The organism is Clostridium sp. KNHs214 (assembly GCF_000744935.1).
Taxonomy (GTDB): domain Bacteria; phylum Bacillota; class Clostridia; order Clostridiales; family Clostridiaceae; genus Haloimpatiens.
The window spans coordinates 807401-1268773 of the sequence record NZ_JQMW01000009.1; the positions used below are offsets into that span (position 1 = coordinate 807401).

445 protein-coding genes, 2 tRNA genes, 6 pseudogenes, 3 riboswitches and 1 other annotated feature (2 of these 457 only partly in view) are annotated in these 461373 nt (G+C 29.3%); of the genes and pseudogenes, 72 read left to right on the forward strand and 381 right to left on the reverse strand.

The genetic code is table 11. The features are described from left to right. On the reverse strand, positions 1–61 hold the 5' end (the start) of the coding sequence (locus CC89_RS06310; RefSeq protein ID WP_035290345.1) for an alpha/beta-type small acid-soluble spore protein. Its footprint begins 134 nt before the window's first position; 61 of the gene's 195 nt are visible here — the first part of the coding sequence; it begins with the start codon at positions 59–61; its stop codon lies off the left edge, out of view. A 212-nt stretch (positions 62–273) separates the two neighbouring features. Here CC89_RS06310 and CC89_RS06315 point away from each other — a divergent pair, with 212 nt between their 5' ends. The 8 genes and pseudogenes from CC89_RS06315 to CC89_RS06350 form a co-directional block, all read left to right on the forward strand. Beyond that, positions 274–492 carry a hypothetical protein gene (locus tag CC89_RS06315; protein WP_035290347.1) on the forward strand — a complete coding sequence of 73 codons (219 nt, stop codon included), beginning with the start codon at positions 274–276 and terminating at the stop codon, positions 490–492. A gap of 338 nt (positions 493–830) precedes the next feature. Then, on the forward strand, positions 831–1541 hold the full coding sequence (locus CC89_RS06320) for a pseudouridine synthase (protein ID WP_035290349.1): 711 nt from the start codon (positions 831–833) through the stop codon (positions 1539–1541). Positions 1542–1613: 72 nt separating this feature from the next. Next, positions 1614–2156, forward strand: a complete 543-nt coding sequence (gene mnmM / locus CC89_RS06325; protein ID WP_035290351.1) for a tRNA 5-(aminomethyl)-2-thiouridylate-methyltransferase MnmM — start codon at positions 1614–1616, stop codon at positions 2154–2156. A gap of 450 nt (positions 2157–2606) precedes the next feature. Beyond that, positions 2607–3485: a MurR/RpiR family transcriptional regulator gene (locus tag CC89_RS06330; RefSeq protein WP_035290353.1), complete on the forward strand. Its 879-nt coding sequence runs from the start codon at positions 2607–2609 to the stop codon at positions 3483–3485. Positions 3486–3706: 221 nt separating this feature from the next. Continuing rightward, positions 3707–4972, forward strand: coding sequence for a Glu/Leu/Phe/Val family dehydrogenase (locus CC89_RS06335; RefSeq protein WP_035290355.1), 1266 nt, complete (start codon positions 3707–3709; stop codon positions 4970–4972). 230 nt (positions 4973–5202) lie between these two features. After that, a complete protein-coding gene (locus CC89_RS06340) occupies positions 5203–6426 on the forward strand; it encodes a BaiN/RdsA family NAD(P)/FAD-dependent oxidoreductase (RefSeq protein WP_035290357.1) in 1224 nt (407 codons plus the stop codon). Positions 6427–6466: 40 nt separating this feature from the next. Continuing rightward, positions 6467–7123, forward strand: a complete 657-nt coding sequence (gene cmk / locus CC89_RS06345; RefSeq protein WP_035290359.1) for a (d)CMP kinase — start codon at positions 6467–6469, stop codon at positions 7121–7123. A 27-nt stretch (positions 7124–7150) separates the two neighbouring features. Beyond that, positions 7151–7987, forward strand: a pseudogene (locus CC89_RS06350) (4-hydroxy-3-methylbut-2-enyl diphosphate reductase); the annotation flags it as partial. A gap of 135 nt (positions 7988–8122) precedes the next feature. Here CC89_RS06350 and CC89_RS06355 read toward each other — a convergent pair. After that, positions 8123–8207 (reverse strand) — tRNA-Tyr (locus CC89_RS06355). A gap of 14 nt (positions 8208–8221) precedes the next feature. Continuing rightward, a tRNA-Ile gene (locus CC89_RS06360) sits at positions 8222–8298 on the reverse strand. Between the two features lie 114 nt (positions 8299–8412). On the opposite strand from CC89_RS06360, the gene CC89_RS06365 reads away from it, so the two are divergent. Together CC89_RS06365 and CC89_RS06370 are read left to right on the forward strand one after the other, a co-directional pair. Further along, the gene (locus CC89_RS06365; protein WP_035290364.1) at positions 8413–9459 is read left to right on the forward strand and encodes a CotS family spore coat protein; all 1047 of its coding nucleotides are present in this window, start codon (positions 8413–8415) and stop codon (positions 9457–9459) included. A 57-nt stretch (positions 9460–9516) separates the two neighbouring features. Then, a complete protein-coding gene (locus tag CC89_RS06370) occupies positions 9517–10398 on the forward strand; it encodes a GNAT family N-acetyltransferase (RefSeq protein ID WP_035290366.1) in 882 nt (293 codons plus the stop codon). A 43-nt stretch (positions 10399–10441) separates the two neighbouring features. Here CC89_RS06370 and CC89_RS06375 read toward each other — a convergent pair whose 3' ends face one another. The 3 genes from CC89_RS06375 to CC89_RS06380 all read right to left on the reverse strand — a co-directional run bounded on the left by CC89_RS06375 (position 10442) and on the right by CC89_RS06380 (position 13085). Continuing rightward, the gene (locus CC89_RS06375; protein WP_035290369.1) at positions 10442–11638 is read right to left on the reverse strand and encodes a pyridoxal phosphate-dependent aminotransferase; all 1197 of its coding nucleotides are present in this window, start codon (positions 11636–11638) and stop codon (positions 10442–10444) included. 41 nt (positions 11639–11679) lie between these two features. Then, positions 11680–11829, reverse strand: a complete 150-nt coding sequence (locus tag CC89_RS20435; protein ID WP_185750690.1) for a hypothetical protein — start codon at positions 11827–11829, stop codon at positions 11680–11682. A 71-nt stretch (positions 11830–11900) separates the two neighbouring features. After that, the gene (locus CC89_RS06380) at positions 11901–13085 is read right to left on the reverse strand and encodes an aminotransferase-like domain-containing protein (protein WP_035290372.1); all 1185 of its coding nucleotides are present in this window, start codon (positions 13083–13085) and stop codon (positions 11901–11903) included. Positions 13086–13379: 294 nt separating this feature from the next. On the opposite strand from CC89_RS06380, the gene miaB reads away from it, so the two are divergent. Further along, the gene (gene miaB, locus CC89_RS06385; protein ID WP_035290376.1) at positions 13380–14714 is read left to right on the forward strand and encodes a tRNA (N6-isopentenyl adenosine(37)-C2)-methylthiotransferase MiaB; all 1335 of its coding nucleotides are present in this window, start codon (positions 13380–13382) and stop codon (positions 14712–14714) included. Between the two features lie 192 nt (positions 14715–14906). Here miaB and CC89_RS06390 read toward each other — a convergent pair whose 3' ends face one another. After that, positions 14907–16214, reverse strand: a complete 1308-nt coding sequence (locus CC89_RS06390) for an IS110 family RNA-guided transposase (RefSeq protein ID WP_035287686.1) — start codon at positions 16212–16214, stop codon at positions 14907–14909. Positions 16215–16587: 373 nt separating this feature from the next. Between CC89_RS06390 and mutS the strand changes: the two genes are divergently transcribed. From mutS to CC89_RS06415, 5 genes are all read left to right on the forward strand, one after another. Continuing rightward, positions 16588–19380, forward strand: a complete 2793-nt coding sequence (gene mutS / locus CC89_RS06395) for a DNA mismatch repair protein MutS (RefSeq protein WP_035290379.1) — start codon at positions 16588–16590, stop codon at positions 19378–19380. A gap of 82 nt (positions 19381–19462) precedes the next feature. Next, positions 19463–21481, forward strand: coding sequence for a DNA mismatch repair endonuclease MutL (mutL, locus tag CC89_RS06400; protein WP_035290382.1), 2019 nt, complete (start codon positions 19463–19465; stop codon positions 21479–21481). Positions 21482–21495: 14 nt separating this feature from the next. Beyond that, positions 21496–22428 carry a tRNA (adenosine(37)-N6)-dimethylallyltransferase MiaA gene (gene miaA, locus CC89_RS06405; protein WP_035290385.1) on the forward strand — a complete coding sequence of 311 codons (933 nt, stop codon included), beginning with the start codon at positions 21496–21498 and terminating at the stop codon, positions 22426–22428. A gap of 70 nt (positions 22429–22498) precedes the next feature. Further along, positions 22499–22741: an RNA chaperone Hfq gene (hfq, locus tag CC89_RS06410; RefSeq protein ID WP_035290387.1), complete on the forward strand. Its 243-nt coding sequence runs from the start codon at positions 22499–22501 to the stop codon at positions 22739–22741. Between the two features lie 161 nt (positions 22742–22902). Further along, positions 22903–24192, forward strand: coding sequence for a methionine gamma-lyase family protein (locus tag CC89_RS06415; RefSeq protein ID WP_035290388.1), 1290 nt, complete (start codon positions 22903–22905; stop codon positions 24190–24192). Between the two features lie 152 nt (positions 24193–24344). Here the strand turns inward: CC89_RS06415 and lexA are convergent, their stop codons facing one another. Further along, complete coding sequence (gene lexA, locus CC89_RS06420) at positions 24345–24962, reverse strand: transcriptional repressor LexA (protein ID WP_035290390.1); 618 nt, start codon at positions 24960–24962, stop codon at positions 24345–24347. Between the two features lie 289 nt (positions 24963–25251). Between lexA and CC89_RS06425 the strand changes: the two genes are divergently transcribed. Further along, positions 25252–25653: a hypothetical protein gene (locus tag CC89_RS06425; protein WP_035290392.1), complete on the forward strand. Its 402-nt coding sequence runs from the start codon at positions 25252–25254 to the stop codon at positions 25651–25653. 210 nt (positions 25654–25863) lie between these two features. Here CC89_RS06425 and CC89_RS06430 read toward each other — a convergent pair whose 3' ends face one another. The 20 genes from CC89_RS06430 to CC89_RS06520 form a co-directional block, all read right to left on the reverse strand. After that, complete coding sequence (locus tag CC89_RS06430) at positions 25864–26862, reverse strand: tyrosine recombinase XerC (RefSeq protein WP_035290395.1); 999 nt, start codon at positions 26860–26862, stop codon at positions 25864–25866. A gap of 775 nt (positions 26863–27637) precedes the next feature. Next, positions 27638–28828, reverse strand: coding sequence for a MalY/PatB family protein (locus tag CC89_RS06435; protein WP_035290397.1), 1191 nt, complete (start codon positions 28826–28828; stop codon positions 27638–27640). Positions 28829–28830: 2 nt separating this feature from the next. Then, the gene (locus CC89_RS06440; protein ID WP_035290400.1) at positions 28831–29916 is read right to left on the reverse strand and encodes a M24 family metallopeptidase; all 1086 of its coding nucleotides are present in this window, start codon (positions 29914–29916) and stop codon (positions 28831–28833) included. Between the two features lie 50 nt (positions 29917–29966). Then, a complete protein-coding gene (locus CC89_RS06445; protein ID WP_035290402.1) occupies positions 29967–31277 on the reverse strand; it encodes a PTS sugar transporter subunit IIC in 1311 nt (436 codons plus the stop codon). Positions 31278–31319: 42 nt separating this feature from the next. Next, positions 31320–31655 (reverse strand): PTS sugar transporter subunit IIB, encoded by a 336-nt coding sequence (locus tag CC89_RS06450; RefSeq protein WP_035290405.1) that lies wholly within the window; start codon positions 31653–31655, stop codon positions 31320–31322. Positions 31656–31657: 2 nt separating this feature from the next. Then, positions 31658–31978 carry a PTS lactose/cellobiose transporter subunit IIA gene (locus CC89_RS06455; RefSeq protein WP_035290408.1) on the reverse strand — a complete coding sequence of 107 codons (321 nt, stop codon included), beginning with the start codon at positions 31976–31978 and terminating at the stop codon, positions 31658–31660. An 11-nt stretch (positions 31979–31989) separates the two neighbouring features. Next, complete coding sequence (gene ypdE / locus CC89_RS06460; protein ID WP_035290411.1) at positions 31990–33015, reverse strand: aminopeptidase; 1026 nt, start codon at positions 33013–33015, stop codon at positions 31990–31992. 9 nt (positions 33016–33024) lie between these two features. Further along, positions 33025–34890 (reverse strand): BglG family transcription antiterminator, encoded by a 1866-nt coding sequence (locus CC89_RS06465; protein ID WP_035290413.1) that lies wholly within the window; start codon positions 34888–34890, stop codon positions 33025–33027. Between the two features lie 391 nt (positions 34891–35281). Beyond that, positions 35282–37225 carry an ABC transporter permease gene (locus CC89_RS06470; RefSeq protein ID WP_035290416.1) on the reverse strand — a complete coding sequence of 648 codons (1944 nt, stop codon included), beginning with the start codon at positions 37223–37225 and terminating at the stop codon, positions 35282–35284. After that, positions 37215–37979 carry an ABC transporter ATP-binding protein gene (locus CC89_RS06475; RefSeq protein ID WP_035290419.1) on the reverse strand — a complete coding sequence of 255 codons (765 nt, stop codon included), beginning with the start codon at positions 37977–37979 and terminating at the stop codon, positions 37215–37217. Before CC89_RS06475 ends, CC89_RS06470 begins: the two co-directional genes overlap by 11 nt. Positions 37980–38046: 67 nt before the next feature. Then, positions 38047–39054 (reverse strand): sensor histidine kinase, encoded by a 1008-nt coding sequence (locus tag CC89_RS06480; protein ID WP_035290420.1) that lies wholly within the window; start codon positions 39052–39054, stop codon positions 38047–38049. After that, positions 39048–39719, reverse strand: coding sequence for a response regulator transcription factor (locus CC89_RS06485; protein ID WP_051931554.1), 672 nt, complete (start codon positions 39717–39719; stop codon positions 39048–39050). Before CC89_RS06485 ends, CC89_RS06480 begins: the two co-directional genes overlap by 7 nt. Positions 39720–39823: 104 nt before the next feature. Further along, the gene (locus tag CC89_RS06490) at positions 39824–40645 is read right to left on the reverse strand and encodes a GNAT family N-acetyltransferase (protein WP_035290423.1); all 822 of its coding nucleotides are present in this window, start codon (positions 40643–40645) and stop codon (positions 39824–39826) included. Between the two features lie 478 nt (positions 40646–41123). Beyond that, complete coding sequence (locus CC89_RS06495) at positions 41124–42161, reverse strand: gluzincin family metallopeptidase (protein WP_185750691.1); 1038 nt, start codon at positions 42159–42161, stop codon at positions 41124–41126. 4 nt (positions 42162–42165) lie between these two features. Next, positions 42166–43062, reverse strand: coding sequence for an alpha/beta fold hydrolase (locus CC89_RS06500; RefSeq protein WP_035290428.1), 897 nt, complete (start codon positions 43060–43062; stop codon positions 42166–42168). After that, positions 43055–43333, reverse strand: a complete 279-nt coding sequence (locus tag CC89_RS06505; RefSeq protein ID WP_035290432.1) for a hypothetical protein — start codon at positions 43331–43333, stop codon at positions 43055–43057. Before CC89_RS06505 ends, CC89_RS06500 begins: the two co-directional genes overlap by 8 nt. A 544-nt stretch (positions 43334–43877) precedes the next feature. Then, positions 43878–44108 (reverse strand): Fic family protein, encoded by a 231-nt coding sequence (locus CC89_RS21050; protein WP_051931556.1) that lies wholly within the window; start codon positions 44106–44108, stop codon positions 43878–43880. Positions 44109–44329: 221 nt separating this feature from the next. Then, positions 44330–44473, reverse strand: coding sequence for a hypothetical protein (locus CC89_RS21055; protein WP_286161311.1), 144 nt, complete (start codon positions 44471–44473; stop codon positions 44330–44332). Beyond that, positions 44470–47280 carry a Tn3 family transposase gene (locus tag CC89_RS06515; protein ID WP_051931558.1) on the reverse strand — a complete coding sequence of 937 codons (2811 nt, stop codon included), beginning with the start codon at positions 47278–47280 and terminating at the stop codon, positions 44470–44472. Before CC89_RS06515 ends, CC89_RS21055 begins: the two co-directional genes overlap by 4 nt. 41 nt (positions 47281–47321) lie before the next feature. After that, on the reverse strand, positions 47322–47975 hold the full coding sequence (locus tag CC89_RS06520; RefSeq protein ID WP_035290435.1) for a recombinase family protein: 654 nt from the start codon (positions 47973–47975) through the stop codon (positions 47322–47324). A 278-nt stretch (positions 47976–48253) separates the two neighbouring features. Here CC89_RS06520 and CC89_RS06525 point away from each other — a divergent pair, with 278 nt between their 5' ends. Beyond that, positions 48254–48814: a histidine phosphatase family protein gene (locus CC89_RS06525; RefSeq protein ID WP_035290438.1), complete on the forward strand. Its 561-nt coding sequence runs from the start codon at positions 48254–48256 to the stop codon at positions 48812–48814. Between the two features lie 652 nt (positions 48815–49466). Here the strand turns inward: CC89_RS06525 and aac(6') are convergent. The 3 genes from aac(6') to CC89_RS06535 all read right to left on the reverse strand — a co-directional run bounded on the left by aac(6') (position 49467) and on the right by CC89_RS06535 (position 50621). Further along, positions 49467–49913, reverse strand: a complete 447-nt coding sequence (gene aac(6') / locus CC89_RS06530; protein WP_035290441.1) for an aminoglycoside 6'-N-acetyltransferase — start codon at positions 49911–49913, stop codon at positions 49467–49469. Between the two features lie 90 nt (positions 49914–50003). Then, positions 50004–50108 (reverse strand): hypothetical protein, encoded by a 105-nt coding sequence (locus tag CC89_RS21415; RefSeq protein ID WP_353601180.1) that lies wholly within the window; start codon positions 50106–50108, stop codon positions 50004–50006. Between the two features lie 27 nt (positions 50109–50135). After that, positions 50136–50621: a hypothetical protein gene (locus tag CC89_RS06535; protein WP_035290444.1), complete on the reverse strand. Its 486-nt coding sequence runs from the start codon at positions 50619–50621 to the stop codon at positions 50136–50138. Positions 50622–51118: 497 nt separating this feature from the next. On the opposite strand from CC89_RS06535, the gene CC89_RS06540 reads away from it, so the two are divergent. Beyond that, positions 51119–51448: a CD3324 family protein gene (locus CC89_RS06540; protein WP_286161312.1), complete on the forward strand. Its 330-nt coding sequence runs from the start codon at positions 51119–51121 to the stop codon at positions 51446–51448. A 469-nt stretch (positions 51449–51917) separates the two neighbouring features. Continuing rightward, positions 51918–52565 carry a FusB/FusC family EF-G-binding protein gene (locus tag CC89_RS06545; RefSeq protein WP_035290450.1) on the forward strand — a complete coding sequence of 216 codons (648 nt, stop codon included), beginning with the start codon at positions 51918–51920 and terminating at the stop codon, positions 52563–52565. A 149-nt stretch (positions 52566–52714) separates the two neighbouring features. On the opposite strand, the gene CC89_RS06550 is transcribed toward CC89_RS06545, so the two are convergent. The 12 genes from CC89_RS06550 to CC89_RS06600 all read right to left on the reverse strand — a co-directional run bounded on the left by CC89_RS06550 (position 52715) and on the right by CC89_RS06600 (position 61574). Continuing rightward, positions 52715–53206: a GNAT family N-acetyltransferase gene (locus tag CC89_RS06550; protein ID WP_035290453.1), complete on the reverse strand. Its 492-nt coding sequence runs from the start codon at positions 53204–53206 to the stop codon at positions 52715–52717. An 81-nt stretch (positions 53207–53287) separates the two neighbouring features. Continuing rightward, complete coding sequence (locus CC89_RS06555; protein ID WP_185750692.1) at positions 53288–53476, reverse strand: GNAT family N-acetyltransferase; 189 nt, start codon at positions 53474–53476, stop codon at positions 53288–53290. A gap of 49 nt (positions 53477–53525) precedes the next feature. Further along, positions 53526–54383 carry a GNAT family N-acetyltransferase gene (locus CC89_RS06560; RefSeq protein ID WP_035290456.1) on the reverse strand — a complete coding sequence of 286 codons (858 nt, stop codon included), beginning with the start codon at positions 54381–54383 and terminating at the stop codon, positions 53526–53528. Positions 54384–54492: 109 nt separating this feature from the next. Next, positions 54493–55134, reverse strand: a complete 642-nt coding sequence (locus tag CC89_RS06565; protein ID WP_035290459.1) for a class I SAM-dependent methyltransferase — start codon at positions 55132–55134, stop codon at positions 54493–54495. Between the two features lie 233 nt (positions 55135–55367). Further along, positions 55368–55931, reverse strand: coding sequence for a nitroreductase family protein (locus CC89_RS06570; protein WP_035290462.1), 564 nt, complete (start codon positions 55929–55931; stop codon positions 55368–55370). Positions 55932–56289: 358 nt separating this feature from the next. Next, positions 56290–56400, reverse strand: a complete 111-nt coding sequence (locus CC89_RS19915; protein WP_081896987.1) for a DUF4177 domain-containing protein — start codon at positions 56398–56400, stop codon at positions 56290–56292. A gap of 20 nt (positions 56401–56420) precedes the next feature. After that, positions 56421–57389, reverse strand: coding sequence for an ADP-ribosylglycohydrolase family protein (locus CC89_RS06575; protein WP_035290464.1), 969 nt, complete (start codon positions 57387–57389; stop codon positions 56421–56423). A gap of 40 nt (positions 57390–57429) precedes the next feature. Next, positions 57430–58440, reverse strand: a complete 1011-nt coding sequence (locus tag CC89_RS06580; protein WP_035290466.1) for a phosphotransferase — start codon at positions 58438–58440, stop codon at positions 57430–57432. Between the two features lie 304 nt (positions 58441–58744). Continuing rightward, positions 58745–59308: an NUDIX hydrolase gene (locus CC89_RS06585; RefSeq protein WP_035290468.1), complete on the reverse strand. Its 564-nt coding sequence runs from the start codon at positions 59306–59308 to the stop codon at positions 58745–58747. A 50-nt stretch (positions 59309–59358) separates the two neighbouring features. Further along, positions 59359–60168, reverse strand: coding sequence for a class I SAM-dependent methyltransferase (locus CC89_RS06590; RefSeq protein WP_051931563.1), 810 nt, complete (start codon positions 60166–60168; stop codon positions 59359–59361). Between the two features lie 103 nt (positions 60169–60271). Then, the gene (locus CC89_RS06595; RefSeq protein ID WP_035290470.1) at positions 60272–60637 is read right to left on the reverse strand and encodes a hypothetical protein; all 366 of its coding nucleotides are present in this window, start codon (positions 60635–60637) and stop codon (positions 60272–60274) included. 37 nt (positions 60638–60674) lie between these two features. Further along, a complete protein-coding gene (locus tag CC89_RS06600; RefSeq protein WP_035290473.1) occupies positions 60675–61574 on the reverse strand; it encodes a 4Fe-4S double cluster binding domain-containing protein in 900 nt (299 codons plus the stop codon). A 236-nt stretch (positions 61575–61810) separates the two neighbouring features. Between CC89_RS06600 and CC89_RS06605 the strand changes: the two genes are divergently transcribed. Further along, on the forward strand, positions 61811–62935 hold the full coding sequence (locus CC89_RS06605) for an alpha/beta hydrolase family protein (protein ID WP_035290475.1): 1125 nt from the start codon (positions 61811–61813) through the stop codon (positions 62933–62935). Between the two features lie 136 nt (positions 62936–63071). Here CC89_RS06605 and CC89_RS06610 read toward each other — a convergent pair whose 3' ends face one another. The 4 genes from CC89_RS06610 to murD form a co-directional block, all read right to left on the reverse strand. After that, positions 63072–63638, reverse strand: coding sequence for a DJ-1 family glyoxalase III (locus tag CC89_RS06610; RefSeq protein ID WP_035290478.1), 567 nt, complete (start codon positions 63636–63638; stop codon positions 63072–63074). Between the two features lie 618 nt (positions 63639–64256). Further along, the gene (locus CC89_RS06620) at positions 64257–65057 is read right to left on the reverse strand and encodes a class I SAM-dependent methyltransferase (protein ID WP_035290483.1); all 801 of its coding nucleotides are present in this window, start codon (positions 65055–65057) and stop codon (positions 64257–64259) included. Between the two features lie 169 nt (positions 65058–65226). Next, entirely contained in the window at positions 65227–66870 is a 1644-nt protein-coding gene (abc-f, locus tag CC89_RS06625; RefSeq protein ID WP_286161324.1) for a ribosomal protection-like ABC-F family protein, read from the reverse strand. Positions 66871–67356: 486 nt separating this feature from the next. After that, positions 67357–68709, reverse strand: a complete 1353-nt coding sequence (gene murD / locus CC89_RS06630; RefSeq protein WP_035290489.1) for a UDP-N-acetylmuramoyl-L-alanine--D-glutamate ligase — start codon at positions 68707–68709, stop codon at positions 67357–67359. A 351-nt stretch (positions 68710–69060) separates the two neighbouring features. Here murD and CC89_RS06635 point away from each other — a divergent pair, with 351 nt between their 5' ends. Then, positions 69061–69462: a membrane protein gene (locus tag CC89_RS06635; protein ID WP_035290492.1), complete on the forward strand. Its 402-nt coding sequence runs from the start codon at positions 69061–69063 to the stop codon at positions 69460–69462. A gap of 117 nt (positions 69463–69579) precedes the next feature. Here CC89_RS06635 and CC89_RS06640 read toward each other — a convergent pair whose 3' ends face one another. From CC89_RS06640 to CC89_RS06715, 16 genes are all read right to left on the reverse strand, one after another. Continuing rightward, on the reverse strand, positions 69580–70263 hold the full coding sequence (locus CC89_RS06640) for a hypothetical protein (protein ID WP_035290495.1): 684 nt from the start codon (positions 70261–70263) through the stop codon (positions 69580–69582). Positions 70264–70601: 338 nt separating this feature from the next. Beyond that, positions 70602–71339 carry a MerR family transcriptional regulator gene (locus CC89_RS06645; RefSeq protein WP_353601073.1) on the reverse strand — a complete coding sequence of 246 codons (738 nt, stop codon included), beginning with the start codon at positions 71337–71339 and terminating at the stop codon, positions 70602–70604. Continuing rightward, entirely contained in the window at positions 71330–72238 is a 909-nt protein-coding gene (locus tag CC89_RS06650) for a DUF2268 domain-containing putative Zn-dependent protease (RefSeq protein WP_035290501.1), read from the reverse strand. The genes CC89_RS06645 and CC89_RS06650 overlap by 10 nt, the downstream gene beginning before the upstream one ends. A gap of 305 nt (positions 72239–72543) precedes the next feature. Continuing rightward, positions 72544–72969, reverse strand: a complete 426-nt coding sequence (locus tag CC89_RS06655; RefSeq protein ID WP_035290502.1) for a hypothetical protein — start codon at positions 72967–72969, stop codon at positions 72544–72546. 2 nt (positions 72970–72971) lie between these two features. Further along, positions 72972–73169: a helix-turn-helix transcriptional regulator gene (locus tag CC89_RS06660; protein WP_035290504.1), complete on the reverse strand. Its 198-nt coding sequence runs from the start codon at positions 73167–73169 to the stop codon at positions 72972–72974. Between the two features lie 439 nt (positions 73170–73608). Continuing rightward, positions 73609–74190, reverse strand: a complete 582-nt coding sequence (locus tag CC89_RS06665) for a GNAT family N-acetyltransferase (RefSeq protein ID WP_035290506.1) — start codon at positions 74188–74190, stop codon at positions 73609–73611. A gap of 51 nt (positions 74191–74241) precedes the next feature. After that, positions 74242–74805, reverse strand: a complete 564-nt coding sequence (locus CC89_RS06670; protein WP_035290508.1) for a YdcF family protein — start codon at positions 74803–74805, stop codon at positions 74242–74244. A gap of 252 nt (positions 74806–75057) precedes the next feature. After that, on the reverse strand, positions 75058–76254 hold the full coding sequence (locus tag CC89_RS06675; protein ID WP_035290510.1) for a PEP-utilizing enzyme: 1197 nt from the start codon (positions 76252–76254) through the stop codon (positions 75058–75060). 120 nt (positions 76255–76374) lie between these two features. Then, a complete protein-coding gene (gene istB / locus CC89_RS06680) occupies positions 76375–77133 on the reverse strand; it encodes an IS21-like element helper ATPase IstB (protein WP_035289149.1) in 759 nt (252 codons plus the stop codon). Then, positions 77134–78726: an IS21 family transposase gene (istA, locus tag CC89_RS06685; RefSeq protein ID WP_051931454.1), complete on the reverse strand. Its 1593-nt coding sequence runs from the start codon at positions 78724–78726 to the stop codon at positions 77134–77136. A 92-nt stretch (positions 78727–78818) separates the two neighbouring features. Continuing rightward, a complete protein-coding gene (locus tag CC89_RS06690) occupies positions 78819–80051 on the reverse strand; it encodes a PEP/pyruvate-binding domain-containing protein (RefSeq protein ID WP_035290512.1) in 1233 nt (410 codons plus the stop codon). 256 nt (positions 80052–80307) lie between these two features. Then, positions 80308–81663, reverse strand: coding sequence for a DUF6179 domain-containing protein (locus CC89_RS06695; protein ID WP_035290514.1), 1356 nt, complete (start codon positions 81661–81663; stop codon positions 80308–80310). A 6-nt stretch (positions 81664–81669) separates the two neighbouring features. Then, positions 81670–82137 carry a DUF6323 family protein gene (locus CC89_RS06700; protein ID WP_035290516.1) on the reverse strand — a complete coding sequence of 156 codons (468 nt, stop codon included), beginning with the start codon at positions 82135–82137 and terminating at the stop codon, positions 81670–81672. 250 nt (positions 82138–82387) lie between these two features. After that, the gene (locus CC89_RS19485; RefSeq protein ID WP_051931564.1) at positions 82388–82957 is read right to left on the reverse strand and encodes a flavodoxin family protein; all 570 of its coding nucleotides are present in this window, start codon (positions 82955–82957) and stop codon (positions 82388–82390) included. A 44-nt stretch (positions 82958–83001) separates the two neighbouring features. Beyond that, positions 83002–84015 (reverse strand): phosphotransferase, encoded by a 1014-nt coding sequence (locus CC89_RS06710; protein ID WP_035290519.1) that lies wholly within the window; start codon positions 84013–84015, stop codon positions 83002–83004. 60 nt (positions 84016–84075) lie between these two features. Further along, the gene (locus tag CC89_RS06715) at positions 84076–84582 is read right to left on the reverse strand and encodes an NUDIX hydrolase (protein ID WP_051931566.1); all 507 of its coding nucleotides are present in this window, start codon (positions 84580–84582) and stop codon (positions 84076–84078) included. 210 nt (positions 84583–84792) lie between these two features. On the opposite strand from CC89_RS06715, the gene CC89_RS06720 reads away from it, so the two are divergent. Beyond that, entirely contained in the window at positions 84793–86034 is a 1242-nt protein-coding gene (locus tag CC89_RS06720; RefSeq protein WP_035290522.1) for an IS701 family transposase, read from the forward strand. A 165-nt stretch (positions 86035–86199) separates the two neighbouring features. On the opposite strand, the gene CC89_RS06725 is transcribed toward CC89_RS06720, so the two are convergent. The 10 genes and pseudogenes from CC89_RS06725 to CC89_RS21060 all read right to left on the reverse strand — a co-directional run bounded on the left by CC89_RS06725 (position 86200) and on the right by CC89_RS21060 (position 93504). Further along, the gene (locus CC89_RS06725) at positions 86200–86940 is read right to left on the reverse strand and encodes a class I SAM-dependent methyltransferase (RefSeq protein ID WP_051931567.1); all 741 of its coding nucleotides are present in this window, start codon (positions 86938–86940) and stop codon (positions 86200–86202) included. A gap of 4 nt (positions 86941–86944) precedes the next feature. Beyond that, positions 86945–87499: a WHG domain-containing protein gene (locus tag CC89_RS06730; protein ID WP_035290525.1), complete on the reverse strand. Its 555-nt coding sequence runs from the start codon at positions 87497–87499 to the stop codon at positions 86945–86947. A gap of 128 nt (positions 87500–87627) precedes the next feature. Continuing rightward, the gene (locus tag CC89_RS06735) at positions 87628–88266 is read right to left on the reverse strand and encodes an NADPH-dependent FMN reductase family protein (RefSeq protein WP_035290527.1); all 639 of its coding nucleotides are present in this window, start codon (positions 88264–88266) and stop codon (positions 87628–87630) included. Beyond that, positions 88266–88766: a flavodoxin family protein gene (locus tag CC89_RS06740; RefSeq protein WP_035290529.1), complete on the reverse strand. Its 501-nt coding sequence runs from the start codon at positions 88764–88766 to the stop codon at positions 88266–88268. Before CC89_RS06740 ends, CC89_RS06735 begins: the two co-directional genes overlap by 1 nt. A gap of 330 nt (positions 88767–89096) precedes the next feature. Next, positions 89097–89549: an MFS transporter gene (locus tag CC89_RS19490; RefSeq protein ID WP_185750693.1), complete on the reverse strand. Its 453-nt coding sequence runs from the start codon at positions 89547–89549 to the stop codon at positions 89097–89099. After that, positions 89546–90244: pseudogene (locus CC89_RS19495) on the reverse strand (MFS transporter); the annotation flags it as partial. The pseudogene CC89_RS19495 and the gene CC89_RS19490, both read right to left, overlap by 4 nt. A 164-nt stretch (positions 90245–90408) precedes the next feature. Further along, positions 90409–91212, reverse strand: a complete 804-nt coding sequence (locus CC89_RS06750; RefSeq protein ID WP_035289163.1) for an ExeA family protein — start codon at positions 91210–91212, stop codon at positions 90409–90411. Then, entirely contained in the window at positions 91205–92464 is a 1260-nt protein-coding gene (locus tag CC89_RS06755; protein WP_035289160.1) for a DDE-type integrase/transposase/recombinase, read from the reverse strand. The genes CC89_RS06750 and CC89_RS06755 overlap by 8 nt, the downstream gene beginning before the upstream one ends. 107 nt (positions 92465–92571) lie before the next feature. Further along, positions 92572–93147, reverse strand: a complete 576-nt coding sequence (locus CC89_RS06760; RefSeq protein ID WP_035289157.1) for a DUF6431 domain-containing protein — start codon at positions 93145–93147, stop codon at positions 92572–92574. A 234-nt stretch (positions 93148–93381) separates the two neighbouring features. After that, positions 93382–93504: a hypothetical protein gene (locus CC89_RS21060; RefSeq protein ID WP_286161313.1), complete on the reverse strand. Its 123-nt coding sequence runs from the start codon at positions 93502–93504 to the stop codon at positions 93382–93384. Between the two features lie 461 nt (positions 93505–93965). Here CC89_RS21060 and CC89_RS06765 point away from each other — a divergent pair, with 461 nt between their 5' ends. After that, positions 93966–95210 (forward strand): helix-turn-helix transcriptional regulator, encoded by a 1245-nt coding sequence (locus tag CC89_RS06765; RefSeq protein ID WP_035290532.1) that lies wholly within the window; start codon positions 93966–93968, stop codon positions 95208–95210. Between the two features lie 233 nt (positions 95211–95443). Here CC89_RS06765 and CC89_RS06770 read toward each other — a convergent pair whose 3' ends face one another. The 4 genes from CC89_RS06770 to CC89_RS06785 all read right to left on the reverse strand — a co-directional run bounded on the left by CC89_RS06770 (position 95444) and on the right by CC89_RS06785 (position 97751). Next, positions 95444–95947: a GNAT family N-acetyltransferase gene (locus tag CC89_RS06770; protein WP_035290535.1), complete on the reverse strand. Its 504-nt coding sequence runs from the start codon at positions 95945–95947 to the stop codon at positions 95444–95446. A 37-nt stretch (positions 95948–95984) separates the two neighbouring features. Then, positions 95985–96806, reverse strand: coding sequence for a methyltransferase domain-containing protein (locus CC89_RS06775; protein ID WP_035290536.1), 822 nt, complete (start codon positions 96804–96806; stop codon positions 95985–95987). Between the two features lie 89 nt (positions 96807–96895). After that, positions 96896–97417 (reverse strand): DUF2812 domain-containing protein, encoded by a 522-nt coding sequence (locus CC89_RS06780; protein ID WP_035290537.1) that lies wholly within the window; start codon positions 97415–97417, stop codon positions 96896–96898. Then, a complete protein-coding gene (locus CC89_RS06785; RefSeq protein WP_035290540.1) occupies positions 97410–97751 on the reverse strand; it encodes a PadR family transcriptional regulator in 342 nt (113 codons plus the stop codon). Before CC89_RS06785 ends, CC89_RS06780 begins: the two co-directional genes overlap by 8 nt. Before the next feature lie 370 nt (positions 97752–98121). Between CC89_RS06785 and CC89_RS06790 the strand changes: the two genes are divergently transcribed. After that, positions 98122–98709 carry a DUF6143 family protein gene (locus CC89_RS06790; protein ID WP_035290542.1) on the forward strand — a complete coding sequence of 196 codons (588 nt, stop codon included), beginning with the start codon at positions 98122–98124 and terminating at the stop codon, positions 98707–98709. 149 nt (positions 98710–98858) lie between these two features. On the opposite strand, the gene CC89_RS06795 is transcribed toward CC89_RS06790, so the two are convergent. The 8 genes from CC89_RS06795 to CC89_RS20440 all read right to left on the reverse strand — a co-directional run bounded on the left by CC89_RS06795 (position 98859) and on the right by CC89_RS20440 (position 107017). Continuing rightward, complete coding sequence (locus CC89_RS06795; protein ID WP_035290544.1) at positions 98859–100922, reverse strand: penicillin-binding transpeptidase domain-containing protein; 2064 nt, start codon at positions 100920–100922, stop codon at positions 98859–98861. Positions 100923–101214: 292 nt separating this feature from the next. Beyond that, the gene (locus tag CC89_RS06800) at positions 101215–102489 is read right to left on the reverse strand and encodes a S41 family peptidase (RefSeq protein ID WP_035290547.1); all 1275 of its coding nucleotides are present in this window, start codon (positions 102487–102489) and stop codon (positions 101215–101217) included. Between the two features lie 31 nt (positions 102490–102520). Further along, complete coding sequence (locus CC89_RS06805) at positions 102521–103246, reverse strand: ABC transporter permease (RefSeq protein WP_035290550.1); 726 nt, start codon at positions 103244–103246, stop codon at positions 102521–102523. A gap of 17 nt (positions 103247–103263) precedes the next feature. Continuing rightward, complete coding sequence (locus CC89_RS06810; RefSeq protein WP_035290552.1) at positions 103264–104013, reverse strand: ABC transporter permease; 750 nt, start codon at positions 104011–104013, stop codon at positions 103264–103266. After that, positions 104014–104919: an ABC transporter ATP-binding protein gene (locus CC89_RS06815; protein ID WP_035290555.1), complete on the reverse strand. Its 906-nt coding sequence runs from the start codon at positions 104917–104919 to the stop codon at positions 104014–104016. Positions 104920–105215: 296 nt separating this feature from the next. Then, positions 105216–106157 (reverse strand): sensor histidine kinase, encoded by a 942-nt coding sequence (locus tag CC89_RS06820; protein WP_035290558.1) that lies wholly within the window; start codon positions 106155–106157, stop codon positions 105216–105218. A 1-nt stretch (position 106158) separates the two neighbouring features. Next, on the reverse strand, positions 106159–106845 hold the full coding sequence (locus tag CC89_RS06825; RefSeq protein WP_035290562.1) for a response regulator transcription factor: 687 nt from the start codon (positions 106843–106845) through the stop codon (positions 106159–106161). Positions 106846–106882: 37 nt separating this feature from the next. Beyond that, a complete protein-coding gene (locus CC89_RS20440) occupies positions 106883–107017 on the reverse strand; it encodes a DUF1835 domain-containing protein (protein WP_185750694.1) in 135 nt (44 codons plus the stop codon). Between the two features lie 543 nt (positions 107018–107560). Between CC89_RS20440 and CC89_RS06830 the strand changes: the two genes are divergently transcribed. Together CC89_RS06830 and CC89_RS06835 are read left to right on the forward strand one after the other, a co-directional pair. Next, positions 107561–107953: a hypothetical protein gene (locus tag CC89_RS06830; protein WP_035290565.1), complete on the forward strand. Its 393-nt coding sequence runs from the start codon at positions 107561–107563 to the stop codon at positions 107951–107953. Next, a complete protein-coding gene (locus CC89_RS06835) occupies positions 107954–108508 on the forward strand; it encodes a DUF2087 domain-containing protein (RefSeq protein ID WP_035290567.1) in 555 nt (184 codons plus the stop codon). 271 nt (positions 108509–108779) lie between these two features. Here CC89_RS06835 and CC89_RS19500 read toward each other — a convergent pair whose 3' ends face one another. The 5 genes from CC89_RS19500 to CC89_RS06860 form a co-directional block, all read right to left on the reverse strand. After that, positions 108780–110558 (reverse strand): ABC transporter ATP-binding protein, encoded by a 1779-nt coding sequence (locus CC89_RS19500; RefSeq protein ID WP_051931573.1) that lies wholly within the window; start codon positions 110556–110558, stop codon positions 108780–108782. Then, the gene (locus tag CC89_RS19505; protein ID WP_051931575.1) at positions 110551–112362 is read right to left on the reverse strand and encodes an ABC transporter ATP-binding protein; all 1812 of its coding nucleotides are present in this window, start codon (positions 112360–112362) and stop codon (positions 110551–110553) included. The genes CC89_RS19500 and CC89_RS19505 overlap by 8 nt, the downstream gene beginning before the upstream one ends. Positions 112363–112367: 5 nt before the next feature. Beyond that, on the reverse strand, positions 112368–113975 hold the full coding sequence (locus tag CC89_RS06850; RefSeq protein ID WP_035291291.1) for a sigma-70 family RNA polymerase sigma factor: 1608 nt from the start codon (positions 113973–113975) through the stop codon (positions 112368–112370). Positions 113976–114355: 380 nt separating this feature from the next. Continuing rightward, entirely contained in the window at positions 114356–115786 is a 1431-nt protein-coding gene (gene purB, locus CC89_RS06855) for an adenylosuccinate lyase (RefSeq protein WP_035290569.1), read from the reverse strand. A 208-nt stretch (positions 115787–115994) separates the two neighbouring features. After that, positions 115995–116891 carry an HD domain-containing protein gene (locus CC89_RS06860; protein ID WP_035290571.1) on the reverse strand — a complete coding sequence of 299 codons (897 nt, stop codon included), beginning with the start codon at positions 116889–116891 and terminating at the stop codon, positions 115995–115997. A 290-nt stretch (positions 116892–117181) separates the two neighbouring features. Between CC89_RS06860 and CC89_RS06865 the strand changes: the two genes are divergently transcribed. Further along, positions 117182–118462, forward strand: a complete 1281-nt coding sequence (locus CC89_RS06865; RefSeq protein ID WP_035290572.1) for an alpha-L-fucosidase — start codon at positions 117182–117184, stop codon at positions 118460–118462. Between the two features lie 41 nt (positions 118463–118503). Here the strand turns inward: CC89_RS06865 and CC89_RS06870 are convergent, their stop codons facing one another. The 42 genes from CC89_RS06870 to CC89_RS07075 all read right to left on the reverse strand — a co-directional run bounded on the left by CC89_RS06870 (position 118504) and on the right by CC89_RS07075 (position 164552). Next, on the reverse strand, positions 118504–118764 hold the full coding sequence (locus tag CC89_RS06870) for an HPr family phosphocarrier protein (RefSeq protein WP_035290573.1): 261 nt from the start codon (positions 118762–118764) through the stop codon (positions 118504–118506). A 106-nt stretch (positions 118765–118870) separates the two neighbouring features. Continuing rightward, positions 118871–119329, reverse strand: coding sequence for a PTS sugar transporter subunit IIA (locus CC89_RS06875; protein ID WP_035290574.1), 459 nt, complete (start codon positions 119327–119329; stop codon positions 118871–118873). A gap of 82 nt (positions 119330–119411) precedes the next feature. Continuing rightward, on the reverse strand, positions 119412–120602 hold the full coding sequence (locus CC89_RS06880; protein ID WP_035290576.1) for a pyridoxal phosphate-dependent aminotransferase: 1191 nt from the start codon (positions 120600–120602) through the stop codon (positions 119412–119414). Positions 120603–120793: 191 nt separating this feature from the next. Further along, positions 120794–121150: an SMR family transporter gene (locus CC89_RS06885; protein WP_035290578.1), complete on the reverse strand. Its 357-nt coding sequence runs from the start codon at positions 121148–121150 to the stop codon at positions 120794–120796. A gap of 12 nt (positions 121151–121162) precedes the next feature. Next, positions 121163–122407, reverse strand: coding sequence for a glycosyltransferase family 39 protein (locus CC89_RS06890; protein ID WP_035290580.1), 1245 nt, complete (start codon positions 122405–122407; stop codon positions 121163–121165). 42 nt (positions 122408–122449) lie between these two features. Next, positions 122450–123319 carry a decaprenyl-phosphate phosphoribosyltransferase gene (locus CC89_RS06895; RefSeq protein WP_035290582.1) on the reverse strand — a complete coding sequence of 290 codons (870 nt, stop codon included), beginning with the start codon at positions 123317–123319 and terminating at the stop codon, positions 122450–122452. Positions 123320–123453: 134 nt separating this feature from the next. Further along, positions 123454–123714 carry a stage V sporulation protein S gene (locus CC89_RS06900; RefSeq protein WP_035290585.1) on the reverse strand — a complete coding sequence of 87 codons (261 nt, stop codon included), beginning with the start codon at positions 123712–123714 and terminating at the stop codon, positions 123454–123456. Between the two features lie 123 nt (positions 123715–123837). Then, positions 123838–125358, reverse strand: a complete 1521-nt coding sequence (rny, locus tag CC89_RS06905; RefSeq protein WP_502685627.1) for a ribonuclease Y — start codon at positions 125356–125358, stop codon at positions 123838–123840. Between the two features lie 193 nt (positions 125359–125551). Continuing rightward, complete coding sequence (gene recA, locus CC89_RS06910; RefSeq protein ID WP_035290588.1) at positions 125552–126607, reverse strand: recombinase RecA; 1056 nt, start codon at positions 126605–126607, stop codon at positions 125552–125554. A 149-nt stretch (positions 126608–126756) separates the two neighbouring features. Beyond that, positions 126757–127302 carry a CDP-diacylglycerol--glycerol-3-phosphate 3-phosphatidyltransferase gene (pgsA, locus tag CC89_RS06915; RefSeq protein ID WP_035290590.1) on the reverse strand — a complete coding sequence of 182 codons (546 nt, stop codon included), beginning with the start codon at positions 127300–127302 and terminating at the stop codon, positions 126757–126759. Continuing rightward, a complete protein-coding gene (gene rimO / locus CC89_RS06920) occupies positions 127286–128620 on the reverse strand; it encodes a 30S ribosomal protein S12 methylthiotransferase RimO (protein ID WP_035290592.1) in 1335 nt (444 codons plus the stop codon). The genes pgsA and rimO overlap by 17 nt, the downstream gene beginning before the upstream one ends. A 44-nt stretch (positions 128621–128664) precedes the next feature. Then, positions 128665–130875 (reverse strand): FtsK/SpoIIIE family DNA translocase, encoded by a 2211-nt coding sequence (locus tag CC89_RS06925; RefSeq protein ID WP_051931577.1) that lies wholly within the window; start codon positions 130873–130875, stop codon positions 128665–128667. Between the two features lie 85 nt (positions 130876–130960). After that, positions 130961–131656 carry a ClpP family protease gene (locus tag CC89_RS06930; protein WP_035290597.1) on the reverse strand — a complete coding sequence of 232 codons (696 nt, stop codon included), beginning with the start codon at positions 131654–131656 and terminating at the stop codon, positions 130961–130963. Between the two features lie 54 nt (positions 131657–131710). Further along, positions 131711–132901, reverse strand: coding sequence for an aspartate kinase (gene dapG / locus CC89_RS06935; protein ID WP_035290598.1), 1191 nt, complete (start codon positions 132899–132901; stop codon positions 131711–131713). Positions 132902–132914: 13 nt separating this feature from the next. Next, positions 132915–133190, reverse strand: a complete 276-nt coding sequence (locus tag CC89_RS06940) for a YlmC/YmxH family sporulation protein (protein ID WP_035290599.1) — start codon at positions 133188–133190, stop codon at positions 132915–132917. A gap of 57 nt (positions 133191–133247) precedes the next feature. Then, entirely contained in the window at positions 133248–134507 is a 1260-nt protein-coding gene (locus CC89_RS06945) for a M16 family metallopeptidase (RefSeq protein WP_035290601.1), read from the reverse strand. Between the two features lie 61 nt (positions 134508–134568). Further along, complete coding sequence (locus CC89_RS06950) at positions 134569–136671, reverse strand: polyribonucleotide nucleotidyltransferase (protein WP_035290603.1); 2103 nt, start codon at positions 136669–136671, stop codon at positions 134569–134571. Positions 136672–136764: 93 nt separating this feature from the next. Beyond that, positions 136765–137028, reverse strand: coding sequence for a 30S ribosomal protein S15 (gene rpsO, locus CC89_RS06955; protein ID WP_035290605.1), 264 nt, complete (start codon positions 137026–137028; stop codon positions 136765–136767). Between the two features lie 141 nt (positions 137029–137169). Continuing rightward, a complete protein-coding gene (locus CC89_RS06960; protein WP_035290607.1) occupies positions 137170–138081 on the reverse strand; it encodes a bifunctional riboflavin kinase/FAD synthetase in 912 nt (303 codons plus the stop codon). Between the two features lie 30 nt (positions 138082–138111). Then, positions 138112–138981 (reverse strand): tRNA pseudouridine(55) synthase TruB, encoded by an 870-nt coding sequence (gene truB / locus CC89_RS06965; RefSeq protein WP_035290609.1) that lies wholly within the window; start codon positions 138979–138981, stop codon positions 138112–138114. Between the two features lie 2 nt (positions 138982–138983). Next, complete coding sequence (locus tag CC89_RS06970; protein ID WP_035290611.1) at positions 138984–139946, reverse strand: DHH family phosphoesterase; 963 nt, start codon at positions 139944–139946, stop codon at positions 138984–138986. Further along, positions 139933–140298, reverse strand: a complete 366-nt coding sequence (gene rbfA, locus CC89_RS06975) for a 30S ribosome-binding factor RbfA (protein WP_035290613.1) — start codon at positions 140296–140298, stop codon at positions 139933–139935. The genes CC89_RS06970 and rbfA overlap by 14 nt, the downstream gene beginning before the upstream one ends. Positions 140299–140325: 27 nt before the next feature. Then, a complete protein-coding gene (gene infB, locus CC89_RS06980; protein ID WP_035290615.1) occupies positions 140326–142392 on the reverse strand; it encodes a translation initiation factor IF-2 in 2067 nt (688 codons plus the stop codon). 20 nt (positions 142393–142412) lie between these two features. Beyond that, positions 142413–142724, reverse strand: coding sequence for a ribosomal L7Ae/L30e/S12e/Gadd45 family protein (locus CC89_RS06985; RefSeq protein WP_035290617.1), 312 nt, complete (start codon positions 142722–142724; stop codon positions 142413–142415). Continuing rightward, positions 142714–142983 carry an RNase P modulator RnpM gene (gene rnpM, locus CC89_RS06990; RefSeq protein ID WP_035290619.1) on the reverse strand — a complete coding sequence of 90 codons (270 nt, stop codon included), beginning with the start codon at positions 142981–142983 and terminating at the stop codon, positions 142714–142716. The genes CC89_RS06985 and rnpM overlap by 11 nt, the downstream gene beginning before the upstream one ends. 10 nt (positions 142984–142993) lie before the next feature. Then, entirely contained in the window at positions 142994–144061 is a 1068-nt protein-coding gene (gene nusA, locus CC89_RS06995; protein WP_035290621.1) for a transcription termination factor NusA, read from the reverse strand. 15 nt (positions 144062–144076) lie between these two features. Then, on the reverse strand, positions 144077–144538 hold the full coding sequence (gene rimP, locus CC89_RS07000; protein ID WP_035290623.1) for a ribosome maturation factor RimP: 462 nt from the start codon (positions 144536–144538) through the stop codon (positions 144077–144079). A 206-nt stretch (positions 144539–144744) separates the two neighbouring features. Beyond that, positions 144745–149079: a PolC-type DNA polymerase III gene (locus tag CC89_RS07005; protein WP_035290625.1), complete on the reverse strand. Its 4335-nt coding sequence runs from the start codon at positions 149077–149079 to the stop codon at positions 144745–144747. 84 nt (positions 149080–149163) lie between these two features. Next, positions 149164–150213 (reverse strand): flavodoxin-dependent (E)-4-hydroxy-3-methylbut-2-enyl-diphosphate synthase, encoded by a 1050-nt coding sequence (ispG, locus tag CC89_RS07010; protein ID WP_035290627.1) that lies wholly within the window; start codon positions 150211–150213, stop codon positions 149164–149166. 13 nt (positions 150214–150226) lie between these two features. After that, entirely contained in the window at positions 150227–151246 is a 1020-nt protein-coding gene (gene rseP, locus CC89_RS07015; protein ID WP_051931580.1) for an RIP metalloprotease RseP, read from the reverse strand. A gap of 20 nt (positions 151247–151266) precedes the next feature. Next, positions 151267–152418 carry a 1-deoxy-D-xylulose-5-phosphate reductoisomerase gene (locus tag CC89_RS07020; protein WP_035290629.1) on the reverse strand — a complete coding sequence of 384 codons (1152 nt, stop codon included), beginning with the start codon at positions 152416–152418 and terminating at the stop codon, positions 151267–151269. 15 nt (positions 152419–152433) lie between these two features. Further along, positions 152434–153390: an AI-2E family transporter gene (locus CC89_RS07025; RefSeq protein ID WP_035290631.1), complete on the reverse strand. Its 957-nt coding sequence runs from the start codon at positions 153388–153390 to the stop codon at positions 152434–152436. Between the two features lie 310 nt (positions 153391–153700). Continuing rightward, positions 153701–154501 (reverse strand): phosphatidate cytidylyltransferase, encoded by an 801-nt coding sequence (locus CC89_RS07030; protein WP_035290633.1) that lies wholly within the window; start codon positions 154499–154501, stop codon positions 153701–153703. A 10-nt stretch (positions 154502–154511) separates the two neighbouring features. After that, entirely contained in the window at positions 154512–155291 is a 780-nt protein-coding gene (gene uppS, locus CC89_RS07035) for an undecaprenyl pyrophosphate synthase (RefSeq protein WP_035290635.1), read from the reverse strand. 50 nt (positions 155292–155341) lie between these two features. Further along, positions 155342–155893, reverse strand: a complete 552-nt coding sequence (gene frr, locus CC89_RS07040) for a ribosome recycling factor (RefSeq protein WP_035290637.1) — start codon at positions 155891–155893, stop codon at positions 155342–155344. 14 nt (positions 155894–155907) lie between these two features. Continuing rightward, complete coding sequence (gene pyrH / locus CC89_RS07045) at positions 155908–156618, reverse strand: UMP kinase (protein ID WP_035290639.1); 711 nt, start codon at positions 156616–156618, stop codon at positions 155908–155910. Positions 156619–156717: 99 nt separating this feature from the next. Next, a complete protein-coding gene (gene tsf, locus CC89_RS07050) occupies positions 156718–157635 on the reverse strand; it encodes a translation elongation factor Ts (RefSeq protein ID WP_035290641.1) in 918 nt (305 codons plus the stop codon). 85 nt (positions 157636–157720) lie between these two features. Continuing rightward, positions 157721–158422, reverse strand: coding sequence for a 30S ribosomal protein S2 (rpsB, locus tag CC89_RS07055; RefSeq protein ID WP_035290643.1), 702 nt, complete (start codon positions 158420–158422; stop codon positions 157721–157723). Positions 158423–158724: 302 nt separating this feature from the next. Beyond that, a complete protein-coding gene (gene codY / locus CC89_RS07060) occupies positions 158725–159501 on the reverse strand; it encodes a GTP-sensing pleiotropic transcriptional regulator CodY (protein WP_035290645.1) in 777 nt (258 codons plus the stop codon). Between the two features lie 191 nt (positions 159502–159692). Beyond that, positions 159693–161771, reverse strand: a complete 2079-nt coding sequence (gene topA / locus CC89_RS07065) for a type I DNA topoisomerase (RefSeq protein WP_035290647.1) — start codon at positions 161769–161771, stop codon at positions 159693–159695. Positions 161772–161818: 47 nt separating this feature from the next. Further along, positions 161819–162904 (reverse strand): DNA-processing protein DprA, encoded by a 1086-nt coding sequence (gene dprA, locus CC89_RS07070; RefSeq protein WP_035290649.1) that lies wholly within the window; start codon positions 162902–162904, stop codon positions 161819–161821. A gap of 121 nt (positions 162905–163025) precedes the next feature. Beyond that, positions 163026–164552, reverse strand: coding sequence for a YifB family Mg chelatase-like AAA ATPase (locus tag CC89_RS07075; protein ID WP_035290651.1), 1527 nt, complete (start codon positions 164550–164552; stop codon positions 163026–163028). 165 nt (positions 164553–164717) lie between these two features. Here CC89_RS07075 and CC89_RS07080 point away from each other — a divergent pair, with 165 nt between their 5' ends. Further along, entirely contained in the window at positions 164718–165086 is a 369-nt protein-coding gene (locus CC89_RS07080) for a YraN family protein (protein ID WP_035290653.1), read from the forward strand. Positions 165087–165138: 52 nt separating this feature from the next. On the opposite strand, the gene rnhB is transcribed toward CC89_RS07080, so the two are convergent. From rnhB to pta, 20 genes are all read right to left on the reverse strand, one after another. Then, a complete protein-coding gene (gene rnhB, locus CC89_RS07085) occupies positions 165139–165960 on the reverse strand; it encodes a ribonuclease HII (protein WP_185750695.1) in 822 nt (273 codons plus the stop codon). Between the two features lie 15 nt (positions 165961–165975). Then, the gene (gene ylqF / locus CC89_RS07090) at positions 165976–166818 is read right to left on the reverse strand and encodes a ribosome biogenesis GTPase YlqF (protein ID WP_035290656.1); all 843 of its coding nucleotides are present in this window, start codon (positions 166816–166818) and stop codon (positions 165976–165978) included. 360 nt (positions 166819–167178) lie between these two features. Beyond that, entirely contained in the window at positions 167179–167526 is a 348-nt protein-coding gene (gene rplS, locus CC89_RS07095; protein WP_035290658.1) for a 50S ribosomal protein L19, read from the reverse strand. A gap of 122 nt (positions 167527–167648) precedes the next feature. Next, positions 167649–168362: a tRNA (guanosine(37)-N1)-methyltransferase TrmD gene (trmD, locus tag CC89_RS07100; protein WP_035290659.1), complete on the reverse strand. Its 714-nt coding sequence runs from the start codon at positions 168360–168362 to the stop codon at positions 167649–167651. A gap of 2 nt (positions 168363–168364) precedes the next feature. After that, positions 168365–168856, reverse strand: coding sequence for a ribosome maturation factor RimM (gene rimM, locus CC89_RS07105; protein ID WP_035290660.1), 492 nt, complete (start codon positions 168854–168856; stop codon positions 168365–168367). A gap of 245 nt (positions 168857–169101) precedes the next feature. Then, the gene (locus tag CC89_RS07110; protein WP_035290661.1) at positions 169102–169329 is read right to left on the reverse strand and encodes a KH domain-containing protein; all 228 of its coding nucleotides are present in this window, start codon (positions 169327–169329) and stop codon (positions 169102–169104) included. Between the two features lie 18 nt (positions 169330–169347). Then, positions 169348–169605, reverse strand: a complete 258-nt coding sequence (gene rpsP, locus CC89_RS07115; RefSeq protein WP_035290664.1) for a 30S ribosomal protein S16 — start codon at positions 169603–169605, stop codon at positions 169348–169350. Between the two features lie 42 nt (positions 169606–169647). After that, positions 169648–170997 carry a signal recognition particle protein gene (ffh, locus tag CC89_RS07120; RefSeq protein ID WP_035290666.1) on the reverse strand — a complete coding sequence of 450 codons (1350 nt, stop codon included), beginning with the start codon at positions 170995–170997 and terminating at the stop codon, positions 169648–169650. 11 nt (positions 170998–171008) lie between these two features. Further along, entirely contained in the window at positions 171009–171353 is a 345-nt protein-coding gene (locus CC89_RS07125; RefSeq protein ID WP_035290668.1) for a putative DNA-binding protein, read from the reverse strand. An 80-nt stretch (positions 171354–171433) separates the two neighbouring features. Beyond that, positions 171434–172336, reverse strand: a complete 903-nt coding sequence (ftsY, locus tag CC89_RS07130) for a signal recognition particle-docking protein FtsY (protein WP_035290670.1) — start codon at positions 172334–172336, stop codon at positions 171434–171436. Between the two features lie 20 nt (positions 172337–172356). Then, positions 172357–175914, reverse strand: a complete 3558-nt coding sequence (gene smc / locus CC89_RS07135; RefSeq protein ID WP_035290672.1) for a chromosome segregation protein SMC — start codon at positions 175912–175914, stop codon at positions 172357–172359. 272 nt (positions 175915–176186) lie between these two features. Then, complete coding sequence (locus CC89_RS07140) at positions 176187–176447, reverse strand: stage V sporulation protein S (protein ID WP_035290674.1); 261 nt, start codon at positions 176445–176447, stop codon at positions 176187–176189. Between the two features lie 69 nt (positions 176448–176516). Further along, positions 176517–177605, reverse strand: a complete 1089-nt coding sequence (locus CC89_RS07145; protein WP_035290676.1) for an elongator complex protein 3 — start codon at positions 177603–177605, stop codon at positions 176517–176519. Continuing rightward, the gene (gene rnc / locus CC89_RS07150) at positions 177598–178305 is read right to left on the reverse strand and encodes a ribonuclease III (protein WP_035290677.1); all 708 of its coding nucleotides are present in this window, start codon (positions 178303–178305) and stop codon (positions 177598–177600) included. The genes CC89_RS07145 and rnc overlap by 8 nt, the downstream gene beginning before the upstream one ends. A gap of 119 nt (positions 178306–178424) precedes the next feature. Further along, the gene (gene acpP / locus CC89_RS07155; protein WP_035290679.1) at positions 178425–178658 is read right to left on the reverse strand and encodes an acyl carrier protein; all 234 of its coding nucleotides are present in this window, start codon (positions 178656–178658) and stop codon (positions 178425–178427) included. A gap of 89 nt (positions 178659–178747) precedes the next feature. Then, complete coding sequence (plsX, locus tag CC89_RS07160) at positions 178748–179779, reverse strand: phosphate acyltransferase PlsX (RefSeq protein ID WP_035290681.1); 1032 nt, start codon at positions 179777–179779, stop codon at positions 178748–178750. A gap of 285 nt (positions 179780–180064) precedes the next feature. Then, entirely contained in the window at positions 180065–180247 is a 183-nt protein-coding gene (gene rpmF / locus CC89_RS07165; RefSeq protein WP_035290683.1) for a 50S ribosomal protein L32, read from the reverse strand. A gap of 14 nt (positions 180248–180261) precedes the next feature. Next, entirely contained in the window at positions 180262–180762 is a 501-nt protein-coding gene (locus CC89_RS07170) for a YceD family protein (RefSeq protein WP_035290685.1), read from the reverse strand. Between the two features lie 323 nt (positions 180763–181085). After that, entirely contained in the window at positions 181086–182279 is a 1194-nt protein-coding gene (locus tag CC89_RS07175; protein WP_035290687.1) for an acetate kinase, read from the reverse strand. Positions 182280–182400: 121 nt separating this feature from the next. After that, the gene (pta, locus tag CC89_RS07180; protein WP_035290688.1) at positions 182401–183402 is read right to left on the reverse strand and encodes a phosphate acetyltransferase; all 1002 of its coding nucleotides are present in this window, start codon (positions 183400–183402) and stop codon (positions 182401–182403) included. 248 nt (positions 183403–183650) lie between these two features. Between pta and CC89_RS07185 the strand changes: the two genes are divergently transcribed. After that, positions 183651–184871 (forward strand): nucleotidyltransferase, encoded by a 1221-nt coding sequence (locus CC89_RS07185; RefSeq protein WP_035290691.1) that lies wholly within the window; start codon positions 183651–183653, stop codon positions 184869–184871. A 308-nt stretch (positions 184872–185179) separates the two neighbouring features. Next, positions 185180–186352: a dipicolinic acid transporter SpoVV gene (spoVV, locus tag CC89_RS07190; RefSeq protein ID WP_035290693.1), complete on the forward strand. Its 1173-nt coding sequence runs from the start codon at positions 185180–185182 to the stop codon at positions 186350–186352. On the opposite strand, the gene CC89_RS07195 is transcribed toward spoVV, so the two are convergent. The 6 genes from CC89_RS07195 to CC89_RS07220 form a co-directional block, all read right to left on the reverse strand. After that, a complete protein-coding gene (locus CC89_RS07195; protein ID WP_035290694.1) occupies positions 186345–186869 on the reverse strand; it encodes a hypothetical protein in 525 nt (174 codons plus the stop codon). The genes spoVV and CC89_RS07195 overlap by 8 nt on opposite strands. 12 nt (positions 186870–186881) lie before the next feature. Next, positions 186882–187388 carry a pantetheine-phosphate adenylyltransferase gene (gene coaD, locus CC89_RS07200; RefSeq protein WP_035290697.1) on the reverse strand — a complete coding sequence of 169 codons (507 nt, stop codon included), beginning with the start codon at positions 187386–187388 and terminating at the stop codon, positions 186882–186884. Next, complete coding sequence (gene rsmD, locus CC89_RS07205) at positions 187381–187947, reverse strand: 16S rRNA (guanine(966)-N(2))-methyltransferase RsmD (protein ID WP_035290699.1); 567 nt, start codon at positions 187945–187947, stop codon at positions 187381–187383. The genes coaD and rsmD overlap by 8 nt, the downstream gene beginning before the upstream one ends. A 252-nt stretch (positions 187948–188199) precedes the next feature. After that, entirely contained in the window at positions 188200–190230 is a 2031-nt protein-coding gene (gene recG, locus CC89_RS07210) for an ATP-dependent DNA helicase RecG (RefSeq protein WP_035290701.1), read from the reverse strand. Between the two features lie 49 nt (positions 190231–190279). After that, a complete protein-coding gene (locus CC89_RS07215) occupies positions 190280–191914 on the reverse strand; it encodes a DAK2 domain-containing protein (protein WP_035290703.1) in 1635 nt (544 codons plus the stop codon). Positions 191915–191930: 16 nt separating this feature from the next. Further along, on the reverse strand, positions 191931–192281 hold the full coding sequence (locus CC89_RS07220) for an Asp23/Gls24 family envelope stress response protein (protein WP_035290707.1): 351 nt from the start codon (positions 192279–192281) through the stop codon (positions 191931–191933). A gap of 196 nt (positions 192282–192477) precedes the next feature. On the opposite strand from CC89_RS07220, the gene rpmB reads away from it, so the two are divergent. After that, complete coding sequence (rpmB, locus tag CC89_RS07225; protein ID WP_035290709.1) at positions 192478–192669, forward strand: 50S ribosomal protein L28; 192 nt, start codon at positions 192478–192480, stop codon at positions 192667–192669. Between the two features lie 137 nt (positions 192670–192806). On the opposite strand, the gene CC89_RS20445 is transcribed toward rpmB, so the two are convergent. The 22 genes from CC89_RS20445 to CC89_RS07330 all read right to left on the reverse strand — a co-directional run bounded on the left by CC89_RS20445 (position 192807) and on the right by CC89_RS07330 (position 212519). Next, positions 192807–192965, reverse strand: a complete 159-nt coding sequence (locus CC89_RS20445) for a hypothetical protein (RefSeq protein ID WP_185750654.1) — start codon at positions 192963–192965, stop codon at positions 192807–192809. Between the two features lie 92 nt (positions 192966–193057). After that, the gene (locus CC89_RS07230) at positions 193058–193693 is read right to left on the reverse strand and encodes a thiamine diphosphokinase (RefSeq protein WP_035290710.1); all 636 of its coding nucleotides are present in this window, start codon (positions 193691–193693) and stop codon (positions 193058–193060) included. A gap of 1 nt (position 193694) precedes the next feature. Beyond that, the gene (gene rpe, locus CC89_RS07235; protein ID WP_035290712.1) at positions 193695–194345 is read right to left on the reverse strand and encodes a ribulose-phosphate 3-epimerase; all 651 of its coding nucleotides are present in this window, start codon (positions 194343–194345) and stop codon (positions 193695–193697) included. A gap of 1 nt (position 194346) precedes the next feature. Next, complete coding sequence (rsgA, locus tag CC89_RS07240) at positions 194347–195216, reverse strand: ribosome small subunit-dependent GTPase A (protein ID WP_035290714.1); 870 nt, start codon at positions 195214–195216, stop codon at positions 194347–194349. 24 nt (positions 195217–195240) lie between these two features. After that, positions 195241–197013, reverse strand: a complete 1773-nt coding sequence (pknB, locus tag CC89_RS07245; protein WP_051931582.1) for a Stk1 family PASTA domain-containing Ser/Thr kinase — start codon at positions 197011–197013, stop codon at positions 195241–195243. After that, entirely contained in the window at positions 197013–197738 is a 726-nt protein-coding gene (locus CC89_RS07250) for a Stp1/IreP family PP2C-type Ser/Thr phosphatase (RefSeq protein WP_035290716.1), read from the reverse strand. Before CC89_RS07250 ends, pknB begins: the two co-directional genes overlap by 1 nt. 13 nt (positions 197739–197751) lie before the next feature. After that, entirely contained in the window at positions 197752–198777 is a 1026-nt protein-coding gene (gene rlmN, locus CC89_RS07255) for a dual-specificity RNA methyltransferase RlmN (protein ID WP_035290718.1), read from the reverse strand. Between the two features lie 13 nt (positions 198778–198790). Beyond that, complete coding sequence (gene rsmB, locus CC89_RS07260; RefSeq protein ID WP_035290719.1) at positions 198791–200113, reverse strand: 16S rRNA (cytosine(967)-C(5))-methyltransferase RsmB; 1323 nt, start codon at positions 200111–200113, stop codon at positions 198791–198793. Positions 200114–200126: 13 nt separating this feature from the next. Further along, positions 200127–200807, reverse strand: a complete 681-nt coding sequence (locus tag CC89_RS07265; protein ID WP_035290720.1) for a zinc metallopeptidase — start codon at positions 200805–200807, stop codon at positions 200127–200129. A gap of 69 nt (positions 200808–200876) precedes the next feature. Next, positions 200877–201800, reverse strand: coding sequence for a methionyl-tRNA formyltransferase (gene fmt / locus CC89_RS07270; RefSeq protein WP_035290722.1), 924 nt, complete (start codon positions 201798–201800; stop codon positions 200877–200879). Further along, the gene (gene def, locus CC89_RS07275; protein WP_035290724.1) at positions 201797–202255 is read right to left on the reverse strand and encodes a peptide deformylase; all 459 of its coding nucleotides are present in this window, start codon (positions 202253–202255) and stop codon (positions 201797–201799) included. Before def ends, fmt begins: the two co-directional genes overlap by 4 nt. 21 nt (positions 202256–202276) lie before the next feature. Then, on the reverse strand, positions 202277–204481 hold the full coding sequence (gene priA / locus CC89_RS07280) for a primosomal protein N' (protein ID WP_035290726.1): 2205 nt from the start codon (positions 204479–204481) through the stop codon (positions 202277–202279). 37 nt (positions 204482–204518) lie between these two features. Beyond that, positions 204519–205709 (reverse strand): bifunctional phosphopantothenoylcysteine decarboxylase/phosphopantothenate--cysteine ligase CoaBC, encoded by a 1191-nt coding sequence (gene coaBC / locus CC89_RS07285; RefSeq protein WP_035290728.1) that lies wholly within the window; start codon positions 205707–205709, stop codon positions 204519–204521. Then, positions 205710–205937 (reverse strand): DNA-directed RNA polymerase subunit omega, encoded by a 228-nt coding sequence (gene rpoZ / locus CC89_RS07290; RefSeq protein WP_035290732.1) that lies wholly within the window; start codon positions 205935–205937, stop codon positions 205710–205712. A gap of 12 nt (positions 205938–205949) precedes the next feature. Next, positions 205950–206564 carry a guanylate kinase gene (gene gmk, locus CC89_RS07295; protein ID WP_035290735.1) on the reverse strand — a complete coding sequence of 205 codons (615 nt, stop codon included), beginning with the start codon at positions 206562–206564 and terminating at the stop codon, positions 205950–205952. Further along, positions 206564–206836 carry an extracellular matrix/biofilm regulator RemA gene (gene remA / locus CC89_RS07300; RefSeq protein WP_035290736.1) on the reverse strand — a complete coding sequence of 91 codons (273 nt, stop codon included), beginning with the start codon at positions 206834–206836 and terminating at the stop codon, positions 206564–206566. The genes gmk and remA overlap by 1 nt, the downstream gene beginning before the upstream one ends. Before the next feature lie 17 nt (positions 206837–206853). Further along, positions 206854–207732, reverse strand: a complete 879-nt coding sequence (locus CC89_RS07305) for a YicC/YloC family endoribonuclease (RefSeq protein WP_035290737.1) — start codon at positions 207730–207732, stop codon at positions 206854–206856. 91 nt (positions 207733–207823) lie between these two features. Continuing rightward, a complete protein-coding gene (locus CC89_RS07310) occupies positions 207824–208975 on the reverse strand; it encodes an aminotransferase class I/II-fold pyridoxal phosphate-dependent enzyme (RefSeq protein ID WP_035290738.1) in 1152 nt (383 codons plus the stop codon). A 275-nt stretch (positions 208976–209250) separates the two neighbouring features. Further along, positions 209251–210591: an NCS2 family permease gene (locus CC89_RS07315; protein ID WP_035290740.1), complete on the reverse strand. Its 1341-nt coding sequence runs from the start codon at positions 210589–210591 to the stop codon at positions 209251–209253. A gap of 106 nt (positions 210592–210697) precedes the next feature. Continuing rightward, positions 210698–210797: riboswitch (purine riboswitch) on the reverse strand. A 92-nt stretch (positions 210798–210889) separates the two neighbouring features. Beyond that, positions 210890–211873 (reverse strand): asparaginase, encoded by a 984-nt coding sequence (locus tag CC89_RS07320; RefSeq protein WP_035290741.1) that lies wholly within the window; start codon positions 211871–211873, stop codon positions 210890–210892. A gap of 144 nt (positions 211874–212017) precedes the next feature. Next, positions 212018–212257, reverse strand: coding sequence for a holin (locus CC89_RS07325; RefSeq protein WP_035290744.1), 240 nt, complete (start codon positions 212255–212257; stop codon positions 212018–212020). 79 nt (positions 212258–212336) lie between these two features. Next, positions 212337–212519 (reverse strand): hypothetical protein, encoded by a 183-nt coding sequence (locus tag CC89_RS07330; RefSeq protein WP_035290747.1) that lies wholly within the window; start codon positions 212517–212519, stop codon positions 212337–212339. A 281-nt stretch (positions 212520–212800) separates the two neighbouring features. On the opposite strand from CC89_RS07330, the gene CC89_RS07335 reads away from it, so the two are divergent. After that, complete coding sequence (locus tag CC89_RS07335; RefSeq protein ID WP_035290749.1) at positions 212801–213655, forward strand: coiled-coil domain-containing protein; 855 nt, start codon at positions 212801–212803, stop codon at positions 213653–213655. A gap of 213 nt (positions 213656–213868) precedes the next feature. Here CC89_RS07335 and spoIVA read toward each other — a convergent pair whose 3' ends face one another. From spoIVA to CC89_RS07440, 21 genes are all read right to left on the reverse strand, one after another. Further along, positions 213869–215347, reverse strand: a complete 1479-nt coding sequence (gene spoIVA, locus CC89_RS07340; protein ID WP_035290751.1) for a stage IV sporulation protein A — start codon at positions 215345–215347, stop codon at positions 213869–213871. Positions 215348–215468: 121 nt separating this feature from the next. Continuing rightward, positions 215469–216461, reverse strand: coding sequence for an NAD(P)H-dependent glycerol-3-phosphate dehydrogenase (locus CC89_RS07345; protein WP_035290753.1), 993 nt, complete (start codon positions 216459–216461; stop codon positions 215469–215471). A 1-nt stretch (position 216462) separates the two neighbouring features. Next, the gene (gene der / locus CC89_RS07350) at positions 216463–217779 is read right to left on the reverse strand and encodes a ribosome biogenesis GTPase Der (RefSeq protein WP_035290755.1); all 1317 of its coding nucleotides are present in this window, start codon (positions 217777–217779) and stop codon (positions 216463–216465) included. Positions 217780–217781: 2 nt separating this feature from the next. Further along, positions 217782–219119 carry a radical SAM protein gene (locus CC89_RS07355; protein ID WP_035290757.1) on the reverse strand — a complete coding sequence of 446 codons (1338 nt, stop codon included), beginning with the start codon at positions 219117–219119 and terminating at the stop codon, positions 217782–217784. A gap of 168 nt (positions 219120–219287) precedes the next feature. Then, positions 219288–220055 carry a substrate-binding domain-containing protein gene (locus CC89_RS07360; protein ID WP_035290759.1) on the reverse strand — a complete coding sequence of 256 codons (768 nt, stop codon included), beginning with the start codon at positions 220053–220055 and terminating at the stop codon, positions 219288–219290. 50 nt (positions 220056–220105) lie between these two features. Beyond that, positions 220106–220762: a phosphate signaling complex protein PhoU gene (phoU, locus tag CC89_RS07365; RefSeq protein ID WP_035290761.1), complete on the reverse strand. Its 657-nt coding sequence runs from the start codon at positions 220760–220762 to the stop codon at positions 220106–220108. 38 nt (positions 220763–220800) lie between these two features. Further along, complete coding sequence (gene pstB / locus CC89_RS07370; protein WP_035290764.1) at positions 220801–221553, reverse strand: phosphate ABC transporter ATP-binding protein PstB; 753 nt, start codon at positions 221551–221553, stop codon at positions 220801–220803. A gap of 10 nt (positions 221554–221563) precedes the next feature. After that, positions 221564–222451, reverse strand: coding sequence for a phosphate ABC transporter permease PstA (gene pstA, locus CC89_RS07375; RefSeq protein WP_035290766.1), 888 nt, complete (start codon positions 222449–222451; stop codon positions 221564–221566). Further along, positions 222441–223340, reverse strand: coding sequence for a phosphate ABC transporter permease subunit PstC (pstC, locus tag CC89_RS07380; protein ID WP_035290768.1), 900 nt, complete (start codon positions 223338–223340; stop codon positions 222441–222443). The genes pstA and pstC overlap by 11 nt, the downstream gene beginning before the upstream one ends. A gap of 106 nt (positions 223341–223446) precedes the next feature. Continuing rightward, positions 223447–224334: a phosphate ABC transporter substrate-binding protein PstS family protein gene (locus CC89_RS07385; protein ID WP_035290770.1), complete on the reverse strand. Its 888-nt coding sequence runs from the start codon at positions 224332–224334 to the stop codon at positions 223447–223449. A 204-nt stretch (positions 224335–224538) separates the two neighbouring features. After that, positions 224539–226248: a two-component system histidine kinase PnpS gene (pnpS, locus tag CC89_RS07390; protein WP_035290772.1), complete on the reverse strand. Its 1710-nt coding sequence runs from the start codon at positions 226246–226248 to the stop codon at positions 224539–224541. A 2-nt stretch (positions 226249–226250) separates the two neighbouring features. Beyond that, positions 226251–226943, reverse strand: a complete 693-nt coding sequence (locus tag CC89_RS07395; RefSeq protein ID WP_035290774.1) for a response regulator — start codon at positions 226941–226943, stop codon at positions 226251–226253. 11 nt (positions 226944–226954) lie between these two features. Beyond that, positions 226955–227662, reverse strand: coding sequence for a peptidoglycan editing factor PgeF (gene pgeF, locus CC89_RS07400; RefSeq protein ID WP_035290775.1), 708 nt, complete (start codon positions 227660–227662; stop codon positions 226955–226957). A 43-nt stretch (positions 227663–227705) separates the two neighbouring features. Continuing rightward, complete coding sequence (nrdR, locus tag CC89_RS07405) at positions 227706–228161, reverse strand: transcriptional regulator NrdR (protein WP_035290776.1); 456 nt, start codon at positions 228159–228161, stop codon at positions 227706–227708. Positions 228162–228223: 62 nt separating this feature from the next. Beyond that, positions 228224–228472 (reverse strand): YlmC/YmxH family sporulation protein, encoded by a 249-nt coding sequence (locus CC89_RS07410; RefSeq protein ID WP_035290778.1) that lies wholly within the window; start codon positions 228470–228472, stop codon positions 228224–228226. 178 nt (positions 228473–228650) lie between these two features. After that, positions 228651–229424 (reverse strand): RNA polymerase sporulation sigma factor SigG, encoded by a 774-nt coding sequence (gene sigG, locus CC89_RS07415; protein WP_035290780.1) that lies wholly within the window; start codon positions 229422–229424, stop codon positions 228651–228653. A 74-nt stretch (positions 229425–229498) separates the two neighbouring features. Further along, a complete protein-coding gene (gene sigE, locus CC89_RS07420; RefSeq protein WP_035290782.1) occupies positions 229499–230206 on the reverse strand; it encodes an RNA polymerase sporulation sigma factor SigE in 708 nt (235 codons plus the stop codon). A gap of 12 nt (positions 230207–230218) precedes the next feature. Continuing rightward, a complete protein-coding gene (gene spoIIGA / locus CC89_RS07425; protein ID WP_035290784.1) occupies positions 230219–231025 on the reverse strand; it encodes a sigma-E processing peptidase SpoIIGA in 807 nt (268 codons plus the stop codon). Positions 231026–231379: 354 nt separating this feature from the next. Beyond that, positions 231380–232495 (reverse strand): cell division protein FtsZ, encoded by a 1116-nt coding sequence (gene ftsZ, locus CC89_RS07430; RefSeq protein ID WP_035290786.1) that lies wholly within the window; start codon positions 232493–232495, stop codon positions 231380–231382. Positions 232496–232510: 15 nt separating this feature from the next. After that, entirely contained in the window at positions 232511–233779 is a 1269-nt protein-coding gene (ftsA, locus tag CC89_RS07435) for a cell division protein FtsA (RefSeq protein ID WP_035290788.1), read from the reverse strand. Positions 233780–234002: 223 nt separating this feature from the next. After that, positions 234003–235280: a glycosyltransferase family 2 protein gene (locus CC89_RS07440; protein ID WP_035290790.1), complete on the reverse strand. Its 1278-nt coding sequence runs from the start codon at positions 235278–235280 to the stop codon at positions 234003–234005. A gap of 227 nt (positions 235281–235507) precedes the next feature. On the opposite strand from CC89_RS07440, the gene CC89_RS20450 reads away from it, so the two are divergent. Continuing rightward, positions 235508–235651 (forward strand): hypothetical protein, encoded by a 144-nt coding sequence (locus CC89_RS20450; protein WP_185750696.1) that lies wholly within the window; start codon positions 235508–235510, stop codon positions 235649–235651. 26 nt (positions 235652–235677) lie between these two features. Here the strand turns inward: CC89_RS20450 and CC89_RS07445 are convergent, their stop codons facing one another. The 37 genes and pseudogenes from CC89_RS07445 to CC89_RS07620 all read right to left on the reverse strand — a co-directional run bounded on the left by CC89_RS07445 (position 235678) and on the right by CC89_RS07620 (position 271495). Continuing rightward, positions 235678–236733 carry a type IV pilus twitching motility protein PilT gene (locus tag CC89_RS07445; RefSeq protein WP_035290792.1) on the reverse strand — a complete coding sequence of 352 codons (1056 nt, stop codon included), beginning with the start codon at positions 236731–236733 and terminating at the stop codon, positions 235678–235680. A 190-nt stretch (positions 236734–236923) separates the two neighbouring features. After that, a complete protein-coding gene (sigK, locus tag CC89_RS07450; protein WP_035290794.1) occupies positions 236924–237613 on the reverse strand; it encodes an RNA polymerase sporulation sigma factor SigK in 690 nt (229 codons plus the stop codon). 127 nt (positions 237614–237740) lie between these two features. Then, positions 237741–238367: a uridine kinase gene (gene udk, locus CC89_RS07455; RefSeq protein ID WP_035290796.1), complete on the reverse strand. Its 627-nt coding sequence runs from the start codon at positions 238365–238367 to the stop codon at positions 237741–237743. Beyond that, entirely contained in the window at positions 238367–239593 is a 1227-nt protein-coding gene (locus tag CC89_RS07460; protein WP_035290798.1) for a peptidase U32 family protein, read from the reverse strand. Before CC89_RS07460 ends, udk begins: the two co-directional genes overlap by 1 nt. Next, positions 239586–240239, reverse strand: coding sequence for an O-methyltransferase (locus CC89_RS07465; RefSeq protein ID WP_035290800.1), 654 nt, complete (start codon positions 240237–240239; stop codon positions 239586–239588). The genes CC89_RS07460 and CC89_RS07465 overlap by 8 nt, the downstream gene beginning before the upstream one ends. 34 nt (positions 240240–240273) lie before the next feature. After that, positions 240274–241275: an endolytic transglycosylase MltG gene (mltG, locus tag CC89_RS07470; RefSeq protein ID WP_035290803.1), complete on the reverse strand. Its 1002-nt coding sequence runs from the start codon at positions 241273–241275 to the stop codon at positions 240274–240276. 22 nt (positions 241276–241297) lie between these two features. Continuing rightward, positions 241298–243127, reverse strand: coding sequence for a translational GTPase TypA (gene typA, locus CC89_RS07475; RefSeq protein WP_035290805.1), 1830 nt, complete (start codon positions 243125–243127; stop codon positions 241298–241300). 141 nt (positions 243128–243268) lie between these two features. After that, positions 243269–243619 carry a YlbF family regulator gene (locus CC89_RS07480; RefSeq protein ID WP_035290807.1) on the reverse strand — a complete coding sequence of 117 codons (351 nt, stop codon included), beginning with the start codon at positions 243617–243619 and terminating at the stop codon, positions 243269–243271. A gap of 21 nt (positions 243620–243640) precedes the next feature. After that, positions 243641–245308 carry a ribonuclease J gene (locus CC89_RS07485; RefSeq protein WP_035290809.1) on the reverse strand — a complete coding sequence of 556 codons (1668 nt, stop codon included), beginning with the start codon at positions 245306–245308 and terminating at the stop codon, positions 243641–243643. A gap of 38 nt (positions 245309–245346) precedes the next feature. Beyond that, positions 245347–245805 carry a Fur family transcriptional regulator gene (locus tag CC89_RS07490; protein WP_035290812.1) on the reverse strand — a complete coding sequence of 153 codons (459 nt, stop codon included), beginning with the start codon at positions 245803–245805 and terminating at the stop codon, positions 245347–245349. Between the two features lie 115 nt (positions 245806–245920). Next, a complete protein-coding gene (locus CC89_RS07495) occupies positions 245921–246181 on the reverse strand; it encodes a DUF1292 domain-containing protein (RefSeq protein WP_035290813.1) in 261 nt (86 codons plus the stop codon). Between the two features lie 25 nt (positions 246182–246206). Beyond that, entirely contained in the window at positions 246207–246617 is a 411-nt protein-coding gene (ruvX, locus tag CC89_RS07500; RefSeq protein WP_035290814.1) for a Holliday junction resolvase RuvX, read from the reverse strand. A 56-nt stretch (positions 246618–246673) separates the two neighbouring features. Continuing rightward, complete coding sequence (locus CC89_RS07505) at positions 246674–246928, reverse strand: IreB family regulatory phosphoprotein (RefSeq protein ID WP_035290816.1); 255 nt, start codon at positions 246926–246928, stop codon at positions 246674–246676. An 88-nt stretch (positions 246929–247016) separates the two neighbouring features. Further along, on the reverse strand, positions 247017–249647 hold the full coding sequence (alaS, locus tag CC89_RS07510; RefSeq protein ID WP_035290817.1) for an alanine--tRNA ligase: 2631 nt from the start codon (positions 249645–249647) through the stop codon (positions 247017–247019). A gap of 78 nt (positions 249648–249725) precedes the next feature. Then, positions 249726–249900 (reverse strand) — a binding site (T-box leader). A gap of 57 nt (positions 249901–249957) precedes the next feature. Beyond that, positions 249958–250371 carry a Fe-S cluster assembly scaffold protein NifU gene (gene nifU / locus CC89_RS07515; RefSeq protein WP_035290818.1) on the reverse strand — a complete coding sequence of 138 codons (414 nt, stop codon included), beginning with the start codon at positions 250369–250371 and terminating at the stop codon, positions 249958–249960. Positions 250372–250484: 113 nt separating this feature from the next. Beyond that, positions 250485–250777: pseudogene (locus CC89_RS21065) on the reverse strand (RNA-guided endonuclease TnpB family protein); the annotation flags it as partial. 72 nt (positions 250778–250849) lie between these two features. Beyond that, the gene (mnmA, locus tag CC89_RS07520; protein ID WP_035290820.1) at positions 250850–251926 is read right to left on the reverse strand and encodes a tRNA 2-thiouridine(34) synthase MnmA; all 1077 of its coding nucleotides are present in this window, start codon (positions 251924–251926) and stop codon (positions 250850–250852) included. A gap of 18 nt (positions 251927–251944) precedes the next feature. Next, positions 251945–252373 carry a Fe-S cluster assembly scaffold protein NifU gene (gene nifU, locus CC89_RS07525; protein WP_035290823.1) on the reverse strand — a complete coding sequence of 143 codons (429 nt, stop codon included), beginning with the start codon at positions 252371–252373 and terminating at the stop codon, positions 251945–251947. A 2-nt stretch (positions 252374–252375) separates the two neighbouring features. After that, positions 252376–253566 carry a cysteine desulfurase NifS gene (gene nifS / locus CC89_RS07530; protein ID WP_035290825.1) on the reverse strand — a complete coding sequence of 397 codons (1191 nt, stop codon included), beginning with the start codon at positions 253564–253566 and terminating at the stop codon, positions 252376–252378. A 13-nt stretch (positions 253567–253579) separates the two neighbouring features. Then, positions 253580–253999, reverse strand: coding sequence for an RrF2 family transcriptional regulator (locus CC89_RS07535; RefSeq protein WP_035290828.1), 420 nt, complete (start codon positions 253997–253999; stop codon positions 253580–253582). A 110-nt stretch (positions 254000–254109) separates the two neighbouring features. Then, entirely contained in the window at positions 254110–255378 is a 1269-nt protein-coding gene (locus tag CC89_RS07540) for a replication-associated recombination protein A (RefSeq protein WP_035290831.1), read from the reverse strand. Between the two features lie 115 nt (positions 255379–255493). Next, on the reverse strand, positions 255494–256075 hold the full coding sequence (locus CC89_RS07545; protein WP_035290834.1) for a GDSL-type esterase/lipase family protein: 582 nt from the start codon (positions 256073–256075) through the stop codon (positions 255494–255496). Then, on the reverse strand, positions 256053–256517 hold the full coding sequence (locus CC89_RS07550) for an HNH endonuclease signature motif containing protein (RefSeq protein ID WP_035290836.1): 465 nt from the start codon (positions 256515–256517) through the stop codon (positions 256053–256055). The genes CC89_RS07545 and CC89_RS07550 overlap by 23 nt, the downstream gene beginning before the upstream one ends. 355 nt (positions 256518–256872) lie before the next feature. Further along, positions 256873–257031, reverse strand: coding sequence for a zinc-ribbon domain-containing protein (locus CC89_RS07555; protein ID WP_035290838.1), 159 nt, complete (start codon positions 257029–257031; stop codon positions 256873–256875). Between the two features lie 136 nt (positions 257032–257167). Then, on the reverse strand, positions 257168–257995 hold the full coding sequence (locus CC89_RS07560) for a hypothetical protein (RefSeq protein WP_035290840.1): 828 nt from the start codon (positions 257993–257995) through the stop codon (positions 257168–257170). A gap of 70 nt (positions 257996–258065) precedes the next feature. Continuing rightward, positions 258066–258596 carry a flavin reductase family protein gene (locus CC89_RS07565; protein WP_035290842.1) on the reverse strand — a complete coding sequence of 177 codons (531 nt, stop codon included), beginning with the start codon at positions 258594–258596 and terminating at the stop codon, positions 258066–258068. 159 nt (positions 258597–258755) lie between these two features. Further along, the gene (locus CC89_RS07570) at positions 258756–259925 is read right to left on the reverse strand and encodes an RNA-guided endonuclease InsQ/TnpB family protein (protein ID WP_185750697.1); all 1170 of its coding nucleotides are present in this window, start codon (positions 259923–259925) and stop codon (positions 258756–258758) included. A gap of 48 nt (positions 259926–259973) precedes the next feature. Next, a complete protein-coding gene (locus CC89_RS20455; RefSeq protein WP_035291298.1) occupies positions 259974–260099 on the reverse strand; it encodes a MerR family DNA-binding transcriptional regulator in 126 nt (41 codons plus the stop codon). A gap of 546 nt (positions 260100–260645) precedes the next feature. After that, positions 260646–261593 (reverse strand): AEC family transporter, encoded by a 948-nt coding sequence (locus tag CC89_RS07580; RefSeq protein WP_081896991.1) that lies wholly within the window; start codon positions 261591–261593, stop codon positions 260646–260648. Between the two features lie 257 nt (positions 261594–261850). Further along, positions 261851–262930: an ornithine racemase Orr gene (gene orr / locus CC89_RS07585; protein ID WP_035290847.1), complete on the reverse strand. Its 1080-nt coding sequence runs from the start codon at positions 262928–262930 to the stop codon at positions 261851–261853. A 20-nt stretch (positions 262931–262950) separates the two neighbouring features. Then, positions 262951–264279, reverse strand: a complete 1329-nt coding sequence (locus CC89_RS07590) for a GlmL-related ornithine degradation protein (RefSeq protein WP_035290849.1) — start codon at positions 264277–264279, stop codon at positions 262951–262953. Between the two features lie 14 nt (positions 264280–264293). After that, positions 264294–266498 (reverse strand): D-ornithine 4,5-aminomutase subunit OraE, encoded by a 2205-nt coding sequence (oraE, locus tag CC89_RS07595; RefSeq protein WP_035290851.1) that lies wholly within the window; start codon positions 266496–266498, stop codon positions 264294–264296. Beyond that, positions 266491–266859: an ornithine aminomutase subunit alpha gene (locus tag CC89_RS07600; protein ID WP_035290853.1), complete on the reverse strand. Its 369-nt coding sequence runs from the start codon at positions 266857–266859 to the stop codon at positions 266491–266493. The genes oraE and CC89_RS07600 overlap by 8 nt, the downstream gene beginning before the upstream one ends. Before the next feature lie 21 nt (positions 266860–266880). Further along, a complete protein-coding gene (gene ortB, locus CC89_RS07605; protein ID WP_035290855.1) occupies positions 266881–268290 on the reverse strand; it encodes a 2-amino-4-oxopentanoate thiolase subunit OrtB in 1410 nt (469 codons plus the stop codon). A 12-nt stretch (positions 268291–268302) separates the two neighbouring features. After that, on the reverse strand, positions 268303–268599 hold the full coding sequence (gene ortA, locus CC89_RS07610) for a 2-amino-4-oxopentanoate thiolase subunit OrtA (RefSeq protein ID WP_035290857.1): 297 nt from the start codon (positions 268597–268599) through the stop codon (positions 268303–268305). 5 nt (positions 268600–268604) lie between these two features. Beyond that, entirely contained in the window at positions 268605–269654 is a 1050-nt protein-coding gene (ord, locus tag CC89_RS07615) for a 2,4-diaminopentanoate dehydrogenase (protein WP_035290859.1), read from the reverse strand. A 473-nt stretch (positions 269655–270127) separates the two neighbouring features. Beyond that, positions 270128–271495, reverse strand: a complete 1368-nt coding sequence (locus CC89_RS07620) for a sigma-54 interaction domain-containing protein (protein ID WP_035290861.1) — start codon at positions 271493–271495, stop codon at positions 270128–270130. Positions 271496–271629: 134 nt separating this feature from the next. Here CC89_RS07620 and CC89_RS07625 point away from each other — a divergent pair, with 134 nt between their 5' ends. Beyond that, positions 271630–272391 carry a threonine/serine exporter family protein gene (locus CC89_RS07625; protein ID WP_035290863.1) on the forward strand — a complete coding sequence of 254 codons (762 nt, stop codon included), beginning with the start codon at positions 271630–271632 and terminating at the stop codon, positions 272389–272391. Position 272392: 1 nt separating this feature from the next. Then, positions 272393–272857 (forward strand): threonine/serine exporter family protein, encoded by a 465-nt coding sequence (locus CC89_RS07630; RefSeq protein ID WP_035290865.1) that lies wholly within the window; start codon positions 272393–272395, stop codon positions 272855–272857. 9 nt (positions 272858–272866) lie between these two features. On the opposite strand, the gene CC89_RS07635 is transcribed toward CC89_RS07630, so the two are convergent. From CC89_RS07635 to CC89_RS07725, 20 genes and pseudogenes are all read right to left on the reverse strand, one after another. Next, a complete protein-coding gene (locus CC89_RS07635; RefSeq protein ID WP_035290867.1) occupies positions 272867–273139 on the reverse strand; it encodes a metal-sensitive transcriptional regulator in 273 nt (90 codons plus the stop codon). A gap of 135 nt (positions 273140–273274) precedes the next feature. Then, on the reverse strand, positions 273275–275062 hold the full coding sequence (gene aspS / locus CC89_RS07640) for an aspartate--tRNA ligase (RefSeq protein ID WP_035290868.1): 1788 nt from the start codon (positions 275060–275062) through the stop codon (positions 273275–273277). Between the two features lie 31 nt (positions 275063–275093). Continuing rightward, a complete protein-coding gene (hisS, locus tag CC89_RS07645; RefSeq protein ID WP_035290870.1) occupies positions 275094–276344 on the reverse strand; it encodes a histidine--tRNA ligase in 1251 nt (416 codons plus the stop codon). 11 nt (positions 276345–276355) lie between these two features. After that, complete coding sequence (locus tag CC89_RS07650) at positions 276356–277777, reverse strand: coproporphyrinogen III oxidase (RefSeq protein ID WP_035290873.1); 1422 nt, start codon at positions 277775–277777, stop codon at positions 276356–276358. 15 nt (positions 277778–277792) lie between these two features. Then, entirely contained in the window at positions 277793–278395 is a 603-nt protein-coding gene (locus CC89_RS07655; RefSeq protein ID WP_035290875.1) for an MBL fold metallo-hydrolase, read from the reverse strand. 14 nt (positions 278396–278409) lie between these two features. After that, positions 278410–278859 (reverse strand): D-aminoacyl-tRNA deacylase, encoded by a 450-nt coding sequence (gene dtd, locus CC89_RS07660; protein WP_035290877.1) that lies wholly within the window; start codon positions 278857–278859, stop codon positions 278410–278412. A gap of 29 nt (positions 278860–278888) precedes the next feature. After that, complete coding sequence (locus tag CC89_RS07665; protein WP_035290879.1) at positions 278889–281081, reverse strand: RelA/SpoT family protein; 2193 nt, start codon at positions 281079–281081, stop codon at positions 278889–278891. Between the two features lie 102 nt (positions 281082–281183). Next, a complete protein-coding gene (locus tag CC89_RS07670; protein ID WP_035290881.1) occupies positions 281184–281702 on the reverse strand; it encodes an adenine phosphoribosyltransferase in 519 nt (172 codons plus the stop codon). 86 nt (positions 281703–281788) lie between these two features. Further along, complete coding sequence (locus CC89_RS07675) at positions 281789–282688, reverse strand: DHH family phosphoesterase (RefSeq protein WP_051931584.1); 900 nt, start codon at positions 282686–282688, stop codon at positions 281789–281791. 213 nt (positions 282689–282901) lie between these two features. Beyond that, positions 282902–283750 (reverse strand): annotated as a pseudogene (secF, locus tag CC89_RS21420) (protein translocase subunit SecF); the annotation flags it as partial. 30 nt (positions 283751–283780) lie between these two features. Next, a pseudogene (secD, locus tag CC89_RS21425) lies at positions 283781–285019 on the reverse strand (protein translocase subunit SecD); the annotation flags it as partial. An 81-nt stretch (positions 285020–285100) separates the two neighbouring features. Beyond that, entirely contained in the window at positions 285101–286468 is a 1368-nt protein-coding gene (gene scfB, locus CC89_RS07685; RefSeq protein ID WP_035290883.1) for a thioether cross-link-forming SCIFF peptide maturase, read from the reverse strand. A 71-nt stretch (positions 286469–286539) separates the two neighbouring features. Then, positions 286540–286677 carry a six-cysteine ranthipeptide SCIFF gene (gene scfA, locus CC89_RS07690; RefSeq protein ID WP_017414649.1) on the reverse strand — a complete coding sequence of 46 codons (138 nt, stop codon included), beginning with the start codon at positions 286675–286677 and terminating at the stop codon, positions 286540–286542. 87 nt (positions 286678–286764) lie between these two features. Then, positions 286765–287130: a TIGR04086 family membrane protein gene (locus CC89_RS07695; protein WP_051931586.1), complete on the reverse strand. Its 366-nt coding sequence runs from the start codon at positions 287128–287130 to the stop codon at positions 286765–286767. 56 nt (positions 287131–287186) lie between these two features. Beyond that, entirely contained in the window at positions 287187–287489 is a 303-nt protein-coding gene (gene yajC / locus CC89_RS07700) for a preprotein translocase subunit YajC (protein ID WP_502685628.1), read from the reverse strand. A 73-nt stretch (positions 287490–287562) separates the two neighbouring features. After that, positions 287563–288699 carry a tRNA guanosine(34) transglycosylase Tgt gene (gene tgt / locus CC89_RS07705; protein WP_035290885.1) on the reverse strand — a complete coding sequence of 379 codons (1137 nt, stop codon included), beginning with the start codon at positions 288697–288699 and terminating at the stop codon, positions 287563–287565. A 21-nt stretch (positions 288700–288720) separates the two neighbouring features. After that, positions 288721–289746, reverse strand: a complete 1026-nt coding sequence (queA, locus tag CC89_RS07710) for a tRNA preQ1(34) S-adenosylmethionine ribosyltransferase-isomerase QueA (protein ID WP_035290886.1) — start codon at positions 289744–289746, stop codon at positions 288721–288723. Between the two features lie 29 nt (positions 289747–289775). After that, entirely contained in the window at positions 289776–290807 is a 1032-nt protein-coding gene (gene ruvB / locus CC89_RS07715; RefSeq protein WP_035290888.1) for a Holliday junction branch migration DNA helicase RuvB, read from the reverse strand. 10 nt (positions 290808–290817) lie between these two features. Continuing rightward, entirely contained in the window at positions 290818–291408 is a 591-nt protein-coding gene (gene ruvA, locus CC89_RS07720; RefSeq protein ID WP_035290890.1) for a Holliday junction branch migration protein RuvA, read from the reverse strand. A gap of 159 nt (positions 291409–291567) precedes the next feature. After that, positions 291568–292173, reverse strand: a complete 606-nt coding sequence (locus tag CC89_RS07725) for a hypothetical protein (protein WP_035290892.1) — start codon at positions 292171–292173, stop codon at positions 291568–291570. 947 nt (positions 292174–293120) lie between these two features. On the opposite strand from CC89_RS07725, the gene CC89_RS07730 reads away from it, so the two are divergent. Then, the gene (locus CC89_RS07730; protein ID WP_035290893.1) at positions 293121–293588 is read left to right on the forward strand and encodes an HIT family protein; all 468 of its coding nucleotides are present in this window, start codon (positions 293121–293123) and stop codon (positions 293586–293588) included. Positions 293589–293701: 113 nt separating this feature from the next. Next, positions 293702–294496: a sugar nucleotide-binding protein gene (locus CC89_RS07735; protein WP_035290895.1), complete on the forward strand. Its 795-nt coding sequence runs from the start codon at positions 293702–293704 to the stop codon at positions 294494–294496. Between the two features lie 274 nt (positions 294497–294770). Here CC89_RS07735 and CC89_RS07740 read toward each other — a convergent pair whose 3' ends face one another. From CC89_RS07740 to CC89_RS07820, 17 genes are all read right to left on the reverse strand, one after another. Next, positions 294771–295061: a hypothetical protein gene (locus tag CC89_RS07740; protein ID WP_035290896.1), complete on the reverse strand. Its 291-nt coding sequence runs from the start codon at positions 295059–295061 to the stop codon at positions 294771–294773. Positions 295062–295858: 797 nt separating this feature from the next. Beyond that, positions 295859–296599: a YebC/PmpR family DNA-binding transcriptional regulator gene (locus CC89_RS07745; RefSeq protein ID WP_035290897.1), complete on the reverse strand. Its 741-nt coding sequence runs from the start codon at positions 296597–296599 to the stop codon at positions 295859–295861. A 926-nt stretch (positions 296600–297525) separates the two neighbouring features. Beyond that, positions 297526–298581 (reverse strand): hypothetical protein, encoded by a 1056-nt coding sequence (locus CC89_RS07750; protein WP_035290898.1) that lies wholly within the window; start codon positions 298579–298581, stop codon positions 297526–297528. Between the two features lie 349 nt (positions 298582–298930). Continuing rightward, positions 298931–299587 carry a V-type ATP synthase subunit D gene (locus CC89_RS07755; protein ID WP_035290899.1) on the reverse strand — a complete coding sequence of 219 codons (657 nt, stop codon included), beginning with the start codon at positions 299585–299587 and terminating at the stop codon, positions 298931–298933. A 2-nt stretch (positions 299588–299589) separates the two neighbouring features. Further along, on the reverse strand, positions 299590–300972 hold the full coding sequence (locus CC89_RS07760; protein WP_035290901.1) for a V-type ATP synthase subunit B: 1383 nt from the start codon (positions 300970–300972) through the stop codon (positions 299590–299592). After that, positions 300965–302740, reverse strand: a complete 1776-nt coding sequence (locus CC89_RS07765; RefSeq protein WP_035290902.1) for a V-type ATP synthase subunit A — start codon at positions 302738–302740, stop codon at positions 300965–300967. Before CC89_RS07765 ends, CC89_RS07760 begins: the two co-directional genes overlap by 8 nt. 17 nt (positions 302741–302757) lie before the next feature. After that, the gene (locus tag CC89_RS07770; RefSeq protein WP_185750699.1) at positions 302758–303075 is read right to left on the reverse strand and encodes a V-type ATP synthase subunit F; all 318 of its coding nucleotides are present in this window, start codon (positions 303073–303075) and stop codon (positions 302758–302760) included. Next, on the reverse strand, positions 303062–304063 hold the full coding sequence (locus tag CC89_RS07775; RefSeq protein WP_035290903.1) for a V-type ATP synthase subunit C: 1002 nt from the start codon (positions 304061–304063) through the stop codon (positions 303062–303064). The genes CC89_RS07770 and CC89_RS07775 overlap by 14 nt, the downstream gene beginning before the upstream one ends. A gap of 12 nt (positions 304064–304075) precedes the next feature. Next, on the reverse strand, positions 304076–304675 hold the full coding sequence (locus CC89_RS07780) for a V-type ATP synthase subunit E (protein ID WP_035290904.1): 600 nt from the start codon (positions 304673–304675) through the stop codon (positions 304076–304078). Between the two features lie 16 nt (positions 304676–304691). Beyond that, the gene (locus CC89_RS07785; RefSeq protein ID WP_035291304.1) at positions 304692–305183 is read right to left on the reverse strand and encodes a V-type ATP synthase subunit K; all 492 of its coding nucleotides are present in this window, start codon (positions 305181–305183) and stop codon (positions 304692–304694) included. Between the two features lie 28 nt (positions 305184–305211). Continuing rightward, the gene (locus CC89_RS07790; protein ID WP_035290905.1) at positions 305212–307164 is read right to left on the reverse strand and encodes a V-type ATP synthase subunit I; all 1953 of its coding nucleotides are present in this window, start codon (positions 307162–307164) and stop codon (positions 305212–305214) included. Then, complete coding sequence (locus tag CC89_RS07795; protein ID WP_035290907.1) at positions 307151–307477, reverse strand: ATPase; 327 nt, start codon at positions 307475–307477, stop codon at positions 307151–307153. The genes CC89_RS07790 and CC89_RS07795 overlap by 14 nt, the downstream gene beginning before the upstream one ends. Positions 307478–307676: 199 nt before the next feature. Next, positions 307677–309413 carry a B12-binding domain-containing radical SAM protein gene (locus CC89_RS07800; RefSeq protein ID WP_035290909.1) on the reverse strand — a complete coding sequence of 579 codons (1737 nt, stop codon included), beginning with the start codon at positions 309411–309413 and terminating at the stop codon, positions 307677–307679. Position 309414: 1 nt separating this feature from the next. Then, a complete protein-coding gene (locus CC89_RS07805; protein WP_051931588.1) occupies positions 309415–309915 on the reverse strand; it encodes a hypothetical protein in 501 nt (166 codons plus the stop codon). A 186-nt stretch (positions 309916–310101) separates the two neighbouring features. Further along, positions 310102–310818 (reverse strand): zinc dependent phospholipase C family protein, encoded by a 717-nt coding sequence (locus CC89_RS07810; RefSeq protein WP_035290911.1) that lies wholly within the window; start codon positions 310816–310818, stop codon positions 310102–310104. Positions 310819–310843: 25 nt separating this feature from the next. Next, positions 310844–312157 (reverse strand): PQQ-dependent sugar dehydrogenase family protein, encoded by a 1314-nt coding sequence (locus CC89_RS07815; protein WP_035290913.1) that lies wholly within the window; start codon positions 312155–312157, stop codon positions 310844–310846. Between the two features lie 80 nt (positions 312158–312237). After that, a complete protein-coding gene (locus tag CC89_RS07820; protein ID WP_051931590.1) occupies positions 312238–312810 on the reverse strand; it encodes a ferritin-like domain-containing protein in 573 nt (190 codons plus the stop codon). A gap of 355 nt (positions 312811–313165) precedes the next feature. Between CC89_RS07820 and CC89_RS21070 the strand changes: the two genes are divergently transcribed. After that, on the forward strand, positions 313166–313291 hold the full coding sequence (locus CC89_RS21070; protein WP_286161314.1) for a hypothetical protein: 126 nt from the start codon (positions 313166–313168) through the stop codon (positions 313289–313291). 83 nt (positions 313292–313374) lie between these two features. Further along, positions 313375–314889 carry a stage V sporulation protein B gene (spoVB, locus tag CC89_RS07825; protein ID WP_035290914.1) on the forward strand — a complete coding sequence of 505 codons (1515 nt, stop codon included), beginning with the start codon at positions 313375–313377 and terminating at the stop codon, positions 314887–314889. Between the two features lie 170 nt (positions 314890–315059). Here spoVB and CC89_RS07830 read toward each other — a convergent pair whose 3' ends face one another. The 21 genes from CC89_RS07830 to CC89_RS07930 all read right to left on the reverse strand — a co-directional run bounded on the left by CC89_RS07830 (position 315060) and on the right by CC89_RS07930 (position 332336). Continuing rightward, positions 315060–316664 (reverse strand): putative polysaccharide biosynthesis protein, encoded by a 1605-nt coding sequence (locus CC89_RS07830; RefSeq protein WP_035290915.1) that lies wholly within the window; start codon positions 316662–316664, stop codon positions 315060–315062. Between the two features lie 12 nt (positions 316665–316676). Then, positions 316677–317633, reverse strand: coding sequence for an RluA family pseudouridine synthase (locus CC89_RS07835; RefSeq protein ID WP_035290916.1), 957 nt, complete (start codon positions 317631–317633; stop codon positions 316677–316679). 36 nt (positions 317634–317669) lie between these two features. Further along, entirely contained in the window at positions 317670–318839 is a 1170-nt protein-coding gene (locus CC89_RS07840; RefSeq protein WP_035290917.1) for a M20 metallopeptidase family protein, read from the reverse strand. A gap of 24 nt (positions 318840–318863) precedes the next feature. Beyond that, on the reverse strand, positions 318864–320909 hold the full coding sequence (locus tag CC89_RS07845) for a cell division protein FtsA (RefSeq protein WP_035290918.1): 2046 nt from the start codon (positions 320907–320909) through the stop codon (positions 318864–318866). A 111-nt stretch (positions 320910–321020) separates the two neighbouring features. Beyond that, positions 321021–321326, reverse strand: coding sequence for a hypothetical protein (locus CC89_RS07850; protein ID WP_035290919.1), 306 nt, complete (start codon positions 321324–321326; stop codon positions 321021–321023). Positions 321327–321446: 120 nt separating this feature from the next. Next, positions 321447–321869, reverse strand: coding sequence for a 3'-5' exonuclease (locus CC89_RS07855; protein ID WP_286161315.1), 423 nt, complete (start codon positions 321867–321869; stop codon positions 321447–321449). 39 nt (positions 321870–321908) lie between these two features. After that, positions 321909–322100, reverse strand: coding sequence for a hypothetical protein (locus CC89_RS07860; protein ID WP_035290921.1), 192 nt, complete (start codon positions 322098–322100; stop codon positions 321909–321911). 124 nt (positions 322101–322224) lie between these two features. Further along, positions 322225–322575, reverse strand: coding sequence for a hypothetical protein (locus CC89_RS07865; RefSeq protein WP_035290923.1), 351 nt, complete (start codon positions 322573–322575; stop codon positions 322225–322227). Positions 322576–322628: 53 nt separating this feature from the next. Further along, positions 322629–323036 (reverse strand): hypothetical protein, encoded by a 408-nt coding sequence (locus CC89_RS07870; protein WP_035290924.1) that lies wholly within the window; start codon positions 323034–323036, stop codon positions 322629–322631. 43 nt (positions 323037–323079) lie between these two features. Further along, on the reverse strand, positions 323080–323370 hold the full coding sequence (locus CC89_RS07875; protein ID WP_035290925.1) for a hypothetical protein: 291 nt from the start codon (positions 323368–323370) through the stop codon (positions 323080–323082). 137 nt (positions 323371–323507) lie between these two features. Further along, positions 323508–323891: a hypothetical protein gene (locus CC89_RS07880; protein ID WP_035290926.1), complete on the reverse strand. Its 384-nt coding sequence runs from the start codon at positions 323889–323891 to the stop codon at positions 323508–323510. Positions 323892–323911: 20 nt separating this feature from the next. Beyond that, the gene (locus CC89_RS07885) at positions 323912–324400 is read right to left on the reverse strand and encodes a hypothetical protein (RefSeq protein ID WP_035290927.1); all 489 of its coding nucleotides are present in this window, start codon (positions 324398–324400) and stop codon (positions 323912–323914) included. Between the two features lie 101 nt (positions 324401–324501). After that, positions 324502–325005 (reverse strand): YomW family phage-derived protein, encoded by a 504-nt coding sequence (locus CC89_RS07890; RefSeq protein ID WP_035290928.1) that lies wholly within the window; start codon positions 325003–325005, stop codon positions 324502–324504. A gap of 29 nt (positions 325006–325034) precedes the next feature. Next, positions 325035–326219: an Ig-like domain-containing protein gene (locus CC89_RS07895; protein ID WP_035290929.1), complete on the reverse strand. Its 1185-nt coding sequence runs from the start codon at positions 326217–326219 to the stop codon at positions 325035–325037. An 11-nt stretch (positions 326220–326230) separates the two neighbouring features. After that, positions 326231–326575 carry a hypothetical protein gene (locus CC89_RS07900; RefSeq protein ID WP_035290930.1) on the reverse strand — a complete coding sequence of 115 codons (345 nt, stop codon included), beginning with the start codon at positions 326573–326575 and terminating at the stop codon, positions 326231–326233. 3 nt (positions 326576–326578) lie between these two features. Next, positions 326579–326896, reverse strand: coding sequence for an ImmA/IrrE family metallo-endopeptidase (locus CC89_RS07905; protein WP_051931592.1), 318 nt, complete (start codon positions 326894–326896; stop codon positions 326579–326581). Between the two features lie 148 nt (positions 326897–327044). Next, complete coding sequence (locus tag CC89_RS07910; RefSeq protein WP_051931594.1) at positions 327045–327671, reverse strand: tyrosine-type recombinase/integrase; 627 nt, start codon at positions 327669–327671, stop codon at positions 327045–327047. A gap of 414 nt (positions 327672–328085) precedes the next feature. Next, positions 328086–328883, reverse strand: a complete 798-nt coding sequence (locus tag CC89_RS07915) for a minor capsid protein (protein WP_035290931.1) — start codon at positions 328881–328883, stop codon at positions 328086–328088. Continuing rightward, complete coding sequence (locus tag CC89_RS07920) at positions 328864–330228, reverse strand: phage portal protein (protein ID WP_051931596.1); 1365 nt, start codon at positions 330226–330228, stop codon at positions 328864–328866. Before CC89_RS07920 ends, CC89_RS07915 begins: the two co-directional genes overlap by 20 nt. Positions 330229–330245: 17 nt before the next feature. After that, the gene (locus CC89_RS07925; protein ID WP_035290932.1) at positions 330246–331862 is read right to left on the reverse strand and encodes a terminase large subunit; all 1617 of its coding nucleotides are present in this window, start codon (positions 331860–331862) and stop codon (positions 330246–330248) included. Positions 331863–331880: 18 nt separating this feature from the next. Then, positions 331881–332336 carry a hypothetical protein gene (locus CC89_RS07930; protein WP_035290933.1) on the reverse strand — a complete coding sequence of 152 codons (456 nt, stop codon included), beginning with the start codon at positions 332334–332336 and terminating at the stop codon, positions 331881–331883. A 163-nt stretch (positions 332337–332499) separates the two neighbouring features. On the opposite strand from CC89_RS07930, the gene CC89_RS07935 reads away from it, so the two are divergent. Further along, positions 332500–333978, forward strand: coding sequence for a transposase (locus CC89_RS07935; RefSeq protein WP_035289274.1), 1479 nt, complete (start codon positions 332500–332502; stop codon positions 333976–333978). Between the two features lie 249 nt (positions 333979–334227). Here CC89_RS07935 and CC89_RS20460 read toward each other — a convergent pair whose 3' ends face one another. From CC89_RS20460 to CC89_RS08030, 21 genes are all read right to left on the reverse strand, one after another. After that, a complete protein-coding gene (locus CC89_RS20460; RefSeq protein WP_185750700.1) occupies positions 334228–334380 on the reverse strand; it encodes a hypothetical protein in 153 nt (50 codons plus the stop codon). Positions 334381–334393: 13 nt separating this feature from the next. After that, a complete protein-coding gene (locus tag CC89_RS07940) occupies positions 334394–335269 on the reverse strand; it encodes an SU10 major capsid protein (protein WP_035290935.1) in 876 nt (291 codons plus the stop codon). Positions 335270–335338: 69 nt separating this feature from the next. After that, positions 335339–335848 (reverse strand): hypothetical protein, encoded by a 510-nt coding sequence (locus CC89_RS20465; protein WP_035290937.1) that lies wholly within the window; start codon positions 335846–335848, stop codon positions 335339–335341. 44 nt (positions 335849–335892) lie between these two features. Then, a complete protein-coding gene (locus tag CC89_RS07950; protein ID WP_035290939.1) occupies positions 335893–336123 on the reverse strand; it encodes a hypothetical protein in 231 nt (76 codons plus the stop codon). Positions 336124–336150: 27 nt separating this feature from the next. Continuing rightward, positions 336151–336564 (reverse strand): nucleoside 2-deoxyribosyltransferase domain-containing protein, encoded by a 414-nt coding sequence (locus tag CC89_RS07955; protein WP_035290941.1) that lies wholly within the window; start codon positions 336562–336564, stop codon positions 336151–336153. Positions 336565–336623: 59 nt separating this feature from the next. Continuing rightward, entirely contained in the window at positions 336624–336860 is a 237-nt protein-coding gene (locus CC89_RS07960; protein WP_185750701.1) for a hypothetical protein, read from the reverse strand. Then, positions 336853–336993 (reverse strand): hypothetical protein, encoded by a 141-nt coding sequence (locus CC89_RS20470; RefSeq protein ID WP_185750702.1) that lies wholly within the window; start codon positions 336991–336993, stop codon positions 336853–336855. The genes CC89_RS07960 and CC89_RS20470 overlap by 8 nt, the downstream gene beginning before the upstream one ends. Positions 336994–337008: 15 nt before the next feature. After that, entirely contained in the window at positions 337009–337341 is a 333-nt protein-coding gene (locus CC89_RS07965; protein WP_035290943.1) for a hypothetical protein, read from the reverse strand. A gap of 79 nt (positions 337342–337420) precedes the next feature. Next, the gene (locus CC89_RS07970; RefSeq protein ID WP_035290944.1) at positions 337421–337606 is read right to left on the reverse strand and encodes a hypothetical protein; all 186 of its coding nucleotides are present in this window, start codon (positions 337604–337606) and stop codon (positions 337421–337423) included. 78 nt (positions 337607–337684) lie between these two features. Beyond that, on the reverse strand, positions 337685–342457 hold the full coding sequence (locus CC89_RS07975) for a phage tail tape measure protein (protein WP_035290945.1): 4773 nt from the start codon (positions 342455–342457) through the stop codon (positions 337685–337687). Between the two features lie 116 nt (positions 342458–342573). Continuing rightward, entirely contained in the window at positions 342574–342993 is a 420-nt protein-coding gene (locus CC89_RS07980; protein ID WP_035290946.1) for a YomN family phage-derived protein, read from the reverse strand. Continuing rightward, a complete protein-coding gene (locus tag CC89_RS07985; protein ID WP_035290947.1) occupies positions 342994–343560 on the reverse strand; it encodes a hypothetical protein in 567 nt (188 codons plus the stop codon). After that, complete coding sequence (locus tag CC89_RS07990) at positions 343561–343851, reverse strand: hypothetical protein (RefSeq protein ID WP_035290948.1); 291 nt, start codon at positions 343849–343851, stop codon at positions 343561–343563. 564 nt (positions 343852–344415) lie between these two features. Further along, entirely contained in the window at positions 344416–344628 is a 213-nt protein-coding gene (locus CC89_RS20475; protein WP_185750703.1) for a hypothetical protein, read from the reverse strand. Positions 344629–344832: 204 nt separating this feature from the next. After that, complete coding sequence (locus CC89_RS08000) at positions 344833–345042, reverse strand: hypothetical protein (RefSeq protein WP_035290950.1); 210 nt, start codon at positions 345040–345042, stop codon at positions 344833–344835. Between the two features lie 129 nt (positions 345043–345171). Continuing rightward, positions 345172–345555 (reverse strand): hypothetical protein, encoded by a 384-nt coding sequence (locus tag CC89_RS08005; RefSeq protein WP_035290951.1) that lies wholly within the window; start codon positions 345553–345555, stop codon positions 345172–345174. Between the two features lie 5 nt (positions 345556–345560). After that, the gene (locus CC89_RS08010) at positions 345561–345878 is read right to left on the reverse strand and encodes a hypothetical protein (protein WP_035290953.1); all 318 of its coding nucleotides are present in this window, start codon (positions 345876–345878) and stop codon (positions 345561–345563) included. Positions 345879–345921: 43 nt separating this feature from the next. Continuing rightward, positions 345922–346905, reverse strand: coding sequence for a hypothetical protein (locus CC89_RS08015; protein WP_035290954.1), 984 nt, complete (start codon positions 346903–346905; stop codon positions 345922–345924). Between the two features lie 160 nt (positions 346906–347065). Then, complete coding sequence (locus CC89_RS08020) at positions 347066–347614, reverse strand: hypothetical protein (RefSeq protein ID WP_035290955.1); 549 nt, start codon at positions 347612–347614, stop codon at positions 347066–347068. Positions 347615–347738: 124 nt separating this feature from the next. Continuing rightward, entirely contained in the window at positions 347739–348059 is a 321-nt protein-coding gene (locus tag CC89_RS08025; RefSeq protein WP_035290956.1) for a hypothetical protein, read from the reverse strand. A 615-nt stretch (positions 348060–348674) separates the two neighbouring features. Further along, positions 348675–350378: a hypothetical protein gene (locus tag CC89_RS08030; RefSeq protein WP_035290957.1), complete on the reverse strand. Its 1704-nt coding sequence runs from the start codon at positions 350376–350378 to the stop codon at positions 348675–348677. Between the two features lie 453 nt (positions 350379–350831). Between CC89_RS08030 and CC89_RS08035 the strand changes: the two genes are divergently transcribed. From CC89_RS08035 to CC89_RS08045, 3 genes are all read left to right on the forward strand, one after another. Further along, the gene (locus CC89_RS08035) at positions 350832–351407 is read left to right on the forward strand and encodes a DUF6431 domain-containing protein (protein ID WP_035289157.1); all 576 of its coding nucleotides are present in this window, start codon (positions 350832–350834) and stop codon (positions 351405–351407) included. A gap of 107 nt (positions 351408–351514) precedes the next feature. After that, on the forward strand, positions 351515–352774 hold the full coding sequence (locus CC89_RS08040; protein ID WP_035289160.1) for a DDE-type integrase/transposase/recombinase: 1260 nt from the start codon (positions 351515–351517) through the stop codon (positions 352772–352774). Beyond that, positions 352767–353570 (forward strand): ExeA family protein, encoded by an 804-nt coding sequence (locus CC89_RS08045; protein WP_035289163.1) that lies wholly within the window; start codon positions 352767–352769, stop codon positions 353568–353570. The genes CC89_RS08040 and CC89_RS08045 overlap by 8 nt, the downstream gene beginning before the upstream one ends. A gap of 123 nt (positions 353571–353693) precedes the next feature. Here CC89_RS08045 and CC89_RS08050 read toward each other — a convergent pair whose 3' ends face one another. From CC89_RS08050 to CC89_RS08060, 3 genes are read right to left on the reverse strand one after another with little or no spacing between them, the layout of a single operon-like run. Continuing rightward, entirely contained in the window at positions 353694–353996 is a 303-nt protein-coding gene (locus tag CC89_RS08050) for a hypothetical protein (protein WP_185750704.1), read from the reverse strand. 27 nt (positions 353997–354023) lie between these two features. Next, positions 354024–354224, reverse strand: coding sequence for a hypothetical protein (locus CC89_RS08055; RefSeq protein ID WP_051931598.1), 201 nt, complete (start codon positions 354222–354224; stop codon positions 354024–354026). 53 nt (positions 354225–354277) lie between these two features. Then, positions 354278–357571, reverse strand: coding sequence for a hypothetical protein (locus CC89_RS08060; protein ID WP_185750705.1), 3294 nt, complete (start codon positions 357569–357571; stop codon positions 354278–354280). A 248-nt stretch (positions 357572–357819) separates the two neighbouring features. On the opposite strand from CC89_RS08060, the gene CC89_RS08065 reads away from it, so the two are divergent. From CC89_RS08065 to CC89_RS08075, 3 genes are all read left to right on the forward strand, one after another. Beyond that, the gene (locus CC89_RS08065) at positions 357820–358395 is read left to right on the forward strand and encodes a DUF6431 domain-containing protein (protein WP_035289157.1); all 576 of its coding nucleotides are present in this window, start codon (positions 357820–357822) and stop codon (positions 358393–358395) included. 107 nt (positions 358396–358502) lie between these two features. Further along, complete coding sequence (locus CC89_RS08070; RefSeq protein WP_035289160.1) at positions 358503–359762, forward strand: DDE-type integrase/transposase/recombinase; 1260 nt, start codon at positions 358503–358505, stop codon at positions 359760–359762. Continuing rightward, positions 359755–360558: an ExeA family protein gene (locus CC89_RS08075; RefSeq protein ID WP_035289163.1), complete on the forward strand. Its 804-nt coding sequence runs from the start codon at positions 359755–359757 to the stop codon at positions 360556–360558. Before CC89_RS08070 ends, CC89_RS08075 begins: the two co-directional genes overlap by 8 nt. A gap of 543 nt (positions 360559–361101) precedes the next feature. On the opposite strand, the gene CC89_RS08080 is transcribed toward CC89_RS08075, so the two are convergent. From CC89_RS08080 to CC89_RS08090, 3 genes are read right to left on the reverse strand one after another with little or no spacing between them, the layout of a single operon-like run. After that, complete coding sequence (locus tag CC89_RS08080; RefSeq protein WP_035290960.1) at positions 361102–361626, reverse strand: helix-turn-helix domain-containing protein; 525 nt, start codon at positions 361624–361626, stop codon at positions 361102–361104. Further along, positions 361626–362588 carry a tyrosine-type recombinase/integrase gene (locus CC89_RS08085; protein WP_035290961.1) on the reverse strand — a complete coding sequence of 321 codons (963 nt, stop codon included), beginning with the start codon at positions 362586–362588 and terminating at the stop codon, positions 361626–361628. The genes CC89_RS08080 and CC89_RS08085 overlap by 1 nt, the downstream gene beginning before the upstream one ends. A gap of 58 nt (positions 362589–362646) precedes the next feature. After that, a complete protein-coding gene (locus tag CC89_RS08090; RefSeq protein ID WP_035290962.1) occupies positions 362647–364665 on the reverse strand; it encodes an ATP-dependent helicase in 2019 nt (672 codons plus the stop codon). 188 nt (positions 364666–364853) lie between these two features. Here CC89_RS08090 and CC89_RS08095 point away from each other — a divergent pair, with 188 nt between their 5' ends. Further along, positions 364854–366335: a nicotinate phosphoribosyltransferase gene (locus CC89_RS08095; protein ID WP_035290963.1), complete on the forward strand. Its 1482-nt coding sequence runs from the start codon at positions 364854–364856 to the stop codon at positions 366333–366335. A 90-nt stretch (positions 366336–366425) separates the two neighbouring features. Here CC89_RS08095 and CC89_RS08100 read toward each other — a convergent pair whose 3' ends face one another. Together CC89_RS08100 and CC89_RS08110 are read right to left on the reverse strand one after the other, a co-directional pair. Next, positions 366426–366638, reverse strand: coding sequence for a hypothetical protein (locus CC89_RS08100; protein ID WP_035290964.1), 213 nt, complete (start codon positions 366636–366638; stop codon positions 366426–366428). A 692-nt stretch (positions 366639–367330) separates the two neighbouring features. Further along, positions 367331–367945: an NUDIX hydrolase gene (locus CC89_RS08110; protein WP_035290967.1), complete on the reverse strand. Its 615-nt coding sequence runs from the start codon at positions 367943–367945 to the stop codon at positions 367331–367333. 580 nt (positions 367946–368525) lie between these two features. On the opposite strand from CC89_RS08110, the gene CC89_RS08115 reads away from it, so the two are divergent. The 3 genes from CC89_RS08115 (at position 368526) to CC89_RS08125 (ending at position 373042) form a co-directional block, all read left to right on the forward strand. Next, positions 368526–369875: a D-alanyl-D-alanine carboxypeptidase family protein gene (locus tag CC89_RS08115; protein ID WP_035290968.1), complete on the forward strand. Its 1350-nt coding sequence runs from the start codon at positions 368526–368528 to the stop codon at positions 369873–369875. Positions 369876–370248: 373 nt separating this feature from the next. Next, on the forward strand, positions 370249–370545 hold the full coding sequence (locus tag CC89_RS08120) for an ArsR/SmtB family transcription factor (RefSeq protein WP_035290969.1): 297 nt from the start codon (positions 370249–370251) through the stop codon (positions 370543–370545). A 43-nt stretch (positions 370546–370588) separates the two neighbouring features. Further along, positions 370589–373042, forward strand: a complete 2454-nt coding sequence (locus CC89_RS08125; RefSeq protein WP_035290970.1) for a CoA-disulfide reductase — start codon at positions 370589–370591, stop codon at positions 373040–373042. Positions 373043–373203: 161 nt separating this feature from the next. On the opposite strand, the gene CC89_RS08130 is transcribed toward CC89_RS08125, so the two are convergent. The 3 genes from CC89_RS08130 to CC89_RS08140 all read right to left on the reverse strand — a co-directional run bounded on the left by CC89_RS08130 (position 373204) and on the right by CC89_RS08140 (position 375545). Next, the gene (locus CC89_RS08130) at positions 373204–374100 is read right to left on the reverse strand and encodes a DMT family transporter (protein ID WP_035290971.1); all 897 of its coding nucleotides are present in this window, start codon (positions 374098–374100) and stop codon (positions 373204–373206) included. 461 nt (positions 374101–374561) lie between these two features. Further along, positions 374562–374792 carry a DUF2164 domain-containing protein gene (locus CC89_RS08135; protein ID WP_035290973.1) on the reverse strand — a complete coding sequence of 77 codons (231 nt, stop codon included), beginning with the start codon at positions 374790–374792 and terminating at the stop codon, positions 374562–374564. A 36-nt stretch (positions 374793–374828) separates the two neighbouring features. Beyond that, on the reverse strand, positions 374829–375545 hold the full coding sequence (locus tag CC89_RS08140; RefSeq protein ID WP_035290974.1) for a gluzincin family metallopeptidase: 717 nt from the start codon (positions 375543–375545) through the stop codon (positions 374829–374831). Positions 375546–376239: 694 nt separating this feature from the next. On the opposite strand from CC89_RS08140, the gene CC89_RS08145 reads away from it, so the two are divergent. The 5 genes from CC89_RS08145 to folK all read left to right on the forward strand — a co-directional run bounded on the left by CC89_RS08145 (position 376240) and on the right by folK (position 380435). Then, the gene (locus CC89_RS08145; protein WP_035290975.1) at positions 376240–377376 is read left to right on the forward strand and encodes an ISAs1 family transposase; all 1137 of its coding nucleotides are present in this window, start codon (positions 376240–376242) and stop codon (positions 377374–377376) included. A gap of 284 nt (positions 377377–377660) precedes the next feature. Beyond that, positions 377661–378215, forward strand: coding sequence for a GTP cyclohydrolase I FolE (gene folE, locus CC89_RS08150; RefSeq protein WP_035291314.1), 555 nt, complete (start codon positions 377661–377663; stop codon positions 378213–378215). A gap of 14 nt (positions 378216–378229) precedes the next feature. After that, positions 378230–378709 carry an HD domain-containing protein gene (locus CC89_RS08155; RefSeq protein ID WP_035290976.1) on the forward strand — a complete coding sequence of 160 codons (480 nt, stop codon included), beginning with the start codon at positions 378230–378232 and terminating at the stop codon, positions 378707–378709. A 73-nt stretch (positions 378710–378782) separates the two neighbouring features. After that, complete coding sequence (folP, locus tag CC89_RS08160) at positions 378783–379595, forward strand: dihydropteroate synthase (RefSeq protein WP_035290978.1); 813 nt, start codon at positions 378783–378785, stop codon at positions 379593–379595. A gap of 21 nt (positions 379596–379616) precedes the next feature. Further along, a complete protein-coding gene (folK, locus tag CC89_RS08165) occupies positions 379617–380435 on the forward strand; it encodes a 2-amino-4-hydroxy-6-hydroxymethyldihydropteridine diphosphokinase (protein WP_035290980.1) in 819 nt (272 codons plus the stop codon). 183 nt (positions 380436–380618) lie between these two features. On the opposite strand, the gene CC89_RS08170 is transcribed toward folK, so the two are convergent. The 14 genes from CC89_RS08170 to CC89_RS08230 form a co-directional block, all read right to left on the reverse strand. Then, positions 380619–381515: a DegV family protein gene (locus CC89_RS08170; protein WP_035290982.1), complete on the reverse strand. Its 897-nt coding sequence runs from the start codon at positions 381513–381515 to the stop codon at positions 380619–380621. A gap of 68 nt (positions 381516–381583) precedes the next feature. After that, positions 381584–381991 carry a GNAT family N-acetyltransferase gene (locus tag CC89_RS08175; protein ID WP_035290984.1) on the reverse strand — a complete coding sequence of 136 codons (408 nt, stop codon included), beginning with the start codon at positions 381989–381991 and terminating at the stop codon, positions 381584–381586. Between the two features lie 391 nt (positions 381992–382382). Beyond that, entirely contained in the window at positions 382383–382553 is a 171-nt protein-coding gene (locus CC89_RS20480; RefSeq protein ID WP_180964054.1) for a hypothetical protein, read from the reverse strand. Positions 382554–382566: 13 nt separating this feature from the next. Beyond that, positions 382567–383355, reverse strand: coding sequence for a hypothetical protein (locus tag CC89_RS08180; RefSeq protein WP_035290986.1), 789 nt, complete (start codon positions 383353–383355; stop codon positions 382567–382569). A 245-nt stretch (positions 383356–383600) separates the two neighbouring features. Further along, positions 383601–384167, reverse strand: coding sequence for a flavodoxin family protein (locus tag CC89_RS08185; protein ID WP_035290988.1), 567 nt, complete (start codon positions 384165–384167; stop codon positions 383601–383603). A gap of 214 nt (positions 384168–384381) precedes the next feature. Beyond that, the gene (locus tag CC89_RS08190) at positions 384382–385542 is read right to left on the reverse strand and encodes a MerR family transcriptional regulator (protein WP_035290990.1); all 1161 of its coding nucleotides are present in this window, start codon (positions 385540–385542) and stop codon (positions 384382–384384) included. A 68-nt stretch (positions 385543–385610) separates the two neighbouring features. Next, positions 385611–386804, reverse strand: coding sequence for a hypothetical protein (locus CC89_RS08195; RefSeq protein ID WP_035290992.1), 1194 nt, complete (start codon positions 386802–386804; stop codon positions 385611–385613). A gap of 153 nt (positions 386805–386957) precedes the next feature. Further along, positions 386958–387623: a methyltransferase domain-containing protein gene (locus CC89_RS08200; protein WP_035290994.1), complete on the reverse strand. Its 666-nt coding sequence runs from the start codon at positions 387621–387623 to the stop codon at positions 386958–386960. Between the two features lie 44 nt (positions 387624–387667). Then, positions 387668–388564, reverse strand: a complete 897-nt coding sequence (locus tag CC89_RS08205; protein WP_035290996.1) for a GNAT family N-acetyltransferase — start codon at positions 388562–388564, stop codon at positions 387668–387670. Positions 388565–388687: 123 nt separating this feature from the next. Beyond that, positions 388688–389320, reverse strand: coding sequence for a bis(5'-nucleosyl)-tetraphosphatase (symmetrical) YqeK (gene yqeK / locus CC89_RS08210; RefSeq protein ID WP_051931600.1), 633 nt, complete (start codon positions 389318–389320; stop codon positions 388688–388690). 32 nt (positions 389321–389352) lie between these two features. Next, positions 389353–389922 carry a GNAT family N-acetyltransferase gene (locus tag CC89_RS08215; protein ID WP_051931602.1) on the reverse strand — a complete coding sequence of 190 codons (570 nt, stop codon included), beginning with the start codon at positions 389920–389922 and terminating at the stop codon, positions 389353–389355. Between the two features lie 116 nt (positions 389923–390038). After that, complete coding sequence (locus CC89_RS08220; protein WP_035290998.1) at positions 390039–390902, reverse strand: alpha/beta hydrolase; 864 nt, start codon at positions 390900–390902, stop codon at positions 390039–390041. A 43-nt stretch (positions 390903–390945) separates the two neighbouring features. Further along, entirely contained in the window at positions 390946–391785 is an 840-nt protein-coding gene (locus CC89_RS08225) for a GNAT family N-acetyltransferase (RefSeq protein ID WP_035290999.1), read from the reverse strand. A gap of 979 nt (positions 391786–392764) precedes the next feature. Next, positions 392765–393592 (reverse strand): M55 family metallopeptidase, encoded by an 828-nt coding sequence (locus tag CC89_RS08230; protein WP_035291000.1) that lies wholly within the window; start codon positions 393590–393592, stop codon positions 392765–392767. Positions 393593–394054: 462 nt separating this feature from the next. Between CC89_RS08230 and CC89_RS08235 the strand changes: the two genes are divergently transcribed. Then, a complete protein-coding gene (locus tag CC89_RS08235) occupies positions 394055–395281 on the forward strand; it encodes a DEAD/DEAH box helicase (RefSeq protein ID WP_035291001.1) in 1227 nt (408 codons plus the stop codon). 267 nt (positions 395282–395548) lie between these two features. Here the strand turns inward: CC89_RS08235 and CC89_RS08240 are convergent, their stop codons facing one another. After that, complete coding sequence (locus CC89_RS08240; RefSeq protein ID WP_035291002.1) at positions 395549–396847, reverse strand: M16 family metallopeptidase; 1299 nt, start codon at positions 396845–396847, stop codon at positions 395549–395551. Between the two features lie 867 nt (positions 396848–397714). Between CC89_RS08240 and CC89_RS08245 the strand changes: the two genes are divergently transcribed. Then, the gene (locus CC89_RS08245; protein ID WP_035291003.1) at positions 397715–398143 is read left to right on the forward strand and encodes a GtrA family protein; all 429 of its coding nucleotides are present in this window, start codon (positions 397715–397717) and stop codon (positions 398141–398143) included. Positions 398144–398369: 226 nt separating this feature from the next. Here CC89_RS08245 and CC89_RS08250 read toward each other — a convergent pair whose 3' ends face one another. Both CC89_RS08250 and CC89_RS08255 read right to left on the reverse strand, forming a co-directional pair. Beyond that, entirely contained in the window at positions 398370–401294 is a 2925-nt protein-coding gene (locus CC89_RS08250) for a DNA topoisomerase IV subunit A (protein ID WP_035291004.1), read from the reverse strand. 45 nt (positions 401295–401339) lie between these two features. Then, positions 401340–403289, reverse strand: coding sequence for a DNA gyrase/topoisomerase IV subunit B (locus CC89_RS08255; RefSeq protein ID WP_035291319.1), 1950 nt, complete (start codon positions 403287–403289; stop codon positions 401340–401342). A 400-nt stretch (positions 403290–403689) separates the two neighbouring features. Between CC89_RS08255 and CC89_RS08260 the strand changes: the two genes are divergently transcribed. Beyond that, positions 403690–404100 carry a CBS domain-containing protein gene (locus CC89_RS08260; protein WP_035291005.1) on the forward strand — a complete coding sequence of 137 codons (411 nt, stop codon included), beginning with the start codon at positions 403690–403692 and terminating at the stop codon, positions 404098–404100. A gap of 290 nt (positions 404101–404390) precedes the next feature. Here CC89_RS08260 and CC89_RS08265 read toward each other — a convergent pair whose 3' ends face one another. Further along, positions 404391–404978, reverse strand: a complete 588-nt coding sequence (locus CC89_RS08265; RefSeq protein ID WP_035291006.1) for a hypothetical protein — start codon at positions 404976–404978, stop codon at positions 404391–404393. Between the two features lie 267 nt (positions 404979–405245). Between CC89_RS08265 and mtnA the strand changes: the two genes are divergently transcribed. Beyond that, a complete protein-coding gene (gene mtnA, locus CC89_RS08270; protein WP_035291007.1) occupies positions 405246–406289 on the forward strand; it encodes an S-methyl-5-thioribose-1-phosphate isomerase in 1044 nt (347 codons plus the stop codon). A gap of 215 nt (positions 406290–406504) precedes the next feature. Continuing rightward, entirely contained in the window at positions 406505–406738 is a 234-nt protein-coding gene (locus CC89_RS08275) for a hypothetical protein (protein ID WP_035291008.1), read from the forward strand. Positions 406739–406787: 49 nt separating this feature from the next. Here the strand turns inward: CC89_RS08275 and CC89_RS08280 are convergent, their stop codons facing one another. Next, positions 406788–407492 carry a lysophospholipid acyltransferase family protein gene (locus tag CC89_RS08280; protein WP_035291009.1) on the reverse strand — a complete coding sequence of 235 codons (705 nt, stop codon included), beginning with the start codon at positions 407490–407492 and terminating at the stop codon, positions 406788–406790. Between the two features lie 335 nt (positions 407493–407827). Here CC89_RS08280 and CC89_RS08285 point away from each other — a divergent pair, with 335 nt between their 5' ends. Further along, positions 407828–408241: a DUF2935 domain-containing protein gene (locus CC89_RS08285; protein WP_035291010.1), complete on the forward strand. Its 414-nt coding sequence runs from the start codon at positions 407828–407830 to the stop codon at positions 408239–408241. Positions 408242–408321: 80 nt separating this feature from the next. Here the strand turns inward: CC89_RS08285 and CC89_RS08290 are convergent, their stop codons facing one another. The 3 genes from CC89_RS08290 to mgtE all read right to left on the reverse strand — a co-directional run bounded on the left by CC89_RS08290 (position 408322) and on the right by mgtE (position 410915). Next, entirely contained in the window at positions 408322–409350 is a 1029-nt protein-coding gene (locus CC89_RS08290; RefSeq protein ID WP_502685623.1) for a WG repeat-containing protein, read from the reverse strand. Continuing rightward, positions 409340–409507, reverse strand: coding sequence for a hypothetical protein (locus CC89_RS20485; protein WP_185750706.1), 168 nt, complete (start codon positions 409505–409507; stop codon positions 409340–409342). Before CC89_RS20485 ends, CC89_RS08290 begins: the two co-directional genes overlap by 11 nt. Before the next feature lie 64 nt (positions 409508–409571). After that, complete coding sequence (mgtE, locus tag CC89_RS08295) at positions 409572–410915, reverse strand: magnesium transporter (RefSeq protein WP_286161316.1); 1344 nt, start codon at positions 410913–410915, stop codon at positions 409572–409574. Positions 410916–411472: 557 nt separating this feature from the next. Here mgtE and CC89_RS08300 point away from each other — a divergent pair. Next, positions 411473–412231: an exodeoxyribonuclease III gene (locus CC89_RS08300; protein WP_035291011.1), complete on the forward strand. Its 759-nt coding sequence runs from the start codon at positions 411473–411475 to the stop codon at positions 412229–412231. 138 nt (positions 412232–412369) lie between these two features. Here the strand turns inward: CC89_RS08300 and CC89_RS08305 are convergent, their stop codons facing one another. The 11 genes from CC89_RS08305 to CC89_RS08355 all read right to left on the reverse strand — a co-directional run bounded on the left by CC89_RS08305 (position 412370) and on the right by CC89_RS08355 (position 427162). Further along, entirely contained in the window at positions 412370–413356 is a 987-nt protein-coding gene (locus tag CC89_RS08305; protein WP_035291012.1) for a polysaccharide deacetylase family protein, read from the reverse strand. A 249-nt stretch (positions 413357–413605) separates the two neighbouring features. Next, positions 413606–416197 (reverse strand): bifunctional acetaldehyde-CoA/alcohol dehydrogenase, encoded by a 2592-nt coding sequence (gene adhE / locus CC89_RS08310; protein WP_035291013.1) that lies wholly within the window; start codon positions 416195–416197, stop codon positions 413606–413608. A 658-nt stretch (positions 416198–416855) separates the two neighbouring features. Further along, positions 416856–417803: a DUF1002 domain-containing protein gene (locus CC89_RS08315; protein ID WP_051931643.1), complete on the reverse strand. Its 948-nt coding sequence runs from the start codon at positions 417801–417803 to the stop codon at positions 416856–416858. 225 nt (positions 417804–418028) lie between these two features. Further along, positions 418029–419216 (reverse strand): coenzyme F420-0:L-glutamate ligase, encoded by a 1188-nt coding sequence (locus tag CC89_RS08320; RefSeq protein WP_035291014.1) that lies wholly within the window; start codon positions 419214–419216, stop codon positions 418029–418031. Positions 419217–419484: 268 nt separating this feature from the next. Then, a complete protein-coding gene (locus CC89_RS08325; protein WP_035291327.1) occupies positions 419485–419976 on the reverse strand; it encodes a peptidylprolyl isomerase in 492 nt (163 codons plus the stop codon). A 438-nt stretch (positions 419977–420414) separates the two neighbouring features. Beyond that, the gene (locus CC89_RS08330; protein ID WP_035291015.1) at positions 420415–421284 is read right to left on the reverse strand and encodes an SDR family oxidoreductase; all 870 of its coding nucleotides are present in this window, start codon (positions 421282–421284) and stop codon (positions 420415–420417) included. Between the two features lie 334 nt (positions 421285–421618). Beyond that, complete coding sequence (gene thiT / locus CC89_RS08335) at positions 421619–422272, reverse strand: energy-coupled thiamine transporter ThiT (RefSeq protein ID WP_051931604.1); 654 nt, start codon at positions 422270–422272, stop codon at positions 421619–421621. A gap of 146 nt (positions 422273–422418) precedes the next feature. After that, a riboswitch (TPP riboswitch) is annotated at positions 422419–422521 on the reverse strand. Positions 422522–422602: 81 nt separating this feature from the next. Beyond that, positions 422603–423178, reverse strand: a complete 576-nt coding sequence (locus CC89_RS08340) for an ECF transporter S component (protein WP_035291016.1) — start codon at positions 423176–423178, stop codon at positions 422603–422605. Between the two features lie 162 nt (positions 423179–423340). Continuing rightward, entirely contained in the window at positions 423341–424108 is a 768-nt protein-coding gene (gene lgt / locus CC89_RS08345; protein WP_035291017.1) for a prolipoprotein diacylglyceryl transferase, read from the reverse strand. 400 nt (positions 424109–424508) lie between these two features. Beyond that, a complete protein-coding gene (gene cooS / locus CC89_RS08350) occupies positions 424509–426425 on the reverse strand; it encodes an anaerobic carbon-monoxide dehydrogenase catalytic subunit (RefSeq protein WP_035291018.1) in 1917 nt (638 codons plus the stop codon). Positions 426426–426817: 392 nt separating this feature from the next. Then, the gene (locus tag CC89_RS08355) at positions 426818–427162 is read right to left on the reverse strand and encodes a hypothetical protein (protein ID WP_051931606.1); all 345 of its coding nucleotides are present in this window, start codon (positions 427160–427162) and stop codon (positions 426818–426820) included. A gap of 405 nt (positions 427163–427567) precedes the next feature. Here CC89_RS08355 and CC89_RS08360 point away from each other — a divergent pair, with 405 nt between their 5' ends. Continuing rightward, positions 427568–429598, forward strand: coding sequence for a M4 family metallopeptidase (locus tag CC89_RS08360; RefSeq protein ID WP_051931608.1), 2031 nt, complete (start codon positions 427568–427570; stop codon positions 429596–429598). A 109-nt stretch (positions 429599–429707) separates the two neighbouring features. On the opposite strand, the gene CC89_RS08365 is transcribed toward CC89_RS08360, so the two are convergent. From CC89_RS08365 to CC89_RS08385, 5 genes are all read right to left on the reverse strand, one after another. Then, positions 429708–430328 carry a response regulator transcription factor gene (locus CC89_RS08365; protein ID WP_035291019.1) on the reverse strand — a complete coding sequence of 207 codons (621 nt, stop codon included), beginning with the start codon at positions 430326–430328 and terminating at the stop codon, positions 429708–429710. Then, on the reverse strand, positions 430309–431403 hold the full coding sequence (locus CC89_RS08370) for a sensor histidine kinase (RefSeq protein ID WP_035291020.1): 1095 nt from the start codon (positions 431401–431403) through the stop codon (positions 430309–430311). The genes CC89_RS08365 and CC89_RS08370 overlap by 20 nt, the downstream gene beginning before the upstream one ends. Before the next feature lie 540 nt (positions 431404–431943). After that, positions 431944–433044: an ABC transporter permease gene (locus CC89_RS08375; protein WP_035291021.1), complete on the reverse strand. Its 1101-nt coding sequence runs from the start codon at positions 433042–433044 to the stop codon at positions 431944–431946. Then, positions 433041–434177 carry an ABC transporter permease gene (locus tag CC89_RS08380; RefSeq protein ID WP_035291022.1) on the reverse strand — a complete coding sequence of 379 codons (1137 nt, stop codon included), beginning with the start codon at positions 434175–434177 and terminating at the stop codon, positions 433041–433043. The genes CC89_RS08375 and CC89_RS08380 overlap by 4 nt, the downstream gene beginning before the upstream one ends. Positions 434178–434186: 9 nt before the next feature. Beyond that, entirely contained in the window at positions 434187–435119 is a 933-nt protein-coding gene (locus CC89_RS08385) for an ABC transporter ATP-binding protein (RefSeq protein ID WP_035291023.1), read from the reverse strand. 319 nt (positions 435120–435438) lie between these two features. Between CC89_RS08385 and CC89_RS08390 the strand changes: the two genes are divergently transcribed. Genes CC89_RS08390 through CC89_RS08405 form a run of 4 tightly spaced genes read left to right on the forward strand, consistent with a single transcriptional unit; the run spans position 435439 to position 438997 of the window. Then, a complete protein-coding gene (locus tag CC89_RS08390; protein ID WP_286161317.1) occupies positions 435439–436155 on the forward strand; it encodes an ATP-binding cassette domain-containing protein in 717 nt (238 codons plus the stop codon). Beyond that, positions 436148–437104: an ABC transporter permease gene (locus CC89_RS08395; RefSeq protein WP_286161318.1), complete on the forward strand. Its 957-nt coding sequence runs from the start codon at positions 436148–436150 to the stop codon at positions 437102–437104. Before CC89_RS08390 ends, CC89_RS08395 begins: the two co-directional genes overlap by 8 nt. A 20-nt stretch (positions 437105–437124) precedes the next feature. After that, positions 437125–438222: a sugar ABC transporter substrate-binding protein gene (locus CC89_RS08400; protein WP_035291025.1), complete on the forward strand. Its 1098-nt coding sequence runs from the start codon at positions 437125–437127 to the stop codon at positions 438220–438222. Next, positions 438206–438997, forward strand: a complete 792-nt coding sequence (locus CC89_RS08405; RefSeq protein WP_035291026.1) for a pseudouridine-5'-phosphate glycosidase — start codon at positions 438206–438208, stop codon at positions 438995–438997. Before CC89_RS08400 ends, CC89_RS08405 begins: the two co-directional genes overlap by 17 nt. 127 nt (positions 438998–439124) lie before the next feature. Here CC89_RS08405 and CC89_RS08410 read toward each other — a convergent pair whose 3' ends face one another. The 7 genes from CC89_RS08410 to CC89_RS08440 all read right to left on the reverse strand — a co-directional run bounded on the left by CC89_RS08410 (position 439125) and on the right by CC89_RS08440 (position 447050). Then, entirely contained in the window at positions 439125–440699 is a 1575-nt protein-coding gene (locus CC89_RS08410; RefSeq protein WP_035291027.1) for an ABC transporter permease, read from the reverse strand. A 459-nt stretch (positions 440700–441158) separates the two neighbouring features. Then, positions 441159–441695, reverse strand: a complete 537-nt coding sequence (locus CC89_RS08415; protein WP_035291028.1) for a GNAT family N-acetyltransferase — start codon at positions 441693–441695, stop codon at positions 441159–441161. A 412-nt stretch (positions 441696–442107) separates the two neighbouring features. Next, positions 442108–442386 carry a CD3324 family protein gene (locus CC89_RS08420; RefSeq protein WP_035291030.1) on the reverse strand — a complete coding sequence of 93 codons (279 nt, stop codon included), beginning with the start codon at positions 442384–442386 and terminating at the stop codon, positions 442108–442110. Between the two features lie 325 nt (positions 442387–442711). After that, positions 442712–443335, reverse strand: a complete 624-nt coding sequence (locus tag CC89_RS08425) for a DUF1847 domain-containing protein (protein WP_035291031.1) — start codon at positions 443333–443335, stop codon at positions 442712–442714. A 313-nt stretch (positions 443336–443648) separates the two neighbouring features. Next, a complete protein-coding gene (locus CC89_RS08430; RefSeq protein WP_035291032.1) occupies positions 443649–444884 on the reverse strand; it encodes a homoserine dehydrogenase in 1236 nt (411 codons plus the stop codon). A 20-nt stretch (positions 444885–444904) separates the two neighbouring features. Then, entirely contained in the window at positions 444905–445768 is an 864-nt protein-coding gene (locus CC89_RS08435) for a homoserine O-acetyltransferase/O-succinyltransferase family protein (protein WP_051931610.1), read from the reverse strand. Position 445769: 1 nt separating this feature from the next. Further along, entirely contained in the window at positions 445770–447050 is a 1281-nt protein-coding gene (locus CC89_RS08440) for an O-acetylhomoserine aminocarboxypropyltransferase/cysteine synthase family protein (RefSeq protein ID WP_035291033.1), read from the reverse strand. A gap of 136 nt (positions 447051–447186) precedes the next feature. Next, a riboswitch (SAM riboswitch) is annotated at positions 447187–447292 on the reverse strand. Between the two features lie 378 nt (positions 447293–447670). Here CC89_RS08440 and CC89_RS08445 point away from each other — a divergent pair. Next, the gene (locus CC89_RS08445; protein WP_035291034.1) at positions 447671–448780 is read left to right on the forward strand and encodes a DEAD/DEAH box helicase; all 1110 of its coding nucleotides are present in this window, start codon (positions 447671–447673) and stop codon (positions 448778–448780) included. 485 nt (positions 448781–449265) lie between these two features. Here the strand turns inward: CC89_RS08445 and CC89_RS08450 are convergent. Continuing rightward, positions 449266–450111: pseudogene (locus CC89_RS08450) on the reverse strand (amidohydrolase family protein); the annotation flags it as partial. 140 nt (positions 450112–450251) lie between these two features. Between CC89_RS08450 and CC89_RS08460 the strand changes: the two are divergent. Further along, positions 450252–450605, forward strand: coding sequence for an EamA family transporter (locus tag CC89_RS08460; protein ID WP_286161319.1), 354 nt, complete (start codon positions 450252–450254; stop codon positions 450603–450605). Here CC89_RS08460 and CC89_RS08465 read toward each other — a convergent pair. The 3 genes from CC89_RS08465 to CC89_RS08475 form a co-directional block, all read right to left on the reverse strand. Next, positions 450591–451055 (reverse strand): PucR family transcriptional regulator ligand-binding domain-containing protein, encoded by a 465-nt coding sequence (locus CC89_RS08465; protein ID WP_035291342.1) that lies wholly within the window; start codon positions 451053–451055, stop codon positions 450591–450593. The genes CC89_RS08460 and CC89_RS08465 overlap by 15 nt on opposite strands. Positions 451056–451233: 178 nt before the next feature. Then, positions 451234–452979: an ABC transporter ATP-binding protein gene (locus tag CC89_RS08470; RefSeq protein WP_286161320.1), complete on the reverse strand. Its 1746-nt coding sequence runs from the start codon at positions 452977–452979 to the stop codon at positions 451234–451236. After that, positions 452969–454714: an ABC transporter ATP-binding protein gene (locus tag CC89_RS08475; protein ID WP_035291038.1), complete on the reverse strand. Its 1746-nt coding sequence runs from the start codon at positions 454712–454714 to the stop codon at positions 452969–452971. The genes CC89_RS08470 and CC89_RS08475 overlap by 11 nt, the downstream gene beginning before the upstream one ends. A 182-nt stretch (positions 454715–454896) precedes the next feature. On the opposite strand from CC89_RS08475, the gene CC89_RS08480 reads away from it, so the two are divergent. Further along, positions 454897–455622, forward strand: coding sequence for a YybI family spore inner coat protein (locus tag CC89_RS08480; protein ID WP_035291039.1), 726 nt, complete (start codon positions 454897–454899; stop codon positions 455620–455622). A gap of 364 nt (positions 455623–455986) precedes the next feature. On the opposite strand, the gene CC89_RS08485 is transcribed toward CC89_RS08480, so the two are convergent. Beyond that, positions 455987–456763, reverse strand: a complete 777-nt coding sequence (locus CC89_RS08485; protein ID WP_035291040.1) for a nucleotidyltransferase domain-containing protein — start codon at positions 456761–456763, stop codon at positions 455987–455989. Positions 456764–456913: 150 nt separating this feature from the next. Then, entirely contained in the window at positions 456914–458257 is a 1344-nt protein-coding gene (locus CC89_RS08490) for a helix-turn-helix domain-containing protein (protein ID WP_035291041.1), read from the reverse strand. Positions 458258–458433: 176 nt separating this feature from the next. Between CC89_RS08490 and CC89_RS21430 the strand changes: the two genes are divergently transcribed. After that, positions 458434–458580 (forward strand): IS3 family transposase, encoded by a 147-nt coding sequence (locus tag CC89_RS21430; protein ID WP_081896998.1) that lies wholly within the window; start codon positions 458434–458436, stop codon positions 458578–458580. Between the two features lie 110 nt (positions 458581–458690). On the opposite strand, the gene CC89_RS08495 is transcribed toward CC89_RS21430, so the two are convergent. Both CC89_RS08495 and CC89_RS08500 read right to left on the reverse strand, forming a co-directional pair. Beyond that, complete coding sequence (locus tag CC89_RS08495) at positions 458691–460010, reverse strand: APC family permease (protein WP_035291042.1); 1320 nt, start codon at positions 460008–460010, stop codon at positions 458691–458693. 11 nt (positions 460011–460021) lie between these two features. Further along, positions 460022–461373: the 3' portion of an FAD-dependent oxidoreductase gene (locus CC89_RS08500; protein ID WP_035291043.1), read on the reverse strand. The gene runs 346 nt beyond the window's last position; the window shows 1352 of its 1698 coding nt (coding positions 347–1698); its start codon lies beyond the right edge, outside the window — the gene reads right to left on this strand; its stop codon occupies positions 460022–460024.

Sequence of the window (461373 nt, forward strand, 5' to 3'; positions counted from 1 at the left end):
TAAATTTGTTTAAACCAGTTTTAGCTTCAGGAACTAAAGTTCTATTATTGTTTCTTGCCATATTTATTACCTCCTTTTTTTTAGGTTGTATATATATATTGTGCAAATTAAAGGTGAATATGTTAGTAACTCAATGGTTTTGGAGGTATATTATAGAATAAAATTAGAATTTTACTAAATAAACTTATAAAGGAAGTAAGTAATACTATACGAGTTTACAAATATGTATAAATTTAGTATAATAATATAAAAGAATATAAGGAAGTGTTATTTATGAATAATAACAGAGATAAAATGGTAAGTGAAGAAACTACTCGCTCACATTCTAATATTGTTTCCATGACAGGCAATGTATTAAAACCATCTAAAGCTTCCAAAGAAAGAAATAAAATAGAATCCAATAAGACAGTAAAAGAAAAAATAATTTCTGGTATAATTGCTTTAGTACTTATAGCTGGTTCTATTGGTGTATTTGTACTTATACTTAAATAAATAGTATAATTAATATGTATTTGTATAAAGAGTCTTTTGACTCTTTATTTTTTACTAAACTTATATATAGGTTTTTAGAAATAAATATAAATGATTAAACCACAAAAAGGTACAATGCAGTGGAATTATGAAATTTCATAATTCAAGCAATATAATACTTTTTGTGGGATAATCATATAAATATAATAAAATTAATTAGTATTAAGAGTATTTATTCTTCTAATAGCGAAGTTTCAGGTTTTTTCAAAATATAAATTATATGATATTCTAAGATATGCTGATTATAAGATTGAATATATATTGATATAGAATATATAATTTGTAAAGGATGGTTTGATATGATAGAAAGATTGCAAAAATATATGGCTAGGTGTGGAGTGGCTTCACGAAGGAAATGCGAGGAATTTATAACTAATGGTGAAGTTAAAGTAAATGATAAAGTAATAACTGAATTAGGTTTTAAAGTAGATGGTTCTGTGGATAAGGTTACTTTTAAAAGAGAAATCTTAAAACCAGAGGAAGAAAAAGTATACATAATGTTAAATAAACCTGCAGGTTACATTACTTCAGTTAAGGATGAAAAAGGTAGAAAAACAGTTTTAGACTTAGTTAAAACTGAAGAAAGGATATATCCTATTGGGAGATTAGATTATGATACTTCAGGTTTAATATTGCTTACAAATGATGGCGATGTATATAACAAACTTGTACACCCAAGGGAAGAAATAGATAAACTGTATGAAGCTATTATAGATGGAATTCCAAATAAGATGGAAATAGATAAATTTTGTAATGGTGTAGATATTGGTGGATATGTAACATCAAAAGCAAAAATAATTGTACTAGATAAAAAATTAGGAAAATCAAAGGTTCATATTATTATACATGAGGGTAAGAATAGACAAGTTAGAAAAATGTGTGACGCTATAGGTCATCCAGTAATGACTCTTAAGAGAAAGGCTATAGGAAAATTAGAGCTTAGAAATTTATCTGAAGGTAAGTGGAGACATTTAAATGAAGAAGAGATTAATTATATAAAAAAATTATAGAAAAAAATTAAATTTATTTAATGAGAATACAAAATTATAAAATAAGAACAAGGCAAAATAAGGAGAATATAAATGTTTAAGTATGGTAATAATATAAGTCAATTAGCACAAGATATAATAAAAAACTATTGTAGTAATTTTAATGTAGCTGTAGATGCTACATTAGGTAATGGGCATGATACGGATTTTTTAAGTTCTATTTTTCATAAAGTATATTCCTTTGACATTCAGGATTGTGTTGTAGAAAATTATAAAAACAGAGGACTAAATAATGTAATGACTATAAAAAGTTCTCATGAATACATACATAAGTACGTGAAGGAAAATGTGGATTGTGTAATGTATAATTTAGGTTATTTACCTGGAGGAGATAAGAGTATAACTACCAAAGCAAGCAGTACATTGGATAGCATAATCTCTTCATTAAAACTTTTAAATTGCGGAGGCATAATAACTCTATGTATATATTGGGGACATCAAGAAGGTAAAGAAGAAAAAGAATCTATTTTAAATTTTGTAGAAAAGCTTTCAAAAAAAGAATTTAGTGTGATAATGCATAGTTACCTAAACAGGAGTAATGATCCTCCAATACTTTTAGTTATAGAAAAGAAATGATTTAGCTTTAGGCACATGAAAAGAAATAACAAGTCAAAGATACTGGTATATTTTGTGTCAGACAAGGAAGCAGGTTACGCCTTTAGTAGGACTATCAGCGGGTTCTGCTGACGCAGTATGGCGCAAAATAGACTAGCATACGGACTTGTTATTTATTTGAATGTGCCTTAATATACATATGAATAATAAAAATTAAAAACTTGAAATTATATATGTAAAGAAGTTTTTAAAAAATAATTTTATGTAAGAAATAGTAAATACCTTAAATAAAGTTATAAGATAATTCAACTTACTAGTTTATTCAGTAATTAAAATTATAAAAATATAATAAATATTTACAAAGAAAATTAACAAAAAAATGAAAGAAATATTGAAAGTTTCTTCAATAGATGATAAAATGAATCATATAATTCATTTCAATGATGGTATTGAAGAAAGGATTGAATAACTATGGAAGATAGTAGACAAGATTTAATGAGAACCATTCAAATAAAATTTCCACGACTAAGCAAAGGACAAAAATTAATTGCAGAATATATATTAAAACATTATGATAAGGCAGCTTTTATGACAGCGGCGAAATTGGGAATTAGTGTAGGTGTAAGTGAATCTACTGTAGTAAGATTTGCTAATGAACTGGGATTTTCAGGATATCCCAAACTTCAAAAGGCTCTTCAAGAACTTATAAAAAATAAATTAACCACAGTTCAAAGAATAGAACTTTCTAATGATTTAATCACAGAACATAATGCATTGAAAGGTGTATTAAAATCGGATATAGAAAACATTAGATCCACTTTAGAAAAGATTAACCATAAGACTTTTGAAGACGTGGTAGATCTCCTTTTTAACTCTAAAAAAATATATATTATAGGGCTTAGAAGTTCTACAGCTTTAGCAGAATTTTTAGGATTCTATTTAAACTTAATATTGGACAACGTTAAAGTTGTAGGATATGGTATGAGTGATATATTTGAACAAATGTTAGGTTTAACAGAAGATGATTTGGTAATAGGTATAGGGTTCCCAAGATATGCTACTAGAACTATAGAAGCTTTAAATTTTGCTCAAAGCAGAAGTGCAAAAGTAGTTGCTATTACTGATAGCTTATTATCACCTTTAGCTGCTAGCTCAGATTATTCACTAATAGCTCAAAGTAATATGGCTTCTTTTGTTGACTCTTTAGTAGCACCTTTAAGTGTCATTAATGCTCTTATAATTGCAGCTGGATTAAGGGAAAAAGAAAAAATTTCATCTACATTTACAGATTTAGAAAGCATATGGCAAGAATATCAAGTATATTCATATAAGAGTAAGGAAGAAGAATAATACATTTTTATAAGCGGTATAAAAGTAATTAATTTTACATTTATACCGCTTAGATTTATGTAGTGCAAATTTTAAAAATAAAAATAAAATTTTTTAAATTTTTAAAAAAAAAGAAGGATTAATATGAAAGATATCGAATATAGTAATATGTGAGAAAGATGAAATGCAACAATTAAGTACAATGAAATATAACATGCAAATTTTATTAGGGGGTAATAATTATGGCAAAAGAGACTTTAAATCCATTAGTAAATGCTCAAAAGCAAGTTAAAGATGCTTGTGAAAAATTAGGTATGGAGGATTCAGTTTACGAATTACTAAAAGAACCTTTAAGAGTTATTGAAGTATCTATACCAGTAAAAATGGACGATGGTTCTGTAAAGGTATTCAAAGGCTTCAGAGCTCAACATAACGATGCTGTAGGCCCAACAAAGGGTGGAGTAAGATTCCATCCAAATGTAAGTATTGATGAAGTAAAAGCATTATCAATATGGATGACTTTCAAATGTTCTGTAACTGGAATCCCATATGGTGGAGGAAAAGGTGGAATAATAGTTGATCCTAGAGAATTATCTGAAGGAGAACTTGAAAGACTATGTAGAGGATATGTTGATGGTATATATAAATTAATTGGTGAGAAAGTTGATGTTCCAGCACCAGACGTTAATACAAATGGAAAAATTATGTCTTGGTTTGTTGACGAATACAATAAATTAGTTGGTCACAGTGCAATGGGAACATTCACAGGAAAACCAGTTGAATTTGGTGGCTCAAAAGGAAGAAATGAAGCAACAGGTTTTGGTGTTGCAGTAACTGCAAGAGAAGCTGCTAAGAAAATGGGAATAAACATGAATGGTGCTAACATAGCTGTTCAAGGTTTTGGTAACGTTGGAAGATTTACAGTTAAGAATTGTATTAAACTAGGTGCTAAAGTTGTTGCAGTTGCAGAATGGTGCAAAGAAGCAGGTACTTATGTTGTATACAATGAAAATGGATTAAACTTCGAAGAAATGAATGAATACATGAACAAAAATCATAATCTATTAAATTTACCAGGTGCAAAACAAATATCAATGGAAGAATTCTGGGGATTGAATGTTGATATATTAATACCAGCAGCACTTGAAAATGCTATAACTGCTGATGTTGCAAAATTAATCAAAACTAAATTAATATGTGAAGCTGCTAATGGACCAACAACTCCAGAAGCTGATAAGATTATAAATGAAAAAGGAATAACTCTTACTCCAGATATATTAACAAATGCAGGTGGAGTTACTGTTTCTTATTTTGAATGGGTACAAAACTTGTATGGATATTATTGGGGAGAAAAGGAAGTAGAAGAAAAAGAAGAAATAGCTATGGTAAATGCATTTAATTCTATTTGGGCAATAAAAGAAGAATACTCAGTTCCAATGAGAAAAGCAGCTTACATGCACTCAATTAAGAAAGTTGCTACTGCTATGAAACTAAGAGGATGGTACTAATCCTTATACAAAATGCTGATATAAAAGAGGGTTAATTTTTAACCCTCTTTTATAATGCAAAAAACTTTTTAATGTGTTCAGTAAAACTGAAAAAACAAATTATTGCTGGTATACACTATACAAGATATATAATAAATAAAAAAACCTTTGAACATATTAAGTTAATTCTATTGAATAATTATTGTTATTATATTAAATTATAATAGTAAGTATAATAAGGCGGTGATATATTGGCAAAGGTTATTGTAGTAGGTGGTGGGCCAGGAGGAATGATGGCAGCGGTGGCTGCTTCTAAAAATAAAAATCAAGTTATATTGTTAGAAAAAAATGAAAAGTTGGGAAAAAAGCTTTTTATAACTGGTAAAGGAAGGTGTAATGTAACAAGTTATAAGGATATAAGTGAGTTTTTTCAATATATTCCTACTAACGCTAACTTTCTGTACAGTGCACTATACACTTTTACGAACATAAATACCATGAATTTTTTAGAAGAAAATGGAGTTAAACTTAAAGTTGAACGGGGAGACAGAGTTTTTCCTGTATCAGATAAATCTTCCGATATAATAAGGGTGTTTGAAAATACATTAACTAAAGGTAATGTAAAATTAAGATTAAATTGTGATGTTAGAAAATTTGTAACAGAAGGTAATGAGATAAAAGGAGTTAAGTTGTCTTCTGGAGAGGTCATCTATGGAGATAAATTTATACTTTGCACAGGAGGGTGTTCTTATCCTCAAACAGGTTCAGATGGTTTTGGCTATGAACTTGCGAAGTCTTTAGGGCATAGCATTGTAAAACCTAAGGGAGCTTTGGTTCCTATAGAAGTTAAAGAAAGCTGGGTAAAAGAATTGCAGGGACTTTCCTTAAAAAATGTTCAAGTTGAAATTTATAGCGAAGATAATAAGAAATCATTGTATAAAAATTTCGGCGAAATGCTCTTTACTCATTTTGGATTATCTGGTCCTATAATTTTAACCGGCAGCGGTATAGTAAACAAAAAAAACAATCTAAAAATAAGGATAAACTTAAAACCAGCCCTTACACAAGAACAGTTAGACAAGAGAATTCAAAATGATTTTAAAAAGTATTGCAATAAGGATTTTAAAAATTCTTTAGATGATTTATTGCCTAAAAAACTTATAGATGTAATTGTTACTTTAAGTGGTATAGAACCACTTAAAAAAGTGAATTTGATAACTAGGGAAGAAAGAAAAGAACTGGTGCATTTACTTCAAAATCTAACCTTTAATATTAAGGGTACAAGGCCTATTGCAGAGGCAATTATAACTTCTGGGGGGGTAGATGTAAAAGAAGTAGATCCTTCTACTATGGGGTCTAAAAAAGCTTCTAATTTATATTTCGCTGGAGAGATACTAGATATAGATGCAGAAACCGGTGGCTTTAATATACAAATTGCTTTGTCTACTGGGTATTTGGCAGGCATGGATTTTTAAATTACATAGATTATATAGTTAAAAGAAAGGCGGGCATAAATTGAATATATCAATAGCAATAGATGGTCCTGCAGGAGCAGGTAAAAGTACCATAGCAAAATTGGTGGGAGATAGATATTCTTTAATGTATATAAACACTGGTGCCATGTATAGAGCAGTTACATTAAAGGCAATGGAGAAAAATATAAAACCTGAGAATACACAAGGATTAGTAGAACTTATGAATAATTTAGAGATGCATTTTCAAGGAGAAAAACTTATAGTAAATGGGCAGGATGTAACAGATGATATATACATGCCTTTAATAAGCAAAAATGTATCTTATTACTCTTCTATAAAGGAAGTTAGAGAAAAACTTGTGGAGCTTCAAAGAAAGATTTCTAAAAAATATAGTGTAATAATGGATGGCAGGGATATAGGAACTGTAGTTTTAAAAGATGCAAAATTAAAGATTTTCTTAACTGCCAGTGCGGAAACTAGGGCTAACAGAAGGTATAAGGAGTTAATGGAAAAAGGTGTTGAAGTGAACTATGAAGAAATTCTACAAGATATTAAAAGAAGAGATCATATAGATTCAACTAGAGAAATAAGTCCATTAACTAAGGCAGAAGATGCTATAGAAATAGATTCTTCTAACTTAGATATAAATGGTGTAGTAGATAAAATATCTTGCTATATAGATAAGATTAAGCAGTAGAATTAAGTATATAAATGGAGGTTAATTATGAAAAATGTAATTGTAGGGGATAAGTCTGGATTTTGTTTTGGAGTTAAAAGGGCTGTAGATTTGGTTATAAAATGCCAACAAGAAAAAGGAAAAAAGATTTATACTTTAGGACCTCTTATACACAATAATGATGTTATAAATTACTTAAAAGAAAAAAATATATATCCCGTGGAAATTCATGAAATAGATAAATTGAATGCTGATGATGTAATTGTCATAAGATCTCATGGAGTATCAATAGAAATTTTAGAAAAATTAAAAAAAGCAGGGCTTGAAGTGATAGATGCTACGTGTCCTTATGTAGCAAGCATTCAAAAGAGAGTAAAAGAGTATTTTAATTTAGGATACAATATTATAATCGTGGGTGATAAAAATCATCCTGAGGTTCAGGGTATAAATGGATGGTGCAAAAACACTGCTTTAGTAGCTAAAAATGAAAGGGATATTTCATCTTCTATAGGTAAGAGGGTTTGTGTTGTATCACAAACTACTGAAAAAGAAAAAAATTGGCAAAATGTTTTAGATGCTATAATAAAGAATTCTAAGGAAATAGTTGCTTTTAATACCATATGTAGTGCCACAGAAGTTAGACAAAAGTGTGCAGAAAAGTTGTCTAGAGATGTAGATGCTATGATAGTAATAGGAGGTAAGCATAGCTCTAATACCACTAAGTTATATGAAATATGTATAAAAAATTGCAAAAATACAATACATGTAGAAAAAGCTGAAGAGATACCTATGAAAATCATGGAGAATAAAGATATGATTAGTATAGGAATTACCGCAGGGGCGTCTACTCCGGATTGGATAATAGAAGATGTTATAAATAAAATAAAAAAATAGAAAATATATTACTTATTTAATACCATCTTATTTATTTAAGGTGGTTTTTAATTTTTGAATATAAATAGTATTTATGTAGATGTGCTAAAGCATAAAAAGAACTTTAACTATTAGTTAAAGTTCTTTTGGTGGAGGAAGATGGATTCGAACCATCGAAGCGAAACGCAACAGATTTACAGTCTGCCCCCTTTGGCCACTCGGGAACTCCTCCAAATATTAAATTAATGGTGGACCTTCAGGGACTCGAACCCCGGACCAACCGGTTATGAGCCGGTTGCTCTAACCAACTGAGCTAAAGATCCATATCAGCGACAAGGATTATTATATATTAAAAATAAATTTTTGTCAACAAAAGGAGTAATATTTTTTTATAAGTATAATATAATCTATTAGCACTAGTATTAGGAGGAAATCTTATGGAAACTCGTTCTAGTTATAAACAGGAATTGAGTAGGAAAGAAAGAAACACCATAATAAGGATATTAAGTAGATATGATTTGCAATCAGAAAATATATCTAAAAATAGAAGTGTGTATAAAGTTGAAACAGACAAGGGCACTATATGTTTAAAGAAAATAAGAAGTAAAAAGTACAAAGTTATAAATGGAATGAATTTAGTTAATGAACTTAAAAGCAATCATTTTGATAATACAGCAGAGTATTTAAAAACTACTAAAGGTAATTTAATGGTTAAATATAAAAATATAAATTTTTATGTTACTAAGTGGATAGATGGTAGAGAATGTAATATAGACAATAAAGATGAACTATTAAATAGTGTAAAATTGTTAGCTAAATTTCATAAGTGTTCTAGAAAAATAAATACTAAGGAAATAAAGCTAAAAAACAATTTAGGTAAATGGCCTGAAAGCTTCAATAAAAAGCTTCATGATTTAGACAAATTCAGAAGTTTTATCAAGAATAAAAGAATTAAAAGTAGCTTTGATAATAAGTATTATGAGTGTATAGATATGTTTTATAAAAAAGGACTCATGGCATTAAGTTTACTAAATTCATCAAACTATTATAATTTATGTAGAAATGATAAAGAATATAAAACTATATGTCACAATAGCTTTTATTATCAAAACATAATAAAGAAGAGTGAAGATTACTACTTAATTGATTTAAATAGCATTGTATTTGATTTAGCTGTAATGGATATGGGAAAATTTATAAGGCGTATTATGTATAAAAAAAGTTATAGGTGGAATTTTCAAAAAGCTAAATTGATAATTGAAACTTATAACTCTGTGAATAAACTATCTAAGGAAGAAATAGAAATAATGTTAGCGCTTATTATATTTCCACATAAATTTTGGAAACTTGGTAGAAAAAAATATGTGAGACATAAAAACTGGAATGAATTAAAGTACTCTAAAAGGCTGGAAAAATTAATAAATTGTAATGAATTAGAAGATAAATTTATAGAGGATTTTTTGGAGTATATACAGAATTATTAATTATGAAAAGTAATTATTAGTATATATTAGCATAAATTTTATTTTAAAGAGGTAGTTATGTTTACATGTAAAAAATTAAGAAATACAAATATAAATATTTTTAAGAAATTGAATAATGAGAGAAATACTTTCAATGACTTAAATGAAGATTTTTTTTATCTATACGATAAATTTACTTCTATGGATAAATTTATTATGATGAAAAAAGTAACCTTATTGCAGCATCAAGAGTCTTTAAATTATATAGGATATATATGGACATATAAATTAAATAGATATAATTATAAAATACGAGCCTTTAATGTAGTGGAGGAGTATAAATATAATTTAGAGGCTTATTGCAAACTTATGAATTATACTTTTAAAGATAATTTCTCTGTAAATTATCTTTGTAGTAAAAATAGCTATAACTTTAATATTTTGTCTTTCTTAGGATTTGAAAAATATAATGGTACGCTGAAAATGAAGAAAAATTTAAATTCTATCATATGTATGGATAAACCTAGTGCAGTGGAAATTTGTAATGTTTATGGAGAAGAAGGGGACAATTTAAGGTGCAAAATTCAAAATTCAATTTTCGAAAGCAATAATAGAATTCCATTAACTTTAGATGATGTAATTTTTGAGAAAAAGCAAAAATATTATTATAATGATGGATGTTTTTTATTAAAGCTAAAGGATGAATATATAGGATATGGTCAAGTTATATTTGAAGAGGAGGATATACCGTGTATTGTAAACTTCGGTATAATATCTAAATATAGGGGACTTGGGTATAGTAAATATTTTTTAAGTTTTATTTTAAACAGTATTTATAAAGTAAATTATAGAACAGTGAATATAAAAGTTAGTGAAGAAAATAAAATAGCTTTAAATCTTTATATTTCCATGGGGTTTTATATAGAGGATGAGGTTTATAAATGGCAACTTATAAAATAAAAACTCCAGATTATTATAAAGTCTGGAGTTTTTATTTTATATGCTATTGTTCTATTTTTTTGTATTCTTCAATGGCAATTTTCAATAGATTCATAGCATCTTTTAATGAATCCTTATTTAAGCAGTAGGATATTCTAATTTCATCTACTCCTAATCCTTCGTTTGCATAGAAACCTTGCGCTGGGGCAACCATAACAGTCTTCTTTTCATAAGAAAAATCTGTTAAAAGCCATTTGGCAAAGTTTTCAGCATTTTTAAGAGGCAACTTAGCAACTACATAGAAGGCTCCAGTAGGCTTTTTACATACTACTCCTGGTATGCTGCTTAATTTTTCAAATAATATATTTCTTCTTCCTTCATATTCTTCTTTTACTTTTTCAAAATAATCTTTAGGTGTATTAATTAAGTTAGTGGCTGCTAATTGTTCTATAGTAGGAACGCAAAGTCTAGTTTGTCCAAATTTTAGAATTTGCTTCATCAAATCTTTATTTTTTGATGCTACTAAACCTATTCTTGCTCCACAGGCACTGTAACGTTTAGAAATACTGTCTATTAATATTATTCTATCTAATACATCTTTCATATAAAGGGCAGAAGTGTATTTTAAATTATCATAAACAAATTCTCTATAAACTTCATCTGCTATAAGGTATAAATCTTTTTCCTTAACTATATCAGCAAGTGTTCTTATTTCCTCCTCAGTGTATACAACACCTGTTGGATTTCCAGGGTTAGATACTAAAATGGCTCTAGTTTTATCAGTTATTTTGCTTAGAATTTCTTCCTTGCTTGGTAAATGAAAACCATCTTCTGCTTTGGTAGTAAATGACACAACGTTTACACCAGCTACATCAGAAAAACCATTGTAGTTTGTATAGAAAGGTTCAGGAATAACTACTTCATCTCCTACATCACATATGGACATAAGTGCAAACATTATAGCTTCGCTTCCACCATTAGTTATCATTATTTCATCTTTTTCGAATTCAATGTCCCATTGTTTGTAATATTTAATAAAGCTATTAATTAACTCTTCCATGCCTTGAGAGTTAGTATACTTTAAAACTGACTCTTTAAAATTATTCATGCCTTGAAAAAAGGTATCAGGTGTTTCTATATCAGGTTGTCCTATATTTAAGTGATACACCTTCATTCCATTTTTCTTTGCTGCATCTGCATATGGAGCTAATTTACGAATAGGTGAAAATTGCATTTTTTGAACACGATTTGATAATTTCATTTTGTTCCCCCCACTTTATAGTTTCCCTAGATTATTATAATTTAATAAAATATATTATCTAATGGTATATAAGAAGTTTTAGTATTTAACATATTATAACTTTGCTGCTGCCCAAAATAACTAGTAGTAGCAATACAATCATAGGTCAATTTATGATTCTTTTTTGTATCTTCTTTTTTAGCATCATACATAATTAAATCACCTCATAAATTTATATTGCCTAGAAGTGATTTAAATTATGCATGATTTAAGCTAAATTAATTTAATAGAATTTCTTTAGTACATCCCCAAGTCTCTTAATACCCTCAACTATTTTTTCTTCACTCATATTAGAGTAGTTTAATCTAAAATGGTTTTTGTTTCCTCCGTTTGGATAGAAAGAACCACCAGGAACAAAAGCAACATTTTGCTTTAAAGCTTCTTTATTAACTTCAGCTGCATCTATGCCTTCCTTTAGGTTAACCCAAGTAAATAAGCCACCTTTTGGATATGTGAAAGTAACTTCTTTAGGGAAGTATTTTTCCATGCTTTCTAGCATTAGATCCCTACGTCTTCTATAAACTTCTATTATTTTGTTTATATGTTCGTCTAAATTATGTTCTTGCATAAATCTAGCTGCTATCATTTGAGTAAATGTATTGGATTGTAAATCTGCTCCTTGTTTTATCATTACATATTTTTTAAGTATTTCTTCCTCTGCACAAATCCATCCTAATCTAAGTCCAGGACAGAAAGTTTTTGAAAAAGTTCCTAAGGTTACTACATATCCAGCTTTATCAAAGCTCTTTATACAAGGATATGGTTTACCTTCAAAAATCAATTCTCCATAAGGACTGTCTTCAATAACAGGAACTTTGTACTCAGCAGCTAATTCAGCGATTCTTTTTCTTCTTTCTATAGACATAGTTTTTCCACTGGGATTTTGGAAGTCAGGAATTGTGTATATCATTTTTACATTGTCGTTATTTTTTAAAGCTTCTTCTAACTTGTCTACTTCCATTCCATCGTCATCCATAGAAATTTCTACGAATTTAGGTTCGTATGCTTTAAATGCATTTAAGGCACCTAAATAACTAGGGCTTTCACAAATAATTACATCGCCTTTATTTACAAAAAGTTTTGCTGAAAATTCTAATGCTTGTTGTGAACCACTAACTACAAGAATGTTGTCTACTGTTGTTTTAACGCCATTTTTAGCCATTCTTTCATTTACTATTATTTCTCTTAAAGGAAGATATCCTTCTGTAGTGCTATATTGAAGAGATTGAGCACCTTGTTCATCTAAAACTTTAGCTGTTACTTCTTTTAATTGTTCAATTGGAAATAATTCTGGTGCAGGAAGTCCACCTGCAAAAGATATAACCTCAGGACGTTGAGTTAATTTTAAAAGCTCCCTTATTTCAGAAGCCTTTAGTCCATTTGCTCTATCAGAAAATTTTATTTCCATGAAAAAACACCCCCATACTTTATGTTTATATATTCATATTAACTATATTCTATAAAATTTTTTATATTCCTTCATGTAAATGTTGAAATGAATAAATAATTTCAAATTTAATAAATTTATTGAATTTATAATCTATTCAAAATAATATACATTATGAAATTTGCAACTATGTAATTAGAGTTTTAAGGTAATATATAATAGTAATATAGTAATATGGATAAAAAACTTTTAAAACTATTATAAATTATATATAATAGATAAGTAAACTAAAATTTATTCAAAAGGAGAAGCAAAATGAAAGATAAATTAAAACAAACCTATTTCATCGAGACTTGGGGTTGTCAAATGAATGAAGAAGATTCTGAAAAAATATCTGGAATGTTAAAAAATATGGATTATAAAAGAACATTAAATAGAGAAGATGCAGATATAATTATATTTAATACATGTTGTGTTAGAGAAAATGCTGAACAGAAGGTATTTGGAAATTTAGGAGCTATAAAAGCTTTAAAAAGAAAAAATCCAAATCTTATTATAGTTGTTTCAGGATGCATGATTCAGCAAGAAAGTATGGCAGAGGAAATAGCTAAAAAATTTCCTTTTGTTAGCTTATTAATAGGAACTCATAATTCTTATAAATTCCCTGAGTATTTAAATAGACTTAAAAATGGAGAAAAACAAATTATTGACATATGGAAGCAAGAAGGAGAAATAGTTGAAGGTCTTCCTATAGACAGAAGAAGTTCTGTAAAGGCCTTTGTAACTATTATGTATGGATGTAATAACTTTTGTACTTATTGTATAGTGCCACATGTAAGAGGTAGGGAAAGAAGTAGAAAGCCTGAGGATATAGAAAATGAAGTTAAGGAATTAGTAGCTAAGGGATATAAGGAAATAACCTTACTTGGACAAAATGTTAATTCCTATGGAAAAGGATTAGAGCCATCAATTAATTTTGCAGAGCTATTAAAAAGAATTGATAAAATTGAAGGTGTGGAAAGAATTAAATTTATGACATCTCATCCAAAGGATCTATCCGAAGAAGTTATAGATGCTATTGCCAATGGAAGAGCTCTTTGTGAGCATATACACTTACCAGTACAGTCAGGCTCTAGTAAAATACTTAAAAAGATGAATAGACATTATACAAAGGAACAGTATTTAGCTTTAGTTAACAAAATTAAAGAAAAGATTCCAAATGCAGCTTTAACTACGGATATAATAGTAGGTTTTCCTGGAGAAACGGAAGAGGATTTTCAGGAAACTATAGATTTGGTTAAAGAAGTTGGGTATGATTCAGCTTTTACATTCTTATATTCTATAAGGAAAGGTACGCCAGCTGCTGAATATGAAGATCAAATAGATGAAAAGACAAAGCATGAAAGGTTTGATAGACTAGTAGAAGTGGTTAACAATACGGTAATTAGTAAAAATAAAGCCTTTGAAGGAAAAATAGTAGAGGTTTTAGTAGAAGGCTTTAGCAAGAATAATGAAGAAAAGCTTATGGGAAGAACAAGAGATGGAAGGCTTGTTAATTTTGAAGGGGATAATCAGGATATAGGTAAACTTGTAAATGTTAAAATAACAAGATCTCAAGGATTCTCATTACTAGGGGAAAAGGTTATATAAAAGCTCTTTAAAGAGCTTTTTTTCAAAGATTGCATTAATTATTAAATGAAGTTTTAATCCATTTTAGTCCAGCTAAGAAATGTCAATAAGAATTAAAAAAATAATTAATATTTTTATTATCTTAAAAAAGGGTAACCTTAATAAACTTTTGTTAGACTAACAAAAAACGGAAATTATATTTATGGAATTATACTACGCAGCGAAGCCGCATTTCGCTTTGAGATAATTCTTTTGGTGTTCTTCTGGTGTAATTATTTCAAATTCTTTCCCATCACGAAGAATGGCAAATAATATGTTACAAACTTTATGCATAACTGCCCCAAGAGCAATCATTTTAGGCTTACTTTGGCACTTTAAAAGATAGTATTCTCGAAGTACTTGATTTTTGGCGGAGCCATCTTTGTTTTTGCTTATGCTGATTAATGCCATAGTGTGAATTACTCTTCTGGCAATTCGAGAGCCTCGCTTTGACATACTGATTTTTGTGCCATTAAAGTTGCCAGATTGCTTTACTGCTGGATCTAAACCAAAATAAGCAAAAAGCTGTTTTGGTGAGTTGAACGCAGAGAAATCTCCGATTTCTCCCATGAGGCTTACAGCAGAAAGAAAACCTGCACCTTTAAATGTTTCAATCAAGTGAATTTGCTTTACAAAATCAGTATTTTCATTTTCATCAACAAGCTTATGCATTTCAGAGAGTATAGAAGAAATCTCTTCATCATACTTTCGAATAAAGCTTATGTATAATCTAATACGCTTAAAATTACTACTTACAGAATAACCGAAGGTCTTTGCATCATTGGCAGCCTTTATAATGGCATTATACTTATTATTAGCATATGTAAGCCCAAAACGAGCTGTAGATCTTATAGAATCAATAATCTCTTCTTTGGAAGCATTTAAAAATGCATCTGGAGATGTGTATGTTTCTAATAAGGTTAATGATGTATTAGTAGTTATTTTTGAAAAAATTTTAAGGTATTCTGGAAATACCATCCGAAGTTCACTTTGAAGTTTGTTCACATAAGCAGAACGGTTGTCCATCAAATCATAATACTCTCTTGAAAGATTTCTTAAATCAAGAGCAAGATCTGATGGCATAAGAGATACTTTTAAATCTGGCTTTAAGCCTATTAAGGCAGCTTTTTTTGAATCAAATCTGTCATTATGCACTTTTCTAATGTTAATGTTTGTGCTATTCTTAGTGATGATAGGATTAATTAGGTTAACATTAAATCCAGTATCACGAAGATAGCAGAAGAGTGGGTAATGATAAATTCCCGTGGATTCTAGGAAAATGCGACTTTCCAAAGAATACAACTCTTCTGCTTCTTTTATTTTAGAAACAGCGAGTTCAAGGGAATCAATGTTTGAATGTAGTATTTTAAAAGGCTTTCCAACAAAGGTCTGGTTAGGAAGTGCGATAGACATCCAACTGAAATCTGCACCAACATCAATACCGACCGAGATAAATAAATTTTTAAATAAAATGTTTGACATGAGCAAAAGCTCCTTTCCGATAGGAATCCATTTCCATCTAATGAGTACACAACCTTGCGAGTTATACAGGTATGGCCTGAGGCTCCCAACCAGCCGAATCATAAAACCTCATTGAATGGACTAATTGACTAAATCACGGGTATGAGTCAGCAGATACTGACTTCCCAAGGAGGAAAACATTATTTGTCCTATCCTTGAAGATTATACTTTATGAAAAGTCTGGAGTCTATATAGGAACCGTCAAGCATGATAATTAACTAAGATAACATCTGATGAAGGAAGAAATCCTTCTTCTGTTATCTATTATAGAAACAATTAAATTGAGATGAGTAGTCTTAATGACTACATCATTATTATACAAGGAGGTAAAAATATGAGCTTAACACCTATGATGAAGCAATATTTAGAGGTAAAAGAGCGTTGTGAGGATTGTATATTGTTTTTTAGATTAGGAGACTTTTACGAAATGTTCTTTAAGGATGCAGAGACTGCATCTAGAGAATTAGAACTGGTGTTGACAGGAAGAGATTGTGGACTTGAAGAGAGAGCTCCTATGTGTGGAATACCCTATCATGCAGCAAGTAACTATATAAGCAGGTTAGTGCAAAAAGGTTATAAAATTGCTATATGTGAGCAGTTAGAGGATCCTGCTTTGGCAAAGGGAATAGTTAAAAGGGATATAATTAAAATAGTAACTCCAGGAACTTTTACAGACTCATCTTTTTTAAATGAAGGTGAGAACAACTACATAATGAGTTTGTTTAGTAACGAAGCTACAGGAGTATGTGGTATGAGTTTTTCTGATATTTCCACAGGAGAATTTAACTGTACTTTATGTCCCAATAATATAAGTACTATATTAGATGAAATATCTAAGTTTCATCCAAGAGAGATTCTTATACAGCAAAATTTAGATGAAAAATTAGTAAAAGCTATAATGGAGAAATTCAATATTTCTTTTTCAAAGTATGATAATGAGTATTTTTGTACTAATAGTTTAAAAAACATAAATAATCATTTTAAAACGTTAGATACTAAAGACATAGACGATTGTATATTGTATTCTTGTAATGGATTATTGAATTATATAAAGGATACTCAAAAGATAACATTGTCTAATATAGATGTGATAAACATATACAATATAGTTGACTATTTAACTATAGATGCCAATTCTAGAAGAAATCTAGAACTTACAGAAACCCTTAGGGATAAAACTAAAAAGGGCTCTCTTCTTTGGGTTTTAGATAAAACTAGTACTGCCATGGGCACTAGAGAATTAAGAAGATGGATAGATCAGCCCTTAGTTAGAAAATGTGAAATAGATGAAAGATTAGATAGTGTTAAAGAATTAGTTGAAAGTATATCTTTAACAGAGGATCTAAAAATTGCTCTAAAAGAAATATATGATATAGAGAGATTGGCAGGAAAGATATCCTCCCAAAGTATAAATGCTAAGGAAATGATAGCTTTAAAAAATTCTATAAGCAATATACCAAAGGTAAAGGAGATTCTATCTAAATTTAAAAGTAGTTTATTTAAAAAAATGTATCGTAATTTAGACGAATTGGAGGATATATATAATCTAATTAACGAATCTATAAATGAAAACCCATCTCTTTCTTTAAAAGAAGGGGATATAATAAAGGATGGCTTTAATCCATCAGTAGATGAGCTTAGAGGTGCTAAAACTCATGGTAAAGAGTGGATTGCAAGGCTTGAAAATAGTGAAAAAGAAGTTACAGGTATAAAGTCTTTAAAAGTAGGGTTTAATAAAGTTTTTGGATATTTTATTGAGATTAGAAAGACAAACTTAGAATTAGTTCCTAAGGACAGATATATAAGAAAACAAACTCTTGCCAATGCAGAGAGATATATAACTGAGGAATTAAAGGAAGTGGAAGAAAAACTTTTAGGAGCAGAAGGAAAATTAATAGACTTAGAATACAGTATATTTGTAGAAATAAGAGAAAAAATAGAAAAGGAAATAGGAAGGCTGAAAAATTCAGCAAAAATAATATCTGCAGTAGACTGTCTATGTTCTTTAGCTACAGTAGCACTGGAAAATAATTACTGTAAACCTAACATAAATGAAAAGGGAAATATAAATATAGCAGGTGGAAGGCATCCAGTAGTTGAAAAAGTTATAAACACAGGAAGTTTTATAGAAAATGATGTTTTGCTAGATCAAGGCAGTAATAGATTTTTATTAATTACTGGTCCTAATATGGCAGGAAAATCAACTTATATGAGACAAATAGCTTTAATAACAATATTAGCTCAAATGGGAAGTTTTGTTCCGGCTAAATCTGCTGATATAAGTATATGTGATAAAATATTTACAAGAATAGGTGCTTCTGATGACTTAGCCTCTGGAAAAAGTACCTTTATGGTAGAGATGTGGGAAGTAGCTAACATACTTAAAAATGCTACAAATAAGAGTTTAATTTTACTAGATGAAGTAGGACGTGGAACTAGCACTTACGATGGGCTCAGCATAGCTTGGGCAGTGATAGAATACATTTGTTCTACCCCTCATTTAAAAAGCAAAACATTATTTGCTACTCATTATCATGAGCTTACAAAATTAGAAGGGAAAATAGATGGGCTTAAAAATTATTCTGTTTCTGTAAAAGAGGATGGAAAAGACATAGTTTTTCTTCGTAAAATTGTAGAGGGGGGAGCAGATCAGTCCTATGGTATTCAAGTAGCTAAATTAGCAGGTTTACCTGAAGATGTCTTAAAGAGAGCAGATGAGATATTAAAGGATTTAGAGGGAGAAAATAATAAGTATGTGGTAAAAGAAGTGGGAGATTATGTACATTGTAATGCAGAAACAATTACAAATTCTATAAAAGATACAGATGGCAAATCAAAGAGTTATTCAAAAGTAGATGAAGTTGCTTTGGATTTGCAAAGGGAAATCAAGGAAAGTAAGGGTATAAATAAAACTAATGAAAATAATAAAAATAGTAAAATCAGTGATATAAATGAAATCAATGATATAATAAAAGAAAATAGTAGCATGTTAACACAATTGAATTTTTCAGATATAGAGAAGGAAAATTTGCTAAACTATATTAAAAGTATAGATGTGCTTAAATTAAATCCTATGGAAGGCTTTAATAAATTGTATGAAATAATAGAGAGGGCAAAATCCATTTAGATAAAGTTTTATATTTGGTGATTGGTATATAAGAGTAAATTTATTAATAAGTAAGATTATATATTTATGCAGAGGTGATCATTTGAAGAGAATTAATTTATTAGATGAACAAACCTGTAATAAAATAGCAGCAGGAGAAGTTATAGAGAGACCTTTCTCTGTGGTGAAAGAATTGATTGAAAATAGCATAGATGCAAAGTCTAAAAATATATCTGTATATATAGAAGAGGGTGGACAAAAAAGTATAAAAATAGTTGATGACGGAATAGGAATTCATCCTGAAGATGTTGAGCGAGCATTTTTACCTCATGCTACCAGCAAAATTAAAGATGCAGATGACATTTTTAAAATAAGTACTTTGGGATTTAGGGGAGAGGCACTAGCTAGTATTGCCTCCGTATCCCAAACTATAATGAAATCTAAAAAGGCAGATTTTGATTATGGAAAAGAAATATGTATAGATGGTGGAGTAAAAACTTATATTAAAGATATAGGTTTTAATACTGGGACTTCAATAGATGTAAATAATCTATTTTATAACGTACCAGCTAGACAAAAGTTTCTAAAATCTAGTGCTAGAGAATCAGCTCTTATATCGGATATTGTATCTAGATTAGCTCTTGTGAATACAGATATAGCTTTTAAATTAGAAAGTAACGGGAGAAAGGTTATAACTACTTATGGTAATGACAATATGAAAGATGCTATAAGAGCTATATTTGGAAAAGAAGTTGTGGATAATATATGGTATTTTGAAGGACATAGTGACATTGCATCTGTATATGGCTATGTAGGAAATGAATCTATAAGCAGAAAAAGTAGAAATAAACAAAGTATATTTGTAAACAAACGATATATAAAAAGTAGTTTAATTACTGCAGCAGTAGAAAATGCTTTTAAATCATTTCTTACAGTTAATAAGTTTCCTTTTTTTGTGTTATTTTTAGATGTATACCCTGAATTTATAGATGTAAATGTGCATCCTACAAAATCAGAGATAAAATTCAGTGATGATAGACATATATTTAAGTTAGTTTTTAATTCAGTTCACAAAGCTATAAGTGAAAATTTAAGAGAAACATTTTTTATAAATGAAGATGAAGAAAAGGAAGAAACTAGAGAAGAGATTACCCAAGTAACTATACCTATTGATTTAAAATCTTCTAATAGTGCTGAACACATAGGTTCAGATGTTAGTATAAATAACGATGTAAATCAAAATGTAAATCATGAAAATGTTATGGAATCTAATTCAGATAGTATTGGCTCGAAAGGTATAGATAACTATGGTGAAGAGCGTAAAACACACATAGGAACAAGTTATTGGTATAGAGATAGTAATAATAATATAAAAGATACAAAAGAAAGAAGTTATGTAAAAAGCAAAGAACTCAATACTAAATATGAAAATGCGGGTAATGATGGCAGCGAAGAAAATAAGGGTGATGAGAAAAAAAACTATGATGTTATTAAAGAAATTAATTATAACGGAGAAAATCAATACAGCAAAGAAACTTCTTTTTTCCCGGACATAAATATAATAGGACAATTTAATAACTCATATATAATAGGAGAATATAATAAAGAGTTGTATATAATAGATCAACATGCTGCTCATGAAAAGATATTATTTGAAAGATATTTGGATGAAATATCTAAAAGAGATGTAGTAGTACAGGGATTACTATCTCCTTTAATAATACAATTGACTCATGATGATTTCGCATATTATAAAGAAAATGAAGATACTTTTAAGGAATTAGGTTTTGTTATAGAGGAATTTGGTATTAATTCAATATACATAAGGGAAGTGCCAATTATATTGAATGAGTCGAATATAAAGAATCTATTCTTTGATATACTCAATAATTTAAAAAATATGGGTTCTGGAAAAATAACACAAGTTAAATATAATAAGATAGCTTCAATGGCATGTAAGGCAGCTGTAAAAGCCAATGATAAACTTTCCATTATGGAAATGCAAAAACTTATAGAGGATTTAAAAACTACAAGAGAACCTTTCAACTGTCCTCATGGACGACCAACTATTATAAAAGTAACTTTAACAGAGCTTGAAAGACGTTTTAAAAGAATACAATAAATAAGGAGACAAGTATGAATAAATTAGTTATAATAGCAGGCCCTACAGCAGTGGGAAAAACAAATATATCTATAAAAGTAGCTGAAAAAATATACGGAGAAATTATATCCGCTGACTCAATGCAAATATATAAATATATGGATATTGGTTCTGCTAAAATAACTCCTGAGGAAATGCAGGGCATACCACATTATATGATAGATGAAGTGGAGCCAAATAAAGAATTTAGTGTAGCGGAGTTTAAAAATAGGGGAGAGAAGTGCATAAAGGAAATATATAATAAAAACAAAATACCTATGATTGTAGGTGGTACGGGTCTTTATATAAATTCAATAATATACAATTATAATTTTACTAATACAGATAAGGATGAGGAGTATAGAGAATACCTTCACTGTTTAGCAGAGGAAAAGGGAAAGAAATACATACATTCTATGCTAAAAGAGGTGGATATGGATTCTTATGAAAGATTATTTCCTAATGATTTAAAGAGGGTAGTAAGAGCTCTTGAGGTATTTAAAAGTACAGGTAAAACTATAGGGGAATTTACCAAAGAACAGGAAAAAAATTTATATAATATACCTTATAATTTGAAATATTATGTTTTAAATATGAATAGGGAAAAGTTATATGATAGAATTAATAGAAGAGTAGATATAATGTTAGAAAAAGGATTAATAGAAGAGGTTATAAAATTACGCAATATGGGTTATAATTCAAATATGCAGTCAATGAAAGGTATAGGATATAAGGAAATATTATATTATTTAGAGGGAAATATAAGTTTAGATGAAGCTATATATTTAATTAAAAAGGGAAGTAGAAACTATGCTAAAAGACAACTAACTTGGTTTAGAAAAGACCCAAGAGCAGTTTGGATTAATAAAGAGGACTTTAATGATGAAGAAGAGATTATTAATTTTATAGTAGAGCATACTAAAAAATAAGTTAAAAATAGAGGAATTTTAATATTTTTATAGAATGATATAAATTAAAACATATGGAGGGTGAGAATCTATGAGCAAAACTATTAATAACTTACAAGATGTATTCTTAAACAATGCTAGAAAAAATAAAATCCCAGTTACTATACACCTAACCAACGGGTTTCAATTAAGAGGTAATGTAAAAGGTTTTGATAATTTTATAGTTATTCTTAATTGTGAAGGAAAACAAATGATGATATATAAACATGCTATGTCTACTATAACTCCTTTAAGACCTATATTATTTTCTGGAGACAATGATAGCGAAGTATAAAGATAAAGTATAAAAGTAATTACTAAATAACCCCAGGAATTAATAAGATGTGTATATTATAACATATAGTCGTGGTATAAAAAGAATGGGCGAATAATTGCCTATTCTTTTTTAATGTGCTAATATAATTAAGTATTTGTTTTTAAGGAGGATTAATAAGTATGATAGATTTAACTAAAGATGTTTTAAAAAAACATTATAATATAAGTGATAACGTAATAGAATTATATGAAAAGTCCCTTAAAGATGTGGAGGATATATTTAAGGAATTAGATTCAATAAGAGAATTTAATCAAATTAAAGTATTAAATGCACTTCAGGAAGAGAGAATAAGCGAAAGTCATTTTACCAACAGTACTGGGTATGGATATGGGGATATGGGAAGAGATAGCTTAGATAAGGTGTACGCTAGAATATTCAATACAGAAGCTGCTTTAGTAAGACCTCACTTTGTAAATGGAACCCATGCTATTGCTACAGCTCTTTTTGGTAATTTAAGACCTGATGATACTATGCTTTCTATTTGTGGTACACCTTATGATACTCTTCATGGTATAATAGGGATTAACAAAGAAGAAAACATTGGATCTCTTAGAAATTACGGAGTTAAGTATAGACAAATAGACTTAATGGAAGATGGAAGAGTTAATTTAAATGAAGTAGAAAAAATATTAAAAGAAGATAAAAGCATAAAATTAGTACATATTCAAAGATCTACAGGTTATGGATGGAGAAAAGCTCTTTCTATAGATGATATTGAAGAGATAATCAATTGTGTTAAAAGTGTTAAGAAAGATGCTATATGCTTCGTAGACAATTGTTATGGGGAATTTATAGATATAAAAGAACCTACAGATGTTGGTGCTGATTTAGTGGCAGGTTCTTTAATTAAAAATATTGGTGGTGGAATAGCTCCTACTGGAGGATATGTTGCAGGCAAAAGAGAATATGTACAGCAAGCTGCCTTTAGATTAACTACTCCAGGTATAGGAGGAGAATGTGGCTCTACTTTTGGTGTAGTGAGATTATTTTATCAAGGATTGTTCTTAGCACCTCATATATCTATAGAAGCATTAAAGGGAGCTATATTATGTGCTAGAATTATGGAGTTAGCTGGCTTTGAAGTTTTACCTAAATTTGATGATAAAAGAAGTGATATAATACAAGCTATAAAATTTAATGATAAGGATAAACTTATTAATTTCTGCAAGGGGATTCAAAAAGGTTCTCCAATAGACTCCTTTGTTGAATGTGAACCTTGGGATATGCCTGGATATGACGATCAGGTTATAATGGCTGCAGGAGCTTTTGTTCAAGGAGCTTCTATAGAGTTATCTGCTGATGCCCCAATAAGGGAACCCTATATTGCATATTTACAAGGTGGACTTACATTTGAGCATGTTAAAATTGCTATATTAATAGCTTTGTCAAAGGTTTTAGCAACTTCATAGAACAAATAAAAAGACACTCTTATTTAAATTAGTACCTATAGCCTATATACTTTTAGTGTTTAGTATACGGGCTAGGTACTAGCTTATTAAGAAAGTGTCTTTATTTATTATACACATTATTTAGTATGCATTATGCCGCAGCCCATTAGTGTTTATTGGTATTTTCTGTATATAGCTACTAGTTTACCTATAATTTCACAAGAATCTACTATAATAGGATCCATTGTTTTATTTTCTGGCTGTAGTCTTATATGATCTGTCTCTTTGAAAAATCTTTTTATTGTAGCTTCCTTATCTATTAAGGCAACTACAATATCACCATTTTCTGCAGTATTAATTTTCTCAATAACTGCTAAGTCTCCATCTTGTATACCAGCTTCAATCATACTCTCGCCTTGAATTGTCAATATGAAGAGCTCATTATTACTTTTAACAAAATTAATTGGTAGAGAAAAGTAATCTTCAATATTTTCTACGGCTAAAATTGGCTGTCCGGCAGTTACACTTCCTACTATAGGAATGTTAACTAATTCTTTTCTTTTCATTGTGTTTTCTACTATTTCTATAGCTCTTGGTTTAGTGTGATCTCTTATTATAAGGCCCTTTTTTTCTAGTTTCGATAAATGACTATGGACAGTAGATGTAGAACTTAAACCTACTGCTTTACATATTTCTCTTACTGAAGGGGGATAGCCTCTTTCCATAGTTATATCCTTTATATATTGATATATTTCACTTTGTTTAGTAGACACTCTACCCACTTTAATCATCTCCTCATCATGGATTACTTATTGAATAATTATCAATTATAATGTTATCGTTGTAATAATTGGTGCAATAAGTTTAGCTTGATGAAATTATAGCATATCGGTGCAAAAACATCAAACTAGCGTTCTTGGAAAATAAATACCAATTAATTGAAAAAATAACCATTGCCTTAACTAGATAATTGTTTATCTCTAAATATATCCAATTATCTTCCTAAATCAAATGTTATTGATTAAATTAATGTTGTTTGTTATAATAAACTGGTTAAATATGAAATAAAGAGGTGGGTGCATGACTAAAAAATGTATATTCGACAAAAGTAAAGATTGCAATGATTGTGGTGAATGTTACATATGCGAATTAGATTCTAAAAAGAAGTGCAATAATTGCGGTAAGTGTATGGAAAAAGAAGGCTTTGACCTTAGAGAGATAAAAATTGATGAAGTTTTAGATATGCCAGAAGAAATCACTGAATACGAAAACTTGGATGAAGAATTTTGTAGGGATAATAAATATGTAGATTTGATAGATTTACAAAGTGAAATTTCTGATGGTGATTCTTCAGAAGAAATTGATTTTGAATATATTGAAGATCATGAAGAAATTAAAGAAATTTTAGACAATGAAAATGAATTTAATAAAATGGCTGATGAAGTATTTCCAGGCCTTATAAAAATAGCTAGGAAGAGATAAATTCTTCTAGCTATTTTTTTATGTATATGTATAATAACTATTATATATGTACTATAATAGGACACAATATATTTAAATAATAAAATAGTTTATTAAAATCAAAATTCAACCAATAAATTAACCAGTTAACTAAAGTTAACTGGTTAATTTATTGGTTGAATAGTTAATTTCACTTGGATGTCAATATGCTAAAAAAAGTAGTTGGAGCTATTATTCTTTAGAAAGAGGATTAGATTTAACTGCTTCGCGTAATTTTTCATCATCTACATGGGTATAAATCTGGGTAGTAGATATATTTTCATGACCTAATATTTCTTGCAGACTCCTTATATCTACACCACCATGCTTGTACATTAAAGTTGCTGCAGTATGCCTTAGTTTGTGAGGAGTATATTTTTCTGTATCTAAATTAGCTTTGCCTACATATTTTTTAACCATCATTTCTATGGCACGTTTGCTTATTCTTGTGTGGTTTTTATTAAGAAATAGAGCATCTTTATGTTCTATAGGTACCTTACCTATGGTTTTGCCTCTCACTCTTAAATGAGCTTCTATGGCTTCTAAACAAGCTTTGTTTAAATAAACAGTCCTTTCTTTGTTTCCCTTACCTATAACCGTCAAAATATCACCTTTAATTCGAGATATATCTATACTACAAAGCTCAGATATTCTAAGGCCACAGTTTAAGAATAAAATGATTATGCAGTAGTCCCTTTCCTTGTTTGGCCCGTCTATGGCTTTTAATAATTTTTTACTTTCATCCAGGGTTAAATAAACAGGGTTTCGCTTATCTATTTTAGGGGATTCTAGTTCTAAAGCTATATTTTCATCTAAAATCTTAGCTTTCCCGTGCAAATACTTAAAGAAAGATTTTAACGTGGCTACTTTTCGCGCTCTTGCATAAGCACTGTTCTTTCTGTGTTTTTCGGCAAACGATAAAAAAGCGTAAAGATCAGATAAATTTATTTGTTTTAAAAATGAATTTTGTATATCATTTATAGGAATTTCGTTAAATTTCATAGAACTTGATACATCACCATAATCTTTATATATCTTTAGAAATCTAAAAAACATTATTAAATCTACTTTGTATCCATTTATGGTATTTGGAGATTTAGCCTTTATTATTTCTAGATAATTTAAAAAATCCATTAAACATTGAGGTAAGTTATTGTTTTTGCTTTTTATTTTTTCGAAATCTAATTCCATAAAAACCTCCTGGGGCATATATTAGCAAGCTGAATAATCGCTATAACCGTTGATTTTATTATACTACAACCATGTCTTTCAATCAATAATTCAACTTCGCTAAATATACATTTAGCGAAGTTGAGTAAAAATAAGAGAATAGGGGCTTTATTTATCTTAAAAATCAAATAAAGTTTTATTGCACACTTATAAATATACTTGCTAAGAAAAGTTTTTTCGAATATTTTATACAAATCGATGCGCTACTTAATGAATTTATATAAATATAAGCTTATTAAGAACAAAGTACTTGGTTATTAATATATATAAAATAAATACAAAACAAGCAAACGTTACATTGCCTTGTTTTCGTGAATATTTCCCAAGAACTCAATGGGTAACTGATTTATGGTTTACGGATTATATATTATGTAAACCAAATAAATGATATTTGTGTTTGAACTAATAAATTTAAAATTATTAACTATGGTTAACTAAGTTAACTCTATATAATTTGGTTAACCATAGTTCTTGTTTGTGTTTTGCTTGTATTTTTAGTTATAAAAAAACAGAGACTTATATAAGTACCTCAAAACTTTTTTGTTTGTTTTGTTGGTAGTTTATAAAAATCTCTGTTAATAACTTTGTTTTAAGACAAATTTATTGCACAAATTAGTAGAGTTAAATATATACTTCTAAAATAACAAGTCAAATATACTAGAATACTGACTTGTTATTTCTTTGAATGTGCCTAAATTATCTTTTCATGCATAGAATAATATATCTATGCTCCAAGCTATTGATATAAGGAAGATTTTTTGTATAAATAATCAATACTTTTTTTAAATCTATTCATTCCAGTTTTTAACTTTGATAAAGGACAACCACAATTTAAACGTAAATATTTTTCACTACCATACACTTCACCTTTCATAATTCCGATACCACCTATATTTACTAGCGCATCTTGAATCTCTTCAGAAGAAAAAGGCATTTTCCTACAATCAATCCATGCTAAATATGTGCCATCGGGTTTTTTAAAATTTATATGGTGAAAATTATCATTAATAAATTTCTCTATATAGTCCATATTTTTATCTATATATTCAACAAGTTCCTCTACATAGTAATTACATTCATTATAAGAAACCATTGTAGCATGCATGCCTAAAATACTAACAGAATTTAAGAAATCTTTAGTTCTAGTTGTATGTATAAATAATTTATTTATAGTATCATTAGGAATAATTGCATAAGATCCTATTAAACCTGGATAATTAAAAGTTTTGCTTCCAGATGATACTAAATAGATTTCATTGTACTTTAAATAATAAGAAAGAATAGGAGTATGTTTATGTCCTGGAAAAACTATGTCGCTGTGAATTTCATCGCTTATTATTTTTACACTATATTTTTGGCAAATTTCTATAATTGATTGCAATTCACTTTCATTCCATACTCTTCCAGTAGGATTGTGTGGTGAACATAATAATAATACCTTACACTGTTTTACCTTTTCCTCAAATTCTTCAAAATTAATAGTAAACTTTCCACTCTTTTCATGTAATAAAATCTTTACTAATTCACGATTATTTTCTCTTATTACATTAAAAAATGCATCGTACATAGGATTAAAAGTAGCTACTTTATCATGATCACTGCATAACAATTTCAATAAAAGTGATACTGAATACATAACTGAAGGGCTATAAAGTATCCATTCTTCATCAATATTACAATTAAATTTTTTCATAAAATGCTTTGAAATAGAGCCTTTAAAATCATGATGGTTCCATCTAGAGTATCCGTATATTTGATGTTCTAAAACGTTTTTTAATCTTTCGTAAACAGGTAAAGGCACCTTAAAATCTGTATCAGATATAGAAAAAGGGATTAAGTCTTCTTTGTTAAAGCGATCTTGAATATAATCCCATTGGGTACAATATGTATTTAATCTATTATTAACTTGGTCAAAATTATGCTTCATAATTATTCCTCCAAAATTATCATTTCTTTAGTTGTTTTGTTTAAAGGAACACCTATTCCATTTGATACTAAAACATCATCTTCTATTCTAACTCCACCTATATTAGGAACATATATTCCAGGTTCACATGACATTATCATATTGTTTTGTAAAATTGTAGATGAAGTTTGATTTAAAAACGGATACTCAACTCCATCACCAATACCGATTCCATGTCCAAGGCCGTGATTAAAATAATGTCCATATCCCGCATTACAAATCACATGCCTTACTGTTGCATCAACTTCTTTTGCTTGTATATTTGATTTAATTACAGATATTCCAGTTTGCTGTGCATCCTTTACAATGTTATAGATGTTTAAAATTTCTTCATTAGGCCTTCCTATGAAAACCATTCTAGTCATGTCTGATTGATAATTTTTATATTCAATTCCAAAATCAATCATTATGGGTTCATGTGCTTTTATTTTTCTATCAGTAGGACGACCGTGTGGTAAAGCTGTTCTAGGGCCAGAAGAAATTATAGGATCAAAAGACAATTTAGTTGCTCCTGCCTTCAAAGAGTAATAATGGAGCCATGCATTAATTTCTCTTTCAGTTATTCCAGCTTTGATATGTTTTATAACTTCATTAAATATGCTATCTGTTATTTTACATGCTTCTTTTAATATATTAATTTCAAATTCATCTTTTATTATTCTTAATTTATTAATTTCATTTCCAATTAATGAAACCTGAAAATTGTACTGTTTAAGTTTTTCATAATCTGTAATTGAATAGGCACTGGCTTCTATTCCTAATCTAGAATAATGATATTTTTTTAAAATATCATTTATAATATCAAAATGTTCTCTTTTAGATTGAGCCGGAGTATTTTCAATTATTTCAAAATCTTTTTCTATATCATTTGCTTCTTTAACATATCTTCCATCTAAAATCATATATGATTGATCTTTGGTTATAAGAATATGAACTCCACCTCCTGTTAAAGTATTTAAATACTTTTTAGTTGTTTTTGACTTTATTAAAATCGCATCAATATCTAATGATTTAATTAACTTTTTAATTTTATTAACATGAATGGCCATAATATCTCCTTTATTTAAAAGGGTAAGCCTTTTAAGCCTACCCTTATTTTTTAAAAATCTAAATCGCCTAATAGAGCAGCATCTTCTTCAGAAATTTTAGATTCTCCTTCTTTATTTTGTAAATTGTTTTGTTTTTCATATAGTTTGAAGAATGGGTACCAAATTATAATTGATCCTATCATTTGTAAAGCATTAACTACAATAGTTAGCCAATGACCATTTACTAAAAATCCTTCTAAAAATACTCCTACATATGGTGGATTAAAGAATGGTTTTCTTAAAATTCCAGCCCACATTAAAAATGCTGGGAAAGTTCCTAGGATAGTTCCACCAATAACATATGGTAAAAAGAAAGTAGGATTTAAAACTATTGGTGCTCCAAATAATATAGGTTCATTAATTCCAAATAAAGCTGGTACTATTGAAACTTGTCCTACACGTTTATAAGCTTTATTCTTTGATAAGAAAAACCAGAATACTAAACCAAATGTAATACCTGTTCCAGTGAAATTAGCAAATGCACTTACCATACCACCTGTATAGAAATGTGGCAATACTTGGCCACTAGCCATAGCTTCTATATTTTCTGCTAAGAATTGAGCTGCAATAGGTGCTGTAATTGGTGATAATACTGAAGGATGTATTCCGAAAAAGAATAATAAGCAACTAAGGAAAGTAATAAATACAAATACAAATGGATTATCCAATGAACCAACTAGCGGCTGTAAAAATTTAGTTAATATTTCTGGTGGTAATACATTAAAAATTTCTAAACTAGTAAAACGAATTGCTGCAAATAATCCAACAATAATAACTGTTGTAGGAATTAACTCAAAAGATCTTGAAACAAAATCTGGTACACTTTCAGGCATACGTATTGTAAAGTTCTTCTTTTTGCACCATCTATATAATTCAACTGCAATAATACCTGAAATCATTGCTACAAATAGCCCTTTTGTTCCTAAATATTTAATATTCATTCCACCATCTTTTGTGAAATCGAATGTCAATAAAAGGAATCCTACTGCACCTAAAACCATGCAGCCTGGTACGTATAACTTATGGTATTCCCCTAAGAAATATGTTATACATAGACAAACATATAAACCCATCATACCAATTGTTAAATAAAAAGGTAAATAAAAACTATCCATATTAGCTAAAATAAATTGTGATATACTATTACTTTTTCCCAGCATATTTGCAATAGCTTCTGGTATTAAACATAAGCTTCCAATAATGAGAATGGGGGTCATTGCAACCATTGATTTTTTGATTGCACTTAAATGTGGTTGCTTATCCATTTTACTGGCAAGGGGAGTTAAATATTTATTCATAAATGCCTCAAATTTTTTTAACATAGTATTTCCTCCTTGTATAAATGAATTTTTAAATTAGTAATATTATTTTTTATTTAGTTGAGCTTTTTTATAAGCAATCAAGGCCATTTTTAAGGAAGTAGCTCCATCCATTTTCCCATATGTATCTTGATCAATTACGGTATAAGGAATATTCTTAGGTTCAATAATGCTCTTGATATAATCTAGTTTGTGTGCGATTTGTGGACCTACTACAAGAACGCTACAATTGTGAACCTCTTGTTCTAACAAATCAACTGGAATAGCTGCAAATTCAAAATCATCATTATTTAATTTTTTGCTTTCTCTTACTATTTTTTTCATACTGTCCATTAGCATTGTGGTTGAAAAACCTCCTGCACAACATAATACTATTCTCATTTTTAATCCTCCTTAGACTCAAATATATTAATTATTTCTTCTATTAGATCTCTTGCAAGTTGTGAAGACATATAGTGATCCTGTGCATGAACCATTAGTAAAGTTATAGGTTGTTTGTCCTCATTTCCTTGTGAGAGTTCTGCTTGAATTAAATTTGTTTGAGCTTTATGGGCCTCAATATCAATTTCTTTAGATTCTTTAAGCAAAGCCCTTGCTCCATCATAATCGCTTTCTTTTACTTTCCTTAATGCTTCAAATGCCTTAGCTTTACTTTCACCTGCAGATGATATAATTTGTAAAATTTCCATTTCTAATTTATTCATTTTTTTGCCTCCTATATATAGTTTGATATAATACTATATTCTTCTTTAGTAAACGATTTAATAATATGGATAAGTAATTCTGTTAAGGCTTCAATATCTCTTAAATCAGTCATTGAATAATTTCCATGACAATACCTTAAAGGTATTCCTAATACAATAGAGAGTTTACCTCCATTTGTCAAATGAGATAAAGCTGCATCCGTTCCTCCACCTGAAAACATATCACATTGAAATTTGATATTATTTTCTATAGCTTTTTTCTTAGTCCAATTAAGCATTTTTCTATTGGGAATCATTGTTTTATCATAATGAACTATCATGCATCCTTTAGAAATTTGACGCTGGTTAGTATAGTTTCGTGTTAAATCTGGTGCACAAGCCACATCAACTGCGATTATCAGGTCTGGATTAATAATATTAGCCGTGCATTTTCCTCCTCGCGTCCCTACTTCCTCTGAACTTGTAAAACAAAGATATACATCATTTTCATGTTTGATTTTTTTCATTTTTCTATCAATTTCTTTTAAAATATAACATCCTACCCTATCATCTAAGGCTTTTGCCATCAATACATTTTCATTAATCATTTGGCTTTTGCTGTCAAAGCAAACCATGTCTCCAACACTTATTCCCTTATTAATAACCTCTTGTGCTGAACTGAGTCCTATGTCTACATAAATATCTTTTATTTTATGCTTTTCATCATAGGAACAATTCATTAATCCTTTTATTTTGTTACCATCTACTGTCGTAATAACAACAGATTGAAAGGATTTAGCAGAGTCCTTTACCCCACCTACTGGCATTAAGTATAGCATTCCAATATCACTGATATATCGAACCATGAATCCTACCTCATCCATATGAGCGCAAATCATTAATTTAGGATCTTTTCCATTATGATGACTAATAACACTTCCAAGACCATCAAATATAATTTCTCCACTAATATCTTCAATTAATGCATTACGAACTTCTTGTTCATTGGATGCAATAGCATTTAAATCACATAACTTTTTTAATAATTCTATATCCATAGATATCACCTAGACTTTCTTATTAATTAATGCTATAAATTCTTTAAAGCTGTTTACTTTAATCAACCTTTGTATCATTTGAATATCATTCATAATTTCAAATAAATCTTGTGTAATTTGTTTATGCAATTCTAGATTATCTTTTTTTAGTGCTATCATGAAAATTATGCTAACCTTTTTATTGTTAAATATAATTGGGTTTTTGAATATCTTTACAAAAACTAAGTCTTTATTTGCTTTCATTTCTATAGGGTGAGGAATAGCCACTCCATTTAAATATATAGTTGAGGAAAAAGATTCTCTTTTTAAAAGAAGCTTTGAATAATATTCACCACCAATACCGGCTTTTTCAACGATTTTAGACATATTTGATATACACTTAATATAATCATCTTCATGCTTTTCAATTAAGAAGTAATTTGGATTAAAAAACCGTTTAATATAATAATCTTTTGTTTCATTTATAGAAGCACCATGAATTTTATCAAGACTAACCAGCTGTTTTATTTTTAAAATATCATAATCATCTAGAAGCTCTTTAATATAAATCAAAGGAACTTTTAAATTCATGTTGAAATCAATAGTAGAAAATACAATATCCGGATTGAATTCTTCAAGTTCTTTTATTTGTAATATAGAAAATGTCTCTATATTTGAAGTTTCAAATAAACTAGCAATTTTAAGTTTAGTTAAATATGCACTACCACCACCTGTTGAACAAACAATTGCAATTTTATAATATTTTTTAAATTTATTAGCAAATTCTTTCTCCATATGCACTGCAAAATGTGTAGCGATAAATCCTATTTCATCACGGGTTATTTTAATTCTGTATTTATCTTCAAGCATTTGACTCAACGATATTGCAATATTAAATAATGTTGGATACTTAATTGATAATTCATCTATAATAGGGTTAGTGTAAGATACTTTAAACTTCCCTCTATTAACTAATGATGCTATATGCATTGTTAATAGTTGCTTAAAATCATCATCTGAATTGAATGATGTATTATTTTTTTTATCAACATCAATAAAAAAAGCACAAATATCTGAAGGTAGTTCTTCTAAATCTTTTATATAATCTTCATTGCTTTTTGTTTTAGTTTTAATTAATTGAGTAAATTCTTTAATGTCACCTTCTGGAATACCTATATTGAATTTTTGTGCAATAATATTTAATAGCTCACTATTTTCATGCAAATTTATTGGTGTATTAATCTTTAGATGAATATATATAGTAACTTTTAACCAAGCAATTATTTCATTTAATTCAACATAATAAATATCTAAATTCCTTCTTTTTAGTTTATTAATTAATGTTTTTTTTACATAAATAAAATTATCACCTATTTTATTATCAATATATTTTTTTACCATTTCATTATCCTTTAAATAAAGCTCTATAAGTAATTTCCTATGTTCTATTAAAGGATTATTTATTTTAATACCATAATGAGCTTTTCTATCCATTACAAGATTATATTTACTGATATAGCGATCAATTTCGTTTTTGGATTTTTTTATTAGTGATTTACTTGTTTCTAATATATCAACTAATTCATCAGTTTTTATATAATTATCATGTAATGCTATATAAGCAACAATATTTTCAATACTTACTTTTGGTTTATTAGAAATTTTATCTAATTTACTAGTAAAATTATTTAACTTTTCTATATCTAGTACTTCTAATAAATATCCTCGCCCCCTTTTTTGCATTAAATGAAATCCGTTTGCTTTGCCAGCATTAGTCAAATACGAAAAATCATTTTGCAATGTTCTTTTTGAAACAGAGTATTTATTCATAAAATACTCTATAGACAAATAATCATTAGTTTCAATTAGATCATTAATGATATTTAACTCCCTCATAAACGCACTTCCTAACTGTTTTAAAATCTATTGAAGAAACCATTAGGTTTCTATTTATCTTGATCCTAGAGAGTATTTTTTATTACTAGCTCTAAGATTTTGAACAAAACCTAAAAATTTTATAAAATAATATATTAAATGTTTTATAGTCAGTGGTAAACAAAGTAAGCTAACATAAATTTCTTTGAACTCAATCCTTTAGTTATCGTTTTCATTTATATACTATTATAATACGGTATTGTAATAGTATATAAAAGAGTATTAATTGCATACTATTGTGCAATTAATACCCTTAGATGCTTATTTACATAAGCTACTTTTTTATCTTTTTTATCATTGTAAAAAAACCCTAAACCGTAATTGGTTTAGGGTTTTTAGTATTTTGTTAACTTTATTCCAATACCGATTGTTTATAGGTTACATAAGTGGCTACATAGTAGATAACATATATAAATAGAAACATTCCCATAGCACTAATAACGCTATTAAGGAAAAAATTTTGACTAGTATAGCCTTCCATTAGAAAGGAAAATGCCCATACAAAAAGTATAGATATTGGCAACCCTAGAACTAATGGAGATGAAAATTGAATGGTGGTTTGCTTTAAAATTAACCTTTGTATTTTTGTTTTATCCATTCCAATATCATTTAACAATTTATAGCGGTATTTATATTTTGTACCTTCTGTAATTTGAGAAACTGCCAATACTGTTGCTAAAATTATAGAAAAAATAAGAGCAATATAAAGTAAAGCTAATATAATTAAAACCATACTAGATTTACCTTCTTCTAAAAGAGTGCCTTTAATTTTAAAGTTTACAGGAAGCTTTTTATAATCCATATTTTCATATTGATTATAATACTTTAATATATTATCGCTTAATTTTTTATCCGTTTCTTTTTTTGTATTCCAAATATATTGAGTTCGCAAATATTTAAATTCTTTAGTAAATTCATCTGGTACCACAAGATAATAGTTTTTAAAAAATCCTATATCTTCTGTTTGCATAGGATCTGATTTTATTTCTTTCAAATTTAGCTTATGCCCTGCAATATTGTATTCTTCTTTTTTTAGTCTTTCTTCAAAGATGAATCCTGTTGATGCTGTAGTCTGAATTAAAAACTCATTCTTATTAAGTTTTTCAGCTTCAAAACCTGCTAATTTTCTTATTTTATTATAATCAGATAATTTAATGACAGTTTCGTATTTCTGTTTTTTGGATACTAGTGTTGAGGATAGTATATTGTTATATACATCAGTATTGTGGATTTCATAATTTTCAATGGCGACCTCACCTTTAATGTCATATGGGGAAATTAAGTTTCTAATACCATCTACAAATTCCCTATCTTTATCCCAATACATATTAAAATCAAAGGTATAATATTCTTTTGTTTGAATTTTATAAAAATCTCCCATAAACATTGCTATAGTAAAACAGGATAATGATGCAATGAGAAGAATTGTTATAGTTCCGAGAGTTTTTGTCATAGTGTTGATTCGTGAATTAAAAAATCTTAATAAAATCATTTTTTCCTTAAATCGTTTCTTCCCCTTTAAGAAAACTAGGTTTATCATGGAAGATATAGACCCTGTCAATCCATAAATAGAAATAATAACTAACAATAAAAAGAATAGACCTTTTCCTGTTATGTTTTTATAATAGAACATTTTTATAATTCCCACCATTCCTATTACAAGCATAACTGAAAATAAAAGAAAACTAAATATATTATCTTTACGTCTGTGAAATTTTCCGCTCTCATTTTTCTTTTCCATGTACATAAAATCATATATTTTAAATTTCTTAAAAGTAAAAAGATTTCTTATAAGAGAGAAAATATATATTAAAATAACGGCCAAAGCGGTAATACTAACTATTTTCCAAGAAAATACAATGTTTAATTGAAATGGAATTTCAAAGAAACGATAAACTATAGCTTTTATCATTTCCAAAAAAATAGTACCTACTAGAATTCCAAATACGAAGGAAACTCCTCCAAGTATAAATTGTTCATATACAAACATTTTTGATATTTCATTGCTCTCTATTCCAAGAAGCATATAGGTTCCAAGCTCTTTGCTTCGTGATTCTAAAATGAAGGCACTCATATAATTCACTAACCACGCTACAATTAATATAATTCCTACAGTAACATAATATAATTTTTCAAGAAAATTAGGTAAATGTTCCCCTAGCGTGCGAATATCCTCTGATGCGATCAATCCATTTATTGCATAAATAAATGAAATGGCCAAAGTAATGGTGACAATATAAAGAAGGTATTTTTTTATAGATCTTTTAGAGTTTCGAAGTGCCAATTTAAACAACATTGGATTTACCTCCCAAAAGAGCCGTAATATCCATAATTTCAGAGAACAACTCTTTTCTATCTCTATCCCCACGAACTAATTCACTAAATATTTTTCCATCCTTTAAAAATAGAATTCTACTACAAAAGCTTGCAGAAAATACATCATGAGTTACCATTAATATTGTTGCATGATCCCTTTTATTAATCTTTTGAAAAGTATTCATTAGCATCATAGATGCATTTGAATCCAATGCTCCTGTAGGCTCATCTGCTAATAATAATGTAGGCTCATTTACTAAAGCACGTCCACAAGCACATCTTTGTTTTTGTCCTCCTGATATTTCATAGGGGAATTTTTTTAAGATATCATTAATTCCTAATTTTGCAGAAATATTGTCAATTCTATTTTTTATATCATCTTCATTTTCATGATTGATAATTAAGGATAAACCTATGTTTTCTTCTACAGTTAAAGTATCTAATAAATTAAAATCTTGAAATACAAATCCTAAATTTTCTCTTCTGAATTTTGCTAACCCCGATTCTGGTATTTTTGAAATGTTATTTTTATTTAAAAATATTTCTCCTCCTGTAGGAGTATCTATAGTAGAAATACAATTAAGTAAAGTGCTTTTTCCAGAACCAGAAGCTCCCATAATTCCAAGAAATTCTCCCTTGCATACTTCAAAAGAAATATCATCTATAGCTTTTGTAAGAATACTTCCCTTTCCATAATATTTCTCTAAATGATTGATTCTTAATATTTGTTCCATGTTCATCCCTCCTATGCTTTTATTGTACGATACGGGATGATAAAATACATCTTACAGAGTTGTAAGGTCATTTTAATTTATAGTAATCCCCTACTGGAAAACCTATGATTACCCTTGTATATTCATTTTCCCTTGACTCTATAGATAAGTCTATTCGCATTTTGTCTGCACTTTTTTTACATAGATAAAGTCCAATTCCGGTGGCCTCTCCCCTTCTTTTATTACTTCCTGTAAATCCTTTTTCAAATACCCGAGAAAGATCGCTTGAAGATATACCGCATCCATTGTCTTCTATAATAAACTTTATTTTCCCAACTTCTTTGATAATTTTGAAAGATATTTTTCCTAGTGGCTTAACATATTTTATTGAATTTAATAGCGTTTGATGCAAAATAAACTCTATCCATTTCTTATCGGTATAAACCGAAACATCAACATTGTCATGAATAATTTCTATTTCTATTCTCTTTTCTTGTATTGTAGCTTTTTCTTTTAATAATACTTCATGTATTATTTTAAAAAGATATATCTCTCTTACATGATAATCTTTTTCTAACGTATTAGCTCTTATATAAAACAAGCTGGTTTCCATTAAATTGGATAATTTGGAAAGTTCTCTACTAATTTTATTTGAGCTATCCTTTTGTGTCATGTCCAACATATAAATTGTGGTAAGAGGTGTTTTCATTTCATGAATCCACTCTTCAATATACTCCTTATAATCCTGGTATTCTTCTTTTGTTTTTGCCATATCTGTAACCATATCATATAATGCTTTCTCCAGAACTCTATAGTATAAGCTTCCATATAAATCTTTAGGTTCATTTAAAAGTTCCTTAATTAAATATCTTTTATCTAATTCTGAAATAAGCTGATTTATTTTTAAACATGTTTTTCTATATTTCAAGTATTCAAAGCCAAGATTTATGATAAAAAAGATTAAAGAAATTAAAGAAACTAGTATAAGAACACTCTTGTTTGTACCTGTAAAATATAAAAACAATATTACAAGAATAAAATATAAACAGTTTTTTGTAATTCTTGATTTTTGAAAAGATAAATATCTTGTTAACATATAGAAAACCCCTTAGAGGGTATAGTAGTGATAATATCATCGGCACCAATGGACTTTAGTTTTTTTCTTAATCTTGACATATTAACATATAAGGCATTTTCGTCAATATACAAATTATTATCCCATAAATAATTGATCAATCTATTTTTATCAATGACTTGATTTTGATGGAGTCCTAAATAATATAAAATCCTAAATTCATTTTTTGATAATTCTACTTCTTCTTTTGTTTCTCTATGAATGACAGCATTCTTGCTAATATTTAAAACAACATTGCAGATAATCATCTCGTTAATATATTCATAGGATTGATAACTTAATATTCTATTTATGCGAGCTAAAAGAACATCTTTTGAGAAAGGCTTTCGAATATAATCATCTCCACCAGCAGTAATTCCCTTTATCTCATCTATATCACTATCTCTACCTGTAACAAAAACTATAGGAATTTTATTTTGTTTTCTTACTTTTTGGCAAATAGAAAAACCATTCATATTTCTTAAGTTTATATCTAACAAAATTAAATTAGGTTTGAATTCAACTATTTCTTCCATATAGTTTTCTAAATTATCCAAATATATGACTTTGAAACTTTGATTAATCAAATATTCTTTTAGTGATTTTGCTAAATCCAAATCATCTTCAATAATCATAATCTTTTTCAATATTATCACCTCGTAGATAAACTCTATAAACATAATAACATTATGTCCTATTTTTTACTATATAGGCAGTATTTTTTATTATTAAAAAACTAAGCGTATTTGGCTTAGTTTTCCAGTATCATATCATTTTCAGCTTCATTTTTGTTTGCCACAAAGCCCATGCTTTCGTATAATTTTATTGCGCCCTCATTACACTCATCTGCCATAAGGAATGCCCTTTTAGCTCCGTAATATTTTCCATAAGATAATGCTTGATTTAATAATTTTTTTGCTATTCCCCTTCGCTGATATTCTGGACGTACAGCTATTTCACGTACCCATAATACTGCACCTTTTTCACTTTCATGCCCATAGATTGTTACGCAAACAACTCCTGAAATATGGTTATGTTCCCTGTGTACAATAACGGCACTATCTTTACTACCTATGGAAGCTGCATTAGATTCTGAGTCTTCAATCCATTGTTTCATCCATGTTTCTGATTGGCCAGAAAATCCCCTACTCTGATTTCTACAAGAAAGAGTTACTTCTGAGGCTTCCTTACAATCATGACTTTTTAAAAGTTCCATTGAGTCTATACATTCAAAGCTTTTAGAAATATCATTATTAAAATAATCATTCCATACAGCATACATATGAAAATCATTATTTTTAAATTCATCTATCCATTCTGTTGGAATAAATGTTATAAGTCCTTTTTTATTTGATTTCTTTATCTCTTCAAGTAAAATAGAAGCGTTATTACTCGCCCAATGAAACTCATATAATTCTGCTTCTTGATTATATCCCAATAATAAAATTATTTGTTTAGTATTACAAATCACATCATAATCACAAATACTTTTATGTTCTGTATATTCCAATGAATAATACTTGTACTCTTTTAATTGTTGTTTTATATCTTTAAAAACATGTTCTTCTATCATATTCACACCTTCTTTTTAGTTAATCTTAATTTGTTCTTCATGCCTATTTATATAATAAATTATATTATCCATATCATCGCTCTCCTTCCATCTTTTATCTGATGGCTATATCGTAATACTCCACTCTCCGAAAAAGTGTGGGATAATGGCATCTATGTCCATGGACAACAATTTCAAAGTTTATCATTACTATTAAGTATTCTTTATATACTTTTTAAATCCTTCACATGAGTATATCCAATCATCAAATAGTTTTTTTACACTTTGTTTTTTATCATTTGTAGCCTTATCAATATAAAAATTGCAGAAATCCTCAAAAGTTGTAGGCTTATTTTTAAACTCGTTTAAGAATTGCGTGGTTATATTATCAAAGATGTTTTCACTAATTATATTAGTTAATTCATATAAACATATAGCTCCTGCAGTATAGCTTAAATCACCATATTCATATTCACCAAACTTATGAATTGGAATTTCTTTATAATTTGCCAGAGTTCATTTGTTCATTCCAAGTTTTAGAATATAAATCTAAATAATGTTCCTTTCTCTCTAGTGCATTCATAATTCGCATTTCATAATAACTTGTAAAAGCTTCATCGAAAAAGCGTGAACGGCTAACAGTTTCTTCAGCCTTTGCATTCCATCCAAGATGAGTAAATTCATGTATAATTTGATTCATGTTCTTTTTTGAAGAAAAAGTAGATTCTTGTATAAATATTGTGTCATTTTCTTCACAGGTAAAAGAGCCGTAGCCATCAGGAATGGAAACATATTTTGTGTTAGATTTTATATCTCTATATCCAAAGTGTGAATTCATGTATTTGCTTGTAAAATCCATAACCTCAATTAACATATCGCTATCAAAGGAACCATTAAGAAGATAGAAAATTCCTGTTGGTAAAATCAATTCTTTATATTTAGCTATGGCGCAGTTGAAATTATATTTAGCTGCTTTATGATCATTAAAATAGAATATATTCTCCTTTTTTGAGGTTAACTTTTCAGATGCTATAGCTTCATAACCATAAGGTACTTCCACAGAAATATCTGCATAACCGCTTATTGTTAAATATTTAAATAGTGATTCTTGTGTATCTTCAATAAACATAGGATAACAAAAGGTCTCCCAGCGAATAAAAGTGAAATTCTCATTAATTGTTTCCTTGACATAAGGACAACATCCTGTATCTCCTGTTAAATATCCTTCAAATTCTATAATAAGTGTGTTGGAAAACTTGGGAACCTGAAATTTTCTTACAAGATATCCTTCTAGCACATCCAACTTTACTAAGGATGATGGCGTAAAGAAATTTTTATCATCTATTTGTATAGATTTTACTGTGAAATCTCTGTTTAAGTAGAAATGAGAAGTACATATATCACATTTTTCATATTTACACTGACATGTCAAACTTTCTTTAAATACATCGATTTTAAAGCTCATATCCAATGTAGTCCCCTCCCCTATAAAATCATCAATATTGAATCTTCTAAAGTTGTGATTAAATAAATCCAATACTTTAAATAAATAATAATTCTTTTATGGAATCAATAACTGCATCAGGCCTAGTTTCGTTTATACAATGATTACTATCTTTAACAATTGTGCATTTGCTATTATTAGATAGCTCTTTTAATCCGTAAGATAACTTTTGAGATAATTCCACAATTCTTTCAGCCTCTATTTTGGGTACTCCTTCTTCCACCATTTCTTTAATGGAGTACACTGGATCTTGAATTAATATTATTAATGGACAATTAGGAAAATCTCCTGAAGTATTCATATTCCCTGAAGTATTTCTTAAATCAATTAATTCAGAAAGTTGATTTACATATATTTCAGGTCTTACGTAAAAGTCTAAAAGCTCATTTTGAATATCCAAAGGCTGCTTTAATTCTTCCTTTGATAGCTCTGGCTTTATTTCTTCTATTAATTTATCTTTAGTATATTTAGAATACCTTGTCCACAATTTAAAATAAATTTCATCTGAATCGGTTTTATTTGATATAGGGCATTCTAATTTATCAAATTTATCTTCTCTATACATTGATGCTGATTCAACAAGTAATACACTTTCTACTTTTTCTGGATACAATCTTGCAAAATGCTGAACACATAGTCCTCCATAGGAATGCCCTACTAATATAACCTTTTCATTTATATTCAGTTCAGTTAATAATGAATATAAATCCTTGGCAGCTATCAATGTATTACTACCTTCATGGTGTAGTTCGCTATTTCCAACACCAGGTCTGTGTATTATGATAACCTTTGCATATTTAGATATTTCATCTGCAATATCTAACCAAGCATACATGCTGCATCCCATTCCAAGCATAATAACTACAGTGTTTTCTCCACTCCCAGTAATTAAATATTCTATTTTTCTTCCTTTAATGGTTGATAGTTTAATCATGAATTGCACCAGCTTTCTTTGGGTATAAATTTGGTTTGTTATAGTAAGAGGTAATAAGTTTACTATATGTTATAGCAATTGAAAGATATAATTGAATTTTAAATTGTGAAATATCGGTTTCATGGAACTCTTCAAAACTAAGGTCAAAGGCAAAATTATATCCTTTTTGAGTCCTAATGTCTAACCAACACTTATACATTTCCTTATCATCATCATGGGTATATTTAACTAATGATATTTCATTATTTTCTATAAATATAACTTTATTCACTTATGCACCTCCACAATAAATTTTAATACCCCGTTTGAATTTAGATTATTAAAATTACAATACTTGATGACTTAGCACCCTTTTACATTGACTACACCTTTTAAATAAAATCTTTATATGCTTTAACATCTGGTTATTAGCCTAATGGTGAGCTTGAGTATTAAAAATTATAACTTTTCGTTTTCAAAGCACCCCTAAACTTAGCACCACTATAATTGGTTTTGCAGATGTGTTTTGTAACTTGTTATACAAAGTTAAGTTGAGTATTTTACTAGTGGAAATTATTATTACATAAATATCGATATTGGTATTAACTGAACTGCCGATCTGGTAATATTTCCATTTTTCAAACTATTACTTTAAGTTTCTATTTGATCTAATATCTTTTTATTTTCTCAAGCTTTATTTTTATTAACTTTAGGATTATTAGCTTTATCTTTATCAAATGCTGTGACCAATTCACCTAATATATACATTGAATCCATAAAATCAATTAAAGGATTCTTAGAAAACTCTCCCCTAACTTCAATAAAATCGCATGGAACTATCTTCTCTTAGTATTTTTAATACAACCTACCATAGCCTCTAATTCCTTATATGCTTTTATGATAACTCCAAGAAAATACTCAAGCCATGTTTGCAGATTATTTTTTCCATCATGCCATAGCATAGATGACTTATTCAATGTCTCACAATAAGTTTCTTTGCTATCCTCGATAATTTTTTCCAAACTAATAAATCTTCCAACTTCAAAGCCAGTTTGGTACAAAAACATTATCAGTATTTTTATAGTTTTCCCCCTTAGCTGATGAAAATTTGTATAAATCTCTATGTAATTGTAATAACACAGATGATTTTATAGGTATAGTATCAAAAGCACTATGAATAGTATTTAATACATATCTATAACAGCTATCTCACTTTCACTTCTATCGCTTGTTTCTATTTTATTATCCATTATTTCACCCAAGCTTTTACTCGAAGTATAAATACCTTCTATTCTATTAGAGAGGATGATTCTATACCTTGTATAATTGCCACATCTTTAAGTGTGTTTAATATTTGAGGTGATTGCTTTTTATACAAATCTTGCTTCCCTTTATATTCATTTATAGTAGTTAACATTCTCACTATGCTCATAGGTTTAGTATATGAGTCATGTCCACAACATTCTGTAATATTACTGCATTAGATACAAGATCATTATACTTAATTCTCTTTTCCTGTTCATCAGGATCATTTTCAGAAATAATTCCTTCACCACCGAACGAGAAATATTTAGAAAAACCATTATATGATTCTATCTTATTCGTTGTTGCTGTAATCTGCTTACGCATTTCAATGTCAGAAATATATTGCAGAAGAAAAATAGTTCTAATTACACTTCCTAGTTCTTTAAATGCTTGGTATAGCTTGTTTTTATGACTATAATTGTTTAACTTCCTTAGGAGCGTAGACGGTACTATTTTTCCAGACTTAATTGATAAAACCACTTGAAGCAAATCTTTCCAATGAGTTTCGATTAATTTCCAATCTACAACATCACTAAACAAAGAATCTATATGTTTATATTTATGGTTTTTATCAACGCGATAAAATTTTAAGTCTTTCCAATTTCTAATTCTTGGCATTAATTTAATTCCTAGTAAGTAAGTTAATGCAAAAACAGGTGTTGACTGTGCTTGAGTATCTCCGTGTATTGTATCTGGCTTAATATCTGATTTATTTTTCATAAGTCCATCTATAATATAAATCGCTTCCCATACACCACAGGGAATAAAATGGCTAAATAAAGCTATGTATGTGTCTGAAATATGATGATATGCAATTCCACCGTTTCCACCATAACGTATGTGATATTCTGATACTAAGTTTTCTTTATAAAGGTCAATCATTGTACCATCAACAGCAGCAATCTTATTGTTGCCCCATAATTTAGGCAAATAGCACTTATTATATAAGTTAATTATATCTTTAATAGCTTCATTCAATCTATTTGCAGTAATATGTCTTCGATTTACAAATGATAACATGTGTGGGGTTATTGAATTTTTCATATGCCTTGCTGTTTGTGTTGGGCCAAGATTACAGCCATATCCAAATGCCAAAGTGATATATCTTTCAACTGCATCATCTAATTTAGGATCTGATCCAGACAATGGTCCAAAATGTCGTGTCCAATTTAGCCAATGTTCTACGTTACAAAGGATTTCAAGCACATCACGTTCTGGCAAACATTTATAAATTGTATTTTCTAAATCAACAGCACTTTTGGGCATACCTTTTGCCGTAGCACGTTTAAGTACAACTTCACCTTCTTTATTAATAGTGATATTTCCATTATCGGGATAATTTTTATCTACTTCTATTGATTTTTCTTTTAGCATCAATTTTAAATTTTCTACAAATTCACTTGGATTTTCTTTAAGACCCATTTCAGCGCAGAAATCAGAAATTAAAGGCTCGCATTCCTCCCAAGGTAAAAGCTGCTCTCTATAGTCTGCAAATTCTTCAGAATTATCAATGCACAGGTCACCAGTTCTTAAGCCAGATGCTAAATAATAAAAAATACATACCTCTAGATGTCGTCGTGATAAAAAAATATTGCAGTTTTCCTTTATAATAACAGTGTTTTGCCATTGAGTACTTGCGAAATCTAAATCTAGAGTAAATGGTAATAGGTCAGTGCGTTTATCTTCATTTGCAAGTAAGAAATTCAGTGCTTTAATTAAAGATTCATCTTGTGTAGCACTACGAATTCCAAGCAATTTTATTAATATAAACAAAGATTTTCTGTAGTTTTTATAAAATTTCCATAGTAAAGGTAAATAATTATTTCCGTTATAAGAAGAAATAGTATCGCAATCTGTAAGAAGCACTTCTATACCACCATTGTCATTTACTAGCTCTCTGATTTGTTGTCCTAGTACTGCATCATTGCTCTTATTATCATTTGTTTTCTCAAGTACACTTGTTAAAATTGAAATTAGATTTTCTGTTTTTGCACGGTTCTTTTCTTGAATCTTTTTTAGTTCCTCTTTGCCCTTATTCTGAATGTTACGGAGACATTTTAAAAACATTACTACCAAATTATCTCGCGCCTTAATTTTTGACATATATATTAAACTCAGAATTGAAGTGTATTTTTTCGCAGTAGAAAATTTATTTATTTCAGAAGCATCAAGAACTTTAGCCTCAGCAGCAAAGTGTTTAATTTTAGCAATTGGAATGTCATTAATTAAACTTTCAACATCCCCCATAGATAAAAGAAATTGATATGTATTTTCTAGCGCTTTAAGATGTTTAATCGTTGCACTTTTCGGAGTTTCTTTTAAATAATTAAACCTTGAATATGTATCTGAATCCTCAATGCCTAATAAGCTATCTAACTGGCATTTTTTATCTATAGTCAATCTCTTTAATACAGTTTCATAAATAGTTGAATTAACTAATGTACGAATATGACGTACTGAGCGATTAAGTGTGCTAAATGCAGGAAGTTCAAATCTCTCTTTGACTAAGGCTTCAATTGCTACATTTATAAGGTCAGCAGGATTATTCATAACTTGGGCTGCTTTATATGTAGCTTCCGTAAGTACATGTCTTGCACTTGCTCCAAACTCTGTAACATTTAAATATTGTCTAATAGAGCTTTTATATCTGTAAAGTGTTCTATTAGGTATAGTAAGCTCTATGTCTGATGTAATATTCAATTGTAAACAAATATGTTTTACGATTTCAGTTGGAATTTCATAAATTCTAGGGAAATAGCCTAATCTTTGAAATGATTTTAACAAAAGAATAAAATTTAAAACTTGAGTTTCTCCTTTTGCAGATTTATGAGCTATCTCAATTTCTTCATGATTAGGTGTATAAATTGATACAAGCTCTTTTGCACCAATATTTTTCTTAAATCTTGGATAAGCTGTACGTTCAATAGTTGCCAAGTTATATTCCTCCTATGTATTTCTATATGCCATGTTACAAATTAATAGTTACTTTGTGAAATTGTATTTTGTTTAATTTGCCACGCTAAATTTGTTTCATATTCTTTAACTCTCCTATAAAATGTATTTCTCTTTACTTCTAGCAATTCCATAGCTTTAGTAGCAGTTATTTCTCTATTCTTCCATTTAACATATATACTTTCAAATTTATAATTAAGCTCTATTTTCTTTCTACCTTTGTACTTACCTTTAGATTTTGCTATTGCTATCCCTTCAGCTTGCCTTTGTTTTATCTTTTTACGTTCTTGTTCTGCAACATAAGAAAGAAGACTTAGAAATTGATCTTCCATTAGTTTACCTATATCACCCATAGACTTAAATTTTCTACTATCAAATAAAGTTTCATTATCTAAACATATTATATCAGCATTAACTGTTCTAGTAATATACTTCCATTCAGTTATAATATCGTCATAATTTCTTCCAAGCCTATCAAGAGAATCAATATAAATTAAATCACCGTCTTCACAAAATCTTCTCATTAATTGATATTCTAGTCTGTTAAAATCCTTTCCACTTTGTTTATCAACGAAAATATATTTATCTTCTATATTTAGATTTTTCATTTTAAGTATTTGACGTGTTTCATTTTGATTAGTTGAGCTTACCCTGCAATATCCCATAATTTTAGACATATTTTAACACCTTCTTACATAATTTCTGTATATATTATATAATAACTGTTGCATCAAGCCTATATAATTTTGAAATATTTCAAAATTAATATTTATAACCCTAGTGAAATTTTTATAAATAGTGTCAATAGGGTATACCTCATTGTGATAATTTTAATGCTAAAGTTTTGTATAGTGGTAGAACACATAGGTTTGAAAAAATTTAATTTAATGGTACAATATTCTTAAATAATTAGTTCACAATCGTAAGAAAATGCGAATTAAATGGAGGATGTTATATGGCACAATTTTATTTAGTTAGACATGGACAACCAGATTATAGCCCATGTAATGAAAGAGGATATATAGGACATGGCAAAGATTTGGCGCCTTTATCAAAAAAAGGTATAGCACAAGCATTGGCAACAGCATTAGACCCGAGATTAAAAAGTGCAGATATTATTGTATCTTCCCCATATACAAGGGCTTTACAGACTGCTGCAATTATTTCTCAAAAGACAAATATTGATATAACAGTAGAGATGGACTTACATGAATGGATGCCTGATTTAACCTTTCAATTACGTGTATTTGAAGAATGTTTAGACTTAACAAAAGATTTTAATAATCATAAAGGTATCTATCCTAACGGAGAGACAAGACGATGGGAAGACTTAAATTCATTAAGAAGTAGAGTTAAAAAGGTTGCTGATAAGTACGCTAATTATAATAAAGTGATAATGGTATGCCATGAAATGCTTATAAGAACATTGACATATGCAGAAAGAATTGCACCTGGTGAAATAATTGAGTGTCATTATGAAATAGGAAAAAGTGATGAACTTTATTCTTTCGCATAATAAACAAGAATTAATTCACAACTTTCTTATGTTATTCACCAACTACTAAAAATAATAAAATAAACAAGAAAAGCCACGTGTTGGAATTTACATCCAGCATGTGGCTCATTTTTGCATGTATGTCGGCTGTACCCCAATAAAGTATTTATCATACCACATAAGCGAAATAATACAAGTCTATAAATAATTTGTACTGCAAATTATTATTTATTGTATATTATAACATTTTTGGTTATAATTGCATATTAAAATCTTTTACTTTCTTACTTATGATACGGTATTTTTACGTATAAAAATAGTCTTAATCAAGTAAAATCAATGGCTAAGGCTAAAAATCTCACTTATTTATGGTACGGTTCTCCGTAACTACTGCAAGTGAGATTTTCCCATTTTATTCTTGTGTATATATTCTACATAATTATGGTATAATTCTAAGGTGATGTTTTGAAATCCGTAGTAGGATGGCTGCGGAGGTTTTGAACATTTTATCCTCCTGGGATATTGGTGAACTATTTCACTATAGCTAGGGGGTGGTATTGAATTTGTTTGATACATTTATAAAGTGTATATCAATCATATATCAAATTTTCATAAAAAATAAACATAAATAATTTTTCTAAAAACTTATTTATCGCTAATATAAATTAAGAATTTATTTGATTAATTTTTTTGTGAAACAAATAATTCTATTAGCTTCAGCAAAACCTATAGCCAAGTGAAATTCTAGGCTTTCTCTATTAGTCAATTCACAATCACTAGCAAATTCTGTACATCCTATTTCCATTGCCCACTTTTCACACGATTGGCATAACATACTGGCTATACTCTTGTTACGAAACTCCTCAATTACATAAATACCTTCTAAATATCCCACCGGAGTACTGTCTGTCCCCTCAACATAGTCTTTTCTTAATCCACATTGAGCAACACCTACTGAAATATTATCACTATAGGCTATAAATATTTCTGATTCGTTAGATGTAATCTTTTCAAACAACTCTGCTTGTAAATCATTTATATCCGAGTCACTCCACATATTATGAAATAATTCTGCTACTCTTTTACTATCTTCTGGTTTTGCTTTACAAATATTAATCATTATTTAATTCACCCATCCTTTTTTTTATATTGTATCTCATTAGTCTTTATATAGCTTAAGTTTTCATAAAACCTTTGAGCATTAAAATTGTTAATAGCTCAATCTTCTTAATATTATTTTCATATGCACTAGTTCTCCTGGAAAAGGCAAAATACAACCATAAGTTCCGATACCCTCATCATTCCTAGCGCCGATATCTGCATACTATCCTAAAATTAGTACTTATCTATCAAGTTCGGTTCTTAGTTTAATTGGTATAAATGTTTCCATCTGTGCCCATCCCTGTGCCTTGATAATATCCTTAGGCGTAATAATATGCCCCATACTATAATGGTTAGTATGTTCATCAAGTTCAAATAAGTTCGATTTATTAATGTAGTCTATAGCCTCATTATACAATTTATTACCCATTTCTTCATCGCCGTCTCTATATGTGTAAGTAAGATAATATCCGCCATCAAAGTCAACTACATCGTTACTACCGCTATCCATGTCCTCACTTAACGCCCACCACCAAACCATACCTTGTTCCATAGGATCAAAAAATAAAAAATCTCGCGGCATAAAGTCATCTCGTGGCAATGGCTTAATAGCGGAAAAATATGCATCAAACTTTCCTAATATTCCTTCTGCAGAAAAATCAAAATTTTTATCAACACCTGATGAAGCAGCTTTAAACGGTGGTAATGAAACAATTCTAAACTCCATACTCTCATCTCCTTTTACATATTCCAATAATTTCATTTTATATAATTATAGCATATATTCTATGGAAAATATCCACTGGATAAACCATAAAAAATTTCAATATCTTTTGGTTTACAATTTATTGTACCTAATTCACACTTAACCTATTACTCTATCACTCTCACTTTCACTAATGTTTTATCAGCATATGCAGCTACCAGTTTAAAGTTTTCCTGTTCATATTTTTGTGGTAAAGTTGTATGAAAACAATATTTTATAGAGTTTTCTACCTATATTTAAATCATCAAATAATCCATATATTAAAAATTAAGTTAATTATGATATAATTAACTGTAATGCATTGGGGGTGTTTTTATGAAAGTCTGTGATACATTCAGCTCTAAATCAGCTTGCTCCGTGCAAAGACTACAACAAAGTAAGCTATGCTTTGTTTGGAGCCTAAGCTTTTAATTTAGCTGAAATGCAAATATGTTTTAGGCTCTGTAACACATAGCTTTTTGAGTATTCTTTGCTTTAACACTATGATAAAAAAGCAGAGGAGTAAGGAAATGAAGTATGCAAAAGCGCAAGATGTGTTACCTGAGGAAATTGTTAAAATAATACAAGAATATGTAGACGGAAAATATCTTTATGTACCCAGGAAAAATGAAAATCATAAAGCCTGGGGAGAAAAAAGTGGTATAAAGAATAGTCTTAAGGCTAGAAATAGTGAAATTTATAAAAAATACATTAATGGTGCTACTATTAATGCATTAACTAAAGAATATTACCTGTCAGAAAAGAGTATAAGAAGAATAATAGCTCAAGGGAAAGATTTATACTCATAATTATTACAGAATTATTTATTGGATTGAATACTTATTTTAAAACATGTTATGATTTCATTGTGGCATTCCAATGAAAGTTATTATTTTTAATTTAAGGCAATATTCAAAAGATAAGAAATAAAATGATTGTGAATATAGCATGTTTTAAATCAAGATGATTACTATTACTTTCAGTTGGAGAGTACTAATAATCATCTTTTTTTAATGGGCATGTAATAAAATGTAACTGTAAGTAAGATATTATGATTAAACCACAAAAGGGTACAATGAATGCGGTGGAATTATGAAATTTCTCCTCCGTGACTTGCATAAGAGCTCGGAACAATAAATTTAAACAGTTCTTTCGCTTCTTATGCAAGTCATTCTAGAGAAATTTCATAATTCAAGTAATGTAATGTTTTTTGTGGGTTAATCAGGTTATTTAAATGGATATAAAATTACATATGTTAGAAAAGAGGTGATAGCCTTTATGGAGGCTTTTATAAAAAAATATGAATATAACTATATAAAGAAATGTTTACAGGATTTAAATAGTGCTTTCAGAAATTGTGTAGATACTAATGTTATTGAAGTAAGTAAAGCATACATACATGATAAAATACTAAGCCTTTTTACAAATTTATCTGATGAAGAAAGAGAGCTGCTTGATATTAGTAAGATAAATGATCCCACACAGATTGACAAGTATTTAGACGAGTTAAACGAATATGTATATGGAATGCCAAGTATTACAAAACCTAAAATTATTAAATTGTTTAGAAAGGAAAAAAATTTAAAATTGCCAAAGCCAAGTCTACAGGATTCAAAAAATGTGTATTTAGGCTGGATTGATGAAACCACTAGAAAATTATTTTTAATTTACAATATGGATGGTAAATTTGTAGGTATGGTATGTAAAATTCCAAGTCATAATTCTAACAATACTAATATGTGTTCCCTTTGTAATCATGTAGGTTCTGAAAATGAGGTGGCTTTTGTCTCAGCTATCTGCAAAACAAAAGGTAACTACAAGTCACTAGGATTTAATATATGTTTAGATAGTCAGAAGTGCAATGAGCGAATTGTATCTATAGAAAAGCTTGAGAAAATCTTAAAAGATGTTAACAATATAAAATAACAGGGGCATACATTTTATGATACGGTACATTTACTTATGAAAAATAGACTTAACCAAGTAATATCAGTGATTAAGTCTATTTTTATAATTTATTTATGATATCATTTAACGTATCATATTCTAAATTTTAACAAATTATCTTCTAAAAATTAGTAGTTATACTCGTGATTTCCTATACGTATTTTTTGAGTTAATGTTTCATTTTTCCACGGCTTTCTTATTTCAATAAGATTTAAAACATCATAACCCATTTTAGATAAAAATTTTATTATTTTATGATTATTGGGATGTACCCAGTTAAAAACTGTATCGCTACCCAAGTTATTTGCAACCTTTTCTGCCTCTTTATATAGTTTTGAGGCTATACCATTTCTCCTTGCACTCTGAGAGACAAATAGCGATTCAGTCCATACTACATTGTTATCAATTCTACAGACTAAATAACCTAACAATTCTTCTGTACTGTCTTCAGCAATAAATATTGGAAAGTTTGCTTCCATGTATTCTTGAAATTCTTCCTTGGCTTGTTCGATATTCACAGTTCCTTTAATTCCTTTAAGTTCTTTTAATTCTACTCTAAATTGTGCTATTAGCTTTGATATTTTTTCTTCATCTGAAAATTCTGTCCGTCGTATAATCATAGTTTTACCTCCTGGTAATTTGTAATTAATACTTTTTTATCCCAATCTAAGAATAACTTAAATAAAATTATTGATTCTAAACTAGCTTTCTTTATAAATTCTATGATATTCCCGCTCTAAAATGCTAAAATAAAATTGGTCTACCCATTTACCTCTACATTTATATTCTTCTCTAAACACACCTTGTTTTGACATTCCTGCTTTTTGCATTACAGATGCTGATTTGAGATTATCACAATGGCACATAACTATTAATAACTTAGTTAACAATTCGTGATATAAAAAAATACTAACCTTTACTAAATAACAATTTGGCAAGCTAAAGTGTACATTTGTAACACCTATATTTAGCTTGAACTTCAAAACCTGCAGCTAATGCTGAATTTAATTCATCGGTGGAATTTTCATCAATAAAATATACAATTTCTTTTATTGCACCAAATTCATTATATAATTGTGTAAGCATTTTATTAATTAATATACTTTCAATGCCCTTATTTTTATATTTCTCATCTATAAACAATCCAAATACTTCTGCATCTTCTTTAACTATTTTAGCAAAAATGCTCCCGTGTATCTCTTCATCATGCCTAAAAGCAAATATTCGAAAGCGATCTATATCCCTTTTAAGATTTTGGGCATTATAATACATTTCTAAAGGAATAGCATGTTTATCATGGAATCTAACATATTCCTCAAAATTGGTTTTATTAATTTCCTCTACAAAATTATTCCTTTGATTCGTATGGAATTCCAAATTACATATTCTTGTAACAATGCTTGATTCAATACACTCAATATTTTTTTCATTAAAATATTTATTTGCATTTTTATTGGTAAAAGGTATTCCAGTTATAAAAAATTGATATCCAGATAATTGATTACTTATATAATTAATAAATTCTTCTGCAATTTGCTCATAATCACCTCTAATTAAAAATACCTTTGTTTGAGCATACTTTTCATCAGTTATCCAAAAATAAAGACAAATTCCACACAATACACCTTGATGATAGCAAGCTAGTACATTTTTGCTGTCATCACTTACAAATTTTTCAATATATTCTTTAAGCTCGATAATTGATTCCTTTCTTGGATAGCTCGCATTTAGGTTATCCTGACTCAATTCCCATGCGAAATCAATTACATCCTCAATATTACAAATTGTTTTTATCATTTTTAACACCTCACGCCTCATATCTAGTGTAGATCTCTATATATCAATTGATTTTATTTATTTTATCCATTCATAGGCAATTCTAGTTAAATCATATCCTATATACTAACTATTTTAAGCAAAAGCTTTTACTAGCTACTAAAACACCTACGAGGGGATGTAATTGATGTACTTCAATATTAAAATTTAATTCTGAAAAACATTTAACTAACTCTTCAACCGTTGATGGTTGGTCACTACCCGGTCCATAGCCAATTTCATCGTATTCATCTTCATACTTATCTGGATTTTCAAAAAACATTAAATCACCTATGACAATAGTTTGTAAGCTTTGTCCACCTATGTAAACCATATTTTCAATTGCCTTCTTCTTTTCCTGTGAATTCAAGTGATGTAATGCATAATTTGAAATAATTTTAGTAATTCGCTTTTCTTTCAAATCAACATTTTCATCAGGCTCATCAAAAGTTCCAATAAAAAATTCAACATTTTCTCTATTTTCGTCACTAGCATTTTTAGTTGATTGTCTAATCATTCCTTCACTTATATCAATTCCTATACCACATTTTATAGTGTTGGAAAGTTCAATAATTTGTTTGCCTGTTCCACATCCCATATCTAAAATAACATCATTTACATTTGGATTGGCTAATTCACTTACCAGTTGACCTGCTCTATATCTCCAAATATAGTTATCAGTTACATACTCTTTACTTGCATTATCAAATCTTTTTTTTACATTGTTATTCATTTCATTTCCTCCCACTTTTTATAAATTACTATTTATTATTCTAACAGAATATTTATCTTTCAAATTTTTTCGCATATTATATATAATGTAAAATTATGCTTATAACATTACCTCAAACTCCCATTTCTAATTAGAAAGATAATTTTGTCAATATTCAAATATCTTGTATTAAAGTTTTAAGTAAAAATTTTCTTTTGTGATTGTTTAAATTATGATAGAGTTCTTTTATTTCACTAATAATGTCCTATAATAGGCTTATCTTTTATCCTATGTTTACGACTAGGTTCATATTCCTGCCAATATACTCTTTTTTCATCCAATCGCGTTCTCGCTTCTTTTTCCTCAGCAGGATATCCAAGGTATACAATACCAAGAGGGGTAACATGCTCTGGTATATTGAGTATCTTTTTTACTGGCTTTATATTACTTTCAATAGGATATACACCTATCCAAACTGAACCAAGTCCCATACTTGTTGCCGCAATTAAAATATTTTCTATTGCGGCACTGCAATCTTGAACCCACATATCTTTACCAGGACCTTTAAATGCTAATTTCATATTACCACATACGACAATAGCAGCAGGTGCATTGTACCTTGCAAAATTTAATTTGTCTTTTAGTTCTAAAAGTTTCTCTGTATCATCAACAACTATGAATTCCCACGGCTGACAATTTGCTGCTGTTGGTGCTGCTGTAGCAGCTTTTAATAAAGTCATAATCGTATCTTTTTCAACTTTTTTATCTAAATAGCTTCGTATACTCCTTCTTTTATAAATTGTTTCAATTGTATCCAAATTAAAACTCCTTTCAAACCTTAAATACTTGGATTTATAAAATCAAATTATTTAAATTTGGGCATAAAAATACCCAGGTGAAATGATGATTTCTCCCGGGTATTTATTACAAAAATTTACATTATTCATCTTCTAATAAACCATGCCGGGAGTTATGCTTAATTTTATTACCATATTGAATTTCATCATAATACATCACTCCCTTCGAAAGATTCATACCATAATTATACATTTGTATATCTGTCAAGTCAAGTTTATATAAATACTTCTTATTCTGCGATTTTTTTCATTTCATTGCAGCCTAATAATATTCTAAAGTAATTTAATTTTCAATCTCTCTCTTAAAATAATACCAAATTCACCAGGTAGATACTAATTCCCAACCTTGTTGTCCATATTTATTAAGTATTTCTGTTGTTGTTTGTCCACCACCTATGATGTATACACATTTATACTCATATTTTTTCATATATAGGCACCTCTATTCAATCAATGTCTAAGTAAATATAACCTCTCTCCTAATTCTATTAAGTTATTTTCATTAACAGCTTGGACATCATCATACCATTTATTATTAACTGTATCTGGTGAAATTGCTCCTGCAATGGCTGAACTCATTGAGGCAACAGAATCACTATCTCCACCTAAATTAGCTGCTAGTAATGTTGACTTTTCTGCTGATTTAGTAATGAGAGCAATAACTATAGAAAGTGGGACTATATTAATTGTAGTTTTAGGAAAGTAATTTTCATTTAGATAGTTAATATCTATTTCACTTCGTGACGATAAGTCTTGGTACATATGCATTAATGCTTCATAGTATTTAAGATCTTCATTTGATTTTCTGTACTTTTGAGATTCTATGCTAGCCTTAAGTGCAATTTCAAAAATGTTCTCTATTGATTTACCATCAATAGCTGCTGAAACTGCTCCAGCAATAGATGCAGCTGCACATATGGCCAATTGGGACCCATGAGTAGGAATGCAGCATTCAAAAACATCAGAAACAATTTCATGTAATTTATCACTTGAATGAATAATGCCTATAGGAGCTACTCTCATTGCAGCACCACACCCATCACCATCATACACAACTCTATTTACATCTCGAAGCTGTTGAAATTTTCCAAGCTGAAGAGTAGGCCTATTAGATTTTTTACATAACATTAGTTTCTCACCAATTTTACTATGAGATACTGTCCCTTCTTCTATTATTGATTCAGCAACAGCAATAGTTTGTTCAGTATCATCTGTAGTTTCTCCGAACTTCCATTCATAATGCCTGTCTATGTATCTTGGCATTATAGTGCCGAGTTTACCTTCAAACCCGTTTATACAATTAGGATACCATTCTTTGATTTTTTCAAAGGATAAAGTTTCTGTTTGTTTTCCTATGGCATCTCCAACCGCCAGGCCTTTTAAGCAACTTAATATCCTAGATTTAGTCGGTTCAGACATAATACCCCTCCTAAAAAGTTATTTTTAATTCTATATAAAATTAAAATATGGAATTTAAATCTAACCATTTTTTTAAGTTTAAAATATCATCATCAACGTTTCTAATAACAAGCGAGTCTCCCCAAGTATTTTGTAAAAAAGAAATGTAAAGAGTACCAATATTAAAAATCCTTCGGAATGGAATAAAGATTTCAATTGACTTAATTTCATTTTCGTTCATAGTTCTAACCTTGTTATATCTATTTAGAAATTGATTTTTACGCTGTTCTCTTCTTTTGAACTTTGCTAAATCACATCCCATACCAAAGGGAAAAGCATACAATGATATATCATAAGCCCTCCATCCATTCCCACAGAAATCAAAATCAAATAGTACAGGATTGTTATCAGCATCAATCCGTATATTTCCACCATAAATGTCACCGTGACATATTCCATATTGTGGTTTTTTAGTAGCTATATTTGTCAACTTTTTCTTTGCTTCTTTTGCAACTTCCTCTAAAAAGTCTATGTCGAAATTATGGATATTATAAAATTCTCTTATATTACTCATAGACTCATCTATAAATGAATGCAAGTCTAAATTTGGGCGATTAATAACAAAATTACATTTGTCCCAAGCGTTATGAATGGAAGCAACATAACTTCCTAGATTTCCGTTTAATTCAGCCGTTTCATCTATTTGGTCAAATTCACGCATTCCAACAGACGTGTACAATACGCCATACCTTATTCCATTTATAGTCTTAAATTGTCCAATGAATGTTCCATCCTGTTTAATGACAGGGTATGATACTTTAATATCCAAATTATTCAAGTGATTAAGTAAATCAATCTCAGATTGAATTTCTTCTATGCGTCTTATTCCTTGACGATATACCTTGAAAAAATATGTTTTATTGTCTGAATTAATCTTATATATGTCATGCAAACCCCTATAAAATAGTCGACATCTCAGTGATGCCTGAGGAAAATATTCTTGTGCAATATAATTACGAAGAGCGTTTGATGACAGGACAGATACTTCCAATGGAAAAAAGTCATCTAACATATAGCAACATCCCACCTATCGTAAAAATCTTGTAACTATGCAGCTATCCTAAATAATTACTATTTTTAACAAACCTCTCTGTACAATTATATCATAATATATTCAATTAATGTATTAATTTTATTAAATATTACAAATATTTATAGTTTAAAATTTTTTACTATTCCGTAATATGAACACATGTATTTTATAAATGTAATATCATATCAATTTCACCATCTAGAGCTTCTCCCATTTGTTCAAAACCAATTAATTTCTTAATTTTTCAACATATACTAAATGCTCTTTAAGAACTAAGAAAATACTAAAACTTGTTCTGGCAAATTTTAGATATTATTTTATTATAAATTTTCTTCATATGGGATTCATTTGAGTGTATATCTATCTCATTGATCGGAATCCATTTTACAGCACTATTTTCATCTGGTTTAATAATAACTTGATCATTCTCATCAGCCTGAACTAAATATACTATTGATATATGTAAGTGTGATGAAACATACTTTCCTTTTCTAAAATGTCCAAACAAAGGTAAAATATCTAATGAAACAATCTTATTAGTGATAGGAATAATATCTTTTACTCCTGTTTCTTCTTTAATTTCTGATATAGCAACATCTAATAAATTTTTCTCACCGTCTGCATGTCCTCCTGGCAAAGACCATGCATTGAATATATTATGATGTACCATTAATACTTTGTCTTTATCCTTATTTATTACAAACCCAGAGCTTGTTATATGAATAATTTCATTATCTCTTTTTAAAATATCATCAAACATATTTATGTATTTCAATATTATTTTCTTGTCTTTTTTCTCTTGCTCATTAAAAGGGACAAATTCTTTTATTGGATCAACCCAACTCATATTCTCATCTACTTTCTAAATATAATTTGTTATATAATAAAATTTAAAACTTAAAGTTTTTTTGCTAAATATAAATCAATCGTATCATAAATGATAATCTTGCCTCCAAACTTATCTATTGCCTGTACAATTTCATTTTCTAATCCATTTTTAACATCGCTCTGCAAGGCTCTATGGTCTGAATATGTATTCAACAAAGAAATATAATCATGTGAATTGAATTCTCGCCTATTGTGATAAAGCTTAGTTTTAACATCTGTGAAATGGTATGCTGATAAAATATCTGCATACTGTTTGCACGTACTTCCATCAAATTCAGTGGGTGATTTACCTGATGGTCTATATTTAGCATATGCCTTCCTAATTTCTCTATGAACCACATCATCTTCACGATTAACAAATGGATGATTCCAGAATAAAGCTATGGTTCCACCAGGTTTTAATAAACTATGAACTTTAGCTAAAGCCAAATCCTGTGGTATCCAATGAAAGGCAGTTGCAGAATATATAATGTCATATTGATTGCTTTCAGTAATAAAGCTTTCAAATTCAAGGTTCTTCACTTCAAAATTACTGAATTTTGAAAACTTATGTTTTACATATTCAGCCAAGTTTTTGCCAAGCTCAACAGCGGTGACTTTACAGTCTGTTTTCAAAATTGGCAGGGTTGCCTGACCTGTTCCTATTCCTATTTCAAGTGCTTTTTTCAAACTATTTAATTCAGAATAATTGATAATATCATTAAACATTTCTGCTACGTAAGTTGGACGAAATCTGTCATAGTTTAATTCATCCTCATTAAATTTTAATCGTAAATCTGTTTTCTCATCACTGTTATTATATAAATAGTTATTAGGCATGCTTATCCCCCCCATAAAATTATAACTTAATTTTAAAATTCATTATTCTTAAGTACTGGTTATAGATATAGTATCATTATTCATTTAATTTTGTTAACTATAGTTAAACATGTAATGGGATATTTTCAAGAAAATATCTTTCTACTTCTGCAACTTCTACTCCATATTCAATCATATCATTCCAACTACTGTCTTTTTCTTGAGAGATTTCAAACCATTTATCTTGTAAGACAACATAAAGTTTTTCTTCGTTAAATGCATGGATATACCAAGTAGGCTTAATATGTTTCTCTAGAATCGTAAGTAGTTTTATAATTTCCCTATCAGGTATATGATACTCATTAGTATGCCATATGGGTACATCATCTTCGGGAACCTTTTCAATTCTTTGTGAATAAAAGAATTTTTTAATCATACCTAATACATTTTTATTATCTAAACTTTCTTCAATTATGCCTAAACGATACATTTTAGACTAGCCTCCAATCTTTTATTTTTAATTGATTTTATAGTTCGAATAAAGTTTTTAAATTTCTTGGAATTGCATCATACCATTTATTTATTCCAAGCCTGTAAATTTTTCTTTTAAATTCATTAGAAAAGGTATCAGTGGCCTTTCCAGCTAACAACATATTAGTTTCTTCTTCTGTAAATGATATATTTTCAATAACAGTATCCATTTGCTTATAATTCATAGGACAGATACGCTGACATATTAAACAATCATATAATGTATGGTGTGCTGTTTTAGAAAGCCAATCTGGAAATTCACCAGGAACCTCATTAATACATGATAGACATTTTTGATTATCTATTAAAAATCTATTTTTAAGAATAGCGCCTGTGGGACAATGCTTAATACATAAATTACAATTACTACAGTTGGCTGCATTTTCTACTTTACCCCAAGTGTCTTCTTCGCACATCATATCTGAAAAATATGTTGCATATGTAAAATTACTTCCTAAACCATTAATATACGTAATATTGTTTCGCCCATACTTCGCTAGTCCACTATGTGCACCTAATCTTTTCATTGGTAAATTCTTTGCTAACTTAATAGAATAACCATTTTCTTCTACAAATTTTCTTAAATATTCTTCTGTTTTATTAAAATCACAATTCACCAAACTAAGAAAGGTTTTCTTTTTTCCTTCTTTAATAAAGTCGACTTTGGCATAAAATGGATGGTGAATTGCAATAAGTATAATCGAATTAACTTTGAAATCTTCTCTAGGTATCTGAAACTGATATAGTTCATTTATAATCCATTTTTGAAAATCATTAAGTTCTTCTTGATCCTTGAAGTTCTCAATGATCCGCCGTAGTTCTTTTAGATGTTCTATTGATATGACCTTTAGCCTATCCCCATGTTCAATAGCAATCTTTTCAAATTTATTTTGCATATTAGCTACCTTCTTTCATAATTCCACTCATTATTCATAAAATCTTTCATTAGTATTAATTCTTCCATAAAGTATATAATTTTACATATAATTTATCTACTAAATTTTAGCTGGTACTATAATACAAAGTTTCTTTTTTATTCATTTTGTAGTATAATATAAATTATATCATATATTGTAAAATAGTGTATTGTTGCAATTAAATATAGCAAATAAAATTAATGGAGTGAAATATAATGAAAATAGGAAGAATAGTAAGAATTTTAGAAGATAAAGAAAGAAAAGAAAAATTAATAGAATGTAATGACAATAGAAAAGTAATTATAAGTTTTTATTATCCTATTGATGAAACATGGAAAGAAAATAGACAGGCACTTTATGCGGACTTATATAGTCCAAGAGAAGATGATTTTATTAATACATTTAGAAATTTTGTACTTTTGGAGAATGATGTAGAAAAGAAAAAGTTCCTTGAAAGAATAGAAACTAACATATATAATGATGCTCCTATAAGTAAAGATGAGGTTAAGTATCCAGTAATTATACATTCAACAGGACTTGGAGCTCCAAGAGATTATATGACTTTTAATGTTGAAAAATTAGTAAGTGGGGGGTATGTGGTGTTTACAATAGGACATACTAATGATAGCATGCTCACTATTTTGCCAAATGGGGAAATGCTTAAACCGCCAAAGAAAGAATTAAATCAAAATGACAAGAAAAACCTTATAGATATTAGGAAAAATGACATTTTATTTGTATTAAATAAACTTGAACAATTAAATAATGAAGATGATGTTATTAAAGATAAACTCGATTTAAAGCGAATTGGAGTGATAGGACATTCACTAGGAGGAGCATCTGTTTTTAAAGCTTCACAATGTGATTCTAGAATTAAAGCCACAGTGCTTTTTGATGCCTCTTTACAATTTTTCAACATAGAAGAAGAACAAAAATTAAATACACCCCTTTTGAATTTTAGAAGAGGTACTTTTGATTATGAAACATCCATTAAGGAATTTATTGATTATTTTAAAAATAAATTAGATGGTGAAAAATTTAAAAAGGAAATTATTCTCTATGATAATATATTAAGAGATTCTCATAAGGAGCAAAAGAAACTTTTTAATTATTTGTGTGGGTATAAATCTTTTATAAAACTTAATGGTTCAAAACATATGATTTTTTCAGATTATTCAACAATAATAGGTCAAAAAAAGGAAAGTGAAACTTTATCTGTAGAAAAAGCACATGAAGTAATAAATGATGTAACAATAAGATTTTTTGATGAGTTTTTACGTGGAAAACAAGAAAAATATAGTGGTTTTATTAAAAATAATGATTATATAACACTAATTTAGGCTTAGTATATTTAATGATTATTAAATTAAAGAAAAATGAAAGTAGGTTTAGAGGCCTCAATCCACTAATAGAGGAGGTACTTCTTTTTTCAACGGCTTCCGTTTTGCACTTCAAAACAGAAGCCGTTGTTCTTTTTTATAAATTTTTTTCTACAAACTTTACTAGCATATCCTCTTTTAAGTTTTCTACTGTGACCTTATATACTAAATTTTCTAAAATTTTAAATGAAAAATACAGAGCTGTAGCGGGTCCTCTGCTTGTTATAATGTTACCATCTTGGACTACAATTTCTTCAACACATATACTTTTTCCTAATTCCTTTTCAAAACCAGGATAAGAAGTTACTTTTTTCCCATCTAAAATCCCGGCCTTACCAAAAACCATAGGTCCTGCACATATAGCAGCTACTATTTTATCTTCTTTGTTGAATTTTTTTATAAATTCTATAACTCTATCATCATCTCTTAAGTTTGTGGCACCAGGCATACCACCTGGAATTATTAAAGCATCATATTTATCTACATCTGTCTTTTCTAATAGATTATCGACTTTTACATGAATGTTGTGGGTTCCTACCACTTCTTCATCATCATTTATAGAACAGGTTATGCAATGGATTTCTCCTCTTCTCAAAACATCCACTACAGTTAAAGCTTCAACTTCTTCAAAACCCTTAGCTAATAGTACTATAGCTTTTTTCATATTGAACACCTCTTTTAAATTAGTAGTTATATTCATGATTTCCAGCACATATTTTTTGAGTTAATATTTCATTTTACCAAGGCTTTCTTATTTCAATAAGATTTAAAACATCATATCCTATTTTAGAGTATTATTATAAAAAATTTATTGAAAGAAAGATAAGCGAGTATAATAAACTTTTTTATTACGGTAAGTACATAGAAGTCACCGTTGTTTATCTCGGTGGTACTTCACTTTATATTTTCCTTAATACATTTAAATAAAAAATAGTTAATTAATAAAGAAATTGGAGCAACTATTACGAGCATGCCTATTATACCTAATAATGTAAATCTAATATTACTAGGTATGACTTCATTAAAAATATAAGACCATATTTTCATTAAAATATAGAAATACACACTACAATTTAAAAGGAAAATAAATTTGATTTTATTATTTTTCATTTAATTACCATCCCTAACTGTGCTAGTATAGCTAAATTAAAGTACTGTAAATTAGCTAATACTGCAATTGTAATATATTATTTTTAAGAAGTATAATAGTATATACATATGTCACAACACCCAAAATAATCATTTTTACTGAATTTAGAATTGAGAAATACAGTTGAAGTAATTACTTTAGTACCTTTTTTATATACCTATAAACATCTCCACCTGTTTTACTTGTATAATAAAAATATTCAAAACCTGCTTTTAAAAGTTCCTCATTAGGCTTAGTTCTTTTTCTGTCATCCTCACCCATGCAGTCAATTATATATCCATTAGGTTTGGTAACTCTCTCAAGTTCTGAGAGTTCTTTGCTATAATTATCCCCCACAACATGTCCCGACATAACAATATCAAATAAATTATCTGGATATGGAATATTTTCTACAAATCCGTCAATAACAACTATATTAGAAATGTTTTGCTTTTTAATTTTGTCACGCATATATTCACGCATGCGATCAACTGGTTCGCTGGCGTAAACCATTTTTGCTTTAGTAGCTGCTGTAAAGGCAAGTCTTCCGGTGCCACTCCCTACATCAAGGACTATTTTATCAGTAAAATCAGTCATTGATAGTAGATGCTCAGAATCCCAATATTTAATGTAGGGGCAGTTTTTATTCATTATTTCAGGATAAACATAAACTATTGCCCAATCAGCGTAATCAATAACATATTCCTCCGCTTTTCTTATTTCCTGATGCGAAAGTTCTTTCGGTAATTTATCGATAAGCGTATCCACTACTTCTTTACATTCAGGACAGCGGTTAATAAAATACCACGCTACAGATGGATTATTAGCTAGTGCAATTCCCATATTTGTACAAAATTCATCTTGATGGTTACTTAAAATCTGACTAATTAACCATCTATCCATTAATAAAAAACTGTTAAATGAAAATTCTTTTGAATTAATCCAATTAAACATAAAATCCTCCTCACATAAAATTTAAATCACTGGATTTAAAAATCCTTAGGAATAAACGCTAAGTTTCTAAAATTATCAATATATTTCACTTCCTTTTCTCTAAATTAATATGTAGATTAAATTATTAAACAGTATTTTTAGTAGATGATTAAATAAAGTTATCAATTATCTAAGAATTTTTAGTTATCATGGTAAGTTCTTTAATAGTTTCTTTATATTCCTTATCCAGTTTCTCAATATCGTCTTTTTTATCTGGCATAGATAATTTGCCTATAAGGTAAGAAACTTTATTTTGAAGCAATAAGATTTTCTGCTCTCTTTCTTTATCAAAAAATTTAACTTTTCTAGTTTTCTTTTGCATATATTCTTTATAAGTTCCTTCAAAAGAAACAAGCTTTGTATTTTCTATTGAAATTATATGATCAGCTAGATCACTTACGAATCTTCTATCATGAGAGACAAATAATATGGTTCTTGAATAATCCTTTAAAGCTTCTTCTAAAGCTTCCATAGAATAGATATCCAAATAGTTTGTAGGCTCATCTAATATAAGAAGATTTATATCTTGTAAGAATATTTTTGCAAAGGAAACTTTAACTCGTTCACCTCCGCTAAGTACTCCTACTTTTTTATAGATATCTTCTCTTTTAAATAGAAGTCTTGCTAAAAGTGTTCTTGCAAAGGTTTCACTGTAAATGCACTCTTCCATAATATTTTCAATTATACTAAGTTTATCATCTAATACATCAAGAGATTGACTAAAATATCCTATTTTAACTCCAGGTGATATTTTAAAGTATGTATCATTTCTCATTATCATATTTATAAGTGTACTTTTACCACTTCCATTTGGTCCTATTAGTACTGTCTTGGAACCATTACATATGTTAAGATCCCCATCCCTAAAAATAGTTTTTTCACCAAAGGCTTTGTTTATATTTCTTCCACTTATAAGAATTTTACTGTGGAGTTTATTTGTACTTAAGGCATCTATTTTTATTTTCTGAACATCTTTTGGTCTTTCTTTAATTTCTAAATGTTCTAGTCTAGACTTCATGTTTTTTATAGCTCTATCTAAATTTGCCTTAGATTTTTGATTTCCCATCTTATGAAGTCTTGCTTCAGAATTTCCCATTCTTTTTGGTGCCTTTTTTATAGATTTAACCCTACCTTCAGTTTTTTCTATTAAATCTTCTAATCTTTGCTTTTCATTTTGGTATTTTTCATATTCAAATTGACACCTTTTAACTTCCATTTCTTTTTTATGTTTGTATTCTGTATAATTACCGTTATAAAACTTTACTTTTCCTTTGTCGATTTCTAAAATTTTATTGCAAATTCTATCAAGAAATTCTCTATCATGAGATATTATGAATAGAGCTCCATGGTAGGACTTAAATTTTTCTTCTAAAAGCTTTATAGATTCTATATCAAGGTTTGATGTAGGCTCATCAGCAAAGATTATTTCACTATTGCTATCTAGGCTTTGAGCTAGTTTAAATTTAGTCTTTTCTCCTCCACTCATATATTCTTTCCAGCTAGCTGTTATTCCAAATTTACTAGCCATTTCTTGATTGATTTCTTCCTGATCTGAAGCTTCCAACTGAGAGATATAGCTAATATTACCATAACTTTTGATAAAACCTTCATCGGGCTGTAATTTTCCACAAAGTATATTCATAAGAGTAGTCTTGCCAACACCATTGATACCCACTACTCCTATACGGTCTTCAGAATATATTTTTAGATTTTCTATATCTAGTATTAGCCTATCACCATAATATTGTTTTATATTTGCACACTCAATTAACATCAAAAAAAACCCCTCCTTAGTAAACTGGAGAGGATAGTATTTGGGTCTATATAAATAACGATATATTTTAATTATTAACAAGTACATAATTTTTTACATATTTATATACAAAAATTCTTAAACTAATATTTTAGAATAAAATCTTTGTTCAATATAAAAAATTACGTTCTTAATTCTTAAAATAAAACTATTATTTAAAATAAGAAAAAGCTTTCAGTTTAAACTTAAATACCATCCACTCACGAATAAAATGCATCACTAAAAAACCTCCACTGAGAAGATCTTTAGAAAAATATTATTACATTTTATAAATATTTATGATTTATAAATCTTTTAAAAGTGGATTAAATATTCACGCTTAAGTACCTTGCCCTTTCTTTATATAAAATTCTAATTTTCCATATTCTATGTTTTATGTATTTATTTTAACTTATTTTTATAATATTTTCAACTAGTATGTAAATACTTTAATACAAATTAATGATTTTAGTAACATTTAAACTCTAGTTTTTTAACACACTCTTTAAACAAATTTCCACGAACCTCAAAATCCTTAAATTGATCCCATGAAGCACATGCAGGACTTAGAAGAACAACATAGCCTTCACTAGACGAATTATATGCTAACTCAGTAGCCTCTTCTAATGTATTGACAACTTTACAAAGAATACCACATTCTATAGCAAAAGCCTCTATTCTCATTTTTGCTTCACCATATGCTATAATTAGTTTTACATTCAATAAGTAGTCCTTCAATTCATCAAAACTATGACCTCTATCTAGTCCACCCAGCAATAGTACTGTTGGTCTTGTAAATGAGGCTAAAGCAATTTGTGTTGACGTTATATTAGTGGATTTAGAATCATTATAAAAATCTATATTATTTATAGTTTTAACATATTCCATCCTATGTTCTACACCGCCAAAAGTTTTTAAAACATTAACAATGGCATTATCGGCTACTCCTAGCTCTTTAGTAACGACAATTGCTGCCATAGCATTTTCGTAATTATGCTTTCCTTTAAGTTTTACTTCATTTAAAGCTATTATTTTATTGTTATTATAATAAATATATCCATCAGCTATTGAACAACCCAATTTATTTGGTGAACTAGATGAAAAATATTTTTTAGTAGATTCAATGTCATTTGCCATGCCAAGAACTTCTTTGCTATCCAAATTAAGAATTGCTATATCACTTTTGGTGTGATGGTTGAAAATCCTCTTTTTCATGTTTTTATAAATATCATACGATCCATGAAAATCAAGATGAGCTTCTGATAAATTAGTTAAAACAGATATATTTGTTTTAAAATCTGATACATTACATAGCTGATGGTCTGATACTTCCATAACTGCTATGTCATTATCTTTCAATTTAGACACAAAAGAACATACAGGATATCCAATATTGCCCATCAAATATACACTCTTTGAGCTATTTTTTAAAATCTCGTAAATTATTTTTGTTGTAGTTGTCTTTCCGTTAGTTCCCGTAACTCCAACAATTGTGGCCCCTGCCGGGAAATAGCGAAACGCTAACTCTAACTCATTTATAACAGGGATATTAAGTTCACGAGCCCTTTTTATATATTTATGATTATTTGAAATACCAGGATTTTTAACTATCATTTCAAAAGTATTATCAATCAAATCCTCAGGATGACTTCCTAAAATAATCTTTATACCCAAGGAGTGCAGTTCTTTCATTTGTTCTAAGTTTTGTTCAGTATTAGCATCATTTACAATAACTTCATAGCCTTTGCTTACCAGTAGTTTTGCAGCTTCATAACCACTTCTAGCCATACCTAAGACAAAAACTTTCCTATTATAACCCATTTTATCAACTCCTTTTCACATCTATATATTACAGTTTTCCCTTTAATAAATTTTTCCTATAGCTATATTACCATTATATCCTATACTTGTACATATTTTAATACACATTAGCTTAAAATATTGAAGTACATCGTGGAGTGTCTTAAATTCTTTTTTATCAGTATTATAAATTGAATAATACTGTGTAAAAATTAATATGTTTCTATATTGAAAAACTAATAACAATTACATCATATGATATAATTACTATTAGTGAAGTAAAAATAGTAAAATATTGTTCATGAATAATAATTGCATAAAAAGGAGTATTAAGAATAGTTATATTATTATAAGATATATGGAGGTTTTGATATGAATATATTAACATTGACTTGCAATATAGGTATTCCTATAATAATGATTTTCATAGGCATTTTATATAAATATACTTTATATAAAAATATACACAGAACATTAAATTTAATTATACCTGTAGCAATGATTTTTACTGGCTTTTCAGATGACAAGAGCGTAGCTTATCCTAAAGATACAAGTACACTGGCTTTGGCTAATAGAAAATGTAGTTTAATATGGAGTATTTCAGGAGCATGTACATTACTACTTACTATAATATTTCTAATATTAAATAAATCTACTGTTCATAATATAAGCGTTATCTTATTAGAACTTGAATGCTTAATATTAGTTGGTGTGTTTATTACTATGGAATATATATTAAAAAGAAATTTTTATAAAAAATATGAACAATATTAATATTTAGTATCACAACTGAAAAAACGAATAATTTATTTAAACACCCCATTCTTCATGAGTTGAATTTTGGGGTGTTTTATTGAATTTACGCATAAATTTATGAGGAACGTAAGAAGATTACGACTTACTTATTTTACATTTCTTTTTTGCATTTAAAGATTCATTTATATGAACCATATGATGCCTTGTCACTGGCATTAATATAATTCCCGCCACATTTTTTCTTCCCCAAAAATCTATAAGCCAATTTGATGCTTTTACATCTAATACTGCTCCTTCATCTAATATACGCTGTAATCTATCTTTATCAAATTTTCTTTTCATATCTCCAGTGGAAAGATTTTTTATTATGCTCCTTGTCCTTCTTCCTACTTCAATTCTATAATTTTTTAATTCCTGCATATTTATATATTTACTAAATTCTAATATTTCATTTTTAGACATTGCATTACCAGTATCTATAATTTTTGAGTTTATTCTTTTCTGCCAATTTTCTTTATTAAATATCTGTTTTTCCCCTGCAACCAATAAGTTCATTGTTATGTCCTCTATCCTAGTGGAGTGCCAAATACCGTATGCAATAGTACGACCTTTTTTATTTTGTGAAGTCCTGAATGTATTTTCCGCTAATCCTTCCCAAAGTTCATCTTCAAAAGTTTTTTTATCTATTCCTGACATAAGTGAAGAATGAACCATAGAGTGTAAGTTTAAAGACAAGATTTTACTTTCTTCAATTCTATCTGGTTTTAAAATTATCTTCCTTAACTGCTTAATTTCATTATTCCATGATTTTAAATCCATTTAATATTCCCCTCTTCTATTAATTCATAATGTTTTACTATTATTTACCACCCCTTATGAATATAATACCATTGTTGCCCATAACTGTACATATTTTAAGCAATATTAACCCACTCAATCAATGAAATTCCTATATAATAAAATTCTTCGAGTATATTTATAATAGGATTAGATTTTTGGATATTATAATAAGTATAGAAATATTGATAGAAATTATGGATTTTAAGTTTTTTTATTTGTATAAATTTATAAGATCTAATAATAATATATTTTAGCTTTATCCATTGACAAAGCAAAATACAATTTAATCAATTTATAAACAACTTTAAAAATTGTTCTTATTTTGTACAGTAAATTGAAATGGCCTTTGAAATAAATTCTGCTGTTCCATGACCATTTTGGTCAATATTCTTTTTAAAACGTTCATCTTCAACGTACATTATACCAAGGCACTTTAAAATTTCGTTTGTACAATTATAAAAATTCGTTGTTATAAAATTCTGCCATTCTTTAACAAGTTCTTGAACTTCTTTGCTGTGGGCATCTTTATCCATATTGGCAGCAAAGGCTTTAAAAATATCTTTGCTTTTCTCATCTATTTTTTGCCATTGCTCTTTGCTATAATTCTTAGTCTTTTTCTCACTTTCCTTATAGGCACTGGAATTACCCCAACGCTCTTTAACTTCTTTTGCATATTTTTCTTTCATATTTTCAATTTCAGTCATATTAAACTCTTTAAAACTCATATCACATTCTCCTTTTATAGTATTATCTACAAGGGTTATTAATTTATCGATTCGTTCACGCTTTTTAGTAAGTAACTCTTTATGAGCCTTTAGTGCTTTTAGTTTGTCAAAGGAAGGAATTTGCATGATATTTTTTATTTCAGTAAGAGGAAAATCCAACTCCTTAAAAAATAATATTTGCTGAAGTGTAAAAAGGTCATTTTCGTCATATATACGATAACCAGCTTCAGTAATTTTACTAGGCTTGAGTAATCCTATTTCATCATAATAATGTAGTGTTCTTACAGTAACTCCTGTTAATTTCGCAACTTCGTTAATTTTCAATTCCAAAACTCCTCTGTTTCCTTTAAAATAATATCGGTTGGTATAATAGTAGCTTCAAATATTGTTCTGCCTGTCTTTTTAAGATAATGTTTGATTAGCTCATAACCACAAGCATATCCTGCACAATAAGGCATACCAACCGGAGTCATGCCGCGCATGGTAGCAATTTCATCCCCATATAAAAATGTTGAAAGTTTATTGAAGTCACTACAGTTTAAATTATGCTTAATTGCAGGTTTTATAACATTTGAAAGTATTTCTGCTGTTGTATTTTTAACCCACATACCTACTTTGTCCTCTCCAAACATAAATGCGGCAAAGTTTTCTGCTAAACCTTCACTAACAATCATATCTCCTAGTGTAATTTTATTACTCCACTGCATAAACTGCCATCTTACATTATGATTGGTTTCGTGTGCAAGAGCAACAGGCAACATTTTAAGAGAATGATCATTAGGAATAATTGTTCCTATGATATAACCAGGTATTCCACCATCCCCACAATAATCACCAGTCATTTTTGACATTGGGTTTAGTGGATCATTCAGTAAAACAGTAAAAATATAATCTTTTGTAGGAAGTGAAATACCATTATCCTCGAATTTATCAAGCGCTTTTGTAATACTTTTCTCACAATCATCCCAAAAATTTTCATCGCTAATTTTTTCAACGTCATTAATTCGTTCACTATTAATTTGCCTTGGTTTAAATCCACCACCCATACTGCTTGCCATAACAACATCATAACCACCTGGCTGATCCGCTTTAATTGGAACACCAATACATGACCATTTGAATTCAAATGGTTTCATCAGTTCATAACGGTATATGTCATCACGTTCATCAGGTTTTGCAGAAATCATTTTGTTATAGATAACATCTGATCTAATTGCTGTAATTTTCATTTTTTTCCCTCTCTTCTTTTTAGTATAGTTATAAAATACACTATCACGCTACGTTAGAGTCAAGAATAAAAAAATGAAGTGAATTGAAAAAATACTTAAAATTTGCTTCTCTATGGTACAAATAAGAATAAGGTAGTTGAAATTGTAGACGATAAAGTAATGCAAATATCAGATGACATGATTAGATACTAAGTATAAGTTTATTTAATTACGGAAACTTTCACGGAACCCTCAATAGGTTCCGTGTTGGGTATTCAAGTAACTAAATATTAAATATAAGTGAAGATTGTGCTCAGATTATTATATTACATTTTCTTTGAATAATAATTTGAGTAATAAATTATTAGAATTAATTGAACCAAAATTAAAGCTACTGCTAGAATAATAAAAATTAACTCAGCTTTCATAAAAATTAAAAAAAGTGTATAAGCAAAAAGCAAATAATTCATAATGCGAGATACCGTGTATCCAGATTTTTCTCTAATGCTAGTGTTACGTTCATCTCTTATTTCAATGGCTTTTTTTCTTCTTATTTCTTCATCCTCTAAAGGTGAAACTATTAATGACTGAATTAATGAACCTACTGCTAAAACAGTGCATGCACCACCAATACCAAAACATAATCCACTAATCATATCTTGGTCAGGATTATTAAATACAAATACCCCCATTAGAATTAAAATGATTCCTACTATACCAGTTATACTAAATATGATTCTTTTATTTTTCATTTTTATTCCTCCTCATAAATAAATATATCTTCAATACTCATATTGAAATACCGTGCAATTTTAAATGCTAAAACTATAGATGGATTATATCTTCCGTTTTCTAATGAGCTAATAGTTTGACGGGATACCTCTAAAATATCTGATAATTCTTCTTGTTTTATTCCTCGTTCTTTTCTTATTTCTTCAAGTCGGTTTTTCATATATTCACCACCTCTCATATGTAAAGTATACTTTACATATATAATAGTATAAGAATAAATTTATGTCAAGTGTGCTTTACATAAATTTATTCTTATACATTATTTACTATAAATTCATATAGTATCAATCAGTTTATGAAGTAATAACTCCACATAATGAAAATTTAGTGTTATCATTACTAATTATCATGGTAAATAAAGATAATTATACAAATGAGGATGGTAGGATTTCCTCATTTTGATCAAAATGGAGATGAGATTTTAAAGTATACGAGGAAAAATGACCTAGACAAAGAATAAACAATACTACACAGAATTGATAAAGACGTTCCCTATGAAGGTAGAACCTTAAATTGTCTTGAGATATCCCATATAGTATTGATTCATGACCATGAGAAAACTACTGAAGTGGATATGTTTTAGCATATAGCATCTATTTTTAAAATATTAGTTCATAAAAGTTACATTCATGTACTCTTTTAAATTTTTTCTTTATTTCATCTGTATTTTTCCCTACATAGTGAGCAAAACAATTACATATAAATAAATTTTCTATTTTTGATTCAGCAATTTCACCACATTCTTTTCCTTCGGTATAAACATGTAAATATGATTCCTTAAGGATAAATCCCCTTCTTTTATACCAATCATTCACCCATTTGTCGTCCCGTGTCCATGCTTCAATCTTTTTTATGTTTTTAGTCTTTAATTTCCTTATTGCTTTATATAATAAGGAAGTTGCTATTCCTTGGCTTCTATATTCAGGTAATACTGCTAGGTGCCATATAACTCCACCTAATTCACTTGTATAATAGCATACTGAGCCTTTTTCTATCTCATATTCTATATCAATTAAACCTATTATTTTTCCATCTGCCTCCGCTACTAATTCAATTGATGGGTTTTGGTAATGTTCCTTTTCTCTTAATACATTATCAAAATATGCGCTATCTAAAAAGGATAAAACTCTGCATCTTACCCATGCTAAATTATCATTATCTCTATACTCTCTTATTATCATAATCATACCTCTTTAAAATATATTTTCGTATAATGAATTACTATTTAGCTCTTATTTATCATGAAACTTTTTTATATGATCCTCAAAGTATTTACCTATTTTTACAACTTCACCCATAACGATTTTTATTTTTTCTTCATCTAAAAACCAATTATCTTTTTCAATTCTTCTTTTGTCAGGAACAGTTACAACAATAAATTCTATATCCTTTGGAAATAATAATTGATATGTTAATAATGCACGTCTTGAATGATAAGCCTTACAAACTAAGATAGCTTTTTTTACTGGCAAATTACTTTCTTTTATTACTTTCAATGAAAATTCTGCATTTTCAAAAGTATTTCTTGCCCTATCTTCCTTTAGTATTTTTTCTTCTGGTACACCTAATTTTACTCCCAGACATTTTAAAAATTCCCATTCTGAGTTATATTCTGGTATTTTAGGATTAACTGACCCACTTGGTAATATATATGGTGCTAATCCCTTCTTATATAGTTCTGCTGCCTTTTCCATCAATTGAGGATGGCTTCCTCCTGGTACCAAAATTATATCTGCACTCTGAATTTCTGTATGGACAAAAACTAGTTCACTTATACAATCAAATGGATAGTTCATTTTTATATCTCTCCTTAATATATAAAATTCAGTAAACTCTTTGATTTTTCAACTATTTAATTGCATTATTATATAATGGTATCTACAAACATCATACTATTATATGCTATAATTGTACATATTTTAAATTAACACAATACAACTTATAAACTATCTATGTGACGATAAAGTGAGTACAAAAAAGTTCCTTTTATAAAAACTATAATATGGGAGGGCTTGGTATATATTTATATAATGTATTATTTATATTTATTAGTTCTTTCTTATTATTTTAATTTCTCCAGTAAAACCATCTAATGTAGCTTCATCCCCATCCCTAACATAGGTCATTATATTTCTAACATTATATATAACTGGTATATTCATTTCTCTGGCAAGAATTCCTAAATGCTCAAATGGTGAACCTACCTCTACAATAATGCCTTTTACGAAATTCACTATAGGCTCAAGCTCTCCACAGCGTGTAAAAGGAACTACTAATATACTATTTTCTTCTAAATAAGCAGGCATTCCAATTTTAATCTTTCCATTAACTTTTTTTCTTAACCCTGAAAGTCCCTTTAAAACTATAGCATCTTCACAGAAGCCTTCTTTATCTTGTTCGTTATTTTCGTTTATGCAATCCGTATTTTCAGTATGATTTCTTCCAATAGTAGGTGGTGCAAATAATTTCTTTTGATAATTGTATAGCTTTTTTCTTTCATTTATAAGCTCTCTAAAATCAGTACTATTTAATAACCCCATTTTAATTTCATTAAGAGTAAGAAAATATATGTCTGATTTATTTTGTATCTGCTTATTTTTCATTAATATCTTTGTAGTCTCTCCTAATGCTAGACGTAAGTATGAATTTGTCATACGTTCAAAGTAATAATGATGATCATCTCTTGCCAAATATGCTTTTTCTGCTAAAGTAAGTTTATTTAAAAACTCTACAACTTCTTTTTTATCTAAATTTATCAATATATCCGCTTTAATTCTTTTTTTATTTTTTAAAGAATTTTCTATTGAAGCTTTAAAATTTTTAATATTAAGGTCTAAAAATCCACGGATATGTCCTATTACTTTAGAAGGAGCTTCCATTAATAAAGGCTCTAAATAAGGGCTATTAACATCAATATCTAAGTTACAAATTCCAAATAAAGCTATGTAATCTTTTATTAATTTCAGTAGATTTTTACTTTCAGAAATTCTAGTGAGTCTTGAATATAGAAGTTCATTATACTGGCAATTTTTAAACATTTTATTTAAAATTGCATTTGAATTTACTTCATTAGCCATAGCAATATAAAATTCTCTTTCTTTATTTAGTATACTAACATTAAATACTAAATCATAAAAATCCTCTACATTATAATCATCATTTATACTTTTGTAATATTCCATGAAAGTGTCTAGGTAATCGCACCCATGGGTAACTGGCTGATGATTTGCGGATAAAAACTTCATGTAACTAATGGATTTCTCCAAAAATATTAACACTTCTTGTGGTGTGCAAATGTCAATATAAAAATGTAGGTTTTTTCAAAAATAATATGGTAGGAAAACCTACATTTTTATTTAGTACTTTTACCCCTCCTCAGCAGTGATTGATTGAAGTTGATCTTTAAGGCGATATGATGGACCATTTATATTGATAACTGAGCAATGATGCAGTAATCTATCCAAAAGAGCATTTGTTAATACTGGCTCCTGAAAAATATCACCCCATTTTGAAAAGGGAGAATTAGTTGTTATTATTGTAGAAGATTTCTCGTACCTTTTGGCTATAAGATTAAAGAATAAGTTGGCAGACTCATTATTCATCTTTTGATATCCCAGTTCATCTATTATAAGAAGTTTATAACGGCAAAACCACTTTATTCTTCTTTCTAACCTGTTTTCTTCACTTGCTTTTTTTAGTTGTGATATAAGTTCCTGGAATGTGATAAAATACACACAATTACGTTGCTTAGCCGCTTCAATACCTATTGATACAGCTAAATTTGTTTTCCCAACTCCTGGACTTCCACAAAATATTATATTTTCCGTCTTTTCTAAAAATCTAAGTGTTATAAAATCCATGATTTTTCCCTTATCTATTGAGGGTTGAAATCCAAAGTCAAACTGATCAATTTCTTTTAAAAACGGAAAATTAGCAACTTTTACATTCCCTTTTATTACAGCATCCTTCTTGAAATTTATTTCTAATTGGCTTAATTCATATAAGGCATCAACAGGTGTTTTGCTACCGTCTGTCATCATATCTATGTATCTATCAATGTTCTCTCTAATTCGCACTAATTCAAGTGTGTCCAGGTTATTAATAAGGGTATTGTAGTTGTTCATTTAGCAATTCATCCTCACGATCCCTGGAGCCTGCCCTAAGGTAAACTCCTGTATTTCTTTTTCATATTTATTATGAATTATTTTATATCCTTCATCTGTTAGAATGCATTCTGCATCGCATACTGCCATAAAATCATTTATCCAGCAATCATAATCTAATTGCTTACACCAATTGTTTTTAACTGAAAATTTTAAATTAGACATGAAGATTTCTTTATTCTTTACATAAGGAAGTACTAAATTCATTCCTTTAATAAAGGTGCTTCGATTTTCTTTTGACATATGGGCATACTGCCCTATAATCCAGTTACCATAGGGGCTCCCATTCATATATGCTAATAATGCTTCGGGTGACTTTGTAGCCTCTATATTTGAAATATCTATTTTTCTTGATTCTAATAATCTATCCATAAGTTTTAAATTTTCATTAGCTACAGCCTCTAAATCTGCAGCCTTAACCTTCCCTTTCATAAGTATCGTGTAATGTTCTGGAACATAATTAATTGGATTTTTATTAATTGAGTGAAATGTTACAAGTTTTCCTTTATAATAGATATATAGTTTATTGTCGAGGATATCAACGCTAACTTCCTCATTAATAAGCTTAGGATGTACGGAATATTTGCTCTCTCCAAATCTAATTAGTGCTTCATTTGAAACTTTATATTTATTTGGTGATAGATAGGTATCAATAATTGAAGCTTTTGGTAAAGAATGCAGATATTCCTTTTCCTTATAAAACAGAGCGGTTGGCGACATGCCTGTTTCCGTATTAATATTTATATTCATTTTTAAATTAATTTCCTTTAGTTTCTCTAATAAATTATCTAATGTATCAAATTCACCATCATATGCCCGAATCCAGTCAATTACCTTATTTTTTGCTTCAACAGTCCCTTTTGTTTCAGGCTTTCTTGCCCCACACAATCTGACATTAAATCCAAAATCTTTTGCAAACTTACCCATTGTTTCAGTAATCTTTTTCTTTACTCCATGTACATTTGCAACAGTGGACATGTTATCAAACAAAAGCTCTTCTGGTATTCCTCCAAAGGCTTCAAAGGAATTAATAAGACATCTAAAAACATCATCTGTTTTTTTTTGAATGGATAGTCCTAAGTAGCTATATCTTGAAAAACTAAGTGTTACATGCAAAATATTTATAGTGTATTTTTCCCCAGATCTTGAAGTAAGTGTTATATCCTCCTTCCAGTCAACTTGCCCTTGTTTTCCAATTTTTGTTTCATAACGTGGATGGCCAGTATTACTTTGTTTAGGTAGTAACTTGTTTTTCTTGATATAAGTGATGAAATTTGAATAGGTACCTATAGTATTAATCCCATGTTTATCCACCATAAATTCATAAACACCTTTCATTGTAATCCTACGAATTGCTAACTTATCAGTAATTTCTACACGATATGGGTCAAGCTTGCTTTTCTTAATTCTCGTTTTTGGTTTCCCTTTGTAGCCTTGATCATACTTTTTTACAGTCCTCCAATCCATACCATATTTTTTTGCCAGTTGGGCGTAATTTGGTTTAATTCCTATGCTATTAATTAGAAATAGCTCTCCTTGTAAGTTGTTAATCATAGTTGTTATACCTCCATGTAGAAGTATAGCAATTATGTCCAAAATACAAAATAAGAATGTAGGTTTTTATACATTTTTATTTTGTATTTTTCCTACATTCTTATTATATTATTTGCAGGTGTTAACTCTTTTCGTATATAATTATCTAAATCCTTTTTAATACACAATAATTCTGGCAGCACAACATCTTGAAATATATTCTTATATTTATTATGTAGCTCATCTATCATAGCTAAAAAGCTTTGTTCTTGATACTCCCTATTTAGCATTTTTTTATCTCTATAAAAGAAGTAACCATTTTGTACACAATATTCAGTATAAAAGTCTTGAAAACCTGTTGCATAAAAGCCTGAATTTAATGCATCTCCTTGTATTAAGTTTAATTCATTGATTAAAGGTTTATAAGGTATATCACTTTCTCTATACCAAGTATAGTTATTATCCTCTTCTTTTTGCCAATTAAATTGGAAATTCTTAATTTTAAAGGTGGTAATAGCTCTAGCTTGTAGTATATAAATCTTATCATTGGTAATGGTCCATTCCACATCTTGATATTTACCAAAAATTCTTTCTATTTTCAATGTGATTTCATATAACCTTTTTATTATATTCTTTGATGGAGAGAGAAAGTTTTCTGGAATTTTTTTATCAAGTATTCCACCATTTTTTTTGTTGATTTTATAAAAAGCTGAACTAGCTTTACCACTAACATAATTATCACATAAGCCATTTACTGCATTAATATGCATTATGTCTTCATTCATATCAATAGTATCAACTGAAAAATTAACTCCAGAATAATCTCCTAAAATAAAATTCTGGACTATTATACACATTTTCAAATCTTCAAAAATTAAATTATTATTTACAAAATATTCTATGACTTTATCATTAAACAGTGAAGCATAACACTTTTTTATACAATTTTTAACTTCTTCAAAAGAATTTAAGTTTATGTATGAAGAAAACATACCTGCCATACTATATGTGTCATTATCTTCACTTAATGCAGAGGATCTTACTACAAATTTTTCTTGGACTTCTTTAGTTTGTATGTTGTTGAAAAATCTAAGAAGGCTTGTCTCCATTTCACAAGAAAACTGCCCATTTAATATAAAATTGTAGATTTCTTCATTACAAGCTAAGTAGTCTTGAATGCTATAATGAAAATTATTATACTTAAGAAACTCAATAAAAAACTCTGAAGATAGTGCAAATCCATTTGGAACTTCTTCTCCATTTTTCATTAGCTCACCTAATGAACTTGCCTTAGTGCCATATTGATTTTTGTCACTTAATGATAAATCTATTAACATTGATAACATAATTAAATCCCCCATTTCATTTTGTAAATCTTGTAATTAATAAAACTAATTATATGTATTTACTTGAGACTTTACAAACGAACGAAAAGCTTTGAAATGAGACTAAGACATATTAACTAATATGAATAAGATTTTTCATGCTTTTTTGAAAAAAACATTGACAACTTCACGTTTCTACAATATAATATATTGACTCATTAAGAGAGTTATAATATAAGTTAAATTATAAATATAGCTTTTCCAAAAGCTATATTTGCTAAATTAGCTCTATTCTTTCCTTAAACTTCCTTATAGCCAGACGTTCTTTTTCGCTAAAACTGGCAAGGTAATTATTAAATTGAAAATACCATTCTTTTTCATACTCTCCTTCAAAACTTAAATCAGATATGTACTTTGATAAAAGTACAATTTCCGTTTGAGATAAACTTTTAAAATACATATTATATTCATTTCCAAATAAACATTCGGCACTTAACATATCCACTAAATCTTCTAAGCTTTTTATGTTATTTTTAATTAATGTAATTTTATCTTGAACAGAAGAACACTCTCGAATTTCTTCACTTAATTTTTTAAACACTGAGTTACTTATTTTTTTCCCATCTATATATTTAATAAATTCATTTCCGCAATCTTTGTTGAAGGAGATAAAGACTGTTTCTAATTTATCTATTTTAATGCTTTCATTTATAAATAAGCTTATTTTTAGCGTAGACTTTGTAATATAATCTACTAATGCTATATCTTTAATATCTAAAATTTCACAACATATTTTTGCATATTTTAATAACTCCTTTTGTAATTCCTCTAAAGATAATTTGCCTAACTTAGTTTTTATATGTGCCCTATCCATGCTATTAATATCAAGGTTTATCAAAGATTTATCACATATAATTATACCTAGGGAATTAATTAATACTAGCTCAAATATGTTTATTAATAATAGTTCACATTTCCTATCGTACCCTTTTAGCAAATTAATAATTTCACAAATATCAAAATTATTACAAAACTCATTTTCTAAGAATAATATTTTTAAGTAATTATATATATATTCAATACCCACATAGTTCATATTATCAATACAAAGTTGATAATCTATTGATCCTGGAGTTTCGTGTGCTGCAAAAAAATCTTCATATTCTTTAAAAAATAGAGGAATACCATAATCTATAGTATCGTTATATGAATAATTATCAACTTTAAGCTTATTCATGTTGATTTCTTGCAATAACTTCTTTCCTTCTAATACTTTTTCCTTAATTAAATCATGTCCCATTTTTACAATATAATCTAAACTTTTATTTTTTAATTCTTCTATTACCAATTCTATATTATCAAAAGTTTTTAAATAAATTCCTATGGTATAATCAATACACTGTAAAAGACTTTCAGCTACTTCCACCATAACTGAGCTACTCTCATCTTTTGTATAATATTTTAATTTAACTTTTAAAATCTCCATTCTTTCATAATATATCCTAGATAAAGTATCATTATCTATTAAATTATTTTCATAACAGTTTATCAAAACATCCTCAAAGAAACACTCTTCTCTGAAATTTTCATCTATACAATGTCTATATTTTTGAAGCTTATTTTCTTTACCCATAACATATCAATCCTTTTCATTATCAAGATTTGTATAGTCTTTTACACCATGTCTTATATTATCAGCAATTTTGTATAATACTTTTCCTTCTAAAAGTTCTAACGATCCTTGACAATAGTTGTTAAAATATTCTTTCATAATATCTATTAATTCATCATCACTTATATAATCTAAAGTTTCATTCTTATAATTATAAAAAATTTCTACAAGTTCATTTATTGTGTCACTGTAATTATATTGTGATATATATGGTGAATCACAAAAAGCTATAATAATTTTAGTTATAATTTGCCCATTGAATTCTATTCTTGCACTATTTTTAAGAGACATATTTCTTGTTTTAATAATTTCTTTTACATCCTCCTCTTTGATCTTTAGTCCATATTCACTTGTAAATTCATTACACTTAAGCACAGCATTAAAAAACTGCTTTTCTAGTAAATTGTTTTTAAATAAATCAATAGAATTTTTCAATTTTAAAACTTCCTTTCAAAAAAGTATTGACATTCAGCTTTAAATGTGTTATGATATAAAATATATGAGTATAATTGTTTATTATACCATTGGCATATATTGTTGTCAATGTATTTTATAACGTTAAAAGAGTATCTTCAAAATCGAAGATACTCTTTTTGATTTCAATATAAATATTCTATGAAACAAGGAAAAATGTAGTGTTAGATACTAAAATTTTTCATTTTAGCGTAATCAAGTGGTAAGTAGTTTACTTTTGGGTTATGTTTTCCAAAATATTCATTCCTAGTTCAAAAGCCTCTTTAACCTTTTGTTCTTTTTGTTCAAAATCTTCTTTGACTTGTACACCTTCTACGGTAAATCTTTTTAATGGTTTTATTCCTAAATGGCCATAGTAATGCTCTATGGTGTGAATTAAGTGCATGTTTTCTTCAATTCTACTGCCTGTTCTAACAGCTACAGAAACTCCAATCTTGCCCTTAGGAATGATTGTGTCACCATTTGTATCAGATAATGGCGTTGATCTATCAAAGAACACTTTCAATTGTCCCGTAACATCTCCCCAATATGAGGGTGAAGCAATTACTACAATATCCGCCTGGATTAAATCATTAATTATTATATTCATATCATCATTTTGAATACATTTTTTTGTCTTATAGCACTTCATGCACCCTTTACAATAATTTATGTTCATTTCTCCAAGTACGTATTTCTTAACATTAATCTTGTTTCTTTTCATTCCTTCTATAATTTTATCTGTTACACATGCTGTGCTACCATTAGGTTTTGGACTTCCTATAATACATATTGCCTTCATAATAAATCTCCCCTTTAATAATTATTACATGTATCCCCTTCTTATTAAATCTCATTATTTAGCCATTTTTCTAATTCAGAAATAATCTCAGAATAATTTCTAATGGAATTTATTGTTTCTGTTACTTGAACAGTACCCATGTTTTGCTCTTCTTTGTCTGTACATTCAATCCATAAAGAACGTTTTAAACTATATTCCAGCCATTCTAATTTGCCTAAAAAGCCATTTACTAAGATCTCTTTCCAATTTGCCTCTAGTTTTCCGCATCTCGCTTTATATCCACTTATAAATGATAAAAATTTTTCTTTATTAATGTTTCCTTTTTCATCTTCAGACCAATAAATAGCCGTTTCAGTTAATTCTTGCATGGGATTTACATATCCAGCTGCTTCCCAATCAATAATAATGGGATTATCTTGGTTCCACATAACATTTTTAGAATCTAAATCTCTATGGCTAATAACTTGATTTGCTGCAAGCGTTCTTGATGATTTATTTGCCTGTGCATTCCAATGGTACAGATTATCAACTATTTCAAGCATCAAATTAACCCATACTGTATTATTTTCTTTTCCCTTTTGTAAGTAGTACTTCCAGTCTATTAACTCTTTGTTATCTAAAGAATTATTAATTATACCTAACTCTGAAAAATCTGTTAAATGTATATCTGCAAGTATAGCACCTATTTTTTTACAATGGATTATATTGATTTCATTAGTTTTGAGGCTTCTACCATCTATCCAATCAAATACAAGATAGAATTGATTATCTATTACTTGAATGAAAGTTCCATTAAACTTTTTAGCTGGAAGAGCAGGTATGTTATTTGAGGCAATATTGGCTATTAGTTCTGAATTTATAAAGTTTTGCATTGCCATAGGTCTAAGCATTATTTGAGGGTTTAATGCCTTAATTGCATATTTGCCTTGTGTGGTTTCAATAAAATACATTTTGTGTAAAAGCCCCCCTGGAATTGCTTTAGGTACATCAACTATTTGCCCAAGCTTCAAAACGTTACACATTTTTTCAAATTGTAAATTGTATTGTATATAACTCATTTTTCCTCCTACATACATCTTATAAGAACATGCCAATTAAACATATTTATGTTTTGGTCATTAATTTACTATGACTTCATTAATATTTCTTTTCCAATCCTCAATATAATTCTTATCAAACTCATTTATTTCCTCTGGTAAATTATCTTTATTAAAGAAAATATGTCTTAAAGTTTCATCTGTTTCTTGCAAAATTTCACCTTTATACTCTGTAGTTTTAAATACTATACTTGTAACACAACAAATATCATTATTGGGATATACTATTATCCTGTCTTCACCAGAATATATCCCAAAAAGACATAGATTTTCTATTTCAATACCTACTTCTTCAAATACTTCTCTTTTAGCAACATCTACATATTTCTCCCCTATTTCCATGACACCACCAGGAATACCCCATTTTTTATTATCTTTTCTTTGCTGTAGCAAAATCTCCCCTTTTGAATTTTCAATTATTACTCCACAAGCAGTAGTCATCAACGGGGCATGTCTTATGTTTTTTCTTATTTCTCTAATATAGTTTTCTTTATATGGTTTAATTATTTTCTTTAATTTTTCTTTCATATTCTCACCTACCATAGTTTAAAATAGCTTTATATAACCAATATACGTAATTATTACCTATATTCTATATCTATATATAAATTTTTACAACAATAATTAAGTACTTTAAATGAGCAAATTTCATAACAAATTATGGAATAAAAATAGACATTCATAATATCCTAGTGTATTATATTTCTGTCAGAAAACATAAACAAAGGATGAATATAAATGTCTACAGAAAATAATATACCATATAATAAAGAGATTAACAATTTCATAATTAAACTTGGATTATCATTATATTTAACACTGCCTCAATTAAAACATGTTTGTGAATTTATCTTTGCAGCCGTAGGTCGTGGGTATGATGGCAAAGTTATTCATATAGCTGAAAGTTGCTATCAGAGTACTTATAGAACATCCATAGGTCAATTTTTATCCAAAAGCCCATGGAATGAAGATTATATTTTGAGAGCATTACAAAAGTTCGCAGTTAATAAAATTTGGCAGTTATCTCGTGATACAGGAAAGCCTATTTATGTGATTATTGATGATACTATCTGTAAGAAGACAAAGCCTTCGTCACGGGCTAAAAATCCTATAGAAAAGTGTCAATTCCATCAATCACATTTAGAAAATAAAAAAGTCTATGGACACCAAGTTGTAGGTGCTTTACTACAATGTGGCGATGTTACAATTCCTTATCAGCTAACGCTTTATGATAAGACTAAAGTCGATAAAGACAATAAAAAATTTACTAAGATTAATATTGCTGTAAATATAATATCTTCATTACCCGAACCACCTATTCAAGGTTTCGTCTTAGGGGATAGTTGGTATAGTGCTGAAATAATTATAAAAACAGCAAAGGCAAAAGGCTTTGAATATATAGGAGCGTTAAAAACTAATAGAATTATATACCCAAAATGCTCGCGCATGAATCATAAAATTAATGGTTTTGCCAAAACTATAAACAAGGAAGACTTTCACCTCGTAACAGTGAATAAGCACTCTTACTATGTTTATAGATATGAGGGCAAAATCAATGGTTTTAAAAATGTTGTAATTCTTATTAGTTATCCTAAAGAAGCTCTCTATAATGAAAAAGCATTAAAATCTTTTATATCAACAGATATAAATCTCACAACAGAAGAAATACTTTTTCAATACCGTGAACGTTGGACAATTGAAGTATTTTTCCGTCAAAATAAGATGGAATTAGGTTTTGATAATTATCAAGTTCGTGGTGAAAAAGCCATAAAGAGATTTTGGATTTTAACTCAATTGACTTATCTTTATTGTACTTGTGGCATAAGCACAGATTGTTCTAAATTTGGAGAAGGTTTAAAAATAGCTCGTAAACAATCCCAACAAGAAGTAATTGCTTGGGTATATTCTCAATATAAAAAAGGAGTTAGTTTAAATGCTATTTTTGATACTCTTAAATTATCACACAATAAGTGTGCTTAAGTAATGTAAAATAATGTAAGCGTTTTTGCTCATTTAAAGTAAGTAATAATATCCTTTTATTATGATAAAAAACACCGTAAAATTCGTTTTTGAATAATACAGTGTTTTAAAATTATATTAATTTTTTCAATAGATATGTTAAATATGAATATTGGCTTAACACAACTATGAAATTGCTTGTTCTTTAATAGTTTCTAAATTTTTAGTGGCAACAATCATTGGTGTGTTATTGTCTCCTTTATAGCCCAGTAATTCAACTTTTTCAAAACCTGCTTGTTTCATTAAATTAATTTCATGTTCCAAAGTTAAAGGCGTATCAAAATGTATAAACATGTTTTCTGGAATATTATCTTGCTTTCTTTTGCGTTGACATTCAGCAAACAATAATTCTTCTTGTTCTTGGGTTCTTGCAATATAATCGCATTCAATATAACAGCCACCATCTCTCAAGCTATCGTATAATTTTTGAAAAATAAGAACTTTTTTTTCTGGTTGAAAATGATGTAATGTTTCAAAAGACACTGCTACATCGAAACATTCCTTTCCAAAAGGTACAGCAAAATAATCTTCACAGATTAGTGAAAGATTCCTATCTTTATGCTTTTTTTTAAGTTCATGTAACATAGACTTTGCCAAATCAATACCTGTTACTTTTATGTCAGGAAATCTTTTAAAAATATTGTCTAGCTCTAGTCCAGTTCCACACCCAATATCTAACAGCTCCTTTGCATCTTCTGGAATGAGTTGTGCCATCCATTCATAATATTCTTTCCACGAAGACATATGTTCTTCATAGCCATCAACCCGTACTTCAAAAAACTTATCCATTGCTTCTAGTTTTATATCTTTTGTTTCTTCAAGCCATGCCTTAAGATCGTCTAAAAATTCCATATCTTTTTCATCCATTTTACTAATCCCCTTTTAAAAAACACTTAATTGCATGTGTAATTAATTCTTTTATCTCCTCAGTAGATAAAATTATAGCATTCCCATATATTTGTGTTGCAACTCCATGTGTATACAGCCATGTATCACGAAATAAGTTTTTTGCCCTTATTCTAGAAATGTTATATTTATTCATTGTTTGTTTAATAACTCCTTGATTCCATTCAGCTTCCAATACATCTGTAATACTCCAAGGTGAATTTACATTTGATACAAACATTGCTTCAAATATATTATGTTCGGCCCGCGCCAGTTCTGCATATGCTACACTGATAGTTAATAATTGGTCATCCTGTTTTATATGCTGCTCCATAAAAGTATTATAAAAATTACAAACTTCTTTCATAATAGCAGCTTTACAAGCATCCATATTTTCATATAATCTAAATAATGGTTTTGCTGAGCAGTTTAATTTAACTGCAAGACTTCTTGCATTTAAACAGTTAAATCCCCGTTTTCTAACCAGTTCAAAGCCTGCATGAACTACCATATCTCTATTTATTTTTATATTTGGTGGCATATTGACTCCTTTCTAGTAACATACGTTGCGCAACACATGTTGCTTAATGTATATATTTATTGTATTATACATATTAAGGGATGTCAAGCAAAAAAATGGATAATTCACAAACTTCCTATTTGCCATTATTATTTTCTTAAAAATAAATCTTTCCTCTTTAGTCCATTTTCTTTAATAGCCTGTCTCCATCCCATTTCTGCAGCTACCTTATATAAAACTCTTGGGAAATTTGCTGTAATAAATATATTTTCTTCCGAAGTACATTTTAATATATTATTTGAAAGCCATTTAAGTGCTTTCTCTAAATTTTTCTTTGGGCCATGTCCAATTGGAACATTATTTAAGCCGGGAAGCATCCCGCCTGCTCCAATTCCAACTCCTTGTCCCCACTTAAGTCCTGATCTAATGCACCAATTTTTCATTATTTCAATTGCCAAATGATTCTGATTTGCTTCATAAAATCCACAGTTTACTAAAGAGTAAACTGTAATATCCTTTTCCCTTATAGATGCAAAAAACATTTCTAATTGAATAAGGCAACTTAACAAATGAGAAGGAATTGCATCTACATATAGAGGAAAGGCAAATACTAACACATCACATTCTACCAGCGGTTGCATTTCTTTTATACTTAATTGCGGTTTTTTGAAAGAGTATTCATAGATTGTATTGCTATCTTGGTTCAAAAAAGCCTTTAGTTCTTGTAAAATGCAAGCGGAAGCACTATTTTTAATCTTTGGGCTTCCATTTATAAATGCTATTTTCACTACAGTTTTACCTCCATTTCTTCAATACTGTGAACAAATTCAACGCTACTAACATTACAATCTAAATTAACAGAATTTGCCCGTACCAACTTTTCAGCAGTTTGTTTTTCTTTTTCTGTTATATTTTCACCATAAAACCAAACCTTCATAGTTATATGATTCTTATATCGTCTTCGATGATGCATTTCACCGTTTCTTATTACAAAATAAGGATGTATATAAGGAATACTTCTATCTAATACATTTTTAATAAATGGACTAAAGCCACCATAACAGCATTTGCTTATAATGATAACCTCTTTACATTTTGACAAATATTCTCCCATGTCTCCATATTTGTCACGTATAATACAGACTGCGGGAGTCTTTACCCAACACCCGAAGCAACCGATACAATGATGAATCGTTCCGTCATCTGAAATAATCATGTTCTTACCATATAAATTAGGAAATAATTTTTGAAAATCTCTCTCTTCTAAATCATGTATAAATAATTTCATTTTTCACTATTCCTTTCATTAAGAATAAAAAAATAAAGCAGTTTGATTTTAAGCTAAAATGTTACTTTAATTCAAAAGCTGCTAAATTTCTGAAACTATTAAGAATCTTATGTTCATTGATTATATAATTTCTCTTTAACAATTTTTTATAATAAAAATAATTGGCGTGTGTTATGGAGTTTCGCTGCAATAACTTTCTATTTCCATCGATAAACTTATTTGGTAATTTTTAGCATAAATATATAAAAGTTTCATTTGTTATACAATATAAATTATATCATATATTGTTAAATAATGTATGAATGTAATTGTAAAATAACAAATGTAAATTTAAAATTTTTCACATTTTTGTTTCTCTAAATAAACGTTATCCTTTGTGTATAATATATACATCAATAAGGAAGCTACTAGAGATAAAACGCCTATTAGGAGCCATAAATTTCTTATATTACTATGTTTAATGTAGGTTCCTGCCATAATTGGACCAATCATAAATCCCAATTTTCTTATAATAGGAAAAACAGAATTAAATCTTCCTCTATGGGTAATAGGAGTATGCTCTGCAATATATACACTTGTATTAGTTGAAACCAGTATTTCACCTATAGTCCAAATGATTGTAGAAATAATAAACATATAAAATTTATCTATAAAGAATATCATGCCAAAACCAACAGCATATAGTAGTCCTCCAATGGCTATACTAAGTGAAGCTTTTATATTTTTTATTGCTGAAGTTATAAATATGGTAACAGTACTGCACAGTACTGCATTTACAGTCATAAGCATTCCAAAAATCTTAGCTCCTCTAGCATTAAAATATCTCCAACCTGAAGTGAAAGTCCAAAGTTAAACTGTGAAAATACTATAAAGTATATAACTATAATAAAGGAAAATATCAATAATACTGGCCTTTTTATAAGTGCGGATAATAAGCTTCCCTCTTCTGCACTTTCAAAAGTTCTTTCTTTTAATTTTTCAAGTTCTTTTTTAGTTGGCATAGTCTCAGGTACAAACATCAATATAAGGAATACAGATATAAAAGTAGTAATTGCATCTCCCAAAAAGAGCCATGTCAAATAATTTTCATATAGAAATCCTGCTAAAAGTGGTCCTACTGAAAAACCTATATTCATAGCCATATATTCTAGTGAAAAGGCAGCCTTTCTTTCTTCTCCCTCTGTCAAATCTGTGATTATAGTACTGTATACAGGTTGAGAAAATCCTCCTAGAAAGCTTGAAAGCATTAATAATAAAGTAATAATAACCGGCATTTTTACAAAGGCACATATAACATATCCTACACCCGATGCCGTTCTAAATATCATAAGTATCTTTTTCCTACCTATGGTATCAACTAGTTTACCACCTATCATTGCTCCAATCATTCCCAAAGCTGAATTTACAGCAACTATAATTCCGACTACCGAAACGCTTATGCCTATCTTATACGTTAAGAACAATGTTAAGAAAGGACCTACTAAATTTCCTGTTAAACGTCAAATTTCTCCTAATTTAAACGTCAGTTTATTTCTATAATTATAGTACAATTTACGTCAAATTATTTCTACAAAATCACTTTATTTTTAATGAAAAATCATTTTGCACCTAAAAGAAAAAGGAGCTAGCGCTCCTTGTGATTTTAATGCAGTGATATTTCATTGGCGGCAGCCATTATTATATCAGTATCGATTACGTTTTTTTCGTGCTGCGCACCTATTATTAAAGCCTTAGTTAATATCATATTTAAGCGTCTTATAGAGCCAGCACAGCTTCTATATGCAGCCAAAACAGCATTATTATCAAATATTTCTGGCGAAGCCCCTGCTAATGATAATCTAGAATTAATATATTCTAAAGCTTCAATTTCAGAAAATCCTTCAAAATTATAATTTATTATTATTCTTTGTTTTAATGCCTCGTGTATCTGCTTTTCTAAGATATTATTTAACACAGGTTGTCCTATCAAAACTAAGGAAAAGCAATCTTTTGAGTCCATAGAGAAGTTCATAAGTAGCTTTAAATCCTTTAAAATATCATTATTTAGATATTGTGCTTCATCCCAAACTAATATATAATGCACACGTTTATCTGTACTCATACTTTCCATATAGTCTTTTATGCTCTTAAACATGTCAGATTTACGAGAAGAAGGTTCAATTCCTAAGGAGATGCAAAATTGCCTATAGAACTCAGTAGTAGTTACAGTGGTAAAGCAAAGATATATAACCTTTGTTAAATTAGGGTTTACTTTTTTAGCAAAGCACCTTAAGGCAAAGGTTTTTCCACTACCTGGTGAAGCTGTAAATAAGCCGATTCCCCTAGCTTCATTAAGATACTCAAGTCTTGATATCATCTCTTTTAGATCATTTGACATATAGGCATCTTTTTCTTTTATGCCTTTTTCAAATGGATTCATTGTCATACCATAAAATTGTTTAAACATTTTTAACACCATCCTTTGAATAGTCTATAGTAAATGCATTCCTGCGTTTGGTTTTACCATTTTCAATCTTATTTGTTTTTCTAATGCTGTATTTAGCATTTTCATAATATACATATGCATTATCCATATCATCAGGTAAATATCTTACTTCAACTTTCTGTCCTATAAATTGCATAGGTACATCATAAGATATTTTATCAATGCTTATGGTTGAGTCATTATTAACTCTTCGTTGTATGCGATTCATAAAGCAATTATCCAGCCACTCACTATCAGTAGCTACCTTAACATGAGCTAAATCGCTTTTATATCTATCGATCGGACGTTGAGATGTAGCTGAATGTACTGTTACATTATGCTTGTTTATATATGCGAATAGCTCATCATTTAGCTCCGCTAAGGAGGATATAGATTCTACATCTAGAGTGTTTAGCCATCTACTTTTTAATGTTCTAAAATTTCTTTCTACTTTTCCTTTGGATGCTCCATCCCTTACCATAGTGTGCAATTCTACTATTCCAAGAGATCCACAGATAAGACTTAATTGCTCATTTTTATAAGGAGAACCGTTGTCCAAGTAAAGTTTATTAGGTATGCCATATCTAGCGATAGCTTCTTTAAGTACCTTTTGAAAATTATAAGAGTTATCATTGTAAAAGAATCTTCCGCCAACGATAAGTCTTGATTTATCATCAATTAGCATAATTAGATATGTTCTTTTACGTATGCCATTTTCAGTAATATACGGGCCATAGCATGTATCACCTTGGTACATGCCAGTTGCAAACTCTTCTTCAAAGGCTTTTCTATCTTTCATATTTATGCATCTAGCAGATTTAAGATCATTATTTTTTATAAATCTTTGAACTGTAGATAATGATATATTTTTTTCATTGATAAAGCCATCTTCGATAAGTTTATGATATATAAGAGTAGCATTAATTTTAGGAAATGCATTTTTTAGCATATATATCTGTTCTATAGCTACATCATTTAACTTTCTGGTTTTCCCTATGTCGCTACGCGTCTTCGGTAGAAGGGCATCAAAACCAAACCTATTATAATCTGATTCCCAATTAGATAGTGTTCCAGGACTATATAAAACTGACTTACCGTTAGGTAATTTTACAGGAGTAGCAGCAACACGTCTATAGTAAGCAATTTTCGAGCTTTCAGTATAAGTATTATTTATAGCTGGAGCTATTAGTGCTAGTCTAATAGAAGCTATTTCAATCATTTCTTTGTTATTCATTTCAACATCACCTCTATAAAAATGCTATCATGGGGAAATTATAATATCCATTATCGTATTAAGTGGTATATATAAAATAAAATAAAAAGTATATAGCTATAGCTTAATTATGATGTTCCTTGAAAAAAGGATAAGCCGTTTCTATTAAAAAAGTTTGTTATAAAGGTTTCAATTTCAATAAAGGTACTATTTATAACACGCTGTATAAAACTTAGATTAGAAATAAGCTTGTCTTGTAGAAGTCCAAGCCATAGTTGTTTATGTTTTTTGAACTTATTTAAAATTCGATAGAATGTGGATATTGCTATACAATAATGTTCACACATAGCTTCTACAGAGGTAAATTTATGTACAAGATAATCATGAATAATAGACACAGTAAATTTAAAGCTAAATGACATGTAGGGCACAATTACCGAAGGTAGGATAGCATGAGTATGTCCACATGACGGGCAAATATATCTATTGATAGTTATTATATTATCGTGAACTTCATTATTATCATAAGTCACAAGATGGCGTTTATAAGAGGCAAATAGGGATAGATCGTGTTTAGATCCGCAGACTGGACATACCAAAGCCTCTGAATTAACCGTTTTCATATACTCTTCAAAAATATTTATCTCATTTTCAAAAGAAATTTGTTTAAAACACTTGCATAGTTGTGAAAATAATCTTATCATAATAATAGGTTGTAAGAGCTTACGCTCTTATTTTTAGGGAAGAACCTTCGCTTTGCACGGCTTGGGGTTCTTCCCTTTCCTTTCTCTAGTTTTTATAATAAGCTTAAAATAACCTCCAAATGATGTCAAGTCATTAGGAGGTTTTATTTAGCAATAATATGATTATTTAAAATGCATTTAATTACTGGATAGTTATTGGAGTTATAGTTATAATTTGACTTAGAAATGCAGTTTTCAAAAGCTATATTTTGACGCACTACAATTTCCCATACTATTAACTATAGAAGCAAAAAAAATTACATATATACTTCTAGGCAAACCCCTATAGGGTTTAAAATAATTTCTTACTTTTTCCATTAAATTATCCCCCAATCACATATAATGAAATAATTAAATATTATCAAATAAGTTATAAACTTATATTGATAATATTTTTTAACGACCTAAATTCCTCATTAATAAATTTTTTATATTGTAAATCTGTCCTTATTTAAATTTTAAGAGACTGGGTTATTAAAGTCAAAGAATATATCTTGAAAAATTCTTAGTTAAAAACTATCTTTAATGGTATAATTATATGTAAAGTTGACTAATTATAGTGAAATATACCTTTATATTTTATTTAAATGAACTATTAGTTTATATAAAACTTGGTATTAAGTGAATGAAAAGAAATAACAAGTCAAAGATGCTAGTATATTTTGTATCAGACAAGGAAGCAGTTTCCCCCTTTGGTAAGACTAGCGTCGAGTTCTGCTGATACAGTATGACTCAAAATAGACTTATTACTTAGCTAATTGGTACAAGGAGAGTATGTTATGAAAGGTACAGTAAAAATTTTTAATAAAAAATTTGAATATGATTTCTTATCTGCTTGGATAAAATACAACAGGCTGCAAAATCAGTATACTCAAGAAGCACTGGCACACGGAGTATGCTCTACAAGCCACTTAAGCTATTTCGAAAGTGGTAAAAAACTTCTTCGTGGAGAAATAATAGAAGCACTTCTTAAAAAAATGAATATTCACGAGATAAAGGAAATTTATGATATGGGTGCAATAAGGCAGAAATTTTATAACATGATGTTTGAAATAGAAAACTTAAATTATGATAATGCTAGGGCCATATATCAAGAAATCTCCAGCATGGAGTATTTGATAATTTTATCTCCCTATAATATTGAATATACAATATATAAATTTATTTACAATTTTCTTTTGGATAAAAAAAGCTATACAGATTTGAAACAGGATGTACTAACTTTAGATAAAATTTATTCATCTTTAAGTGAAGAACTTAAATATCTTTATATGTTTATGTCAGGAAGACTTATATTTAAATATAAAGATCATGATGAAGGAATTCAAAGGCTACTAGCGGCTAATAAAATAAAAGACACACCTTGGATTAACTATCATTTAGGCTTTTCTTATTGTTTTGATGATAAGCCCTTAAAGGGAGTTTATTATCTTGAAAAGTCATTAGAAAGCTATGAAAGAAATGGAATATACCTAAATGCTTTGTGGTGTCATAATTACTTAGGAATATGCTATAATTTTTTAAACATACACGACGAGTCAGAAAAACATTTTAAAGCAGCATTAACAGGTGCAGAATATTTTAATATTGATGATATATTATGGCATGTATATACCAATCTATCTGATTTATACTTACACCTAAAAAAATATAATGAAAGTGTTCTTTGGTCAAAAAAAGCTCTTCATACACCACATGATCCACTTTTACCAGCATCCAATTATGTAGAGGCATGCATAAAGCTAAACAAGATTAAAGAATGTAAAAAAATATTCTCTACTTATTTAGTAGAAGAACATAAAAATTCCAAATATTATTATTGGTTGTATTTTTTAAATTTAAGTATCTTTCACATTGAAGAAGAACTATTTTATGAAGAAGTAACTCAGAAAATTTTACCTTATTATCAAGGTATAAATTATATAGAATTTTGGAAATCAATTAAAATTAAATTAATTGAATATCTTGAGAAAAGACGAAAATATAAGGAAGCAAATAAAATCTACAAGGAGCTTTTAACCTAATAATATGTCCAACAAATATAAAATAAAACTATACGCAAAAGACTTGGACAATTGTCCAAGTCTTTTATGTTGTATCTTGCAAACTATTAAAGCGTGTATATCTCACTCTACTGAGCCGGTGCAGAAATCTTGATTTCCAAACCAAATTACATCATTGCCTTTTTCTATATAGTAATAAATTAATCCATTTACTCCAAACCCCTATTATGGGACTATATTCGATTTTCTAAAGATTAATTTTCAAATAAAAATATATCCCCTAAAGTTCCATCATCATATTCTGAATTAGGGTATGACTCAACAAGTTTATAGTTATCTTTCGTATATTCCGAAATAACTTTATTCCAAAAGTGTACAGATGCTATATTTTTAGGATGTCTTTTCAATTGCCATTTTCCATGAAACATATCAAACACTTTCATAGCAACAAATTTTCCTATACCACTACGACGATATTTATACATTACAAAGAATTCTGCCAAAGAATAATCAGTTTTTTCATCTACTTCAGGATAATCATTTACCATTACAAATCCCGCCAAGTTTTCATCTACAACAATAAAAAAAGCCCATCTATTTTCTTCTGTCCAATAACAATCAAGATAATCATATCCATATAAACCAAGTTTGTTTACATCTCTATTATCCCATTGCGAAAATTCATAATCGTATTTCTCTAGTAAATTTTTAAGTATTTCTTTATCTTCAACATTTACTCTTCTAAGCTCTATGTTCATTCTCCTATATCTCCTCACGTAATAAAAATAATTTCTTTTATAATTTATGACATATTAGAGTATTACATGTTATAAGTGTTTTCCCAAAGGTAAGTCCATTAATAGGATTATTTGAATACTCTTTCCTTGAAGATGCAATATTCGATCCGATTATAATATCACCACCTATTGGCATCATTTCTTGGTTTTTTAATACTCCATGATGCTCTATTACCAAATTTAAATTTTTAAGTTTTTCTTTAAACTTATTTTCAAATTCATTCCAATTTTCATTTTTAGATAATGCTCTAGTTAAAAGCTTTTTATCAATGCTATTTATTTCAGTAGAGTTTGTCCAGAATCTTGGATATACACAAATAAATTTTCCATTAGGTTTTAACATTTTATGTATTATGTTTAAACTATCTAAAACAGTATATCTAAACATTCCTGAATAAGAAATTATTATATCTACTGAATTATTTTTTATTGTATAATGCTCATTTCCTTCTATATCGGTAATACTCCCTAAATACACAGCTAAATTTTCTATGTTAAAATGTTCTTTACACCTTTTAGCATATAAACAATGTACTTTCTCTAATTCAAATGAAATTACAGTATTGCACTTATTTGCAAATGCTGCTGCAGTACTACAAATTCCCCCTCCAATTTCTAAGACATTAAATTTTGAAATGTCGTCTTCTAAAAAACCATTTTGAATAAGATTATTAATAAATTTACTTTTTTCAATTATTTCTTTATGAAAGTCATTAATAGGGTCATAATCTTTTGGATAATCAACACCTTTTAGTGATTCTGATATTTCTTTCTTTGGATCTAAGCCGAGCTCTTCTAGAATTGATTTTATTGAATGCATTATATTTGCCCCCCATATATTAAAATAAGTTATTGAAATAATTTATTAATTAAGTGTCCATTAAAGTTTTGTATTAAAAATATCCTTATCTATTTATTTTTTCTAAAATGTAATCCATAGAACCATGTAATGTTCCATCCAAATGATGCTGCAGCTATTCCAACTAAAATTATCAAAAAAATTTCTCCAGCGCCACCCTCTATACGATGTCCAATGAAACTAAATACAGCCATTAATGCAATACTGAAAACCAGTAAGAATATATTTATATTAACACGCTTTTTTCTAGCCTCTTCTAATGGTGTTGGATCTGTATATATTGGCAGCGTTCCTGGTGATGCTTTGAAAATTCGATAGCCATAAGATTCACAAACAAATTCCCAGCCAGCATGCTTAAAAATCATCAAATATTCATCTAAATCATCAATATGTTCCTGAAAGTCCATAGTATATATTAAATCCTGAGGTTCACCCTTTATAAATTCAAAAGAAAAAATTGAGCTCGAATGAAGTATCCACCCCTCTTTTGCCCATTGAGACATTTTATCTAGCATAGTATTTTTTGATATATCCCATCCATTATTACTCATTTTCCGTATATTTTTATTCATAATAATCCCCCATTCCTTTTATAACTTTTTCTGCATGAGAAACCATTTCTTTACGTCTTAAATAGTCCTTCATTAAAAGTGCTTTACCTTTTTTTTGAATTTCATATGTTTTTCTCTCCCCTTGTTCTTCTGAAACTAATCTAATTAATCCCGCATCTAAAAGCTTTTTAAGTGAAGTATACAAATTAGCAGGACCAATTTCAAAACTATTATCTGAGATCTCTTTAACTCGCTCCATCATGGCATATCCATGAATAGGCTTTAGCATACATAATAATAAATAATAATAAGCATCTGTTAAGTATCCTTCTTCCAGTGTATTACGCCTTGCCATGTAATCACTCCAATTCTTATACTATATCATTAAAAGATATATCATTTAATGATATAGTATCATGCTGTAAATAAAATGTCAATAAAATATTAGGTTTTAATTTCCTATATATTAAAGAAAAGTAGTATTATGTGTTAAAATCCACTATACAATAGTGGTGAAGTGGATACGCCTGTTAGAATAAGGATAGCATAGACTAGCATACTGACTTATTATTTATTTGAATGTGCCTAAATAAACATTGCTGTAACATTTATAAATTCCTAATTATATAATGATATTAAGTAACAATATTAAATTACGTAATTTTACCAAAATGGTTATGATTTATGATAAATTGAATACTGTTTAAAAATATTTTAATAAGGATATGATAGAAGTGGATTGTATAGATAATTGTACAAATAATTGTAAAAGTTCCATTGTCTTACCTAACCCTATAACTCAGATAGCTAGTATGCCCTATGCTTTATATCTTTCACTTCAAGGTAAATATTTTGTAGGATATGCAGATGAGTTAGAGTTTGGTAATGGAAGTAGTGCATGGGCAGGATTAATAAACCCAAGCTGTTCTGGAGTTAACTTACACGTTTATGTTTGGACTGTTACGAACATTGGCACATCTCCTATAAGAGCACAGATATGGTTCAATTCAAGTCCACCTGGTCATGCAACCGAATCAGAATTAGTTACCCCAGCTAATACAGCCATTTGTCCATTGCCGCGACCACGGGTAAGACTTCTTGAGGCATCTAATGTTGCAGGTGAGCCTGAAGGTGGAGTTAAAGCATTTGTTAGAAGAGCTCTTCCAGAGGTTACAATTGCAGATGAAGAAGAAGGTAAATTTATTTTTCCTCCTGGAGGATCATTTATCATTTTTTTATCAAATCCAGAATCACCAAATGAAGCTGCTAAAGGCAGGGTTGCCTTTGGATGGTGGGAAGAAAAGATAAAATAAAGTAATTTAAGACATTAAAAATCCGGTGAATGCAGCCGTGATTTTTAATGTCTTTTCTATCTTTCAAATAGTGAAATTGCAATTATAGATTCTACGATATTTTCCAAAACATCCAAGCAATTATCAATAAATGATATAGGTATAATTTGTTAGTTTTTACCTCTTTGGATAAAGTAATATTCCAATACTTTCTTTTGCATAGGTATCACATAATGACTTCCACCTTTAGATTTAACATCTTCAATTACGGTAGCAAGTACTATTTTAGGATTATCAGTATTCATAGTAACAAGCCATCCATATTCTTCGCCAGTAGTATCATCAACACTTTTTTTCAATTCTGCTGTACCTGTTTTACCAGCCAAAGCTACTCCATCTATTTTAACTCCACGTCCTGTACCAGATGGATTATCTATAACCTGTTTAAGATCTTCTAAAAGTATATTTGCATTTTTCTCAGAAATAACATTTTTCTTCCATATCTTTGGAGCATTCTTATCACTTTGAAGATATAGACTAGGCACCATCATATTACCTTGATTCACCACGGAACTATACATTAAAGCTACATGTAATGGACTCATCAATACTTGACCTTGTCCATAAGAACTATCTGCTAGTTGAATATCGTTTTTTATGTTATTATCAGAAGAAATTTGAGATTTTACAATTGGATAATCTATAGGCATTTTTTCTCCTATACCAAAGGATTTAGCTTTTTCTAAAAAACCCTCCTTACCCATTTTAAGACCCGCTTGAGCAAAATATATATTATCAGAATATATAAAGGCATCTTTTAAATTAACTGACTTACCTGGGTCTGCTACTCTTGTAACCTTATACGCTCCCCAACTACTATCAGGTTGCCATTGCTTTCCTTGTATATTGATAGTTTCTGCTGGGTTTATACTTCCTTTTTCTAAGCCCGCTGCTGCAGTGAATAGCTTAAATGTTGATCCAGGTGCATATGCAGCTTTGAATCTATTATCAAATTGTATATTTTTATCCTTTTCCCATTGTGATTTAGTACTCTCAGTAGCATATGTTGTAAACACATTAGGATCAAAGGATGGAGAACTTACCATTGCAAGAATTTCTCCGTTTTTAGGGTTTATAGCTGTAGAAGCTCCTCTTTCACCATTCATACTCTCGTATATTTTCTTTTGAAGTTCTGCATCTATAGAAAGAGTTATGTTTTCTCCATTTTTAGGTTCTGTTTTTGCAATTTTTATTTTTTGTGATTCAGTTCCGTCCTTTTGTTTAGAGATATAAATAAATTTACCATCTTTAGCTCTTAATTTATTTTCATAAACCTGCTCTAATCCTCTTTTGCCTATAGTACTAGTAGAACTGTATCCTTGACCATCTAGTTTTTTAAGTTCTTCTGCTGTTATAGGTCCAACGTATCCTATCAATGAACCCATAGCTTCCCCACCTTGATAGATTCTACTTTCTGGTTTTTGATGTATTACTCCAGCAATTTTCATAGCCTCTGCAATTATGTCTTTTTTATCAGCAGATATATTAACAATAGGTACAAAATGTTCAGGATTACTATTAGCTTTTAGATTATTTTCTATTACTGAAGGTTTAATATCTAAAATTTTAGCTAATTTAGCTACATTTGCTTCTTTACTTATATTAAAATCTTTAGGTTTAACGCCAATAGCCACTACAGTTCCATTTGTAGCAAGCCCATAGCCATTTCTATCATGAATTTCTCCTCTTTTAGCTGGAATAGTCTCTACTCTAACCTTGTCACCAGCTTCCATTTGGGGAAATATCATTTTCTCACTCCAATTAATTTTCCAAGCTTTTTTATTGTCTACCTTCTCTTTAATCATAACTACTTCATAGTCTTTAATATTAATTTTTCCAGCTACAGTTGTCATAGTTAAAGAAAAAGGTATCTTTTCTGCTTTTTTATCAGTAGTTTCTACATTGATAGAAATATTCTTTGCCTCTATACCGCTATAAATGTTAGAATATCTATCTATAAAATTCTTTTCAGTAATTTTAGACTTTGTTTCCTTAGACAGCATTCCATACATGCTTTTATAATCTTTTTTCTGCCAATAGCCCTTATATTCATTAAAGGTTTCTATAGCATTTTTTTCTTTTAAGGAACAACCAGCTAAAATAAAGGTTGTTGAAAATAGCAATACTACTGTAGTTAATACAGTAAAAAGTCTTTTAAAATTTAGCTTTAACATATAGTAACACCTCTTATAACGTTTTTAGTAAAAGATTTTGTATGCCTAATTTTATTACTTTCCTCCCTATAATAGATTTAAACCTAATAGTATTATACCATAATATACAATATTGTGATTGATAATTAATATTATGTGTGTGACAATGTTGGAAACTTTAAATTAGCATTTTCACTTACAACTATAAAATTAAATTTAAAACGAAATAACAACTTTCAAGGACTGCATTCTGTAGAATATAGTCCTTGAAAGTTGTTTAATTATACTTCATATGTTTATTTTAGTTTTTCATTTAATTTTTTTCTACATTATAATTTAGTATATAATCTAAGACAGGATCTTTTTTATTTAAATAATCTTTTATAGATACTTCAATCATCTTATCAGGCACAAAAGTATTAGAGTTATCTTCTGATAATTTATTAAATTGTGTTGAATATTGTACTGCTATTTTTGAATTAGGAAGTACAAAATCTTTCACAGCTCCGTAATGATTAGGTATGCCACTAGTAGACTCTCCAACAAAAGTAGCATTAGTTTCTTTTTTTAACATAACAGCATTAACTATGGCTGAAGAAAAAGTCCTTCTTCCTACTATAATAAAAAGATTGTTTTTGTTATTAACTTTTTTATTTTTTAGCCAAGTTATAAAAGGCTTTATATATTTATCACTCCCACCAGAATTATCTCTCATATCAATTATAAACTTATGAATAGGATGATTGTCCATAAATTTTAAAAGTTCATTTGTAAATTCCTCCATGTTTTTAGCTTTTTCATTATTAGACTCTTGAACTCCAAGGCACTTATTATATTTAAAGTATAGAGTTTTTTCACTTGAAATATATTTATACCAATAGTTTAAATTTGATTTCTGCATATATAATGGATATGTATCATTATATTTATCAATAATAAATTTCCCTTTAAATGTTTCCATATCTATGGTATCTATATTTATATCAAAGGTCCTGCCCTTTTCATTTTTAAAAGTGAAAGTTGCCTCTTTTGTGTTAGAGACAATTTTAAGGCCATGGAGAACCTCAGCATTCATTAAATATTTTGGAATACTCTTCTTTAGCATAGCTTCATTGTCCTTAGCAACTAAAGGTAGAATAGCTTGTTCAACTTTTTTCACATCTATTCCATTTATTCTTATTAGTTTTGAATAAAGCACGTCCTTATATTTACTTATAGTATTAGTTACATAAATTCCTTCTTTAAAGTAATAAAATTGTAAAGGGTACATATCTAAAGATTTTTTATAAGCTGATGTATGGGTATCACCTACAGAAGCAATTATTTTATATATACCGTTAACTATTTCATCATCATTTAAATTATCCACAGAGTTTTTTAAAGTATTTATTTCTTCATTAAATTTTTCTTCACTGATTTTAAAAAATAAGTTTACATGTTTCTTAGGAAGAGCCTTTTGTAGATAGCTTAAATCTTTTTTCCACTTAATGTTTCTATCTCCTCCTAAATATTGTGATCCGCAACCTGTAAAAAATAGTGTAAAAAAAATTAAACTAAAGCAAATAGTATTCTTTATAAATTTATCCATTTTAACCTCCATTAAGCTTAGTATAAACAACTTAATCTATATCTTTTTTGTTAAATTCATATATAGAAATAGTCATAAAAAAAAGAAAACATAAACTACCAGAAATTATAATATAATTAAAGTTAATATATTCAGACAAGTAAAAATACTTAACTGAAGTAAAAGGTGTCAATAAAGGCATATACTTGATATATCCGGAATAGGAAGAAAAAACACCTGATATAATGAAAGCTAATATACCAAATACTGTTGGTATCATAATATTTTTACTTATGTTTGCAATTAGAATTGGGATAGGCACTAGTAAAAATTGAAAAATAAGAGAACACAAATTAGCTTTTATATCCTTAATTATAAGATGCCCCGCTGGAAAATTTCCATTTAAAAAATAATAACTTAAAAGTATGGACGCAACCTCAATGACATAAACTAAAGAAATTAGTATATATATTATAAAAATTTTTGCTATAAAAATTTTTATCCTACTCACTGGATAACAATATAAGACATTAGCTGTTTTCTCTGTAAACTCTCTAGAAAAAACATAGGCTGGTATTAATGAAAATAAAACTACATAAAGTAATAAATAATTTATTTGCTCAATATTATATGCGTAATTTTCAAAAGACATATGTGTTTCAGTTACAAGTCGTGCTGTAAACATAAGTAATGACATACTTATTCCGCCAATTAAAACTATAAGCATAATATTCGATTTTTTTAATTTTAAAATTTCAGAGTATATTATATTCATCATTTTAATCTCTCCTCAGCTTAATTTATATCTAACTTATTGTAATAATAAATGCATAAAAACATAGATATAGTAAAAGTAAGCACAGCATTAGTAATAGTTAATATAAAATCAATAGGATCTCCAATATGAAAATAATATATTGGTAGTGCAGGTAACATAAAAGGAGAACACTGCATATATATACCCGTAAACATCATAAATGAAGAAGATACAGCACCAAGTATTCCATATACTACAGGGAAAATAATATTTTTAGATATACTTCCTATTAATATAGGTATGGGCATTATTAAAAATTGTACTAGTGCAGAATATATATTAACTTTCAAATCTGTAATAATAATATTCTTAGGAGGTAACTGATTCCACGCTATGTATACTGTTAAATATACCGCTAAAAATTGAATTATATATATAAATATAATTATTATATATAGAGTTATTAGTTTACCTATAAATATTTTTGTTCTACTAATTGGGTATGAATATATTATATTAGCTGTTTTATCAGTGAATTCTCTGGAATAAATATAGCCAGCTATTAAAGATAAAAAAACTGTATATAAAAACTGAAAGGAAACTACTTCTATATTCACTCGGTAACCTTTCATAAGTGTGTATCTTAATGCCTCTGAGACTCCATCATAATTATTTGAAAGTGATTGAATGCATTGAATCACGGGAATAAAAATTGACGCAATTAAAGTTATAATAAATAAATATGATTTTTTTATTTTTAAAAATTCTGAGTAAACTATATTAAACATTTATTGGCCTCCCGTAAGTTTTATAAAGTGATCCTCTAGACTATCTACCTTTAAGCAAATCTCATCTACAAATATGTCATTTGAAACTAATATTTTGTTTATATTAGCTACTTGCTGTAAATTTTGGTAAACTCTTAAAATATTTTTTTCCCATATAATATAATCTTTAATATTTAGCTTTTGCTCTAGAATGAAAGAAGCTTTTTTATCATCATTTACTCTAATATTAATATAATGCCTATTTCTTTTTTGTAATTCATCATAAGCTATTTCTTCTAAAAGCTCACCCTTATGAATTATTCCTATTTTACTTGCCATTTGCTGAATTTCACTTAATATATGGCTAGATACCAAGAAAGTAATTCCTTGCTTTTTACATAAGTCTATAATTAATTCTCTAATTTCTTTTATTCCTAGTGGATCTAGACCATTTGTAGGCTCATCCAATATTAAAAATTCAGGATGATGTAAAATAGCTCTAGCTATTCCTAATCTTTGTTTCATACCTAAGGAAAATTCTCTCACTTTTTTATCTGCTACATTTTCTATACCCACTATTTTTAATGAATCTGCTATACATTTTTTATCTTGAACCCCCATCATTCTTCTATGTATCTCTAGATTTTCTTTTGCTGTTAAGTTAACATAAAATCCAGGATATTCTATCATAGAACCTATTCTTTGAAGAAGCTTTTTATTTGAAGCCTTTTGAGAGAATAGTTCTATCTCTCCAGAAGTTGCTTTTATAAGCCCCATAATCATTCTTATGGTAGTTGTTTTACCTGCACCATTTTGTCCAAGGAAACCATATATCTGTCCTTTTTCAATACTCATATTTAAATTTTTAACTGCAGAAAAATTTTTAAATTCCTTAGTTAAATTGTAAGTCTTAAGAATATACTCCATTTTTATGCCTCCTTATACTGTTTCATTATAATTACACAACTAGTCATATAATAGCTTTTTAACATAGATTATTTGAAAATTTTATATAACTCATATAAAGTTAACCATATATATAATATACAATATACATCTTACACTGCTTTTACGCAGTTCTTACAATTTTCTTAAATCAATATTTCTACGTACCTTGTTTTTCTTATTTAGTAAAATATAACCAATATAATAGTAACTTTTTAGATTTAACACTAGAATCTTAATTATGCTTCATACTGAGCGCACGCAAAAATGAGATAAAACTAATGTTTTATCTCATTTTCTATTAATGTTTTAGGAAGTGCAAATGTAAATTCAGTCTTTTCAAAGGGAGTACTTTTTACATAAATAGTCCCATTTTGAGCTTCCACTAATTTTTTGACTATAGTAAGCCCTAAACCGCTACTCTTTAAATTTAATTTTCTGGACTTTTCGACGGTATATAGCCTATCGAAAACATAATCTATTTCTTCTTTTGGAATTCCAGTACCATTATCCCATACATCTACAAAAACATAGCTTTCATCTTCTTTTAAATTAATTCCCACAAGAGTACCTTCTGAACCATATTTCAAAGCATTGTTTACAAGGTTATTTAAAATTCTATTTAATGATTTTTCATCCCCAAAGGCGTATATATCCTTTTCCGGAATATTTATTTGTATCTTCTTATTATATTCCTTAAATTCATTAAAAAATAATAGTACATTTTGTCTCAAAATTTCTGAAATATTTAATTGTTTTATTTCCAATTTAACATCATTAGATTCAATTTTAGAAACCTGAAAAAACTCCTCCATAAGACTATGTAAATGATTACCTTTGCCGTAAACTATTTTAATATATTTTCTTTTGTCCTCTTTACTTAAATTGGTATCACTAAGAATAAGTTCTATATATCCAAGCATTGAAGTTAACGGTGTTCTCAAGTCATGAGATATATTAGATATCATTTTTTTTATAGAATCTTCATTGATTTTATTTTTTTCAAATATCCTTTGAAGTTTTTCTATTAACTTATTTATGTTAATAGTTATAGTATTTATTGATTTTATATGATTTTGAAGTCTTATTCTTTGATTAAAGTTTCCTTGTATAACTTCCTCTAGTATTTTACTTATATAATTTAATTTTCTATTTAACAAAACTATTAAAATCATAAGAACAATTATTATAATTATTAAAATACACACAAATACATTCATTTTAATCACCAAGTTTATATCCAATTCCCCATACGGTTACTATATATCTAGGATTATTGGGGTTGTCCTCAATCTTATTTCTTAATCTTTTTATATGAACCATTACAGTATTATCATCATTTACATATTCATCTTCCCATACATTATTAAATATCTGAGCTTTTGTAAATACTCTATCTGGGCTTGAAAGAAATAATTTTAAAAGTTTAAATTCTTTTGGAGTTAAACTTAGCTCTTTAGTTTGTTTATATACCTTATAATTTAAAGTATCTAATTTTAATTCATCATGTTCTAAAATAGGTCTTTTTTTACTTTCATTATAATAAACATATCTTCTAAGTTGAGCTTTAACCCTTGCAATTAACTCTCTTACTGAAAATGGTTTTACCATATAATCATCGGCTCCCATACCTAATCCAATTATTCTATCTGTTTCTTCTGCTTTAGCTGAAAGAATAATAACAGGTGCGTTATTAACAGTTCTAATTTGCCTAAGTACTTCTATTCCATCAATATAAGGAAGCATTAAATCAAGTATTACTAAATTAAATGTATTGTTATATTTTTCTATAGCTTCTTTTCCATCAAAACATTGGACTATATCATAGCCTTCATTTTTTAAAGCATGATATATTAAATCATTTATTTCTTCATCATCTTCTACCACTAAAATCTTTGATTTTTTCAAATTCAACACCTACTTTATCTTTTTATACGCCAATTAATTATAGCATAATCCTAAACAAATATATTAAATAAAATACTATAACTTTATTTCTCCGTATAATCTTAGTGTTTAGGGCATACTTTAAACTCGCTCTTGTACTTTCAGAAAAACATACGTGAATTATTTTTTTCATAGTATTCCTCCAATTCTTTTAAATGACTTATCAACATAATATTATTATCCCACAAAAGCATTACATTACCTAAATTATGAAATTTCTCTGGAATGACTTACATAAGAAGCAAAGGAACTGTTTAAATTTAATTTTAGAAATTCTTCTTTTAGACATATAAAATTATCGTAAGCCTGGCAGGGACGCCAGGCTAGCGAACCTAAAGCAGGACGCTGAATGTGAGCGTTAGATAATTTTATATGGCTAAAAGATTAGAATTTCTTAAATTAAATTTATTGTTTCGAGCTCTTATGCAAGTCATGGAGGAGAAATTTCATAATTTTATCACATTATACCTTTTTGTGGTTTAATCATAATATATATTTTAACATATTTAATTTTATCTAAACATTGCTCTAAAACATAAAAGTGTAATTATTTAAACCAATTTCAAAATCTATTTTTATATCTATAGAAATATATTGACAATAAATGTTTATATATATTATATATATTATGGATCAAATTAGTAATTTTATAGTATGATTGGAGGTAATCAAAATAATGTTGAAGGATGCATATTTAAAAGAACTTACAGAATTAACAAATGAGTTTAGAAAACAATCTATTATATTAAAAGAAGAGGGTTCAAATGATGAGGCTATTTTAGAAACTATAAAAGCAAATATTTGCGATATATTTTGCAAAGTATTTAATGTAAGCTACAATAAAGCATTTAAAAGTTCTAAAAATACTGATGAATGTTACAAAAATCTCTATAATTTCTATACCAGCTTCTTTAATAAAATACCAGCTCCTTGGATTGAAAAGATGGCTAAAGATATGGAATATGGCATGATGGAAGAATATTATAAAGAACAAATTAAGTTAGAAACAGTTAATAAAATTAAAGATTTATTTGAAAAATATTATAATAAATATTACAAGGAGGCTTAAATGGATAAGTTAATTATAAACATTTTTAAGTGCTTAGCTGATAAATCTAGATTACAAATAATAAATAACCTAATGGAAAGTCCTATGTATGTTGAATTATTATCACAAAGATTAAACTTAGCACCATCTACCATATCCTTTCATTTGAAAAAATTAGAAGATGTAAAATTAGTCTATTCCACTAAAGAGCAATATTATGTGGTTTATCATTTAAATAAAGATATACTTTCATTGAAATTGAATGATTTAATTAATGGAGTAGAATCACAAAAAGATATTCAAAAGGAAAGAGAAGAACAGTACAGAATAAATGTTATAAATGCATTTTTTGAATATGGAAAGCTTAAATCCATCCCTGTTCAACGAAAGAAAAGAAAAATAGTTTTAGAAGAAATTGCAAAGAGCTTTGAACCTGGCAGAGATTATACGGAAAGAGAGGTTAATATTATTATAGCTGATTTTCATGACGATTTCTGCACAATAAGAAGAGAAATGGTTGGATTTAATATAATTGAAAGAAATAATGGCATTTATAAATTAGTTAATATTAAATAATGTGGAAATATAATAACCGCACAGGGAAATGCTTTTATTGATTTTGCAATTGAAATATGTGATTGGTTTGGTTATTTTGAGAATCAAGAAGATAAAAATAGTTTTACAAAAGCTTTTAAAGGTATTTAATTACAAATATTTAAGAATAATTGGGTATTAAAAATAAAAATACTGGCGCCTAATTATTCTTAAATATATTAATCTTAAAATTTTTATGAGTGTTTACACCAAATCCTTAGAATAATTCAAAGTGAGCTCCTATTGTCAATTGTTATGCCACATACCAAGATTCTTGGTTTTTGTACATCTTTGCATATATTCCATCTTCATTTAGTAAATCCCTATGAACTCCTTCTTCTGCAATGTTCCCCTCATTAAAGACTACTATTCTATCAGCCCTCTTTGCAAACCCAAGTCTATGAGAGATAAACAGAACCGTTCTGTTTCCTGCCAGAGTATATATCATGTTATAGATTTCAATTTCAGATATTGGATCTAAATAAGCTGTAGGTTCATCTAATATCCATAGGGTAGCCTGTGGGTTGGCCAGTAATCTTGCAATGGCGAGTCTTTGCCATTGACCTTTTGATAATTCTATGCCCTTTTGTAGTTGTCCCAGGGGTGTGTTAATGCCCTGTGGTAGCTTTAGAACCTGCTTTTTTAAACCAACCTTATCCAGTAGACTACAGATTTCTTTCTCTGAAAATTTATGATTTTCATATCCTACTTCAATGTTCTCTCTTATAGTCATTTGATATTGAGCAAAATCTTGTAATATACATGAAACACTACTTCTCAGAATGGATTCTGCCCTTAAGCCTTTGTATCCATCCACTACAATTTCTCCATCAGTTGCATTTGTAAGCGCCATTAAGAGATTAGTACAAGTGGTTTTTCCACTTCCATTATGTCCTACTACTGCAATCTTTTCTCCTGATTTTATATTAAGCTTAAGATTCTTCAAGGCGTATCTTTTAGCTTGAGGATAAGTATAAATAATATTTTCAAAGGAAATGTTATCTGCCTTTTCTTCAGTATATATCTTATTATACTCTTCATAGTCCATTATTTCATAGTAGCTCTTAATAAACTTACAATCAACACTATTCGTCATAATTGTACTTTGTACTCCTTCAAAAGTATCTATTACTCCATTAAAAAGCTGATTACATAACATTAGAAAACCTATCTCATGTTTGCCTGCAACTATTTCAAAGGCTACAAAAATTAACATAGCTATATACGGAAGGTTAAAAACTATTCTTGCTACTTGAAGTGTTACTTCAAATTTTTTAAATATTTTCATTCTATATTTATATTCTTTATCATAGAGTTTATCCCAGCGGCTACTTACAAAGCCAAAAAGTCTATTGAACTTAAACTCTTGGTGAGTAACCTTGTCTCCACTAAGGCTAAAAAAGTAATTTTGCTTTTGACTATAAGGTTGTATTTCATCCCAAATATTTTTTATGCTATTGTACATGTTACCTGCAACCTTATTGAATATAACTACTAATGCTAAATATATTACTACCACTAATACGTTAATCTGTATGAGAAAATATCCATATACAATGGCATGAAAAACTGATTCTATATAAAACATAGTGCTTTCAATAAAGTTTTTCATAGTTTCTAATGTTTTAGTTCTCACTTCGTGTATCTTTACATAAGTCTCATTGTTTTCATAATAATCTATTTTAATATTTGAAAGTTTAGTATTAAGCTCCTTTTCAAATACATAGGATAAGCTTAAATTTAATTTATTTATAAGCAATGTCCTTATAATATCTATTACCTTGAAAATTATCTTTGACAATGTAAAAAGAGTGATACCCATAACTGCAGATTTAAAATAAACAGTTTTATCAAAAAGTCTATAGGCTGAATTTATAGTGTATTCTGTAGCCTTTAGTAAAATAAATGTATTAATAGCTGAAATGGATGTTGTTAGTACTAAAAGTACATATGCTAAGGGGCTGCTTTTAAAAGCTATGGCATTTACCTCTTTTAATGCCTTTAGTGTATAGGAGTTTTTCTTTTTACGCACTTACATCACCTTCTTTATAAAGCTCTTGTTGTGAAGTAAATAATTCATAGTATTTACCTCTCAGTTTCAAAAGCTCCTCATGAGTCCCACTTTCAATTATTTGTCCCCCATCCATTATACAAATACGGCTTGACATCCTAGCAAAGCCAATACGATGTGAAATTAAAAGAGCAGTTTTGTCCTTTACTATGTCCTTGAATTGATTTAACATTCTCATTTCTTCAATTGGGTCTATAGCTGCTGTTGGTTCATCTAGTATAAGCACATCAGGTTCCCCCATATATGCCCTAGATAGAATTACCCTTTGCCATTGTCCTCCACTTAAGTCTTCACCAGCCTTATCATACTCCTTACCTAATATTGTATCCGCTCCACCAGGGAGCTTCTTTATTACCTCTTGTAAATTACCCTTTTCTATAGCCTTATTGATGTGCTTCTCATCATTAAAGCTTTCAATCATTCCCACAGCTACATTTTCTTTCAAAGAGATGCTGTATCTAGTAAAATCCTGAAATCCTATGCCAAAATATCTATATAAGCTTTCCTTATCATAGTTTTTTATATCTTTGCCATTTAGCTTTATAGTCCCTGTATAATCCTCTAAAAGTCCACACATAAGCTTTAAAAAGGTGCTTTTTCCACTTCCGTTATATCCAAGAATGCTTATAACTTCTCCCTTTTTTAAAGTGAAATTTAGATTATTAACTGCATTTTTATGTCCATGAGGATATTTATAGCATACATTTTCAAAGGTTAAACTTTTAAATTCCTCAATATTATTATTTATTTTTGAATTAGATTCTGACATATTCTTTAACATTGATAAACTTGTTTTTCCCGTGAAGTTTTCATATCTTTCTACATACTGATAGTTTTCAGCTAAATCTTTTGATAGTATATTCACTATATTACCTACACTATAGGTAAGAGACCACATTATTGAGTTCAAGAATACAAACTCTCCTACAGCTAACTTTCCAGTGTAAACAAGATATAAGAAGTAAATTGTTAATCCAAAAGTCATAAATTGCTGAATAATAGTGGAAATATTTGATAGTATTGTAGCTTTTACTTCAAATTTATATTTAGAAGTGGTATACTCTTTATACCATTTATCCCATTTTTGAAGAAATTTATTTTGTAATTTGAATATTCTAAGCTCCTTTGCATGTTTTCTTGAAGAAAGTAAATCCCTATAATAGTTGCCTTGTCGTTCGGCATTAATATATGCCTCATTTAACGCCATTCGTCTTTTTACGATGTATTTATTTATAAAAATCAAGGCTAAAGATAAAAAGAATATACATACTAATATAATGGTATCAAAATATGAAATAGCCAAAGCTGATAAAATGAGCTTAAAGCTGGATATAGCAAGCTTATTAAATACTGTCACTGTTATTTCAGTAGTATTGTCCATGTTTTTTCTTACAAACTCATAATTGTCATAAAAGCTATTATTATAAAAATCATCCTGTTTAGAGTTATAGCTTTTATATAAAAAGAATTTAGAGAAAAGTTTTTTAGACTTCCTAGTATAGGCAGTTATCATCATATTCTCAAAGTTTCCAGTATTTCCACCTATACATATCATTAAAAAGAAAAATAATATAGGCATCATGACTTTAATACTATATACTCCAGCCTTTTGGTAATATAATATAGTATCCGTTGCCAATTTAAAGGAGTAGCTAATCCCAAGTCCAGCTAGTGCCATAATAAGCAGTGCACTAATATTTATAATAAAAAACCCTGGTGCTGAAGCAACACTTATTTTACAAAAATTTAGTATTCTTTTAAACATTTAATTCACTCCTCAATAAAGAGAATTGTTGAGATCCCCTTTGCTTCTTCAGAAGTTGGTTCCTGTAGTAAATCTCTATCTATTAAATTTTTTAATACGTAAGTTTTTAAGCCTGTTAAACTATTTTGACAGATAGCTCTTATAATTTTGTGCATATGAATAGGTTGACCCATTTTTCTAATTTCATATACAATTCTATCCAACTCCTGTCCTAACTTTATGAGTTTCTCTGAAGGTGAAGGCAGTATCTCAGTGAAACTATCTATTGCTTTCTTATTTTTATAATAAACCACATTTACTTTATAACCATTTTTGGTCTTTATCAAATATCCCTTATCTATTAGTCTTCTATATACATCTATGTTTACATTGTTTTCTATTAACTTCCCATTTATAAAATGATAGAGTCCTACATAATCTGACATAATATTGTCTCTCCAATCAAATACCCTATTAATCCAACCTGTATTAAATTGCCATCCCAGAATTGGAAGTTCATCATTAGTCCTATACATATCTCCACAAGAGTTATAATTGAACTCATCACTTTTCTTTATTTCTTTATGGATAGAAGCAAAAGCAATATAATTTCCACCATCTTTGCGTAATGTAGTAACTTCCTCATAAGTTATCTTCTTCAATTGAGAAAATTCTAACTTTTTCATAGCATAAGGGATTACACTCCATAAAAGCAAATTAAAATCATTATTTGGATAATAGATATTAAGACTTTTAAACTGATCCTCCATATTAAAAAATTGAAGAAAATACTCTTCCACAACTATGGCAGCATATTTTTTGTATATTTCATGTAGTGCTTCCCATTTTTCTTCTGATTCTTCTGAAATCAATATATTAGTTTGGTATTTTCCACCAGGTAGCTTGTCCATAAAACCATATTCTTCAAGTTCATTAATTTCATCTTCTATAAATATAGGGGATATACCTAGTTCCTCTGCAATTTTATTTATTGTTAATGGTTCATGATAAGCTGCATAAGCTATATTTTGAGTTATAGTCCTTCTAAAAAAATCTTTAGTATCTCCTCTTTTTCCTGGTTCCCCGCTATGTGTCATATTTGAAAATTTAATAGGATTAATGCCTAAGTTTCCAACCGTTCTCATTACTTCCATACCTTTTTTCATCTCCTTTTTACTTTCATAAATATGCCATTTTACAGTTCCTTCTGATAGATTTAACTTTTCGGCAATTTCTTTTATTTTTAATCCTTTATAATAGTGAAGTATTACTATTTCCCTTTGCTGCTTTGATAAAAATGATATTTCTAACCTCAGTTTTCCTGCCATTTCACTTTGAAGAATATCCTTGTCAATTTCTAAGTCTGAGGAAATAATTATTTGATCGATTGATATATTATTAAATCCTTTCGTTTTACCACTAATATATTTTGTCCAAACATTATGAGCGATTTTAAAAATATAACTATTTAAATCAATAAAGTTATCTTTTTTTATAAGCACATCATATACCTGAAGTATAATTCTACTTGCAAGTTCCTCAGCTTCATTAAGATTTCTAGTTTTATTCATAGAAAAACCATATAATGGTTTTATATATTCTTTTATTAATCTATCTGCTTCGTTTTTTTTCAATATTATTTTCATCTCCTTTTCCATTACACTTATATACTGTCTAGCTAAAAAAAAAGGTTGGTAAATAAACAAAAAATTTAGCATTATTTACACTATATATCCTACCATATGTTTATATGAAAATAACAAGTAACAAACTGTAATATTATAAGCTACAATAAAAAGTTTAAAAGTTCTAAGAATAGTTAAGAATATTACAATAAGTTTTATACTTTATATACTTATTTTTTTAATAGAATACCTACTCTTTGGATGAAAAAAATGACTAACCATATAAAACATAACATCGAGGAAAGTTATAGAAGGTACTTATTTTTTACTAAAAAAGACCAAGATTTTTGGAATCTTGGTCTTTTTTATATGTTTCTATACAGTTTTTTCTATACATTTATTTCAGCTTCTACACCTAAAGCTTTTTTATTATTTTCAAGTAAAGGCTTAACATATTCCTCAATAAACTCAGCTACTTGCATAGGTGCTCTTCCAGTAAATTTAACGGGATCTATGGTATCCATTATTTCTTTTTCTGTCATGTTAAAGGCTTTATCTTTAACTATTAATTCTATTAGGTTATTTTCCATTCCTTCTGCTTTAACTCTTTTAGCTGCTTCCATAGAATAAACTCTTATTTTTTCATGAAGTTCTTGTCTATCCCCACCACGTTTAACAGCTTCCATAAGAATGTTTTCTGTAGCCATAAAAGGAATTTCCCTATTTACGTGAGTTGCTATAACTTTAGGATATACTACTAAATTACTAGCTACATTTAAGTATAAGTTTAGTACTCCATCTAAAGCTAAGAAGCTTTCAGATACGGCTATTCTCTTATTAGCAGAATCATCTAGAGTTCTTTCAAACCATTGAGTAGATGCAGTTATTGCTGGATTTAATGAATTTACAATTATATATCTAGCTAAAGCACCTATTCTTTCTGAACGCATAGGATTTCTCTTATAAGCCATAGCTGATGAGCCTACTTGATTTTTTTCAAATGGTTCTTCCATTTCCTTCATGTTTTGAAGTATTCTTAAATCATTGCTGAACTTATAGGCACTTTGAGCTACCTGTGCTAAAGCACTTAAAACTATATAATCTAATTTTCTTGTATATGTTTGTCCAGTTACAGGAAATACTTTTTCAAAGCCCATCTTATTTGCTACGGTTATATCTAGTTTTTTAACTTTTCTTCCGTCACCTTCAAATAATTTCATAAAACTTGCTTGAGTTCCAGTGGTGCCCTTTACTCCTCTAAATCTACATTGTTCCAAGGCAAAATCTATACTTTGAACATCCATCAATAGTTCTTCTATCCATAAAGTAGCTCTTTTACCCACTGTAGTTAGCTGAGCTGGTTGAAGATGAGTAAATCCTAAAGTAGGTAAATCCTTGTACTCTAAAGCAAACTTACTTAAAGAATTTATAACATTTATAAGTTTAACTCTTACTAAATTTAAAGCTTCCTTCATAATTATTAAATCTGTGTTGTCTCCTACATAGCAGCTAGTAGCTCCTAAATGTATTATTCCCTTAGCATCTGGACATTGAACACCATAAGCATATACATGACTCATTACATCATGTCTTATTTCTTTTTCTTTAGCCTCAGCTACTTCATAATTTATATCTTCTACATGTAATTTTAACTGTTTTATTTGCTCTTCAGTTATATTTAATCCTAGTTCTTTTTCGCTTTCTGCTAGAGCAACCCATAATTTTCTCCAAGTTTTAAATTTTTTATCTTGTGAAAATAAATATGACATTTCTTTAGAAGCATATCTTTCCCCCAATGGTGATGTGTAACTATCTCTCATGCTAAAAACCTCCAATATGTACAAAGAATATTGTAATTTTATTATAATTCATATTATAACATACTATTTTTAAAAATGTAATAAAAATGTTCGTGTTTATCCAATATTTTTAAATTTTTATTTTATAGCTATGAAAATTAAGTATATTACTTTATAGTTATTCTTAAAAATATCCATATAGTAAAGATATACAATGTTATGAATTACACTATAAATATAATCTAGTTCCAAGTCTTCTGTCAAATTCAGACCAACCAGGTGATTGGTTATTTTCTCTAACTTGCTGAATTTTATTCATCATAGCATCTACATAGTCTGCAAAGTGAACCACATAGGCTTCTTCAGTTTTTGGTACTTTAGGAGAACCAAATTCAACTTTTCCATGATGCTGTATTATGCAGCTCTTTATCCTCATTTTAAATTCTTCACTATAAATGTCTTCCTTTGATAAAGCCTTTTCTAATAAACCTATTCCAATTACAATATGTCCTTCCATATCTCCTTGTGTAGTAACAGAAAAAGGTCCATCTGTATAATATTCATATACTTTACCTATATCATGAAGCTTAGCACCTAAAATAGCGATTTCCTTATGAGCTAAATTATATCTATAACATAGATTTTTAGCTATATACATAGAGTTTAAAGTGTGTTCTGCTAATCCCCCTAAATAGTTGTGATGTTGGCTCACTCCGCCTATACCTTTCTTAAATTTATCTACAAAATCTTTATCTTTAAAGAAGTAATCATTTAGTGTTTTTACCTGTATATCTTTAAATTCTTCATTTGATAAATCAGTAATCTCTTTCATTATATCTTCTATAGGTCTGTTTATAGAAGGTAGAAATTCATATAAATCAAAACTTTCCACTTTTGTATATTCATCTATTTGCAATAAATTATCTAGAGAAGTCCCTTTTACATTAATTACATCACCTACATTTAAATCAACACCTGTATATTTAATCTTAGCCTTTATGTCTCCAGTTTTATCCCCTAATATTACTCCTATATATTCTATTTCCTTAAATAAATTTTTTAATATCATGAACTCACCTAAAACTTCATTTCCTTTACGTAGATCTTTTATAAAAATTTTTTCCACCTAAATTCATCCTTTCGTACAAAGTATATAAATATTATTAACTATAAGATTTTTTTTATCCTATAGACTTAAACAAAGGAACCTTTATAATTCAGTTCGTAGATAAATACAGTAGGAGCTATCGGAATTAAGTCTGTGGAGCTAGTAGGTTTTGAGTGAGAAGAAGCAGGAATACCCATGCACTTGTGGCTGGGATGAGTTCACAGTATAATGTACTTAGTAGGTCAAACTAACACTATTTTAAATCACTATGCAAAATTAACTAAGTAATAACAAGGGGGATATTTTTTATGGCGAACTATAACTTAGAAAATAGTAAGGATAAACTAACAGTATTTACAGATGCACGATTTGGAATGTTTATTCACTGGGGCTTGTATTCTATCCCAGCTAGAGGGGAGTGGGTTAGATCTAATGAAAGAATTACAGTAGATGATTATGAAAAGTTTTTTTATGAATTTAATCCTGTAAATTACAATCCTAAAGAATGGGCTAAATTAGCTAAAGAAGCTGGAATGAAATATGTAGTTATGACTACAAAACACCATGATGGATTTTGTCTATTTGACAGTAAATATACAGATTATAAAGCTACTAATACTCTAGCCAAAAGAGATCTTATAAAAGAGTATGTAGAAGCTTTTAGAGAAGAAGGTTTAGCTGTGGGATTTTATTATTCTCTTTTAGATTGGCATCATGAAGATTTTCCCGCTTATGGTGATAGACATCACCCTATGAGAGATAATGAGAATTTTAAAGAGAACAAGGGAAACTTTAATAGATACATAGAATACTTTCATAATCAAGTAGAAGAGCTTTTAACTAACTATGGAAGGATAGACATTATGTGGTTTGATTTTTCCTATGATGATATGATAGGTGAAAAATGGGGAGCTACTAAACTTATAAAGAAAGTGAAAGAACTTCAACCCCATATAATAATAAACAATAGATTGGGAGGAAATTTAAAAAAGAGCATTCCAGAAGATTATGCAGGAGATTTTACAACTCCTGAACAAATAATACCTCCTGAGACTTTGATTAATGAAAAAGGTGATTTAATACCTTGGGAAGCTTGTGTTACATTAAATGACCACTGGGGATATTGTTCTCAAGATAAAAATTATAAGTCTTCAAAGGAAATAATAAGAGCTCTAGTAGAGTGTGTTAGTAAAAATGGAAATTTAATATTAAATGTAGGACCAAATTCTAAAGGAGAAATTCCCGAGGAATCTATAGGTATCTTAGAGGAAGTAGGCCATTGGATTGAACAAAACGGCCAGAGCATATATGGCTGTACTAAATGTAACAATAATAAACCTGAATGGGGACGCTATACTCAAAAGGAACATTACCTATATGCACATATATTCCAAAGAGGCGTAGGGCCAATCAATTTAAGAGGGCTAGCTGGAAAGATTAAGAGAGCTCGACTTTTATGTGACGGCTCAGAAATTTCCATAGAAACTCCATGGAATGCGGAGGATTATAAAGGAGATGCTTTTTTGAATTTTAAAAGTGCTTCACTCCCAGATGAAAAAGATACAGTTATTTTATTAGAATTAAAATAAGGCTACTGAAACATCAGTAGCCCCTTTTTAGGAGTTGTTTATTACTCTTCTATAGATTCAATTAATTTAGAAATTTCTTCTAACGCTAAAGTTTCGTCATCACCAGAAACGATTACTTTAACTGTAGCTCCACTTGTAACTCCTAAAGATAAAACTCCTATTAAGCTTTTAACATTAGCTTTTTTCCCATTAAATTCAATACTTACATCTGATTTAAATGAAGATGCTTTTTTTACTAATAAGGTTGCAGGCCTAGCATGTAACCCTGTTGAACTTTTAACTACTACTTCTTTAGTTACCATGTAAATTCACCCCTAGTATAAATTTAGTTATTTATATATATATAACTACCTCATTATATCATAGAAGAAATATTATTACAATAAATTAACCAAAATCAGGATATTACTAATACACCACTGCTTTCATGATTATATCCGCTGAATTAGAAGCATTATAATTTATATCAAGGGTCTTTATTAGTTCAGTATTTATAATTATAACAGGAGTAGTTAGTGAAATCTTAGATGTTAGATACTCCTTATCAAACCAAATGAGTTTATCTCCTCTACTAACTTTTTCTCCTGGATTTATGTAACAAGCAATTCCCTTCCCACCAAAGTTATTGCTATCTAATCCAAGATGAATTAGTATTTTAAGTCCTTCCTTGGTGCTTATTAAAATAACATGTTTTTTTTCATAGACTAATTCCACTGTTCCATCTACTGGTGAATATACATAATTATCTTCAGGCTCTATAGCTATTCCTTCACCCAAAACTTTTCTACTGAAAAGATAATCTTCTACTTCAGTTAAGGGCAATACTTTTCCTTTTACAGGTAAAAATATTTCTACTTCTTTAAACATACAGTATCACCTACCAAAAATCATTAGAAGCAAAATTCTTCTAGTAATACTATATCATTAATGTACGATCTTTTAAACTATTTTAAATATTTTTAACGAAATTATCTATTCTATCCAATCCCTTAATGATATTTTCCATAGATGTAGCATATGAAAGTCTTACAAATTCATCTACCCCAAAAGCTACTCCTGGTACTGCTGCTACTTTCTCTTTTTCTAATAGAAGGCTAGCAAATTCTAAAGAAGATTTAATAACCTTTCCATCTACTTCTTTTCCTAATATTTTTGATATGTTTACCATAACGTAGAAAGCACCTTCTGGTTTAATACAACTTAATCCATTTATTTTATTAACTCTTTCAACCATGAAGTCTCTTCTCTTTTTGAATTCTACTATCATAGCTTCTACATCTTTTTGCTCACCGACTAAAGCCTCTACTGATGCATATTGAGCTATGGAATTAGGATTTGATGTCATATGGCTTTGTATATTAGTCATGAGCTTTATTATTTTCTTATCTCCAGCAGCATAGCCTATTCTCCATCCAGTCATGGCATAAGCTTTAGAAACACCATTTATAACTATTGTTCTTTTATAAGCATCTTCAGATAAACTAGCTATACTTACGTGTTTATCATTACTGTATATTAATTTTTCATATATTTCATCAGAAACAATTATCAAGTCGTGTTTTTTAGCAAAATCTGCAATGGTTTGTAATTCAGCTTTATTATAAACAGTTCCTGTTGGATTGTTAGGGCTGTTTAATATAAGAGCTTTTGTTTTGTCTGTAACTGATTTTTCAAGGTTCTCTATAGTATATTTAAAACTATTTTCCTCTTTAGTATTTACAAATACTGGCTTACCATCTGCAAGCTTCACAAGTTCAGGATAACTTACCCAATAAGGTACAGGTATTAAAACTTCATCACCTGGATTTAATATAGCTCCAAAAACGTTAGCTAAACATTGTTTAGCTCCTGTTGAAACAATAATTTGTGATGCATCATAGCTTAAATCATTGTCATTTTTAAATTTATTAACTATGGCATCTTTCAATTCTGCTATACCTGGGGTTGCAGTATATTTAGTTTTCCCTTCTTTAATGGCTTTAATGGCTGCTTCTTGAATATTTACAGGTGTATTAAAGTCTGGTTCTCCAGCACCAAATCCAACTACATCTATTCCATCAGCCTTCATTTTTTTTGCTTTTGCCGTTATTTCTAATGTCAAAGATGGTGCTATTTCTTCTGCTTTTCTTGATAAAATCATTTCAATCCCTCCACGTAACTTTACAAACATTTTTTTGAAAATATTTTAACAATTGAAAGTTATCATTCATATATACTAATATATCACTTCATTCCTTCAATGTAAACATTTAATTTATTTCCATATGACAGATAAAGTAAATGTAACCTTCAGTTTATTCATAAATATTACCAAAGGATACATTTATTTATTTAACTTCGTGCTATAAATATTACTCCAATAATTATTAATGCAGTACCAAATACCCTAGGCAGTGTGATATTTTCTTTAAATATAAAGTAAGAAAATATCATAACCAATACATAGCCTAAACTTACCATTGGGTAGGCATAACTAAGCTCCACTTTACTTAAAACCTTAATCCATAATAAAAAACTAACGCCATAAGATATAATTCCCATCATTACAGGAAAATTCTTAAGAATATCTAAAATACTGTAAAAAATATTTATACCTGAAAAGTTAAGTTGAAGATTAGGCGCTCCTACTTTAACAAGTATTTGACCAAGTGCTCCTAAAAATACAGAAATTAATATAAGACCTATCATGGTATATTCTCCTTATTTAAGTTTAATTTTATTTTTTCTCATAATTATAAAATTATAAAAAGCATAACAGAAAATAAATATCATAGGAAATGCATATCTGGCTTGTCCCTCTGTTACAAAATAAACACAAGTAAACATGTAAAATAAAATGCATAAGTAAACAGTAAATTTATTTAATTTATTTACCTTTTTCTTTATTAAGCAGAATATAATATAAAAACTATAATAAAATATATAGCATATTGCTATAAGTAAAAAAATAGCTCTAAAGGTTCCATATACGTAATACATTTTAAATTTAGTATTTTCACTTAAATTGACTCCTTGAAGACTATAAGCTAGGTCATCTCCCACAAAATAAGTGTTTCCTAGTCTTTTTAATCCCAGAACTGTAAATTCTTTTGGATGACTCTTTATCCAGTCCTTGGCGGCACTTTTAAGCATTTTATTTTGTGCAGCCATATTTGCATTTTTATATTCTTCTTTATTTACTATAGAATTCTCCACTTCTTTTGCAGGCATCCATCTTCCGATGTTGTTTTGAGAATTATTATTTATATAAAGAACAATTCCTCCATTGTTTGATACAAAGGTAAATTCTTCATTATACTTTGTATTTCTATATACCCAAGGTGCCAAAACTAAAAGAGCAATCACCAGTATTACAAGAGAATCTTTTATAGTTTTTAGTATATTTTCTTTAAATATTACCTTATACAAAAATATAGCAAAGAAATATACAATGAAAAAAGGTTTAACCATTGTGTTTATTCCTACTAGTATACCTATATAAATATACTTAAATTTGAAATTTTCTTTAAAAAATAAATATGTTATCAGTAACATTAAAAATGTAAATAGTATTTCACTTCCTAAAATAGTATTGTAGAATATTGTACTTGGAAAGAAAGCAAATAATATAAAAATTATAAATTTATTCTTCTCTCCCATGGAGGTAAAATCCAATATTTTTTTAAATAAAATTATTGATAATAGAGTTAATACTAAATTTACTATTTTACCAACAAATATATTAGCTCCAAATACCTTATAAAAAGCAGCTAAAAATATTGGATAGCCTACAGAAGTATAGGTATCTCCCCAAATCCCTCCATGAGCTATTTGGATTGCTAGTTCATGATAATATTGAAAATCTGAAAAAGGTTGAGTATTAATTTTACATATCCATAATATATTAATAATTAAAAATATGCCTATTGCAAAATAATAATTTTTCTTGTAGTTTTTTTCTAACATAACATAACTCCTCATAATTTTTTCTTTAATTCTTTACATACCTTACAGTTTAAAATATATTATTGTAAGTATACTGATTCCCCATAATAGTATATTTATTAAAAACGGCATATCTTTTGTAAATACATCTTCTGGTTTAGAACCTATATTGGCTTTTTCCATAAGGTATTGATACCTAAAAACTCCATATAAAACAAATGCTATAGTAATCATCATCGTTCTGCTTTGTACAGAATTAAATGTATACAAGCAGTAAGCGATGAAAATAGATGGTGTTATTATACTAAGCATATTGTCAATAAACTCTATAGAATAATCTTTTAGGATTGTCCTATGCTTTGAACTACTATCCTTTAGCATTTTAATTTCACTCTTTCTTTTATTTAAAGCCAAAAATAAAGATAGTAAAACAGTACATAAAATAAGCCATGGTGATAAAATAACGTTAGTAGCCACACTACCACTTTCCACTCTTAAAACAAAACCTAATGTGATTACCATAACATCGATTATTACTATATTTTTTAGCTTGAATGTATATAATATGTTTAAGATTATATATGATAGACTTATTATAAATATTTTATAATTTACATTTATTCCTAAAGCTATTACCCCTAATAATAATAAAATATCTAATATTATCCCCTGGGTTTTACTTACTTTACCACTAGCTAAAGGTCTATTTTTCTTTTCAGGATGACATTTATCTTTTTCAATATCTATAATATCATTTAATACGTAGATACAAGATGATGTTAAACAAAATATTACAAAAGTCATTAAGTTTTTCTTTAGCAAGTCCATATTCAAGAAATTACCTGAGAAAACTATAGCTGCGAATACAAATGAATTCTTTATCCATTGTTTTGGTCTAGTTAGTTTGATCATTTCCTTAAAATTCAAATTCATATTGTTCTCCTTTCAAAATATATAAATAGCACTCTATAAGATTTTAATACATTTTATATTAAATTAAAAGAGCTTGTTTTTAAACATTATAAAAACAAGCTCTAAGAAAACATTTTCATTATAAATAACCTAAATTATCTTGGTTGAACTATAAGTTTTATAGCTGTTCTTTCTTCACTTTCAATTTTAATATCTGTAAAAGCTGGTATACAAACAAGATCTACACCACTTGGTGCAACAAAACCCCTTGCTATGGCAATAGCTTTAATAGCTTGATTTATAGCACCTGCTCCTATAGCTTGAATTTCTGCAACACCGTGTTCTCTTATTACCCCTGCTAATGCGCCTGCTACTTTGTTTGGTATTGATTTAGCTGAAACCTTTAATACTTCCATATTAAACCTCCTATTGTAAGTCTTATAGTATAACTCATATCATACTATTTCTACAAAAAATTCAAAAACCCTTTTAAATTTTGCTTTTAAAGGTACAAAATTCAAAAGGATTTCGATTGTAAATTATTTAGCGTATTCTATAGCTCTTGTTTCTCTTATAACATTAATCTTTATTTGTCCTGGATACTCTAACTCGTTCTCAATTCTCTTAGCTAAATTTCTAGCCATTTCAACAGTAGCAAAGTCATCTATACTATCTGGTTTTACCATTATTCTAATTTCTCTACCAGCTTGTATTGCAAATGATTTTTCTACGCCTTCAAAATCGTTAGCTATTTCTTCTAACTTTTCCAATCTCTTAATATAAGCTTCCAAAGTTTCTCTTCTTGCTCCAGGTCTAGCAGCCGATATAGCGTCAGCAGCTTGAACAAGTACAGCCTCTAGAGATTGAGGTTCTACATCTCCATGATGGGCTTCAATAGCATTAACTATTACAGAAGATTCTTTGTATTTCTTAGCTATTTCTGCTCCAATAGCAGCGTGTGGACCTTCTATTTCGTGATCAACAGCTTTGCCTATATCATGTAATAGTCCAGCTCTCTTAGCAAGTGCAGGATCTATTCCAAGTTCTGATGCCATAAGTCCAGCAAGATGTGCTACTTCCATTGAGTGTTTTAGCACATTTTGACCATAGCTTGTTCTGTACTTCAATCTTCCTAGAAGTTTAATAAGTTCTGAATGAAGTCCATGTATACCGGTTTCAAATGTAGCTTGTTCGCCCTCTTCTCTAATTATGTTTTCAACTTCTTTTTTGGCTTTTTCCACCATTTCTTCTATTCTCGCAGGATGAATTCTTCCATCGACTATTAATTTTTCAAGAGCAATTCTAGCAACTTCTCTTCTTATTGGATCAAATGCGGAAAGAATAACAGCTTCTGGAGTATCATCTATTATAAGATCCACACCAGTGAGAGTTTCTAAAGTTCTTATATTTCTTCCCTCTCTACCAATAATCCTTCCTTTCATTTCGTCATTAGGAAGAGCTACTACATGTACTGTAGTTTCAGCCACATGATCTGCAGCACATCTTTGAATAGCATAAGCTATAATTTCACATGCTTTTTTGTTGGCTTCTTCTTTTATTTTTGTTTCTTCTTCTTTAATTAGCATTGCAAGATCATGTCTAACTTCTTTTCTAGTTTGTTCTAATAATAATTCCTTAGCTTCTTCAGAAGTTAAGTTAGAAATTCTTTCTAACTCTTGTTTTTGAGTTAAATACAAATTTTTTACTTCTTGTTCTGTTTTTTCAAGCTCTTGTTGCTTTTTATTAATAGTCTCTTCTTTTTTCTCTAAAACTTCACTCTTTTTGTCCAAAGATTCTTCTCTTTGAATATTTCTTCTTTCTAGTCTTTGGATTTCATTACGTCTTTCTCTTGATTCTTTTTCAAGATCATTTCTTAATTTATGAACTTCTTCTTTAGCCTCTAATACGGCCTCTTTCTTAGCAGACTCAGCTTCCTTTTTAGCTTCTTCTACAATATTTCTTCCCTTTTCCTCTGCTTTAGATATATTAGCACTGGAAATATTCTTTCTGATATATACTATAGTAGTAAAAGCTACAAGTAAAAAAGCTATAACTGCCATTATCGTATACTGTATAGGCATTCCAACACCTCCTTTGCTTATTCCGTTTCCGTCAAAAGGAGCAAAACGAAAGCTTTGAAAAGGTGTTTCATTTACTAAAATAATTGGCTCATGATAAACCAGTATTTGTATTTATTTTATATTAATTTTATATAGATGTCAAGATTTCAAAAGAATAAGAATTTTTTAAATGCTATTCAGCTTTCTTTTGAGCTTTATCTTCTGGCTCTTTTTTGGGAGTATCCACTTTATTGCTATTGGCTTTTAATCCATTCTTTTCTCGTACTCTATTTTCTATTTCTAAAAGCAATGATGGATTATCCTTTAAGAACTGCTTCGAGTTTTCTCGTCCTTGTCCTAAACGAGTGTCTCCATAAGAGAACCATGCACCACTTTTGTTTACTATATCTTCTTCTACTCCCATATCTAAAACATTACCCTCTCTAGATATACCTTTACCGTACATGATATCGAATTCAGCTTTTTTAAAAGGAGGAGCAACTTTATTTTTAACTACCTTTACCCTTGTTCTATTCCCTAAAATTTCTTCCCCTTGTTTTATATTATCTATTTTTCTTACATCCATTCTTACAGAAGAATAGAACTTTAATGCTCTTCCACCTGGGGTAGTTTCGGGATTTCCAAACATGATGCCAACTTTTTCTCTTAGCTGGTTTATAAATACAATTATACAGTTTGTTTTATTTATAGAACCAGCTAGTTTTCTTAATGCTTGTGACATCAATCTTGCTTGAAGTCCTACGTGAGAGTCACCCATTTCTCCTTCTATTTCAGCTCTTGGAACAAGAGCTGCTACTGAGTCAACAACTATTACATCTACCGCGCCAGATCTAACTAAAGCCTCTGCAATTTCAAGCGCCTGCTCGCCTGTATCTGGTTGTGAAACTATTAAGTTTTCTACATCTACGCCTAAATCATGTGCATAATTAGGATCTAATGCGTGCTCAGCATCTATAAAAGCTGCTGTTCCACTATTTTTTTGAGCCTCAGCTATTATGTGAAGTGCTACTGTAGTTTTTCCTGAGGATTCTGGTCCGTATATCTCTATTATTCTTCCTTTTGGTACTCCACCTATACCTAATGCAATATCTAAACTCAAACATCCTGTAGAAATACAATCTAACTTAGGAATTTCATGATCTCCTAATTTCATTACTGAACCCTTACCAAATTGTTTTTGAATTTGGGTTAAAGCAGCATCTAATGCTTTTAGTTTTTCATTATTCATATTATCTCCCTAATGGGATTCACCTTCCTTTCGAACAGTTGTTCTTATTATACAATATATATTTATATAGGTCAACTTATACAAAAAGTCCCTACTACATTTTTGTAGGAACTTCTATTCTAATTATTAACCTTATATACAAATTTTAATCATTTATCTAATTTTAAAACTTGCTTATTTTTTACAAAATAATCCACACCTGAAATTATAGTAATTATTACCGCTAATAATATAGTTATTTTAGATAATGATATAATCCAATGTTCAGGATATGTTTTACTTATTAAAGAAATTATTATAGCTACCATTTGAGTTACAGTTTTTATTTTTCCCCACCAACTAGCAGCAATAACTATTCCTTCTGAAGCCGCTATAGTCCTAAGTCCCGTTACAGCAAATTCTCTAGCTATAATTATTACTGCTGCCCAAGTTCCTATTATATGAAATTCAACTAAAGCAATTAGAGCTGCAGTTACTAATAATTTATCTGCTAGGGGGTCCATAAATTTTCCAAAACGAGTTATTTGATTTCTACTTCTAGCAATATAACCATCAAGTTTATCTGTTAGTGAAGCTCCAATAAATATAATAGTTGCAATAGTGGTACCATAAGGTATCCCTGTTATAGTAATAAAAACTAAAAATATAGGTACTAAAAAAATTCTTATGAGTGTTAACTTATTTGCAAGATTCATCACATACAACTCCTATTAAATCATATTCTAATGCTTCGGTAACTTTTATTTTTATAAAGTTTCCTACATGTAATATTTTATCACATTTAAACCAAATTGCACCATCAATTTCTGGAGCCATTTCATAGCTTCTCCCATACCAATATTCATCCTTCTTACCTTCTATAAGTACTTCATATATTTTATTTATTTTATTATTATTTTTTGACCTAGAAACCCTTTGTTGCGTAATCATTAGTTCCCTATATCTTTTTTCTTTAACTTCCTCCGATATTTGATTATCCATTAAAGCTGCTTTTGTTCCTTCTTCCTGGGAATATTTAAATACACCTAACTTATCTATTTTTACATTCTCAATGAATTCTTTTAATTCAGAAAAATCCTCTTCCGTTTCTCCAGGAAATCCTGTGATAATAGAAGTTCGTAAAACAACATCAGGCATTTTATTTCTTATATAATCTATTGTTTCTAATATATCTTCTTTTCTGCTTTTTCTTCTCATGTTTTTAAGTACATTGTTACTGATGTGCTGAAGGGGTAAATCTATATAGTGGCATATTTTAGAGTTACTAGCCATTTCATCTATCAATTCTACTTTTAGCTCTTCAGGATAACAGTATAAAATCCTTATCCACTTAATAGATTCTATATTAGATATTTCCCTTACTAATTGATGTATTTTATTATTACCATATATGTCTACACCATATTTAGTAGTGTCTTGAGCCACTAAAATAATTTCCTTTACCCCTCTTTTTGCAAGTACATGTGCTTCCTTTATAATATCTTCTAATTTTCTACTTCTATATTGTCCCCGAATATACGGTATTGCACAATAAGAACAATAATTACTGCAGCCTTCTGCAATTCTTAAATAAGCTGTATGTGAAGGGGTCGTTAATATTCTTTCTCCCTCATTAATACATGAGTTACTGTAATTACAATAATCTTTTTTTTCACTTGTATTTAAAAATTCATCAATACCTTTTAATAAATTTTCATAGTCATTTACTCCATAAATCAAATCTAATTCCGGAATAAGATTTAAAAGTTCCTTGCCGTATCTTTGTGTAAGACATCCCGTGGCTATTAATAGTTTGCAATTATTATTCTTATACTGAGCCATTTCCAGTATTGTATTTATGGCCTCTTGCTTTGCTTCTTCTATAAACCCACAAGTATTAACTATTAATATATCAGCAGCTTTTGGTTCGTTGATTATTTCATATTTTTCATGTATCTTACCTAAGATTATTTCTGAATCAATTCTGTTTTTATCGCAGCCTAAACTAATAAGACCAACTTTGTATTTATTCAATTCATTTCCTCCTTATTAACAATTATTTCCTTGGTAATAATTTCTTATTCATTTTCTTTATCTAATAATACTTGTCTGGGTTTACTTCCATTTCTTCCGGAAATTACTCCTTTATCTTCTAATTGCTCTATTATCCTAGCAGCTCTATTATATCCTATTTTTAATTTTCTTTGCAATAGTGATGTTGATGCTTGTCCTTCTTGTATAACTATATCTATAGCAGTATCTAATAATTCATCCTCATCATTATTTTCTTTTGCTACAGATGAATTAATTTGCTCTATTATTTCCTCTTTATAATCTATGTCCTCATGTTTATCTTTTATGAATTGAACTACGTTTTCTACCTCTTCTTCAGAGATAAATGCTCCTTGTATTCTCATAGGTTTAGATTCACCCACTGGATAAAAAAGCATATCACCTTTTCCTAAAAGTTTTTCTGCTCCTGAAGAATCTAGTATGGTTCTAGAGTCTATTTGGCTTGAAACTGCAAAAGAAATTCTAGATGGAATATTGGCTTTAATAACTCCAGTTATGACATCCACAGATGGCCTTTGAGTGGCAATTACTAAATGCATACCTGCTGCTCTAGCCATTTGAGCTAACCTACCTATATATTCTTCAACTTCTCCAGGACATACCATCATTAAATCAGCTAATTCATCTATTATTATAACAATAAAAGGCAATTTTTCCTCTACTGTTTTCTTAGCATATAACTCATTATATCCATCTATATTTCTAACACTATTATCTGCAAAAAGTTTGTACCTTCTAGTCATTTCATTTACTGCCCAATTAAGTGCTCCAGCAGACTTTTTAGGATCAGTTACTACTGGTATTAAAAGGTGTGGAATTCCATTATATATACTTAATTCAACTACTTTTGGATCAATTAAAAGTAATTTTACATCCTTTGGAGAATATTTGTATAATAAACTTATAATTAAAGTATTTATACAAACACTCTTGCCTGATCCTGTGGCCCCAGCTACTAGAAGATGTGGCATTTTACTTAAGTCCGCTACTACACATTTCCCGGATATATCTTTTCCCAAGCAGAAGGTTACAGATTTATTAGAACTTATAAATTCTTCACTTTCTATAACTTCTCTTATATAAACTGCAGTTAATTCTTTATTTGGTATTTCTATGCCTACTGCTGATTTGCCAGGTATAGGTGCTTCGATTCTTACTGCTGATGCGGCCAAACTAAGTGCTATATCATCTGACAAATTCACAATTTTACTTACTTTAACTCCTGCTTCTGGTTGAAGCTCATATCTAGTTACTGAAGGACCTTTGGTTACTTGAAGGACTTTTGCTTCTACACCAAAGCTGCTTAAAGTTTCTTCTAACTTATTGGCACTATTTATTAAATCCCGTTTATCTCCTTTTTTCATCTTAGATAAATCATTTATATTCAAAAGTTCTGTAGAAGGATATGTATAATTTATCTCTTCTGACAAAGAAGAACTTTTTTGTATTTCTCTCGAAAGCTGATCATTTATATTTTCATTACAATCTTCTACATGTGGAGTGGATTTATGATTATCTTTGTTTTCTTCATCTTGAAAACTATTTTTTAAGAAATCTATAATCTTTATTTTATCATTTTTATCCTTTAAAAGTTTGGGCTCTGTATACTCTGCTGCAGCACTTTCTCGTATGTCCTTATTACTACATTCATCACTATTTTTTTTCATTTCTTTTAAATTAGCTTTAATATTATAAATAATATTACCTAGGGATAAATTTAGTATTATTATAGATGATATTATATATATACATAAAAATATAATATAGCTTCCAATCTTACCAAAGAGCCTGTATAACTGCACATCTATTATGTAAGCTATGACTCCGCCATGTAATGCACTAGATGAATTCCATATTTTTTTTATTCCATCTAACATGTGACCTACTGAATAATAATTGTCTATAGCTAACATTCCAACAAAAAGAAGAGTATTAATAAAAAATAAAATTATTCCATAAAATTTACTATTTACTTTTATTTTACCCCCACTATATATATACATTATTCCTAAAAATATAATTAAGAATGGCAAAACATAAGTTCCTATTCCGCAAAATAAGATAAATGTACTTTTTATAAACTCACCAAAAATCCCTGAAGATTTTGTCATGTATATACTAAATATAGATAACAAACCAAAGGTTACTAAGCCTAGTCCTTTTATTTCATTATGGCGATTTACACTTTTCTTAGTCGAGTTCCTTCTTTTTCCCAATAAAATCACCTCCAAAAAAATATTTCTACATAACCTACAAATATCCTCTTATATTTAAAATATAAATAAAATATAACCATAGGATTTACCTATGGTTTTCGGAGCTACTTATCATAGAATTTAGTTTTGTCAGCGCTTTACTGATTCCACCTACCTCATCTATAAGACCATATTCCACAGCTTTCTCTCCTATTAATATGGTTCCCATATCATTTAAAAGTTCATCAGTTGCTAACATCATATTTTTTAGAGTTTCTTTATTAATATTAGATGTTCTTACAATAAATTCTGATATTCTTTCTTGCATTTTTTGAAAATACTCAAAAGTTTGAGGTACTCCTATAACTAGTCCATTCATTCTTATAGGATGTATTATCATAGTAGCAGAAGGGGATATAAAAGAGTATTGAGCTGAGGTAGCTAGAGGAACTCCTATGGAATGCCCTCCTCCTATGACTAATGATACTGTAGGTTTTGAAAGACTTCTTATCATTTCAGCAATGGCAAGCCCTGCTTCTACATCACCGCCTACAGTATTTAATATTATCAATAATCCTTTTGTATTCTCATCTCTTTCTGCATCTATTAATTGAGGTATAACATGCTCATATTTAGTAGCTTTAGTTTGAGGTGGTAACATCATGTGACCTTCTACTTGACCTATTATAGGCAAAATTCTTATGGGGTCAGTAGGTGCAGGCATATCTGATATTCCCAATTCTTTTATATTCTCCCTAACGTTTTCTTTTTGATTTTGTAGCTGCTGTTCATTAGTATTCATGTATGCATCCCTCCTAACAACCCTATTTTGTGTTAGAAAGGATATATATATACATTAACCTAATTTAAATTCTTTGTGAAGAGCATTTATTGCATTTTTACAGTTTTTAGATTCCACTAGACACCAAATAGTAGTATGTGAATCTGCAGTTTGAAGTACTTCTATACTTTCTTTTGTTAAAACCTTTAATATTCTAGCCATGACACCAGGGATTCCTCTCATTCTAGAACCTATAATAGAGATTTTGCTGCAATTTTTAATACTTGAATAGGATAAATGTAACTTTTTCATTAAGCTATTAAATTTCCCCATGTCTTCTTCATTTATAGTAAATACCGTTTCCTTTGGGAATATGTTTATAAGATCTATACTTATAGAATTATTTGATAGTATATCAAATATATTATTATAGTCTTTTTCTTCATTAAATTTAACTCTTACTTGAATTCTGTTATCCATAGATGTAATTCCTGTAATAATATTATTGGAGTCTGAATTTCCAAAAACATTTATCACAGTACCTTCGCTATCACTTAAAGTATTTTTTATAACTAAAGGAATATTTCCCTTCATAGCCACATCTACAGCCCTAGGATGTATTACTTTTGCTCCTTGATCCGCAAATTGAAAAACTTCATTATAACTTATCTCTTTTATTAAGGTGGCGTCTGAAACCACTCTTGGATCTGCGGTCATAATTCCATCTACATCCTTATAAATTTCTATTTTTTCAGCTTTTAAAGCAACTCCAAGAATAGCAGCAGTAAAATCGCTAGCACCTCTTCCGAGAGTAGTTACATATCCATCTCTTGTTTTTCCTTGAAATCCTGCTATAATTGGTATTTTTCCTTCTTGTAATATATTCATTATGTTTTCTATGTTTGTTTCTTGTACTTCTGCATTTCCATGTTTTTCATCAGTTATTATTCCTGCCTGACCGCCAGTTAATGGTATAGAGAAAATGTTTTTCTTATTAAATTCATAACTCATGACAACAGTACTTATAACTTCGCCACAACTCATAAGTAAATCTGCCCCTAAAGGATTGTTTATCTTAAAATCATTGTCAATTAAAGATAATAATGTATCTGTAGCATAAGGTTCGCCTTTTCTTCCCATAGCAGATACAACAACCACTGGACTATACCCTAAACTTTTAGCCTGCATAACCTTATCAATAACTAATAATCTTTTTTCATGTGTTGATACAGAAGTACCTCCAAATTTTTGAACAATTATTTTCATTTTCATCCTCCAACTACACACCAGTTTTTTTCATTAGCCTATCGTCTATATCTATTATAATAGTTTTAGACCCTATTTTTTTTATATATTCCCAAGGCACCTCACTAAAAGTGTTGTTACTAAAAAAAGAGAATCTATTTTTAGGTTCATTTAAAATTAAACATTTAAATTCTCCTTTTTCATCAATTACAATATCATTATCACATAAATATCCATGCTTGTCACCATCATTTATATTTATTATTTCAAAATGATCCATTGAACTAAATAATCGTATGCTATCCTCCATAAAAATCCCTCCCAAAATTCCTTTCATAAAAATACTATGAAAAGGTCCAGTGGAATATTACAGATTCTTAATTATTTCATCTATATGAGAAGTATTGCCTACAAATGATGAGTTTACAATACCTTCCTCAAAGGTAGAATTCATAGTATTACTTATATGTTCCATAGATATTTTATCTATTTTATTTAAAATTTCCTCAGGAGTTTTAATTCTATTTTGGAACAAAGCAGATTTGCCATTAGAAAACATTCTGCTGCTAGTACTTTCTAAGCCCAGTATATAGCTTCCTTTTAATTGTTCCTTAGCATTATAGAGTTGTCTTTCGTCTATTCCTTTTTCTATAAAAATCCCTATTTCTTCTTTTATAGCTTCTATTGCTTTTACCGCTCCAGAGGGGTTTAATCCCACATATATGTTTATAATTCCAGTGTTTTTCATAGAAGACATGCCACAATACACAGAGTAGCAAATTCCCATTTCTTCTCTCAATTTTTGAAATAGTATGGAAGAGGCTCCACCGCCAAATATATTGCACAATATTAGTAAAGGATATATTTTATCGTTACCCATTTCTATCCCTGGTATACCTAAGCTTATATGTAGTTGTTCAATTTTTTTCTTTTTATAAAGATTACTTTTTAAAATTAATGGAGTAGAGTAACTAGTTATTATCTTCCTACTTTCATTAACCTTCCAATGCCCAAAATATTCTTCTACTAAACTTTCAATAGTATCTACATTAAAATTACCACATATTGATATTACAGAATTCTCAGGTATATAATATTTTTCCATATATTCTTTTAATTTTTCACCGTTAAACCGCTTTAAACTTTTCTTAGTACCTAATATAGGAAGAGATAAAGAATCATCACCCCAAATAGCTTTGCTATGTAAATCTAGTAGAACATCTTCTGGTGAATCTTCACTCATATTTATTTCTTCATATATTACGTTTTTCTCTTTTTCAATATCTTCTTCAGATAACTTAGAATTTAGCAGCATATCTGATAATATGTCTAAACATAAATGTAAATGAGTATTTAAACTTTTAGTATAAAAGCAAGTCATTTCTTTGCTAGTAAAAGCATTAATTTGACCACCTACATTTTCAATAGTTTCAGCAATTTTTTTACCATCCCTTTTATATGTACCCTTAAATAGCATGTGTTCTATAAAATGAGAAATTCCATTAGTTTGTTCTTGTTCGTTTCTTGAACCTGTTTCAATAAACACTCCAACGCTTACAGAACTTACGTATGAAATATGTTCTAGAACTATTCTTAACCCATTATGTAATTTAATAAGTTTATACATTTATTTCACCCTTCTATGCTATATAATAAAAAAATAAAAAGGCATTAATGCCCTTCTATTTTTAATCCTCTTTATTTTCAGATTCCTTTATAGCATCTTTTCTAGATAAATTTATTCTTCCTTGTTTATCTATTTCCGTAACCTTTACTAGTATTTCATCTCCTAAAGATACAATATCTTCAACTTTGTTTATATGTTTAAAGTCTAGTTGAGAAATATGAACTAATCCTTCTTTTCCTGGAAGTATTTCAACAAAAGCACCAAAGTTAGTTGTTTTTGTTACCTTTCCTAGATATATTTCTCCAATAACTACTTCCCTAGTTACGTTTTCAATCATTTGGATGGCTGCATCAGCACTTACCTTATCACTAGAAAGTATAAATATGGTTCCATCTTCTTTTATATCTATCTTTACTCCTGTTTCGCCTATGATTTTGTTTATATTTTCTCCACCTCTACCAATTACGTCTCTTATTTTCTCTGGATTTATTGTCATAGTATATGCTCTAGGGGCATACTTAGATAATTCTTCTCTTGGTGATGGAATGCACTCATTCATTTTACCTAATATATAAAGTCTTGCTTTTCTAGCATCTTCAATAGCCTTTTGAATACAGTTGTTTGAAAGTCCTGATATTTTTGTATCTACTTGTATAGCTGTTATACCCTTTTCAGTTCCTGCTACCTTGAAATCCATATCTCCAAAGAAATCTTCCATTCCCTGTATGTCTGTTAAAATTTCTTCATGAGATAAATCTTCGCTGGTAATTAATCCCATTGCAATTCCTGCAGCTGGTCTTTTTATTGGAACTCCCGCATCTAAAAGTGCTAGGGTACTTCCGCAAACACTAGCTTGTGATGTAGATCCATTAGAACTTACTACCTCAGAAACTAATCTTATAGTATAAGGAAATTCTTCTTCTGATGGAATCAATGGCTCTAATGCTTTTTCAGCTAAAGCACCGTGCCCTATCTCTCTTCTTCCTGGTCCCCTCATTGGACCAACTTCACCTACACTGTAAGATGGGAAATTATAATGATGCATATATCTTTTAGATTCTTCTGCACCTAAACCATCTATAATTTGAACATCACCTAAGGCACCTAATGTAGCTACTGTTAAAACTTGAGTCATTCCTCTTGTAAATAATCCTGTGCCATGTGTTCTAGGAAGTAATCCTACTTCACAGCTGATAGGTCTTATTTCATCAAATGCCCTGCCATCAGGTCTTCTGTTTTCATTTAAAAGCATGTTTCTAACTACTTCTTTTTGCATTCTATATACAACATCTGCTATATCAACTAAATTATCTGGATATTTTTCATTGAATTCATCACTTATTTTTTCTTTGATTATGTCTAATTTTTCATTTCTTTCATCTTTATTAGTGATGTACATTGCTTCTTTTACCATCGCAAAAGCAAATTCTCTAACTTCTTTTTCTACATTTTCATCAGCTTTAAAGCATATAGGCTCTTTCTTTTCTTTGCCCATTACTTCCATTAACTTCACTTGGAAGTCTGCTATCTTCCTACACTCTTCAAATCCAAACATTATGGCATCATACATAGTACTTTCTGATATTTCATCTCCACCAGCTTCTATCATCATAACCCTATTTCTTGTAGCTGAAACTGTTAAATTTAAAGAGCTTTTTTCTCTTTCCTCCACTGTAGGGTTTATTACAAATTTGTCATCTACTATTCCTACTGATACGGTTCCTACAGGTTCTGAATAAGGAATGCTAGATAGGCATAAAGCAATTGATGCACTGTTAGCAGCTAATATTTCTGGTAAGTTATCTTGTTCCACTGATAAAACTGTACAAACCACTTGAACATCATTTCTATATCCCTTTGGGAATAGTGGTCTAAGAGGTCTATCTATAGCACGAGCTGTAAGTATAGACTTATCTGATGGTTTACCTTCTCTCTTAATAAATCCTCCAGGTATTTTTCCAACAGAATAAAGCCTCTCTTGATATTCTACACTGAAAGGCAGAAAGTCAATTCCCTCTCTAGGCTTACTTGACGCATTTGCATTAACTAAAATAGCCGTATCGCCATATTTAACCAAAACTGCTGCATCAGACAACATACCTATTTTACCAAATTCTACTGATAATTTTCTACCTGCAACTGTTGTTTCACATACATTATTCATAATATGTACCTCCCTTCAATACTAATAATATTATATCCCATGTATTGAAATTTATTTTTCACTATATAAATAGAGCGGATAAACCGCTCTATTTTACTTTCTTAAATGTAATTCTGCTAAAATCTTACGATATCTTTCAATATCACGCTCTTTTAAGTAACTTAAAAGGCCCTTTCTTTTACCAACCATCATTAAAAGACCTCTTCTTGAGTGATGGTCTTTCTTATGAGACTTTAAGTGTTCATTTAAGTGGTTGATTCTTTCAGTTAATAATGCTATTTGCACTTCTGGAGAACCAGTATCTCCTTCATGAGCAGCAAATTTTTCGATTATTTCTAATTTTTTAGCCTTATCCATTATTGTACACCTCCAATTGTTAATCCCCACTAATCCATGAATAACGTCGGCAAGGCATTATTCATAGGTTATGGTTCACTATGTAATTATAACAAATATATTTTATATTGTAAATTAATTTTTCTAATTTTTTCATTTAAATCACTGCTTATAAGCAAATTTTTTATCTTTGTTCAATTGTTCCATAAGTTTATATACATTTTTAAATTTAACTTCATCTCTAATTCTTTTTATAAAACTAATTTTTATTTCTTTTCCATATATATTTTCTTCAAAGTCTAATATATGCGTTTCAATAGTAAAATTTTTACCATCTACAGTGGGGCTATATCCCACATTTGTTATACCTTTATAATATTCATTTTCATATTGTACTTTTGTATAATAAACTCCTACTTTAGGAACTATTAAATTTTCATTAAACCTTATGTTTGCAGTAGGAAATCCCATTTTATTTCCCAATCTTTTACCCTTCATTACTTTACCCGTTAAAGTCAAATTAGTATAAAGCAGTTTATTAGCTTTTTCTACATCACCATTAGATATTAAATCTCTTATATATGTACTGCTCACTATATGTTCATCTACCTTAATAGGTTCAATTACGTTTAATTCAAATCCCATTTCACTGCTTAATTTCTTTAATATATTTGTATTACCAGAATTTTTTCTTCCAAATTTAAAATTGAACCCTACAGTAATTCCCTTAACGTTATAGTGATTTATAAGCAGTTCTATAAATTTTTGGGGATCCATATTCATACACTCTTCATCAAATGGAACAAAATTCACCAAATCCACACCTATTTCATCAAGGCAATTAATTTTTGCATTGTTATCAATTATAATTTTAGGTGTCAAATCCTTATTTATTATACTTAACGGGTGTTCTTTAAAGGTATAAACCATAGATTTAATATTATTTTTTTTAGCACTGCTTATAGTTTTATTTATTAATTCCATATGCCCTATATGTAAACCATCAAAATTACCTAGTGCTACATATGTTTTGTATGGTAAAACAACCTTAAATTTATCTTCCATAACTATCATAAAAATTACCTCTATTTTATCATATATAGGTTAAGACAATAATTTGCACATTTTCAAACCATCAATTGTCCTAATTCCAATCCCCATAAAAGTTTTTTCATCATAAATTCTATATATTTGGTCTAAAGGAATATCTCCTATGAGATATTTATTTTTTACTTGAACACCATTTCTCAATAAAGTAGCTGTATTTTCTTTTAGCACTAGTTTAGGGTACTTATTTAAAGCTTCTTCTATTGAAATACAGTAATCTTTTACATTATTTGAATCTATTTTTGAAAGAGGTTGAGAATTTTCCTTTTTAAATGGTCCATTTTCTACCCTTTCAAGTTCCCACATAGTAGCTCCTAAACTTAAGGATTTACCTATATCATAGCAAAGACTTCTTATATAAGTTCCCTTAGAACATGAAACTTTAAATCTTACATAAGGTACATCTATATCCAATATATCTATACTATCAATATTTATTTTTCTAGCATTTCTTTCTATTTCTATACCTTCACGTGCTAATTCATAAAGTCTTCTGCCACCAACCTTTAATGCAGAGTACATAGGTGGTATCTGCTCTATTTCACCTACAAAAGAATTTATTACCTTTCTTATTTTTTCCTCACTTATGTTGCCTATGCTTTCTTCCTCTATAATTTTTCCTTCTCTATCATAGGTATCTGTAGTCACACCTAATTTTAATTTAGCTATGTATACTTTATGGTTCTCCATTATATACTCTATAATTTTTGTTCCCTTACCTATGCATACTGGAAGTATGCCAGAGGCCATAGGATCTAATGTGCCTGCATGACCAACTTTCTTTTCACCAGTTATTTTTCTTATAGATTTTACAACATCAAAAGAAGTAATACCTTCAGGTTTATATATATTTAATACACCATTCATATTTATCTCAACTCTTTTTCTATTACTTTTATAATAGTTTCTTCTGCTTTATCTATAGGTAATTCTAAAAACAACCCTGCAGCTCTTATATGTCCACCACCATTATAAATCTCTGCTATTTTTCTAACATCCACTTTATTTTTAGATCTTAAGCTTATTTTAGTACCATTATTCCATTCCTTTAAAAGTGCAACAACTTCAACAGTATCTATACTAGTACCAAAGGATATAGCATCCCCTGTGTCATCAGTTTCCACACCTATAGAATCTAACATATTTTTTGTTACTTTCATTATGCACAATTTACCATGTGAAAGAACACTTATGCTTTCAATGATTTTTCCATATAATTTAATTTTGTTTAAAGGCTTATTTTCAAAAACCTTTCTATGAATTTCACTAAAATCTATACCTACATCAATAAGTTCTCCAGCAATAGCATGAGTAAGTGAAGTGGTACCTGAATGTTTAAAAGAACCACTATCAGTTATTAGTGAAGTATAAAGACATGTAGCCATGTCCGTATCTATAGATATATCCATTTTCTTTAGCATTTGATATATAACTTCTGCTACAGCTATAGCTTTAGTGTCTACATAGTTATAATCTCCATACATCTCATTTGATAGATGATGATCTATATTCACTAATGTATAACCTTTATTTTCTAAGTGCAAATTCTCAACATTTATCCTCTTAACATCTCCACAATCAACCACTAATACACAATCAGTATTTTGCGGTATTGTCCTGTTTTTACCATCTATTTCTTCTGAATAAGGTAAGAATTGAAGATAATTAGGAGTAAAGTCTTTAGAAATAATTTTCACATGTTTATGGAGCTTCTTTAGTCCCTGCATAAGAGCTAAAGAAGTTCCAATGGAATCACCATCAGGTGATTCATGAAAAGTTATAACTATATTTTCACTTTCACTAATTTTTTTCAGTATTTCATTCATTATCATTTTGACCCTTCTCCTTTATTTTTTCTAAAAGAGAGTCTATATGCATTCCATGTTCTATACTATTGTCCATCTCTAATATTATTTCAGGAGTGTGTCTTAAATTAACTCTTCTACCTATTTCCCTTCTTATAAAACCTGAAGAATTTTTTAATATTTGTAGTGTTTCTTCTTTTTCAGAGTCTTTTCCAAATATACTTACATATACTTTAGCATAGTGTAAATCTTTAGTAACATTTACATCCGTAACACTTATCATAGTGCTTACTCTAGGGTCTTTTATATCATTTTGAATTATGGAACTAATTTCTCTTTTTAATTCCTCATTTATTCTTCCGCCTCTGTATTTTCCCATTAATATCACTCCTTTTAGTAAGGGACATTATAAGGTTTGAGGTTTAATCTCTTCAATTATATAAGCTTCTAGTAAATCTCCTTCTTTAATATCATTGAAGTTTTCTACCATTATACCACATTCATATCCTGTTGCTGCTTCTTTTACATCATCCTTAAATCTCTTCAAAGAAGCAATCTCTGACTCGAATATTACAATACCGTCCCTTATAACTCTTAATTTACTGTTTCTAGTTATTTTTCCATTTTGAACATAGCATCCTGCTACAGTTCCCACATTTGACACTTTATAAGTCTGTCTAACCTCTGCAGTTCCTAAAACCACTTCTTTATATTCTGGTTCTAAAAGACCTACCATTGCCTTCTTAATATCATCTATAGCATCATATATGACTCTATATGTTTTAATATCTACATTTTCCTTTTCAGCTAGTTCTGAAGTTTTAGCATCTGGTCTTACATTAAATCCTATTATTATAGCTGTAGATGCTGTAGCCAATATAACGTCTGTTTCATTTATAGCACCTACCCCACCATGTATTACTCTAACTTTTACGGATTCCGTAGATAATTTTTCAAAAGACTGTTTTACTGCTTCAACTGAACCTTGAACATCAGCTTTAACTATTATATCCAGTTCTCTAACAGTACCCTCCTGTATTTGATTATATAAATCTTCTAGTGAAACTTTATGTGAAGAATGAAGTCTTTGTTCTCTTAATTTTTCTTTTCTCTTTTCAGCCATAATTCTAGCAGTTTTTTCATCTTTAACTACATTGAATTTATCTCCTGCTTCAGGAACTTCAGATAATCCTAATATTTCTACTGGTATAGATGGCCCAGCTGATTTTATTTTCTTACCTTTATCATCAAACATAGCTCTTATTCTTCCATAAGTAGAACCAACTATTATAGAATCTCCTGTTTCCAAAGTACCATTTTGAACTAATAATGTAGCTACAGGACCTCTTCCTTTATCTAATTTTGCTTCTACAACAGTTCCTTTACCACTTCTTTTTGCATCTGCTTTTAATTCTAACATTTCTGACGTTAAAACTACCATTTCTAACAGTTCATTTATACCATCTTTAGTATGAGCTGATACAGGAACACAAATAGTATTTCCACCCCAGTCTTCTGGGATAAGATCATATTCAGTTAATTCCTGTTTTACTCTATCTGGATTTGCTGAAGCTTTATCCATTTTATTGATGGCTACAATTATTGGAACATTAGCTGCTTTACAGTGACTTATAGCTTCTTTAGTTTGAGGCATTATTCCATCATCTGCTGCTACCACTAATATTACTATATCTGTAACTTGTGCTCCTCTAGCTCTCATAGAAGTAAATGCTTCATGTCCTGGTGTATCTAAAAAAGTAATTTTTTCACCATTTATTTGAACTGTATAAGCACCTATGTGTTGGGTAATTCCTCCTGCTTCAGTAGTTGTTACCTTACTTTTTCTTATGGCATCTAATAATGACGTCTTACCGTGGTCTACGTGACCCATTACTGTAACTATCGGAGGCCTTTTTTCCTGTCCTTCATCATCGTCTTCTTCAATTTCTATTTCTTCTAGCTCTTCTTCATTAATTCCTTCTTCTTTTCTAGCAATTAATGCGTTATATTTTTCTGCAAGTTTCTCTGCAGTATTTACATCTATTTCTTGATTGACTGAAGCCATGACACCTAGAAGCATTAATTGTTTTATAACTTCTGCATAAGGCTTTTTAAGTTGATCTGAAAGCTCCTTAACTGTGATGGTTTCTTCCATCTCAATTATTATTTCTTCCTCACTTGATTCTTCTTTAACTACATTAGTTTGATTTTTCTCAGATTGAGGCTTATTTGCTTTTTTTGCACCCTTGGAAGAATTCTTTCCCTTTTTACCTTCATCTGAACTTACAACTTTTTCATCTTCCGTATCATTTTTCTCTTCATAAAGTTCTTTAATTAAATCAGCATCTTCCGATTCAATAACGCTCATATGATTTTTAGCTTTTATTCCAAACTCTTCGAAAAGAACGCTAATTAATTCTTTGCTAGAAACACCTAGTTCCTTTGCTAATTCATATATTCTAACTTTTGTCATAAATGTTCACCCCCGTATTATTAATTATTAAATTCTTTGTGTAAAGAAACCAATTTCTCAGTCATTTTTTCGTTTGCAATTCCAAGTACATTTAATCCTTCTCTTCCTAGGACTATACTCAGATCTACACTAGAGACATCTTCTATTAAAGGCACATTGTATCTTGTGCAATAATTTTTAAACTTATTTTTCGTATTATCTGAGCATTGCTTAGATAATATAATTAGACATACTTTAGATTTCTTTATAGCATCTTCGCACTTATTATATCCTATAATTAAGTTACCAGATTTCTTAACTATGCCTAAAAACTGAAAAAATTTATTTATCATTAGCTACCTCTTCCTTCAGTTTATCATAAATTTCTTCTTCTATCTTAGAATTAAGATTTTTTTCTAATCTTTTTGTTTTAAAGGCTTTTTCTAAGCAAGCAACATTTTTGCAGATATATGCTCCTCTTCCTGGTTTTTTACCAGTTAAATCTACAGATATTTCACCTTCATTACTTTTTACTATCCTTATTAATTCTTTTTTAGGTTTCATTTCCATACATCCTGTGCACATTCTTTGTGGTATTTTTTTTACCTTCATAAGTAACCACCTACTCCTCGTTTACATTTGTTTCCTGCTGCTCTTTTGCTTGTGACTGACTTTTAATGTCTATTTTCCAACCAGTTAATTTAGCAGCTAACCTTACATTTTGCCCTTCTTTACCTATAGCAAGAGAAAGCTGGTCATCTTTTACTACTACCTTAGCAGACTTGTTCTGTTCATTTACTTCCACGCTTATTACTTTAGCTGGACTTAAAGAGTTGCATATATATTCTTCAGGTAATTTGCTCCATTTTATTATGTCGATTTTTTCATTATTAAGTTCATTTACTATGTTTTGAACTCTTATTCCCTTAGGTCCTACGCAAGCTCCCATGGCATCTATATTATCATCATTGGAGTGCACTGCTATTTTTGTTCTTGAACCTGCTTCTCTTGATATACTTTTTATTTCAACAGTACCATCATAAATTTCAGGAACTTCTAGCTCAAATAATCTTTTGATAAGTCCTGGATGTGTTCTAGAAACTACCACTTGAGCTCCTTTAGTTGTATTTTTTACTTCTACTATGTATAATTTTAATTTTTCATTAAAATTATACTGTTCACCTGAAATTTGTTCGTTTGGAGTTAATATAGCTTCAATCTTTCCTAGATTAACAAAAACATTTCCTCTATCTTTTCTTATGACAGTTCCAGTCATTATATCAAATTCTTTAGTTATAAATTCATTGTATATTATATTTCTTTCTGCTTCTTTAATTCTTTGTATAACTACTTGTTTTGCTGATTGGGCTGCCACTCTTCCAAATTTCTTAGGAGTAACTTCTAATTCTACTATATCTCCTAATTGATATTTTGGATCTATTTCTTTTGCTTCCTCAAGTGATATTTGACATACAGGATCCTCTATTTCTTCTGCTACATCCCTTTGAGAATACACATGTATATCTCCTGTAACTCTGTTCATTTCGACCCTAACATTTGAATTATTACTTCCATAATTCTTCTTGTAAGCCAATACCAATGCATCCTCTATTGTTGAAAAGATTAACTCTTCTTCTATTCCTTTTTCCTTAACTATTTCTTTTAATGATTCTATAAATTCTTCGTTCATTTCTTTTTACCCTCCTTAAATCTCCCCATTTAAATTTATAGCCTTTATTTTTTCCCTAGGAATAGAAATTTCTTCCCCTTCCTTTGTGATTGTAATTTCGGAATCATTAAAATCCTTTAAAACTCCAATAATTTTTTTGCTGCCATTAAATAGTTTACTTAGTCTTATAGTAATAGAATTCCCTATATATTTATTTAAATGTTCCTCATTATATAGTTCTCTTTCTATTCCTGGTGATGAGACTTCTAAATAATAACTATCAGATATTGGGTCTTCTAAATCCAACATATCACTAATTTGTCTGCTGACTTTTTCGCAATCATTTAGTCCTATACCAGCTTCATGGTCTATATATACCCTAAGAAAGTTCTCACCTTGTTCTTTTACGAATTCTATATGATATAATTGGTATCCACATTTTGATACTATTGGTTCTACAAGTTCATTCAGTTTAGTCACTAATTCACTATTATTCATTAGGCATACCTCCTTATCTACTTTATTAATATTTTATCTATTTTTAAATAAAATATTATTAAAACGCAACAAGTGCTGCGTTTTGATTAAATAGAAAGAGCGGGCTTATTGCCCACTCCTTTCGTTTAAAAATTATAATAAATAATTACACTATTTTTATTTTAGCATACTAATTTGTGCATTTCAAGTAAAGGAGTAAATATTATTTAAAATAGTGATAATTGATTAGTATCAGGCATTCCTTGAAGGCAACCGTGATTATCTAAGGTTTCTATAACAGTTTTAGATACTTTCGCCCTAATTCTTAGGTCTTCCTTAGAAATAAATTCTCCTTCTTCTCTACAGGAGACTATATTTTTAGCTGCGTTTTCACCTACTCCTGCTAAAGCACTAATAGGAGGACGTATACCTTCATCTTCAATTAAAAATCTTGTAGCATGTGATTTATATAAATCTACTTTCAAAAATTTTATTCCTCTCTTATACATTTCATAAGAAATTTCTAATATAGTAAGAAGTCCTTTATCCTTTTGAGTCATATCATTTCCTAATTTGCTCAATTCCTCTACTTTTAATTTTATTATATCTTCACCTTTTACTATTAAATCTGCATCAAAATCATCGGCTCTAACTGTAAAATATGTGGCATAATAGGCAGTAGGATAGTATACCTTAAAATATGCTATTCGTACAGCCATCATAACATAAGCCACTGCGTGACCTTTAGGAAACATGTATTTTATTTTTTTACAAGAATCTATATACCAATCTGGCACATCATGTTCTCTCATTAGACTTTCATGTTCTTCTATAAGTCCCTTTCCCTTTCTTACCTTCTCCATTATGGTAAAGGCATCCTTTGGTGGTAAGCCTTTATGTAATAAGTAAACCATAATATCGTCTCTTGTAGCTATACAATCTTTTAATGTAGTATATCCCTCTTTTATATAATACTGAGCGTTATTTATCCATACATCTGTTCCATGGGATAACCCCGATATTCTAACTAAATCAGAAAATGTTTTAGGTTGTGTATCCACAAGCATTTGTCTTACAAACTTTGTTCCAAACTCAGGTAAACCATAACTTCCAACTTCACATCCCAGTTCTTCTTCTGTTAAACCAAGAGCCTCAGGTGAGGTAAACAAACTCATTACTTTAGGATCTCCTAAAGGTACTGTCCTTGGATCTATCCCTGTTAAGTCCTTAAGCATTCTAAGTACTGTAGGATCATCGTGACCAAGTATATCCAGTTTCAAAAGTCTACCACTTATAGAATGGTAATCAAAGTGAGTGGTTATTATATCTGAATTAGGATCATCTGCTGGGTGCTGTATAGGACAAAAATTGTATATTTCATTGTCTGACGGCACAACCATTATTCCACCAGGATGTTGCCCTGATGTCCTTTTAATTCCAGTACACCCTTGAGTTAGTCTTTCTACCTCTGCATTAGGAACTCGCATATTCCTTTCAGTTACATATTTTTTAACAAATCCATAAGCAGTTTTGTCAGCTATAGTACCTATGGTACCTGCCTTAAAAGTATGTCCCTTACCAAACAGTACTTCAGTGTATTTATGAATATCTCCTTGATTATCTCCAGAAAAGTTTAGATCTATATCCGGTTCTTTATCTCCATTGAAGCCCAAAAATGTTTCAAATGGTATATCATGACCATCTTTTATGAGTTTTTCTCCACACTTAGGACATATCTCGTCTGGTAAATCAAATCCAGAACTTACACTTCCGTCCCTAAAGAAATGACTATATTTACATTTAGGACATACATAGTGGGGTGGAAGACCATTTACTTCTGTTATACCACACATGGTTGCAACAAATGAGGAACCTACGGATCCTCTAGAACCAACTAAATATCCATCACTTAAAGATTTAGCCACAAGTTTTTGGGCTATTAAATATAAAACAGCATATCCGTTGTTAATTATTGAATTCAATTCCTTATGTAGCCTTTCCTCAACTACATCTGGAAGTGTTTCTCCATATGTTTCATGAGCCTTTTTAATAGTCATTTGCCTTATCTCTTCTTCAGATCCCTCTATTTTAGGAGGAAAAGTTTCGTCTGGTATAGGTTTTACCTTCTCTATTTCATTTGCAATTCTTTTAGTATTATAAATGACAACCTCTTTAGCCACTTCTTCACCTAAATAATTAAATTCCTCTAGCATATCCTGCGTAGTTCTAAAATATAGTGGTGCCTGTTCATCTGCATCATCAAACCCTTGACCTGCCATTAATATTCTTCTAAAAACTTCATCCTTAGGATCCATAAAATGCACATCACAAGTAGCTACTACTGGTTTATTGTATTTTTTGCCTAAATTATATATCTTTTCATTTATAGATTTTAATTCATCTGTATTTTTCACTGTTCCATTTCTAACCATAAACATATTGTTTCCTACAGGCTGAATTTCTAAATAATCATAGAACTTTATGAGCTCTTCTAATTCTGCATCGGATTTTCCTTGAAGTACAGCCTTATATATTTGTCCCGCTTCACATGCAGAACCTATTATTAATCCTTCTTTGTACTGCTCAATTAAGCTCTTAGGCATTCTAGGTCTTCTATGAAAATGTTCTAAATGTGAAAAGGATATTAACTTATACAGGTTTTTAATTCCCGTTTGATTTTTAGCTAAAATTATTAAGTGATATGTAGGTGCCTTTTTTATATCGAAGTTGCCTATATATTCGTCATTTAATTTTTCCAATGAATAAATGTCTTTATCTTTTAATAGCCTAAAGCACTCCAATAATATATCACCTGTGGCTTTTGCATCATCCACTGCTCTGTGATGATTTTCTAAGGAAATATTTAAGTGTTTAGCTACTGTACCTAATTTATATCTCTTTAGCTCTGGAAATAGGTACTTACATAGTGGAATTGTATCCATTACCGCATTATTAAAGTTTATATTTAAGTCATTACAATTTTTCTTTATAAAGCTAGTGTCAAAAACTGCATTGTGGGCTACCACTGTTGAATCTCCAATAAACTCCATGAATTTTGGTAAAATGACTTCTATGGTTTCAGCATTTTTAACATCTCCATTGGTTATTCCAGTTAGTTCTACTATTTTGGATGGTATATCTATCTGAGGATTTACAAATTCATTAAAGGAATCTATAAGCTTACCATTTTTTATTTTAACAGCACCTATTTCAATAATTTTATCGTTATTGCTAGAAAATCCAGTAGTTTCAATATCAAAAACTACAAATTCATCATCTATATTTTCACTACCTTTAGCTCCTATAACTATAGGTACACCATCATCTACTAGATAAGCTTCCACTCCATAAATTACTTTAATGCCGTACTTTTTGGAAGCATCCATAGCATCTGGATAAGCCTGAACCACTCCATGGTCAGTAATAGCAATAGCTTCATGACCCCATTTCGCAGCTCTTTGTACTAATTTTGATGCAGATGAGATCCCATCCATGGAGCTCATTGTAGTGTGTAAATGTAATTCAACTCTTTTTTCTTCACAGGTATCCATTTTATTTATTTTAAGAGCCTTGTTTACACTTCTTCCTATCACTAACACTTCTTTATAATAAGTATCAAATATTACCTCTCCAAAGACTTTACAGTGTAGACCTTCTTTAATCTCTTCAAGTGCAGTCTCAGCTTCTTTAGGCTTTAAAAACATTTTTACAGCAATAGAGCTAGTATAATCTGTAATATAGAAAAGAACTATCTTTTTTCCATTTCTTGCCTCTGTAACTTTAAGTTTAAATATATCTCCTTCAAAAGCAACATAACCAGAAGTTTCATTAAGTTCTGATATTTTAACAATATCTTCACCGTTAATTTTCTTGCCTATTATTACATTTTCATCTACAGGAGCTGTGGAATTCCTTCTATATTCGCCATTGTATTTATATTTAGAATTATTATTTTTATTATTTTCTTTTTTCTCACCACTACTGCTTCTTACTTCTTTTATTTCTTTTAGAACCTCTTTAATTAAACTCTCCTCTTCTTTTTCTTTATCTTTTACATAATTGTTTTGAACTAAACTACTATTAAATAGAACTTTTACTCTGCAGCGCAATGAAAACATATCTAATATACAATTTTGAATTAAGGTTTCTATTTTTCTATTTTTGAGAAGTAAACACATAAATTCATTTCCTGATTGAATATTTAACAAATCTCCTTCTACATCCCTCTTGCAATCATTTAAGTATTGTTTAGCAATAGGCATATAAATTATTACTGCGGCACACAAATCTTCCCAATAATCTTTACATATTTCTCTCAAAGTAATTCCACTAACATCCTTATAACATATAACATTGATATCCTTAAAATATTTTAATTTTTTACCTATTATGTCTCTTAAGGTTTTTTTAGACGCTTCATTTATATCATTAGGAGTTTTTACTATTACATTTAATTTTTCACTTTTCTTAAAATACTGTATTCTAACTAATTTTATGTCTTTTACAGCTGGTTCTTCTTTTTCAATATCATCTTTTAATAACTCTACTAGGCTGCTTTCCATTTAAATTCCTCCTAGCAAAAAATATAAAGTACTGTAATCAATAATGCAGGATTTTACATTAATTAAATCCTGCATTATATTATACTATATTTTTTCTATTTCTTTAATAAGCTCTTGTACTAAATCTTTTTCTTTTACTTTCTTTATTATTTCTCCTTTTTTGAAAATTAACCCCTCTCCTTTTCCTCCTGCGATACCTATGTCAGCTTCTCTAGCTTCCCCAGGTCCATTTACTACACAACCCATTATAGCTACTTTAATATCTTTTTTGCAAGTAGTAAGTTTATCCTCTATTTCTTTTGCAATGCTTATTAAGTCAATTTGCGTTCTTCCACAAGTAGGACAAGATACAAATTCTATTCCTGACTTTAAATATCCTAAAGATCTTAAAATTTCTCTTCCTACTTTCACCTCATCTACCGGCTCACCAGTTAAAGAAACCCTTATGGTATCACCTATGCCTTGAGACAAAAGTGAACCTATACCAACACTAGATTTTATAGTGCCTCTCCAATTTGTTCCAGCCTCTGTTACCCCTAAATGAAGAGGATAATCTACAGCTTTTGATATGAGCTTATAACTTTCTATCATTTGCACAACATCCGATGACTTTATAGATATAGCTATATTATTAAAGCCTACACTTTCTAATATATTTACATGCTCTAAGGCACTTTCTACTAACGCTTCTGGGCAAACTCTTTTATATTTATCTAATAATTTTTTATCTAAAGATCCGGAATTAACGCCTATTCTTATAGGAACACCTTTTTCATTAGCTGCTTTAGCTACTAATTTAATTCTATCTATACTCCCTATATTACCTGGATTAATTCTAAGACCATGGACCCCATTTTCTATAGATTTAATAGCCAATCTATAATCAAAATGTATATCTGCAACCAATGGAATTTTAATTTTATATACTATGTGCTTTATAGCCTCACTAGCTTCCTCATCCGGCACAGCACATCTTATTATATCACAGCCAGCATCTTCTAATTCTATTATTTGTTTAATAGTTTTTTCCACATCTCTTGTATCTGTATTGGTCATTGATTGTACGGTGATTTTAGAATCGCCACCTACATATATATCTCCAACCTTTATTTTTTTAGTATTTCTTCTAATCATTTGGTTTCATCTCCTATAATTTTAAAGGATAAAGTATGTCCTTTATAGTAACTAGTACAGCTAATGACATAAGCAATACAAAGCCAACATAAGTAATTTTTCCTATCTTCTCTTCATTTAATTTTCTTCCAATTATTATTTCTATAATAGATATTAAAATCCATCCTCCATCTAAAGCTGGAATAGGCAAAAGATTAAATATTGCTAATTGTACACTTATATAAGCACTAATCCATAATAATGTAAGGATTCCTGCTTCTGCGGCTTTAGCAGATATTCTCATGACACTAACAGGACCTCCTACACCACTTAAAGGCACTTTTTTTTGGAAAAGCCCTCCTAAGAAATTAAATGTTTCTTTTGTAAGAGAAAATGTTTCAGTAAATCCATGAGATATTGCCCCAACAAAAGTTGTTTTTTCTATAGAAGGATATACCCCCACTATATATCTGTTTTCTTCTGGTAATGCCTTTGGTGTCACTTTTTTAGTTAAAGTATTATTCTTTCTTAATAAAGTAATTTGCATTTGGCTATCCTTTTTTTCATTAATAGCTCTAACAAAATCATCCCAAGAAGAAACTTGTGCTTCATCTACAGCAATAATTTTATCACCTTCAAGTATGCCAGCTGTATACGCTGGGCTATTAAGTTCAACTTTACTTACTACTGGAACTTTTACACCACTGGCATAACCTATTATTCCAAATAAAATTATAGCTAAAATAAAATTCATTAAAGGACCTGCCACTACAATAGATAGTCTTTGTAGTGGTGTTTTATTATTTAAAGCCCTTTCATCAGAAGACTCTTCTCCTTGTTCACCTAACATTTTTACATACCCACCAAAAGGTATAGCTCTTACTGAGTATTCAGTTTCTTTTCCCTTTTTACCTAAAAGTTTAGGTCCCATTCCAACTGAGAATTCTTCGACCTTTACATTATTTAGTTTAGCCACACAAAAGTGTCCTAACTCATGTCCTATTATTAATACACTAAAAGCCAATAATGCTAATAAAAGATAAACTATATTCACGAAAATTCCCCTTCCTACTATTAATAAGTACTAAATATATACTCTCTTACTTCCTTATCTGTATTTAATATATCCTCTATTTCAGGTTCTTTTATATTATTAAACTTCCCTAGACAGCTCTCTATTATTTCTTCTATTTGCAAATATCCTATTTTTTCTCTTAAAAATAAATCCACTGCTACCTCATTGGCACTATTTAAAACAGCAGGCATTATTCCACCAAGTTTTCCAGCTTCATAAGCTAATGACAAACAGCCAAACGTACCCATATCTGGTTTTTCAAATGTAAGAGTATTTAAAGCATAAAAATCTAAAGACTTTACAACTTTCTCTTTTCTTTTTGGATAGTTTAATGCATATTGTATGGGTAATCTCATATCAGGATCTGCTAACTGCGCCATTATACTTCCGTCTATGTACTCCACCATTGAATGTATAATACTTTGAGGATGTACAACTACTTGGATATTATCATAATCCACATCAAAAAGCCAGTGTGCTTCAATTACCTCTAGTCCTTTATTCATAAGCGTAGAAGAATCTATAGAAATTTTCTTTCCCATATTCCATTTTGGATGTTTAAGCGCTTCAGCTGGTGTTATGTTTTTTAATTGCTCTTTATTCTTACCTCTAAAAGGTCCCCCAGAAGCTGTCAATAGTATTTTACTTATGTCTTCTTTTTTATTTCCCTGTAAGCATTGAAATATTGCTCCATGTTCTGAATCCACAGGAAGAATATTTATATTATTCTTTAATGCTTCTCTTTTTACTATCTCTCCTGCCACCACTAAAGTTTCTTTATTAGCTAGGGCTATATCTTTTTTAGCCCTTATAGCTTCTATAGTAGGTATTAAACCTATCATTCCTACAACAGATGTAACCACTATATGAACTTCTTCTAAAGTAGCTATAAATTTTAACCCTTCCATACCATAGAGAACTTCCGTATTTAAACTCAAAGACTTACAATAATCTCTTACTTTTTCATATGCTTCTTTATCCATCATTACTGCATATTGAACTTTGAATTCCTCTATAATTCTTATTATTTTATCATAACTTTTGTTAGCAGAAATTGCCTTCAAACAAAAATTTTCTCTCTCTTTTATAATTACATCTAGGGTTTGAGTACCAATAGATCCCGTTGCCCCTAATATAGTTATATTTTTCAAAAATATCACTCCTCTTTAATTTAAAATTGTTTCTTTTACAGTTAATATATATAGTGGACCCATAAACATCCCTACTGCTCCAAAAAATTTAATTCCTATATAAAAGGATATTATAGCAGCTACTGGATGAATTTTAAACTTATGGCTCATAAATTTAGCTTCTAATATTCCTCTATTTATAGCTAATAATACATATAGAAGAATTAAACCTATTCCTATTATATACTGTTTACAATAAATTTTATATAGTATTAAAGGAATAAAAATTACTATGGTGCCAATATACGGTATTATATCTAATATACCACATATTAATCCTAAGACCACAGCATGCTCTATTTTCAAAATTATAAAACCTAATATAGTTTCTATAGTAGTAATTATAACTAATCCCATTTCTATCTGTAAAATCTTATTTATAGTGTATAACTTATTCTTTATAATCATATAATTTTTTTCACTAATTAATTCTTGTATATATTTTTCTAAAATATTTTTATCTGTTAATACAAAGTACACTATAATATTTCCAATGAAATAAGCTAGGATACCTTCAAATGTATAAGAAGCACCTTTCTTTATAAATGGATTACTATATATACTGGATATTACATTTTTTATGCTATTTAAAAATTCTTGTATATTTATTATATTTGCCACTGAAGGTATATTTAAATTTTCCTTGTATAAAATATACTGGAGTTTAAATACATCAACATTATTAAATATAAAATTGCCAACTAATAGTATAATTAAAAAAAATATTATATTAATAAATAATATACTAATAAATGCATTTATTCTATTAGAAGAAATTTTATGTTTACAAAAAAATTTATATAGAGGATTTGAAAAATAAAAAATAATTACTATTGTAAAAAATGGCTTGAAATATTTTTTTATTAATAAGGTTACTAAAATAAATATAGCTAAAAGTAAAATACATTTAATTAGTTTATTATATTTCTCCAATAAATTTCCTCCAATTAATTGTTATATAATAATATATTCGTTAATTAAATATATATTAATGTTTAGTTTTTATATATTTATTAGAATTTTTTATTTTGTTTCTTAAATTTTTAAATTAAAACCTAAGTGTTTTCTTTTAGTTTACTTTAAATTCTTAATACATAACTAAAATTATGTAAACTTGATTAAATAACTTAATAGTTTAATTATGATTATTACAATATTTTGCTATTGCATGCATATGTAATTAATACTTTTATAGATATCTGCACTAAAAAAACGCCGAGTTAAATTACTCAGCGCCATTACATCAAATACCGATTACTATGCTTATATAAGAATATACTACTACAGAGGCAAATAATATACTATCAAATCTATCTAAAATACCTCCATGTCCAGGTATTAAATTACTGTAGTCTTTAATACCAACCACTCTCTTAATAGCTGATGCTACTAAATCTCCAAATTGACAAAATACTCCGCATAATAACCCTATAATTAAAAAGTGATATATACTTAAATTTATTCCTGATTTATTTATAAAAAAACCATATACTCCACAAGCTATTGTACTACCTAACAATCCGCCTATAGAACCTTCTATACTTTTATTAGGACTTACTCTTGGATTTAATTTCTTCTTTCCAAAGTTTTTTCCAACATAATATGCAGTAGTATCGCATAGCCAAGAGGATAAAAATACTAACCAAATAAGATAATTTCCATATGTTTTTTGTTCTATTAAGCTTATAAAGCTAAAAAATACAGCTACATACATAAAGCCTAATACTGTTACTCCCACATCAATAAAATTGTGTTTTTCACTTAAAACAGTTATACATAAGCATATAAAAGTAAAGATTGCAATACTTATTAAAAACATATTATTGGATTCAAATTTATTTAAAAACAAATAATATAAAATACAAAATATATATGCTATAAAATTCAAAGATTTTATACCTTTTTCCTTAGCTACATTAAAAATTTCATACATACCCATAAGTGATAGTGCTAACAATAAAAATTTAAGTGTATTTCCACCTATAAAAAGAAAAATAAGTAGTGGTGCTAAAATTAATGCTCCTAAATAACGTTTATTCTTCATATTCCCCTCCTTACTTTATTGCTCCAAACCTTCTATTTCTATGTTGATAATCATATATGGCTTCATATAAGTTTTCTCTTTTAAAATCAGGCCATTTTATATCTGAATACCAAAACTCCGCATATGCACACTGCCACAATAGGAAATTGCTTATACGTTGTTCTCCACTAGGTCTTATAACAATATCCGGATCCGGCATTCCTGCAGTATATAAATAATTAGAAATTGTGCTATCTACAATTTCATCTTCACTAATTTTTCCTTCATTTAAATCCTTATACATATTCTTAAAAGCTCTTGTTAATTCATCTCGTCCACCATAATTAAGGGCTAAGTTTAACACAAGTCCTGTATTATTTTTTGTGTTTTCATAAGCTTTCACTAATTCTTCTTCACATATTTTAGGTAATTTCGAAATGTCTCCTATACTATTTATAACAACATTATTAAAGTCCAATTCTTCAAATTCGTTTTTAAGGTATTCTACCAATAGTTTCATAAGAGAGTTGACTTCATCTCTAGGTCTTTTCCAATTTTCAGTGGAAAATGCATAGAGAGTTAAATACTTAACCCCTAAGTTATTACATGCTTTTACTATGTCTCTTATAGTTTCTACTCCAGCTCTATGTCCCATGGTTCTTGGTAAATTCTTTTCTTTTGCCCATCTACCATTACCATCCATTATTATAGCTATATGCTTTGGAATACTATTCAAATCTAATTTATCTAATATATGCTTCCCATTTTCTTCTCGTAATTTTTTTCTATTTTTAAAAAAAAGGAATTTCATGAAGTACCCCCTTCTATGTAATTAAACCTGCATTAATGCAGGTTTATTTACTATAAGGACATTAAGTCCTTTTCTTTTTTATCAATTATACTATCTATTTCCTTTATGAATTTATCAGTTTCCTTTTGAATCTTTTCTTCTAAAACTTTAACCTCATCCTCTGACATCTCTTTTTTCATTTTTTTAACTTTGTCGTTAGCTTCTCTTCTTAAATTTCTTATAATTATTTTACTTTCTTCGCCCATCCTTTTAACAGTTTTAACCAAGTCTTTTCTAGTCTCTTCTGTTAATTCAGGAACAACTAATCTTATGACAGTGCCATCATTTGAAGGATTTATTCCTAAATCTGAAACAAGAATAGCTTTTTCAATATCCTTCATAGTATTTCTATCCCATGGCTGTATTAACAAAACTCTTGGTTCTGGTGCAGAGATGTTTGCCATTTGGTTTAATGGAGTCAAAGAACCATAATATTCTACACCTATTCTATCTAGCATGGAAGGGTTAGCTCTACCTGCTTTTAAAGTAGCTAAATCCCTTTTAAGCGCTTCAGCTGTCTTATTCATCTTTTCATCTAATGTTTTAATTAATTCCTTAGACATAAAAATCCTCCTTATTATTTTGATATTATCGTACCAATTTTTTCGCCCAATACAACTTTCTTTATGTTCTCTGAACAATCTAATCCAAATACAATTATAGGTATATTATTGTCCATACATAAAGATGTTGCAGTTGAATCCATAACTTGAAGACCTTTATCTAATACATCGATATATTTCAGCTCATCATATTTTTTAGCATCTTCATATTTATGAGGATCTTTATCATAAACACCATCTACTTTTTTTGCTAATAATATAGCTTCAGCTTCAATTTCTGCTGCTCTTAAAGCTGCAGTTGTATCTGTTGAAAAATATGGATTCCCCGTACCAGCTGCAAAAATCACTACTCTTCCTTTTTCTAAATGTCTCATAGCTCTTCTTCTTATAAAAGGTTCTGCAACTTCTCTCATTTCTATAGCAGTTTGAACTCTAGTATTTACACCCATGTTTTCTAAACAATCTTGAAGTGCCAATGCATTTATACAGGTAGCTAACATGCCCATATAATCTGCAGTAGTCCTATCCATTCCTTCACCATTTCTTCCACGCCATATGTTGCCTCCACCTACTACAGCTCCTACCTGTATGCCAGCATCCACAAGTTCTTTTATATCCTGTGAAATTTTATTGGCTATATCAAAATCTATTCCGTAACCCTTTTCTCCTGCTAAAGCTTCACCTGAAAGTTTTAACATTATTCTTTTATATTTTGCAGCCTTCATATACATTATACCTCCAATTTTGTAAAAATTGTATAACTATCTATTTCTTGTTTTAAAAAAAGAGAACACGCAGTGTTCTCTTCTGTTCTTTAGCTAGCATTATCCCTGCATTTGTTTTTTTACTTCTTCTGCAAAGTCTTCTTCTCTTTTTTCAATTCCTTCGCCTTTTTCAAATCTAACAAATTTATTTATAACTATCTTTGCGCCTACTTCTTTAGATTTTTCAGCTAATAGTTTTTCTATTGTATAATCAGAGTTTTTAACCCATACTTGCTCTACCAAACAGTTCTCTTTATAATATTTATTTATTCTTCCGTTTACCATTTTTTCAGCTATATTTTCTGGTTTTCCTTCATTCATAGCTTGAACTTTGTATATTTCTCTTTCTTTTTCTAATGTTTCATTGTCTACAGAAGTTCTGTCTAAGAATGATGGATTTACAGCAGCTATTTGCATAGCTATATCTTTTCCTAATTCAGCTAAAACTGGAGAAGCATTTTCACAGCCTAATTCAACAAGTACACCTATTCTTCCGCCTCCATGTATATAGCTTTCAATAGCGCCTTTTTCAACATTCATTTTAACGAATCTTCTTATTGACATGTTTTCACCTATTTTAGCTATTAAAGCAGTAAGTCTTTCTTTAACTGTCATAGATGCATCGCCTACAAATTTTTCTTCTAATAATTCTTCTACAGTGTTTATGTTTGAATTTGCAACTTGTTTTGCTATTCCATCAACAAAGTTAACGAATTCTTCGTTAACAGCAACGAAATCTGTTTCACAGTTAACTTCAACCATTGATGCAACTTTAGCATCTTCAGATATATAAGTTTTAACTAATCCTTCCGCAGCTACTCTTCCTGCTTTTTTAGCAGCAGCAGCTAATCCTTTTTCTCTTAATAATTCTATTGCTTTTTCCATATCTCCGTTGGTTTCAGTTAGAGCTTTCTTGCAATCCATCATTCCAGCTCCAGTAGTTTCTCTAAGTTCTTTAACTTGTTTTGCTGATATCATCTTTATTCCTCCCGTTCATATTTAATTCAAAAGGTAAATGAATTTCTCATTCATCTACCTTTATTTTGAAGTTGTATCTTCTATTTTATTCAGCTAATTGCTCGCCTTGTCTTCCTTCAATAACAGCATCAGCCATTTTAGCAACTATTAATCTAACGGCTCTTATTGCATCGTCATTACCAGGTATTACGTAATCAACTTCATCTGGATCACAGTTTGTATCAACTATGCCTATAACAGGTATTCCTAATATTTTTGCTTCTAATACAGCATTTTTCTCTTTTCTTGGATCAACTACAAATAATGCTCCTACATTAGAAATGTTCATATCTTTTATTCCACCAAGGTTTTTCTCAAGTTTTTCTTGTTCATGCTTAAGATTTGTAACTTCTTTCTTTGGAAGAACATCAAAAACTCCTTCTTCTTCCATTTTTCCTAATTCTTCTAATCTTCCGATTCTTGTTTTTATTGTTTGGAAGTTAGTAAGCATTCCACCTAACCATCTATTGTTTACAAAGTGCATTCCACATCTTACTGCTTCTTCTGCTATAGCTTCTTGAGCTTGTTTCTTTGTACCTACAAATAATACATCTTTTCCTTCTTCTGAAATACTTCTTATTACATCATAAGCTTCATCTACTTTTTTTACAGTCTTTTGTAGATCGATGATGTATATTCCATTTCTTTCTGTAAATATGTATGGAGCCATTTTAGGGTTCCATCTTCTTGTTTGGTGTCCAAAGTGAACTCCTGCTTCTAATAATTGTTTCATTGATATTACTGACATTAAAATTACCTCCTATTTGGTTAATCCTCCATTACCTTCATATTACACAGCACCATACGGCACCGCGCTGTGCAAATTGGATAATGTGTGTATTTTCTCCTTATGTAGTATATCATATGTAAATAACCTATTCAATATCAAAAAATAATATTTTTAAAAAATCTATTAAATATACAGTTTAAAATCAATTCCGAACATATACATAATAAAAAAACAATAATAATTAACTTATGGGATTTCCATAAAAAAATGTGAGATATGATCTCACATTTTCATTGTTATTCACATTTGTTTTATTATGCTTATTTTATTTTTTTTAATTCTTCTAAAAGTTTTTCATTTAATATTCTAATGTGAGTACCCTTCATTCCTAATGATCTAGATTCAATAACTCCAGCACTTTCAAATTTTCTCAATGCATTTACTATTACAGATCTTGTTATGCCAACCTTGTCTGCTATTTTAGATGCTACAAGCAATCCTTCATTTCCATCTAATTCATTAAATATATGCTCTACTGCTTCTAATTCTGAATAGGATAAAGTACCTATAGCTAATTGAACTACTGCCTTTTTTCTAGCTTCAGCTTCTATCTCATCCTGCTTAGATCTTAAAATTTCCATACCAACTATAGTAGCACTATATTCTGCAAGTACTAAATCATCATCTGTAAAAGATTTATTAAACCTACCTAAAAGTAGACTTCCAAGTCTTTCTCTATTTCCAACTATAGGAACTATTGTTGTAACTTTATTATCAAGATCACACTCTTTTTCATCTTCAAAAGCACATATGCCTTTATTTCCTAGGTTAGCCTTTGTTTCATTGTACTCAAGTAATTTATTGTTATAATCTTCTGGAAATCTCTTGTCTTTAAGTATTTTATCTTTAACTATTTCACATTCGAATCCACTTGAAAAATTATGCCCTAATATTTTTCCTTTTCTGCTTATTACATATACATTGCAATCTAAAACTTCGCTTAATATTTTACATATATCATCGAACGCAACAGGTTCGGTACCTGTCTTTTGTATTATTTTATTTATTTTACGTGTTTTTTCTAATAGTGATGCCATAATAAACCTCCTTTTAATTTATCTAATCCTGTCCGGAACTTAAATTCTTTTTCACAGAATATTTAGAATTGTTTTTTTCTTTTGAAATTTTAGAATTATTATTTTCACTAATCTATGATAACATATACTTAAGGTCATTTCAACATGATTTTTATTAATTTCGACATTTTTATATAATTATGCTAATTTTTTTATTCTTCTTTCACAGATTCTTTATATCCACAAGTATCAACTGAACACTTATAATATTCACCCTGGGTCTTATTAAATCTTTTAGTCATATAATTACCACAATTAGGGCATTTCTTATTTACAGGTTCAAACCAACTTACAAAGTCGCAATCAGGATAATTGCTGCATCCATAAAATGTTCTACCTTTCTTACTTTTCCTTACAAGTATTTTTCCTCCGCACTTAGGACATTCCACATCTAACTCTTTTACTATAGGTTTTGTACTTTTACACTCAGGGTAGCCCGGACATGCTAAAAAATCACCAAATCTTCCGTGTTTTATAACCATAAATTTACCACATTTGTCGCATTTTATATCTGTAACCTTATCCTCTATAGTAATTTTAGCTAATTCTTTTTCAGCTATATCTATAGCACCCTTAAGTGGCGTGAAAAATTCATCTACGACCTTTTTCCATGTTTCTTTTCCTTCCTCTATGGAGTCCAATCTTTTTTCCATTGCTGCAGTAAATTCTACATCCACTATTTGTTTGAAATAATTAAACATAATATCATTAATTATTATTCCCAGTTCTGTCGTAATTAAAGCCTTTTTTTCTCTTTCAATATATTTTCTGTCTAATAATGTAGATATTATTGGCGCATAAGTACTTGGTCTACCTATTCCATTTTCCTCTAATATTTTTACAAGGGTTGCTTCTGTAAACCTTGCAGGTGGTTGAGTAAAGTGCTGTTTCCCTTCTATATCCTCTTTGTTTAATTTATCATTTAATTTAAACTCTGGTAGCTCTTTTAAAGATGTTTCATCAGAAGACCTATATATTTTAGTAAATCCATCAAACTTTACTGTAGAACCTGATGCTTTTAGTCCATATTCTCCATTTTTAATATCTATTGATACTGTATTCATTATGCACATAGCCATTTGACTACCTACAAATCTTTCCCATATTAATTTGTACAATTTATATTGATCTCTTTTTAAGCTTTCCTTTATTTCTTCTGGATTTAATTCCACATAAGTTGGTCTTATAGCCTCATGAGCATCTTGTATATTCTTATTGCCCTTGTTATCAACTCTCTTAGTGTTTTCTCCTATATATTCTTCACCATAAGTACCTTTTATATATTCTTTAGCTGAACTTTGTGCTTCTTCAGAAATTCTTACAGAGTCTGTTCTCATATAAGTTATTAATCCAACAGTCCCATGACCTTTTACATCTATACCTTCGTATAATTGTTGAGCTAAAGACATGGTTTTCTTAGTTGAAAAGTTTAATTTTTTGTAAGCCTCTTGCTGCAAAGTACTTGTAGTAAATGGTAAGGGTTGTCTTCTCTTTTTTGTGGATTTTTTAATTTGATTTATTATAAAATCATTTTTTTCTAAATCCTTAATTATACCGTTACACTGATCTTCATCTTTTATTTGAAGCTTTTCATTTTTATATGAATTTAATTGCACATTTATTTTTTTACTATTTTTTGATAGTTGACACTCAACTGTCCAATATTCTTCTGGCACAAAAGCGTTAATTTCATTTTCTCTATCACATATAATCTTTAGCGCCACAGATTGAACTCTTCCTGCACTAAGTCCCCATTTAACTTTTCTCCATAATATAGGACTTATTTCATATCCAACTAATCTATCTAAAACTCTTCTAGCCTGTTGAGCGTTTACTAAATCCATATTAATTTTTCTAGGAGATTTTATTGCATTTTTTACAGCATTTTTTGTTATTTCATTAAATTCTATTCTACACTTTTTTTCATTATCTATCTTTAGAGCATTAGCTAAATGCCATGAAATAGCTTCCCCTTCTCTATCAGGGTCCGTAGCTAGATATATTTTTTCACTTTTTTTTGCTTCTTTTTTTAACTTATCTAGCAAGTCACCTTTTCCTCTTATAGTTATGTATTTAGGTTCATAATTATTATCTATATCTACTCCCAATTTACTTTTTGGAAGATCTCTAACATGACCCATTGATGCTGTTACCTTATAGGTTTTTCCCAAATATTTTCCTATAGTTTTCGCTTTAGCTGGTGACTCTACTATTACTAACTTCTGTCCCATCTTATCCCCTCCAATATGTAATTTTATTAAATATTATGTTCATTTATCTATATATTATGAATTTTAACGTAATAATTTCCAGATAAACACATTATTTCATTATTAAACTGCATTTCAAATAATACATCATATAATTGACTTATGTCAATATGACATATTTTTATTATATCGTCAATATGAATAGGGCTATCTCCTATCAATTTGGAGAGTTTACCGCGGATTTCCTTAGATTTATGTCCTTTATCTCCAGTTTCATCTTTGATAAGATTATAATTACAATTTTCTCTTAACAAATTAAAAACTCCTTCAATATCAACAAAAGGATATGCACCTTCACTTATTAATTTATTAGTACCTTTGCTTTGAGGTGAAAATATAGATCCCGGAACTACCACAATATCTTTACCTTGTTCCAAAGCGCAATTAGCAGTTATGAGAGTTCCACTTTTTTCTCCTGCTTCAATTACAATTAATATTTTTCCCAATCCACTTATTATTCTATTTCTGATTGGGAAATTATAACTATAAGGTGGGGTTCCTGGTAAAAACTCAGATATTATACACCCCTTATCCATTATAGAATAATATAGTTCTCTATTTTGCTTAGGATAAATTATATCTATTCCACAGCCTAAGACTGCGCAAGTGTATCCTCCTGATTCAATACAAGTAGCATGCGCATTTTTATCAATTCCTTTTGCCATTCCGCTTATGATACCTATATTATTCTTAGTTAATATTTCTACTATATATTTAGTGCATTGCATTCCATAAAAAGTAGAATTTCTAGCACCTACTACCGAAACAGTTTTCAATTCATTTAATGCCTCTATATGGCCTTTATAGAATAAAATAAATGGAGCATCAACATACTTTTTTAAACTAATAGGATATTTTTCATCTCCAAATTTAGCAACCTTTATATTATTTATATTAATTTGTTCTATAAATTGCTCTAATTTATCTTTATTCCATGCTTCTTTCAAACATCCTCTTATATTATTATTTAAATTCATCTTATTTTCTATACAATAATACCATACTTTTTGAGAAGTTTTAAATTTCTTAAATAATTCTACCTTTATTCTATTAGGTATTTTAGCATAACATAGCCAAATATCATATATATCCAAAGCACAGCCTCCTAAAATTACTACATGTTTTTTAGTATATTATTTCTATCAATATACTATTTTTTTAAAATTTTATTAATTTTTATTTAATTTTTTGAATTTTATTAGTCTTTCTAGATTTTTAAACTATTTTATTGTTTATAAATCTTCTATATTGAATAGCTTCTACCAAATCTATTTCTCCTATATTTTTATTTTCTCTTAAATCAGCTATAGTTCTAGCAACCTTTAATATCCGGCTGTACGCTCTAGCACTTAAGGAAAATTTTGAGTATAACTTCTCTAATAAATCATTACCTTTTTTATCTAAAATACAGTATTTATTTATTTCATTTACATTCATCTGTGAATTAGTAAAAATTTTATTATCTTTAAATCTAATATTTTGGATTTCCCTAGCCCTCTTAATTCTTTCTCTAATATTCTTAGATCCCTCAGACTTTTTTGAACTTTTTATTTCTACATAAGAAAGTGAATTAACATAAGAAAAAACGTCTATTCTATCGAGCAAAGGCCCTGAAAACTTATTCAAATATCTTTCTCTATCGTATTCCGTACAAGTACATTCTCTAACCCCTGAAGAATAAAAACCACAGGGACATGGATTTAATGCAGCAACTAGCATAAAGTTGGCTGGATACTTTACGCTGCCATTATATCTTGAAATTAGTATTTCTCTATCTTCTAGTGGCTGCCTAAGCACATTTAACACTCCTTTATCAAATTCCAGTATTTCATCTAAAAACAGCACTCCGTTATGAGCTAATGATATTTCTCCTGGCATAAGTTCTCTTCCACCACCAACTAGTGCAATTTTTGAGGTGGTGTGGTGAGGGCTTCTAAAAGGTCTTTTAGTAATTATATTTTTTTCTTTATCTAAATTACCCGAAACACTGTATATCTTTGTAACTTCAATTGCTTCTTCATATTTCATAGGTGGCAAAATAGAAGATATTCTTTTAGCTAACATAGTTTTACCTGAACCTGGAGGTCCAAATAAGGCTATGTTATGTCCACCTGCAGAAGCTACTTCAATAGCTCTTTTAGTGCTTTCCTGACCCTTAACATCACAAAAATCTAACTCATCATCATAATTTCCAAAAGTCTCCCTCGTTGACTCATATGGAAGTAAGTCCCTATATTGAATATAGCTTACTACTTCTTTCAAATGCTTAAATGCAAATATTTCTGCCCCTTTTATTAGGCTGCATTCTTCTACGTTATCATAGGGTACTAAAAATTTTTCAATTCCACTATCCATTCCCTCCATAACTACAGGTAATGCCCCTTTAACCCCTTTTAACTCACCATTTAGAGATAACTCCCCTATGAATAAATATTCTTCTAAATCTTCACAGCATATCTGATTAGTTGCAATAAGAATACCCACCGCTATAGGCAAATCCAATAAAGCTCCTTCTTTTTTTAAATCAGCAGGAGCTAAGTTTATAGTAATTCTACCTATGGGAAACTCATATCCACAGTTTTCTATAGCTGCCCTAACTCTTTCTTTAGATTCCTTAACAGACACATCAGGAAGTCCTACTATATTAAAACAAGGTAGTCCACTAGATATATGTATCTCAACTCTCACTATATTGCCTTTTATACCACTAAGGCTTGCAGTATTAATATTTGTAATGGCCATATTTTTCCCTCCAAGTTTCATAAACACATATTTTAATTCTAGACAAATATAATTAATATAATCATATTCTTACAAATTTATTTAATTGAGAATAAATAGTTGCAATTTTCAATCTATTATTGTAATATGTCTTTATGCATTCTTCTAAAAGAAAGGGGATATTTTATGCACCATCTCAATAAGGACATAGGAAAATATGGCGAAGATATGGCACAAAACTACTTAGAGAATTTAGGATATATAATATTAGATAGAAATTTTTCTTGCAAATTTGGAGAAATTGATTTAATAGGAAAAGATAACAATTATATAGCTTTTGTAGAAGTAAAAACTAGGTATAGCACCTTGTATGGATATCCTCGTGAGGCTGTTACCAAAAACAAACAATTAAAAATTTATAAAGTAGCTCAATTGTATATATTAAAGAAAAAGCTTTTCAAGAACAATTTTAGATTTGACGTTATGGAAATAATATTAAATAGTAATGAAGACAAACCTTCTATAAAATTAATAAAAAATGCGTTTGGAACGTAAAAATAAAGAGAACTGTCCAAAATAAAATTTTGAAACAGCTCCCTCTATTTTTTTATATATTTTTTAAAAAACTCATTCTATGTATACTAGTTATTCCCCTACTCTTTATGGCTTTTATATGTTCTTCAGTACCATAACCCATATTCTTATGAAAACCATAGCCTTCATAGGCGTTAGAGTATTCTATCATAATATTATCTCTGTATACTTTAGCTAAAATTGATGCACAAGCTATAGATGCACTTTTAGAGTCTCCTTTAACAACCGCTTTGTTAGGCAAACTAATCCCTTTTATTTTATATCCATCTGATAAAACTATGCTAGGTTTTAAAGCTATCCCTTCAGATGATTCTAAAAGAACTTGATTATTGCACCATCCTATTCCCTTACTATCTATTTCTTTATTGTTTATTAAACATATTTTATACGATAAAGCTTTTTTCTTTATAATTTCACTCAATTCTTGCCTTTTTTTTGCAGCCAGCTTTTTTGAATCATTTAATCCAAGTATCATATCTTTTGTATCTGTGTTATTCAAATCTAAAACTACTGCTGCAGCTACTATGGGCCCCGCTAGTGGCCCTCTACCTACTTCATCTGCTCCTATAACATATCTATCCTTAGAATATACTTTATCAAAATTATACATATTCGTAACTCTTTTTATTTCTTTTTCCATACTTTCTCTATATTTCAATAGACTTATGGCTAGTTTATTAACAGACTTTCTGCTATCATCTAATAAGCTCTTGGTTAAATTTAAAAAATCTTCTTCATTTATATTAAGAAAATTTTCTTCTGTATGTTTAACTAAATCCTTTATTTCTTTAACATTTCTATGCCCCAAATCCACAGGGTAAATATCAAAGCCCATATTTTTTTCTCTCCTTTAGGGAGTTTCTAATGAAATTCTTCCTAGTTTTCCCCCTCTAAATTCATCTAAAATTGTAATAGCTATTCTATTGTAATCTATATTTCTTCCAGCCATAACAGCTCCTCTTTTTATGGCTATACTGTCCATGTTTTCTAATGCATCTTCTGATAATCCTTCTAGTTTATACCTTTGAACAATTCTATCTCCATACTGGCCTTGAAGCGATTTTATTAACTCTAAAGCTAAATCCTCTACATTCATTATCTCATCCTTTATGGCTCCTGTAAATGCTAAATTCAATCCTACCTTTGTGTCCTCAAATTTAGGCCATAGCACTCCTGGCGTATCCATTAATTCTATTCCTAGCTTAGTTTTTATCCATTGCCTACTTTTAGTAACACCCGGTCTATCACCAGTTTTAGCTCTATTTCCTTTTGCTATTTTGTTAATAAATGACGACTTCCCCACATTAGGAATTCCCACTACCATTACTCTAGTGGTTATATTAACTAATCCTTTACTTCTTAGTCTTTCTAATTTTTCTTTTAGGAGCAAATCTAAAATAGGCTTTATATTTTTTAATCCTTCACCTGTCATACTATTTCCTTGAATAACCTTTATATTTTCCTTAGAAAGTTCTTTGATCCATGCATTAGTTACTTTTTCTTCCGCTAAGTCAGCTTTATTTAAAAGTATTATTCTAGGTTTCCCCTTACATATCTCTTCTATCTCTGGATTTGCACTGGATTTTACTATTCTAGCATCCCTTATCTCTATTACAGCATCTACAAGTTTTAAATTTTCTTTTATTTCTCTTCTAGTCTTGGCCATATGGCCAGGGAACCAATTTATTTCCATAAATATTCTATCCTTTCCTAATTTGATTTTATTTAAGTACATGAAAATAAATAACAAGTCAAAGATTCTAGCATATTTTGCATCAGGCAAGGAAGCAAGTTCCGTCGCTAGTAAGACTATCGGCGAATTCCGCTGACGCAATATAACGCAAAATAGACTAGCATAATGACTTATTATTTATTTGAATGTACCTTAATGCTTAATCAATCTATAGTAACTACTTAAGCAATTATTATAGGAGAGTTTCACATACTAAATCCTACATATACATAAGTAGTTTAATTCCTTTTTTAATTTTAATGCTCTTTTTATGTATAAAATAAAAATAATAAAAAAAGGGACTTTAATAGCCCCGTTTTCTTATCTTATTGCTTCTTTAACTTTAGCAGCTTTTCCAACTCTATCTCTTAAGTAGAATAACTTAGCTCTTCTTACTTTACCAGCTCTTATTACTTCTATCTTAGCTACGCTTGGAGAATTAACTGGAAATGTTCTTTCAACTCCTACACCTGAAGTTACTCTTCTTACTGTGAAAGTTTCTCTTATTCCGCCATTTTGTTTTTTGATAACTGTTCCTTCAAAAACCTGAATTCTTTCTCTAGTTCCTTCTTTAATGTTAACGTGAACCTTAACAGTATCTCCAACATTGAATTTTACTAAATCATTTCTTATTTGTTCTGCTTCTATTGATTTTATGATTTCTAACATGTGCATTCCCTCCTTAAAATTATTCGACGTTCTTGCCCAGCTTTACGCAGACAGCGGACCGCCCGTACTAGCACAAAACACATTTTACCACAAAAATTGTGTTTTTACAATATAAATATATATTATTTCAAAGTATTTAATAATTTTCTATCTTCTTTTGTCAATTCTATTTTCTTAAATAAATCTGGTCTTCTTTTCTGAGTTAACCTTAATGACTGAAACTTTCTCCATTTTCTTATATTTTCATGATGCCCAGATAAAAGAACCTCAGGTACTTCTTCTCCTCTAAAAGATACCGGTCTTGTGTACTGAGGATACTCTAACAAACCATCATAAAAAGATTCTTCCTTATAACTTTCACTAGTGGAAAGCACTCCAGGTATCAATCTACATATAGAATCTACAATGGGTATACATGCCATTTCTCCACCAGTTAATATGAAATCTCCAAGAGAAATTTCCATATCAATATAATTATAAACCCTTTCGTCTATACCTTCGTAGTGTCCACAAATAAAAATTAACTCTTCTTCTTTACTTAAATTTAATGCCATCTCATGATTAAAGCTAGTTCCTCTAGGACCTAAAAAAATGACTTTGCCTTTATTACAATTTTTCACAGCACTTATAGCATCAACTAGAGGTTGTGGTGTCATAAGCATGCCCGCACCACCTCCATAAGGATAATCGTCTACCTTTTTATGTTTATCTTCTGAATAGTCTCTTATATTAATGGCATTGATATTCAATATTCTATTTTCTTTTGCTCTTCCAATTATGCTGTGATTAAATATACTAAACATCTCTGGGAATAAGGTTAATATATCTATTTTCATATTTATGCTTGCCACTCCTCTACAGGCCTTATAGTTATTTTAAAATTATTTATATCTATTTCTCTTACTATATCCCTTAAAGCAGGAACTAATACTTCTTTTTCTCCTTTAACCCAGTACACATCGTTACTTCCTGTTTTAATAACTTCATATATTTTTCCTATTTTATTTCCTTTTGTATCAAAAACCTCACACTTTACTAAATCTGATATAAAGTATGTGTCTTCTTCTAGAGGTACAGCATCTTTTCTGTTAATTTTCAAGTATTTACCTCTGTATTTCATCGCATCGTCCATAGAATTTATTCCATCTAACTTTAATATAACCTTATCCTTTTGAAATTTCACTCCAAGTATAGTTCTTTCTATATCGTCTATTAATACATGTTTTAAACTTTTAAATCTATTAATATCATCTGTAAGAGGTAATATTTTAAGCTCACCATGAACTCCATGAGTATTTATTATTTGACCTATATTAAAATACTCTTCCAATATGCATCCCTGATTTCTAAAATCATAAATCAGGTTTTCACCTACCTTCCTTTTTATATTTTTATCTATTTCACATGTAATTTGAATTACTATATTTATATAGGATTATCTTTAATATATGGTTATATATTTTACCCATCTATTTCGCGGTTGATACAAATATATATTAAATTTATATATATTAAAGTAATATAAATTAAGAGCTAGGAAAGACCTAACTCTTAATTTACGCTTTTAGTATGCAATTATATGATTTCTACAACAACTCTCTTATTTTCTTTAATAGCTGCTGCTTTCATTACTGTTCTTATAGCCTTTGCTATTCTACCTTGCTTACCAATAACTTTTCCCATGTCCTCTGAAGCAACTTTTAATTCTAAAATTATAGATTGCTCACCAGATATCTCATTTACACATACCATTTCTGGGTTGTCTACTAGTGACTTTGCTATTACTTCAAGCAATTCTTTCATAAAAAAGCACCCCCAGTATTACTTTGAAGTTTTTTCAGTTATACCAGTCATATTGAATAACTTTTTAACTGTTTCAGATGGTTGAGCACCATTTTTTACCCATTTCAAAGCTTTTTCTTCATCTATTTTTACAGTAGTTGGTTCAGTTGTAGGATTGTAGTATCCTATTTCATCAATAAATCTTCCATCTCTTGGAGATCTTGAATCAGCAACAACTACTCTGTAGAAAGGAGCTTTCTTTGCACCCATTCTTCTTAGTCTTATTTTAACTGCCATTTATATTCACCTCCTTTAAAGGATTCTAATTAGTATTTATATTTAAAAAGGTAGTTTTCCAAATAAACCTTTTTTAAAACCTTTTTGCATCCCTTTCATTTGTTTCATCATTTTTCTAATAGCTTCAAATTGTTTTAACAGCCTATTTACTTGCTGTACATCAGTGCCAGAACCCTTAGCTATTCTCTTCTTTCTAGAGGATGAAGAGATAACTAAGTTTGGATTTACTCTTTCTTTTTTAGTCATAGAGTTTATTATAGCCTCAACTTTAGACATTTCTTTTTCACTCTGATCTAAATCAACACCTTTTAATTGGCTAGAATTAAATCCTGGCATCATTTCGAGAACTTTAGTTAAAGGACCCATTTTCTTCATTTGACTCATAGCTTCTAGGAAATCCTCAAAATTAAATTCATTATTTAACATTCTTGAACCTATTTCTTGAGCCTTTTTTTCATCTATGGATTGTTGAGCTTTTTCTATAAGTGATAATACATCACCCATGCCAAGTATCCTTGAAGCCATTCTATCTGGATGGAAAACCTCTACCTCGTTCATTTTCTCACCTATACCAACGAACTTAATTGGTTTTCCGGTGATAGCCTTAATTGAAAGTGCTGCTCCTCCTCTGGTATCACCATCTAATTTAGTTAATATAACACCAGATATATCCAACTGATTATTAAAGCTTTCAGCTACATTCACAGCATCCTGCCCTGTCATAGAGTCTACTACCAATAATATTTCATCAGGGTTTATATTTTCTTTTATACCTGAAAGTTCTCCCATTAGATTTTCATCTATGTGTAGTCTACCGGCTGTATCTATGATTACTACATTATTACCATTGCCCTTAGCATGTTCTAAGGATGCCTTAGCTATATCCACAGGACTAACTTTATCTCCCATAGTAAACACTGGTACCTCTATGCTCTTTCCAACTACTTGCAACTGTTTTATAGCTGCTGGTCTATATACATCACAGGCAACTAACAAAGGCTTTTTATTCCTCTTACGCATCTGCAGCGCCAACTTACCTGCCATAGTAGTTTTACCTGCTCCTTGCAAACCAACTAACATAATAACTGTCAAGCCACTAGAAGAATATTTTATTTCACTTTCGGTTTTCCCCATTAACTCCGTCAATTCTTCATTTACTACTTTTATAACCTGTTGACCAGGAGTTAAGCTCTCTAAAACTTCATTCCCTAGACTCTTTTCGCTTACTTTTTTTACAAAGTCCTTGACAATTTTGTAGTTTACATCTGCTTCCAACAAAGCAAGTTTAACTTCTCTCATAGCTTCTTTAATATCTTTTTCTGATAACTTGCCTTTTCCTTTTAACTTTTTAAGAGTTTCTTGTAATTTAGAAGCTAAACCTTCAAAAGCCATAGCCGGACCTCCTATATATTTTCTATATCTCTTTTAACACTGTGAAGAATTCCTTTTTTATCTTCATCATCTATACTACTTATTAATCTGTCTATATTTTTATTCAATCTATCTAAAATTTTTTTTCTATTTAAATACTTTTCTAGCAAAGATAGCTTTTCTTCATACTGAAATAAAAGTTTATGGCATCTTTTAGTAATATCATGTATGGCTTGCCTGCTAGTATTTGTTATATTGGATATTTCAGCTAAAGATAAATCGTCATTATAATATAAATCCATTATATCTCTTTGTTTTTCTGTTAATAGACTCCCATAAAAGTCTAGTAATAAAGAAATTTGGACTCTTTCCTCCATAACCATCACCAACTCACAAAAATTATAATATCAAATTGTTTTATTCATGTCAAGTACTTTTACTTAACAGAACATTTTTTTTAAAATAGAGCCTCTACAAACTCTTTTGCATTAAATTCCTGTAGATCATCAACACCTTCTCCCACTCCTATATATTTTACTGGAATGCCTAATACATCTTTTATAGAAATAACCACTCCACCTTTAGCGGTTCCATCTAATTTAGTTAATATTATTCCATCAACATTACATATTTCTTTAAATTGTTTTGCCTGCTGCACACCATTTTGTCCTGTAGTAGCATCTACCACCAATAGTGTCTCTTTATTTCCATTTGAAAATTCTTTTTCTACTATCCTGTTTATCTTTTGAAGTTCATTCATTAAATTTTTCTTATTATGAAGCCTTCCTGCAGTATCGCATATAAGCACATCCATATGTCTAGCTTTAGCTGCTTGAATCGCGTCAAAAACTACTGCCGCTGGATCTGACCCTTCTTGATGTTTTACAATATCTACTCCCGCTCTACCACTCCATACCTCTAATTGGTCTATGGCAGCTGCCCTAAAAGTATCCCCTGCTGCAATTAAAACCTTATTACCTTCTCTTTTAAAATTATTTGCTAATTTACCTATAGAAGTAGTCTTACCTACTCCATTTACACCTATTACTAACATAACTTTAGGAAATTTCTGTTCTTCTCTGCTCTCACCAAGCATTTCAATTAATATTTCTTTTAGGCAAGGCTTTATTTGTTGAGGATCCTTTATTTTTTCTTCCTTTATTTTTTCTTTTAATTTATCAATTATTTTTAAAGAAGTTTCCACTCCTATGTCTGCAGTTATAAGAATTTCTTCTAATTCCTCATACAAATCATCATCTATGGTTATTGCTAAATTTAACATGTCTCCTAGTTTGTTACTTAAACCATCTCTCGTCTTTGTAAGCCCCTCTTTAAGTTTATTAAAAAATCCTCCGAACATATACAATACCTCCTATAATATTAACTATTTAACTGTATTGAAACTACTTTTGATATTCCTTTTTCCTGCATAGTTACACCATACATAACATCACTGGCTTCCATAGTACCCTTTCTATGAGTAATTACAATAAACTGAACATTATTTGAAAAAGCCCTCAAAAAATCTGCATATCTTACTACATTGGCATCATCTAAAGCTGCTTCTATTTCATCTAATATACAAAAAGGGGTTGGCTTCATTTTAAGTATTGCAAATAATAAAGCTATAGCCGAAAGTCCCTTTTCACCACCAGACATTAAATTTATATTTTGAAGTTTTTTCCCTGGAGGTTCTACATTTATTTCAATGTCACAGGATAATTCATCTCCCTCTCCCAGTAGTAAGTCAGCTCTTCCACCTTTAAATAACTCTTGAAATGTTTGATTGAAATACTTTCTAATATTGTTAAAGTTTTCATTAAACATAACTTTCATTTTTCCAGTCATATCATTTATTACCTGCATAAGTTCTTCTCTAGCACTTATTAAATCTTCCTTTTGATTATTCATAAAGCGGTATTTATTTCCTATATCTTCATATTCTTCTATAGCACCTAAATTTACAACACCCAATTTTGAAATCCCTTCTTTTAAGTTTTGTATATCTAATTTAAACTCTTTTAAATTAAACTTTTCAATTGCATACTCTAAAGCCTCCGCATAAGTAATTTGAAATTCATCGTTTAATTTTAAATATACATTGTCTTTATCAGTTACATATTTAGTATGTGCTATTTGTTCTCTGTGTATTTCTTTTTCCTTGTTAGCTATTAGTAAATTTAATTCTTCTAACTTGCTTTTGTATTTATCAATATTTTCTTTTATCTTTATTTTTTCTACTTCTTTGTTTTCATAAGCATTTTTCAAAGACTCCAAAGATTTTAGTATATTTTCTATCTTATTGTTATTTTCTTCTATACCGCTGAGGCTACTTTGGTATGTCTCCTCTGACTTCTCTATTTCTTTTTTTAACAACTCTATTTTTTCCTCTATAGATTCGCCCTCTTTACTTATCCTGCTTAATTCACTTATTTTATTATTTACTATTTCATCTAATCCAGCTTTTTTTATTCTTAATTCAGTTAAGCTTTCCTTATTATTCTCTATAAGGTTTTCTCTATCTTTTAATTCAAACTCCAATGTTGCAATTTTATCATTATTTTCTTTTTCTTTTTCCACATACAAATCTATATTTTTATGGAATTCTTCTGTCTGAGTCTCTTTAGATTCTAAAACCTCACTTATAGTATTTATTTCTTCAGTAGAAACAGACAAATTTTTATTTAATTTTTCCGTTTCAATTTCAATGGCACTTATTTTTCCATCAATTTTTGTTATTTCTATATTTTTATAGTGAATTTCATCTTTTAAATTTAAACATTTATCATCTAATTCTTTTATAACTCTGTTTAAATTTTTTATAGTTGAGGTTACATCAGAAAGCTCATCTTTCACTTTCTCTACTTCTAACTCTATTTCTTCTATATGCCTTTTCCTGCTTATTATCCCAGTATTTTTCCCATATAAACTACCACCGGTTAAAGCTCCTCCGGTATTTACTACTTCACCATCTAATGTTACTATTTTAAACCTAAAATTACTAGCTTTAGCTATATGAATAGCACAATCTAAATCTTTAGCAATTATTGTTCTTCCAAGCACATACTGTATTATAGGGTTAAATATATTATCATAATTTATAAGTTCACTTGCAATTCCTAAATATCCTTTTATTTTTTTTATTTCAGGGTATAAGTCTAATTTCTTTCCTCTTATAATATCTAAAGGCAAGAAAGTAGCTCTTCCTAATTTATTTTCTTTTAAATAATTAATTAATTTTTTTGCTGTGATTTCATCTTTTGTTATTATATTAGAAATAGATGCTCCTAAAGCTATCTCAATAGCTACTTCTAGTTCCTTAGGCACATCTACTATTTCCCCTAGTACATGGCAATGCTGTTTTTGTATATCCAATAAACCTTTAGTTAAATCATGCATTAAATTCTTTACTGTTTTTGTGTAACCTTCATACTCCTTTTCTAAATTTGTAAGTATGTTTCTGTTAGCTTCTAAAGTATTTAATTTTTTATTATTATTTTTAAGTTTATTTTCCTGTTCCCTTAATTGCATATTAAGCTTAGAAATTTCTCTTTTAGAAGATTTTATTTCATCTTCATGCTCAGCTATATGAAGAGACAGCTTTTCTCTTTCTTCTTTTAAAATATTTTTAGTATTTGAATTGATTTTTATAGAGTTAACATATCCAACACAACTTTCTTTTATATGAGATATTTTCTTTTTTAATTCCTCTACTTCATTTTTATAAATTATATTGTTATTTTTAAGTTCAGCTATTTTCCCTGCTAAATCTATTTGGTCTCGTTTCAGATTATCAAGTACTTCTTCATCAGTAGATATTTCCTTGTTAAGATTTAATATATAATTTTCCAACTTAACAATATTATTATTTAAACTGGATTGATTCATTTGAAATTTTTCCAGTTCTTTTTCCTTTAAATATTTTTCTTTATAAAAATTTTCTTTTTTATTTTCTAAATCCTTTATGTCTATGGTATTCTTATCTATCACGGATTTTAAATTAACTATTCTCTCATTTAAAATTTCCATTTTAGATATTATATCCTTGTGCTCCCATTGCTTGTTATAATAATCTGCTTTTTCTTTTTCTATGTCTTTATTAAATTTTTCCAGTTTCTCTTCTAATTTATCAAATTCTATTTTTAATTCTTCTTTTTCCTTTTCATATCTATTCATTTCTTCATTAAACTTATCTATACTTTTTTTGATAAATGATATTTTTTCCTCTAGGGATTTAATATTATATACTATTAAATTTATCTCTTTTATTTTTAATTCTTCAGATAGTTTCAAAAACTCTTTTGCTTTATTTTTTTCTATTTCTAAAGGCCCAAGTCTTTCTTCATAAGTACTCAATATATCTTCTATTCTAGTTAAATTTTGTTCAGTATTGATAAGCTTTCTTTCTGCTTCTTCTTTTCTGGTTTTAAACTTAACAATACCTGCAGCCTCTTCTAAGAGTTTTCTCCTGTCCTCTGGTTTACCACTTAAAATAGCATCTATCTTACCTTGACCTATTATAGAATACCCTTCTTTTCCTATTCCAGTGTCCATAAACAGTTCTTGTATATCTTTCAATCTACATTTGGAATTATTGATATAGTATTCACTGTCTCCTGACCTATATAATCTTCTAGAAATGGTTACGTCAGAATAGTCTATAGGAAGTTCATTATCACTATTATCTAAAGTAATGGCTACCTGGGCCAATCCTACCGGTTTTCTGTACTGAGTGCCCGCAAATATAACATCCTCCATTTTTCCTCCTCTTAGAGTTTTTATACTTTGCTCTCCCAGTACCCACCTAACTGCATCTGAAATATTACTTTTTCCACTACCATTGGGTCCAACAACTGTAGTTATTCCTTTATTAAAAGACACTTCAGTTTTATCTGCAAAAGATTTGAATCCTCTTATCTCCAGTGATTTTAAAAACATAAACATTCTCTCCTATATAAAGCTTAATTATTATATGTTTATCTGAATACCATAGGCACTAAAGTAGATATAAAAATTATGAGTATTACAAATATCATAATTCTTGTAGCCTTTTCTCTATTTTCTTTTTTCATTTTATCACCTCACATACTGATTTTACTTTAATAGTTTATAGTAATTTTAAAAAAATATCAACTTATGATAAATTTAAATAAGCTCCCATGGTTTAAACCTTGAGAGCCTATATTTCTTAAATTGATTTTTTTAGCAATTTATCTTGATTCAACTATTAATTTAATTGCAGTTCTTTCTTCGCCATCAATTTCTATTTGTGAAAAAGCTGGTATAGTTACAAGATCTATTCCATTAGGAGCAACAAATCCTCTAGCTATGGCAATTGCTTTTATAGCTTGATTTACAGCACCGGCACCTATTGCTTGAATTTCTGCAACTTTGCTGTCTCTTACAATAGCCGCTAAAGCTCCTGCTACTGATTTTGGAGAAGATTGAGCTGATACTTTTAATACTTCCATAATTATATTCCTCCCTATAAAAATTATTAATTAAGTTTAACTTTTTAATACTTATATAGGAATTATATTCTATAAAAAACTCTTATATCCTTTTTTATACTTACCTTGAACATAATTTTGGAAAGACATTTTACTACATTTTTCATTTGTATTTATAGATATTTGCCCTACTTCTAAAGTATTATCCTGAAATACACTTAAATTCATTGACGAAATTTGTTTTTTCATGTCATTAAAAAATTGTTTTTTATTTGCATATATTTTAGATATATCTTTAGGATTCACATTTATAGTTATATTAGAAGCATCTTTTTCTATAAGTTCATCTCTTATCATATCATTATATATACTACCTTCTACCAGTTCCCTAAAAGCTGGGTGAAAAGGGCCAGCTAGTAATTCTCTACCGGTAGTTATTTCTTCAGTAGGTTGAAGTCCAACCCTTATTACTTTTATTCCATTGCTTATGAAAATACCATATACGTCTTTGCATATTTCTACAGCCTGTTCTACAGTATATGGCTTATATATTCCCTCTTTGTACATTTTCTCCATAGGAGTTCCTTTTATAACTAGAGCAGGATATATACGACAGATATCTGGATTCATTTTCACAGACTTTATTGCTGTGTCTATATCTTTCTTAAAATTATCTCCTGGCAATCCTAGCATTACTTGATGACCTAAAGTAAATCCGTATTCTTTTATGAGCTTAGAAGCTTTTATAACATCTTCAACACTATGCCCTCTAGCTGACTTTAACAGCACTTCTTCGTCTAAGGATTGAACTCCTAATTCAATTATATCCGCATGATATTTTTTTAAATTATCTAGTATATATTCATTTATACAATCAGGTCTCGTAGACATATGAATGTATTTTATTTTTCCTTCCTTCTTGTATTTATATGCTACTTTTAGAAGTTCATTTTGTCTTTCAATGTCTATAGCTGTAAAAGACCCCCCAAAAAATGATACTTCTACTGTGGCATTTTCATAATCTATAGTAGAAAGATACTCTCTTATTATTTTATCTGCATAGTCACCATCAACATTATTTTTTACTCCAGTTATACTTCGTTGGTTACAAAATACGCAGTTATGAGTACATCCTTCATGTGGTACAAATATAGGTATTATATAATGTGATTTACCCATTTATAACCTCCAAATTATTCAAAGCTTCTTTTGCTGCATTTTGCTCAGCCTCTTTTTTACTATAACCCTCACCTTTGCCAAATGATTTTCCATTTATATAAACTTCTATATAAAACTTTCTTCTATGAGGTGGTCCCTCATATCTTAGTAAATTATATTCTATATTTACTTCTCCCTGCTGCTGCATAATTTCTTGTAGTTTTGTTTTATGATCCATTATTATCTGGTTATTTAATGCTTTATGTATATTTTCTTTAAAATTTATAAGAACAAATTTTTTAACCTCTTCAAAACCTTCTTCTAAATAAACAGCAGCTATTATAGCTTCTATGCAATCTGCTAATATAGATACTCTTGTTCTTCCACCAGTCATTTCTTCACCCTTGCTCATGTTTATGTACTTGCCTATATCCCACTTTTTAGCTATGCTATGAAGAGAATTTTCACACACTATCATAGCCCTTGTTTTAGTTAATTCTCCTTCACTTTTTTCTTTATATTTTTTAAATAAAAAGTCCGATATTACAAGTTCTAATACTGCATCTCCTAAAAATTCAAGTCTCTCATTGTATTTTGCATTTTTTTTATGGTTAGCATAAGAACTATGAGTTAAAGCTACATCTAGCAAATTTTTGTTTTGAAAATCAAACCCTATTTTTTGTTGCAATTCCATTAACATATTTTCGCGTAAAGCATTCATTATATGATTTTCATCTCCTTTAATAGAGTTTATTCCTCAATTTGCATTTTCTTTACAAGCTCAAGAATAAACTATATTTCTAAAAAACATAAAGTCCCGTTTTAGAACGGGACCCATTATTACTCTTCTACATGCTGTTTTATATATTCAACAACATCTCCTACAGTAGCAACTTTTTCGGCAGATTCATCTGGAATTTCAATATCAAATTCTTCTTCTAATGCCATTATAAGTTCTACTATATCTAGCGAATCAGCTCCTAAGTCATCTATAAAAGAGGAATCTATTCTCACTTCTTCCTCATCTAAGCTTAATTGATCAGCTATTATTTTTTTTACTCTTTCGAATACCATAACATTCACCTCCTAATAAAATCTACAAATAGATAATATTATATAAAATCTAAGTAGTCAATATAATAATATCATCAATATTATTAAATTTATACATGATTTTCAATTTTTTCGCTTTCTGCTTGCATTTTTTCATTTTCTATCTGCATTTTTATTTTATCTATTATTTCATTATTAGTGAATTTAATAGCCTGGGATATAGCGTTTTTGATAGCTTTGCCATCAGAACTTCCATGCGCTTTAATACACACTCCCTTTACTCCTAAAAATGCTGCTCCACCATATTCTTTGTAATCAAATTTTTTCTTAAAATTCTTAAACACTGGTTTTAAAAGCATTCCTCCGATTTTAGTTCTAGTAGAGCTTAATATTCCTTCTTTTATGGTTCCAAATATAGTAGATGCTACGCCTTCATACATCTTTAAAACAGTATTTCCAACAAATCCGTCACATACTAGAACATTTACATCGCCACTAGGTATATCCCTTGGTTCTACATTACCTATAAAATTTAAAGAAGTTTCCTTAAGAAGCTTATAAGTTTCTTTTGTAAGGGTATTTCCTTTTTCTTCTTCTGCCCCTATATTAATAAGTCCTACCGTTGGGCTAGATATACCTAATATATTTTTAAAATATATATCTCCCATGTAAGCAAATTGCAATAAGTTTATGGGTTTGCATTCTGCATTAGCACCACAATCAATGAGCATACTAGGCCCATTTTTACCTGGTAAAACCGGTGCTATAGCTGGTCTATCTATTCCCTTAATTCTTCCTACAATAAATAAAGCCCCTGCCATGAAAGCTCCTGTACTTCCTGCTGAAATCACAGCATCTGCCTCTTTGCTTTTCACCAAGTTTAATGCCTTTGCTAAACTTGAATTTTTTTTCTTTCTTATGGCCATTACAGGATGTTCATTGTTAGTAATTATCTCTTCTGCATTTAAAACTATTATTCTTTCCTTTGGATAATTATATACTGAAAGTTTTTCATTAATAACTTTCTCTGGTCCTGTTATTATTACATTTAGGTCTTTAAATTCATTAATAGCCTCTATAGACCCTTCAATTATACAATCTGGTGCATTATCTCCACCCATACCATCCACTGCTATTATCATATATAAAACCTCTCTTATAAATATTATATAATAAAAATTATGATTATCCCACAATGAGCATTACATTACCTGAATTATGAAATTTCTCTGGAATGAATTGCATAAGAAGCAAAGGAACTTTTTAAATTTAATTTATTGTTCCCAGCTCTTATGCAAGTCATGGAGTAGAAATTTCATAATTCCATCGCATTGTACCTGTACCTTTTTGTGGTTTAATCAAATTATATAATTTATTATATACTGATTTGGGTAAAAATAAAAGAAAGTCATATGACTTTCCTTTTATTATTTTTCTGTTGAAATAACTTCTTTATTTTTGTAGTATCCGCAGTTTGGGCATACTCTATGAGCAAGTTTCATTTCGTGACATTGAGGACATTCAACTATTCCAGGTGCACTTAGTTTGAAAGTTTGTGCTCTTCTTGAATCTCTTTTAGATTTTGAAATTTTTGATTTTGGATTACCCATTTATAAACACCTCCTTAATTAACAGAAAAAAAATCTTTTAGCTTAGCCAATCTCGGATCAACATCCTCGTCTTTGCAATTACAATTTGAATGATTTAAATTAGTTCCACAAAGTTGACATAAGCCTTTACAGTCTTCTCTGCAAAGTCTCTTTAAAGGTAATGACATGATGATATTACTTATGATTATATCATCTATATTCAACTTACTATTATCAATAAAGATGAGATCATCATCTTTATCATCAGAATTTGTTGATATTGTCTCTTTAAAATCTAAATCTAACTTATAGTTAAATTTTTCTAAGCATCTAGAACATGTTAAAATAAGTTCTCCTTCAACATGACCATCTAGAATTAAATCTTCTTCGGAGCTTCTTATAACTCCATTAAAATTAATAGCCTTTGCAACTTCAATAGTTTCATTGCCATCATGGAAATTACACAAATCTAATACAAAATTTACTTCTTTACTGCTTACTTTATTTTTCATTAGTTCTGATACATTGATTATCATATAAAATCCACCTCATGTGACAAATTACAACAAACACCATTATTATATAAGTAGCAATAATAAAAGTCAAGATTTATTTTTAAACTAATAAGATACATGAAAAGAAATAACAATTCAAAGATGCTAGTATATTTTGTGTCAAACAAGGAAACAGGTTCTGCGGCTAGTAAGACTATCCACGGGTTCTGTTGACGCAGTATAACGCAAAATACGCTGGCATACTGACTTATTATTTATTTCAATGTACCTAAATTCATAAAAAATCAAAACTGGTTCAGATGGGACTTTAACCCATCCGAATTCCAGTTTAAATTATTATACTACTATTTTTTAACTATGTCCATTGTATCTCTTGCTATCATTAATTCTTCGTTTGTTGGTATAACAAATATTTTAACTTTAGAGCCTTCAGCACTTACTTCTACTGCTTTACCTCTAACATTATTCTTTTCAACATCTAATTCTATGCCAAAGCATTCTAATCCCTTACAAATTTCTTCTCTAGATGATATAGAGTTTTCACCTAACCCAGCAGTAAATACAAGACAATCAATGCCACCCATAGCAGCTATGTATGATCCTATGTATTTTTTAACTCTATAATGGAATACATCTAAAGCTAACTTAGCTCTATGATTTCCATCTTTAGCAGCGCCTTCTATATCTCTAAAGTCACTACTTACACCTGAAACACCTAAAACTCCTGATTTTTTATTCATAAGATTATCTACTTCATCTACAGATAATCCCTCAGCCTTCATTAAAAATGGTACAATAGCAGGATCCATATCTCCACATCTTGTTCCCATAACTAATCCTTCAAGTGGAGTTAATCCCATTGATGTATCTATGCACTTTCCGTGATCTACAGCTGAACAACTTGCTCCATTTCCTAAGTGACAAGTTAATATTTTAAGATCTTTTATATCTTTACCCATCATTTCTGCAGCTGTAAGAGATACAAATTTATGAGAAGTTCCATGCATTCCATATCTTCTTACACCATGTTTTGTATACATTTCATATGGTAGAGCGTACATATATGCATGTTCAGGCATAGTTTGATGAAAAGCAGTGTCAAATACAACTACCATTGGAGTATTTGGCATTAATTTTCTACATGCATTAATTCCTATAATATTAGCTGGATTATGAAGTGGTGCTAGTTTTATACATTCTTCTATATTCTTTAATACATCATCATTAACTAGTACAGAATTAGCATATTTTTCTCCACCATGAACAACTCTATGTCCTACTGCTGATATTTCAGACATATCACTAATTACTCCATGTTCTTTGTCTACTAATGCATTTAACACTAATTCTACTGCTACTTGGTGGTCTTTCATTGGGGTTTCTACTACATATTTGTCTTCCTCAGCTTTTTGAGTTAATATAGATCCCTCTATTCCTATTCTTTCTACCAATCCTTTTGCTAGAGCTTTTTCTGTTTCCATATCTATTAATTGATATTTTAAAGAAGAGCTTCCACAGTTAATAACTAATATTTTCATAAAAAAATCCTCCTAATCTATTATTTAATATATCTATATGTTGATTATCCCACAAAAGCATTACATTACCTGAATTATACCTTATTGTGGCTTAATCATATGTTAAATATAATATACTTTGCTATTTTTGTTTTTGTGCTTGAACTGCTGTTACTGCTACAACATTTACTATATCTTCTGCACTACATCCTCTTGATAAATCATTAATAGGCTTTGCAAAGCCTTGACATATAGGTCCTATAGCTTCTGCTTTTGCAAATCTTTGAACTAATTTGTATCCAATATTTCCTGCTTGTAAATCAGGGAATATAAGTACATTAGCTTTACCTGCTACATTGCTTTCTGGAGCTTTTTGAGCTGCAACTCTTTCAACTATTGATGCATCTAATTGTAATTCTCCATCTATTAATAAATCAGTTCTTGCTTCCTTTGCCATTTTAGTAGCTTCCCTAACCTTTTCAACCAATTCATGTTCAGCACTTCCCATAGTTGAAAAAGAAAGCATAGCAACCTTTGGATCCATGTCACATAATCCTTTAGCTGTTTCTGCTGTACTTATTGCAATAGATGCTAATTGATCCGCTGTTGGATTAGGATTTACAGCACAATCTGAGAATAACAACATTCCATCTTTACCATATTGACAGTTTGGTACTACCATAATAAATACGCTAGACACTACTGATATGCCAGGAGCTGTCTTTATTATTTGAAGACCTGGTCTTAAAAGTTCTCCAGTAGTATGCACTGCACCTGAAACCATTCCATCTGCATCATCCATTTTAACCATCATAGTGGCAAAATATAAAGGATCTCTTACTATTTTATCTGCTTTTTCTAAAGTCATACCCTTTTTCTTTCTTAATTCATAAAAGCCATTAACATACTTCTCTAATTTATCTGATGTTTCAGGATCTACTATTTCAGCACCCGAAATATCTACTTTTAGCTCATTTGCTTTTTCTTTAATATTTTTCTCATTTCCTACCAATACAACTTTAGCTAAGCCTTCTTTAACTATTTTTTCTGTGGCTGTTAAAGTTCTCTCTTCTTCCCCTTCTGGAAGGACTATTGTTTTTATATCACTCTTAGCTGCCTTCCAAAACTTCTCCATAAGTTCCATGTTCATTTCTCCTTTCAAATTAAAAAAATACACACATTAATAATATACCGCTTTTCACCTATGTTTTTCAATAGTCAATATATAATTTCTTAATAATAACATCATTTTTTTAAAAAAACACTGCTATTTATACTAATATTTAAGTTTTATATAAATAAAGTATACACTAATAATAATACTTTATGTTAATATCTATAATAAGCTTGTAAGTATTTCAAATAGTATATTTTATTAAGAAGGTGTATAAAATGGATATATGTGGTTTAATAGTAGAATATAATCCTTTTCATAACGGGCATTTATATCATATAAAAAAGTGCAAAGAAATGACCAACTCTAAAAACGTAATAGCTGTAATGAGTGGTAATTTTACTCAAAGAGGCACCCCTTCAATAGTGGATAAATGGCTAAAGACAAAAATGGCACTGCAACAAGGAGTGGATTTAGTACTAGAACTTCCTGCAGTATACAGTTTATCCTCTGCAGAATTCTTTGCTTTTGGAGCTGTAAGTCTTTTAAATAGCTTAGGAATTGTAGATGGTATATGTTTTGGTAGTGAAGTAGGTAATATAGATATATTAAAACAAATTTCTACTATTCTAATAAATGAACCAACTGAATATAAAAATGAATTAAAAAAATATCTAGATACAGGATTAAATTATCCCTCTTCCAGAAATAAAGCTTTAAAGTATCATTTAATTCATAATAGTTTTGTAAAAGAAAGTATTTTAGATGAAATTCTTTCACAATCTAACAATATATTAGGAATAGAATACTGTAAAAGCTTATTAAAATTAAATAGCTCAATTGAGCCTATAACTATAAAAAGAGAAGGTAATTTATATAATGATTTAAACTTAAATAATAAATTTTCTAGTGCTTCAGCTATAAGAAATCACTTTAAGTCCAATAAATCCTTAGATGAACTAAAAAACTTCATGCCAAAGGATGCTTTTAATTTAATTTTAAAGTTAGCAAAAGAAAATTACTCATTTCCTATGGATGAGCACATGTTTCAGTATGTAAAATACAAAATCCTTACTAATGAAAATTCTTTAGATAATATACCTGATGCATTAGAAGGTTTAAATAATAAGATTATAAAGGAACTCCACTTTTCTAATACTCTAAATGAGCTTATACTAAAATCAAAAAGTAAAAGGTATACTTATACTAGAATAAGCAGAATACTAACTCAACTTTTCATAGGTTTTGAACTTTTTCCTACTGAGAATATGAGAAAATCACCTTGTGCCTATGCAAGAGTATTAGGTTTTAGCTCAGAAGGACAAAAAATATTGAAGCTACTAAAAAACACCTGCTCCATACCCGTTTATACAAAGCTTCCTAGGGATAAGAGCCCTAGTTTGCAATTAGATATTCAGTGTACTAGAGCTTACAGTCTTATAAATAAAAATATAAATCCTAATAGTGATTATCTTATAAGGCCTATTATATATAAATAACAATATCGTTATGTGATTAACCCACAAAAGGTACAATGTGGTGGAATTATGAAACTTCTCCTCCATGACTTGTATAAGAGCTCAGAACAATAAATTTAATTTAAGAAATTCTAGTCTTTTAGCCATATAAAATTATAACCACCCAAATAATAATTTACAATTAGGTTGTATTGACTAAGGATTAGGTATTCGAGATTATGGACTATAAATTAGTCACTAGGATTTTTAAATCTCTTTGTATTTTGTAATATTAACTATAGATAAAATATATATTTATATTATAGTTATTCAAATAAGAGGTTCTGTGCATGAAGATATTATTTTATATTTTAATATTGTCTATATTTGTTCTTTTAATGCTATTATCAAAAAACTCTAGACTCAATATTTTTATTACAATACTTTGTTCTCTTTTAATAATAAAAATCATATTGAATCCTAAAATGTGCATTGGAGCAGCTTTAGGTGGCGCAAAATTATTCGTAAATTCTGTATTTCCATCATTATTTCCTTTTTTAGTTATTATAAATGTAATGATGGAATTTGGCGGTATAGAAATTTACTCTAAAATATTCGGTAAAATTCTATGTAAACCTCTTAATTTACCAAGCAATTGTAGTTTTCCTCTATTAGTTAGCTTTATTTGCGGTTATCCTTTAGGTGCAAAATACTCCTGTGAACTTTATGCAAATAACTCTATAAGCTTAAATACCTGTGAAAGATTACTAAACATAGCTTCTAATGCCGGTCCACTATTTATAATAGGTGGAGTAGGTGCTTCTATGCTTAATAATCACTATTTAGGCTACCTTCTTCTTATATCCAATTATATTTCTTGTTTAATTATGGCTCTATTATTAAAAAGAAAAAGCTCTAACGTATCTGCTATTAATAACAATTTTAGTAGAAAGGCATTCCCAGTAGATAATATTGGTTCAGTCCTAAAAAGAAGTATTGAAAATTCAGTGTTTACTTCATTGTCTATAGGTGGCTTTATAGTATTATTTTCCGTGTTAACAGTTTTATTAAAAAATGACGCGATTTTTAGCAGAACTATGCTGTGTATATCAAATATACTACATATTCCGCTTAACTTAACAAATGGATTTATAGTAGGCATTATGGAAATGACCAATGGATGTGCATCTTTAGCTTCCATAAAGATAGATATGATATATAAGTTAGCGCTTTTAAGTTTCATTATATCTTTCGGTGGTATTTCAATTACATCTCAAGTATATTCCTTTACGTATAAGTACAATATCTCAATGAAAAAATACACGAAAAGAAAGTTTATACAGGGTTTTATAAGCAGTATAATAACAATTTTTATGTACAAACTTTTTTATAACCCTGTAATTTTCACTAGTATGTTTTCCTATAATGCTTCATTTAATAATATATATATTATTAAAGTAACTATTATTTTGATTATTTTAACCATACTCCCCTGCATTTTAAAAAGGGCAAAAATTATTTAGTATCTCTTAATTCTTTAATATTTTCTCGTATAGTTTTATTTTTTTCATTAATCTCTTTAGATAGTGATGTTAAAAACTCTTCCATTTCCTTTTGAAGGATTTCTAGCATTTGCTTACTTTGATTGTCTATTTCACTTTGTAGATCACTTAAAAGGAAATCTGCATAATCAATAGCACCTAATCGTAATTCTTTTGCCTGCTTTTGAGCTGAAATCACTATGTTTTCAGCTTTTTTCTCTGCTTGTTTAGTAACGCTGTGATTTTCTATTTCTCTCTTTAATAAACTCATTTTTTCTTTCTTTAATATTTCCGCTTCCTGCAGAGCTTCACCTAATATTCTATCCTTTTCTTCACAAAGCCATTTTGCTTTTTTAAATTCATCTGGAAGAAAATTTATTACTCTATCTACTAATTCCATAACTTCACTTTTATTTATTATAACTTTATTAGGTACTATAAACTTTGGAGAGTTTTCAATTACATCTTGAAGGTATTCTAATAATTCAATAACTTCCATACCAAACATCCCCTATTTATTAATATTAAAACCCCTATTATACTGTTTAACTTTTTTCATTATATCTCCAATAATTATCTCTGGTACTAATTCCTTTATACACCCTCCAAACATAGCTACTTGCTTAACAGAAGATGAACTTAAATACGAGTACTCCGCATTAGTCATCATGAATACTGTTTCTATTTTAGGGTCTAACTTATTATTCATAAGTGCCATTTGAAATTCATATTCAAAATCGGACACAGCTCTTAAACCTTTAATTATTACTTTAGATTTATTTTGTTCCATAAAATCTATTAAGAGTCCACTAAAACTCTTTACTTTCACATTAGTTAAATCTTTAGTGCATCTTTCTATCAATTCAACTCTTTCTTCTACTGAAAAGAGCCCACTTTTATCAGGATTTATCAAAACTGCCACTATTACTTCATCAAACACCCTAGCAGACCTTTTAATGATATCTAAATGGCCATTAGTAATAGGGTCAAAGCTTCCTGGATACACTCCCCTATTCATTTTCTTTCTCCTTATAAGCATAAAAACAAACTGTTGTATTTCCATACTTTCTATAGTCTTTTAATACTATTCTATCATCTCCGGGATAAATTTTCTCTATTGTATCTATCTTACACACTATAAGCCCCTCTTTAACTAATATATCATATTGATTTATTATATCTATAGCTGGAGGAATCATTTCTTTTCTATAGGGTGGATCTATAAACATCAAATCAAATTTCTTTCCCTTTTTCCCTAACATTTTTAATGCTTCATAGGAATCCACATTTAGACAAGTGCACCTATCTTCAAATCTAAGATTTTCAACATTTTGTTTTAATAAAGAAAAAGACACTGGGTGTTTATCTACTAAATAACATTCCTTAGCTCCTCTACTTGCAGCTTCTAATCCTAGGCTTCCTGTGCCTGCAAATACATCTATAGCAATAGAACCATAGACTCTAGTTTGTATTATGTTAAATATAGATTCTTTAATTCTATCTAATGTAGGTCTTGTATTCATACCTTCTGGGGATAAAATTTTTCTACCTTTTGCTTCTCCCGCTATTATTCTCATAAGGTACCTCCTATTTATTTACGTCAAATATTATAATTGTTCCTTAATATTTTAGCATATATATCTATTATATACAAAGATTTTTTCATAAGCTTAAGCTATTGGGTACATGAAAAGAAATAACAAGTCAAAGATGCTTGGTATATTTTGTGTCAGACAAGGAATCGGGTTCCGTAGCTAGTAGGACTATGGGCAGGTTCTGCTGACGCAAAATATACTAACATATTGACTTGTTATTTATTTGAATGTGTCTTAATTAAAACAGATGTATTTTGAAGTTTCCTCTAAACTTTTAATTATTTTTGTTTTCAACTCTATATCATCACTTTTTTCACTTTCAGAAAATCTTTTCCCTTCCAAAACTGCCTTCTTAAATATATCTATATCTTCAAATATGTCGCTTATTAAAAAACCATTTTCTCCATGTTGTCTTAAACCAAATATTTCTCCACTTCCTCTTATTTTTAAATCTTCTTCTGCAATATAGAATCCATCATTGCTACTTTTCATAATATCCATGCGTTTTTTGGTTTTTTCTCCCCTACCCTCCGCAATTAATACACAGTAAGATTGATGCTCGCCCCTTCCTACTCTACCTCTAAGTTGATGTAATTGCGCAAGTCCATAGCGTTCAGCATTTTCTATTATCATTAAAGTAGCATTGGGAACATTAACTCCTACTTCTACTACAGTAGTACATATAAGAATGCTTATACATCCTTTTTTAAATTCTCCCATTATTTTTTCTTTTTCTTTATTGTTCATTTTGCCATGTAATATACCTAATGAGACTCCAGCAAAATATTTTTCTTTTAGCTCCTCATACATGCCTTCTACAGAAGATAAATTCATAGTTTCATTTTTCTCCACCAGTGGGCACACTATATAAACTTGTCTTCCCTGTTTCACTTGCTCTAGGGCAAATTTATATACTCTTTCTTTATAATTCTTATTTACAGCATAAGTTTCTATCTTTTGTCTTCCCGGTGGCAGCTGGTCTATGGTAGATATATTCAAATCTCCATATAAGGCCAAACTTAACGTTCTAGGAATAGGTGTAGCACTCATTACCATAACATCTATATTTTTACCTTTACTATTTAATTTATTCCTTTGAAGCACTCCAAATCTATGCTGTTCATCTACTATAACCAACCCTATATTTTTAAACTGTACATCCTCTTGTATCAATGAATGAGTACCTACTATTATTTGAGTTTCTCCCTTAACTAGTTTTTCTTTTATTTCTTCTTTTTTCTTTTTAGATACACTACTTGTTAAAATATCAACATTTACTGAAAATTGTTCTAAAATTTTAGATACCTCATTATAGTGCTGTTGTGCTAATATTTCTGTAGGTGCCATAAAGGCTACTTGATATCCATTTTTTATAACATTAAAAAGCGCAATAATAGCGACTATTGTTTTTCCACTTCCTACGTCTCCTTGTATTAGCCTATTCATGGGCAAACTACTTTGTTGGTCTTTTAATATTTCCCTTACTACTGCACTTTGAGCATTAGTTAGCTGAAAAGGTAAACTCTCATTTAATTCTTTAAGATTATGTGATATTTGAAATGATATACCATCTGTATTTTTGTTTAAATATTCCTTTAATGCATTTACCTTTAAACAATAAGTAAACATCTCTTGGAATTTAAGCCTTTCTATAGCTTTTTCTAAAAAAGATTCATTTAAAGGATTATGTATGTTCCTTATGGCCTCATCTAAAGAACATAAATTATACTTTTCTATTAAATAATCAGGTAAATTTTCCTTTATTCTTATTTCCTTTATCACTTGCGAAATAGTTTTTCTAAAAATATTATCACTTATTTTTCCCTTCAAATGATATTTAGGTTTTATACTTTTATCTTTTGCATTGCTTCCAATTACCATTTTAGGGTTTATAGTATATATAATGTTTTTAAATTTATCTAATTTTCCCTCTAGAACATACCTTTGACCTATTTTGAATTTATTTTTCATATAGGGCTGATTAAACCACTTTGCAACTATTTTAATATTATTATGATAAAAGATTACAGTAGTTATAGTTTTGTTATTTTTTCTATAATCTCTCTCTATACCTGAAACTACTAACGGAATTATATTTATTTCACCCAAAAGTAAATTATTGAGGTCTACTATATTAGCTTTTTCATAGTCCCTAGGAAAATATAATAATAAATCTAATATGCTATTAATACCACATTGAGCAAACATAGCTTTTGTCTTTTCTCCTACACCCTTAATTTTTCCTACATCATCATATATGCTCATGCTTTTCACTCCATACTTTAATAATGTAAAAAAAAGCCCGAAGGCTTTTTTATTCAGCAGAAATTATAAAATAATACAATGGTTGTTTTCCACTATAACTTTGAATATCTACGTCTGGATATCTTTCTTCTATACGTCCTACTAACTTCTCTACTGTTTCATTATCGGCATCTCTGCCATAAAGTAGTGTAAGAAGCTCTTTATCTTCGTCCATTATTCTTGATACAACTTCCTCACATACCTTATATACATCATTACCTACTTCCTCTATTTTATCTTCAACTAATCCCAATATATCTCCCTGTTTAATTACTTTACCTTCATTTTCTGTATCTCTTACTGCATAGGTTACTTTTCCTGTCTTAACATTTTTTATAGCTTCATTCATACTTTGTACATTTTCTTCCACTTCTTGTTCACTATTGAAAACTGTTATAGCTGAAATTCCTTGAGGTATAGTCTTAGTTGGTATAACATATACTTTCTTCTCAGAAAGTTCCGCTGCTTGGTTAGCCGACATAATTATATTTTTATTATTTGGCAATATGAAAATATTTTCTGCATTTATCTTATTAATGCTTTCTAATATATCTTGAGTACTTGGGTTCATAGTCTGACCACCTTCTATTATATAGTCAGCTCCCAAATCCCTAAATATATTTGTTATACCTTCACCCATAGCAACAGGTACAAAAGCATATTTTTTCAATTCTAAACTAGTTAAAGTTGTTTCACTAGGTATTTCATCATCTTTAACTAAAATGTGTCTATGTTGCTCTCGCATATTTTCTATTTTAATTTTTGATAATTCTCCCAATTTCAATGCTTTAGATAGTACAAGCCCTGGATCATTAGTATGAATATGTACTTTTACAACGTCATCTAATCCAACTACTACCATGGAATCTCCATGATTTTCTAAGTCATTTTTAAATTTTTCCACATCTATATTATTTGATATAACAAAAAATTCAGTACAATATCCAAACTTAATATTTTCTGTACTTATAGTATTTATAGCAGCTTTTGCAACTTTTGCTTCAGAAGTACCCTTAGTTATGAAGTAATCTTCCTTAGATTCTAAAGCTTCTTTCATAGCTTTTAATATTATTAAAAGTCCCATTCCACCTGCATCTACAACTTTTGCTTCTTTTAAAGCTGGAAGCATTTCTGGAGTTTTATTCAACACTTCCTCACTATACTTACATACCTCTTCCAATAATTCTACTATATCCTTCTTTGAAGATTTAGAAGCACTTTCACCTGCAGCCCTTATTATAGTTAGTATAGTTCCTTCTGTAGGTCTCATAACAGCTTTGTAAGCAAACTTTGAACCTTCCACCAAGCTATTTCCAAAATCTTTGGCATCAATTTGTTCTTTTCCTTCCATCCCCTTAGAAATACCTCTAACTATTTGAGAAAATATAACGCCTGAGTTTCCTCTTGCGCCCATTAAAGCTCCTTTAGCTAACTTCTTAGCTATACTATCCAAGGAGATATCCTTTAATTCTTCAATTTCAGAAACCGCTGTTTTTAAAGTCATAGACATATTAGTTCCTGTATCTCCATCTGGCACTGGGAAAACATTAAGTGAATTTACAAATTCTTTTTGTTCTTCTAATTTATTAGATGCATTGATAATCATATTATAAAAATTACGTCCATCTATATATAAGTGTTCCAACTTAAAGTACCTCCTCTTAGACTCTTACACCTTGCACATTTACTGTAATGCTAGTAACCTTTAGTCCTGTAAATTTCTCAATATTATATTTTATTTTTTGTATAATATTATTAGCTATAACTGATATTTTAGTTCCATACTCCACAATTATATATAATTCTATTGCCAGTTCACTTTCTTTTGCATTGATTTTTACACCTTTGCTTAAATTTTCTCTTTTCAATAGTTCCCAAAATCCATCAGTGGAATTTTTAGAAGCCATACCTACTACACCATAACACTCCATAGTGGAAAGTCCAATTATGTTAGATAAGACTTCATCAGAATAATAAATTGCTCCATTTTTATTGGTAATGCTTCCTTTCATGTAAATTCCTCCTTATTAATACCATATAATCTATTTTATATTAAATACTAAATTTATTCAAGTTTATTCTAGAACATAAATCAATTTATATTTTGCCCCTTGAAATATAGATATAAACTATGGTAAAATGATTTATGTTAATTGAGTTAGCAGAGAAGGATATAATCTTTTTTTATTATACAGGGAGGTGTATTCAATGGCAAGAAAGTGTGAAATCTGTGGTAAAGGCGTTATTGCAGGAGTTCAGTATAGCCACTCACATCGTCAAACAAAAAGAAGTTGGGCGCCAAATGTTAAAAGAGTGAGAGCAATAGTATCTGGCACACCAAAAACTATAAATGTTTGTACTAGATGCCTACGTTCAGGCAAAGTTCAACGTGCTATTTAATATAACATATTTATGTTAAATAAAATAAAAATGCAGTTGTAGCACAATTGCATTTTTTATTTTTTTATAAAAATTCTTAAAATACGAGATAAAAATTTAGGCAACTTTATAACTATCATTTTCATAATATCCCCCCCTTAATCACAATGCTTGGTTAAAAACCATCCACAATAAATAAGACCTCCCCCTACTAGAATCAACCATCCCCATATAGGGACAATAACTGCTAAAACTATACCTGCTCCAGTACATCCTAATATAAGTCCTATCTTTTTCCTCATTTTTTTTATAAACACAATTACTATCCCCCCAAAATATTCTACTATTATTATATGTTTTTATATACACTTTGTTGATTAAGTAATAAAAAAAAGACTAAGTATTAAACCTAGTCTTTTGGTAAAATCGCCAATAGTTTTCCTTTAGAAAAACTTATATTAACTTCTTCATCTAAAAATTCATTGGATATGGTTCTAGAATCACCTAATTTTAAATTATAATTATTAAGTGGATACTTACCACCTTGTATTGTTAAATTTTCAACTTCATCACAATATGCTTGTAGTGAAAAAATGGATTCTTTTTCTCCTTCTATTCTAAAAGGTTTATCAAAAATAAATATTTTATTATGTTCATCTTTTATTACTGCTTTAACACCTTTTTCTAAACATTTATTTAAAAGTCCTAAATTTCCAAGCATATGATCCATTCTGCTTCCCGTAAAACCCAAAAGAATTAACTTGTCTCCACCTAAATTAATTCCTTCTTCTATTGCCATTTCACTATCTGTGAAATCCTTCTCTTTGGGAAAAGTAATTATTTTGCATTGAGCATTTCTAAAAGCGGTTAATACTTCCCACTTTATAGAATCAAAATCCCCTAAAATCATATTAGGATATATATTATTTTCATATAGACAATTAGCTCCACTATCTGCACAAATTATATAATCACATTTTTCCACTTCTTTTTTTAATAGTTCTGTAGAAGGAGGTTTTCCTCCAGAAACAATTAATATATTCATTTTAAATTCCTTCTTTTAAAGCTTTTATATTATCTTCTATTTGACCATTTTTGAATACAGCTGATCCCGCCACTATAAGATTTGCCCCTGCAGAAACTGCTTTCTTAATAGTATCTTTATTTATTCCTCCATCCACTTCAATTATCAATTCCTTATTTAGTTTACTGCTTATTTCTTTTACTTCTCTTATTTTATCTGAAGAATATTCTATGTATTTTTGTCCACCGAATCCTGGATTTACGGACATTATTAAAACCATGTCCACTACATTTATTAAATTTTTAATTAAACTTACAGGAGTTCCTGGATTAAGTGATATGCCAGCTTTTATTCCAAAGCTCTTTATGTAATTTATAGTTCTATCTACGTGCTTATCTGCTTCATAATGTATGGTAATTATGTCTGCTCCACTTTTTACAAAATCCTCAATGTATCTAGATGGATTGTCTATCATTAAATGTACATCAAATATCATTTTGGTTTCTTTTCTTATACTTTTAATCACTGGTAGCCCCAAAGATATATTAGGCACAAAATTTCCATCCATTACGTCTATATGTACTACTTCTATACCATTGTTCTCAAGACTTTTTAATTCCTCTCCTAATTTTGAAAAATCTGCTGATAATATAGATGGTGCTATTTTAATCATTTTAACTCCTCCTCTGATGTATTATGTCTTCTATTACTTTAATATAAAATTTATATCTTTCTTTAGAAATTTCGCCCTTTTCCACTGCTTCCTTTACCGCACATGCTGGTTCTTTATAATGCAAACAATTTGAAAACTTACATTGATAATTATATTTTTCAAACTCAGGAAAACAATACTTTAACTCTTCCTTTTTTATAAAACTTATGTCTAGAGAAGAAAAACCCGGAGTGTCCACCACAAACCCACCTGCTATATCTATAAGTTCACTATGTCTTGTGGTATGTTTACCTCTTTTAGATTTATCGCTTATATCTCCAGTTTTCATAACTTCCCTTCCTGCTATTTTATTCAAAATAGTGGATTTTCCAACTCCTGAAGGACCGCAAAATACTGTTACTTCATTTTTAAGTTTCACTTTTAAAACTTCTATTCCTTCCCCTGTCTTAGCTTTTAAAAGAAAAACTTGGTAACCTGCCTCTTTTAGCATTTCTATTATAGCAGAGTTTTTTTCTTCCTCTAAATCCACTAAATCTAGTTTATTAAGGCATACAGATATTTTTAATCTCTTTGACTGACAAAGTATTAAAAAACTATTTAGCAAATTCAAATTCAGCTCTGGATTTTTTAGTGTAACTACTACAAAAGCTTGAGTTACATTAGATACAAAAGGGCGAATAAGTTCATTACTTCTTTTATTTATATTCTCTATAACACCTTCGCCCTTATTTACACTTATATTCACTATATCTCCAACCATAGGAGTAAGTTCATTAAATCTAAACTTACCCCTAGCTTTACACTTTATTAGTTCATTGCCACATTTAACATAGTACAGTCCACCTACACCTTTAATTATTATACCTTCCATATGTCCTCCTGTAAAATTAATGCATTAAGGCAACTCATTCGTATATCTGAAATAACTTACGCTAATTTCCCCGCCTTCTTCTATTTTGGTATTTGGTGATATTGATTGATTAAATACCTTTCCATCTTTGGTTTTATCATTTGTGTTAATTTCTACTTTATTTCCTAATTTTAATTTAAGACTTTTTAGTATTTGTTCAACTTCCTTTATGTCTCGACCTGCTAAATCAGGAACCAGTACCACTCCTTCTTCACCCTTACTTACTATTAAATCCACTTTTTCTCCTGAAGTAACTTCACTTCCTGAAGAAGGAGATTGTTCCATAACCATACCCTTTTTAAATTCACTACTGGTTTGTTCTTTTATATCTCCCACATTTAAATCATTTTCTATTATTTTTCTTTTTGCTTCTTCAATATTTAAATTTTTTAAATCTGGAACTTTAACCTTTTTATTTCCCGCACTTACAATAGCCTTAACTTTTGTTTTAGCCTTAACCTTAGTTCCTTCATTTGGAGAGCAAGATATTACTTCACCTTCTGGTTTATCACTAGCTTCCGAAGACTCTACCAAAAAAACCAATCCTTTTTCTTCAACTAGTTTTTTTGCTTCTTCTTTATTTAAACCTATTATATTAGGAACCTCCACTTTCTTGCCACCTAATTTACCACCAAAAAGTAGGTTGGATACTATTCCAACAATAGCTAATATAACTACAATTGAAGAAGCTATTATTGCTATTTTTTTCCTCTTACCATTATTCTTTTGAGAATTTCTATTTTTTCTTCTTTTTAAAGCATTATCATCTTCATCGGTATCTTCTTCATACTCATCTTCGTCATCTTCTTCATACTCATCCTTTTCTTCTTCTTTACCATCAGTATAAATATTACTCTTACTGAAATCATCTATATTTATAGGGTCCATTACTCTAGTAAAATCATCATAGTTATTATTTAATTTTATTTGCGTATCTCTATTATTTTTAATAGAATACAAATCTTCAATAAGTTCCGCTGCATTTTGATATCTTTTTATAGGTTCTTTTTCAATACATTTTAGAATTAAGTTATTTAGACTTTTGGGGATATCAGAATTAAATTGTACCGGAGGAATAACCGATTCCTGTATATGTTTCAAAGCTATACTCACAGGAGTATCTGCATCATAAGGAACTTTTCCTGTAACCATTTCATACATCAATATACCTAAAGAATATAGATCACTTCTGCAATCAACAATAGTTCCTCTTGCTTGTTCAGGTGAAAAATAGTGAGCTGAACCTACTACCTTAGCAGTATTAGTTATAGTACTAAAATTAGAAACTCTAGCTATTCCAAAATCTGTTACCTTAACATTTCCTTCTTCTGTTATCATAATATTATGTGGCTTTATATCTCTATGAATTATATCGTTTTTATGTGCACACTCTAAGGCTTTAGCTATTCCAATTGCAATATCTATGGCCTTTATATACTCTATTTTGCCCTTCTCATTTATGAGTTCTTTTAGAGTTTTACCCTTTATATACTCCATAACTATATAATTTATGTCTCCTTCGTTTCCTACATCATATATATTCACTATACGACTATCAGACAAGCTTCCTGCAGCTCTTGCTTCTGTTTGAAACTTTTTAACAAAATCTTTATTGTTTGCAAACTCATTTTTTAATATTTTTACGGCTACATATCTATTTAGTATGTGACATTTAGCTTTATATACCTCAGCCATGCCGCCTTCCCCTATTTTTTCCAATAATTCATATCGATTACCTAGCATCTTTTTCCCTATCATCACTTACACTCTCCTTCAAATACAATAACAGAAATATTATCATTGGCTCCCCTAATTTTACATATTTCTACTAAAGCCTCACATATTTGTTGATTATCATTGTATTTTTCTACCATATCTAATATTTCTTCATCTTTCATTTCCTTAGTCAAGCCATCTGTACATAATATAATCTTTCTTACTTCTGTTAAATTCACAGTATATATATCTACTTTCACCAAAAACTTAGTACCTACAGCTCGTGTTATGACATTCCTATTAGGATGAGTAAATGCCTCATCTTCACTTATAGCTCCATTGTCCACCAATTGTTGAACAAGTGAATGGTCTTTTGTTACCTTGTACAAATAGCCATTGTTCTTTACTATATAACAACTGCTATCCCCTACGTGCCCTACAAACATCTGACCTTGAGAAATTAAACATGCTGTAACAGTGGTACCCATTCCAGTATACTTATCATTTTCACAAGCTATGTGAAATATAGCTTCATTTGCGTATTTAATCGCCTCTGATATTACAGAAGAAGGTGATTCTTCTGTATTGCTTTTTCTGGTATATTCTATTATTTTTTCTACTGCAGTTTTACTTGCTACCTCTCCAGCATTATGTCCTCCCATTCCGTCTGCAACTACATACAATTTCCTATGGTTATCCTCATAACTTCCTATGTAATCCTGATTATTTCGTCTCTTATTTCCTACATCGGATAACATTCCCACCATATTATCACCCCAATTAATTATTTAAATAATGCCTTCTTAATTGACCACATGCAGCATCTATATCAGAGCCCATCTCTCTTCTAATAGTAGTTTCTATGCCATTTTTACATAAAATATTCTTAAAATTTATTATATTATCAGATGAAGATTTTTTTAAGGTATTTTCTTTTATCTCATTTACAGGTATTAAATTAACATGGCATAATATTCCACTTAATATATCACTAAGTTCCTTACCCTGCTCCATACTATCATTAAAACCTTTTACTAAAGCATACTCAAAACTTATCCTTCTATTGGTCTTCCTAATATAGTATTTACACACATCTAATATTTCATTTATAGAGTATTTATTGGCTATAGGCATAACTTGTCTTCTAAGATTATCATTAGGTGCATGAAGTGAAATAGCTAACGTTATCTGAAGATTCTCATGAGCTAATTCCCTTATTTTTGGAACTATGCCACAAGTAGAAAGAGTAATATGTCTTTGCCCTATATTCAACCCTTCACTTTTGTTAATTTCTTTTATGAATTTAATTACATTTTCGTAATTATCTAAAGGTTCTCCGCTGCCCATAAGCACCACATTAGAAATTCTCTCACCTATTTCTTCTTGCGCCTTTAAAATCTGAGCTAGAATTTCACCTGAAGAAAGATTTCTAACCATGCCTTCAATAGTAGATGCACAAAACTTACATCCCATTCTACATCCTACTTGAGTGGAAACACATATGGAATTTCCATGTTTATATTTCATTACAACGCTTTCAATTAAGTTTCCGTCTTCATAAGCAAATAGAAATTTAACTGTATCTTCATCTTTTGAAACTAGTTTTGTAACAACTTTGGGTATACCTATATAAAAATACTTTTCTAGATGTTCTAATGTATTTGTAGATATATTTTTCATATCTTTAAAATTAAAAACGCCCTTATAAATCCATTGAAATACTTGTTTTGCTCTAAATGATTTTTCTCCGTTTTGCTCCATCCATAACTTTAATGCTTCCATATCTAGCTCTAAAATATTTTTCATTTTTATACACCTACTAACTTTTTTTTAATTTAGCTATAAAGAAACCATCCATATATTTATTTGGAAGTATAGATACATAACCTTCCTTGTGGTAAATTAAATTATCTAAATCTCCAAAGTATATATTTTCTAGTTTAAATTCTGGATTTTCTTTTAAAAACCATTTAATATTTCTTTCATTTTCTTCTTTATTTAAAGTACAAGTAGAGTATAAAAGTATTCCGCCTTTTTTTAAATATCTACTTCCATTTTTCAATATATTTCTTTGTATCTTTACTAGTTCCTTCAATTCGTTTTTATTTTTATTCCACTTTATTTCAGGCTTTTTCCTTATTATTCCAAGCCCTGAACAAGGCACATCCATAAGAACCCTATGAGCTACTCCTACTAATTCTTCGTGAAATTCTGACGCATCTGAAACTCCCACCTCAATATTATTAATGCCTAGTCTTTGACTGTTATCTTTAATTAATTTTAACTTATTTTCATGCACATCAAAAGCCAATATTTTTCCAGTATTATTCATAATTTCAGCTATATGCGTAGTTTTTCCACCTGGTGCACTGCATAGATCTATAACTGTCATATTTTCTTCTAAATCCATCACTGTACCTACCAACATAGCACTTTCATCTTGAACAGTTATGCATCCTTCCTTAAAAAGAGGATTATTCTCTATACTTTTTCCTTTTATTATACGCAATGCTTCTGGACAAATTTCTCCTTCTTCTACGGTATATCCTAGCTTCAATAATTCATCATACACTTGTTCATAAGAACTTTTTATATTATTCACTCTTACAGTTACACCTGGCACTTGGTTTAATCCTTTTAGAATTTTTTCACACTCTTCCTTTCCAAAATCATTCATAAAGAATTTTACAAGCCACTTTGGAAAAGAATATTTAAAAGCTAGGAGTTCCTCTACACTTCCTTTTATGTATTCCACATCTTTATTTCTCAAATAACTTCTTAAAACACCATTTACAAATTTAGATGTTTTACCTGAAGAATGCTTTTTAGAAAGTTCTACTGCCTCATTTACTACTGCAAAATCAGGTACCTTACTTAGATACCTGATTTGATATATAGAACTTCTTAGAACATTCAACACATATGGATCTACACTCTTCAACCCTCTTTTTATATAATGATCCAATATAACATCTATAGTATATTTATATTTAACTGTTCCATAAACCACTTCTGTTATAAAAGACTTATCTTTAGCTTCTATCTGTAATTTATTTAAAGTTTTATTTAAAACTATATTTGAATAAGCTTTTTCATTAAAAATTTGTCCTAATATATTTACTATTATTTCTCTACTATTCATATTTAACCTCTTTTTAATCATTTCTTCTACTTAATATAAATAACCTTAGCAATTGTGAAACTGCCATTAAAGCAGCAGCTACATAAGTCATTGCGGCAGCACTTAGTACTTTTTTTGCTCCATTTAGTTCTTCTTCATATAATATTCCTCTATTACCTAAAACCTTTAGTGCTCTACTAGAAGCATTAAATTCTACCGGTAAAGTAACTATTTGAAATAAAACAACTCCACTAAAAAGAATTACACCAAAGTTAACCAAAGGTTGTAATCCTAAAAATATACCTAATACAAACAATATCCATGATGCATTAGAACCTATGGTAGCTATTGGCACTATCGAATTTCTAAGGGTAAGTGGATAATAATTTTCTTTATGCTGTATTGCATGACCAGTTTCATGAGCAGCTACTCCTATGGCAGCCACTGAAGTTCCCCCATAAACCTCTTGAGACAATCTCATAACTTTATTTTTAGGATCATAGTGATCTGTTAATTTGCCATTAACCATTTCCACTGGTATATGGAATAATCCCTCTGAATCCAAAAGCATCCTAGCTACTTCAGCCCCTGTATATCCATTTTTACTGGATATTCGTGAATACTTTGCAAAAGTAGTGTTTATCTTAGTTTGAGCCCAAAATGTTACTATTATAGCTGGTAAAAGTATTATCATAGTACTGTCATACCAAAACATATAATCACCTCTCATAAATTCAAATATTAATTCCTTACTTTAAAAATATTCTTTACTTTATTCTATTTTTTACTTAAGAAACATTCCTTCTTTTATTTCATTTCCTCTAATATATTCATTTACAACCATGGGCTTTTTACCTGGAAATTGAACTTTCTCTATAAGTAAAGTATTTTCTCCACAAGCAACTTCTATACCTTCTTTAGAAACTTTCAATATACGTCCTGGTTCTTCTGAAATTTTCTTATTTATAACCTGAGCTTTATATATTTTCATAACTTTATCCTCATAATTAGTAAAAGCAATAGGCCTTGGATTTAATCCTCTTATTAAATTGTTAATATCTTCAGCTTTTCTACTCCAATTTATTTTTGCCATATCTTTACTCATCATTGAGGCATAGCAACTAAGAGAATCATCTTGTTTTTCTCTTTTTATATCTGAAAAATTATTTATAGTATCTATTAAAAGGCCGGCACCTTTCTGGCTTAAAATATCGTGTAATTCCCCAGCTGTCATATCCTTTCCTATTTCTACTTCTTGTTTAAGAAGCATATCTCCTGTATCTAAACCTTCTCCCATGATCATAGAAGTGTTTCCGCTTTTCTTTTCACCATTTATTATAGCAAAATTAATTGGAGCCGCCCCTCTATATTTAGGCAGCAATGATGCATGCAAATTTATACAGGCATATTTAGGAATTTCTAAAACTTCCTTAGATAAAATTTGACCAAAGGCAACTACTATTATAAAATCTGGTTCTATATCCCTTAATTTTTCAATAATATCTTTTTCCTTTTTTAAGTTATGAGGCTGATAAACTGGAATACCATTTTCCAAGGCCACCTGTTTAACCGCTGACATAGTTAATTTATTTCCTCTTCCTTTTGGTCTATCTGGTTGAGTGAATACTGCTTTCACATCATAATTCTCTATTAAAGCCTTAAGTGAAGGTACAGAAAAATCTGGTGTTCCCATAAATACTATATTCATTGTTCTATTACACCCTCTTCAATTGTTTTATCTACAAATAATATTCCATCTAAGTGATCTATTTCATGACAAAATGCTCTAGCCAAAAGTCCTTCACCTTCTATTATTATTTCTTCTCCTCTTTCATTTAAAGCTTTTACTTTAACTTTTTCAGGTCTCTCTACAGTTCCCTGTCTTCCAGGGATGCTTAAGCATCCCTCTATATCAATATAACTACCTTTTGTTTCTATTATTTCAGGATTTATTATAACTATAGGTCCTTCACCAATATCTATTACAGCCATTCTTTTTAAAATACCTATTTGAGGTGCAGCTAGCCCCACTCCATCTGCTTTATACATAGTTTCCTTCATATCTTCAATTAATGTTAAAAGTCTTTTATCTATATTATCAACCTTTCTACATCTCTTTCTTAATATTTCGTCGCCTTCTATTCTTATATTTCTTAAAGCCATTTTTAAAACCCCTCTCTATTTTTAAAGCATATTATTTGGATTTATATCTATATTAATTCTTATATTATTATAATCTTCTTTAATTAATTCATAAACCATATTCTTAACTTTTTTCCCTAAATCCACATTTACTTCACCTTTAAGTATTATCTGCCACCTATAATTATTCTTTATTTTTGTAAGTGCACAAGGACAGGGACCTAATAAATTAATTTTATCATAATTCTCTAACATTTTGTTTAAATATATGCCAACATTTTGTATATTTTTTATTAAAATATCTTCCTTCTCACTGCTCATATTTATACATAATATATCTGTAAAAGGAGGATATTTCATATCTCTCCTTAAGGATATTTCTTTTTCATAAAATCCAATGTAGTCATGAGATGCTGCATATTGTATACTATAATTTTCAGGACTATAGGTTTGTATAACTACTTTCCCAGGTTTTACTCCCCTACCCGCTCTACCTGAAACTTGAGTTACTATTTGAAAAGTTTTTTCGTTAGCTCTAAAATCAGGCATATTTAAGGACAAGTCAGCAGCTATTATTCCAACTAAAGTTACATTCTCAAAATCCAATCCTTTTGCTATCATTTGCGTTCCTATTAAAATATCTGCATTTTTATTTTTAAAGTTTTCATAAATATATTCATAGGAATTTTTCTTTCTAGTAGTATCGAAATCCATCCTCAATGTTCTAGCTTTTGGAAAGAATTTTTTAATATCTCTTTCCACTCTTTCTGTACCTATACCAAAATATTTAACATATTTACTCCCACATTGAGGACATGTACTAGGTGCTTTAACATTACTTCCACAGTAATGACAATTCAAATGAGAACTTTCCTGATGATAAGTAAGAGATATATCACAGTTTGGACATTTAAAAACATAGCCACAGGCTCTACAGGATATAAAAGTTGAAAATCCTCTTCTATTTAAAAATAGTATAATCTGTTCCTTTTTATGAATTCTATCTTTTATACTATAAAAAAGTTCTCTACTAAATATAGTCCTATTATTATTTAATAATTCCTCTCTCATGTCTACAATTTTTATTTCTGGGAAATCAGCCCCATCTACCCTTTTGTTTATAGTAATAAGATTAATTTCTCCACTTACAGCTTTATAATAAGTATTTATACTAGGAGTAGCAGAGCCTAATACAACTTTACAATTATTTATTTCACTAATTAACTCAGCTATTTCTACCGCATTATATTTTGGAGAACTTTCTGACTTATAGCTTGATTCATGTTCTTCATCAATTACAATAAGTCCTAAGTTGGAAAAGGGTAAAAATAGAGCTGATCTAGCTCCTACTGCTACTTTAACCTCCTTATTTTTTACTCTTATCCATTCATCCATTCTTTCCCCTGGGGATAGTTTACTATGGAATACTGCTATGTCTTTCCCAAATCTCCCTTTAAACCTTTCCACCATTTGCGGCGTTAAGGATATTTCTGGGACCAATATTATAGAATCTTTATTTTCTTTTATCATATTGCTAACTAAGTGCATATATATTTCAGTCTTTCCACTACCAGTGACTCCATGGATTAGCGACATTTTTTTCGATGAATTTAATATTGTCTCTACAGCATCTATTTGAAATTTATTTAATTGTTTTTCTTTATAAATTTCATATTCCCTTTGATTATATCTGTTGACTATAATTTCTTTTTGCAATAAAAAGCCATGTTTTATCATAGTATTTATGGATGATAAAGATAATGAAAATTTATTGCTTAGTAGAGTTTTATTAAATCTTCCATTATTATTTTTAACCACATCATATATATGGCTATATGGTTTTTTATTAAATTTTTCATTCAAAGGATTTCCTAAGAATATTACATTATTAGTTTTATTCCCTATGCCCTTAATTATTCCACTTGGAATAATTGTTTTTATACATTCTAAATAAGTACAAATATATTTATTTTTCATTTTCTCTATAAGCTCTAAATCTTTTAAACTTAACAAAGGATAACTATCACATACGTTCTTAATATACTTTATTCCTTTTATATCCTTGTCTAAAGCTTCATATAATTGAATTATATAAGCATCTAATACTCTGTTGCCTCTTCCAAAAGGAACTTTTACACGTAATCCCTTTTGCATTTTACTAATAATTTTTTCTGGAATAGCATATGTAAACACTCTATCTACTTGTTCTGATTCATTATCTACAATAACACCAGCATACTTATACACCTTATCACCCTTTTGTGAATATAATGAAAAAAGCGCATTAGCGCTTTTTATTTATCAAATTAAATAATTCCTTTGCCACGGATCGTTTTGACATTTTTTCTAATCTCAATACATCTCCGTTTTTGCATAAAATCGTAACCCTATTATCTTCAGCACTAAATCCTGTATCATTACAACTTATGTCATTGGCCACTATATAATCTAAGTTCTTGTTTTCTAATTTACCTTGCGCATTACATATTAAATCTTGACTTTCAGCAGCAAAGCCTATTAATGTTTGCTCCTTTTTTATTTCACCTAATTTTTTTAATATGTCTGTATCTTTTATTAAGTTTAAGGAAAGCTTATCTCCTTTTTTCTTTATCTTTTGACTTTGATAAACTTCTGGCTTATAATCAGCTACTGCGGCAGACTTAACCACTATATGATTTTCATCAAAGTTGTCCAAAACTGCCTTTAGCATTTCTTCGTTAGTTTTCACAGAAATAAAGTTTACCCCATGAGGAACTTTCAAAGCAGTAGGCCCTGAAATAAGAGTAACTTCTGCACCACGATCTCTAGCCTCCTTAGCTATAGCATAACCCATTTTGCCACTGGATCTATTGGTAATAAATCTCACTGGATCTATTGGTGCTATAGTAGGTCCCGCTGTAACTAATACTTTTTTATCTAACATATCTTTTGGAGAATTTAACATAGAATTTAATATTTCTGCTATTAATTCTGTATCTGCTAATTTTCCTTCTCCCATATCGCCACATGCAAGTCTTCCACTTTCAGGTTGAATAAATTTATAGCCAAAATCCTTTAACTTTTTAATATTATCCTGTACAATTGGATTTTTATACATATTGGTGTTCATAGCAGGAGCAAAAACCACTGGTGCTGTTGTTGCCATTATGGTAGTTGAAAGCATATCATCTGCTATACCATTTGCAACTTTTCCTATAATATTAGCAGTAGTTGGTACTATAGCAACTAAATCTGCTTTTTTTGCTAGGGATATATGTTGTATCTCCCACTGTTTAGGTTCTTTAAACATATCATTTATTACCATATTTCCACTTAAAGCTTGAAAGCTTAAGGGATTAACAAATTCACAGGCGGATTTAGTCATTATTACATGCACTTGAATATCTTTCTTCCTAAGTCTGCTAATCACATCTAGTGCTTTATATACGGCTATTCCTCCTGTTACCCCTAGTACTATAGTTTTTTTACTGCTCATTTACTTTATTCCTTCTTTCCCTTCTTCTATTGTTATCATATCGCCATCTATTTCGTTAATAGCAATAGTTACAGGTTTGTTAGAATCTGTATCTAGCAATGGTTTATCACCATCTATTATTTGCCTTGCTCTTCTTGAAGTTGCTATAATTAATGAATATCTATTATCAACCTTTTTTAATAAATCTATAATAGGTGGGTTTATCATCGATATTCCTTTCTTACTCATGTGAATCACTCCTTATTGGTTTTTAATTAAAAATTTATCGCAAATTAATGATTGCATATTTTTCAATTTGCACTTTTCAGCTAAAACTACACTTTCAACTCTTCTTACAGCTGCCTCAACAGTATCATTTAATACTATATAATCATACTCCCTTGAACACTCTATTTCCCTATTTGCTGATTCTAATCTAGTTTTTAAAGATTCTTCAGTTTCTGTGCCCCTGTTAACTATTCTATTTTTAAGTTCCTCATAGGAAGGAGGTAATATAAATATAAGTATTGCTTCCTTATAAGCTTTCTTTACATTTATAGCTCCTTGAATATCTATCTCTAATATTACATCTTTCCCTTTTTCTAATTTTTCTATAACATTAGATTTAGGTGTACCATAATAATTATTATATACATGGGCATATTCTAGGAAATCATCCTCTTTAATTTTACCTTCAAACTCATCTTTACTTAAAAAATAGTATTCTTTCCCATGTTGTTCTCCTTTTCTAGGAGATCTAGTAGTAGCAGAAACTGATAGCCAAAAATCATTTCTCTTTAAAAATTCCTTACAAATAGTACCTTTTCCAGTACCTGAAGGTCCTGAAATTACTATCAAAAGACCCTTTGAATCCATTATTCCTCAACCTCTTCAATAGAGTCCTCTTCTTTAGCTGATAATCTGTGTGCAACTGTTTCTGGCTGAACTGCTGATAATATTACATGATCACTATCTGTTATTATTACAGCTCTTGTTCTTCTACCGTATGTGGCATCTATAAGCATTCCTCTGTCTCTAGCTTCTTGTATTATTCTTTTAATTGGTGCTGACTCTGGGCTTACAATAGCAACCAATCTATTTGCTGAAACTATATTTCCAAATCCTATGTTTATAAGTTTAATATTCATGTGAATCCTCCTAAAATTTATTCTACATTTTGAATTTGTTCTCTTATTTTTTCTATTTCACTTTTCATATTTAATACTAAATTACATATTTCAAGGTCATTAGCTTTAGAGCCTATGGTATTTGTTTCCCTATTCATTTCTTGTACAATAAAATCTAATTTTCTTCCTACAGCTTCGTCTAATTGTAAAGTAGCTTTCACCTGTGCTATATGGCTATTTAATCTAACTATTTCTTCATCTATACATGCCTTATCAGCAAAAAGGGCTACTTCCATAGCAAGTCTTCCTTCATCTACAGAATGTTCATCCATTAACTCTTTTAATCTATTCTGAAGTTTTTCTTTATATTCTATAGGTATCTGTGGTGCTCGTTTTGCTATAGACTCTACCATAATTTTTATATTTTTGCATCTGGATATTATATCTTCTTTTAATTTTTCTCCTTCTCTTATTCTCATTTCCACAAGAAGATTCAAAGCTGCCTCTAAAGGTTCTTTTAAGTCACCCCAAATCTCTTCCAAATCTTCCTCCTTATATTCCAAAGATATAACATCAGAAAATTTAGCAATTAAAGATACTGAAATATCATCTCTAACACTGTATGTTTCTTTTATATCTTCTAAACATCTCACATAGCTATCAGCTAATTTTTTATTGAACTTTGCTTCTAAATCTTCTTTTTGAAGCATATTTTGTGTTATAAATAAATCTACTTTTCCTCTTTTTAACCTTTCACTTACAAGCTTCCTTATATTTTCTTCCAGTGATAATAAGCTTTTAGGAAGCCTAATATTCACGTCAAGATATCTGTGATTAACTGTTTTTATCTCCACATCAAAACTTCTATTCTTCCCTTGAGAAGTAGCTCTTCCAAAACCAGTCATACTCTTTATCATATTATTCATCCTTCCGATGGTAATCAATTCATACTAATTATTATACATATATATAACCTCGAATTTCAAGTAAAAAATTAAATACGTAAATTTATTTCATTTTTTTTAAGTTTTTCAATGCTTTTTCTATAATTTCTTTTTCTCCCGTTAAAGCTATTCTAAAATAATCATAACCTAAGTTCCCAAAAGCATAACCTGGAGTTACTATTAAATTGCATTTATATATAAGTTCCCTACAAAATTCATAGGTAGAGTATTTTTTAGGAGTTTGGCACCATATATAAAAAGTACCTTTACCATCATAATACTCTATACCATATGCTTCAAGTAGCTCCTTAGCAGTTTTTCTTCTTATATCATAAATTTTTCTCATATTATCTATATATTCCCTATTCAATTTTAATCCCTCTACTGCCGCTAACTGTATTGGAATATACTGCCCTGAGTCCATAATGGCCTTAACCCTTAAAAGTTCTTTCAAAATCTTTGGATTTCCAACAACATAGGCTATCCTAAATCCCGTCATATTGTAGGTTTTTGACATGGTACCAAATTCAATACATTGCTTTGCTTTATCAAATTGCAATAAGCTTATATTTTTTTCTCCCTGTTCAATTATCTCTCCATAAGCATTATCATTGCACAATACTATATTATTATTATAACACATATTTACTAATTCCCTGTAAAAATTCTCATTTGCTAAAGCTCCTGTAGGGTTGTTAGGATAATTTATCATAAATAACTTGCTTTTGTTAATTATGTTTTTAGGAATAGAACTTATATCTGGCAAATAGTCCATATCCCTTTTCAATGGTACTATCTCTGGTATTACCCCCCATAAATATGCATTATTCAAATATGCCGGATAAGACGGATCAGTTATTATCATACTATCTCCCACATCGCAAACTGCAGGAATTATTTTACTTATTCCTTCTTTTGAGCCTATTAATATAACAACCTCTTCAGTATTTAAATTTACATTGTATACTTTTTTATAATATTTTATAACTGCCTTTTTTAGTTCTTGTACCCCTTCATAAGGTGGATATTTATTATAATCTTTCATTTTAATATTTTTTATTAGAGAATTTACTATGCTTTCATGTACTGGCAAATCAGGATCTCCAATAGATAAATCTATTATTTCTTCTCCTTTTTCAATAAGTTCTTTTTTTAGTTCACCTATAGATTTAAACTCATAATTTCCTATCCTATACAATCTATTATTTATTTTCATCCCTACTCCTCCATATATAACTTTTTATTATTTTATTCATATACACAAATAACTGTTACATACTCTGGAGCCTATATATTTATAAATAAACAAGCCACTACCAAAAATAAATTTTAGTAGTGACTATAATTTTTTATTAATTCAACTTTCCCTGCTATAAAATAAAAATGTAAAATTGGAATTTGTTATTTAAGTAAGAACTAATAGATAAAAAGTAAGAGTTCTTGAAAAAATTGCGTTATTAACCACACATACTTCAATCCATTATTATATTTTTATATGCCTGTAGCTATTAATTTAGCTATAAATAGAATAGCAAGAATATACATAACAATAGATATTTTTTTCTTATTTTCCTTATTAAATATATTGTTTACAATGTTTAATATCACATAAGCTAATACTCCAATAGTCAATCCATCTCCTATGCTATAGGTTAATGGCATTAATGCTATAGTTAAAAATGCTGGAATTCCTTCTGTAAAATCTGCAAAGTTTATTTTAACTATATTTTCTACCATGAAGAATCCCACTATTATTAAAGCCGGTGCTGTAGCACAAGATGGTATTGCTATGAATAAAGGTGATAAAAACATAGCTAGTAAGAATAATATTCCTGTTACTACAGAAGTAAGACCTGTTCTTCCTCCTTCTGCTACTCCCGCTGAACTTTCTACGTAAGTAGTTACAGTTGATGTACCTAATAAAGCTCCAAAAGTTGTTCCTACAGCATCTACCAATAAAGCTTTTCCTGCCCTTGGTACTTTTCCATCTTTATCTACCATACCAACTTTTGATGCAACTCCTACCAAAGTTCCAACAGTATCAAAGAAGTCAACAAATAAGAAAGTCAACATTACTGTAATAAAAGACCAATTACTTATACCTTTAAAACTTAACTTAAATGCTATATCATTTAAAGATTGAAATGCAAATATTTTGCTTGGGAAAGATGATATTCCATAGTAAGCTGCTGCTTTAGGTTGAAGTGCTGCATATATCCAAGCACAAACAGAACTTACTAATATCCCCCATAGTATAGCTCCCTTAACATTTTTACTTGAAAGGGCTACTATTATTACTATTCCTATTACTGCTATTAACACTGTAGGACTTGTAAAATTTCCTATGGAAACAAAAGTATTAGGATTTTTTACAACCATTCCTGCGTTAGCAAATCCTATAAATGCTATAAATAATCCTATACCACCAGTAACTGCTATCTTTAAGGTATTTGGAATAGCATTAACTACTGCTTCTCTTACTTTTGTTAATGAAAGAATAATAAAAATAATACCTTCTAAAAATACTGCTGTTAAGGCTACAGTCCAATCAACACCCATGTTTCCACATACTGTATAGGCAAAAAAAGCATTTAATCCCATACCTGAAGCCAATGCAAATGGTAAGTTTGCATATAAACCCATTAAAATAGTAGTAACACCAGCTGCTAAACATGTTGCTGTTACAAGTGCCCCCATTGGCATACCTGTAGCACTAAGTATGCCAGGATTTACAGCAATTATATATGCCATGGTTAAAAATGTAGTTATGCCGGCTATGACTTCTTTTTTTACGTCAGTGCCATTTTCTTTTAGTTTAAAAAACTCTTCCATTATTGTACCCCCTAAATAATTTTAATTTATAAATACCAAATAAAAAAGCAGCTTCTTAAAGATATGAGCAATCCTTAAGAGGCTACTTTTCATATAAAAATAAAGTAACTTTAGTTGATTGGCCCATAGTCAGATATTTGCGGTATCTGGTAGAAACTTCTGATCCATATTATCAGAATTATATGAGTTACTAATAATTTATTTACAATAGCTTTACAAGAACATAATATCATCTTATACTAATTTAGTCAATAAATTATACGAATAATTTTTATTTTATTTTATTTATAGTTCGGTATTAATACAAATCTTTTTCAAATATATTTCTAACTTCATCAATATTATTCGTTTTTCCTAGAGCTAATATTAATTTTATTCTAGCTTTTTGTCCTGGCAAGTCATCTCCAAATATAACCCCCATATTTCTAAGCATTTTTCCTCCACCTGGATAACCATAAGAATCCATAACTCTTCCTTTAAAGCATCTAGAAACTAATACCACAGCTACGTCTTTTTTTATAGCTCTTTCCACCGCTTCAGCCATTTTAGGCGGAATATTTCCTCTCCCCATACCTTCGACTACTAAACCCTTACATCCGTTTTCAACGCAAAAATCTATAAGTTTACCATCCATGCCTGCTACAGCTTTAATTAAATCTACATTAGATTCTATTTCATCTGTATTTATGTATTGTTTCTTCAATGCATCCCTATAAAATATAGCTCTATTACTGTCTATAATACCGATTGGTCCAAACTCTGGTGTTTGAAAAGTATTCAAATGCATTGTATGTGATTTTGTAACTTCACTAGCACAATGAAGTTCATCATTTAAACATACCATAACACCTTTATTTTTAGCCTCATCACTTATTATAGTGCAAATAGAAGCAGCTAAATTTGCTGGTCCATCATATCCCAGTTCTGAACTATTTCTCATAGATCCTGTAACTACCACAGGTTTTTCACTCTTAATAGTTAAATCTAAGAAATATGCTGTTTCTTCTAGAGTATCTGTTCCATGAGTAACAACAACTCCGCATATTTCCTCTCTTTTTAAAAGCTTTCTAACGTATTTTGATAATTCCATCATCTTTTCAGGTGTCATATGCGGCCCTGGTAAGCTTGAAAAAGTTGAAGATTCTATTTCTGCATGTTCCTCTATGCCTGTAACCATATGAAGAATTTCATCTCCACTCAAAGTTGGAACCGCTGCTTGAATTCTAGGATCCACTTTCATTGAAATAGTTCCTCCATTAAATACTACTGCTACTTTTTTCATAATGTTTTCCCCCCAAATATGTTGTAAATTCAATTTTGAAAGAATTCCTTCTGTACAAATTTATTTTACAATATTTTTATCATAAATACATCATAAAATAAAAAAAAGCCAAGTTAAATTTAACTTAGCTTTTAAAAATTGAGTTTAGTCTTTACTTGACTTTTCTTTTTCACTTTCAGTTTCGTCATCGAATCCATCATCAAGATATCCTTTGTTTTGGGTACTAGGATTATTTAATATACCTGCTATAACTAAAATTCCTAAAAATGAATTAACTACCTCGCTATAATTTTGGGGAACTACTCCTAACCCAAAACTCTCTAAAAGTAAAGGAATAAATGCAAAGATAGAAAGCCATAATCCGTAATTTTTAAATCTACTCAAATTTCCATCTCCTTAAAATTCTTCCCTTACTATATTTTATTTTTAATTTTATAAATGGTTACAAAAACCTAATATCTACCTAAAATTTAGTTAATACTTCTTGCATTCTTTTAGCTTGCATTGCAGATTCTTCTGCAAATTCTTTAAAAAGAGAAGCCACGTCCTTATCCTCAACATTATACGAATGCATTTGATAATCTCTTACATTTTCTTGTGCATCTAATATTTTTTTCTTTAATACATCCTTTGTACTTAAATCCATATATATCCCTCCCAATAGTATAGTAGTATCTATTAGTATTATTTGAAGTAATTTAGTTATTATTCATAAACTAATATGCTATAATTATTAAGTATCCAACCTTCGTAGTTATAAAATCACAATTCTCTTTTTTATTATAAATAAGAAAGAATATAAGTAATGATCATTTTACGAATGATTATTAGCCTTTAAAATTAATACTTGTATTTTTTCCATTTATATAATGTTAATCCTAAAAATTATATGCGAAAGTTGAGTAATAAACTAAAGAGGTGATTTAAATGGCTGATGTAACATTTGGAGTAAAGGTAAATGAAGAATTAAAACAAAAATTAACTAAAATAATTAAAGACTCAGGCATGCAAGGCAAGGACTTCATGCAAAATCTTGTTAATATTTATGAAATGGAAAATACAAAAAAATCTACTCCTGAGATAGCCCAGGACATTGTAGAACTGCAATATTTAACTTCTAGAATGAATAGTATATATATAAATTTAGCCCATAGAATAGATAATATAAAAAATTCAAATAATGAAATATATGAAAATCAATTAAAAATTCAAGAGGAAAAAATACTTTCTTTAAAAGAAGATTTAAAGTGTTATCAGGATAAAAATAATAAACTAAATAAAGAATTAGAACTGATTAAATCTTCTAAGGAAGAAATGTTAAATAAAATCTCTTCTCTAGAAGATATTAATAACAGCAATAAACTTCTTATAAAAGAATATAATGAAAAATTGTATGATTTTTCCCAGCAGTTAAATGATTTCAAGAAAATTTCAGAAGAATCCATAAAAGATAAGCAGTATATAGATAATTTAAAAAATAATAATGATGCTTTAAAATCTTCCTTAGAAAAACTTTCTGAAGAAAATAAAGAAAAACTATTAAAGAAGGATTATCAAATATCTTCTTTAGAAAAAAATATAAAAATAATTATGGATGAAAATAAAAAAGCTCTAGAAACCATGAAAGATAAACTTATTATAGAAAAAGAAAGAGAGGTTTTACAATTAGAAAAAGATTATAACTTAAAAATCAACTCTATTATAGATGATTATAATTCCAAAATAAAATCCCTTCTTGATGAAAGGGAAAACATTCATAAAACTAATTCAAAAGATTCATAGTAACAAAACAACTGCATTTATAATAGAATGTATTGAGGAAATCTTTCTCTCCTTATTTTATAAAAATTAAGGAAAGGAGAGCTGCATATGTTCTGGTTAGGATGTGGTTGTTCTTGCATATGGTTCATAATATTTATTTTAATTATATGCTGTTTCTGTTTTTAAGTAAAAACTAAAATTACAGGCTGATTTAAATCAGCCTGTTTAATATTTTTATAGTATTATGCATATTAGATTTCCATTTCCTTCATTTATTATTTTTTCTAAAGTTTTTTGTAATTTCATTTGCACGTCCTCTGGCATTTTATATAATTTCTTTTGAAGACCATCTTTTACAAGTACCTCTATGGACTTTCCAAACATATTGCTTTGCCATATTTTCGAAGGGTCATTTTCAAATTGTTCTAAAATAGACTTAACCAATTCTTCACTTTGCTTTTCCGTACCCATTATTGGTGAAATTTCTGTATTTATATCTGCTTTTATGAAATGTAAGGATGGAGCACTAGCTTTTAATTTAACTCCATATCTTCCACCTTGTTGAACAATTTCTGGTTCCTCTAATTTCATTTCATCTAGCTGAGGAGCAACCAATCCATAACCTGTTTCCTTTACATCATTAAGCGCTTCAGATACTTTATCATATTCCACCTTTGCCCTATATAAATTCTCTATTATATCCAATAATTCATTTTCACCTGTTATATCCCTATTACACTTTTCTCCCAATATCTTATAAAAAAGATCTCTTTTAGGATTCAATTCTAGTCTAGCTGTTCCCTCACCCATATTTATTTCCATTAAATTTGAACTATCTAAAAATTCAATTTTACTAAAATCTGATATAGATTTTCTAATATCCCTAATCTTGTATATGTTCTTACACATATCCTTTACTAGATTTATGAAGTTTATCTTTAACCAATGACTAGGCTGTAATTTTTCTATCCATTCTGGCATATCTACATTTATTTCTTTTACAGGAAATTCTTTTAATACTCTTTCCAATATGTTTTTTATATCTTCATCCTTCATATTCAATACATCTACTATTTGAACTGGAACATCATACTTTCCTTCTAATGTTTTTCGTAGTTCTATAGTTTCAGGATCATAAGGATTCTTAGTATTTAAAACAACTATAAAAGGCTTGTTTATAGATTTGAGTTCATTTATTACTCTCTCTTCTGCCTTTACATATTCTTCTCTAGTTATGTCTGTAATTGATCCATCAGTAGTTACCACCAATCCTATGGTAGAATGTTCATTTATAACTTTTTTTGTTCCAATTTCCGCTGCTTCCTCAAAAGGGATTTCATAATCATACCATGGAGTAGTCACCATCTTAGGTGTTTCATTTTCCATATAGCCTAATGCACCCTCTACTATATACCCTACACAATCTACCATCCTTACTTTAAATTTCGTATTATCATTTATGTTTATATCCACCGCTTCATTAGGCACAAATTTAGGCTCCATTGTATGAATAGACTTTCCCGAACCACTTTGAGGGAGTTCATCTTTTGCTCTACCCTTTTTATGAGGATTAGTTATATTAGGTAGTACCATCAGTTCCATAAATCTCTTAATAAAAGTAGACTTACCTGTTCTTACGGGTCCTACTACCCCTACATATATATCCCCTTGGGTTCTTTCAGCAATATCTTTATATATATCGAAGTTTTCCAAGTTATACCCTCCCATTATTTACATATTAACAATATATATATATTACCCAATATTTAAAATATTACAAAAAAGCTTACATTAGATATTTTTTATCTAATGTAAGCTTTTTAAATACTCTCATCTATATCTCATCTTTTTTATCTCTAGTCATAAGTTCATATACACCATATTTAACGTCTTTTCTTTGAAATAGAACCTGATATAATATTTCTGTAATAGGCATGGAAACTTTTAATCTACAGCTTAGATTATAAAAGGCTCTGCAAGCCTTTACTCCTTCTACTACCATTCCAACTTCATCGCAAGCTTCTTTCATAGTGAGACCCTTACCTATCAGTATTCCAGCTCTTCTATTTCTACTATGCATACTTGTGCAAGTAACTATTAAATCTCCCATTCCTGCAAGTCCATAAAAAGTTTCTTTTTTTCCGCCTAATTTAGTACCTATTTTAACTATTTCACTCATACCTCTAGTCATAAGTGCTGCTTTGGTATTATCACCATATCCAACTCCATCAGAAACTCCAGCAGCCAAGGCTATTATGTTTTTTACAGCTCCCCCTATTTCAACACCTATTAAATCATCATTTGTATACACTCTAAATTTATTAGTGGTGAATAATTCTTGTACGTCTCTAGCACTATCCATATGTTCTGAACTAACTACTACAGTAGTTGGTATATCTAATGCTACCTCTTCAGCGTGACTTGGGCCTGATAATATAACTACAGATTTTGTATCCAATTCACCTTTTATAACTTGAGATAGTCTTTCTCCCTTTTCTTCATCTATACCCTTAGCTATACTTATTATTACTTTATCTTTAGTGACAAAGGTCTTTATCTCTCTGCATAACTGTCTAACTGCATGAGAAGGAACAGCTAATACTATATATTTGCTTTTCTCTATAGAATCTCTCAACTCATTAGTTGCAAGTACATTTGAAGGTATTATAATATTAGGCAAATATCTTATATTTTCTCTCTTTATGTTAATGTCTTCAACTACACTGGATTTTCTATCCCATAAAGTAACATTAAATCCTTTCTTGCCTAACATCACAGACAATGCTGTTCCAAAGCTTCCCCCTCCTAAGAAAGTAATATGTTCCATTTTATTCCTTCCTTTCTCTAAATATAAGTTTTATACCCGTACCATTAAACTCAAAACTTCCTCTTAATTGATTTTCTAAATATCTTCGATATGAAAAATGTACTGTGCTAGCATCATTCACAAAAAATACAAAAGTAGGTGGTTTAATGCTAACTTGAGTTGCATAGTATATCTTTAGTCTCTTTCCTAGAACCATAGGAGGTTCTTGCATTAATACAGCTCTGTTTACCACTTCATTTAAAACCCCTGTGGATATTCTCTTACAGTAACTATTGTAACATTCTTTTGCCATATTTAAAACCTTTTGTGTTCTTTGTCCTGTTTTAGCAGAAATAAATAAATATGGCGCATAAGGTATAAATGATAAATTTGTTTGGAAATCCATTTTGAATTTATTTAATGTCTTATCGTCTTTCTCAATTAAATCCCATTTATTTACAATAACCATTATAGCCTTATTCATTTCATGAGCAAATCCTATGATTTTTTCATCTTGATCACTAACTCCATCTTCTGCATCTATCATAAGTACACAAACATCTGCTTTTTCCACCGCTGTTAAAGATCTAATAACACTATATCTTTCTATCTCTTCTTTAACTTTACTCTTTCTTCTTATACCAGCTGTATCAACTAATATAAATTTTCCTTCTCCTGTTTCTATGTAGCTATCAACTGAATCTCTAGTTGTTCCTGGTATATCACTTACAATATTTCTTTCTTCACCTAATATTCTATTTATAAGAGAAGATTTTCCTACATTAGGCTTTCCAACAAAAGCTATTCTTATAAATTCATCTTCTTCTTCCTCATCTTCAAGTTTTGGGAAATGAGCAATTACTTCATCTAACATATCTCCTAAACCTAATGCTTGAGAAGCTGATACAGCATTAGGTTCACCTAATCCTAAATTATAAAATTCGTATTTATTGTCTTCATCTCTAATTTTATCTATTTTATTAACTACTAATACTACAGGTTTTTTGCTCTTTCTAAGCATTTGACCTACCTCATAATCCGCTGCAGTAAGTCCTTCTTTCCCATCCACAACAAACATTATAACATCACAGGTCTCTATAGCTATTTGGGCCTGTCTTCTCATTTGTTTAACTATTATATCATCTCTTTCAGGTTCTATTCCACCTGTATCTATTATAGTAAATTTGTTATTTAACCATTCTGATTGTGCGTATATTCTATCCCTCGTAACCCCTGGTTTATCATCTACTATTGATATTCTCTCACCAGCTAACTTATTAAATAATGTAGATTTTCCTACATTTGGTCTTCCTACTATGGCAACTATTGGTTTTGACATATCTATTCCTCCTCACTGTAACTATTAATTATGTCTATTAAATCTTCTCCTGTGTAATCACAAATCACTATTTTCCTATTAAAATTTCTTTCTAAGTCCTCTAATGTCACATCATCCAATAATACTTTAGCAGAATTCTGCTCTAATTCATACCCTTTTCTGAGCGTATTATCAGATAATATTATATACTTACCTAACTCTTCTTCCTTGGTTTGTTCCATTATATCTTTACCGGTTAATAAACCTGCTACAGTTATAGTTTCACCAAAGAAATGATTAATTATTTTCTTTACATGAATTTTTATATTACTATTGCACTTCATTATTTTCATGGAGGCTTCTAAAATCTCTTTGTACGCAGACTTTCCTGTGATTATAGTGAAACTTCCTTTATGTTTTTTATTTAGTTTTTCAAGAGTTTTTTCTATATTTTCTCTAAAGAGTCTTATCATTCCCACACCATCTTCCAGCTGGGGGTATTCCCCATAAAATTCACCCTTAGGTACATCTAAGCCTGCCATCACATAAAATTCATCAGATAGCCTTACAAATGGACTGCCTATTTCATTCATATATTTTTCTTGTATTCTTTGTATATTAAATATTTCTTCTCTAGCGGTATCTTCAGAATAAATCTCTAATGGATATAGATTTTCTCTAAACTTTGTAATCCCTATTGGAACCACTGCAACACTTTTAACCCGTGGATATAATTTATATAAATCCTCCACTGTGTTTATAAGTTCTTTTCCATTATTTATACCAGGACAAGAAACAATTTGACAATTCATCTCTATTTTAGCCTTGGCCATTTTTTGCATTATTTCATATAACCTTCCTGCAAATCTATTATTAAGCATTTTTGCTCTTAATTCAGGATTAGTTGTATGTACAGATACATTTATAGGACTTATTTTATATTTTATTATTCTATCTATTTCTTCATCACTCATATTAGTTAAAGTTACAAAATTACCTTGAAAAAAAGACAATCTTGAATCATCATCTTTAAAATAAAGAGTTTTTCTCATTCCAGTTGGAAGTTGATCTATAAAACAAAACATACATTTATTATGACAACTCCTAGGTTTATCTAAAATAAAATCTTTAAATTCTATTCCTAAATCCTCATCATATCCTTTTTCTATTTCAATTTCCCAAACTTCACCACTTTGTTTTTCCACTTCTATTGTTACAAATTCATCTGTTACTAAAAATTTGTAGTCAATTATATCCTTAACTATATTACCATTTATACTTAACAATTTGTCGTTTGGTTCTATTCCTACCTCTTCTGCTATTCCTCCAGGTTGAACCCTTAATATTTGATTTTTTTCCATTTATATTTAGTTTCCTCCTCAAAAGGTTAATAATATCTATTATGTTATAATACATTAATTAGCATTCTTCGTCAATGTTTTAGTTTATACTAGCATCTTTGACTTGTTATTTCTTTTCATGTACCTTATTTAGATACCTTAAGCATTAGATTAATAAAAACTCCTATGTTAGGAGTTTTTATCTGCATCAGCGCAATACTTTTTTATAATTTTCTTGCCATTATCACTTTTTACATATTTTATAAATTCACTTAAAGCTTCTTTAGACTTAGGATTATAATACATGTTTATGGGAAGCGTTATTTTGTACAAACCATTTTTTATATTATTAGAATTCAACTCTACATTATCCAATTTAATATATGTTAAATCACCACTTAACTGCATTTTAGGAATAAAGGCTATGGTATTTTTATCTTTATCCATTACTTTATTTAATGCTTTGGTCTCGTCTATATATTGTACTTTATTTTCTATTCTTAAAAATTTTTCCATTCCCTTAAAAATTAAAATGTTTATTTCACCTTGATTTTTGCTAATGTCTTTCCAGTTATTTATAGTTCCATTATATATTTTATTCAACTCTTCAGTTGTTATATTGAGAATACCCTTTTCTTTATCTACTACTATTGCTACAGCATCAATACCTAAAGGATTCTTATTTAACTTTTGTAGTTTCTTATTTCCATAACTTATTATTGCATAGTCTTTACTCTTTTCCTCCTTTAACTCTAAAACATTTTCTACTAATTTAATTTCTGCAGTTTCTTCACTATTTGCATTATAATTTTCCACTAAATCAGCTACCATGGGATAAGTGGATTTTTCGCAAATAATTAAAGCCTTTTTATTGCTTTGCTCAATTTTCTTTGGTGAACCACAGCCTATAAATACTAAAATGCAAAAACTAATTATAATACATAGATATTTCTTCATATACACTACCCTCTATATTTTTTATAATAGTTTTTGCAATTTATATTTAATTATTCATTTAAATCTACCTGTTCCCCTGTAACCAAATATATAGTCCATTCACATATATTGGTTATATGATCCGCTATCCTCTCTAAGTATTTACATATGAATAGAAACTGAGTAGCTTGGTTTATGGTCTTTATATCCTTCATCATCAGAATTAAAAGTTCACTAAAGACCTGTTTATATATAGCATCTACCTTATCATCTAATTTACAAACAGAATATGCCTTATCTACATCTCGCTCAATATATGCATCCAGTGAATCTCTCAACATATCTTGCACTATTTCTGCCATTTGGGGAATATCAATAAGTTGTTTTATATAAACCTCATTTTTCAACCTAATTGTTATTTTTGCTATATCTACTGCATGGTCAGCTATTCTCTCTAAATCTGTAACTATTTTAGTTGAAGTAAATATATATCTTAAATCCGATGCCAATGGCTGCTGCATTGCAATTAATTTTATGCATTTATCCTCTATTTCTTTTTGCATATTGTCTACTATATCATCATCCTTAATTATTTTTTTTGCTAAAGCTTCCTCCTGCTTTATGAGTCCTTCTATACTCAAAGAAATTTGTTTTTCTGTCACACTTCCCATTCTCAAAAGATCTCTATGAAGTTCTTCTAATTTAGCTTTAAAAACCTCTCTCACCATGAAATACACCTCTCCTTTAAAACACATATAATTATATTCTATCCAAATCTACCGGTTATATAATCTTCTGTTCTTTTATCTCTAGGTCTATAGAATATATCCTCAGTTTTTCCAAATTCAACTATTTCGCCATTTAAAAAAAATACTGTGTTGTCAGATATTCTTCCTGCCTGTTGCATATTATGAGTAACTATTATAACTGTATACTCTTTTTTTAAATCTGACATTAATTCTTCAACCTTCAATGTAGATATGGGATCTAGTGCTGAAGTAGGTTCATCCATTAATATAACTTGTGGCTCTACTGCTAATGTTCTAGCTATACACAATCTCTGCTGTTGACCTCCAGATAATCCTAATGCATTTTTCTTTAATCTATCTTTAGCTTCATCCCAAAGTGCTGCCCCTTTTAAACTTTTTTCTACAATACTATCCAATTTATTCTTGTCTTTTACTCCATGTATTTTGGGACCATATGCCACATTATCATAAATACTCATTGGAAAGGGATTAGGTTTTTGAAATACCATGCCTATTTTTTTTCTCAATTCTATAACATCCCACTGCTCCGCATATATATTATTATTTTCATATATAACTTCACCATTTATTTTAACTCCATCTATTAAATCATTCATTCTGTTAATGGTTCTAAGAAAGGTAGATTTTCCACAACCTGAAGGTCCTATTAATGCAGTAACAGAATTTTTTTCAAATTTTAAATTTATGTCTTTTAAAGCCCTATGAGTTCCATAAAAAAGCTCTAAATTCTTAATTTCTATAATACACATAAAACCCCTCCTACTTGCTTCCCATATAAGTTCGTTCTATGGCCTTTCCTACTATTCTTGCTAAAATATTAAACAATAAAACCATAGTTATAAGTACTGCTGATGCTCTACTAGCTATCTGTGCTGCATCTGGAACCATTCCTTCCGAATTTAGTTTCCAAATATGTACAGATAGAGTTTCCGCTGGTCTAAAAATATTAAATGGAGAATTTGAAGTAAATATATTACCTAATGAAAAATCTAAAGGTGGTGCACTCATACCAGCTGTATATAAAAGAGCTGCAGCTTCTCCAAATATCCTGCCAGATGCAAGAATAATTCCTGTAAGTATTTGAGGTAATACAGCTGGTAAAATTATTTTCCAAATAGTTTGAAATTTGGTTGCTCCTAACCCTAAGCTTCCTTCCTTAACACCTTTAGATACTGATTTTATAGCATTCTCACTAACTCTAGTAAGAGCAGGTAAATTTAATATAGATACTGCTAATGCCCCTGAAAAAAGGGTGAATCCCCAGTTAGTTAAATTAACAAATACTAAAAGTCCAAATAACCCTACCACTATAGATGGTAGTGAAGCCATAGTTTCTATACTTATTCTTATTATGTTTAGAAACTTACCTTCTCTGCCATATTCAGCTAAATATATTCCTGCACCAACACCTAAAGGTACACTTATTAAAAGTGCTATAATGAGCATATAAAAAGAATTAAAAAGCTGGACCCCTATACCTCCTCCTGAACCCACTCTTTTCTCCTTGCCAAATAAAAAACTAAATTTTAAAAAACCATTACCTTTATATAGTATATAACCTATTAACCCTACTAATATCAGCACTACTATAGCTGATATAAAGTATAATATACCAGTCCATGCTCTGTCTTTAGTCTTAGCGTTCACTTCTCCCACTCCTTCTACCTATTAATTTAGTAAGTAATATAAATAAAAACGAAATAAGAAGTAATAGTAGTGCTAGACTCCAAAGGGCATCATTCCATGCAGTACCTGTTAATGTATTTGCCATATCCATAGTCAAAATGCTTGTAAGGGTACTAGTAGGTTTTAGAAATCCATTAGGCATTTTAACCGCGTTTCCTATTACCATTTGTACGGCTAATGCTTCACCAAAAGCCCTAGCAAGCCCTAATACTATCCCAGTCATTATTCCACTTTTACAAGCAGGAACTATGGTTTTTGTTATTGTTTGCCATCTAGTTGCTCCTAAACCATAAGAAGCTTCCAAATACTCCATGGGAACAGTATTTAGTGAGTCATAAGCTATACTTGTTATAGTTGGCAAAATCATTATGCTAAGCACAATTATTCCTGCCAAAAGACTAAATCCTATGCCTCCAAAAGCATTTTTTATAAATGGCACAAGCAAACTAATACCAACCCATCCATATACTACAGAGGGTATTCCCACAAACAATTCCATTGCTGGTTGTAACACTTTTTTGCCGAAATATGGAGAAATATATTTCATAAATATTGCTACTGCTAAACCTGTAGGAGTACTTAAAATTACAGCTCCTATGGACACTATTATTGAACCAACTATAAATATAGCTGTTCCAAAATAAGGTGTAGTAGCATCTGGCATCCATTTAGTTGAAAATAAGAAATCTTTTAAAGGATAATGATGCACTGTAAATATTCTAATCCCTTTACTGCCAATAAAAAATATTATGGATAAAGTCAATACTACTATTAAAATACCGCAGAAGGTTACAAACCCTCTGCCTATATATTCATTTTTAAAGTTATTAAAATTCACTTTATTTTTCATATTTATATACCTCAACTGATCTTGTAATTTAAAATATCCAATAAATATCTTATTTCTAAATAAAAAACAGATGATTAGTTTAAACTTAAAACACCATTTCATTCCATTACTTTTTTATTTCATCTACAGGTATATATCCCATTTTCTTTATTAAATTCTTATTTTCTTCACTTATCATATAATCTAAAAATGCTTTAGTTAATCCCTTAGGTTCACCTTTGGTATACATATGTTCATAGGACCAGAATTTATAGCTGCTATTTATTATATTTTCTTCTGTGGGTTCTACACCATTTATATTTATTATATTTAAATCTTTTTTAACATCCTCACTTATATAAGATAATGCAAGATAACTTATAGCCCCTTTCGTTTGCTTAATAGCTGCTCTAACATTTCCGCTTGAATCTTGTGTTGTACCCAGTCCTTCTTTCTCAGCATTACCTCCCATTATGGTATCCACAAATGTAGCTCTAGTTCCAGAGGATTTTCCTCTATTAATTATATTGATTTGCTTATCTTCTCCACCTAATTGCTTCCAATTGTTAATCTTACCTGTAAATATATCTGAAATTTGCTCTTTAGTAAGAGTTTTGATATTTACATCTTTACTTACTACCATGGCAAATCCTATAGCACATACTTTGTGATCTACTAATTCCTTTGCTAATTTTTTATCTTTAATCTTTTTTTCTGCTACCACATCAGAATTTCCTATCTGTACATTTCCAGAAGCTACTTGATTTATGCCAGCTCCACTTCCTCCACCTTGAACATTTATTCTAGACTTTGGATTTTTAGTTAAAAACTTTGCAGCTACTTCCTCTACTAGTGGTTGAAGCGCAGAAGATCCTAGTGCTGTTATTGTACCTGATAATTCTGTAGTACTTCCATTTGCATCTTTTTTGCCTTTATTTCCGCAACCTACAAAAACAGTTCCAATCATAGTAATAGTTAAAAATAATAATACTTTTTTTAATTTTCTATTTTTCATTTTCATACCTCCTCATAGAATAACCTTACATTATTTATAATATACCTTTTAGGTTAAGAAATTATTATAGTCATGTTAAGTAAAGTTCACTACAAGTTAAATAAAATTAACACAAGAAGAAAATTAAGAATCAAATTACAAAAGGAACCTTCCCATTAACGATTCAGCTTTAACCGTTAATGGGACAGTTCCTTTTTTACCATTTTATTTTTCATTTTCACCATAAGGTAGCGTAACTGTAAATTTACTTCCTTTACCAACTACACTTTCTACCTCTATATTTCCATTCATGCTTAATACTATATGTTTTACAATAGCCAATCCTAATCCAGTACCTCCCGCACTTCTAGATCTGGCTTTATCAACCCTATAAAATCTTTCGAAAAGTCTTGGAATGTGTTCTTGTGATATGCCTACTCCAGTATCCTTAATACATATCTTTATATTATATTTACACTCTTCAGTTATTATATAAACTGAATCTCCTTTTTCAGAGTACTTTATGGCGTTATCAACTAAGTTTATTATCATTTGTTTGAATCTATCTACATTACCATATATAATTGGCACTGAATCTCCCAGAATATACATATCTATTCCTTTATCTTCAGCAGTGTTTTTCATTAAGTTATATATGTCTAATATTATTTTATTTACATCCATAATTTCTTTTGTAACTTCTTTTGCTTTTTCTATATCAGAAAGTGCCATTATATCACTTATAAGTCTTGTGAGTCTTTCTGCCTCATCATTTATTATATTTAAAAACTTCTCCCTAGTTTCAGAATCCTCTACTTCCTTTAATGTTTCTGCAAATCCTCTTATAGAGGTGAGAGGAGTTTTAAGTTCATGAGATACATTAGCTACAAATTCACTTCTAACATTCTCTAGTTTTTTTATATCTGTTATATCCTGAAGTACTGCAACTCTGCCAATATACTCACTTCTATTTACTACATCTGCAGTTTTTATTCTTAAAATTCTTTCACAGGGCCGTACTGTCTTTATCTCACAATACTGATCATTATTTCTCTTGAATATATTTTCCATATCATGATTTTTTATACCCTCTATTAAGTTCTTACCTACTACATTTCCCGATACCCCAAAAATTTTCTCTGCGTAAGGATTGATCATTATTATTTTAAAAGTTCTATCTATAGCTATTACTCCGCTATCCATACTTTTTAGTATAGCTTCTAATCTGGTTTGTTTATCTACTGAATCATTAATTGTCTCTTGAAGTTTAGATGCCATTTTATTAAAGCTCTTACCTAACTGTCCTATTTCATCTGATGAATTCACATTAACTCTTCGTTCTAATTCACCTTTGGCTATTCTAGAAGTAGTAAATTCTAAATCTTTTACTGGCTTAATTATTATATATGAGATTCTATTTGCAAAAACAATTATAATCAAAAACACAAATACCATTACTAAAAAATAATATTTTATATAGTCTTCATTAAATTTCTGGATAACATGAAAAGACATAGAACTTCTTATTACATTTCCATTTTTAATCCTAGTAGCAAAATATAAAGCCTTTTCATTTGTGGTGCTGCTTAATCTTAGATCACTTCCTTCACCTTTTTCCATAGCCATTTTTACTTCTTTTCTATTCTTGTGATTTTCTAATTCTGAAGTAACCTTAGAATCATATATTATGTTTCCGTTTTTATCCATATAGGTAATTCTAGTATATGTATCTTTAAAATTTTCTATAAAAAATTTTTCTTGATCTTTTATATTATTAGTTTCTATTAAGTTTTTTATTATGTTATTATTACTTTTCAATTGTTTTCTTATATTAGTCTCATATTGAAGATTTGCAATAGACATAAACAGCATTGTTACAACAACTAAAGTTGTAACAATAGAAGCACATAAATAGAGCATCATTTTTTTCTTCATATCTACTCTCCTAAATTAAATCTATATCCTATACCTCTTATAGTTTGAATATATTTAGGGCTTTTATCATCTTCCTCTACCTTTTTCCTTAAATGTCTAATATGCACATCTACAGTTCTAGTTTCTCCTATGTACTCATATCCCCAAATTTTATCTAAAAGTATTTCTCTAGTCATTACTTTTCCTTCATTTTCTATAAGTATTTGCAATAGCTCAAACTCTTTTAATGTTAAATCTATTTCACATCCATTTTTTAAAACTAAATGTTTTTGAAAATCTACAGAAATATTGCCAAAATAATATACCTTCTCATCCTCTTTTAAATTTACTCTTCTAAGCATGGCCTTTACTCTAGCAATTAATTCTCTAACAGAAAAAGGTTTTGTTATATAATCATCTGCTCCTAATTCTAATCCCAGTATCTTGTCTATTTCTTCACCTTTAGCTGTAATCATTATTATAGGTATATTAGCTGTATTTTTATCTCCTCTAATTTTTTTGCACACATCATATCCATCAATACCTGGAAGCATTACATCTAGTAATATTAATTTAGGTATATGCCTTTTAACATATTGTAGAGCTTCATTCCCATCCACTGCACATCCAACCTTATATCCATTTTTCTCTAAATTAAATTTTATCAGCTCTCTTATATGTTCCTCGTCGTCTACCACTAATATTTTTTCTTCCATACTGATTCCCCCTATTTTTTTAACATTATAAATGAAAACATTCTATTAGAAGTTTTATGTCTTCTATAGGAAAACCATTGATTTTCTTCATCACAGAAAGTACATGAATTCAATGTATTTATATTTTCTTCAAGTATACCAGAATTTAAACATTGTTTTTTAATGCATAGAGTTAAATCCAATTTATCACCACACACCACATCTTCACCATAAACTTCCACATTTTTAAAATTCCTAATTAATTCTTCTCCTACTTTATAACAACACTTATTTATATGAGGTCCAATATAAACTACTATATCTTTGCTTTGTATAGAATACTTGTCCATCATATTTTTTATTACGTCACTTAATATGAAATTATATGTACCCTTCCATCCACTGTGTGCTGCAGCAATTACTTGTCTTTTTTTATCAAAAATAATTATTGGCACACAATCTGCTGTAAAAACACCTATGGCTATTGCTTTTCTGTTGGTGATAATTCCATCTCCATCCTGTACTTTTCCATCATAATCAACTATTATATTGCTATGAATTTGATTTAAATAGCCTACTTCTTCTGCACTAAACCATTTTTTTAAATTATCAATATTCTCCAAGCCTTCACTAGTATTCTTATTAAAATTTAATCCACCTTTAGCTGTAGAAAAATACAAAATCAAATCTTTAAATTCTTCTCCTATAAATTTATGTTCTCCTATATTTTTAACTATCATATGTCACCTCATAAGAAATTTTACTCCACTTTAAAAATAAAACTTATTTATTACACATTAAATTTTTTATTTCCTCCATAAAAGTATTAATGTCTTTAAACTGTCTGTATACAGATGCAAATCGTACATATGATACTTCATCTACATCTTTTAATTTTTTCATAATAATTTCACCGATTAAATCCGACTTAACTTCTGTAATCATTTCATTACTTAAAACCTTTTCCACTTCATCTGCTATTTCCTCTATTTGCGCTCTTGAAACCGGTCTCTTTTGAGAAGCTTTAATAAGCCCCGCTATTATTTTGGATTTATCAAAATATTCTCTGCTAGAGTCCTTTTTTATAACTAAAATAGGAATATCTTCTATCTTCTCATAAGTAGTATATCTTTTGCTACAATTTAAACATTCTCTTCTTCTTCTTATGGCTGTATTATCATCAGTGGATCTTGAATCTACTACTTTACTTTCTTCATATCCACAATATGGACACTTCACTATATTACGCCCTCCTTACAATATTATATTAACTATTATACACTATTTTATTAAAAATTCTACTATTCATCCATTAATAAGCCTTTAGGGCTTTGTACTAATATTACATCTACCCCTATTTTACTTATATATTCCCACGGTATTTCCAAATCTTCGTTCTTACTAAACCATACTCCTTTTTCTCCTGGTAGTATTATAGATACAACTTTATACTCTGAGGTATCTATTTTAAAGTCTTTTATAAATCCCAATTTAGCTCCAGAATCTATATCTATCACTTCCATCATTTTTAAATTATTAATTGAAAACATATATTTTCTCCCCCCAAAAATTTAATCTAATAAATATCTATGTAACCGTTATTAAACATATGCTATAAAAAATAGGGCTGTCGCATTAAGAAATTCATATACAATATATTGGTTTGACATTTAATAGCAAACACAATGTGTTGTAGAATTTATTCTTAGTGCCACAGCCTCATAAATATTATATGTATTTTCTCATATGCTTAAGAGCGGTTTTTTCTAACCTAGAAACTTGCGCTTGAGAAATTCCTATCTCCTCAGCTACTTCCATTTGAGTTCTCCCTTGAAAAAATCTAAGAGACAATATAAGTTTTTCTCTTCCATTTAACTTTTTCATAGCTTCCTTTATAGATATATTCTCAAGCCAATTTTCATCATAATTCTTATTGTCGCTTATTTGGTCCATTACATATATAGCATCTCCACCATCATGATATATGGGTTCAAATAATGACACTGGGTCTTGAATAGCGTCTAATGCAAATACCACCTCTTCTCTTGGCATCTCCAATTCCTTAGCTATTTCAGATATAGTAGGTTCCTTATTATTTTTAGCAATTAATCTATCTCTTACCTGTAGAGCTTTATATGCAATATCTCTTAAGGACCTGCTTACCCTTATAGAATTATTATCTCTTAAATATCTTCTTATCTCTCCAATTATCATAGGGACTGCATAAGTTGAAAATTTAACATTTTGACTTAAATCAAAATTATCTATAGCTTTTATAAGCCCTATACATCCAACTTGAAATAAATCATCTGCATTTTCCCCTCTATTGTTAAATCTTTGGATAACACTTAAGACCAAACGCAAATTTCCCTTAATAAATTTTTCTCTATACTCATTATCACCATCTTTCATTTTAATAAGCATTTTTTTCATTTCTTTTTCTTTAAGTACGGGTAATTTTGCTGTGTTTACTCCACATATTTCTACTTTGTTTACCATCATAATCTTCTCGCCCCTTTATTGTACTCGCATTTTAATTATTTCCTCAAGGAACGATTTTTATACTAATAGACAAACTATAACATTCTACTAATTTCTTTTTTTAATTTTTTAATTATCCGCTTCTCCAATCTTGATATATAAGATTGAGATATTCCAAGAAAATCCGCTACCTCTTTTTGAGTTCTCTCCTTTTTCCCATTTAATCCAAATCTCATCTTAACTATTTCTTTTTCTCTGCTATTTAGTTTTTTCATTGCTAAAATCAATAGCTGTTTATCTATTTCTTCTTCAATAAGCTCATATACTTCATCACTATCAGAACCCAATATATCTGATAAGAGCAATTCATTTCCATCCCAATCAATATTCAAGGGTTCATAAAAAGATATTTCTGCCTTAACTTTGCTATTGCGCCTTAAATACATTAATATTTCATTTTCTATACATCTAGATGCATAAGTGGCTAGTTTTATATTTTTCCCTGGGTCAAAAGTATTTACTGCTTTTATAAGCCCTATAGTGCCCACAGATATTAAATCCTCGATATTTATTCCTGTGTTTTCAAATTTTCTTGCAATATAAACAACCAGTCTTAAATTCCTTTCAATAAGTGTACTTCTAACACTTTCATCGCCTAATATTAATTTATTTACAAGTCCATCTTCTTCTTCTTTAGTAAGTGGAGGAGGAAGAGCATCACTTCCTCCTATGTAATACACTTTTTTTATAAATATCTTAAACTTACTTAGTAAATGATTTAATAATATTTTTATTTTAAACATAATAACCCCCCATTACTCAAATATTCCTCTTGATAATAAAGCATTATAATCATTATCCTTACTTAATTTAGTATCACACAAAGCAATAATAACTTGTTTTTTCTCTTCTTTAAAATCTTCCTTATAAATATTGATGTATGCAGGTTTAAAAGCCTCCATTCTCCCACATTGTCCATTTACTGCTTTATAAGTTATATAAAGCTTATCTTTGCACTGCTTAATGTTAGGAAGTTGGTTCTTCTCCACTATTATTACTGGCAAATTTGTAACTGGTTCTCTAAGCTCATTTCCTGTATCTAAAAAAGCCTTTATTAATTTATTATATTTATCCGTAACAATCTCCACATTGTATACTAAAGTTTTTAAAAGTTTTCTATCTCTAATGTATACAACCATCCTATTTATAAAAATATATATTATCATAGAACACAAAATTAATTTTTTATAAGAAAAGCCTTCTAAAAAAACATCACCCATATTTAATATTTCTTTATTATTTAATTGAGAAAATAAACATATCCCTGCTAAAAGCATTGAATAGGAAATGAAAACTGCCAACGCTTTTAAATAAAATTTAAAGGATTTACTTTTATAAGCTATTATTATCATTGCAAAAGCTACAAGTAATTTCATTGGTAACAAACTTAAAAAATTAAATTTGAAGTATAAAAGAATAACTACATAAAAAGCTCCTAAAAAGGATGAAATTATTATATTTCTAAAATTAATTCTCGCCTTCACTGTTGATGCTGTTATATATAAAAAAAACATATTTATTATGAAATTTTCTATAAATACTACATCTACATATATAATCAAATCTAACACCCCTAAACATATTATATATGTTTATGAATTAAAAATTTGTCATTTTTTAACATGTAATATTTTTTTTATTACCTTCTTTTCGATATTTAAAATTATTTTTCTATAAATATAAACAAAGTTTTTAATTCCAGATGGAGTTTTTTACTCCAAGTAAAACTTACAAATTCTTATTCAAGGTAGAAGCTGCTTATCTCGTAACTTTATAAAAACTAAAAGTATTGCATTAGACAGCCATGGAGTAAACATTAATGTATATATAATTTAAAACATCCTATTCTTAATTTTACATAAAGCAAAAAGGTGCCTATAGGCACCTTTTTGCTTTAATATTTAATATATTATTTTTTATCTATTTCTTCTTAAGAAGGTAGGTATTTCTAAGTTTTCCTCTGCATAATCTCTACCTGCAGCTACTTCTTCTTTGCTTAACTTGTTCCCTTTTCTTTCTTCTTGAGAGAAAAGACCAAAGTCATTTTCAGCTGAAAAACTTTTTTGAGCACTAACTTTTTCTTGCTCAAATCCTGTTGCAATTACAGTAATTCTTAGTTCATCTTTTAAATTTTCATCAATTACAGCACCAAAAATTATATTAGCTTCTGGATCTGCTGCTTCCTGAACTATTCCAGCTGCCTCATTTATTTCTAAAAGTCCTAAATCTCCACCACCAGTTATATTCAATAAAACTCCAGTGGCTCCTACTATAGAAGTTTCTAATAATGGACTTGATATAGCTTGTTTTGCAGCTTCTTGAGCTCTATTATCTCCAGTTCCTCTTCCTACACCCATATGAGCAAGTCCTCTATCTAGCATAATAGTTCTCACGTCTGCAAAGTCCAAATTAACAAGCCCTGGTATAGTTATTAAATCTGATATACCCTGTACACCTTGTTTTAGTACATCATCCGCTAATCTAAAAGAATCAATTAAAGAAGTCTTTTTATCTACCATTGTTAACAATCTTTCATTTGGTATAGTAACAAGTGTATCTACTCTATCTTTTAAATTCTTAATCCCCATTTCAGCATGAATCATTCTCTTTCTTCCCTCAAATGGGAATGGTTTTGTTACTACTCCAACTGTTAATATACCCATTGATTTAGCTATTTCAGCTACTACAGGTGCTGCACCAGTACCTGTTCCGCCACCCATACCAGCGGTTATAAATACCATGTCTGCTCCCTTTATAGCTTGAGAAATTTCATCCTTACTTTCTTCTGCTGCCTTTTGTCCAATTTCAGGATTAGCACCAGCTCCAAGCCCCTTTGTTAATTTGTCTCCTATTTGAATTTTTTGGGAAGCTTGAGACAACATCAACGCCTGCTTGTCCGTATTTATAGCTATAAATTCAACATTTCTTAATCCTTCTACTATCATTCTGTTAACTGCATTGTTTCCTCCGCCGCCACAGCCTATTACCTTTATTTGAGCAAATTGTTGAACATCTACATCAAAATCTAGCACAATAATACCTCCTCATTAAAAGAAATCCGTAAAAAAATCACGTATTTTAGTTAAAAACTTTTTATTATTATCATATATATCTTCTTCTCTTCTAACTTTTGCTCTTTCAGAATCATTTCCTTCAAAAACAGCAGTTTCTTCTTGCATATTCCTAGAGCCTCTTAAACTGTATCCAACATCCTTTACTATACCTACAGCCGCAGTATACATAGGATTATCAGCACCAGTAAAATTAACAACCCCTATTCTTATGGCTTTACCAAGTATTTCTCTTCCTAATTTTTCAATTCCATAAAATAATGAAATACCACCACCTACTAAAACAATATCGCTTATTTCATTATAACTATCTACATCCATAAGCTTCTTCTTAATGAATAATAAAATTTCTTCAACTCTTGCCTTTATTATTTGATTTAATATTACATAATCAACCTCAATATCATTCCCATACTGAGAATTAATCTTCAACTTTTTATTTTCTTCACTTTCATTTACATTCAAATTTCCATATTTAATCTTCAGTTCTTCCCCCTCTAAATAGGGTACTTTTAAGCAGATAGAAATATCATTAGTTATATTGTTACCTCCTAAAGGAACTAAGTGAGTTTCCATTAAAACACCATGTTTAAATATTGAAATACGAGTATTTTCTGCTCCCACATCTATTATAACATTTTTAAGTTCCCCTGATTCCTCTTCGTAAACCGCTTGCCATAAAGCTAATGGCTGTAAAACTAACCCGGCTACATTTATTCCCGCTCTGTTAACACTTTTTATTAAATTATTTATTATAGTTGCATTTGTTGTAATAATCTGACTTTCTACTTCTAATCTAAAGCCATTCATCCCTATAGGATCCTTTATGCTTTCGTATCCATCCACTATGTATTGTAGTGGTATTGCACCTACTATTTCTTTATCGGATGGTACTGTTATAAGTTTAGCTGTTTTTAATGCTCTATCTACATCATTTTTTTTAATTTCTCTATCATCGGAAGAAATAGCTACAACTCCTTTATTATAAATAAGCTGGCAAACTTCCCCTGGTAAAGACACATATACATCTTTTATTTGGATATCTATCATCCTTTGCAATTGATCTATACATTCCTTTATAGAATTGGATGTTTCATCTATATCAACTACTATAGAACGTTTTAATCCACTATTTTTTGCTGAAGTTACTCCTATTATTTTAATTTGGCCATATTTATCTAGTTTACCTACTGCGGCACATACTTTAGAGAATCCTATATCAATTCCAACTAAGTAACCATTCATTTATGTCTTTTCCCTCCTTATGAGACCATCTTAAACTAATATATTCAACGTAAGAAGCATTTTTCCTTTTAAAATAGCATAATTTTTCTTATAATTCTTGTACATTTTAAATTATATCATAAATAATATAAATATTAATTATTTTTAACAAAAAATTCAATTAAATTTAATGGTTTAATTAGTATGCCCCAATAAAAAAAGAGAAAACTCAGTTTTCTCCTTCTTAATTTACCTTTTCTAGATCTGTTATCTTGATACTCCTAGTATGTAGTGTATGTGACCATTCTTTATCATTTTTCTTAACTATTCCTTGAATAGATATAGGAAGCCAAGTTATAGTGTATATTGGATATATTACATAATACCAAAATATTTTAGGTTCTAATTTCTTATCTAGAACAAGTATAAAAGGTGTATATATAAACTGTAATATACCTAAGAGTATTGCTGCCATAGTAATCATGTTTACATTGACTGAATATACCACCGTATCTAAGTTAGTTATTATATCATAGGCATTCATAAAGTACTTTGCGCCAGATATTAACATTGATATTCCAACAAGTATTATAACTATTGGCTGTATACTGTATAAAGCACAATCAAGGGCCTTAACATCGAATTTTGTAATGAATCTTTTCATGAGCTTAAAGAAATATCTACTAGATACATCGGCAAAACCTTGCATCCATCTTCTTCTTTGATTCCAGGATTGTTTTAATGTTAAAGGTTTTTCATCGTATATAACAGCATCATGAGCCCAGCCAACCTTATAACCATTTAATACTAGTTTACATGAAAACTCTAAATCTTCTGTTAAACAGGTTGCACCCCATCCCAACTGCTTTAACACTTTTGTATCTATACAAAATCCTGTTCCACCCAATTGATTTGATAATCCTAAATTACTTCTTGAAAGTTGGAACATTCTGTTTGATGCCCAAAATGATATGGAATAACTTCCTGTTATCCATGTATCTTTTGGATTCTTACTGTCTAGATACCCTTGTACTACCTTGTAACCTTCCAGTAATTTTTTATTCATTTCCTTTAAGAAATTCTTAGAAGCAAGATTGTCTGCATCAAATACTGCTACTGCATCGTATTTTTTATCCATTTTTTTAAATATTATGTTGAACATCCACTCTAATGCATAGCCTTTTCCTCTTTTTTCATCATCGAATCTTTCAAATACTAAGGCTCCAGCTTTTCTAGCTCTTTCAGCTGTTTTATCATCACAATTGTCTGCTATAACAAAAATATCGTATAATTTATTTGGATAATCCAACATCTTTAAACTTAAAACAATATCTTCAATAACCACTTCTTCATTATGCGCTGCTACTATTAGTGCAAATCTCTTTTCAGGTTGTACCTCTTTACTGTCCTTTTTTCTCCAAATTCCAAAAAATGATATACATAGATAGTACATGGAGATTATAAATACAACTTCTGTAAAAGTTTTTGATAATGCGCTTATGATCCATTTAAAAATAATCACAAGAAATCCCCCCTAATTCAAAAGATATTTTAGCACAAATCCTGTTTAATTACTATAGTATTTTTAACAATTGAATTAAAATATATCAATTATGTCGTATTTTTAAACAAAGCAAGAAAATATTTTGAATTTTCCATATAATGAAACAATTCCATTGAACTTATTCCTTAATAGTAGTATACTATATATTATAAATATATATACAATAATTATAAAGGAGGGTATATATGGATTCCCATAAAGGTACTAAAAATTCTAAACAACCCAAGTCAACTAGTCACCCCCATAATGGTAAAAAAAGTAAAAATATCTCTTCTAGAAGCAAATTAGGAAACTTTTCTCTAAAATTATTAGACTATGATACCTTTTAATAAAAAAAGACCCTTTCAGGTCTTAATTACATGGAAAGCATTCTTATCAATATTTCCTTTTCGATAGAATATGTTAGAGCTGTATCGTAACTTATTTTTTTATTCTTGTATAACTGTACTAATGACATATCCATAGTTTTCATGCCATATTTTGCGCCAGTTTGCATAGATGACTGTATCTGATATGTCTTTCCTTCTCTTATTAAGTTTTGTATTGCAGGAGTTGCTACCATTATTTCCAAGGCCGCTATTCTTTCACTTTCATCTATTTTAGGGACTAACTGTTGGGAAATTATTCCTTGTATTACTGCAGATAATTGAACTTTAATTTGTTGTTGTTGATGTGGTGGGAAAACATCAATTATTCTATCGATGGTTTTAGCAGCTCCTATAGTATGCAACGTGGATAATACCAAATGTCCAGTTTCTGCAGCAGTAAGCGCAATTGAAATAGTTTCCAAATCTCGCATTTCACCTACTAATATAACATCTGGATCTTCTCTTAAAACTGCCCTTAATGCGTTTTTATAATCTAAAGTATCTTTTCCTATTTCCCTTTGATTTATAATAGATTTATTGTGTTTATGTAAAAACTCAATGGGATCCTCTAGGGTTACTATATGAGCAGATCTAGTATTGTTTATTTCATTTACCATAGCTGCCAATGTTGTGCTCTTACCACTGCCTGTTGGACCTGTTACTAATACTAATCCCCTTTGCTTAGATGTCATTTCACGAATTACATCAGGCATTTGAAGCTCGTGAAGATTTGGAATTTTTAGTCCCACCACCCTTATGGCAATAGCAGTACTTCCTCTTTGCTTATATATATTTACCCTAAACCTACCAATACCTGATACTGAATAAGATGTGTCCATTTCTCCTTTTTTTAAATATTCTTCATATAAATCATTTAAGATTTTCTTTGCGAATTCTTCTGTATCATTTCCATTTAATTTTTCACGTTCTAACATAATTAATTTACCATTAACTCTTATGATAGGGGGTACTCCCACAGTCAAATGTAAATCTGACGAATTATTTTTAACAGTTATTTCTAGCAATTCATTTAACGCTTTCAATTTATATACCTCCGTTGATTATTTATTTCTCCTTATGTTCTTTAATACATTACTTTTTTCTTTTATTAAACTATTTTTTAATATAAAAAGAAAAATTAACCACTTTATTCTTCCATTATATCTTATATTCGAGTATTTAGTATACTTTTTTACAGTTTTTTTTACTTTATTTATATTTTAATTTATTATTCTAACTATTATAGTATTTCAACTCTTTATATAGTTTTTTCAATGCTCTTTTTTCTAGCCTAGACACATAGGAACGAGATATACCCAACTGCCGTGCTATTTCTCTTTGAGTTCTTGGTTTACCATCCTCTAATCCATATCTCATTTTTATTATAAACCTTTCTCTTCCCTGTAATACTTCTTCAATTTTATTATATAGTTTTTTAATTTGTATTTTACTTTGAACTATTTCTATTATGGAATCCTCGTCGCTACTCAATACATCCATAAGCGATATTTCATTTCCTTCTTTATCAACGCCTATTGGATCTTGAAGATATATCTCTGATTTAATTTTTTTATTATTTCTTATAAGCATCAATATTTCATTTTCTATGCATCTAGCTGCATAGGTTGCTAATCTAGTACCTTTACTGCTATCAAATGAGTCTATGGCCTTTATAAGTCCTATAGTGCCTATAGAAATTAAATCATCTACCTCTTTATTGGGATAAGAATATTTTTTTACAATATGAGCTACTAATCTTAAATTTCTCTCAACTAATATATTTTTGGCTAACACATCGCCTTCTTTTAGTTTATCTAAATAATATTTTTCTTCTTTTTGACTTAGCGGTTTCGGAAAAGTGTTATTGGTTACATAAGCTATAAGAAAAGTTACACTACTTAACATGTCTATTAAACTACTCATATACAGTAAAAATCCCCCTAACAGTGCTTATTACTATAATATGAATAAGTTAAAAAAAAGTGCATGTACATATATATTTATAGTAAAAAAAAATCAGTTTCACATTATATATGCGAAACTGATTTTTTTAGTTTTCTTCATGCAATAATTGTTTTACTTTTGCAGTAATAATATCTATTGCCACTTTATTATGGCCACCCTCTGGAATTATTATATCTGCATATCTTTTAGTAGGTTCTATAAACTGCATATGCATTGGTCTTACTACATTTAAATATTGGTCAATAACTGACTGTACAGTTCTTCCTCTTTCATTTATGTCTCTTACTAATCTTCTAATTATTCTAACATCTGCATCAGTATCTACATAAATCTTTATATCCATCATATTTCTAAGTTCTATATCCTGAAAAACTAATATTCCTTCTAAAATAATTATATCTCTAGACTCTACTTTTATGCTTTCCTCTTTTCTAGTATGGACAGAGAAATCATATATAGGTTTATTTATACTTTTTCCATCAATTAAACTCTTCAATTGATCTATTAATAAAGGAGTATCAAAAGCATCTGGATGGTCGTAGTTAGTTTTAACCCTTTCCTCCATAGATATACTAGTTTGATCTTTATAATACGAATCCTGCTCTATCATAGCTATGCACTCTTCGCCAAATTTTCTATAAATCTCTTGAGCTATAGTGCTTTTACCTGAGCCTGTTCCTCCAGAAATTCCAATTAAAACTGGACGATTCATTATTTCTCCTCCTTAGCCTTTATAATCATAGAATTTTCCTCTATATTCCTGTCCACTCTAACAGTAAAAAGCATCTGTGCAGAAGGAGCAGATTCAATTTTATTGCCTTTTATATCTCTCATATCTTCTAGAATTAACTCCTCATTATCTCCATGAGGTTTTAAAATCTCCACTTTATCTCCATTGTAGCACTTATTTCTTTGCTCTACCACTACTATTCCGTTTTCTTCATGGTATTCTCTAACGATTCCAACTATATCGTAATCTCTTATGTAAGAAGAAGATTCATACTCCTGCTTATTTTCATCATTTAAATAAAATCCTGTATAATACTTCCTATGACTAGGTTTCATAAGTATATCCATCCATTTAGGATCAAACTCATACTTGCATGGATCTTCAAAGTATTTATCTATAGCTTGCCTATAAGCTTTCACTACAGATGCTACATAAAAAGCACTCTTCATTCTACCTTCTATTTTTAAAGAACTTGCTCCTAAACTTACTAGCTCAGGTATATGTTCTATCATACACATATCTTTAGAATTCATTATGTATGTGCCCTTTTTATCTTCTCTTATTTCGTAGTATTCTCCTGGTCTCATTTCTTCCATTAAATAGTACTTATATCTACATGGTTGAGCACACTGTCCCCTATTGGAATCTCTGCCAGTTAAATAATTTGAAAGCAAACATCTTCCTGAATATGCCATGCACATTGAGCCATGAATGAAAATTTCTATTTCACATCCCTCTGGAAGCTTACTTTTCATTTCTTTTATTTCTTCTAAAGAAAGTTCTCTAGCTAAAACTATCCTTTTAATTCCCTGTTTATACCAAAACATTGCAGATTTCCAATTTACATTATTAGCTTGAGTGCTTAAATGCAGTTCTAATTCTGGTACTACCTCTCTGGCTGTCATTATTATACCTGGATCAGAAACTATGATAGCATCCACATTTATATCATAAAGTTCTTTTAGATACTCTTCTAATCCATTTAAATCTTCATTATGAGGAAATACATTTAAAGTAACATAAACTTTTTTCCCTCTACTATGAGCATATTTTATACCCTCTTGCAACTGCTCGTTAGCGAAATTATCAGCAAAAGCCCTCAAATTTAGCTTACTTCCTCCTAAATATACCGCATCTGCTCCAAAATCTATGGCCGCTTTAAGTTTTTCTAAGTTGCCCGCTGGAGCTAAAAGCTCAGGTTTATTCATCTCTCTCCCTCCTTACTGTAACTGCTATTCCATCTCCCATAGGTATTACAGAAGTCAAAAGTTCTTCTCCATTTACCATTTGTAGATATTCCCTCATTCTCTTAACTATGGTTATCTTTCTACGTTTTACCAATTCATCTGTAGCCACCATACCCCTAAAAAGTACATTATCTGCTATTATCAAACCATCTTTTTCTAATATTCTTAAACATTCAGGCAAAAAATGGTTGTAATGTCCCTTGCCTGCATCCATAAATATTAAATCATATTTATCATTTAAATCCTTTAGCACCTGAAGACAATCTCCTTGTATTAATTTAATATTATCTTCATATCCAGATTTTGAAATATTACTTTTAGCTAAAGTAATCATATTTTCATCTCGCTCAATTGTGTCTATATACACATTTTCATTAGAACTTGAACACATTAAAATCGAAGAATAACCTATTGCACTTCCTAGTTCTAAAATTCTCCTAGGCCTTTTAATTTTAATCATAAGTTCTAAGAATTGAGCAGTTTCCTTTTGAACAATAGGAACAGAATTATCTTTAGCGAACATCTCTAATTCCTTAAGTATTCCTTTTCTATCTGGAATAATTTTTTTCAAATAATTTTCAATATAATCATAAGTAATACCGCTCATGTAAATTCCTCCAAAAATACACTGTTTTATTACATTAGTATCCATATTTTTTCATTGCATTTTTAAAATCTTCATAGTTATTTGTAAAATAATGTTCTTTTGAAGCATCTTTTTTATACAGATAAAATAAATAATCAGTGTTCTCAGGTTTTACTGCTGCAACTAAAGATTCTCTTCCTGGACTGCATATAGGTCCTACTGGAAGTCCCTTTATATAATATGTATTATAAGGTGATTCTGTCTTAGTATCCTTAATAGTCACTATTTCCTTATGTTTGCCAAGAGCATACAATACCGTAGCATCAATTTGAAGCTTCATATCCTTTTTTAGCCTATTGTATATAACTGAAGAAATTTTTCCTCTATCTCCATTAATCCTAGCCTCTTTTTCTATTAAAGATGCTACTATAACTTGATTTTCTACATCTTTTACTTTTAATCTAGTTTCAGTTTCTATCTCACTTAGAACCTTTTCCATTCTCTTGAGCATAGTATCTATAATTTTTTCAGCACCAGCATCCTTCTTAAATTGATAGGTATCAGGAAATAAATATCCCTCTAAAGGATATTTTGTATTTCCTTTTACCTTTATATATTGAGGCAATTGATGCTCCTTGATTTTTTTTGTAAATTCTTCTTTTTTCACCAATTTTTTTTCTTCTAGTAATTGTGCTATTTGTTCTACACTATATCCTTCTGGAATAGTAACCTGTACCTCTGCATCTTTATTCCCTTTATTTAGCATAGATATAAATTCTTCCAAAGATGTGTTTTTATTTACTACATATATGCCTGGTTTTGTAGTTAAATCTACTTCTTTACCCCTTAGATATACTTTTATTAACTTAACATTAAAAATAGCATTTTCACCACTTAATCTATTTAGCACCTTATAGAAGGTATCACCATTCTCTACTTTTACAGAATAATTTCCTTGGGTTTTAAACGGTGATTTAACTTTTTTATTTATAATAGAAATTGAAGCCGTAAGTAAAATAATTATAGTAAATAATAAAATCAATACCCTCTTTTTCACTTAATCACACCCCATTTAAACTTTAATTTCTATTTCTAGATACCAATTTTTTTCTTTCTGAGCTAGATAATACTCTTTTCCTCATTCTAATAGTTTTAGGTGTTATTTCAACTAGTTCATCAGCTGCTATAAATTCAAGACATTCTTCAAGACTCATTGGTCTAGGTGTCGTTAATTTTAATGCATCATCAGCACCTGAAGATCTTGTGTTTGAAAGGTGTTTCTTTTTACAAACATTTACGTCTATGTCTTCCGCTCTTGAACATTCACCAACTATCATGCCTTCATATACACCTGTTCCTGCAGGTATAAATAAATTTCCCCTTTCTTGAGCATTAAATAATCCATAAGTTACTGCTTCACCTTGTTCGAAAGCTACTAGAGAACCTCTACTTCTTCCTGGTATTTCTCCCTTAAAGTCATCATATACATAGAAAACATGATTCATTATACCATTACCCTTTGTATCTGTCATAAATTCATTTCTAAATCCTATTAACCCTCTTGCAGGTATTTTAAATTCTAGCCTTGTATATCCATTTACAGCAGAAGTCATATTAACAAGCTCAGCTTTTCTTGGTCCTAGTTTTTCCATAACAACGCCCATAAATTCTTCTGGTACATCAATAGTTAAATATTCAATAGGTTCTTGTTTTTTTCCTTCTTTTTCTTTAAATATTACACTAGGCTTTGATACCTGAAATTCATATCCTTCTCTTCTCATAGTTTCTATTAGTATGGATAAATGTAGTTCTCCTCTTCCACTAACTTTAAAGCAATCTGGTGAATCTGTTTCCTCAACTTTTAAACTTACGTTAGTTTCCAATTCCTTAATAAGTCTGTCTCTCAAATGTCTAGAAGTTACATAATCCCCTTCTTTTCCTGCAAATGGGGAGTTATTTACCATAAAATTCATTGTTAAAGTAGGTTCATCAATATCTACAAATGGAATAGCCTCTGGCTCACTGCTATCTGCTATAGTTTCCCCTATATTTATATCAGGTATTCCAGATACCGCAACTATATCTCCTAATAAAGCTTCTTCTACTTCTTGTCTATTTAATCCATTATAAACATATAAATTAGCTACTTTTACATTTTCTATTTTTCCGCCTTTTCTTACTAAAGCCACTTGTTGATTTTTTCTAATCTTTCCTCTTTCAATTTTTCCTATAGCTATTTTTCCAACATATTCATTATAGTCTATAGTAGTTACAAGCATTTGAAGTGGCTTGTCTAAGTAACCTTCTGGTGACTTTACATTCTTTACTATAGTATCGAATAAAGGTTCCATACTATCACTTTCTTCATCTATTTCTCTTTTTGCTATACCTTGTTTTGCAGAACAATAAACTATAGGGAAATCAAGCTGTTCATCATCTGCCCCTAGTTCAACAAAAAGATCAAAAACCTCATCAATTACTTCCTCTGCCCTAGCATCCTTTTTATCTATTTTGTTTATTACTACAATTGGCTTTAAACTCAATTCCAAAGCTTTCTTTAAAACAAACTTAGTTTGTGGCATTGGTCCTTCATAAGCATCTACAACTAGAAGCACACTATCCACCATTTTTAAGACACGCTCAACTTCTCCACCAAAGTCAGCATGACCTGGAGTGTCAATTATATTAATCTTAATACCATTGTGTATTACTGCAGTATTTTTAGCTAATATAGTTATTCCTCTTTCTTTTTCAAGTTCATTTGAATCCATTACTCTTTCTTCTACTTTTTCATTAACTCTAAATACATTACTCTGTTTTAATAGAGCATCCACTATTGTAGTCTTACCATGGTCAACATGGGCAATTATAGCTATATTCCTTATATCATTTCTAGTAAATATGTTCATTAGCAATTCCTCCAATATATTACAACTTTTTTCCATTTTTAACATTAAAAAATTGGATACAATTTAGTATCCAATTTTACATAGTATAACGCATCAAACTATATTCTAATATTTTGAACTTAAAAAGTCAACTAACTTCTTCTATTTATTTTGTGGAAAATCCATATCTATGCCTACTGCATCATGCAATATTTTCATAATATCTTCCCATAAAAGTCCAAATTTGTATTCAGCTTGAACGTATTCATTTATAGCAGGATTAATAGATATAACAGCTCCTAAGCCTTCTAATTTCTCCTTTGTATCCTTTGAAATTTCGCCTTTTTCTATCTGTTCTGAGTAAGCTTTAAATTGAATACTTCTTAAATCATTTAACATTTTTTTATTTTGTTCATTTTCATTAACTTTTTTTGAAATTTCTCTAAATTTAACTATTTCTTCGCAATCTTTAAGATAACTTGCGAATTCATGTGCTTTATCATATATGTTCATATTTCACCTCAATAACTTTATTTATATTTCCATTATTATAGGCAGTATCATAGGCTTTCTCTTTGTCTTTTCATATAAGAATAATCTTAAAGAATCTTTTATTTTAGACTTAATTGTAGCCCACTCTGTTATACGATTTTTCTCACATTCATTTAATTGGTTTCTTACAATTTTCTTAGCTTCTTCCATCAAATCCTCTGATTCCCTTACATATACAAATCCACGAGATATTATGTCCGGACCAGCTATTACAGTGCCTGTTTCTTTTTCTATAGTCACTACAACTGTTAGAATACCATCTTGTGAAAGATGTTTTCTATCTCTTAAAACTATATTTCCAACATCACCTACACCTAGTCCATCTACAAATACCTGTCCTGACACTACTGTTCCATTTTTTCTTATTCCAGATTTTGCAACCTCTACTATATCACCATTTTGTGCTATTACTATATTTTCCTCTGCTAATCCTAGCTTAGTAGCTAATTCGGCGTGTTGTTTTAAGTGTCTATATTCACCATGAGCAGGTACAAAATACTTAGGTTTCACTAAAGTATGCATTAGTTTTAATTCTTCTTGACATGCGTGTCCAGATACATGAACATCAGCTAATTTTTCATATATTACTTCCGCGCCCTTTTTAAACAATTGATTTATAACCTTGGAAACTAATTTTTCATTTCCTGGTATAGGAGTTGCTGATATTATTACCATATCGCCCTTTATGATTTCTACTTTTCTATGCTCTGAAGAAGCCATCCTAGAAAGAGCAGACATTGGTTCACCCTGGCTACCAGTGGTTATTATGGTTATTTTTTCATTAGGATATCGCCTTATATCATCTATATTTATTAAGGTTTCATCTATATAATCTAGATATCCTAATTCACTTGCTACATTAACTATATTCTCCATACTTCTTCCTGAAACTGCAACCTTCCTTCCATACTTATAGGAAGCTGAAATTATCTGTTGAATTCTATGGACATTTGATGCAAATGTAGCTACAATTATTCTTCCCTTTGCTGTGGAAAAAATATTTGTAAAAGTTTCACCTACGGTACTTTCTGACATAGTATATCCTGATCTTTCCACATTAGTACTATCCGCTAGCATAACAAGTACGCCTTTTCTACCCAATTCTGCAAATCTGCTTAAATCTGCTACACTTCCATCAATAGGAGTATAATCTATCTTAAAATCTCCTGTATGAAGTACTATTCCAATTGGAGTATGAATAGCAATAGCTACAGCATCTGGAATGCTGTGACTTGTTCTAATAAATTCTATGGATATTAAATCCAGCTTTACTACATCCTTTGGTTGAACTCGTCTAAGTTCTACAGAACTTAGTAATCCATGTTCTTTTAACTTAGTTTCTACTATCGCTATAGTAAGCTTAGTTCCGTATACCGGTACATTTAATTGTTTAAGTACATATGGAAGAGCTCCTATGTGGTCTTCATGAGCATGGGTCAAAAATATGCCCTTTACTTTTTCTTTATTTTTAATTAAATAAGTTATATCTGGTATAACTAAATCAATACCAAACATTTCATCATCTGGAAACTGCAAACCGCAATCTACTACAATTATTTCATCTTTGTATTCAATTGCTGTTAGATTTTTTCCAATTTCATTCATTCCCCCTAAAGGGATAACTTTTATCTTATCACTTTCTCTTCGCAAAGTACTACCCTCCTTTTCATAGTTTTATATTTTAATATTTATTTATCATTATTAATGCAGTTCCTACACAACCCATAAAACTTTAAACTATGGTCATATATTTTAAATTTATATGTTTCTTCTATTTTATTTTCTAAATCCTCTAGTAAATCATCCTTGACCTCTATTACTTTACCACATTTAGTACATATCAAATGATGATGTTTATGATTCTCATTTTCATGAACAAGCTCATATCTACCACATCCATCATCCAATTCTAACTTACTTACAACACATAGTTGTTCCAATAATTGTACGGTTCTATATACTGTGGCAAGGCCTATTTCCGGACAATCTTCCTTTACTAAATCATAAATTTCCTCTGCCGTTAAATGCTTTCCTTCATTTTCGATAATAGTGGAAACTATAGCTCTTCTTTGAGGAGTCAACTTATAACCTTTATTTTTCAAATCATTCTTTAATTTTTCCATAAATTCAGGAAATATTTCACCCATCTTAATACCTCTCTTAATTAAATGTTATTTATAATAAGTTTAATATCTAAAATAGGTATTGTCAATTGATAATATTATTAATTAATATTATTTATCGTTTATAGAAGACTTTACACTACATTTCCTCTTCGCTAAATATCAACTCGTAAGCTTCCGCAACCCTATTAAACTCTTCTTCATCATCTATAGTAATTAACACTTCTTCTCCGTCATCATTTTTTTGTATTTTTAATGCTATTGCTTCATCTTCCTCATCATCTACTGGTGAAACTATCACATATTCATCACTTTCAATATCTAACTTAGTTATAACAGTAAATTCTACATCTTTTCCATCTTCATCTTTTAATACTATATTTTCTATGTTATTATCCATAATTAATCATCCTTCCTTTACTTGTTTATCTAATACTATCCAAATATCCTTGCAGAATATAAATGGCAGCTATTTTATCAACTATTTTTTTTCTTTTAGCACGAGATAAATCTCCTTCTATCATAGCTTTGTGTGCTGCTACAGTAGTTAGTCTTTCATCCCACATTTTTATAGACAAATTTGTTTTTTCTTTAATTTTTTCACAAAATTCAAGTACTTTTTCACTTTGAGGACCTAGTGTTCCATTCATGTTTTTAGGCAATCCCGCTACTATAAGCTCAACTTCATATTCCTTACATAGTTTATCCAATTCTTGTAAATCATATTCTTCGTTTTTTCTTCTTATGGTGGTAACGCCTCCAGCTATCCACCCTAAAGGATCACTTACAGCTACACCTATCGTTCTATCTCCTATATCTAAACCTAGTATTCGCATTCTATTCTCCCTCTAGTATATGTAATGTTAAAATAAAAATGCCTCTAAAGGCATTTTTATTTTATATCCAGATAAACTTTTAACACTTCTTCTAGTATCTCATCTCTTTCTAACTTTCTGATAAGAGCTCTAGCTCCATTGTAATTAGTTATATAAGTAGGGTCCCCAGATATTAGATACCCAACCAATTGATTTACCGGATTATATCCTTTTTCTAGCAATGATTTATATACTTCTGTCAATATATTTTTAGTCAATTCCTTATTATCTTTAGGGAAATCAAATTGTAAAGTTTTTTCATTACCTCCCATATAATTCACCTCATTTTCATGGTTCATTAGGAATAGTTAATATTCGTTTATTTAATATTATTATAAAGCAAATCCATCAAAAAGTATACTATTTAACAGATTCTTCTATTATATCTTTTACTTTATCTATAGCTTCTTCTGCTTTATTTGGAAGACTTCCACCAGCTTGTGCCATATCTGGTCTTCCTCCTCCACCGCCTCCTGCTATTTTAGCTACTTGCTTAATTATGTTACCACAATGTATCCCTTTATTCAATACACTTTTTGATGCCATAGCTACGAATTGTACTTTCTCACCTACTATAGATCCTAGAATTACTACTCCGTCTACAATAGCGCTTCTTACTTCTTCTGCCAAATCTCTTAGAGCATTAGCATCTACATCTTTCAAAACTCCTACTGCTACTTTCACTCCATTTATATTTACTGCTTCATTTACTATATCATCCTTTGCACTACCTGCTAATTTACTTTTTAAAGCATTTAATTCTTTTTCTTTTTCCTTAAGTTCTATCATTTGACTTTCTATTCTACTTAAAATGTCTTTCTCTGCACATTTAAATATTGAAGAAATCTCTTTAATTAAATTATTCTTTTCTTCCACAAATTCTATAGCTTTAAATGAAGTAAGAGCTTCTATTCTTCTTATGCCTGAAGCTACTCCAGTCTCAGATAATATTTTAAATAATCCAATTTCTCCAGTATTATATACATGAGTTCCACCACAAAGTTCTTTGCTAAAATCTCCTACAGATACAACTCTTACTTCGTCAGTATATTTATCATCAAATAATGCTGTAGCACCTTTTGCTTTAGCTTCATCAATGGTCATTACATCTGTAGTTACAGTCACTGCATCCATTATTTTTCTATTAACTAAAACTTCTACTTTATTTATTTCTTTTTCAGTTAATGCTGAGAAATGAGTAAAGTCAAATCTTAATCTTCCCTCATCCACAAAAGAACCTGATTGGTGAACATGTTCTCCTAATACCTCTCTCAATGCTTCATGAAGCATATGAGTTGCAGTATGATTTCTGCATACATTTTTTCTTAATTCTTCATCCACTTTAAGGGTAACTTCATCACCAACATTTAATTCTCCTGAAATAGTTTTTACAAAATGCATTATCTTGCCAGATATATTTTTCTTACAATCCACTACTTCACCATTGAATTTAGAATTAAATATTACTCCCTTATCTCCTATTTGTCCTCCCATTTCTGCATAGAAAGGAGTTTCTTCTGTAATTACTATTCCATCTCCAGTTAAATTATTTAAAAATTCTTCTCCTATTATTAATTTAACTTTTGAATTTAATTCTATATTATTATATCCATTAAATATTGTTTCTATTTCTGATGGAATTTTATTAATTATGCCATCATCTGTTCCCATATAATTAGACTTTTCTCTAGCATTTCTAGCTCTTTCTCTTTGCTCTGTCATTTCTTTTGTAAAACCTTCTACATCCAGCTTCATATCTTCATCCTGCAATATTTCTTCTGTAAGTTCCACTGGAAATCCATAGGTATCGTATAATTTAAATCCCTTATCTCCACTTAATATTTTTTCGCCTTTTTCCTTTGTCTCTTCTATATAAGATTTTAATATATCCATACCTGAATCTATTGTTTCAGAAAATCTTTCTTCCTCTAATTTAATAACTTTCTTAATGTATTCTTCTTTTTCTTTTAATTCAATATAAGCACCTGATGAGTTTTCTATTACTTTATCACAAAGTTTATATAAGAATATATCTTTTATTCCTAAAAGTCTTCCATGTCTTGCTGCCCTTCTTAAAAGTCTTCTTAATACATATCCTCTTCCCTCATTTGATGGAAGGATACCATCACTTATCATAAATGTTACACTTCTCACGTGATCAGTTATTATTCTTAAAGACACATCCTTTTGAGGATCTTTTCCATACTGAACTTTAGCTACTTTGCATACATTATCTAATATATTCTTCATAGTGTCTATTTCAAATATATTATTAACACCCTGCATTATAGTTGCAATTCTTTCAAGTCCCATACCTGTATCAATATTTGGATGGGATAACCTATTATAATTTCCCTCTTCATCTTTATCAAATTGTGTAAATACTAGATTCCAGAACTCTACAACTCTGTCTTCTTCTGAAGCCTTTACAAATTCCTCAACATTCTCTATTTTTCCAGTTCCTCTGTCAAAATGTATTTCTGATGATGGTCCACAAGGTCCTTGTCCTATTTCCCAAAAGTTATCTTCTTTTCCTAGTCTAAATATCCTCTTAGGATCTATGTCTGTTTTTGTACTCCAAATTTCATATGCTTCATCATCATCTAAATATATAGTTACATACAACTTATCTTTTGATATTTTTAAAATTTCTGTAATAAATTCCCATGCCCAAGGAATAATCTCTTTTTTAAAATAATCACCAAAAGAGAAGTTTCCAAGCATCTCAAAGAAAGTTGCATGTCTTGATGTCTTTCCTACATTCTCAATATCACCAGTTCTTATGCATTTTTGACAAGTAGTTACTCTTTTACTCGGAGGCGTTTTAAGTCCTGTAAAATATGGTTTTAATGGTGCCATACCTGCATTTATTAATAATAATCCTTTATCATTTTGAGGTACCAATGGAAAGCTCTTTAATCTTAAATGCTTCTTACTTTCAAAAAAGCTTAAATATGCTTCTCTTATTTCATTTAATCCTGTTTTATTCATATAGTTCCCTCCTTATAGTTTTTCTTTAATACATCTATTAAAAAATATATACAAAAAAATAAAATGACTTTCATACCCAAAAGGGACGAAAATCATTCCGCGTTACCACCCTAATTATACAGTAAAATATACCGTATCTCTCATAAAAATATAGTTCAAAGATAGCTTCAACATTACCACCAAAAAGTTTTCACCAACCACTTTCTCTCTAAATGTGTAAATAATGTTTACTCATTCTTATCATCACCATTTATTCTTTTATCTGCTTTAAATCAAATTATAAAAAAAAATATAATATATGTCAATATTATTATTGAATTTCTTCATAATTATATTTATCCTGCCAAAGCTCCAATCCCTTAAATTGTCTATAATTATTTATCGCTTTGTGTATAGTTTGTTCTGCTAATACTGAACAATGCACTTTTGAAGGTGGTAACCCTTCTAATGCCTCAATGACAGATTTGTTAGTTATACTCCAAGCCTCTTCTAGAGTTTTTCCTTTTATAAGTTCTGTAGCTATACTAGCTGATGCTATGGCAGAACCACATCCAAAAGCTTTGAACTTAACATCCTTTATTACATTATTCTCTATAACAAAATAAAACTTCATAACATCGCCACATTTTGGATCACCATATTCTCCAACTGCATCTGCCCCAGGCAAAACGCCCACATTTCTAGGAGCATAAAAATGTTCTAAAACTTTATCACTATACATCATATTACACATCTGCTACTCAAAATATGGTCAAATATATCCATATTGAGATTTTTACTGTTTCAACGCAACGTACTCTGCCTTGCCGAGGCTACTACAGTTTGTATAGCACTCCACAGTCGTTGATGAAGTTTTTGTACCTTGACTATTTGTTTTTGGATATTTTGACGAGTAGCTTCTCCTTTCTCTTTTTTATTTCTTAATTTTAAACTTTCATATTTCCTTGAAAGTTTTCTTTGCTCACGTTTTAGTTTCTTTTCTGCTTTTTTAACTGTTTTAGTTTTGTTAATATTCTTTTTAGTTAAGCCATTATTACAAAATCTTTTAGTCCAAGGTCTACGCCTATTCCTTCTGAATAAGGTTTATTATCTAATTTAATACCCTTTTCAACTAAAATTGAAACAACAAAAAATAAATTCTCCCCTACAACCAGTAGGAGAGAATTTATAATAATTCTATGAAATAATCATAATATGAAATTCTATATTATTTTCTCGATTATCCCACCGCCAATTACTAAATCATCTTGATAGAATACTACTGATTGCCCTTTGGTAATAGCTCTTTGCTTTTGGTCAAAAACCACTCTAACTTTTCCATCTTTTTCTGGAATTATTATAGCCTTTGCAGGCTTTGCAGAATATCTTATCTTAGCTTCTATTTCCATAGGTTTTTCTAAGGAATCAAAAGGAATAAAATTCATATCTGCAGCTAAAAGCTCTGTTTTAAATATATCCTGCTCATCCCCTAGGGTAACTTCATTAGTAACAGAATTTATATCTGATACAAATACAGGTATACCTAAAGCAACCCCTAATCCTTTTCTCTGCCCTATAGTATAGTGCACTATTCCTTTATGCTTTCCTAAAATATTTCCTTCTTTATCTACAAAATTGCCTTGTCTAATATTACTATTAGTATAGTTTTCTATAAACTTTCCGTGATTATTATCTGGTATAAAACATATTTCTTGGCTATCCTTCTTGTTATGAACCTTAAGACCTATTTTCTCCGCTATAGCTCTTATTTCTTCTTTTGTATTTTTAGAACAGGGCATTAATGTGTGTGCTAATTGCTCTTGTGTTAAGTTATATAATACATAACTTTGATCTTTTTTTGGGTCAAATGCCTTTTTAAGAAGATATCTTTCGCCTTCTTTCTCTATTCTAGCATAATGACCTGTAGCAATATATTCAGCTCCTATAGCTCTAGCTTTCCTTAAAAATGCTTCAAACTTAACGTGTTTATTACATGCTATGCAGGGATTTGGTGTTCTGCCTTCTTTATATTCATTTACAAAAGGCCTAATAACCTGCTCCTCAAATTCCCTCTTAAAATTCATTACATAAAATGGAATTTCCAATTTATCAGCAACCTTCCTAGCATCATCTACTGCTGATAAACTACAGCAACTAGTTTCGCATTCTTCATATTCCTTAGTATCTGGAGCTAATCTCATCATTATGCCTATTACATCATAACCCTGCTCTTTTAATAAATATGCAGCTACGGAGCTATCCACTCCGCCACTCATACCTATAACAACTTTCTTTTTCATAATTTTATCACCTTTATTTTACTCTTCTCCATGTTCGTGCTCATGGGCATCTTTCTCTTCATAATCCCAAAGTTTTAATCCTTCGCTCTTCCTATAATCATTTATAGCTTTGTGTATAGCTTGCTCTGCTAGAACTGAACAGTGCATTTTTACAGGTGGAAGACCATCTAAAGCTTCAGCTACAGCTTTATTTGTTAATTCCCATGCCTCTTCAACCGTCTTTCCTTTTATAAGTTCTGTAGCCATACTAGATGAAGCTATAGCAGAACCACATCCAAAAGTCTTAAATTTAACATCTTTAATTATATTATCTTCAACTTTTAAATAAATTTTCATTATATCGCCACATTTAGGGTTTCCAACTTCTCCCACTCCATTAGCATCTTGTATTTCTCCTACGTTTCTTGGATTTGTAAAATGCTCCATTACTTTTTCACTATATATCATAATTATTTATCCCCTTTCTTTAAAAAATCATCCCACAATGGTGACATATCTCTTAATCTTTGAACTACATTAGGTACTACCTCTAGTACATAATCCACATCTGCTTCTGTTGTTCTCTCTCCCAATGTCAATCTTAAAGAACCATGGGCTATTTCATGAGGAAGTCCTATAGCAAGTAACACATGTGAAGGATCTAAAGATCCAGATGTACAAGCACTTCCACTAGAAGCACATATCCCCTTAGCATCTAAAAGAAGAAGTATTGATTCACCTTCTATAAATCTAAAACAAACATTCACATTTCCTGCAAGTCTGTTTTTTCCTGTTGGCCCATTTAATCTAGTATATGGAACTTGTAAAAGTCCCTTTATTAACTTATCTCTTAACTTAGAAAGTCTTTCCTGTTCTTTTTCTAAATTTTCATTTGCTAATTCTATAGCTTTTCCGAGCCCAACTATACCAGCTATATTTTCAGTTCCTGCTCTTCTGCCTCTTTCCTGTCCACCACCATGAACTAAATTATCTATTCTTACGCCTTTTCTTATATATAAAACTCCCACACCCTTAGGTCCATAAAATTTATGAGCTGCCATAGATAATAAGTCTATTTTCATATCCTTAACATCTATTTTTTCATGACCTACAGCCTGCACTGCATCTGTATGGAAGAATATTCTCTTATCCCTACAAATTTCACCTATTTCTTTTATCGGTTGAATAGTTCCTATTTCGTTGTTTGCATACATTATTGAAACCAATATAGTTTTATCAGTTATAGCATTTTTTAAATCTTCTATTCTAATTTTACCTTCTTCATCCACTGGAAGATATGTTACTTCAAAACCATTTCTTTCCAAAAATTGACATGCGTGAAGTATAGCATGATGTTCTATTTCAGTAGTTATTATATGATTTCCTCTATGTTTATTTGCAAAGGCAATTCCTTTCAACGCCCAGTTATCTGCTTCAGAACCTCCTCCGGTAAAAAACACTTCTGATAGTTCACAATTTATAGCTTTAGCAACTCTTTCCCTAGCTAAATCTATAGCCTTTTTTGTTCCTCTTGATAATGAATATATGGATGACGGATTACCAAATTCCTCTGTAAAATAAGGAATCATCTCTTCTAAAACTTCTGGTTTGGTATATGTAGTAGCCGCATAATCCATATAAATTCTCTTATTGTTTTCCATTTATAGTCACTCCCTACTTTTCATTTATTCTTTTATAGTCATCTACAATATCTTGTAAAGTTACTGATGTTGTTACACTATCAATACTTTCTTTTATCTTTTTCCATAAAAGTCTAGTGGCGCAACATTCTATATTATTACATTTATTTCCTTCTAGACAACCAGATATTTCTATTAGCCCTTCTAAAACTTCCATTATGTCAAATATGGTTATATCTTTAGGTTCCCTATTCAGAACATATCCACCTTGTGCACCTCTAATGCTCTTTATAAGTTTAGCCTTTCTTAAAGGTGAAAACAGTTGTTCCAAATAATATTCAGAGATATCTTGTCTTTCTGAAATTGATTTTATAGATACAGGATTTTTTCCGTAATGTATAGCCAGATCAACCATAGCTTTTACCCCATATCTACCTTTAGTAGATAATTTCATTTAATCACCTCTTAATGCCGAGCTTTTCACTCAACTTTATAAATAAATATTATCAAACCCGACCATTCTTGTCAACATTAAAATAAAAAAAATATAAGATTTATGAAATCTTATATTTTTTTTATTTTATCCCAATATTCCTTAGCATTTTTTTCTATTTTATTATTCCCTGCTTCATAATACACATTGCCTTCAATACTACTTGGCATGTAATGCTGTTCTACATAACTATTTGGGTAATCATGAGGATATTTATAATTTTGCATTCTACCTAAGCTCTCAGCACCTTGATAGTGTCCATCTCTTATATTAGCCGGTATTTCACTAATATAGTTCTTATCCAAATCCTCTAATGCCCTTTCTATAGCAATCAACGCTGAGTTAGATTTGGGTGCTGTGGCCAAAAGTATTACAGCCTCAGAAAGAGGTATCTTAGCCTCCGGGAAACCCAACTGCATAGCTGCATCTGTACAGGATTTTACTATAGTTATAGCATTTGGATACGCAAGTCCTATATCCTCTGATGCTATAACCAATAATCTTCTGCATATGGATATTAAATCTCCTACTTTTATTAATCTAGCTAAATAGTGTAGGGCTGCATCTACATGACTTCCCCTTATAGACTTTTGAAAAGCACTTAAAATATCATAATGACTTTCCCCATTTCCATCATAATTTAATATTTTTGCAGGACAACAATTTTTAACTATTTCCTCATTTATATTCAAAACTCCATTTTCATTTATATCTGTTGTATTTATACATAATTCTAAAATGTTTATAGCTCTTCTTAAGTCTCCGTCACTTAATTTAGCTATGTAAGACAATATCTTTTTCCCTACCTTTATATCTATATTCTTCAAATCCTTCTGAGCTATACTTATAGCCCTCTTTAATGCAACTTCTATGTGCTTTTCTTCTATAGGTTTAAATTCAAAAACTGCCGCTCTACTTAAAATAGCCTTGTATACATAATGAAAAGGATTTTCCGTAGTGCTGGCTATTAAAGTTATCTTACCATTTTCCATAAATTCTAATAAAGACTGTTGCTGCTTTTTATTAAAATTCTGTATTTCATCTAAATAAAGTATAATTCCATTTAAATTCATCAAACTATCAAGTTCTTCTACAATATTTTTAATATCACTTAAAGAAGCATTGGTAGCATTTAACTTATAAAAACTCTTATTAGATACCTTTGCCATTAAATTAGCTACAGTAGTCTTTCCAACTCCCGGAGGCCCATAAAATATACTATTTGTTATTTTTCCGGAAGATAGCATCTTATTTAAAATTTTACCATTGCCTAAAAGATGTTCTTGTCCTACTACTTCTTCTATAGAATTTGGGCGTATACTATCTGCTAAAGGTTTCAAAAAAATCCCTCCAAAGTAATCAAATATTTACATATTATTTATATAATCGTAATTTCTTAATTGCTTTTAAATTTAGTCTATTATAATAAAGATTTTTTGGATTGGAGACTGAGGATTAGAAACTAGCAGAAAATAACTTTTCAGCACTTCTAGCCATTATCTTGTGTCCTTCATAGTTAGGATGTATTCCATCCGTATAATATTTATAATCACTATTGTGTATTACTTTATCAACAAATTCCTTGTAAAAATCTATATATTTATATCCATTGAATTCACAAGCCTCTATCATTTTATCCCTATAATCCATTATTTTTTTATTGACATTTTCATAGTCTACTTCTTTAGTCCATTTCTCACTTGCTAATTTAGGCTCCGTAGGTATTTGTATACCTATTATTGGCTCTACACCATGTTCCTTAGCTTCCTTAGCTAAAAGAAGTACATTCTCCTTAACTCTATCTAAATCATAACCTAAAATAAAATCATTAGTGCCTCCCATTATTATAGCTTTATCCGGATAATTCAAAATAATATCCTCATAAGATCTACTTAACATTCCTGCAGTAGTATCTCCGTTTATTCCTCTGTTTATAAAATCTATTTTGGATTTTTCTTTTAATATTTCAATCCAAGTATGTCTTTTCATAACACCAAATCCATAAGTTAAACTATCACCAATGCACACTGTCTTCATATTCAAACCCCTTCGCCTTCGCTTTTTTTAAAAATATCTCTTCCTCTGGTATATTCCACCAATCATGATAATCTTCATCTATCATAAACTCGTAATAAAATTTACCACCCATTAACTTTTTAATAATATCCTCTGATTTATATCCTTGATTATATTTTAACAAATTACTTATTAACACTTTAGCTTGCCTGGGATTTATACTTAAAATTTTCATAATATCATCTATAGTATAATACTTTCCAGTTAAATTGTTAAACAATTCATTTTGCATATTAATTTTATATTTTAAATCTACAATCCTGTTTTTATGAGGACCATTTTTTCCTCTATGATGCTCTGAACATAAATATATAAAATTTAAAGGGAAATCAAACCCTCCTTCATTTTTAAATACAATGTGATGTCTTTCTCCTGGTTCTCCACATACAATGCATCTTTTCAAAGCACTACCTCCTATACAGAAATCAATTAATTTTTAGCCTCAGTGAGAGTCTTCCTAAAAATACCACATTCTCACTAAAGTTTAGAAAAAATTATCCAAAATCACACCAGTCTTATCTTCAGATTATAGAAGCTACTGAATTTTAAAGTTACTGGACATGGACTAAATCAGCTTAAGAGAGCTTTATATTACATAGCGTCTTACTTATATTTTAACTTTGTTTTCAGTATATTATAACATTAATCTTATATTATTTAATAAAATAAAAAAATATAGAATAGACAGCTCTATTAAACTATCTGTTCTATATTCATAATATTATAAAATAAACATAATAAAATTTATAATTTGTAATTTAATCTCTTGCCCTATTTTGTTGTTTTCTTTGTCTTCTACACTCTGGACATCTCTTTGGTTCATTTTCAAATCCTTTTTCTTTGTAGAATTCTTGCTCACCTTCTGTAAAAACGAACTCCTTACCGCAGTCTTTGCAAACTAAATTCTTATCTGGCATAAAAAAACCTCCCAAACCTGGATTTAACAATTTAAGAACTTGCTTCTCTCCAAATCTAGGAGTAAATTTCTTAAAAAGGTTAAATCTCTATTTTTTACTTATTATACCATATGGTAATAGCTTATTCAATATATTTCTATATATATATAGCTATTGGTATTGTTTCTATAAAACTGTATTCTTCTATATCCCTTAGCTGATTTTTTTTAGTATTTTTCATAAAACCATTATAGTTTGTATTAGCTAATACATCCTCTAAATAGTCAAAACTTCCACCAATTTTTAAAGCTCTTTCTTTCTCTACTTTACTATTACAAAAATTTATTACCTTTGCAAATACAAATAATTCACTATTCATTAAATGTTCAATATCACCTCGTAAATATTCAGTCTTTAGTGGCAATATGAATTTTACATTATTTTCAAGAAAATCTTCTGACAAATATTTAATACATTTAGTATCTTTAAAATTATTCAATTGTTCTTTAAGATACTTTAATATATTATCCTCATGGGGATCTTCTACCCCCTTGATTATTTTCTGTGCTTCCATGACGTTTATCATTTCTTTTATATTATGAAGTACAGCTGCTTCATGAATTTTAGAATTAATCAATATATAATCATTATTTTGTACATTTTCTAAATCTTTTTTATTACTTATATGCTTAACCATTCCATTATTTTCCAGGGCATCTAGAACACTAATAAACGCTTCCACTATTATAGATACTCGTTCGTCTATTAGTTCCCTTGAATATTCATTTAATACTTGTATGGATAAATCTCCCTGTACATATTTACCTTCCATAACATTGCTTAAAGGAGTATTTAATTTTAATATACACTGTTTCTTTCTCGTAATACTTTTTATATTTACATTTTTTTTTATAATTATTATAGTATATATATCATTTATGGCATTTTCATTTAAATAAAGGGGGATTGCAATTTTTTGGCTCAACTATACCTCTCCTTAGCATTGTTCCCCTACTATTTTATATATAAAAATATATTTTTAGAACATTAAAACATTATTTATTATTATAGCATTCTAATATTTCCCCATAATATATGGTGTGAGCATCTCCTTGTGCATACCATTTATTATCTTCTTCCTTATACCACTTACTCCTAATATCTTCATCTAATAAATTAATATCCATGCTGTGCTTATAAACTATTTTACATTCATAAATCATTCCACATTTCTCTATAGAAGGTGATTTAACCTTTTTACTTTTTTCCACATTTAAATTACATTCTTTAAATTTATCATAGTCTCTTCCTGATTTGCTTCCACAAAAGCCCATAGCCTCTTTCATATTATCGTCCATAGGTATTGATACAGTGAAGTCTTCAGCATTTTCTAATAATTTATGGGTATATCTTGACTCCCTTACCAACACTATAAACACTGGTCTTCCCCATTCATATCCTATATTGCCCCAACCTATAGTCATGGTATTTGTCTTTCCTTCCCTATCAGTAACAGTTAAAAATGCTCCTTTGTGTTGTAATTTTTTTAAAGTCTCCTCCAAATTTAAAGTATAATTAATATCCATAAATATTCCTGCTACTCAAAATATGGTCAAATGTATCCATATTGAGATTTTTACTGCTTCAACGTACTCTGTCTTGCCGAGGCTACTACAGTTTGTATAGCACTCCACAGTCGTTAATTCCCCAAATAGCCTTGGGTACACATATAAGTGCTTGTTTAATTAAGCTATCTTATATTCTTTAGCATTGGCTAAATTTATTGAAGCATTTAAATCTCTATCAATAGAAATTCCACAACTGCATTTATAAACTCTATCAGATAGTTTTAAATCTTTCTTATATGCTCCACAACAGCTACACATTTTACTACTTGGATAAAATCTATCAACTATTCTTATCTCAATGCCATTTTGTTTAACTTTTGAAATAAGTTTAATTCTAAATTCATAAAACTTTTGCCCAGAGATTGCCTTTGCTAAATGTCTATTCTTCATCATTCCACTTACATTTAAATCTTCGATAGTTATAAAACTTGGTTTTTGTTTTATTAACTCATTTACTGTTTTATTAATATAATCAGTTCTTATATTTGTAAGTCTTTGATGAAGTTTTTGTACCTTGACTATTTGTTTTTGGATATTTTGACGAGTAGCTTCTCCTTTCTCTTTTTTATTTCTTAATTTTAAACTTTCATATTTCCTTGAAAGTTTTCTTTGCTCACGTTTTAGTTTCTTTTCTTCTTTTTTAACTATTTTAGTTTTGTTAATATTCTTTTTAGTTAAACCATTATTACAAATTGCAAAATTCTTTAGTCCAAGGTCTACGCCTATTCCTTCTGAATAAGGTTTATTATCTACTTTAATAGCTTTCTCAACTAAAATTGAAACAAAATATCTATCTGCTTTTTGACTTACTGTACCACTTTTAACTATAGAGTTAACTGGAATATATCCGAATTCTTTTAATCTAACCCAACCTAAAGTCGGAACTTTAACCCTATGCCTTTCAATAGTCCAATCTGCTTTATTATTCTTAGGAAAGTACGCTTTAACATCTTGATTTTTCTTTTTCTTAAATTTAGGAAAGCCGCTCTCCCCTTTAAAGAATTTCTTAAATGCTTTTTCTCCATTCATAATGGCTTGTTTAGTAGCTTTGGAAGACACTTCTTTAATCCAAGCTTTATCAGGATGATTAGGAATATATTTGTTATTAAGCCATTTAGAAAAATCCATACCACTAATAAATCTTTTCTCTTTTTCGTAAACTTCTTTATTATGAGCAATATAAAAATTGTATATGAACCTATTTACACCAATAGTTTGATGAATTTTAGTTATCTGTTCTTCTGTTGGTTTAATTTCTATTTTGTATGCTTTTTTCAACTTCTTCATCTTCCTTTATCTTTTTCTTATATTTTCTTTGTATTGCTCATAAGTATATTATCTTCTATTTGTTGGTGTTCTAAATGTTTTTAATATTCCTCCGTTATCCCATCTTTGTAATGTTCTAACTGATACATTAATTAATTCTGCAAATTCATTTGGTTTATAGTTATTATTTTTCAAATGTACTCACTTTCTTTCTGTAAGTACATTTTACTATTTCTAAGTACATTTGCATATACTTTTAGTAACTAAAGATATCCTCCTTTAATATTTAACCTTCGAATTATCATAAGCTTATTTTATAGCTATTATTCATTTTTCTCTATATATATTCTAACATATTTTACATACATTTCTCAAACATACAAAGTTCTTTGAATTCTTTAATATAGCCATGTAATATCTGCTTAAAAAGTTCCTATTTATATAAAAGTATCACAAAGATAGACATAAAATAAAAAACTCTAAGCTTTATTTAAAATTTACAATGTAAATTTTAAATGAGAAATGTTTATTCATCTAATGTAGAATTTGGAATTTATGTGCCAAAATTGAGTTAGGTGCATGAAAAGAAATAACAAGTCAAAGATGCTGGTATATTTTGTGTCAGACAAGGAAGCAGGTTCCGCCGCTAGTAGAACTATCGGTGGGTTCTGCTGACGCAAAATAGACTAGCATACTGACTTGTTATTTATTTGAATGTGCCTTATTAAAATGTAAATTCAATTATTTAATAAGCATAAGTATAAGTGGTATAGTAACTATAGAAAGCATAGTAGTAATAAATACACTTTGTGATGCATATTTAGGATTCTTACTATAACTTTCAGCAAATATTGAACATATAGCTGCTGCAGGCATAGCTTCAACTATTACAGCTATATTTATTAAAAATTTATCAATTCCACAAAGATTCATAACATAATAAATAATTATTGGTACAACTAAAAGTCTTATTACAGACGCATAGTATATGGATGTTTCCTTAAATATATCAGAAAACTTCACTTCTGCCAGCATACTACCTATAAGTAACATGGATACTGGAGTTGTAATAGAACCTACTAAATTTAAAGTACTCATTAATGCGTGAGGCAGTCTTATAGAAAATAAAAATATTGCTATACCTACAATAACTGCTATTATACCTGGATTTGTCATTACCTTTTTAAAGCTTCTAGATTCCTTATCTCTTGTAAACAGCATAACTCCATAAGTCCAACTAAATACAGTAAATGGAATATTAAAAACCGATGCATATAGTATTCCAATGTTACCATATATACTTTGAAGTACTGGATATCCCATAAATCCACAATTTGAAAAAACAGTTACAAACCTTAAAATATCTTTTTTATCCTTCTCTTTTGGGAATTTAATATAAAAAGCTTTACTCAGAGGAATCAATAAGATATGTATGAGCAAAGAATATATAAAAATGCTTTTTATGTTTTTCATCATTTCTGGTGAGAACTTATGATTAAAAGAACCTACTATCATGAAAGGAAGTGTTACTTTAAGTAGTAAATCTGAAAATCCTTTATTTAATTCCTTATTTAATATTCCTATTTTTCTAGCAGCATATCCCACTCCAATGATAAAAATAAAATTAATACTTGATTTATGACTTCTAAATTTGCCACTGCGCACCATCCTTTTAAATAAAATACACATTTAATTATATGCTATTATTACTACTTTGAACATATAAATATTTAAAACTATTTTATAAAAACCTCCAATACCTATATGTACTGGAGGTTTTTTATTATTCTATATAATGATTATCCCACAAAAGCATTACATTACCTGAATTATGAAATTTCTCTGGAATGACTTGCATAAGAAGCGAAGGAACTGTTTAAATTTATTGTTCCGAGCTCTTATGCAAGTCATGGAGGAGAGATTTCATAATTCCACTACATTGTACCTTATTGTGGGTTAATCATATAATATTTTTTAATATAAGGAGAAGTCATAGCTTGAAGTAAACAACCGTAATCTACATTAAACTCCAATACATCTCCAACATCATAATTCTCTTTACTATCCGTCACATCTAATATTAAGTGATCACTACTGCCCCCTAAAACTGTAATGTATTTATCTATAGGAAAAGTTCCGTCAATTTTTATATCCTGTCTCCCCATGGCAACAATGGCTCTTTTTCTTATACCTTTGTCCTCAAAATGAGGAATTTCTCCAAAAGCATCCATACCTATGTTGCCTACAGGAATTGATGGTTTTTCTTTTATTTCTACTATTTCTCCCTTTAATACAAAACAATCCTTATAGCAATCCTCTATATCCTCCCCAAAAGCAGTTTCTCTTCCTAGTACAATTGCCTCACCTATTCTAAGCTGATTTATTCCCTTAGGCATCTTTCCATTTATGACCAGGTGTATACTACTTGAATTTCCCCCTGATATAATGGGAAGTTCTAGATTTAATTGTTCTTTTAACATTTCCTTTATTTTTACTAGTTTTCCTAAATTATTTTCATCAGGAATTACGCCTCCATAGCAAGTTAAATTAGTGCCAATTCCACATAATTTTATATTTGGTAGTTTAATTATTTCTTTTACTGTATCCAGTACATCCTTCTCCAGAATTCCTTCTCTTAAATCTCCCACATCTATCATTAGAATTACTGCATGTATTCTATTTATTTTTTTAGCCGCTTTAGATAAAGCTTTTATAGTACAAAATTCTGAATTCAAACTAATATCAGAGTATTTAACCACCTTAGCACTGTTTCTCTCCATAGGAATTCTTAAAAGCATCTTTCTACACTTTAAATCTTTTATCTTTATCAAATTTTCTAATCTTGAATCTCCTACTAATTCTATTCCACCTCTTATTTCACTTTCTACTATTGGTTTTTCAGCACAAAATACCTTAGTTACCCCTACTACATGTATACCCGCTTTATTACACATTTCTACTATTCTTTTGGCATTATGGGTTATTTTCTTCAAATAAACTTCTATACAAGGATAATTCTTTCCCATAAAACTCCCCTCTTTTATCTTTATAAATTTAAACTTTTCTCCATAAGCTTTAAAGCATACTCCCTATTTTCCCTAGCAAGCACTCCTGCACAAGCCATTATATACATATGGTCAATTAAAATTTTCGCCTCTTCTCTTGGATACATAGTTAAATCTTCCTTAAGATACTTTATACCTTTAAGCATGTTTTCTCCTTCTGTAAGTCTTGTAAGTGCACCTCCAGTACCCACTATATATTTAACTTTGGATAAGTCTTTTCCAAAAGCTATAAATTTTTTACCTGACCCATAAACTCTTTTAATATACCCCACATGTCTATCAACTGCAGTACTAACTGCTTTTTTAGCTAAAATAGAACTACATTTCTTCTGCTCTTTCGTCATTGGTATAGGTTCTATATTGTTTTTTATATATTCCCTATCTAACCCTTCCATTTCTATTTCTTGCAACAGTTCTATTACATTAGAGCTGTTTATATATACACCCAAATCCCCTTCCACAGTTCTTTTAGCCTTAGGTTCTGGGCTTAAAAGTATATCCTGTATTTCTGATGAACCTTCAGTAACTGAGTGAACATCAGTAGTAGCTCCTCCTACATCTATGACTAAAACATCTCCAATACTATCATATAATAATTTTGCACTTTCCATTACAGCCCCCGGTGTAGGCATTATAGTTCCATCTACCATTTCTTTTATTCTGTCCATACCAGGTGCCTTTACTATATTGTTTTCAAAAGCTCTTTGAATAATTTCTCTGGCAGGTTCTACATTTAATTCATCAATTCTTGGATATACATTATCTACAATATAAATTTCCTTTCCTTGAAAGATTTCCTTTATGTCTTCTCTATTTGCTATGTTTCCACAGTAAATCACAGGTATTCCAAAGTTTTCTCTATTTATGACCTCCGCATTGTAAATAGCTGTATCCCGTTCTCCATAATCCGTTCCCCCAGCTATCATTATCAAATTAGGCTTTAATTCTTTAATTTTTCTCAAATCACTTTTATACAATTTGCCTGCTGTAACATTTTTTATTATGCCACCAGCGCCAAGTGCCGCTTCTCTCGCAGCCTTAACTGTCATATCCTGAACCAAACCGTGAACTGTTATTCTTAAGCCCCCTGCAGCACTGCTGGTGGCAAGCATTTTATTCCATACAATCTTTTCTCCTAAACTTTCCTCTATTTCATCTATAGCTTTTTTAAGTCCTACTGTTACATCTCCTTGAAGCACTGTGGTATTTGCTTTACCTTGTGCTACAAGTATTTCATCACTATTGAAATCTAACGCACTTACCAAAGTAGTAGTACTTCCTATTTCGGCTATCAAATAGTCAAACTTCATAAAAATCACCCTTTTTATTCTTCTAATCTTTTTTGAAGAGTCTCAACTATGAAAGATGCTACATCATTACCATGAGATCCCCTGCCAAATCCTACATCCATTCCATTAGCTTTAGCAATTTCATCTGTTACTTGAGTTCCCCCAGAAACCAATATAATATTATCTCTAACTCCTTTTTCTATGCAAAGATTATTTAGCTTCTGCATATTTTTTACATGCACATCATTGTGGGTTATTATGGTGCTGGCAAGTATAGCTTGAGCCTTAGTTTCTATAGCTGCATCTATAAGCTTCTCCACTGGGCAAGAGGTTCCAAGATATACACAATCAATGCCATATTTTTCTATTCCTCCATGCTTTATATCTATTATTTCCCTAAGTCCAACGGAATGTTCATCTTCTCCAACAGTAGCTGCTACAACTCTTATTGGATGCTCCTTAACAAATTCTCTCATAGTTTCATCGCTTAAAATTTGCTTTTTTTCTGGAACCTTTAATTCATTCTTATTAATGGAGAAATTAACCTTACCTTTAACCTCTACATAAGTTCCTTCACTGTCCTGCAAAATTTGTTTGTGTATAACCTCTGGATCTAATAAATTCATATTTTTAGCTATTTCTAGAGCTGCTGCTTCACTAGTCCTTTCATCCTCTGGTATAAACATATTAATAGTTACAATACCATCTTTACTCCACTCCACTTCAGGCTTTATGGTTCCATCCTCTTTAACCTTCTCCATTCTTTTATATACATTATCATTTGGGTCTAATTCATCTATATACTGTATCTTTTCATGCTTACATAAAGTACATCCATTTATGGCTTCACAAGGTTTTGTTATATTATACTTTTCAGGTATATGATTATATCCAAAATGAGCACAAACTGGAGCAAAATAATCCTTATCTCTAGGAACTACCGTATCTGCTGCTACTCCCTTTTGAATTTTTCTAGCTATACCATCTCCATTTCTTTCTGGATACATACCTGAATCCACAAAGAACCCTTCTTGTACCGCTTTAAAATATCCACCTACTTCTATTATTTCCTCTAAGAATAATATAGCTCTTTCAGTAATTTCCCTAACTTTATTTGGCAAATACCCTTCATCCTTAAGCTCTACCATTTCCTTAAGTCCATCCATGCCCAATAAGGCTTGTTTAGCTGTATTAACTGCATGTATACTATTGTAATGCCATGGAACATTTCTTCCTTCATCTGGTGTTATGGTACTTTGTATATCCGCTGAAGTTAATTTTGAAATAAGCATATTTAAAACATGAGTTACTGTAGCTTCCCTAGTACAAGATTCCATATATTTAGTATTCATTTGAGCTCTCATTTTATAATCTTTGAACATCTTTCTTAACGCCACAGCATAAGGCAAATCTAATTTTAAACAAGGAGCTGGTGGAGCTGTAGGAGGAACTGTAGATAATGATATATTTTCTTTTTTCATTCCCACCATTTCTGAATATTTAGCATTTATAGCATGTTGAACCATTAGCTCCGGCAATACATTATATCCTTTCATAGCTGTTGCATTGGCATTATGTGCTCCATCTATTTGAAGAATGTCTGCAAAGGCCATTATTCTCTTTGCTACAGCAGCATCCACAAAAGATCTAACCATATTTATATTTCTATATAAAACATTATACTGTGGATCTTGGTGAGCTCCATTTACCCCTTCTTCTGCAAACATTACTGCAATATCAGGTCCTGCTACTCCTGAAACATAAGAATGAAAATTTATCTCTCTTCCCACTTCTTCCTCTATCATATCTAAAGCTTTTCTAGTAGCCCTTACTTCCTTTCTAGTAATAGGAACTCCTCCTATACCTTCTGGAGTACCCTCAATAAGGCCATCATAATGACTTTGTCCTGCAGTCCTTATAACCATTATATGATCTGCCCCATGCCAAGCGGCCATTCTCATTCTTCTTATATCATCTTCAAATCTACCTGATGCAATTTCTGAAGTAATAACCTGAATAGGTTGAGGATCTATATTATTAAATCCTCTTGCTGCAGGAAGTGGTCTGCTCTTCTTTAAAGGTTTTGATATCTCACTATAGTTAAAATCTCCTACAGACTCATTGTATGGCTCTCTCCAATGCCATCCTCTTCTCTTTGGTTTATATTTATCTAAGTCTTTTAATACCTCTTCCACATTTATTTTTTCGTTTTCTATAAGCTTGTTTTTTTCATTATTCATTTAACTCACCACCCATAACTTCTCCCATTTCTTCCCATCCTTTTCCTTCTGCCAATTGTTTTCCTGCTTCCATGTAATCTATTCCTTTAATATTTGCATATTCTAAAACTACATGCCCCATACCTTTTCCTAAAAGGTTCCATTTACAACCTTGCTTAACTATCTCTGAGCATTCAATACTTGTAAACCCCATTCTCAAAAGCACAGAACGTTCTATAGAAGGTGATGTGTTATTGTATGCTAAATCTACCATTGGTCTAACTATTTCTTCTGTTAAACTCCAAAATCTATTATAAAGCTCTTCATCTGTTAAATTTTTAATATGCTCTCTTCTTTTTTCAAAGTCATCCGCTCTTTTCACAAATAGCCCCCCTTATAAGTACTATACTTCTTCTCCAAGACTTCCTATAATGTCTAAAACTTCTTTTTTATTAAGTCTTGTTTCTTCACATAAAAACTCTATATCCTCTTCACTAAAAATAGCTGTTTGAGAAGTTTTTAAATTATTTTTAATTAAAGATTTTCTATAAGAATTTAAATCTTTTTCTTCTATATATAATTTTGATGGATGATCTGGTATTACAATATTTTTTCCTGGTACTTCTTCTTTAGGGTCGCCTAATTTTACTATTACCCCATTATTTTTAGCAAAAGTAAGCTGTGGGAGTATATGTTTTCCTGCCCCTGTATATTCTGTTTCTTGTACAACTAGAATCTCATCATTCTTCATTTCTTGAGCTATAACAAAGGCTGCCGCTAACGATGTATTACCTGCTGGGCCCCTTTCCATACCTTCTATTTGAGAAAGTAACTCTGTCATATAGAATACCTCACCTTGATTTACAGTTACATATCTGTCCATGTACCTTAATGGTCTTGCTGCACTTCTCGGTACATCGGACCTATCAGGCCAAGTCATAAATGGAATTCCAAAACCTGTATGTCCAGTAGTAAATGATTTTCTATTAAAATCTATATCTGATGCCATGTGTAGTCCTGTTAAATCTACAGAAGCTCCTATAACTTTAGTATTCATAGCTCCCGCCTTCTTAAGTCCCCTGGCAGTACCAGTTAAATTTCCTCCACCAGCATGGGTTATCACAACTCCTTCTGGCTCCTTTCCAATTCTCATTTTGCATTGGTTATATATTTCATATCCCAGACTTTCAACACCTGCTATGCCACTAGGTGAATATAGGGAAGCATTGTAATACCCAGTGTTTTCTAGAACTTTTAAAAAAGTATAAAATAATTCTGGTCCTACCGTTAGTTGTATTACCTCCGCTCCAAGACATTCGCATTTTCTTCCCTTTTCAAGAATTTCTGGCTGACCTACTTTTTTAGAATCATAACATTCTTGTACTATTATGCATTTAAGCCCCCTCATAGCAGCTTGTGAAGCTACTGCAGCGCCATAGTTTCCAGATGTAGCAGATACAACTCCCTTATAACCTTTCCTTTTAGCATCATATACAGATAGGGCCGCTCTTCTATCTTTAAAACTTCCAGATGGATTAGCACTTTCATCTTTTAAAAATATCCTAGCTGCCTGTCCAGTTTTAGATACCTTTCTTGCTAAAGCTGTTAAATTTTTTAATTCCAATAGAGGAGTGTCTCCAACACCAGTTTCCTTTTGTATTCTTATTACATCATCAAGTTCATATCCTGTATCTTTCATCATCTCTTCATAAGCAAAAGCAATATTGTTTTTTTCATATTTAGAATAATCTATTTTCACAGATTTAAGCATTATCTCATTTTTTCTTTCCATTAAATCATAATATTTACTCAAAATTCCACCTTCTTACTTTCCATCAATCAATATTTTTCTTGCTTGAACTCCTATAAGAGAAACTTCTCTTACATAATCTCCAAAATCATGCACATATCTCGGTTCCACATCTGTAACTATTCCCTTTTCACATCTACCTGTTAAAGTCTCTATTTCAACTTCTTCTCCTATATCACACTCTCTTTTACAAAATCCCTTTACCCACATTTTTAAAGGAGTTTTTTTAGTATCCTCTGGTATATTTTTTGCTCTTTCTTCCGGTTGCAAAACCACCTTTGTTATTTCAACCCAAGTTCCCTTTTCAATCATAATTATTACTCACCTCTATAATACTTTATTTGCTCTACAAAACTATTTTCTATAGCATGTGGCAAAGGTATATCTATCATAGTCCTAAGACCTGGTTTACTAGAAATAACTAATGGTATAGTATTAACTGCCATAGCCATAGTACCTATTCCACCAGGAGTTTCTGGTTTTATACAAAGATCTAAATCAGCATCTCCCTTAATATGAATATAGTCACCTGTATCAACTCCCTCACTTTGAGGATTTATTTGCTGTGGATGTTCGAGAGTTATTATATTCTTTCCATCCTTTTTACCATAAGCAATATGACAACATCCTGCAACCATTCCTGGTTCTACCTTTACACAATCAGTTTCTCTATAAGTATTGGATATAATAGGTTCTCTAGTTTCTACTATTTCATCTATCTCTAGTCCTATTGCCTTAGCTATCATAGGTATAGACTGTCTAAATCCTATATGTCCAACTATAGACCCACTTTTAATTCCTTCTTCAAACTCTTGCAAAGTTGTACCCACGCCTTGTGTTTTCATAACTGTAAGTCCAAATGGAGACAAATCGTTTACTCTAGAAGCACTTATGGATTGCACTTTTCTACAAGCAGCAGACAATGTAATTATCATTGTATCTAATACAAAACCCGGATTCACTCCCGTTCCCAATATGGTGACTCCATTCTCCTTTGCCAATCTATCCATTTCCTCTGCTAATTCTTTATGTGCTTCATATGGATAGGCCATTTCTTCTGCAATAGTTATGCAGTTCATCTTATTTTCAACTATTTGTTTTATGCAAGGAAATACATTCTTTACAAAAGAATCAATAGCAAGAATAACCACATCTGCCTTTACATGCTTAACTTTAGAAAAATCATCACTTATTTGTACATTTAATTTTCTGCCTACCCCCAATACCTCGCCCAAATCTTTTCCAATTTTAAATGGCGCCATATCAACGGCTGCTACAATTTCCACATCCTTTTTTTCTAAAAGCATTTTTGCCATCCCGCTTCCCATGGCTCCAAGTCCCCAAGAAATAACTTTAACTTTATCCATTTTTACTCCCCCTTTTAATTTTACCTTTCATAAATTATTCCTTTTTCCGAAAATTAAATCTATTTGTTTATTTTATTCGCAAGTTTCATGCCATATGTTTATAATATATTACTGTGAATTTAAAAATATCCACTCATAATTCCCTCAATATATGCTATTTTTTTAAAATAATTGTATGTACTCGTTTTTTTATTTACATATTTACCCATTTAATGCACTTTATCTATTAAATTTTCAAAAAAAATAAATGGGTGCAAAAAATATTGCATCCATTTATTTTTTCATTTGTCTGAATTTACTGTAAATAATGTTTTTAAGGTATACTGCAAATTATTTTGCAGTATACCGCCGAATTTATGGCACTTTTAAGTTCATATTCGCTTTTAAATAAACTTTTACAATAAAACAAACATAAATCTAAAACTATATGTACCTATAATCTTAGATTTATTTAACTTACAAAAGTAATATTATTATTCTATATCATATTTTTTAATCTTATATTGTAAATTTTGTCTAGAAATCCCCAGTATATCTGCTGTTTTAGTAATATTCCTTTTTTGATTTTCTAATTCCCTTTTAATTATCTTTTTCTCAATTTCCATCATATATTCATTTAAACTTAAATTTGAACTACTATAGGAACTCAATATATGGTCATTTTCCTGTTTAATTATTTTGCTTTCAAAAAATTCTTTATGAAGTTCTATTTCTCCATCACTCATATTCATAGCAGATTCTATAACATTTTTAAGTTCCCTTACATTACCTGGCCAATTGTAATTTGTAAATTTTTCCATTACCGTTTTATCAACTGACTTCACTTCTTTGCCTAATAACTTACTATAATAATGAATAAAATAATCTGTAAGAACTCTTATGTCTTCTCTTCTCTCCCTTAAAGGTGGTATATCTATCCTTATAACACTTAATCTATAGTAAAAATCTTCCCTTAGCTTACCTTCCTTAATTAAATCTTTAGGTTCTTTATTTAATGTTGCTATTATTCTCACATCTACTTCAATAGACTTGCTGCTTCCTATTGGCCTTATATACCCATCTTGAAGCACTCTAAGAAGCTTAGTTTGAAGATAAGTATCCATGGAATTCACTTCATCTAAAAGTATTGTTCCCCTATGAGCTAGCTGAAACAACCCTTTTTTATTTTCCGCTCCTGTAAAACTCCCCTTAGTAGTGCCAAAAAGCATACCTTCTAAAAGCGTACTTGGAATAGCTGCACAATTTATAGGTATAAATGGCGCATTGCTCCTTATACCATTGTAATGTATACTTTGAGCAAAAACTTCTTTACCACATCCAGTTTCTCCATATATGAGTACAGATGAATTTGATAAACTAGCTTTCATAGCTTTATTTATGGCATTATCCATGGCAATGCTCTTACCCACTATGTCACTAAAAACATAGTGATCTTGATTATTCTTAAGCACTGATTGTAATTTACATAACTTTTCATTAACTTCTTTAAATTGTGTCATATCTTGTGCTATTTCTATTGCTCCTATTAACTTATTGTCTTCAGTAACTGGTATTGTTGTGTTGATTGTAGTTATTTTTTTACCCCTATTACTGCTATATCTTTGAATTATGTCTTTAACCTTTTTACCACTTTTAATGCATTTCATTATAGTAGAACTATCCTCATTTACATCCTTTAAATACTCATCTACTTTCTTACCTAGTACCTCTTCTTTCTTAAGCCCCTCTATTGAAGCCATTACATCATTATAATATACTGTTTTACCGTCATCATCTACAATGTGTATTCCTATATTTAAATTATTAATTAAACAATTCAATATATTCTCTATTTTTCTCATGTTATTGCCCCCCACATATTAAATGTCTATAATATAAGTGTATATTTAACTTTAAATTATTTCAAACATATAGAATTTGTTATTGATTCTCTCGCTATACTATATTAAACAAACAAAACCGAAAGGAGCTTATTATGAACGCTAATGAATTAATACAGATTGCTTCCGAAGCAGGAAAAATAATATTAGAAAACGGTGGAGAAACCTATAGAGTTGAAGAAACTATTTTCAGAATATGCTCTGCTTATGGTGAAAAATCCGCCGAAAGTTTTGTTACACCCACAGGAATTGTCATATCTATAAGCACAAATAATAAAAATTTATCTGTAGTTAAACGTATTAAAAATAGGACTGTAAATTTAGAAAAAATTCAAAGGGTAAATGAACTATCTAGAAAAGTATCTTGTGATTGGATGCCCCTCGATGAATTTAAACAAGAATTAAAAAAGATAAATAATACTCCTAGATATAGTGTAAAAACTTCCCTATTGTTTGTTTCTTTATCCTCTTCTTTTTTCACATTATTACTTGGAGGAAATATAAAGGATTCTATAGCTGCTTTTTTAGTGGGAGCTTTAATTTATAAAACTTCTAATATCCTTAGTAAATACAATGTAAACTCTTTTTTTGTAAATATATTAGGCGGCTTCATCGCAGCATTAACTGCTTATATAACTGTATTTTTTAATATAGGCTCTAACATAGATAAAATTACCATAGGCTCTATTATGATGTTAGTTCCAGGCTTAGCCATAACGAATGCCGTAAGAGATACTATAGCTGGTGATTTAGTTTCTGGAATATCTAGAGCTATAGAAGCTTTTTTAGTAGCTATTGGCATAGCTATTGGCAGTGGTGTCATAGTTAAAATTATACTTAATTTTGGAGGAATATAAAATGGTTTTTAAAGTTTTAATAAATTGCTTTTATGCTTTTATGGGCTCTTTAGGTTTTTGTGTTCTTTTTAATATTAGGGGTAAAAATTTATTCTTCGCTTCTTTAGGTGGTGGAATTGGCTGGTTTGTATATTTGATGTTTTCTAATTTTGGATATTCCTCTACTTTATCTCTATTTATAGCTTCTTTATCTATAAGCATATACTCCGAAATTTTTGCAAGATTGATGAAAACTCCCGTAACCACATATATAATAAGTGCTATGCTTCCCCTGGTTCCTGGAAGTGGAATGTATTATACAATGCTAGAATCCGTAAAAGGTAATGCAGATGCTTCATTAAGCCTTGGCCTTAAAACACTAATAGATGCAGGTTCTATAGCTGTAGCAATAGTTTTAATTTCTTCTCTTAGTAAATTTTTAATACTATATAAATTCAAAAATGTTAATAAAAAAATAGGCAAATAGCCTATTTTTTTATTTTAAAAACATATTTATAGTGTTCACTAGTTCATTCATTTTTTCTTTATTTATATCTGTTTCTTCATCACAAAAAAAGCATCTTTCAGCATAGTTCTGTAATATTAAACTCCCAACTTTATTTATAGCCGCCCTAACTGCTGCCACTTGTACTAAAAGGTCCTTACAGCAAGCATCATTATCTATCATTTTTTGTATGCCCTTTACTTGCCCTTCAATTCTCCTCATCCTTATTTGAATATCCCTCTTTGGATCTTTTTTATCATTCACTTTATTCACCCCTAATTATACAATAATACCCGTTGTGATGTATATAAAATGTCTGACAATCACAACAGGTACTTCATATTAACTTATATTTACGCCTTAAAGTATTTAGTAAAAAATTTATATAATATTTGCTAATTACTTCGCCTTATTTTTTATATCTAGTCCTAGTTCCCCTAATTGTTTTTCATCTACTATATTAGGAGCTTCTGTTAATGGACAAAAAGCATTTTGATTTTTTGGGAAAGCTATTACATCTTTTATGTTATCTGTTCCTGCTAAGAACATTATAAGTCTATCAAATCCAAAGGCTAATCCACCATGTGGTGGTGGTCCAAATTTGAATGCTTCTAGCAAGAATCCAAATCTCTCCCAAGCTGCTTCCTGTGTAAATCCTAATACCTCAAACATTTTTTGTTGAAGATCAGTATTATGAATTCTTATACTTCCTCCACCTAACTCTTCTCCATTTAAAACTAAGTCATAGGCTTTCGCTCTAACTCTGCCTGGGTCTGTATCTAAATAAGTAATATCCTCATCCATCGGCATAGTGAACGGATGGTGTTCAGCTTGGTATCTTTCTTCTTCTTCATTATATGATAGTAGTGGGAATTCTGTAATCCAAGTAAATTTAAACTCTTTATTGTCTTTTAAAATTTCTAGTATTTTTGCAACTTCAAGTCTAAGAGCTCCTAAGGCTTGGAATACCACATTATTTTTAGCATCTCCAACTATTAATATTAAATCTCCTAGTTTTGCATCCATAGTGCTTAGTATTCCGTTCATTTCTTCATCAGTTAAAAATTTAGCTATTGGTGATTTTATTTCATTTTCCTTATAAGCTATCCAAGCTAATCCCTTAGCCTTATAAGTTTTAACAAACTCACCCAGTTTATCTATTTTCTTTCTTCCCATATCTGCAGAGTTTCCTACTTTAATAGCCCTTACACTACCACCTTCAGCAATAGCACTTTTAAAAACTACAAATTCAGATTTTGAAACTACAGGAGTCAAATCATGTATTTCCATCCCAAATCTTAAGTCAGGTTTATCACTACCATATTTCTCCATAGCTTCTCTATACGGCATTCTAGCTATTGGAAGTGCTACATCTACATCTAGAACTTCTTTAAATACCCTTTGTATTAATCTTTCATTAACTTCCATTACATCCTCTTCTTCTACAAAGGACATTTCTAAATCTATTTGTGTGAATTCTGGCTGTCTATTAGCCCTTAAGTCCTCATCTCTAAAACATTTTGCTATTTGATAATACCTATCAAATCCTGAAACCATTAGAAGTTGCTTAAATATTTGTGGAGACTGTGGAAGTGCATAAAACATTCCAGGGTAATTTCTACTTGGAACTAGGTAATCTCTAGCACCTTCTGGAGTACTCTTAGTGAGTATTGGAGTGTCTACATCCAAAAATCCATTTTCACTTAAAAAGTCTCTAACTATTTTTCCCGCTTTATTTCTTATATTAAATATTCTTTGCATATCGGGTCTTCTTAAATCTAAATATCTATACTTTAATCTTATATTCTCCGCAGCATCTAAATTTTCTTTTATATATATAGGAGGTGTTTCTGACTCTGACAATATCTTTATATTCAATCCCTTTAATTCTACAGTTCCAGTTGGAATATTATTATTTGGAGCTTCTCTCTTAACTAGTTTTCCTGTAATAGAAATACAGTATTCAGGTTTAACTAAATCAGCCTTTTGGAAAGCCTCCTTATTTATTTCTTCTCCAAATACCACTTGTAGTATTCCAGTTCTATCCCTTAAATCTACAAATACCAATCCACCTAAATTTCTTTTTCTTTGAACCCATCCCATTACAGTAATATCTTCTCCAATATTACTTTCTCTCAGTTCTCCACACATATGTGTTCTCTTTAATCCTTTAAGTGATTCTCCCATTTTTGATCCTCCCTGTTAATCTTCTGAAGTTTTATGCTTTTATTATTTTTACCATTTCTTCAATACTATCTATATTTACATTTATTTGTTCTCCATCGCTCATTCTCTTTAAGTTTGCTTCTCTATTCTCTAATTCGCTATCTCCTAATACAATTGTATAAGATGCCTCTACCTTATTTGCATATCTCATTTGAGCCTTTACTTTCTTATTCATGTGATCACAATCACATTTTAATCCTTTTTTCCTTAACTCATTAGCTAATTTAAAAGCTTCTGTTTTTCCATTTTGCCCCATAGAGCCTATGTACAAATCTATGTAATTCGGCTTTGGTATTTCTACCCCATTTTCCTCTAAGGTCATTATAAGCCTTTCTATTCCCATGCCAAATCCCACTGCGGGCATTTCTGGACCGCCAATCTCTTTAATTAAATAATCATATCTTCCACCGCCGCAAACAGTTATATCATTATTTATTATTTCAAATACAGTTTTACTATAATAATCTAATCCCCTTACTATAAAAGGATCTACATTAAATTTTATTCCCAATGCACTTAAATACATTTTTAATTGTTCAAAATGGCTTTTACACCCATCACAAACATAATCTATTATAACTGGTGCATCCTTTACTATTTCCTTACACTTCTTTTCTTTACAATCTAATATTCTCATAGGATTTTTATGGAATCTTGTTTTACAAGTTTCACATAAATGGTTTAAATTATTGCCTAAGTATTCCTTTAAGGCCTCATTATACTTCTTTCTACACTCAGAACATCCAATATTGTTAATATTCAACGTTAAATTCTTTATTCCAAATTCTTCATATACCCTCATAGCTAAGCTTATTACTTCAGCATCCATAGAAGCCTCATTAGAACCAAAAACTTCTATACCTAATTGATGATGCTGCCTTAACCTTCCCTTTTGAACATTTTCATATCTAAATACCGGTGTAAAGTAAAATAACTTAGTAGGCTGTGCTTCTGCATATAATCCACTTTCAATAAAAGCTCTAACAGATGGAGCTGTGCCCTCAGCTTTTAACGTTATACTTCTTCCACCTTTATCATTAAAAGTGTACATTTCCTTTTGAACTACATCAGTAGTTTCCCCTACTCCTCTTTGGAATAACTCAGTGTATTCGAATATTGGCGTTCTTATTTCTCTACATCCGCAGGTTGAAGCTATATTTCTAAACTTTTCTTCAATATATTGCCATTTATATGATTCTGAAGGTAATAAATCTTTAGTACCTTTAGGTGCTTGAATAATCATACTCTTCCTCCTTAATATAATGTTTCCAATAATTTTTTCTTACTAGAAGTCTTTTCATTTAGTCGCTCTATATACTCTCTCACATCTTTTATATTAGCAAACCTCTCCAATCGGTTTTCTTCTAAAAATACAATTTTTGATACAGCATCTGCTCCTAATGCTATTATAGTTTGCTTTTCCTCTATCATCTGTATATTATAAATACATTCCTTGCCTTCTAATGCGTATCCTATGTTTTCCATATTGCCTACCATATTTTTTTGTCTATACATGTAGTATGGTCTCATGGATAAAATATTAGACAATTTAACAGTTTCTTGAAACATTTTATTTAATTCTTCTTGATCAGCTATTTCATAACTTTCTTTATTTACTATATTCTCATGAAGTCTTGACCCTCTTTTTACAGACAATCCATGTACTGTAAAACTATCGGGTTCTAGTTTTTTTATTTCACTGCAAGTGTTTATTACATCTTTTAGCTTTTCACCAGGTAGCCCAACAATAATATCCATATTAATATTATTGAATCCAATTTCCCTAGCCATATTAAATTTCTCCACCACATTCATTGATGAATGATTTCTTCCTATAAGTTTTAAGGTATTATCACTCATGGTTTGAGGATTTATACTTATTCTACTTACACCGTATTTCTTCATAGTTCTTAATTTATTATTGGTTATGCTATCCGGCCTGCCACACTCCACAGTAAATTCTTGCACATTAAACTCATGCATAAAGTATTTATGCATATGCTCCATTACAATTTCAAACTGCTGATCATTTACTGCTGTAGGTGTACCTCCTCCAAAGTAAAGGCACTGTATATTTAACCCTTTATTTCTTATAAATTCACTCATTTGTCCCATTTCTATAATTAGCGCTTCTATATAATTTTCTACCAAATGCCCACAACCCTTTACAGAATTAGACGCAAAGGAACAGTAAAGGCATCTGGTAGGACAAAATGGCATTCCTATATAAACACTTATATTATCCTTATCTTTATTAATAAACGATTCTTCTTTCTTGCCTATATCTATGCATAACTTAACCTTATCTTCCCTAGTACAATACTTATGTTTAAAAAATTCTACTATTTCCTTTTCATTTTTACCTTTATCTAAAAGTCCTATTGCTATTTTAGATGGCCTTATACCTGTTAAAGTACCCCAGGGCATAATTTTTCCTGTACACCTGGTTAAAAAAATAAATATAGATTTCTTAACAAAATCCTTATACTCTAAATCCATTGCAAAAATAAACTTTTCACTAAATTGCCCATAATAACATTCTACTTCATTTTGCGAAATATTTATACACATATCCCAATGTTCTTCTACAAATTCTATATTTTCACACTGATAAAATATATTAATTATTCCATATACATGATATCTATAATCAATATTATTTAATTTTACTTTCAATTTTCAAAACTCCCTTTATTTAAAAAATGGGTTATTCTTTTTTTCATATCCTATAGATGTTCCCATACTGTGTCCTGGATATACATTTGTACTATCTGAAAGCATAAATAATTTAGCTCTTATACTATTTATAAGTGCATTGTAATCTCCCCCTGGAAGATCCGTTCTACCTATAGACATAGCAAATAATGAGTCTCCTGTAAATACTGAATCTTCTATTAAGAAACTCATACCTCCCGGTGTATGTCCTGGAGTTTCTAAGCATTTAATTTTACAGTTCCCGAATTGCAACACATCGCCATCACTTATATTCATATCTGCTTTGCCACTTCTAAGCATTCCAAACATATATTCATTATTTCTCATTAATATGTCATCTCGTTCATTAATACATACAGGAGCTTTTACTAAATCTTTTAATTCATCTACTCCATCAGTATGGTCCCTATGCCCATGAGTTAATAATATATATTTAACATCTAGTCCCTTAGACTGTATAAATGGATATATATCATCCACATCTCCTCCTGGGTCTAGAACTACCGCTTCATTAGTTTCGTCCCATATAACATAACAATTTGCAGCATAAATTCCTGCTACTATTCTCTTTATTTCCATGTATCTCACTCCTTTTAAAAGTTCTTTTTACTATCTATAAGTAGTGTTACAGGTCCATCATTTTCTATACTTACTTTCATATCTGCCCCAAAGATGCCGCATTGAACATTTTCTACTTCTGCTTTACATAACTTTATAAACTTTTTATAAAAGGTTTCTGCTTCATCTCCAGAAAGAGCCTCCATAAAATTTGGTCTTCTTCCCTTTCTACAATCACCTAACAAAGTAAATTGGGAAACTATAATAAGTTCCCCATTCACATCAAGAAGTGACTTATTCATTTTTCCATTTTCGTCTTCAAATATTCTTAAATTTAATATTTTATCTTTTAAATATATTAAGTCTTCTAAAGCATCCCCTTTTTCAATTCCCAGTAGTACATTTAAACCACTTCCTATCGAACCTACTATTTTGCCTTCCACTTCCACTGAAGAAGACTGTACTCTCTGAACCACCGCTCTCACTAAAATCACTCCTTAAAATATGCGTTTTGCTATTTTTTAACCCTATATACTTCTGTTACACCTTTGAACTTTCTTATGTTTTTCATTAAGTTATCTAATTGTTCTCTACTTGTGATTTTTAATTTTACATTTATAACCGCTGTTCCTATTTTTGAGGTTTTAGCGTTTACAGCATATAAATTCAAACCGCTCTTTACAACCCCCTCCATTACCTCAGAAAGAAGTCCAGGTTTATCATCGCCTTTAATCTGTATTTCTGCTATATAGTAAGCTCCCTCCGAAGTACCCCAACTTACAGAAAGAATTTTTTCTGGTTCATTTTGAACAAGGTCAATTAGATTTTTACAATCTTTTCTATGTACAGATACCCCTCTTCCTTTAGTTATATACCCTATTATTTCATCTCCAGGTACAGGATTGCAGCATTTTGCAAATCTTACCAGCAAGTTTTTCATCCCTTTTACCACTACTCCGGGATATTTATTTTCTCTTTGCTTGTTACTTTCCTTATTATTAGTATATTTACTTATTTCTTTTTCTTCATCTTCTAAAGTAACAATATTATTTTTTTCTTCACTATTATAGTAATCGACCAGTTTAGATACTACTACAGAAGGTATGGTTGCTCCCGCTCCCACTGAAGCGTACAAATCCTCTTCTGCCTTCATGTGGTATTTTAATAATAGTTTTTCTATAACCTTACCTTTGGCATACTCCTTAAAATTAAATCCCTGCCTCTTTGCTTCTTTTTCTAGTAATTCCTTACCTTTTATAATATTTTCTTCTCTTTTAGCTTTTCTAAACCAAGCTCTTATTTTACTCTTAGCTTGGTTACTTTTTGTCATATTAATCCAGTGTATATTGGGTCCCTTCGGTGTAGGAGATGTTAAAACTTCTATTATCTCCCCAGTACTCAAATGATAGTCTAAAGGTACCATCTTGCCATTTACCTTTGCTCCTATACATCTATGTCCTATATCCGTATGAATTTTATAAGCAAAATCTATTGGCGTAGATTCATAAGGTAAACTTATAACTGCTCCTTTAGGAGTAAAAACAAATACTTCGTCTGAAAATAAATCTATTTTAAACCTCTCCATAAATTCTTCTGCATCAGAGGTCTCATCTTGCCACTCAAGAATTTCTCTAAGCCACGATAATTTAGAATCTAAATCTTCTTGATGTGCTGAAAGGTCACCTTCTTTATATTTCCAGTGTGCAGCAATACCATATTCTGCAGTTCGATGCATTTCATATGTACGTATTTGTATTTCAAATGGTTTGCCTTGAGGACCAATGACAGTAGTATGTAACGACTGATACATGTTCGGCTTAGGCATAGCTATATAATCCTTGAATCTACCTGGCATAGGCTTATACATAGTATGAACAATACCTAAAGTAGCATAGCAATCTCTCACATTATTCACAAGAACTCTTATAGCTGTCAAATCGAAAATTTGATCTATGGTCTTATTCTTCTTAATCATTTTTCTATATATACTATAAAAGTGTTTTGGTCTTCCTTCTATTTCAGATTGTATTCCTGAATCCTCAAGTTTGTCATAAAGTTCTTCTGTTATTTTTTCTATATATTCTTCTCTCTCAGCTCTTTTTTCCGATATTTTTCTTACTAAGCTATAGTATTCATTTGGATTTATATATCTGAAAGATAAATCCTCTAATTCCCATTTTATTTTAGACATTCCCAGCCTATGTGCTAATGGAGCATAAATATCTAAAGTCTCCTTTGCCTTTTGTTTCTGTTTTTCAATTGGCATATATTTTAATGTTCTCATGTTATGAAGTCTATCTGCAAGTTTTATCAAAATAACTCTTATATCTTTTGCCATAGCTAAAAGCATTTTACGAACATTATCGGCTTGTTGTTCCTCTTTTGTCTTATATGTAATCTTACCAAGTTTAGTTACACCCTCTACCAATCTAGCTACTTCTTCACTAAATTCCTTGGTAACAAATTCATAATCATACTGAGTATCTTCTATTACATCGTGAAGTAATCCAGCTACTATCGTACTCGTATCAAGTCCCATATCCGCCAAAATGCAAGCCACTTCTACAGGATGAATTATATATGGTTCTCCTGATTCTCTTCTCTGTTCACTATGGGCGTTATATGCAAAATTATACGCTTTAACTATATATTCTTTATTTACGTGAGTGCAATTTTCGTCTATTTTTCTCATTAACTTCTCAAGCATTTGGATTACTCTCCTAAAATCAAAGGCTGGTCGAAGCCAGCCAGTTAATTATTTATTAATATTATATAATATTATAAAGAATTTTTCAATTTAAAATTCTATCTATATATCGTACTTTACTAAGGACATTACAGGGTAGTTCTCAAGTTTTTCTTTACCTTTTAAATCTGTAAGCTCAATTACAAATCCCACTGCTGCCACAGTACCACCTGCTTTTTCTACCAATTTGGCAACAGAATTTATTGTTCCACCAGTAGCTAATAAATCATCTATTATTGCAACTCTTTGTCCTTGTTTTATAGAATCAAGATGTATTTCTAATTCATCACTTCCATATTCTAAATCATATTTTGAACTTAGTGTTTTAAATGGAAGCTTGCCCTTTTTTCTAACAGGCACAAATCCAATTTCAAGAGCATAAGCAACTGGTACTCCAAACAAAAATCCCCTAGCTTCAGGTCCAACGATGATATCTATATCCTTATCCTTAAGATAATCTACAAATTTGTCTATAGTATATTTTAAAGCTTCTCCATCTTGTAGTAATGTTGTGATATCCTTAAAACTAATTCCTTCTTTAGGAAAGTTTTCTATTACTCTTATTTTTTCCTTTAACTCCATTTATACTTCCTCCTAATACGTGGAACTTCACATGAACAAATTTAAAATCATTATATTTTCATGCACATACTATTATATATTAAAAATTAAAATAATTGCAAGTCTTTACTAAAAGTTCTAAGCTTATGTATTTCATTTTTATATTCAATACAAGACTCATCTACGTTTTCTACCTGTCTTTTTAAGTACTTAGCTATTTGTTCAGCTCTATAACTATTGGAGGTGGTGAAAAGTTCCACTACTATTCTTGCATTATCCATTTTGCCTACTGGATTTACTGTAGGTATGGCGGTAGTAACTAATTTGTATATTGTATTTATATCTATCTTAAATATTTTATGTACTTTCATTAAAGCTTTTAATCCATAATTATTTGTAACTTTTAACCTCTTTATTCCCTCTATAATAAAATCTTTATTTTCACCTGCTATTGCTACATCCCTGGAAACTGTGCCCAACATCACTAAATCCATATATTTATGTACGCAATTTATTTTATAATAATTAGCTATTTCTTTAGCTAGTTTAAAAGCAACGCCTACAGCTGTACTGTTATATTCCTCGTATTGTGTGTAATTCAAAACATATGTGTTTGGAATTATACCACTTGCTTTCTTAAAATCTGTTATTATAACGTCTATTCCCATTTTTTTACAGTATTCTACCTCATCATAACTATTAATTCCGCAACCTACAGTTATCATGAGAGTAGCTCCAAGAAGCTTTATATGACTATCTACTATGCTTCTATCTATTTCATAGTCATCGTCTATTTCGCTTGGTATATAATATTCTACATCTGCATTTAAGTATCTAAGAATTAAAATCAACAAGGATACCCCTGTGACACAATCCAAGTCATAGTGTCCATAAATTATTATTTTTTCTCTATTATTTACAGCACTAGAAATTCTACTTAACGCACATTTAATTTCTCTATCAATATGTATATTATGAATTTTAATATTATCACTGACTTTATTCATACTAGTTCCTCCAACTCTATAGAAAACAAGTATATTATAAATTATATTAGTGCTTTTGACAAATACATTTTTATATGATTATGTGGAACTAATAGTATACTAGTAAAAATAAACTATTTGTACTACTTAATTCTATATTTATTCTATATATACGCTATTCACCAAAATAAGGATTCCAGATAAAATCTGGAATCCACTTTAATTACTAATTCCTTAAACTTTTGCTTTCTTAACCTTCTTCTTTAGAATAACCCAAATAGGACTGGCAATAAATATTGATGAATAACATCCAGAAACTATACCTATTATTAGAGGCATAGAAAATTCTCTAACCGAAGGAACAAATACATTTACAGCTACTATAGTAAATAATGTAGTTAAAACAGTATTTATAGATCTAGTCATAGTTTGACCTATACTTATATTTGCTACCTCAGCCACATCTTTCCCACGCATTTTTTTGCTATTTTCTCTTATTCTATCAAAAATAACTATGGTATCATTGATTGAATATCCTAGTATAGTAAGTATTGCCGCTATAAAAGGTGAATTTACTGGAATCTGAAGTACCGCATATATACTTACAGTAATTAATATATCATGAACCAACGCAAGTATTGCAGACAAACCAAATTTAAACTCAAATCTAACACCTATATATAAAAGCATAGCTAATGTTGCTAAAACTCCAGCTATCCAAGCCTTTCTTTTTAACTCATTTCCTACAGAAGCACCAATAGTTTCTTGGGATGTTAGTTCTGCTTTTTTGTATTGAACTTTTATATCTTTAAATAAATTATCTATTTTATTGCTGTCAAGTGAGTTACTTTTAATTTCCAGTTCGATTTTTCCATTATTATTAGCTTTAGTTGTTTGATATTCATTTGAGTATTTTTTAATTATCTTATCTATTTCCGCTTTATTAAAATCTTGTTTCATTTCTATTTGAACTAAAGTACCACCCTTAAAATCTATACCAAAATTCAATCCTTTAAAGCCCATTGCTGTAAATCCTATTACTATAATTAGCAAAGATATACTTATCCATATTTTAAATCTCTCAACAAATTTAAACTTAAACTTTTCTTTAGATTCAGTGTTATTTTTAACCCCAAAATGTGAAGGTTTGTTAATAAGTCCCATATTCACAGCATTCTTAAGTAAAAATTTAGTTATAGTTAATGCTGTAAATATACTTACTACTATACCTATTATTAAAGTTAAAGCAAATCCCTTTACAGCACCAGAGCCTACTACGTAAAGCACTGCTCCTGCAATGATTGTAGTTATATTAGAATCTAATATGGAGGATAACGCTCTATCAAATCCTGTATCCACAGAAGATTTTACAGACTTTCCTGTTTTAAGTTCTTCTTTTATTCTTTCAAATATAAGTACATTGGCATCTACCGCCATACCAACAGTCAAAAGGAATCCCGCAATACCTGAAAGAGTTAATGTTGCATCTATTCCTGAAAAAACAAGTAGTACAAGTATTATATATAGAACTAATGCTATATCTGCTATTATTCCTGGTAACCTATAATAAAGAATCATAAAGATAAATACCAATGCAATTCCTATAATACCAGCATTTATACTCTTAGGTAATGCAGTAGCTCCTAAAGTTGCTCCTACTGTTTTAGCAGAAACTGTTTTTAATGTAACAGGTAATGCTCCGGAATTTATTATATTAGCTTGTCTTGTTGCCTCTTCTAAAGTTTTACTTCCCGTTATAACAGCTTTTCCACCTGTTATAACATCATTTACCTTAGGATTAGTAAGCATCTCTTCATCCATATATATTGCTATTGGCTGTCCTAAGAATTTTTTTGTACCCTCAGCAAATTTTTGGGTACCAGACTTATTTAATTCTAGTCCAATGGTAGGGTTATTTGTTTCATCCAAATAAGCTGATGCTTTTTCCACATCCTTACCCGTAAGAATGGTCTGCTTATCAGGTCCTACAAATTTCAACTCACCAGTTTTAACTACACTATCTATAACTGCCTTAGCATCAAATTTTCCTGGTATTTCTATTCTTATTCGGTTCTTTCCTTCTTTTGTAACTAGTGTTTCACTTACACCCATTTTATTTACTCTCATTGAAATAAGTTCAATAGCCTTATCAAAGGTTTTTTGATCAACCTTTCCTTGAATTTCTTCTACTACAGAAACTCCACCTTGAAGATCTAATCCCTTATTTATAGACTTAGTTAATGGCTTTATTTCATACCCAAATAACTTCAAACCCTCTGCACTAATAAAGGCCAATGAAAAAATAACAATTACACTTAGAATAAAGAGAATGGCGCTCTTTCTTTTCTTCATTTTTTTATCCCCCTCCGTATAGCATCATAAGCTAATTATAATATTACATATTATTTTAGTCAATATTATGTAATATATGCATTATTCTTCCATCATCATTTGAGTTTTTAAAGCTATAGCACATTCTATTCTCTTCTTTTGCATAGTACAACCTAGTTCATAAGGCTTATGAATATCACCATTAAAGTTATAATTATTAGCTTGGCAGCCACCACTACAATAGAATCTTGCCCAACACTCTCTGCATTTTGGTTTATTATATATGTGTGCTTTATGAAATTTTTTCTCTATATCAGTATTCATATTGTCTTCATATATTGTACCTAATTTAAAATCTTCATTACCTACAAATTGATGACATGGATAAACATCTCCAGTAGGTGTTACTGCAACATATTCATGACCTGCTCCACATCCAGAAATTCTTTTATATACGCATGGTCCCCCATCTAAATTTATATTAAAATGATAAAATTTAAACTCATTACCTTCTTTATATCTTTTTAACATTTCATTATATAGCTTATCATATTCATTAAATATAGTAGGAAGATCTTCCTCTCTTAAAGATAGTGGATGATCATCTGGAAGCACTACTGGTTCTACAGATATTTCCTTAAATCCCAAATCAACTAAATGCATAACATCATTAAAGAAATCTGTATTTTCTCTAGTAAAGGTTCCTCTAACATAATGTTGCTTTGTAACATCTCTTTTTTCAACCATATCCTTTATTTTAGGCAATATAGTTTCATAGGACCCTTCTCCATTAGCTCCTATTCTAACCCTATCGTTTACTTCTTTTCTTCCGTCTATGCTTAAAACTATATTTACCATGTTCTCATTTAAATACTCCATTATTTCATCATTTAATAGAGTACAGTTTGTAGTCATAGTAAATCTTATATTTTTATTGTGTTTCTTCTCTAAATCTTTTCCGTAGTCAACTATTTGTTTTATATTTTCAAAAGCCATTAAAGGTTCTCCACCAAACAAGTCAACTTCTATGTTCTTTCTAGGTCCTGAATGCTTAACTACAAAATCCAAAGCTTTTTTACCCACTTCAACAGACATTATTTTGCTTTCACCATGATACTTTCCTTCATCGGCAAAACAATACTTACATCTTAAATTGCAGGCATGAGTTATATTTAGACATAAAGCTTTTATAAATGAGGGTGAATCTCCACTCTTTTGAGCAATATCTTCATACATATCTTCCGTATATATTAGACCTTCTTTTATTAATTCCCTTATTTCATCATAAGCCTCATGAATATCTTCATTTTTGTATTTATCCTTATATCTTAATTTTAATTCATCTAAAGCTTCTAATTTTTCTTCATTTAACAAATCATATACAAGCTCGTCCACCATATGAACTGACCCTGTATTCACATCAAGAACGTAGTATTCGTTGTTCTGCATAAATTTATGAATATTTGCCACCTTTGTTTCCTCCTCATTAAAATTTAAGACAGTAACATAAGTTACTGTCTTTAAAATTATACCAACATAAATTAGTTTTCACAAGCTAAATTGGCAACTGTGCAAGAAGTTTTGCATGCAGATTGGCATGAATTTGCACACTCTTTACAACCTGGTTTCTTTAAACTTTCTTTTATATTTGACTTGTTTATTGTTTTTATATGTTTCATGTCAATTCCTCCAATCATATTTATCACTTTAATATCGCATATCTACTCGTAAATTATATCACAATATTTTAATTAAATAAAGGATTTCTACATATTTATTCCTAACATTCCAGATAAGGTACCTACCAATAAAGCTAATGCAATTCTTATATAATCATTTGCTGCCAAAGCAGTTTCTCTTCCAGCTACTACTGAAATCAAATAAAATATTAGCATGTACATAAAAGCTAAAGCTATACCTATAATCCATCCATTTTTTCTAGATTTCCTAGAAGCATATACAGCCCCGTACATTATGCTTATTAAAGTAATTATTAAAATAAAAATACTCCTAAATCCTTCTGAAGCTGGAAATAAAAAATTAATTATAGAAAAAACTATCATACCTAATAAAGTAACTATACATGCTCGTATTAATCCTTTAAGCATACAATCCATATTCTTTCTGTTCAAATAGCAACACCTCCTTATTAAAAATATATGAATCTAGGAGGTGTTTAATAACTATTTTATGATTCTTTTGATTCTTTTACTTCTTTTGCTTCCTTAACTACATCATCAGTTGCATTTAAAATACTTCCAATAGAAGCTTTGGACATTTTTAATCTAGCTTTATCCGGACCTGATTGAATTATTACATAGTCATCTTTTATCACAACTATACTTCCAATAATTCCTCCTCTAGTCATTATTTCATCATTTACCTTCAATGATTCTAACATTGCATTGTATTTCTTTTTTCTCTTATTTTCAGGAATTATTATTATTAAATAAAAGAATGCAATCATAATCACAAAAGTAACAATTGTCATTACGCCATTTGACATAATTCTATTCCTCCCTCATTTTAATAATTTATAATTTAAATAAATTTAATTATTTATATTAAGCTCTTCCATTCCAACTAGCTAATTTTTCTTCTTTAAATTCTTTAAAGTAGTCTCCATCTATAGAACTTCTTATATCTTCCATTAACTTATTATAGAAATATAAATTATGGAGAACACATAGCCTCATAGCTAGCATTTCTTTTGCTTTAAATAAATGTCTTATATAAGCTCTACTGTAGTACTTACAAGTAGGACACTGACACCCTTCATCTATAGGATTATCATCTAATTCAAATTTTGCATTCATTAAATTTATTTTACCATATTTAGTGAACACATGTCCATGCCTTCCATTTCTAGCTGGAAGTACACAATCAAAAAAATCCACTCCTCTGTCTACTGCTTCTAAAATATTGCTTGGAATACCCACACCCATTAAATATATTGGCTTTTCTTGTGGGAGGTGTGGAACTACCCCATCTATTATTCTGTACATCTCTTCATGAGTTTCTCCCACAGCCAAGCCTCCAATAGCATAACCATCTAGATTCATTTTGCTTATGGTTTTTGCATGTTCAATTCTAATATCTTCGTATACTCCACCTTGATTTATACCAAAAAGCATTTGATTTTTATTTACTGTGTCATCTAAGGAATTTAATCTATCCATTTCAATTTTACATCTTTCAAGCCATCTTGTAGTTCTCTCTACTGATTTAACTACATAATCCCTTGGAGATGGATTAGGTATGCACTCATCAAAAGCCATAGCTATGGTTGATCCTAAATTACTTTGTATCTGCATACTTTCCTCTGGTCCCATAAATATTTTTCTTCCATCTATATGAGAATTAAAATAAACTCCTTCTTCTTGTATCTTTCTAATATGTGATAATGAAAATACCTGAAATCCACCTGAATCTGTAAGTATAGGTCTATCCCAATTCATAAATTTATGTAATCCACCTAATTCTTTAACTACTTTATCTCCTGGTCTTAAATGTAGATGATATGTATTAGAAAGTTCTACTTGACATCTTATTTCTTTTAAATCCATAGAGGATACAGCTCCTTTTATAGCTGCAAGAGTTCCCACATTCATAAATACGGGGGTTTCTATAGTTCCATGTGCAGTTTCAAATCTTCCACGTCTTACCTTGTGGCTTTTCTTAAGTAAAGTGTATTTTCCCATTAGCCTACTTCCTTTCTATTACTATCCTATAAACATAGCATCTCCAAAACTAAAAAATCTATATTTTTCTTTAACTGCTGTGTTATATGCATTCATTATATTTTTTCTTCCAGCCAAAGCACTTACTAACATTATAAGAGTTGATTCTGGAAGATGAAAATTAGTTATCAAAGCATCTACTACTTTAAACTTGTATCCAGGATATATAAATATATCTGTCCAACCTGATTTTTCCGAAACAGTACCATTTTCTTCTCCTATAGTTTCTAATGTCCTAGAAGAAGTAGTACCTACTGCTATAATTCTTCCACCAGCATTTTTAGTTTCATTTATTATGTCTGCAGTTTCTTTTGACATGCAGTAATACTCTGAATGCATATGGTGTTCTTCTATTTTATCAGCTTTTACAGGTCTAAAAGTTCCAAGTCCCACATGTAATGTTAAAAAAGCTACTTTTACTCCCTTAGCTTTTATCTTTTCTAAAAGTTCCTCTGTAAAATGTAATCCTGCTGTAGGTGCTGCTGCTGATCCTACTTCCTTTGAATAAACAGTTTGATATCTTTCCTTATCACTAAGTCTTTCTTTTATATATGGTGGAAGAGGCATTTGTCCTAATTTATCTAAAACTTCTTCAAATATGCCTTTATACTCAAATTCTACTATTCTGCTTCCTTCCTCACCTATATCTACTACTTTAGCTCTTAATTCTCCATTTCCGAAGATAAATTCACTGCCTACCTTAGCTTTTTTGCCAGGCTTAACTAATGTTTCCCATTTATCTTTGTCTATTCTTTTAAGTAATAAAAATTCTATTTTCCCACCAGTTCCTTCCTTACTACCAATAAGCCTAGCCGGAAGCACTCTAGTATTATTTAACACTAGACAATCTCCTGGATTTAAATACATAAGTATATCCTTAAAATGCTTATGTTCTATTTCACCTGAATTTTTATTTAAAACCATAAGTCTTGATTCATCTCTTTTCTCAGCAGGATGCTGAGCTATAAGTTCCTCTGGTAAATCAAAATAAAAATCTTTTACATCCATGTAAACACGTCCTCTTCTGTTAATGTTAATTAAAAAATAGAAATTTGATTATTCTCTATATAATTTTTAGGTATTTCTCTTTTTAAGTGTCTAAATGTTCTTTCCGTTGCCATCCTTCCCCTAGGAGTTCTTATTATAAATCCTTTTTGAAGTAAATATGGCTCGTATACATCCTGTATAGTATCTAATTCCTCTCCTATGAAATAAGCTAAAGTTTCCAGTCCTACTGGTCCTCCCTTGAAATTATCAACTATAGCTGATAATATCTTATTGTCTATACTATCTAGCCCCTCTGAATCCACATCTAAAAGTTTTAAGGCCTTTCTTGCAGTATCTAAATCTATAATTCCATTTCCTTTAACAATAGCATAATCCCTAACTCTTTTTAAAATTCTATTTGCTATTCTTGGAGTTCCTCTAGAACGCCTTGCTATTTCTTCAGCTGCATCCTCTTGTATTTCTACATTTAATATCTTTGAAGATCTGACTATTATATATGTAAGCTCATCTTCCTCATAAAATTCCATAGGACACATTACCCCAAATCTATCCCTAAGAGGTGATGTTAAAAGTCCAACTCTCGTAGTTGCACCTATAAGCGTAAACTTTGGCAAATCTAATCTTATAGATTTAGCTGCTGCCCCCTTACCTATAACTATATCCAAAGCATAATCTTCCATAGCTGGATATAGTATTTCCTCCACAGCTCTGTTTAATCTATGTATTTCATCTATAAACAACACATCAAAATTTCCAAGGCCAGTAAGTATAGCAGCTAGATCTCCAGCTCTTTCTATAGCCGGACCAGAAGTCACTTTCAAATTCCCGGCCATTTCACTAGCAATTATATTAGCCAATGTGGTTTTACCAAGACCTGGTGGGCCATATAAAAGTACATGATCCAAATTTTCTTTTCTTTTTTTAGCCGCTTTTACAAATATGTCTAGCTTTTCTTTTACCTTTTTTTGACCTATATATTCATTAAAACTTTGAGGCCGTAGAGAATAATCATTTTCAAAATCTCCCTCTATATTAGAAGTTGTAACAATTCTATCCCCCATTTTATACACCTCAATTCATTAAATATTTTAAACAATTTTTAATTAACTCTTCAACATTATCGCCTTCAACAGACTTTAATGCTTTATTTCCCTCTTTTTCAGAATATCCTAAAGATACAAGAGCCTGCAAAGCTTCCCTTCTAATCTTATCATCTATAGGCTTATCTTCTTTACTCTCTGCTGCTTCTAATATTCCATCCATATCTATCTTATCTTTAAGTTCAAGTATTATTCTCTGAGCAGTTTTTTTACCTACACCTGGAGCCTTTGTAATTAAGCCCTCATCCCCTAAAACTATAGCCTTTTTAAGATTGGCTACACTGCTTATGGACAAAAGAGATAGCGCAGCTTTAGGGCCCACTCCATTAACTTTTAAAAGTAAATTAAATAAAGACAATTCCTCTCTAGTTAAAAATCCATAAAGTCCAATAAAATCATCCCTCACGATTTGAATTGTATAAATAGTAATTGCTTCACTGGCTTTAGGTATATTAGTTATGGTGTTTCCTGATGTGTATATCTTATAGCCTATACCATTATTTTCAATTATAATATAGTCTTCATTAATACCCATATAAGTTCCTTTTATATACTCATACACACTGATACATTCCCTTCAATGAATAATTTAAATAAGCAACTACATAATACTTTACCACCATAATTAATTTTATTCAAGAAAAAAGAGTATATAGTTCATCCTTATTGCATAAACCCTATACACCCTTTGTTCACTTATATTATACATATTTATTCTATTTTAAGATTGATACTCTGTAATGGCTTCCTTAGCCTTTTCTTTAGTGTCAAACTGAAATTCCGAAGATCCACTTTTAAGCATTTCGACTTCCTCTTTTCTTAAAAGATTAGTCCTTATATCCGTCACATCTTCCTTCTTTTCTATATACATATTTCCTTCATTGTCTGTTCTAAAAATAGCCATATACTCTCCTTTGTCCGTTTTTTCTATACTTATAACATATTTATTTGGAGAATATCTATCCAAGCTCTTAATTAGAATAACTTCTTCCCCATCCATTTTATTTATTTTAAAGCCTTTTTTTGAAAAATAGGATTGAAGCTTTTCTCTATCATATCCTACTATAGACTTATCGTACTTTTCTGCTATTTGTTCTTCTTCTATAGTATCATTACTTTTTAAATACATTACCTTAAATATTAATTTGGTATTGTATTTAACGGTGTTTTGAGATTTGCTTTTACTCATAACAGCATTGCTATCTTTATATAATTCCTCTTTATATTTAGTACTTTTATTATATTTATAATAACCTAAATATCCTCCTACAAAAAGAACTAAAGCCACTGCAGAAAACCATAGTATAAATTTTCTTTTTTTAGACATACTATCAACCTCCTTGTATGGGCTATTATGTCCAATTTGTAAATTTTTATACAATATATAATAAATAATAAATAACTAATCACTACTCACAGCATACTAAAATCATGAATTTATTTCCTGATTAATATCAATATCAATCGTTCTACCGTATATTAATATAATAAGAATCTAATACATTCATCTTAGCAACCTCATTTCTTCACTACAATTCTAAGATTAATCAACCCAATTAATGCCATTTAATACTACTGTTAGGTACTTATTATTTATTATGATTGATAGAATTGTTTTTTTCACATTTAACCAATTATTACAAACATGCTTACCCAAATAATGCAATATTATTCACCATATATTAACTGCATATGATTACCTGTATATGCAATAACCGAATTGCAACATTATTTCTCTAAAGGTAAGTATTATATGCATCGGTTAAGTTAGGGGGTGGCTAAAAGAGCTAAAAAAAAGAAGTTGGGTATCACTCCTAATAAACTTTATGGATTTCAATTTAGGGAATTCTTTTTATTTTTATTACTTATATTAAGCGGGTTTATTTACCGTCACTTACTTATCATAGTCTAATAAACCTCTTTTAGTAAGCTTTTAATATATCAAATACTTACATAATAAACTATATGTCATATATAACATCTTCAATTCGTAATTTGAAACTCATCCCAAAATTTTTTAACGAAATAATACGGTTTTAGGGTGTTATTACAATCAATATTTATCCAAAAACCTATGTAGATTTAGTGTATAAATTGTATATTACGAATTGAAGATATAACATACGATTAATTACTAATCTTTTTTCACTAAGATATTTTAAAATTAGATTAAAGTATAGTGTTGAAATATATATTACTTCTATACAAAATTAACCAATTACTATAAAATAGGATTAGATCATAAATGTAAATTAGTCATGGAGGAGATATATTATGGATAGTTGGAAAAATGATAGAATTGCTTCTGCAGAAAGAGACGAAAATCCTACAGTAATGGTAAAAATGAAAAGTGGATTTGCTGTTATAGGAGATAATCAATTTCTACCTGGATATTGTGTTCTTCTTGGATATCCAAAAGCAAGTTCACTCAACGAGTTATCTTTGGCTGAAAGAACTCAATATTTAACTGATATGACATTAATAGGAGATGCTATTATAAAAGCATGTAATCCATTGAGAATTAATTATTCTATTTTGATGAATTTAGACCACTATTTACATGCACATATTGTAGCACGTTATGATTGGGAACCTGATGAGTATAAGTGCAGACCAATTTATTTTTATCCAAAGGAACAAACAAATGATAGACAATATGAATATTCAAATGAAAAATATGGTGATTTAAAAAGAAATATAACTCAAAATCTACTAGAATTAATGAAGAACGCTGGTTATTAATATTACTAATATAATATTAAGACTGAAAAATAAATAATGTTTTTATATTGTTTCACAAATGTAAAATATGGACTGGCATCCATTTACTATATATTTAAGAATGGAGGGTATTTATGAATTTATTGATAATAGGTGCAAGCGGATATTTAGGAAATACAATATACAAAAAACTCAAGGAATGTACCAATGATAGTATTTATGGGACTTGTTGCAACTCTAATAATCATGAACTTGTACAAGCTAATGTATTAAATAAATTATATATAAAGAGATTGCTTTTATTTAAACCAGATGTAATCATTTGGAGTATTTATGACGCAGAAGAAGAAATGTATTTATCGCAAATAGGTATGAATGAGTTAGTTAATAGAATCTCGAAAGATGTACGATTGATTTATGTTTCTACTACAGTAGGAAAAGGAAAGAACCAGACTGAAAATGTAACCCCTAATAAACGTATGCCTGATGAATATTTATCAAAATATATAAACGGCAAGATTGAAGGAGAGAGTATAGTTGCAAAACATCCTAACCATGTAATCGTAAGACCTGGTAGTATCTATGGCTATGACTATGATGGCAAAATGGATTCCAGAATGAAAGGGCTTCTTGAGATTTCAGAGTCAGGCAAAGATTATTCAAGAACAGCTAATATGTATGCAAGTTTTGTTAATGTTCAAGACCTTGCAGATGCAATAATTGAACTTGCATATAGTAATTTTACAGGAATAATAAATATATCAGGAGAAAGGTCAGTAAGTCATTACGATTTTAACCTGTACTTAACAAAATTAATGGATATTGAAAACAGTTTTATAATACCTGATTATAAGCTAGAAGATGTATACCATAATTTAAATAATGACAAAAGAAAAAAATTGCTAAACGCTTTGATAAGAGATATTTGAAGAACAATAAAACAAGATTATATAGTATATTAGAAGAATTAGTAATATGTCCACTTGTTTAGTTTAATGATTGTTTCGTAATCTTCTTATATCGTTTACAAATAACTAAATAGTTAATGCAAAACCTATGCTAAAACCCATTTAAAAGCATAGGTTTTTTGGTTGCATTCTTTTGAGAGATGTTATAAGGCTTCAATAATCAAAAATTATCATACTACTTATTAGCAACGGAATTATAAAGAGGATAACCGTAAAGGCTTCCCTCATACATTTGTTATTCTTCAAAGTTACCACTATAGTTAATATCATAACCTTGGTGCAATTCCACTTGTTCTTTAATACGTATTATCATTTCTTGTTCATCTGTAAAGTATTCATCTAAAAATCTAGTATGCTTGTACTCCTTCTTTAAGAAATTTCTTTCCCAACCATTCTTGAATACCATTAACCATATCCTTTTATCCTTCTCATTCATATATGCTTTTATTTCAGTGCCATCATTGCAATCTGGTTTGATATGGAATGAATTTACACCATACCCGGTTACCCCCTCCCATAGAAACATGTAATTCCCTTTTCTCCTAAGTATCCGTCTCCAAACTCATAACACTCTTCTACAAATCTTTCATATAAAATAACTTTCTTCCTCCTTAATTTAGACTTAATTGCCTTTATACTTTTATAACAAGTCAAATCCGCATTATGAGACATTGTTGCGATACTTTTTTTTAATCGAGTGAAGTTATCAGAATGGGGCAGATCGGGGGCTGTATCTACTTAAATTGCATTCTTTAATATTAAATATTTACCGTCCTTAGTTAACCCCTTAAAAAACCTCTTTTATAAACTCTATAACCTTCTATTTTCCATAGAATCTAAAACGGAATAGAATCTGCTTCAGCAGATAAATATAAGTCTTACTAATTAAGTCTTATTCGGGTATAAAAGTTACACCACATAGTATCAAAATTACACCTCATAAGGATAAAAATTGCACCTTATAAAATATCTTCATTTCTTGAGTCTTTTCTCTAAATTCTATATTAATTTAACATGGATGCTTTACCCCTACTTTTCCATTGTAGCATAATAAATATGTCAAAAACTAATTAAGATAATCAAGCTGACGAAAACTCTTGGCATGGAATCTTTGGTTATTGTTTTTGTAACTTTTTATTGTCCTACTACTCGTTTTTCTAATTTCACAATCGAATATAAATTCCTTTAATACTTCTTTTAATAACATAAAAAATACACCTCCATAAACTTTTATATAAGCTTATAAGGTGTACTACTCGCATATCCATAATGGATAACAGTAACTTAACATCAACAATTTAGGCTAACTCATTGATATAACTGCTATTCTTCCCATCCTTCTGGGAACTCTGCATTGTGATAAACATCTTGAACGTCGTCATCATCTTCTAATTGGTCAAGTAATTTTTGGAACTTAGTTGATGTCTCTTCATCAATTTCTGTATATGTGTCAGGAATCATTTTTACTTCTGTTTCTAAGAACTCTAGTCCTTGAGATTCTAATGCTTCTCTTACAGTTCCAAATTCTTCTGGAGCCGTAGTTATAACATATACTTCATCTTCAGCTTCAAAATCTTCTGCACCTGCATCTAATGCCATCATCATAATTTCGTCCTCATCAAGACCATCTTTCTTTTCAATAACCATTTGGCCTTTCTTCTGGAACATAAATGATACACATCCGGTTGAACCTAAGTTACCGCCATGTTTAGTGAATGCGTGTCTTACGTTACCAGCACTTCTATTTTTGTTATCTGTAAGCGCGTTTACTATAACAGCTATTCCTGCTGGACCATATCCTTCATATGTTATTTCTTCAAAAGTAACATCTCCTAGTTCTCCTGAAGCCTTTTTAATAGATCTACTTATGTTATCGTTTGGCATGTTATTTGCCTTTGCTTTAGCTATAACATCTCTTAACCTTGGGTTTGCATCAGGGTTTGCTCCTCCCTCTTTTACTGCAACCATCAATTCTTTACCTATTTTCGTAAAAACTTTTGCTCTTTTAGCATCTGCTTTACCTTTTTTAGCTTGTATGTTATGCCATTTTGAATGACCTGACATTTATAATCTCCCCCTAACTTCATCTATGGTAAATTGTATTTTAAACAAATCTTTACACAATATATACGCATAAAGTATCAAAACACATTAATTATATCATATAATGTATTATTATTTCAATTGTCATTTATGTTAATCTTTTATATATATTGTTTAAAACTTAATTGCAAAACTAAATTCTACACCTATATACTAAAACAGCAGAATTTAGTCTTACAAGTTTCTAACAGAGCACTATTTAAACAGTGCTTACAATTACTAAATGACAATATTCAAAATATGCATTTCTAAAATTATTTTATAGCTTTTTATAATTCAGCCCGTAAAACCTCGTATCCTTGTGGTCAATGATGTAAGGACTTTAAGTTAGGGGAGTTCGATGAGAGAGTTACAATTGTTTTTATAAATATAATTGACAATTTTAAAAAACAAATATAAAATATAATAAAACATATACCCACTTGGGGTATATTGGAGGTGGTATTATGAATTTAGAAATTCAAGATAAAGCTTTAAATACAGCTAAAAGTAAAGGTGGAAGCTTCGTTATTTCATATATTACTAAATCCTGTGGATGAGGAGGCATTCCTACAAAATACCTCTGGATCGAGGTTAGAAATGATGTAAGTAATTTAATAAATTATCATATTACCAATTATCAAGGAACACCTGTTTATATAAGTAAAGCCTTAAATATACATGGAAAAGTATATATATATCAAAAAGCAAAACTTCCCTTAATAGGATGCATATTCGGTGTTAAAGGTGTATCTGTTTAATAGTATTTTATGGATAAATGAGGCTGTCGCATTAAGAATAAATACTACAATGTATTGTGCTAATTTTTAATTTGCAAATCAACATATTGTATGTAAATTTCTTAGTGCCACAGCCCCTACATGTGTTGTTTATCTCCGGGGCAGTCTTTACTCAATATATGATATGAAATTGGCCATACTGCCTTTTAAATGATACCTAAGAATATAAGAATTGTCACTTTTTTCATATAATTTTACAAATCCCTTAGCACAACCAGAATTCCAAAAGTTTAATATACTATGCTGCTGGCACAAACCTTTATATATAAGCTTCATCATATTTTCTTTTTCGTCCTGAAAAAAAATTTGTATCTTAGAGCTATCATTAATTGCCTCTAAATATACAGTTACTTTTTTATCATCTTCATCACATGAAAAATCAGAAATTCTCCCACTTCCCAATACTCTATTTGAGTATTTATATTCTTTACCTTCTAAATTCAATACCACAGAGAATTCTTTATTTAACTCCTTTTTAAGTATTATAGGTGACAATCCTATTAAGTTTAAATTTGCATCTACTTTTTCTTTTAATTCACTTTTAAAAGAATTACAATTCATATTTACCCAAAATCCAAAATCTGCATTCATAAAAACCTTCATTTCATATCCATTACTTCTGCCTTGTATAACTTTATATTCCTGTCCATTATATTTTATATTTCCTATAAATTCTGTATTAAATCTCTCTAAACTAGATGCTATGCTTATAATATTATTTTCAACATTATAGGGTATTCTGTTTTTCTTTTCTAGTTCCCAAGAAAATTCTCCACAATTAGACATAAACTCATTGTGCTTTTCAGCACAATTCTCTCCTAAATATACATTTCCCTTTAAGTAATTTTCACTAACTGTACAATGACCTATGAATATTTGATATTCCTTTACATAATTTTTAATATTAAAATAATTGCCACCATAAAAATTATTTACTTGAACACCACCATTTTCCCAAGTTCCTGCTCTGACCATAGCATAAGAAGGCTCACTAAATTTAGGCTCAAAAGCTGAGCCCTCTGGATTTACTACATAGTACTGAATAAAAAAAGGTCTCTCCTCTCCAGTACTTTCATTTACAGCCAAAAAATAATGCCACCAATATTTGTACTTACTCATTTCTAATTTCCATTTCATCTCGTTTATTTTTTTAGAAATTTCCATATTAGCACCATCCCCAATATTTTTATAATTGCTAAGTTACATGAAAAGAAATAACAAGTCAAAGATTCTAGTATATTTTATATTAGACAAGAAAACAGATTACGTCACTAATAAGACCATCGTCGGATTTTGCTGACCCAGTATATACTAACATACTGATTTATTATTTATTTGAATGTGCCCAAAGTTAAGATAAAACTTCATGTGAAACCATAAAATTTATTTATAATTGCTTATTTAAAAATATAATATACCAATTCTATATTATTACATTTTACCCTACTACTTCATTTAAAATTAACACTTTGTTCACCTTTAAAGATAAAAAAAGACGGACAGTGTCCGTCTTTTAACTATTTGCTTTTTCTTTAGCTTCCTCAAGCATACTCTTAACCTTCATAAGTCTAGTCAAGTTACCTCTTTCATTTTCATCCAATTTCATTTGAATATATTTTATAGTTTCTTGAAGTTGAGGTATAGTCATATATTCAAGAGCATTAACTCTTCTTCTAGTCTTCTCTATTTCATCAGACATTAGCTGACAAGACTTCTCTACTTCAGCAAGTTCTAAAAGTTTAGGAATTATGGTATATAGTTTTTCTAATGCACCATCTAATTCTCCAGATGTATTAGCAAAACCATAAGGGTATATACTTCCTTCGTCCCCCTCTAATTCTCTTTTAAAGTTCATAACAGGTACATTTACGCTCATTATGTTCTTTTGATTTACTTCTACAGATATGTTTTCTTTTGGATAAGCTATAGCTTCTTCCAAAAATTCTGAAGACATAAGTGCCCTTGCCATTACAAAGTCCTTTAATGATGCTTCTAATTCTTTTTCCACACTTTTTCTTAGCTGATTGTTGTACTTTATTAAATCTATGAATCTTCTCATAAGCTCATCTTGTTTATCTTTTAGTAACTTATGACCTCTAGTTGCTGTTACAAGCCTCTTTTTAAGCTTGGTAAGCTCCATTCTAGTAGGATTAACATTTAGCCTTGCCATGGCTAATCATCCTTTCTTTCTTCAATATACTTCTCTAAATATTCATCTCTTATTCTCTTAAGTTCTGTTCTTGGAAGTATCTTTAATAGTTTCCAACCAAGATTCAAAGTTTCCTCTATAGTTCTATTAGCTTCAAACCCTTGAGCTACATATTCTTTTTCAAAGCTTTCTGCAAACTCTGCATACTTTTTGTCTGTATCAGATAAAGCAGATTCACCTAATATAGCTGCTAGTTCTTTTGCTTGCTTACCTTGTGCATAGGCAGAGAACAACTGGTTCATAGTATCAGCATGATCTTCTCTTGTTTTTTCTTTTCCTATACCTTTATCTTTAAGTCTTGATAGGGATGGTAAAACATCTATTGGAGGCATAATACCTTTCTTGTAAAGTTCCCTTGATAGTATTATCTGTCCTTCAGTGATATATCCCGTTAAGTCTGGAATTGGGTGAGTTTTATCATCCTCAGGCATTGTTAATATTGGTATTTGTGTTATAGAGCCCTCTTTGCCCCTAAGTCTTCCTGCTCTTTCATATATAGTAGAAAGGTCAGTATATAGATATCCTGGATATCCTCTTCTACCTGGTACTTCTTTTCTTGCTGCTGAAACTTCACGAAGAGCTTCACAGTAGTTTGTTATATCTGTTAAAATTACAAGAACGTGCATTCCTTTTTCATAAGCTAAGTACTCAGCTGTAGTTAATGCCATTCTTGGAGTAGCTATTCTTTCAATAGCTGGATCTGAAGCTAGATTCATAAATAGAACTGATCTATCTATAGCACCTGTTTTTGTGAACTCCTCCACGAAGAATTCAGCTTCTTCAAAAGTTATACCTATAGCTGCAAAAACCACCGCGAACTTTGAACTAGAATTTAAAACTTTAGCCTGTCTTGCTATTTGAGCAGCTAGTTGTGAATGTGGAAGACCTGAGCCTGAGAAAACAGGTAGTTTTTGTCCCCTAACTAACGTATTAAGTCCATCAATAGCAGATATACCAGTTTGTATAAACTCCGATGGAAAATCTCTTGCCACAGGGTTTATAGCTTCACCATTTATATCAAGTCTCTTCTCTGGAATTATCTTTGGACCATTATCCTTTGGTTTTCCCATTCCATCAAAAACTCTTCCTAACATATCTTCTGATACGCCAATTTCCAAAGGTCTTCCTAAAAATTTAGCTTTAGTTCCTTTTAAATTAATTCCTGAAGAACCTTCAAATAACTGAACCATGGCTCTATCTCCGTTAACTTCAAGAACCTTTCCTCTTCTCATTTCACCAGTTTGTATCTCTATTTCAACAAGTTCATCATACTTAACGCCTTCTACGCCTTCTACAACCATAAGCGGTCCAACTATTTCTTTAACTGTTCTGTATTCCTTAAGCATCTAGAACCCCTCCTTCGCTGATGAGATTATCCATTTGGCTCTTTAGCTCATTATATATTTCATCAATCTTACTCAATTCACTCTCTGGAGTATATTTACTTCTAGCTATTCTATCTCTAACAGGTAACTTTAATATTTTATCTAAATAAACTCCTGCTTTAAGGGCTCTTTCCGCTTCCTCCTTAAATAGAACTATTAATTTTAACATTTTGTATTGTTTATCCAAAGAAGCATAAGTATCTATTTCGTGGAAAGCATTTTGTTGCAAATAATCTTCTCTTATAGATTTAGCAACTTCAAGCTTCAATCTATCTTTTTCTGATAGTGCATCTATACCTACAAGTCTAACTATTTCTTCTAAGTTTGCTTCTTCTTGAAGTAAAACCATAGCATCTGTTCTTAAAGCTGACCAATCTGACGCAACTTTTTCATCCATCCAAGCTCCCATTTTCTCTAAGTACAGAGAATAAGAATTTAACCAGTTTATTGAAGGGAAGTGTCTTCTATATGCAAGCTGTGCATCTAGTCCCCAGAAAACCTTAACTATTCGTAATGTAGCTTGTGTAACTGGCTCTGAAAGGTCTCCACCTGGAGGAGATACGGCTCCTATAGCTGTAACTGCTCCCTCTCTTCCATCTTCACCTAAGCAAATTACCTTACCAGCTCTTTCATAGTAATCAGCAAGTCTTGATCCTAAATATGCTGGATAACCTTCATCACCAGGCATTTCCTCAAGTCTTCCTGACATTTCTCTTAAAGCTTCAGCCCAACGAGATGTAGAGTCAGCCATTATTGATACAGAATATCCCATATCTCTAAAATACTCTGCTATAGTAATTCCTGTATATATGGAAGCTTCTCTAGCTGCCACGGGCATATTTGATGTGTTAGCTATTAAAACAGTTCTCTTCATCAAGCTTTCTCCAGTTCTTGGGTCCTTAAGCTCTGGGAACTCGTTAAGAACGTCTGTCATCTCATTTCCACGTTCTCCACATCCAACATAAACAACTATTTCTGCATCTCCCCATTTAGCTATTTGGTGCTGAACTACTGTTTTACCTGCACCAAATGGTCCTGGTACTGCAGCAGCTCCACCCTTTGCCACTGGGAAAAAGGTATCTATAACTCTTTGTCCTGTAGTCATTGGTTCCACTGGATTTACCTTTCTTGAATACGGTCTACCTTTTCTAACAGGCCATTTTTGTAAAAGAGTTATTTCTTTTTCACCCTTTTGAGTGTCTAAAACACATACCATTTCCTCTATAGTAAATTCGCCTTCTTTTATTTCTTTAACTGTTCCTTCCATTCCGTAAGGCACCATTATTTTATGGACTACTACAGCGGTTTCTTGTATTGTACCTATTACATCACCAGTTGAAACTTTATCTCCAACTTTCACCGTTGGTTTAAAGTCCCATTTCTTATCTCTATCTAATGCTAAAACAGAAACACCTTTTTTTAAAAATGAACTTTTTGACTTTTCCATAAAAGCATCTAGTGGTCTTTGTATTCCATCAAACATTGATTCTATAAGTCCAGGTCCAAGTTCTACACTTAGAGGTTCTCCTGTTGTAACTACAGGGTCTCCAGGTCCTATACCTGAAGTTTCTTCATATACCTGAATTGAAGCCCTGTCCTCTCTCATTTCTATTATTTCACCTATAAGGCCCTTTTCTCCAACTCTTACAACGTCATATATATTAGCTTCATCCATGTTCTCTGCAACTACCAATGGACCTGAAACTTTTATAATTCTTCCAGTTTTCAAGTTACCAACCTACCTTCCTATAAAATATTAACACCAACAGCTTTTTCTACGTTATCGCTGATTCTTTGTATTCCTATGTTCAATGTTCCCTGATTGCTTGGAATTAATATTACAGCAGGAAGTGTTTGCTTATTATATCTTTCAATAGTTTCTTCTATATCCTTTGCAACTTGTTCTGTTACAAATATAACTGCGTAATCACTCATAGCTAGCTTATCAATAGTCTTTCTTGCTTCCTCTGGTTCAACTACTGGAAATACGTCTAATCCAATAGATTTAAAAGCTAGTACAGAGTCCTTGTCTCCAACTACTCCTATCTTCTTATACATAAGCATCACGCAGCCTTTCTCTTATTACTTCCGCAGCAATATTATTGAGTTTGCCAACCATTATTATTCTTATTAATTTTATTTCATTTTCCTTCGCATAGATATAAGCAATCACTGGTTCAAGTCCAAAGCTCACGTACTTAGCTTCTCTCATTAGTTTCATAATATAGTTATCACTTAATTTTTCAAGAAGACTTACTGAACCAGTTTTAGAATATTCCTCTACACCTAGTTTTAAAATTTCATTATAGTCTGTATATGAAAGTCTACCTGGTATATTTTCTACTGATTCATTAATTAAAGCTAACATCTTCTCCTTTGGAATTGAACCTCCTGGTAGCATTACTGATAAGAAAAAGTCTCTTCCTTTATTTTGTTTTTTGACCCTTAGCAAAGTCTTTATGTTTGTTAAATCCGCCATAGTTCCTATATATTTATCTAGAAATTTATCATTTATTTCTTTACTTATAGCTATCATTTCTTCAAACATATACTTATCAAGTATTATATCAATTCTTTGAGGATCCTTTAAGTTTTTAAAGTCTTCAGTTACTTTTTCTATACTGCTTCTCATAGTTTTATTCAAGTCCCTATAGTACTCGTTATCTACTGCATATTTTAACTTAGAAATTTCAAACTTTCCTACAGGAACTAGCATATGAGAAAAATCCTTGTTAAGGATTTTACCTTTAATCATAACCTTTAAATTATGATAATCGTATTTAATGCTCATTATATCTACTACTGATTTAATTGGACATACATCATAAATTAAGTTATAAACTCTTTTAAGTTCAGTACTTAACATTATTTCATAGTCCTCAGCTCTTTTAACGTCATTCATCACATTGGCATACTCAGTTTCCTGAAGCACTTTTAAAGCACTTTGAGCAGATGCAGAATCTATCATTCTCTCAATTTTGGCTTTATCAAGGAGTCTGGTTTCTAATACCCTAAGCCTAGGTATAGCTTGAGTAAATTGCATTACATCCATTAGTTACCCTCCTTAGTTAAATAATGCCTTCGCTACTTCATACTCTAATTCTTCCTTTATATCATTGACTAAAGCTTCAAAAGTATTATTTATTTCTATGCCATTCTTTTCTAGAATAAATCCACCCTTAAAATCTCCAGTTTCATTTTTTATTATAATATTTCCTTTTTTGCCTTTAACAATTAATTTCTTATTTACATCATCAATAAATTTTGATGTGATTATTTCTTTACCTTTAGAATTTAGTATTAAACTCTCGTCTCCATAAATATCTAAAGAAAGTATTCTATTTTCAACATATTGTAAAAATTGTTCTTCTGAAAGATTTGCTAATCTATCTACAGCTTCATCAAAAGTTTTTTGAATGATTTGCTGCTTAGCTTCTAGCTTTTCATTTCTCACTTTAAGCTCTGAGCTAGATACTATTCTTTCTTTTTTTGTAGATGCTTCTATTTTAGCTTTCTCTATTATTTCTTTTTCTAAAATTTCAGCTTCTGAAACTTTTTTTTCTATTATCTTATTTTTTTCTTCTTGTGCATTAGCTAAGATTTCCTTTTCTTTAATTTTGGCTTCCTCCAAAATTTTACTTACTAAATTATTTACATTAGCCATTACGCTTCACTCCAAACTATTTTACAAATAGAACCATAAATAATGATGCAACAAAACCTAATACTGCATAGGTTTCAACCATAACAGCGTATATAACGCCTTTCATTACGTCATTTGGTCTCTTAGCTAATATTTGAACACCTGCAGCTGCAACTTTACCTTGAGCTATAGCTGATTTCCATCCTGCTAAAGCAACTGGTAGACAAGCCATAAAATATTTTAAACCTAGATCAAAAGCTGGCATTTTACCACCAAATATTCCTATCTTAGTGAATAACAACAGTGCTATAACAAATCCATAAAGACCTTGTGTACCTGGAAGAGCAACTAATATAAATGTCTTACCGAATTTTTCCGGTTCTTCAGTCATAAGTCCTGAAGCAGCTTCTCCTACTATTCCTATACCTTTAGCTGAACCTATACCTGCTAATCCTACTGCTAATGCAGCTCCTAATAATGCAAAAATCATACCACCATTATTTTGTAAAAAGAAATTTATCCATGTCATCTTTTCCATCTTTTAAATCCTCCTCTTGTTATTTAGTAATTTTTATATATTCTTCTGAAAGCTTAAATGGAGTGAATTTTTTTCCACCGCCTTCATAGAATTTCCCGAAAAATTCTAAGTATTGTAATCTAGCTGCATGAACATAAGATCCAAGAGCATTAATTACAAGGTTAAATAAATGTAATCCCACAAATAGTATAGGAGATAACACATATTTTATTGGTACTGGGAAAAGGCTTACTATCAAGTTTAAAGCATTAGCTATAAATCCAGTAGCTAACCCTAAAGCAAGAAGTCTTGAATAGGACACTATGTCTCCTAGGTATCCTGTAACACCATAGACTCCATATAGACCTCCTCCTATTTTTCCTCCTAGGCTTGGAGAAGTTCTACCTTGTGTTAATAACAATCCTACTAAGCCAGCTATTAACAACCATTTTCCTAAGCTTCCACCTATTCCTACTAACATAAGAATTGCACCTATTAAAGTTAAATACCATGTCAATACATCGTATATTGCATCTTTTAACTTTCCAGCTCTTATTAACATATAGGCTTTTATACCTAAACCAACAAATACGTGAACTACACCAAATGCAAGTGAAAGTATAAAAATTTGTGATATATCCTTGGTTGGGTCAATTAACATAGGGGGATTTACTCCGAAGTAATTTAATAGATCTCCAAACCAACCTCCATAAATCGTACCCCATATCATAGTAGATATTCCTGCAAAGAAAAACAGTTTAAAAGTTTTTCTTCTTTCAGGATCTTTAACCTTGCTAATGGCAAATAAAGACGCCAAAACCATGATAAGTCCATAACCTGCATCTGAAAGCATCATACCAAAGAATATAAAATAAAATACTGACAATATTGGTGTAGGGTCTACTTCTGAATAAAGAGGCAAACTATACATTTCAACTAAGCTCTCAAAGGCCGAAGAAAAACCACCATTTTTAAGTTTAATAGGTACCTTTTCTGTTTCTTCTTCAGTAATTTGGCTAAAATCTAAATAATAATCTTGTCCAACGACTTTTTTAATTGTGTTCTCTAACTCTGAATTGTTTTCCAAAGTATTCCATCCACAAATTGTAACTATCTTCTTTGTTTTCAGAAAATTATTTGAAGCATAATTTCTTATAACCAAATTATTATAGTACTCATAAGCTAGTTGTAATTCTTCTATCTTGTTGTTAAATTTTTTAATTTCTTCGGTTATTATTTCTTCCTCATGGTTTATTTCCATAATTTTAGCACTATAGTTTTCTATTAAAACCTTTGGCTCTTCTTCATAATTTAAAGCAAGATAGCTAAATCCGTAATTTTTAAGAAGTTCTTCAGCTTTATTAGTTTCGCTTTCATGGACTATGGCAAATATATATATATCCTGACTTTGACTATTCAATATTTCTAAATGGCCATATTTAATTTCATCTTGAAATTTTGAAGTCAATTCCTGCTCATATTGCTTAGCTAAACTTCCTAAAAAATATGAAGTTTTCTTAAACTCTTTTAAATATTTGAAAGGAGCATCAAAATTTTTCCAAAGTTCTAAACTCTTTATTTCAGTCTCATATTTTGTCCTTTCATTATTCAATGTGTTTAATTTAACTTCTTTTTCCTTTAAACTAGAATAAGTTTCTTTCCAAGAGTTTTTTTCCATAATGCTATTTAATCCACTGTAAGATAATTCTTTCTTATCCTGTAAAAAAGCTTTTAATCCGGATTTCTGAGGAATATAACCTTGAAGAAAGTCCAAAGCAAACTTTAACTTAGATAAATTTTCTTCGTACTCTGCGCACTTTGAATCTACTTCATCTCTTCGTAGCTCTTTGAATTCTTCAACTTCTTCTATTGCCTGTTCTTCTTGAAGATTTATAAATTGAACTCCTTCAAAATTTTGAAGAGCTTCTAGAAGTTTTTCCTTTTGTGATTCAAAGGTTAGCAAAGTAAACTTATTCATTTTAACTATTGCCATGAATATTCACGATCCTCTCAATCACTAATTTAATCCCCTCTTCTTTCTTTTCACTAGGGGTATTTAGTATTTCTTCAACCTCTTTCTTGCCTTGGTCAAAAATAGGTTTAGATTCACTATTTCCTTCCTGAGCAGCCTTATCATACATTTCCTTTGCTCTTGCTTTTGCACTATTTATTATGTTACTGTATTGATTTTCTGCTTCTAAGGAAGCATTTTTAATTATTTCTTTTTTTTCAATTTCAGCTTTTTTAACCAGTGCATCGGCTTCACTTTCTGCCTTTTTAACTTCTAAAATAGCTTCTAATGCCAAAGTATCACCACCTTTATTTGTATATATTAATATTTAAAGTAATAACAAATGCTTAATATCCCATGCATCTATAGTACTTTATATAGTAATCATTACAACTTCATTATACTTACTTTAACAATTAATTTCAACAGACTTTGAAGGAATTAAATTAGATTATTGCTTTTTAAGTGGCTTTTCTTTATTTATACACAATATTTTAAATTTTTTCATTATAAATTAATTTTTCTACAAGTTCGCTTATTTCCTCAGTTTGACAAGGTCCATTTTCTTGAAAAATTATATACGATTCCCTATTTTCTATAGTTCCATCTTGCAAGAATTTACATATGTCAATGAAGAATTTTTCTACATGAAACTCTAATTTTTCATAATTCACATTAGCTTTTATCCAATCACGGATTAACTTGTTAACATTTTTGTCAAATTTTCTATTTATAAATGGCGGAACCCACTTCTTTTTATTATGTAATAAGTAATCATATTTAATAATTTCATTTAATGCGTAATTACTCTTCTTTAAAACTTTTTCATTAAAAAGAAGAAATATTTCATAGTATTCAACTGAAGATATGTTTCTGTCAAAATATCCATTGTCCTGAAAAAAACTTGCAAGACTTCTGTAGAATTCAAAAGCACTAGAATAGTATTCTTCAAAATACTTCAATATATTATTAAATTTATTAGAATTATAGTATTTATCTATCATTTTTTCTACACCTTTGAGTGTACATATTTCATCATAACTAATATCCTTAGTCTTCAATATTTCATAGGGTGGATATGGTGAATATACCATTCCCCATTTATCTTTTTCGGTAATCATAGGAGTTCCTTTAAGTAATTTTAAAAATCCTAACTGTATTTCTTCTGGTTTAATTGAATATACCTGATCAAAGGACTTTTTAAATGATTGAAAATTTTCTCCAGGCAATCCTGCTATTAAATCTAAATGCTGCTTTATATTTTTAAGCTTCTCTACTTCCAAAACCTTATATTCTATATCTTCAAAATTAACAGTTCTATTTATATTTTTTAGAATTTCATTATTGGTAGTTTGCACACCAACTTCAAATTGAATTCTTGCTTTTGGAGCCTTTTGAAGTATCTTAATTTGCTCTTCTTTAAGTAAATCTGCTGAAATTTCGAAATGAAAAGTGGTCCCTACACTTTCATCCTGTTCTGCTATAAACCTCCATATTTCTTTTGCAAAATCATCTTTACAATTAAAAGTTCTATCAACAAATTTTACAAGCCTCACTTTTTTATCCAAGAAAAACTTTAATTCATTTTTTACCCTATCTATATCTAAAAATCTCACCTTTCTATCTACAGAGGAAAGACAATACTTACATCTAAATGGACATCCTCTGGAAGCTTCATAATAAACTATTTTATTTTCCAAATTATCCTCTTCACTATATGGAAACACTATTTTATTTATATCTAGTATATCTCTAATTCCTCCATAATAAACTTCTCCTTGAATTTTAGTATAAAGTCCCTTTACTTTTTTCATACTATCCTCAAGGGACTTCCCATGTTGCATACTTTCTAAAAGAGTCTTAATAAATTCTCTATATGTTTCTTCTCCTTCTCCTTCCATAATGTAGTCCATGCTGTTTTGCAATAAAAAATTCGTAGGTTCAAAGGATACCTCTGGTCCTCCTGCAAAAATAGCTATATCATTATTTATTAATTTTATTATAGTTGCCATTTCCCTAATAAATTGGATATTCCATATATAGCAAGAAAAACCTATCACATCAGGTTTTTCTTTTATTATTTCCTTTACTACTCTTTCCTTTAAATCATTTATAGAAAATTCTAATGTATTACATTCATAATCTAAATCCCTTGTATATGCTTTTAAATATCTAATTGCTAAATTACTGTGAATAAATTTTGAATTAACACCTACTAATAAAACTTTCATACTAACATCCTTTCTTCTTAGCCCTTATAAAGAACACTTCATCATTATAGTCAAAATCAATTATATCAAATTTTAAAGTTAATAGTTTTATTATATTCTCTTTTGAATTATCATTAAAGGGATTAATATCTATTAAATTCATTATTCTTATATTATTTTCGGAAATTACAACTTTTATTTTATAATTGAATGTTTTTTTTACTCCTTTATCCACATCCCATATATAGATTTCTCCATTCTCCTTTAATACCTCCCATGCAAACTGAAAAACTTTTTCTTTTTCACTGTTTGTCCAAATATTTTTTAAAGAAAAGAATAACACGCACCTATCGTACTTATCCCTATCCAAAACCTCTTTACCTTCACTATATACATAATCTATATCCAGTGCCCCATCATCTCTTTTACAAAGATTATACACTATACCATAATCCTTATATCCAATATCTAAAACGCTGCCCTCTAATTTCATCTCATGCAAATCTAATATTTTTTCTTTCAATTTTATCCCCCCATAGTCTATGGATTTTACTTGTTCATAAGTTTTTATTTGTTATTGTTCAAACTTTCGCTCATGATTTTGAATTTCTACATTAATATAAATAATAAAAATATAAAGTAGCTTTTAATTTAAATTATTTAATTTATTCTTAATTCTAATTATAATATAAAAAAGACACTTGTTCCATCATTTGGAATAAGTGCTTTTATATTCATCATAATAATCTAGTAAAAATCCCGCAGTAGTCTTTTGTGCCTCACCTATTATTTTTCGTGATACCTTATCATATCTCTCTTCTAAGTTATCAATATCTTTAAATTCCCTATAGGTATTATCTGCAAACACTGCATTGCTTTTTATATATTCCTCTATATAATTAAATCTCTTGATACTTTTTTCTTCTTCAAAAGAATAATCACTCATGAGCTTACTTATTATCCATATTTCAAATTTCCTATGACTTTTTAATAATTTATTATTTACATGCTGCGGCACCGTAGCATCTTGAATCAAATGGCAAGCAGCTCCAAAATAAAATAGAGATTTTTTAATTTCCTTTTCTCTTAAATATATAAGTGATCTTTCATAATATTTTTTGCATTCTGTTAATGCATCTGAAAATCCGTACAGTCCCTTACCCTTCACTACATGATAAAAATGATTAGAGCTCTTAAAATCTTGATCTGCCCAAACTACTCCTTCATTCATGTTTCTTATATTCTCTCTAAAAAAGTTATATTCCTCTTCATATCCATTTATTTTTAGTATATTTACAGCTTTTAAATTTATAAATTTATGAACTGTACAGTGAGTTTTTAAAACCTTCTTCTTAATTGGATTTACCGCAAACATTATACCTTTTAGTGTACTTCCGTAAGTTCTTTCAATTTTCTTTGGCTTCATTAATTCTTCCCCCAGTCACTTTATACTATTTATCCTTACATATTATTTTTCTCAATTTAGTGTAAATTATTACTCCTATAATGCCTAATGATAATATTACTAAATAAAAATAAATAAATTTATTATTTTTCTCCACTTTTTGTGAACTAATGCTCCCAATCCAAAGCATTCCCTTTTTTCTATCTAGTATATTTAATCCGGCTTCACTAAATTCCAAAGAAATCTTTTCACTTCCCTCTATAAGGGCCTTTTTCCTTAATACTAAATTTTTATTTAAGCTATAAAGCTTCATTTCCTTGGAATCGAAAAAATAAATAGCATCTTTATATCCCAGTAATCCCTTTTTATCTACTGTCAAATCGCATAAAGTATTAAGTGTTTCATGTTGATATAAAGGTGCAGGTGGGTTAGTAGAAGGATGTTTATCTAGCAAAAATCCTATTCTTTCACCATTCTTACCTTTAAATCTAGGAGAATTTATTGGGTCGCCACCTGAATAATCAGGCCAGCCATACCATATTCCTTTTTTTATTTGATATATATAATCTACATCACCTTTAATAGGTCTAAGACCTCTATCTTCCATACCTCCTATAATAGCAATTAACTTGTCTTCGCTGTTAAATTCCATTCCTTCTATATTTCTTATACCCCAAGCAAAGTTTTCAATGGCTCCTGTACTTAGATTATACATTATAACACTACCGTTACCTGGAAAATGTCCAGGTACTATTTGTCCCTTTACATTAGAAGTACCATAAGGTACAAAAGCTCCAGTTTTTTTATCACCAAAATTCTTACCTTTAACTATACATGTCTTTGGAGAAATGTCACAATTATATGGGTATTCCCTTAACCAGGTATTATCCTCCCCCACTATTCCAGAATTAGTGGCTGTTCCTATAGATACATATAAGTAATTTCCTGATATTTTTATTTTACTATTAAAATAATCTCCAAAATTAGGCAGCTTATCTATTAAAATTTTGCTATTATTATTATTTATATCATATTCATATATTGTCTTTTCCGAGGAATAATATAATTTGTTTTTATATAAAGCTATACTATTTATGTTCAAGTCCCTATCTTTAAACAAATAATAGCTATCCCCATTATTTTTAATAACTTGGATTTTATCTTTATAAGCTATATAATACTCATCCTTATCTGAAACGCAAAAGTCTCTAGCGCCCCTTAAACCCTTAAAACGCAATTGGCAATTAAAATTTTCTTCTAAAGATTTGATATCTATTTTATTATTACTGTATTTATTCATATTAAAACTTAAAATCGCCAATACTGTTATTACAACAACCCACTTAATTATCTTTTTCATATTCCTCTCCCCAATAATTATTCCTAAATTATATATATTTTATTGGAAAGATTAATATGTATATAGATTAAAATATATGTTTAAAGTGCTTCTTCTTCCATGTCTACATGATCTTTTTCCACTTCTGATAAAGCATTAAATATTTTCACTACATTTTCATCATTAATATCTTTTCTATATTTATTATAATACTCAACTGCATGTAATTCTCTCTTTCTTGCTAGTTCCAATAAATCTCTATCCCCACCTTCTCCTTTATACTTGCTATAGTCTAACTTAGTCAATATAGGAAGCTCCGAGAATCCCCCCATTTTTTTATGAATATTCGCATGCACAAGCTCAATTTTAGCTAAATGAAGAAACATTTTCTTAATCTCCTCATCTTCTACCAAAAGTGCAACTTCAGCGTAAAACTCACTATTAAACACTTCCAATTTCATAGCATGATCTAGTATTTTTTTAGCATCCTTATTTAATTCGGAACTATTAATTTCTATAGTTTTTTCATCTAAAGAGACTAGATATTCATTAGTAACTCCACAAAATGGACAATACTTTATTTCCTCTAAAGTATTTTTTTCTGGTACACCACTGCTATTTATATTATAATTTTTTTCACTTATAATCATTCCACATATTCTACATTTTAACACTTCTATCACATCTCCTTATTTATCCATACTATAAATGAGAAAATTTCTCCTATATTCATCTATGAATATTTTTATAACATTTATTTTTAGCACCTAACTTATTATTTACTATTATACATCAATACTAGGCCTATAATCAAAGCTGCACAATGTTTAAATTTTTTTAATTATATGATTATCCCACAAAAAGCATTACATTACCTGAATTATACCTTATTGTGGGTTAATCATTATATAGATTATATCTTACATTTATATTCCATTTACCCCTTTTATCTACTATAAAAAATACTTTTGATTTATATTATACTCTTTATATAACTTTACAAATCTTATAAACATTAAGGAGGCAATTATGAAGAGCAAAAAAGTTTGCATATTATTGACAACATTTCTTTTAAGTTTTCCCATAAGTGTACATGCCCAAAACATAAGTTATAATGTAAAAAGTGGTGACACTCTTTGGAAGTTAATATCTTAAAAGCTAGCGGACGTTAAAATAAAGAATATAATTTTGTTTCCTCACATAAATATTAATGACATTACTATATGTGAGGATTTTTTATGAGTAAAGATGCTTTTTTTAGAAATTCAATTATACTTACGTGTTCTAATTTTATAACAGGAATACTTAAATTTATGTTTTCTATAATTTTATCACAAACTTTAGGCCCCATGGGTCTTGGCCTTTATTCTCTCATAATGCCTGTATATGATTTTTTCGCTGTGGTGGTTTGTGGTGGAATGATTACTGCTATGTCAAAGCAATGCGCCTACTTTAATGGTAAAAAAGAATTTGGGAATCTACATAAGTCTGTAAAGGTTTCGTTATTCTTCGATTTTTTGTGGGCTTTAATTATAGCATTAATTTTGTTTTTATTTTCACCATTAATAAGCAATAGCATAATAAAGGACTCCCGTGCTCTATATTCCTTATGGGTTATATGTCCTGCTATTATTTTCGTAGCTTTATCCGCCATTTTAAAAGGATACTTTTACGGTATATCTAAAGTTTTCACTCCATCACTTATAGATATTTTAGAAAAAGCAGTTAGAATGATTGTCATAGTATCACTTATATCTTATTTTAACCTTACTGACATAACTAAAACCGTTACTATAACATACATGGCTTTAACTGTAGGGGAATTTTTTAGTTTTACATTTTTATTTATATTTTATAAAAAAAACAAATGTAATTATCCTGTATATTATAAAAACACTAAAAGATCTTTAGAACTTGTTTGGGGAGTATTGATAATTTCTTTACCTCTTTGCATAAATGGTATGCTAACCACAGGCTTATATACAGTATCTACTTTAATGCTGCCTAAGCGACTAATATATGGTGGACTATTGCATGAGGAAGCACTGGCCTTAATAGGTAAATTTTCTGGAATGGCTTTTACTATAATTTTTTTCCCTTTTATTGCAGTTAATTCCCTCTCCACTATACTAGTTCCTGATATATCAGAAAATTTAAGTAAGGGAAACTTTTCATCTCTTCAAAGACGTTTTTCGCAAGTTATAAATATATCCTTTGTTTTAGGTATGGCCACGCTTTTTATTTGCTTAAGTATACCAGATAATCTAGGGCAGTTATTTTTCAAAAGAAATGATTTAGCACCCTTTATCAAATTTGCAGCCTTATCAGCTCCTTTTATCTATGTATCTAGTACAACCTTTGGTATATTAAATGGGCTAGGAAAGCAAAAAATAGTTTTAAGAAATTCAGTTTTATCTGCCTTAATAGAATTAATTTTAATATACATTTTAGTTTCTATTCCAAGAATAAATATTTATGGTTATGGAATTAGCTTAATAATAACCTCACTATTTACATTAATAGCTAATCTATACGAAATCAGAAAAGAATATTTTATAGAATTCTCTTTTATTAATATACTGAGTCATTTGTTTTTAGGTATAATAGTATTTTTAACTTTAACCATATTAAACAATTTAATTATCACTAATAATTTAATTATAAAAAATATCTTATTAATAATATTAGGCTTTGCAATATTCATTTTTTCTTCTTCAATTTTATATCCTATTTTAAGACATCAGCATTCGTAAAGCCCTGAACTGCTCATGCGTTATATAAATTTTAAGGCATTAAAAAGACTTATAATAACATATAATTTCAATCTATTCTTTTAAGTCTATTCTATCAACTTAAAAAATTTTATAGTATGCGGATAAAATAGTAAAAGTCCTTCAAGCATTTAAATTTGAAGGACTTTTTACTATTTTATTTGACTAATCATTTTCTTTGGCAATAATCTAATTAATTTATTAGGAACAGTTTCTAAATCTTTCTTTGTTATTCCTCTAAAAACTATTAAACTATATAAGTATATTAAAGCTCCAACTCCAATAGCTGCTAATGTAGCTATTGCATTACTTATATATCCTTTAAACACTAGAGATATAACTGCATTAACAGGTACATATACTGCTAACACTGCTATGCTCATAATTATAGAGGCTATTAATGGTTTTTTCATGTTTTTATATAAATTAACTCTTACCCTTAAAACTCTATTTATAGTAATGTAATTTAAAAATAACGGTATTAAAAAGCATACTATATTTCCTGCTACTGCACCTAGTATATTTATTTTAGCTATTCCCACAAGTATATAATTTGTAATTATCTTACCTAATAATCCCAAAATAGCATATAAGGTAACTAAATATAGCTTTCCTATACCTTGCAAAATAGTTGTTTGGATTTGAACTACAGACATAAGTATCACCACTGAAGATCCTAAAAGCATCAACATATATCCACCTCTAACATGGAGAAGTTCATATATAGGTTTACTTAAAACAGCAAGTCCAAAAGCTGCAGGTATTGATATTAAAAAACATAATCTAAATGCATAATTTATCTTTTTTCCTACTTCTTTTTTATCATTTAAAGCAGCTGCACCAGATATAGCAGGCAACAGAGCTGCAGCTAAACAAGATATTATGGCTATAGGAACATTTATTAAACTATTGTACTTACTCAGCCATCCAAATAGTTCCTCTGTAACACTTACAAATCCCGCTGAAATCAATCTAGATTTTACATTCCAAAGGTCTACCAATGCACCTGCATTTTGTAGTCCTATACATACGGTCATAGGTATTGAATAATTCAATATTTTTTTTACTAGTTTCTTATTACTGTATCTTTTTATCGTCTTAGCATTATATCCTTTAGGAACTTTTATATGTCTATTTTTATGGTAAACCATCACTAAATATACTGAAGCTACACAAGCTCCTAATGAGGTACCTATAGTTCCTCCTGCAGCTCCCATTTCAGGTCCATTTTTAACTAAAATAGTAGCAAAAACAAGACTAAAAACTGTATTTATTATTTGCTCAATAACCTGTGATATTGCTGTTGGTGTCATATTACTTCTTCCTTGAAAATATCCCCTATAAGCTGTAAGTATAGAAGTAAATAACACCGTAGGAGCCAAAGCTTTAATTGCTAAAGCTGATGATTTAGACTTTGTGGCTGCAGCCAGCGGCGTTGCTAAGAAGAACATCAAAGCCGACATAATTATTCCTAAAGCCAATAGCATTGTTCTAGCAATCTTAAAGCTTTTAACAGCGTCTTTATAGTTCTCCAAGGCAAATAACTCAGACATTATTTTTGAAATAGCCACTGGTATTCCTGAGTTAGTCACCACATATATAAATGCATAAACTATATAGGCAGCAGCGTACATACCATATCCTTTATCTCCTAGTATATTTATTAGAAAAGGTAAGTAAACTACAGATAATACTTTCGATATAATTTGTGCAGCTGACAGCACTGCAAAACTTTTAGTTGTAGATTGTTTTTTCATAAAAGCACCTTCCTAAAATTTAAATACATCTTTTTTAATTTTCTTTAAAATAGGTGGTAAACTCTCTGCTATGGTTTTATTTTCCATATAGGCTAACTTTCCATCACAAGCTTTAAATATTAATTTATATGCATATAAAAACTGAAAATCTAATGCATATTTGTTTTGAAAGAAGTTATTTATCTTTTTATCACCATATTTAGGATCACCTACTATTGGATTACCTAGAAATCTTAAATGAGCCCTTAGTTGATGACTTCTTCCTGTTATTAAATCTATATCTATTAATGTATATGCTCCTATGGTTTGAATCACTTTAACATCCATAGCTATTTTTTTAGTATTTTCTTTAGGTTCCTTATAAATTTTAGATATATTGCTATCCTCATCTTTAGATATATAGGCTTCATAAATTCCTTCACTAATCTTACCTATTACTAAAGCTGTATAGTACTTTTTAACTCTTCTTTCTCTAATAAGTTCATTTAAAAGTTTTAAGCTCTCAAAGTTTTTACCATATATCACTACGCCAGATGTATTCCTATCTAATCTATTACAAGGTGCTGGAGTGAATGTTATTTCTTTTTCTGGTGTATAATCTCCTTTTTCAAAAAGGTATGACAATACATAGTCTGTTAATGTATCTTCTCCATTTTTTTTATCTGAGTGAACCAAAACTCCTGGCCATTTTTCTACAATTAAAATATTTTCATCCTCATAAGTTATCTTTAGAAATCCAGTATCCAATCTTTTTACTTCTTTTTTAGAAGAATTAGTTTGGATATCCTCAAAAACCAGAATATCTCCTTCATTAAGAGAATAATTTTGCTTAACTTTTTTTCCGTTTACTCGCACTCCACCTGTTCTTATAGCTTTAAATATTCTACTTAAAGGTACATCTTTAAGTAATTTTCTTAAAAATTTATCCATTCTCTGACCAGCTTCATTTGATCCTATTTCTATTTTCATATTGTATCACTCCTATTTTTCATTTGTTGCCGTATTCTAGCTGTTTAAAAACTCTTCTACAAAAGCACAATGCATGGCTATTCCATACGGTATACATCCTTCATCTATATCGAAAAGACTGCTATGTGCAGGGCTTATTATTCCCTTTTCTTCATTTCTACAACCTAAATAATAAAATACTGATGGTCTTTCCATTGAAAAGTACGCAAAGCTTTCCACTCCCATCCTTGGTTCTTCTAACATTTTAACATTATTTTCTCCAAATATTTTTATAGATGTCCTTTTAAATTTTTCTAAAAGCATATCCTCATTATAAAGATTAGGATAACTTTCTTCAATATCTATTTTACATTTACCTCTCATTGAAGAAACTATTCCTTCTACAATCTCCACAAATCTTCTATTTACATACTCTCTTTGTTCTTTTTTCATAGTACGCATTATCCCTTTTATTTCAACTTCCTCAGGTATAATATTTTGAGCTGTACCGCCATGTATGCTTCCAATAGTTATAACCCCTGGATCTGTAGGTGAAATTTCTCTACTTATTATAGTTTGAAGAGCATTTATTACATTAGCACTTATTACAATTGGATCAACTGTATCGTTAGGACTAGCACCATGACCACCTTTTCCAATTATTTTAATAGTAAATGGATTAGATGCAGCATTTACAACTCCTCTTTTTAGTCCTATCTCCCCAGCATTAAGCCATTCCTCTACATGAAGTCCTATAACTGCATCCACATTAGGATCATCTAGAACTCCTTCCCTTACCATCACCCTTGCTCCACCAGTAGTTTCTTCCGCAGGTTCAAATAGTAATTTTACATTACCCTTTAAGCTATCTTTAATGGAATTAAGTATTTTAGCAGCTCCCATTAAAATAGCCATATGAGCATCATGACCACATGCATGCATTTTATCTTTCTCTAAAGATGAATATGGGCAATTTTTTTTATCCTGAATTGGAAGTGCATCCATATCTGCCCTTATGGCTATAGTTTTATTACCATTTCCTCTTATTAAAGCACATATACCACTTTGGGCTGTTTCTCTATATTCTATATTTTCCTTTTTTAAAAACTCTTTAATTATACTAGAAGTTCTAGGTAATTCATAATCTAACTCAGGATGCTGATGAAAATCTCTTCTATATCCTATAACTTCATCTTTTATATCTAAAGCCTTTGTAAAAAAATCCATAGTAACTCTCCATTCTGTATATTATTATTCCCATGCAACCGTAATTATATCTCCATGAGAAATTTCATCATAGTAACTTGCATTATTTCCATTTAGTAATAACACAAGTTTCCCTCTTACTACTGATAAATCAAAATTTATGTAGTCAAAGACATCTATAAATACATATTTCTCCTTATTGTTCATTATTACTTTTTGTCCATTTACTATAACTTCTATTGTAATTATCCTACTGCTATTTTTCTTTATTTCCTCTTTTCTTATATATGTATTTTCTTTTTCTATATTTTCTTTCTCTATATAATTGTCAATTTCATTTATAGATATATCTTGTATTTCTTCAGTATAAATTTTGTCACCTTCTTTAATAACATATGTATCTTCTAATACATTACTGTTCATAAAAAATTTTAACTCTTCTTTTCCAATATACTTTTTATACTCTCCTAAGGTAGAAGGATATATAATGTTTATTTCATCATTATCCTTAATGATATACTCCATTGACACTATTTCGCCTTTTTTTAGAGCCACCGGCTCCATATTAGTTAATTTTTCATTTATATAAAAACTTACAGTATTCACAGTCTTTAAATATTCATACACTTTTGGCATAGCCTTTTTACCACGTTTTGCGAATTCAACTTTTATGTTGTCTCCTTCATGCACTTCAGTATCCATATTTCCTATAGTTGAATTTACTTTTATTTCTGATCTTGTACCTAGTTCACCAAAGGCTATTCTTGGCGTATCATTCAAGATAAATCTTACATTTTCGCCATTTTTACCTATAAGAACCTTAGGATTTATACCTGCCTGCAGCATTACTTCTTTTACACTATGACTATGAGAATTAAATAAACTAACTACTTTATTATTCAAAATCACATCAATAAAGTCTTTTCCTGCTTTTTCTATTGCCTCTAACGCTATTCCTAAAACTGTAACCCCAATAGAATCTAATTTATTATCTTTACATAAGCAGTTAACTACATCTTTTCTATTTTTGATAGCAATCCTATTAGGCTGCAACTGAAGTTTTTCTGCTAGGATTTCTGGCAAGTTACAAGTATATGCTCCTCCACCCACAAGAAATACAGCACTAGGAGACTTTCCTCCATTTAATTCTATAACCTTATTTGCTATTTCTCCGGTTATTTTATCTACTACTGGTTTTATGCTTTTAATTACTCCTTCACTTTCCATTTCATTTTCCATACCTAATACATCTTTATATTTCACCTTTTCACCTAATGTACAATTTCTTTTAATTAACTCTGCTGTATTAAAATCTACTAGATAATTTTTAGCTATAACCTCTGTAATTTCATCCCCTGCTTGAGGAACCATTCCATAGGCAATTATAGAATCATTATTACTTATAGCTATATCCGACGTACCTGCTCCTATATCTATAAGAGCAATGTTTAAAAGCCTAAAGCTTTTTGGTACAACAGCTTCCATAGCAGCTATAGGTTCTAATGTTAAACTTTTCACCTTTAAATTTGATTTTTCCATAACAGAGTATAGACTATCCACCACGGATCTAGGTAAGAATGTACATATTACCTCTACTCCTATATTATCTCCTTTATGAGATAGCAGACTGGAAATCACATATCCATTTAAATAATAATTCTTAACACTATATCCTACACAATACAATTTACTATTTATATTTTGTGATATACTTTTTTCTGCTTCCTTCACCGCTGTCAGCTCTAGTCCTCTCACAAGTTCTTTGTCTATATCCTTAAGCAATCCCAAATCAATTTCTGTTTTTGACGTAGTGGTCTTTAAAAATCTTCCTGCTGCAGCTATAGCTACATTATGAAGCTCCATACCTATTTCTTCTTCTAATTCTCTTTTTAAACTTATAACTTCACCCGATACTACATTAATATTATGTATTTGTCCATCTATCATAGCCCTTTCAGAATGCTCTATGCATTTTTCTGCTATAATATTGAATTTACCATCTTTCACTACTCCAACAGTACCTATAACTGTACGAGTTCCAATATCTAAAGAAAAAATAACATCTTTTTCATTAATACTATATTCCCCCATGACTTCTCCTCTTTTTTAAATAGTTTTAAAGCTCATATTCTAAGAATATGAGCTTTTATATATTTTCTTATAAAAACATTATATAATAATAGTTTTGAACATTCAATAATACTATTTCATTAACCTTAAAGTATTACTTTCTTCACTTATATAAGGAAGTGATTGAATTATTTCATACACACACTTTTGAGTTTCGTCTTCACAGTTCACAAGTTCCTCTTTAGAAACTTCTTTATAATAAAGCATTTTACACCAAAAATCTATAAAATTCTTTTTATTTACGAAAAAATTCTTGTTATCGTATTGGATTATAAAGCCATCATCATAAGTTTCCACTATATTCAAATTACCATTGTCAATTTTATGTTCTGCCACCATACTAGAAACATCTTCCCACATCTTCTTGAATTCTACCATATAAAATTAACCTCCTTAGCCATTATATAATCCCTATTCTATTACACGTTTTAGTATATCATATTTCTTTCAAAAATCAATATTAAATAGATGTATTTTTAAATAATATACTCTAATGGTTTATTGAACCTTTAATAATCCACTATTTAAGGTTAATATAGTATCAAATTTTCTTTTAATTTCATCATTGAACATAATAGATAGATAGTTATCTCCTACCTCTATAATTTTACCTTTTCCAAAAACTTTATGCACTACTTCCATCCCTTCTCTAATATAGTCTTTATTCTTCTGCTCCTGTAAACTGCATTCATCTATAAATCTAGAAACTCCCCTTCTATTTCCTTTTATATTTTCTGTTATACACAACCATATATTATCTATTGTCCTAGTTATAGCTACATAAAACAGTCTTCTTTCCTCTTCTAAACTTAAAGCATCTCCATTATTATTACTATGTGGCATTAACCCCTCATTACAGTTAATTAAAAAAACATTTTCAAACTCCATTCCTTTAACTCCATGTATTTCAGAATGTAGCAACTATGAGGTATTGATATATCTAGGTTTATAGATTATTTCTTACAAATCATTCCATACATTAACATTATTATATATTATAACACATTGAATATATATGGTATACGTTATTTTTTTAAAATTAACACTTCTTATATTAATTATATGATTAACTTTCTCTAAAGTTTCATTTGAAATTTTAAAACATTTGCCTTCACAATCCACACCAACCATTAAAAGCTCAAGACAATTCATTTCCCCGACCCTCTTATAACGTATTTCTGAAAAATTTCTATCTTTTATAAAAATAAAAATATCTTTTTAACAAAAATAAAAACTGGGTAATTGCAAATTTACAACTCCCAGTAACACCGTACTATTATTCTTTTACTATTGATTCGCATGGAGCAAACCAACTTTCTCCATCTTCTGTTTCTATTTCCACCACAATTCCTAATGATACAATTGTAACCTTACTACCTTTAGGAATTACCTTGGCTTCTCCATTGCTTAACATTCTATCTTGTGCATTTTTATTATTCTCCCTTACATAATCAATCATTTTATCTACATTTGATTTACTTGAACAACAAGGTGCATCTTCTGCAAGGGTTATTTCTTCTCCAGAATTATAATTAATATTACTATTTGTAGTTGATGAATTATTTCCACACCCAACTAATGTAAAAAACATAAAACAACTTAAAATTATAGTTATTATACGTTTCATTTTACTTCCCCCATCCTTTATTTATTAATGATAAACCAATTGTTTACTACCCATTAGGGGCAGTTTGCAATCGGTCTTGTGTCATCTACTATCATAGTAACTTTATATGTTGAAAAACTCTTTTTATCGGCTATAGCAATTATTTTCATAGACTTTCTTCCTTCTAAACCTTTTTCTACAATAAAATTATAAAATAATTGCCTTTCTGTTGAATTACCATGATTTGTTATTTCATAACATTTATAATCTATAATTTTTGTCTTTTTCAATGTACTTAAATCTTGTACATCTGTTTCTTTCGGTATTTTATCTTTTTTTAATTGACTAAAATATTTCTCTACCGCTCTTTGTGCCTTTTTTTCAGGCTTAAGATAATTATATCCGAATATTCCTCCACCAACTAAACATATTACAATTAATAAAGATATAATAACCTTTTTATTTTTAAATATCTTTTTCAATATGCGTTCATCCCCTTTTTTGCAAATTTAAGTAAACTTTCACTTAATCGTTATTTAAGCATTTATTAAGTTCTGCATTTGACTTCATTAAATCTCTTTGCTCCATTAATTTTTCATCCTTAGGAACAATTCCATCTAATTTTTCTATTTCATACAATACCATATCCCAATCTTTCTTTTCTGCGTATTCACCCGCTTCTTGAAGGCAATTTCTGTAATAGCTATCACTTGATTTATTTTTTGCATAAGAATTATACAAAATTGTCCCTAAAAGTAAAATAATAATAATCCCTATTACTATTAATGGTGTTGAATTATTTTTCGATTTCTCCATAATTACCCCCCTAATTCAAATATATAACAATTATAACACATTATAATATTAAAGGCATATTATACATTTATAAATTTTTAATTTAATATGACTTATCAAAAAAGAAAAAAATAAGGGATACTCAAATTTGAGCAACCCTATAAATTTCCTTGAAAATGTTGCTTATATCTATCTTTTGCATGTGAATATTTTATTTTATCATTAATATAAACAATAAAATTATCGCCTTGTCCACAAGCTCCTATATCGGTTTTAAACATTATCTTCAAAATTTCACATATAATTTCTGGCAAATATAACTTAAAAAAATCATATTTATCACTATACAAATAACCTACTCGCTCAAAACTGAGTCTAATTAAATGCATATTGTTGTTAATTGAATTCCTTAAACAGTTAATTTGGACAGCATTATAATGGCTTGGGAAAAATATATCTGGCTTTTTTCCTTCTCTATAAAATTCTTTTACTTTTCCATCAATTTCTGCTGTTGCATACAAATACCTTTCATTATGTTCCATATTAACATCCCTCCTTCACTTTAATCCCACATCATTCTTCTGTACTCAATAGTTTTACATTCAAATGAGTTAGCTTTTTTTATCATTAAATCTCTAATTTTCATATATTTGATTATTTCATCTTTAGAGCATTTGTACTCATTTGCTAACGGACTTTGAATTGAAATTATTTTATTTATTGCAATCTCAAACTCAGCAATTATTTTTCCTAAGTCATTTATTTGCCACTCATGCAGTTCACACTCCTTACTGTCCTTCAAACATTTATCATATAATGTATCGAAAGAACTATATAAAGAATCTATAATTGACTTATCTTTTATTTCCCTATAAAAAGTATTGTAATCTGTTCTATCATCATTTTTTCTTGGGTGTAAAACAAAATATTTATATATATATCTTTCAAAATAAGGTTTATACTCTTTATTTTGACATATGTTTTTAAAGCCCTTCATGTCAACTTGACTAATTAAAGCTTTTTTAGCATGTTCATACATATATTCACTCAACAAATTTCACCTCCTGTTTATATGGACATATTCTACAAAATAATCGAAACTCCCTTTATTAAAATAACAATGATATCCCTTATTTTGAAATGTCTATAAATTTACATTGTAAACGTACTATATGTAACTATATACCCACTCCAATCACTACTATTCCAGATTGAATGTGTTCCTTCGTGGTATAATCCATTAAATCCTATCTGATTGCTTTCGAATTTATGATAATTTTTATTAAAGGCTTTATCTAATTCTGATAAAATTAATATAGGTCTTAAACCGTTGTTGGTCAACCATAAATCTTTGTGACAAAGGACTATAAAATTAACATTTCCAATCTTAATATAGCTATGTTTACTACCATCTGTGCATGGAGCAGAACGTATATCATCTATAACTATATTAATTATACATTTCTTTTCTGTTTCGGTAGGTACAAAATTAAAGGGGTATATATTATTTTCTAATATACACTCCTTATCGCTTTCTGTTATTTCTTTATCCATATAATTTTTTTCTGTATTATATAATAATTTACATATCTTATCATTTTTTAATATTTCCGTCTGAGCTATGAAAAGATACTTATTTAATTCCTCAAAATACATTTTATTATCTCCTTTCTGTTTTTTTGTAATTAGTAACTGTATATATTATTAATTATTTCTACTTTGTTATTGATATTATTTTTATCTGTAGCAGTAATTTTTACTTTTTTACTTTCTGCTCCATTAAATATCCATTTATCTGTAATTTTAATATCTAACTGTGTTTCATTTTCTTTTATAATATTTGCCCATTTAGTTGTAGTAGTATTATTAATATCTTCAACTCTCCAAATCACTGGAATATTAGAAATGATTTTGTATCCCCTACCTAATTTAAATTGTGTTAAATTGTTTCCAGACCCATCGCTATATTTTACATTTACAACTAAACTTTCAAGCAATTCAACTTTTACATTTACAGATTTAACTAGCTTATTATTATATTTATCTATATAAGTTATATTTATAGTTGTAGACCCTTCTCCTACTCCTGTTATGATACCAGTATTATCCACTATAGCTACATTTTTATTTTCAGAAGTATATAAGAGAATAGGGTTCTCTATAGTTTTAATTAATGTTTGTCCATTTTCTAAATATGTATCTGTTACACTAACATTTAATTTTTCTGTATTTGCTAATTGTATATGTATATCACTTTCATCAAATTCTAATTTGTACGTATGTTTTATTTCATGCTTCCATCTATCGGCTATTTCATTTTCCATATCATCATATGCACTATTTGTAGCACCTTTTTCAAAATACATATAAGTTAATCCCTTGTTTTCGCCACTTTTGGCGATAACCTTCCAAGCGTACCCCCATTTAATTATACGCATATTTTCTTTTATTTTTTTAGTAATAAGGTTATCCTGTACAGTTAATTTTAAATTACCATCACCAGTAATTATAAATTTTCCCTCGACAACTCCATTATTTGAGGATTCAATTATGCAAGGTATTTCATGTAATTTATTATCAATATATATTTTCATGGTGTGTGGAAGTTGCCTTATCATAGACTTATGTGTATTATTTGTTTCATTAACTTCTGTTAATATAATCCATAGTTTATTCCTATATTTTATTATATCTCCAGTATTAATAGGATAATTAGTTTGTATATTCTTGTAGTTTATTAATTTGTCGCTATTTTTACCTTTAGTAATTAATGCAGTTTTAACATCTTTATCATTTATTACTATAGATTCTCCAATAGACGATAATATATAATTAAAATCATTTTTAAAATCTGTATTAAATATATTCATAATTATCACCCCTAATTAGTAAATAGATAAAAAAAACTTGAGCCATTATCATTAAACATATCATCTGGAATTTGTCTTATTTTCTTTTCTAATTGGTCTATTCTATTTTGTAGATTTTCAGCAAAATTAGAAATAGTTGTATCATCTGTTTTATAATTTTTCATAGTTTGAGGATTATTTGCTATATCTTCCAATATCGATAATGAAGTTTTAAGAATTTGTTTTTTATTGGTATTTGATTGAGGATTATAATTGTCTGTGGAAATTAAACTATTTTCCTCTAAATATATTAATAATTTATTATCTTCTATATTAATTCCTTCTATTGACATTTTTAATCTTTCTAAATTAGTCATAAATTACACTTCCTCTCTTACATATTTTATTAATTTATCATTATCTTTAATAATTTGATACATTGCAGTACCTAAAGTTTCCACTAAATATTCTTCATCTACATTTGAAATATCTATATTATATTCATTAATAATCCCATGAAATAATTCATGTAATAGGGTTTGCTTTTTTCTTTGTGTATTGCTTTCATTTTTTATTTGAATTGTTAGATTTTCATAATCTATAATTCCTGCACATTCAGCATGATTTAATAGTAATGGTTGGTTTGTTTCTGATACATCATAATTAAATGTACCTATTTTAATATTCATATCATCCATGTATTAATAATTCCTCCTTATTTTAAAATTTTATTTTCTTAAAGTGCGATTTTTTGACCTGCGTAAAAAATTAGGTTTACTCGGAGCAAAAAATCATCTTTCGGGGTAACGGGTTTCTAAATAAAAAATAACACTCAATTAATGAATGTTACCATAGATTTACACTATTATAGAAATCCTTTATAACTTCCTTTGTAATACCTATATACCTTAATGTTACCGCTTGACTAGAATGATTAAGCATTTGCTGTAGATAAGGTAAAACCATTGGATTATCACTATTATTAATGTATTGGTGGTATGCCCACGTCTTTCTTAATGAGTGTGTACCGTAGTTTCCTTTGATATTTAACTCTCTTAGCGTTGTTTTAACTATCTTATGAGCCGAACCTACTGTTAATGCTCCACCTTTTTGACTACTAAATACATAATCACTATAGTTAATATCGTTGTTCATACTGTCTAAATAGGTCTTTATTCCCTTTTTAGCAGTATTATTTAATGTAAATTCCCTTTTCTTATCTGTCTTTTCCTCTATTATAGTAACTGTATTAACTATATTGCCCTTATCATCTAATATATCATGCCACTTTAAACTTAATAAGTCTCCTGCTCTTAATCCAACGCTAATACCTACTGCAAATAACATTAAGTCACGTTTATTCTTCTTACCATCTAAATACTGCATTATCTTTTTAATATCCTTTGTGTTCTTTATTGGTTCAACCTCCTGTGCTTTGTTTATTCCTCTACTTGTTTTCTCTCTTTCTAACATATTAATATCCCCTTTCATATAATGCTAACTTATAAGTCTATTGTATCATTAGTTAGCATTTAAATCAATAGGGAATATAAATATTATTTACTAAATCGTTGTAACCTTAGTCATATCAATGGTTGTAGCCATTTACAATAATGCTAACTAATATAATAAGTTGGCATTTTGTAATTGTTAATATTAAATGGTATATACTGTATAATATAATAAACAATATGTATTATATTGTATCCAATAACTCTTTATGATATATGATATACAAGACACGAATGTTATATGTTAAATCTTAATTAATGTTTGTGTTTTTTCTGACTGTATACACAAATATTTCGCCTTAATACATTCTATAATATCCCCTTATTTATCAACACTTCATAGTATACCCCATGTCCCTATATTCTCTTATTTACGCTACTTGGTATCACAAGGTACTAAAATGCATTTACAATGTACGTGTGTATCAATTATTGGTATAGGTGCATCATTCAATTTGAATACTTGTTCATTTAAATCCTCACATTCACTACAAGTATTCTTCTCTAACGCACTAATCCACATAACATTATCTATATTATTATCTTTATATACCATCATCAATGCTCCAGTAAATACTCGTGCTATTTCATTATCTATTAACCTATCACTTTCATTTGCTCCAATATTAAATCCTTTATCAATATCTTCATAAATCTTTTCAATACTCTCTCCATTCTTAAAATCCTTTTTAACATTATTCTTAACTCTATTTATTAACTTTTCTTTATTATCTTTATTCCTTTTTATATTATCCTTGCCATCTATTTTACTATCAATAATACTATTAATCATACTATCCTTTATTTGATTAATATTCATCTTATCATTAACAATACTATTACCCATAATATAACTATCACTGGCAACCTTATATAATAGATAGCTTAACAATATATCCTCTTGATTTTTTAAATCATTTCCTATATCTTTCAACTTACTTTCTAATCTTTTAATTTCTCTATGTATATCACCATATGTCATTTGTAATTCATTATCCCGAATATACTTTAAATATATTTCTCCAACATATCTTTTTAATATATCTCTATTCTGTTTATATTTTATTAATAACTTATTAAACTCTTTATTATCTTTATACTTTAACATTAATAAAAATAAAGCAATCAAGCTATCACTCAATTGCTTTTCTTTATTATTCTGTTTCCTTTTCATTTATTTCACCTTCAACCTTTTCAGCTTCCACATTATCTAAATTAATGTTATCTTCATTCATTTCTTTTAATATTTTTTCTAATTCACCAGTAACATCAGCAACATAAGGATTCTTAGCCAACATAGTTTCAAAAGAAATACCATTCATATCTCTTGAATTCTTTAAATTCTCAATAACTTCTTTAGCATTACTTGGTATTTCCATAGTGAAATCACACTCAATATCACCATTACACTTAACGCCTTTAAATGCTAACATCTTTCTTATTTGCTCCCATCTAATATAAAATCCATCTAATAAATATTGGCTGTCAATTCCAGCTTTTAATATTATCAATTGATACATCATTCTAATACTTGTTTCAGACAAATTACTAACATCCTGAGCATTCATACTTACCGCAGGAACACAACTACTTATTAATAAATCATTAAATAACGTATCATATAACAATTTCATACTTTGATAATCTGTTTTATTTTGTTTAAAATCTAATGTGCCACCTTCTTCTAAATGCACACCTCCACCCACTATATCAGGATTAATTGCACCTTCTCCATTTTTACCTATACTTAGTTTTGTTCCTGTAGTTACTGGAATACCAGTAATAAACTTATATAAAGCATCTTGGTATTTACTTGTTAACTTCTCCATGTTATCTATTATAGCTTTCCAATCCTCTACATCACTTTTACCTTCATAAATATTAGTTTCTTTTGGTATTCTAAAAGGAATTGGTAGTCCACTATAATTAACAGAAGTATTTATTAATTTAACTTTACCATTAATATTATTCCATTCTTCTACTCTGTCTGGATAGTAAATAGTATAATATTCTATCATTCTACTTGTCATATAGTGATATATAAATGCAACATAATTTCCTGTATCAGTTATTACTGGATAGCTATTTTCAGATAGCAATACTTTACTTTGTATATTATCCTCTTCATCAAAATATAAATACTGAAATGCTTGACCACTTACTTTCATTTCTTTGTAAATCTTAATATCTTCTCTTTTCATTTTAGATTTTTTATAAACTTCTTGCATTTCTTTTAATGTATTTGAATCATCACAAATTAATGTTACTGGATTTTTCAAAAGAAAACTAACTATATAATCTAATAATATAGATGCAAAATTAAGTTTAACTTTAGTAGGCTCTACCCATCTACCACCTATATTAATTTTTAGTCCATCATTTTTTCTATGTCCATCTAAATATTCTTTTGTACCTGCTATGTTTTTAACTCTATCTACGTGTTGTTGCTGACAAGGTTCACTTACAAACCACCAATCAGCATTAGAGTAATATTCTTTTATATATTCTTTTAAATTCATTATAATTATTCTCCTTTCTATAAATAACTTTTATTAAGTATCATATTCATAACTGCAAGTCCTAAAGCTATGACCAAATCATCATGCATATCATTACCTCTTTGGTTTCCCATTTTCCCATTCTTCTCTATATATGTATTCATTTGATTTAATGTATCTTTATCACTAACACATATCATTCCTGTTTCAAAAAATTCTTTTAAATCTGATATTAACTTACTCTTAGTACCTTCCATAGAAAGCCATCCCGCAGTAAGCTTCATTTTACCCGAAGTTTTATCAAATCTTTTAGTCCTTAATATTTGTATATATCCCTTTTGTCTTAACCTATATACTAAATCTGCACCAGTACCACCGTTAACGTTAACTTCTATATTCAACATCATATAATTAAAATACATTCCTATTTCATATACAATATCAGCAAATTTATATATAGGTACATCATTACGGTTAAATACTGCCACTTGTTCTCCATTGCTATCTAATATTTGTACTGTTTGTCCGTCCCTATTTCCTCCAATACCCATACTTGTATCTATGCCACCCCAATATACTTCATTGGATTTAATAGTCTTATAAATATTAAAACCTTTACCATAATATTTTTGTAATATACTTGGTAAAGGTTTATTTTCTTGCATCTCTTGAAATGTAAGAGGTTTAATATTATTACTATTAATATAGTTAACTCTTTCTAATATGGTTTCTTGGTCGAATACATTATCAGTAGAGTTTCCTGCAAACGCTTCTTGTGGTGTGCTAGGGTGTTCATTGTAAAACTTATTTAATTTCATATCTAATAATTTCCATCTTCTCCACATAAGTTGTTTTAACGTTGCTCCTTTCCTATATAAATCTAATTCGTATGGTACTAAATCTTTCTCTTGCAATCTGTGTCCATGATTATCATTCTTGTACCATTGTTCTGCCATATCATATTCACTAGCATATAATGTCTTATTCTCATACCATGGGAAAAATACAAGTTTATATTTACTATCACCTTTGTATGCTCCCATACATATTTTATAAAAATAATCTCCTGTACCTTGTTTTGCCGTACTTTCTATAATTATTCTACTATCATCATTTTTACTTAATAATGGTTCTAATGAAGTTAATGTATCTTCTTGTTTATCTGCTTTCCATACTCCGTATTCGGTGAGCATTATTAATTGTGCCGTATCTCCTCGTAATAAATCATTATTACCCGCAACTGAAAATACACATCTAGCACCATTGACAAGTTTAAATTCATTATCATTATCTCTTTCAATCCCTAATCTATATTGTTTTGGTATTGATTTATATTGTCTTTTAAATTTATTTACTACGGCTCTTACACTTCTATCATCATAACTTGCAATTAAACAAGTTATATCTGGAATATTTAGCATATTTCTAATGATATAATTAATACAAAATTCTGATATACCTAATTGTCTTGCTTTTAAACAACAAACATATTTATTGTCTTTTAGCACTTCACTCATTGTATTTTGTTCATCGTTTAGAATAAATGGTACTTTTTTATTTTCAACATTTAATATTTTAGTCATATTTTTAGCAAATAATCTGCTATCATTCATAACTAATTTTAACTGTTCTTGTCCTGTTAGCTTATTAGCCACAAATAATCATCTCCTTTTCTAACTTAAATCAAATCCTGTTGAATTTTCTGAATTTAAATTACCTGCATTGGTACTTTTATTCAATGACTCGATTTCTTTTTTTATAGTTTTTAATGCATTGATAGCCTTTTCCTCGCCATCCTTTGCTTTTTCCAAATAAACCTCATACAAATCATAAAAATCTTGGTTCATTTTTTTTGAATACAATTCTTTTAACAATGCTTGATATTCTTCCGTACCTTCCCACATTTGTAAATGTCTAAAACTTTTATCGCCTTTAAATATTTTTCCAGTTTTATAATCTTTTCTTTGTAAATATTTTTTTCTAAATTCATCCTCTGTCATTTCTGAAAAATCTACATTTCCATCGCTTAATTTATTTCTCCACATAAAATAGTAATAATATTTCCTTTGACTTCCTTTATATTTTTGAGATAATTGTCTATTAAAACTATCATTTATTTTACTTCCCATAATAATTTCACTCCTTCTATTTTTATTAATATTTTAGTCGATTGTGAAATTACACAACCGTTGATTTGCCTATCTTTTTAGCCGATAGGCTTTTATATTTTCCTCCACTGTGAGAAAATAAATGTAACCACACAAAATATTATCCACAGAGGAGGAGAATTACATGTTTTGTATTAATAAACTTAAGCAACTTAATATTTTTGAGCAGTTAACCGAACTTAAAGACCTTAGAAAAAAGCAACCTGTAGGCTTCATCAAATTACTTGCTGATAATTTTGATATCCAATCTTTTATTCCAGAATCTTTTACTCAAAAATACTATGCCGATTTAGGCAGAGATAGGAAATATAATCTTTCATCAGTGTTATCTGCTTTAATTCTAATGCAGATATTTCATATTCCTACTACTGTTCTGTTAAATCTTTTTCTTATATTTTCTACTGAAATAAGAGAATTTTGTTGCTTCTATGATGATATTCCTGATGAATCTTTTTTCAGTAGATTTAAAACGGATTTTGAAGGTGATCTTGCCGACTTATTTAATTCAATGGTTCCTCAAGTCATTGATATTTGTAACAATATCAATGAATCTCTTCCTGATGATTCACCTCATAAAAACCGTAATTATCAACTTATATATGATACTTCAGGTTTAAAACCAAGAGTAAAAGAAAATAATCCCAAAACTCTTGTTTCTGAAGTAAATAGGGTAAAATCCTATGCTAAAGCTACCAATAACAAACAGCTCAATCCTTATGCTGTCGCATATAAGAACATGCCTAAATTTGCTTTTGCAAACCATAGTATTAAGCTAGACTTCGTAAATGGACATTTCGGCTATTTTTACAAATTTGGTCTAATTACTAATGGTTGGGGCATTCCGTTGAATATCAAATTTTTTGATGAAGATTTTTATAACCCTATTGATAAAGAATTTGAAACTCCTAAAGAGCAAAAATATTGCTATGATAATGCTTCTTTAAAACCAGTAATTAAGCCATTCTTAGAAACATTAAGTAACACCTCTAACTTTAAATTTAAATATTTCTTAGGTGACTCAGAATTTGATAGTTATGATAACTTTGGTTTTCTTCAACAATGTGGCTTTGAAAAAGTATTTATACCTCTTAACCCTCGTAATCAAAGTAACAGTAAAATAGGTGATCTTGAATATGATATAGAAGGTGTTCCTCTATGTCCTTTAGACAAAACCCCTTTTAAAGCTGAAGGTCCTTGTAAAGGCAAAAATAGAAGCTTAAGATTCAAATTTACTTGTCCCAAAGCCCATAGGGATAAAAAAGGTAAGTGCTATCATACTTGTGAAAATCCATGTACTGATAAAAAAAGTGGTCGTATGACTTATGTTTATCCCAATAAAGACTTTAGACTTTATCCTGGTGTTCAAAGAAATTCTAATGAATGGGACGATGAATATCCTAATCGTGCATGTATTGAACGAACTCTTTCATCGTTAAAATCTAACCCATGCATTGAATCACCAAGAACTTTAAACACCGCAACTATGCGTGCTGACCTGTGCCTAACGGCTATTTCTAAACTCATAAATGTTATACTAGCTTACGCTATAAATAAACCAGAATACATTAGAAGTATAAATAAACTTCTTAAAATAGCTTCATAATTAACATATCCACAAATAAATATCTTTCCACATGCTACGCATACCTTTTTAACAAAAGGCTTTTTGTCGTGTCTTTTTTTGCACGCTTTTAAGCCAAATCTTAAAAATTATCCACAGTTTTTATTTTTCAATTCTACAAGCCACTATTTTTATTAATATTTGTTTAACTTATATTTAAACATTTAAAATTTAAATACTTAAATATGAATTAAAAAAAAAGGATAGAGAATAAATCCCTATCCTTAAAAACTATTTTGTTTTATTCTCATCTTTTACTACTTTTATAGTATCAGCATACTTTTTTAATATTTCTATTTCATTTTTTTTAGTAGTAGAATACTCTCCATCTCTGAATTGTATTCCTTCCACATAAAGAAATAGATTATCTGTTTTAAATTTCATTAGTAATCACTCCTTATACTAAAACTATTTTTGCACCTGCTTTAGAGTTGGAAAGTTTTAAAGTACCTTCCCATTTAACCATTTTCTTTATGGAATCTCCTGTTATTGCTAAATCAACCGCTTGTGCCTTTTGTAATTCTTTTAATTCAAGATAATCTGGATTAACTAAAAGTACAGATTTAGCACCACTTAAAGCAGGAGTTAATACAAATGTAATATCACCGTAATCTGTATGGTATCTATCACAGGTAAATCCTAAGAAGTTATCTTTTCCCATAAATTGTAGGTTAGCAAATGCATTAATAGCTTGTTTTGAAGCATCATCTATAAAACAAAGCATATTATCGTTTGTTCCACAATCATACATAATCTTCATAGCTTTTTTAAACTCTGTTTCAGTAGGTACTGAACCAACTGCATTTACAACATTGCTAGAATTAATTAAATTAATTAATCCATTCATTTTCTGTCCTACACTTTCAGTTTTCTTTGCTTTTGTTCCTTTTATTAAAGCATCTTCCATAGCATACTTTAATAAAGTTAATTTCTTAGATACTTCCCTAGCCATAAGGTCGTCTATTCCTACTGCTTCACTTGATTGAGCAGTACAAGATACTTTAGCAGTACCTAAGAAAAGTTGAGTATAGTTATCCAATAATGCAGTAGAATCCTCTGTTTCAGCAGGAGCGTCTGCACCTTCCATAACTGTTTTAATAGCACTTGTATTTAGAGTTTCTTCATACCAATTCACTACATTGCTTATAGCTTTAGTTGATTTATTATTTTGTAGTAAATATGATAAAAATGGTGTTCTTTGTGGATTTATTATTGCTATTTCCTTTCCTAAATCCAAAGATTGATATTGAGCAAAATTTTCTGTTGTATACATTATACATTCCTCCTTATATTTTTAAATTTTATATATAAAAAAACTACCAATAAAAAATTAGTAGTTAGATTATTGCTTATTCATTTTTTGTTTTATCATAGAGAATATATCACCTTTTTTCTGTGCTTGTTCATAAGCATCAGCTTTAGTAGTTTCATCTTGTGGAATATATCCGTCTGTAAATTTACTTTTATTAAGTGTTTTAGATAATTCAACGATTTTTACTACTTTTTCTATATCATCTACATCTTTTACAAGTCCAGTTTCTAAAACCGCCTTTTGTAAATCTTTATTATCTATCTTTTCCATAATTGTATTTTTAATAGTTTGTTCCTTTAATTCCTGTTCTTTCTTTTTATTATCTGCTTCTAAAGCTTCTAATCTTCTTTTTAAATCTTCATATTCATTTACCTCCTCTTTTACTTCTTCCTTAGCTTCTTCTTTTTTATCATTTTCATTGTCTTTTTTAACTTCCTCTTTTTTAGTTTCTTTATTTTCCTTTGTTTCTTCTTTTGTTTCTACCTCTGTATCTACATTATCTTTTATTTCAGTATCTTTTACTTCTTTGTTATCTTCCATTTCTTAATTCCTCCTTTTATTTATTAAAATTATTTATTAATTATTTATTTAACATCTACATAACCTTTAAAATGTAAATCATTCTTATCATATATTGCAACATGAAATATATCTTTTTCTATAACATATAAATTATTTGTGTTAACTTTATCGGATAAATGTAGATTACCTATTTTGTCTACATAGTCTATATTTAAATTATCACAATTTGGACATAAACTTTCTTTCAATATTTTTGATAACTCCGAAACATTATTTCTTTTATTATGTTCCATAATATATTCACCTTCCATATTTTAAAATTATTTATTCAAATATTTCGCCACTTCATTCAAAGATTTAAAATATTTGCCACCATTTCTCTCAACCATGTTTCCAACTTCATTTAAATGTTTTAAGTCTTGTTTTGTTAAAGCCTGTTTTCCATTTGGTAAAATTTCATTAAAGATACAACATATTGTTTTATTAGGTCTTTTATTGCTATCATCTACCACTTCAGCGATAGAATATGTACTATAAGTTCTAGTTAATACATACAAAACATAATCACAGGTTTCCCTTTGTTTAATTTCCTCTTCCATACATTCTGGAGTCCAATTTTTTACCACTGGATTGAAGTAATCGATATTTAACATTGGAATTAATTTATCTCTCCATTTACTATTAGCACATGTACCGCCTAAAAATACTTTAACATTATTTCTTTTATCTATCATTTTTAAAATCCACCTTCTTTATTAATTATTTTATTAATCATTTTCTCTTACTATCTTTCCTATTTGAAAATTAGTAATATTGATATTATTGTCATTACAATAAATAATCTTTTATATATTTTATAATTATATTGTAGATTATCATATTTACGTTTAATGTCTTCGCAACATTCTTCATCGACATTATATACATCCATAGCCATGTTATAATAATTTTCTCCTAAAATTGGATTTATTAAAATAGTATTAAAACATTCTCTTAAATTTTTATATTGTTTCATTTCTATATCATTCATCAATATCAACTAACCTTTCTCTTTTTAATTTTTCTTCATACAAATATTTTTTCAATATATCTTCTATAATTAATTCTATTTGTTCTTCATCATTACAAATTTTGTCATTCTCCTTGGAAGTTTTAATAATCATATTTTTCACTCCCTTTTATCTAAATCTTAAAAATTTAAACTCTACTTCTTCTTCGCTTTTATCTAAATAAAACGGTACTTCCATCCATTTAACTTCATCTTTATTAATAGTTATAGATTTTTTCTTTTTATAATCATTAAAAGTAAAAAATTTATTATCAAATTTATTTTTTACTTCCTTTTGATATGTTTTAAATGCAGGGTTTTCATTCAACCAATCTACAAAATCACATGCTTCCTCTATCGTTGTATGTATTAATATACCTTGTCTAAATCCTTTCATTAAAAATTCTACATCTATTAATGTAATGCTAGGTTCAAAACCTTTTTTCTTTAAAGTCGCTCCCAATCATTCTCCACTCCTTTTTTAAAATAATTTTATTAATATTTCTTTAAAAATTTATTTTTTACTTGCTATTTTTCTTCTCTTAGCATTTTCTTCTTTCTTTAATTTTTTTTGTTTCTCTTTTTGTGTGTTTCTTCATTTCTAATTCTTTAATTTTTTCTTTGCTTTCTTTTATAAATAATTCCATTTTTTCTTCAAAACTTAAATTAAAAGGGTATGGGGTTGCTTCCCATACCTCTGGATTATGTCCATCATAATATTTTTTCATTTATTTTCTTCCTTTCTATATTAAATATTAATAAAACCCTTCTTTTAAATAGTGGTTTTTATTATTTGGTATCTTTTATTAAAGAATTGTTACAGAATAACCTGCGTTATTTAAAGCTGATTGTAATTCTGCTTTAGAATTTAATACACCATTTTCAATCATTTTTTCAAGATTACCTGTATCCACCACTTCTTTTTCAAATCTATTTATACTATCTACATATATTTTAATTTCTTTACCTTGGTTATTATTCATAGGCATCTTCATTATTGGCATAGGCATAACAGGATTATTAAATACGGGTTGAATATTACCAATACTACCACCTATTAGCTTACCTATATCAATATTTCCATTACCACCTATTCCGCCGTTTATAGGATTCATGACAATAGGATTACTTATAGGAGTACCTATGTTACTCGTTCCGCCTAAATTTAATCCATTTCTAACGAATATCTGAATTTGTGCTAATTTTAATATAATCTCGTCTTGAATCTTCTGACCTATAACACTTAATCCATCGCTAGTTGTTTTTATGTAGTCAATCATAGCATCTTTAAGCATAATAACATTTCCATGAATGTCTTTGAACCAACCGTTTTGCATAGCATCTTTTGACATTTGATTTAAATTCTCTTCACTATAAAACTCATCTAACTTTTTATTAGCTTCTTCGTATTCTTTGTCTATTTGTTCTGCTTGTTTGTCATAATTATCCATGATTTTATCTCTGTTATGTTGTTGTTCAAAATTAGCAATATCTTCTTGTATCTTCTTTAATTCATCTTGTAATCTTTTAACTTCAGCTTGCCCTTGCAAATCTGTAACTCTACGTTTGGATTCAATTTCAGCAATAAGTTTAGCTTCTTCTTCTTTTTTCTTTTGTAAATCTCTGTCATAATCTTCCTGTTTCCATGTTTTATCTAATTCTTTTTGTCGTTTATCAATAAATTCCTTAAAATTCTTTAATCTTTCATCTAATATTTTCTTTTCATCATCCTTACCTTTTAACATCATTTCTTTAGTTTTATCCTGAATTTCTTTTTGTATATTTAATATATAATCAGCTTGTTCCTTTTGCTTTTTAATTATTTCATTGTTTATTCCACCTATTGCTTCTTTATTTTCTTGAATAGCATCTATTAATTGCCAATAATCATCTACAAGTTGTTTGAATAATTCTGCTTGTTCTTCTAATGCTTCTTTTTCTTCCTTGCTATTAGTAACTCTAGTTGCGAATAATTTTTGATATAAGTCTGTTAATTCTTTCTTAGACATACCAGAAATATCTACATTGAATTTAGCTTTAAATTCTACTTGTAATGCTGTCATTGATTGAGATAATGCACTAGATTGATTCTTTAATTCTATTGTCTTTTGTTTCATAGCTTCAATATATTTGTTATATTTTTCCGAAACACCCGAAATATCAAAACTCTCTTTTAACATTTCAATTTGTAATTCTAGGTCAGCAAGTGCAAAATTATGCTTTTTAAGATTATTGTTAGTTTCTTCAATTACTCTATTGAATTGGTCGATTTTCTCTATTTCAAATGTAAGGTCTTTGATGAGGTTTTTACGGTCGGTCATGGATTTGATGATTTCAATTTGCAAAGATTGTAATTCTTTACGATATTTTTTAATACTATCCTCTAAAGCACTTCTCGTTGCTATATCTCTAGTTGCTCTCATTTGTTTTTCTAGTTCATTTACATATGATTGAGTTACACTTCTTTGTTGTTTTAATTTTTCAATCATAGAATCCATATAATTTAGTTTTTGCTTATTAAAAGTGTCCGCAGAATCAATTTCTTCCATTTTATCTTTTAACTTTTCTAATTCTTTAGTAATCTCTACAGTTTTTTGTTTATATGTTTCATCTATAATTTCCATTTTAATTTTCTTTAAAGAAGTATAAACATCTGATAATGTACCATCTATATCTAATAATTTAGATTTCAAATCTTTCACAGTATCTGCTTCATATTTACCACTATTAATAGAATTTTGAATAAAACGTTTTTTAGCTTCTAATTGAGCCATTTTTTCTTTAGTAAATTTCTCTATATCTTTCATTAAGGAAACTCTATTTCCTGCCTTATCCCCATCTTCCGTATACAATTCCATACGATTTCTAGCATTGGCAATCTTATTTTCAATTGTTTTTATTGCATAATCATATTGATTAATAGCGTCATCAAGAGCTTTTTTTAATGCTTCTTTTCTTTTACGTTCAGCTTCCTCGGCTTCTCGTTTTCTTTTATCTGCGTCTGATTTTGCCTTTTTCTTTTTCTTATCATCTCCGCCTGATGGTGGCATATATCCTGAACCCCCACCTCCACCTGAAGAACTTCCTATATCCGAAATTCCTGGAGTTTTTTTGCTAAAAGCTTCATCTATTTTCTTTTTTGCATCTGATAAAGCAGAAGATTCTTTATCCAATTCTTTAGCTCTACCACTCAACATTTCACTTAGAGGATTTTGCTTTTTCTTCAATGGGTTATTGTCGTCCAATCCTACTCTTATTAATTTATCTGCTTGTTCATATTTTGTAGCTAGTCCTCTTAAGGCATCTGCTTCCGCCTGATACATAGATATTCTTTTACTAACCTCTGAATATACAACTTTTGTTTTTCCAACTTCAATAGTATAATCATCTTTAGCACTAGCTAATCTTGCATTTGTAGAATTAATAACTGCACCTTTTTCAGTATCTATCATAGAAGCTTCCCTAGCCAATAAATCTGTATTTACGATTACTGTATTGCCATGTTCGTCAGTCGCTATTCGTAATCCATTAATTCTATCTTTTAATTGTAATGCTAAAGTACCCAATTCTGCCTTTTGTGTGGCAGACTTTTTCTCTTCTCTATTAAGATTTTGATAAGAATTAATTAACTCCAATGTTTTGTCTAATTCTTTTAATTTAGCTTCTTCTTTTTTCTTTATTGAGTCTGCCAGATTATTAGCTTTTAATAAATTTTCAGCTTGTGCTAATCCTTTAATCTCCCCTGTTGTTTCATCAAAAGCAATTTTTGCTTTTTTCAATACTCCTATTTGCTCTTCTAATTTTTTATTTGCCAAGTCTACACTTGCTCTAGCTTGGGCATATCCTCCAGAATCCAACATATTCATGGAATTTGATTTATATGTATTTAGTATTTTATCTGCTTCTTTCTTTTCTTTTATAGCTGCCTTTAATTCATTTTCCATCTTTTGAAATTCTGGAACTTTTTGTTTTAACATTTCATTATTATTTTCTTTTATCGCTTGAGTTAAATCTTTATAACTATTTTTTGTTGTCTTAATTTGTTCTTCCAGTTCTTTTTGATGTTTGACGTGTTTCGTAATAGCGTATGTAGCAGTAGCAATGACTGCAACCACTGCGGTTATAGCTAAAACAGCGGGATTTAAATTCAATAGTGCAAAAGTGGCTAAACCCTCTGTTTTAAGGAGTTGCATAAATGCAATAACTTCACCAATGGCAAACTTTATTTTTCCAAAATTCTTTACCATTAATAAACTTCCTATAGATAAAGTCATATAACTAACTCCTAGTTTTTTATTTTCTATAGTAAGGTAGCTTACTACATCTATTACCGTTTTTATATCGTCTACTCCTCTTTTTATAGTATTAGAACTTAAAGCTTTCATCCAAAATTCAGTAATTGAATTTTTAAGATTATTTATTTTAAATTCTAATTCTTCTACGCTCTTATTATAAGAATCGTCTAGTGCTTTTCCACTAGAATCCTTTTTAATTTTATTTTGTAATTCATTTACTCTTTCCATATTATTTATAGTGGATAAAAACAATTCTTTATTTTCTTTTCCACCTAAATTAAATGCTAACATTTCTCTTTCTTTTTGGGAAAACTTATTAATATTTTTAGAAATATCTTGAATTACATCTCCAATATTTCTAAATTCATCTGCATTCTTTCTTAATGCTATTCCCTTTTTAGACAATAAAAGTTCTGACTTATTTATTGCATCCGTAGTTTCTTTATCTCCGTTTTTTACTGCATCTTGAACTTTGGTAAAGTTGGTCAACATTGACACAAAACCTCGTCCTAATGAGCTTCCGCTTCGGGCTGATTGCTCACTAGCATTTGTTATCAGTGCCAAAGCTTCCTGTATTCCAAATCCATATTCTTTAAATGTCTGTGAGCTATATTGCATAGCGGTATTAATTTTTTCACTGGACGTTGTACTAACATTATCCAACAAAGCAACATTAGAAGCATAATTTTTCAGTCCTTTTGAACCTAAATTATACTGCTTATTAATTGTTATCAACTGGTCTGCCATCTGTGCGGTATCCATCCCTGCTATTTTACTAAGTTTAGACGTTGTGATTAAATTATCATTAACATCTTTTAATGAAGCACCAGACCTTCTCCAACTTTCTGCTCCAGTTACAACCTCTTTGTTTAATACACCTAAATCCTGTGCTATGTTTAAATAACTCATATTCATTTTTTCTACATCTTTTACAGATTGTCCCGTAATCATAGCCGTATTTACATTACTTTTATTTATATCTATAATTTCTTGTATTCCACTTTTAAGTTGACTCACCACAAAAGAAATCGTTTTTGAAGCTATACTCCACTTAACAAAAAATTCTGATATAGTGCCTATGCTACTTTCCATTCCTTTAAAATTATTACTTATTCCTTTTACATGTCTATTTATGTTTTCAGCTTCATTATTAAGACCTTTAAATTTTATATCTATAGTATTATTTTCACTTGCCTGTTTTATTTGTTTTATTAATCTGTCAAAATCATTTAAAGTTTTTCTAGAACTCTGTTCATCTATTTTCGTTTTTATACCATAAGCCATTTATTTTTCACTTCCTTTAATTTATTTTTATAATTATTATTTTTTAAAACATTCAAAACCAACAAAAATCAATTCTATTAAATATTTTAAAAAGTAATAATAAAAAAGGTAGACGATTATTTATCTACCTTTTGACATATATTATCTTCATATTTGGTATTAATTTCTTTAATAGTCTCTTCTATATAATTTGAGCCAGTGCGTTGGTGGTAATAATCTACTCCACCATTCCAATTCTTATGTTTATAACCACTATTAACCCATTTGGATATATATTCTCCTACCTCGTCATTATTGTTGTTTATATATTTCATATTTCCCCAAGTGATTAATTTCTCATTTCTGTCCGTATCTTCTATAGTTACTCTATTTTTTAGTTGTTTAGTACGATTATAAAATTTGGGAGAATAATTATCATAAATACTTGATTGTATTTTTTCTTTTAATGTTTCTTCTATATCTTTAGAAACCTCTTTAATAATCTTTTGTTCTTCTTCTTTCATATATTTTTCAAATTCTCTTAACTCATCACTCATTTATATCTCTTCTTTATTATTATTGTTTAACTTTTCTTCTAGTTTATTTATTTGTTCTAATATCTCCGTTCTATGTTCTTTATCATCTTTCATATCTTCATACAATTTTTCAATTTCATTTTTAATTTTTACCTTTTCATTCTCCTCTTCTTGAATCTGTAATTCTTTTAATTTATTCAAATCTACACCATTATTTTTAAGTATTTCATCCATTTTACTTATGTCGTTTGCTGTTTTAAATGCCTTAGATTTAATTTCTAATAAAGATTGTATGTGTTCTATAAAATTCATTAGAAAATCTTCAAAAATTGTCGTTGGATTATTGTACATTTCTTCGAACTCTTTAATATCTATAGACATATCTATATTTGTTAAAATAGAAATGAGGTTATATATAGCTTCCACATTATTATTACTATTAAAATTTAAATTTTTAACATCCTTTGCGGATAAATTATTAAAATAAATTTCTTTATCTTCTAATATATCTTTTTGTTTAACTAACTTGTTTAGTACCACCTTAAATTTAGATTGGCTTTTAAATAATTTTATATCTATTTTATTCATTTATATCTCCTCCTCCTTATTATTATTTTCTTTTAGTAAATCGAATATAATTGCTAATTCAGCATATAAATTTACTAATTTATTTAACAATATTACTTTAGCTTCTATCATGTAGCTCCTGTCTTTAAAATCCCACTTGACCACATATTCCATTATATCTTTTACTTCATTTGTATTTTTTAATAATTCATCAAACTTTATATCTTTTAATTTTTCTCTGTATTTTATACCGTCATTTATTTCTTCAATTTTATTTAACAATTCATATTTTTGTTTTATTAATTCATCCATTTTAATCTTCCTTTCTTTTTTAATATATTTAAAATACTAATTTTATTAACAAATTTATTTTATTATATAGCAACTCATGCATTACACTTTTATTGTATAATGCATAAGCAGGGAAATATCCTCGTTTCCCTTATACCTTCTTCTAGGATTGCTACAGTTAATTTATACAATTTTTGGAGGTGGTAGGATTCGAACCTACTTCAAAATTAACAAAACTTACCGATATGACAATATACAATACTTAATGTAGTTGTATATCAATCAATTTAATTAAACACTAGAAATTACATCTATAAAAAAGTTGTTTCCAACTCTTTTATCACTTTTTAAAATCATTAAACTTTAAATTTTCTGCTAATTTTATTAATTGTTCTTTCCTTTTTTTTGCGAAATCAAATGTGCTTATATCTTTATACGCATAATTTTCCAAGTGTTTACATTTATTAATTAGATAATATTCTATGTAATATAATTCTTCCCTTGTAATATTTTTATCTAATACAAAGTGTTTAATTGTATCGTTTTCAGATACATCGATATGACTAAAATGATTTATATGATAATTTAATCTAAATATATTGACTGTACTTCCAATATATTTAACTTCTCCTTTATCATCAAAAATAAAGTAAATAATATTTTTCTTATTTTTCTCATAATATTTTTTCCTATATCCCCTAAATTTGTCTTGATTATTGTAATAATACTCTCTATTCCACATACATTTTTATTTTTACGACTTATGTAACTTAGTACATCTTTTTTTAAAATCATCATAAAAAACTTCACTTCCTTTCATTTTAGATTTTTTTATTGTAGAAGTCTTAGAACATTAAAGCTCTAATAGAAATATATTTTTTCTCCTATTTAAAAAAGGTAGCTATAATAAGCTACCTCAGGGAGAATGTTAAAATGAAATATATTAAATATACTTCTATTAAAACTCTAAATTAAAAGAGTATCTGCTCCTGCAAACACTCTTTATAATTCTACTTCAATTTTACTTTCCTTTTTTGCTATCATCTTTTGCCTATACTCTTGTATGAGTTCATCTATTCCTTCCTTATAATTAAATGCAAATACGGATAACCTTCTATTATACTTATTGGGTCTAATGTCTATAATTTTATAATCCTTTTTTAACAAACTCTCAGCCAATACTGGACTTGTTATTACTCTTTCTTCATTCATTATAAATTCCTCCTTTTTAAAAATTATAGTGCTTGAGGAATTGATTAAGTATTCACCCTCTCCAATTCCCCTAAGATTATATATATTCAATTTATTTTATTTACGTTTTATTCACTAAAGAGGGCATGACTATGCCCGATTATATTCATCATTATCATATTTAGACTTTAAATTATTTTCTTCCTTAATTTTCTTTAAATAACTATATAACTTCCTAAAATTTTTCTTATAATGATTATATTTTATGCTGCTGTAACATTCATATTTAGACCACAAAATATAATCATATAAAATCATAAAATCTTCTTTTGAAATATCTAATTTATAAATAAAATTGCCAAAATAATTTTCTATATTATATTCTTTATCTTCTGTATAAACTATTTTTACACCATTTAATATTTTATTTAAATAATTCTTTTTCTTAACACTTTTAGGTAAATCCTCTGTTATTAAGCTTAAAATTTCTTCCTGCAGAACTTCCAACATTTGAAAATCTAATTCTATTTTCATTTTAATTACATCCTCCCTGTGTTTCTTTCATATTCTTTTTTTAACATTTTAAATTTATAATCTAATGCTTCTTTACAAGTCCACCAATCATTTTTTATATTATGTAATTCAGTTAGATCTTCCGCTAAATAGAACATAAATTTAACAAATAAAAAATGTTTCTTATCCAAATTTAGTTCTTGACTTAATCTATCTTCCAAAGCACTTATCATTATTGTTTTATCAGTAAATTCACATAATTCTTCCAATCTATCATATACTAATTTCGTAATATCTTTTCTATTAAGTTCCCTTACTACTTCCCATTTCGGTAATTTTTCCATAATAATTTTCCTCCTAATTTTTAATTTAGAAGAATAGAGTAAATTAATACTCTATTCCATATTCATTAATAATTAAACCTGTAAATCCATTTTTATCTTCATCAAAACATATAGTTAGTTTATTATCTTTTAACTGGATTTCTGTTATATCATCTTTAGCAACTAATTCACCTAAATCATCTTCATTATCACTTTCTTTGTCATGTATGTATATAATTTCCGTATCTTCTAAAAAAGCTAATTCACACCAATAATTCAATTTATTAAATTCTCTAATTATATCTTTTATTAATTCATTATCTATAATAGCTTCATCATATCCACAGTAATAACAATGAAAATTACCTAATTCTTCTATTCCTGCTCCATTGGGATGCATGTTAGTCATTTCACTCCCGCAATTTGGACAAATTCTTATATGTTCTTTTCTATAATCCTTTTCCTTTTGGTCAATTTTATCCAATTTACATTGTTTTTTATCTTGTTCAAAGCTTTCCCCTTCATCATCAAAACATTTTATTATTTCTATAGTTTCCTCATTTAAATCTACGATAAATACTCCTTCATTTTCTTCTTTAATTTCAAGTTGTTTAGTTTCAGAATCAAAAGAAATTTTACTAATATAGTCAACTGCAATAGTATCATCACATTTAAAACTTCTTAATTCATCAAATACTACTAACATATCCTTACATCCATGGTTTTCTAATAAATCAATGATAAATCTTTCTTCAGGACTGGAATTATGTTCTCTATGCCATTCTTCACATTCTATAGCGTACACTACAGTTTTATAGTAATCTTTAACAGTAGCATCGCACGGATATTTTAAATTAATTTCCTTATAGTCATATTTATTTGTATAGATATTAACCCCAATTCCTCTACTAAAAGTTTCAAATCCTAGATTAGTTTGTAGAATTTCAACTCTATCATATTTTTTCTGTAACAGTTCTTTTAACTCCATTCCTAGTTCCTTTTGTTCTTTGTCTAGTAACTCCCATTTAGTCATTCTTAAATTTTTCATTTAATAACACTCTCCTTTTTAAAATTTTTATATTTAACTTAGATTTACTAAGTTTTTGACATAATAAAAGAGCAAATAAGATATAATCCTACTTGCTCACCTATGAGGGGGTGACTACCCCCGATTATTTAATTATAAAAAATCATCTAAAATAAAGTTGTTATTTAATTCCCAAAAATTGTTTTATTTCTTTCATATCACTTTGTATCATTTGAACATTATTAATATTATTTTCTAGTGTTGTAGCCGTTTCTTTTATTGCTTTATTGCTTTCCTCTACTTGTAATTTTTCTTTTTCAATCTGTTCTACTAATACCTTAATTGCTATATCATATATTAATGACTTTTCAGCATATTTACCTAACATAAAATATAAGAAAGCTATAATTAATAAATAACTAAAAAATATAGTAGAAAATAATTTATTTCCAATATATTTCGAAAAATTGTCTAATACTATAGTTATTATCAAACATAGTATAGTTATTAAATATGCATTAGTATTAGATTCTATTGAATATTTAATATTCTCAAGCCTGTTTTTTTCCATTGATATATTAAAATTTTTATCTTTTGATATAATGCCTTTATATATATCTTCTATTTCTTTATAAACAATATTAAATTTTTCACTAGACCTATTAAAATGTGATTTGTAATTATCAATAACTGACTGTAAAAATTCATCTTTTTTCTTTCTAAAAATCATATACCCTATCTCCCATCAAATATAATATATTAAACAAAAGATATAATTTTCTTGTGAATATATCATAACCGTAATCGCATATATATCTTTTTTCTCTTCATCATTTCAAATAAAATATTATACATTAATACCAAAATATTCCCATATCTTTTATTTTATCATTATATCGGTAATGGTCATATTTATAAATATTATTTTGAGATGACCAAATTCCATGACATAAGGCTTCACCACTATCACCCTTATTTCTTTCAAAGACACTTATAAAAATTACATCAAGTGTCTTTTCTTTTACATACTTATTTTTAACTTCTAATATTATATTTTTAATATCTTCTTTTAATATATTTTCTTTTAATATATCTTCTTCCAAAACTACAAAAACTGATAACCTCTTTTGAATACCTTGAGTTAAATCATTAACTTTAAATACATTATATTTCAACTCCATTCCCCCTATCCTATTTTTATAATATAATTTATAAATTTATATATACATTATAATGCTTTAATATTCCATATTTATATCCTAACTCCTTCATTCTTTAAAATTATTTTATAACTGCCCCACAATTTTATCATATTGTAAATAAAACACATCTTTATTTTCAGCAATAATAAATAAAATCTATCCCAATCTTACATCTATGCAATTATTATCTCGTTTCTAAAATTCTTCTAATAAATCTAATACTTTATCTATCCTTTTTATATCTCTCATCACTTAACACTTCTTTTCTTAAATTTTATAACTTAATAATATTAATCCGCTCTTTACCTTGTCCACCAACTTTTAACATAAAGGGTTTGTACGTCGCTATCGCTCCTACAATCCCTAAATTATGTTAAAACCTAGCCACAAGGTAGCCGCGGGGGCAACCAAGGGCTTTAACAACTTTTTTATTTTTCATTAACTGTTGATTTGACTATTTTATTTATATTTAATATATAATTTTTACAACTATTTGATGTAATTTTTCTTTCATTTTATTACTTTTAAATTAATACCCCCCTATTCTTCTATATATTTATATAGGGAAATAGGGGGGTAAAAAATAAATTAAGCTACTTTACTATAGACACCTTTTTTAATCATATATTTATTTAATAAATCTTTTAAATCATTGTTATTTTCTTTAGCTTTATCAAATTGTTTCTGTGATATTCCTATTTCTTTTAACATATTTTTAGTTCTTATCTCTTTTCCATTCCATGAATTATTAATCCAATATATAATCTTTTGTGGAATTGTTGGTTTTCCATCTTTTGTTTCTCTACTTTCAATTTTACTTTCTTTAAAACAACTTAATTCCTCTTTAGCTTTAAGATTACAGCCTATAAATAATTGTTTTATCATACTTAAAATAATTCTTTGTATAGAAAATATATTTACTTCTATTTTTTCTTCAGTACAAGTATACTTCCTTAGTTTTGTTCTATGAACTTCTTGATAAAAGTTAGTTATAATACTAAACATTTTAAATTGATTTAATAATTGTGTTCCAAATTCATAACATTTGTATTGAGAAGAATATTTATAATATCCATATTTATTTTCTTTGCTTCTATCTTTTATTATAAAATCATCACTTAATTCACATGCTTTTTCTATATCTGAACAATATTTTATAATACCATCCCAATTAACTGCAACACTCAACCACTGTATGACATATTCATAATCTGGCATTGTATCCCAACCAAATTGAAACATTATATTACATTTCTGCATATCATTTTTACCTTTTGTATTTCCAAAATAATATGTTTCATTTTCATTAAGCATAGCAATATTGTATTTTTTATTAATACAATCTGCTAATTCAACACTTTTAGTTTGATAGGTGACTACATACCCTTTATTATTAAAGCCTTTAGCCATTCTACTATTTACAAATTTGCCGCATGCTTTTACAAGATAATGTTTGTCCTTAAATGTTGTCTTAGTTATTTTATGCTTTATGTAAACATTTATCTTTAAATTATTATACAATCTTGTATTTTCAATATCTAAATATTTAATACTCTTATTTTTATACATTCCAAAATACAATGGGTCATAAAGAGCAGTACCATCAAACACTATCGTTTTAAATGTATCACAATACATTTCTTTCAAATCTTTGCTACCTATAGTTGATATAAATTCAGTATTCTTTTCATAAACATATAAACCACCCTTTGTTAAAACAGTGTGTATATGTTTTAATTCTCTTTTATAACTGTTTTTCATATATTTATCCCATAAATCCATAAACTCCTTATCAGTCTTGCAAATAGGTTCATTAGTTATGTTTGATACAACGAATCTTTTATAAGCTTTTCTTAAATTTTGCATCTTACTTATTAAGTCATCCTCAATTTTTTTGAACATATTTTCAAATTTAGTTTTTTCAGTAGTATCTTCATATTCACATTTACTTATTTCTGTTGAAATTTCATTTAAGAGCTTTTTATTAACTTTAACAGTGTCCAATATATCTGGTCTCTCATCTATTAATAATATTGTTCTTTCACCATTTTTATATTTAGAATATCTTTTTATAGAATCTCCGCATTCCCTAAGTCGTGCATTAGTAATCATTAATATAGGATAATCTTTTTGTTCTTCTTGTTGTTTATATATTTTACATTTATGAAAATAAGAACAATTTTTAGGTGTGCACATTCTGTTTTCAGCTTGTTTTATTTTCTTATTATTACATATGTTTTCATTCCATCCTTCTAATATGTATGTATATCCGTTTAAGCCCATTTCTTTCAAATTATCTTCCGTATCTCTTAATGAATCCAGTCTATCTGTTACAAGTATTAATCCATTTGTAGTCTTTTCGTCTTTAATTAATTGTATTAGTTTTTTTAAAATTTCTAATGATATACTTGATTTTCCAAATCCACAAGGAGCAGGAATTACTGTTACTATATCTTCTTTTAATTTTCCAAATACTATTTTGGCTGTAGTGCGTCAAAATATAGCTTTTGAAAACTGCATTTCTAAGTCAAATTATAACTATAACTCCAATAACTATCCAGTAATTAAATGCATTTTAAATAATCATATTATTGCTAAATAAAACCTCCTAATGACTTGACATCATTTGGAGGTTATTTTAAGCTTATTATAAAAACTAGAGAAAGGAAAGGGAAGAACCCCAAGCCGTGCAAAGCGAAGGTTCTTCCCTAAAAATAAGAGCGTAAGCTCTTACAACCTATTATTATGATAAGATTATTTTCACAACTATGCAAGTGTTTTAAACAAATTTCTTTTGAAAATGAGATAAATATTTTTGAAGAGTATATGAAAACGGTTAATTCAGAGGCTTTGGTATGTCCAGTCTGCGGATCTAAACACGATCTATCCCTATTTGCCTCTTATAAACGCCATCTTGTGACTTATGATAATAATGAAGTTCACGATAATATAATAACTATCAATAGATATATTTGCCCGTCATGTGGACATACTCATGCTATCCTACCTTCGGTAATTGTGCCCTACATGTCATTTAGCTTTAAATTTACTGTGTCTATTATTCATGATTATCTTGTACATAAATTTACCTCTGTAGAAGCTATGTGTGAACATTATTGTATAGCAATATCCACATTCTATCGAATTTTAAATAAGTTCAAAAAACATAAACAACTATGGCTTGGACTTCTACAAGACAAGCTTATTTCTAATCTAAGTTTTATACAGCGTGTTATAAATAGTACCTTTATTGAAATTGAAACCTTTATAACAAACTTTTTTAATAGAAACGGCTTATCCTTTTTTCAAGGAACATCATAATTAAGCTATAGCTATATACTTTTTATTTTATTTTATATATACCACTTAATACGATAATGGATATTATAATTTCCCCATGATAGCATTTTTATAGAGGTGATGTTGAAATGAATAACAAAGAAATGATTGAAATAGCTTCTATTAGACTAGCACTAATAGCTCCAGCTATAAATAATACTTATACTGAAAGCTCGAAAATTGCTTACTATAGACGTGTTGCTGCTACTCCTGTAAAATTACCTAACGGTAAGTCAGTTTTATATAGTCCTGGAACACTATCTAATTGGGAATCAGATTATAATAGGTTTGGTTTTGATGCCCTTCTACCGAAGACGCGTAGCGACATAGGGAAAACCAGAAAGTTAAATGATGTAGCTATAGAACAGATATATATGCTAAAAAATGCATTTCCTAAAATTAATGCTACTCTTATATATCATAAACTTATCGAAGATGGCTTTATCAATGAAAAAAATATATCATTATCTACAGTTCAAAGATTTATAAAAAATAATGATCTTAAATCTGCTAGATGCATAAATATGAAAGATAGAAAAGCCTTTGAAGAAGAGTTTGCAACTGGCATGTACCAAGGTGATACATGCTATGGCCCGTATATTACTGAAAATGGCATACGTAAAAGAACATATCTAATTATGCTAATTGATGATAAATCAAGACTTATCGTTGGCGGAAGATTCTTTTACAATGATAACTCTTATAATTTTCAAAAGGTACTTAAAGAAGCTATCGCTAGATATGGCATACCTAATAAACTTTACTTGGACAACGGTTCTCCTTATAAAAATGAGCAATTAAGTCTTATCTGTGGATCTCTTGGAATAGTAGAACTGCACACTATGGTAAGGGATGGAGCATCCAAAGGAAAAGTAGAAAGAAATTTTAGAACATTAAAAAGTAGATGGCTAAACACTCTAGATGTAGAATCTATATCCTCCTTAGCGGAGCTAAATGATGAGCTATTCGCATATATAAACAAGCATAATGTAACAGTACATTCAGCTACATCTCAACGTCCGATCGATAGATATAAAAGCGATTTAGCTCATGTTAAGGTAGCTACTGATAGTGAGTGGCTGGATAATTGCTTTATGAATCGCATACAACGAAGAGTTAATAATGACTCAACCATAAGCATTGATAAAATATCTTATGATGTACCTATGCAATTTATAGGACAGAAAGTTGAAGTAAGATATTTACCTGATGATATGGATAATGCATATGTATATTATGAAAATGCTAAATACAGCATTAGAAAAACAAATAAGATTGAAAATGGTAAAACCAAACGCAGGAATGCATTTACTATAGACTATTCAAAGGATGGTGTTAAAAATGTTTAAACAATTTTATGGTATGACAATGAATCCATTTGAAAAAGGCATAAAAGAAAAAGATGCCTATATGTCAAATGATCTAAAAGAGATGATATCAAGACTTGAGTATCTTAATGAAGCTAGGGGAATCGGCTTATTTACAGCTTCACCAGGTAGTGGAAAAACCTTTGCCTTAAGGTGCTTTGCTAAAAAAGTAAACCCTAATTTAACAAAGGTTATATATCTTTGCTTTACCACTGTAACTACTACTGAGTTCTATAGGCAATTTTGCATCTCCTTAGGAATTGAACCTTCTTCTCGTAAATCTGACATGTTTAAGAGCATAAAAGACTATATGGAAAGTATGAGTACAGATAAACGTGTGCATTATATATTAGTTTGGGATGAAGCACAATATCTAAATAATGATATTTTAAAGGATTTAAAGCTACTTATGAACTTCTCTATGGACTCAAAAGATTGCTTTTCCTTAGTTTTGATAGGACAACCTGTGTTAAATAATATCTTAGAAAAGCAGATACACGAGGCATTAAAACAAAGAATAATAATAAATTATAATTTTGAAGGATTTTCTGAAATTGAAGCTTTAGAATATATTAATTCTAGATTATCATTAGCAGGGGCTTCGCCAGAAATATTTGATAATAATGCTGTTTTGGCTGCATATAGAAGCTGTGCTGGCTCTATAAGACGCTTAAATATGATATTAACTAAGGCTTTAATAATAGGTGCGCAGCACGAAAAAAACGTAATCGATACTGATATAATAATGGCTGCCGCCAATGAAATATCACTGCATTAAAATCACAAGGAGCGCTAGCTCCTTTTTCTTTTAGGTGCAAAATGATTTTTCATTAAAAATAAAGTGATTTTGTAGAAATAATTTGACGTAAATTGTACTATAATTATAGAAATAAACTGACGTTTAAATTAGGAGAAATTTGACGTTTAACATTTTGGCAGTTTCCTCTGCAAAATTAACTTGTTCTTTTGTTGCTCCTCCTCTATTATTGAAAGTTTCAATAAAGCTATTTTTAATATCAGTTATTATTTTATGTATGTCATTATTTATCTCTACAATTTCATCAGCCTTATAAACTTCCTTAGATAACTTTACTGTATCGTATATATAACTATCGCCATCATAAATTTTTTTACCATTATCTTCCCCAATTTCTCTATACTGTTTATTATATTCTAATTCATTTATTAAACTTATTTCTCTCATACCTTTTTCTATCAATACCATCCTTTCTTAATTATTTTTATTTGCATATGTATTATATTTTTTTCTTAATTTAACCATATCATTTAAAGCTTTCTGAAATTGTTCAGTATTTTTAAAACTATACCTAAATCTATCATTATCATTAAATTTATAATATTCAAATCCTAAATAAGCTAAACTTTCAGCTAAATATTTTTTATTTATTTCATAATACTGTTGACTTGTCATATGCTTTCACCACCCTTTTAAAATAAGGGGAAACTATTCTCCCCCTACTTCTTTTATTTATATAAATCTACTACTGCACTGAAACTTGTCCTATTTAATTTCTTCTTATTATCTTTACCAGAATATAGCCTTTCAATTTCTTTAAATTTAATTTTATAATCAGCTCTATTGGGAATATCTACATCACCATAATCTAATCCTTTAGAATTAATCCCAATTAGTATATTGTCATTATCAGCTAATTGTACAAATCCATTCTTCTCCTTTAATGTAAAGTCTTTATCCTTTATATCTTTTAATAAATTTTCTACATAATTCTCTTTGTCTTCTTTATAGTGTTCCTTATTAGCCACAAATAAAAGTTTTACATATTCTATTTTTTCTTCATTTGTATCAATCATAAAATCTTCTAAATTATCTAAATTCATATCTCCCTCCTTGTAATATTCAATTTCTTCGTCTGAAATTGTTAGTTTATATTTCTTACCAAAATATTCAAATGTATTTTCATCTTCTTTTTCTGCTATACTAACATTATATTTTTTACTTTGATTATTTTGTAAATTGTAAATAAATCCTTTTTCTGCAACTGTCCACGCATATGAAAAAGCTTTAGAATCATCAGAATTATAAACATATTGATATAAAGCTTGTGCTAAAACTAAATCATTTTCACATACTTTTTTAGCTTCTTCCTTAGTTTTAATTGCTAATTCTCTAAATTTTAATCTATTTTCCATTCTGGCTTCTTTATGTACATCATCCTTAGAAAACTTGTTAATATTATTCTTTTCATTTATAAGTTTAATATTTTCTTCACTATAAATTTCAATTAGTTTTTTAAATTGCTCTTGTATTTCTTTAAGTTTTACATTATTATTAATTTTAGAGTTTTGAATTAATTTTGGGGTGAAATATATACTGTGGTTGGATATATTTTCCCTTATTTTGTTTCCAAATAATTTCTTAATAGTTTTATTTAATCCCTGCATTTTTTTATAAAATCTATCTACGTGTGAATTAAAATCTCTATCTAATTTATTTTTATTCTTCCCTTTCATAATGTAAAATCTTGGTTGTTTCTTATAAATTAAATTTAACATTTCAGCTATCTCTACAGTTCCCCCTCTTTTGGACATATCAATAATAATTCCTTGGAAAAACTTACAATATTTATTTGTTAACTTTAATTGTTGTTTTTTAATTTCAAATTCTCTTTCATTTAATCCAGTATATTTATAATCTCTAAACTTATCTTCCACTTGATATTTTTCATAAATATCTTTGAACCATGATGCAAAAAAATCTTGACAAGCTAATGAATTTAATTGATTTAAAGCTATTGTATTAAAATCTGTAATTATACCTGTTTTATCTTCGCTATTAACTAAAAAATTATATATATTATCAATATTCCATTCTTCTCCTTTTACTGTAGCTCCATCACTTGGATTTACAATTATTTTATTATTATCAAAAATTAAATCTGCTAATGTTACAACTTTCTTACCTTCAAATCTTATATCAAAATATAATGACATTTGCTCCTTTATTCTATCTAAATTGTTTAATTCAATTTTAATTTCTTCATCATTTTCTGATTCTTGAACTACTTCATTTATAAAATCATAATTTATCAGCCAATCAAGATTATAGTCTTTTAAGTTGTGATTCAAATGAATTAATTGCATTTTATCTCCATCCACATCAAAAGTTGCCTTCTGAAATGCATATGTATTCATTGGAGCTTGAATAATATTATCTAAGTGTTTAATATACTTGTAGTCCTCATTTTTAGATAAATCTACAAATACTGGTTTAAATATTTCTGATTGTGCCATCATCGGATTTCTGTACATTACTTTATTTCCTATAATTCCTTCACAAAACCATTGATTCTCACCTAGAGCTCCTTTAATTTCTTTACTAGATAATTCTTTTCTATATTCTTCATCTTCACATTTATCATCTGAAAATTGACTAGTATATTTTAAAAATCCTATAATATCCGTAGTTACATATAAATAATTGCTTTTTACTTTTATCTGTCCCAAAGACAATTGATTTAATTCTCTTTCAATTTCTTTACTTAAAAAGTTGGTGAACTTCTTATCAAATATCATATATTTATTTAAATTTATACATTTTAATGCAGTAGCAACATATTCAGCTTCATCATCTTCAATATTTTTTTCTTCTAGCAAATTCTGTAGATAACATTTAATATATTTAATATCTTCCCAATTAATTTCCTGTCCTTTTTCTCTATTCTCTCTATAGATTTTAAGTACGTTATAAAGCATTTTACCGTGTTCATTTCCAAGTGCTAACAAATCATATTCTGTTGCATTTAAAGCTTCTAAAAACTGATATGTAAGCGTTCTATATTCATTTTTATTTCTTCTATGTGTATAGTTAGCAACTCCGATGCAGTCATATCCATTAGACACTATACTATTTCTATATTCATGATAAGATTCCCACATCCATTTTTTATTTTCTCCTGTTTCATCAGTTTCAATTTTAGCTTTAAAAGTGCTTTCTGTTGCTAATATATCTATATCATCTACATTCCATTTATGACCAAATCTATCATAGATAAATTTGATTCCATGTTCCTTTAAATATTTTTTAAAATCTATAATTATATAGAATCCTTTCATTTGTGAAATTCTTAATTGGCAGCCGTTTATGGTTTTATCTTTCATATAATCTCTAATATAATTACCCAGTTCGAATGATATGAGTCCGAATCCATCGAAATTGTTGATTGGTAATTTACCATTATAATCTACTACTTTATATCCTAAAGACCATTCCGCTACTTCAAAAATATTATGTTCTAATTCCCTAGTTTGCTCTATATTGTATACAATTCTATTTTTAGCACTTCTGCAAGGTTTTTCTAATTCCTCTAACTTTACAAGTCTATTATCTTCTTCAAGCCATCTGGCTGGAGTTTTATATTCATAATAATTTATTTTAAGTCCTAAGGACTTGAGCTTATCCTTATTCTCTTTTTTCTTAAATTCTTTTTTAACTTCCTTATATTTTTTATTCATATCCTTATAATATATAAAATCATCATATTTTTGCTTTTCTTCATCTGTAAAATTTTCATATGGAATTAAAGTTTCAAGTTTATCTTTAAATACTTTTTCAATTTCATTGTCGGGTATAATACATACATTTAATTTATCTAAATTATAAGGAATTTCCCAAATTGCGGTTGTCATGAGAGCGTTTGAAGTCAATCTTTTTGGTATAATACAATGTTTCAGCTCTTTCAAATTAATTCTTTTAGTAAGTTCTTTATGTACCTCCTTTTGTACATTGTAGTGCGTCAAAATATAGCTTTTGAAAACTGCATTTCTAAGTCAAATTATAACTATAACTCCAATAACTATCCAGTAATTAAATGCATTTTAAATAATCATATTATTGCTAAATAAAACCTCCTAATGACTTGACATCATTTGGAGGTTATTTTAAGCTTATTATAAAAACTAGAGAAAGGAAAGGGAAGAACCCCAAGCCGTGCAAAGCGAAGGTTCTTCCCTAAAAATAAGAGCGTAAGCTCTTACAACCTATTATTATGATAAGATTATTTTCACAACTATGCAAGTGTTTTAAACAAATTTCTTTTGAAAATGAGATAAATATTTTTGAAGAGTATATGAAAACGGTTAATTCAGAGGCTTTGGTATGTCCAGTCTGCGGATCTAAACACGATCTATCCCTATTTGCCTCTTATAAACGCCATCTTGTGACTTATGATAATAATGAAGTTCACGATAATATAATAACTATCAATAGATATATTTGCCCGTCATGTGGACATACTCATGCTATCCTACCTTCGGTAATTGTGCCCTACATGTCATTTAGCTTTAAATTTACTGTGTCTATTATTCATGATTATCTTGTACATAAATTTACCTCTGTAGAAGCTATGTGTGAACATTATTGTATAGCAATATCCACATTCTATCGAATTTTAAATAAGTTCAAAAAACATAAACAACTATGGCTTGGACTTCTACAAGACAAGCTTATTTCTAATCTAAGTTTTATACAGCGTGTTATAAATAGTACCTTTATTGAAATTGAAACCTTTATAACAAACTTTTTTAATAGAAACGGCTTATCCTTTTTTCAAGGAACATCATAATTAAGCTATAGCTATATACTTTTTATTTTATTTTATATATACCACTTAATACGATAATGGATATTATAATTTCCCCATGATAGCATTTTTATAGAGGTGATGTTGAAATGAATAACAAAGAAATGATTGAAATAGCTTCTATTAGACTAGCACTAATAGCTCCAGCTATAAATAATACTTATACTGAAAGCTCGAAAATTGCTTACTATAGACGTGTTGCTGCTACTCCTGTAAAATTACCTAACGGTAAGTCAGTTTTATATAGTCCTGGAACACTATCTAATTGGGAATCAGATTATAATAGGTTTGGTTTTGATGCCCTTCTACCGAAGACGCGTAGCGACATAGGGAAAACCAGAAAGTTAAATGATGTAGCTATAGAACAGATATATATGCTAAAAAATGCATTTCCTAAAATTAATGCTACTCTTATATATCATAAACTTATCGAAGATGGCTTTATCAATGAAAAAAATATATCATTATCTACAGTTCAAAGATTTATAAAAAATAATGATCTTAAATCTGCTAGATGCATAAATATGAAAGATAGAAAAGCCTTTGAAGAAGAGTTTGCAACTGGCATGTACCAAGGTGATACATGCTATGGCCCGTATATTACTGAAAATGGCATACGTAAAAGAACATATCTAATTATGCTAATTGATGATAAATCAAGACTTATCGTTGGCGGAAGATTCTTTTACAATGATAACTCTTATAATTTTCAAAAGGTACTTAAAGAAGCTATCGCTAGATATGGCATACCTAATAAACTTTACTTGGACAACGGTTCTCCTTATAAAAATGAGCAATTAAGTCTTATCTGTGGATCTCTTGGAATAGTAGAACTGCACACTATGGTAAGGGATGGAGCATCCAAAGGAAAAGTAGAAAGAAATTTTAGAACATTAAAAAGTAGATGGCTAAACACTCTAGATGTAGAATCTATATCCTCCTTAGCGGAGCTAAATGATGAGCTATTCGCATATATAAACAAGCATAATGTAACAGTACATTCAGCTACATCTCAACGTCCGATCGATAGATATAAAAGCGATTTAGCTCATGTTAAGGTAGCTACTGATAGTGAGTGGCTGGATAATTGCTTTATGAATCGCATACAACGAAGAGTTAATAATGACTCAACCATAAGCATTGATAAAATATCTTATGATGTACCTATGCAATTTATAGGACAGAAAGTTGAAGTAAGATATTTACCTGATGATATGGATAATGCATATGTATATTATGAAAATGCTAAATACAGCATTAGAAAAACAAATAAGATTGAAAATGGTAAAACCAAACGCAGGAATGCATTTACTATAGACTATTCAAAGGATGGTGTTAAAAATGTTTAAACAATTTTATGGTATGACAATGAATCCATTTGAAAAAGGCATAAAAGAAAAAGATGCCTATATGTCAAATGATCTAAAAGAGATGATATCAAGACTTGAGTATCTTAATGAAGCTAGGGGAATCGGCTTATTTACAGCTTCACCAGGTAGTGGAAAAACCTTTGCCTTAAGGTGCTTTGCTAAAAAAGTAAACCCTAATTTAACAAAGGTTATATATCTTTGCTTTACCACTGTAACTACTACTGAGTTCTATAGGCAATTTTGCATCTCCTTAGGAATTGAACCTTCTTCTCGTAAATCTGACATGTTTAAGAGCATAAAAGACTATATGGAAAGTATGAGTACAGATAAACGTGTGCATTATATATTAGTTTGGGATGAAGCACAATATCTAAATAATGATATTTTAAAGGATTTAAAGCTACTTATGAACTTCTCTATGGACTCAAAAGATTGCTTTTCCTTAGTTTTGATAGGACAACCTGTGTTAAATAATATCTTAGAAAAGCAGATACACGAGGCATTAAAACAAAGAATAATAATAAATTATAATTTTGAAGGATTTTCTGAAATTGAAGCTTTAGAATATATTAATTCTAGATTATCATTAGCAGGGGCTTCGCCAGAAATATTTGATAATAATGCTGTTTTGGCTGCATATAGAAGCTGTGCTGGCTCTATAAGACGCTTAAATATGATATTAACTAAGGCTTTAATAATAGGTGCGCAGCACGAAAAAAACGTAATCGATACTGATATAATAATGGCTGCCGCCAATGAAATATCACTGCATTAAAATCACAAGGAGCGCTAGCTCCTTTTTCTTTTAGGTGCAAAATGATTTTTCATTAAAAATAAAGTGATTTTGTAGAAATAATTTGACGTAAATTGTACTATAATTATAGAAATAAACTGACGTTTAAATTAGGAGAAATTTGACGTTTAACAATTATTTGTATAGCAACCATGTCACTTTTGTACCGTTCAACTTGTCGCGTACGATACGACATTTTTGTATAGTCCAGTTTGGAACAAGCCAAATATCTGTGGATAACTTCCGTACATAATAAAAAATAGTATTAGACACTATACAAGTTAATGCGTTATATAGTCTATAATACTATTTAATAAGCTAATCCTTTTGAAGGATTGAAAAATTGATTTATTTTTTTACATGGCAAATACACTTATATTTGATATTTTCAAAAAAAATGTATATAATATAAGTGTACATTAATTCATTTTCTGTCAAGAAATACAGTAACTATTAAATTGTAATAACTAAGGTTCTAGCGGGACTTTAGTTATTTTTTTATTCTCGTTCCGACTACCTTGTCCACTACTCTAACAACAAGTCAGAAAACTCGGTCACTCCCTGTGTCCCAAGTAAAGCCTGTTCAAGCTTATTAAAGTCATACTGTCTTTGAGTATAGTCGTTAAAAGTATTGGATTTCTTGTAGTTATAATAATTTTTTTGATTATGCATATTATGCACTTTAGAATTACTGCCCTGTTTTAGGGCATCCTTATCCTTTAACGTGTTGCTATCAACTTCACCTTTACCTTTTACCGCCCTTTTTAAACGGTCTACGGCGTTATTAATCTTCTTCCGAACTAGTGTGTATAGATTACTTGTAGAACCTCTCCTGCACACTGTAATTAGCTTATTATCTCTTAATTCTGTTAACGCTCTTTGAATAGTTCTAACACTACATCTTAAAGCACATGCTAAATAAGCCTGTGAAGGGTAACATGAAATTTTTTCAGCATAACACATGCTTTGAAGTAGAGAATACAATCTAAATCCTTTATCTGACAAATAGGAGGTTATGGTTTCGTTTTGTATAATAGTATAATTAGTCATTATCTTCTACCTCCTCTTTGCATTCTCATCTTTCTGCTCTTCTTAGATAATACGTCTAAAGGATTAAATTGTTGTATATCTTCGCTTAAATCCAATGGTAATAGATTGACATACCTTTCTGTTGTTTTGATGTTAGAATGGGCTAAAATAGCCTTTAAACGGTATATGTCACCGCCATTTTTAATAAACATTGTTGCGAATGTATTCCTAAATGTATTGATTCCATGAAATTTTACTTTTCTATGTCTAAAATAATTTTTTAAATTTTGGTGACAGGTATCATAATTCATTTTTTCTCCATTCAATAATGGAAATAAATAATCTTCCTGCTTTAGTCCCATTCTTTGTATATATTCCATCAATGTAACTTTTAAAGTATTAGACAAAGGTACTGTTACCTGCTTTTTAGTTTTCATATGCCTAAATAAAATACTATCTACGTTAAAATCTATATCTTCCACATGTACATTTAAAAGAGTTTCAGCTCTACAGCCTGTCCCCAAAAGGAATGAACAAATTGCCCAACTTCTAAAATCTCCCACTAAACAAGTATTTGTATTAGGTTTCTTTAACAATTTCAATACTTCTTCTTCTGTATATATTTTTTTCTTTTCTAATAAAGTATTTGGTATTTTTATATTAAATTTTGTTAAATAATTATTATCGAAGCAATAAGTTAAAAACGCTCTTAATTTAATAGTAAAAGTTTTATACGTATTTCCTTTATAACCTTCTTTTCTCATAAAATTTATATAGTTTTGTATCTTGTTTTTTGTAAGTGTTTGTATATTGTCTTCCATGTTAACAACTTTAGTTAATACGTATCTTCCAAAATTCTCTTTAGATTTAATTGTATTCTCCCTCTGTCCTATGCTTGTACAGTAATTTAAATAGTCATCGTAAATTTCTCCTATAGTTTTTTGTGTTGTTTTATTCAAGTTTTTCAATCTTAATTTAGCCATTTTCGTTCCATACCTCCATACATATTTTAGCTGTTTGCATGTATGGAATGATTTGTATTTATTGAACCTTTAATAATCCACTATTTAAGGTTAATATAGTATCAAATTTTCTTTTAATTTCATCATTGAACATAATAGATAGATACTTATCTCCTACCTCTATAATTTTACCTTTTCCAAAAACTTTATGCACTACTTCCATCCCTTCTCTAATATAGTCTTTATTCTTCTGCTCCTGTAAACTGCATTCATCTATAAATCTAGAAACTCCCCTTCTATTTCCTTTTATATTTTCTGTTATACACAACCATATATTATCTATTGTCCTAGTTATAGCTACATAAAACAGTCTTCTTTCCTCTTCTAAACTTAAAGCATCTCCATTATTATTACTATGTGGCATTAACCCCTCATTACAGTTAATTAAAAAAACATTTTCAAACTCCATTCCTTTAACTCCATGTATGGTACTTAATATTATCCCATTTTTTTCTTTTTCATTGGAGTTTTTAATATTTTCCTCAACACTTTCTACATGACATAAGAATTCATTTATGTTTTTATAATCTTTACAAGCTAGTTTAAACTCCTCTACTATTTCCTCTAATTCTTCCATAGGTATTTTAAATTTACTACTATATTTTCTTAAATATTCATTATATCCTATAGCTACCATGATATAATTAATAGCACTTTCCAATGATATTATATTTAAATAATTTATATCCTTCTTTAATCTATCTATTACTTTAAGTTGGAATATAGGTATTTCATCTATAGACTTTAAATATTCAAATAAATCCACCTGTTCTTTATTATCTTTAATTTGATTTATAATCACTTTACTTATATATCTAAAAGGTTTGTTTATAATTTTTACAAAGCTGTTTTTATCTCTATTATTAATGCTTAATTTTAAATAAGCTAATATATCTTTACATATGAAATGCTGAAAAAAATTATAGCTTTTATCTAAAAACTTGAAAGGAACACTTTTTCTTATAAATTCATCAATTAAACTTCTACTTTCCACATTAGTCCTATAAAGTATGGCTATATCTTCATATTTATACTTATGTATATTTACAAGCTTTTGTATTATATTGTTTATTTCAGCTGCCTGCTGATTTTCATCAAAGGTATTTATTAAATTTATGTTATTGTCTTTACTTTTTACTCCTTCTACCTTTTTGACATTTCTTATTTTATTATTAGAAATAACCTTATTTGACATTTCAACTATATTTACTGGACTTCGATAATTAGTTTTTAAATATTTTTTATTTCCATTGAAAAAGTGTTTTTGAAAATTAACCATATACTCAGGTCTTGCTCCTCTAAAACCATAAATACATTGATCCTCATCTCCAACTGCAAATACATGGTTCCCCTTGCTTAATAATTTTAATATATATATTTGAATACTGTCACAATCTTGAAACTCATCTACTAACATATATTTAAAAAATCCTCTGTACATATCCAATATATTCCTGTGTGTGGTCAATAGTTCCTTACACTTTATTTCCAAATCATCAAAATCCATTACTCTATTTTCTTTCTTGTATTCTTCATACACATTATAGCAATGCATAAAAATCTTTTTATCTATATTAATGTGACAATTCTCTAAATCTTCACCACTAGTTTTAAACTTAGATATAAAATTTATAACTTCCTTTATTTTTTCATCAGAAACTGAATCTAAATAATTTTTCAATGTATTTCCTATAAGTCTATAAGCTACATTTTCCTCTACAATATTTATTTTTCCATAATGATTTTTTAATATTTTGTAAAAAAGTCCATGGAGTGTCCCAAAAAACGGAACCTTTTTATTTATTTCATGCATATTTTCTAACAATCTTAAATATCTATTCTTCATACTTTTAGCTGCAGCTTTAGTAAAAGTTATTACTATAATATTATTAGGATTAATCTTTTTAATATTTACTAGATAAAACACTCTATTTAGTATAACTGTGGTTTTCCCACTACCAGGTGCTGCTACTACAAGGACATTATTATCTTCTGAGTACACAGCTTCCTTTTGATGTTTGTCTAATTCTATTTCCATGTATATGTATCTCCCTTATAGATTTTAAATTCACACTTGCTCGGAATTTGAATAAAGAGTTGTAATAAATTTGTATTAGTATTAAAATAAATATGTCATTCTATTACAAAATAAATATAGTATACTTTTAATCTATATGTCCAGTTATATATTTAATATACTTACTAATTTATAAGAAGGGGAGTATTATGATAAAAGAAAATAAATTTGATGTTAAAAATGACAGAAATCTTACTATGCTTGTAGACTTCTATGAACTAACTATGGCTAATGGCTATTTAAACAATGGTGTAGGCGATAAAATAGCATACTTCGATATGTTTTTCAGAAGAGTGCCTGATAGAGGCGGATACTGCATAATGGCCGGAGTACAACAATTAATTGATTATTTATCTTGTATAAAGTTTACTGAAGAAGACATTAGATATCTAGAAGGTAAAAATTGTTTTTCTAAAGATTTTATAGATTATTTAAGAGAATTTAAATTTTCTTGTGACGTATGGGCTATTCCGGAAGGAAATCCTGTATTCCCTGGTGAGCCTTTAGTTATAGTTAAAGGCCCTATTATACAAGCACAATTTGTAGAAACTATGATTTTACTTACTGTAAACCATCAAACACTTATAGCTACTAAATCTAATAGAATTTGCAGAAGCGCTGAAAATAGACCAGTAATGGAATTTGGTTCTAGAAGAGCTCAAGGTTATGATGGTGCTATATACGGTGCTAGGGCAGCAGTAATAGGTGGCTGTAGTGCAACTGCTTGTACAATAGCTGAAGAAATGTTTGGGATACCTGCTGTAGGAACTATGGCTCATAGCTGGATTCAGCTTTTCCAAAGTGAATATGAATCCTTTGAGGCTTGGGCAAAAACTTTTCCTGACAACTGTGTACTTTTAATCGACACGTATAATGTGCTTAAATCTGGACTCCCTAATGCTATAAAAGTTTTTGATGAAGTACTAACTCCTATGGGATATAGACCTAAAGGTGTTAGAATTGACAGTGGAGACATTACTTATCTATCAAAGGAAGTTAGGCAAATACTTGATGAAGCTGGTTATGCGGATGTTAAAATAGTTGCATCTAATTCTTTGGATGAATACATAATAAAAGATGTGTTGCGACAAGGTGCTCAAATCGACAGCTTTGGAGTTGGTGAAAGACTTATAACTGCGAAATCTGAACCAGTATTTGGTGGCGTTTATAAGCTAGTAGCAGTGGAAGAAAGTAATGGTGAAATATCACCTAAAATTAAAATAAGCGAAAATGCCGAAAAAATAACTAATCCTGGATTTAAAAAAATATATAGGATATTTGATAAAAAATCTGATAAGGCAATTGCAGATTTAATAACTTTAAATGATGAAATTATAGACGAAAATAAACCTTTGGAGATATTTCATCCAGTTTATACTTGGAAAAGGCGTAAAATTAAAAACTTCTATGCAAAAGAGTTATTAGTTAAGATATTTCATGAAGGTAAGCCAGTTTATCATAGTCCTAATGTAATGGATATTAAGAAATTTGCTGAAACGCAATTAGAATCTTTATGGCCAGAGGTTTTAAGATTAGAAAATCCTCATCACTATTACGTGGATCTCTCTAAAAATCTTTGGGAATTAAAGCATAATCTTTTAAATCAGTACAATGCTTCATTTGAGGAATAATTTTAATCGAATATAATTAATAAAAAGTCGCTTTGAATTATATAAAAAAGCGACTTTTTATATTCAATATATAATATATATTGTAACTAATTAATAATTTTCAGTATACATTTCCTTAATATACTTTTCATGTTCTTGAAACTCGTCATCCCCAAAATTCTTATCATAAAAAATTTTATATCCTTTTAATTTGGTACTATTTCTAAATGGACATTTACCATCTTTCATATCATGTTCATAAAATGCACAATCACTAAAACACTCAATGTTTTCCTTGTCCGTAGTTAAAAAAGGACAAAGCATCACATCCACCCCGCTCCCTTTCAAATTTATTATAGTACCATTATATAGTAAATTTAATAGCTTTTAAAGCGTTTTTACACAATTTTAAGAATATTTAAATTTATTTCACAATCATAGTTATTTTTAATTTTGATTTGCATATTAGTTATATATTTATAAATTTTGGTTAAAATAATACTAATTTGAAAATTTTCATTAAAGGAGGATTGCTTATATGTATATAACAACAATATCATTATCTTATGTTTTTTTGGCAATGGGAATAATTTCTCTCCTATTTTTTTCTTATTTTAAATTTATACTTGTAAGCTCATCAAAAAATAGTAATAGCAAAAAGAAAATTATTGGAAATATGAAAAATCCCCAAGCTTGGAAAAATAAAAATACTACTTTAAGCTATATATGTCTCTTTTGGGCTATACTTTCTTTAACAATATTTACATATTTAAAATTTTATTATACTGCCTCCCTACTATCTATAGTATATTTATTTGTTTATATAGCCTTTATAGCACTCACTTTATTTATGGTCTTAACGGTAAAAGAAAAGGTAAAATAAAACTTTTCTTAAATGAATTGGTAGAATATATAAAGAACTTATCCATGACATTACTAAATCTAACACTACAATTAAGATGCGGTGTTAGATCTGATATACATGGATAAAGTTCTTTATTCGTATATCCTACTTTTTATTCATATCTATTCTTTTTAATTATATCTACAAATCCCTTTATAATCATAGCTGTAAATCCCCATATTACATATTCTTCATATTTATAAAAATATTCATCTACCTTTCCCTTAGAAAACTTATACTTATCCCCACCTTCTATTAAATGATAAGGGAATCCCTCTCTATTAGTAGGGCCTATCTCCATACTATATAATAAAGGCTCTGTATTCAAAAAAAATTCTACAGGTACCTTAAATACTTTTTCCACTTCTGCCCTATTTGGTTCTTCAATTTCGCCCTTTAGTCTTCCTATAAATGGATATATTATAGTGCCATAAGGCGTTATAAAATAGTCCATATTTCCTATAACTTCAAAATCCTCTTTTTTTAAATTCAGCTCCTCCATAGTTTCTCTTATAGCAGCTTCCTTTGGCATTTCTTCACTTTCCACCTTTCCCCCTGGTAAAGCCACATCTCCAGGTTGGTGTTTTAATGTATATGCTCTAACCTCAAAAATGATATTTTCCTTCTCTCCTCTATCATCTATCAATATAGTAACAGCAGTTTTTCTGTAATTACCTAATAATTTAGCTTCTCTCTTTTGAAATATATCATAAATCTTTTTTATCATATTTTCTCATCCTTTCCAATAAGTGAACACTAATAAATGTAACTATTTAATTAACTCAACTTTCCCACATAAAGTTCAAGCTCTACATTAGAGTAATAAGGGTTTTTAATTTAAAATTTCGAATGTAAAATAGGAATTTGTAGAGTAGGTAAGAAGTAAGAGTGAAAAAGTAAGAACTAATAGGTAAAAGTTAAGAGTTTCTTTAAAAAATTCAGCAAAGCTGAATTTTCACCACAACTATTACTTATTACCTGTTACTTACAAATTAATTATAAAAAACTCCTTGAGTTTTATCCTTAACTTTTACTTCCTACTTCTTAACTCTTACTTCTTAGATATTACCTATTACTTACCTGCAAATTTCAATTAGAGTTAGTTTCTAAAAGAGATTTATTCTTAATTTTAAATTTTATATTTTTATTTTATAACTGCGAAAGTTGAATTATTTATTCATACCCATATATAATTATAGTAAAACTATACATTTATGTTACCATAATTAACTTGTACTATATACTATAAAATGATATATTATAGAATGTAAATCTTAAATAAATTAGACTAATAGGAGCGATGGAAATTGAAACTTAAAAGATTTTCTCTAGTTTTAGTATTAACTATTTTAATCTCGTCATGCAGTAGTGTATTTGCAAAAACAAATAACCAGGTATCTCCTCCAGCCATCCACGGTTCTGCAGCAGTAACTTTGGATATGGAAACAGGAGAAATAATTTACGCTAAGGATGTTGATGGAACTAAATACTCAAAATCAAAAAATACTAAAGGAATGTATCCTGCCAGTGTTACAAAACTTATGACTGCATTAATTTTTGCAGAAAATAAAGATAAATTAGGTCTTAACACCTTAAAATACAATAAGTCGGCAGAGGAACAACCTGAATACTCATTAAAAATTAATTTTCCTACAGCTAAATTAAAAAAAGGAGATTCCATACCTGCTGAAGATGTTATGAACTCCCTTCTTTTATTCTCTGCCAATGATATGGCATATGTAATTGCTGGGAATGTGGGAAAAGCGGGAAAAAACGATGAAAATTCTAAGGAATCAGTAGATAATTTCATAAACATGATGAACAAAGAAGCTAGTAAACTTCATATGAAAAATACTCATTTTGTTACGGCTAATGGACTTCACGATGTTGAACATTATACTACACCTTACGATTTATCTCTTCTTGGCAGAGCTGCCTTAAAAAATAATTGGATTGCTAATACAATGAAATCCAAAAAGTCTAGCATGTCTATAAACGGTGTTAACATACCTCTAGAAAATAGAAATAAATTAGTAGGTGAAACTGTTAATGGTGCTGTTTGTATTGGTGGTAAGACAGGTTATACTTCTAATGCTGGAAGATGTTTGCTAGCTATTTTTGAAAAGAACGGAAGAAAAATTCTAGGTGTTGTTATGAACTCCATATATGATTCAAAAGATACTTTTGTATTCGAAGATATGAAAAAAATAATTGACTGGAGTTACAACGCAAAAAAAGTTAACTACTTAAAAAAAGATTCAATAGTAGCCACAGAAACTCTTAAATATAAACCATTAAAATTTTTTGGTCCTGAAAAATCTGTAAAGGTACCTCTTATATTAAAAGAAAATGTTAATTATTACGATAATGAAGTGAATTCAAAAGAAATCTCTAAAAAAATTGATGCAAAAGATTTATCTCTAAAAACTTTAAATGGGGATAAACCTGTCGCAAAGCTTGTTATCTCCCAAAGAGAAGCTACTAAGTCATTTAATTTATACACAAATATCTCTAAAACAGAGATATTTAAAAGTAATCTATTTTTATATTTAATTGTAGCTGCTGTGGTAATAGCTGTATTAGTACTAATAATCAGCTTAATATTTTTCATAAAAAACTTAATAAACAAAAAAAGAAGTTCTAGATACTGGAGTTAATATTGAAAAAGAGGCTTTGCCTCTTTTCTCTTTTTTTTATGTTGTTTTATGATTAAATCACAAAAGGGTACAGTATGGTGGAATTATGAAATTTCTCCTCCATGACTTGCATAAGAGCTCAGAACAATAAATTTAATTCAAGTAATTTAATGCTTTTTGTGTGATAATCATTTCATATTTTTTTAAAAACAATAGTTAATTTATTGACAATTATATTGTATTATCGTAATATATGGATATAAGGATGTTAAATAATTTATACTTTTTTACAAAAACTAATATGTAATGATATTTTGTCAATGTGATCCTAGTTAAATTTTCTTAATCTAAATACATTAATTGTTTAATTTAAATTTATTAAAGGAGAAAATTCATGAGTATATCAAAAGAAAATGAAAAAATATTAAATGAAAATGCTGAATTCTTAAAAGCCTTAGCGCATCCTGTAAGACTATGCATAGTTAGAAATCTATCAAAAAAAGGTTGCGCCAATGTAACTTGTATGCAAGATTGTCTGCAGTTGCCGCAATCTACAGTATCACAGCACCTTAATAAATTGAAATCTGCTGGCATAATAGAAGGTGAACGCAATGGCTTAGAAGTAAAATACAGAGTTTGTAATAAAAAAGCCATAACTTTAATTAAAATTCTTTTTCCAGAAGATATCTAAAAGTAAAATACATTAAAAATTTAATTTTTATGGAGGTATTCATATGAGTAAAAAAGTTTTAATTGTAGGTGGAGTAGCCGGCGGAGCTTCTACTGCTGCAAGACTTAGAAGACTAGATGAAACTGCACAAATAATAATGTTTGAAAAAGGAGAACATATATCTTTTGCTAACTGCGGATTACCTTACTATATAGGGGAAGTTATAAAAGATAGAAATAATCTTTTAGTTCAAACTCCAGAAGCTATGCATAATAGGTTTAATATAGATGTACGAATAAATAGCGAAGTTTGTAATATAGATTTTGAGAGCAAAAAAGTAAAAGTTAACAGCAAGGATAAAGGCCAATACCAGGAGTCTTTTGATTATTTAGTATTAGCTCCTGGAGCTAAACCAATTAAGCCACCTATACCTGGAATAGAGAGTAATAAAATATTCACTTTAAGAAATGTACATGATACAGATGAAATAAAATCCTTTGTAGATAACTCTAACTGTACAAATGCAGTGGTTGTTGGTGGCGGATATATAGGTATAGAAATGGCGGAAAACTTAACTCATAGAAATATAAATGTAACTTTAGTAGAAGCCGCACCTCACATATTGGCTCCATTTGATTCAGATATGGTTACCATTGCTGAAAAAGAATTAGAAGATAACGGAGTAAATTTAATACTTGGTGATGGAGTAAAAGCTTTTATTGAAGATGTAAATGGTATAACCGTATCTTTAAATAGCGGTGCTCAAGTAAAAGCAGATATAGTAATATCCGCTATTGGAGTTACTCCTGACACAAGTTTCTTAAAAAACACCCATATAGAAATGGGTTCTAAAGGTCATATTATAGTAAATGAAAATCTTCGAACTAATATAGACAATGTATATGCCCTTGGAGATGCAGTAGAAATTGTAGACTTTATAAATGGAAGCAAAACAGCCATTCCTCTAGCTGGACCTGCAAATAAACAAGGTAGAATTGTAGCTGATAATATATCAGGTATTAAAAGTACCTATAAAGGCACTCAAGGTACCTCAATTATAAAAGTATTTGACCTAACTTGTGCTGGCACTGGAAATAATGAAAGAATATTAAACTCTAAAAATATAGATTATAAAGTTATATATGCTCTTCCTCAATCTCATGCCTCCTACTATCCTGGAGCTAGTCCTATAACTATTAAATTAATATTCAATGATGAAGCAAAAATATTAGGTGCTCAGGCTATAGGCTATGAAGGTGTTGATAAAAGAATTGATGACATAGCTACTGTTATAAGATTAAATGGAACTGTAGAAGATTTAACTCAATTAGAATTATCTTACGCGCCACCTTATTCTTCTGCAAAAGACCCAGTTAATATAGCTGCATATATAGCAGAAAATGTACTAACTGGGAAATCTGAAGTAATCCTTCCAAGAGATGTAGATGGCTTTAACAAAGAAACTACCATAATATTGGACGTAAGAACTGCTATAGAAAGAGAAAATGGATATATCAAAAACTCAATGCACATTCCTGTAGATGAACTTAGAAATAAACTAGAAGGGCTGCCTAAAGATAAAGAAATTTGGGTTTTCTGCCAAATTGGTTTAAGAGGATATATTGCCGAAAGAATACTAAAAGCCAATGGATTTAAAGCTAAAAATATAACTGGAGGATATAAAGTTTACTCTTTAGGTAAATTTAAACCTTCCAAAATAAATAGAGAAGAAAAAAATCTTTCTGAAGAAGAAACCCCTTCTGATATTGTAACAAATGTAGATGCTTGTGGTCTTTGTTGCCCAGGACCTTTGATGAAAGTTAAGGAATCTATTGATGCCATAAGAGAAGGCTCTACATTAAAAGTAACTGCTTCAGATCCTGGTTTTTATGAGGACATAAAAGCTTGGTGCAAAAGAACAGATAATAATCTTTTAGATCTTGAAAAATCAAAAGGAATAATAACTGCTACAATTAAAAAAAATGTAGAAAAAATATCTGTAAACACTCCTGAAGCTACTGCAGATAAATGTGACAAAATATCCTCAAAAGATAATAAAACCATGGTAGTTTTCAGCGGTGATTTAGATAAAGCTATAGCTTCATTTATAATAGCTAATGGTGCTGCTTCTATGGGTAAAAAAGTCACCATGTTCTTCACCTTCTGGGGAATAAATATCCTAAGAAAAGATGAAAAAGTAAATGTTAATAAAAATTTTATTGAAAAAATGTTTGGAAATATGATGCCTAGAGGAAGTAAAAGGCTAAAACTTTCTAATATGAATATGGCAGGTATGGGATCTAAAATGATAAGAAACATAATGAAAAAGCACAATGTTTCTTCCCTAGAAGAACTTATACAATCTGCTATAAAAAATGGTGTAGAAATAGTTGCATGTCAAATGTCTATGGATCTTTTAGGTTTAAGAAAAGAAGAACTTATAGATGATGTTAAAATAGGTGGAGTTGGATATTACCTGGGAGAAGCGGAAGATTCTAATGTAAATCTATTTATATAGTTACTAAAATACTCCGACACTATAAAATTAGTTTAAAAAGAAGCCACTGGTTAAAAATCTCCAGTGGCTTTTATATAAAAATGCTAAAGTATCTCAAATCACGTATTTGTTTTTCGTTCGTATACAGTTTATCAAATATGTTGCTAAATTACAACACGTTATTATAAACTTTTTATTTTTTTAACAATTATTTTCTCCCCAAAGCTTACTAAAAACACTCCTAAAATTATCACTATGCATCCTATTACCTGCCATTTTGTAACTGCTTCTTTTAATAAGATACTTGCAGATATTAAACTAACTATAGGTTGCAGATTAATGTATGTACTTATAATTGTAGCACCTAAATTTTTAAGACAATATATGTATAAAATACTTCCTATACAAGAGCATATTAAAGATAGAAATATTATATTTAATATTACTGTAGAAGAAGGTATTGTAACTTTTGAAAAAAACAATGAAGGACTTAAAAATAAACATCCCCAAAATGCTTGATAAGTAGAAATAGTTGCACTACTATAATTTCCTTTGAATTTACTCGAAAATACGTTATATATAACCCACGATACAACTGCTCCCAATACCATAATATCCCCTAAACTTCCTTTAGAAAATAAGTTAACCCTATCTTTAGACGCCACCACAATTATAATCCCAAATAAACTTAAAATTACTCCTAGTACTTTTGAAATTGTCATTTTCTCCTTATAAATTACTCCTTGCACTAAAAGAGTAAATACAGGTATGGTAGATATAAGTATAGCTACATTAGATGCGGATGTAAAATAAACGGAGTAGTTCTCAAAAAAGAAGTAGAGAGTTATTCCAAACAACCCACCCATAGCTAATCTAAACCTGTCCTCTTTCAAAACTTTTTCATGGGAATATTTAACTTTATAGACTATAGCTAAAAATATAAATGCAATAAGGAATCTGTAAAAAGCAGATAAGGTAGGTTCAATCTCCCCTACTATTACCTTTATACTTAAGTACGAAAGCCCCCATATTATCATAAGTACAATAGCTAAAATATGCGCCAAAACTTTTTTATTCATTTTTCTCTCCCCCATAATATCATTGTGATTCAATATAATAACTAACTCAACTTTCGTATATGAATTTTAAGCTATACATTAGATGACTAGGAATATATAAGCATAAATTTAAAATTATAATTCCACAACTACAAAATTTGAATTCTTAATATATATACCATTATAAATGGAAATCACAGTATACACAATGTAATAAAATCTCTTCTTTGTATATACGTTATAAAAACTAGGTGTAAAATAATTAACACCTAGTTTTATTTCATATTTTATTTATATCTTTTTATTATTCATTTAATTGCCCTTTTGCACTTCTAATTATAAATATAATGTATAACTTAGCAACTGTACCCATTATTTCCAATATAAACTTAATATTTCTAAACCACATAGGTAAATTTAAAGAATAGGGAATGCCAAACAAATAAATCGCAATTCCCCCCCTGTACCATATGCATTATATTTTAATATTTTTGAATCTCCAGTAAATCATCAATTCTATCATTCATATATTTATACGAATCGTAAACCCCTTGATTATAAAACTCCATTGATAGTTCTTCTATAAAAAAATCTAAAATTAATCCTGCTGCTAGATCCCCCAGTTCCTCATCTCTTTCATTAAAGAAATATTCTTTAATTGAAGAAATCATTTTCTCCCTTTTCTCTTTACTTAATTTAATATTATTACTCATACCTTATCTTCTCCCTTTTGTATCCAGCGTATCTCACTACATAAGCTCTTTTTCTATTGCCTCTATGACTTTTTCATTAATTTTCATATGACTTATATAATCTATAAATTCTTTTTCAATATCCCCTAAATTTATACCGTAAAATTTATTAAAAGGTCCAAAAGCATCTTCTTCTAAGTTCTTATAAAGTTTTTTAAATCTTTCTATTCCATAGGTGTTTATTAAATACTGAATAAATGCCCCTGCCAGAGGATATGTAAATTCACAGGAATACTCAAAAAAATTATTATCGTCCATCATGTGGCAAATATCTGGAAGTTTATTATTATCTATATAGTACTTTACCCAAGCTTCATTCCATATACCCCACCACATTTTATCAAAATACATGGCTAATCCCTCTCTGATAAAAGCTTGCTTTGGTCTTGCTATTGTATATGATATTATATGTGCATCCTCATGACACCCTATGCACTTAATATTTTCATTATAAACAGCATAAATTTCATTAGGCATTCTAGCGAAACCATTGCAAGGGTCATTATCTCCATATAATTCCCCTACCTCTTCTCTTGAAGCACATAAAAAATAATTTATTTTTTTATCCAATTTTATACCTAAAACTTTAGTAATATATTTATTACAGCTTTCTTGGGTATTAATTATATTTTCTATATTCCTCTCTGCAACCGACTCCTTATTGTAGTGAAAAATATAATTTTCTGTTTCTCTTGTAATCCAATTCTTTTCCATATTATCCCCTCCATATTATTAAACAGTAAAATTCATTATTATCTCTCCTCATAGCTACCTTTATGTACAAATTTCATAAGGTACATGAAAATAAATAACAAGTCAAAGATGCTGGTATATTTTGTGTCAGACAAGGAAACAAGTTCCGCCGCTAGTAGAAAGAACTATCGGTGGGTTCTGCTGACGCAGTATGACGCAAAATAGACTAGCATACTGACTTGTTATTTATTTGAATGTGCCTAAAATTATGAGCATATTACATTAACCAATTACAGAATAAAATTAAAATGCCTTGAGGTAACAAAATTTTGCTACTTCAAGGCATGGAATTCCCATCAAAATACAATTTTATAATCATGGCGCATTACTAATACTGTATAATATTACTTTTTATCAACTATTATAATGCCTATTTGGAGTAGCATATATATAATTTTTATAATTAAAAATACTATATATATTAAACATTCAAGCCACCCCTTTCCAAAATTATATAATTAAGTATATCATTGTTTTTAAATGAATTCAATAAAAATAATACATTTAGAATTAAGTTTTCTAGCTAATATACATTTAATAGAGACAGGGCAAACGCATATGATTTTTTTTGCTCTAGCCCTTTTATTTTGGTGAAATAATGCTTATAATTTAAATTGTACAAAAGATAGAAAGGAAGATTATTATTAAACCAAACATGTTTGATATTGAAAGTATAATATTTGATGCATTTAATGAGGTGGAAGACCCACGAGGCGATAACAAGAGACATAAATTTATAGATATAATTGGTATAGCACTATGTGCTGTAACCAGTGGAATGGAATCTTATAATGAAATTGAAGAATTTGGAGAGTCAAGTGAAGAGTGGCTAAAGCAATATTTTGAGTTACCTAATGGAATTCCTTCACATGATACATTCAATAGGGTATTTTCCCAAATAAATCCTAAACAATTTCAAAAATGTTTTAATGAATTAATGAAGAATTTAGCTGAATTAGTAAATGGAGAAGTAGTATCTATAGATGGTAAAGCAGTGAGAGGATCATCTTGTAATAGTTCAAATCAAAAATCAATTCATATGGTTAGTGCTTGGGTAAATCAGAATCAGGTAGTTTTAGGGCAAATCAAAACAGATGGTAAATCAAATGAAATCACAGCAATTCCTAAATTAATTGAACTATTAGAATTAAAAGATACTATTGTTATAATTGATGCTATGGGAACTCAAAAGAAAATAGCAGAAGTTATTATAGAAAAAGAGGCTGACTATGTGTTGGCATTAAAAGAAAATCAGAAAACTCTTCATGACAATGTTGAATTATTTTTTGACTCTATATTGAGAGATAAAAATACAGATATAAAAGTACAAACCCTTACTACTCATGATAAAGATCATGGGAGAATTGAAACACGAAAATATTTTTTAGTTAATGAAATTTCATGGCTAGATAATAAAGAAGACTGGAGAAACATTCAATCTATAGGTATGGTTGAAAGAAAACGAATTGTAGGAGATAAAGAAACTTTTGAGCCAAGCTACTATATAACAAGTTTAGAGTCTATAGAGTTATTCTCAAATGCAGTTAGGCAACATTGGGGTATAGAAAATAAGCTCCATTGGGTTTTAGACGTATCTTTTAATGAAGATAAATGTAGAGCTAGAAAAGATAATTCAGCTAAAAATTTGGCTGTCTTACGACATTTAGCCTTAAATCTACTTAGACAAGAAAAAACTTTAAAGAAAAGTTTAAATATAAAAAAAGTTAAATGTGCATTAGATAAAAAATATCTAGAAAAAGTTATTTTCGACCCTCTACGAGGTAAAGAATAAAGAATATTAAAATGCCACCAGGGAAAGTCTATGAATAGTTTTTTTCAATATTCACTTTATTTATAGTAGCTCATTTATTTTACATATTTTATAAAAACGCATCTTTATATTGAAAGAAATACAATATAAAGATGCGTTTGCCCTGTTAATAGAGATAATAACCCTAGTATTAAAATGTGAAACGTTATATAATATGATAGAATAAATTGAAATAATTTGAATTTTGGATTTATTTCTTAAATTTTAATTTAATATATACCATTTATGGAAGGAGATTCAAAATGATGGATCAAGAGAAAATAAGAAATGCAATCAGTATGATAATTGAAGCTATAGGTGAAGATCCTAATAGAGAAGGACTTATAGAAACACCTGATAGAATAGCTAGAATGTACAGTGAAATATTCTCTGGCCTTATAGAGACACCTGAAAAACATTTAAGCAAAGTATTTAAAGTAAAAAATGACGATATTGTTATAGAAAAAGATATCCAATTCTATTCCATGTGTGAACACCATTTTCTTCCCTTCTTTGGTAAGGCTCATATAGCCTATATTCCAGATGGCAAAGTAGTAGGACTTAGCAAGCTTGCTAGAACAGTTGAAGTTTTCGCTAAAAGACCTCAGCTTCAAGAAAGATTGACATCCCAAATAGCAGATTCTTTAATGGAACATTTGAATTGTAAGGGTTCTATGGTAGTAATAGAAGCTGAACATTTATGCATGAGCATGAGAGGCGTTAAAAAATGGGGTTCTAAAACAACTACCTTGGTTACTAGAGGAATTTTTAAAGATGACTCTTTTCTGCAACAACAAGTTTTAAATATGATTAGTCTGTAGAAGGTATATGAATTATGAATAGAATAAATAAAATTATAAATAATGGAAAATACATAGAATATATAGACAAGATTAATGAATTAGAAATAAATAGAGAGTTGTGTCATCATGATATGCAGCATTTTATGGATGTCTCTCGCATTATGTACATAATTAACCTTGAAAATAAATTTTCTTTTGATAAAGAAATAATTTATGCCTGTGGTTTGCTCCATGATATCGGAAGATGGCAACAATACGAATCTAATATACCACATGAAATTGCTTCTGCAAATTTATCACAAGAAATTTTAAAACACTGTTATTTTAATGAAAAAGAGATAGAAGAAATTTTAGAAGCTATTAAAAATCATAGAAATAAAGAAAATGAAAAGAATTCCTTAAGTGAACTTCTTTATAGAAGTGATAAATTATCTAGAGCGTGCTTCAAGTGTTCTGCACAAAAACAATGTAATTGGTCAGATGAAAAGAAAAATTTAAATATAAAATATTAAAATTAATTTATATAATTTTAAAAATCTATTAAGCTAATATTGAAAAATAGCTTAATTACTGGGGGTAGAATTTATGGAAATAGGAAATAAAATTTTTGAATTAGGAAAACAAACTTATATAATGGGTATATTAAATGTAACTCCTGATTCTTTCTCTGATGGTGGCAATTTTAATAATGTGGAAAAAGCTATTAAACACGCTAAAGAAATGATAAAAGATGGCGCTCACATTATAGACATAGGTGGAGAGTCTACAAGGCCAAACCACACTCCTGTAAGCGAAGAAGAAGAAATTCATAGAGTAATTCCTATAATTGAGGCACTATCTAAGGAAATAGATATACCTATATCTATAGATACATATAAAAGCAAAGTAGCTGAACTTGCTATTAAAGCAGGTGCTTCTCTTATAAATGACGTTTGGGGATTTAAAGAAGATAAAAATATGGCTAAGGTAGCTGCCAAATACAATGTAGCTTGTTGCTTAATGCATAATAGAAATAACAAAAACTACAATAACTTTATTGAAGATGTCTTAAATGATCTAAGAGAAAGTGTAAATATAGCTTTAAATGCAGGTGTTAAGAAAGAAAATATAATATTAGACCCTGGTTTCGGTTTTGCCAAAACTCCAGAACACAATCTACAAATCATGAATGAACTTGAAAAACTGCAGACTCTCGGCTACCCTATACTTTTAGGAACCTCAAGAAAATCCACTATAGGTTTAGTGTTAGATTTACCCGTAAATGAAAGAGTTGAAGGAACCATTGCAACAACAGTTATAGGTATAATGAAGGGTTGTAGTTTTATAAGAGTTCATGATGTTAAAGAAAACTCAAGAGCAGCTATTATGACAGATGCAATTATTAAATGCAGTAAATAATATTTTAGAAGTGGTGATAATATGGACAAAATTTATATTGAAGATTTAGAAGTATTCTCTAATCATGGGGTATATCCAGAAGAAAAAAAACTAGGTCAAAAATTTCTAATTTCAGCGGAAATATCTTTAAATTTACAAGAAGCTGGTTTAAATGATGATTTAAACCAAACTATAAATTATGGACTTTTGTGCAATGAAATTGAGGATATATTAAAAAAGAATACTTTCAATTTAATAGAAAAGGCCGCCGAAGAAGTGACTGGGCATATTCTTTTAAAATATTCTACTATTCATAGAATCAAATTAAAAATAAAAAAACCCTGGGCTCCTATAGGAAAGCCTATTAAATATGTTGCAGTAGAAGTGGATAGATGTAAGCATATATCCTATATTGGTCTTGGTTCAAATATGGGAGATAAAAATAAGAATTTAAATGATGCTATAAATATGATAAATAATTCTCCTTTTACAAAAGTAATTAAAACTTCAAATTTTTACACTACCAAGCCTTATGGATATCTAGAACAGGATGACTTTTTAAACTGTGCTATTTCTGTGGAAACCCTTCTTACACCAGAAAAGCTTATGAAAGTCCTACTAAGCATTGAAAGGGAATTAAAAAGAGAGCGTGTAATAAAATGGGGACCTAGAACTATTGATTTAGACATTTTATTATATGACAACTTAATTTGTTCAAGAGAAGAAATTATAATTCCTCATCCTTTAATGCAGGATAGGATGTTTGTATTAGAACCCCTAAATGAAATAGCTCCTTATGCACTTCATCCACTACTTAACAAAAGAATTTTTGAACTTAAAAAGTCTTTAGAAAATAAATAGAACTTATAGCATAAAAAGCAAGTGGATTTATATTAACTATACTCCATTTGCTTTCTCATTTAATAAGTATCAAATATTTTTTATCTTCTGAAGAACTTTATTAAGAAGATAACTTATTACCAATAAAAATTAGAAGATTCATCTAGCTTTAAATTAAATCTTATTTATACATAATTTTTTATGCTATATATCTATATCAATAACATGATTTTGTCTATGTTTTCCTATGAAAAATACTGCGAGAGCTCCTGGTCCACCAAAGGTACCAACTACTGGTCCTATGTGATTTATAATAACTTCTTTAACTTTAAATTCTTTTAAAATAAGTTCCTTTAGCCTTTCAGCTTCAGACTGAGCATCACCATGACAAATAGTTATAATCTGTTCTTCTGAATTTTCCAGCTTATTGTGAACAAACTCCGCTAGTTTCCCAATGGCATTTTTTCTTCCCTTTACCTTTATAACCGGAATAACCCTTCCTTCATTATTTAATGTAAGCACAGGTTTAATATGAAGCACAGTGCCAAAGAGTGCTGCTGCTGAAGAAATTCTACCCCCTCTTTTTAAATGGTTTAAATCATTAACAGTTATGTAAGTATTTAAATTCATTTTATTCTCTTCTAAATAGTTAACAATTTTTTCAAAGCTATCTCCTTTTTTCCTCATCTCCATAGCTTTTATAACCATAAGACCTTGCCCTAAAGATGCGGTTAACACATCTATAATAGCAATTTTAGCATCCTTATATTCATCCTCTAACATTTCCTTTGCTATATTAGAACTATTGTGGGTGCCACTAAGTCCTGAAGATACACCCACATATATTATATCTTTACCTTCCCTTAATATCTCTTCAAAAACTTTATAAAAAGCATCTGGATTTGCCTGTGAAGTTTGAGGAATTTCACCACTTTTCATTCCCTGATAAAATTCTTTGTAATTTAGACTTGCACCAAAATCATCTAGGTATTCCCTTCCTTTAAATCTATAGGTTAATGGCACATATGGTATATTATTATTCTTTATATATTCTTCTGGTAAATCACAACAGGAATCAGTAACAATAACAAAATCTCTCATATACTTTTAGTGAAACAGTGTATTTTAAATACACAATCCACTAAATATTCACTTCCTTTCTATTTATACTACTTTCCATTTTGCCTTCTTTTCATGCCACACGAATTTGGAGATACGTAATCAAAACCAAATTGATAATATAGTTTATCTGCAGGTTTATTAGCGATCAAACATACATATGCATGTTCATCTGTATGTTTATCTAAGTAAGAATCGATTTCTCCCATAATTACTTTTCCCAAACCATTGCGTTGGTAATCTGGATCTACCATAACATCTGAAATAATATAAGTTATGCCTTTATCACCAACAATTCTTCCAAAACCAATTAATTTACACTCATCCCATAAAGAAACAATAAACAATAAGTTTTTTAAAGCAATATCTGTTTTTGATAAATCCTTAATTCCCATTCCAGTTCTTAGCCTCAAAGAAATATATTCCTCTACTGATGGAGAATTATATCTTATATCCATATCATTTAACCCTCCGAATATATGAAAATTTTTTATTACAAATTTAAATGCTAAATTTGAATGCTTTTATATGCTTTAAAAATTATTATTTATATCTACTATATCATTTTTTGAAACATTTTAAAATTATTTGTCGAAATGTTTCAAAATAAATTTATTCATGACAAAATAAAACACTGCCATTAAATACAATGACAGTGTCTATTTAGTTATTTTATTTAGTTTCCTTTTCTAAAATCCACTTAGGTACATGAAAATAAATAACAAGTCAAAGATGCTGGTATATTTTGTGTCAGACAAGAAAGAATGCTTATTAATCTAAAAAAGCTAGTAAAGGTTATTTACACCTAAACTAGCTTTTTAAAACTAATTATTTAACTACTAAAATATACTATTTTGAACAAGCAACCTTTTCATCAATAAGTTTCTCATCAACTTTATACATTTGGGTATTTTTATGGACAGGTGCTAAACGAAAAGCTATATTACCTAAGCACGCCATATAATTCTTTCTTGATTGTGAACTAATCCTTTTATTTGCTCTTTTTACCAATACTTTCATTTCAACTACTCCTTTATTTAAACAAGTCAGGAATATAATCATATATAAATTGACAATAATTTGTTACGAAAATTTTCCATACATCTTTATTTGCTTTTGTTATAGGAATTTTTTCATTGCTATCAAATTCCACAATAGCAATAATATCATCATTAGAGTTAAATATAGGTGAACATAGGGAAAATTCTAAATCACAAATTTTATTCTTTTGATACTGTGTCAAATTATAATTAGTTTTACTTTTATGCTTTAAATTCTCATCATAGATAATAGATTTATTTTTATAGCATTGACCTACTAACCCTTGAGCATTAGGGTATACTTCAAATTTCAAGTCATTCATATCATTTGATTCTGACAAATATTCAATATTCTTTAAAACAAATATCTTTTTAATATCTGTTTTAAACAATTTTGCAAAAAATGATTTTATAATATAACATCTATCATTATATGGTACAAAAATCCTTATATTCATATCTAAATAATCTAACTCCAACTGAGAACATAAAGCCTTTATAAAAATATCTTTATTTGATTTAATAAGCAAATCTCTTTGTTTTCTAACTTTTATATTTTCTATCTTTTCATAAGCTAAATTAATGCTAAGCAATATAGCAGATAGAATTATACTTAATATAAGAAGAACATTTTTCATTAATACTATATTAACACTTGACCCTATAATGTTACTTTTCTGTAAATCATCTAAGCAGCTATCAGACGTTGCTAAAAATTGTAATATAGAAGGAATTAATGAAAAACCAATTACTTGAATAATTACTCTGGTCCTTTCTTTCATAATTATAACTCCCATTCAATATTATATTATTATAAAATCATAAAAATGTTCATTTAATTTGAAAATACACTATGTCGTAATCATTCTATCAATTTACATTTTTTCCTTCTATTCCTTACCTTCTTTTAATTTATATTTTGTCCTTAACTCGTAAAATCATAACAAAAGAGATACATTAAGATATGATTTTAATGGGTAATCATTAATTTGTATTTATGAATTTATATTACGATTTTACTGATTTCTTAATTTTTCAATATCCGTTGAGCAAAATTGTCCAATTTATGCACCACTTCCAAGGAATCCACTAAATCTCCATTTATAGATTTTTTATTATATTCTCTTGAAGATAATATTATTGTCTCAGGATAAAAATTGCGATTTACAAAACTATATAGTCCTTCGTGAGCTGCCATATCACCACCAGATGTAAGATTTCCTATTATAATAAAATTAATTTTACTAAGAAAGTCCTTTTCATACTTATGATTATCCTTAAAGACTCCTTGAGTTCTTTCCCAAAATTTAAAATATGCTGAGGACAAATTACCACAATAGGTAGGTATCGCAAAAATTATTTTATCTGCATTAAAGCATTTTTCATATACTTTTAATGTATCATCTTTTATCAAGCAGCCATTACCATAAAAACAATCATAATTGCACAATCCACAGCCTTGAATGTTAAAATCAAATATATTTATAAGTTCAACAGTATGTCCAACTATTTTAAATTTATCTAAACAATATTGTGCACATCTTGTACAATTTCCGTTTTTTCTAGAACTAAATGTAATTGCTAAAATATTCAACTTTCCATCTCCCCTATATATAAACATTCCCTATATATTTTGGCATTTATAGCATAATATAACAATAATAATTATAAACTCACAAATTAGTCATTAATATTTGTTATTATATCAGAAATTGAACTTTGGACACATTCAAATAAATAACAAGTCAGTATGCTAGTATATTTGACCTGTTATTTATTTGAATGTACCTTATATTTTTTAATATTAATTATTTCTTTACTTTAAATATTCCAGCTTTTGTAGTTATTGAAATACTTCCATTACTCTTAATATAATCCTCTATATATTTTTTAAATTCTCGCTTTGTATTACCTACAAGTAAAGAGCTACCCTTTATAGTAGAAGCTTTATACTGAACAACTGGTTCAGCTCTATCTACTATAATTTTTCCTTGTAAAATTTTCATATTAATTCGTCTAAAATATTTCTTTAATAAAGGCTTTCCATTTTCCAAATCAAATCTATAACACATGCCATTATCATGAAGTCCTAGTTTAGGATCAAATTTTTCTACAAGTTCATTTAACTCTTTCATAGCTTCACAAGAATTAGTACTTATATAGCAAGTACCATCCTTTTTCAAAACCCTTTTTATTTCTGATAATGCCTTATCTATATCTGGAACCAGATATAACATATGTCTTGCTATTATCACATCAAAGCTTTCATCTTCATAAGGAATATCTTGTGCATCAATCTGCCTATATATAAAATTATGATTTACTTCATGTAGTTTTTCTTTTGTATTTTTAAGCATTCCTTTTGAAAAATCAGATAGAGTAATATCTAAATTAGAATTTATATTATGTCTATTCTTATACCACAAGTTGCCTGTTCCACAGCCTAATTCTAATACCTTTCCCCTACTTGGAAGACTTATCTCATTAAAGAACCATCTATCCCAACCCGTCTTATTTGTATTGTAACTGTGAAGATTGAATCTTAAATTAAGTTTTTCATCTGTTATATACTGTTCTTTTACTTTTACTTCCATATTAGTTATCTTGATAATATCAATAAGTTCTTGCGTCCCCAAAAATCCTTCTTTCCTTATTTGATTTTCGGCCTTATTAAAAACAGTTATAACCTCTTCTATGTGCCTTTTCTTTTCTTCCAAGGCCTTTTTTTGAATGCTAATTATCTTTTCTAAGTTTTCTTCTTTTTCGCTTAAAATTTCTTTTATTTCATTTAAAGATAAGCCTATGAATTTTAAAGTAATTATCTGTTGTAGTCTTAAGAAATCTTCTTCATTATAAATTCTATATCCTGAATCTAATTTTTGGGACGGTTTTAACAATCCAATTTTATCATAATGAAGCAATGTTTTTACAGTTACTCCTGCTTTACTAGCAAACTCACTGATTTTCAAGATTTACCACCTCCTAAAGATAACTTTAACCCCCCCTGTTAGGTTAGAGTCAACTCATCGGCTCATATTTAAATCTCAGTAGAAAAACTTCTTAAGTATCTCCCTTCTCCATCTCTGTACTCTGGTAACTCTACAAATCCTTTTTTAACTAAATATTCATTGGTAAATCCAAAGACTTGATGCCATAATTCAATGGCTATTTCCTTTATACTGACTTTATGTTTTATTGGGGTTAAACCTTTGGCATCTTCTTCAAACCTCTCAAATGTTTCTTTAACTAAACCACCTATTTTTTTAAGAATAATATCTGATACATCATTGATAACTTTTCTATCCTGACTTTCAAATATAGGAACATTACAGGATATTGAACTGTTTTGCTCATTAACAATCAAATAACCAAGTTCACTGAGGAAATTCACCAAATTTATTTCTATATGAGATAATTCATTATAATTTATTTCGCCTTTAAAACTTTTCCATACTAACTCACCGCATTTCTCTGCAATTTCTTTATTGTTATCATCAATAATTCTTATATAAGCTAGATTCAAATCTTTAAAGGGTGTGGCACTTTCAAGTATCTTTTGTACTCTTCTAAAAAATCTAAACATATCCTTTCTGGTACCTTCTGAATCTCCAAAACTATTAAAAACAAAACTTTTACTTCCATAATTATTACTACTACATAATATACCGTTACTATGTTCCTCTGTAGCCATAGAATCTTCATAACCAACAATAATATAATCCCTATTTCCAGGTTGCATTTTAGATGCGCGAAAAATATCTTTTTCTGTAAAAAATTCAAAAGCAGTTCCATCAAAGATATCATCGCAAATTATGTGATATAGTAATCTTTCTTTACTAAAATTACTATAGCTTGTTAATTTAGATATTTTTTCATAAATTAGCCCACTACTTTCAATAATTTCATTTCCAATAACTTCACCTATATTCATAAAATACTTATCTAATAAAGGCATGTCATTTTCTAAAAATACTGGAAAATTTATTTTATACTTATCACCTTTTATATCTATAGCATTTATTTTATCTAGACTCCCAATTATTTCATTAAATTCATCGCTATGAATTTTTAATTCTTTAATTATTTCGCTCTTAGATATTGAAAAAGGCTCATTGTACGCGATTAAATACAAAATTTCAGAAGCGAAATTTCTATTACATACATATGCGGGATTGTATTCATCATATATCCCTGGATCTCCAAAAAAATATAAATTTATTTTCTTATTCATTTATTTTTCCTCCAATTTTAAAACACCTATTATAATTTATGTTCTTTATGGTGTAAGGCAGCTTTTTTAAATAGTATTCATAACAGGTTGTCACAGTACTTTTTTTAAATTCTCATTTTTTGCATTGACAGTAAGCATTGCTTCTCGCATACCTTATAATTTTTTAAACCCTCTTATAAAATATCCGCTTTTATACCATTCTAAGCATTCTAAATCTACCTGCCAATTTTTCGCTGTAAGCTCTTTTACTATCTGTTCAGGAAACAACTTATTTTTCATTCTTTTATTATCAGAAATATACCATCCCATTTGTTTAATTCCTTTTGATACAATTTTATTTATATCATTAAAGTACTTTTCTGTATCACAGATAAACATGAAAACATCTCTGCTTACTATATAATCTACTTGTCCTTCTTTAAAATATTCGCCTAGTCCACTAATATCCATATGTAAAAACGTTATTTTATCTCCACCATTTAATTCATCTATATATTTCTTACATCCCATATCATTGTCAATAGCATATATTTTTGTAACCTTTTCATTATTAAGTAAAAGCTTACTTAATAGTCCTCCACCACATCCTAAATCTATAACTGTTCCTTTAACGTCTTCAAAATATGAAAAGATTTTTTTATTATAAAATTTTTCAGCTTTATTTTTATCTACCTCTATTGTTTTACCACAATTCTTACACTGAATCTTTATGCTAAAATCCACTTCATCCCAAGGATGAAACTTATTTTGCAATATATAGCACTCACTGCCGCAGCTACAATAGTCTCCCCAAATTACATAATCATGTTCCTTAAACAATTATTTTTACCTCCACTTCCCTAACTTATTAACAATTTCTCTTGCTAGATATTATCAGATGCTCTTTTTACCATATATGCAGTTTCTCCTAAACCTGTGAATCCCATTTCCTTATAGAAAAGTTGTGCATCATTATTTGTGTCTACACATAATCTTACAGCTTCATACTCATAATTAGCTAAATTTAATAATCTCATAATCATTTTCCTAGCTAGTCCATTTCTTTGAAAATGGGGATGTACTACTAAATCAAGTATATATGGAAATCCATTAATAAGCCCCACTGTACATGCAGAAACAAGCTTATTATCAGCCTTATGATATATAAGTGACGACCACCTTTTGGGAACATTCATAGCTTTAACATGATTAAAGAATATATCCACACTATTCATCTGAAACTGGTAGCTTTGAGCTGCTATAAGTGGCACATTACTTTTACTATAGGTATCATAATATAACTGAGTCATTTCTTTTTTATGTTTAGTTTCCGGTATACTATAGCTAAACTCATCACCAAAATCTACATTATATTTTCCTGTAGGACATATCATTAATTTTTCTCCTCTTTCCTTTAAAAATCCATGACTTTTATAAAGATTAACTAATGATAAATCTACATTAGGTACTACAATTTCCTTATTCATATCCGATATTTTTTGTGTATGATATATTAAAGCTCTACTTAACTCTTCTTTATCTTCAAAAGGTTCTATGGTAAAAACGCATTTAAGCATATTCGGCTTTATAAGCGCACCACCTATTTTTCTATTATTTTTAACTACCCAGTATGCAAAGTCTGATTTAATATATCGTTCTATTTCTCCCTTAAACGTTAAAGGCATCCACTCATTTAATTGACTTAATCTATATATAGCATGATATGTTGCCCATTGTCTTATATCTGCTTTTATAATTTTGTACTCACTAAAATTATACATAATTTTTTTCCTCACTTTCGCATTTATGCACTAAACTTGTTTTTCTTTTTTAAAATATTCTTCACATCTACTGATCCATCTCTATATTTAATATTACTTTCTGTTGCTCTATAAAAGTCCATTTTATTTATCCCTCACTATACATACATTTTTTGATAAATCTTTATAAGCCTCTTCAAGCCAAGGGTGCATAACTAAAAGTTTATGTCTATTTTTCCATTGATACTTCAAATATGCAAATACACCCATTTCTAATGATTTATTTAATCCATTTTCAACTTCTTCTATATATGGTGGTATCCCATCTTGATCCCATTCTATTTTATCAGCAATAAATAAAATCTTATCTACTTTAGATGCTTCCTTTTTAAGTGTAGTGTGACATTCAATGGCACTTAAAATTTCATGTGAATTTATATTAAATATTTCTTTTGCCATAGCTTTTGATATCTTTTGATGTAAAATCAATGGTACCTTCTCTTCTTCAGGCAAAATATCCACTCCTAGAGATTTTGATATAAAAAGTCTTCGATCATTTGGATAAACACCACCAATATCATGTAATAATCCTGCTATTTCTACATGTTCCTCATTAGCACCATACTGTTTCGCTAAAACCTTACACATTTTGGCTACTCTTTGAGAATGCTCTGCTATTCTAAATCTATTTTGCTTTGTTAAGAAGTTATAAGTATCTTTTTTTAAATCACCTGTAAATTCTAATTCTTTAAATAAATCTATAAATATATCTCTCATTTACATCCCGCCTTACATAAATTTCACTTCTTTTACACAATTTCTTCAAATCTCTCTTTAGTCATTCTAAAACTAATGCTTTCTTCTGCACTAGAAATCACTTCAAATCCAAATTTCTTTAAAGCCTGCTGCCCATTTACATTTATCACTTCGTCCAACATAACCTCTCCACCAAATTCATAAAAGTAGTATTTTAACATAAGTTTCATGGCCTCATTGGCATAACCCCTGCCCCTATATTTACTTTCTATCTTTATGTTAAACTCAGCAGTTTTATTTATTTCATCATATCTATGAAAACTAACTTCCCCAACACTTTGGTGCTCATTATTGTAAATGAGACAATAAAAGTTCCTTCCATCTCCCGGTTCTACCATTTTCTTATACCAACTATCCCATTTTTCTTTAGAAAAATCTAAAGCTCCGCCTACATCTTTCATAGTTTCCTCATTGGCCCAAAGTTTTTTCACATAAGTTAATTCATAAAACTGGGGCTTTTTTATATAAATTAAATTACCTTCTCTTTTAAAACATCTCTTCTTTAAAATAACCTCTGATACTTTTTCTAATTCTCCAGTTTTAACGTTTCCTATTTTTAACATAAGCATCCTCCCTGTTTTATTAACTCTTCATTATTTCTTAAATAAACTTTTCTTTATTCTTCATTAATTTTTAAATAAATATAAGTTTATACTTTTAATTAACGCAACCATTATTTTTATTTAAACCAAGTAAATACTTCGTTAGCTACTTCATACGGTTTATCCCAATGTATCATATGTCCTGCCTCCTGAATTTTTTTTACCTTTAAACTTGTTTTAATTTTAAATTTTCCAACTAAAATATCTCTAATTTCACCCATAGCTTCCGGAAGTGTACTTTGTAGTAAACAAATTGGAGTACTCAATTTATCGTAAATATCACTGGTTGGATAATAATACATTGTCTTTATAGCACCTGATGCGGTAAAACCATTTGCATGATATTTATATTTACCTTGTTCCACTCTTATTAAATCCTTTGCAGCTTCCTCTAACAGAAGAGACCATCTATTATAGTTACTCTTTTCCAATTTAATATGTTCTTCTAATGTATCAAAACAGTATTCATCAAAATCTTTAATATAATAATCTATCTCCTTTTGTAAAGAATCAATCATTCCTGACCTTGAAGCCTCATAGGCATAGATCTCATTCTTTATATAATATCCCCCATCTAACAACATAACCTTCTTAACTTTTGATGGATATGCAGCTATATAATGAAGTGCAATATCCGCACCCCATGAATGTGCCAATATAAAAAAACTATTTTTTGTTATGCTCGAAACAATTTTATCAATCCATTTAACCATGTTAGGCATTTCATAGTCTTCTTCTTTTAAAAATCCAGATATTTTTCCGTGTCCTGGTAAATCTATAGATATAATATGATATTCATTCTTCAATAACTCACCTAATTCAATAAAACTGAGGCTTGTACTACCTAAACCATGAAAACATATAATTTTGGGATTTTGGTGATTTCCCCACTCATAAATTCTTGCTTTAATTCCTTCTCTATTTATATAAATTTCCTTCATAGTTTTCTCCTTCAAGCAAATTTAATTCTTATTATAAATACTCCTATCCTATAAATTTTCTATGGACATGTATAATTTGCAAAGTCTCAAACCCAAGTGATTTGTATAACTTATCTGCCTTTTCATTTCCATCTATATAACAAAGATAAATTGATTGTACACCTTCACTTAAAGCCTTATTAATAGCAAATTGAGTAGCCTTTTTCCCATAACCCATGCCTTGATAAGCTGGTGGCACCATTATATTATCTATATATCCATTCTTTACTGTAGTACATGCTATTATCTCATCCTTATCTAATGCAATGTATATTGAATCTTTCTCATTTAAAAAATTTTTTCTGTCTTCCTTGGACATTGGAATAAAATATGGTTTGAAATCATACTCCTTACGCAAATCATAAAAACATTCTTGTCTGCATTTTGCATATTGCTCATAATACTTGTCCTCATAATTTACAAAGCTAATATCTATATTGTGTTGAACTGATCCTTTATAGAATAAGTTTGGGCATCCATACCACTTTTGATATCCCAGCCTTTCATAAAAGAGAGTAGGATCTTTAATATCTACCCTAAATTCCGTAACTAAAACACTGGGTTTTTCCTGCTCTAAATATCTAAATAATTCCTCATATAGTGCTGTACCAATGCCCTTTCTCCTTTCCTTAATATCCACATAAACTTCAACATTCCATTCATTTTTTCCTTCTGCTCTCTTTACTGCATACGCAAAGCCTTTTATAACTGCATCATCATAAACTAAGAATTTCTCTGATTGGCTTTGTATATCTTTAATTACATCTATTTCGTCTATAATATCTCCTCTGCTAATTATTTCATTAATCGCTCCTACATCTTTTAACTTAAAATCTCTTATCATAGTAAACTCCCCTATTTTTTAATATGCTTTAACAATTTAATAAATTTATTACTTTTATTTTTTTATGCTTTTTAAATATTTGATAACCATCTCCTAAAAAAAATTAAGGATGCACATGAACATACATTCATTTACATCCCCTTCCTATTCAATATCATATATGTACGATTTTAATGATAAATAGAATCATTAAACATATACTATTGAAAATAAAAAAACTGTGCTATCAAAGACAACACAGTTGTAACTCCAAATTATTAAGAAAGTTAAAGCTGAGAAGTAGTCCATTTTTTAAACCTAATAACATATCAATATTAAAGGGTTTATTAACCCTTTCAATACATTTAGTACTTTACAAATATTCACTTCTCTATTTATAACTTATCCTAATATAAAATTAAGGAATTGTAATTGATGTTGTTCTTAATCTCTATTACTAAAATCTTAAAATTCATAGCAAACAAAGCCAATTAATCCATAGCTACTTATAAAGTCAATGTTGTTTTAATCAATTAAGATAACCTTTTTTAGGTATACAAAAAACTAACTACATAAGTTTATAAAAAACTATTATATTTCTGCCATGATTTTATTATTAGATTTTAAATTCACTAGAATAAAAACAACGCACCAATCATTTCCTAATTCCCCTTTAAATCAAATATTTTTAATAAATTTAGTATATTATACATTTTACTATAAGTCAATGAATTTATTTTCAATATTCTTAATATTTACATATTTTTTTGCTATTTTTCTTCTAGGCTATGTTTTAGAACAATGCTTTATTATCATATTATTCATATATTGAACAATATAGGTGTCATTCCCTCCTATATTGTTTATAAACTACATTTCAAGATTATGTTAAACATAATCTTGTTTTACTATATTGAAGTCTTTTTTTTCCATAGCTCCTTAATAGTTACATATGTAAATTTAGGTTAATGATAATAATACTAAAATTCTATTACCATTTTTATTTCAACGTGCTAGCTGCAAGAGTAGTAAGTCCAGCTCTCATCTTATAAGCTTCAACTATATCTTTTGCTTTATATCTAATCTTATTTGCCTCAATAAGTTCTACTCCTGGAATAAATAAGGTAGCTTCAGCCATGCCGCTATTTAGGAATGCCATTTCTAGTTCCACTGGCCCTTCAATTTTGCAAGGCTCTATTATATCTTTATAATTTGAAGAAAGTACTTTTTTAGTAGCCTCCTCTAACATTTTGTGTACCTTTTTAGGTTGTACACATTCTGCAGTATATCTGCTGTGTGCTTTTTTAACTACTACTGTTTCTATTTTTTCATTAAATGCATTTACTTGGTCTGAAAGCACATTATCACCAGATACCATAACCACAGGCACTCCAAAATGTCCTGCTAAAAGAGAATTAAACTCAGATTCTCCAAATACTCTTCCATTTATTTTTACTTCTGAAATTACAATTCCATAGTATGTGTGTGAAAGCACACCAGGTGTATTATGCCTAGCATGATATCCTATAAGCATTACAGCATCAAAACTTTCATCTAATCCTTCCATCATTCCATAAAGTTTCTTATTTCCAGATATAAGTCTTGCATCTTCATCTAAATCCTCAATAATTATGTTTGTCATAGGACCGTGAGAATCATTTACTAATATATCACAAGCTCCTGCAGCCTTTGCTCCCCTTATTACTGCGTTAACTTCTTCAGTCATGAGTCTTCTTGCTCTTTCGTAATCATGACCTGTTTCTATAGTTTGACTTCCTTTAACTACACCACTTATCCCCTCTATATCTGCTGATATGTAAATTTTCATGTTCTTCCCTCCATTTTATTATTTCTAATATATTTTAATGAAATAACACTAAGATGATTATCCCACAAAAAGCATTACATTATTTTAATTATGAAATTTCTCTGGAATGACTTTCATAAGAAGCCAAGAAACTGTTTAAATTTATTGTTCCGAGCTCTTATGTAAGTCATGGAGGAGAAATTTCATAATTCAGCACATTGTATCCTTTTGTGTTTAATCACTAATAAAAAATTGTTTTTATTGTGAATTTTATAAATATATATTCTATATTACCTTTATTTTGTTATAAATTCAATTGTATTTAAAATATCTGTTTAGGTGATAAGATGTACTTGAGTTCTAGTAGCAAGTGAAAATATATTTAGTAATACCTTTTTCTATGTATACTGGCTTATATAAAATACATTATTGTGATAAAATACATTATGACTAAATAAATTATAAAGGAGTCAAGGATAACTTATGACAAATTCATTCAATACATTAAATTTAAACCAAAATTTAATAGAAGCGTTAAAAAAACAGGGTATCGAAAAGCCAACGGATATTCAAATGGAAGCAATTCCTATTTCCCTAGAAAATAAAGATATAATAGGTGAATCTCAAACCGGCAGTGGAAAGACACTGGCTTATTTACTTCCTATATTTCAAAAGATACATAGTGATAAAAGAGAAATGCAAGCAATAGTCTTAGCTCCAACTCATGAGCTAGCTATGCAAATAGATAAACAAATAAAACTTTTGTCAGAAAACTCGGGACTTGGTGTAACCTCTGCCACTATAATAGGTGAAGTCAATATAAAAAGGCAAATAGAAAAACTAAAGGAAAAACCTCACATAATAGTGGGTTCCTCTGGAAGAATACTTGAGCTTATAAAAAAGAGAAAAATATCTGCCCACACTATTAAAACTATAGTTATAGATGAGGGAGATAAACTTTTAGATGAAAATAACTTAAATTCAGTAAAAGAAGTTATAAAGACAACTATGAGAGACAGACAATTAATGGTTTTTTCAGCTACTATAAATGAAAAAACCTTAAATACAGGCAAAACTTTAATGAAAGATCCTGAAATTATAAAAGTAGAAGATAAAAACATAGCTAATCAAAATATAACTCATATGTATTTTGTAACAGAACACAGAGATAAAATAGAAACTCTAAGAAAATTAATAGCTTCTACTAAGCCAGAAAAAGCTATTGTATTTATAAATAGAAGTGAAGAAATTAAATTAGCCACCTTAAAACTTCAATATCATCACATGAAAGCCTATGGCATATATGGAACTGCTTCAAAGGAAGAACGTAAAAAAGCCTTGGAAGGCTTCAGAAGTGGAAAGTTTAATATTTTAGTAGCCTCTGATTTAGCTGCCAGAGGATTAGATGTAGATGATGTAACTCATATATTTAATTTAGATTTACCTAGAGACCCTAAGGAATATCTTCATAGAACAGGAAGAACTGGAAGAGCAGGTAAATCCGGCTCCGCCTTTTCCATAGTTACAAAAGGAGAAGTTTCTATAATTAAAAAAATTTCAAAAAACTTCAATATAAAAATTCAAGAAAAAGAAATATTAAAAGGTTCTATAGTGAAACCTCGTAATAATAAATACTCAAAACCATCTTCATTTAGTAAATTTATTTCAGATAAAAAAAGATCTAATTCAAGTAAACAAAAATCTCGCTAAAATTTAGTCAAATTTATTAAATGGCTAGTGGTTCTGAACCACTAGCCATTTAATAAAATCTTAAGTATCCCTAAAACCTAGCACCCCACTACCCCTATCTCTATCCTTAGCACTAATTCTAAACTAATAATTACTAAACATTGGAACCTGTAGAGTAAATCTTGTCCACTATATACTAAAGGTTTAAGATTTAGTACTGGTAATTAAAGATTATTTTAAATTTTATAGGATTTTTGTAAAAAATATATAATTCATTTCGGTTGTAGTCTACTTAATTGGTTCTATCACCTGAATAGAAGGAGAATTTAAAACTTTATTAATTGTGCTAAGTATAAGATTTTCATCTACCTTATCTAAGTCTTTTATTTGCTCATATAAACTTAAAGGCTCACCATACATAATTCCATAAACCGCTAAGTTTAAGCTTAATCTTATGGATTGTTCAAGTCCTAAAGAACGCTTTAACTTTATACTTTTACATAATTTATTGATTCTATCCCGTGCAAAAATTCCTTTACAGCTTTTCACCTCTTGGATTTGCTGATTTATTAAATTTATAGTTTGACTTATTTTATCCTTTGAGGTACCTACATAAATTGTAAAAAGTTTTATTCCTGTTTCATTTTTTATGCTGCTAGTTATGTCGTAGGCAAGTCCATTCTCTGTTCTTATCTTTTGATATAGAAGACTGCTAGTCCCTTCACCAAAATAAGCATTAAACACTCTTAAAGCCTTTACTTCCTCGTCCTTTAAATTATGTATGGTAAATATATATTGTATTTTAGCTGTTTCCATATCCTTTTTTAACTTTACAAAAGTACCAAAATTATTATCTTCATACAACGGAATGAACATTTCATCTATAGAGAGTTCCATCGCATGCTTTTCCTGTGTATGTTTGATATTTTCATGTGTATCCTTGACTTTTTCATATTTATGTTCTCGTTTCCACTTACCAAATATGTCCTCTATTCTATGCACTATTTCCTTAAAATCTAAAGATGATACCACACTTATTACACAACTTTCAGGAATATAGTGTTTATTGTAAAATTCAACTACATCTTTTCTTTTAAAACTTCTCACACTCTCCTCAGTACCTATTATTAAATTTTTAATTCTTCTGCTATTAAAAGAATTATAGAAAAGCTCATCTTCACAATACTGTGCCAAATCATCTTTCCACTCTCTAAGTTCTTGACATATAACATCTATTTCTTCTTTAAAGCCCTCCTCTGGAAAGATTGGATTTATCACTATATCACTATATAACTGAAAAGCTTTATGAAAGTCCTCAGATAAGCATGTAGCATAGTAAACTACATATGGATAATTGGTCATAGCATTATTAAATCCAAAATATTCATCACATAATTCATTTATTTCTTCTTCATCTCTAGTTTTTGTGCCTTTAAACACCATATGTTCAACCACATGAGCAAGTCCCAATTGATTTTTTTCTTCTACTATAGCACCTGCATTAAATGCCATAGAAAAAGATGTTATATCACCTTCTACTTTTTCATAAACAATTTTTATTCCATTTTTCATAATTAACTTTTCCATCAAATCACCTACTTATAATTCTAAATATCAATAGTATGCTTATCCCACAAAAAGCATTACATTACCTAAATTATACCTTATTGTGGGTTGATCATAGTATTATTATATAACATTTACTAATACTACTTCTATAGTACTAACTATATATTTTTTTAGTAACAAATTTAGTAAAACTTATGGATATATTATTATATATCTTTTAATATTTGGTTAATTTAATCCTTTTTTTACAAAACATAGTATAATTAAAGTTATACTTGTGCTATACTTACTTCTATCATTAATACTAACTATATCATTTATTTTTCAACTTGACACTTATCATTAACCTATTGCTTAGGTACATGAAAAAAATAACAAGTTAAATATACTAGCATACTGACTTATTGTTTATTTGAATGTGCCTTAAATGGTGAATAATTAAAAAATCCTAGCTATCTAGTATTTTGGATTGTAAACTAGTTACTTGTTATAACCCATTATATATTTATAAAATTATATTATGATTATCCCACAATAAGCATTACATTACCTGAATTATGAAATTTATCTGAAATGACTTGCATAAGAAGCCAAGGAACTGTTTAAATTTAATTTTAGAAATTCTTCTTTTAGACAGATAAAATTATCGTAAGCCTGGCAAGGACGTCAGGCTAGCGAACCTGAGGCAGGACGCTAAATGTGAGCGTTAGATAATTTTGTATGGCTAAAAGATTAGAATTTCTTAAATTAAATTTATTGTTCCTAGCTCTTATGCAAGGCATGGAGGAGAAATTTCATAATTCCATCGCATTGTACCTTTTTGTGGTTTAGCCATATTATATGTTTTTGTAATCTTTAGATTTATATATTAAAGGAGTCTTTTGTATGGACAATAAAAAAACTTTTAATAACTTATTACAATTTATAACCTACGCCTTAATAGGCGGAAGTAATGAACTTATTAATTTAGGTATATTAAATCTTCTAACTTATATAACAGGTATATACTCTAATAAATCCATACTTTTTATATTTGAACTAATATCTTTTATAGCTTACTCTATAAATGGATACTTTTTAAATAAAAAGTTTACTTTTAAGGCAAAAAAAAGTTCTTATTTTAAATACGCTGGTGTTCTTGGCACTTCTGCCATATTTAACACCCTTTTATTTATAATTTTAAATTCATACAATATGTTTAATTTATCAAATTCTCTATGGCTTAATATATCAAAGGTAATTGCCTCCATGACCATAGGAGTTATAACCTTTTTAGTTAATAAGTTTTTTGTTTTTAAAAATAATGTCTTATAATTATATTAAACACATTTAAGGTACACGAAAAGAAATAACAAGTCAAAGATTCCGATATATTTTATGTCAGGCAATGAAGCAGAACCCGCCGCAGGACTATTGGCAGGTTCTGTTAATGCAGTATCACGCAAAATAGACTAGTATACTGACTTGTTATTTATTTAAATGCCTAATGCAAATTTATATACACGATTCATAATTCTATCGCCTTGTACCTTTTTGTGGTTTAATCATTTATATTACATTTGAGTAAAATCTCATCCATAACAACCATCATAATGTTCTTTCCTCTTCCAGCTCTATTTTGAGACTTTATTTCATCTAAAGGCACCTTCGCCACATTTTTCTTATTAGTGGTTAATATTACTTTCTTTATATTGCCTGTATACGAAACAGCAATTTCATTAAGTTCACTGTCTTCCTTAGTTAATTCTGGCGCTACAAGTGCTCCAAATATTACTTCATCATTTTCTTTTAAACTTATGCCTGTAACCCCTGAAGCTATTTTACCCATATAATTTACAGAGTCTCCTGGAAATCTTATACTCATTGCCTTTTTAGTTATTATGATTATATCTTTCTTATCTAAGGAATTATACTCTTCTATTCCTATAAGTCGATCATCTTCATTTCTAAATTTATAGCATGCAGTGGATATATAATTACCCTTGAATTCACTTAAAGGTGTTTTTTTAACATATCCATTCTTGCTAAAGAAATATAAGTCTATCTCTTTAGTAAAATCTCTTATGGACAATGATTTTAATACCACAGAATCCTTGTTAAATTCATCTAATATATTGCTTAAATTAAATTTGTCACTGCTTATATTCTCCAGTAAATACCCTGGTATCTGATGAACAAATCCTTTACTATCAAATACGAGAATAGTATCATTCCATTTATAACTAATGCTTCCTGCCACTTCTTTATCACTAATCTTAATATTTCCTGTTTTACTTATTTTGATAAATAGATCCTTAGGAGAGTATTCCTCTATAAATTTCACAGATTTAATTTTATTGTTTAAACCTAGGTTTACTAAAGTTGTTCCTCTTATATTTCTGTCTCCCTCTTCTAATTTAGGTTCTTTTAATGTAAATTTCAAATCACTTTCCGTTAAAATTTCAATATACGCTTCTTTTCTTTCGCTATGCATTAAATTTACATCTATTAATTTTTCACTATCTTTCATTTTTAAAGCTGAAATTTTCGAATAGCTAGTGTTGAATCTTTCTAGAGAAGATTTTTTCACATTTCCCTCATCTGTTAAAAACACAAAAACTTTTTCACTGTTAAAATCATCTATAGAGTATGCATCTACTATTTTTTCTTTCTCTAAATTTAACCCTTTGATTATAGAATCCAATCTTTCACCTTTCTCTTTCCATTTAAGCTCAGGAAGGTCAATAACCTTTGTTTGATACATATTGCCTCTATCCGTGAATACAATCAAACTATGCTTTGTATTTGACTCTATAAAATACTTATTAAAATCTCCCTCTCTATACTCAATATCTTCTACTCCTAAATTAGTTCTAACATAAGATTTAGATGAAATTCTCTTTATGAATCCCTCTACAGACATAGTTATTATATTGTCTTCTTCTATTATTATTTCTTCAATTTCTATTTTAGCTTCATCATCATCTTTTACTATTTCCGTTCTTCTTTCATCACCATACATATCTTTTACGTCTAAAAGTTCTTTTTTTATCACTTTATAAAGCTCTTTTTCACTGGATAGTATTTTTTCCAAAGCTTTAATTTTCTTTTCTAATTCTCTATATTCCTTTTGAAATACCTTTATTTCTAAACCTGTAAGCTTATAAAGCATAAGTTCCACTATAGCCTGGGCCTGCTCTGGAGTAAATCCAAATTTATTTACAAGGTTATTTTCGGAATCCTTTTTAGACTTAGATGCCCTTATTACTGTTAATATTTCATCCATTATATCTATAGCTTTTATAAATCCTTCTACTATATGGAATCTCTTCTTTGTAACTTCTAATTCTTTAAGTGTCCTTCTTGTAACTACTTCCTTTTGATGGTCTACATAATATCTAAGTATGGTTTTAAGTCCCATAGTTTCAGGTTTACCATTAGCTAGAGCCACCATATTAAAATTTATATTACATTGAAGATCTGTCTTTTTAAATAAATACTTTAAAACCTTCTCTACGATATCTTTTTCCACAGACTTTCTAAATTCAATAACCGCCCTTATACCATTTCTATCAGATTCATCTCTTATATCTGTTATGGATTCTAATGTTTTAGAATGTTTTTTGTCTGCCGTCATCTCTGAAATAGTTTGAAGTATTTTAGCTTTATTTTTTCTGTAAGGAAATTGTTTTATTACTATGCCCCATCTTCCATTATCTAATTTTTCTATAGATGTTTTAGCACGCAAAGTAACTTTTCCTTCACCGGTTTCATAGCTAGACAATATGGAGTTTCTACCTATCAAAACTCCACCTGTCGGCAAATCTGGCCCCTTTATATAATTTAAAAGTTCCCTTACTGATATATCATTATTTTCTATATATGCTATTGTTCCATCTATTACTTCACTCAAATTATGAGGTGGTATATTTGTAGATAGTCCTACTGCAATACCAAAAGTTCCATTTACTAATAAATTTGGATATCTACTTGGCAGTACTTTTGGTTCCATTTCTGTTTCTGAATAGTTGTAAGTCATATCTACTACATCTTTATCTATATCTCTTAAAGTTTCTAGTGCAATAGGTGTAAGCCTTGCCTCCGTATAACGCATTGCTGCGGCACTATCACCATCTATACTTCCCCAGTTACCATGACCATCTATTAAAGGATACCTAGTGGAAAAGTTTTGAGCCAATATAACTAAAGCATCATATACAGAAGTATCTCCATGGGGATGAAACTTTCCAAGAATATCTCCTACAATTCTTGCAGATTTAAAGTAGGGCTTATCTGGAAAAGCCTTAAGCATGTATGCACCATAAAGTATTCTTCTGTGAACTGGCTTAAATCCATCTCTTACATCGGGAAGAGCCCTGTCTTTAGCTACTTCTACCGCATAGGGTAAGTAGTTTTCAGGCATGGCATCTTCTAGAGGTATTTCTATAATATTATTATCTTTAGGTATGTCAACTTTTTTAGCCATTTTCTCATTCCTTTCTAAATTCCATAGCAATATCTTATTAGGCTTTTAAAACTTTCCGTGCTTATACATATAGTTTCTTCTAGGTTCTACCACTTCACCCATTAAAAGAGAAACCATTTTTTCTGCCTTTGCTGCATCATCAATAGTAACCCTTTGAAGGATTCTAGTTTCAGGATTTAATGTAGTATCCCAAAGCTGATCAGGGTTCATTTCACCAAGTCCCTTATATCTTTGAATATTTGCGCCTCTTCCTACAATTTTCTTTGCCTCTTCTAAATTTTCATCACTGTAAGCGTATTTTTCTATGCCTCCACCCTTACCCTTACCATTCTTATATACCTTGTAAAGAGGTGGAAGAGCTATATATAAATGCCCCTTGGCTATAAGCTGTCTCATATATCTATAAATATAGGTCATCCAAAGAGTTCTTATATGATATCCATCCACATCTGCATCGCTTAATATTATTATTTTATCGTATTTAAGATCTTTCTCATCATAATTGTCTAAAACTCCAGTACCTATAGCTGTATTAAATATTTTAAGTTCCTCACTGGCAAGTACATTTTCTAATTTTTGCTTTTCCGTGTTCATAATCTTACCTTTGGAAGGCATTATGGTTTGAAATCTTCTGTCTCTAGCCATCTTAGCACTGCCACCAGCGGAATCTCCCTCCACAATTATGAATTCTCTAGAGTCAATATTTCTCATAGTACAAACAGCTACTTTTCCAGCTAAAGGAGCTGTACCTTTTCCTACCTTTTTCTTTTCCGCTTCATTTATTTTCTTTATTTTTTCTCTTCTAGTTGCAGCAGCCACAGCATTATTTATTATATTTGCTGCCATTTCTTTATTATCCTCTATCCAAGCACATAAACAATTATAGCTTAAATCGTTTAATGCAGTGTAAGCTTCATTGTTGCCCAGTTTAGTTTTAGTTTGTCCCTCAAATATGGGATTCGTTATTTTGACTTTTAATATAGCTGTAAGTCCTTCCCTTAAGTCGTTTCCTTCAAAATCATCTTTTTCTTTCATGAGATTCAACTTTTTAGCCATGTCTTTAAAGGCACGAGTCATGCCTGTCTTAAACCCAGTTTCATGAGTGCCTGCCTCTGTAGTAGGTATATTATTTACATAGCTAGCTATATATTCAGTAGTAGAGTCTGTAAATTGTATACAGACCTCTGCGTAAACATTATTTTCTCCTATTTTTCTTTCATCTTCAAATAATATAGGTTCTTTATGAATTGGAGTTTTACTTTCATTTAAATAATCCATAAAATCTAAAAGACCTCTTTCAGAATGATATTCTTTTGAAGTCTCATTTTCTCCTCTTTTATCTTTTAAAATAAGCCTTATTCCCTTATTTTGAAAAGCTAGCTCCTGAAGTCTCTCATCTATTATTTCTAATTTAAATTCAGTGGTAGAAAACACCTTGTTATCTGGTAAAAAAGTAACCTTTGTTCCAGTTTCCTTAGTTTCTCCTACTTGGGTAAGTGGAGTCACTGCTGTTCCTGGCATATCCTTTTTTAGTTCCTTATCATAAGCATATTCAAACCTCTGTCTATGTATTTTTCCACCCTGAAAAACTTCTACCTCCATCCATTTTGAAAGCGCATTCACTACAGATGAACCAACTCCATGCAGGCCTCCTGAGGTTTTATAATTTTTATTATTAAACTTTCCACCAGTATGTAGTTCTGTAAAAACCATCTCCACACCAGACTTTTTCTTAATTGGATGAATACCTGTAGGAATTCCTCTTCCATTATCTCTTACAGTAATACTACTGTCTTTATTTAAAACTACTTCTGCAGTATCACCAAATCCATTGGTTATTTCATCTATAGCGTTATCTAATATCTCCCAAAGGCAATGATGAAGTCCTCTAGAACCTGTAGAACCTATATACATACCTGGTCTAATTCTAACAGGTTCTAGTTTTTCTAATGAGGTTAAGTCTGTAACATCATAATTTATTTTATTGCCATTTATTTTATTATCATCTATTTTATTATCTATTTTATTATTAACCACACTATGCTGCCTCCAATCTAAAAGCATTTCACAAACATGCGTTCTTAATTGAACTATATATTTATATTAACTTAATTTATACTATAAATGCAAGTATTTTATATATATATGCCCCACAAGACCAATTTCTACACGTGCATATATATTTTTTACCTGTAATTTACATTTATTTTCATATATTATAGTATAAACTTTAAATTAAAAGCTGTCAAAGTAAACAATACTATTTTATTAACTTATGGGTTTTTTCACAAGTTTTATATTTTATTAACAAAATGTTAATGATAAATGAACAAGTTAATATTATAATAGAATTATGAGATGTTTTTAAAATATAAATCAAAGGACGGTTATTAATATGAATGTAGCTTTTTTTCTTACTCCAAAGACAGATGTGGTTTTTTTAAATATAAATTCTACTATGAGGCAAGCTTTAGAAAAAATGGAGTTTCATCGCTACACTGCAGTTCCTCTTATAGATGATAGCGGAAGATATGTAGGCACTTTAACTGAAGGTGATCTCCTATGGAAAATAAAAAGCTTAAACACTTTGGATTTTAACAAAACAAACGATATTTTTGTAAAAGATATTTCAAGACGTGTAAAGAACAAGGCAGTATCAATAAACTCAGACATAAGTAGTTTAATAAATCTAGCTAAAGATCAAAATTTTGTACCAGTTGTAGATGACCAAGGAATATTTATTGGCATTATAAAGAGAAGTGACATAATAAATTATTGTCAAAACATGATTTATAAAAACAACTAGTTTAGGTACATTCAAATAAATAACAAGTCAGTATGCTAGTCTATTTTGCGTCATACTGCGTTCAGCAGAACCCGCCGATAGTTCTACCAAAGGCGGAACCTATTTCCTTGTCTGACACAAAATATACCAGCATCTTTGGATTATTATTTCTTTTAATGTACCTTAAATCTCAAAGGGGCTGTGACAATAAGAATAAATTCTACAACACATTGTGTTTGCTACTAAATCTCAAACCAATATTTTGTATATGAATTTCTTAATGCAGCAGCCCCTTGTATTTAATTTAATAATTATTTAATATTTCTGTCTAAGTATCTTTTAATTCTAAAATTCCACAAATTATAGTACTCCATTTCTTCCTCTTTTACCACCTTTAAAAAATCTCCTAAAACACCTATTTTATTTAAACCTTTCATTAAATGTCTAGGGTAAATAACCTCTTTATTATAACTATTTTTAGGATCTATAACCATTAAAGACTTATTTTCTTGAACATAAATATCCTTACATCTTATATCAAGCCTAGTAAAATTAAGTCTCTTAAATTCCTTTATTAATTTTATTAAATTAACAGATATGTTTCTATCAATACCTTCTCTTATTATATAGTAATCTAACCTCTCACCACCTACATAATCTCTTATTATATAGTATTCTCCATGTTTATATGTCTTTGGAAAGTACTTGCTAGTAGCTACATTCTTAAATATACTATACTCTTCCAAGCACACCTTAGGTTCCATAAAAATCTTCATGATTTTATTATCAGGTAGCAAATAAACTATACCATTATGTCCCTTTCCCAAGTACTGTCCTTTTTTTAAAATCTCCTCTGCCTTTTCATCCATATCTATGTAGTAATCTATTAATTTCCTCATATATTCCTCTCTTTTAATTAGTCTTATGCTATTTTATGATAATATAATTAAATATATACCAACTCAACTTTAGCATATAAATTTTAAGCTTTACATTATATGTTTCCTATTTCTTATACTTATTTAAATGTGCCTTAGTGCTTTATATGTAAAATTAGTATTGCATACATAACTATAATTTAAATACATTTTTATGATTAAAGGATTAAGCCTTCCTTTGTTGAATTTTTATATATAGTATTCATATAAGGAAAGGAGTATTTTCACATGTCAGAACTAATTTCCCTAAAATGGGATGATGAAAAGGACGAACTTTCTCTTTTAGACCAGAGAATTCTTCCAAACACCATTAACTACATAGTATATAAAAATGGAGATGGTATATATGATGCCATAAAAGATATGGTAGTTAGAGGTGCTCCTGCTATAGGCGTTACGGCAGCTTACGGTATATATCTTTCCATAAAAGACATACCTGAAAGCAATTTCAAAGTTTTTTTTAATATTATGAAAGAAAAATGTAAATATATAAACTCTAGTAGACCTACTGCTGTAAATTTATCTTGGGCTTTAAACAGAATGTTAAATAAAGCTATGGAATCTAAAAATAAGCCTGTTAGCAAAATAAAATCCATCTTAAAAAATGAGGCAAAGAATCTACACAAAGAAGATATAGAAATTTGTAGAAAAATAGGTGAAAATCTATTGACTATTTTAAAAGATGGAGATGGTATTTTAACTCACTGCAATGCTGGTCAACTTGCCACCTCAAAATATGGCACTGCCACGGCTCCTATGTATTTAGCAAAAGAAAAAGGATGGAATTTTAAAGTATATTCTGATGAAACTAGACCAAGACTTCAAGGTTCTACCCTAACTGCTTTAGAGCTCCAAATGGCTGGCATAGATGTGACAACAATAACAGACAATATGGCTGCTGTGGTTATGAGTCAAGGAAAAATAGATGCAGTTATCGTTGGCTGCGACAGAATAGCTGCAAACGGAGATACCGCCAACAAAATAGGTACCTTCGGAGTATCTATTTTAGCTAAATATTTTGATATTCCTATGTATATAGCCGCACCTACCCCTAGTATAGATTTAAACACTCCTTGTGGAGAAGATATTCCAATTGAAGAAAGAGACCCTGAAGAGGTAACCTGTAGATTTGGTGTGTGGACAGCCCCAAAAGATGTTAAAATATATAATCCTTCTTTTGATGTAACACCTCATCAAAACATTACCGCCATAGTTACTGAAAAAGGCATTATCTATCCTCCATTTGATGAAAATCTTAAGAAAGTTCTTTAGCAATAGCTGAAAAATAAAATCTGCCTAAGTAAACTATTTTTCATCAGTGTAAAAGTAATATTTAAAAATATCTATGTTTAAATATTACTTTATTTAAAAAATATATGTACAATTAATAAATATTATCATTTAATTGGCAATACATATTCAAAACATTTTCAAAATATAGTATAATTAGTCTTAATACATAGTTTGTTTTAAAAGGAGGTCTTTATATGGCTAAAAAAAGAAGTGGTATCGCTAAAACATTAGGTGCTTTAGCTATTCTTTCAGCTGGTGTATTTGCTATTAATAAATTGATTAATAGAAATAACAATTGCCAATCAGAATCTTGTGAAGAATGCCCTGGCTGTGAAGAATGTGAAGATGCCCCAAACTCTACAGGAGAAGAAAATAACAATATGGAAGAAAACACTGAAAATTTTCAAGAAGAAAAAACTAACGAATAATTTAAAGGCTGTTGGTATTAACCAACAGCCTTTAATGATACCTATATTATTAAAGTGCTTTTTCTATTATATCATGGATATTTTGTGCTAAATTCTTTTTATCTTCTGGAGATAAATTTCCTAAATATATAGGCTTATGGACAGTCATTTTAACTTTATTACCTCTTACCTTATTGCCCACTTCTAAAACATTATATGTACCGTCAATAGTAATAGGTACAATAGGTACATCTGCCTTAATAGGTAATTTCATACTTCCTTTTTTAAAGTCGCCCATTTGAGATTTTAAGCTTCTAGTACCCTCTGGAAAAATAATTAATGAATATCCTTTTTTTAAATTTTCTACCCCCTCATTTAAAGCCTTTAATCCTTCTCGTGGATTACTTCTATCAATGAAAACTGAATGAATTGACCTTAACCAACTTCTAATAAGCGGTAGTTTAGTTATTTCTTTTTTAGCTATAAAACCTGTGATTCTATTTATATTTGCCATTAAAAGAAACCCATCGAAAATTGCTTGATGGTTGCACATAAAAACACAAGTTTCCGGTGGTATATTCTCTAATCCCATTACTTGTGTTTCTGTCTTAGACATTTTTAAAATATGCTTGGATGCTTTTCTAATCATTGAATAAGCATATTCATCTGCTAAATCCTGTGATTTTCTTACCAAAACAAACAGCTTAAGTTTTGCAATTATACTAATAAACAAAAGATATATTACAAAATACGTATACCAAAGTAATTTAATCATAATAAGTACTCCTTATCTTTCCATATACAAATTTGCCTAATTTCCTTTTATAGTTTAACTCATTTTTATATATTTTTCTATATTACTTATATATTTATCATTTTAAACTAAATTATTTTATTGTTTTTTAAAGTGTTTTATCTACATAATTTTAATCTTTGTTAAAAGTCATGAAGCTTTCACATATAACTTTTAACTACAGTTGGATAAATAAAAAAATATAAATATGATTATCCCACAAAAAGCATTACATTACCTGAATTCAGAAAATTATCAATATCAAAACCTAATACAAATGCATAGAATAATATTGTAACTTGTTTGGGAGGGTTTATATGTATTGTTATACTTATGCTAATAATTTAAACTGTATCTTTAATGAAATTTTACTATGGAGTGATATCTCCAGTGAACATCCAATATTCATAAGGACTGTAGGGGAACTTACAAAAAAGAATTTGCCTAAAGAAATAATAGACAATCTCATGCATGTAAATAAAATGTTTTCTATGTTAAAACAAAAGGCTACTATACTCATGAAAACCCCTTTTAATTATGGCACATATTTTAAAATTAAGGAACTTTTAAATGAATTCCTTTTACACGACATGCATTTTCTAGAACTACTTCCTAAGATTCGTTCCTATGGTAAAGAGGATAAGGTTTGGCAAACTTTATTGGAGCATATTACCCATGAACAGAAATTCATGTACCAATTAATTTCTAATTTAAATAATCAAATTGTATAATTTAATACATTATAAAAATACCATCCTAGGAATTGAAACTATTCCTAAGATGGTATTTTTATAATATAAATAATTACTTTTTATTTTAGAATTAATTGTCCATTTTTATCTATATAATTTATTTTCTTACCACATTGAACTCTAGCAATGCCCTGTTCAAACACTCCTGCTTCTTGAAACTTAGGTTCCACTACAAAGTTTCCTTCCATATCTATATATCCCCATTTTCCTTGTACTTCTACGGATATTAGTCCTTCACCAATAGTTCCTACATTGTCATATTTTACTTCAACTACTTCTTTTCCTTCTTTACTTATAAAGCCATACTTATCTCCAATGGCTACTGCTGCAAATCCCTCATAAAAGTCGTCTGCCCAATGGTATTTTGCTGATATTACCATATCTCCATTTTTGTTAATAAATCCGTATTTATTATTATACTCAACGGCAGCCAAACCTTCACTGAAATCATTTGCTGTGTAGTACTTAGGCTCAATCATTACTTTTCCTGTTTTATCAATGTATCCAAAGTTACTCCCTATTTGAACTGAAGCCAAACCTTCGCTAAAATTATGAGCACAATTATATTCAGCCTTTATTACCATATTTCCTTCTTTATTTATATATCCTAACTTGCCACCAGATTGAACTAGCGCTAACTCTTCACTAAAATCAAAAGCATCTAAAAACTCTGGTTCTATTACCATCTCATCATTTTTATTTATATATCCCCATTTATATCCTAATTGTACCGCTGCTAATCCTTCTGAAAAGTCCATAGCTTCTTTATATTTAGGCTCTATAACCACATGCCCATTAATATCCACATAGCCTTTTGTACCTTTCAACTCCACTGTAGCTAAGCCTTCGCTAAACTCATAAACTTCGTCATATTCAGGTTTCACCACATATTTACCTTCTTTATTTATAAAACCGTAGTAATCGCCTATGGCTACTATAGCCAAGCCTTTCTGAAACTCTTCTGCATAATCAAATTTAGCTTCTATACATATTTGTCCCTTATTGTCCATAAATCCATAATTACGCCCTATTTGTATGGGGTAAAGTTTAATATCTTCCATATTGAATTCTCCTTCTCTACTTATCAAATAAGCCTCCAGTTTTCTTGTTTCTTATGGCTTTTCTAGTTCCACCTATATTCTTTTGCGGTCTTAAACCATTTATCCCTTGAGAACCCCTTTTCTTTTTCTCTTCTATTAATTTTTTCATCATTTCGATATTTTTATTTTCAACATTATTTTTCATCTTATTCTCCTTTGTATAACTAAACTTAAATTTTATAAAATCATCTATTGCTTATATTAAAAAACTATATACCAAGCATTAATTTTGCAACAGAAAAATATACTATAAGTGATGCTGCATCTACTATAGTTGTTATCAAAGGACTTGCCATGATAGCAGGATCCAACTTTAGCTTTTTAGCTAATATCGGTAAAATAGCTCCTACAATTTTAGCTAAAATTACTGTAAATACAAGTGTCAAGCAAACAGTAATAGATATGTTTAAGGACACTTTTTCTATAAAATAAAGTCTAAGGAAGTTTATGAAGGATAAAACTACACCAACTATTAAGCTTACTCTAAATTCCTTCCAAATTACCTTCAATGTGTCTTTACCTTTTATTTCTCCTAATGCAATACTTCTTATAACCAAAGTTGCAGATTGAGAACCTGCATTTCCGCCAGTATCCATAAGCATAGGTATAAATGCAGTTAAAATAACAACGGATTGGAGTACATCCTCAAATCTCTTTATTATTCCACCGGTAAAAGTTGCAGATATCATAAGTATAATAAGCCACATAAGCCTGTTTTTAGCAAGTTTCCAAACTCCAGTGTTTAGGTACTCTTCTTCTGAAGGAGCCATAGCTGCCATTTTCTGAAAATCTTCTGTATTTTCTTGTTCAATAACATCCACTATATCATCCACTGTAATAATCCCCGTAAGTCTACCCTCCGAATCAACCACTGGCACTGCTATTAAATCGTATTTTTTAAACACATGTGCTACTTCTTCTTGGTCGTCATGGGTATGCACATACACTATATCTTTTTTCATAATATCCTTAATTTCTAAGCTATAATCGCTTAAAATTAAATTTCTTAAAGATATTATGCCTTCAAGTTTTCTTTCATCTCCTATTACATAACATGTATATATAGTTTCCTTATTTACTCCCGTAGCCTTTATATGCTCTATAGCCTTTTGTATTGTCATATCTTTTTTTAAATCCACATATTCTATAGTCATTAAGCTTCCTGCTGAATTATCTGGATAGTTTAAAAATTCATTTATAAGCTTTCTTTCTTCCACATTAGAATATTTTAAAATCTTTTTTACCACTTTTGCTGGCATCTCTTCTAAAAGGTCAATCATATCGTCAAAATAAATTTCATGCATTATATATTCTAGTTCTTTATCTGTAATAGAAGATATCAACTTTTCTTGAAAATCACTATTGGTATAGTTAAATACATCTATTGCTAAATCCTTTGGAAGAGTTCTAAATAGGATTATAGCTTCCGCTATATCCAGCTGTTCCATTATTTCGCCAATGTGGACCGAGTTAAGATTTACCATTTGTTCTCTTACATCAGCGTATTTCTTTTCCTTCATAAGCTCTAATATTTTTTCTACATTATTGTTCACAGGTATCAGCTCCTTTTTAGAGCCATCCCTTTAATAGTTATGGCTCTTCTTATTTTATTTTTTATACTCCGTCCCTGTCCAGGATCTGTGTCCATAACTATCACCTTCTCCTATATAAATTTAAAAATTCATTCACAAAAAAATAAAACCTAGTTTGCTCCAGTAGAGAACCCTAAGTTTTGCTTACATATTCCTCATATTAAAATTCTATCACATTAAATAGCTATTATCAACTCTAATAATCTATAAAATTGATTATTTTATAAAAATATATTAACATTAAAAGTAACATATTAATTTATTAACTATTCACTACAAATGTCCCTTACGGAATTTAAACTATTCTATTATTGATTTTTTTAAGTAATCTATTAGTCTATTATCAAACAGTAATACATTGTTTAATCTTATATACAATCATGTATATATTTCTATGTTAAAATAAATTTGTACTATATATAAAAAAGAAGTGTTTTCTTAATCTATATATAAAAAATAAATAAGTTTATAAGCAGCTAAATAACTGCTATAAACTTGTTATTCGAGGAGTGATACTTATGAAAATATATTCATGGAATGTAAATGGTTTAAGAGCTATTATGAAAAAAAACTTTCTAGAATTTATACAAGAATATAATCCAGATATACTATGCATTCAAGAAACTAAACTTCAAGAAAAAGACTTAAATGATAACCTTAAAAATATTGAAGGATACTATTCATATTTTTCTTTTGCTGAAAAAAAAGGCTATAGCGGAGTAGCTACTTATACCAAAAATAAACCTATTTCCATTAAACATGGCATAGACATAGAGGAATTTGATACTGAAGGAAGAATTTTGATTACAGAATTTCAAGAATTTACTCTTCTAAACATCTATTTTCCTAATGGCCAAATGAATGAAGAAAGATTAAATTACAAAATGAGATTTTATGATGCCATTTTAGATTATTGTAATAAAGAAGTATCTCATGGAAAAAGGCTTATTATATGCGGTGACTACAATACTGCCCATACCCCTATGGATATAAAAAATGCTAAAGCTAACGAAAAAACTTCAGGCTTCTTACCTATAGAAAGAGCTTGGATAGACAAATTCATATCCAATGGCTACACAGACACCTTTAGATATTTAAATCCCGAAGAAGTGAAATATTCTTGGTGGAGCTATAGATTTAAGGCAAGAGAAAGAAATACTGGTTGGAGAATAGACTATCACTTTGTTTCAAATAATTTTTTAAATAATATAGAAAATGCTGAGATATTAAATGAAGTAACAGGTTCAGACCACTGCCCTATAACTATAGAACTTTAACCTTTATTTACTGAACTTCATTACATGGTAATGTATTAAAGATTATTATCCATCGGATAAAAAAAGCCAAACACCTTGTGTATAAGTTAAGTGTTTGACTTTTTTCGCTATATTTCGGTAGGTGCCAGGCACCTTATTTTACTTTAATGTTTTAAATTCATATCCTAGTGATTTCAAGTGATTAATTATTTCTTGAAGTGACTTTGCAGTATTTTCTTTTCCGTAAGTATCATGCATTAATACAACAACTCTATCTGGTTTACAATTTTCAGTAATTTCTCCTTTTACACGTGCTGCCAATTGCTCTGGAGTTCTTCTTCTACCTTCTGCGTCTCCTGATAAGGCATTCCAATCTATATAAGCATAATTCCTATCATTCATTACTTTATCTATACCTTCTGTGCCCTTCCATGACATATGTCCACCCGGAAATCTTACTACTCTAGTATGAAAATCCTCTCCTAAAACTGATTTCATTATTCTTTCATTTTGGTCTATTTCATTCATAAAATTATTAGCATTTACAAATCTTCCTGGGTACAAATGCTTATAATTATGAGAATAAGTGTGATTTCCAATAGCATGTCCTTCCTTTATAGTTCTTTTTAATATTTCCTTAGCTCCATCAGAAGTTTCTAAAGAATTTCCTACTATAAAAAATGTTGCTTTTAAATTATTTTCTTTTAATATATCCAATATTTTAGGTGTCACTGTTGTAGATGGTCCATCATCAAAAGTTAAAAATGCTATTTTCTTTCCGTCCACATATGCTTTGCCACTTTTTAGAGTTTCCTCAATTTTTTTTGCATCATATGCATATTTATTTCCCTCTACTGTAACGTTTGCTGCTTTTAATATATCTTCTGGATTAGATTTTTTGATTTCTTTCTTTCTAGGCTCTTCTTCTGTTAAATATTGTTTTCTGCTATTTTTATCTTTTGAACCTTTTTTATCACTATTTTTTTCAGATAAAACTTGTACGTTTGATTTTTTAGACTTTTTATTTAAAACGGATTTAGTTAAATAAGCTCCCGTAGTTACTATCATAAGTACACTTACTGCCAATAGTATTCTTCTTGTTTTAAATTTTTTGTTATTATTTTTTCGTATTTTTCTATTTCTCATTTTATATGCCTCCTACAACTTGTCCTCTTGATATATATATTATAATACTTTATGGCTTAATGTGTTACAAAAGTCTTTAATTTGGTTAAAATTTGGTTACATTTTGTGGTTTAATCATCTATCTTAATTCTTAAAAATCAATAAAATAAAAAAAGCACCTTCACCTTTAATTTGAAATGTGTCCTTTTGCAGAACAGTTCAATTAAGTGTGAATAGTGCTTTTCTTTTTATCTAATTTGTATATACAATCTATTTTTCTAATTTACCAAAAGCATTTATATACATTTGCTTTATTTCGCTTATTAATGGATACCTAGGGTTAGCTCCTGTACATTGATCATCAAAAGCCTGCTCTGACATATCATCTAATGTAAAATAGAACTTTTCTTCTGAAACTCCCGCTTCTTTTATAGACATTGGTATATTAACCTTTGCTTTTAATTCATCTATAGCTTTTATTAATAATATAACTTTTTCATCTGCTGTTTTTCCACCTAATCCTAGGTAGTCAGCAATTCTTGCGTATCTCTCCTTAGCATTTGGATATTTATATTGTGGAAATGCAGCTTGCTTTCTTGGATCATCTACAGCATTGAATTCTATAACTTCATTTATAAGTAATGCATTGGCAATTCCATGTGGTACATGGTGTGCTGCTCCTAATTTATGTGCCATAGAGTGACATACACCTAAGAATGCATTTGCAAATGTCATACCTGCGATTGTTGAAGCATGGGCCATTTTTTCTCTAGCTTCTACATTAGTTGTTCCTTCATTATAGGCAAGTGGTAAGTATTCAAATATTAATCTTATAGCTTCTAATGCCATTCCATTAGTATAATCTGAAGCAAGCACTGATACATAACCTTCTAACGCGTGAGTTAATGCATCTATGCCTGATGCTGCTGTCAATCCTTTTGGCATGCCCATCATAAGTTCCGCATCAACTATCGCCATATCTGGAGTTAATTCGTAATCCGCAAGAGGATATTTAATTCCTGTTTTTTCATCAGTTATAACTGCAAATGGGGTGACCTCTGAACCAGTTCCAGCAGACGTAGCAACACATATAAGAGTTGCTTTTTCACCCATAGTAGGAAATTTGTAAATTCTCTTTCTTATATCCATAAATCTCATAGCTAAATCTTCAAATTTCACTTCTGGATGTTCATATAATACCCACATAATCTTAGCAGCATCCATTGCTGAGCCGCCACCAACAGCTATTATAGTATCTGGATTGTAGCTTAACATTTCCTGTGCACCCTTCTTAGCTGCTGCAAGCGTTGGATCTGGTTCTACATCCGTAAATATTTTATAATCAACACCTACTTCATCAAGTACTGATGTTATTTTATCTACATATCCTAATTGGTAAAGCACTTTATCTGTTACTATAAATGCCTTCTTCTTATTTAACTCTTTTAATTCTTTTAGTGCAACTCCAAGACTACCATATTTAAAGTAAACTTTCTCTGGAACTCTAAACCAAAGCATATTTTCTCTCCTCTCAGCCACTGTCTTTATATTTAGTAAATGTTTAGGTCCTACATTTTCTGATACAGAGTTTCCTCCCCAAGAACCACAACCTAAGGTTAAAGATGGTGCTAATTTAAAGTTATATATATCCCCTATGGCACCTTGTGATGAAGGCATATTAACTATAGTTCTACCAGTTTTCATTACTGTACTAAATTTTTCAATATTTTCTTTCCCTTTCATGGTGTCTACATATAATGATGAAGTATGTCCAAATCCACCTAATTCTACTAGTCTTTCAGCCTTTACCAAAGCATCATCAAAGTTTTTAGCTTTATACATTCCAAGTACCGGTGATAGTTTTTCATGTGAAAATGCTTCGTCAAATTCTACAGATTTTACTTCACCTATAAGTACTTTAGCAGTTTCTGGCACATTAACTCCAGCCATCTCAGCTATTTTATATGCTGGCTGACCAACTATATTAGCGTTTAAGTTTCCATTTATCAGTATAATTTTTCTTACTTTATCTATTTCATCTCCTGTAAGTATATGAGCTCCTCTATCTAAAAATTCTTTTCTTACTTTATTGTATACTGAGTCAACAACTATTACTGATTGCTCAGAAGCACATATTACTCCATTATCGAATGTTTTTGAAAGAAGTATTGAATTTACTGCCATCTTTATATCTGCAGTTTCATCTATTATTGCTGGAGTGTTACCTGCTCCAACTCCTATTGCTGGTTTTCCAGAGGAATAAGCAGCTTTAACCATTCCTGGTCCACCTGTAGCTAATGTTATATCTGATTCCCTCATTATAACCTGTGAAAGTTCAATTGAAGGCTCATCTATCCATCCAATTATTCCTTCTGGCGCTCCTGCTTTAACTGCTGCATCTAGTACAATCTTAGCAGCTGCTATAGTTGATTTTTTTGCCCTTGGGTGTGGTGAGAAGATTATACCATTTCTTGTTTTTAGAGCTATTAAAGCCTTAAATATTGCAGTAGATGTTGGATTAGTTGTTGGAACTACTGCTGCAATTACTCCTATAGGTTCCGCAATTTTAGTTATTCCAAAAGCACCATCCTTTTCTATAACTCCACAAGTCTTTTCATCCTTATATTTGTTATATATATATTCTGAAGCAAAATGATTTTTGATTACCTTATCTTCAACAATACCCATGCCTGTTTCTTCTACCGCCATCTTAGCAAGGTTAATTCTATTTATATTTGCAGCCATAGCTGCTTGTCTGAATATTTCATCCACCTGTTCTTGATTTAATCTTGCAAATTCCTTTTGTGCTATCTTTACTTCTGATATTTTTTGCATTAATTCTTCAACGTTGGTTACCTTCATTAAAAACACCTCTTTCAAAACATTCTTGGAATTATAGTAATTTTAAATATTTTCTCTAGGCATATTATTTTTTACAATATTATTATCCAACATTGTTTGTTAAATGTCAATCATAGTTTGATAATTTTTATATTTTTTATATCTTTTAATAATATTATATTTAGTACTTTAAAATCTTGATACACATAAAATGAACTTTTTTACATGTATCGCTATTTATCACTACATAAATCCTATTGTCCATTGATTGTTAAAAATTTATTTTTAAATCACATTCTTATTGCTTATTTACCCTGACTAACAAATAAACAAATATTCAAGTTAATTTATTAACAATAACATTTAAAAAAAGTACCTACTATTTATAGCTTAGCAGATACTTTTTATTCAAATTATATTTATATAATTATATGATTAAACCACAAAAGTTACAATTTGGTGGAATTATGAAATTTCTCTTCCATGACTTGCATAAGGTACATGAAAAGAAATAACAATTCAAAGATGCTAGTATATTTTGTGTCAGACAAGGAAGCAAATTACGGCTCTAGTAGGATTATCATCGGTTTCTGCTGACGCAGTATGACGCAAAATAGACTAGCATACTGACTTGTTATTTATTTGAATGTGCATAAGAGCTCGGAACAATAAATTTAATTTAAGATACATAATTTGTGTAAGTTTTTTCAACATATATTTCTTCTCCTACATTGTAAGAAAAAAGATCCACAAAGAAATCTTTAATAGCTGTAAAAAATCCTTTAATAGCCGATCCTATTTTGCTAAAAAAACCTTGAGCTTCTTCACTGTTCAATTTATCCTTTAATGATTTGCTTACTCCATTTAATTGATCTTTCAATTGACTAAAATCTAAATTTAAGCCATTTATCTTCTTCATCAAAGCAGTTATATTCTCTATATCCTCATCGCTTAATTTTTGACCATAGTTATTAGTTATGTTTACTACTATTTTTTTTATTTCTTCTTCTGTTTTAGGTTTTTTCTTAATAACATCTTTCTTAACTTCATTCATTAATTTAGCAGCTTCATCTTTTCCAATTTTGTCACCTAGTTTACCAGTTTCAACCAATTCTTCATTAGCCACTTTCTTTTTATTTTCATCAATTTTTTTACCGCCACTACTATTTTCAAATCCTTTTAATATACCTGTAAGTGCTGCTGTACCTGACACCTTAAATGGAGCTCCTACTTTAACATTGGCATTTTTTATACCTGCTGTTATTAATGCATTTTTTATCATACTTTCTGTAACCCAAGATATATTATTTACTGAAATATTCAAGCCATCTTTGCTTGTGGGCTCTACATAAGAACATGATATGGCCTTTGTACCTATTTGCTCCTTAGAAGCTACCTGTCCTAAATATTTAACCTCTTCTTCATTGGTAACTTCTATTACATTTGCATCTCCTTTATTAACGCCAAAATATTTAAGCATGTCTTCTTTTTGTTTTGCGCTTAAATCAGCTCCCAACGTAACAACTTTAAAAGAATCTGCATAAGCATTTTTTGCTGGGAAAACTGTTGCCACAGACATAATCATTAATGCTACTAATAATCTACTTATAATTCTCTTAACTTTCATTTTCATCTTTAGGGAGAAAGTCTATTATAAATATCCCTCTCCTCTAAAGTTCACCTCCCTCTATAATCTTTAAATTTATTACTATACATGAAAAAATGCCACTGCTTGCCATATATACAGCACATTATATTTCATTTATATAATATCCTATATATTATTTGTATTCAACAATACCTATTTAAATTATCAATATTTTAATATTTAAACAAAAAGAGTAGCTATCCGCTACTCTACTGCATAACTATCAAAATATCCTTGAATTAATACTATTGGAGTTCCCTTATCTCCACTACCACTGGTTAAGTCACATAAACTTCCCAAAAGGTCTGTAAGCTGTCTTGGAGTTGTTCCTAATTTTTCTCCTTCAGAACTTTCATTTTTTGTCTTCTCCATAATTTTCTTTTTCATTGCTTCCGCCATGTCTTTAGAATTTAAATTTTTAAGCTCATTGTCTGCAATATACTTTAACTTTATCTCATTTGGTGTACCTTTAAGCCCATCTGTATATCCAGGAGATACCACTGGGTCTGCCAGTTCCCATATTTTGCCTACTGGATCTTTAAAAGCTCCATCACCATAGACCATTACCTCTACATTTTTACCTGTTTTTTCTTTTATTCCTCTTTGAATATCTTCTACAGTTTTTCTACAATCCTTAGGAAATAACTTTACTGTAGTATCAGTAGCTAAATTAGAACCTAATAAGCCATAATCCGGATTAAATCCACTTCCATTGATAGAACTATTTAATATTTCATCTATTCCATATACATTTTTAGCTCCAGCTTGTTTTAATAATCTTTTAGTTCTATTTCTCTCGTGTATATTAGCAACTAAAACTTCTTTGGTGTATTTTAATGCTACCCTCGGGTCATTAGCAAGGATTATTTCTATATTATTATTTACAGAAATATTTTTATACATTTCCACATAATCAATTCCTGTAAATGGATGAGTAACCTTGTCCCCAAATAATTTTCTATACTTCTCTTCTGTTAAAACATCAGTATATGGATTAACTCCCAACTCGTCCATTTTATCTACATCCATTAAATGATTTCCAACTTCATCAGATGGATAGTTTAAAAATAAATATATTTTCTTGCCGCTAGCTGCTAGACCTTTTAATATTAAAGAAAATCTATTTCTACTAAGTATTGGGAAAACAACTGCAAAATCCCCTTTAAATTTTTTATTTATATCCTCAGCAATATCTTCAACAGAAGCATAGTTTCCTTGTGCCCTTGCAACTAAGGATTCTGTAACTCCTATTATATCTCTATCATTAATGCTAAATTTTTCAGTCTTCATAGCTCTTATAATTGATTCTACTACAATATTAACTAAATCATCACCTTGTTTTACTATAGGAGCTCTTACCCCTCTCACTGTAGTGCCTACTACTCTTGTCATATAAACATCTCCCTTTTTTAAAATATCGTACATCTGAAACCACATATCACCTGTGGAATAACTACTTTCTCAAAGTAGTATACAAACATTCACAGTATAATATTATCAAATGTACGTAATTTTACTATCACAATGATATTATAGCACCTATAGCACAAATTTAGTAGGCTTATAAAAAAAAATTTAGCTATATCTTCCTTTTATATTAATTAAAAAACATATGTATTCTACATAATTCGGGTGGTGCCAGGCACCATTTTAGACAATGTTATTGTTTTTCTGGTTCATTATATTCAACTCCAAAAGTATCTACAGTTACTTTTTTCATTTTTTCCTCTTTAATAGGCTTATCTTTGCCATCTCTCTCAACTGAAACTATTCTATCTACTTCTTCCATACCTTCTATTACTTTGCCAAAAGCTGCATACTCTCCATCTAAATGAGGAGCTTCTTTTACCATTATAAAGAATTGTGAACCGGCTGAATCTGGTCTGCTGGATCTAGCCATAGATATTATTCCTCTTTCATGCTTTAAATCATTTTTATAGCCATTGGAACTAAATTCACCCTTTATTGCATAACCTGAACCACCGGTTCCAACACCTTCTGGATCTCCTCCTTGTATCATAAATTCTGGAATTACTCTGTGGAAAATCACCCCATCATAAAATCCCTTATTAACTAAAGAAATAAAGTTTCTTACAGTATTAGGTGCTATTTCTGGATATAATTCTATTTTTATTTTATTTCCATTGTCCATTTCTATAGTTACCAATGGATTTTTATCCCCTGGCTTCTTTTCTGTATTGATTTGTTTACTCTCTCCTTTTTTCTCCCCTTGTTTCTCTATGTTTTTATTAGCTTTAGAACAACCTGCAGCCAAAATAGCAATAGCACAGATTAATGTAGCTACTATATATTTCCCAAATTTCTTATTTAACATTAAAAAAAACTCCTTTCAATACATCTTTTTCGTACTTATATTTCTTATTATTAATAAACTGTTTAAAAAAACAGTTATGAATATAATACTATTTTAAGTCTATTAAAATATATATTTGTGTATCTTTGCATATTTATGTTTATATTCATTCATCTATAATAATTCTCTTATATTGTTTTATTTTTAGTCATAATTATATGTCCTCTTATTTACAGTTTAAGCCATATATCTATAAATCAATAGAATTTATTTTAATTACAAGAGGCTTAATCTATAGTCTTTTAAACATTTAGTTAACCCATCTCTAGTAGAAGTAAATTTTATACCATATTTCTCTATTTTTTTTGTATTTAATCGTATATCTCTAGGAAAATCTTTATATTTTTCTTCATCTTTTATAAGTATCTCATTCACTCTATTACTCAATCCCATTTCCGTTAATATATATTTTACTACTTCATATCTGCTCATAGAATTATAGCTTCCCATATGGTAGGTATCATAAGGTAATTGGAATACTCTTTTAAAATTTTCTACCATTTCAAAAACATAAGTCATACCTCTGAATTCATTTGCAGATGCATATATTTTTTCTCCTTTTAGTAAAGAAACCACTGTTTCCCAAAGTATGTTTGATGAAATGCTTAAATTTTTTTCTGGCATACCAAACAACCATGTAAATCTTACTATCCACAATTCATCTATTATATCCTTTAACAACCTTTCTGCTTCTAATTTATTTTTACCATACACAGTATTTGGCACTGGTCTATGTCCTTCATCATAAGGCCCATTTTCTATATTTCCATTAAATACTTGTTCAGAACTTATAAATACAAGTTTTGCTCCTACATCTTTACACGCCTTAGCCACATTAATAGCTCCATCTACATTTATTTTTTGAGCTATTTCTGGATGCTCATTACAAAAGTCCGTAACCGCTATAGCTGCAGCATGTATAACATAATCTGGTTTAAACTCTTTAAAAACCTTCATTACTTTTATATCATCTGTTATATCTAAATCCTCTCTTCCTGTAGACAATATTTTATATTCATTTTTATATCTTTCATAAAATCTTGTACAAAAAAATCCCTGTCCTCCAGTTAATAATATCTTTTTCACTGAACACTCACCTACCTATTATTTTTTATTTATTTTATGATTATCCTACAAAAAATATTAAATTACTTGAATTATGAAAACAACTAAAAAATATACTTTATTCACCAATTTTCTATTGATAGTTTTCATAAAGAACATTACTTCGTATAAAAATTATAGCATATAGTTAATTATGCTTTAATAGTAAACTTATAAAATTATAGTTCCAAAACATAAACAAAGTTCTAAGTTCGAATGAAATTTTAACTTCATCTGAAACTTAGAACTTGTTATAAATAGACTTATCTACTCTTATTAACCTATTTGATAAAAGAAATTCATTAAAAGCTTTTTATTAATACAACGAACTTGCAATTTGTGTTTTTATTCTTTTCACAGGAATTATAGCTAAAATTACAACAGCTATTATAGCCTCTGGAAGTAAATACGTTCCATTATATAATATGGAGTAAACCCATACATTTTGACCTTCTGCAGCCGAAGAAAAGAAAACAACTCCTGATAACACGTGACATATGAATCTTAACCCTATGCCAACTAATCCACCAATAAAAATATTATTTTTAAAATATCCTGCAAAGCCTAAAACTCCAAAAGCTAAAACATAGTCTAGTATAAGCTGTACTGGATGTACCACATATGGTCCTAAAATTAAATCAATTACGCCAAATATCACTCCTGCTAAACATCCCACTTTAGTACCATAAATATAAGCTATGAATATAATAGGAATCATGGAACCTAAAGTTACAGAACCTCCCATAGGCATTTTCATTATCCTAAACATTTTTAGTACAGTGGCTATAGCCACAGCCATAGATACATGAAGCATAATTTTTGTAGTTAATTTAGCTTTATTCATATGTATAATTACTGCAATTAAAATTATTATGGCTATTATGCTTATGTATATAACTGGATCTGAAGAAACTGTACTCAAAGCTTCCCCAAACTTTGGAGATTTAAATTTAAAATTAAACCAATTCATTAATAATTCCTCCTTCTATATTTTATTTTAACCTAATAAGTATTATTTAAATAAAATTCATTTATGATTATAATTTTAGATTAAATACTAATAACTTCATATATAACATAAAAAAATAAATACTGCTGAAAAACAGTATTTACTAACAATATCATATGCTGCTTTCCTACGCTGGTATTATCCAGATCAGGTATAAGGGATAGGATTAGCAAAATCCATCTCAGCTTTTAAGCACCCCTAGCACTCTATTCAAATTTCGATTTAATTATACACCATTTATAGTCATAATACAAATATGCTCAAAATCAAATTTACAAATTAACGTTAGAACTATTTTCTTTTGATATTTAACTTTCCTTGTAGTAATTTAATCAATGGTACTGCAATTAATATCCCTACAGTAACCTGTCCTATATTATTTGGAATACTTGCAAGTCCTAAAGCTAAAGCTTCACTATAAGTATCAACCTTAAACAATACAAATTTAACTAAAATTATCTTTGCTACAAAATATCCAAATACCATCCATGCACCTGCTACTACAAAGGCAAATATATTATTGATCATATTTTTACCTTCGTAATTTCCTCTATATGCAATTGTTGTAGCAATCAATGCCATTATGCCTTTTATTACAAACGTAAAAGGTACATAATATGCATAGCCAGATAATAAATCCGCCAAACTCATTCCTATAGCAGATGTTATAGCTCCTTTTTTTCTTCCGAATAAAATAGCTGCAAAGAATATCATACTATCTCCTAAATGGTCATATCCAATACCCATTACTGTTGGAATTTTTATAGACATAGTTGCTACACATATTATTGCAGTCATAAGAGCCATTTGTGTAAGTTCAATTGCCTTTGAACTACTGGTTTCATTTCTTACAATATTTTGTTTCATTACAGTTCCCCCCAATACTATATTTTAACTATAAGCTTTCTATATACTTACATAATATAATAAATAATTGGCAAAGGGAAATGTATGGATACGCTTTTTTCAATTATTAAAAGTTTTACATTATAAAAGTCTTATAATAATGTACTATTATATTTTTTCTTTTTATTTTTTCGTATTTGATAAAGACCTCTGTGAAATAATAAAAATTATCCAAATCATAATACCAATTAAACTAATAAATTGAGCAACTCTTATATTTCCTATCATAAGACTGTCCGTCCTTAACCCTTCAATTAAAAATCTTCCTATAGAATATAAACCAATGTATGTGAAAAATACTACTCCATTTTTTTTGCTTTTTCTTAATAAAATCATCAATATTAAAAATATTAGTAAATCCCATATAGATTCATACAAAAATGTAGGATGATAATATATTCCCTCTATATTCATACCTTTTTGGATAAACTCAGGAAATTGCTTTATAAAATCATAGCTAACAGGTCCACCATGTGCTTCTCCATTAAAAAAATTTCCCCATCTACCTATAGATTGAGCCAATATAACAGATGGAAACGCTACATCCGCAAATTTAATAAAACTAATTTTTTTTCTTTTTGTGTATATTAATGCAGCAACTACTGAAAAAATAATTCCTCCATGGATAGCAAGTCCACCTTGCCTTATATTAAATGCATCCATAAGATTATTTTTGTAGCTTTCAAATTCAAATAATACATAATATAGCCTGGCCCCTATAATAGCTATTGGAAAAGTAATAAGAACCATATCTAGCAAGTTATCATAATCTATATTTCTCCATTTACAATTAACCTTTGCCACTAACAGTCCTATTATAATTCCAATGGATATTAGTATTCCATACCACCTTATATCAAAACCTAAAATTGAAAATGCAACTGGATTCATAATTTCACATCCTTTCTCTTCTCAATTCTATAATATTTTATATAAATTTTCTACACAAAATAACAAAGTTCATCATTTAATTGTAACATCTGTGATACTATCTGCAATAAAATCTAATCATTTGATCTATATGTCATATCAAATAATACTTATTAATGTATTAAATTTTTTAACATACTAAATCTCTTTATACATTAATTACTAGTATGTTAACTTGTTAAACTCTTAAAAAAGAGACTATAATTTTGAATTAAACTCAATTCACCATATAGTCCCTCTTTTTATTAATAGATATACAAAATTAGCATAAATTTATTCTGTAATTTTGATATTTTTACATATTTTTCATAATAGTGTTTAAAATTTTAAGTATTTACTTAGAAATTGCTTATACAGATATTTAGCTTAATCCTAATTTTCTTCTCTTATTCACAATATGTTCCTCTATATTATTTGCTACTTCTATAGGATTATCTCCAAGAGCAACCTTACCTCCAGTTATTTCCTCAACATCTTCAGTCAATAGTTTCACAAGTTTAGGAGCTCCTGTCATAAATGGCACCGGTGATAAATGAGTATATGCACCATAAGCCACTGCAAATATTCCATCTATAGTAGCCTTTTGCTCCATCCATTCTGGAGCAGTCACTGCTATTGGAAGCTCTGATATATCTAAATCCATATGGTCTGCAAGCGCAGTTACAAGCATTGATATTCTTCCAGTATCTGTACAAGTTCCAAAGCTTAATACTGGAGGAATTTTCAAAAGGTTGCAAACTTCTTTTAATCCTTCTCCAGCTATATTATTAGCTGCTTCTAAAGTGCAAAGCCCAGCCACCTCTAATGCGTGATTTCCGCAGCCTCCAGCAACTACTAATATATCTTTTTTAATTAATTCCTTTGTAAGATTCACTGTATTCCAATCCTGAGGCCCATTTCTCAATGTTGAACAATTCGCTAACGCTACTACCCCTTTAATTTTACCAGCAGCAATTACGTCTACTAATGGATCAAGTTTATTTCCAAGGGCTTTTAAGACCGCTTCAGTAGAGAATCCTGCAATAGCCTTTTGAGTAATTTTAGGAACCATTGGTTTAACTTTATCTTTACGCTTTTTAAAATTTTCTATTGCTAAATCAATAAGTTTATCTGCCATAGCATCCACTTTTTCAGGATCATATGGAATCTTATGCTGTAAACCTGGTAAATCTATAATAGTGCTTATGCTCACTAGCGTTGCCTGGTATTTTTCAGCATAGTGGTCTATAGCTGGTGGTGAACAGTTTTCTTCCATAGCAAGAACATCCACTGTGCCTGTAGCTAAAAGTGGCTCTATAGTTAACCAGTTACCCATCAACCCTACAAAAACATCGTCTACTTCAAATCTCTGTAGTAATTCTTGCCCTGTTTCAATAGAACCTACTACTCTAAGCCCTTTCGCCCCCGCTGCTCGAGCCTTTTCTTGAACTTCAGTCATTTTAGCTTTTTGTATTGTAGCCGCTCCACCCCAAGGTTGGTGTCCATTAAATACTATATTTACATACTCTGGCTCCATAATACCTAAGTCTACATTTACCTCATGTGGCATAGGTGTTCCGAATAAAATATCTTGCACCATTTCAAGCCCAATTTGTGAATTATATATAGTAGCTATTCCTAAACGCAAAGCTTTCGCTGCTAAGGATTTGTAACTTCCATCTACATTGGTTAAACAACTAGCCACACAGTTTTGCTCCTCGTGAACTGTCCCAGCAGGATATATATTTAATTTTCTCCAAACCTCTTTTCTTTTTTTTGGAGCAAATGCTTCTACCATAAGGTTTTTTTGCTCTGTATCTACTTTCTGCTGGTCTTCTAGTAATTCTGCTAATTGTATAGCCATTTTGTTTATGTCTCCACTTACTTCAATTCCTAGTTTTTCACACATCCATTTTAATTTATCCGTATCTTTAATTGTAAATGGTGTCTTTCCTTCTCCTGTAGCCTTCAATGTACGAAAAGCTTCATAAGCATGATGACTATATGTACCTGCACCCATTATGTTTTTTAATAAGAAATTTCTCATAGCCATAGCATCTGGCCCAATGCCACATACACCTTTATCCTGTCCGCTTTTTTCACTTATTCTACATGGTCCTTGAGAACATAACTGACAACTTAATCCCTGTAGACAAAATTTACAACGAATCTTTTCCTGTAGTGTCCATCTATCAAATACATTGGACATCCCATCTTCTCTTATACGTTTTAACATTTCTTCAACTGAATCATGATAACTTACACGACCTTCTGTTTTTTCTAATATATCCTTATTCATAATTTATTATAGCTTTATAAAATCTATAAAAATATAAATAACATATAAATATTACAACTATAGATTTTATTCATACACATAATCCCTTAAACAAAGATTACATTTAACTATGATTAGTGTACATAATAGCATATACAATGCTATACCATCAGCCAATGGTGCGTTGTCACCTCCCTCATAAAACAAAACTTTATTAATTATATCTACAATATATTTTCAATTTTATTCTATGTATTTAAAGATTACTTATACATCAATATATTATTTTTTTTATCCATAAATATTTAAAGCAAATAACTCTAGCACACAAAAATTAACTCAATGCATTCTAGAGTTATATATAATTATTTATAAAATTTTTATTATTAATGATACTTTTATAGTAAATCCTATTAATTAAAATATTTAATCTTTGTATTTTCATATTTAATTCCAGCAGATGCAAAACTTATCGCTGCTGAAAAAAGAGAAATTCCCAATGTAATATAAAAAGTTCCTAAGTACAGTGATGGTATAATATCAGCTCTTTTTAAAGAAATACCAGCAGTTATCATAAATGCCATGATAATAAAACCTTTAGTATCAAAAAATGAGAAAATACAAAGTTTTTCTTTTTGAGAGTTAACTATTCTCCTTGTATGCTTTTTATACATTTTGTAAAAGACACTTTTAAAAAAGAAATATGCTCCAATCAATCCTATAATCATGTTTATCCAATATTTATCTGTACTTTTCATCAAATCTTTAATTCCTATTCCTAAAATTCAGAAGAAATAGTTAACGATGATTTTTGATATTTTTTCTTTCTTAATATATTCCATTATTTTTTTAATGTAATTAAATAAAAATTTAAAGTTTTTATTTTTTTTAGAAGGAATATTAAAAGATACGTAGAATAGTTAATGTAATAAATTGCCTCAATTGCCTTTAAATATTAATAACTAGTCTTATAAGTCATAACTTTCTCACTTATATAAATGCTTTTTCTGTATTTTTAATTTACTAGTCTCTTAAAAATCATATGCTGGTACTTTAATTTTTTAACATAACATTAAATTTAAATGGAAAGGTGGTGTTTACCCATGTACCACATAGCTTATATAAACGAAAAAATAAAAAATTATTTTTAGGAGGTTATATTAATGAAAAAATTGTTTGTTTTTTCACTTACTTCTGTATTTTTGCTAAATTCTGTAATAGCTAGTGCTGTCCCAGCTGGAACTGACTTAATTAAGTCATCAGACAAAGAAGCAAAAAAAGTAAAAATAATTGAAAAGTTCAATAAGAAATCAATAAAATCAGGAAAAGAATTTAAAATCTATTTAAATGAAGCTAATGGAACTCCTAACTTTATTTTTGGAGACTTATCAGAAAATCACGTAAATACCTCAGAAGACGCTGAGAATTTTATGACTCAAAATAAAGATATATTCAAACTAGAAACCGGTAACTTTGTAAATGAAAGTATAGAATCAGATAAACTTGGCATGAAACACTATAAAAATAAACTAGTTGTAGATGGAATTCCTGTATATGGTTCAGAAGTTATACTCCATGCAGATGATAATGGTAACGTATATGCCATAAATGGCAATGTAAAAAGTGACGTTACCGTAAAAAATTGGAGTAAGGAATTTAAACTAAATGCTAAAAAAGCTATTAAAACAGCTGAAAATTCTTTAGATCTTAAAGGAAAAACTATAGAGTACACTGCTAATCCAAAAGCAGAACCTTATATATATAACAAAGATGGCAATTGGATTCCAGTATATCATGTTACAATGCAATTCTTAAGCCCATTCCCTGGCAATATGAAAGTTTTCGTGAATGCTACAAATGGTAGTATCGTATCTTCAAAAAATTTAATTAAAACATCTGCTACTACTGGTACAGGCGTAGGATTATATGGAACAAGAAATCTAAATCTTGACTTAATAAATAATCAATACTATATGAGGGATTTAACAAAAAACACAAGAATAGAAACCTATACTGCTAATTATGGTTCATATTTACCAGGAACAGTAGTAAACGATACAGATAATAAATTTGATTCATCATCGCAATTTGATGCAGTAGATGTTCACTATAATTCAGGTGCCGTTTACGATTTCTACAAAAACAACTTTAATAGAAACAGCTTTGACGATAATGGTACTACTATTAAATCTACAGTTTTATATAGAGACCCAAGATATCCTAATGAACCTTTTGATAATGCATTTTGGAACGGAAGTCAAATGGTCTATGGAGATTGCAGCGGCACATATTTTGCACACATAGGTTCAGCTCTTGATGTAGTCGGTCATGAATTTACTCATGCAATTACAGATAGAACTGCTAATTTAGAGTATGAATATCAATCTGGTGCTTTAAATGAATCTTTCTCAGACGTATTCGGATATTTTATTGAAGGAGAAAATAACGATTGGTTAATGGGAGAAGATTGTTATACCCCAAATACACCTGGAGATGCTTTAAGAAGCTTAGCTGACCCTACTTTATATGACCAACCTGCCCACATGGATAATTATAGAAATCTTCCAAACACTCAACAAGGTGATTGGGGCGGCGTTCATATTAACAGCGGTATTCCTAACAAAGCTTTCTACCTTGCAGCAACATCAATTAATGACAATTCTAAGCTTCAACAAATTTACTACAGAGCTTTAACTTTATATTTAACACAATATTCTCAATTCATCGATGCTAAAAATGCGCTAGTACAAGCTGCCACTGATTTGTATCCAGGAACAACAATATCTCAAAAAATATCTGATGCATTTGCACAAGTTGGTATAGGACAAGCTACATCAGATAATGACACATATGAATCAAACAACACACTTTCTACAGCTTATGGTCCAATAGTTAGCGGAACTTCCTATAAATCATATATCTACTCACCAACAGATATTGATTATTTCTACTTCAATACTTCAAGAACTGGAACTATAACTGTAAGTTTAACAAATCTTCCAAAGGATTATGATGTATATCTATTAAATTCATCTGGAAAAGTGGTTGCTAGATCAACAAATGGAGGAACTTCCAATGAGTCAATATATTATAATGCTAGAACAACAGGTAAGTTCTATGTGAAAATCGTAGGCTATGGTGGTGCAAATAGCCAAACTGGAGCTTATTCATTAAATGTAAATTATCCAAGATAATATATACTATGAACTACTAATGTATTTAGAAGTCCCAAAGATAGAATCATCCCATATTTTTGGGGCTTCTTTTATTAAAATTTAAACATTAAATTTTTTTGCTCTTTATTTAGTAATTCTTCAAATAGTATATGGCAAGTTGAGTTCTATCTCTTAATTGTAACTTTTCAAGCAAATTTGTTACATAATTTCTTACAGTGCCTTCACTTAAATAAAGCTCTTTTGAAATTTCTTTATTTGATAATCCCGCTCCTATAAGTTTTAAAATTTCAAATTCTCTTTCACTTAAAGGAATTTTATTTTCACATTTTTTATTGCTCTCAATCATACACATTATAGAATTCAAAATCTCGCTTTGAAATACACCATTACCATTATAAACCGTCCTAATACTTTCTATAATACTATCTGCTGACTGATTCTTTAATATATACCCTTCTGCTCCATTTTTTATAGCCTCTGCTATATACTCATCATCTTTAAAAGTAGTTAAAATAATAACTTTAATATTAGGATTTTCACTCTTAATTTCTTTTGTAGCTAGAACCCCATCTAAAATAGGCATTCTAACATCCATAAGCACTATATCAGGATTTTTCTCTCTACAAATTTCTATTGCCTCTCTGCCATTTGAAACAGTACTTACAACTTCAATATCCTCTTCTATATCTAGAATTAATTTAAGGCTATCCCTTATTAATCCATCATCATCAGCTATTATAATCTTCAAAAATATTCACCCCCATACTCTCCATAGGAATAACACAAACTATTAAAAATCCATCATTAGTATCTATAGATATACTTCCCCCTAAATTTTTTATTCTCTCTTTCATACCACTTATGCCTAAACCTTCTTGTATATGCTCACATCCTATACCATTATCTTTTATATAAAGCCTTATATACTTTTGATTAGTTTCTAACTTTATATTGATATTATCTGCCTTGGAATGTTTGGAAGCATTAGTTAATGCCTCTCTTATATTTGTAGCTATGATCTCCATTACATTAGATGGTATGTTATTAAAATTTCCTCTATAATTAAAGTTAATTTTACAATAATTGAAGCTTTGTATTATTTTATTTATATAATTTATACCTATAGATTCTACTGGTTTTATATTGTGCACCGTTTCTCTTAAAAGTGATAGAGCTCTAGAAAGTTCATTCATAGATTTATCCAGTAGCTTGTCAGATTTTTCTCTGTCTCTATTTTTTATTTTAGCTGCTGCTTGTAATTGCATATAAATACCTGCAATATTGTGTCCCACTGTATCATGTATATCTCTTGCTATTCTATTTCTCTCTCTAATTTCCGCTAAATGCTCTATTTCTATATAAGATGTAATAAGCCTATTTTTGGTACCCTCCAGTTCATATCTCATCCTTCTTTCAGAATCATATAATTCCCTATGTTTTTTCTGCTCTTTTATATATTTAGTATAAATATACCCATAAAGATTAACCATAAAAAACAACAAGGTATTTATAGGTATTTGATGAGGATTAGAATCTATGGCTATAGGTACAATAAATAGTAATCCAAAGTAGTTTTCCCTTTTTATTAATTCATAAGAACAAGGAGCTAGGAAAATAATAAAATCTTTTATATAAAAGCTTATAATAATAATTATTATTGCTTCTAAAAATATAAACATTTTGGACTTAAGATATCTATCTATTAAAATATCCATAATAGTCACTATTAAAATAGATGTAATAAAAAAATAGGATACATTCATTTTTATTATGCCAGTAATGATTATAAAACTATAAAAGCTTAACTTAAATATATATTTCATAATATACCCACCTTTAATAATAGGTTCTAATTATTTTTATGAAAAGCTATATCATAATATCTATATTACAGGATATTTGAAAAGTTATCCAGTAGCTTAAGTATTATACACTTTAATTTATTATGCCTGCTTTAGTTAAATACTGAACTTTCACACATTAAAGTTCAAGCTCTACATTAGATTAATAAGGGTTTTTAATTTAAAATTTAGAATGTAAGATAGGAATTTTTAGAATAGGTAAGAGGTAAAAAGTAAGAGTTCTTGAAAAAAATTCAGCAAGGCTAAATTTTCAGCACAACTATTAATAGATGGTCTCATTTATTCACAAATTAATTATAAAAAACTCTTTGAGTTTTATCCTTAACTCTTACTTCTTAGCTATTACCTACTACTTATCTGCAAATTTTATATTTTTATTTTATAACTGCGAAAGTTGAATTAAATACTTTATATAAGTTTTAAATATTAGTATAATTTTTTAAGATTTTTAACTAATAAGGCAGGAAATCTAGTTTCCTGCCAATTTATTTTACAACTGTTTTAAATCACCACATCCTTCTTTCGCCATGAAGCTAAAAGCAAAAATACAACAGTAAAAAGCATTAATATTGATATCTCTGGCAATATATCATATAAACTATCTCCATACATAAGTTTTTCTGCTGCCTCTAGCACCCATGTTATAGGTATAAATTTAGATATATTTTGCAATATCTGTGGCATAATATCTCTAGGCCAAAAACATCCTCCAAGCATAGCCATTGGCGTGACTGTAAGATTTGAAATAGTTGACGCTGTTCTCATATCCTTAGCATTACTAGAAATAAATAACGCAAAAGCTACAACCAATATTGAAAAAATTATAAACAAGGAAAACATATTTATTACAGATGGAAATTTCATATTCATTACCCCCATCATAAACATGAATATTGCTATTACTTGTATTATAAGCACCACTAAAAAACTCAAGAGATTTTGCAAAGTATAGTTTTTGGGCTTAATTGGACCTGTAAATATTCTATAATATACTTTTGTTTGTTTATCCTTTAATATAATTGGAGTAATATTAGCCCCTAACATTAACATATTAAACGCTAAAAATCCTAAAGAAAATAAAGTATTCTTTTTGCCTACTGAATCATTACCCTTATGATATCTTAATTCAAACAATCCTTCTTCATATTTATCCATAGCTTTATAGAAAAGTTTTTCATTTCCTTTAGAGGATCTTCCTATAGTCTTTGCCGTCCCAATAAAACTTTCTATACTTAATTTGGGCGCCATAGACGAATTTTTACCATTTATTGTAAATCCTTTTATATTTACATCTTTTCCCTCTATTAAGTTTTTGGTAAACCCCTTAGGAATTTGGATTACATAGTCACTTTTAAAATTAATTAAAGCTTCCTTTGCTTCAGATTCCTTTAAATAATTTATTTTATTTTCCTTACTTAATTGTTCTATAAGAATTTTTGTAAGTTTAGTCCTATCCTGATCAATAACTCCAATATAAAATTTACCTCCACCATTATTAAACTTCATAATAAAAAATATAAGAATTATTGGAAAAATAACCATAAATAAAAGGTTAGTTTTTGATTTAAATATCCTCTTTAAATTATTTCTAAATATAGTCATTGCAAAGGCCTCCTTCTTTCTGCTGCTATAGATATAACCATACATAATGCTATTCCAATCCACATGGTTAAAATACTAAAATTGACTAATTTTATATTTGAACCGTATATTAAATTGAACATTGCATTATGAGCCATACCGTTTGGTACAAACTGTACTATCTTATGGTAAACCCCACTATTACTGGAAATTTTTGTATACCCTCCAGATATAAATGTAAAAATTACAATGAACATATTTAAGATTCCATTGGCTTTTTCATCTTTTCTAACCAATGTGCCTACTGTCATTCCTATAAAATTACATAGTACCGCCATGCTAAATATAATAAATACTATCAATCCTATATTACTGCCATAGTTAGCTTTAAAAGCATATTTTGCAATGAGCATTAATATTAATCCTTCAAGAAATACTGTTAATACCGATGCACTAATATATCCAATTAAAATTTCTATTTTTTTTGTTGGAGTATTCTTAACTCTTTTTCCCTCTTCATTATATATTTCTCCTGTAGCATACCTTCCATAAAGCGAACCATACATAAGTGTCATAACCAGCATGGTTACAGCATAATAGTCTATAGCTTCTGGGATTTTACCACTAATATCAATAGATGAATCAACTATGGTGCTTTTATCCACTACATAGTTTCCCTTTCCCCCTATAGTGTAAGAAGCATAAACTGAATTTTCTCCATTTACAAATCCTTTTAAAACATTTTTTACAACTTCCGTTTGTATATTAGTTCTTTCATTATATAAATGTATACCCACCTTTTTACCACTTTTTATATTTTCCGTAGAATCTTTATCTATATATATAAAAGCACTTTTATCATCAGCTTTTATACTTTCTATTCCCTCTTTTTTACTTTTCACCTTTTTCGCTTCTACCATATCCTTTAATTCATGGGATGTGATATATTTTTCAAAATTTTCAGAAGCAACACTTGTATCTCCACTATAATAGTATACCCTTGCTTTTCCTATATCCCCAGGCGCATATTCACTTTTTAAAGCAGTACCAAGGATTAGTATAAGGATTACAGGAAGAAGCAGCATATTAGCTAAACTTTTTCTATCTCTAAAATTTCTTTTCAAATTATAAAATATTATATATAAAATCTTCATAGCTACCCCCTAATTTCTTAACTTTCTACCTGTAAGAGTTAGAAACACACCTTCTAAAGTTGGCTTATCCACATTTATTTTATTTATATCTATACCATTATTTACAATAGCATCTATTATTGCCCCTAGGTTCTTACTGTTTTTATTTGATACCACTTCCATAGAATTTTCATCTACAATACAATCCTTTACCCCTGGTATTTTTTTTATATTTTCTACTATGGTATAGTTAACGCCAGAAAGTTCCATGGTTATTTTATCTTCTGTAGAAATAAGTGCCTTCAATTCTTCATTTGTACCTCTTGCAATTATCTTCCCTTTATCCATTATTACTATTTCATCACATATCTCTTCTATTTCTTCCATGTAATGAGAAGTATATATTACCGTTGACCCCATTTGGTTTAATTTTTTTACAGAATTTAATATATGCTTTCTGGATTGCGGATCTATTCCTACTGTAGGTTCATCCATAATTATTAATTTAGGCTTATGCACTATAGCACAAGCAATGTTAAGTCGCCTCCTCATTCCACCGGAATACTCATTGGGATAATCTTTTCTTCTATCCCAAAGCCCAGTAAACTCTAAAGCTTCTTTTACACCATTCTTTAATTTTTCACCCTTAAGTCCATACAATCTACCAAAAAAAGTGACATTCTCATAAGCCTTTAAATCCTCGAATAAAGCAATATCCTGAGGTATAATGCCTATCTGAGCTTTTATCTCCATTTCATTTGCCCATAATTCTTTACCAAAAACTTTTATTTCACCTGAGTCTATTTTTGAAAGACCTATTATAGTATTTATAGTAGTGGTTTTACCAGCACCATTAGGTCCTAATAATCCAAATATCTGTCCTTCCTTTATAGCTAAACTGGCATTATCCACTGCTAAAAATTCTCCATATCTTTTTACTAAATTTTTTATTTCTAGTATCATAATATCCCCCTCTTTCTACAATCTTTATCTGTAATCTAATAGCTCAAATGGCACATATCCTATAAGTTAAATATGCATTACTGCTTCTATAATATTATAGTACTAAAATTACCAGCTTCATTATAGTGATAAAAATAATAAATATAGGATGACATTTGTCACATTTTCATTAATAACCTTTAATTAAGTAAAAAAATACCTATTAGCATAACAAGTAGATTACCTATTATTTATTGAAAATATCTCTTTGATTTATAAGTCGAAAAATGTTACTATTTGTAAGAGGTGAGACAATGTGTATGGAAATTTAATGATTTCTATGGAAAATATAATTAAGAATTTTGGGCATGTTCAAGCATTGAGAGGTGCCAATTTTTACGCTCATAAAGGCAAGGTTACTGCTTTAGTTGGAGACAATGGCTCTGGTAAAAGCACACTTATTAAAATTCTTTGCGGTATTTTATACCCTGACAAAGGTACTATAAACATTAATAATAAAAGTTTTAAATACCTTACACCTAAAAAGGCCATACAAAATGGTATATCTTCCGTATATCAAGATTTAGCTCTTGATAATGAAAAAGATTGTTCTGGTAATATTTTTCTTGGTAGAGAAAAAACAAAGTTTGGATTTTGGCTAGATAAAAAACGCATGGAAAAAGAGACCGAATCTTTACTTAACAATCTTAATATAAATATTCAAGATATAACATTACCTGTTGGATATCTTTCTGGTGGACAACGTCAAGCTCTTGCCATAGCTCGTGCTATTCATCAAAATACAGATATTATAGTTTTAGATGAACCCACTTCAGCTATGGGGCTTAAGGAAACTAATGCGGTTATGGATATTATACATTCCCTAAAAGATATGGATAAAACTATAATAATTATCAGCCATAATCTTTTTCAAGTTTTTGATATAGCGGATTATGTCTGTGTTATGAAATCTGGAAGATGTGGAAATCCTATTTTAACTAAGGAAAGTACCCCTGAACACATTAATAGGCTAATTGTTGGAGGTTATGATGAATAAGTCTTTTAAATTTTTTGCAAAACACTCTTCGCAGATATTGCTTTTATGTGTGCTTTTTATATTATGCATTTTTTTTAATTGTAATTCTAAATTCTTTCTCACTTCTAAAAATATCTATAATATTTTCGAATCCGTATCTATTTACTTAATCTTAGCAATTGGCATGAATTTTGTTATTGCCTCTGGTGCAATCGATTTATCTGCTGGTTCCATGGTTTCATTATGTGGAGTAATTATGGCACTTTCCATGCATATGGGTATTTCTGTAAAATTGTCAATTACTATAGGTATCCTTTCTGGTACTATTATGGGATTTCTTAATGGCGCTGCCATACATTTTACATCTATTAACGCTTTTGTTATTACCCTGGCCACAGCTTCTATTTATAGGGGGTTAGCTTTAATTCTTACAAAAGGAATTCCCATAACAAAATTTCCCAATGATTTTTTATTTTTCGGGAAAAGCCAAGTTGATAAAATCAACCCTTCTATTATAATTGCAATTATTGTATTTATAGTTTCAATGATATTAATGCATAAGGTTAAATGGGGTCAATACATAAAAGCATTGGGTGGAAATAAATCTGCTCTTCAGCGTGTTGGTGTTAAGTGTGGGATTTATAGAATTACATGTCATATGGCTTTAGGCATACTTGCCTCATTAGTTGGATTAATTATAACAGCTAGGCTTAATTGCGCTGAAGCAAATGCAGGTTTAGGAATGGAACTAGATTCTATAACTGCTGTTATTATGGGCGGAACTTTAATGAGTGGTGGAAATGCAAAACTTTTTGGCACAGCCATTTCCGTTTTATTATTAGGCGTTATTCGAAATGGTTTAACAATTCTTAGTGTTTCATCTTATTATCAACAATTTTTCATAGGTATTCTTTTATTTTTTTCTGTTGTTTTTGCAGAATTTCGTAAAAGAAAAAAGATTCAAATATAATAACAAAGGAGAATTAAAAAATGAAAAAACTTATTACATTATTTCTAGCTATTTTTATGTCATTAAGCGTAGTGGGCTGTGGCAACAATAACGAATCCAAAAAAAATACTAGCTCTGAGAAAAAAAATACTGTTCAAAGCAATAATTCAACCAATAAGGAAGCCTCAACAAAAAGCACTGCAATCCTTAAGCAAATGGAAGAAGATCTTACTAAACAATTAGGTTCTCTACCTACCAAAGGTAAAAATGAAAAAATTGGAGTGCTTATAATTTCTCTAACAAATCCATTTTGGGTTAATATGAAAGAGTGTTATGAAAATGCTGGTAAAAATCTTGGTATTAATGTAGAAGTTTTAACTGGAACTACAGAAGGTGATAAAGCTTCTCAACTTGAAACCTTAATGACCATGGCAACCAAGGACTATGATGCTATTATTGTATCTCCTATCGAAGGAACAAATCTTAATCCTGGAATTGTGAAATGCAATCAAAATGGTATTCCAGTTATTAATTTAGGCCCTGGTGTTGACACAGAAGCCTTAAAAAAGCTTGGCGGTAAACTTGATGGTAAAATAACAGTTGATTTTAAAGAACAAGGAAAAATGGTTGCAAAAGATATGATTTCTCGCATGGGTGGTAGTGGCGAAGTTGCTATTCTTCAAGGTTTAGCAGGTGCTGGCCAAAGTGAAGGCAGAACACTAGGAGCTAAAGAATACTTTCAAAGCAAAAAGGATGTAAAATTAGTAGCTACTCAACCATGTAATTGGGATGCTAATCTTGCTTTTGATGCAACAAAAACTATTGTACAAGCTAATCCTAAATTAAAAGGAATATTTGCTTGTAATGATGTTATGGCTCTTGCAGCTACTGAAGCATTAAAGTCTATAGGTAGAGACGATGTCCTTGTTTATGGTGTAGATTTTACAAAAGATGCTAAAGCTTCTATAAAAGAAGGCACTATGATGGGAAGTGTCACTTACTCTAGCCAAGTATATACAAAAGCTGCTCTTTTAATGGCCATGAAAGCTGCACAAGGTCATAAACTTTCTAAAGCGGTATATTCTCCGTTAACTCTTGTTACACAAGATAATATAAAAGACTATGAAAACTGGAAATAAACCTAATTTTTTAGTTGAAACAGCATTACTTACTCATGGTCTTTCTTCTATATGTAATGAGCAGCTAGTAAAATCCTGGGATAATACAGATTCTAACCTTGCATGGATAGAATCTGGGAATATAATTGTTGGGAATATTAATGAATTTTTAAACTTTAGAAATAGAGCAGATTCATTAATACGTATAGATTGTTTTTTACTGGAAAATACCTTGAAAGGAAAACTTTCAGGTGCCCTTACTGCCTCTGGTACTATGGCAGTTTGTGAAAAGTATAATATACCTTTAGCTGTAACCTGTGGCATGGGTGGAATTGGAGATATTAAAGGTGAAGAATTATGTCCTGACTTGCCAGCTATCTATAAATTGCCTGTAGCTTTAATTGCCACATCTCCTAAGGATATGCTGGATATAAAAGCTACTATTGAATGGTTGATGTCAAAGAATGTTACAGTGCTTGGATACAAAAGTGACTCATGCAATGGATTTATGTTTAATGGAGAAAAAGTTAAACTTTCTGGAGTTTATAATGGAGATTTTCTTCGTGGCAAAACTCTTCTTCTTAGACAAATACCAGTTAATAAACGATTAAAAAATTTAGAAATAATTGATTTAGCTATTAAGGCGGGTAAAGAAGCCGAGAAAAAAGGAATGTACTATCACCCTGCTGCAAATGCTGTTATAGACAAATTATCTAATGGCTTATCTTCACTATTACAACTTGAATCTCTAATAGTTAATAGAAACTGGGCTTATGAAATTACCCGTAAAATCTAAATTCTTTTATATAATAAAACAGTTAAAAGTACCCTTTAAAAATATATGCATAAAAAGAAACCATGCTAATCTTAAAGGGTACCTTTCAATACTTTATTTTTAATAATTTTCTAAACAATCAAAAACCTTAAAGCATGTATGGTGCAAAAACCATTAAAGTAAAAACAGAATCAAGTATTAAATAAGGCATAAATTTTGCTATTGGCATAGCATCTAAATCATCCTTATAATTCAAATAACCAAATACATAAAATATTAAGCTAATTATAAAACATATAAAAAATCCTAATAATACAGAAGAAAGCTGTTTAGGTAAATAAAACTTAAAATTCTTATAGTTAGTGATATAGATAGCCTCACATTTTATTAAAAATGTCATTATAGATACTGTAACAAATAAAATTTTCTTGGATTTTTCCTGTAATCTATATTCTAAAAAACTAATAATACTCATTACCATAACTGCAGGTAGTATCCATTTTAATCCTAGTATAATCACATAAATCAATGCATACATAAAGCCTTGTGCAGTATCTTGGGCAGATATTATTTTTTCTTCTTTTTTTGCGTTATTATTTTCCTTCTTAAAATCCTCTTTAGTAGATGTAAAATATACATCATAGCTCTCACTTTCTGGTACATAATCACAATATATTGCTGTATCCTCATTAATAGCGGCATTAGAGGATATTTTTGCTGATTTAGATACAAAATTTCCTACAGAAATTTCATTATCTTTTAAATAAAATTCTACTAAATCTTCATATTGCTTTTTTATACCAAAATATCTTGATACTTGGCCTAAGAATTTAGCTTTTCCATTTTCAGTAGAAATAAATTGTATATCTTTTACTTCGTCTATGCCTTGTAGGTTAACTATATTCATTGATTTCTTTTCCAAATTACTCAATTCAAAACTATATCGTTCTGTACTAAATCCTTTCTTTGTTTTTTTAAACATAATAAGGTAAGCGTATTTGTGGTCAAATCCTAAAGCAGTATTTAAAATACCTTGACCTAATGGTAAGTTTAAAGCACATAAATTTCTTAAGTCACTTATTTCTCCATTTTTATAATAACAAGATTTTATATACCCATCTTTTGTAATAAACATTAACATGTATTTATCCTTTGCAACTTCTACAGCCCTTAGTAAATTTGCTCCATTTACTTCAATAAATTTATTAGTATCTTTAATAAAATCTACTATTTCTATCTTTTTGTCATAAGCTCTTAAGAGTATTTTTTCATTCACTTGAAATGATTCATTAACACCATTTATTTTTCCTTCATTTATTTTGTTTAATCTATTATCTACTTCTACATAGTTTTCTGCATTCTCATTTAGTTTAATGCAATCCCAACTTATAAAATATCCTTGCTGCTTTTTTATAAAGCTCAGATTATTTATCATACTGCCATCAATAGATATTTCTTTGCTATTAATTAAATTTCCTAAATTATCTATTTGTAAAAATGTTAACTTATTACTGTTATTTAGTAATATCAAATATCCTTCTGAGTTTTTATAAAACCTAGGTGGAGATTTAACCTCAGCATTTGTTATCTTTTTACCTTTACCCCACTTTTCAGAAGGTGGTTCTTTATTTACATCAAAACTTAACTTATACTGTGATACTAAAATAAATACCATTAATATGACTGTTACCCATATAAAAGTTTTTTTCAACTTTTTATCCATTTTTACCCCCTATCTGGTATCATGTAATGGGAAATACATTACTGTAAATGTCATTTCATTTACCATAATTCTTTCCCAAAAACCCTTATTTAAAGTATAATAAAATTCTCTCTTTCTATATTTTTATATGATACCAATTAAATACAATATCTTTTCTATAATAATACTAAAATTGCCAATTTATTTGTAGTGATAAAAATAATAAATATACCATGACATTTGTCACCTTTTCATTAATAATTCTTTATGTAACTTATAAAAATGAAATTCCAGTAAAAATTTTATTTTTACTGGAATTTCACTTTTATATTATAATTATAGTGCATTACCTCATTTCAATAAGTAAAGTTAGACTATTTTTCATCAACTCTCTACTCTTTATGTTCAAAGACACTGCGTTTAAATCAAACCTTAAAAACAATTATAATTCATGCACTCCTTTTTATAAACATAATAATTCTATTTAATGCTTTTTTGCATTTGTAAAATTTTATATTTTTTATTTGCTATTTCTCCTTCACATATATGAAACGTTTTAAAGTTTAATTTTTCATACACCTTTATTGCTCTTTTATTAAATGCAGCAACACCACATCTAACATATTCTCCTTTGTAGTCATACTCCCTTACCGCAAAATTAATACATTCTGAGACAAATTCTACTCCTAATCCTTTGCCGCACAATTCTGGTTTCAATCCCCATCCAATCCACATTTCATATATATTTTCACAATTATTTCTAACTATGCTATATTCAACGTATCCGTCATCTTCAGATGATTCATCTTCTTCTGTAAAAAATTCTATTGTTAACTCTCCTAAAAGCTTGTCTTGCTCATTTAAAACTGCAAATCTTCCTACTCCCCAAGTTTCTTTACACAACAAAAATTCCTCTTCATTTATGTAGTCATATATATGATATTCCCCATTATATTTCCAATTATCAATCATTTCCTTTGCATATTCCAAGTTCATTGGAACAAATTTAAATTTCAATATATCCCCTACTTTCTAATAAATTCTATTACTTTTGTATTAAATTTACACAATGCTATTTCTATAGTTTACTTATCTATAAACATATGAAACTTCATATTACATTAGTCCAATATTGCTGCCAACTCCATGACTATAAGTGTTTTCTCATTTTACATAGTAATCACAATATCATATCAGTTAATTCAACCCCTTTCGAAAATCCTAAATCATGATAAACCAGAATGAGAAGGCATATTACTATTTACAAAAATTATATCATCTGTGAAATTAACCTTATATGTACAAAACAGTTCTGTATTAAAGTAGAGCAAAAAAAGAACGCATTATTACCAGATATAGTCTAATAATAATACATTCTTTCATATGATATTCAAAAAAATATTTTATATCTTTATTAAACATTCCTTTATCAGGAACATAATTTTCTCTCTTTACTTATAATTTTTCTAATACTTTGTTCTGATAGGAAATATTCTTCAGATAACTTTGAAACTTTATATCCTCTAGCATATTTCTTAAAAATTTCATTATTTCTTCTTTTGAGGCTATTTCTAGTTCCGTTTTTTTCACCCCATGATTTTTGATTTTCACTTTTTCTAGGTATATATAAATATTCCCCATCTATATATTCTTGAACTAACTCTATTATCTCCTCTGGTAACACATTATGTGCTTTAACATATTTCATGCCTTTGCTCCTCCTTAATTTTTTTTAAATTAAAATTAAGGCAAAGACCCATGAAAAAGTAAATCTATGTATTACATAGGAGCCTAGTTTTTATTTCAGCTAATAAACTACATTAGGCTCCAAGCAAAGCATAGCTGACTGAGTCATTACGGTCTTTGCTTGAAGCATTTTGTTTACTGCCGAGTAAAATAAATTATAGCTTCTCATAATTTTCATAAAAAATCACTCCCTTAAGTTGAACTATCATATAATAAGATTCCTATATATTATATTATACATAAGTTTTTTATTTCCTCTTTATTTTAAATTAACCAATACCTCGCTATTATTTATACAATTTATTTTTGTAATATCCATCTGATAGATACAATGCTCCTAGAGGGTTATGAGCTAGCACTCTATCCTTAACTGCAAAAACAGTTATAGGTGCATTAGAATATTTTATAAACAGCGAATCATGGCCTACACATAATCCCATAATAATATTTAAATCTGTTTGAGCTTTATTTAGTAAAATAGCCTGTCCAATAGGATTACACATTGGCTCATAAGTACCCGCTCTTACCTTTTCATTATCTTTAATATTTAAAAATTCCTTAGGTATACTTCCATTTTTACACACTACGGAAATAACCTCAAATCCATTATGCTTTAAGATCTTGCACAGCATTTTTGCTTCATTGCTTAAACCTACACAAAAGGCAACCCCCAGTTTTTTAAAATTACACTTATTTGCAAAATCCATTATTTCTTCAAGTCTTGTTTTTTTACAATATCCTTCTGCTTCAACTAATGCAGAATTATATGCTAATTTATTATTTTCATCTTCAAGGTATAATTTTCTTATCTGTTCTTGTTGTTCTTTTTCATTACATGGACAATTATTAGGTAATTTCTGAAGTTCTCCTATTTTACAATGATGTTCACTGCACATAGCGCAAGTATACATATTATTATCCCTCACTTTCTTTACAAACACCTATAGATATAAATTTTATAGTTTTCTCAGATAAAACTCCCTTAATATTAGCCTCTTTAGTGATTTAGTCTATTGCTCTTTATTCCTATGCTCCTAATTAGATACATATTCCTTATTTAATAAATTATATCATATAACTATACTAATTACACAAATTAATAATTGCTTGTATATGTATGAAACTATATTAATGAAAATTCTTTTTTATAGCCATAAAGTAACTGATACTTATGATAAAGCAGTGAAAGAATAAAGTTCTTTCACTGCTTCCCATAAAATATTATTAACTAGCCATAGCATTAAATTTCATTAGTCTTTTCACGTTATAAACATATGGATAACTCTTAATATTTTCTACGCTCTTCTCCATATCCACTTCTGAAGATACTCTAACTACAGCTGCTATTTCTTCATCCTTTTTTGAATACACATCTAGTATTTCATGAAAGTTTGATTTTAATAACTCTCTTGTTTTATCAATATCACTAGTAAATATTCTTAATAAAGCTTCACATTCATTAGGAAAATATTTCTCAATTGAATAGTTATTATATGAATAATTTATACTTCGAATAAAATTTTTATTGATTATATCTGATAAATCACTACAAACTGCAGACGCTGTTGGAAACATTCCTGCCCCCTTACCTGTAAAGGTAAGTTGACCCACAGCATCCCCTTCTAAAATAACAGAATTAACTTCATTGTTTATATGGAAAAACTCAAGCCTAGAGTCCACTAACATAGGTTTAACTACTCCATATACCTTATCACCTTTTTTACTACTGTAACCTATTAGCTTTATACAGCAATTTTGCTTTTTAGCATATAAAAAATCCTCTTTATCTAAATCTGATATTCCTTTAATTACCATATCTTTCCAATATACTTTCCCATTAAATGCTATAGAAGCTAATATTGCTAACTTTCTTGCAGTATCATAACCCATAACATCAGATTCTGGATTTGCTTCAGCAAACCCAAGTCTCTGAGCTTCCTTTAATGCATCTTGATAATTTACTCCTTCATGATACATTTTTGTTAATATAAAGTTTGTTGTACCATTAAGTATACCTTTAATTGATAGTATATTATTGCCATTTAGTGATTCTACTAATGGCTTTATTATAGGAATTCCCCCAGCTACAGCTGCCTCTAATTTTATTGTTACATTATTCTCTTTAGCTATTTGAGAAAGTTCGTTTCCGTATTCTGCAATCAAATCTTTATTGGCGGTTATTACATGTATACCTTTTTTTAATGCCATTTTTATATATTCATTGGCAGGATTAATGCCACCTATTACCTCAATAATAACATCAATATCTTCTTTAAAAATATCTTCTATACTTTCTGTTACTAATGAAAAATATCTTTTATTTACATGCTTACTTTTATCCCTTACCAAAATACGTTTTAAAGTAATTTGATTATATAACTCCACATTCCTTTTTGCTTTTTCAATCAATTCCACAATTCCTGTCCCAACTACCCCATAACCCAATAATCCATAATTCATAAATTTTTACCTCCATTTAATTAAACATAATATTTAACCCAATTACTAAATAAAACATTACCTTCTTTTTTCCAACTATAAAACGGTTCTTTTTTAACATTGTCCATTGGAAAATAATTTTTAGGCATTGAAACATCTATTCCTTTTGATAAATCTCTAAGATACTCTTTTTTTAAAACATCTCTGTCATACTCAATATGTCCTAACATAAAAAACTTCTTCTCATTAAATAATAAAAGCTCACCTACTTCTTGAGAGTACAAAAGTGTTTTAAGATTATGATTATTTTTTAAATCCTCCTTTAAAATCCCACTATATCTGGAATGAGGACAGTTTACAGGAAAATTTAGGTCTTTTAAAATCCGCTCTTCCCTAAGCTTATGATGTTTGTATATGCCAAAAGTCTTTTTATTCATAACATAATTTCTAATACCATAATAATGATACATTGCAGCTTGAGCTGCCCAGCATATAAAGAAAGATGTTTTTACATTTTCTTCAATAAAATTAAATATATCTTGAAGCTCCCTCCAGTAACTTACATGTTCAAAAGGCAATTTTTCTAGAGGTGCTCCAGTTATAATTATTCCATCTAACTTTTCATTCTTAATATCCTCAAGCGTTTCATAATTATTTTTTAAATATGACATTGAACTATTCTTACAACTATAATTTATAATTCTTAAAAACCTCAAATGTACTGATTTATTTATAGAATTAAATAATTTTAAAAACTGTGCTTCCGTTTCCTGTTTATTTGGCATTAAATTTAAAATTCCTATGCTTTTTAAATTCTCAGTTCTCTGCAACCCTAGTGAGTAGTCTATACTACCCTTTTCTAAAAGCTTCAATCCTTCAAAAGGCTTATTTAGGTATATTGTCATATTAACTTATATAATTAAGAGCTTGTTTAAAGTCCTCAATTATATCCTCTATATTTTCAATGCCCACAGAAACTCTTATCATTTCAGGGGATACTCCTGCATTAATCTGTTCCTCTACAGATAATTGCCTATGAGTTGTACTTGCAGGGTGAAGCACAGAAGATCTAACATCACCTATATGAATTACTAAAGCTACTAATTTTAATTTTTTAATAAACTCCTTTATATCTTCTTTAGACCCTTTAATTCCAAAAGTCAACATACCTGAAGCTCCATTTCTCAAGTATTTGTTGCTCCTTTGAAAGTTTATATTATCCTCCAACCTAGGATAGTTTACCCATGAAATTTTAGGATGCTTTTGAAGCCATTTTGCTAATTTCAATGCATTTTCGCTATGGGCCTTCATCCTTAAATGAAGAGTCTCTAAACCCAAATTGGTTAAAAAAGCGTTAAAAGGAGACATAATATTTCCTATATCTCTTAATAATTTAACCCTAAGCTTTGTTATATACGCCTTTTCTTTAAAAGCTTCTACGTACTTTAGCCCATGATAACTTAAATCTTTTTCTACCATTGATAGAAATTTGCCATTATCCCAATTAAAATTTCCTCCATCAATAATTATTCCTCCAACTGATGTAGCGTGGCCATCAGCATATTTAGTGGTGGAATGTATTACTATATTTGCTCCAAGCCTCAAAGGATTGCAATGATAAGGTGTTGCAATAGTATTGTCTACTATAAAAGGTATATTTGATTTTCTAGCTATAGATGAAAACTTCTCAAAATCAAGAATATTAAGACCTGGATTTCCAATGGTTTCTCCAAAAATTAATTTAGTATTGTTCTTTATAGAACATAAAATTTCTTCCTCTGAAGCCTCTGGATTTACAAAAGTAGTATGGATTCCTAATTCCCTTAAGGTAACATTTAAAAGATTGAAGGTTCCACCATATAAAGTAGATGCTGCTAATATATGATCTCCTGCTTTACATATATTTAATACAGCTAGTAACGTAGCTGATTGGCCCGAAGATGTGGCAACTGCACCAACACCTCCTTCAAGTAATGAAAACTTTTCTTCCAAGGCTGCTACTGTCGGATTGCTTATCCTAGAGTACATATGCCCTTCTTTACTTAAGTCAAATAACTCACCTACATAATCTGGATTATTGTAGTAATAGGTGGTATTTTGAACAATAGGTAATATCCTTGGCTCTCCTACTTTAGGCTTATAGCCTTCCTGAATACATAATGTTTCAAATGACAATTTTTTTGACATAAAAAAACCCCCTTTAAAATAATAAGGAAGTCTTCTAACAAGTAGCAACATTAATGATTTAAAACCTTTTATGAAAATAAAAAAACTATTTTCCATAAAAGATAGAAAATAGCACGATAACAATATTTTCAGCTATCTCTTATCTATCAGGATTTCCTGCAGGATTTAGCACAATTCTAGCCATTTAGGCTAGCTGTTGCCAGGTTTCATAGGGCCAGTCCCTCCACCATTCTTGATAAAAGACTAATTATTAAATTATATATAATATATACTATACTTAATATTCTGTCAATATGCTTTTTTATTTTATTTTTAATTGATAACCTTACATAATAAGTTATCACCTGATAATTTTTTTGAAGAAATCATCCCAGTGTATACTTCATAATAAGTATACAGATGTCAATCAAGTATACTTTATCTCACTTTTTATTATACTAAAAGTATGATATACTTAGCTAGTTTGTATAAAACAAAGCTTAGCTAAAATAAAATTTTTATTCTACTGAAATATGAATCTCACGTCACATATCAACTAAAAATAATATTACAGCTATTATCCATTGGATAAATATTTATATAAATACAAAATATACTTAAAAGTTGAAAGGTAGATTATTATGATAAAGTTTAAAGAACTAGGTCTTAGTGATGATATACTAAGCATACTTAAAGCTCAAAGAATTAGTGAACCAACACCAGTTCAAGAACAAAGCATCTTGATAATAAATAATGGTCATGATGTTATAGCGGAAGCTCAAACTGGAACTGGAAAAACCCTTGCATTTCTATTGCCAATGTTTGAAAATATGTCTCCTAACATAGACACAATTCAAGGTTTAATAGTAACACCAACAAGAGAACTTGCCATACAAATAACTCAAGAAGCTATGAAATTAAAAAAAGCTAAGGATTTAAATATATTAGCTGTATATGGTGGTAAAGATATAGGCTCTCAACTAAAAAAGCTTAAAGGTAATATTCACTTGGTAATTGCAACTCCTGGTAGACTTTTGGATCATCTTAACAGAAACACAATTAATCTCGACCATTTGAAAACATTAGTATTGGATGAGGCTGACCAAATGCTTCTTATGGGATTTAAAAATGAAGTCCGCTCCATTATAAGTCATACACCAAATAACCGTCAGACCCTATGTTTTTCAGCCACAATGAACTCTGAAGTTAAAAAACTTGCCTATAAAAATATGCATGATCCAAAACTAGTTATGGTAGAAAAAAAGGAAGTAACTCTTGAAAATATCAAACAATTTCTAATAGAGACCACTGATAGAAGGAAACAAGAAGACTTGTGTAAAATTTTAGATGAGGAAAATCCATTTATGGCCATTATCTTTTGTAGAACCAAAAGAAGAGTTGATAATCTTGAGGAAGATCTTTATCAAAAAGGCTATAACTGTAAAAAACTCCATGGTGGTATATCTCAAGCAAAGCGTGAAAAAGTAATGAAAGCCTTTAAAAATTTAGAGATTCAATATTTAATAACTACTGATGTAGCAGCTAGAGGACTTGATATAACTGGAGTTACTCATGTTTTTAACTATGATATCCCTGAAAACGCTGAGAGTTATATACACCGTATAGGTAGAACTGGAAGAGCTGGTGAAGAGGGCTATGCCTTCCTATTTGCAGCACCAAAAGATGAAACCACTTTAAATGCAATAGAAAAGGAAATTCAATTAAAAATCTCTAGAAGAATTTTAACATAACAACTTACGGTATTTAGTAATTTTTCATTTTAAAAAAATATAAAATACGCATCCTATATAAAACAAAAGCCATGCATAAATCGGAGAATACTTTCTATTGTACGCATGGCTTTCTATTTATAAAAATTTATATGTATGATTAACCCACAATAAGTATTACATTGCTTGAATTATGAAATTTCTCTGGAATGAGTTGCATAAGAAGCGAAGGAACTATTTAAATTTAATTTTAGAAATTCTTCTTTTAGACAGATAAAATTATCGTAACCCTTAAAAGGACGCCAGGCTAGCGAACCTGAGGCAGGACGCTGAATGTGAGCGTTAGATAATTTTATATGGCTAAAAGATTAGAATTTCTTAAATTAAATTTATTGTTCCAAGCTCTTATGCAACTCATGGAGGAGAAATTTCATAATTCCATTACATTCTACCTTATTGTGGGTTAATCATATGTATTTATTTCAATAATCTTTATAATATAGTAATTATTTTAATAAAGAAACTTTTGTATCAATTACTTCTGGTTCTCTTTTGAATAAGAACTCACCTTTTCTAACAGAACAGCTGATTCCTACTCTTTCTAGTATAGCATCAAATTCATTTTTTGCATTTAATACTATAAAGTTAGCATCTTTACCTAGTTCTATGCCATATTTATCCTGTATATGAAGAGTTTTTGCACCATTTACTGTAATTAAGTCTAAAGCATTGTTAATTTCTTCAAAAGACATCATATGACATATATGAATTCCTGCATCTAATATGTTCATTAAGTTTCCATTTCCCAGTGGGTACCATGGATCTGAAATTGAGTCTTGTGCAAAACAAACATTTATATCTGCATCATTTAATTCCTTAACTCTTGTAAGTCCTCTTCTCTTTGGATATGTGTCATATCTTCCTTGTAAGTGAATATTTTCAGTTGGGCATGATATGAAGTTTAGGTTTGATAATTTTAATAGTTTGAATAGTTTAAAAGTGTAGGCATTATTGTATGAACCCATAGCACAAGTGTGGCTTGCTGTTGTAAGTTCACCGATTCTATTCATATAAGCTTCTGCAGCTAGTAGCTCAACAAATCTTGATTGTTCATCATCTGTTTCATCACAGTGAATGTCTATTAATTTGTTGTATTTCATAGCAAGTTCTACAGTTTTCTTAACTGATTTTTCTCCCATTTCTCTTGTGAATTCGAAGTGAGGTATAGCTCCTACTACATCAGCACCCATTTTTAATGCTTCTTCTACTAATTTATCTCCATCTCTATATGAATACATACCTTCTTGTGGAAATGCTATAATTTGAATATCAACAATATCCTTTACTAGTTCCTGAAACTGGAATACTTGCATCAGCTAAATCTTCTTCAGCTGCAAGAGGAAAAATAATGGTTGATGACGTTGTTCCAAATATCGTAAAAATAATTGAAGAAGCTTTCAAATAAATCTTATAGAAAGAAGTAGGTATATTTATGAAATTAAAAGGAATAATTCTCACAATGCTATCCTCTATTACATTTGGTTTCGCCTTTACTCTTGGACCTATGACCTATGGTGCTGGAGGAAGTAATCCTGTAACATTAACCTTTTTGAGAAACTTTTTAAGTCTTCCATTTTTATTAGCTATTGTTTTACTATTAAAGGTTGATTTAACAATAACAAAAAAACAACTCAAAAACTTAATAATACTAGGATTTGTTGGGAATGCAATAACAACATTGATGTTGAATATAGCTTTTGCACATATAGATGTAGGAATAGTAACTCCAATCCATTTCACTTATCCAATATTCGTAACACTTGGATGTGTGCTATTCTTCATGTAACTGATCCTGTGAAAAAATAAGAGATTCTAAAAAATGTTTTGCATTTTTTGCTTCTTCCCTCTTTTGTTCTATTTTAAACAAAATTTCTTGTGTAATATCAATTAATTTGATATCCCAAGGCATTATAAACATAGGAAAACCTTCTTCATTTGCCCTATCTACCACATTTTGAGGTATAGCATTTGTACACTTATTATCAATCAAAATCACAATGCCAGAAAGCTTCTTTTCAATACACTCTTTCAATAAAGCTAAAAGACTGTTATCCTCTTTTCCCATATCTGTGTAAGTAACAAATATCAATTCTCCTCCATAAAGCCACTGAGAAATTGACTCTGTCATTCTAACATAAGGCCAAGAAATTTCACGATTCAATCCCTTCTCCCCGGCCAATAGCTTTGCCTTGGAAAAATTTTTAAGTTGAAATAAATCCCTACAGCAGAGAGCCATAAAATCATTCCTTCTTTCTTCTTTTGTTTTTTTAATTACTTTTAAAATAGTACTAATAATTATTATTTAACCGTAAAATTCAAATAATTCTTCAACTGCTATATGAAAAACCTTTGCTATATCCATTGCCAATTTTAAATATGGATTAGCCTTTCCATTCGATACAAAATTTATAATTTTAACTCCAAGTCATTTTCTCTAGTGCAATATGACTGCGATACCAATCATCTTTTTGTAAAAGTTCTTTAGGAGAACCTGCACTTTTAACCCTGCCATCCTCCAAGATGACCACTGTATCACTGGCAATCATAGATGATAAACGGTGAGATATGGACAATATTGTGTGGGCTTGACTTGCCTTTTGCAACACAGACACTATCTTCTCTTCAGTAATAGAATCAAGATTAGCTGTAATCTCGTCCAGAAGAAGTATAGGAGGATCTGTCACAATGGCTCTTGCTATTGCTAAAAGCTGTTTTTGTCCCTGTGAAAAAAGTGTGTCGCTAGTTACTTGGGTATCTATGCCGTTTTCCAAGGTTGCTATATAATCCGTAAGCCCTACAAAATCCAAAACATTTTCAATTTGTTTCTTTGTAATATTATTGTCCTGAAGACTAATTTGCTCTGCTACTGTTCCCTGTATAATATGAAAGCTTTGATCCACATATCCAAATATTTTACGTTTTTCGGAATTTGGTATTTGGTAAACATCAATGTGGTTTATTGTTATGTTCCCCTCTGATGGCTTAAGAAGTCCCATAATCAACTTGAATAATGTAGTTTTTCCAACCCCCGTTCTCCCTACAAAGGTAACCTTCTCATTTGATTTTAAATTAAGATTAATATTCTGGATAACATTATTGCCATCTTCATACTGAAAAGTAATATCATTAAATGATAATATCACTTCCCTATCTATGGGAATAATATGTTCTATCTTTAATTCATTCTTCTTAAAGTCATCCTCAGCTTCACCGTAAAAATCATCTACTCTACGGATACCTGATAAAGCCTTTTGAATATTTTGCAGTTCCATTCCCAAATTTTCAATTGGTGCAAACAAGTTAGATATTAATTCAATTGATGCTGCAACCATTCCTAGAGATATTCCCAGATAATTTAGTTGTTTAGACGATAATACTACAATAAACCCAATAACAGTAGCACGAATGAGCTGAATAATTGGAGAAAATATAGAATCATAAAAATTTACTTTCTCAATTGTTTTGTAATTATCAAACAATTGCTTAGTATAGTTCTTTTCCATATAATTCTCTTTGCTGTAGGATTTAATCATCTGTACATTCTTTAAGCTTTCAGAGATATGATTGTTTACCCTGCCTACCAATATTCTATTTTCTATATGAGCCTTAAGCATTCTCTTTTGAAAAAGTCGAGTAATACCGTAAATAAAAGGTAGCAATATTAAAATTATCACTCCAAGCTTTGAACTGAACATCCAAATTGAAACTACAATACCTATAATCTTAAAGCAATCAACCATCATTCCGATAATACCACTTGTAAACAGTGAATTAATTGCGTCCACATCATTTGTAAACCGTGATACAATTGTGCCTGAACCATTTGAAGAAAAAAAACTCGCATTTATTTTTTGGAGTTTTTTCATCATTTCACTTCGTATTTCTTTTGTAATTTTTTGTCCCAAAACCGTAAGGACAGCCTCTTTAATGAAGTCAAATATTGCAATAAACAATAATATAATAATATAAGCAACCGCTAAAATAAACAATTTATTAAAGTTTTTTGGTACCAAATTATTATCAATTATATACTTCAAAATTTGAGGAGGGATTAAACTTGTAAGAACAACGCCACAAATAGAAAACACTAACAGTATACTTATGCCAATATTGTTTTTAATTACTTTAATCATAGATTTTTTTATTAAACTATTTCCCATCATTTTTTCCCCCATCTGTACGCTGTAAATTAAATATTGTTTCATAAACTTGCGATTTTTTCATAAGTTCATTATGGGTACCGTAATCTACTGTTTTGTTGTTATCTAACAATACAATATGATTTATTCTACTAAAAATAGCCAAACGGTGTGAAACTAGAATAATCAAACTATCTTTATAATTTTTTCTTAAGTTCTTAATGATTTTTTCTTCTGTCTTCATATCCACCGCTGAAAATGGATCATCTAATATTATAATTTTATTTTTATTAATAAGAGCTCTTGCCAATGCTATCCTTGCCTGCTGACCACCACTTAATTTAATTCCACTATTTCCAACTAAAGTATTTTGCCCCTGAGGCATTGTTTCCAAATCTGTATCAAAGCAAACATTTTTTAAAACAGAAGCAATATCTTGCCTACTTCCTAAAGTTATATTGTTATAAATGGTATCTGAAAGCAACTGGGGCTTATGACCTAAGTAAGAAATCATCTGACTTCGCTCATATTCTGAATAGTCTTTTAATTCCTTACCATCTATTTTTATGCTGCCTACATATGGATATAATCCAAGCAAAGATAGTGCAAGTGTAGATTTACCAGAAGCAATGGGACCTGTGATGCCTATAATTTGTCCCTGTTTTCCTTCAAAACTAATATTTTCAATTATATTTTCCTTTCCCTCTTCATAACAGAAGCTAAGATTTTCTACTGATAATACTGTGCTCCTCTTATTTATTTTAACAGTAACGTCTTTACTTTCATATTCCGTAAGATATGGTTTAATACGCCTCCATGACACTTGAGATTTTTGTACAGAATTAAATAGTTTAGCTGCTTTACTTGCCTTAATTGCCATGGCAGTAAACATAGCTATGTAGGTGGAAAACTCTCCTACACTCCAACTACCATTAATCACCTTTTTACCTCCTAAATAAATTACCATTATTATTCCAACCATTGCTATCACATGATATATGGGTTGCATAGAATTTTCTAATATATTGGCTTTGATAGCCTTATTCTGCAAATCTTCCAATTGCTCATTATACTTCATTCTGTTTTGTGACTCCATACCAGTGACACGATATAACATAACATTTTCAATGGCATCATAGGTAATCTGTGCTACCTGGCTGCTTTTTTCACGAAAAGCAATGGAGTACTTATAAATAACACTTTTTAATTTTTCGGCAAACAACATTGCAATAGGAATAAAAAGAATAGATAACATAGTTATTTTAACATCATAAATAATCATTGATATTAGATAAGATGCCATGAGAACGCCTGTATCAAATACTTCTGTGGTGAACTTTCTCATTCCCTCCACGCATAAATCCACATCGGAAATAGCTCTTGTCATTAGATCACCTGTATTTTCATTATCAAGTTCAGAAATATTTTTATGTATTATGTTATTGTATATCATAAACCTCATAGTAGCACTGGTACTATTGGCAAAACGTCTTATATAAAAGCGCTTAAAATATCGAAAAAGTTGAATAATTCCAATAAGAGCAACGTAGGTAACTGCAAGTATTATTACAGAAGATAAGTCAGCCTCATGAACAATAGAATCTATGAGTTTTCCTTGATATATAGGTCCTAAAATAACCGTAGTATTGCACAGCAATCCAAATATTATAATACAAGTTACTACAAATTTTTCTTTTTTCCAGTAATTAATAATTTTATCTGGTTGCTTCATAGGCTCGATCTTTAATTTCGACATATTAAGTAGCATCCCCCATCGCATAATAAAAAATTAGCACTAATAAAAGTCCTTGCACTAAAATTATACATTATTAGAAGCAATTTTTCTATTGAAACATATTCACTCATGTAAACTATTGTAACAAGTTTTTTTATTACTTCATAAGATATTTTATAGTGCTATAATCTTAAGGAGCTTTTATGTATAATCATTGTTTTAAATCTGATATTATAAGTCCAAGTATTATATTTATTGCAAGAGGAGATGTAAACGGTGATAGGATACCTGACAATTTATATCTAATTGGAACAAGAACCCCATCAAGTAATTTTATTAAAAACATCACTCTTATAATCCAAGATGGGAGAACAGAGAACATTATAAAAATACCTCTAAAAGAAAATGCCGGATATAATCCTAGATTACTTTTGGGAGACTTTACTGGAAATGGTACAAAAGATATATTAATTAGTATTGATTCTGGCGGAAGCGGTGCAATAATGTATCATTATATTTATTCTTTTATTTTTAATACACCACAACTAATATTCGATTTTGATGTATATAACAAAGAATATGAATATGATGTTACTTTTAAAAACAACTATAAAGTCGAAGTAACAAGCAATAAAAATAATGAAAAATACATTATAGACATATCTCTTAAGGAAGATGATTACTTAAATGAAATATACTATGAGAATGGTAACCTAAGAAATCCAATTAGCGGATTTGTAAATCCCCTAAGCGGCTTATATCCTGTAGATTTTAACTCTGATGGAATATACGAACTGTTGGCTTATCAAAAAATAGCTGGAAGATATAATGCAGATTCTCTAGGCTATGTTTTGAATACGCTAAAATGGCAATATAATAAATTTGTTTTAGACAATCAAAATGTAGCTATCTGGGGAGCACAACAATAAATACTACTATATATTGTGCTGAATTTAAATTTTCAGAACAATATATAGTATGTAAATTTTTTAATGCCACAGCCCCATTTTGGAGTTACATCAATCCTCTTTACACAAAGTTAAGGTACATGAAAATAAATAACAAGTCAAAGATGCAGGTATATTTTGTGTCAGACAAGGCAGCAGTTTCCGCCGCTAGTAAACCTATCGGTGGGTTCTGTTGACGCAGTATGACGCAAAATAGACTAGCATACTGACTTGTTATTTATTTGAATGTGCCTAATACCAAATGTAGAGTTTACATAAATTATTTTAATTTTAAATTCTATTTATTTATAAAAATGTAAACTGCGTAGGAAACTATTACTTGATACTACAATAGCTTTTCTAAATGAATACCTTCTAATTCCTCAACTACTTCATTAAACCATTTAATTGTTTCTTCATGTTTATGTTTCAAATCTTCGCCATCCTTAATAAAGTAAAACTCATTAAGCTTTTTTACCACTTCTTTTGGCAAATCATAATATACATATCGTGTCCTAAAATCAAATCTATATGGACTATACCTTATTCTTATAGCTTCTAGCAAAAGGCTTAAGGAAAAATTATTGTAAAATGCCACTGCTTCAATATAATTCTTTCTATTAAGTTCTTTATATATCAAAATCTGATATATATTAAATAAGCTTTTAATTTTCTCTAATCTCTGCTCTAGTTTTTTTGCAAATTCTTTTTTGTCAATGCTCTTGTATTTAGTTACATTTTTTTTATCAAAGTGAACAAAGACCTCTCCATGTATTTCCTTTTGCAAAAATTTATCTGGTGCACTATGCCTTACAGCACAAATTTCCACTATAAGGAATTTGCTTGCATCTTTTAACTTGTACACCTTTTGATATGCTCCTTCACTCATAGGTTGGGAACATTCATATGTACTTTCAATTGGCGATAAAGTTTCTAATGCCTTATCAGTTACATTAAATATTTCTCTTACTTTGTCATCTTCCACATCAACTGCAATATCAATATCTGACCATTCATCCACACGTCCAAAGGCCGCTGAGCCACATTGCCATGCTGCATAAACATAATCTAGTGGTTCTATGGAAGCAACTATACATTTTAATATTTCCTCTCTCTTTAACATAATTCTCCTCCTCATGATTATTGTTTTTCATCTTTATTTTTTTAATAAATTGTTTTTTCATCTTTCTCTATAAGCTTTAATTTTTTTAATATACTCTCTCATTCTTAAAGTTTCATTTTTAATAAAGCACAACTCTTTTTAATAAGTTTTTTATTGCCTTGATAAAAGTTTTAATTCATTTGCCTTTTTTAATAATGTATATGCTGTTTCATACTCTTCTTTTTGTGAATATATTTCACTTAAACTTTCATAGGCAAAACCTAAATTCATATATGCATATTGAACAATACCTTTATATTCTAAAGTTATATAAATTTCTACTTCTTTTATAAAACTTTCTATTTTACTAACGGCCTTATCATATTCCTTTAGTTTCCCATAAGCTAATCCTTCATATATTTTTCCTGTTAATATATAAACACAATCAATTATATGAGGAATTTTATGTTTATAATCTATTTTTGAAAAATCTTCAATAGCATTATTATAGTTTGATAATAAATAGTTTGCCTTTCCATGTTCCACATAATAATAAAAGGATTTTTCTCTTGCGTTAATTTCTAGTAACTCTAAATATTTCAAAGCTTCACATGGCTTATTTATCTTATTTTCATATTTAGCATAATTATGATATATCTTTGCCAAATTTAATTTATTATCGGTAAACTCTCCATATTGTTTTGCCTTATGGGCATTTACAAGAAACTTTTCATATTCTTCCCTCATAAGATATATTATTGCTTCAATTCTATAAGCATCATCTATATAGTAATAAATATTATTTTCATTAGACAAAATAATAGATTTCTCACACATCTCAATTGCCTTTTGAAATTCACCTTTTGCAAATAAAATAGCCGGCTGTGTAATTAATAACTTAATTTCTAAAAAAACATCCCTGCTGCTAGATTTATCATATAAACTCTGTGCTTCTTCTAAAATATTTCTACATTTATCATAATCATACTTTTCTAAGGTTTCCCTACATAACTTCATATATGCCCTTGATGCATCAATGTATAATCTATTGTATTTATATATTTCACAACATAAATTAATAATCTTTGTTCCTTCTTTAAATTCACTTAAAGCCACATGACATGACCCCAATCTATATAGTATATCTGCATATAATTTACTTTTTTCCTGAAATTTATATATATCTAATAGATTATTTGCTTTTTCCTTAGCAGCTTCAAATTTATTGCTTCTTAGGAAAACATCTATCTCTTCCAATTCCTTTAAAATTTTATTAAATGGTAAACAATTGTTGTCTATATATTGGGCGTCTTCTTCTTCATTTTGCAGAAAATAAGCTATTGGCGTATTTAGCTTTTTAGCAATATATTGCAAATTTTTCATAGAAGGATTGGCATGCCCATTTTCTATATGACTTAGCATACCTTTGGTCATTTCTGGCTCTGCAAGTTCTGCTTGAGTCATACTGAGCTCCTTCCTTAATCTTTTTATTTTTTCTCCAATACTTAAATTCAATTTTCTCTCTCCTTTTAAGTATATATACTATACTATTTAGTATAGTATAATTAAAGTATACTTTCAAGTATATTTAGTATAATTTAATTATACTTTGTTTTATATTAAAGTTCTAATATTTAGACTTTCCTTATTATTTTACTTTATTTTTGTTGTCTACAATTAAATAGTCGTAAATGTATTACATTGAAAACTTCTATTATTTTGATAAATTGCATTTTGCAATTGATAAGTATACAGAGTTTTACAATACCAGAAGGCTTCAAGCAACGTTAAAAGGTCTGACTCCGATAGAATATCGAAATCAGACCTTGGTATCTTAATTTATATTTTTTACCTGTCTACTTGACAGAGGGCAGTTCATTCTTTATAGTCTTTTCCTACCTTATTTGTTAAGTTTATAATAACTTGTTTGAAAACACTATTGTTCAAATTATTTCATGCTATTTGAATATCTTTTATAGTAAAAGTATCCTAACACTGCCCATAAAACCATTAGCAGCATAGATGGACTGCTTAATCTTGCAGGGGAACCTGGTATAATAAGTAATCCTATAAATACAAGACTTATAAAAGCACCCACTAATGAAAAATATCTGTCCAGTCCTATTGAATGTTTAAAACTAATATAACATACATAAAAATATGCTACAGCAGCTAGTAACGATGACATATCTACTATATAGATAATAACCTCTCTACCCAACCAAGGTGCTATTAGACTAGCTAAAGCTACAAATTTAACTCCATTGTCAAATACGCCATTTTGATTTTCCTTATTGTACTTTGCTGGAATAAGTCTATATCTAGACAACGCTCCTATGAGCTTGCTGCTGCCTAACATAAAGCCATTTATTCCACCAGCCACTGCCCCAGCCAGTGATATTATAAGCAACATAAATCCTATATATCCCATATTATTCAGTACGGCAGTTCCTAGAGCCCATTGTTCCAAAAGCGCTTTCTCTGGAGTATATACCAAACCAGTTGTAATATTTAAAAGATTATAAAAAAGCACTCCAGTGAATATAGCTAATACTGCCATTCTTGTAGCTTTTGCAGGTTCAAAACTTAACTCTGTAGACACTTGTGGTATTACATCAAACCCCACAAATAAGAAAGGAACTATTGCAAAAATTTTCGCAACCTCATTAATGTTAAACTTATAGTTAACAATATAGTTATTCATAATTAAGCTATGGTCTGTCTTTATGAACATGAAAGTAAATACTAAAATTACATTTACCACCATCAATAAGATCATTATGTTCTGTACTCTAGAACTGAACTTTAGTCCCTTAATATTCACATAAGCAAACACTAAAATTATTAAGCTAGCAATAATAATCTCTGACAAATATACAGGATAACCAGCTATGTTATATAGATATCCAAAATCCATTGCTGTACCAAACAACTTCTTAATTACTAATACGAATGCTGTAGCATTCAATGGAACCATGCTTATATAACATAAAGTCAGAGACCATCCTACTACAAAACCATTGACCTTACCCATATTTCTATAGGTATAAGAGAATTCTCCTCCATCTTCTTGATGATTCTCCATCATGATGTGATATCCCTTTTGTATAAAAAGAATAGCAAGGCCACCCAGTATAAAACCCATGGCCGTACTAATGATACCACTTTCATGAAGAAACTTTGAACCAGGGAGAGTAAATGATCCCCATCCAATAATAGATCCTAATGCTAAGGCTAGTATATCTATTCTGTTTAATTTTTTTCTCATAAAATCAACCTTTACTTAAAGTTATATTCTGTAACTATCTTTGCTCTTCCTGTTACCTTATCTTGGTAATATTCATAGCAGCAAATTCCTAGATAAGAACCTGATATATTGATCACATTATCATATCCAATGTTTTGTAGTGCCATTATTGCATTATAGCTTCTTTGGCTTGAGCGGCAATGTAAGTATACTGGCTTATCTTTTGGAATTTCATTCAATCTTTCTCTGATTTCACTTAATGGAATATTAACTGCATTTTTAAGATGCCCCGCTTCATATTCATGCTTCTCTCTTACATCTATGATAAATGCATTACTTTCCACTAGTTCTCTAACCTTTGTTACTGAAACTTGCCTAAACCTACCATATAATAGGTTTAGTCCTACTAATGCTGCATGATTCACTACATCCTTGGCAGTTCCAAATAAAGGAGCATAACATAGCTCTAATTCCTTTAAATCTTCTAGCGTTCCACCCATTGTAATCATTGTAGCAATAACGTCTATTCTCTTATCTACATTTCCTCTTCCTATAGCTTGAGCTCCAAGTATTCTTCCTGTTGGATATTCATATATAAGTTTAAAATGCATTGGGTTATTATTTGGCATCAAACCAACTTTATCTCCTGGAATTACATATGCAAAATCGTAAGAAATTCCCGCTGCTTTTGCAGTTTTTTCATTAAATCCTGTGCATGCAGCTCCTAAATCAAATATTTGGACTACAGAGGAGCCTATTACACCTTTGTTATTGTGAGGAATATTATACATATGATCAGCTGCTGCTCTAGCTTGTCTTTGAGCAGGACCTGCTAGTGCTAATCTTGAAGGTTTTTGGCTCATACGGTTATAAACCTCTATAGCATCACCTACAGCATATATATTCTTATCATTAGTTACATAGTTATGATCAACTTTTATACCTCCAGTTACACCTATTTCAAGTCCAGCTTCTCTAGCTAAACTAGTTTCAGGACAAACGCCAATAGCCATTACTACAGCCTTTGCAGGGACATTTTTGCCTGATTGTAACTCTACAGAATCCTCATTTATTTTCTTTACTCCATCACTTAATATAAGATTAACTCCCTTGTCTATCATCTCTTTGTGAAGTATTTGAGCCATATCATAATCAAAAGGATTCATTATCTGATCTAATGCTTCTATTAAACTTACGTTTTTGCCTGCTAGACGTAGGTTCTCCGCTACTTCTACTCCAATAAATCCACCACCAACAACAGCTATATCCTGAATATTATTTTCAATTATACTTCCTTTAAGTTTCTTTATATCAACTACATTTCTTACGGTGAAAACATTTGAACCATCTATTCCTTCAATGCTTCTTGGAAGAATTGGGTTAG

Excerpts from the sequence above, each read along its gene's own strand:
- CC89_RS08085 (WP_035290961.1), bottom strand. The coding sequence starts at position 362,588 with ATGGCTAAATTAAGATTGAAAAACTTGAATAAAACAACACAAAAAACT.
- pnpS (WP_035290772.1), bottom strand. The coding sequence starts at position 226,248 with ATGAAGAAAAAAATGATGCTCTATTTATGTGCTTCTATTGTTACAACT.
- rplS (WP_035290658.1), bottom strand. The coding sequence starts at position 167,526 with ATGTTAGAAATCATAAAATCAATAGAAGCAGAACAAATAAGAAATGAT.
- CC89_RS06755 (WP_035289160.1), bottom strand. The coding sequence starts at position 92,464 with ATGAATAACAAAGAAATGATTGAAATAGCTTCTATTAGACTAGCACTA.
- CC89_RS07850 (WP_035290919.1), bottom strand. The coding sequence starts at position 321,326 with ATGGTAGAATTCAAGAAGATGTGGGAAGATGTTTCTAGTATGGTGGCA.
- CC89_RS06795 (WP_035290544.1), bottom strand. The coding sequence starts at position 100,922 with ATGTTAAAGCTAAATTTTAAAAGACTTTTTACTGTATTAACTACAGTA.
- CC89_RS06815 (WP_035290555.1), bottom strand. The coding sequence starts at position 104,919 with ATGGAGTATATTCTTAAGACTTACAATTTAACTAAGGAATTTAAAAAT.
- CC89_RS07385 (WP_035290770.1), bottom strand. The coding sequence starts at position 224,334 with ATGAAAAATAGAAAATTAAAAAAAGTATTATTATTTTTAACTATTACT.
- CC89_RS06810 (WP_035290552.1), bottom strand. The coding sequence starts at position 104,013 with ATGTTTAATATAGTTTACTCAGAATTTTTAAAAATAAAAAAATCATAT.
- recA (WP_035290588.1), bottom strand. The coding sequence starts at position 126,607 with ATGAATAATGAAAAACTAAAAGCATTAGATGCTGCTTTAACCCAAATT.
- CC89_RS08390 (WP_286161317.1), top strand. The coding sequence starts at position 435,439 with ATGGAAAATATAATTAAGAATTTTGGGCATGTTCAAGCATTGAGAGGT.
- phoU (WP_035290761.1), bottom strand. The coding sequence starts at position 220,762 with ATGGTGAGAGAGGTTTTTAAAGCTAAATTAGAAGAACTTCATAGAGAT.
- CC89_RS06535 (WP_035290444.1), bottom strand. The coding sequence starts at position 50,621 with ATGGAGTTTAGAATTGTTTCATTACCACCGTTTAAAGCTGCTTCATCA.
- CC89_RS08395 (WP_286161318.1), top strand. The coding sequence starts at position 436,148 with ATGAATAAGTCTTTTAAATTTTTTGCAAAACACTCTTCGCAGATATTG.
- yajC (WP_502685628.1), bottom strand. The coding sequence starts at position 287,489 with ATGACAATTGTTACTTTTGTGATTATGATTGCATTCTTTTATTTAATA.
- purB (WP_035290569.1), bottom strand. The coding sequence starts at position 115,786 with ATGAGAGATAGTTACACATCACCATTGGGGGAAAGATATGCTTCTAAA.
- CC89_RS08400 (WP_035291025.1), top strand. The coding sequence starts at position 437,125 with ATGAAAAAACTTATTACATTATTTCTAGCTATTTTTATGTCATTAAGC.
- CC89_RS08285 (WP_035291010.1), top strand. The coding sequence starts at position 407,828 with ATGTATTGTTATACTTATGCTAATAATTTAAACTGTATCTTTAATGAA.
- CC89_RS06895 (WP_035290582.1), bottom strand. The coding sequence starts at position 123,319 with ATGAATTTGAATTTTAAGGAAATGATCAAACTAACTAGACCAAAACAA.
- mnmA (WP_035290820.1), bottom strand. The coding sequence starts at position 251,926 with ATGAAAAAGAAAGTTGTTATAGGTATGAGTGGCGGAGTGGATAGCTCC.
- CC89_RS06890 (WP_035290580.1), bottom strand. The coding sequence starts at position 122,407 with ATGTTAGAAAAAAACTACAAGAAAAATTATTATTTTGCAATAGGCATA.
- CC89_RS08425 (WP_035291031.1), bottom strand. The coding sequence starts at position 443,335 with ATGTATACTTGCGCTATGTGCAGTGAACATCATTGTAAAATAGGAGAA.
- CC89_RS06465 (WP_035290413.1), bottom strand. The coding sequence starts at position 34,890 with ATGAGGGAGTTAAATATCATTAATGATCTAATTGAAACTAATGATTAT.
- recG (WP_035290701.1), bottom strand. The coding sequence starts at position 190,230 with ATGAGCATATATGATGATGTAGGAAAAATTAAGGGTGTAGGAGAAAAG.
- CC89_RS07555 (WP_035290838.1), bottom strand. The coding sequence starts at position 257,031 with ATGCCAGATAAGAATTTAGTTTGCAAAGACTGCGGTAAGGAGTTCGTT.
- CC89_RS06695 (WP_035290514.1), bottom strand. The coding sequence starts at position 81,663 with ATGGGTAAAGAAAATAAGCTTCAAAAATATAGACATTGTATAGATGAA.
- CC89_RS08475 (WP_035291038.1), bottom strand. The coding sequence starts at position 454,714 with ATGTCGAAATTAAAGATCGAGCCTATGAAGCAACCAGATAAAATTATT.
- pgeF (WP_035290775.1), bottom strand. The coding sequence starts at position 227,662 with ATGATAGTTAAAAATATAGGAGAACATAAATTTATAGGAGAAGAATTT.
- rsmD (WP_035290699.1), bottom strand. The coding sequence starts at position 187,947 with ATGAGAATAATAGCGGGAGAAGCAAAAGGTAGAAAAATTTTATCCCCA.
- CC89_RS08045 (WP_035289163.1), top strand. The coding sequence starts at position 352,767 with ATGTTTAAACAATTTTATGGTATGACAATGAATCCATTTGAAAAAGGC.
- CC89_RS08020 (WP_035290955.1), bottom strand. The coding sequence starts at position 347,614 with ATGATTTTTAGAAAGAAAAAAGATGAATTTTTACAGTCAGTTATTGAT.
- aspS (WP_035290868.1), bottom strand. The coding sequence starts at position 275,062 with ATGGGAGAATCACTTAAAGGATTAAAGAGAACACATATGTGTGGAGAA.
- CC89_RS07835 (WP_035290916.1), bottom strand. The coding sequence starts at position 317,633 with ATGAAAATAGAAATAGGATCAAATGAAGCTGGTCAGAGAATGGATAAA.
- CC89_RS07495 (WP_035290813.1), bottom strand. The coding sequence starts at position 246,181 with ATGGATAATAACATAGAAAATATAGTATTAAAAGATGAAGATGGAAAA.
- CC89_RS07305 (WP_035290737.1), bottom strand. The coding sequence starts at position 207,732 with ATGATAAAGAGTATGACTGGTTTTGGAAGAGCTACTTCTCAAGGGAAG.
- CC89_RS19490 (WP_185750693.1), bottom strand. The coding sequence starts at position 89,549 with ATGACTGTAAATGCAGTACTGTGCAGTACTGTTACCATATTTATAACT.
- mutS (WP_035290379.1), top strand. The coding sequence starts at position 16,588 with ATGAGCTTAACACCTATGATGAAGCAATATTTAGAGGTAAAAGAGCGT.
- CC89_RS07970 (WP_035290944.1), bottom strand. The coding sequence starts at position 337,606 with ATGAAAAAATATTATGATGGACATAATCCAGAGGTATGGGAAGCAACC.
- CC89_RS07310 (WP_035290738.1), bottom strand. The coding sequence starts at position 208,975 with ATGAAAATAAATAATAGATTGTATAGGATAGGAAATTATGAGTTTAAA.
- CC89_RS06380 (WP_035290372.1), bottom strand. The coding sequence starts at position 13,085 with ATGGAAATAAAATTTTCTGATAGAGCAAATGGACTAAAGGCTTCTGAA.
- CC89_RS08355 (WP_051931606.1), bottom strand. The coding sequence starts at position 427,162 with ATGAAAAGTACAGATAAATATTGGATAAACATGATTATAGGATTGATT.
- sigG (WP_035290780.1), bottom strand. The coding sequence starts at position 229,424 with ATGATGGTAAACAAAGTAGAAATATGTGGAGTAAACACAGCAAAATTA.
- CC89_RS08120 (WP_035290969.1), top strand. The coding sequence starts at position 370,249 with ATGAGTATATCAAAAGAAAATGAAAAAATATTAAATGAAAATGCTGAA.
- CC89_RS06390 (WP_035287686.1), bottom strand. The coding sequence starts at position 16,214 with ATGTCAAACATTTTATTTAAAAATTTATTTATCTCGGTCGGTATTGAT.
- CC89_RS06985 (WP_035290617.1), bottom strand. The coding sequence starts at position 142,724 with ATGATAAATAAATTTTTTCAGTTTTTAGGCATAGTTAAGAAATCTGGT.
- CC89_RS06560 (WP_035290456.1), bottom strand. The coding sequence starts at position 54,383 with ATGATAAAAACAATTTGTAATATTGAGGATGTAATTGATTTCGCATGG.
- remA (WP_035290736.1), bottom strand. The coding sequence starts at position 206,836 with ATGAATATTAAACTTATAAACATAGGATTTGGAAATATAGTTTCAGCA.
- CC89_RS07890 (WP_035290928.1), bottom strand. The coding sequence starts at position 325,005 with ATGTATTTTGAGGAATTAAATAAGTATCTTTTCATAGCTCAGACGGAA.
- CC89_RS07080 (WP_035290653.1), top strand. The coding sequence starts at position 164,718 with ATGCACCATCTCAATAAGGACATAGGAAAATATGGCGAAGATATGGCA.
- alaS (WP_035290817.1), bottom strand. The coding sequence starts at position 249,647 with ATGAATAAAACAGGATTAAATGAAATAAGAGAAGCATATTTAAGCTTT.
- CC89_RS07570 (WP_185750697.1), bottom strand. The coding sequence starts at position 259,925 with ATGAAGAAGTTGAAAAAAGCATACAAAATAGAAATTAAACCAACAGAA.
- fmt (WP_035290722.1), bottom strand. The coding sequence starts at position 201,800 with ATGAATATAGTATTTATGGGAACACCAGATTTTTCTGTACCTTCACTT.
- CC89_RS07840 (WP_035290917.1), bottom strand. The coding sequence starts at position 318,839 with ATGGATTTTTTTACAAAGGCTTTAGATATAAAAGATGAAGTTATAGGA.
- rbfA (WP_035290613.1), bottom strand. The coding sequence starts at position 140,298 with ATGGGAAAATACAGAGGCGGAAGAATAAATGAGGAATTAAAAAGAGAA.
- CC89_RS08065 (WP_035289157.1), top strand. The coding sequence starts at position 357,820 with ATGATAAGATTATTTTCACAACTATGCAAGTGTTTTAAACAAATTTCT.
- CC89_RS06750 (WP_035289163.1), bottom strand. The coding sequence starts at position 91,212 with ATGTTTAAACAATTTTATGGTATGACAATGAATCCATTTGAAAAAGGC.
- CC89_RS06430 (WP_035290395.1), bottom strand. The coding sequence starts at position 26,862 with ATGGAATTAGATTTCGAAAAAATAAAAAGCAAAAACAATAACTTACCT.
- gmk (WP_035290735.1), bottom strand. The coding sequence starts at position 206,564 with ATGGATTCAAAGGGTCTTTTGATAGTAATTTCAGGACCTTCAGGTACT.
- udk (WP_035290796.1), bottom strand. The coding sequence starts at position 238,367 with ATGAATCGTCCAGTTTTAATTGGAATTTCTGGAGGAACAGGCTCAGGT.
- CC89_RS06770 (WP_035290535.1), bottom strand. The coding sequence starts at position 95,947 with ATGAACATAGAGCTTAGAAGAGTAAATGTTGAAGATAAAGAAATACTT.
- pstB (WP_035290764.1), bottom strand. The coding sequence starts at position 221,553 with ATGTGTATTATAGAAATTAAGAATTTAGAGCTTTTTTATGGAACTCAT.
- ruvB (WP_035290888.1), bottom strand. The coding sequence starts at position 290,807 with ATGGGGGATAGAATTGTTACAACTTCTAATATAGAGGGAGATTTTGAA.
- CC89_RS06455 (WP_035290408.1), bottom strand. The coding sequence starts at position 31,978 with ATGAATAAATTAGAAATGGAAATTTTACAAATTATATCATCTGCAGGT.
- istB (WP_035289149.1), bottom strand. The coding sequence starts at position 77,133 with ATGAACAACTACAATACCCTTATTAATAACCTGGACACACTTGAATTA.
- CC89_RS20470 (WP_185750702.1), bottom strand. The coding sequence starts at position 336,993 with ATGATTATTAAAACTTCCAAGGAGAATGACAAAATTTGTAATGATGAA.
- rpsB (WP_035290643.1), bottom strand. The coding sequence starts at position 158,422 with ATGTCAGTAATATCAATGAAACAATTATTAGAAGCAGGAGTTCACTTT.
- CC89_RS08215 (WP_051931602.1), bottom strand. The coding sequence starts at position 389,922 with ATGTTAAAAATAGGAAACGTTAAAACTGGAGAATTAGAAAAAGTATCA.
- CC89_RS06785 (WP_035290540.1), bottom strand. The coding sequence starts at position 97,751 with ATGGCAAGGCGTAATACACTGGAAGAAGGATACTTAACAGATGCTTAT.
- CC89_RS08240 (WP_035291002.1), bottom strand. The coding sequence starts at position 396,847 with ATGGAAAAGTTAATTATGAAAAATGGAATAAAAATTGTTTATGAAAAA.
- CC89_RS07975 (WP_035290945.1), bottom strand. The coding sequence starts at position 342,457 with ATGGCTTATGGTATAAAAACGAAAATAGATGAACAGAGTTCTAGAAAA.
- ruvX (WP_035290814.1), bottom strand. The coding sequence starts at position 246,617 with ATGCGAATACTAGGTTTAGATATAGGAGATAGAACGATAGGTGTAGCT.
- CC89_RS08410 (WP_035291027.1), bottom strand. The coding sequence starts at position 440,699 with ATGGATAAAAAGTTGAAAAAAACTTTTATATGGGTAACAGTCATATTA.
- CC89_RS07810 (WP_035290911.1), bottom strand. The coding sequence starts at position 310,818 with ATGAAGCCAAAGAAAATTGAAAGAACTTACGGAAGTACACTAAAAGGT.
- CC89_RS08445 (WP_035291034.1), top strand. The coding sequence starts at position 447,671 with ATGATAAAGTTTAAAGAACTAGGTCTTAGTGATGATATACTAAGCATA.
- CC89_RS07930 (WP_035290933.1), bottom strand. The coding sequence starts at position 332,336 with ATGGGAAGTAAAATAAATGATAGTTTTAATAGACAATTATCTCAAAAA.
- smc (WP_035290672.1), bottom strand. The coding sequence starts at position 175,914 with ATGTTTTTAAAATCACTGGAGATAAGAGGATTCAAATCTTTTGCAGAT.
- CC89_RS08180 (WP_035290986.1), bottom strand. The coding sequence starts at position 383,355 with ATGAAAGAAAGGACCAGAGTAATTATTCAAGTAATTGGTTTTTCATTA.
- CC89_RS19505 (WP_051931575.1), bottom strand. The coding sequence starts at position 112,362 with ATGTTTAAAAGAATACTAAATTTTTGTAAAATAAGTGTTGCTTCAGCA.
- CC89_RS08300 (WP_035291011.1), top strand. The coding sequence starts at position 411,473 with ATGAAAATATATTCATGGAATGTAAATGGTTTAAGAGCTATTATGAAA.
- lgt (WP_035291017.1), bottom strand. The coding sequence starts at position 424,108 with ATGAATCCAGTTGCATTTTCAATTTTAGGTTTTGATATAAGGTGGTAT.
- CC89_RS19485 (WP_051931564.1), bottom strand. The coding sequence starts at position 82,957 with ATGAAGGCAATATGTATTATAGGAAGTCCAAAACCTAATGGTAGCACA.
- CC89_RS06690 (WP_035290512.1), bottom strand. The coding sequence starts at position 80,051 with ATGTTATCAATGTTAATAGATTTATCATTAAGTGACAAAAATCAATAT.
- CC89_RS08110 (WP_035290967.1), bottom strand. The coding sequence starts at position 367,945 with ATGATAAAAAAGATTTATGATATATTTCAAAAGAGAGAAGCTAAATTA.
- CC89_RS08440 (WP_035291033.1), bottom strand. The coding sequence starts at position 447,050 with ATGTCAAAAAAATTGTCATTTGAAACATTATGTATTCAGGAAGGCTAT.
- typA (WP_035290805.1), bottom strand. The coding sequence starts at position 243,127 with ATGAACATATTTACTAGAAATGATATAAGGAATATAGCTATAATTGCC.
- CC89_RS07505 (WP_035290816.1), bottom strand. The coding sequence starts at position 246,928 with ATGGGAGGTAATGAAAAAACTTTACAATTTGATTTCCCTAAAGATAAT.
- CC89_RS08095 (WP_035290963.1), top strand. The coding sequence starts at position 364,854 with ATGATAAAAGAAAATAAATTTGATGTTAAAAATGACAGAAATCTTACT.
- CC89_RS06900 (WP_035290585.1), bottom strand. The coding sequence starts at position 123,714 with ATGGAAGTATTAAAGGTTTCAGCTAAATCAATACCAAACAAAGTAGCA.
- scfA (WP_017414649.1), bottom strand. The coding sequence starts at position 286,677 with ATGAAACATATAAAAACAATAAACAAGTCAAATATAAAAGAAAGTTTA.
- CC89_RS07955 (WP_035290941.1), bottom strand. The coding sequence starts at position 336,564 with ATGATAGATAAAAGAAATAATGTTAAAGTATTTTTAGGCGGTACATGT.
- CC89_RS06660 (WP_035290504.1), bottom strand. The coding sequence starts at position 73,169 with ATGAAAAACCGACTTGAAGAAATAAGAAAAGAACGAGGAATAAAACAA.
- CC89_RS07875 (WP_035290925.1), bottom strand. The coding sequence starts at position 323,370 with ATGGAGAAATCGAAAAATAATTCAACACCATTAATAGTAATAGGGATT.
- CC89_RS08225 (WP_035290999.1), bottom strand. The coding sequence starts at position 391,785 with ATGATAAGAGATTTTAAGTTAAAAGATGTAGGAGCGATTAATGAAATA.
- CC89_RS08195 (WP_035290992.1), bottom strand. The coding sequence starts at position 386,804 with ATGAATAAGAAAATAAATTTATATTTTTTTGGAGATCCAGGGATATAT.
- queA (WP_035290886.1), bottom strand. The coding sequence starts at position 289,746 with ATGGATGTAAAAGATTTTTATTTTGATTTACCAGAGGAACTTATAGCT.
- CC89_RS08495 (WP_035291042.1), bottom strand. The coding sequence starts at position 460,010 with ATGAGAAAAAAATTAAACAGAATAGATATACTAGCCTTAGCATTAGGA.
- CC89_RS06675 (WP_035290510.1), bottom strand. The coding sequence starts at position 76,254 with ATGAAGTTTTTATCCGCAAATCATCAGCCAGTTACCCATGGGTGCGAT.
- coaBC (WP_035290728.1), bottom strand. The coding sequence starts at position 205,709 with ATGAGCAGTAAAAAAACTATAGTACTAGGGGTAACAGGAGGAATAGCC.
- CC89_RS06605 (WP_035290475.1), top strand. The coding sequence starts at position 61,811 with ATGAAAATAGGAAGAATAGTAAGAATTTTAGAAGATAAAGAAAGAAAA.
- CC89_RS07110 (WP_035290661.1), bottom strand. The coding sequence starts at position 169,329 with ATGAAAGAATTGCTTGAAGTAATAGCAAAGTCACTAGTAGACAACCCA.
- spoVB (WP_035290914.1), top strand. The coding sequence starts at position 313,375 with ATGAGTAAAGATGCTTTTTTTAGAAATTCAATTATACTTACGTGTTCT.
- folK (WP_035290980.1), top strand. The coding sequence starts at position 379,617 with ATGGACAAAATTTATATTGAAGATTTAGAAGTATTCTCTAATCATGGG.
- CC89_RS06525 (WP_035290438.1), top strand. The coding sequence starts at position 48,254 with ATGGCACAATTTTATTTAGTTAGACATGGACAACCAGATTATAGCCCA.
- CC89_RS06665 (WP_035290506.1), bottom strand. The coding sequence starts at position 74,190 with ATGATAATAAGAGAGTATAGAGATAATGATAATTTAGCATGGGTAAGA.
- sigK (WP_035290794.1), bottom strand. The coding sequence starts at position 237,613 with ATGAGTAGTTTAATAGACATGTTAAGTAGTGTAACTTTTCTTATAGCT.
- CC89_RS06375 (WP_035290369.1), bottom strand. The coding sequence starts at position 11,638 with ATGAAATTATCAAATCGTGTTCAAAAAATGCAATTTTCACCTATTCGT.
- CC89_RS08145 (WP_035290975.1), top strand. The coding sequence starts at position 376,240 with ATGTTTGATATTGAAAGTATAATATTTGATGCATTTAATGAGGTGGAA.
- CC89_RS06950 (WP_035290603.1), bottom strand. The coding sequence starts at position 136,671 with ATGAATAATGTATGTGAAACAACAGTTGCAGGTAGAAAATTATCAGTA.
- truB (WP_035290609.1), bottom strand. The coding sequence starts at position 138,981 with ATGAATGGTGTATTAAATATATATAAACCTGAAGGTATTACTTCTTTT.
- CC89_RS08325 (WP_035291327.1), bottom strand. The coding sequence starts at position 419,976 with ATGGACAATGGAAATAAAATAAAAATAGAATTATATCCAGAAATAGCA.
- CC89_RS07145 (WP_035290676.1), bottom strand. The coding sequence starts at position 177,605 with ATGGGTAAATCACATTATATAATACCTATATTTGTACCACATGAAGGA.
- hfq (WP_035290387.1), top strand. The coding sequence starts at position 22,499 with ATGAGCAAAACTATTAATAACTTACAAGATGTATTCTTAAACAATGCT.
- CC89_RS08480 (WP_035291039.1), top strand. The coding sequence starts at position 454,897 with ATGTATAATCATTGTTTTAAATCTGATATTATAAGTCCAAGTATTATA.
- CC89_RS06870 (WP_035290573.1), bottom strand. The coding sequence starts at position 118,764 with ATGGTAACTAAAGAAGTAGTAGTTAAAAGTTCAACAGGGTTACATGCT.
- CC89_RS06780 (WP_035290537.1), bottom strand. The coding sequence starts at position 97,417 with ATGAATAAAAATATACGGAAAATGAGTAATAATGGATGGGATATATCA.
- CC89_RS07860 (WP_035290921.1), bottom strand. The coding sequence starts at position 322,100 with ATGAATTGTCTTGAGCTTTTAATGGTTGGTGTGGATTGTGAAGGCAAA.
- dapG (WP_035290598.1), bottom strand. The coding sequence starts at position 132,901 with ATGAAAATAATTGTTCAAAAATTTGGAGGTACTTCTGTATCAACACAT.
- CC89_RS21055 (WP_286161311.1), bottom strand. The coding sequence starts at position 44,473 with ATGAGCATAGTGAGAATGTTAACTACTATAAATGAATATAAAGGGAAG.
- CC89_RS07355 (WP_035290757.1), bottom strand. The coding sequence starts at position 219,119 with ATGGAAAAAAATCAAATATTAAGGGTTCAACCTGGAGGAATAGCAGAA.
- CC89_RS07465 (WP_035290800.1), bottom strand. The coding sequence starts at position 240,239 with ATGAGCGGTATTACTTATGATTATATTGAAAATTATTTGAAAAAAATT.
- CC89_RS06475 (WP_035290419.1), bottom strand. The coding sequence starts at position 37,979 with ATGGAACAAATATTAAGAATCAATCATTTAGAGAAATATTATGGAAAG.
- CC89_RS06365 (WP_035290364.1), top strand. The coding sequence starts at position 8,413 with ATGGAAACTCGTTCTAGTTATAAACAGGAATTGAGTAGGAAAGAAAGA.
- CC89_RS08070 (WP_035289160.1), top strand. The coding sequence starts at position 358,503 with ATGAATAACAAAGAAATGATTGAAATAGCTTCTATTAGACTAGCACTA.
- CC89_RS07230 (WP_035290710.1), bottom strand. The coding sequence starts at position 193,693 with ATGAATATATTAATTGTTTCTGGAGGAAAACCTCCTTCTACAGAACTA.
- CC89_RS07170 (WP_035290685.1), bottom strand. The coding sequence starts at position 180,762 with ATGATAATCAATGTATCAGAACTAATGAAAAATAAAGTAAGCAGTAAA.
- CC89_RS08465 (WP_035291342.1), bottom strand. The coding sequence starts at position 451,055 with ATGGCTCTCTGCTGTAGGGATTTATTTCAACTTAAAAATTTTTCCAAG.
- CC89_RS20475 (WP_185750703.1), bottom strand. The coding sequence starts at position 344,628 with ATGATGATTTTAAAAAAAGATGTACTAAGTTACATAAGTCGTAAAAAT.
- CC89_RS07785 (WP_035291304.1), bottom strand. The coding sequence starts at position 305,183 with ATGACATGGATAAATTTCTTTTTACAAAATAATGGTGGTATGATTTTT.
- CC89_RS07735 (WP_035290895.1), top strand. The coding sequence starts at position 293,702 with ATGAATTTATTGATAATAGGTGCAAGCGGATATTTAGGAAATACAATA.
- CC89_RS07725 (WP_035290892.1), bottom strand. The coding sequence starts at position 292,173 with ATGTCTAAAAAAAGAAAATTTATACTATGGTTTTCTGCAGTGGCTTTA.
- CC89_RS08235 (WP_035291001.1), top strand. The coding sequence starts at position 394,055 with ATGACAAATTCATTCAATACATTAAATTTAAACCAAAATTTAATAGAA.
- CC89_RS06585 (WP_035290468.1), bottom strand. The coding sequence starts at position 59,308 with ATGAGTTGGGTTGATCCAATAAAAGAATTTGTCCCTTTTAATGAGCAA.
- CC89_RS07565 (WP_035290842.1), bottom strand. The coding sequence starts at position 258,596 with ATGGATATTAATTATACTTTAAATTTGGAGGAGACTTTAAAAAAATTA.
- CC89_RS07125 (WP_035290668.1), bottom strand. The coding sequence starts at position 171,353 with ATGGAGGAAAGAGTCCAAATTTCTTTATTACTAGACTTTTATGGGAGT.
- rnc (WP_035290677.1), bottom strand. The coding sequence starts at position 178,305 with ATGAATGCTTTACGCGAAAATATGTTAATGGAATTGCAACAAAAAATA.
- CC89_RS07900 (WP_035290930.1), bottom strand. The coding sequence starts at position 326,575 with ATGACTAATTTAGAAAGATTAAAAATGTCAATAGAAGGAATTAATATA.
- oraE (WP_035290851.1), bottom strand. The coding sequence starts at position 266,498 with ATGAATAATGAAAAAAACAAGCTTATAGAAAACGAAAAAATAAATGTG.
- CC89_RS21430 (WP_081896998.1), top strand. The coding sequence starts at position 458,434 with ATGTATTACATTGAAAACTTCTATTATTTTGATAAATTGCATTTTGCA.
- ypdE (WP_035290411.1), bottom strand. The coding sequence starts at position 33,015 with ATGGATATAGAATTATTAAAAAAGTTATGTGATTTAAATGCTATTGCA.
- CC89_RS06545 (WP_035290450.1), top strand. The coding sequence starts at position 51,918 with ATGGAGGCTTTTATAAAAAAATATGAATATAACTATATAAAGAAATGT.
- CC89_RS07655 (WP_035290875.1), bottom strand. The coding sequence starts at position 278,395 with ATGGAAATAAAGAGAATAGTAGCAGGAATTTATGCTGCAAATTGTTAT.
- pknB (WP_051931582.1), bottom strand. The coding sequence starts at position 197,013 with ATGATAGGGAAAAAGATGCTAGGTAATCGATATGAATTATTGGAAAAA.
- CC89_RS07535 (WP_035290828.1), bottom strand. The coding sequence starts at position 253,999 with ATGAAATTATCTACTAAAGGTAGATATGGGGTAAAAGCTATGGTTGAT.
- ffh (WP_035290666.1), bottom strand. The coding sequence starts at position 170,997 with ATGGCTTTTGAAGGTTTAGCTTCTAAATTACAAGAAACTCTTAAAAAG.
- CC89_RS06470 (WP_035290416.1), bottom strand. The coding sequence starts at position 37,225 with ATGTTGTTTAAATTGGCACTTCGAAACTCTAAAAGATCTATAAAAAAA.
- yqeK (WP_051931600.1), bottom strand. The coding sequence starts at position 389,320 with ATGAGAGATATATTTATAGATTTATTTAAAGAATTAGAATTTACAGGT.
- CC89_RS07950 (WP_035290939.1), bottom strand. The coding sequence starts at position 336,123 with ATGGAACATAATAAAAGAAATAATGTTTCGGAGTTATCAAAAATATTG.
- CC89_RS20440 (WP_185750694.1), bottom strand. The coding sequence starts at position 107,017 with ATGAAAAAAATAATTCACGTATGTTTTTCTGAAAGTACAAGAGCGAGT.
- CC89_RS07935 (WP_035289274.1), top strand. The coding sequence starts at position 332,500 with ATGTTTTGTATTAATAAACTTAAGCAACTTAATATTTTTGAGCAGTTA.
- CC89_RS08320 (WP_035291014.1), bottom strand. The coding sequence starts at position 419,216 with ATGACAAGAGTAGTAGGCACTACAGTGAGAGGGGTAAGAGCTCCTATA.
- CC89_RS08130 (WP_035290971.1), bottom strand. The coding sequence starts at position 374,100 with ATGAATAAAAAAGTTTTGGCGCATATTTTAGCTATTGTACTTATGATA.
- CC89_RS20435 (WP_185750690.1), bottom strand. The coding sequence starts at position 11,829 with ATGTATGATGCTAAAAAAGAAGATACAAAAAAGAATCATAAATTGACC.
- CC89_RS07775 (WP_035290903.1), bottom strand. The coding sequence starts at position 304,063 with ATGGATGTAATGCAATTTACTCAAGCTATACCTAGGCTTAGGGTATTA.
- CC89_RS06880 (WP_035290576.1), bottom strand. The coding sequence starts at position 120,602 with ATGATTTTATCAAGAAAAGCAGAAGAAATAGCACCATCTTTGACATTA.
- rpmB (WP_035290709.1), top strand. The coding sequence starts at position 192,478 with ATGGCAAGAAAGTGTGAAATCTGTGGTAAAGGCGTTATTGCAGGAGTT.
- CC89_RS06610 (WP_035290478.1), bottom strand. The coding sequence starts at position 63,638 with ATGAAAAAAGCTATAGTACTATTAGCTAAGGGTTTTGAAGAAGTTGAA.
- CC89_RS07675 (WP_051931584.1), bottom strand. The coding sequence starts at position 282,688 with ATGAATAAAGTCAGTGATAATATTAAAATTCATAATATACATATTGAT.
- CC89_RS08360 (WP_051931608.1), top strand. The coding sequence starts at position 427,568 with ATGAAAAAATTGTTTGTTTTTTCACTTACTTCTGTATTTTTGCTAAAT.
- CC89_RS06930 (WP_035290597.1), bottom strand. The coding sequence starts at position 131,656 with ATGAATACTAATGAACAGCAGCTACAAAATCAAAAAGAAAACGTTAGG.
- CC89_RS07480 (WP_035290807.1), bottom strand. The coding sequence starts at position 243,619 with ATGAACATATATGATAAAGCACATGAATTCGCAAGTTATCTTAAAGAT.
- CC89_RS06415 (WP_035290388.1), top strand. The coding sequence starts at position 22,903 with ATGATAGATTTAACTAAAGATGTTTTAAAAAAACATTATAATATAAGT.
- miaB (WP_035290376.1), top strand. The coding sequence starts at position 13,380 with ATGAAAGATAAATTAAAACAAACCTATTTCATCGAGACTTGGGGTTGT.
- CC89_RS06490 (WP_035290423.1), bottom strand. The coding sequence starts at position 40,645 with ATGATAGAAGAACATGTTTTTAAAGATATAAAACAACAATTAAAAGAG.
- CC89_RS07360 (WP_035290759.1), bottom strand. The coding sequence starts at position 220,055 with ATGAAGAAATATCTATGTATTATAATTAGTTTTTGCATTTTAGTATTT.
- CC89_RS06865 (WP_035290572.1), top strand. The coding sequence starts at position 117,182 with ATGGCGAACTATAACTTAGAAAATAGTAAGGATAAACTAACAGTATTT.
- uppS (WP_035290635.1), bottom strand. The coding sequence starts at position 155,291 with ATGAAATTCCTTTTTTTTAAAAATAGAAAAAAATTACGAGAAGAAAAT.
- CC89_RS07740 (WP_035290896.1), bottom strand. The coding sequence starts at position 295,061 with ATGTTTCTATGGGAGGGGGTAACCGGGTATGGTGTAAATTCATTCCAT.
- rpsO (WP_035290605.1), bottom strand. The coding sequence starts at position 137,028 with ATGGATAAGGCTAAAAAATTAGAAATAATCGAAAAATTTGCTGCTCAT.
- CC89_RS08000 (WP_035290950.1), bottom strand. The coding sequence starts at position 345,042 with ATGAATGAAGAAAGAGTAATAACAAGTCCAGTATTGGCTGAGAGTTTG.
- CC89_RS07625 (WP_035290863.1), top strand. The coding sequence starts at position 271,630 with ATGAACGCTAATGAATTAATACAGATTGCTTCCGAAGCAGGAAAAATA.
- CC89_RS06620 (WP_035290483.1), bottom strand. The coding sequence starts at position 65,057 with ATGTTTAATTGGATTAATTCAAAAGAATTTTCATTTAACAGTTTTTTA.
- CC89_RS08205 (WP_035290996.1), bottom strand. The coding sequence starts at position 388,564 with ATGTATAATTTTAGTGAGTACAAAATTATAAAAGCAGATATAAGACAA.
- CC89_RS08435 (WP_051931610.1), bottom strand. The coding sequence starts at position 445,768 with ATGACAATATACCTAAATAAGCCTTTTGAAGGATTGAAGCTTTTAGAA.
- sigE (WP_035290782.1), bottom strand. The coding sequence starts at position 230,206 with ATGTTTAAAATAAAAATATTATTAAATCATTTACTAAGTAAGTTTAAG.
- CC89_RS06330 (WP_035290353.1), top strand. The coding sequence starts at position 2,607 with ATGGAAGATAGTAGACAAGATTTAATGAGAACCATTCAAATAAAATTT.
- CC89_RS08040 (WP_035289160.1), top strand. The coding sequence starts at position 351,515 with ATGAATAACAAAGAAATGATTGAAATAGCTTCTATTAGACTAGCACTA.
- rpmF (WP_035290683.1), bottom strand. The coding sequence starts at position 180,247 with ATGGGTAATCCAAAATCAAAAATTTCAAAATCTAAAAGAGATTCAAGA.
- CC89_RS07905 (WP_051931592.1), bottom strand. The coding sequence starts at position 326,896 with ATGGATGATATGAATATTAAAATAGGTACATTTAATTATGATGTATCA.
- CC89_RS06550 (WP_035290453.1), bottom strand. The coding sequence starts at position 53,206 with ATGATTATACGACGGACAGAATTTTCAGATGAAGAAAAAATATCAAAG.
- folP (WP_035290978.1), top strand. The coding sequence starts at position 378,783 with ATGGAAATAGGAAATAAAATTTTTGAATTAGGAAAACAAACTTATATA.
- CC89_RS07620 (WP_035290861.1), bottom strand. The coding sequence starts at position 271,495 with ATGAGAAAAATAGAGAATATATTGAATTGTTTAATTAATAATTTAAAT.
- CC89_RS07175 (WP_035290687.1), bottom strand. The coding sequence starts at position 182,279 with ATGAAAATATTAGTTATTAACTGTGGAAGCTCTTCTTTAAAATATCAA.
- CC89_RS08100 (WP_035290964.1), bottom strand. The coding sequence starts at position 366,638 with ATGCTTTGTCCTTTTTTAACTACGGACAAGGAAAACATTGAGTGTTTT.
- CC89_RS07880 (WP_035290926.1), bottom strand. The coding sequence starts at position 323,891 with ATGGAACATAATGAAAGGTATTTGTATGCAACAGCAGAAATTGATGGA.
- CC89_RS06800 (WP_035290547.1), bottom strand. The coding sequence starts at position 102,489 with ATGGATAAATTTATAAAGAATACTATTTGCTTTAGTTTAATTTTTTTT.
- CC89_RS08075 (WP_035289163.1), top strand. The coding sequence starts at position 359,755 with ATGTTTAAACAATTTTATGGTATGACAATGAATCCATTTGAAAAAGGC.
- CC89_RS07920 (WP_051931596.1), bottom strand. The coding sequence starts at position 330,228 with ATGAATTTAAAAGAATATATAAAAGAATATTACTCTAATGCTGATTGG.
- CC89_RS08250 (WP_035291004.1), bottom strand. The coding sequence starts at position 401,294 with ATGGCTAAAAAAGTTGACATACCTAAAGATAATAATATTATAGAAATA.
- nusA (WP_035290621.1), bottom strand. The coding sequence starts at position 144,061 with ATGAACGAAGAATTTATAGAATCATTAAAAGAAATAGTTAAGGAAAAA.
- ylqF (WP_035290656.1), bottom strand. The coding sequence starts at position 166,818 with ATGGAAATAAATTGGTTCCCTGGCCATATGGCCAAGACTAGAAGAGAA.
- CC89_RS07345 (WP_035290753.1), bottom strand. The coding sequence starts at position 216,461 with ATGGAACATATTACTTTCTTAGGAGGGGGAAGCTTTGGAACAGCATTG.
- rnhB (WP_185750695.1), bottom strand. The coding sequence starts at position 165,960 with ATGGGCTTTGATATTTACCCTGTGGATTTGGGGCATAGAAATGTTAAA.
- CC89_RS06590 (WP_051931563.1), bottom strand. The coding sequence starts at position 60,168 with ATGCCTAATAACTATTTATATAATAACAGTGATGAGAAAACAGATTTA.
- infB (WP_035290615.1), bottom strand. The coding sequence starts at position 142,392 with ATGACAAAAGTTAGAATATATGAATTAGCAAAGGAACTAGGTGTTTCT.
- CC89_RS20480 (WP_180964054.1), bottom strand. The coding sequence starts at position 382,553 with ATGAAAGTATTGGTAAAAAGAGCAAATAAAAGGATTAGTTCACAATCA.
- CC89_RS07590 (WP_035290849.1), bottom strand. The coding sequence starts at position 264,279 with ATGAAGTTTGACTATTTGATAGCCGAAATAGGAAGTACTACTACTTTG.
- CC89_RS06945 (WP_035290601.1), bottom strand. The coding sequence starts at position 134,507 with ATGTATAAACTTATTAAATTACATAATGGGTTAAGAATAGTTCTAGAA.
- CC89_RS08370 (WP_035291020.1), bottom strand. The coding sequence starts at position 431,403 with ATGAAATATATATTTAAGTTAAGCTTTTATAGTTTTATAATCATTACT.
- CC89_RS20465 (WP_035290937.1), bottom strand. The coding sequence starts at position 335,848 with ATGGAAGATAACAAAGAAGTAAAAGATACTGAAATAAAAGATAATGTA.
- CC89_RS08385 (WP_035291023.1), bottom strand. The coding sequence starts at position 435,119 with ATGATACTAGAAATAAAAAATTTAGTAAAAAGATATGGAGAATTTTTA.
- CC89_RS07410 (WP_035290778.1), bottom strand. The coding sequence starts at position 228,472 with ATGTTTTCAATTAATAATTTAAAAATGATGGAAGTGATAGATATAGAT.
- CC89_RS06640 (WP_035290495.1), bottom strand. The coding sequence starts at position 70,263 with ATGGATTTAAAATCATGGAATAATGAAATTAAGCAGTTAAGGAAGATA.
- hisS (WP_035290870.1), bottom strand. The coding sequence starts at position 276,344 with ATGATTATTCAAGCACCTAAAGGTACTAAAGATTTATTACCTTCAGAA.
- trmD (WP_035290659.1), bottom strand. The coding sequence starts at position 168,362 with ATGAAAATAGATATATTAACCTTATTCCCAGAGATGTTTAGTATATTT.
- CC89_RS06885 (WP_035290578.1), bottom strand. The coding sequence starts at position 121,150 with ATGATAGGTCTTATATTAATTTCTGTATTTTTAGGAGCACTTGGTCAA.
- nifU (WP_035290823.1), bottom strand. The coding sequence starts at position 252,373 with ATGATATATAGTGAAAAAGTAATGGAGCATTTTACAAATCCAAGAAAC.
- CC89_RS06790 (WP_035290542.1), top strand. The coding sequence starts at position 98,122 with ATGATAGAAGTGGATTGTATAGATAATTGTACAAATAATTGTAAAAGT.
- pta (WP_035290688.1), bottom strand. The coding sequence starts at position 183,402 with ATGGAACTTATGGAGAAGTTTTGGAAGGCAGCTAAGAGTGATATAAAA.
- adhE (WP_035291013.1), bottom strand. The coding sequence starts at position 416,197 with ATGAAGGTAACCAACGTTGAAGAATTAATGCAAAAAATATCAGAAGTA.
- CC89_RS06960 (WP_035290607.1), bottom strand. The coding sequence starts at position 138,081 with ATGATAGTTATGGAAGATAAATTTAAGGTTGTTTTACCATACAAAACA.
- CC89_RS06320 (WP_035290349.1), top strand. The coding sequence starts at position 831 with ATGATAGAAAGATTGCAAAAATATATGGCTAGGTGTGGAGTGGCTTCA.
- CC89_RS07265 (WP_035290720.1), bottom strand. The coding sequence starts at position 200,807 with ATGTTTTGGTATGACAGTACTATGATAATACTTTTACCAGCTATAATA.
- CC89_RS08005 (WP_035290951.1), bottom strand. The coding sequence starts at position 345,555 with ATGAAAATAGAATTAGATTTTCAAATGTTGGAAGTTCTGCAGGAAGAA.
- folE (WP_035291314.1), top strand. The coding sequence starts at position 377,661 with ATGGATCAAGAGAAAATAAGAAATGCAATCAGTATGATAATTGAAGCT.
- CC89_RS07750 (WP_035290898.1), bottom strand. The coding sequence starts at position 298,581 with ATGGAAATTTCTAAAAAAATAAACGAGATGAAATGGAAATTAGAAATG.
- CC89_RS07140 (WP_035290674.1), bottom strand. The coding sequence starts at position 176,447 with ATGGAAGTATTAAAAGTATCAGCTCAATCTTCTCCAAAATCAGTAGCA.
- mnmM (WP_035290351.1), top strand. The coding sequence starts at position 1,614 with ATGTTTAAGTATGGTAATAATATAAGTCAATTAGCACAAGATATAATA.
- CC89_RS08245 (WP_035291003.1), top strand. The coding sequence starts at position 397,715 with ATGGACAATAAAAAAACTTTTAATAACTTATTACAATTTATAACCTAC.
- CC89_RS06480 (WP_035290420.1), bottom strand. The coding sequence starts at position 39,054 with ATGTTAACAAGATATTTATCTTTTCAAAAATCAAGAATTACAAAAAAC.
- CC89_RS07185 (WP_035290691.1), top strand. The coding sequence starts at position 183,651 with ATGGATATATGTGGTTTAATAGTAGAATATAATCCTTTTCATAACGGG.
- CC89_RS08315 (WP_051931643.1), bottom strand. The coding sequence starts at position 417,803 with ATGAAAGTTAAGAGAATTATAAGTAGATTATTAGTAGCATTAATGATT.
- CC89_RS06835 (WP_035290567.1), top strand. The coding sequence starts at position 107,954 with ATGGATAAGTTAATTATAAACATTTTTAAGTGCTTAGCTGATAAATCT.
- pgsA (WP_035290590.1), bottom strand. The coding sequence starts at position 127,302 with ATGAATCTTGCAAATAAGTTAACACTCATAAGAATTTTTTTAGTACCT.
- CC89_RS07940 (WP_035290935.1), bottom strand. The coding sequence starts at position 335,269 with ATGTATACAACAGAAAATTTTGCTCAATATCAATCTTTGGATTTAGGA.
- CC89_RS07490 (WP_035290812.1), bottom strand. The coding sequence starts at position 245,805 with ATGGGTGAAATATTTCCTGAATTTATGGAAAAATTAAAGAATGATTTG.
- rpoZ (WP_035290732.1), bottom strand. The coding sequence starts at position 205,937 with ATGAGTAAGAAAGGAATATCGATGATAAACCCACCTATTATAGATTTA.
- CC89_RS07895 (WP_035290929.1), bottom strand. The coding sequence starts at position 326,219 with ATGAATATATTTAATACAGATTTTAAAAATGATTTTAATTATATATTA.
- rpsP (WP_035290664.1), bottom strand. The coding sequence starts at position 169,605 with ATGGCAGTTAAAATAAGACTAAGAAGAATGGGTGCAAAGAAAGCTCCT.
- CC89_RS08220 (WP_035290998.1), bottom strand. The coding sequence starts at position 390,902 with ATGAAGGAAATTTATATAAATAGAGAAGGAATTAAAGCAAGAATTTAT.
- CC89_RS08090 (WP_035290962.1), bottom strand. The coding sequence starts at position 364,665 with ATGGAAATAGAATTAGACAAACATCAAAAGGAAGCTGTGTACTCAGAA.
- ortA (WP_035290857.1), bottom strand. The coding sequence starts at position 268,599 with ATGATTGAAAAGGGAACTTGGGTTGAAATAACAAAGGTGGTTTTGCAA.
- CC89_RS08135 (WP_035290973.1), bottom strand. The coding sequence starts at position 374,792 with ATGAGTAATAATATTAAATTAAGTAAAGAGAAAAGGGAGAAAATGATT.
- CC89_RS08035 (WP_035289157.1), top strand. The coding sequence starts at position 350,832 with ATGATAAGATTATTTTCACAACTATGCAAGTGTTTTAAACAAATTTCT.
- CC89_RS07780 (WP_035290904.1), bottom strand. The coding sequence starts at position 304,675 with ATGGCTAATGTAAATAATTTAGTAAGTAAAATTTTGGAGGAAGCCAAA.
- CC89_RS06805 (WP_035290550.1), bottom strand. The coding sequence starts at position 103,246 with ATGATGAATATAATATACTCTGAAATTTTAAAATTAAAAAAATCGAAT.
- nifS (WP_035290825.1), bottom strand. The coding sequence starts at position 253,566 with ATGGAAAACAATAAGAGAATTTATATGGATTATGCGGCTACTACATAT.
- cooS (WP_035291018.1), bottom strand. The coding sequence starts at position 426,425 with ATGAATAAGGATATATTAGAAAAAACAGAAGGTCGTGTAAGTTATCAT.
- istA (WP_051931454.1), bottom strand. The coding sequence starts at position 78,726 with ATGATTAACAACTTACAAGGAGAGCTATTTCTAATTAATAGCATAGGA.
- CC89_RS07915 (WP_035290931.1), bottom strand. The coding sequence starts at position 328,883 with ATGAAAAGGAAACAGAATAATAAAGAAAAGCAATTGAGTGATAGCTTG.
- tsf (WP_035290641.1), bottom strand. The coding sequence starts at position 157,635 with ATGATATCAGCAAAACAAGTTAAAGAACTTAGAGAAACTACTGGAGCT.
- CC89_RS06425 (WP_035290392.1), top strand. The coding sequence starts at position 25,252 with ATGACTAAAAAATGTATATTCGACAAAAGTAAAGATTGCAATGATTGT.
- CC89_RS07395 (WP_035290774.1), bottom strand. The coding sequence starts at position 226,943 with ATGGAAGAAAAAATATTAGTGGTAGACGACGAGGAACATATAAGAGAG.
- CC89_RS06970 (WP_035290611.1), bottom strand. The coding sequence starts at position 139,946 with ATGATAATGAATGAAATACTGAAAAAAATTAGTGAAAGTGAAAATATA.
- CC89_RS07770 (WP_185750699.1), bottom strand. The coding sequence starts at position 303,075 with ATGCTTATGTATAAGAAGATAGGAGTAGTTGGAGACAAGGACTCTGTA.
- der (WP_035290755.1), bottom strand. The coding sequence starts at position 217,779 with ATGTCAAAACCAATAGTTGCCATAGTAGGAAGACCAAATGTAGGAAAA.
- CC89_RS07865 (WP_035290923.1), bottom strand. The coding sequence starts at position 322,575 with ATGAAACGTATAATAACTATAATTTTAAGTTGTTTTATGTTTTTTACA.
- CC89_RS08055 (WP_051931598.1), bottom strand. The coding sequence starts at position 354,224 with ATGACAAGTCAACAGTATTATGAAATAAATAAAAAATATTTAGCTGAA.
- ispG (WP_035290627.1), bottom strand. The coding sequence starts at position 150,213 with ATGATTAGAAGAAATACTAAAAAAATAAAGGTTGGAGATATATATGTA.
- CC89_RS19915 (WP_081896987.1), bottom strand. The coding sequence starts at position 56,400 with ATGAAAAAATATGAGTATAAATGTGTATACATCATAGGTGGTGGACAA.
- CC89_RS07630 (WP_035290865.1), top strand. The coding sequence starts at position 272,393 with ATGGTTTTTAAAGTTTTAATAAATTGCTTTTATGCTTTTATGGGCTCT.
- CC89_RS08265 (WP_035291006.1), bottom strand. The coding sequence starts at position 404,978 with ATGAGGAAATTAATAGATTACTACATAGATATGGATGAAAAGGCAGAG.
- CC89_RS07195 (WP_035290694.1), bottom strand. The coding sequence starts at position 186,869 with ATGGAAGTTATTGAATTATTAGAATACCTTCAAGATGTAATTGAAAAC.
- CC89_RS08275 (WP_035291008.1), top strand. The coding sequence starts at position 406,505 with ATGGCTAAAAAAAGAAGTGGTATCGCTAAAACATTAGGTGCTTTAGCT.
- CC89_RS07580 (WP_081896991.1), bottom strand. The coding sequence starts at position 261,593 with ATGTGTATTTTATTTAAAAGGATGGTGCGCAGTGGCAAATTTAGAAGT.
- rimP (WP_035290623.1), bottom strand. The coding sequence starts at position 144,538 with ATGAATAATAGTGAATTAGTGACTAAACTGAATGAACTTGTAGAACCA.
- abc-f (WP_286161324.1), bottom strand. The coding sequence starts at position 66,870 with ATGTTAATTGAGTGTGCAAATATAAAACAATATTATGGTGATAGGCTA.
- miaA (WP_035290385.1), top strand. The coding sequence starts at position 21,496 with ATGAATAAATTAGTTATAATAGCAGGCCCTACAGCAGTGGGAAAAACA.
- CC89_RS08170 (WP_035290982.1), bottom strand. The coding sequence starts at position 381,515 with ATGAGAGATTTTGTTATTGTTACTGATTCCTGTTGTGATTTACCAGAA.
- CC89_RS07665 (WP_035290879.1), bottom strand. The coding sequence starts at position 281,081 with ATGCTTGAGAAGTTAATGAGAAAAATAGACGAAAATTGCACTCACGTA.
- CC89_RS07730 (WP_035290893.1), top strand. The coding sequence starts at position 293,121 with ATGGATAGTTGGAAAAATGATAGAATTGCTTCTGCAGAAAGAGACGAA.
- CC89_RS07075 (WP_035290651.1), bottom strand. The coding sequence starts at position 164,552 with ATGGCCATTACAAATATTAATACTGCAAGCCTTAGTGGTATAAAAGGC.
- CC89_RS06725 (WP_051931567.1), bottom strand. The coding sequence starts at position 86,940 with ATGGATGAAAAAGATATGGAATTTTTAGACGATCTTAAGGCATGGCTT.
- lexA (WP_035290390.1), bottom strand. The coding sequence starts at position 24,962 with ATGATTAAAGTGGGTAGAGTGTCTACTAAACAAAGTGAAATATATCAA.
- CC89_RS08230 (WP_035291000.1), bottom strand. The coding sequence starts at position 393,592 with ATGAAAATTTACATATCAGCAGATATAGAGGGGATAAGTGGTGTAGTT.
- rsmB (WP_035290719.1), bottom strand. The coding sequence starts at position 200,113 with ATGAATAGTAGAGAAATAATAGTAAATATATTAGGACAAATTTTTAAT.
- CC89_RS06600 (WP_035290473.1), bottom strand. The coding sequence starts at position 61,574 with ATGCAAAATAAATTTGAAAAGATTGCTATTGAACATGGGGATAGGCTA.
- topA (WP_035290647.1), bottom strand. The coding sequence starts at position 161,771 with ATGGGACAGAAGTTAGTAATAGTAGAGTCACCAGCTAAAGCGAAAACT.
- CC89_RS06565 (WP_035290459.1), bottom strand. The coding sequence starts at position 55,134 with ATGAATAACAATGTAAAAAAAAGATTTGATAATGCAAGTAAAGAGTAT.
- CC89_RS20450 (WP_185750696.1), top strand. The coding sequence starts at position 235,508 with ATGGATTCCCATAAAGGTACTAAAAATTCTAAACAACCCAAGTCAACT.
- CC89_RS06520 (WP_035290435.1), bottom strand. The coding sequence starts at position 47,975 with ATGTCTAAAATTATGGGATATTGCAGGGTAAGCTCAACTAATCAAAAT.
- CC89_RS07030 (WP_035290633.1), bottom strand. The coding sequence starts at position 154,501 with ATGAAGAATAAACGTTATTTAGGAGCATTAATTTTAGCACCACTACTT.
- CC89_RS08340 (WP_035291016.1), bottom strand. The coding sequence starts at position 423,178 with ATGAAACAAAATATTGTAAGAAATGAAACCAGTAGTTCAAAGGCAATT.
- CC89_RS08380 (WP_035291022.1), bottom strand. The coding sequence starts at position 434,177 with ATGAAGATTTTATATATAATATTTTATAATTTGAAAAGAAATTTTAGA.
- CC89_RS20460 (WP_185750700.1), bottom strand. The coding sequence starts at position 334,380 with ATGAAATTTAAAACAGATAATCTATTTCTTTATGTGGAAGGAATACAA.
- ord (WP_035290859.1), bottom strand. The coding sequence starts at position 269,654 with ATGGATAAAGTTAAAGTTATTTCTTGGGGACTTGGAGCCATGGGAAGC.
- mtnA (WP_035291007.1), top strand. The coding sequence starts at position 405,246 with ATGTCAGAACTAATTTCCCTAAAATGGGATGATGAAAAGGACGAACTT.
- CC89_RS06670 (WP_035290508.1), bottom strand. The coding sequence starts at position 74,805 with ATGAACTATCCATTTGATTGTATAAGTGAACTAGTTTTTGTCCATACA.
- CC89_RS07985 (WP_035290947.1), bottom strand. The coding sequence starts at position 343,560 with ATGAATAAAATAGATATAAAATTATTTAAAAGCCAATCTAAATTTAAG.
- CC89_RS06635 (WP_035290492.1), top strand. The coding sequence starts at position 69,061 with ATGAATATATTAACATTGACTTGCAATATAGGTATTCCTATAATAATG.
- CC89_RS08375 (WP_035291021.1), bottom strand. The coding sequence starts at position 433,044 with ATGACTATATTTAGAAATAATTTAAAGAGGATATTTAAATCAAAAACT.
- CC89_RS06435 (WP_035290397.1), bottom strand. The coding sequence starts at position 28,828 with ATGAAGCATAATTTTGACCAAGTTAATAATAGATTAAATACATATTGT.
- CC89_RS06775 (WP_035290536.1), bottom strand. The coding sequence starts at position 96,806 with ATGCATTCAATAAAATCAATTCTAGAAGAGCTCGGCTTAGATCCAAAG.
- CC89_RS06875 (WP_035290574.1), bottom strand. The coding sequence starts at position 119,329 with ATGTTTAAAGAAGTAGAAATATTTTTACCTGTAAAAGGAAAAGTATTG.
- CC89_RS06650 (WP_035290501.1), bottom strand. The coding sequence starts at position 72,238 with ATGAAAATTACAGCAATTAGATCAGATGTTATCTATAACAAAATGATT.
- rpe (WP_035290712.1), bottom strand. The coding sequence starts at position 194,345 with ATGATTAAAATAGCACCATCTATATTATCAGCAGATTTTTCAAAATTA.
- CC89_RS08470 (WP_286161320.1), bottom strand. The coding sequence starts at position 452,979 with ATGGGAAATAGTTTAATAAAAAAATCTATGATTAAAGTAATTAAAAAC.
- CC89_RS06595 (WP_035290470.1), bottom strand. The coding sequence starts at position 60,637 with ATGTATCGTTTAGGCATAATTGAAGAAAGTTTAGATAATAAAAATGTA.
- nifU (WP_035290818.1), bottom strand. The coding sequence starts at position 250,371 with ATGATGTATAGTGATAAAGTTTTAGAACATTTTTATGCTCCTAGAAAT.
- CC89_RS06710 (WP_035290519.1), bottom strand. The coding sequence starts at position 84,015 with ATGAGTTATATACAATACAATTTACAATTTGAAAAAATGTGTAACGTT.
- CC89_RS06730 (WP_035290525.1), bottom strand. The coding sequence starts at position 87,499 with ATGCCACCAAATATAAAAATAAATAGAGATATGGTAGTTCATGCAGGC.
- frr (WP_035290637.1), bottom strand. The coding sequence starts at position 155,893 with ATGTCTAAGGAATTAATTAAAACATTAGATGAAAAGATGAATAAGACA.
- CC89_RS07760 (WP_035290901.1), bottom strand. The coding sequence starts at position 300,972 with ATGCTTAAGGAATACAGAACAGTTAAAGAAATAGTTGGACCGCTTATG.
- CC89_RS06575 (WP_035290464.1), bottom strand. The coding sequence starts at position 57,389 with ATGTCTGAACCGACTAAATCTAGGATATTAAGTTGCTTAAAAGGCCTG.
- CC89_RS21050 (WP_051931556.1), bottom strand. The coding sequence starts at position 44,108 with ATGTTTTTGTACCAAACTGGCTTTGAAGTTGGAAGATTTATTAGTTTG.
- CC89_RS07815 (WP_035290913.1), bottom strand. The coding sequence starts at position 312,157 with ATGAAAAAGATAATTAAGTGGGTTGTTGTAATAACAGTATTGGCGATT.
- CC89_RS07990 (WP_035290948.1), bottom strand. The coding sequence starts at position 343,851 with ATGGATGAATTAATAAAACAAAAATATGAATTGTTAAATAAAATTGAA.
- CC89_RS06720 (WP_035290522.1), top strand. The coding sequence starts at position 84,793 with ATGTCTACAGAAAATAATATACCATATAATAAAGAGATTAACAATTTC.
- CC89_RS07845 (WP_035290918.1), bottom strand. The coding sequence starts at position 320,909 with ATGGGGGAATATAGTATTAATGAAAAAGATGTTATTTTTTCTTTAGAT.
- CC89_RS07220 (WP_035290707.1), bottom strand. The coding sequence starts at position 192,281 with ATGAAAGGAAGCATTACCAATAAAAATGGAGCAATTTATTATTCTGAT.
- rlmN (WP_035290718.1), bottom strand. The coding sequence starts at position 198,777 with ATGAAAAATATTTTAGAGCTAGATATGGAAGCATTAAAGTTATGGATG.
- ftsY (WP_035290670.1), bottom strand. The coding sequence starts at position 172,336 with ATGTTCGGAGGATTTTTTAATAAACTTAAAGAGGGGCTTACAAAGACG.
- acpP (WP_035290679.1), bottom strand. The coding sequence starts at position 178,658 with ATGGTATTCGAAAGAGTAAAAAAAATAATAGCTGATCAATTAAGCTTA.
- CC89_RS08260 (WP_035291005.1), top strand. The coding sequence starts at position 403,690 with ATGAATGTAGCTTTTTTTCTTACTCCAAAGACAGATGTGGTTTTTTTA.
- coaD (WP_035290697.1), bottom strand. The coding sequence starts at position 187,388 with ATGAATAGGGGAGTGTATCCAGGAAGCTTTGACCCTATTACTAATGGC.
- CC89_RS07545 (WP_035290834.1), bottom strand. The coding sequence starts at position 256,075 with ATGAAGACAGTGTGCATTGGTGATAGTTTAACTTATGGATTTGGTGTT.
- murD (WP_035290489.1), bottom strand. The coding sequence starts at position 68,709 with ATGGGTTATAATAGGAAAGTTTTTGTCTTAGGTATGGCTAGAAGTGGT.
- CC89_RS08405 (WP_035291026.1), top strand. The coding sequence starts at position 438,206 with ATGAAAACTGGAAATAAACCTAATTTTTTAGTTGAAACAGCATTACTT.
- CC89_RS07960 (WP_185750701.1), bottom strand. The coding sequence starts at position 336,860 with ATGAATGATATAGAAATGAAACAATATAAAAATTTAAGAGAATGTTTT.
- CC89_RS06445 (WP_035290402.1), bottom strand. The coding sequence starts at position 31,277 with ATGTTAAAAAAATTTGAGGCATTTATGAATAAATATTTAACTCCCCTT.
- thiT (WP_051931604.1), bottom strand. The coding sequence starts at position 422,272 with ATGAATTGGTTTAATTTTAAATTTAAATCTCCAAAGTTTGGGGAAGCT.
- spoVV (WP_035290693.1), top strand. The coding sequence starts at position 185,180 with ATGAAGATATTATTTTATATTTTAATATTGTCTATATTTGTTCTTTTA.
- CC89_RS06940 (WP_035290599.1), bottom strand. The coding sequence starts at position 133,190 with ATGGAGGATAGCATACGATTATTTAGTTCAATGGATCATTTTGAAATA.
- CC89_RS07830 (WP_035290915.1), bottom strand. The coding sequence starts at position 316,664 with ATGAAAAAACAATCTACAACTAAAAGTTTTGCAGTGCTGTCAGCTGCA.
- CC89_RS06715 (WP_051931566.1), bottom strand. The coding sequence starts at position 84,582 with ATGAAAGAAAAATTAAAGAAAATAATTAAACCATATAAAGAAAACTAT.
- pstC (WP_035290768.1), bottom strand. The coding sequence starts at position 223,340 with ATGAAAAATAAAGTGAATTTTAATAACTTTAAAAATGAATATATAGGC.
- CC89_RS07670 (WP_035290881.1), bottom strand. The coding sequence starts at position 281,702 with ATGGAGTTAAAGGAAAAAATAAGAGTAATAGAAAACTTTCCTAAAGAA.
- pyrH (WP_035290639.1), bottom strand. The coding sequence starts at position 156,618 with ATGAAGGCTGCAAAATATAAAAGAATAATGTTAAAACTTTCAGGTGAA.
- CC89_RS08050 (WP_185750704.1), bottom strand. The coding sequence starts at position 353,996 with ATGAGAGAAATAAGTTTAATAAATGAATTAGAATATAATAAACAGTAT.
- orr (WP_035290847.1), bottom strand. The coding sequence starts at position 262,930 with ATGGGAAAGAATTATCCTTGTATAGAAGTTTATTTGAAGAAAATAACC.
- CC89_RS07320 (WP_035290741.1), bottom strand. The coding sequence starts at position 211,873 with ATGAAAAAAGTAGCAGTAGTATTTAATGGAGGAACTATTTCAATGAAA.
- CC89_RS06315 (WP_035290347.1), top strand. The coding sequence starts at position 274 with ATGAATAATAACAGAGATAAAATGGTAAGTGAAGAAACTACTCGCTCA.
- plsX (WP_035290681.1), bottom strand. The coding sequence starts at position 179,779 with ATGATAATAGCAGTGGATGGTATGGGTGGAGATAATGCACCAGATTGT.
- CC89_RS08175 (WP_035290984.1), bottom strand. The coding sequence starts at position 381,991 with ATGGATATAAGATATAATTCTCCATCAGTAGAGGAATATATTTCTTTG.
- rny (WP_502685627.1), bottom strand. The coding sequence starts at position 125,358 with ATGGCAGTTATAGCTTTTTTACTTGTAGCTTTTACTACTATAGTATAT.
- rnpM (WP_035290619.1), bottom strand. The coding sequence starts at position 142,983 with ATGAAGGTAAAAAAAATACCACAAAGAATGTGCACAGGATGTATGGAA.
- CC89_RS06500 (WP_035290428.1), bottom strand. The coding sequence starts at position 43,062 with ATGATTAAACTATCAACCATTAAAGGAAGAAAAATAGAATATTTAATT.
- CC89_RS08280 (WP_035291009.1), bottom strand. The coding sequence starts at position 407,492 with ATGATTAAATTACTTTGGTATACGTATTTTGTAATATATCTTTTGTTT.
- CC89_RS06370 (WP_035290366.1), top strand. The coding sequence starts at position 9,517 with ATGTTTACATGTAAAAAATTAAGAAATACAAATATAAATATTTTTAAG.
- CC89_RS08155 (WP_035290976.1), top strand. The coding sequence starts at position 378,230 with ATGAATAGAATAAATAAAATTATAAATAATGGAAAATACATAGAATAT.
- CC89_RS08080 (WP_035290960.1), bottom strand. The coding sequence starts at position 361,626 with ATGACTAATTATACTATTATACAAAACGAAACCATAACCTCCTATTTG.
- codY (WP_035290645.1), bottom strand. The coding sequence starts at position 159,501 with ATGGCATCACTATTAGAAAAAACACGTAAAATAAATAAAATAATACAA.
- CC89_RS06580 (WP_035290466.1), bottom strand. The coding sequence starts at position 58,440 with ATGTTAGATGACTTTTTTCCATTGGAAGTATCTGTCCTGTCATCAAAC.
- CC89_RS07790 (WP_035290905.1), bottom strand. The coding sequence starts at position 307,164 with ATGGCAATAGTTAAAATGAATAAGTTTACTTTGCTAACCTTTGAATCA.
- CC89_RS08430 (WP_035291032.1), bottom strand. The coding sequence starts at position 444,884 with ATGAATTATGGATTATTGGGTTATGGGGTAGTTGGGACAGGAATTGTG.
- CC89_RS07745 (WP_035290897.1), bottom strand. The coding sequence starts at position 296,599 with ATGTCAGGTCATTCAAAATGGCATAACATACAAGCTAAAAAAGGTAAA.
- CC89_RS06740 (WP_035290529.1), bottom strand. The coding sequence starts at position 88,766 with ATGAAATTATTTATACATGATTTAGAAGAGAGAGATTTTCAAAAATTA.
- CC89_RS07330 (WP_035290747.1), bottom strand. The coding sequence starts at position 212,519 with ATGGATTTAAGTACAAAGGATGTATTAAAGAAAAAAATATTAGATGCA.
- CC89_RS07980 (WP_035290946.1), bottom strand. The coding sequence starts at position 342,993 with ATGAGTGATGAGTTAAGAGAATTTGAAAAATATATGAAAGAAGAAGAA.
- rsgA (WP_035290714.1), bottom strand. The coding sequence starts at position 195,216 with ATGGAAGGTATAATAATTAAAGGTGTAGGTGGACTGTACTATGTTAAA.
- CC89_RS08125 (WP_035290970.1), top strand. The coding sequence starts at position 370,589 with ATGAGTAAAAAAGTTTTAATTGTAGGTGGAGTAGCCGGCGGAGCTTCT.
- CC89_RS06655 (WP_035290502.1), bottom strand. The coding sequence starts at position 72,969 with ATGAAAAATAAAAGAATCATATTTAGTATAACTGGTATAGTAGGAATC.
- CC89_RS07315 (WP_035290740.1), bottom strand. The coding sequence starts at position 210,591 with ATGGAAGAGTTTTTTAAACTAAAAGAAAATGGCACTGACGTAAAAAAA.
- CC89_RS06820 (WP_035290558.1), bottom strand. The coding sequence starts at position 106,157 with ATGAATGTATTTGTGTGTATTTTAATAATTATAATAATTGTTCTTATG.
- tgt (WP_035290885.1), bottom strand. The coding sequence starts at position 288,699 with ATGGGAAAATACACTTTACTTAAGAAAAGCCACAAGGTAAGACGTGGA.
- CC89_RS08460 (WP_286161319.1), top strand. The coding sequence starts at position 450,252 with ATGAAATTAAAAGGAATAATTCTCACAATGCTATCCTCTATTACATTT.
- CC89_RS06760 (WP_035289157.1), bottom strand. The coding sequence starts at position 93,147 with ATGATAAGATTATTTTCACAACTATGCAAGTGTTTTAAACAAATTTCT.
- def (WP_035290724.1), bottom strand. The coding sequence starts at position 202,255 with ATGGCTTTAAGAAATATAAGAATAGAAGGCGACGAAATATTAAGAAAG.
- ftsA (WP_035290788.1), bottom strand. The coding sequence starts at position 233,779 with ATGAATGGTTACTTAGTTGGAATTGATATAGGATTCTCTAAAGTATGT.
- CC89_RS08140 (WP_035290974.1), bottom strand. The coding sequence starts at position 375,545 with ATGGAAAAGAATTGGATTACAAGAGAAACAGAAAATTATATTTTTCAC.
- CC89_RS06765 (WP_035290532.1), top strand. The coding sequence starts at position 93,966 with ATGAAAGGTACAGTAAAAATTTTTAATAAAAAATTTGAATATGATTTC.
- CC89_RS07335 (WP_035290749.1), top strand. The coding sequence starts at position 212,801 with ATGGCTGATGTAACATTTGGAGTAAAGGTAAATGAAGAATTAAAACAA.
- CC89_RS06450 (WP_035290405.1), bottom strand. The coding sequence starts at position 31,655 with ATGAGAATAGTATTATGTTGTGCAGGAGGTTTTTCAACCACAATGCTA.
- CC89_RS07800 (WP_035290909.1), bottom strand. The coding sequence starts at position 309,413 with ATGAAAGTTTTATTAGTAGGTGTTAATTCAAAATTTATTCACAGTAAT.
- CC89_RS07910 (WP_051931594.1), bottom strand. The coding sequence starts at position 327,671 with ATGTTAGAAAGAGAGAAAACAAGTAGAGGAATAAACAAAGCACAGGAG.
- CC89_RS06335 (WP_035290355.1), top strand. The coding sequence starts at position 3,707 with ATGGCAAAAGAGACTTTAAATCCATTAGTAAATGCTCAAAAGCAAGTT.
- CC89_RS21060 (WP_286161313.1), bottom strand. The coding sequence starts at position 93,504 with ATGGAAAAAGTAAGAAATTATTTTAAACCCTATAGGGGTTTGCCTAGA.
- CC89_RS07460 (WP_035290798.1), bottom strand. The coding sequence starts at position 239,593 with ATGAATAAACCTGAGCTTTTAGCTCCAGCGGGCAACTTAGAAAAACTT.
- CC89_RS07005 (WP_035290625.1), bottom strand. The coding sequence starts at position 149,079 with ATGGAAAGCAGCCTAGTAGAGTTATTAAAAGATGATATTGAAAAAGAA.
- CC89_RS08485 (WP_035291040.1), bottom strand. The coding sequence starts at position 456,763 with ATGTTAAAGAGAGAGGAAATATTAAAATGTATAGTTGCTTCCATAGAA.
- CC89_RS08420 (WP_035291030.1), bottom strand. The coding sequence starts at position 442,386 with ATGAAATATGTTAAAGCACATAATGTGTTACCAGAGGAGATAATAGAG.
- CC89_RS08015 (WP_035290954.1), bottom strand. The coding sequence starts at position 346,905 with ATGAAAAATTTAAGAATGACTAAATGGGAGTTACTAGACAAAGAACAA.
- CC89_RS07250 (WP_035290716.1), bottom strand. The coding sequence starts at position 197,738 with ATGGTGGGAATGTTATCCGATGTAGGAAATAAGAGACGAAATAATCAG.
- CC89_RS20485 (WP_185750706.1), bottom strand. The coding sequence starts at position 409,507 with ATGAAAAATAATGTTGAAAATAAAAATATCGAAATGATGAAAAAATTA.
- CC89_RS21070 (WP_286161314.1), top strand. The coding sequence starts at position 313,166 with ATGAAGAGCAAAAAAGTTTGCATATTATTGACAACATTTCTTTTAAGT.
- CC89_RS06440 (WP_035290400.1), bottom strand. The coding sequence starts at position 29,916 with ATGGCCATTCATGTTAATAAAATTAAAAAGTTAATTAAATCATTAGAT.
- CC89_RS06830 (WP_035290565.1), top strand. The coding sequence starts at position 107,561 with ATGTTGAAGGATGCATATTTAAAAGAACTTACAGAATTAACAAATGAG.
- CC89_RS08010 (WP_035290953.1), bottom strand. The coding sequence starts at position 345,878 with ATGGAAAAATTACCGAAATGGGAAGTAGTAAGGGAACTTAATAGAAAA.
- CC89_RS08305 (WP_035291012.1), bottom strand. The coding sequence starts at position 413,356 with ATGAGAAATAGAAAAATACGAAAAAATAATAACAAAAAATTTAAAACA.
- CC89_RS07755 (WP_035290899.1), bottom strand. The coding sequence starts at position 299,587 with ATGGCAAGGCTAAATGTTAATCCTACTAGAATGGAGCTTACCAAGCTT.